Source organism: Streptomyces anulatus (assembly GCF_014650675.1).
Lineage (GTDB): Bacteria > Actinomycetota > Actinomycetes > Streptomycetales > Streptomycetaceae > Streptomyces > Streptomyces anulatus.
This window is the reverse complement of the sequence record NZ_BMVK01000001.1, coordinates 628,387-1,089,759: the sequence shown is the minus strand read 5'-3', so window position 1 is coordinate 1,089,759 and position 461,373 is coordinate 628,387. Positions and strand designations below refer to the sequence as shown.

381 protein-coding genes, 9 tRNA genes and 3 pseudogenes (2 of these 393 cut by a window edge) are annotated in these 461,373 nt (G+C 71.8%); 222 read left to right on the top strand and 171 right to left on the bottom strand.

Features of this window, described 5'->3' with window-relative positions:
• Positions 1-43, bottom strand: a pseudogene (locus tag IE272_RS04720) (phosphatase PAP2 family protein); its annotated part reaches 683 nt to the left of the window's first position; the annotation flags it as partial.
• Between the two features lie 97 nt (positions 44-140).
• On the bottom strand, positions 141-566 hold the full coding sequence (locus tag IE272_RS04715) for a GNAT family N-acetyltransferase (RefSeq protein ID WP_190006305.1): 426 nt from the start codon (positions 564-566) through the stop codon (positions 141-143).
• A gap of 143 nt (positions 567-709) precedes the next feature.
• Here IE272_RS04715 and IE272_RS04710 point away from each other — a divergent pair, with 143 nt between their 5' ends.
• The 4 genes from IE272_RS04710 (at position 710) to IE272_RS04695 (ending at position 6,646) form a co-directional block, all read left to right on the top strand.
• Complete coding sequence (locus IE272_RS04710; protein ID WP_190006304.1) at positions 710-3,364, top strand: alpha/beta fold hydrolase; 2,655 nt, start codon at positions 710-712, stop codon at positions 3,362-3,364.
• Positions 3,361-4,272: an ABC transporter permease gene (locus IE272_RS04705; RefSeq protein WP_050360816.1), complete on the top strand. Its 912-nt coding sequence runs from the start codon at positions 3,361-3,363 to the stop codon at positions 4,270-4,272. The genes IE272_RS04710 and IE272_RS04705 overlap by 4 nt, the downstream gene beginning before the upstream one ends.
• Positions 4,273-4,410: 138 nt before the next feature.
• Positions 4,411-6,078, top strand: coding sequence for a vWA domain-containing protein (locus tag IE272_RS04700; protein ID WP_056711796.1), 1,668 nt, complete (start codon positions 4,411-4,413; stop codon positions 6,076-6,078).
• A 100-nt stretch (positions 6,079-6,178) separates the two neighbouring features.
• Positions 6,179-6,646: an anthrone oxygenase family protein gene (locus IE272_RS04695; RefSeq protein ID WP_050360815.1), complete on the top strand. Its 468-nt coding sequence runs from the start codon at positions 6,179-6,181 to the stop codon at positions 6,644-6,646.
• Between the two features lie 64 nt (positions 6,647-6,710).
• On the opposite strand, the gene IE272_RS04690 is transcribed toward IE272_RS04695, so the two are convergent.
• Positions 6,711-7,283, bottom strand: a complete 573-nt coding sequence (locus IE272_RS04690; RefSeq protein ID WP_190006303.1) for a GNAT family N-acetyltransferase — start codon at positions 7,281-7,283, stop codon at positions 6,711-6,713.
• 257 nt (positions 7,284-7,540) lie between these two features.
• On the opposite strand from IE272_RS04690, the gene IE272_RS04685 reads away from it, so the two are divergent.
• On the top strand, positions 7,541-9,010 hold the full coding sequence (locus IE272_RS04685; protein ID WP_190006302.1) for an FG-GAP and VCBS repeat-containing protein: 1,470 nt from the start codon (positions 7,541-7,543) through the stop codon (positions 9,008-9,010).
• Positions 9,011-9,135: 125 nt separating this feature from the next.
• Here IE272_RS04685 and IE272_RS04680 read toward each other — a convergent pair whose 3' ends face one another.
• Positions 9,136-10,011: a peptidoglycan-binding protein gene (locus IE272_RS04680; protein WP_050360812.1), complete on the bottom strand. Its 876-nt coding sequence runs from the start codon at positions 10,009-10,011 to the stop codon at positions 9,136-9,138.
• 370 nt (positions 10,012-10,381) lie between these two features.
• On the opposite strand from IE272_RS04680, the gene IE272_RS04675 reads away from it, so the two are divergent.
• The 4 genes from IE272_RS04675 (at position 10,382) to IE272_RS04660 (ending at position 14,114) form a co-directional block, all read left to right on the top strand.
• Complete coding sequence (locus tag IE272_RS04675; protein ID WP_190006301.1) at positions 10,382-11,557, top strand: sensor histidine kinase; 1,176 nt, start codon at positions 10,382-10,384, stop codon at positions 11,555-11,557.
• Between the two features lie 46 nt (positions 11,558-11,603).
• Positions 11,604-12,296 (top strand): response regulator, encoded by a 693-nt coding sequence (locus IE272_RS04670; protein WP_056707614.1) that lies wholly within the window; start codon positions 11,604-11,606, stop codon positions 12,294-12,296.
• 79 nt (positions 12,297-12,375) lie between these two features.
• Positions 12,376-13,329 (top strand): ATP-binding cassette domain-containing protein, encoded by a 954-nt coding sequence (locus IE272_RS04665; RefSeq protein ID WP_190006300.1) that lies wholly within the window; start codon positions 12,376-12,378, stop codon positions 13,327-13,329.
• Positions 13,326-14,114 (top strand): ABC-2 transporter permease, encoded by a 789-nt coding sequence (locus IE272_RS04660; RefSeq protein ID WP_050360809.1) that lies wholly within the window; start codon positions 13,326-13,328, stop codon positions 14,112-14,114. Before IE272_RS04665 ends, IE272_RS04660 begins: the two co-directional genes overlap by 4 nt.
• 161 nt (positions 14,115-14,275) lie before the next feature.
• On the opposite strand, the gene IE272_RS04655 is transcribed toward IE272_RS04660, so the two are convergent.
• Positions 14,276-14,348 (bottom strand) — tRNA-Arg (locus IE272_RS04655).
• Between the two features lie 306 nt (positions 14,349-14,654).
• On the opposite strand from IE272_RS04655, the gene IE272_RS04650 reads away from it, so the two are divergent.
• From IE272_RS04650 to IE272_RS04620, 7 genes are all read left to right on the top strand, one after another.
• Positions 14,655-16,298, top strand: coding sequence for an ATP-binding protein (locus IE272_RS04650; RefSeq protein ID WP_057662842.1), 1,644 nt, complete (start codon positions 14,655-14,657; stop codon positions 16,296-16,298).
• On the top strand, positions 16,295-18,193 hold the full coding sequence (locus IE272_RS04645) for a YfjP family GTPase (RefSeq protein WP_190006299.1): 1,899 nt from the start codon (positions 16,295-16,297) through the stop codon (positions 18,191-18,193). The genes IE272_RS04650 and IE272_RS04645 overlap by 4 nt, the downstream gene beginning before the upstream one ends.
• A 135-nt stretch (positions 18,194-18,328) precedes the next feature.
• Complete coding sequence (locus tag IE272_RS04640; protein WP_190006298.1) at positions 18,329-18,790, top strand: single-stranded DNA-binding protein; 462 nt, start codon at positions 18,329-18,331, stop codon at positions 18,788-18,790.
• A gap of 188 nt (positions 18,791-18,978) precedes the next feature.
• A complete protein-coding gene (locus IE272_RS04635) occupies positions 18,979-20,466 on the top strand; it encodes a Cys-Gln thioester bond-forming surface protein (protein WP_057662837.1) in 1,488 nt (495 codons plus the stop codon).
• Between the two features lie 123 nt (positions 20,467-20,589).
• Positions 20,590-22,254: an energy-dependent translational throttle protein EttA gene (gene ettA / locus IE272_RS04630; protein WP_073741475.1), complete on the top strand. Its 1,665-nt coding sequence runs from the start codon at positions 20,590-20,592 to the stop codon at positions 22,252-22,254.
• A 5-nt stretch (positions 22,255-22,259) separates the two neighbouring features.
• Entirely contained in the window at positions 22,260-22,682 is a 423-nt protein-coding gene (locus tag IE272_RS04625) for an acyl-CoA thioesterase (protein WP_007448086.1), read from the top strand.
• Positions 22,679-23,395: a DUF8010 domain-containing protein gene (locus IE272_RS04620; protein WP_057662834.1), complete on the top strand. Its 717-nt coding sequence runs from the start codon at positions 22,679-22,681 to the stop codon at positions 23,393-23,395. The genes IE272_RS04625 and IE272_RS04620 overlap by 4 nt, the downstream gene beginning before the upstream one ends.
• Before the next feature lie 69 nt (positions 23,396-23,464).
• Here the strand turns inward: IE272_RS04620 and IE272_RS04615 are convergent, their stop codons facing one another.
• The 6 genes from IE272_RS04615 to IE272_RS04590 all read right to left on the bottom strand — a co-directional run bounded on the left by IE272_RS04615 (position 23,465) and on the right by IE272_RS04590 (position 34,092).
• Complete coding sequence (locus IE272_RS04615) at positions 23,465-24,673, bottom strand: serine hydrolase domain-containing protein (protein ID WP_190006297.1); 1,209 nt, start codon at positions 24,671-24,673, stop codon at positions 23,465-23,467.
• Positions 24,670-26,217: an alpha/beta hydrolase gene (locus tag IE272_RS04610; protein WP_190006296.1), complete on the bottom strand. Its 1,548-nt coding sequence runs from the start codon at positions 26,215-26,217 to the stop codon at positions 24,670-24,672. Before IE272_RS04610 ends, IE272_RS04615 begins: the two co-directional genes overlap by 4 nt.
• 154 nt (positions 26,218-26,371) lie before the next feature.
• Positions 26,372-27,376 carry an ABC transporter ATP-binding protein gene (locus IE272_RS04605; protein WP_050360801.1) on the bottom strand — a complete coding sequence of 335 codons (1,005 nt, stop codon included), beginning with the start codon at positions 27,374-27,376 and terminating at the stop codon, positions 26,372-26,374.
• Positions 27,373-30,216, bottom strand: coding sequence for an ABC transporter permease (locus IE272_RS04600; RefSeq protein ID WP_190006295.1), 2,844 nt, complete (start codon positions 30,214-30,216; stop codon positions 27,373-27,375). The genes IE272_RS04605 and IE272_RS04600 overlap by 4 nt, the downstream gene beginning before the upstream one ends.
• Before the next feature lies 1 nt (position 30,217).
• On the bottom strand, positions 30,218-33,508 hold the full coding sequence (locus IE272_RS04595; RefSeq protein WP_190006294.1) for an FtsX-like permease family protein: 3,291 nt from the start codon (positions 33,506-33,508) through the stop codon (positions 30,218-30,220).
• Between the two features lie 179 nt (positions 33,509-33,687).
• Entirely contained in the window at positions 33,688-34,092 is a 405-nt protein-coding gene (locus tag IE272_RS04590; RefSeq protein ID WP_190006293.1) for a globin, read from the bottom strand.
• Positions 34,093-34,201: 109 nt separating this feature from the next.
• Between IE272_RS04590 and IE272_RS04585 the strand changes: the two genes are divergently transcribed.
• Positions 34,202-35,197, top strand: coding sequence for a methyltransferase domain-containing protein (locus IE272_RS04585; protein ID WP_190006292.1), 996 nt, complete (start codon positions 34,202-34,204; stop codon positions 35,195-35,197).
• Positions 35,198-35,204: 7 nt separating this feature from the next.
• Here the strand turns inward: IE272_RS04585 and IE272_RS04580 are convergent, their stop codons facing one another.
• The 14 genes from IE272_RS04580 to IE272_RS04515 all read right to left on the bottom strand — a co-directional run bounded on the left by IE272_RS04580 (position 35,205) and on the right by IE272_RS04515 (position 54,753).
• Positions 35,205-36,695 carry an FHA domain-containing protein gene (locus tag IE272_RS04580; RefSeq protein WP_190006291.1) on the bottom strand — a complete coding sequence of 497 codons (1,491 nt, stop codon included), beginning with the start codon at positions 36,693-36,695 and terminating at the stop codon, positions 35,205-35,207.
• Positions 36,696-36,826: 131 nt separating this feature from the next.
• Positions 36,827-38,188, bottom strand: a complete 1,362-nt coding sequence (locus IE272_RS04575; protein WP_050360796.1) for a vWA domain-containing protein — start codon at positions 38,186-38,188, stop codon at positions 36,827-36,829.
• A gap of 90 nt (positions 38,189-38,278) precedes the next feature.
• Positions 38,279-39,712, bottom strand: coding sequence for a PP2C family protein-serine/threonine phosphatase (locus tag IE272_RS04570; RefSeq protein ID WP_073959069.1), 1,434 nt, complete (start codon positions 39,710-39,712; stop codon positions 38,279-38,281).
• Positions 39,713-39,714: 2 nt separating this feature from the next.
• Positions 39,715-42,555 (bottom strand): serine/threonine-protein kinase, encoded by a 2,841-nt coding sequence (locus IE272_RS04565; protein WP_190006290.1) that lies wholly within the window; start codon positions 42,553-42,555, stop codon positions 39,715-39,717.
• On the bottom strand, positions 42,552-43,925 hold the full coding sequence (locus tag IE272_RS04560) for a coiled-coil domain-containing protein (protein WP_050360794.1): 1,374 nt from the start codon (positions 43,923-43,925) through the stop codon (positions 42,552-42,554). Before IE272_RS04560 ends, IE272_RS04565 begins: the two co-directional genes overlap by 4 nt.
• A 109-nt stretch (positions 43,926-44,034) precedes the next feature.
• Positions 44,035-45,072: a glutamate ABC transporter substrate-binding protein gene (locus tag IE272_RS04555; protein ID WP_190006289.1), complete on the bottom strand. Its 1,038-nt coding sequence runs from the start codon at positions 45,070-45,072 to the stop codon at positions 44,035-44,037.
• A gap of 11 nt (positions 45,073-45,083) precedes the next feature.
• On the bottom strand, positions 45,084-46,472 hold the full coding sequence (locus tag IE272_RS04550; protein ID WP_190006288.1) for a GlnX family signal transduction membrane protein: 1,389 nt from the start codon (positions 46,470-46,472) through the stop codon (positions 45,084-45,086).
• Between the two features lie 298 nt (positions 46,473-46,770).
• Positions 46,771-47,745 (bottom strand): N-acetylglucosamine kinase, encoded by a 975-nt coding sequence (locus IE272_RS04545; RefSeq protein ID WP_050360791.1) that lies wholly within the window; start codon positions 47,743-47,745, stop codon positions 46,771-46,773.
• A complete protein-coding gene (locus IE272_RS04540) occupies positions 47,736-49,001 on the bottom strand; it encodes a 6-phospho-beta-glucosidase (protein WP_190006287.1) in 1,266 nt (421 codons plus the stop codon). The genes IE272_RS04545 and IE272_RS04540 overlap by 10 nt, the downstream gene beginning before the upstream one ends.
• Before the next feature lies 1 nt (position 49,002).
• Positions 49,003-49,908 carry a carbohydrate ABC transporter permease gene (locus IE272_RS04535; RefSeq protein ID WP_056706966.1) on the bottom strand — a complete coding sequence of 302 codons (906 nt, stop codon included), beginning with the start codon at positions 49,906-49,908 and terminating at the stop codon, positions 49,003-49,005.
• A gap of 3 nt (positions 49,909-49,911) precedes the next feature.
• Entirely contained in the window at positions 49,912-50,853 is a 942-nt protein-coding gene (locus tag IE272_RS04530) for a carbohydrate ABC transporter permease (RefSeq protein WP_050360788.1), read from the bottom strand.
• A 6-nt stretch (positions 50,854-50,859) separates the two neighbouring features.
• Positions 50,860-52,191 (bottom strand): ABC transporter substrate-binding protein, encoded by a 1,332-nt coding sequence (locus tag IE272_RS04525; RefSeq protein WP_057662812.1) that lies wholly within the window; start codon positions 52,189-52,191, stop codon positions 50,860-50,862.
• Between the two features lie 59 nt (positions 52,192-52,250).
• Positions 52,251-53,474, bottom strand: coding sequence for an ROK family transcriptional regulator (locus IE272_RS04520; RefSeq protein ID WP_050360786.1), 1,224 nt, complete (start codon positions 53,472-53,474; stop codon positions 52,251-52,253).
• A 214-nt stretch (positions 53,475-53,688) separates the two neighbouring features.
• Positions 53,689-54,753 carry a mechanosensitive ion channel family protein gene (locus tag IE272_RS04515; protein ID WP_050360785.1) on the bottom strand — a complete coding sequence of 355 codons (1,065 nt, stop codon included), beginning with the start codon at positions 54,751-54,753 and terminating at the stop codon, positions 53,689-53,691.
• Positions 54,754-55,067: 314 nt separating this feature from the next.
• On the opposite strand from IE272_RS04515, the gene IE272_RS04510 reads away from it, so the two are divergent.
• Complete coding sequence (locus IE272_RS04510; RefSeq protein WP_006124472.1) at positions 55,068-55,604, top strand: HNH endonuclease; 537 nt, start codon at positions 55,068-55,070, stop codon at positions 55,602-55,604.
• Positions 55,605-55,630: 26 nt separating this feature from the next.
• Here the strand turns inward: IE272_RS04510 and IE272_RS04505 are convergent, their stop codons facing one another.
• Complete coding sequence (locus IE272_RS04505; RefSeq protein WP_190006286.1) at positions 55,631-58,621, bottom strand: glycoside hydrolase family 84 protein; 2,991 nt, start codon at positions 58,619-58,621, stop codon at positions 55,631-55,633.
• A gap of 354 nt (positions 58,622-58,975) precedes the next feature.
• Between IE272_RS04505 and IE272_RS04500 the strand changes: the two genes are divergently transcribed.
• The 5 genes from IE272_RS04500 (at position 58,976) to alc (ending at position 64,113) form a co-directional block, all read left to right on the top strand.
• Positions 58,976-59,287, top strand: a complete 312-nt coding sequence (locus IE272_RS04500; protein WP_050360784.1) for a hypothetical protein — start codon at positions 58,976-58,978, stop codon at positions 59,285-59,287.
• Complete coding sequence (gene malQ, locus IE272_RS04495; RefSeq protein WP_190006285.1) at positions 59,288-61,633, top strand: 4-alpha-glucanotransferase; 2,346 nt, start codon at positions 59,288-59,290, stop codon at positions 61,631-61,633.
• A gap of 20 nt (positions 61,634-61,653) precedes the next feature.
• Positions 61,654-61,884 carry a hypothetical protein gene (locus IE272_RS04490; protein ID WP_007455080.1) on the top strand — a complete coding sequence of 77 codons (231 nt, stop codon included), beginning with the start codon at positions 61,654-61,656 and terminating at the stop codon, positions 61,882-61,884.
• A gap of 100 nt (positions 61,885-61,984) precedes the next feature.
• Positions 61,985-62,893, top strand: a complete 909-nt coding sequence (locus IE272_RS04485; protein ID WP_050360782.1) for a LysR family transcriptional regulator — start codon at positions 61,985-61,987, stop codon at positions 62,891-62,893.
• A 65-nt stretch (positions 62,894-62,958) separates the two neighbouring features.
• The gene (alc, locus tag IE272_RS04480; RefSeq protein ID WP_057662793.1) at positions 62,959-64,113 is read left to right on the top strand and encodes an allantoicase; all 1,155 of its coding nucleotides are present in this window, start codon (positions 62,959-62,961) and stop codon (positions 64,111-64,113) included.
• Positions 64,114-64,206: 93 nt separating this feature from the next.
• Here the strand turns inward: alc and IE272_RS04475 are convergent, their stop codons facing one another.
• Positions 64,207-64,740: a hypothetical protein gene (locus tag IE272_RS04475; protein ID WP_190006284.1), complete on the bottom strand. Its 534-nt coding sequence runs from the start codon at positions 64,738-64,740 to the stop codon at positions 64,207-64,209.
• A 176-nt stretch (positions 64,741-64,916) separates the two neighbouring features.
• On the opposite strand from IE272_RS04475, the gene IE272_RS04470 reads away from it, so the two are divergent.
• Positions 64,917-65,378 (top strand): hypothetical protein, encoded by a 462-nt coding sequence (locus tag IE272_RS04470; protein ID WP_050360779.1) that lies wholly within the window; start codon positions 64,917-64,919, stop codon positions 65,376-65,378.
• 69 nt (positions 65,379-65,447) lie between these two features.
• Here IE272_RS04470 and pepN (IE272_RS04465) read toward each other — a convergent pair whose 3' ends face one another.
• A complete protein-coding gene (pepN, locus tag IE272_RS04465) occupies positions 65,448-68,024 on the bottom strand; it encodes an aminopeptidase N (RefSeq protein ID WP_190006283.1) in 2,577 nt (858 codons plus the stop codon).
• A 124-nt stretch (positions 68,025-68,148) separates the two neighbouring features.
• Here pepN (IE272_RS04465) and IE272_RS04460 point away from each other — a divergent pair, with 124 nt between their 5' ends.
• On the top strand, positions 68,149-68,649 hold the full coding sequence (locus IE272_RS04460) for a DUF1203 domain-containing protein (RefSeq protein WP_190006282.1): 501 nt from the start codon (positions 68,149-68,151) through the stop codon (positions 68,647-68,649).
• Between the two features lie 85 nt (positions 68,650-68,734).
• Here the strand turns inward: IE272_RS04460 and IE272_RS04455 are convergent, their stop codons facing one another.
• The 4 genes from IE272_RS04455 to pepN (IE272_RS04440) form a co-directional block, all read right to left on the bottom strand.
• The gene (locus IE272_RS04455) at positions 68,735-69,763 is read right to left on the bottom strand and encodes an aspartate-semialdehyde dehydrogenase (RefSeq protein ID WP_073741502.1); all 1,029 of its coding nucleotides are present in this window, start codon (positions 69,761-69,763) and stop codon (positions 68,735-68,737) included.
• A 291-nt stretch (positions 69,764-70,054) separates the two neighbouring features.
• Positions 70,055-73,363: a S8 family serine peptidase gene (locus IE272_RS04450; protein WP_190006281.1), complete on the bottom strand. Its 3,309-nt coding sequence runs from the start codon at positions 73,361-73,363 to the stop codon at positions 70,055-70,057.
• Positions 73,364-73,617: 254 nt separating this feature from the next.
• Positions 73,618-74,682, bottom strand: a complete 1,065-nt coding sequence (locus IE272_RS04445; protein ID WP_050360775.1) for a hypothetical protein — start codon at positions 74,680-74,682, stop codon at positions 73,618-73,620.
• Positions 74,683-74,923: 241 nt separating this feature from the next.
• Positions 74,924-77,527 (bottom strand): aminopeptidase N, encoded by a 2,604-nt coding sequence (gene pepN, locus IE272_RS04440; RefSeq protein WP_190006280.1) that lies wholly within the window; start codon positions 77,525-77,527, stop codon positions 74,924-74,926.
• Between the two features lie 145 nt (positions 77,528-77,672).
• Here pepN (IE272_RS04440) and IE272_RS04435 point away from each other — a divergent pair, with 145 nt between their 5' ends.
• The 3 genes from IE272_RS04435 (at position 77,673) to IE272_RS04425 (ending at position 79,241) form a co-directional block, all read left to right on the top strand.
• Entirely contained in the window at positions 77,673-78,323 is a 651-nt protein-coding gene (locus tag IE272_RS04435) for a mycothiol-dependent nitroreductase Rv2466c family protein (RefSeq protein WP_056706948.1), read from the top strand.
• 50 nt (positions 78,324-78,373) lie between these two features.
• On the top strand, positions 78,374-78,826 hold the full coding sequence (locus IE272_RS04430) for a GNAT family N-acetyltransferase (RefSeq protein WP_098891848.1): 453 nt from the start codon (positions 78,374-78,376) through the stop codon (positions 78,824-78,826).
• 67 nt (positions 78,827-78,893) lie between these two features.
• Positions 78,894-79,241 (top strand): VOC family protein, encoded by a 348-nt coding sequence (locus IE272_RS04425; RefSeq protein ID WP_032790972.1) that lies wholly within the window; start codon positions 78,894-78,896, stop codon positions 79,239-79,241.
• Positions 79,242-79,296: 55 nt separating this feature from the next.
• Here the strand turns inward: IE272_RS04425 and IE272_RS04420 are convergent, their stop codons facing one another.
• Positions 79,297-80,745 carry an NCS2 family permease gene (locus IE272_RS04420; protein WP_050360772.1) on the bottom strand — a complete coding sequence of 483 codons (1,449 nt, stop codon included), beginning with the start codon at positions 80,743-80,745 and terminating at the stop codon, positions 79,297-79,299.
• Between the two features lie 337 nt (positions 80,746-81,082).
• On the opposite strand from IE272_RS04420, the gene IE272_RS04415 reads away from it, so the two are divergent.
• Positions 81,083-81,709: a hypothetical protein gene (locus tag IE272_RS04415; protein ID WP_050360771.1), complete on the top strand. Its 627-nt coding sequence runs from the start codon at positions 81,083-81,085 to the stop codon at positions 81,707-81,709.
• A gap of 38 nt (positions 81,710-81,747) precedes the next feature.
• Here the strand turns inward: IE272_RS04415 and IE272_RS04410 are convergent, their stop codons facing one another.
• Positions 81,748-82,662: an NAD(P)-dependent oxidoreductase gene (locus IE272_RS04410; protein ID WP_050360770.1), complete on the bottom strand. Its 915-nt coding sequence runs from the start codon at positions 82,660-82,662 to the stop codon at positions 81,748-81,750.
• A gap of 59 nt (positions 82,663-82,721) precedes the next feature.
• Here IE272_RS04410 and IE272_RS04405 point away from each other — a divergent pair, with 59 nt between their 5' ends.
• The 3 genes from IE272_RS04405 (at position 82,722) to IE272_RS04395 (ending at position 84,568) form a co-directional block, all read left to right on the top strand.
• On the top strand, positions 82,722-83,159 hold the full coding sequence (locus tag IE272_RS04405; protein WP_190006279.1) for a MerR family transcriptional regulator: 438 nt from the start codon (positions 82,722-82,724) through the stop codon (positions 83,157-83,159).
• Positions 83,160-83,264: 105 nt separating this feature from the next.
• On the top strand, positions 83,265-83,855 hold the full coding sequence (locus tag IE272_RS04400; RefSeq protein ID WP_056706944.1) for an SMI1/KNR4 family protein: 591 nt from the start codon (positions 83,265-83,267) through the stop codon (positions 83,853-83,855).
• Between the two features lie 119 nt (positions 83,856-83,974).
• Positions 83,975-84,568: a hypothetical protein gene (locus IE272_RS04395; RefSeq protein WP_057662752.1), complete on the top strand. Its 594-nt coding sequence runs from the start codon at positions 83,975-83,977 to the stop codon at positions 84,566-84,568.
• A 33-nt stretch (positions 84,569-84,601) separates the two neighbouring features.
• Here IE272_RS04395 and IE272_RS04390 read toward each other — a convergent pair whose 3' ends face one another.
• The 4 genes from IE272_RS04390 to IE272_RS04375 all read right to left on the bottom strand — a co-directional run bounded on the left by IE272_RS04390 (position 84,602) and on the right by IE272_RS04375 (position 87,271).
• Positions 84,602-85,261, bottom strand: a complete 660-nt coding sequence (locus tag IE272_RS04390; protein ID WP_190006278.1) for a CatB-related O-acetyltransferase — start codon at positions 85,259-85,261, stop codon at positions 84,602-84,604.
• Between the two features lie 132 nt (positions 85,262-85,393).
• Entirely contained in the window at positions 85,394-86,137 is a 744-nt protein-coding gene (locus IE272_RS04385; protein WP_190006277.1) for a DUF2071 domain-containing protein, read from the bottom strand.
• Entirely contained in the window at positions 86,134-86,469 is a 336-nt protein-coding gene (locus IE272_RS04380) for a metalloregulator ArsR/SmtB family transcription factor (protein ID WP_057662747.1), read from the bottom strand. The genes IE272_RS04385 and IE272_RS04380 overlap by 4 nt, the downstream gene beginning before the upstream one ends.
• 160 nt (positions 86,470-86,629) lie before the next feature.
• Positions 86,630-87,271, bottom strand: a complete 642-nt coding sequence (locus tag IE272_RS04375) for a superoxide dismutase (RefSeq protein WP_018959211.1) — start codon at positions 87,269-87,271, stop codon at positions 86,630-86,632.
• Between the two features lie 190 nt (positions 87,272-87,461).
• On the opposite strand from IE272_RS04375, the gene tkt reads away from it, so the two are divergent.
• Positions 87,462-89,747, top strand: coding sequence for a transketolase (gene tkt / locus IE272_RS04370; RefSeq protein WP_190006276.1), 2,286 nt, complete (start codon positions 87,462-87,464; stop codon positions 89,745-89,747).
• A 13-nt stretch (positions 89,748-89,760) separates the two neighbouring features.
• Here the strand turns inward: tkt and IE272_RS04365 are convergent, their stop codons facing one another.
• From IE272_RS04365 to IE272_RS04350, 4 genes are all read right to left on the bottom strand, one after another.
• Positions 89,761-90,996, bottom strand: coding sequence for an epoxide hydrolase family protein (locus IE272_RS04365; protein ID WP_190006275.1), 1,236 nt, complete (start codon positions 90,994-90,996; stop codon positions 89,761-89,763).
• A gap of 105 nt (positions 90,997-91,101) precedes the next feature.
• Positions 91,102-92,169: a glycerophosphodiester phosphodiesterase family protein gene (locus IE272_RS04360; RefSeq protein ID WP_050360762.1), complete on the bottom strand. Its 1,068-nt coding sequence runs from the start codon at positions 92,167-92,169 to the stop codon at positions 91,102-91,104.
• Positions 92,170-92,387: 218 nt separating this feature from the next.
• Positions 92,388-93,842 (bottom strand): amino acid permease, encoded by a 1,455-nt coding sequence (locus tag IE272_RS04355; RefSeq protein WP_190006274.1) that lies wholly within the window; start codon positions 93,840-93,842, stop codon positions 92,388-92,390.
• Positions 93,843-93,963: 121 nt separating this feature from the next.
• Positions 93,964-95,439 (bottom strand): amino acid permease, encoded by a 1,476-nt coding sequence (locus tag IE272_RS04350; RefSeq protein ID WP_229897201.1) that lies wholly within the window; start codon positions 95,437-95,439, stop codon positions 93,964-93,966.
• Between the two features lie 335 nt (positions 95,440-95,774).
• Here IE272_RS04350 and IE272_RS04345 point away from each other — a divergent pair, with 335 nt between their 5' ends.
• Positions 95,775-96,368 (top strand): biotin transporter BioY, encoded by a 594-nt coding sequence (locus tag IE272_RS04345; protein WP_190006273.1) that lies wholly within the window; start codon positions 95,775-95,777, stop codon positions 96,366-96,368.
• Between the two features lie 6 nt (positions 96,369-96,374).
• Here IE272_RS04345 and IE272_RS04340 read toward each other — a convergent pair whose 3' ends face one another.
• Positions 96,375-97,661 carry an FAD-binding oxidoreductase gene (locus IE272_RS04340; RefSeq protein ID WP_190006272.1) on the bottom strand — a complete coding sequence of 429 codons (1,287 nt, stop codon included), beginning with the start codon at positions 97,659-97,661 and terminating at the stop codon, positions 96,375-96,377.
• A gap of 119 nt (positions 97,662-97,780) precedes the next feature.
• Positions 97,781-99,214, bottom strand: coding sequence for an amino acid permease (locus IE272_RS04335; protein WP_050360757.1), 1,434 nt, complete (start codon positions 99,212-99,214; stop codon positions 97,781-97,783).
• Between the two features lie 225 nt (positions 99,215-99,439).
• On the opposite strand from IE272_RS04335, the gene IE272_RS04330 reads away from it, so the two are divergent.
• The 3 genes from IE272_RS04330 to IE272_RS04320 all read left to right on the top strand — a co-directional run bounded on the left by IE272_RS04330 (position 99,440) and on the right by IE272_RS04320 (position 102,174).
• On the top strand, positions 99,440-99,928 hold the full coding sequence (locus IE272_RS04330; RefSeq protein WP_032790965.1) for a ribose-5-phosphate isomerase: 489 nt from the start codon (positions 99,440-99,442) through the stop codon (positions 99,926-99,928).
• Positions 99,929-100,010: 82 nt separating this feature from the next.
• The gene (locus IE272_RS04325) at positions 100,011-100,835 is read left to right on the top strand and encodes an Fpg/Nei family DNA glycosylase (RefSeq protein WP_050360756.1); all 825 of its coding nucleotides are present in this window, start codon (positions 100,011-100,013) and stop codon (positions 100,833-100,835) included.
• A gap of 193 nt (positions 100,836-101,028) precedes the next feature.
• Positions 101,029-102,174, top strand: a complete 1,146-nt coding sequence (locus IE272_RS04320) for a PP2C family protein-serine/threonine phosphatase (protein ID WP_056706929.1) — start codon at positions 101,029-101,031, stop codon at positions 102,172-102,174.
• A 112-nt stretch (positions 102,175-102,286) separates the two neighbouring features.
• Here the strand turns inward: IE272_RS04320 and IE272_RS04315 are convergent, their stop codons facing one another.
• A complete protein-coding gene (locus IE272_RS04315) occupies positions 102,287-103,471 on the bottom strand; it encodes a cation:proton antiporter (protein WP_050360754.1) in 1,185 nt (394 codons plus the stop codon).
• A gap of 271 nt (positions 103,472-103,742) precedes the next feature.
• Between IE272_RS04315 and IE272_RS04310 the strand changes: the two genes are divergently transcribed.
• Positions 103,743-104,243 (top strand): HD domain-containing protein, encoded by a 501-nt coding sequence (locus IE272_RS04310; protein WP_050360753.1) that lies wholly within the window; start codon positions 103,743-103,745, stop codon positions 104,241-104,243.
• 90 nt (positions 104,244-104,333) lie between these two features.
• Here IE272_RS04310 and IE272_RS04305 read toward each other — a convergent pair whose 3' ends face one another.
• A complete protein-coding gene (locus IE272_RS04305; RefSeq protein ID WP_190006271.1) occupies positions 104,334-105,500 on the bottom strand; it encodes an acyltransferase family protein in 1,167 nt (388 codons plus the stop codon).
• 512 nt (positions 105,501-106,012) lie between these two features.
• On the opposite strand from IE272_RS04305, the gene IE272_RS04300 reads away from it, so the two are divergent.
• Entirely contained in the window at positions 106,013-106,207 is a 195-nt protein-coding gene (locus IE272_RS04300) for a hypothetical protein (RefSeq protein ID WP_047176601.1), read from the top strand.
• Positions 106,208-106,269: 62 nt separating this feature from the next.
• Here the strand turns inward: IE272_RS04300 and IE272_RS04295 are convergent.
• Positions 106,270-106,343 (bottom strand) — tRNA-Gly (locus IE272_RS04295).
• A 167-nt stretch (positions 106,344-106,510) separates the two neighbouring features.
• On the opposite strand from IE272_RS04295, the gene IE272_RS04290 reads away from it, so the two are divergent.
• The 5 genes from IE272_RS04290 (at position 106,511) to clpX (ending at position 111,282) form a co-directional block, all read left to right on the top strand.
• Positions 106,511-106,587, top strand: a tRNA-Pro gene (locus tag IE272_RS04290).
• Positions 106,588-106,737: 150 nt separating this feature from the next.
• Positions 106,738-108,144, top strand: coding sequence for a trigger factor (tig, locus tag IE272_RS04285; RefSeq protein WP_050360751.1), 1,407 nt, complete (start codon positions 106,738-106,740; stop codon positions 108,142-108,144).
• 311 nt (positions 108,145-108,455) lie between these two features.
• Positions 108,456-109,061 carry an ATP-dependent Clp protease proteolytic subunit gene (locus tag IE272_RS04280; RefSeq protein WP_169808568.1) on the top strand — a complete coding sequence of 202 codons (606 nt, stop codon included), beginning with the start codon at positions 108,456-108,458 and terminating at the stop codon, positions 109,059-109,061.
• Positions 109,062-109,143: 82 nt separating this feature from the next.
• Positions 109,144-109,827, top strand: a complete 684-nt coding sequence (locus tag IE272_RS04275; RefSeq protein ID WP_007448931.1) for an ATP-dependent Clp protease proteolytic subunit — start codon at positions 109,144-109,146, stop codon at positions 109,825-109,827.
• Positions 109,828-109,983: 156 nt separating this feature from the next.
• The gene (gene clpX / locus IE272_RS04270) at positions 109,984-111,282 is read left to right on the top strand and encodes an ATP-dependent Clp protease ATP-binding subunit ClpX (protein ID WP_007448932.1); all 1,299 of its coding nucleotides are present in this window, start codon (positions 109,984-109,986) and stop codon (positions 111,280-111,282) included.
• Between the two features lie 85 nt (positions 111,283-111,367).
• Here clpX and IE272_RS04265 read toward each other — a convergent pair whose 3' ends face one another.
• The gene (locus IE272_RS04265) at positions 111,368-112,372 is read right to left on the bottom strand and encodes a hypothetical protein (RefSeq protein WP_056706923.1); all 1,005 of its coding nucleotides are present in this window, start codon (positions 112,370-112,372) and stop codon (positions 111,368-111,370) included.
• Positions 112,373-112,510: 138 nt separating this feature from the next.
• Here IE272_RS04265 and IE272_RS04260 point away from each other — a divergent pair, with 138 nt between their 5' ends.
• The 18 genes from IE272_RS04260 (at position 112,511) to IE272_RS04175 (ending at position 140,035) form a co-directional block, all read left to right on the top strand.
• Entirely contained in the window at positions 112,511-115,132 is a 2,622-nt protein-coding gene (locus tag IE272_RS04260) for a valine--tRNA ligase (protein ID WP_050360749.1), read from the top strand.
• A gap of 124 nt (positions 115,133-115,256) precedes the next feature.
• Positions 115,257-116,780: a bifunctional tetrahydrofolate synthase/dihydrofolate synthase gene (gene folC, locus IE272_RS04255; protein ID WP_050360748.1), complete on the top strand. Its 1,524-nt coding sequence runs from the start codon at positions 115,257-115,259 to the stop codon at positions 116,778-116,780.
• An 8-nt stretch (positions 116,781-116,788) separates the two neighbouring features.
• Positions 116,789-117,142, top strand: coding sequence for a DUF4233 domain-containing protein (locus IE272_RS04250; protein WP_050360747.1), 354 nt, complete (start codon positions 116,789-116,791; stop codon positions 117,140-117,142).
• 193 nt (positions 117,143-117,335) lie between these two features.
• Positions 117,336-117,749 carry a nucleoside-diphosphate kinase gene (gene ndk / locus IE272_RS04245; RefSeq protein ID WP_003969184.1) on the top strand — a complete coding sequence of 138 codons (414 nt, stop codon included), beginning with the start codon at positions 117,336-117,338 and terminating at the stop codon, positions 117,747-117,749.
• A gap of 288 nt (positions 117,750-118,037) precedes the next feature.
• Positions 118,038-119,057 (top strand): rod shape-determining protein, encoded by a 1,020-nt coding sequence (locus IE272_RS04240; RefSeq protein WP_007448937.1) that lies wholly within the window; start codon positions 118,038-118,040, stop codon positions 119,055-119,057.
• Positions 119,058-119,249: 192 nt separating this feature from the next.
• A complete protein-coding gene (gene mreC, locus IE272_RS04235) occupies positions 119,250-120,299 on the top strand; it encodes a rod shape-determining protein MreC (RefSeq protein WP_050360746.1) in 1,050 nt (349 codons plus the stop codon).
• 11 nt (positions 120,300-120,310) lie between these two features.
• Positions 120,311-120,976: a rod shape-determining protein MreD gene (gene mreD / locus IE272_RS04230; RefSeq protein WP_050360745.1), complete on the top strand. Its 666-nt coding sequence runs from the start codon at positions 120,311-120,313 to the stop codon at positions 120,974-120,976.
• A 61-nt stretch (positions 120,977-121,037) separates the two neighbouring features.
• Positions 121,038-123,260 (top strand): penicillin-binding protein 2, encoded by a 2,223-nt coding sequence (gene mrdA, locus IE272_RS04225; protein ID WP_098892628.1) that lies wholly within the window; start codon positions 121,038-121,040, stop codon positions 123,258-123,260.
• Entirely contained in the window at positions 123,260-124,453 is a 1,194-nt protein-coding gene (gene rodA / locus IE272_RS04220) for a rod shape-determining protein RodA (RefSeq protein WP_050360743.1), read from the top strand. The genes mrdA and rodA overlap by 1 nt, the downstream gene beginning before the upstream one ends.
• A 29-nt stretch (positions 124,454-124,482) precedes the next feature.
• A complete protein-coding gene (locus IE272_RS04215; RefSeq protein WP_098892629.1) occupies positions 124,483-126,009 on the top strand; it encodes a CYTH and CHAD domain-containing protein in 1,527 nt (508 codons plus the stop codon).
• 52 nt (positions 126,010-126,061) lie between these two features.
• Positions 126,062-127,990, top strand: coding sequence for a TIGR03960 family B12-binding radical SAM protein (locus tag IE272_RS04210; protein WP_050360741.1), 1,929 nt, complete (start codon positions 126,062-126,064; stop codon positions 127,988-127,990).
• An 82-nt stretch (positions 127,991-128,072) separates the two neighbouring features.
• Positions 128,073-129,275 carry a hypothetical protein gene (locus tag IE272_RS04205; protein ID WP_190006270.1) on the top strand — a complete coding sequence of 401 codons (1,203 nt, stop codon included), beginning with the start codon at positions 128,073-128,075 and terminating at the stop codon, positions 129,273-129,275.
• A 122-nt stretch (positions 129,276-129,397) separates the two neighbouring features.
• Positions 129,398-130,171, top strand: coding sequence for a TIGR03936 family radical SAM-associated protein (locus IE272_RS04200; RefSeq protein ID WP_190006269.1), 774 nt, complete (start codon positions 129,398-129,400; stop codon positions 130,169-130,171).
• A gap of 228 nt (positions 130,172-130,399) precedes the next feature.
• The gene (locus tag IE272_RS04195) at positions 130,400-134,659 is read left to right on the top strand and encodes a ribonuclease E/G (RefSeq protein ID WP_190006268.1); all 4,260 of its coding nucleotides are present in this window, start codon (positions 130,400-130,402) and stop codon (positions 134,657-134,659) included.
• A gap of 334 nt (positions 134,660-134,993) precedes the next feature.
• Positions 134,994-136,112, top strand: coding sequence for a DegT/DnrJ/EryC1/StrS family aminotransferase (locus IE272_RS04190; RefSeq protein WP_190006267.1), 1,119 nt, complete (start codon positions 134,994-134,996; stop codon positions 136,110-136,112).
• Positions 136,109-137,134, top strand: coding sequence for a Gfo/Idh/MocA family protein (locus IE272_RS04185; RefSeq protein WP_190006266.1), 1,026 nt, complete (start codon positions 136,109-136,111; stop codon positions 137,132-137,134). Before IE272_RS04190 ends, IE272_RS04185 begins: the two co-directional genes overlap by 4 nt.
• A complete protein-coding gene (locus IE272_RS04180) occupies positions 137,131-138,744 on the top strand; it encodes a glycosyltransferase family 2 protein (protein WP_056706906.1) in 1,614 nt (537 codons plus the stop codon). The genes IE272_RS04185 and IE272_RS04180 overlap by 4 nt, the downstream gene beginning before the upstream one ends.
• Before the next feature lie 4 nt (positions 138,745-138,748).
• The gene (locus IE272_RS04175; protein ID WP_056706903.1) at positions 138,749-140,035 is read left to right on the top strand and encodes a nucleotide sugar dehydrogenase; all 1,287 of its coding nucleotides are present in this window, start codon (positions 138,749-138,751) and stop codon (positions 140,033-140,035) included.
• A 70-nt stretch (positions 140,036-140,105) separates the two neighbouring features.
• Here the strand turns inward: IE272_RS04175 and wecB are convergent, their stop codons facing one another.
• Positions 140,106-141,194 (bottom strand): non-hydrolyzing UDP-N-acetylglucosamine 2-epimerase, encoded by a 1,089-nt coding sequence (gene wecB, locus IE272_RS04170; RefSeq protein ID WP_190006265.1) that lies wholly within the window; start codon positions 141,192-141,194, stop codon positions 140,106-140,108.
• A 246-nt stretch (positions 141,195-141,440) separates the two neighbouring features.
• On the opposite strand from wecB, the gene IE272_RS04165 reads away from it, so the two are divergent.
• Genes IE272_RS04165 through IE272_RS04155 form a run of 3 tightly spaced genes read left to right on the top strand, consistent with a single transcriptional unit; the run spans position 141,441 to position 144,553 of the window.
• Positions 141,441-142,598: a glycosyltransferase family 4 protein gene (locus IE272_RS04165; RefSeq protein ID WP_050360733.1), complete on the top strand. Its 1,158-nt coding sequence runs from the start codon at positions 141,441-141,443 to the stop codon at positions 142,596-142,598.
• Between the two features lie 9 nt (positions 142,599-142,607).
• The gene (locus IE272_RS04160; RefSeq protein WP_050360732.1) at positions 142,608-143,183 is read left to right on the top strand and encodes a hypothetical protein; all 576 of its coding nucleotides are present in this window, start codon (positions 142,608-142,610) and stop codon (positions 143,181-143,183) included.
• Entirely contained in the window at positions 143,180-144,553 is a 1,374-nt protein-coding gene (locus IE272_RS04155; protein ID WP_050360731.1) for a glycosyltransferase, read from the top strand. The genes IE272_RS04160 and IE272_RS04155 overlap by 4 nt, the downstream gene beginning before the upstream one ends.
• Positions 144,554-144,646: 93 nt before the next feature.
• Here the strand turns inward: IE272_RS04155 and IE272_RS04150 are convergent, their stop codons facing one another.
• The 5 genes from IE272_RS04150 to IE272_RS04130 all read right to left on the bottom strand — a co-directional run bounded on the left by IE272_RS04150 (position 144,647) and on the right by IE272_RS04130 (position 152,273).
• Positions 144,647-146,905 (bottom strand): glycosyltransferase family 4 protein, encoded by a 2,259-nt coding sequence (locus tag IE272_RS04150; RefSeq protein WP_190006264.1) that lies wholly within the window; start codon positions 146,903-146,905, stop codon positions 144,647-144,649.
• A gap of 194 nt (positions 146,906-147,099) precedes the next feature.
• The gene (locus tag IE272_RS04145; protein ID WP_050360729.1) at positions 147,100-147,702 is read right to left on the bottom strand and encodes an acyltransferase; all 603 of its coding nucleotides are present in this window, start codon (positions 147,700-147,702) and stop codon (positions 147,100-147,102) included.
• A gap of 165 nt (positions 147,703-147,867) precedes the next feature.
• On the bottom strand, positions 147,868-148,362 hold the full coding sequence (locus tag IE272_RS04140) for a hypothetical protein (protein WP_057662680.1): 495 nt from the start codon (positions 148,360-148,362) through the stop codon (positions 147,868-147,870).
• A gap of 40 nt (positions 148,363-148,402) precedes the next feature.
• Complete coding sequence (locus tag IE272_RS04135) at positions 148,403-148,780, bottom strand: hypothetical protein (protein WP_050360727.1); 378 nt, start codon at positions 148,778-148,780, stop codon at positions 148,403-148,405.
• Between the two features lie 124 nt (positions 148,781-148,904).
• Positions 148,905-152,273: an ALF repeat-containing protein gene (locus IE272_RS04130; RefSeq protein WP_229897200.1), complete on the bottom strand. Its 3,369-nt coding sequence runs from the start codon at positions 152,271-152,273 to the stop codon at positions 148,905-148,907.
• 529 nt (positions 152,274-152,802) lie between these two features.
• On the opposite strand from IE272_RS04130, the gene rplU reads away from it, so the two are divergent.
• The 12 genes from rplU to IE272_RS04070 all read left to right on the top strand — a co-directional run bounded on the left by rplU (position 152,803) and on the right by IE272_RS04070 (position 168,997).
• Positions 152,803-153,123, top strand: a complete 321-nt coding sequence (rplU, locus tag IE272_RS04125; RefSeq protein ID WP_003969204.1) for a 50S ribosomal protein L21 — start codon at positions 152,803-152,805, stop codon at positions 153,121-153,123.
• 14 nt (positions 153,124-153,137) lie between these two features.
• A complete protein-coding gene (gene rpmA, locus IE272_RS04120) occupies positions 153,138-153,395 on the top strand; it encodes a 50S ribosomal protein L27 (protein ID WP_026291105.1) in 258 nt (85 codons plus the stop codon).
• Between the two features lie 145 nt (positions 153,396-153,540).
• Positions 153,541-154,977: a GTPase ObgE gene (obgE, locus tag IE272_RS04115; protein ID WP_050360118.1), complete on the top strand. Its 1,437-nt coding sequence runs from the start codon at positions 153,541-153,543 to the stop codon at positions 154,975-154,977.
• Between the two features lie 320 nt (positions 154,978-155,297).
• Positions 155,298-156,797: a bifunctional cytidylyltransferase/SDR family oxidoreductase gene (locus tag IE272_RS04110; protein ID WP_050360117.1), complete on the top strand. Its 1,500-nt coding sequence runs from the start codon at positions 155,298-155,300 to the stop codon at positions 156,795-156,797.
• A 225-nt stretch (positions 156,798-157,022) separates the two neighbouring features.
• The gene (locus IE272_RS04105) at positions 157,023-159,128 is read left to right on the top strand and encodes a hypothetical protein (RefSeq protein ID WP_229897199.1); all 2,106 of its coding nucleotides are present in this window, start codon (positions 157,023-157,025) and stop codon (positions 159,126-159,128) included.
• 196 nt (positions 159,129-159,324) lie between these two features.
• On the top strand, positions 159,325-160,563 hold the full coding sequence (locus tag IE272_RS04100) for a glycosyltransferase family 2 protein (protein WP_190006263.1): 1,239 nt from the start codon (positions 159,325-159,327) through the stop codon (positions 160,561-160,563).
• A 204-nt stretch (positions 160,564-160,767) separates the two neighbouring features.
• Entirely contained in the window at positions 160,768-163,536 is a 2,769-nt protein-coding gene (locus IE272_RS04095; RefSeq protein WP_190006262.1) for a CDP-glycerol glycerophosphotransferase family protein, read from the top strand.
• 174 nt (positions 163,537-163,710) lie between these two features.
• Complete coding sequence (gene proB, locus IE272_RS04090; RefSeq protein ID WP_228922645.1) at positions 163,711-164,865, top strand: glutamate 5-kinase; 1,155 nt, start codon at positions 163,711-163,713, stop codon at positions 164,863-164,865.
• Between the two features lie 128 nt (positions 164,866-164,993).
• Positions 164,994-165,485, top strand: a complete 492-nt coding sequence (locus tag IE272_RS04085; RefSeq protein ID WP_050360112.1) for a DUF8830 family protein — start codon at positions 164,994-164,996, stop codon at positions 165,483-165,485.
• 181 nt (positions 165,486-165,666) lie between these two features.
• Positions 165,667-166,950, top strand: a complete 1,284-nt coding sequence (locus IE272_RS04080) for a glutamate-5-semialdehyde dehydrogenase (protein ID WP_050360111.1) — start codon at positions 165,667-165,669, stop codon at positions 166,948-166,950.
• Positions 166,951-167,077: 127 nt separating this feature from the next.
• Positions 167,078-167,650: an SCO2584 family spore wall biosynthesis protein gene (locus tag IE272_RS04075; RefSeq protein ID WP_050360110.1), complete on the top strand. Its 573-nt coding sequence runs from the start codon at positions 167,078-167,080 to the stop codon at positions 167,648-167,650.
• 207 nt (positions 167,651-167,857) lie between these two features.
• The gene (locus IE272_RS04070; protein WP_190006261.1) at positions 167,858-168,997 is read left to right on the top strand and encodes an SCO2583 family membrane protein; all 1,140 of its coding nucleotides are present in this window, start codon (positions 167,858-167,860) and stop codon (positions 168,995-168,997) included.
• Here IE272_RS04070 and IE272_RS04065 read toward each other — a convergent pair.
• Entirely contained in the window at positions 168,921-170,060 is a 1,140-nt protein-coding gene (locus IE272_RS04065) for a M48 family metallopeptidase (RefSeq protein ID WP_050360108.1), read from the bottom strand. The genes IE272_RS04070 and IE272_RS04065 overlap by 77 nt on opposite strands.
• Before the next feature lie 111 nt (positions 170,061-170,171).
• Here IE272_RS04065 and IE272_RS04060 point away from each other — a divergent pair, with 111 nt between their 5' ends.
• The 10 genes from IE272_RS04060 (at position 170,172) to IE272_RS04020 (ending at position 175,231) form a co-directional block, all read left to right on the top strand.
• Entirely contained in the window at positions 170,172-170,324 is a 153-nt protein-coding gene (locus tag IE272_RS04060; protein WP_003969217.1) for a hypothetical protein, read from the top strand.
• 84 nt (positions 170,325-170,408) lie between these two features.
• A complete protein-coding gene (locus IE272_RS04055; RefSeq protein WP_007449668.1) occupies positions 170,409-170,570 on the top strand; it encodes a hypothetical protein in 162 nt (53 codons plus the stop codon).
• 38 nt (positions 170,571-170,608) lie between these two features.
• Positions 170,609-171,226, top strand: coding sequence for a nicotinate-nucleotide adenylyltransferase (gene nadD / locus IE272_RS04050; RefSeq protein ID WP_026291102.1), 618 nt, complete (start codon positions 170,609-170,611; stop codon positions 171,224-171,226).
• 19 nt (positions 171,227-171,245) lie between these two features.
• Positions 171,246-173,036 carry an LCP family protein gene (locus IE272_RS04045; RefSeq protein WP_190006260.1) on the top strand — a complete coding sequence of 597 codons (1,791 nt, stop codon included), beginning with the start codon at positions 171,246-171,248 and terminating at the stop codon, positions 173,034-173,036.
• 138 nt (positions 173,037-173,174) lie between these two features.
• Positions 173,175-173,606 (top strand): ribosome silencing factor, encoded by a 432-nt coding sequence (gene rsfS / locus IE272_RS04040; RefSeq protein ID WP_007449662.1) that lies wholly within the window; start codon positions 173,175-173,177, stop codon positions 173,604-173,606.
• Positions 173,603-174,256 (top strand): histidine phosphatase family protein, encoded by a 654-nt coding sequence (locus IE272_RS04035; protein ID WP_050360106.1) that lies wholly within the window; start codon positions 173,603-173,605, stop codon positions 174,254-174,256. Before rsfS ends, IE272_RS04035 begins: the two co-directional genes overlap by 4 nt.
• A gap of 139 nt (positions 174,257-174,395) precedes the next feature.
• A tRNA-Ala gene (locus IE272_RS04030) sits at positions 174,396-174,468 on the top strand.
• 132 nt (positions 174,469-174,600) lie between these two features.
• Positions 174,601-174,789, top strand: coding sequence for a hypothetical protein (locus IE272_RS38570; protein ID WP_228922651.1), 189 nt, complete (start codon positions 174,601-174,603; stop codon positions 174,787-174,789).
• Between the two features lie 3 nt (positions 174,790-174,792).
• On the top strand, positions 174,793-175,026 hold the full coding sequence (locus tag IE272_RS04025) for a hypothetical protein (RefSeq protein WP_003969224.1): 234 nt from the start codon (positions 174,793-174,795) through the stop codon (positions 175,024-175,026).
• Positions 175,027-175,158: 132 nt separating this feature from the next.
• Positions 175,159-175,231 (top strand) — tRNA-Ala (locus tag IE272_RS04020).
• A 104-nt stretch (positions 175,232-175,335) separates the two neighbouring features.
• On the opposite strand, the gene IE272_RS04015 is transcribed toward IE272_RS04020, so the two are convergent.
• Both IE272_RS04015 and IE272_RS04010 read right to left on the bottom strand, forming a co-directional pair.
• Positions 175,336-176,913: an NADH-quinone oxidoreductase subunit NuoF family protein gene (locus IE272_RS04015; protein ID WP_190006259.1), complete on the bottom strand. Its 1,578-nt coding sequence runs from the start codon at positions 176,911-176,913 to the stop codon at positions 175,336-175,338.
• Positions 176,910-178,241, bottom strand: a complete 1,332-nt coding sequence (locus tag IE272_RS04010) for a hypothetical protein (RefSeq protein WP_190006258.1) — start codon at positions 178,239-178,241, stop codon at positions 176,910-176,912. Before IE272_RS04010 ends, IE272_RS04015 begins: the two co-directional genes overlap by 4 nt.
• A 543-nt stretch (positions 178,242-178,784) precedes the next feature.
• Between IE272_RS04010 and leuS the strand changes: the two genes are divergently transcribed.
• The 5 genes from leuS (at position 178,785) to IE272_RS03985 (ending at position 187,649) form a co-directional block, all read left to right on the top strand.
• A complete protein-coding gene (gene leuS, locus IE272_RS04005) occupies positions 178,785-181,658 on the top strand; it encodes a leucine--tRNA ligase (protein ID WP_190006257.1) in 2,874 nt (957 codons plus the stop codon).
• A 220-nt stretch (positions 181,659-181,878) separates the two neighbouring features.
• Positions 181,879-182,664, top strand: a complete 786-nt coding sequence (locus tag IE272_RS04000) for a hypothetical protein (RefSeq protein ID WP_050360102.1) — start codon at positions 181,879-181,881, stop codon at positions 182,662-182,664.
• Positions 182,665-182,792: 128 nt separating this feature from the next.
• On the top strand, positions 182,793-183,638 hold the full coding sequence (locus IE272_RS03995) for a DegV family protein (RefSeq protein WP_190006256.1): 846 nt from the start codon (positions 182,793-182,795) through the stop codon (positions 183,636-183,638).
• 721 nt (positions 183,639-184,359) lie between these two features.
• Positions 184,360-185,055 (top strand): ComEA family DNA-binding protein, encoded by a 696-nt coding sequence (locus IE272_RS39210; protein WP_190006255.1) that lies wholly within the window; start codon positions 184,360-184,362, stop codon positions 185,053-185,055.
• Positions 185,052-187,649: a ComEC/Rec2 family competence protein gene (locus tag IE272_RS03985; protein WP_373304154.1), complete on the top strand. Its 2,598-nt coding sequence runs from the start codon at positions 185,052-185,054 to the stop codon at positions 187,647-187,649. Before IE272_RS39210 ends, IE272_RS03985 begins: the two co-directional genes overlap by 4 nt.
• A gap of 11 nt (positions 187,650-187,660) precedes the next feature.
• On the opposite strand, the gene IE272_RS03980 is transcribed toward IE272_RS03985, so the two are convergent.
• Entirely contained in the window at positions 187,661-188,119 is a 459-nt protein-coding gene (locus IE272_RS03980; RefSeq protein ID WP_056706870.1) for a pyridoxamine 5'-phosphate oxidase family protein, read from the bottom strand.
• A 121-nt stretch (positions 188,120-188,240) separates the two neighbouring features.
• On the opposite strand from IE272_RS03980, the gene IE272_RS03975 reads away from it, so the two are divergent.
• The gene (locus IE272_RS03975) at positions 188,241-189,125 is read left to right on the top strand and encodes an arylamine N-acetyltransferase family protein (RefSeq protein ID WP_190006254.1); all 885 of its coding nucleotides are present in this window, start codon (positions 188,241-188,243) and stop codon (positions 189,123-189,125) included.
• Between the two features lie 295 nt (positions 189,126-189,420).
• A complete protein-coding gene (locus IE272_RS03970; RefSeq protein ID WP_050360098.1) occupies positions 189,421-190,302 on the top strand; it encodes a YceI family protein in 882 nt (293 codons plus the stop codon).
• Positions 190,303-190,367: 65 nt separating this feature from the next.
• On the opposite strand, the gene IE272_RS03965 is transcribed toward IE272_RS03970, so the two are convergent.
• Entirely contained in the window at positions 190,368-190,613 is a 246-nt protein-coding gene (locus tag IE272_RS03965; protein ID WP_032791316.1) for a hypothetical protein, read from the bottom strand.
• A gap of 142 nt (positions 190,614-190,755) precedes the next feature.
• Here IE272_RS03965 and holA point away from each other — a divergent pair, with 142 nt between their 5' ends.
• Positions 190,756-191,742: a DNA polymerase III subunit delta gene (holA, locus tag IE272_RS03960; protein WP_032791255.1), complete on the top strand. Its 987-nt coding sequence runs from the start codon at positions 190,756-190,758 to the stop codon at positions 191,740-191,742.
• A 338-nt stretch (positions 191,743-192,080) separates the two neighbouring features.
• Here the strand turns inward: holA and rpsT are convergent, their stop codons facing one another.
• Positions 192,081-192,347 carry a 30S ribosomal protein S20 gene (rpsT, locus tag IE272_RS03955; protein ID WP_007449624.1) on the bottom strand — a complete coding sequence of 89 codons (267 nt, stop codon included), beginning with the start codon at positions 192,345-192,347 and terminating at the stop codon, positions 192,081-192,083.
• 215 nt (positions 192,348-192,562) lie between these two features.
• Here rpsT and lepA point away from each other — a divergent pair, with 215 nt between their 5' ends.
• Both lepA and IE272_RS03945 read left to right on the top strand, forming a co-directional pair.
• A complete protein-coding gene (lepA, locus tag IE272_RS03950; RefSeq protein ID WP_073958738.1) occupies positions 192,563-194,437 on the top strand; it encodes a translation elongation factor 4 in 1,875 nt (624 codons plus the stop codon).
• Positions 194,438-194,760: 323 nt separating this feature from the next.
• A complete protein-coding gene (locus IE272_RS03945; RefSeq protein WP_057662647.1) occupies positions 194,761-196,650 on the top strand; it encodes an AMP-dependent synthetase/ligase in 1,890 nt (629 codons plus the stop codon).
• A 219-nt stretch (positions 196,651-196,869) separates the two neighbouring features.
• Here IE272_RS03945 and IE272_RS03940 read toward each other — a convergent pair whose 3' ends face one another.
• Positions 196,870-198,066, bottom strand: coding sequence for an MFS transporter (locus IE272_RS03940; protein ID WP_057662644.1), 1,197 nt, complete (start codon positions 198,064-198,066; stop codon positions 196,870-196,872).
• Between the two features lie 341 nt (positions 198,067-198,407).
• On the opposite strand from IE272_RS03940, the gene IE272_RS03935 reads away from it, so the two are divergent.
• From IE272_RS03935 to hemW, 5 genes are all read left to right on the top strand, one after another.
• Positions 198,408-198,890, top strand: a complete 483-nt coding sequence (locus IE272_RS03935; RefSeq protein WP_050360094.1) for a DedA family protein — start codon at positions 198,408-198,410, stop codon at positions 198,888-198,890.
• A gap of 177 nt (positions 198,891-199,067) precedes the next feature.
• Positions 199,068-199,355 (top strand): chaplin family protein, encoded by a 288-nt coding sequence (locus IE272_RS03930; protein WP_190006253.1) that lies wholly within the window; start codon positions 199,068-199,070, stop codon positions 199,353-199,355.
• 40 nt (positions 199,356-199,395) lie between these two features.
• A complete protein-coding gene (locus IE272_RS03925; protein ID WP_190006336.1) occupies positions 199,396-200,655 on the top strand; it encodes a tetratricopeptide repeat protein in 1,260 nt (419 codons plus the stop codon).
• Between the two features lie 152 nt (positions 200,656-200,807).
• The gene (locus IE272_RS03920) at positions 200,808-202,781 is read left to right on the top strand and encodes an ATP-binding SpoIIE family protein phosphatase (protein ID WP_190006252.1); all 1,974 of its coding nucleotides are present in this window, start codon (positions 200,808-200,810) and stop codon (positions 202,779-202,781) included.
• 22 nt (positions 202,782-202,803) lie between these two features.
• Positions 202,804-204,045, top strand: coding sequence for a radical SAM family heme chaperone HemW (hemW, locus tag IE272_RS03915; protein ID WP_056706856.1), 1,242 nt, complete (start codon positions 202,804-202,806; stop codon positions 204,043-204,045).
• 15 nt (positions 204,046-204,060) lie between these two features.
• On the opposite strand, the gene IE272_RS03910 is transcribed toward hemW, so the two are convergent.
• The 3 genes from IE272_RS03910 to IE272_RS03900 form a co-directional block, all read right to left on the bottom strand.
• The gene (locus IE272_RS03910) at positions 204,061-206,937 is read right to left on the bottom strand and encodes an ABC transporter substrate-binding protein (RefSeq protein WP_190006251.1); all 2,877 of its coding nucleotides are present in this window, start codon (positions 206,935-206,937) and stop codon (positions 204,061-204,063) included.
• Positions 206,938-207,108: 171 nt separating this feature from the next.
• On the bottom strand, positions 207,109-207,927 hold the full coding sequence (locus IE272_RS03905; RefSeq protein WP_050360090.1) for a DUF3097 domain-containing protein: 819 nt from the start codon (positions 207,925-207,927) through the stop codon (positions 207,109-207,111).
• Between the two features lie 34 nt (positions 207,928-207,961).
• Positions 207,962-208,765 (bottom strand): MBL fold metallo-hydrolase, encoded by an 804-nt coding sequence (locus IE272_RS03900; RefSeq protein ID WP_050360089.1) that lies wholly within the window; start codon positions 208,763-208,765, stop codon positions 207,962-207,964.
• A gap of 165 nt (positions 208,766-208,930) precedes the next feature.
• Here IE272_RS03900 and hrcA point away from each other — a divergent pair, with 165 nt between their 5' ends.
• From hrcA to IE272_RS03865, 7 genes are all read left to right on the top strand, one after another.
• Positions 208,931-209,947: a heat-inducible transcriptional repressor HrcA gene (gene hrcA, locus IE272_RS03895; protein WP_018961217.1), complete on the top strand. Its 1,017-nt coding sequence runs from the start codon at positions 208,931-208,933 to the stop codon at positions 209,945-209,947.
• Positions 209,948-211,087, top strand: a complete 1,140-nt coding sequence (gene dnaJ, locus IE272_RS03890; protein ID WP_007449607.1) for a molecular chaperone DnaJ — start codon at positions 209,948-209,950, stop codon at positions 211,085-211,087.
• A gap of 133 nt (positions 211,088-211,220) precedes the next feature.
• Positions 211,221-212,294 carry a nitronate monooxygenase gene (locus tag IE272_RS03885; RefSeq protein ID WP_097910800.1) on the top strand — a complete coding sequence of 358 codons (1,074 nt, stop codon included), beginning with the start codon at positions 211,221-211,223 and terminating at the stop codon, positions 212,292-212,294.
• Positions 212,291-213,037 carry a 16S rRNA (uracil(1498)-N(3))-methyltransferase gene (locus IE272_RS03880; RefSeq protein ID WP_190006250.1) on the top strand — a complete coding sequence of 249 codons (747 nt, stop codon included), beginning with the start codon at positions 212,291-212,293 and terminating at the stop codon, positions 213,035-213,037. Before IE272_RS03885 ends, IE272_RS03880 begins: the two co-directional genes overlap by 4 nt.
• Before the next feature lie 96 nt (positions 213,038-213,133).
• The gene (locus IE272_RS03875; RefSeq protein WP_050360087.1) at positions 213,134-213,493 is read left to right on the top strand and encodes a histidine triad nucleotide-binding protein; all 360 of its coding nucleotides are present in this window, start codon (positions 213,134-213,136) and stop codon (positions 213,491-213,493) included.
• 14 nt (positions 213,494-213,507) lie between these two features.
• Complete coding sequence (locus IE272_RS03870) at positions 213,508-214,419, top strand: ribonuclease Z (protein WP_190006249.1); 912 nt, start codon at positions 213,508-213,510, stop codon at positions 214,417-214,419.
• A gap of 45 nt (positions 214,420-214,464) precedes the next feature.
• A complete protein-coding gene (locus IE272_RS03865) occupies positions 214,465-215,457 on the top strand; it encodes an adenosine deaminase (RefSeq protein WP_050360129.1) in 993 nt (330 codons plus the stop codon).
• Here IE272_RS03865 and IE272_RS03860 read toward each other — a convergent pair.
• Positions 215,421-216,782 carry an MFS transporter gene (locus IE272_RS03860; RefSeq protein ID WP_190006248.1) on the bottom strand — a complete coding sequence of 454 codons (1,362 nt, stop codon included), beginning with the start codon at positions 216,780-216,782 and terminating at the stop codon, positions 215,421-215,423. The two genes, IE272_RS03865 and IE272_RS03860, sit on opposite strands and share 37 nt — an antisense overlap.
• 413 nt (positions 216,783-217,195) lie before the next feature.
• Here IE272_RS03860 and IE272_RS03855 point away from each other — a divergent pair, with 413 nt between their 5' ends.
• From IE272_RS03855 to IE272_RS03835, 5 genes are all read left to right on the top strand, one after another.
• Positions 217,196-218,317: a carbohydrate kinase family protein gene (locus IE272_RS03855; RefSeq protein ID WP_190006247.1), complete on the top strand. Its 1,122-nt coding sequence runs from the start codon at positions 217,196-217,198 to the stop codon at positions 218,315-218,317.
• Between the two features lie 142 nt (positions 218,318-218,459).
• The gene (locus IE272_RS03850; RefSeq protein ID WP_073741573.1) at positions 218,460-219,524 is read left to right on the top strand and encodes a PhoH family protein; all 1,065 of its coding nucleotides are present in this window, start codon (positions 218,460-218,462) and stop codon (positions 219,522-219,524) included.
• Between the two features lie 12 nt (positions 219,525-219,536).
• A complete protein-coding gene (ybeY, locus tag IE272_RS03845; RefSeq protein WP_003969265.1) occupies positions 219,537-220,034 on the top strand; it encodes an rRNA maturation RNase YbeY in 498 nt (165 codons plus the stop codon).
• On the top strand, positions 220,031-221,329 hold the full coding sequence (locus IE272_RS03840) for a hemolysin family protein (protein WP_050360082.1): 1,299 nt from the start codon (positions 220,031-220,033) through the stop codon (positions 221,327-221,329). The genes ybeY and IE272_RS03840 overlap by 4 nt, the downstream gene beginning before the upstream one ends.
• A complete protein-coding gene (locus IE272_RS03835; protein ID WP_050360081.1) occupies positions 221,326-221,679 on the top strand; it encodes an MmcQ/YjbR family DNA-binding protein in 354 nt (117 codons plus the stop codon). The genes IE272_RS03840 and IE272_RS03835 overlap by 4 nt, the downstream gene beginning before the upstream one ends.
• A gap of 74 nt (positions 221,680-221,753) precedes the next feature.
• Here IE272_RS03835 and IE272_RS03830 read toward each other — a convergent pair whose 3' ends face one another.
• Positions 221,754-223,190, bottom strand: coding sequence for an MFS transporter (locus IE272_RS03830; protein ID WP_190006246.1), 1,437 nt, complete (start codon positions 223,188-223,190; stop codon positions 221,754-221,756).
• 101 nt (positions 223,191-223,291) lie between these two features.
• On the opposite strand from IE272_RS03830, the gene IE272_RS03825 reads away from it, so the two are divergent.
• From IE272_RS03825 to era, 5 genes are all read left to right on the top strand, one after another.
• Positions 223,292-224,185, top strand: coding sequence for a helix-turn-helix transcriptional regulator (locus IE272_RS03825; RefSeq protein ID WP_007449586.1), 894 nt, complete (start codon positions 223,292-223,294; stop codon positions 224,183-224,185).
• A 76-nt stretch (positions 224,186-224,261) separates the two neighbouring features.
• Entirely contained in the window at positions 224,262-224,615 is a 354-nt protein-coding gene (locus IE272_RS03820) for a cytidine deaminase-like protein (protein ID WP_050360079.1), read from the top strand.
• A gap of 230 nt (positions 224,616-224,845) precedes the next feature.
• Positions 224,846-226,192: a beta-xylosidase gene (locus IE272_RS03815; RefSeq protein WP_079045499.1), complete on the top strand. Its 1,347-nt coding sequence runs from the start codon at positions 224,846-224,848 to the stop codon at positions 226,190-226,192.
• 98 nt (positions 226,193-226,290) lie between these two features.
• Entirely contained in the window at positions 226,291-227,235 is a 945-nt protein-coding gene (locus tag IE272_RS03810; protein ID WP_190006245.1) for a WxL protein peptidoglycan domain-containing protein, read from the top strand.
• A 60-nt stretch (positions 227,236-227,295) separates the two neighbouring features.
• Complete coding sequence (era, locus tag IE272_RS03805) at positions 227,296-228,270, top strand: GTPase Era (RefSeq protein WP_176739489.1); 975 nt, start codon at positions 227,296-227,298, stop codon at positions 228,268-228,270.
• Positions 228,271-228,295: 25 nt separating this feature from the next.
• Here era and IE272_RS03800 read toward each other — a convergent pair whose 3' ends face one another.
• Together IE272_RS03800 and IE272_RS03795 are read right to left on the bottom strand one after the other, a co-directional pair.
• The gene (locus IE272_RS03800; RefSeq protein ID WP_050360077.1) at positions 228,296-228,562 is read right to left on the bottom strand and encodes a protealysin inhibitor emfourin; all 267 of its coding nucleotides are present in this window, start codon (positions 228,560-228,562) and stop codon (positions 228,296-228,298) included.
• A gap of 59 nt (positions 228,563-228,621) precedes the next feature.
• Positions 228,622-229,698 carry a M4 family metallopeptidase gene (locus tag IE272_RS03795; protein ID WP_073958751.1) on the bottom strand — a complete coding sequence of 359 codons (1,077 nt, stop codon included), beginning with the start codon at positions 229,696-229,698 and terminating at the stop codon, positions 228,622-228,624.
• A 289-nt stretch (positions 229,699-229,987) separates the two neighbouring features.
• Here IE272_RS03795 and leuA point away from each other — a divergent pair, with 289 nt between their 5' ends.
• The 4 genes from leuA (at position 229,988) to IE272_RS03775 (ending at position 234,423) form a co-directional block, all read left to right on the top strand.
• Entirely contained in the window at positions 229,988-231,763 is a 1,776-nt protein-coding gene (leuA, locus tag IE272_RS03790; protein ID WP_032791240.1) for a 2-isopropylmalate synthase, read from the top strand.
• Positions 231,764-231,987: 224 nt separating this feature from the next.
• On the top strand, positions 231,988-232,692 hold the full coding sequence (locus tag IE272_RS03785) for a TerB family tellurite resistance protein (RefSeq protein ID WP_050360126.1): 705 nt from the start codon (positions 231,988-231,990) through the stop codon (positions 232,690-232,692).
• A gap of 77 nt (positions 232,693-232,769) precedes the next feature.
• Positions 232,770-233,516, top strand: coding sequence for a DNA repair protein RecO (recO, locus tag IE272_RS03780; protein ID WP_026237355.1), 747 nt, complete (start codon positions 232,770-232,772; stop codon positions 233,514-233,516).
• A 61-nt stretch (positions 233,517-233,577) separates the two neighbouring features.
• Entirely contained in the window at positions 233,578-234,423 is an 846-nt protein-coding gene (locus IE272_RS03775) for an isoprenyl transferase (RefSeq protein ID WP_073958752.1), read from the top strand.
• Positions 234,424-234,493: 70 nt separating this feature from the next.
• Here the strand turns inward: IE272_RS03775 and IE272_RS03770 are convergent, their stop codons facing one another.
• The 4 genes from IE272_RS03770 to IE272_RS03755 form a co-directional block, all read right to left on the bottom strand.
• Positions 234,494-234,928 carry a Fur family transcriptional regulator gene (locus tag IE272_RS03770; protein ID WP_030585500.1) on the bottom strand — a complete coding sequence of 145 codons (435 nt, stop codon included), beginning with the start codon at positions 234,926-234,928 and terminating at the stop codon, positions 234,494-234,496.
• Between the two features lie 104 nt (positions 234,929-235,032).
• Positions 235,033-235,932, bottom strand: a complete 900-nt coding sequence (locus tag IE272_RS03765) for a metal ABC transporter permease (RefSeq protein ID WP_190006244.1) — start codon at positions 235,930-235,932, stop codon at positions 235,033-235,035.
• Positions 235,932-236,756 (bottom strand): metal ABC transporter ATP-binding protein, encoded by an 825-nt coding sequence (locus tag IE272_RS03760; RefSeq protein WP_190006331.1) that lies wholly within the window; start codon positions 236,754-236,756, stop codon positions 235,932-235,934. Before IE272_RS03760 ends, IE272_RS03765 begins: the two co-directional genes overlap by 1 nt.
• A gap of 35 nt (positions 236,757-236,791) precedes the next feature.
• The gene (locus IE272_RS03755; RefSeq protein WP_056706838.1) at positions 236,792-237,808 is read right to left on the bottom strand and encodes a metal ABC transporter substrate-binding protein; all 1,017 of its coding nucleotides are present in this window, start codon (positions 237,806-237,808) and stop codon (positions 236,792-236,794) included.
• A 176-nt stretch (positions 237,809-237,984) separates the two neighbouring features.
• On the opposite strand from IE272_RS03755, the gene IE272_RS03750 reads away from it, so the two are divergent.
• The 3 genes from IE272_RS03750 to IE272_RS03740 all read left to right on the top strand — a co-directional run bounded on the left by IE272_RS03750 (position 237,985) and on the right by IE272_RS03740 (position 240,059).
• Entirely contained in the window at positions 237,985-239,367 is a 1,383-nt protein-coding gene (locus IE272_RS03750; protein ID WP_007449563.1) for a glycine--tRNA ligase, read from the top strand.
• Between the two features lie 100 nt (positions 239,368-239,467).
• The gene (locus IE272_RS03745) at positions 239,468-239,671 is read left to right on the top strand and encodes a hypothetical protein (protein WP_050360071.1); all 204 of its coding nucleotides are present in this window, start codon (positions 239,468-239,470) and stop codon (positions 239,669-239,671) included.
• A gap of 169 nt (positions 239,672-239,840) precedes the next feature.
• Positions 239,841-240,059, top strand: coding sequence for a DUF6243 family protein (locus tag IE272_RS03740; protein WP_056707594.1), 219 nt, complete (start codon positions 239,841-239,843; stop codon positions 240,057-240,059).
• A gap of 136 nt (positions 240,060-240,195) precedes the next feature.
• Here the strand turns inward: IE272_RS03740 and IE272_RS03735 are convergent, their stop codons facing one another.
• The 4 genes from IE272_RS03735 to IE272_RS03720 are packed head-to-tail and all read right to left on the bottom strand — an operon-like array spanning position 240,196 to position 241,518.
• A complete protein-coding gene (locus IE272_RS03735) occupies positions 240,196-240,567 on the bottom strand; it encodes a hypothetical protein (RefSeq protein ID WP_050360070.1) in 372 nt (123 codons plus the stop codon).
• Positions 240,564-240,809, bottom strand: coding sequence for a hypothetical protein (locus IE272_RS03730; protein WP_073959074.1), 246 nt, complete (start codon positions 240,807-240,809; stop codon positions 240,564-240,566). Before IE272_RS03730 ends, IE272_RS03735 begins: the two co-directional genes overlap by 4 nt.
• A gap of 29 nt (positions 240,810-240,838) precedes the next feature.
• Complete coding sequence (locus IE272_RS03725) at positions 240,839-241,219, bottom strand: hypothetical protein (RefSeq protein WP_190006243.1); 381 nt, start codon at positions 241,217-241,219, stop codon at positions 240,839-240,841.
• Positions 241,220-241,257: 38 nt separating this feature from the next.
• Complete coding sequence (locus IE272_RS03720; protein WP_190006242.1) at positions 241,258-241,518, bottom strand: hypothetical protein; 261 nt, start codon at positions 241,516-241,518, stop codon at positions 241,258-241,260.
• A gap of 93 nt (positions 241,519-241,611) precedes the next feature.
• On the opposite strand from IE272_RS03720, the gene IE272_RS03715 reads away from it, so the two are divergent.
• Positions 241,612-242,451, top strand: a complete 840-nt coding sequence (locus IE272_RS03715; protein WP_190006241.1) for a helix-turn-helix domain-containing protein — start codon at positions 241,612-241,614, stop codon at positions 242,449-242,451.
• Complete coding sequence (locus tag IE272_RS03710; protein WP_190006240.1) at positions 242,448-242,657, top strand: DUF397 domain-containing protein; 210 nt, start codon at positions 242,448-242,450, stop codon at positions 242,655-242,657. Before IE272_RS03715 ends, IE272_RS03710 begins: the two co-directional genes overlap by 4 nt.
• Before the next feature lie 74 nt (positions 242,658-242,731).
• On the opposite strand, the gene IE272_RS03705 is transcribed toward IE272_RS03710, so the two are convergent.
• The gene (locus tag IE272_RS03705; RefSeq protein ID WP_190006239.1) at positions 242,732-243,796 is read right to left on the bottom strand and encodes a cobalamin-independent methionine synthase II family protein; all 1,065 of its coding nucleotides are present in this window, start codon (positions 243,794-243,796) and stop codon (positions 242,732-242,734) included.
• Positions 243,797-243,896: 100 nt separating this feature from the next.
• Complete coding sequence (locus IE272_RS03700) at positions 243,897-244,763, bottom strand: sigma-70 family RNA polymerase sigma factor (RefSeq protein ID WP_190006238.1); 867 nt, start codon at positions 244,761-244,763, stop codon at positions 243,897-243,899.
• Between the two features lie 132 nt (positions 244,764-244,895).
• Between IE272_RS03700 and IE272_RS03695 the strand changes: the two genes are divergently transcribed.
• The gene (locus IE272_RS03695) at positions 244,896-245,249 is read left to right on the top strand and encodes a DoxX family protein (RefSeq protein WP_050360062.1); all 354 of its coding nucleotides are present in this window, start codon (positions 244,896-244,898) and stop codon (positions 245,247-245,249) included.
• Positions 245,250-245,302: 53 nt separating this feature from the next.
• Here IE272_RS03695 and IE272_RS03690 read toward each other — a convergent pair whose 3' ends face one another.
• Together IE272_RS03690 and IE272_RS03685 are read right to left on the bottom strand one after the other, a co-directional pair.
• Complete coding sequence (locus tag IE272_RS03690) at positions 245,303-246,190, bottom strand: S1 family peptidase (RefSeq protein ID WP_056706825.1); 888 nt, start codon at positions 246,188-246,190, stop codon at positions 245,303-245,305.
• 77 nt (positions 246,191-246,267) lie between these two features.
• Positions 246,268-247,023: a hypothetical protein gene (locus IE272_RS03685; protein WP_050360059.1), complete on the bottom strand. Its 756-nt coding sequence runs from the start codon at positions 247,021-247,023 to the stop codon at positions 246,268-246,270.
• A gap of 209 nt (positions 247,024-247,232) precedes the next feature.
• Between IE272_RS03685 and IE272_RS03680 the strand changes: the two genes are divergently transcribed.
• On the top strand, positions 247,233-247,886 hold the full coding sequence (locus IE272_RS03680; RefSeq protein ID WP_098892687.1) for an HAD family hydrolase: 654 nt from the start codon (positions 247,233-247,235) through the stop codon (positions 247,884-247,886).
• On the opposite strand, the gene IE272_RS03675 is transcribed toward IE272_RS03680, so the two are convergent.
• Positions 247,880-248,221 carry a cupin domain-containing protein gene (locus IE272_RS03675; RefSeq protein ID WP_190006237.1) on the bottom strand — a complete coding sequence of 114 codons (342 nt, stop codon included), beginning with the start codon at positions 248,219-248,221 and terminating at the stop codon, positions 247,880-247,882. The genes IE272_RS03680 and IE272_RS03675 overlap by 7 nt on opposite strands.
• 102 nt (positions 248,222-248,323) lie before the next feature.
• Between IE272_RS03675 and IE272_RS39265 the strand changes: the two are divergent.
• The 5 genes and pseudogenes from IE272_RS39265 to IE272_RS03655 form a co-directional block, all read left to right on the top strand.
• Positions 248,324-248,485: pseudogene (locus IE272_RS39265) on the top strand (transposase); the annotation flags it as partial.
• The gene (locus IE272_RS03670; protein ID WP_373304158.1) at positions 248,458-248,733 is read left to right on the top strand and encodes a transposase; all 276 of its coding nucleotides are present in this window, start codon (positions 248,458-248,460) and stop codon (positions 248,731-248,733) included. The pseudogene IE272_RS39265 and the gene IE272_RS03670, both read left to right, overlap by 28 nt.
• Positions 248,734-248,825: 92 nt before the next feature.
• Positions 248,826-249,074: pseudogene (locus IE272_RS03665) on the top strand (PadR family transcriptional regulator); the annotation flags it as partial.
• A gap of 47 nt (positions 249,075-249,121) precedes the next feature.
• Positions 249,122-249,808, top strand: a complete 687-nt coding sequence (locus IE272_RS03660; RefSeq protein ID WP_190006236.1) for an ABC transporter ATP-binding protein — start codon at positions 249,122-249,124, stop codon at positions 249,806-249,808.
• Between the two features lie 113 nt (positions 249,809-249,921).
• Positions 249,922-252,222, top strand: coding sequence for an ABC transporter permease (locus tag IE272_RS03655; protein WP_190006330.1), 2,301 nt, complete (start codon positions 249,922-249,924; stop codon positions 252,220-252,222).
• 120 nt (positions 252,223-252,342) lie between these two features.
• On the opposite strand, the gene IE272_RS03650 is transcribed toward IE272_RS03655, so the two are convergent.
• Complete coding sequence (locus IE272_RS03650) at positions 252,343-252,945, bottom strand: TetR/AcrR family transcriptional regulator (RefSeq protein ID WP_032791228.1); 603 nt, start codon at positions 252,943-252,945, stop codon at positions 252,343-252,345.
• A 122-nt stretch (positions 252,946-253,067) separates the two neighbouring features.
• Between IE272_RS03650 and IE272_RS03645 the strand changes: the two genes are divergently transcribed.
• Both IE272_RS03645 and IE272_RS03640 read left to right on the top strand, forming a co-directional pair.
• Positions 253,068-254,180 carry an AF_0692 family protein gene (locus IE272_RS03645; protein WP_229897195.1) on the top strand — a complete coding sequence of 371 codons (1,113 nt, stop codon included), beginning with the start codon at positions 253,068-253,070 and terminating at the stop codon, positions 254,178-254,180.
• An 85-nt stretch (positions 254,181-254,265) separates the two neighbouring features.
• Complete coding sequence (locus IE272_RS03640) at positions 254,266-255,234, top strand: glutaminase (RefSeq protein ID WP_050360055.1); 969 nt, start codon at positions 254,266-254,268, stop codon at positions 255,232-255,234.
• Positions 255,235-255,260: 26 nt separating this feature from the next.
• Here IE272_RS03640 and IE272_RS03635 read toward each other — a convergent pair whose 3' ends face one another.
• From IE272_RS03635 to IE272_RS03625, 3 genes are all read right to left on the bottom strand, one after another.
• Positions 255,261-255,779 (bottom strand): pyridoxamine 5'-phosphate oxidase family protein, encoded by a 519-nt coding sequence (locus tag IE272_RS03635; RefSeq protein ID WP_190006235.1) that lies wholly within the window; start codon positions 255,777-255,779, stop codon positions 255,261-255,263.
• Positions 255,780-255,868: 89 nt separating this feature from the next.
• Positions 255,869-256,606, bottom strand: coding sequence for a class I SAM-dependent methyltransferase (locus tag IE272_RS03630; RefSeq protein ID WP_190006328.1), 738 nt, complete (start codon positions 256,604-256,606; stop codon positions 255,869-255,871).
• A 68-nt stretch (positions 256,607-256,674) separates the two neighbouring features.
• Entirely contained in the window at positions 256,675-257,568 is an 894-nt protein-coding gene (locus IE272_RS03625; RefSeq protein ID WP_190006234.1) for an NADP-dependent oxidoreductase, read from the bottom strand.
• 69 nt (positions 257,569-257,637) lie between these two features.
• On the opposite strand from IE272_RS03625, the gene IE272_RS03620 reads away from it, so the two are divergent.
• Positions 257,638-258,216: a TetR/AcrR family transcriptional regulator gene (locus IE272_RS03620; protein WP_190006233.1), complete on the top strand. Its 579-nt coding sequence runs from the start codon at positions 257,638-257,640 to the stop codon at positions 258,214-258,216.
• A 13-nt stretch (positions 258,217-258,229) separates the two neighbouring features.
• Here the strand turns inward: IE272_RS03620 and IE272_RS03615 are convergent, their stop codons facing one another.
• Positions 258,230-259,423 carry a PP2C family protein-serine/threonine phosphatase gene (locus IE272_RS03615; RefSeq protein WP_190006232.1) on the bottom strand — a complete coding sequence of 398 codons (1,194 nt, stop codon included), beginning with the start codon at positions 259,421-259,423 and terminating at the stop codon, positions 258,230-258,232.
• 264 nt (positions 259,424-259,687) lie between these two features.
• On the opposite strand from IE272_RS03615, the gene IE272_RS03610 reads away from it, so the two are divergent.
• From IE272_RS03610 to IE272_RS03575, 8 genes are all read left to right on the top strand, one after another.
• Entirely contained in the window at positions 259,688-261,133 is a 1,446-nt protein-coding gene (locus tag IE272_RS03610; RefSeq protein ID WP_056706815.1) for a basic amino acid/polyamine antiporter, read from the top strand.
• Between the two features lie 109 nt (positions 261,134-261,242).
• On the top strand, positions 261,243-262,499 hold the full coding sequence (locus tag IE272_RS03605; protein WP_050361400.1) for an arginine deiminase: 1,257 nt from the start codon (positions 261,243-261,245) through the stop codon (positions 262,497-262,499).
• Positions 262,500-262,660: 161 nt separating this feature from the next.
• Entirely contained in the window at positions 262,661-264,553 is a 1,893-nt protein-coding gene (locus IE272_RS03600; RefSeq protein WP_190006231.1) for an AAA family ATPase, read from the top strand.
• Positions 264,554-264,637: 84 nt separating this feature from the next.
• Positions 264,638-265,786, top strand: a complete 1,149-nt coding sequence (dusB, locus tag IE272_RS03595; RefSeq protein WP_050361399.1) for a tRNA dihydrouridine synthase DusB — start codon at positions 264,638-264,640, stop codon at positions 265,784-265,786.
• 90 nt (positions 265,787-265,876) lie between these two features.
• Positions 265,877-267,097, top strand: coding sequence for a hypothetical protein (locus IE272_RS03590; RefSeq protein WP_056707588.1), 1,221 nt, complete (start codon positions 265,877-265,879; stop codon positions 267,095-267,097).
• Positions 267,094-269,334 carry a VMAP-C domain-containing protein gene (locus IE272_RS03585; RefSeq protein ID WP_050361398.1) on the top strand — a complete coding sequence of 747 codons (2,241 nt, stop codon included), beginning with the start codon at positions 267,094-267,096 and terminating at the stop codon, positions 269,332-269,334. The genes IE272_RS03590 and IE272_RS03585 overlap by 4 nt, the downstream gene beginning before the upstream one ends.
• A gap of 14 nt (positions 269,335-269,348) precedes the next feature.
• Positions 269,349-270,362, top strand: coding sequence for a MoxR family ATPase (locus tag IE272_RS03580; protein ID WP_050361397.1), 1,014 nt, complete (start codon positions 269,349-269,351; stop codon positions 270,360-270,362).
• Positions 270,362-273,874 carry a tetratricopeptide repeat protein gene (locus tag IE272_RS03575; protein WP_190006230.1) on the top strand — a complete coding sequence of 1,171 codons (3,513 nt, stop codon included), beginning with the start codon at positions 270,362-270,364 and terminating at the stop codon, positions 273,872-273,874. Before IE272_RS03580 ends, IE272_RS03575 begins: the two co-directional genes overlap by 1 nt.
• A 27-nt stretch (positions 273,875-273,901) precedes the next feature.
• On the opposite strand, the gene IE272_RS03570 is transcribed toward IE272_RS03575, so the two are convergent.
• Entirely contained in the window at positions 273,902-274,663 is a 762-nt protein-coding gene (locus IE272_RS03570) for a GntR family transcriptional regulator (protein WP_050362174.1), read from the bottom strand.
• Between the two features lie 270 nt (positions 274,664-274,933).
• Here IE272_RS03570 and IE272_RS03565 point away from each other — a divergent pair, with 270 nt between their 5' ends.
• The 8 genes from IE272_RS03565 to IE272_RS03530 all read left to right on the top strand — a co-directional run bounded on the left by IE272_RS03565 (position 274,934) and on the right by IE272_RS03530 (position 284,995).
• A complete protein-coding gene (locus IE272_RS03565) occupies positions 274,934-276,112 on the top strand; it encodes an ABC transporter substrate-binding protein (RefSeq protein WP_050361395.1) in 1,179 nt (392 codons plus the stop codon).
• Positions 276,112-277,029 carry an ABC transporter permease gene (locus IE272_RS03560; RefSeq protein WP_190006229.1) on the top strand — a complete coding sequence of 306 codons (918 nt, stop codon included), beginning with the start codon at positions 276,112-276,114 and terminating at the stop codon, positions 277,027-277,029. The genes IE272_RS03565 and IE272_RS03560 overlap by 1 nt, the downstream gene beginning before the upstream one ends.
• Positions 277,017-277,913, top strand: a complete 897-nt coding sequence (locus IE272_RS03555; protein WP_179890845.1) for an ABC transporter permease — start codon at positions 277,017-277,019, stop codon at positions 277,911-277,913. Before IE272_RS03560 ends, IE272_RS03555 begins: the two co-directional genes overlap by 13 nt.
• 6 nt (positions 277,914-277,919) lie before the next feature.
• Positions 277,920-279,074: an ABC transporter ATP-binding protein gene (locus IE272_RS03550; RefSeq protein WP_229897194.1), complete on the top strand. Its 1,155-nt coding sequence runs from the start codon at positions 277,920-277,922 to the stop codon at positions 279,072-279,074.
• Positions 279,071-279,763: an HAD family hydrolase gene (locus tag IE272_RS03545; RefSeq protein ID WP_050361393.1), complete on the top strand. Its 693-nt coding sequence runs from the start codon at positions 279,071-279,073 to the stop codon at positions 279,761-279,763. The genes IE272_RS03550 and IE272_RS03545 overlap by 4 nt, the downstream gene beginning before the upstream one ends.
• 340 nt (positions 279,764-280,103) lie before the next feature.
• On the top strand, positions 280,104-282,815 hold the full coding sequence (gene ppdK, locus IE272_RS03540) for a pyruvate, phosphate dikinase (RefSeq protein ID WP_050361392.1): 2,712 nt from the start codon (positions 280,104-280,106) through the stop codon (positions 282,813-282,815).
• A gap of 583 nt (positions 282,816-283,398) precedes the next feature.
• Positions 283,399-284,442: an ArsR/SmtB family transcription factor gene (locus IE272_RS03535; protein ID WP_063804542.1), complete on the top strand. Its 1,044-nt coding sequence runs from the start codon at positions 283,399-283,401 to the stop codon at positions 284,440-284,442.
• A 142-nt stretch (positions 284,443-284,584) separates the two neighbouring features.
• Positions 284,585-284,995 carry a VOC family protein gene (locus tag IE272_RS03530; protein ID WP_007449495.1) on the top strand — a complete coding sequence of 137 codons (411 nt, stop codon included), beginning with the start codon at positions 284,585-284,587 and terminating at the stop codon, positions 284,993-284,995.
• A gap of 87 nt (positions 284,996-285,082) precedes the next feature.
• Here the strand turns inward: IE272_RS03530 and IE272_RS03525 are convergent, their stop codons facing one another.
• The 3 genes from IE272_RS03525 to nirB form a co-directional block, all read right to left on the bottom strand.
• A complete protein-coding gene (locus IE272_RS03525; RefSeq protein WP_057668212.1) occupies positions 285,083-286,249 on the bottom strand; it encodes an alkaline phosphatase PhoX in 1,167 nt (388 codons plus the stop codon).
• 163 nt (positions 286,250-286,412) lie between these two features.
• The gene (nirD, locus tag IE272_RS03520; RefSeq protein ID WP_056706806.1) at positions 286,413-286,772 is read right to left on the bottom strand and encodes a nitrite reductase small subunit NirD; all 360 of its coding nucleotides are present in this window, start codon (positions 286,770-286,772) and stop codon (positions 286,413-286,415) included.
• Positions 286,772-289,360 carry a nitrite reductase large subunit NirB gene (gene nirB, locus IE272_RS03515; protein ID WP_057662559.1) on the bottom strand — a complete coding sequence of 863 codons (2,589 nt, stop codon included), beginning with the start codon at positions 289,358-289,360 and terminating at the stop codon, positions 286,772-286,774. Before nirB ends, nirD begins: the two co-directional genes overlap by 1 nt.
• A gap of 211 nt (positions 289,361-289,571) precedes the next feature.
• On the opposite strand from nirB, the gene IE272_RS03510 reads away from it, so the two are divergent.
• Positions 289,572-290,363 carry a TSUP family transporter gene (locus IE272_RS03510; RefSeq protein WP_098892639.1) on the top strand — a complete coding sequence of 264 codons (792 nt, stop codon included), beginning with the start codon at positions 289,572-289,574 and terminating at the stop codon, positions 290,361-290,363.
• 3 nt (positions 290,364-290,366) lie between these two features.
• On the opposite strand, the gene IE272_RS03505 is transcribed toward IE272_RS03510, so the two are convergent.
• The 4 genes from IE272_RS03505 to IE272_RS03490 all read right to left on the bottom strand — a co-directional run bounded on the left by IE272_RS03505 (position 290,367) and on the right by IE272_RS03490 (position 293,449).
• Entirely contained in the window at positions 290,367-291,014 is a 648-nt protein-coding gene (locus tag IE272_RS03505) for a class F sortase (protein WP_190006228.1), read from the bottom strand.
• Between the two features lie 80 nt (positions 291,015-291,094).
• Positions 291,095-291,640, bottom strand: coding sequence for a GVDTG sorting domain-containing protein (locus tag IE272_RS03500; protein WP_032791214.1), 546 nt, complete (start codon positions 291,638-291,640; stop codon positions 291,095-291,097).
• A gap of 419 nt (positions 291,641-292,059) precedes the next feature.
• On the bottom strand, positions 292,060-292,530 hold the full coding sequence (locus IE272_RS03495) for a DUF5990 family protein (protein ID WP_056706801.1): 471 nt from the start codon (positions 292,528-292,530) through the stop codon (positions 292,060-292,062).
• Between the two features lie 106 nt (positions 292,531-292,636).
• Positions 292,637-293,449 (bottom strand): aminotransferase class IV family protein, encoded by an 813-nt coding sequence (locus tag IE272_RS03490; RefSeq protein WP_057662551.1) that lies wholly within the window; start codon positions 293,447-293,449, stop codon positions 292,637-292,639.
• A gap of 96 nt (positions 293,450-293,545) precedes the next feature.
• Here IE272_RS03490 and IE272_RS03485 point away from each other — a divergent pair, with 96 nt between their 5' ends.
• The 3 genes from IE272_RS03485 (at position 293,546) to IE272_RS03475 (ending at position 295,067) form a co-directional block, all read left to right on the top strand.
• The gene (locus tag IE272_RS03485; RefSeq protein ID WP_190006227.1) at positions 293,546-294,172 is read left to right on the top strand and encodes an NADPH-dependent FMN reductase; all 627 of its coding nucleotides are present in this window, start codon (positions 293,546-293,548) and stop codon (positions 294,170-294,172) included.
• Between the two features lie 71 nt (positions 294,173-294,243).
• Positions 294,244-294,585 (top strand): divalent-cation tolerance protein CutA, encoded by a 342-nt coding sequence (cutA, locus tag IE272_RS03480; protein WP_050361383.1) that lies wholly within the window; start codon positions 294,244-294,246, stop codon positions 294,583-294,585.
• The gene (locus IE272_RS03475) at positions 294,582-295,067 is read left to right on the top strand and encodes a gamma-glutamylcyclotransferase family protein (RefSeq protein ID WP_056706796.1); all 486 of its coding nucleotides are present in this window, start codon (positions 294,582-294,584) and stop codon (positions 295,065-295,067) included. The genes cutA and IE272_RS03475 overlap by 4 nt, the downstream gene beginning before the upstream one ends.
• A gap of 101 nt (positions 295,068-295,168) precedes the next feature.
• Here IE272_RS03475 and IE272_RS03470 read toward each other — a convergent pair whose 3' ends face one another.
• Positions 295,169-295,993 (bottom strand): SanA/YdcF family protein, encoded by an 825-nt coding sequence (locus IE272_RS03470; protein WP_190006226.1) that lies wholly within the window; start codon positions 295,991-295,993, stop codon positions 295,169-295,171.
• Positions 295,994-296,232: 239 nt separating this feature from the next.
• On the opposite strand from IE272_RS03470, the gene IE272_RS03465 reads away from it, so the two are divergent.
• The 5 genes from IE272_RS03465 to IE272_RS03445 all read left to right on the top strand — a co-directional run bounded on the left by IE272_RS03465 (position 296,233) and on the right by IE272_RS03445 (position 303,428).
• Positions 296,233-297,273 (top strand): sirohydrochlorin chelatase, encoded by a 1,041-nt coding sequence (locus IE272_RS03465; RefSeq protein ID WP_229897193.1) that lies wholly within the window; start codon positions 296,233-296,235, stop codon positions 297,271-297,273.
• A 110-nt stretch (positions 297,274-297,383) separates the two neighbouring features.
• Positions 297,384-298,733: a deoxyguanosinetriphosphate triphosphohydrolase gene (locus tag IE272_RS03460; RefSeq protein WP_050361380.1), complete on the top strand. Its 1,350-nt coding sequence runs from the start codon at positions 297,384-297,386 to the stop codon at positions 298,731-298,733.
• Positions 298,734-298,857: 124 nt separating this feature from the next.
• Complete coding sequence (locus tag IE272_RS03455; protein WP_050361379.1) at positions 298,858-300,117, top strand: NAD(P)/FAD-dependent oxidoreductase; 1,260 nt, start codon at positions 298,858-298,860, stop codon at positions 300,115-300,117.
• A gap of 94 nt (positions 300,118-300,211) precedes the next feature.
• Positions 300,212-302,128, top strand: coding sequence for a DNA primase (gene dnaG / locus IE272_RS03450; protein ID WP_190006225.1), 1,917 nt, complete (start codon positions 300,212-300,214; stop codon positions 302,126-302,128).
• A 208-nt stretch (positions 302,129-302,336) separates the two neighbouring features.
• On the top strand, positions 302,337-303,428 hold the full coding sequence (locus IE272_RS03445) for an RNA polymerase sigma factor (protein WP_190006224.1): 1,092 nt from the start codon (positions 302,337-302,339) through the stop codon (positions 303,426-303,428).
• A 14-nt stretch (positions 303,429-303,442) separates the two neighbouring features.
• On the opposite strand, the gene IE272_RS03440 is transcribed toward IE272_RS03445, so the two are convergent.
• The 4 genes from IE272_RS03440 to IE272_RS03425 form a co-directional block, all read right to left on the bottom strand.
• Positions 303,443-305,371: an ABC transporter ATP-binding protein gene (locus IE272_RS03440; RefSeq protein WP_190006223.1), complete on the bottom strand. Its 1,929-nt coding sequence runs from the start codon at positions 305,369-305,371 to the stop codon at positions 303,443-303,445.
• The gene (locus IE272_RS03435; RefSeq protein ID WP_057662538.1) at positions 305,371-307,104 is read right to left on the bottom strand and encodes an ABC transporter ATP-binding protein; all 1,734 of its coding nucleotides are present in this window, start codon (positions 307,102-307,104) and stop codon (positions 305,371-305,373) included. Before IE272_RS03435 ends, IE272_RS03440 begins: the two co-directional genes overlap by 1 nt.
• 157 nt (positions 307,105-307,261) lie before the next feature.
• Entirely contained in the window at positions 307,262-308,713 is a 1,452-nt protein-coding gene (locus IE272_RS03430) for an FGGY family carbohydrate kinase (RefSeq protein WP_190006222.1), read from the bottom strand.
• 66 nt (positions 308,714-308,779) lie between these two features.
• Positions 308,780-309,085: a hypothetical protein gene (locus IE272_RS03425; RefSeq protein ID WP_032791199.1), complete on the bottom strand. Its 306-nt coding sequence runs from the start codon at positions 309,083-309,085 to the stop codon at positions 308,780-308,782.
• A 182-nt stretch (positions 309,086-309,267) separates the two neighbouring features.
• Between IE272_RS03425 and IE272_RS03420 the strand changes: the two genes are divergently transcribed.
• From IE272_RS03420 to IE272_RS03410, 3 genes are all read left to right on the top strand, one after another.
• Positions 309,268-309,340, top strand: a tRNA-Asn gene (locus tag IE272_RS03420).
• 5 nt (positions 309,341-309,345) lie between these two features.
• A tRNA-Asn gene (locus IE272_RS03415) sits at positions 309,346-309,418 on the top strand.
• Between the two features lie 234 nt (positions 309,419-309,652).
• A tRNA-Ile gene (locus IE272_RS03410) sits at positions 309,653-309,726 on the top strand.
• A gap of 147 nt (positions 309,727-309,873) precedes the next feature.
• On the opposite strand, the gene IE272_RS03405 is transcribed toward IE272_RS03410, so the two are convergent.
• Positions 309,874-310,980 carry a PP2C family protein-serine/threonine phosphatase gene (locus tag IE272_RS03405; protein WP_190006326.1) on the bottom strand — a complete coding sequence of 369 codons (1,107 nt, stop codon included), beginning with the start codon at positions 310,978-310,980 and terminating at the stop codon, positions 309,874-309,876.
• 287 nt (positions 310,981-311,267) lie between these two features.
• On the opposite strand from IE272_RS03405, the gene IE272_RS03400 reads away from it, so the two are divergent.
• Positions 311,268-311,513, top strand: coding sequence for an acyl carrier protein (locus tag IE272_RS03400; RefSeq protein ID WP_190006221.1), 246 nt, complete (start codon positions 311,268-311,270; stop codon positions 311,511-311,513).
• 216 nt (positions 311,514-311,729) lie between these two features.
• Here IE272_RS03400 and IE272_RS03395 read toward each other — a convergent pair whose 3' ends face one another.
• The 3 genes from IE272_RS03395 to IE272_RS03385 form a co-directional block, all read right to left on the bottom strand.
• Positions 311,730-312,248: a 3-hydroxyacyl-ACP dehydratase FabZ family protein gene (locus tag IE272_RS03395; RefSeq protein ID WP_229897192.1), complete on the bottom strand. Its 519-nt coding sequence runs from the start codon at positions 312,246-312,248 to the stop codon at positions 311,730-311,732.
• A complete protein-coding gene (locus IE272_RS03390; protein WP_050361372.1) occupies positions 312,245-312,586 on the bottom strand; it encodes an ApeI family dehydratase in 342 nt (113 codons plus the stop codon). The genes IE272_RS03395 and IE272_RS03390 overlap by 4 nt, the downstream gene beginning before the upstream one ends.
• Positions 312,587-312,651: 65 nt before the next feature.
• Positions 312,652-325,494: a non-ribosomal peptide synthetase gene (locus tag IE272_RS03385; protein ID WP_190006220.1), complete on the bottom strand. Its 12,843-nt coding sequence runs from the start codon at positions 325,492-325,494 to the stop codon at positions 312,652-312,654.
• Between the two features lie 351 nt (positions 325,495-325,845).
• Between IE272_RS03385 and IE272_RS03380 the strand changes: the two genes are divergently transcribed.
• The 3 genes from IE272_RS03380 to IE272_RS03370 all read left to right on the top strand — a co-directional run bounded on the left by IE272_RS03380 (position 325,846) and on the right by IE272_RS03370 (position 330,417).
• Positions 325,846-326,553: a hypothetical protein gene (locus IE272_RS03380; protein WP_056706779.1), complete on the top strand. Its 708-nt coding sequence runs from the start codon at positions 325,846-325,848 to the stop codon at positions 326,551-326,553.
• Between the two features lie 319 nt (positions 326,554-326,872).
• The gene (gene hppD / locus IE272_RS03375; protein ID WP_190006219.1) at positions 326,873-327,913 is read left to right on the top strand and encodes a 4-hydroxyphenylpyruvate dioxygenase; all 1,041 of its coding nucleotides are present in this window, start codon (positions 326,873-326,875) and stop codon (positions 327,911-327,913) included.
• Positions 327,910-330,417, top strand: a complete 2,508-nt coding sequence (locus IE272_RS03370) for an aminotransferase class I/II-fold pyridoxal phosphate-dependent enzyme (RefSeq protein ID WP_229897191.1) — start codon at positions 327,910-327,912, stop codon at positions 330,415-330,417. Before hppD ends, IE272_RS03370 begins: the two co-directional genes overlap by 4 nt.
• Here IE272_RS03370 and IE272_RS03365 read toward each other — a convergent pair.
• From IE272_RS03365 to IE272_RS03350, 4 genes are all read right to left on the bottom strand, one after another.
• On the bottom strand, positions 330,380-330,940 hold the full coding sequence (locus IE272_RS03365) for a hypothetical protein (protein WP_057662525.1): 561 nt from the start codon (positions 330,938-330,940) through the stop codon (positions 330,380-330,382). The genes IE272_RS03370 and IE272_RS03365 overlap by 38 nt on opposite strands.
• 87 nt (positions 330,941-331,027) lie before the next feature.
• Complete coding sequence (xdhC, locus tag IE272_RS03360) at positions 331,028-331,846, bottom strand: xanthine dehydrogenase accessory protein XdhC (protein ID WP_190006218.1); 819 nt, start codon at positions 331,844-331,846, stop codon at positions 331,028-331,030.
• Between the two features lies 1 nt (position 331,847).
• A complete protein-coding gene (xdhB, locus tag IE272_RS03355; RefSeq protein WP_073958797.1) occupies positions 331,848-334,265 on the bottom strand; it encodes a xanthine dehydrogenase molybdopterin binding subunit in 2,418 nt (805 codons plus the stop codon).
• Positions 334,262-335,725, bottom strand: coding sequence for a xanthine dehydrogenase small subunit (locus tag IE272_RS03350; RefSeq protein ID WP_190006217.1), 1,464 nt, complete (start codon positions 335,723-335,725; stop codon positions 334,262-334,264). Before IE272_RS03350 ends, xdhB begins: the two co-directional genes overlap by 4 nt.
• 612 nt (positions 335,726-336,337) lie before the next feature.
• Here IE272_RS03350 and IE272_RS03345 point away from each other — a divergent pair.
• The 3 genes from IE272_RS03345 (at position 336,338) to IE272_RS03335 (ending at position 340,012) form a co-directional block, all read left to right on the top strand.
• The gene (locus IE272_RS03345) at positions 336,338-337,816 is read left to right on the top strand and encodes a uracil-xanthine permease family protein (RefSeq protein ID WP_229897190.1); all 1,479 of its coding nucleotides are present in this window, start codon (positions 336,338-336,340) and stop codon (positions 337,814-337,816) included.
• Between the two features lie 76 nt (positions 337,817-337,892).
• Positions 337,893-339,305, top strand: a complete 1,413-nt coding sequence (locus tag IE272_RS03340) for an amidohydrolase family protein (RefSeq protein WP_190006216.1) — start codon at positions 337,893-337,895, stop codon at positions 339,303-339,305.
• Positions 339,302-340,012 (top strand): sulfite exporter TauE/SafE family protein, encoded by a 711-nt coding sequence (locus tag IE272_RS03335; RefSeq protein ID WP_050361362.1) that lies wholly within the window; start codon positions 339,302-339,304, stop codon positions 340,010-340,012. Before IE272_RS03340 ends, IE272_RS03335 begins: the two co-directional genes overlap by 4 nt.
• Here IE272_RS03335 and IE272_RS03330 read toward each other — a convergent pair.
• Positions 339,996-341,039 carry a LacI family DNA-binding transcriptional regulator gene (locus IE272_RS03330; RefSeq protein ID WP_056706768.1) on the bottom strand — a complete coding sequence of 348 codons (1,044 nt, stop codon included), beginning with the start codon at positions 341,037-341,039 and terminating at the stop codon, positions 339,996-339,998. The genes IE272_RS03335 and IE272_RS03330 overlap by 17 nt on opposite strands.
• 253 nt (positions 341,040-341,292) lie before the next feature.
• On the opposite strand from IE272_RS03330, the gene IE272_RS03325 reads away from it, so the two are divergent.
• The 3 genes from IE272_RS03325 to IE272_RS03315 are packed head-to-tail and all read left to right on the top strand — an operon-like array spanning position 341,293 to position 344,014.
• Positions 341,293-342,417, top strand: a complete 1,125-nt coding sequence (locus tag IE272_RS03325; RefSeq protein ID WP_057662513.1) for an NAD(P)/FAD-dependent oxidoreductase — start codon at positions 341,293-341,295, stop codon at positions 342,415-342,417.
• Positions 342,414-343,334, top strand: a complete 921-nt coding sequence (locus IE272_RS03320) for an NAD(P)H-binding protein (protein ID WP_190006215.1) — start codon at positions 342,414-342,416, stop codon at positions 343,332-343,334. The genes IE272_RS03325 and IE272_RS03320 overlap by 4 nt, the downstream gene beginning before the upstream one ends.
• Positions 343,331-344,014 carry a DsbA family oxidoreductase gene (locus IE272_RS03315; protein ID WP_057662511.1) on the top strand — a complete coding sequence of 228 codons (684 nt, stop codon included), beginning with the start codon at positions 343,331-343,333 and terminating at the stop codon, positions 344,012-344,014. Before IE272_RS03320 ends, IE272_RS03315 begins: the two co-directional genes overlap by 4 nt.
• Positions 344,015-344,134: 120 nt before the next feature.
• Here the strand turns inward: IE272_RS03315 and IE272_RS03310 are convergent, their stop codons facing one another.
• Positions 344,135-344,587 (bottom strand): cupin domain-containing protein, encoded by a 453-nt coding sequence (locus IE272_RS03310; protein ID WP_050361358.1) that lies wholly within the window; start codon positions 344,585-344,587, stop codon positions 344,135-344,137.
• A gap of 231 nt (positions 344,588-344,818) precedes the next feature.
• On the opposite strand from IE272_RS03310, the gene IE272_RS39205 reads away from it, so the two are divergent.
• Both IE272_RS39205 and IE272_RS39200 read left to right on the top strand, forming a co-directional pair.
• A complete protein-coding gene (locus IE272_RS39205; protein WP_308433842.1) occupies positions 344,819-345,850 on the top strand; it encodes an FAD-binding oxidoreductase in 1,032 nt (343 codons plus the stop codon).
• A 5-nt stretch (positions 345,851-345,855) separates the two neighbouring features.
• Positions 345,856-346,437 carry a BBE domain-containing protein gene (locus tag IE272_RS39200; RefSeq protein ID WP_308433841.1) on the top strand — a complete coding sequence of 194 codons (582 nt, stop codon included), beginning with the start codon at positions 345,856-345,858 and terminating at the stop codon, positions 346,435-346,437.
• A gap of 86 nt (positions 346,438-346,523) precedes the next feature.
• Here the strand turns inward: IE272_RS39200 and pcaB are convergent, their stop codons facing one another.
• Both pcaB and IE272_RS03295 read right to left on the bottom strand, forming a co-directional pair.
• A complete protein-coding gene (gene pcaB / locus IE272_RS03300; RefSeq protein WP_190006214.1) occupies positions 346,524-347,969 on the bottom strand; it encodes a 3-carboxy-cis,cis-muconate cycloisomerase in 1,446 nt (481 codons plus the stop codon).
• The gene (locus tag IE272_RS03295; RefSeq protein WP_229897189.1) at positions 347,966-350,089 is read right to left on the bottom strand and encodes an FAD/NAD(P)-binding protein; all 2,124 of its coding nucleotides are present in this window, start codon (positions 350,087-350,089) and stop codon (positions 347,966-347,968) included. Before IE272_RS03295 ends, pcaB begins: the two co-directional genes overlap by 4 nt.
• A gap of 249 nt (positions 350,090-350,338) precedes the next feature.
• Between IE272_RS03295 and IE272_RS03290 the strand changes: the two genes are divergently transcribed.
• The 3 genes from IE272_RS03290 to IE272_RS03280 all read left to right on the top strand — a co-directional run bounded on the left by IE272_RS03290 (position 350,339) and on the right by IE272_RS03280 (position 353,675).
• Positions 350,339-351,589, top strand: coding sequence for an aspartate kinase (locus IE272_RS03290; protein WP_056706765.1), 1,251 nt, complete (start codon positions 350,339-350,341; stop codon positions 351,587-351,589).
• A gap of 29 nt (positions 351,590-351,618) precedes the next feature.
• A complete protein-coding gene (locus IE272_RS03285; protein WP_050361354.1) occupies positions 351,619-352,446 on the top strand; it encodes a 2-amino-3,7-dideoxy-D-threo-hept-6-ulosonate synthase in 828 nt (275 codons plus the stop codon).
• A 119-nt stretch (positions 352,447-352,565) separates the two neighbouring features.
• The gene (locus IE272_RS03280) at positions 352,566-353,675 is read left to right on the top strand and encodes a 3-dehydroquinate synthase II (protein ID WP_007449449.1); all 1,110 of its coding nucleotides are present in this window, start codon (positions 352,566-352,568) and stop codon (positions 353,673-353,675) included.
• Between the two features lie 81 nt (positions 353,676-353,756).
• Here the strand turns inward: IE272_RS03280 and IE272_RS03275 are convergent, their stop codons facing one another.
• The 6 genes from IE272_RS03275 to IE272_RS03250 all read right to left on the bottom strand — a co-directional run bounded on the left by IE272_RS03275 (position 353,757) and on the right by IE272_RS03250 (position 361,163).
• Entirely contained in the window at positions 353,757-354,797 is a 1,041-nt protein-coding gene (locus IE272_RS03275) for a methyltransferase (protein ID WP_050361353.1), read from the bottom strand.
• Positions 354,794-356,515 (bottom strand): class I adenylate-forming enzyme family protein, encoded by a 1,722-nt coding sequence (locus tag IE272_RS03270; protein WP_050361352.1) that lies wholly within the window; start codon positions 356,513-356,515, stop codon positions 354,794-354,796. Before IE272_RS03270 ends, IE272_RS03275 begins: the two co-directional genes overlap by 4 nt.
• 167 nt (positions 356,516-356,682) lie before the next feature.
• Positions 356,683-357,045: a VOC family protein gene (locus IE272_RS03265; RefSeq protein WP_007449445.1), complete on the bottom strand. Its 363-nt coding sequence runs from the start codon at positions 357,043-357,045 to the stop codon at positions 356,683-356,685.
• 108 nt (positions 357,046-357,153) lie between these two features.
• Entirely contained in the window at positions 357,154-359,673 is a 2,520-nt protein-coding gene (locus tag IE272_RS03260; RefSeq protein WP_190006213.1) for a helix-turn-helix transcriptional regulator, read from the bottom strand.
• Positions 359,674-360,014: 341 nt separating this feature from the next.
• The gene (locus IE272_RS03255; RefSeq protein ID WP_032791178.1) at positions 360,015-360,329 is read right to left on the bottom strand and encodes a DMT family transporter; all 315 of its coding nucleotides are present in this window, start codon (positions 360,327-360,329) and stop codon (positions 360,015-360,017) included.
• Between the two features lie 93 nt (positions 360,330-360,422).
• The gene (locus tag IE272_RS03250) at positions 360,423-361,163 is read right to left on the bottom strand and encodes an SDR family NAD(P)-dependent oxidoreductase (protein ID WP_032791177.1); all 741 of its coding nucleotides are present in this window, start codon (positions 361,161-361,163) and stop codon (positions 360,423-360,425) included.
• Between the two features lie 100 nt (positions 361,164-361,263).
• On the opposite strand from IE272_RS03250, the gene IE272_RS03245 reads away from it, so the two are divergent.
• Entirely contained in the window at positions 361,264-361,884 is a 621-nt protein-coding gene (locus IE272_RS03245) for a TetR/AcrR family transcriptional regulator (protein ID WP_047176446.1), read from the top strand.
• Positions 361,885-361,936: 52 nt separating this feature from the next.
• Here IE272_RS03245 and IE272_RS03240 read toward each other — a convergent pair whose 3' ends face one another.
• From IE272_RS03240 to IE272_RS03225, 4 genes are all read right to left on the bottom strand, one after another.
• Positions 361,937-362,497: a hypothetical protein gene (locus IE272_RS03240; protein ID WP_056707556.1), complete on the bottom strand. Its 561-nt coding sequence runs from the start codon at positions 362,495-362,497 to the stop codon at positions 361,937-361,939.
• A 64-nt stretch (positions 362,498-362,561) separates the two neighbouring features.
• The gene (locus IE272_RS03235; protein ID WP_098892420.1) at positions 362,562-364,862 is read right to left on the bottom strand and encodes a hypothetical protein; all 2,301 of its coding nucleotides are present in this window, start codon (positions 364,860-364,862) and stop codon (positions 362,562-362,564) included.
• A 37-nt stretch (positions 364,863-364,899) separates the two neighbouring features.
• Positions 364,900-365,394, bottom strand: coding sequence for a hypothetical protein (locus tag IE272_RS03230; protein ID WP_007449429.1), 495 nt, complete (start codon positions 365,392-365,394; stop codon positions 364,900-364,902).
• 255 nt (positions 365,395-365,649) lie between these two features.
• Positions 365,650-366,261 carry a GNAT family N-acetyltransferase gene (locus IE272_RS03225; protein WP_050361350.1) on the bottom strand — a complete coding sequence of 204 codons (612 nt, stop codon included), beginning with the start codon at positions 366,259-366,261 and terminating at the stop codon, positions 365,650-365,652.
• Between the two features lie 228 nt (positions 366,262-366,489).
• Here IE272_RS03225 and IE272_RS03220 point away from each other — a divergent pair, with 228 nt between their 5' ends.
• A complete protein-coding gene (locus tag IE272_RS03220) occupies positions 366,490-367,755 on the top strand; it encodes an MFS transporter (protein ID WP_050361349.1) in 1,266 nt (421 codons plus the stop codon).
• A 125-nt stretch (positions 367,756-367,880) separates the two neighbouring features.
• Here IE272_RS03220 and IE272_RS03215 read toward each other — a convergent pair whose 3' ends face one another.
• A complete protein-coding gene (locus IE272_RS03215; RefSeq protein ID WP_050361348.1) occupies positions 367,881-369,230 on the bottom strand; it encodes a carboxyl transferase domain-containing protein in 1,350 nt (449 codons plus the stop codon).
• Complete coding sequence (locus IE272_RS03210) at positions 369,220-370,755, bottom strand: acyl-CoA synthetase (RefSeq protein ID WP_056706753.1); 1,536 nt, start codon at positions 370,753-370,755, stop codon at positions 369,220-369,222. Before IE272_RS03210 ends, IE272_RS03215 begins: the two co-directional genes overlap by 11 nt.
• Positions 370,756-371,116: 361 nt before the next feature.
• Between IE272_RS03210 and IE272_RS03205 the strand changes: the two genes are divergently transcribed.
• Together IE272_RS03205 and IE272_RS03200 are read left to right on the top strand one after the other, a co-directional pair.
• Positions 371,117-373,606, top strand: a complete 2,490-nt coding sequence (locus tag IE272_RS03205; RefSeq protein ID WP_190006212.1) for a PQQ-dependent sugar dehydrogenase — start codon at positions 371,117-371,119, stop codon at positions 373,604-373,606.
• Positions 373,603-375,768: a glycoside hydrolase family 99 protein gene (locus tag IE272_RS03200; protein ID WP_190006211.1), complete on the top strand. Its 2,166-nt coding sequence runs from the start codon at positions 373,603-373,605 to the stop codon at positions 375,766-375,768. The genes IE272_RS03205 and IE272_RS03200 overlap by 4 nt, the downstream gene beginning before the upstream one ends.
• Positions 375,769-375,838: 70 nt before the next feature.
• Here IE272_RS03200 and IE272_RS03195 read toward each other — a convergent pair whose 3' ends face one another.
• The gene (locus IE272_RS03195; RefSeq protein ID WP_190006210.1) at positions 375,839-377,062 is read right to left on the bottom strand and encodes a nitrate/nitrite transporter; all 1,224 of its coding nucleotides are present in this window, start codon (positions 377,060-377,062) and stop codon (positions 375,839-375,841) included.
• 118 nt (positions 377,063-377,180) lie between these two features.
• Between IE272_RS03195 and IE272_RS03190 the strand changes: the two genes are divergently transcribed.
• On the top strand, positions 377,181-377,612 hold the full coding sequence (locus tag IE272_RS03190; protein ID WP_030078115.1) for an Lrp/AsnC family transcriptional regulator: 432 nt from the start codon (positions 377,181-377,183) through the stop codon (positions 377,610-377,612).
• A gap of 164 nt (positions 377,613-377,776) precedes the next feature.
• On the opposite strand, the gene IE272_RS03185 is transcribed toward IE272_RS03190, so the two are convergent.
• From IE272_RS03185 to IE272_RS03175, 3 genes are all read right to left on the bottom strand, one after another.
• A complete protein-coding gene (locus IE272_RS03185; protein WP_190006209.1) occupies positions 377,777-379,315 on the bottom strand; it encodes a sensor histidine kinase in 1,539 nt (512 codons plus the stop codon).
• Positions 379,316-379,376: 61 nt separating this feature from the next.
• Complete coding sequence (locus tag IE272_RS03180) at positions 379,377-380,414, bottom strand: rod shape-determining protein (RefSeq protein ID WP_007449412.1); 1,038 nt, start codon at positions 380,412-380,414, stop codon at positions 379,377-379,379.
• A 126-nt stretch (positions 380,415-380,540) separates the two neighbouring features.
• A complete protein-coding gene (locus tag IE272_RS03175; RefSeq protein WP_190006208.1) occupies positions 380,541-381,116 on the bottom strand; it encodes a hypothetical protein in 576 nt (191 codons plus the stop codon).
• 285 nt (positions 381,117-381,401) lie between these two features.
• Here IE272_RS03175 and IE272_RS03170 point away from each other — a divergent pair, with 285 nt between their 5' ends.
• Entirely contained in the window at positions 381,402-382,190 is a 789-nt protein-coding gene (locus IE272_RS03170; RefSeq protein ID WP_190006207.1) for an SCO2400 family protein, read from the top strand.
• Between the two features lie 9 nt (positions 382,191-382,199).
• Here the strand turns inward: IE272_RS03170 and IE272_RS03165 are convergent, their stop codons facing one another.
• Positions 382,200-382,628, bottom strand: coding sequence for a MarR family winged helix-turn-helix transcriptional regulator (locus tag IE272_RS03165; RefSeq protein ID WP_050361340.1), 429 nt, complete (start codon positions 382,626-382,628; stop codon positions 382,200-382,202).
• A 131-nt stretch (positions 382,629-382,759) separates the two neighbouring features.
• Between IE272_RS03165 and IE272_RS03160 the strand changes: the two genes are divergently transcribed.
• From IE272_RS03160 to IE272_RS03145, 4 genes are all read left to right on the top strand, one after another.
• Positions 382,760-383,779, top strand: coding sequence for an NADP-dependent oxidoreductase (locus IE272_RS03160; RefSeq protein WP_050361339.1), 1,020 nt, complete (start codon positions 382,760-382,762; stop codon positions 383,777-383,779).
• Positions 383,780-383,880: 101 nt separating this feature from the next.
• Complete coding sequence (locus tag IE272_RS03155) at positions 383,881-384,309, top strand: organic hydroperoxide resistance protein (protein ID WP_007449407.1); 429 nt, start codon at positions 383,881-383,883, stop codon at positions 384,307-384,309.
• 273 nt (positions 384,310-384,582) lie between these two features.
• Positions 384,583-385,398, top strand: a complete 816-nt coding sequence (locus tag IE272_RS03150) for an EI24 domain-containing protein (RefSeq protein WP_057662464.1) — start codon at positions 384,583-384,585, stop codon at positions 385,396-385,398.
• Positions 385,395-386,003 (top strand): LysE family translocator, encoded by a 609-nt coding sequence (locus IE272_RS03145; RefSeq protein WP_032791275.1) that lies wholly within the window; start codon positions 385,395-385,397, stop codon positions 386,001-386,003. Before IE272_RS03150 ends, IE272_RS03145 begins: the two co-directional genes overlap by 4 nt.
• 23 nt (positions 386,004-386,026) lie before the next feature.
• On the opposite strand, the gene IE272_RS03140 is transcribed toward IE272_RS03145, so the two are convergent.
• The gene (locus IE272_RS03140) at positions 386,027-387,034 is read right to left on the bottom strand and encodes an aldose epimerase family protein (RefSeq protein WP_190006206.1); all 1,008 of its coding nucleotides are present in this window, start codon (positions 387,032-387,034) and stop codon (positions 386,027-386,029) included.
• 11 nt (positions 387,035-387,045) lie between these two features.
• Positions 387,046-387,948, bottom strand: coding sequence for an SGNH/GDSL hydrolase family protein (locus tag IE272_RS03135; protein ID WP_179890780.1), 903 nt, complete (start codon positions 387,946-387,948; stop codon positions 387,046-387,048).
• 400 nt (positions 387,949-388,348) lie between these two features.
• Here IE272_RS03135 and IE272_RS03130 point away from each other — a divergent pair, with 400 nt between their 5' ends.
• On the top strand, positions 388,349-388,843 hold the full coding sequence (locus IE272_RS03130; protein ID WP_050361335.1) for a DUF3145 domain-containing protein: 495 nt from the start codon (positions 388,349-388,351) through the stop codon (positions 388,841-388,843).
• Positions 388,844-388,963: 120 nt separating this feature from the next.
• On the opposite strand, the gene fabF is transcribed toward IE272_RS03130, so the two are convergent.
• From fabF to IE272_RS03105, 5 genes are all read right to left on the bottom strand, one after another.
• Entirely contained in the window at positions 388,964-390,226 is a 1,263-nt protein-coding gene (gene fabF / locus IE272_RS03125; RefSeq protein ID WP_050361334.1) for a beta-ketoacyl-ACP synthase II, read from the bottom strand.
• A gap of 76 nt (positions 390,227-390,302) precedes the next feature.
• On the bottom strand, positions 390,303-390,551 hold the full coding sequence (locus IE272_RS03120) for an acyl carrier protein (RefSeq protein WP_007449394.1): 249 nt from the start codon (positions 390,549-390,551) through the stop codon (positions 390,303-390,305).
• A gap of 63 nt (positions 390,552-390,614) precedes the next feature.
• Positions 390,615-391,646: a ketoacyl-ACP synthase III gene (locus tag IE272_RS03115; protein WP_050361333.1), complete on the bottom strand. Its 1,032-nt coding sequence runs from the start codon at positions 391,644-391,646 to the stop codon at positions 390,615-390,617.
• Between the two features lie 9 nt (positions 391,647-391,655).
• Entirely contained in the window at positions 391,656-392,570 is a 915-nt protein-coding gene (locus IE272_RS03110) for an ACP S-malonyltransferase (RefSeq protein WP_050361332.1), read from the bottom strand.
• A gap of 89 nt (positions 392,571-392,659) precedes the next feature.
• Positions 392,660-393,859, bottom strand: coding sequence for a PucR family transcriptional regulator (locus tag IE272_RS03105; RefSeq protein ID WP_007449388.1), 1,200 nt, complete (start codon positions 393,857-393,859; stop codon positions 392,660-392,662).
• 141 nt (positions 393,860-394,000) lie between these two features.
• On the opposite strand from IE272_RS03105, the gene IE272_RS03100 reads away from it, so the two are divergent.
• Entirely contained in the window at positions 394,001-394,660 is a 660-nt protein-coding gene (locus tag IE272_RS03100; protein WP_190006205.1) for a pirin family protein, read from the top strand.
• Positions 394,661-394,717: 57 nt separating this feature from the next.
• Here the strand turns inward: IE272_RS03100 and IE272_RS03095 are convergent, their stop codons facing one another.
• The 7 genes from IE272_RS03095 to IE272_RS03065 all read right to left on the bottom strand — a co-directional run bounded on the left by IE272_RS03095 (position 394,718) and on the right by IE272_RS03065 (position 400,969).
• Entirely contained in the window at positions 394,718-396,238 is a 1,521-nt protein-coding gene (locus IE272_RS03095) for an FG-GAP-like repeat-containing protein (protein ID WP_190006204.1), read from the bottom strand.
• Positions 396,239-396,473: 235 nt separating this feature from the next.
• A complete protein-coding gene (locus IE272_RS03090; RefSeq protein WP_190006203.1) occupies positions 396,474-397,187 on the bottom strand; it encodes a DinB family protein in 714 nt (237 codons plus the stop codon).
• Between the two features lie 115 nt (positions 397,188-397,302).
• Positions 397,303-397,719: a hypothetical protein gene (locus tag IE272_RS03085; RefSeq protein ID WP_073958821.1), complete on the bottom strand. Its 417-nt coding sequence runs from the start codon at positions 397,717-397,719 to the stop codon at positions 397,303-397,305.
• Between the two features lie 42 nt (positions 397,720-397,761).
• Positions 397,762-398,265 carry a GNAT family N-acetyltransferase gene (locus IE272_RS03080; protein ID WP_190006202.1) on the bottom strand — a complete coding sequence of 168 codons (504 nt, stop codon included), beginning with the start codon at positions 398,263-398,265 and terminating at the stop codon, positions 397,762-397,764.
• A 28-nt stretch (positions 398,266-398,293) separates the two neighbouring features.
• A complete protein-coding gene (locus IE272_RS03075) occupies positions 398,294-399,715 on the bottom strand; it encodes an MFS transporter (protein WP_190006201.1) in 1,422 nt (473 codons plus the stop codon).
• Positions 399,716-399,891: 176 nt separating this feature from the next.
• A complete protein-coding gene (locus IE272_RS03070) occupies positions 399,892-400,161 on the bottom strand; it encodes a DUF397 domain-containing protein (protein WP_190006200.1) in 270 nt (89 codons plus the stop codon).
• Positions 400,145-400,969: a helix-turn-helix domain-containing protein gene (locus tag IE272_RS03065; protein WP_190006199.1), complete on the bottom strand. Its 825-nt coding sequence runs from the start codon at positions 400,967-400,969 to the stop codon at positions 400,145-400,147. The genes IE272_RS03070 and IE272_RS03065 overlap by 17 nt, the downstream gene beginning before the upstream one ends.
• Positions 400,970-401,051: 82 nt before the next feature.
• Here IE272_RS03065 and IE272_RS03060 point away from each other — a divergent pair, with 82 nt between their 5' ends.
• Complete coding sequence (locus IE272_RS03060) at positions 401,052-401,525, top strand: ATP-binding protein (RefSeq protein ID WP_190006198.1); 474 nt, start codon at positions 401,052-401,054, stop codon at positions 401,523-401,525.
• Here IE272_RS03060 and IE272_RS03055 read toward each other — a convergent pair.
• The 6 genes from IE272_RS03055 to IE272_RS03030 form a co-directional block, all read right to left on the bottom strand.
• A complete protein-coding gene (locus IE272_RS03055) occupies positions 401,494-402,306 on the bottom strand; it encodes a serine hydrolase domain-containing protein (protein WP_190006197.1) in 813 nt (270 codons plus the stop codon). The genes IE272_RS03060 and IE272_RS03055 overlap by 32 nt on opposite strands.
• 73 nt (positions 402,307-402,379) lie before the next feature.
• Positions 402,380-403,597 (bottom strand): glycerate kinase family protein, encoded by a 1,218-nt coding sequence (locus tag IE272_RS03050; RefSeq protein WP_190006196.1) that lies wholly within the window; start codon positions 403,595-403,597, stop codon positions 402,380-402,382.
• Complete coding sequence (locus tag IE272_RS03045; RefSeq protein ID WP_007446677.1) at positions 403,594-405,027, bottom strand: SLC13 family permease; 1,434 nt, start codon at positions 405,025-405,027, stop codon at positions 403,594-403,596. The genes IE272_RS03050 and IE272_RS03045 overlap by 4 nt, the downstream gene beginning before the upstream one ends.
• Before the next feature lie 125 nt (positions 405,028-405,152).
• Positions 405,153-405,812, bottom strand: coding sequence for a response regulator transcription factor (locus tag IE272_RS03040; protein ID WP_097922265.1), 660 nt, complete (start codon positions 405,810-405,812; stop codon positions 405,153-405,155).
• Positions 405,809-407,233: a sensor histidine kinase gene (locus IE272_RS03035; protein WP_229897188.1), complete on the bottom strand. Its 1,425-nt coding sequence runs from the start codon at positions 407,231-407,233 to the stop codon at positions 405,809-405,811. Before IE272_RS03035 ends, IE272_RS03040 begins: the two co-directional genes overlap by 4 nt.
• Positions 407,223-407,516, bottom strand: coding sequence for a hypothetical protein (locus tag IE272_RS03030; protein WP_050361322.1), 294 nt, complete (start codon positions 407,514-407,516; stop codon positions 407,223-407,225). Before IE272_RS03030 ends, IE272_RS03035 begins: the two co-directional genes overlap by 11 nt.
• Positions 407,517-407,717: 201 nt before the next feature.
• Between IE272_RS03030 and IE272_RS03025 the strand changes: the two genes are divergently transcribed.
• Both IE272_RS03025 and IE272_RS03020 read left to right on the top strand, forming a co-directional pair.
• Positions 407,718-408,218 (top strand): MerR family transcriptional regulator, encoded by a 501-nt coding sequence (locus IE272_RS03025; protein WP_179889844.1) that lies wholly within the window; start codon positions 407,718-407,720, stop codon positions 408,216-408,218.
• Entirely contained in the window at positions 408,218-409,243 is a 1,026-nt protein-coding gene (locus IE272_RS03020; RefSeq protein ID WP_190006194.1) for an aldo/keto reductase, read from the top strand. The genes IE272_RS03025 and IE272_RS03020 overlap by 1 nt, the downstream gene beginning before the upstream one ends.
• 81 nt (positions 409,244-409,324) lie before the next feature.
• On the opposite strand, the gene IE272_RS03015 is transcribed toward IE272_RS03020, so the two are convergent.
• The 7 genes from IE272_RS03015 to IE272_RS02985 form a co-directional block, all read right to left on the bottom strand.
• Entirely contained in the window at positions 409,325-410,557 is a 1,233-nt protein-coding gene (locus IE272_RS03015) for an acyltransferase family protein (protein ID WP_190006193.1), read from the bottom strand.
• Positions 410,554-411,666 (bottom strand): alpha/beta hydrolase, encoded by a 1,113-nt coding sequence (locus tag IE272_RS03010; RefSeq protein ID WP_190006192.1) that lies wholly within the window; start codon positions 411,664-411,666, stop codon positions 410,554-410,556. The genes IE272_RS03015 and IE272_RS03010 overlap by 4 nt, the downstream gene beginning before the upstream one ends.
• Before the next feature lie 217 nt (positions 411,667-411,883).
• Positions 411,884-412,573, bottom strand: coding sequence for a response regulator (locus IE272_RS03005; RefSeq protein WP_050361318.1), 690 nt, complete (start codon positions 412,571-412,573; stop codon positions 411,884-411,886).
• Positions 412,570-413,904: a sensor histidine kinase gene (locus tag IE272_RS03000; RefSeq protein ID WP_190006191.1), complete on the bottom strand. Its 1,335-nt coding sequence runs from the start codon at positions 413,902-413,904 to the stop codon at positions 412,570-412,572. The genes IE272_RS03005 and IE272_RS03000 overlap by 4 nt, the downstream gene beginning before the upstream one ends.
• Positions 413,905-414,043: 139 nt before the next feature.
• Complete coding sequence (locus IE272_RS02995) at positions 414,044-415,006, bottom strand: DUF4429 domain-containing protein (protein WP_190006190.1); 963 nt, start codon at positions 415,004-415,006, stop codon at positions 414,044-414,046.
• Between the two features lie 86 nt (positions 415,007-415,092).
• Positions 415,093-416,301, bottom strand: a complete 1,209-nt coding sequence (locus IE272_RS02990) for an alpha/beta hydrolase (protein ID WP_190006189.1) — start codon at positions 416,299-416,301, stop codon at positions 415,093-415,095.
• A gap of 155 nt (positions 416,302-416,456) precedes the next feature.
• Positions 416,457-417,110: a TetR family transcriptional regulator gene (locus IE272_RS02985; RefSeq protein ID WP_050361314.1), complete on the bottom strand. Its 654-nt coding sequence runs from the start codon at positions 417,108-417,110 to the stop codon at positions 416,457-416,459.
• Between the two features lie 250 nt (positions 417,111-417,360).
• Here IE272_RS02985 and IE272_RS02980 point away from each other — a divergent pair, with 250 nt between their 5' ends.
• Both IE272_RS02980 and IE272_RS02975 read left to right on the top strand, forming a co-directional pair.
• Positions 417,361-418,857: an MFS transporter gene (locus IE272_RS02980; RefSeq protein ID WP_373304157.1), complete on the top strand. Its 1,497-nt coding sequence runs from the start codon at positions 417,361-417,363 to the stop codon at positions 418,855-418,857.
• 238 nt (positions 418,858-419,095) lie between these two features.
• A complete protein-coding gene (locus IE272_RS02975) occupies positions 419,096-419,488 on the top strand; it encodes a peptidase inhibitor family I36 protein (protein WP_050361312.1) in 393 nt (130 codons plus the stop codon).
• 73 nt (positions 419,489-419,561) lie between these two features.
• Here the strand turns inward: IE272_RS02975 and aceE are convergent, their stop codons facing one another.
• On the bottom strand, positions 419,562-422,294 hold the full coding sequence (gene aceE / locus IE272_RS02970) for a pyruvate dehydrogenase (acetyl-transferring), homodimeric type (RefSeq protein WP_050361311.1): 2,733 nt from the start codon (positions 422,292-422,294) through the stop codon (positions 419,562-419,564).
• Between the two features lie 496 nt (positions 422,295-422,790).
• Here aceE and IE272_RS02965 point away from each other — a divergent pair, with 496 nt between their 5' ends.
• The 6 genes from IE272_RS02965 (at position 422,791) to IE272_RS02940 (ending at position 427,350) form a co-directional block, all read left to right on the top strand.
• On the top strand, positions 422,791-423,228 hold the full coding sequence (locus tag IE272_RS02965; RefSeq protein WP_003969400.1) for a DUF3052 domain-containing protein: 438 nt from the start codon (positions 422,791-422,793) through the stop codon (positions 423,226-423,228).
• 148 nt (positions 423,229-423,376) lie between these two features.
• The gene (locus IE272_RS02960; RefSeq protein ID WP_003969401.1) at positions 423,377-423,835 is read left to right on the top strand and encodes a peroxiredoxin; all 459 of its coding nucleotides are present in this window, start codon (positions 423,377-423,379) and stop codon (positions 423,833-423,835) included.
• A 138-nt stretch (positions 423,836-423,973) separates the two neighbouring features.
• Complete coding sequence (locus tag IE272_RS02955; protein WP_007452409.1) at positions 423,974-424,549, top strand: TerD family protein; 576 nt, start codon at positions 423,974-423,976, stop codon at positions 424,547-424,549.
• A 125-nt stretch (positions 424,550-424,674) separates the two neighbouring features.
• On the top strand, positions 424,675-425,250 hold the full coding sequence (locus IE272_RS02950; RefSeq protein ID WP_047176401.1) for a TerD family protein: 576 nt from the start codon (positions 424,675-424,677) through the stop codon (positions 425,248-425,250).
• 85 nt (positions 425,251-425,335) lie between these two features.
• Positions 425,336-426,487, top strand: a complete 1,152-nt coding sequence (locus IE272_RS02945) for a DUF475 domain-containing protein (protein WP_050361310.1) — start codon at positions 425,336-425,338, stop codon at positions 426,485-426,487.
• 128 nt (positions 426,488-426,615) lie between these two features.
• On the top strand, positions 426,616-427,350 hold the full coding sequence (locus tag IE272_RS02940; RefSeq protein ID WP_050361309.1) for a TerD family protein: 735 nt from the start codon (positions 426,616-426,618) through the stop codon (positions 427,348-427,350).
• Positions 427,351-427,404: 54 nt separating this feature from the next.
• Here IE272_RS02940 and IE272_RS02935 read toward each other — a convergent pair whose 3' ends face one another.
• The gene (locus IE272_RS02935) at positions 427,405-428,292 is read right to left on the bottom strand and encodes a TerD family protein (RefSeq protein ID WP_050361308.1); all 888 of its coding nucleotides are present in this window, start codon (positions 428,290-428,292) and stop codon (positions 427,405-427,407) included.
• Positions 428,293-428,513: 221 nt separating this feature from the next.
• On the opposite strand from IE272_RS02935, the gene IE272_RS02930 reads away from it, so the two are divergent.
• The 4 genes from IE272_RS02930 to IE272_RS02915 are packed head-to-tail and all read left to right on the top strand — an operon-like array spanning position 428,514 to position 433,820.
• Positions 428,514-429,740, top strand: a complete 1,227-nt coding sequence (locus IE272_RS02930) for an HpcH/HpaI aldolase/citrate lyase family protein (RefSeq protein ID WP_190006188.1) — start codon at positions 428,514-428,516, stop codon at positions 429,738-429,740.
• 10 nt (positions 429,741-429,750) lie between these two features.
• A complete protein-coding gene (locus IE272_RS02925; RefSeq protein ID WP_190006187.1) occupies positions 429,751-432,315 on the top strand; it encodes a phosphoribosyltransferase in 2,565 nt (854 codons plus the stop codon).
• Positions 432,312-433,133, top strand: coding sequence for an HAD family hydrolase (locus IE272_RS02920; RefSeq protein ID WP_056706698.1), 822 nt, complete (start codon positions 432,312-432,314; stop codon positions 433,131-433,133). The genes IE272_RS02925 and IE272_RS02920 overlap by 4 nt, the downstream gene beginning before the upstream one ends.
• Positions 433,134-433,160: 27 nt before the next feature.
• Positions 433,161-433,820: an O-methyltransferase gene (locus tag IE272_RS02915; protein WP_047176394.1), complete on the top strand. Its 660-nt coding sequence runs from the start codon at positions 433,161-433,163 to the stop codon at positions 433,818-433,820.
• Positions 433,821-433,857: 37 nt separating this feature from the next.
• On the opposite strand, the gene IE272_RS02910 is transcribed toward IE272_RS02915, so the two are convergent.
• The 3 genes from IE272_RS02910 to IE272_RS02900 all read right to left on the bottom strand — a co-directional run bounded on the left by IE272_RS02910 (position 433,858) and on the right by IE272_RS02900 (position 436,582).
• Positions 433,858-434,076 carry an FmdB family zinc ribbon protein gene (locus IE272_RS02910; RefSeq protein ID WP_073741761.1) on the bottom strand — a complete coding sequence of 73 codons (219 nt, stop codon included), beginning with the start codon at positions 434,074-434,076 and terminating at the stop codon, positions 433,858-433,860.
• A 179-nt stretch (positions 434,077-434,255) separates the two neighbouring features.
• Positions 434,256-435,710, bottom strand: coding sequence for a coiled-coil domain-containing protein (locus IE272_RS02905; protein ID WP_373304145.1), 1,455 nt, complete (start codon positions 435,708-435,710; stop codon positions 434,256-434,258).
• Positions 435,711-435,781: 71 nt separating this feature from the next.
• Positions 435,782-436,582, bottom strand: coding sequence for a DUF4097 family beta strand repeat-containing protein (locus IE272_RS02900; RefSeq protein ID WP_190006186.1), 801 nt, complete (start codon positions 436,580-436,582; stop codon positions 435,782-435,784).
• Between the two features lie 232 nt (positions 436,583-436,814).
• Between IE272_RS02900 and IE272_RS02895 the strand changes: the two genes are divergently transcribed.
• Both IE272_RS02895 and IE272_RS02890 read left to right on the top strand, forming a co-directional pair.
• Positions 436,815-436,889: transfer RNA gene (locus IE272_RS02895), tRNA-Val, on the top strand.
• Positions 436,890-437,152: 263 nt separating this feature from the next.
• Entirely contained in the window at positions 437,153-438,211 is a 1,059-nt protein-coding gene (locus IE272_RS02890; protein ID WP_056706691.1) for an HNH endonuclease, read from the top strand.
• 213 nt (positions 438,212-438,424) lie between these two features.
• On the opposite strand, the gene IE272_RS02885 is transcribed toward IE272_RS02890, so the two are convergent.
• Positions 438,425-438,892, bottom strand: a complete 468-nt coding sequence (locus tag IE272_RS02885) for a nuclear transport factor 2 family protein (RefSeq protein ID WP_190006185.1) — start codon at positions 438,890-438,892, stop codon at positions 438,425-438,427.
• A gap of 308 nt (positions 438,893-439,200) precedes the next feature.
• On the opposite strand from IE272_RS02885, the gene IE272_RS02880 reads away from it, so the two are divergent.
• Both IE272_RS02880 and IE272_RS02875 read left to right on the top strand, forming a co-directional pair.
• Entirely contained in the window at positions 439,201-439,869 is a 669-nt protein-coding gene (locus IE272_RS02880) for a GNAT family N-acetyltransferase (protein WP_190006184.1), read from the top strand.
• A gap of 56 nt (positions 439,870-439,925) precedes the next feature.
• A complete protein-coding gene (locus IE272_RS02875; protein ID WP_190006183.1) occupies positions 439,926-440,828 on the top strand; it encodes an inositol monophosphatase family protein in 903 nt (300 codons plus the stop codon).
• A 48-nt stretch (positions 440,829-440,876) separates the two neighbouring features.
• On the opposite strand, the gene IE272_RS02870 is transcribed toward IE272_RS02875, so the two are convergent.
• On the bottom strand, positions 440,877-441,500 hold the full coding sequence (locus tag IE272_RS02870) for a histidine phosphatase family protein (RefSeq protein ID WP_190006182.1): 624 nt from the start codon (positions 441,498-441,500) through the stop codon (positions 440,877-440,879).
• A gap of 136 nt (positions 441,501-441,636) precedes the next feature.
• Here IE272_RS02870 and IE272_RS02865 point away from each other — a divergent pair, with 136 nt between their 5' ends.
• The 4 genes from IE272_RS02865 to IE272_RS02850 all read left to right on the top strand — a co-directional run bounded on the left by IE272_RS02865 (position 441,637) and on the right by IE272_RS02850 (position 443,119).
• Entirely contained in the window at positions 441,637-441,855 is a 219-nt protein-coding gene (locus IE272_RS02865; protein WP_007459297.1) for a hypothetical protein, read from the top strand.
• Positions 441,856-441,859: 4 nt separating this feature from the next.
• A complete protein-coding gene (locus IE272_RS02860; protein ID WP_056706684.1) occupies positions 441,860-442,204 on the top strand; it encodes a DUF8108 domain-containing protein in 345 nt (114 codons plus the stop codon).
• Positions 442,205-442,339: 135 nt separating this feature from the next.
• Positions 442,340-442,804: a DUF7144 family membrane protein gene (locus tag IE272_RS02855; RefSeq protein ID WP_050357839.1), complete on the top strand. Its 465-nt coding sequence runs from the start codon at positions 442,340-442,342 to the stop codon at positions 442,802-442,804.
• A 93-nt stretch (positions 442,805-442,897) separates the two neighbouring features.
• Complete coding sequence (locus IE272_RS02850) at positions 442,898-443,119, top strand: DUF2277 domain-containing protein (protein ID WP_007459290.1); 222 nt, start codon at positions 442,898-442,900, stop codon at positions 443,117-443,119.
• A gap of 56 nt (positions 443,120-443,175) precedes the next feature.
• Here the strand turns inward: IE272_RS02850 and IE272_RS02845 are convergent, their stop codons facing one another.
• Entirely contained in the window at positions 443,176-444,072 is an 897-nt protein-coding gene (locus IE272_RS02845; protein WP_190006181.1) for a DedA family protein, read from the bottom strand.
• A gap of 197 nt (positions 444,073-444,269) precedes the next feature.
• Here IE272_RS02845 and IE272_RS02840 point away from each other — a divergent pair, with 197 nt between their 5' ends.
• Complete coding sequence (locus tag IE272_RS02840; RefSeq protein ID WP_190006180.1) at positions 444,270-445,040, top strand: superoxide dismutase family protein; 771 nt, start codon at positions 444,270-444,272, stop codon at positions 445,038-445,040.
• Positions 445,041-445,319: 279 nt separating this feature from the next.
• On the opposite strand, the gene IE272_RS02830 is transcribed toward IE272_RS02840, so the two are convergent.
• The 3 genes from IE272_RS02830 to IE272_RS02820 all read right to left on the bottom strand — a co-directional run bounded on the left by IE272_RS02830 (position 445,320) and on the right by IE272_RS02820 (position 448,397).
• Positions 445,320-445,772, bottom strand: a complete 453-nt coding sequence (locus IE272_RS02830) for a DoxX family protein (protein WP_056706680.1) — start codon at positions 445,770-445,772, stop codon at positions 445,320-445,322.
• Between the two features lie 82 nt (positions 445,773-445,854).
• Positions 445,855-447,615 (bottom strand): alkaline phosphatase D family protein, encoded by a 1,761-nt coding sequence (locus IE272_RS02825; RefSeq protein WP_190006179.1) that lies wholly within the window; start codon positions 447,613-447,615, stop codon positions 445,855-445,857.
• Positions 447,616-447,752: 137 nt separating this feature from the next.
• Positions 447,753-448,397 (bottom strand): HNH endonuclease family protein, encoded by a 645-nt coding sequence (locus tag IE272_RS02820; protein ID WP_050357845.1) that lies wholly within the window; start codon positions 448,395-448,397, stop codon positions 447,753-447,755.
• 369 nt (positions 448,398-448,766) lie between these two features.
• On the opposite strand from IE272_RS02820, the gene IE272_RS02815 reads away from it, so the two are divergent.
• A complete protein-coding gene (locus IE272_RS02815; protein WP_050357846.1) occupies positions 448,767-449,501 on the top strand; it encodes an ABC transporter permease in 735 nt (244 codons plus the stop codon).
• A gap of 98 nt (positions 449,502-449,599) precedes the next feature.
• Here IE272_RS02815 and IE272_RS02810 read toward each other — a convergent pair whose 3' ends face one another.
• Both IE272_RS02810 and IE272_RS02805 read right to left on the bottom strand, forming a co-directional pair.
• On the bottom strand, positions 449,600-450,262 hold the full coding sequence (locus IE272_RS02810) for an HAD-IA family hydrolase (RefSeq protein ID WP_050357847.1): 663 nt from the start codon (positions 450,260-450,262) through the stop codon (positions 449,600-449,602).
• A gap of 228 nt (positions 450,263-450,490) precedes the next feature.
• Entirely contained in the window at positions 450,491-451,630 is a 1,140-nt protein-coding gene (locus IE272_RS02805) for a peptidoglycan-binding domain-containing protein (protein ID WP_190006319.1), read from the bottom strand.
• A gap of 270 nt (positions 451,631-451,900) precedes the next feature.
• Between IE272_RS02805 and IE272_RS02800 the strand changes: the two genes are divergently transcribed.
• Positions 451,901-454,084 (top strand): MDR family MFS transporter, encoded by a 2,184-nt coding sequence (locus IE272_RS02800; RefSeq protein WP_190006178.1) that lies wholly within the window; start codon positions 451,901-451,903, stop codon positions 454,082-454,084.
• An 82-nt stretch (positions 454,085-454,166) separates the two neighbouring features.
• Here IE272_RS02800 and IE272_RS02795 read toward each other — a convergent pair whose 3' ends face one another.
• Positions 454,167-454,655 carry a GNAT family N-acetyltransferase gene (locus tag IE272_RS02795; RefSeq protein WP_190006177.1) on the bottom strand — a complete coding sequence of 163 codons (489 nt, stop codon included), beginning with the start codon at positions 454,653-454,655 and terminating at the stop codon, positions 454,167-454,169.
• A 61-nt stretch (positions 454,656-454,716) separates the two neighbouring features.
• Between IE272_RS02795 and IE272_RS02790 the strand changes: the two genes are divergently transcribed.
• Both IE272_RS02790 and IE272_RS02785 read left to right on the top strand, forming a co-directional pair.
• The gene (locus IE272_RS02790) at positions 454,717-455,859 is read left to right on the top strand and encodes a serpin family protein (RefSeq protein WP_056706671.1); all 1,143 of its coding nucleotides are present in this window, start codon (positions 454,717-454,719) and stop codon (positions 455,857-455,859) included.
• A 182-nt stretch (positions 455,860-456,041) separates the two neighbouring features.
• Entirely contained in the window at positions 456,042-458,222 is a 2,181-nt protein-coding gene (locus tag IE272_RS02785; RefSeq protein WP_229897187.1) for a bifunctional glycosyltransferase 87/phosphatase PAP2 family protein, read from the top strand.
• Positions 458,223-458,441: 219 nt separating this feature from the next.
• Here IE272_RS02785 and IE272_RS02780 read toward each other — a convergent pair whose 3' ends face one another.
• Complete coding sequence (locus IE272_RS02780) at positions 458,442-459,695, bottom strand: cytochrome P450 (protein WP_057662395.1); 1,254 nt, start codon at positions 459,693-459,695, stop codon at positions 458,442-458,444.
• 321 nt (positions 459,696-460,016) lie between these two features.
• Here IE272_RS02780 and IE272_RS02775 point away from each other — a divergent pair, with 321 nt between their 5' ends.
• Entirely contained in the window at positions 460,017-461,195 is a 1,179-nt protein-coding gene (locus IE272_RS02775) for a steroid 3-ketoacyl-CoA thiolase (RefSeq protein WP_050357854.1), read from the top strand.
• 15 nt (positions 461,196-461,210) lie between these two features.
• On the opposite strand, the gene IE272_RS02770 is transcribed toward IE272_RS02775, so the two are convergent.
• Positions 461,211-461,373, bottom strand: the 3' portion of a protein-coding gene (locus IE272_RS02770; RefSeq protein WP_190006176.1) for an ECF transporter S component. 716 nt of this gene lie beyond the right edge of the window; only the last 163 of its 879 coding nucleotides appear in the window; its start codon lies beyond the right edge, outside the window; its stop codon occupies positions 461,211-461,213.

The following is a 461,373-nucleotide window of genomic DNA, read 5'->3' as shown; positions in this document are numbered from 1 at the left end:
ACAGCCGCACGGGCCAGTGGTGTTGATGTGTGTGCTTTGCCATGCGGCGAACGTACGAAGGCACCAGGGCCCGGCGCGGGGGCCGAACGGCAGGAACGGCCCCCGACGAAGGTCAGGGTTGACGCCCGGGAGCGTCCCTTCTACCGAGCGGCACCGTCCCCGAACTCCCACGTCAGCATCGTGAACCCGCCGTCGTCCCCCGCCCCCGCCGACCGGTACGTCGCGAGCGCCGCCTCGTCGTCCCCCTCCACGCCGACCCACAGGTCGTAGCACCCCCGCTCCCGGGCGACGTCCACGAGCGCCAGCGTCAGGGCCCTGCCGATGCCCCGGCGGCGGAACGGGTCGTCGACGCCGAGTTCGTACAGGCACATCTCCGTGCCCTTGTCCGGGTGCAGCATCTCGATGCCCGAGACGAAGCCGGCCGGGACGCCGTCCACGTACGCGATCAGCAGCACGTGACCGTCCGCGGCGAGGAAGCGGGCGGCCCATTCCTCGCGGGGCGGCGCGTCGTAGAGGTGGCCGGCGGCCAGCAGCTCCGTGACGGTCGTGGCGCGGCGAATGTCCACAAGGGCCTCCCGGGGCAAGGGTTCCGAAGGCGTTCTGTACCGCGTCCGGAGTACGGCGGGGGCGTACCGTACCTCTCAGGGAGGCCGCGCACCTCACCCTGGCGGCATGCGACCGGCTTGCATCCTCCGTTTAGGGTCGAGGAATGGAGACCCCTACTGCTCGATGGCGGCGCCTGCTGCCCCGTACACCCGGCCGGTGGGCCGCGCTCGGCGCCGCGCTCGCCGTGCTCGTGGGCGGCGGCACCTGGACGGCCGTCGCCGACGACGGCACGCCCGCCGTGCAGCGCGAGGACCGGACGCTGCGCATGGACGGGGTGCCGATCGACACCTCGTACTTCCACGCCAAGGGTTCCGGTAAGCGGCCCGCCGTGCTCATCGGGCACGGCTTCGGCGGCAGCAAGAACGACGTACGGGCCCAGGCCGAGAAGCTGGCCGCCGACGGCTACGCCGTGCTGACCTGGTCGGCGCGCGGCTTCGGCAAGTCCGGCGGCACGATCTCCCTCAACGACCCGGACCACGAGGTCAGGGACGTCTCGCGGCTCATCGACTGGCTCGCGACGCGGCCCGAGGTGGAGCTCGACAAGAAGGGCGACCCCCGGGTCGGGCTCACCGGGGCCTCCTACGGCGGGGCCGTCTCCCTGCTCGCCGCCGGGCACGACGAGCGGGTCGACGCCGTCGCGCCCGTGATCACCTACTGGAACCTCGCCGACGCCCTCTTCCCCGACGGAGTCTTCAAGAAGCTCTGGGCCGGGATCTTCATCACCACCGGCGGCGGCTGCGAGAAGTTCGAGAAGCGGCTCTGCGAGATGTACGAGCGGGTCGCCGTCAGCGGCAAGCCCGACGCCGAGGCGGTCGACCTCCTCACCGAGCGTTCGCCGTCCGCCGTCGCCGACCGCATCAAGGTCCCCTCGCTCCTCCTCCAGGGGCAGTCCGACTCCCTCTTCCCGCTCGGCCAGGCCGACGCCATGCAGAAGGCCATCAGCGCCAACGGCGCCCCCGTCTCCGTCGACTGGATCGCGGGCGGGCACGACGGCGGCGACAACGAGACCGGACGCGTCGAAGGGCGCGTCGGGGACTGGTTCGACCGCTACCTCAAGGAGGACACCGGCGCCGACGCCGGGCCCGCCTTCCGCGTCACCCGCACCGGAGGCGTCGACTCCACCGACGGCGCGGCCCTCCTGCGCGGCGCGAGCGGCGACACCTACCCGGGGCTGCGCAGCGGTGGCCGGGACATCGCGCTCGGCGGCGGGACGAAGACCTTCCGCAACCCCGCGGGGTCCTCGCCGCCCGCCATCTCCGCCGTGCCCGGCGTCGGCGGCGGACTCGCCCAGCTGTCCTCCCTCGGCGTCGGGCTCTCGCTCGACTTCCCCGGACAGTTCGCCCGGTTCGAGTCCGCCCCGCTGGACACCTCCGTACGCGTCACCGGCACGCCCACCGTGAAGGTGAACGTGACGGCGAGCGGCGACCGGGACGCGGTGCTCTTCGGCAAGGTGTACGACGTGTCGCCGGACGGCAGGCAGCAGGTGCTGCCCCACCAGCTCGTCGCCCCCTACCGGATCACCCCCGACCAGCAGGGCAAGCCGGTCGAGCTGGCCCTGCCCGCCGTGGACCACGAGTTCGACGCCGGACACCGGCTGCGGCTCGTGTTCTCCGCGACCGACCTCGGCTACGCGTCCCCGGCCGAGCCCGCCACGTACACCGTCACCGCCGACGGACCGCTGACCGTCCCCACCGCGCCCGCCGTGCGGACCGCGGCGGCCACCCTCCCGTGGTGGACCTGGGGCCTCCCTGCCGCCGCCCTCGTCATCGCGGCCGGTCTGCTGCTCACCGCCCGCCGCCGGACCGCGACGCCCGCACCGGACCCCGCGCTCACCGACGTACCGCTCCAGATCACCGGTCTCTCCAAGAAGTACGCCAAGTCCGTCGACCGGTACGCCGTGCGCGAGCTGTCCTTCCGCGTCGAGAAGGGCCAGGTCCTCGGGCTCCTCGGGCCCAACGGCGCGGGCAAGACGACGACCCTGCGCATGCTCATGGGGCTCATCACCCCCGACGAGGGCGAGATCCGCGTCTTCGGGCAGGCCATCCGGCCGGGCGCGCCGGTGCTGTCCCGGGTCGGGGCGTTCGTGGAGGGCGCGGGTTTCCTGCCGCACCTGTCCGGGCGCGCCAACCTGGACCTGTACTGGCAGGCCACCGGCCGTCCCGCCGAGGACGCGCACATCGACGAGGCACTGGAGATCGCCGGCCTCGGCGACGCGCTCGCCCGTGCCGTACGCACCTACTCCCAGGGCATGCGGCAGCGGCTGGCCATCGCCCAGGCCATGCTCGGCATGCCGGACCTCCTCATCCTCGACGAGCCGACCAACGGGCTCGACCCGCCGCAGATCCGCGAGATGCGGGACGTGATGATCCGTTACGCGGCCGGTGGCCGGACCGTCATCGTCTCCAGCCACCTCCTCTCCGAGGTCGAGCAGTCCTGCACCCACCTGGTCGTCATGGACCGGGGCCGGCTTGTCCAGGCCGGACCCGTCGCCGAGATCACCGGATCCGGCGACATGATCCTGGTGACCACGGCCGAGGAGGTGTCCGAGCCGCTGGCGGAGAAGGTCGCCGCCCTGCCCGGCATAGGCTCCGCCGTCCGCACCGACGACGGGCGCGGACTCCTCGTCCGCCTCGACGGGGCCACCACCTCCCGGCTCGTCTCCGATCTCGTCCGGCTCGACGTCCCGGTCACCGGCGTCGGACCGCACCGTCGCCTGGAGGACGCCTTCCTCACCCTGATCTCCGGAGGAGCAGCATGAGCGCCCCCGTCCAGCCCCCCGAGGTCCGGGGCGACACAGCGCATCCCGAGGCCGCCGGCTACCGCGCCCGGCGCACGCTTCCCCTCCGCGTCGAGGCCATGCGGCAGTTGCGCAGACGACGCACCCTGCTGATGGGCGGGGTGCTCGCCGCCCTCCCCTTCATCCTGATCATCGCCTTCGCGATCGGCGGCACGCCGGACGGCGAGGACGGCGGTGGCGGTGGCGGGGGCGGCGGCCGGATCAACCTGATGGACGTGGCGACCGAGTCCGCCGCGAACTTCGCCGCCACCTCGCTGTTCGTCTCGGCCGGGTTCCTGCTGGTGGTGCCGGTCGCCCTGTTCTGCGGGGACACCGTCGCCTCCGAGGCGAGCTGGTCCTCGCTGCGCTATCTGCTCGCCGCGCCCGTGCCGCGCGTGCGGCTGCTGTGGTCCAAGCTCGTCGTCGCGCTCGGCTTCAGCCTGGCCGCGATGGTGCTGCTGCCGCTCGTCGCGCTGGTGGCGGGCACCGCGGCCTACGGATGGGGGCCGCTGAAACTGCCCACCGGGGGAGCGCTGTCGGCCGGGGACACGGTGCCCCGCCTCGCGATCGTCGTGGCGTTCATCTTCGTCTCCCAACTGGTCACCGCAGGCCTGGCGTTCTGGCTGTCCACGAAGACCGACGCCCCGCTCGGCGCGGTCGGCGGCGCGGTGGGCCTCACCATCGTCGGCAATGTGCTCGACGCGGTCACCGCACTCGGCTCCTGGCGCGACTTCCTGCCCGCGCACTGGCAGTTCGCCTGGGCCGACGCACTCCAGCCGCAACTGGAGTGGGGCGGCATGATCAAGGGCACGGCCGTATCAGTGACCTATGCCCTGATCCTGTTCGCGCTGGCCTTCCGCGGGTTCAGTCGTAAGGACATCGTGTCCTGAACCTGATGTTCCGCCGGTTTCCTGCCCGCTGTTGCCGCATCGAGATGGTTCCGCAACGCTTTCGTCGACTCCGGTCGGCGACCCCGTACGTCACATTCACAGATGTCGAGGACATCGTGACGACGTGGGGGGTTGCACATGCATCAGGTAAGCCGGCGACACGAGAAGCGGTCGGGGGGCCGGGCAGGGGGCCGGGCGGGAGCCGTGGCGCTCCTTCTGGCGGGCGCCATGGCCCTCACCGCGTGCGGCAGCGGCGACAGCGACTCGGGCGGCAAGCGCGACCTGAGTTCGGATACGCGTAACGGGCAGGGATCGACCGGCGGCGGACAGCCCGCACCGGACGCGGTGGCGCCCGAGAAGGGCCGGTCGGCCGCACCGACGGGAGACTCCGGCGACGAGAGCGAGCGGGACGTCGCGCCGCCCGACTACCTCTCCACCTTCGCCCTGGACGTGGACACCGCCAGCTACGGCTACGCGCGCCGCACCCTCGGCGACGGCATGCTGCCCTCGCCCGAGGACGTACGCCCCGAGGAGTTCGTCAACAGCTTCCGCCAGGGGTACGAACGGCCGAAGGGCCCCGGCTTCTCGGTGAACGTCGACGGGGCGCGCATCGGTTCCGGGAAGGGCGGGGGCGGCGGAACCGGAGCGTCCGACTGGTCGCTGCTCCGCGTCGGCCTGGCCACCGAGTCCGCCCCGTCGACCGCTGAACGGCCGCCCGCGGCCCTGACGTTCGTCGTCGACATCTCGGGGTCCATGGCCGAGACCGGCCGTCTGGACCTGGTCAGGAAGTCCCTGAACATCCTCACGGACGAACTGCGCGACGACGACTCCATCTCCCTGGTCACCTTCAGCGACGAGGCCGAGACCCGGCTGCCGATGACCCGTCTCCAGGGCAACCGGAACCGGATCAAGGACGCGGTGGAGGAGATGCAGCCGATGCAGTCCACCAACGTCGAGGCGGGTATCACCCTCGGCTACGAGGAGTCGGTCGAGGGCCACCGCAAGGGCGCCACCAACCGGGTGGTGCTCCTCTCCGACGCGCTGGCCAACACCGGCGACACCAACGCCGACGGGATTCTGGAGAAGATCGGCTCCGCCCGCCGCGAGTACGGCATCACCCTCTTCGGCGTCGGCGTCGGCAGCGAGTACGGCGACGCGTTCATGGAACAGCTCACCAACAAGGGCGACGGGAACACCACGTACGTCGGTGACGAGGAGCAGGCCCGCAAGGTCTTCGTCGACCAGCTGCCCGCCCACCTGGAGATCCGGGCCCGCGACGCCAAGGCCCAGGTGGCGTTCGACCGGAAGACCGTGAAGCAGTTCCGGCTGATCGGCTACGAGAACCGCAAGGTCGCCGACGAGGACTTCCGCGACGACAGCGTCGACGGCGGCGAGGTCGGCCCCGGCCACACGGTGACCGCTCTGTACGCCGTACGGCTGCGCGAGGGCGCGTCCGGCACCGTGGCCAAGGCGACCGTGCGCTGGCTCGACCCCAAGACCCGCGAGGCCCGGGAGGAGACCGGAACCGCGACGACCGGAGCGATCGACGGATCCCTGTGGGGCGGCGGCAGCGACCGGCTCCAAGTAGCGGCCGTGGCGGCCTACTTCGCCGACCACCTGCGGGGCGGCGACCTGCCCGGCGCACCCGGCCTCGGTGAACTCGCCTCCCGGGCCGCCGGGCTGGCGGAAACGACCGAGGACAGTTCCGTCACGAAGCTGGCCAGGGCCATCGGGCAGGCGGACCGGATCAAGGGCGGATCGGGAACGGACGACGAGCCGGAACCGGGCGAGGGCGAGATCGGCTGAGGCGGAGCGGCCCGAGCGGCCCGAGCGGCCTGGGCCGCCCGGGCCGAAACGGTTCGCACGGTCATTCGAAAATGGGCCCTGTGAACCGCCGTTCCAGGCCATGATGTCCGCCATGACCTCCCTCTTCCTGGTGCTCGCCACGATCGTCAACGGCCTCTACGCGGGGTTCATGCTGACCTTCCTGATCGCGATCATGCCCGGCCTCGCCGACCTGACGGACGAGCAGTTCACGGCGGCCATGCGCCGCTTCAACGAGAAGGTCCCCGGCCCGGTCTTCCTGGTCCTGTTCCTCGGCGTCGTCGCGCTGCCCGCCGCCGCGTTCTTCACCGGCCTCGGCGAGCACGGCGAGGCGGCGGGCCCCGCCATCCTGGGGGCGCTGATCTGCGGGGTCGCCGGTCATCTGGTGACCGTGATCGGGAACATCCCGCTCAACAACGCCCTCGCCGCATCCGAGGGCGGCGACGACAGCGCGGCCCGCGCGGCCTTCGAGTCCCGCTGGAACACCCTCCACCAGGTGCGTACCGCGTTCGCACTGGTGGCGTGCGTCCTGCTGGCCGTCGCGCTGTAGGGCGGAGCGCCCCCCTCCGTATCCGATCCGCATCCGCATCCGTACGTGGGCGGGATGCGGGGTGCTACCGGCGGCCCCCGGCCTCTGCCCGCCGCGGATGGCGGGGGCCGAGCAGCACCACGAGAGCGGCCGCACCGGGCACGGGTGCGTCGACCCGCCGCCAGCCGGTCCGCTCGTACAGGCGCAGCGCCGCCTCGGCCCGCACGGAGGTCAGCAGCCAGCAACGGCCGTCCGGGACCGGTCCCGTCACCGCGTGCAGCAGCGCCGCGCCGAGCCCCGTACCGTGCGCCTCCGGCGCCACCGCGAGCTCGTTCACCTCCAGCGCACCGCAGAGCCACGCCCGTGTCCGCCGGGGCCCGAGGGCCTCGGCGACCTGCCCGTAGCTGCGGTCGGCCGGAAAGACCTCCGGGGTGATCCAGGCCGTGGCGAAACCGGTTACCGTCCCCCCGGCCGTCGCCACCGCCGCCGTGAACCCGGGCCGGAGCACGTCCCGCGCGAGCCGCTCCGCATAGCTGTCGGCCCCGGCCGGATCCTCGTTCCACGGCGGGGCCGAGAACGCCCGCGCGTACACGTCGCGGATCCCGTCGGTGTACCGGTTCAGCTCCCCGGCCTCCACCGTTCGTACCTCGACCGTCATCGCACCGTCCCTCGGATTTCATCGGTGATCCACCGTCGGATCACCGGGGCGCCACCGGCGCAGCGAGGAAACCTTAGGGGTGAACTGCCGTACCGGGCACAACCCTTCGCCCGGCAGGCCTGTCTGTAGGGGTGCGAGTGGCCACTCGATCCGACCCATTTCCGACGCAGCCGCGCACGCCGCGGCGCCACGGGGACAGCGCTTTCCGGCCGTCCCGCGGCGCCGTCGCGGCGAACGTCCCAGCAGAAGGAGTCCCCGTGACATCCCGAGCACTCGGTACCGGTGTCGTCCTGGCCGTCACCCTGGCCGCCGCAGTCGTCGCCCTGCCCGCCGCCGCCGCCCTGCCCGCGCCGGCCCCCGACCCCCACGGCCCCCGCGCCGACTTCAACGGCGACGGCTATCCCGACCTGGCGTTCGCCGCGCCCGGTGCGACCGTCAAGGGGTTCAAGGGCGCCGGATACGTCGGCGTGGCCTACGGTTCCCGCGACGGAATCAAGGACTCCGCCAAGCGGGTGTTCACCCAGGCCTCGGCGGGAGTCCCCGGCACCCCGGAGGCCGGTGACGCCTTCGGCAGCGCGGTCGCCTCCGCCGATCTCGACCAGGACGGTTACGCGGACCTGGTCGTCGGTTCGCAGGGCGAGAAGATCGGAGCGGCCGAGAGCGCGGGCGGTGGCGTGACCGTCCTGTGGGGCGGGCCGGGCGGCCTGGCCGGCGGGGCGACCCTGCTGACCGGCGAGGAGTACGACGGCCTGGGCCGGTGGCTGGCCGTCGGCGACTTCGACGGCGACGGCGCCCCGGACGTCGTCGGCGCCGGGCACATGGCCCTGCACGCGCTCAGCGGCCCCTTCACCCGCGACGGCGTCGCGGCGGCGGCCACCGAGATCCCGAACGCCGACGACTGGCGGAACCTCGACGTGGCCGCGGGCGACCTGAACGGCGACGGCCGCGACGATCTCGCCGTCGTCGCCAACGACGGCGACGAGTACGACGCCCGGCGCATCATGATCGGTCTCGGCGGCCCGGCCGGACTCGGCCCGGACCTCACCGCCGTCAAGGGGAAAAACGGCTACAACCTGCAGGGCGGCGAGCACATCGCCGTCGGCAACGTGAACAACGACCGGTACGCCGACCTCGCCGTCGGGCGCGCCGTCGACGGGTACGACAGCGACCTGGACCTGCCGCTCGCCAAGGGCGGCATGCTCACCTACGTACCGGGCGGCGCGAGCGGCCCGCAGGGCACCAAGGCCGTCGTCCTCAACCAGGACTCGCCCGGCGTCCCCGGAGCCGCCGAGCACAGCGACAACTTCGGCGCTTCCGTGGCCATCGGGGACACCGACGGCGACGGCTACGGCGAGATCGCGGTGGGCGTCCCCGGTGAGGACCAGGGCACGGTCGCCTCGGCGGGCGGCCTCGTCGTCCTTCCCGGCACCGCTGCCGGACCCACGGGCCTGGGCAGTTACGGCTTCAACCAGGGCACGCCGGACGTCGTCGGGGCCGTGGAGAAGAACGACCGCTTCGGCGGCGCGGCGGCCCTGCGCGACCTCAACGGCGACGGCCGCACCGAACTGGCCGTGGGCGCGCCCGGCGAGAACGCGGACGAGGGCTCCCTGTGGGTGTTCCCGGCCACCGCCACCGGCCTCGTGGCCAAGGGCTCGTTCAGCTTCGGCCACGGGACGCTCGGCACGGTGGCCACGAAGGCGGAACTGGGCAGCGGCTTCAACCGCTGACCCGCGCGACCGGGCGGATCCCGTCAACCGTCCGGCACTGGTCCTGCAAGGGTCCTGCAAGGGTCCGGCTCTCCTCCCCCCTCACCTCGGTCGGGGAGGGGAGGAGCCGGATACGCGCGCCTTCGTCACACGTTGGGCACCTTGAGCCGGTCCCAACTGCTCTTGCCGGGAACGCCGTCCGCGTCGCCGCCCGTGTAGCCCAGCTTGCGCTGCCAGGCGGCGTACGACTTCCGGTCGGCCTCGGACCAGGCCGGGCCGGGACCCACCGTGTACCGGCCGCAGCCCTCGGACACCAGACGCTTGCCCATCGCCGTGACGACCGCGCTGTTGCGGCCCACCTTGAAGAACGCGGCCCCCGGGAACGGCTCGTACGTCGGCTTCGGCGGCGGATCGGAGGGCCCGTCCGGGGAGCCGCCCAGCCGCTTGCCGATCCGCGAGCGCATCGAGTTCATGGTGAACCCGCGCGGATCGACCTTGCCCGGCTGCCACTCCAGATGCCCGATCACCGACCGCTGCGACCAGCCGTGCGCCCGGCAGAGAGCGGCGGCCGCCCGCTCGATCGCCAGCAGCTGGGCCGCCGGCCAGGGGTCCTTGCCGTCACCGAGGTTGACGCATTCGAACCCGTAGAAGTGCCGGTTGCCGTCGGTGTTGGCCTCGTTGTCCGGGGGCAGCGCCTTCTCCGCGATGACGGCGCGCAGGACGTCGTCGTCGCCGAGCCCGGCATGGTTGGCCCGTCCGTTCCCCACGAGGTGGACGGACCCGTCCTTGGCGATGACCCCGTGGCAGAGCGGTCCGGGCAGGGCGGAGTGGCCGTTGTAGCAGAGTTCGACCGAGGAGGCGGTGCCCGAGGTGACGGTGTGATGGATCATCACGCCGTGTGCCGGACCCCAGGGTCCCTTGTGATTCCGGTTGTTGGTACGCCAGCTCCGGTGTTCGACGACGTGGAGGCCTTCGTCGCGGAGGGCTTTGAGCAGCCTGGCTGCAGACAGCGGCGTCGCCATCGCGGCGCTCCTTTCCCTGATGGTGCGTAGTTCACGCGGGCGCTTCGGTGTGCGGTCGGCGGGACCCGGCGGGGCGGACGGCGGCACGGAGCCGGGTGCGCCCGCCGGGTGACGGGACGGTCGGGAGCGCCCTGCGGCGGGGATTCCGCCTTCGGGCCCACCTGATCGATTTGCCCGCTCCCAGGCCCTGCCGAACGTCCTGCCGCGCGGAAGGTTGCGCCGTGCCCGAACTCCCGTCCGGGAATGTCCGAACTCCTGCCCGATGTGCACAGCCCCTAGGGCCTGTCTCCTCCGTACGGCCGGGGCGCGGGCCGGAGTACTCCCGCTGTCGTATGCGGCCGGACGTCCCGCCTCCTACCGTGAGGGAGTGATGACCTTCGACCGCCTGGCCGCCCGTGCGCGGGCTCTGCCGCCGATCGTCGCGGATCTGCTGGTGGTGGCGGTGGTGGGGGTGTTCACCACCGCCGACGCGGCCGTCAACGAGCCCGGCTACCGGCAGGCCGACGCGCTGACCTGGGCCCTCCTCGTGGTCTCGCTGGCGGCGCTCGCCTGCCGCCGCCGTTGGCCCGTTCCGGTGGTCTGCGTGACCGGGGCGGCCTGCGCCGGGTGGGCGCTGCACGGGCACATCGGCGAACTGCTGAACCTCCCGGTGATCGTGGCGCTGTACACGGTCGCGGTGCTGGGCGACCGCCGGCGCACCCTGTGGACCGGGGTGATCGCCGCGACGGTCTCGGGCGCGGTGGCGCTGAAGGTCGGCCGGGACGTGGTCAATCCGCAGGGACTGCCCGTCCTGGAGATGGTCTGGCCGCTCGTCCCGCTGCTCCTGGGCGAGGTGGTGCGTACCCGCCGGGAACTGCTGGCGGAGTACGCGGCGCGCGCCGCGCGGGCCGAGGAGGACCGCGAGCGGGAGGCCGCCCGCCGGGTCCGCCAGGAGCGGGCGCGGGTCGCCCGGGAGATCCACGACATCCTGGCGCACACGGTGAGTGCGATGACCGTGCAGGCCGGGGTCGCCCTCGACGCGCTGGACGCCGCGCCGGAGGTGTCGCGGCAGGCGATGACCCAGGTGCGCGCCTCCGGCAAGGAAGCCGTACGGGAACTGCGCGCCACGCTGTCCGTCCTGCGCGCGGCGGAGTCCACGGCTCCGGCTCCCCGCCTCGGCCAGCTGGACGAGCTGGTCGCGGGGGTCGAGGCGGGCGGCGTGCGGGTCAGCCTGCGGCGGGACACGGGGGACGCCGCCCTGCCCGCGGTCGTCGAGGCCACGGCGTACCGGATCGTGCAGGAGGCGCTGACCAACGTGGTGAAGCACTCCGCGGCGCGGCACGCCGCGGTGTCGGTGACCCGCGACGCCACCCGGCTGACCGTCGAGGTCGTGGACGACGGCCCCCCGGTCCGGCCGCCCGCCGTGCCGCCCGCCGACCGGGGCTTCGGCCTGATCGGCATGCGGGAGCGGGCGGTCGCGGTGGGCGGCGGCGTCACGTACGGTCCGGTGCCGAGCGGCGGATTCCGCGTCCGCGCCGAACTGCCGACGGAGGGAGCGCCCTCATGAACACGACGCCGTACGCAACCGGGGGAGCGACCCCGTGACCGGGCGGATGGACGGCACGACGGGGGCCGCGGCGACCGTCCGGGTGGTCCTCGCCGACGACCAGACCGTCGTACGGGCCGGATTCCGCGCCCTGCTCGACCTCACCGACGACCTGGTCGTCGTCGCGGAGGCCGCCGACGGGGCCCGCGCCGTCGAGGCGGTCCGGACGACCCGCCCGGACGTCGTGCTGATGGACATCCGGATGCCCGGCGTCGACGGTCTGGAGGCCACCCGCCGGATCGCCGAGGACCGCTCCCTCGACGGGGTCCGCGTGGTCATGCTCACCACGTACCAGGTCGACGCGTACGTCTTCGAGGCCCTCCGGCACGGCGCCGCGGGCTTTCTGCTGAAGGACATCGAGCCGGACGACCTGCGCGCCGCGATCCGCACGGTCGCGGCGGGCCGGAGTCTGCTCGCCCCCGCGGTCACCCGCCGGGTGATCGAGGAGTTCGCCCGGCTGAAGGCCCCCGAGGCGGCGGGCGCCGAACGGCTCGCCGTTCTCACCGGCCGGGAGCGTGAGGTGATGGCGCTCGTCGCCGCCGGACTGTCCAACGAGGAGATCGGCAGGGCGCTGATCATGAGCCCGCTGACCGCGAAGACCCATGTCAGCCGGACCATGACGAAGCTCGGCGCCCGCGACCGGGCCCAGCTGGTGGTCCTCGCCTACGAAACGGGCCTGGTCAGGGCGGGAGAACGCTAGAACCGGTACTCCCGGGGGAGCAGGAGGCGACTCCCGCCGGAGGATTCGGGATCGGCCCCCCGCTCGTAGCGTCGGCCGCATGATCGAAGCAACGGAACTCACCAAACGCTACGGCGGGCGAACCGCCGTCGACCGGCTGTCGTTCACGGTCCGGCCGGGCCGGGTGACCGGCTTCCTCGGCCCGAACGGCGCCGGGAAATCGACCACCATGCGCCTGATCCTGGGCCTCGACTCCCCGAGCGCCGGGCGTGTCACCGTGGGCGGCAAGGCCTACGCGGACCTGCCCGTACCGCTGCGGGCGGTCGGCTCGCTGCTCGACGCCAAGGGCGTCCACGGCGGCCGCTCCGCCTACCACCACCTGGCCGGGCTCGCCGCGAGCAACGGCATCCCGCGCCGCCGCGTGGCGGAGGTGCTGGACCTGGTCGGCCTCCCCGAGGAGACGGCCCGCAGGCGCACCAAGGGCTTCTCGCTCGGCATGGGCCAGCGGCTGGGCATCGCGGCGGCACTGATCGGGGACCCGGAGGTGCTGATCCTCGACGAACCGGTCAACGGCCTCGACACCGAGGGCATCCGCTGGATCCGCGGACTCATGAAGTCCCTGGCGGCGGAGGGCCGCACGGTCTTCCTCTCCAGTCACCTCATGAGCGAGATGGAGCTGACGGCCGACCACATCGTCGTGATCGGACAGGGCCGGCTCATCGCGGACACGGCCATGCGCGACTTCATCGAGACCAACTCCCGCGCGCACACCCTCGTCAGGTCCCCCGAACCGGAACGGCTGCGCACCCTGCTGGAAGCGGCCGGAGCACACGTGCGGCTGGACGCCCGGGGCGGCTGGCGGGTCGACGGCCCCGACGCCCCGTCCATCGGCGACCTGGCCCGCGACCACGGGGTCGCCGTCCATGAACTCACGCCCGCCCACTCCTCCTTGGAGGAGGTCTACACGACGCTGTCGCGGTCCTCGGTGGAATACCGGGCCGAGGACCGCCCCCAGGAGGCCACCACGACCAGGCAGAAGGAGACGGCCCGATGACCACGACCACGCTCCCCCTTCCCGCCACCCACACGCGACGGACCGGCTTCCGGGAGGCCCTCGCCCACGAATGGATCAAGTTCCGCAGCGTGCGCTCCACGGTGTGGACGACCGCGGCCACCGCCGTACTGCCCGTTGTCGGCGCGGTGTTCATCGCCGCCAGCGGCAGCCTGCAGCCCGACGACACCGTCCTCGGCGGCAGCCTCACGCTCACCGTCGTCGCCCAGATGCTGGCCGCGGTCGTCGGGGCGCTCGTCGCCTCGGGCGAGTACAGCAGCGGCACCATCCGTACGACGTTCGCCGCCGGCCCCCGCCGGGGCACGGTCCTCGCGGCCAAGGCGACACTGGTGGCGGGCGTGATGTACATCCTCGCCCTGGCCTCCTGCACAGCCGCCTACCTCGTCGGGGACGCGATGCTTCCGGAGGGCCGGTACGCCCAGGGCGAGCCGTTGCCCGCCCTGTTCGGCATCGCCGCGTCCTTCGCGGTGGCCGCCGTGCTCGGCCTCGCCGTCGGCTTCCTCGTACGCCACTCCGCGGGAGCGGTCACCACGGTGATCGGCCTGCTGCTCCTGCCGTCCCTGTTCGGTCCCCTCTTCGGCGACGCCGAACGCTGGGTCGCCGGACTGTCCCCGACGGCCGCCCTGGAGAAGCTCACCCAGACATCGGACGCCGCCGCCGAAGCGGTGGGCAGCCTGGGCCCCTGGCCCTCGCTGCTCCTGGTCGCCGCCTGCACGACGGCGCTCACGCTCGGGGCTCTGGTGCTGCTCAGGCGGCGGGACGCGTGAGAGGGAGGGGGCGGGTGTGGCGGGCGGGACGTATGCGGCGGGCGGCCTGCGGGGATGCACGAGGGGCTGCTTATGCCGACGTGACGCCGTGCTCGCTAACGTGCCCCTGACCGACGAAAAGGCCCTCCTGTGCGGAGGGCCTCTCGATGGTGCGGTCGGTGCGCCCCCGGCAGGACTCGAACCTGCGGCCAAGCGCTTAGAAGGCGCCTGCTCTATCCACTGAGCTACGGGGGCCGGGAGTCCTGATCGGTGGTTCCGTGGCCGTGCCGGGACAAGGATAGGGCTCCGATCCCCTGGACCCGGTTGCTTCACCTGCGTGGCACGATGTGGAGGTTCGGTGAAGCGAACCGATAATCGCAGGTAGGTGCGATTCCTGCATCGGTTTTCGCTCCCCTCGCGCCGGGTGTTGTGCACTCGTTATGCCCCCGCCCCACTCGTCCCCTCTGTCCTGACTCTGTCCAGAGGGTGGAACCGCCGCGCAGAGGGGGCTATACGCTTCAAAAAGGCTCCAAAATTGGGCATTCTTCGCATGTGGTGACCATGGACGTACGGCCTCAGCTCATCGACGCACTTTCCGCCCTGCGCGACCGTGTCGCCGCCGTGCGTCTTCCACTGCCCCTGCCGGGGGCCGAACGCGCCCGGCAGACCAGGGTCGAACTCCTCGCCCAGCTCGACGACTACCTCCTGCCACGCCTCAAGGATCCCGAGGCGCCGCTGCTCGCCGTGATCGGCGGATCCACCGGGGCCGGCAAGTCCACCCTGGTCAACTCGCTGGTGGGATGCCGGGTCAGCGAGGCCGGGGTGCTGCGGCCCACCACGCGCACCCCGGTCCTGGTCTGCCACCCGGACGACCACCACTGGTTCGCCGGGGTGCGGGTGCTGCCCCAGCTGACCCGGATCTGGCTCCCGCCGGGTCAGACGCCCGACCCGGACGGGCTGGACGACCTCGCCGCCCGGGGGGAGGACGGGGAGACCGCGCTGCGGGTGGAGACCGCCGTGAGCCTGCCCCGCGGGCTCGCCCTCCTGGACGCCCCCGACATCGACTCGCTCGTCGTCCGCAACCGGGTCCTCGCCGCCGAACTCATCTGCGCCGCCGACGTCTGGGTCATGGTCACCACCGCCTCGCGCTACGCCGACGCCGTGCCCTGGCACCTGCTGCGCACCGCGAAGGAGTACGACGCGGCACTCGTCACCGTCCTCGACCGGGTGCCCCACCAGGTGATCGCCGACGTGTCCCGGCAGTACGCGGCGCTGCTGACCCGGGCCGGACTCGGGGACGTACCCCGGTTCACCATCCCGGAGCTGCCCGAGTCCGCGGGCGGCGGCAGCGGACTGCTCCCCACCACCGCCGTCGCCCCGCTGCGCGCCTGGCTCGCCCACCGGGCCCAGGACCCCGCCGCCCGGCAGCAGGCGGTGGGGCGCACCGCCTCCGGCGTCATCCAGTCGCTCAACGTGCGAATGCCCGGACTGGCCTCCGCCGTCGCCGCCCAGTACGCCGCCTCCGTACGGCTGACCGGGGTGGTCCAGGACGCGTACGGCAAGGAGGCCGCCCGGATCCGGCGACGCCTCCAGAGCGGGGCGGTGCTCTCCGGGGACGCGCGGACCCGGTGGCGCGGCTACCCGCTCTACAGCTCGCCCGAGGAACTCCTCGAAGCCCTCGTCGACAGCCTGGTGGCGCTGCTCCAGTGCTCGGTCTCCGCCGCCGACGAACAGATCCGCACCCAGTGGCGCCGCGAGCCCGCCGGGGGCCTGTTCCGGTTCGAGGACGCCGGACGGGAAGCCGGGGGCTGGGGGCCCGTCGAGGACATCGAGGGGCGGATCGCCGTCGCCGTACGCCGGTGGCGGCGGGTCCTGGAGGAACTGGCCGAGGAGGAGGTGCGCCAGCTCGAACGCAACGTGGCGCCCGCCCCCGAGACCGTCGCCGCGCTGCTCGCGGCCGCCCTTCTCGGCGGGCGGCGCGCCCGTGCGGCGGGGGAGCAGCTCGCCGAACGCATCGGCGCCCAGGGCGCGCTGCGCCTCCGCGACAAGGGCGGCCAGCTGCTGACGACCTACCTCGACCAGGTACTCGGCGGCGAACGCGACCGCCGCCTCGCCCCGCTCGACGCGCTCGACGTCGCCCCCGAACCCCAGGCCGAACTGATCGCCGCGCTTTCCGTACTGCAGAAGGAGAGGTGGCAGCGATGACCGCCGTCACGGACCAGGACAACGGCAACGGCAACGGCGACAGCAACGGTGGCGGCAGCGGGAAGGCGGCCGGGGACACCTCGGGCAGGGGCAGGGACGGGCGCTGGGACGACGGGCTCATCGCGCGGCGCGCGGCGGCCGCCGAAGCCGACGAGGCCGGGGAAGCCGCGCCCCGAGCACCCGCCGAGGACGACGCGGAGCCGCAGGTCGAGGCGTACGTCCCCTCCGGCGGGCCGCTGCCGCCCCGGCTCGACGCCCTGCGCGAACTCGTCGGACTCTCCCGCGCCCGGCTCGACCGGGACACCCTCGCCGAGGCGGGACGCGTGCTGGACGAGGCCGCCGCCCGGCAGCGGCTCTCCTCGCGGCACACGGTCATCGCCGTCGCGGGAGCCACCGGCAGCGGGAAGTCGACCCTGTTCAACGCGCTCGCCGGGGCCCCGATCTCCGACACCGGGCTGCGCCGCCCCACCACCTCCCAGCCCATCGCGTGCAGCTGGACCGACGGGGCCGCCGGCCTGCTGGACCGCCTCGCCGTCCCCGGCCGGCTGCGCCGCAGGCCCCACCCCGGGCCCGCCGCCTTCGACGAGGCGCTCCAGGGACTCGTCCTGGTCGACCTCCCCGACCACGACTCGGCCGCCACCGAACACCGCGACCAGGTGGACCGGGTCCTGGCCCTGGTCGACGCGGTGATCTGGGTCGTCGACCCGGAGAAGTACGCCGACGCCGCCCTCCACGAGCGCTATCTGCGCCCGCTCGCCGGACACGCCGAGGTCACCTTCGTCGTCCTCAACCAGACCGACCGGCTGCCCGGCGAGGCGGCCGACCTCGTGCTCGACGACCTGCGCCGTCTCCTCGACGAGGACGGCATCGCGCTCGGCGAGCACGGCGAACCCGGTGCCACCGTCATGTCCCTGTCCGCGCTCACCGGCGACGGGGTGCCCGAACTCCGCGAGATGATCGGCCGCTTCGTCCAGGACCGCACGGCCGCCACCCGCCGCCTCTCCGCCGACATCGACGCGGCGGCGGCGCGGCTGCGCCCGGTGTACGTGGCCGAGGGGCGGCCCGGTCTCGGCGAGCGGGCCCGCGAGGAGTTCACCGACCGGCTGGCCGAGGCCGTCGGCGCGGCGGCCGCCGGACAGGCCGCCGAGCGGGAGTGGCGCAGGAACGCCGGGCGGGCCTGCGGGACGCCGTGGCTGCGGCTCTGGCGCTGGTACGAGAACCGGGGCCTGCCCGGCAGCCTGGACCGGATGGGCCAGGCGCTCACCCCGCCCGAGGAGGAACTGACGGCCCGGCAGCGGGTCGAGCAGGCGGTGCGGATCGTCGCGGACGACGCCGCGGACGGGCTGCCGGGACCCTGGGCGCAGGCGGTGCGCGAGGCCGCGTTCAACGGGGCGAAGGGGCTGCCCGAGGCGCTGGACGAACTGGCGGTCAAGGCCGGGGCCCCCGGCGCGTCCAAGCGGGGCGGTGGAACGGAGGCGGGACAGGCAGCCGCCCCGCTCGGCGCCCCGCTCGGCGGTCGTCCGGCCAAGCCGCCCCGGCCGAAGTGGTGGCCCGCCGCGGTGCTGGCCCAGGTGTCGATGACGCTCCTCCAGATCTTCGGCGGCCTGTGGCTGGTCGGCCAGATCATCGGCGTCCTGGAGCCGGGGCTCGTCACGCCCGCGCTCATCATGCTGGCCGGAGTGGTCGGCGGCCCGCTGGTGGAGTGGTCCTGCGCCGCGGCCATCCGGGGACCGGCCAGGCGGTACGGGCAGGACGCCGAGCGGCGGCTGCGCGAGGCGGCGGCCGGGTGCGGCCGGGCCAGGGTCCTGGACCCGGTCGCGGCCGAGCTGGTGCGCTACCGCGAAGTGCGCGAGCGGTACGTGACGGTGACGGAGTTCTCCACAACCGGCCGGTAGTCCACAGGCCCCGACGCGATTCCCGCCCGGCATCCACCATGGAGACCGCACCCCACCGACGTACGGAGAGGTACGAGCGGTGCGATGCGGTACGAGCGGTGCGATCCGGCATGACAAGGAAAGCGGGGGCGGGAAATGAACGAGACCTTGGTGACACTGGTGGGTAACGCCGCGACGGCGGTGGAGTTCCGTGAGACGGCCACCGGAGGAATGGCGCGATTCCGTTTCGCCGTGACTCCGCGGCGCTGGGACCGCGAGAAACAGCTCTGGGCCGACGGCCGCACCAGCTTCTACACCGTCTGGTCCTGGCGGACCCTCGCCGCGAATCTGGCCGGCTCCGTCTCGGTCGGAGAACCCCTCGTCGTGCACGGCCGATTGAAGGTCCGCGAGGAGGAACAGGCCGGTCAGCGCAGGACGTTCGTCGATGTCGAGGCCGTCGTCGTCGGCCACGACCTGAGCCGGGGAACGGCCGCCTTCCGCCGGGCGGCCAGAGCGGAACCCCTTCTGACGGAGCGTCCGGAACGCGTCACGGACGGCGATGCGCAGGAGTCACCGAAACAGCGGGAACACGACAGCGCAATGGCTGCGGTGTCCTGAAAAGGTTGGTCGGGGACGGCATCGCGCGATAACGATTCCGATTCGGAATGGTTGTGCAAGGGCAGTACGGGGGACTGCCCTTCGCCCGTTCTTTAGGATTCCCAGTGCTCACGGGTCACTTGGGTCTGCTGGCGAGGCATTCCCCACACGCGCACCATGCGCGAGGGCCTCGCCCGGAGGGGAATTCTGTGTTTTCTGCGTCTTCAGCGTCCGCTGCGCCGTCCGGCACGACAGGGGCGCCCCCCGGCCGCGGGATCCTCCGCCCGGTCGCCGCGCTGCTGCTCTCCGGTCTCGTCGCGGCGGCCGCACTCGTCGGCGCCGGACCGGCGGCGGCCGACGACCCGGGCCGGCACCACAACGGCGCGGCCGCGGTGCTCGACGGGCTGAAGACCTTCGACAGCGCCGTGCTCCGCATCGCGGGCAAGAACGGTGCTCCCGCCCGGACCCAGGAACTGCCCGCCGGACTGTTCGAGATGACCGTGGACGGCGGCGGCAAGCTCAAGACCTACTGCATCGACCTCCACAACCCCACCCAGGACCAGGCGAAGTACCTGGAGACCCCCTGGGCCGAGACCTCGCTGAGCGGCAACCGGAACGCGGGGAAGATCCGCTGGATCCTCCAGCACTCCTACCCCCAGGTCGACGACCTGGCCGCACTCGCCGACGCGGCCGGAACCGGTCCGCTGACCGAGCGGACCGCCGCCGCCGGGACCCAGGTCGCCATCTGGCGCTACTCGGACAACGCCGATGTCACCGCGTCGGACAAGCAGGCGGAGAAGCTCGCCGACTGGCTGCACCGCAACGCGCGCACGACGAAGGAGCCCCGGGCCTCGCTGACCCTGGAGCCGGCCGCCGTCTCCGGCCGGGCCGGTGAGCGGCTCGGCCCCGTGACCGTCCGCACCGACGCGGACCAGGTCTCGGTGTCGCCCCCGGTGGACGCCGCGGCCAGCGGCATCGCGGTCACGGACGAGAAGGGCGCCCCGGTCACCTCCGCGACGGACGGGGACCGGCTCTACTTCGCCGTGCCGAAGGACACCGCCGACGGCACCGCGTCCCTGGCCGTCCAGGCCACCACCTCCGTGCCGGTCGGCCGTGCCTTCGCCGGGGCCGGCCGCACCCAGACCCAGATCCTGGCCGGCTCCAGCGAGTCCACGGTCTCCGCACGGGCCGCCGCCACCTGGGCCGAGACGGGCGCCGCCCCCGCACTGACCGCACGGAAGAACTGCGCCAAGGGCGGCGTGGACATCACGGCCGCCAACCGGGGCGACCAGCCGTTCACCTTCGAACTGGCCGGCGCCGAGCACACCATCGCCGCCGGGGCGACCCGCACGGTGACGGTCCCCGTCGCCGAGGACCAGGCGTACGACTTCACCATCACCGGGCCCGCCGGATTCACCAGGACCTTCACCGGGGTGCTGGACTGCGCCACCAGCGGCAGCGTCCTGGACCGGGAGGGCGAGGGCGACGCCGGCAACGACATCGGCACGCAGAGCGCCCAGCAGTCCGTTCCGGCCACGACCGGCGCCGCCACGTCGGGACTGGAGGGCGACCTCGCCGAGACCGGTGGCTCCAGCGCCACCCCGATGCTCGCCGCCGTCGCCATCGGGCTGCTCGTCGTGGGCGGCGGCGCGGTCTTCGTCCTCCGCCGGAAGAAGCCGCACACCGACGGTGAGTGAGCTTTTGAACGCATGAGGTGACAGGTTCGGGCGCCGGTGGATGGACGGGTTTCCTTCCGGGGAGGGCCGTCAGGCAAGATGGGTGTATCTGCTCACACCTCTATTGCTGCCGGACGGTTTCTCTTGGCTGAGTTCATCTACACCATGCGCAAGACGCGCAAGGCGCACGGCGACAAGGTGATCCTTGATGACGTCACCTTGAACTTCCTGCCCGGCGCGAAGATCGGTGTCGTGGGGCCCAACGGCGCCGGTAAGTCCACGGTGCTGAAGATCATGGCGGGCCTGGAGCAGCCGTCCAACGGTGACGCGTTCCTGACGCCCGGGTTCAGCGTCGGCATCCTCATGCAGGAGCCGAAGCTGGACGAGGAGAAGACCGTCCTGGAGAACGTCCAGGACGGCGCCGCCGAGATCATGGGCAAGCTCAAGCGCTTCAACGAGGTCGCCGAGCTGATGGCGACCGACTACTCCGACGCGCTGATGGAGGAGATGGGCAAGCTCCAGGAGGACCTGGACCACGCGAACGCGTGGGACCTGGACGCCCAGCTGGAGCAGGCCATGGACGCCCTGGGCTGCCCGCCCGGCGACTGGCCCGTCACCAACCTCTCCGGTGGCGAGAAGCGCCGTGTGGCGCTCTGCAAGCTGCTCATCGAGGCCCCGGACCTGCTCCTCCTCGACGAGCCCACCAACCACCTGGACGCCGAGTCGGTGAACTGGCTGGAGCAGCACCTCTCGAAGTACGCGGGCTGCGTCATCGCCGTCACCCACGACCGGTACTTCCTGAACAACGTCGCCGAGTGGATCCTCGAACTCGACCGGGGCCGCGCGATCGCCTACGAGGGCAACTACTCCACGTACCTGGAGAAGAAGCAGACCCGTCTCAAGGTCGAGGGCCGCAAGGACGAGAAGCGCCAGAAGCGGCTCAAGGAAGAGCTGGAATGGGTCCGGTCCAACGCCAAGGGCCGCCAGACCAAGTCCAAGGCCCGTCTCGCCCGGTACGAGGAGATGGCGGCCGAGGCGGACAAGATGCGGAAGCTGGACTTCGAGGAGATCCAGATTCCGCCGGGCCCGCGGCTCGGTTCCATCGTCGTCGAGGTCGAGAACCTCTCGAAGGCCTTCGGCGACAAGGTCCTCATCGACGACCTGTCGTTCACGCTGCCCCGTAACGGCATCGTCGGCATCATCGGTCCGAACGGCGCGGGCAAGACCACGCTGTTCAAGATGATCCAGGGCCTGGAGACGCCGGACAGCGGCGCCATCAAGGTCGGCGACACGGTCAAGATCTCCTATGTCGACCAGTCCCGCGCCAACATCGACCCGAAGAAGACCCTCTGGGCCGTCGTCTCGGACGAGCTGGACTACATCAACGTCGGCCAGGTCGAGATGCCCTCGCGCGCCTACGTCTCCGCGTTCGGGTTCAAGGGCCCGGACCAGCAGAAGCCGGCCGGCGTCCTGTCCGGTGGTGAGCGCAACCGCCTCAACCTGGCGCTGACGCTCAAGGAGGGCGGCAACCTGCTGCTCCTCGACGAGCCCACCAACGACCTCGACGTCGAGACGCTCTCCTCGCTGGAGAACGCCCTCCTGGAGTTCCCGGGCGCCGCTGTGGTCATCTCCCACGACCGCTGGTTCCTGGACCGCGTCGCCACGCACATCCTCGCCTACGAGGGTGACTCCAAGTGGTACTGGTTCGAGGGCAACTTCGAGTCGTACGAGAAGAACAAGATCGAGCGGCTCGGCGCGGACGCGGCCCGCCCGCACCGTGCCACGTACAAGAAGCTCACGCGAGGCTGATCGTCTTGGCTCGTCATCTCTACAGCTGCCCCCTGCGCTGGTCGGACATGGATGCCTTCGGCCACGTCAACAACGTGGTCTTCCTCCGCTACCTGGAGGAGGCGCGCATCGACTTCATGTTCCGGCTGGCGCCCGGGGACGGTTCGCCGTCGTTCTCGGGCGGGTCCGTCGTGGCCCGTCACGAGATCGACTACGTACGGCCGCTGGTCCACCGGCACGAGCCGGTGACCGTCGAGTCGTGGGTCACGAAGATAGGCGCCGCGTCCCTGACGATCGCCTATGAGATCAAGGACCCCGACCAGGTGTACGTACGCGCCTCGACCGTCGTCGTGCCGTACGACCTGGCGGCGGAGCGGCCCCGGCGGATCTCCGCCGAGGAGAAGCTCTTCCTCCAGCAGTACCTGGCAGAGGAGCCCGCCGCGGCATGACCGTGCCCGTGCAGTCGCTGCAGTTCGCCGACGCGAGGGAGGCGGCGGATCTCGCCGCCTTCCTCGGTCGGCTGCTCCACTACGACCGGGCCGCCGCGGTCCGGCTGCAGGCGGGCGGCGGCGACGCACTGGCCGTGTTCGGTCGTCCGCCCTCCTTCGAGGTCCTCGCCATCCGCGCCGCCCGCCTGGCCCGCCCCGAGACGCTCGACATCACGGTGTCGGCCGGCGAGCTGCTGGAAACCCTCGACGTTCCGGGGCCCGGCGGCCCCACGGGTGACCCGGAGCCGGGCTCCGGCGTGCTGCCCGCTCCTGTCACGGGGCCGCCCTGGACCGGTGTCCTGCCGCCCCGGGGTCCCTGGCGGGAGCAGCCGGGGCTGCCCGGGCCGGACGCGCTGCGCACCGCGCTGGAGGCAGCCGTCACCGAGTTCCGCACCCGGGACGAGGCCCTGCCCGAGGAGCGGCGCACCCGCTCCGAGCGGGACCGTATCGGCCGGGAGATCTGGTCCCGGCCGGTCGGCGCCACGGATCTTCCGCTCCGGGCCGTCCACGCGGCCCAGTCCCTCGGCTTCCTCCGGGCCGACCCGGGGTTCCCGGTGTCGCTGCTGTCCTCGGGCACCTGGCTCCGGCTGCGGACCCCGTACGGCTCGATCGCCCTGCGCCGCGCGACGAGCGGTGAGCTCGGCGCCCTGCCCTTCACCGTCGGCCCCCGCTGACCCGAAGGTCCCGCGCCGCCCCGGACGCCGACAGCCGCCAGGGACACCGCCGACGTCACCACCGGCCCGTCACCACCGGCCCGTCAGTGCCCGGTCCACCAGCTCACGGGCGGCCCGGTCCTGGGCGTCCTGGCCCGCGCCACCCATGCGCAGCGTGAACGTTGCGCTGGTCGCGGCCCGTTCGCCATCCGGTGTCACCCCGCACTCCGAGACGAAGCCCAGATGCGTGCCCCCGTGGAACCAGACGCCCCCGCGGCTCCCCGCCACCGGCCGCCAGGCGATCCCCAGCCCGTAACGCACCCCGGGCGCGTCGATCCAGTCGTCGGCGGCCACCGTCTCCTTCATCGCCGCCAGTTGGGCCGGGCGCAGCAGCCTGCCGCCCATCAGGGCGCGCAGGAAGCGGCCGTGGTCATGAGCGTCGCTGATCAGGCAGCCATCGGCACCGCCCCCGTACGCCAGCGTCGTGTCCGTGAAGCCGTCCTCGCCGGGAAACCTGGTGTAGGCGGTGGCGGTCGGGCCCGGGACATAGGGGGAGGTGCCCGGCGAGAAGGTGTGGCGCAGACCGAGGGGTTCGATGATCCGGTCGTGGATCTCCTGCGCCCAGGAGTGCCCCGTCACCTCCTCGATCACCAGGCCCATCAGGACGTAGTTGGTGTTCGAGTAGCCCCAACGCCGCGTGCGGTCAGGTGAGTCGGGCGGGTCCGGAAGCCACTGGGGAGGCCGGCTCAGGGCCGCCGCCACCTGCTCGCGGGGGGTCTGCGAGCGGAACCGCGATCGGTGGTAGCCCTCCGGGGTGAAAGCCTCCGCGGCGTCGGGCGACACCGCGAGGTAGTCGTTGAGCCCGCTGGTCTGGCCGAGCAGATCGCGCACGGTGATCCGGGCGCCGTCGTTGCCGTTGCCCCGCACCACTCCCGGCAGCCACCGCTCGACCGTGTCGTCCAGCGCGAGCCGGCCCTCGCCGATCAGTTGCAGGGCGAGGACGGCGGTGAAGGTCTTGGTGTCGCTCCCGATCCGGTACGAGGCGTTCGGGGGGACCGGGGTGTCCGGATCCGACAGGTCGGCCGTTCCGGAGCTCGCCGTTCTGCTGCCACGCGCACTCTGGACCTCGGCGACCACCCCGGTGGCCCCGGTCGCCACGATCGCGTCCGCGTCGATCCGCAGGCGGTGCCGCGCCGCCGGGTCCGTGGGCCGCGACGGGCGGGCTGCCGCCGGGGGTCCGGCCGCGCCTGCCAGGAGGGCCGCCGCGGTGGCCGTGAGGCCCGTACGCCTGCTGATCATCGCTCGGACCTCCCGGCCGTGGGGCAGGTGAGGTCGTGCGCGGGCAGGGGCCCGTCGCGCAGATAGTCGTTGACGGCCCGGTCGGCGCACGGCACCGGCCGCAGCCCGTCGGTTCCGCGCCCGTAGACGCCGTGCGCCCGGATGTCCGCCGTCACCAGCCGCGAACCGGTCAGCCTGCGGTGCAGGGCCAACGCCCCGTCGTACGGCACGTTGTTGTCGTGGCGGGCCTGGAGCATCAGGACGGGCACGTCGTTGCCGATCTTCGTGCCGGGCTCGGCCGGTTCGGATTCCCAGAAGGCACAGGGGGCCGTCATCCCGTTCACGAACGGACCGAAGACGGGCTGGTCCGCCCGGCTGCGCTTGGAGTTCTTCCAGTACGTCTCCGGGTCGGCCGGCCACCCGCCGGCCGGCCAGCCGCCGTCCCCGCACATGAACACCGCACCGCCCAGCATGCTGTCCGCGAGCTCGGGGGAGGCGAGCATGTCCAGCATCGCGGCCAGTTCGGGGCCGGGCTCGACCGGCTTTCCGGCAGCCGCGTCCACCAGGTCCCGTACCGTGCCGGCGAGCGCCGCGTCGTACTCCTCGTGCTGGATCAACTGCCGGAGCACGAGCCGCAGGACGGGGGCGTCGAGCCGGATCCCGGCGACCGGCACCGGGCGTCGCTCCGCTCCGTCGAGGAGCCGCTGCACACGGGCCCGCACCTCGGGGGCCGTGCGGCCCAGGGCGTAGACGCCGTGGCGCCGGGCGGTCCAGCCGGCCCAGGCGTCCAGGGCCTCTTCGAGCGGCTTCCCGGCCGACCGGAACAGCTCGTACTGGGTGGCCGTCGGGTCGGTGCTGGAGTCGATCACCATCCGGTCCGCCCGCCGAGGGAACAGCTGGGTGTAGACGGCGCCCAGATCGGCCCCGTACGAGACGCCGTAGTACGACAGCCTGCGCTCGCCCAGCGCCGCCCGGATCGCGTCCATGTCGCGGGCGACATTGCGCGAGGAGGCGTGCGGGAGCAACGCGGCGTTGTCCCCGTGCCGGCCGCAGCGCCGTGCGGTGTCACGGGCCGCACGGACCGATCTGTCGAAGTCCTGGCGCGCGGAGGTGAGGGGGCCGGGCGGCACGGCCGGTGCCGCCGGGGCGCAGCCGACCGGGGTGGAGTCGCCGAGGAAGCGGGGATCGAAGCCGATCAGGTCGTAGCGGTCCGCCACGTCCCCCAGCGCCGGTCGCAGGCGCAGGGTGTTGTCCAGCCCGGCCCCGCCCGGTCCGCCCGGGTTGGAGAGGAGGATGCCGCGACGCCGGGAGGGGTCCGCGGCCTTGATCCGGGAGATGGCGACCCGGATCGTGCGGCCGCCGGGATCGGCGTGGTCGAGGGGCACGGTGACGTCGGCGCACTGTGCGCCCGCCGCGTTCAGATCCTCGTACCGGTCCGGGCAGGGCCCCCAGTCGAGGTGGTGGCGCGCGGGGACGGGCGAGGGGGAGGCCGCGGTCGCGGGCATCGCTCCCGCGAGCAGACCGGCCAGTCCCAGGCCGACGAATGACAGGGGGGCGACGCGCATGACGCTCCTCGGAACAGGTGGAATGACCTGACCGACGCTACGAGCGCACCCGATGCCGCCACCATCCGGACAGCCCTTCGAACTGTCCTGGTGCCAGCCCTACTTGCCGTGTTCCCGGCTGCCGGTGCGCACGCCGGCGCCTGCTCCCGAGCCCCTACTCGCCCGGCTTCTCCGGGGCCGCCCCGTGCGCGTCCGGCCAGACGCCGATGTGATCCTGCTCCAGCTCCAGCAGCACCCGGTGCTCCATCCCCAGCGTCTGCGTGTAGTCCGCGGGCAACTGGAGCCGTCCCGCCCGGTCGAGCATCGCGTACTCCCGGGCCACCTGGGACTCCTGGCCCGTCGCCGCGTCCACCTCCGTGCGGCGCAGCACCTCGGAGGACGTACGGCCGTCGCGGATGGCGACCGTACGCCGCACCTCGTTCGCGACCGCCTGGTCATGGGTGACGATCACGATCGAGGTGCCCAACTCCTCGTTGGCGCGCCGGAACGCGGCGAAGACCTGCTCCCCGGTGGCCGAGTCCAGCTCTCCGGTCGGCTCGTCCGCGAGCAGCACGGACGGGGAGTTGGCCAGCGCCACCGCGATGGCCACCCGCTGCTGCTGCCCGCCGGACAACTGCTGGGGGCGGCGGTCGCGGCAGTCCGCGATGTCGAGCATGGCGAGCAACGACTCGGCGCGGGCCGCCCGTTCGCGCTTGCTGCCGCCACCGCGCAGCTGCATGGGCAGGGTGATGTTCTGGATCGCGGTGAGGTACGGGAGCAGATTGCGGGCGGTCTGCTGCCAGACGAACCCGACCACGTCCCGGCGGTAGCGCAGCCGTTCCTTCGGGCCCATCGACAGCAGATCGCACCCCGCGACCTTCGCCGATCCCGCCGTCGGCACGTCCAGGCCCGCCAGGATGTTCATCAGCGTCGACTTGCCGCTGCCCGACGCCCCCACCAGGGCCATCAACTCACCCTCGGTGACCAGCAGATCGAGGCCCTGGAGGGCCTGCACCTCCACCCCGTCCGTGGTGAAGATCCGCACCACACGGTCGCAGGCGATCAGCGCGTCGTGCCCGTAGGAAGGGCGGTCCCGGCGGGCCGCGGCCCGCTGTTCCAGCTCCGCCAGCGTCGTTTCGGCCGCGCGGGCCGTTCCTGCCGTCTCGGTGGACGAGGTCATCGGGAGTCTCCTGCCCTGAGTTCGGTGATCGATCCGCGGCGGCTCGCCCACCACGCCTGAACGCCCGCGACCGCGGCGGCGAGTGCCACCACCCCGGCGGCCGGGAGCGCCAGCGACCAGAGGTCGGTGCGCAGCAGGACGGGGCTCGTGTCCGATCCGGCGACGCCCGCGAGCGCCAGCGGGACCAGATCGATGCCGGGGGAGAGCAGGACGATGGTCGCCCAGCCGGTGAAGAGGCCGCCGCCAGCCGCCAGCAGCGCCTGCGGTGTCGCCTCGAAGGCCAGCAGCTTTCTGCCCTGCCCGGTGGTGAGCCCCATCGTCCGCAGCCGTGCCAGCAGCGTCCTGCGCTCCGGCGCGGTCTGGAGCAGTGACAGCAGTACGGCCAGCAGCGCGTATCCGGCGCCCGCGGCGACGGCCGCGAGGTAGATCCGCTCGGCCCCCGCCTGCATCGGGGTGTTCACATACCGCGCGCGCTCCTCGGAACGCAGCTGTACGGCGTACTCCTTGCCGCTTCCTTCGACCGCAGCGCGCAGTTTCCCTGGATCCGGTGCGCCGGTGAGGAGCAGCGTGGTGGGCGCCTTCTGCTCCAGGGCGGCGGAGTTCACGACCAGGAAGTCCGTGGGGGAGACCGAGGCGACACGCGTGACGGTCCCCACGATCTGGACCTTGAAGTCCCCGGACAGCGTCTCGATCGCGCGCGGCTCCTTGCCCAGGCGGGCCGCCACCGCCGGGGAGGCGATGGCCGGCAGGACCCGATCGGGGCCGGCCTCCGCGCCCTCGGGCAGGGGGGCCGAGGAGCCGGTGGCCTTCAGCCGGGCGGCCGGGAAGGCCGGCAGTCCGGTCGCGCGGGCCAGTTCGGCGTACGAGGCGGGGTCGACGCCCACCAGGGCCGCGGCCTTCGCGTCGTCCGCGCTGCCGCCGCCCGTACCGGCGCCGCCTCCGTCCGCACCGCCGTCACCGGCCACGGCCTCCGGCATGTTCACGCTGTACTCGACCCGTACCGGCGCCGCGCCGGTCACGCCGTCCAGGTCGCGCACCGTGCGGACCAGTTCGTCGGGCAGGGTCGCCCGTTCGCTCGCGCCGCTGATCCGGGCGTCCGCGCCGACGGACGCCAGCGCCGCGTCGTCCCGCGCGTCCCCGATGCCGGCGATCACCGAGCCGCCGAACGCCGCGGTGGCCAGCGCCAGCAGCAGAGCCAGCAGCGGCAGCGCCCCGCCGGCCGAGGAACGGCCGGCGCGGGCCAGCGAGAGGAAGCCGATCGCCCCGCGCAGCCGGGCCACGGGGCGCGTGGCGAGCCGCAGGGGCAGCGGGTAGAGCCGCACCAGCACCAGCGCCGCGATCAGCGCGACCAGCACGGGCGCGGCGCTGACCAGCAGGTTGGTGCCGCCCTCGGCCGACGTACCGCGACGGCGCAGCGCCGTCACCGCGCCGACCGCCAGCACGAGCAGGGTCAGTTCGGCGACGGTCCGCCGCCGCGAGGGACGGGCGCTCACCATGTCCTCGCGGGCTCCGTGCAGCGTGGGCCGGATGTGCTGGAGCGTCGTCCGCAGCGGCAGGGCGACGCACACCAGGAGGCCGACGCCGGCCGCCGCCAGCGCCCCCGGCCAGAATCGGCCCTCGCCCACGGCCAGTGTCGCGAGCAGCAGCCCGAGCGCGCTCGCGGGCAGTACGGTCACCGCGGTCTCCGCGAGCAGCCGGCTGCCGATGCCGCGCAGCGAACCGCCGCGTGAGCGCATCAGCGCCAGTTCGGCCTTGCGGCGGCCGGCGATCAGGGCCCCCGTCATCAGCAGGACGACGGCGGCCACGGAGCCGATGCCGAGGGCGGCGACCGCGATCACGGGACTGATCGCGTCGCGCATCCGGGCGTTGGCCTCCACGATGTGGCCGAGTCCGGTGGCGAACACCGCGGTGTCCCCGGCGATCTCCCGCACCTTCAGCAGCCCGGGGCCGCTCTCCAGCGAGGCGATGACGGACGTCAGCCGGGCGTCGTCGGGGCCGGTCAGCCCGGCCGGGTCGGGCGGGATCCGCCAGAAGAGTACGGGCTCGGCGGCCGTGCTCAGGAGCGCGGGACCGGAGTCCTCGGCCAGCAGCACGGTGCCGGTCCAGTAGTGCACCGGGAAGGGGCTCGTGGTGTCCAGGACCAGGGACGGGGTGCGCAGCAGCGGATCGGCCGACCAGTAGCTGCCCTGCGGATCGCGCGGGGCGACGATGCCGGTGATCGTCACGGTGATGGGTTCCTGGGCCGCGGTGAGCAGCGTGATGGTCGCGCCGGCCTTCACCTTCAGCTCGGCGGCCGTCTCCTCGGTGACCGCGCCCTGCACCTCACGGGAGTCCGACGTCACCTCCTGCGGCGTCGTCGGCCAGGCGCCCGAGGCCAGGGTGGCGTGCTCCTTGAGCCCCGACTGCGCCACGTACGAGAGCTGCGGCGGAACCGCTTCGGGCCTCGGCAGCCAGGGCTCGTTCGCGACGGCCGGCTTCGATGTGCGCACCCCGTACGCGACCGACGAGGTGTCGGCGCGCAGCGGTGCGGGCAGCGCCTTCAGGAGCCCGGCGCCGATCCGCGCCAGTTCGGGGCTCCGCGCCTCGTCGTCCCGCTGCGCCTGCGGCAGTTCCAGACCGGGCTGCGGGCGGGCGACCTCCAGCGTGCTGCGGCCCGCGTCCGCCGTCAGGATGTCGTGGCGCAGCCCCTTCGTCTCGTACGCGTCCACGGCCCGCGGGAACGCCGCGGCCAGGAAAGCCGTCACCAGCACCAGCACCGCGAGTGCCGTCGCCGCACCGGGCGCGGTACGCAGCCGGGTACGGATCCACGGGGCGGAGGCCGCCCGGTCGTTGTGCCGCATATCAGTGGTCCCCCTGGTGGCGCAGCGTGACCGCCGGGTCCCCGCGGCGGAGCGCCATCGTCGCGACGATCACGAGTGGCAGGGCGGCGACCCCGGCCAGCAGCGCCGCGACCTGCCCCGCGGGCAGCTCGACCAGCACCGGTGGAACGGGCCGGTCCGCCTGTCCGGTCAGCACGATGAGCGGGACGACGGCCCGGGTCAGCACCGTGCCGATGCCGAGCCCGATGAGCAGGGCGAGCGCGATCAGCACACCCTGCTCGGCGGCGATCATGCGGGCCAGTTGGCGGCGCGGCGCACCGAGCGCCCGCAACACGCCGAGCTCGGCGGACCGTTCGCGCCGGGACCCCGAGGCGCTGACCGCGAAGCCGACCGCCGCCAGCGCGGCGGCGACCACGGCCACGGCCGGCAGCGCCGACTGCGGCCCCGCCCCCAGCGGGTCGTCCACCAACCGCTGGGCGGCCTCCGCCCGGACCAGCACCTGGGCCGGATCGGTGTCCGGCAGGGCGCGCAGGGCCGCGGCCGCCTTCGGGGCGTCGCCCGGGGCGGTGCTCAGCCACCACTCGGTCGCCTCGATCGTGGCGGTCGGCCGGTGGGCCAGGACCTCGGTGACGGCCTTGAGGTCCAGCAGCAGCGCGCCGCCGCCCGCCACCGGGTCCGGGGCGCCGGACGACCCGGCCGTCCCGGTGGTGGGCAGCCGGCGCACCGACTCCGCCAGGGTCACCCGGACCGTGTTCCCGGCCAGGTTGACGTCGATCTCGTCGCCCAGCTTCGCGTTCGTGCTCTTCAGATAGGCGTCCGTCGCGACCGCCTTGACCGCGGCGGCCTTCGGCCGGGCGGCGGTGACCCGCAGGGTGCCGCTGGTCGGCTCCCAGTTGTCCTCGTTGTCCACGCCGGTGTCGTACGTGAAGTCCGGCAGGCCCGGGGCGCCGTTGCGCACCGGCGGCTTGCCCGGCCGGTCCTCGCCGTACTCGGTGAGCGTCATCGCCGCGTCCCAGCGCATCGACTCCGGGGCCGGCACCGGGCGTTCGGCGCCCGACCCGGCGACCACCCGCACGTCGCTCACCGAGACCCGGTGCTTCCGCGCGTAGTCGGACGGCGCGGCGCCGTCCACCTCGATGCCGGTCACGGCCAGACCGCCCGCCGCCGACACCGGGAAGGACACCGGGACCGGCCGGCCGTCCACCGGCACGGGACCGGCCAGGGCGCGGTAGGGGAGGCCGTAGCGGTCCTCCAGGAGCACGGTGACCACCGGCGGATCCGGGTCCGGGTACAGGCTGTCCCCGGAAGGCTTCGACACCGTGGTGATCCGCAGGTCCAGCTTCAGCCGGGTGCTGTCCTCGGGGAGGACGAGTCCGGGACGCGGGGCGCGCTCCGGGGCTATGGCCTCGAACAACCGGCGCGGGCTTCCGTCGGCGAGGTCGGAGCGCATCAGCATCCGCTCGTCCGCGTGGGCGGTGTCCAGGGCGAGGACCTCGGCGGTGCGCCCGCCGGAGACCTCCACGTCCGTCCGGTAGGCGGGGGCCGCCTTCCGCACCCCCGCCAGCGAGCTGTAGGCGCCGGCCGTCGCCGGACCGCTCCCGTGCCCGCCCACGAGCCGGACCGCCGCGCCGGAGCCGAAGTCGGCCTGGTCGGACTGCGAGCGGTTCCAGGAGGCGCTCTGCCCGATCGCCAGCATGCCCATCGCGACCGACAGGACCAGCAGCAGCACCGGCCCCGCGCCGCGCAACGGGCGGCGGCTGAACTGCCAGCCCGCCAGGGCCGCGGGCAGCCCCCGGCCCTTGGCCGCACGCCGTTCGGCCAGCTTCGCCGCGGGCGGCAGCAGACGCAGCGTGAGGACCGTTCCGGCGAGCAGCGCCAGCGCGGGGGCGGTGACCAGCAGGGGGTCGATCCCGAGGTTGCCCGCCTGGTCGCCGCTGAGCGCCCCGCTGCCGGACTGCCGGTCCAACTGCCAGTACGCCACCGCCGCGATCAGGAGCAGCCCGAGGTCCGCGCCCGCCCGCACCGGGCCGGGCAGCGACGCGGCCCGGGTCCTGCGCCCGCCGGCCCCGGCCGTCAGCGACGGGGCCACCACGGCCAGGGCGCAGGCCAGCGCGACGGCCGCGGAGACCAGCCACACGGTGCCGGTCGAGGCCTCCTGGACCTTCAGCCCGATCCGGGACAGGGCGCTGCGTTCGGCCAGCAGCCCGGTCAGCGGTCCCGCGAGCAGGGGGGCGACCACCGCGGCGGGCACGGCGAGCAACAGCGCCTCGATCGCGGCGAACGAGGTGATCCGGCCCCGCGAACCGCCCCGGGCCCGCAGCAGTTCGCGCTCCCCGTCACGCTCGCTGTTCAGCAGCCGGGCCACGAGCAGCAGGGCGTACGCGGCGAGCAGCACCAGCTGCACCGCGACGATCATCAGCGTGGAACGGGAGACCAGCAGCGCCCGGTCGAGCTGGTCGAGCACGGTGGGCAGAGACGTCTTCGCGGTGATCCCGGAGGCGAACACCGGGGCTGCCGCAAGGGCCTTCGGGGCGCCGGCCGACGCCTCGCGCAGCCCCTCCATGGAGCCGGTGGTCAGCTCGGCGAAGTCGGCGGACACCAGCCAGGACGTCTCGCCGCCGCCGAGCACGCCGGAGGCGAGGACCGAGGGGTCGGTGAGCAGGGGGCCGTAGGTCGTGAAGGCGAGCTTGCGCACCCCGCGCCCGCCGAGCGGGTCCAGCTGCCAGTACGGGTCGGACTGGTCGGCGGCCTCGTAGACGCCGGTGACCAGGACCCGCTGCTTCTTGTCGCGCAGCCGGTCGGTGACGGTGAGCCGCGCGCCCGGCTTCAGTTTCAGGGCCTCGGCGGCGACGACGGGCAGCGCGACCTGGACGGGGCCCGTGCCGCCGTCGGCCGAGGGAGCCCTGCCCCCGGTGATCCGCACCCGGCTCGGGTCGAGGGCGGTGAAGTGGGTGAGGTCCGGCTCCTTGCCGCGTCGGGCGGCCGGGTCCTGGAGGCTCCTGGGCAGCGCGTACGACCCCGAACTCTCCAGCTTCCCCACGGTCACGGGCAGCCCGTCGAACGCGTCGCGGGAGACCTTGCGGACGGCTTCGTCGGCCTCCGCGCGCTGCTCGTGGTCCACCGAGGCGGAGACGACGAGGGCGGCGGAGGCGGCCGATCCGTGGGTGAGTGTGTGGCGCAGGGCCGCGTCGCCCACGGATCCGGAGAACGCGGTGAGCGCCGCCAGGACGGAGGTGGTCAGCAGGACGGCGAGAACGGCCGCGGACAGCAGGAGGCGATGAGCCCTCACCCGCAGAAGGACGAAACCCGTCACCTGATCCCCCAGCCCCGGAAACACCGCGTGCGCACGCCCCCCGACGTACCGGTGATGCTTTCAGAGGCAACAGGGTTCTGGTAACCGCTTACAGGTGCACCTTGATGCGATCGTGATCGTTATGCGGAGGTGGAGTGTCGAATTCCGGAGTTACCCGGTCACGGATCGTACAGATGTGATCAGTCGACGGTGTTGATCATCGAGGCGGCGGCGTAGGTCAGGTAGTCCCACAGCTGCCGCTCGTGCTCGGGTGCGAGCCCCAGTTCGTCCAGCGCGACCCGCATATGGGCGAGCCAGGCGTCATGGGCCGCCCGGTCCACCCGGAACGGCGCGTGCCGCATCCGCAGCCGAGGGTGACCCCGGTGATCGCTGTAGGTGCGCGGGCCGCCCCAGTACTGCATCAGGAACAGCGCGAACCGCTCCTCGGCCGGCCCCAGATCCTCCTCCGGATACATCGGCCGCAGCAGCTCGTCGTCCGCCACGCCCTCGTAGAAGCGATGCACCAGGCGCCGGAAGGTCGCCTCGCCGCCGACCTGCTCGTAGAAGGTCTGCTCCTGAAACGTGTCGCGCGGAATCTCAGTCACCCGTCCATGTTCGCAGACGCACCGGCCGAGGGCGGGGGTCCTAGGACCAAGGGCCGAAAAGCCCGCTCGGCCGCTCGCCCGCGCGGCCCCGGCGCAGGACAGTGGAGACATGGGTGCACACCGGCACGGCCCCTCCCCGCCCGACGCCGAGACCGACGCGGCGCGGGAGGCCCTCGTGCGGGAGATCGCCGCGCGGGGCGCGTTCACCGACCCCGCCTGGCGTACGGCCTTCGCCGAGGTGCCCCGCCATCTGTTCGTGCCGTTCTACTACGTGCACGGAATCCGGGGCTTCGAACGCCTCTGGGGCGAGGACCCCGACCCCGAACGGCGCTCCCGCTGGCTGCGCGGGGTGTACGCGGACGGGGCGCTGGCCACCCGGCTCAAGGACGGCGAACTCGTCTCGTCCTCCAGCCAGCCGTCCCTGATGGCCCTGATGCTCGACGCCCTCGACGTACGGGACGGGCACACGGTCCTGGAGATCGGCACCGGCCCCGGCTACAACGCGGCGCTCCTCGCCCACCGGCTCGGCGACTCCGCGGTGACCAGCCTCGACCTGGACCCGGAGATCACGGAGTCGGCCCGGGGCCACCTCGCCGCGGCGGGCTACCGCCCGACGGTGGTCACCGGCGACGGGGCCCGGGGCTGCCCGCGGCGCGCCCCGTACGACCGGATCATCGCGACCTGCACCCTGCCGTCCGTGCCGGAGACCTGGCCGGAACAGTGCCGTCCGGGGGCGCGCATCCTCGCGCCGCTCGCCACCGGCCTGGTCTCGCTCCAGGTCCGCGCGACGGCGCACGGCCCGCGCGCCGAGGGGCACTTCCTGCACACCCCGGCGTACTTCGTGCCCCTGCGCGGGGCGCTCCCGGGGCCCGGCGGGCTGCCGTATCTCGGCGGGCTGCCGCGCCGGATCGCCGGGGACGACCTCTTCCGGTTCCTGCTGACCCTGACCGCGGGCACCCTCGATCCGCACGAGGCCCTCTCCCTCTGGGAGCGCGAGGAGCGCCCGCAGCGGGAGAGGTACGGCATCACGGTCGGCGAGGGCCGGCAGTGGGCCTGGCTGGATGACCCGCAGGGGCCGTACACCTGGCCGCTCGCGACCGGGTGAGCGGGTCTCAGTCCCGGCGCACCGTGATCGTCGTCCACGCCCCGACGTGCACCTGGTCGCCGTCCTGGAGCGGTACGGGGACGTAGGGCTGGATCGGGTCCTCGGCGCCGTTCAGCGTGGTGCCGTTGGTGGAGTTCTGGTCCACGACCGCCCAACTGCCGTCGGGCTGCTGCACCAGCACCGCGTGCTGGTGCGAGACGCCCGGGTCCTCCGGGGGCACCGACAGATCGACGTCGGGGGACTCGCCGGTGCTGTGCCGGCGACGCCCGATGGTGATCTGGCTCCCGGTGAGCGGAAGGCGCTGCTCCGGGGAGTACGCGGGCAGGTTCAGCCCGGTCGCCTCGGGGCCGCTGCGCTGCATCATCGCGAGGAAGTACGCGCGGTCGGGAGCGATCACGGCGGTCCAGGAGGTGGACTGCTGGGGCCGGCCCTGGCCGGGCACCCCGCCGTGCTGCTGTCCCTGGTCGTATCCCTGGTCCTGGCCGTGCTGCGGACCGTTACCCTGCTGGCCCGGTGGGCCCTGCTGGTCGTACCCCTGGCCCTGCCCCTGGTTCTGTCCGTGGCCCTGCCCCTGGTGGGGGCCCGGCTGCTGGAACGCCTGCGGCGGCTGAGACTGGGCGGCCTGCTGGGCCTGCTGGGCCTGGGAGGGCGGCGGCAGCATCCAGTCGTCCCCGCCACCGGTGTGCCCCGACGGCTGCGGCGGCCCGGGCGGTGCCGACTGCTGCTGCTGCGGCGGCGCGAAGGGCGAGGCCTGCTGGGGCTCGAACGGCGAGTGTGTCGAGGGAGCCGACTGCTGCGGTTCGAACGGCGAGGGGCCGGACTGCTGCTGCGGCGGCGGACCCTGCTGGAACGACGGCGGCGGGGGGCCCTGCTGGAACGCCTGCGGCGGAGGCCCGCCCTGACCGCCGTTCCCGTGCGGACCGCCGTTCCCGTGCGGACCGCCGTTCCCGTGCGGACCGCCGTTCCCGTGCGGGCCGTTCTGCTCGGGGGCGAGCGGCTCGGCGGGACGGTTCATCTGCGAGGGGCGCGAGCCCTGGTAGTCGAACGGGTCGCGCGGCTGGGGCGCACCGGGCGGACCGCCCTGGCCACCGGGACCGCCGGGGCCGGGCTGTCCGCCGGGGCCAGGGGGGCCGCCGGGGCCCTGCGCCTGGAAGCCGGGCGGCAGGTTGAGGCCGGGCGGAGGTCCGCCGGGCGTGCCGTGCTGCGGGGCCAGCGGCGTGTAGGAGGTCGCCGTGTTGGTGAGGAAGTTCCAGCGGCACTCCTCGCAGTACGGAGCCATCGCCTCACGCGGTGTGCGGCACTGCGGGCACAGCTCCGCCTGCATGGTGGGCTGGCCACCGCCGGAACCCTGCTGCGGGTAGCCGTAACCGGGCGCGGGCGGCGGCGGAGGAGGCGGGGGCACTGCGCCCGCGGGCGCACCGCCGGTCGCCATGCGGTGTCCGCAGACCTCGCACCAGTCCTCGGAACCCGACTGGTGTCCGTTCGGGCAGGTCGGCATGTCGGCGCTTCCCCCTCTCCTCTTCCGGCCCCGGGGGCCGTCATGCTGTCGATCGCGGGCGTCCTTGCCCAACGCATACGTAGGGTTGCTCTGTGCTCACGGCCCGGTGGTCGTCCGATGACCGTGCCGTGCTACTTCTTGACGCGAACGGTCTTGGTGGAGCGCGTTTCGAGGGTCATCTCGTCCGCTTCCGCAACCTTCGCCTTCAGTCGCACAGTACCTGTCGCGGCATCGACGACGTCGACCACCTTCGAAAGCAGTTTCGCAGTGTCCTGGTTCCCGGACGCCGACGCCAGCTGCACCGCACGGCCCAGTTTCGCCGTCGCGCCGTCGAAGTCGCCCGACTTGCGTGCGTCCAGGCCCTGCTGGATGACTTGTGCCAGTTCCGCCTGACCCGTGTAGTGCGCGACCTGCGGATTGATCGAGGTCGAGGCCACCATGTCGTCCGTCCACACGGCCCGCACGAGGCCCTGCGACAGCGTCTGCGGAGCGCCCGCACCCGAGGGGTCGGGCAGGATCAGCGACACCCTGGCGGCCAGCATCTCCTGGCCGATCCCGGCCTCCGGCACCAGGACGCACACGTGGTAGTCGCGGGACTCGTCGCCCCAGGAACCGGTCGGGTAGTCCCCGGCCCGGGGACCTGCCTCGGTCCGCCGCCCGGTCAGATCCGCGACCGTGGGCGCGACCTGCTTCACGAACCGGATCTCCACCCCCACCGGCGTCCAGAGCCGCAGAGCCACGTCCGCGACCTCCTTGCCCATGGCGTTCTCCATCATCCGCGTGAAGTCCGCGGCCAGGCCCGCCGGGTCGGCGACGATGTCGGCCGTGCCGAGGAGGGCTGCGGCGATGCCGGTGACCTCCTTCACCTCCCAGTCGGTGCCCACCCCGCGGGCGTCGCAGGTGAACCGGCCGGCACAGGAGTCCAGGGCCGCCCGCAGGTCCTCGGGCGCCTCGTGCTCGTTGCGGCCGTCGGTCAGCAGGATGCCGTGCCGGATATCCACCTCGGCCGCGCCCAGCAGCCGGTCGGCCAGCCGCAGCCAGGTGCCGATCGCGGTGCCCCCGCCCGCGCTCAGCTTCCGCAGGGCGTCCTTGGCCTGGGCCCTCGTCTGCTGGTCGGCGACCGCGAGCCGCCCGTTGCCCGGATAGACGTCCTTGGCCACATGCGTCCCGGCGACCACCGCGAACCGGGTGCCCTCGCGCAGGGCGTCGATGGCCGCCGCCGTCGCGTCGCGCGCGTTGCGCATCTTCGTCGGCGGGTAGTCCATCGAGCCGGAACAGTCGACCATCAGCACCACGGCCGCGTCGGGACCCTGCCCCGGCCCGTACGCGGGCGAGGGCGTCGAACCCGCCAGCGGTATGCCGCCGGTGGTGCCGCCGCCGGTCGAGGTCACGGTGACGATCGCGTTGACCTCACGACCGCCCTCGGGCAGGAACTCGTTCTGGTACACCTCGACGGAGAACTGCGGCACGTTCGACTTGGAGAAGTTGGCCATCTGGTCGGCTCCTTGAGGCTCCACAGGGGATCAGGTGAAGAGGGGACGCGGGCGGCTGACACGGGGTCGGGGCAAGGGCGGAAAACCGGCTCAAACGGTGTCGCAGGCCGATCCTGCCCCTTGCGGCCGTACGGCGAACGGCAGAAGCGCCACTGTTACGTTGTCGTGGCCCCCGCCGTCGAGAGCGTGTCCGACGAGCGCGCGGGCCGCGTGCAGCGGCTGTCGCTGGGCGTCGGCCGGGACGGCGGCGGCCATCTCCTCCGCGGATTCCGCGTAGTTCCACAGGCCGTCCGTGCACACGACCACCAGACCCGGCCGGTCCGGCTTGAACGCGGCGGTGTGCGGCTCCAGTTCGTACGCGTCGGCGCCGAGCCAGCCGGTGATGGCGTGGGCACGCTCGTCCGCGTACGCCTCCGCCTCGTTCATCAGGCCGGCCGCTACCATCTGCGCGGCCCAGGAGTCGTCCTCGGTGAGCCGGGCGGTCGGCTGGGTCCGGTCCTCCGGCACCCAGTAGACCCGGCTGTCGCCGACCCAGCCGACGATCAGCAGGCCGCCCGCCATGATCGCGCCGACCAGGGTGCAGGCCGGGGCGTTCTGGTGGCGGTGCGCGTCGTGCTCCCTCGCCCCGGCCGGTTCCTGCGCCAGGGCGTTGACCGCCTCGGACGCGGCGACGATCGCCTCGTGCATCGCCTGCTGCGGGTGCGCACCGCGCGGCAGGGACTCCAGCAGCGCCTCGTTGGCGGCGCTCGCGGCGGCCGCCGACGCCTCGTCGGGACGGCTCGCCGAGGAGACGCCGTCGCAGACGATCGCGACGACGGCGGGCGAGCCGTCCGGCAGCGCGGTCGAGGACACCGCGAAGGAGTCCTCGTTGCGGTGGTGGCGCAGGCCCCGGTCGCTGACGGCGGCCACCGCGTCGAGCTCCTGCTCCATGTGGTCGCGCTCACGGGGCTGGGCGTGCCCGCAGTTCTCGCAGTAGCCGTCGGCGTCCACCCGGCCGGAGCGGCAGGCCACACAGACCTTCGCCCCGGGGGCGGGGGCGGCGGCGAGCGCGGCGGCGTGCTCCGGCGCCCGGGGATCGGGGGCGGCCAGCGCGAAGTCACCGGAGGCCTCCGCACCGCCCGGGTCCGCCCGGTCGTCGTGGCGCACCCGGGCGGCCGCGGAATCCGGCCCGCCCGTCCGCACCGGCCCGGACGGCGACGCCGCGCCCCGCCCGGACTCCGCGTCCGGCGTGTCCGGCCCGGTCAGCGGCCTGCCGCCCGAGTCCGTCCCCGGCACGTCCGCCGGACGGACCACGGGCGCGGGCACGTCCGAACTGTCGGTCTCCTCGGCGATGGGCCACCGCACCGTTTCGGCCGCCGGGGCGGCCGGCGGCACGGTGATGGCCATCGTGGGCCGGTCGTCGGGGCGCGCCGGAACGGCCGAGAGGTCGTAGCCGCACGCCCCGCAGAACAGGTCGCCCGCAACCGGCGGCTCTTCGCAGCCGGGGCACTTCGACAGGGCGGGCTGCTGGTGGCTCTGTGACATCTTCACACCCACGTCCGGGGGCGGAAACGGTTGGCCCGCTCCACCAGTTCGATCCTCTCGTCGCCCCGCTGAGCGAGCCGGGCGAGCATCCGGTACGAGCGTTCCAGCCCGAACCGCAGCCCCCGCTCGTTCAGTTCGGCGCCGAGCAGCTTGCGTGCACCCGGCGAACCGGCGGCCGGTCCGGCCGGCCCCGGGACACCGGCACTACCGGAGAGTACCCAGTCGAGCGCCTTGCCCAGTACCTCGGTCGACAACTGCTCGTGACGCACCGGGTCCAGACCGAACGCGGCCAGCGCCGCCACCTGGATGCCGGCGGCCGTCAGGTCGGCCAGCAGCGGCTCCCGGTGCGAGCGCTCGCGCAGCCGCGCCCGGACGGCGGCGACCCGCGCCGCCGTGTAGTGGATCGAGGCCTCCGGCACCGACTCCAGGGTGCTCACCGCCCCGGCCCGCTCGCCGGCGGCGATCTGCACCCGCGCCAGGCCGAACGCGGCGCTGACGAATCCCGGGTCGGTCGCCCACACCAGGCGGTAGTACTCGGCGGCGTTGTCCAGCTGGCCCAGCACCTCAGCACAGATCCCCAGCGCCAGCTTGGGCGCCATCTCCCCGGGGAACGCGTCGTAGACCGCGTCGAAGGAGAGCGCCGCCGTCTCGTGGTCACCGGTCACCAGCGAGGTGACGCCGCGATACCAGACGACCCGCCAGTCGTCCGCGTGTTCACCCTCCAGGGTGGTCAGCGCACGGGCGGCCGAGTCCAGCTCCCGCAGCTCCAGCCGGGCCCGCAGCTCCCGCAGCCGGGTCTCCAGCGAGGGGGCCGGCACCGTGTGCAGGGCCGTGATCAGCTCGGCCGGGGCGGAGGCCATGAGACCGGCGAGGAAACCGGCGTTCGGGTCCATCGCGTCGACCCGGGGGACCGGCAGCGCCAGCGACGTGGCCCGCGTGTCGAACAGGGTGAGCAGGACGCCCCCGGAGGTCGACCCGAAGGGGCCGTACGGGCCGGTCGTGACATACGGCCCGACGGGCGTGCCCGGGGCCGGTTCCGCCGCCCGGGGCGCCGGGAGCGGAGCATGCGCCGGGGGAGCGTACGGGGCGACGCCCTGCGCCGAGCCGCGGACATGGGTCGGCGGCGCCGCGAGCGGAGAGGCCCCCGCCGGACCTGACGGGTGGGCCCCCGCAGGACCGGGCGGCCGGGCCCCCACCGGCAGCGCCCCGGCCACCGCGGACGTCACGGCCCCCGGCTCGACCGGAGCCGCGCCGCCATGGGGCTGCCAGGTGCCGCCCTGCGCCGGAACGCCGGACGGCGGAAGGCCGCGGCCCTTGCGGCGCCCCAGGAGCCCGCCACGCCCGGAGCCGGTTTCCCGGCCGCCCAGCCGCGAGACGTCGTCCGTCTGCCGGGCGAACAACTCCGTGTCGACCACCCGCAGTTCCGCGCCGAACAGCGTCGACAGGGCCGGGCGCGGCCGGCCCGTCTGGAGCGCCACGACCTCCCGCAGCACCCCCGTCAGCTGCTCGGCCATCTCCGCCGCGGAGGCGAACCGGCGGGCCGGGTCCGGGTCGGTGGCCCGCACCAGCAGCCGGTAGAACGACTCGTAGGTGCGGAACACCTCGATGTTGTCCGGGTCCGGCAGCGAGTCCACGAAGACGTTCGTGTACCCCTGGAAGTCGAAGGTGAGGACCGCCAGCGTCCGGGCCACCGTGTAGAGGTCGGAGGCCACCGACGGGCCCACCTCCGCGACCTCGGGGGCCTGGTAGCCGACCGTCCCGTAGATGGCCGACTCGTCGTCGTCCATCCGGCGCACCGCGCCCATGTCGATCAGCTTGAGCTGGTCCTCGGTCTGGATCGCGTTGTCGACCTTGAAGTCGCAGTAGAGGAGGTTGCGGCTGTGCAGATGGCCGAGCGCCTCCAGCGCCTCGATCCCGTACGCGCAGGCCTGTTCGACCGGCAGCGGGTCGCGCTTGCCGGCCGGGGTGCGGCGCTCGTTGGCGATCTCCTTGAGCGCCTTGCCGCCGACGTACTCCATCACGATGTAGCCGTCGAGCGAGCCGGTCCGCTGGTCCAGGTGCTCGACGAAGTTGTAGATCCGCACGATGTTGGAGTGCTCGATCTCGGCGAGGAAGCGGCGCTCGGAGATCGCGGCCGCCATCGCGTCCTGGTCGCCGGTGTCCAGCAGGCCCTTGAGGACCACCCAGCGGTCCGACACGGCCCGGTCCACCGCGAGATAGACCCAGCCGAGCCCGCCGTGCGCCAGACAGCCCACGACCTCGTACTGGCCGTGCACGATGTCGCCGCCGGTCAGCTTCGGCACGAAGGAGTACGGGTGACCGCACTTCGTGCAGAAGCCCTCGGTGCGGCCCTGCCGCTCACCGCGCGAACGGCCCACCGGCGCACCGCAGTCCGAACGGGAGCAGAACCGCTTGCGCTCGGGCACCTCCGGGTTCTCCATCACCGCCGTGCGCGGATCGGGCCGGGGCACGTCCGGGACGTCCACCAGGCCGACGCCGAGCCGCCCCCGGGCCGAGGCCGCCGACGTCGAACCCGAGGAACGCACCGATACCGAACGGGAGGTGGACGCCCCGGACAGCGAGCGCGACAGCCGGCCGGAGACCGAGCGGCGCGAGGTCGACGAACGGGACGAGGAGCGCGCGGAGGCGCGGGAGCCGGACCGGGCCGAGGAACTGTCCCGGCTGCTCGCCCGGCCGCCCCCGGCGATCCCGGTCGGCGGCGAGGAGACCATGCCCGTCGGCGAGACGACCGGCGCCAGACCGCAGGTGTCGCAGTACAGCTCACCGCCGCCCATGTCCTCGTAGTTCCCCTCGCACGCGGGGCGCTGGCACTGCGTACTCATCGTGTCTCCCCCTGCTGTTCGCCCGTGCCCGTTCCGGTGCCCGCGCCCCGCCGGTCCTGCGGTCCGTCGGGCCGGCGCGGCGTCAGCATGTCCGCGACCGCGTGCTGGTAGCGCAGAACGGCCTGCTCGGCGACCCGCAGATCGCACGGCGCGCTCCACAGCATGCGGCGCGCCGCGTCGTACCGCTCGATCAGCACCGGATCCTCCGCCAGGCCGTGCCGGGCCACCTTCGCCTTGTACGCGTCGAGCCGGCCGCGCAGCTCCGCGCGGACCGCCAGCGGAGCCGTCACCGAGGTCAGCGACTCCCGGGCGCGCAGCAGCTCGTCCTCGGCCTCCTGCTCCAGCGACTCCAGCAGCGGCGAGAGCCGGTGCCACTGGGCGTACCTGCGATGGTCCGACGCCGCCGCCAGCCGCTCCTGGAGGGCGGTCGGCGGCCCGCTGACCGCAGGCACCTCGGAGGCCGCGATCTTGGCCAGGACCTCGCCGCGCGCCGCCCTCGCCTCCGTCAGGGTGCGGTCGGCCCGCGAGAGCACGTCCCGCAGCCGCACCAGCCGCGCCTCGGCATCCTGCCGGACCGCGAGCACCGCCTCGATCTCCCGCCGTACGTCTTCCAGGGCGCGGGCCGCCCGGTCGTAGCGCGAGGTGTCGGGGCGGCCGCCGCCCGGCGCGGCGCTGCCGGGCCCCGGCAGCCAGAACGCCAGCGGGTCGGAGATCACCTGCACCCGCAGTGTGGCCAGCTCCTCGGTGATCTCCGCCAGATCGTCCCCGGCCGGATGCTCACCGGGCCGCACCCCCACGGAGTGCGCCAGCGAACGCGTCCGGTGCAGCTCGGCGGCGAGCAGATCGATCCGGGCGGGCAGCGCCGACCACACGGAGTCGGAGGAGACGACCATGTCCAGGGACCGGGCGTACAGCTCGTTCATCCGGGCGACCAGCTCCTGGAGGGAGAACCGCTCGGAGAGCCTGGCCGGACCCGCGACCGAGGGCGGCGGCACGGCACCCGGGTTGGCGACGGTGACGGCCTCGCCGCGCAGCAGGTCGGTCAGCGCGACGAGGTCCTCCCGGTTGGGGTGGCGCCGCCGCGCACGGATCTCCCGGGCCTCGGACAGGGCGCCCGCGTACGCGTCGAAATAGCCCCACAGCAGAGTGATCGACTGCTCGGTCGTGGCCCAGCGCTCCCGGGTGACGCCGGTCAGCTCGGCGCCCTCCAGGAGCCGGCGGCCGGCATGGTCCTGGAGCGCGAGGAGCGAGGTCTCGATGGCCTCGTGCTCCGCACCGAGCCGGGCCAGCGCACGGTCCGCCTCCTCCCGGTCCATGACCGGGCCGGGGGGCCTCCCCGCGAAGCTGGGGAAGGATCCCGCGACGCCCATCGATCACCTCTCCGCTCTCCCCGCCGGGCCGGTGGGCCCGGCGGGATCGGTCTGTCTCGGTCTGCTCCGGTCCGCCCGCCCCGGTCCGTGCGCCCAGGGGCGCTCCGGGTCAGTCGCCCCGGTACTTGGGGGCGGGCGGGCCCGCTATGCCGGGCAGTCCGGCCGCCAGCCACTTGCGGTAGGACGTCATCCAGGCGCTGTCCTTGCCGCCCGCCCGGTAGTCCACGAGGACCTTGTTCACCCGGGCCACCAGGTCGTCGGCGCCCTTCTTCGTCGCGACGCCGTAGTACTCCGTGGTGAACGGGGTCTTCCCCTTGAGCTCCACCGCCGGGTCCTGCGCCGCCTGGCCGGCCGCCAGGGCGTTGTCCGTGACGACCGCGTCGACCTCACCGAGCTGGAGCCGCACCAGGCAGTCCAGCTGGTTGGGCACGGTCAGCAGGTCCCGGTCGCGCTCGGTGCCCTCGAAGTCGTCCTTGTAGAGCGCCCCGAAGGACTTCCTCTCCAACGCCTCGTACGCAGTGGAGCCCTCGGCCGAGCAGACCCGCTTGCCCTTCAGCGACTCGTCGTAGCCGGTGATCGTCGACCCCTTCGGGGCGAGCACCTGCTGCCCTGCCTGGAAGTAGGCGGTGGAGAAGGAGACCTGCTCCAGCCGCTTGCAGTTGATCGTCATCGTCCGCACGACGACGTCGACCCGGTCGTTCTCCAGGGCGGCGATGCGCTGGTTGGTGGGGATCGCGCGGAAGATCACCGCGTCCGGGTCGCCCAGGACGTCCTTGGCGATGGCCCGCACCAGATCGATGTCGAACCCTTCCAGCTCCCGGGCCGCCGGATTGCGGTAGCCCCAGCGGAAGCTGTTCTGGTCGACGCCCGCGATCAGCTTGCCGCGCTCCTTGATCCTCTCGATGCTGGGCCCGTCGGCGCTCGACGCGGGCAGGCTCGCCTCCGGCTCGGTGCACTCCTCGGCCCGCGCCCGGTCGGCCGTCACCGCTCCGCCGCCCCGGAGGCCCGCTCCGGCCGCCCCGCCGCCGTGGTGGGCCAACGGCAGCAGGGTGACCGCCGCGGTGACCGCGCACGCCGCCGCCATCCCCGCCACGCCGCCCCAGCCGCGCAGGCCGCCGCGCGCGGGACGCTCCTTCGACCTGCTCATCGCTGCCCCTCTCACCGGTACTCCGAGAGCCTGCGGTTGACCCCGACGATCACGCCGGCGGCCCCCAGGACCGCCAGCGCCGCGGCGCCGATCGGCAGGCCCCGCAGGGCCCCCCGCCCGTCCTTCGCCGCCGAGGTGAACTCGCCCTGCTCATGGGCGAGCGCCTTCTCCAGCGCGGCGTCCACCTGCTGGAAGGACTGCCCGGTGGAACCCTCGGTCCCGATGATCTGCTCCAGAGCTCCGTCGTAGTCGCCGTGGTCGTCCGTGGCACGGGCCTCGCGGTGGCGGACCTGCCACTCGGCCACGCCCTGGGCCGCGGCGGCGACCGGCGCGTTCCCGCTCTCGTCGTCCGCGAGCCGATCGGCCTTCTCCAACTGGGATTTCAACGCCTTCATCCCCGTGGTGTAGTCCGCCTCGTACTGGTCGGCGGAGCCGTCGGGGGTCAGCACCGCGCCACGCGCCACCAGGGTGAGGTTCTCGTTGGCGCGCGCCTTCAGGGAGTTGATCCGCGCGTCGTTGAGCACATCCAGGGACGCCTGGCCGTGCACCATCGCCGACCGCAGCTCCGCACGGGCCACCGCGTGCCCCACGGCCAGCCAGAGCACCACCACCGAGGCGGCGGCCGTCGCCGCCAGCAGCCCGTGGTTCAGCACCCGGTTCGTCCGGCGGTAGGTGCGCCGCTGCATCCACGCCAGCGCGCCGAGCACCAGAATCCCGGCGCCGAGCGACAGGAGGGGCCACTGCCGGGCGTCGGCGGAGTCCGTCTCCAGCCGGCCCGTCTCCGCCGCGTACAGCCGCTCGGCGGCCGGCAGCATCTCGCCGGTCATCTTCTGGTTCGCGTACCGGAGATAGGCGCCGCCCAGCGGGAGTCCCTGGCGGTTGTTGGCGCGGGCGCGCTCGATCAGGCCCGTGTAGACCGGGAGCAGCTTGTTGAGGGTGGCTATCTCACGGCTGGACGCGCTGTCGGACTCGGTGCTCCCCGAGGCCTTCACCAGCAGCCGGGCCGCCTCCTCGATGTCCTTCCGATACTGCTCGTGCACGGCCTCGGGCTCCTGTGCGCCCGCGAGGAACCCACTGGCAGCCGTCGTGTCCGCGTCCGCCAGGAAGCGGTAGATGTCCGCCGCGTCGGCGCTGAGCGGCTGACTGCGGCTGACCACGTCGTCGGCGGACGAGGCCCGCGACGAGATCTCCAGGGTGGTCACCGCGCCGAACGCCACGACCAGCAGGGCCAGGACGGCCCCGATGATCTGGAGCCTGCCGGGCTCGGTCGTCGCCACGGCGCGCAGGCGCTCGGTCTGCGCGGCCCACGTGGTGCGGTGCTGTGCGTCCACGTCGACGTGCGCGGACACCGGGTCCGGCGTGCGCAGCGTCTGCGTGCCGCCGCTCGGCGGGTGTGTCACTCGACCTCCCCCTCGGTCACTGACAGCGGGTCCCGTCCTGTCCCCGTCCCGTCCCCGTCATCAGTCCCCGCATTCGATCAGGGCGGACGCGGCCGATCAAGGCAAGCAGCACAACGTGCCCGGATACATCCCCATAAGCGAACGGACTTCCCATCAGGTACACGTTCCAGAAGCCCGAACGGTTCCCTCGCGCCCCTCGTACGCCGGTCGTTCACCCGTACGGGGAACGAACGAGAAGCGTCCCCCCACGCGCATCGCGTGAGGGGACGCCCCGCCGATTCCCGACCGGTCCCGGTTCTCAGACGTACTGCGCGCGCAGCCTCCGGTGGACCTCCGGCGCCGCACCCGTACGGTCCAGGCCCAGCAACGCAGCGCCCAGCACCGGCGGCTCGGACACGACGCGCACCTCGGCCTTCGGGGCGCGTGAAGCGAGGAGTTCGGCGATCCGGTCGTTCAGCTGCGGATGGCACGCGGCCAGCACACTGCCGCCCAGCAGCACCGGAACCTCCTCCTCCAGCAGACCGAGCCGCCTCAGCGCGACCGAGGCCATCGCCACCACCTCGTCGGCCAGCCGTTCCACCAGCGCGAGGGCCACCGGGTCCCCGCCGGCGGCCGTCGCGAACAGCACCGGCGTCAGCTCGTGCCGCCGTGCCGACGGGATCCCTCCCCGGTGCAGCGCCTCGATGAGCGCGTACATCGAGTCGAGCCCGAAGTGGCCGGGCAGCGCACGGGCCAGCTCCGACGGTTCGCCGCGCCCGTCCTCGGCGCGCGCGGCGAACCACAGCGCCTCCTCCGCGAGCCCCGAACCGCCGCCCCAGTCACCGGATATCCGTCCGATCGCGGGGAAGCGGGCGGTCCGCCCGTCCGGGGTCATGCCGACGCAGTTGATCCCGGCCCCGCACACCACCGCGACGCCCCGGGGCTCGTCCACCCCGGCGCGCAGGATCGCGAAGGTGTCGTTGCGCACCTCCACCGAGGAGCCCCAGCCGCGGCTCTCCAGTGCCACGGCCAACTCGGCCTCCTCGACCGGCAGATCGGCGTTGGCCAGACAGGCGGACACATGGCCGGACCGGGTGGGCGGAGCCGGCAGCTCCGCGACCGCCCGATCCAGCGCGGCGGCCAGCACGTCGATCGCGGCCTCCACCCCGACCACGGGCGGCTGGAAGCCGCCGCCGCGCGCCGTGGACAGCACCGTGCCGTCCTCGCCGATCAGTGCCACGTCGGTCTTGCTGTTGCCCGCGTCGATGGCGACGACCGACACGTTCACGCCCACGCGAGGTGCTCCCGGTTGTGCGCGATCAGCCGGTCGGTGAGGCCCTCGGCGTACTCGTACTGGCCGATCAGCGGGTGGGCGAGGAGCGCCTTGAAGACCCGGTCCCGGCCGCCGCGCAGTGCGGCTTCCAGGGCGAGGTCCTCGTACGCCGTCACGTTGGCGATCAGACCGGCGTACAGCGGGTCCAGCGCCGGGACGGCCAACGGCGTCGCGCCGTCGTGCCCGACCCGGGCCTGGACCTCGATCACCGCGTCGTCCGGGAGGAACGGCAGGGTCCCGTTGTTGTAGGTGTTGACCACCTGGACCGGGGAGCCGCCGTTGCCCAGCAGGGAGGCCGCCAGGTCCACGGCCGCCTCGGAGTAGAACGCGCCGCCGCGCTTGGCGAGCAGCTCGGGCTTCTCGTCCAGCGTCGGGTCGCCGTACATCGCGAGCAGTTCCTTCTCCATCGCCGCGACCTCGGCGGCCCGGGACGGCTTGGTGCCGAGCTCCCTGACCACCTCGTCGTGGGAGTAGAAGTAGCGCAGGTAGTAGGAGGGGACGACGCCGAGCCGGTCGATGACCTGCCGGGGCATGCGCAGGTCGTCGGCGATGGCGTCGGCGTGCTCGGCGAGCAGCTTCGGCAGGACGTTCTCGCCGTCCGGGCCGCCCAGGCGGACGCCCAGCTCCCAGGTCAGGTGGTTGAGCCCGACGTGGTCGAGGTGCACCTCGGAGGGGTTCACGTCCAGCAGCCGGGCGAACTTCCGCTGGAAGCCGATCGCCACGTTGCACAGGCCGACGGCCTTGTGCCCGGCCTGGAGCAGGGCCCGGGTGACGATGCCGACCGGGTTGGTGAAGTCGATGATCCAGGCGTCCGGGTTGGCGCGGCGGACCCGCTCGGCGATGTCCAGGACGACCGGCACGGTGCGCAGCGCCTTGGCGAGGCCGCCGGCGCCGGTGGTCTCCTGGCCGACGCAGCCGCACTCCAGCGGCCAGGTCTCGTCCTTGTCGCGCGCGGCCTGTCCGCCGACGCGCAGCTGGAGCAGGACCGCGTCGGCGTCGGCGACGCCCGCGTCGATGTCGGTGGTGGTCGTGATCCTCCCGGCGTGGTCCTGCTTGGCGAAGATGCGCCGGGCGAGACCCCCCACCAGGTCCAGGCGGTCGGCCGCCGGATCGACGAGCACCAGCTCCTCGATCGGCAGCGTGTCCCGCAGCCGGGCGAATCCGTCGATCAGTTCGGGGGTGTAGGTGGACCCGCCACCCACTACTGCGAGCTTCATGTCAGCCCTTTACTCCGGTCAGTGTGACGCCCTCGACGAATGCCTTCTGGGCAAAGAAGAAGACGGCGATCACGGGGGCCATGACCAGAACGGTCGCGGCCATGGTCAGGTTCCAGTCGGTGTGGTGTGCGCCCTTGAAGGATTCGAGGCCGTAACTGAGCGTCCAGGCGGCCGGGTTCTCGGAGGCGTAGATCTGTGGTCCGAAGTAGTCGTTCCAGGCGGCGAAGAACTGGAAGAGGGCGATGGCCGCGATGCCGGGCCTGGCCATCGGCAGGACGACCTTCATCAGCGTGCGGAACTCACCGCAGCCGTCGACCTTGGCGGCGTCCAGGTACTCGTTCGGGATGGTCAGCAGGAACTGCCGCAGCAGGAAGATGGAGAACGCGTCGCCGAAGGCCATCGGGATGATCAGCGGCCACAAGGTGCCGGACAGGTCCATCTGCTTCGCCCAGAACAGGTACATCGGGATGATGACGACCTGCGGCGGCAGCATCATCATCGAGATGACGAGCATCAGCGACAGCTTGCGTCCCCGGAAACGGAACTTCGCCAGCGCGTACGCCACCGGGACGGACGAGACGACGGTCAGTACGGTGCCGACGCCCGCGTACAGCAGGGTGTTGCGCCACCAGGTCAGGAAGCCCGGGGTGTTGAAGACCCGCTCGTAGTTGCCCCATTCCCAGGTGTTCGGGGTGAGGTCGCGGGTCAGCGCCTGCTGGTCGCTCATCAGCGAGGTCAGCACCACGAAGACGAACGGCAGCACGAAGAAGAGCGCGGCGGCGATCCCGAGCGAGTGCACGGCGATCCAGTGCAGCAGCGCCTTGCGGCGGGCGGTGCGCGCGGCGGGGGTCCGGCCGGAGCGCTCCGGAGAGGAGGCGGTGGCGGTCTTTTCGAGGAGTTGGGTCATGGCTCAGTCACCGGCCTGGATCAGGTTGTTGCGGCCCCGCATCAGCAGCGCGGTGAAGGCCATGGCCAGGGCGAACAGAACGAGGGCGACGACACAGGCGGCGCCGTAGTCGAAGCGCTGGAAGCCCAGGTTGTAGACGAGCTGCGGGAGCGTCAGTGTCGACTTGTCGGGATAGCCGGGTTCGAAGGACTGGCCGGAGCCGCCGATGACCCCCGAGGCGACCTTTCCGGCGACGAGTGGCTGCGTGTAGTACTGCATCGCCTGGATGACGCCCGTCACCACCGCGAACAGCACGATCGGCGAGATGTTCGGCAGGGTCACGAAGCGGAACTTCTGCCAGGCGGACGCGCCGTCCAGCTCGGCCGCCTCGTACTGCTCGGTCGGCACGTCCAGCAGCGAGGCCATGAAGATGACCATCAGGTCCCCGATGCCCCACACCGCGAGCATGGTGAGCGCCGGCTTGGACCAGGAGGCGTCGTTGAACCAGCCCGGCGTCGGCAGCCCCAGGTCCCCGAGGATCGCGTTGACCGGCCCGGTGCCGGGATTGAGCAGGAAGACGAACGCGAGCGTCGCGGCGACCGGCGGGGCCAGGTAGGGGAGGTAGAACAGCGTCCGGAAGACCCCGGTCCCCGTCTTGATCCTGGTGATCAGCATCCCGATGCCGAGGCCGAAGACGACCCGGCAGGTGACCATGACGAGGACCAGCCACAGCGTGTTGCGCAGCGACGGCCAGAACATCGGGTAGTCGCTGAACACATACGTCCAGTTGGTCAGCCCGTTGAAGACCGGCGCCCCGAAACCGTCGTACTGGGTGAAGGAGAAGTAGACGGTCGAGATCATCGGGTAGACGAAGAAGACCGAGAACCCGATCAGCCACGGCGACATGAAGGCCGCCGTGCGCAGCGCCGACCTGCGGCGCTTCGAGCGGAGTGTGTGCGTCGTCATCGGGGGCTACTTGGCCTTGGCGATGTCGGTGTCGATCTGCTTCGCGGTCTTCTCCAGACCGGCCTGCAGGTCCTTCACCGCGCCCTTCTCGTACTGGTAGCCGAAGTCCTGGATCGTCTGCTGGTACGTGGAGCCGTTGACGGCCCCGTCGGGGGTGTTGGACTTCGGGTGCTGCGCGATGTCCAGGAAGGTCTTGAAACGCGGGTCGAACTTCAGGTCGGGGGACTTCAGCGCCTCGAAGGTGGAGGGCACGTTGCGGATGCCGTTGGCGAAGTCCACGACCGCCTCGGTGTCGCTGGTCATGAACTTGACCAGCTCCCACGCGGCGTTCTGCTTCGTACTGGCCGGGGCGATGCCCACGATGGTGCCGGAGAGGAAGCCCTTGCCGTAGCTGTCCGCCTCGTCGTCGGCGACGGGCATCGGCGCGACGCCGATCTCGAAGCCGGGCTTGGTGTCCTCGGCCATCCCGAGCCGCCACTCGCCGTCCAGCTGCATGGCCACCTGCCCGGTGTGGAACGGGTGCTTGGCGCCCCACTCGTCACCGAACGTGCCCCGGTACTTCTCCAGCCTGTCGTAGCCGCCGAGGTCCTCGACGAGCTTCTTCTGGTACGTGAACATCTCCGCGAACGCCGGGTCCTTGGCGATGTTGGACTTGCCGTTCTCGTCGAAGTACTTGTGGTCCCACGAGGACAGGTAGTGGTCGGCGACGGTCTCGTAGCCGTGGAAGGTCGGCATGAAGCCGAGCTGCTCGTAGCTGTCGCCCTTCTCGACCGTCAGCTTCTTGGCGACGCTCGCCAGCTCCGACATGGTCTTCGGCGGCGCGGTGATCCCGGCCTTCTCGAAGGCGTCCTTGTTGTAGTAGAGGCCGTAGGCGTCGGTGAGCAGCGGCAGGGCGCAGCGCTTGCCCTCGAACTGGGTGTAGTCGAGGAGGACCTTCGGGAAGGTCTTCTCCAGGTCGAGCTTCGACTTCTCGATGAACGGCTTCAGGTCCGCGAACGCGCCGGACGAGCAGAACTTGCCGACATTGGCGGTGGTGAAGGAGGAGACCACGTCGGGCCCGTTCGAACCGCCCGCGCGCAGCGCCTGGTTGAGCTTGTCGTCGTTGATGTTGCCGGAGACCTTCACCGTGATGTTCGGGTGGGCCTTCTCGAACCGGTCGATGTTGTCCTTGACCGCCTTCACCTCGGCGGGCGCGCTCCAGCCGTGCCAGAAGTTGATCGTGGTCTTCGCGTTCGGGTCGTCGGAGGCGCCGGCCTCGGACTGGCCCGTACACGCGGTGGCGAGTACCGATATCGCGGCGACGGCGACAGCGGTGGCGGTGAGACGGCTTGTGCGCATGACAAAACTCCCAGGGACGGGGAAGAGGCAGACGACGGGGAACGGGGGAGGAGCGTGGTTCAGCGCGAGGTGTCGAACACTTCGTCGCGGGTGTCGGCGAGCGCCCTCTCCAGGGCGCCGCGCAGTACGGGGGTGCGGTCGATCTCGCCGACCACGAGCCGGGGGCGGGAGGCGGCGAGCTCGGCCAGCTCGGACTGGATCAGGGAGCGCAGGATCTCGCCGCCCGCCGCGACCGCCTGGCCGGAGAGCACGATCAGCCCGGGGTCCAGGACGGCGGTGACGGAGGCGAGGCCGGTGGCGAGCCGCTGGGCGTACTGGCGCAGCAGCTCGGTGAGCGCCTCGTCCCGCTCGTAGGCGTCGGCCGCCCGCGCCAGCAGTTCGGCGGCGACCTTCGCGTACGGCTGCTGCGGGGTGTCGACGCCCAGCGCCTTCGCGAGCCGGGGCACCGCCTGGGCGCCCGCCAGCTCCTGGAAGCCGCCGCTGTTGGCCTTGACGACCTGGCGCACGAGCGGGGTGCCCGGCACCGGCAGGAAGCCGACCTCGCCCGCGCCGCCGGTGAAGCCGCGGTGCAGCCGGCCGTTGATGACGAGGGCGGCGCCGAGGCCCTCCTCGTTCCACAGGAGGACGAAGTCCTCGTGGCCGCGGGCGGCGCCGAGGCGCTGCTCGGCGACGGCGACCAGGTTGACGTCGTTCTCGTACTCCACCGGCATCGGCAGGAACGCGGCCAGCTCGTCCAGCAGGGTGGGGGAGTGCCAGCCGGGCAGGTGCGAGGCGTACCGCAGCCGTCCGGTGCCCGGGTCGAAGGCGCCCGGCGTGCCGATGACGAGCCGGTGGACGTCGGCGCGGGTGAGCCCGGCGTCCTTCACCGCCCCGTCCAGCGCGTCGGCGACCTGGCGCACCACGCTGTCGGCGCGCCGGCCCGGGGTCGCCAGCTCGAACTCCCCGACGGTCCGCCCGGTCACGTCCGCGACGGCGGCGACGATGCGCCGCCCGTTCACGTCGAGCCCGGCCACATGGGCGGCCCGCGCGTTCACCGTGTAGAGCTGCGCGTTGGGCCCGGGGCGCCCCTCGCTGGTCCCGGTGGCGACGACCAGACCGGCCGCCTCCAGCCGGGCCAGGAGCTGGGACGCGGTGGGCTTGGAGAGGCCCGTCAGCTTCCCGATCCGGGTCCGGGAGAGCGGCCCGTGCTCCAGCAGCAGATCGAGGGCGGCCCGGTCGTTCATGGCCCGCAGCACCCGTGGTGTGCCCGGAGTGCCGGGAGCGCCGGGAGTGGTTCCCGCCATCGTGGATGCACCGCCCTCTGTCAGGACCTCCGGAGCAGCTCCGGAGAAACTCTGTTAGGAAAGTTTCCTATTCGGTTGAGAGGACGGTAGGGCGCAGGTCACCGCACCGTCAATGGGTGGCCCCCGTCCGGCAATCAAAGTGTTACCTGACACGGCGACGCCCCCGGCCGCCGTCCTGGGGTCCAGGAGGCGGCCGGGGGCGTCGCGGAAGCGGTTACTTGCTCAGGTTCGTCGGCGGTATCGGGGTCGCCGCCAGCGACTGCGGGGAGGTCGCCGAGGCGTACGCCGACGGGGCCGCCATCGCGGCCGTCGGGTCCGCCGTGGACTCGCCCTCCACCTGGAGCGGCAGCGTGCCGACCATCCGGATGCCCGCGTCGTCCAGCGCCTGCTTGATGCGCCAGCGCAGCTCGCGCTCCACGCCGAGCGACTTGCCCGGCATCGTCTTGGCCGTCACCCGGACCGTCATCGAGTCCAGCAGGACTGCGTCCAGGCCGAGCACCTCGACCGGGCCCCACAGCCGCTCCGACCAGGGCTCTTCCTTCGCCATCGTGGCGGCGGCCGAGGTGATCGCCTCGCGGACGTGCTCCAGCTTCTCCGTCGGGCGCACCGTGACGTCGAGCCCTGCCGTGGACCAGCCCTGGCTGAGGTTGCCTATCCGCTTCACCTCGCCGTTGCGGACGTACCAGATCTCGCCGTTGTCGCCGCGCAGCTTGGTGACGCGCAGCCCCACCTCGATGACCTCGCCGGAGGCCACCCCGGCGTCGATGGTGTCCCCGACCCCGTACTGGTCCTCAAGGATCATGAAGACGCCGGAGAGGAAGTCCGTGACCAGGTTGCGGGCGCCGAAGCCGAGTGCCACACCCGCGACACCGGCGGAGGCGAGCAGGGGGGCCAGATTGATCTTGAAGGCGCCCAGGACCATCAGAGCGGCCGTTCCCATGATCACGAACGAGGCCACCGAGCGCAGCACCGAGCCGATCGCCTCCGAGCGCTGACGTCTGCGCTCGGCGTTCACCAGCAGACCGCCCAGCGCCGTGCCCTCCACCGCCTGGGCGCTGCGGTTCATCCGCTCGATCAGATTGGTCAGGGCGCGCCGGATCAGATAACGCAGCGTGATCGCGACCGCCACGATCAGCAGGATGCGCAACCCGGTGCTCAGCCAGGTGGACCAGTTCTCCTCGACCCAGCCCGCGGCGTTCCCGGCCTGTTCGGCGGCTTCGCCCAGCGAGCCGCCCGGCTCGGGAGACGGGGCTGCGGCCAAGAGGACGGACAGCGACACGACAGGGACCTCCAGGGGGACGACGGCTGGTCAACAACACTAACGAAGCCGGGGGAGTGGATCGTTGCCGTCGCGGGAGGAGAGACGGGTCTCACCGGGAACACCTCCGCTGTGGCCGATCGCACAGTGCGGACGGCCGCCCAGGTGAAACACCTGTTCGGCACCGCCGGACGGCGTGCGGAGCCCGGAGTGAGAAAAATCCTCCCGGCCCGTTACCCGTACGTGGTGGCGCTTTGACCAGGCATGAGGAGAGACTGAGATCGGATCGTCCCGGCGCGAGCCACGCGCCGCCGGCGTACAAGGAGGCATCCACCGTGCCGCACGTCCTGGTTCTCAACGCGTCGTACGAGCCGCTCGGCGTCGTACCGCTCCGCCGCGCGCTCGTCCTCGTCCTGGAGAACAAGGCCATCTGCCTTGAAGAGTCCGGCGCCTTCCTGCACAGTGCCACCCGCGCCGTGCCCGCACCCAGTGTGGTCCGGCTCAAGCGCTTCGTCCGCGTCCCCTACCGGGGCCCCGTCCCGCTGACGCGGCGGGCGCTGTTCGCCCGCGACGGCGGGCGCTGCATGTACTGCGGGGCCGCCGCGACCAGCGTCGACCACGTCATCCCGCGCAGCCGCGGCGGACAGCACGCCTGGGACAACGTGGTGGCGGCCTGCCGCCGCTGCAACCATGTCAAGGCCGACCGCCATCTGCCCGAGCTCGGCTGGCGGCTGCGCCACCAGCCCGCCCCGCCGACCGGCCTGGCCTGGCGGATCATCGGGACCGGACACCGCGACCCGCGCTGGCTGCCGTATCTGCAACCGTTCGGCGCGGACGACGTGATGGCCCGGATCGACGGCGTGTCCGCCTAGGGCGTGGTTCCGGGGCGTCGGACGGCTCAGTCGTCCGCGACCGCGTACGCCTCCACCGACCAGAGCGAGTAGCCGTACTCCGTCGCCCGGCGCTCGCCCTGCACCCGGATGAACCGGGTGTCCTTCGCGTCCATCCGGACCGACTCGCTTCCGCCCCGGCCCTCCGACACCGTCGCGGCGGTACGCCAGACACGGCCGTCGGCGGAGACCTGTATGCGGTAGCGGGAGGCGTACGCGTCCTGCCAGTTCAGCACCACCTGGCCCAGGCGCACCGGCTTCGGCAGCTCGGTCCCCCACCAGGCCCCGTCCTCCACCGGCGAGGACCACCGGGTCTCCGGATCGCCGTCGGAGGCCGCAGACGCGGGGAAGTCGGGGGTCTCGTCGCCGGACGACGAGGCCTTCGCCGTACGCGCCAGATCCGGGCCGCCCGTACGCGGGAAGGCCCGCACGGTCAGCGTGGACTCCTGGCCGCCGAAGGTCAGCGGAACCTCGTACTCCCCGGCCGGGGTGTCCGCCGGAACGGTGATGTCCACGGGCACATCGGTGCGCGAACCGCGCGGCACGGTCGTCTGCTTCGGGACCCGCACCTCGATGCCCTCGGGGGCCTTCGCGGTGAGCTTGCCCTTCACCTCGACCGGACGGCGCCCGGCCAGCCGTGCCGCGACCCGCTGGGACTCGCCGCCGATCTCCGCGTCCGTCTCCCCGTGAGTCAGGTCGAGCGTGGCGGCGGGCTCGTCGCCGAACCACGGCACCAGGGCGCGCACCTGCGGGGCCCCCGCCACAACGGCGGGGGAGGGGGGCAGGGTGGGGCTGAGGTAGGAGGGCGGGGCGGTCCGGGCGGCCTCCGGCACCGTGACCCGTACGGCGTCCGCGCGCAGCCCCTTCGCGGCGGTCTGGGTCCAGCCGCTCGGCGAGAGCCGCCCGAGGGCCCGCCACCCCTCACCGGGCACGTGCGCCTCCACGACCGCGTCGGTGAGGGCGGCTCCGGGCTCGGCGAGCGCCGTGACGGCCTCCACCGGGCGGGGCCCGGCCAGCCGGACCGTATAGCTGTGCGCGTCCTTCGTGACCCGGCCCGAGGCGCGGTCGGTGCCGTTCCACCCGGCGGACACCTTCGCCGCCCTGTCCAGGAACGGGTCCAGCACGCCCTTGCCGACCGTGGCCCGGCTCGCCCCGATCTCCTCGCGCAGCGGCTCCAGGGCCAGTTGAACGCGCCAGGCGGCGGCGCCGTCACCGGCGGCCTGGGCCTGGAGCAGGTCCACCGCGAGCTCACCGGCCCGGCCGTAGCGGGCCAGCTGCTCCGTCCAGGGGCGCACCTCTTCGGTCAGCCGGCCGTCGGCGGGGGTCTTCAGCCGCTCCGGGGCCCCTCGCATCACGGAGAAGGCCGCACGCAGCTCGGCCGCCGCCCGGTCGCGGCGGGAGGCGTCCGCGCGGGAGTTCCAGAACGCGTCGAACAGGGGCTGGAGGTAGGCGGACTCCTCCGCGCCGAGCACCGAGCCCGCACTGTTCCCGGCCAGCGCCAGCAGTGCGTCCCGGGCTCCCGCGTCCCCGCCCGCCAGATCCTCGACGGCGGCCCGCCACGACTCGTCCGGGCGGTACCCCTTCGGGTTCCAGGCGAAGTCGGCGGCGGTGAACAGCGGGATCCGCGAGGCGGACGCCTGCTCCATCGCATTGGCCAGCAGCGCCGCCGAACCGCTCGCCACCGCCGGGTCCCGGCCGGTGTACGGGCCGAGGAAGATGCGGTCCTGGGCGTAGTCGTTGACCGGGTAGTTGTCCATCGTCACCAGCGGGTGGCGGAACGCGGCGCGGGCCCCGGCCAGTTCACCACCGGTGATCTTCTTCGGCACCACCCCGACACCGGTCCAGGCCACCTGCACCCGGTCGTCCAGCTCGGCCGCCAGCGCGGTGCGGTAGTCGGTGGCCCCGTCCTGGTAGAACTCCGTCGGCAGCACCGACAGCGGGGCCGCGTCCGGGTGCCGTTCCTCCAGATGCCGGGCGAGGGCGCCCGCGACCCGGGCCTGCGCGCGGGCCGCCGCCTTCGGACCGCTGCCGAAGGTCTCCGCGTCCAGGTCGCAGTGCCACTCGCTGTAGCTGACGTCCTGGAACTGGAGCTGGAAGACCCGGATGCCCAGCGCCCACATGGCGTCGATCTTCTTCGTCAGCGCCCGGACGTCCTGGTCCGAGGCCATGCACATCGCCTGACCGGGAGAGACCGCCCAGCCGAGCGTGACGTGCTCGGCGCGCGCCCGTTCGGCCAGCGCGCGGAAGTCGGCCCGCTTGTCGGCCGGATACGGCTCGCGCCAGCGCGCCAGCCGGTAGGGGTCGTCGCCCGCCGCGTAGAGATAGCGGTTCTGCTTGGTGCGGCCCATGAAGGAGATCTGGGAGAGCCGCTCCTCGCGCGTCCAAGGCTCTCCGTAGAACCCCTCGGCCATGCCGCGTACGCCGGTTCCCGGCCAGTCCCGTACCGTCACGCCGGCCACCGAGCCGTCGACGACCAGCTGGCGCAGGGTCTGGACGGCGTGGAAGAGGCCGTCCGCGCCGAGCCCGTCCAGTGCGACGGTGGCGCGTCCGGCGACCTGGCCGACCGCGATCCGGTAGCCGCCCGAGGGCAGATCGGCCCGGTCGGGAGCGCGCAGCGCCCGCAGCGCGTCGCCGGCTCCGCTGCCGCCGACACGGACCACGGGACCGCCGCCCGGCAGGCTCTCGTGCAGGGTCCGGACGCCCGCCCCGCGCAGCAGTGAGCGCGTCTGCTCGACGGCGTACGGATCGGCGTCCGGCGCGGCGACGATCGTGGCCTCGGAGCCCAGCGGCACGGCGGGCCCGGTGGCCTTCATGCTCTGCGGACGGGGCCATACGGACGGTGTCCGCGCACTGTCGGCGCGGTCGGCGGCACCGGCGACGGGCCTGCCGGGATCGGCGGGAGCGGCCGTCGCGGCCGGAGCGACGGAGACGGATCCGAGGAGTCCGCCGATCACGGCGGCGGCCACGGCCGTCGCCTGCCTTCTGCGCCCGATCCGCACGTCGCGCTCCCCTTCGTACGTACCAACTGCCGGCGATGGACCGCCGTGCCGACCGCCTCGGACCGCAGGCGGTGGACCCCGGCGGGCTCCGAGCCCACCACCCGGGCGCGAGGGTGTCAATGCGCATGGCCGTTCTGCCGTATTTGCCGGGAATAGCGACGCCTTCGAGCCCTGTGGGGCTGGTGTGGCGGGCGGGAATGGCTGAAAACGGCCCATACTTGCCATCCGAGGGAACGGAATGTGACCCAGAGCACGTTGGGCTCGTTGTCATAACGCCTGCGTCACGTCCACGTCTGCCACGGCGAGGCCTGGGTAGGTCTGCTGTGTCCTGTTCTCCATGGCCAGGAGGCCACCATGCCCGCTGCCGCGCAGCTCCTGCTCTCCGCCCTCTCCAAACAGGTACCCACGCAGCCCGAATCCGGGCCGCTGACCAGCGAACTTCCCCTTGCCGACGTCGCCCACCTGATCAGTGGGCCGCCCCTCGCCGATGTCTCCCTGCTGCTCGGCGAATCCTCGTTCGCCGATTCCGCGCCGCTGACCAGCGAGCCTCCGCTCGCCGATGCCACCCCTCTCACGAGCGAGCCTCCGCTCGCCGCCGTCGCCCCTCTGACCAGCGAGCCGACCGCACCCGGCACCGCAGGGGGCATGGAGTTCCCAGGAGTCTGAATGGGCTTGTCCCGGCTCGCCGCACTGCACGGTGTCGCCACCTCCTACTCCCCGTCGCCGGATGTCACGGTGTCCGTCCCCGACGACACGGTCATCGCCGTGCTCGCCGCGCTGGGCGTCGACGCCGGCACTCCGGCGGACGTACGGAAGTGCCTCGTCGCCGCGGAGTCCCGCTCGCGCCTGCTGCCGCCGACCGTGGTGGTCTGGGCCGGTGAGCCCCTGCCGCCCGCCCTGTCCGGGCTGCCCCCCGGCTCGACCGTCACGGTCGAGCCGGAGCCGCCCGAGACCCCGGGACGCCCCGCGGGCCGTCCGCCCGCCCCGCTGAGCATGCGGGCACGGGCGGCGGCCCCTGCCCCGCCCGTGTCGTCTCCGGGTGCCTCCGCCGCGCCCGTGCCGGCTCCGGGCGACGCCGTCGGGGCCTCCGCGCCGCTCGCGATGCCTCCGGGAGGCGCCGCCACGGTCTCCGCCCCGCCCGTGACGCCCCCGGCGGGCGCGGCCACCGCCTTCGCGCCCGCCTCCGCCCCGCACCCGCAGCGCGCCGACGGGGAGCCCGGCGCTCCGGCGGCCGTCCCCGCCTGGTGGATCCCGCCGGCTCCCGGCGTCCACCGCGTCCACGTCCGTACGCCGGACCACCGCCGCGCCACGGCCACCCTCGTCGTCGCCCCGGCCCGCCTCCCGCAGCCGCCCGGGCGCTCCCACGGCTTCCTGGTCCAGCTCTACTCCCTGCTCTCCGCCCGCTCCTGGGGCATGGGCGACCTCGGTGACCTGGCGGACCTCGCCGCCTGGTCCGGGCGGACCATTGGCTCCGGGTTCGTCCAGGTCAACCCCCTGCACGCGGCCGTTCCCGGGCACCCCACCGACCCGTCCCCGTACCGCCCCTCCTCGCGCCGTTTCCCCGACCCGGTGCACCTGCGCATCGAGTCGATCCCCGAATACGGCCACGTCCGCGACCGGGCCGCCCTGGACGACCTCCGGCAGGACGCCGCCGCGCTCAGCGAGGCCGTGCTGAACAAGGGCGCGCTGATCGACCGGGACGCCGTCTGGGAGCTGAAGCGCCAGGCCCTGGAGCTGGTCGTCGAGGTGCCGCTCACCCCCGGCCGCCGCGCCGCCTACTGCGACTTCCTGGCCGAGCAGGGGCAGGCGCTGGAGGACCACGCCCTGTGGTGCGCGCTCGCCGAGGTGCACGGCCCCGACTGGCACGCCTGGCCCGAGGCCCTGCGCGACCCACGCTCCCCGGGAACCGCCCGCGCCCGGACCGAGCTGCTGGACCGGGTCGACTTCCACTGCCGCCTCGCCTGGCTGACCGCCACCCAGCTCGCCGCCGCCCAGCGGGCCGCCGAGGACGCCGGGATGAGCGTCGGGATCGTCCACGACCTCGCCGTCGGCGTGCACCCGGCCGGTGCCGACACCTGGGCCCAGCAGGAGGCCTTCGCCCACGGCATGTCCGTCGGCGCGCCCCCCGACGCCTTCAACGCGCGCGGCCAGGACTGGGGTCTGCCGCCCTGGCGCCCCGACGTCCTCGCCGCCACCGGCTACGCCGCCTACCGGGGCCTGCTGCGCGGCCTGCTGGCCCACGCCGGGGCCCTGCGCATCGACCACGTCATGGGCCTGTTCCGGCTCTGGTGGGTTCCCGAGGGGCGCCCGCCCACCGACGGCACGTACGTCGCCCAGGACGCCGAGGCGATGCTCGCCGTCCTCGTCCTGGAGGCCCACCGGGCCGGCACCGTCGTCGTCGGCGAGGACCTCGGCACCGTCGAGCCCGGGGTCCGCGAGGCGCTCGCCCGGCGCGGCGTGCTCGGCACCTCGGTGCTCTGGTTCGAGCGCGACTGGGACGGCGACGGACGGCCGCTCGCCCCGGAGAAATGGCGCCGGGACTGCCTGGCCACCGCCACCACCCACGATCTGCCCTCCACCGCAGCCCGGCTGACCGGCGACCATGTGACGCTGCGCCACCGCCTCGGCCTGCTCACCCGCTCCCTGGAGGAGGAGCTGACCGAGGACGCCACCGACACCGCCGAGTGGCTGGCCCTCCTGGCCCGGCTGCGGATGCTCCCCGAGGGCGACGGCGACGAGGAGGCCGCCGTCCGGGCCGTCCACCGCTTCCTGCTGCGCACCCCCGCCCGGATGACCGGCGTCTGGCTCCCCGACACCGTGGGCGACCGCCGCCCGCAGAACCTCCCCGGCACCTGGGACCAGTACCCCAACTGGCGTCTCCCGATCGCCGACGCCGAGGGGCATCCGGTCACCCTGGAGGAGATCACCGCCTCCCCCCGGCTGCACGCGCTGATGGACGTCCTGCGGCCCCGAAAGCCTCATACGGCACCCCCGGGCGAGCGCCGTCCCTAGGCGTTCGCTACGTTGGCACCGTGGACAAGAAGAACGCTATGCGCGCCGGCGTCGTTGCGGCCGGGACGACGCTGATGATGCTGCTCATGTCGAGCCCGGCGCTCGCGCTCACGCCCGACGACGGTGACGACCCCGCTCCGCGCCTGAGCGCGATCGAGACCATCGGTCTCTACGTCGTCGCGCCCATCGCCCTGTTCGTGGTGATCACGGGCCTGGTCATGGTCCTGGACAAGTCCAAGAAGCAGGTCTGACCCGCACACGTACGACATGCGCGAACGGTGCGCCGCCGGTGGGAACCACCGCGCGGCGCATCCGTGCGTCCGGGCCGCGTCGGGCCGGTAGGTTGCGCCCATGACCGAGTGGGACGTCAAGAAGCTCCGCATCCTGCGCACCCTGCGTGACCGGGGCACCGTGACGGCGACCGCCGAGGCGCTCCGGATGACCCCCTCCGCCGTCTCCCAACAGCTCACCAACCTGGCCAAGCAGCTCGGGGTCGACCTCCTGGAGGCCCAGGGCCGCCGGGTCCGCCTCACCGACGCCGCCCACCTCGTCCTGCGCCACGCCGAGGCGGTCTTCGCCCAACTGGAGCGGGCGGAGGCCGAACTGACCGGCTATCTGCGCGGCGAGGCGGGCGAGGTCAGGGTCGGCGCCTTCTCCACCGCCGTGCCCGCCCTCGTCGTCCCCGCCGTCCGGCTGCTGCGCGCCGAGGACCGCCCGGGGCCCGACGTACGCGTACGGGAGGCCGAGGCCGCCCAGGCCTACGAGCTCCTCACCGCGGGCGAGGTGGACCTGGCCCTGTCGCTGGCCGCCCACGCGCCCACCGCCCGAGACCCCCGCTTCAGCCTCTTCCCGCTGCTCGCCGACCCGCTGGACGTGGCGCTCCCCGCCGGCCATCCGCTGGCCGGCGCACCCGCGCTGCGACTCGCCGACCTGGCCGCCGACCGCTGGATCTTCGGCGGCTCGGGACCCTGGTCCGAGATCACCACCGCCGCCTGCGAGGCGGCGGGTTTCGTCCCCGAGCAGGCCCACAGCGCCGCCGGGTGGACCGCGATCCTCGCCCTGGTCGAGGCGGGCATGGGCGTCGCACTGGTCCCCAGGATGGCCGCCCGGGAGCCCCGCGAGGGCGTGGTGATGCGGGTGCTGGAGGCGGACCGGCCGCGCCGCCATGTGGTGGCGGCGGTCCGGCACGGGGCTTCGAGCGGACCGGCGGTGGCCCGGGTCCTCACGGCACTCACCGACGTGGCCAGATCGTTCAGCTGATCTGAAAGATATCTGCGAAAACTTTCGATGGACCTGATGGGTCCGGTGGCGCGAAGGTAGGAGCCATGACCTTCGACGCGAGCGAGACCACATTCCAGGACCCCGACACCGACCCCCACGCCAATGACGCCGCGCCCTACGGCGGCGGCGACCCGTACGCCGACTACCGCGAAGCCGGAGACCTCCCCTTCACCGAGCTGGTCGACCTCGCCGACCGCCGCCTCGGCGCGGGCGTGATCGCCGCCAACGACGAGTTCTTCGCCGAGCGCGAGAACCTCCTGATCCGCGAGCGCGCCGTCTTCGACCCCGAGCACTTCGGGCACAAGGGCAAGATCATGGACGGCTGGGAGACCCGCCGCCGCAGGGGCGCGGACGCCGAGACCCCCTTCCCGGCCCCCGAGGACCACGACTGGGCCATCGTCCGCCTCGGCGCGCCCGGCATCGTGCGCGGCCTGATCGTCGACACCGCCCACTTCCGCGGCAACTACCCGCAGCGCGTATCGGTACAGGCCACCTCCGTCGAGGGCGCCCCGAGCCCCGAGCAGCTGCTCGCCGACGACGTGAAGTGGGAGGAGATCCTCCCGCCCACCCCCGTACGCGGCCACGCCGCCAACGCCTTCGAGATCACCGGCGGCCGGCGCTACACCCACCTGCGCCTCTGCCAGCACCCCGACGGCGGCATCGCCCGCCTCCGTGTGCACGGCGAAGTCGTCCCGGACCCGGCCTGGCTCGCCGCGCTCGGCACCATCGACCTGATCTCGGTCCTCAACGGCGGTACGTACGAGGACGCATCCGACCGCTTCTACTCCTCGCCCACCCAGATCATCCTGCCGGGCACCTCCCGCAAGATGGACGACGGCTGGGAGAACCGCCGCCGCCGGGTCCGCGACACCAACGACTGGGTCCGCTTCCGCCTCCCCGCCCAGGGCGCGGTCCGCGCGATCGAGATCGACACCGCCTACCTCAAGGGCAACTCCGCCGGCTGGATCGCCCTCCAGGGCCGCAACGGCGACACCGGCGAGTGGTTCGAGATCGTCCCGCGCACCCGCCTCCAGCCCGACACCCTCCACCGCTTCGTGCTGCGCGCCCAGGCCGTCGTCACCCACGTCCGCCTCGACGCCTTCCCCGACGGCGGCGTGGCCCGGATGCGCCTGCACGGCGCCCTCACGGAGTCCGGCGCGGCCGAGCTGACCCGCCGCTACGAGGAGTCCGGCGCGTAACCCGCACCCCTTCCGCTCCACCCCTGCTCCGCCCGGCGGACGGCTGCGCTCCTGCGCCCGTCCGCCGGGCGGCTTCCAACCGGGCCGGGCGGCTCAGGCGGCGTACGCGGAGAAGCGCAGCGTCTTCGCCAGCACCTGCCAGGTCCCGAAGGCGAACACCCGGTTCACCGTGTTGCAGAAGGCCTCGCCCGTGCAGTCGGTGGGCCGGTCCTGCCAGGCCCGGACCGTCAGGGAGTGGAAGCCGAAAGTCCGCGAGAAGGCGAAGCGGATGTGCATGCCCCGGCCCAACTGGTGCCCCGGCAGCGTGTTGATCTGGAAGAAGTCGTTCCCGATGTACTCCACCTCGACCGGATTGCCGCCCAGCAGCTCGCACCGCGCCCCCGCCCGGATCCGCCCCGCACATCCGCCGCTGACCGGGAACAGCCAGAAGTGGTCGGTCAGCTGCTCCCGGATGTCGTCCGCGCCGGTGAACGGATGCAGCCCGAGGCTGTAGCCGTACGTGTAGAGGTCGTAGCAGCCCGCCGGACCCGCCCGGCAGTCCGGGCGGGCCGCCACCGGGGCGGCGGGGCCCGTCAGCAGACCGGCGCACAGCGCCAGCGCGACCGGCACCGCGGCGAAGCCGGGCATCGACCCTCCCGTGGCCTGCCTCCGAGGACTGCGACGACCCTTCGGACCGTAGGCCACGGGAGACCCCACCGCGCGCGGACGGCGGCCGAACGCGCGAGGCCGCACGGGCGGCGCCCGAGGCACGGGCTAATCTGCGGACGTTCGAATCCGATACCGCATTCCCCGGGGGGAGTCAGATGGCGGAGGCCCTGCTGTGCGACGGACTGGATCCGGACTATCCGGACGCCATGACGCTCGTCGTGGTCGTGTCGGAGGTGGCGGACCATCACGAGCGCGCCGCGGCCCGGCTCGCGTCGTACGGGTACGAGGGGGAGAACTGCCTCTACCTGGTGCAGACGGACGGCTGGGCCGAACGGCGGCTGGACGGTGAGCTGCTGACCGTGGACATCATCGCCCACCCCGCCCTGCTCAGGGGGCTGGAGGTGGACCGGGAGCGGTTCACCGCACGGTCCTCGGGCGCTCCGGCGGCGCTGCGGCTGCTGCGCGTGGAGGCGCGCGTCGACCCCGCAGCGTACGGGCGGGCCTCGGAGCTCACCCTCGTCCTGACGGTGCCCGCCGGGACCCCGGCCGAGCAGGCCGTGGCGGCGGTCCGGGCCGGCGAGGACTGGCCGCTCGTCCTGACGCCGCGGCCGGAGTAGCGGGTCGGGAACCGAAGGGGCGCCCCCTCCGCCGCGGCGAAGAGGGCGCCCCCAGGGCCGTACGTGCCGCTACGCGGTGGCCGCAGCCGCGTCCGCCGCGCGGGCCTTCAGGGCGCGCTCCACACCGGACCGCGACTCCGACATCAGCCGGCGCAGGGCCGCGCTCGGCTCGGCCGAGGCCAGCCAGGCGTCCGTGGCGTCGAGCGTCTCCTGGGAGACCTGGAGGGCCGGGTAGAGGCCCACCGCGATCTGCTGGGCCATCTCGTGGCTGCGCGAGTCCCAGACGTCCTTCACCGCGGCGAAGAACTTCTCCGTGTACGGGGCCAGCAGCTCGGGCTGGTCCGTCTGGACGAAGCCGCTGATGACCGCTTCCTGGAGCGAGTTGGGCAGCTTGTCGGACTCCACGACCGAGGCCCACGCCTCGGCCTTGGCCTCCTGCGTGGGCTGGGCCGCCCGCGCGGAGGCCGCGTGGCGCTCGCCCGCCGCCGTCCTGTCGCGCTCGTACTCCGCGGCGATCTCCTCCTCGTCCAGCAGCCCGGTGGCCGCCAGCCGCTGCACGAACGCCCACCGCAGCTCGGTGTCGACGGCCAGACCCTCGATGGTCTCGGTGCCGTCCAGCAGCGACTGGAGCAGGTCCAGCTGCTGCGGGTTGCGGGCCGTGGCCGCGAAGGCGCGGGCCCAGGCCAGCTGGTGGTCGCTGCCCGGCTCCGCCGCGTGCAGGTGGGCCAGCGTCGCGTCGGTCCACTGGATCAGCGCGGCCTCACGGGCCTCCGGCGCCGCGTACAGGTCCACCGCCAGCTTCACCTGGCGGTGCAGCGACTGCACGACGCCGATGTCCGACTCCTTGCCGATGCCGGAGAGCACCAGCGAGAGGTAGTCGCGGGTCGCCAGCTCGCCGTCGCGCGTCATGTCCCAGGCCGAGGCCCAGCTCAGGGCGCGCGGCAGCGACTCGGCGAAGTCGCCCAGGTGCTCGGTGACGACCCGCAGCGACTCCTCGTCGAGGCGGACCTTGGCGTAGGAGAGGTCGTCGTCGTTGAGCAGGATGACGGCCGGGCGTGCCTTGCCCTCCGGGAACGGCACGGTGGTGCGCTCGCCGTCGACGTCCAGCTCGATCCGGTCGGTGCGCACCAGCTTGCCGGCCGCGTCGAGGTCGTAGCAGCCAATGGCGATGCGGTGCGGGCGCAGCGTCGGCTCGCCCTTCGCGCCGGCGGGCAGCGCGGGCGCCTCCTGGAGCACGGTGAACGAGGTGACGTGACCGTCGGCGTCGGTCTCGATCTCCGGGCGCAGGATGTTGATGCCCGCGGTCTCCAGCCACGCCTTCGACCAGGTCTTCAGGTCGCGGCCGGAGGTCTTCTCCAGCGCTCCCAGCAGGTCGGAGAGGCGGGTGTTGCCGAAGGCGTGCGCCTTGAAGTAGGCCTGCACGCCCTGGAAGAACGCGTCCTTGCCGACGTACGCCACGAGCTGCTTGAGCACGGACGCGCCCTTGGCGTACGTGATCCCGTCGAAGTTGACGAGGACGTCGTCCAGGTCCTGGATGTCCGCCATGATCGGGTGCGTGGAGGGCAGCTGGTCCTGCCGGTACGCCCAGGTCTTCATGGAGTTGGCGAACGTGGTCCAGGAGTGCGGCCACTTCGACCCCGCGGCGTCCGCCTGGCAGGCGATCGAGGTGTAGGTGGCGAACGACTCGTTCAGCCAGAGGTCGTTCCACCACTCCATCGTCACGAGGTCGCCGAACCACATGTGGGCCAGCTCGTGCAGGATGGTCTCGGCCCGCACCTCGTACGCCGCGTCCGTCACCTTGGAGCGGAAGACGTACTGGTCGCGGATGGTGACCGCGCCCGCGTTCTCCATCGCGCCCGCGTTGAACTCGGGGACGAAGAGCTGGTCGTACTTGGCGAACGGGTACGCGTAGTCGAACTTCTCCTGGAACCACTCGAAGCCCTGCCGGGTGACGGCGAAGATCTCGTCCGCGTCCAGGTACTCCGCGAGGGAGGGGCGGCAGTAGATGCCGAGCGGGACGGACTGGCCGTCCTTCTCGTAGCTGCTGTGCACCGCGTGGTACGGGCCCACGATGAGGGCCGTGATGTACGTGGAGATGCGCGGCGTCGGCTCGAAGGTCCAGACGTCGTCCTTCGGCTCCGGCGTCGGGGAGTTCGAGATGACGGTCCAGCCGGACGGGGCCTTCACGGTGAACGCGAAGGTCGCCTTCAGGTCGGGCTGCTCGAACGAGGCGAAGACGCGGCGCGCGTCCGGGACCTCGAACTGCGTGTACAGATAGGCCTGTTCGTCGACCGGGTCGACGAACCGGTGCAGGCCCTCACCGGTGTTGGTGTACGAGCAGTCGGCGACGACCTTCAGCTCGTTGGCGCCCTCACGCAGATGCGGCAGGGCGATCCGCGCGTCGCGGAACACGGCGGCCACGTCCAGGTCCTTGCCGTTCAGCACCACGTCGTGGACGGCCGGGGCGACCAGGTCGATGAACGACTCCGCACCCGCCTCCGCGCAGTCGAAGCGCACGGTGGTCACGGACCTGTAGGTGCCGCCCTCCTGCGCTCCGGAGAGGTCGAGATCGATCTCGTACGCGTCCACGGTCAGCAGGCGCGCCCGCTCCTGTGCCTCTTCGCGGGTCAGATTCGTGCCAGGCACGCGGTCATCTCCTAGGTGTGCGACTTGATAAGCGACGTTTCGGCCCATCCTTCCACGCACGTGCTCCCAGCGCGATGTCCGTTTTCCGCCGGACGCGGACCGCTCACCGGGACACGCTCGGACCATGACCGGACACCAGCCACGCCCCATCGACCCCGCCGCTCTCGCCGGACTCCGCGCCACCGACGACGCGGGCCGGCCCTGCCGCCCGTACACCGCGACCGAGGGCGGCCACCCCCTGCGCTGCTGTCTGCGCGGCAGCGCACCGGGGGAGCGCATCGCCCTCGTCTCCTACGCTCCGCTGCGCCGCTGGGCCGCCGCGACCGGGGCGAGCCCGGGGGCGTACGACGAGCAGGGGCCCGTCTTCATCCACGCCGAGGCGTGCCCGGGCCCGGACCCGGAGCGGGCCGGATACCCCTTCGCGCGGGTGGGCGCGCTGCGCGCGGTGCGCCGCTACGACGCCCAGGGCCACATCGTGGGCGGCCGGCTGCTGGAGATCCCGGCCGAGACGGAGAAGGGCTTCGACGCGGCCCTCGACGAGGCGTTCGCGGACCCGGAGGTGGCGTTGGTGCACGTACGGGCCGTGGAGTACGGGTGCTTCCACTTCGAGGTGCGGCGAGGCTGAGACGGTATGACGGGTACGGGGAAGGGGAAGGGACGGCCACCGGTGTCCGGTGGCCGCCCCTTCCCCGTGCGCGTGACGCCGCGGGTCAGCCCTTCAGCTCGGCCGCCACCAGCTCCGCGATCTGCACGGCGTTCAGCGCCGCGCCCTTGCGGAGGTTGTCGTTGGAGACGAACAGCGCGAGACCGTGCTCGACCGTCTCGTCGACCCGGATACGGCCCACGAAGGAGGCGTCCTTGCCGGCCGCCTGGAGCGGGGTCGGGATCTCCGAGAGCTCGACGCCCTCGGCGTCCTTCAGCAGCTCGTAGGCGCGCTCGACACCGATCGGACGGGCGAAGCGGGCGTTGATCTGGAGCGAGTGGCCGGAGAAGACCGGGACCCGGACGCAGGTGCCGGACACCTTCAGCTCCGGGATCTCCAGGATCTTGCGGGACTCGTTGCGGAGCTTCTGCTCCTCGTCCGTCTCGAACGAGCCGTCGTCCACGATGGAGCCCGCCAGCGGCAGCACGTTGAAGGCGATCGGACGCTTGTAGACGGCCGGCTCGGGGAAGTCCACGGCCTCGCCGTCGTGGGCCAGCTTCTCGGCCTCGGCGACGACCTTGGCCGCCTGGCCGTGCAGCTCGGCGACACCGGCGACCCCGGAGCCGGACACGGCCTGGTAGGTGGCGACGGTCAGCGCTTCGAGGCCGGCCTCGTCGTGCAGCGGGCGCAGCACGGGCATCGCGGCCATCGTCGTGCAGTTCGGGTTGGCGATGATCCCCTTCGGGCGGACCCGGGCCGCGTGCGGGTTGACCTCGGAGACGACGAGCGGGACCTCGGGGTCCTTGCGCCAGGCGGAGGAGTTGTCGATCACCACGGCGCCCTGGGCGGCGACCTTCTCGGCCAGCGCCTTCGAGGTCGCGCCGCCGGCGGAGAACAGCACGATGTCCAGGCCCGTGTAGTCGGCCGAGGAGGCGTCCTCGACGGTGACGCCGGAGCCCTTGAAGTCGATCGTGGAGCCCGCGGACCGGGCGGAGGCGAACAGCCGCAGCTCGTCGACCGGGAAGTCCCGGTCGGCCAGGATCCTGAGCATGACTGTGCCGACCTGACCGGTGGCGCCGACGATTCCGACCTTCACGAGGACTCCTCTGTTCTGCACGTCCGGCGTGTGCCCGCCCGTGCGTCTGTGCGGCCCGTTTGCCGCTCCATGATGCGTATGTCCTGGCCTGCCTTGTCCAATCCATTGTCCGACCTGCGGACTCTTCGTGCGAGGACCGCAGATTCTGCAACGTCCGTGCTGACGGGGGCAAACATCTGCGGCGGGCGGCCGAGGGGTGTGACCAGGAACACGCACGGCGGGGCGGGTGCCCGTGAGAGCGCCCGCCCCGCCGTCGTCACGATGGGACCCGTTACGGTCCCGTGGAATCCGTTACGGCGTGACCTTCTCGATCACGACGCTGCCGGTGCCCGCGGCGGTGCCGCGCGCGTTGACCAGCCGGACCTCGCCGAAGAACTGACGGCCCGCGGGGGCCGCCCCGGCGACCACGACCTCGGCGCCGACCTGGGCCGACGCGCCGTTGGCCAGGTTCACCGCCTTGGTGGAGTCGACCTTGATCGTGCCGAGCGACGCCGAGTAGTACACGTCGCGGTAGTCGTACGTGGTCGACCCGGTCGGGACCGAGTAGCCGTCGATGACGACGGTGTACGTGCCCGCGGCGGGCTTCACCAGGCTGACCGCCTCCTCGGAACCGGCGGTGGTCGCGCTGCCGACCTGCGTGGCGCCCCGGAAGACGTACAGGTCGAGGTCGGCGTTGGCGTCCGAGGTGCCGCCGATGGCGATGTCGAGCTTCTCGACACCCGCACCGATGGTGACCGTGGTCTCACGGGTCTGGCCCGTCGAGATCGACGGCTTGTCGACCTTGGCCGAGCCCAGCGAACCGCCCTGGAGCTTGCCCTGGAGGTCGGCGGCGCCGTTGGTGACCGTCCAGTTCACCGCGGCGGGAGCGCCGATCTTCGCCTCGGCGATGGTCTGCACCGCCGGGTCGAAGGTCGCGCCGAGCAGCGAGACGTCCAGCTTGTACGGGTTGTCCAGCAGCGGCGACGTACGGCGCGCCTCGACCTCGATCTCCCACACGCCGGGCTGCGGGTCCTTGTAGGAACGCGCGTCCGGGCGGCAGGTGTTGGCCGGGTTCTCGTAGTTCGGGTAGCAGAAGGTCGTCGTGGTCGGGTCGACCGGCGTCCCGTACGGGTGCAGGGAGACGAACCGCGTCTGGCTGCCCGAGCGCAGGGCGCTGAGGGCGACCTCAAGGGTCTTCGCGCCTTCCGGCACGTTGACGAAGTACGACGTGGTGCCGTTGCGCTGGACCGAGCCGGACGCCTTGTAGGCGTAACCGGGCTGCTGCAGCTCGTGGGCGACGACGACCGTGGCCATGATCTGGTGGTCCACGCCGGAGGTCTTCTTGTCGTCGACCTGGAGGATGGCGCTGTGCACCCCGGCGGTCTTCGCCTTGGCCTTGACCTTGAGCTTGACCGGCGTGTCGAGCGGCAGCGAGACGTACTGGGGGCTGCTCAGCTCGAAGGTGCCGTCGTTGTTCTTCCAGGACAGCTTGTGCTGGACGTTGCGGTCCGGGCCCGTGGTGCGGGTGACGACGACGTCGTAGACCTTGGTCTCGCCGGTCTTCAGGCCGCCCTCGCGGTCGTAGAGGCCGGTGCCGAAGCCCGGGTCCTTGAGCGCGAAGTCGATCGCGGTGTCGACCGGGGCCTTCACCGAGAACTCGTGGGCGGGCTTGCCCTGCTTGGCGATCTGCTTCCACGCCTTGACGATGTTGATCAGACCGGAGCCCTGGGCGTGCGCGGGCACGTCCTTGATGTGGGTCGCGGTGCTGGTCAGCGCGGTGCGCAGGTCGGCCGGGGGAAGCTCGATGCCCTTCTGCTTCGCCGCCGACAGCAGCAGCGCGGCGGCGCCCGCCGCCTGCGGGGAGGCCATCGAGGTGCCCTGGAGCATGGAGTAGCCGGCCGGCAGGTCGTAACCCGCCTCCTTGACCGGACCGCCCGGCGCCCAGGTCTGGGTGGTGTTGATGGACGCGCCCGGCGCCGCGATGACCGGCGTGAAGCCGCCGTCCTCACGCGGACCGCGCGAGGAGAAGGGCTGCATGTCGTACTTCTTGGTGACGTTGGAGCCGTAGTTGGCCGCCCACGTCTCCTTGGAGATCGACGCGCCGACCGAGATCACGTGGTCGGCGACCGACGGGTCGCCGATGGTGTTGAGACCCGGGCCGCTGTTGCCGGCCGAGATGACCAGCTGCACGCCGTAGATGTCGATGAGCCGCTTGTACAGCTCGGCGCGCGCGTTGTTGCCGTCGTTCAGCGGCGGCAGGCCGCCGATCGACATGTTGACGATGTCGACGCCGCGGTTGACGACGAGGTCGATCATGCCCTCGGTCAGCGCGATGTTGGTGCAGCCGCCGGACCAGGTGCAGGCGCGGGAGGAGACGATCTTGGCGCCGGGGGCGGCGCCGTTCATCTCGCCGCCGAACAGCCCGTTGGCCGCGGTGATGCCCGCGACGTGCGTGCCGTGCGCGCCCTCGATGACGCCGATGTTGACGAAGTCCGCCTTCGCGCCCGAGGCGTCGAGGACCACGTTCTTACGGGTCTCGACGACGAACGGGATGCGCTCGACGACCTGGGTGCGCGGGTCGTCCTCACCGAAGTAGGAGACCTGGAACTTCTCCTTGTACGGCTTGAGGACCTTGTCGTCGGAGAAGTCCGCGTTGTTGTTCAGGTCCACCCGCGTGGTGCCGGTGACCGGGTCGTACAGCACGCCCCAGACGTCGGTGGTGTCACCGTCGCGGTTGAGGTCGCCCGCCATCTCGCCGCCGGTGGTGGCCGCCTCGGCGAACGTGGCGAACTTGTAGCTGCCCGCCGGCGCCGAGTAGGTCTTCCCGCCGGAGGTGAACGTCGGGCCGGCCACCGACTGGGACATCTCCAGCCAGGTGCCGTCGCCGTCGTTCACCGGGTCGGTCGCGGTCACCCAGTCGACGATCTTGCGCTCGCCGGTGGTGGTCTTCTTCAGGGCCGGGTGACCGAGGTCGACGCCGGAGTCCAGGACGCCGATGGTGATCCCGCGGCCGTCGGCCTCCGGGTGCTTCTCGACGAACTCGACCGCACCCGTCTCGAACGACGGGTTGTACGGGTTCTTCGCCGGCGTCTTCTTGTTCGGCGCCGCGTAACTGCCGGTGGCCTTCGGCTGCTTCGCTCCGGCGGCCCGGTCGCCCTTGGGCGTCGGGTCGTCCAGCTTGATCTCCTGCTTGAGATCGATGCCGAGGACGGAGGAGAGCTTGGAGGCCGCCTTGATGGTGGACTCGGCGCGGCTGGTCGGGACCGTCGCCCGGACGTAGCCGAGCTTGTCGTAGGTCCGGCCGAGCACGGAGCCCTCGACGGCGTCCAGCTGCTTGCTGACCTGCTCGGTCGCCCCGGGGGTGGTGGCGACCATCATGGTGACGCTCTTCTCGCCCTTGGCCTCGGCCTTCGCCAGGACATCGGCGTCGGCCTTGCCGAGCTTGTCGCCCCGGTCGCTCGTGGCGGCCGGTTTGACGGGTGCCGGTGCCGGGTCCTCGGCGGCGAACGCCGGAGCGGCGCCGGAGGCGGCGAGTGCGGCCGCCAGGCCGGCAGCGGCCGCTATACGAGCCGCGCGTCTGGCCCCGGGTATGGAGCTGGGGGATTCCTTGGTCATCAGCATCCCTGTAATTGAAAGAGAGAGTCCGGAATTCGGTACCGGATGACCGCTCAGCCTGTCGTAAATGACAGGGGTTTGTGGAGAGTTGGCGGAGGTGAGTCAGGGACATGGCATAGATCCGCCATGGGGCGCGATATGCCACGCGGGATGAATGAGGTCAAACGGTATGCCCGTGGCGCCTGGTGACGCGTGCGACGGCAGCCGTGGTCCGGACCAGCCCCAGTACCGACCCGGCCGCCCCCCGGGCCGCCGCCCGCTCAGCGCGGCAGCACCATCACGTACGCGGCCGGCTCCCGGTCGGCCGCCGCCATCAGCGCCGTCCGCACCACCGTCGCCTGCTGGTCCGCCGCCTCGCGCAGCTTCCGCGGCGAGAGATGGACGACCGTGATCCCGAGCCGCTCCAGATGCTCCCGCTTCGCGGCGTACGCGGACCACTGCGGGTCCTCCTCCGCCCGGCCCCTCCGCCCCGGCGCGTCGTACCGGGGCGCCCGCGCGTCCAGCTCCACCGCCACGGCCTGGTCCGGCCAGTAGGCGTCGACCCCGCCGAGCCGGGGCCCGCCCGGCAGCCGCAGCTCCACGTTCCACAGCGGCTCCGGCAGCCCGTGCTCGCGCACCATCGCGTACAGCCGGGCCTCCGCCACCGCCCGCCCCTCGGCCAGCAGCGCGTCGACCGCACCCACCACGGCGGGTCGCCCGAGCAGCTTCGCCTCGCTCAACTCCCGTACCACAGCGGCTGGTTCGCAGTGCCTGTCGCGTACCGCCTCGGTCAGCAGCCGCCGGACGCACGCCGCGTCCACCGTGCCCGCCACCGCATCCGCCAGGGCCCGCTCGACCGGGGCGACGGGCAGCTCGCCCACCCGCACCGCGCGCGGCATCGAGGCGGCCCGCAGCACCTCCACGAACCGGGTGGACCGCAGCCGCCGGGTGCGCGGGACCAGCACGTCGATCCGGTGCAACGCCTCCACGTCCCCGGCCGCGGCGAAGCCGTGCAGCGCGAGCGCGGCGACCCCGGTGACCATCGACTCGCCGTACCCCGCGTCCGCGGGGCCCGCCGGAGCGCGCCGAGCGGAGGCCGGCGGACGCCCCGCGTAGAGCAGCGCTCCGTGCAGCCGCTCCCGGCCGGTGGGCGGGCCTGGGTGCAGCAGATAGACCCCCGGCAGCAGGTGCTGCCACGGGCCGCCGGGCAGGCACTGGGCGGACGTCTGCGCCGCGGACACGCCCCGCGCCCTCAACTGGGCGGCGGACAGCACACGGTGCGCCACGTCCTCGGGGTGAAGGGGGAGGCGGGGGAGGCGGGGGGAGAGCGGGGTGTTCTGGGTCATGTCCCGGGGTTTCCCGCCCGTGGAGGGTGCCCTAACCCCTGTTACACGTCCGTCGACAATCCCGGACAACGCCGTCCTAAAGTACGGACGTTCGACAACCGAAAAGGGCCGTCACGCCGGGAATCGGGGGAGGGGCACCTCGGGCGGGTGTACGAGCGCCGCTTTCACGCCGCACGCACGCCCCGCCCGAGCGCCCCTCATACATCCCGGCTCGGCCCCACTGGCAACCGGTGGGCGGGGCCTATGCCGCGGCCCGGTCGCACTCCTGGCCGCGCAGCGCCCGCGCGAGGTCGTCCCGGGCCTCCAGCACCAGCCGCCGCAGCGCCGGGGCGGCGTCCTCGTGCTCGCCCAGCCAGGCGTCGGTCGCCGCGAGGGTCCCCGGGCTGTCCTGGAGCCCGGGGAACATCCCCCGCACCACGTGCATGCCGATCTGGATGGACCGCTCCGCCCAGATCCGCTCGATCACCTCGAAGTAGCGGCCCGCGTACGGGGCGAGAAGCTCCCGCTGGGAGGGCTGCCCGAAACCGGTGATCGTCGCCTCGACCAGCGCGTTCGACAGCTTGTCCGACTCCACGACCGCCGCCCAGGCCTGCGCCTTGACCGCCTCCGAGGGGCGCGAGGCCAGGCACCGCACGTGGTGGCGCTTGCCGGACGCCGTGTCGTCGCGGGCCAGTTCGGCGTCGATCGCCGCCTCGTTCGCCGCGCCGTGGGAGGCCAGCGGGGAGAGGAAGGCCCAGCGCAGCTCCTGGTCGACGTCGAGACCGTCGATCCGGGCCGTGCCCTCCAGCAGCCCGCCCAGCAGCTGGAAGTCCTCCTCGGACGAGGCCACCGCCGCGAAGAAGCGGGCCCAGGTCAGCTGGTTCTGGCTGCCCGGCTCGGCGCTCCGCAGCTCGCGCAGCGCGCCGTCGGCCAGCGCCCGGCCGCCCTCCTCGCGCCAGTCGGGGGCCGCGTAGTTGACCAGCGCGGACTGCGCCCAGGCGTGCAGCATCTGGAGGACGCCGATGTCGCTCTCCCGCCCGGCGAACGCCAGCACCATAGCGACGAAGTCGCGGGCCGGCAGAACCGCGTCCCGGGTCAGGTTCCACAGGGCCGACCAGCACAGGGCACGGGCCAGCGGGTCCGTGATCTCGCCCAGGTGGTCGCGCAGCGTGGCCAGCGACCCGGCGTCGAAGCGGACCTTGCAGTACGTGAGGTCGTCGTCGTTGACCAGGATCAGATCGGGCCGCTCGGAGCCGGCCAGGGCGTCCACCACGGTCCGCTCGCCGGCCACGTCCACCTCGGCGCGCGCGTAACGCGTCAGCTCGCCCTCCGGCGTACGCCGGTACAGGCCGACCGCGACGCGGTGCGGGCGCAGCTCCGGGTACGCGGCGGCGGCCTCCTGGACGACGGCCAGCTCGGTCAGGATGCCCGCCGCGTCGTACGTGGGCACCGGGGTGAGCACGTTGACGCCCGCCGTCTGGAGCCAGGAGCGCGACCAGGCCGTCATGTCGCGGCCGGACGTCTCGGCCAGCACCGACAGCAGGTCGCCCAGGCGCGTGTTGCCGTAGGCGTGCTGCTTGAAGTAGCGCCGGGCGCCTTCGAGGAACGCGTCCCGCCCCACGTACGCCACGAGCTGCTTGAGCACGGACGCGCCCTTGGCGTACGTGATCCCGTCGAAGTTCAGCTTGGCGTCCTCCAGGTCACGGATGTCCGCCGTGATGGGGTGCGTGGAGGGCAGCTGGTCGGCGCGGTAGGCCCACGCCTTGCGGTTGTTGGCGAAGGTGATCCAGCCGTTGGTGAAGCGGGTCGCCTCGACCATCGAGAAGGAGCCCATGAAGTCCGCGAAGGACTCCTTCAGCCACAGGTCGTCCCACCACTCCATGGTGACCAGGTCGCCGAACCACATGTGCGCCATCTCGTGCAGGATGACGTTGGCACGCCGCTCGTAGGCCGCCGAGGTGACCTTGCCCCGGTAGATGTACTCCTCGCGGAAGGTGACCATCCCCGGGTTCTCCATGGCGCCGAGGTTGTACTCGGGCACGAAGGCCTGGTCGTACTTCCCGAAGGGGTACGGGTAGTCGAAGTGGTCGTGGAAGAAGTCCAGGCCCTGCTTGGTGATCAGGAAGACGTCGTCCGCGTCGAAGTGCTTCGCGAGCCCCTTGCGGCACATCGCGCCGAGCGGGATCTCCAGCGTGGAGCCGTCGGCCAGGGCGCGGCTGTAGTGGTCGCTCACATAGTGGTACGGACCGGCGACGACGGCCGTGATGTACGTGGAGATCGGCTTCGTCTCGGCGAAGGTCCACACCCCGCCCTCCCGCGACTCCTCGGCCCCGTTGGACCAGACCCGCCAGTCGGCGGGGGCGGTCACCCGGAAGCGGTAGGGGGCCTTGAGGTCGGGCTGTTCGAAGTTGGCGAAGACGCGGCGGGCGTCGGCCGGCTCGTACTGCGTGTAGAGGTAGACCTCGCCGTCCTCCGGGTCGACGAAGCGGTGCATGCCCTCGCCGGTCCTGCTGTACGCGCAGCGGGCGTCGACCACGAGCGTGTTCTCGCCCTCGACGAGCCCGTCCAGCGCCACCCGCGTCCCGTCGAACACGACGGCCGGGTCGAGGGCCGTCCCGTTCAGCGTCACCGCGTCGACACCCGGGGCCACCAGGTCGGCGAAGGTCGAGGCGCCCGCACGGGCCGAGCGGAACCGGATCGTGGTCAGCGAACGGAAGGTCCGCGGACCGGCCTCCCCCTCGCCCCCGTCGGCCCCCTCGGGCTCGCCGACGGCGGACCGCAGGTCGAGGTCGACCTCGTATCCGTCGACGGTCAGCAGCTCGGCCCTCGTCTGGGCCTCGTCGCGGGACAGGTTTTCACCGGGCACGGGCACTCCTTCGTGACGCGCGTCATGTGTCGTGTTCGAACCCATTGATCCTTGCATGCGTCCTCGCGCGGCGGCATTCAGGGAATGGGAGCCCCTGCGGAGGCGTTCTCGCCCGCAGGTGGAACACGCCCTTCTGAGGAGAGACATGTCCGAGAACACCCCGGCCAACGGCAAGACCCCGGTCGACTTCTGGTTCGATCCGCTCTGCCCCTGGGCGTGGATGACCTCGCGGTGGATGCTGGAAGTGGAGAAGGTCCGCGACGTCGAGGTCCGCTGGCACGTGATGAGCCTGGCCGTCCTGAACGAGGACAAGCTGGACGACCTGCCCGAGGAGTACCGGGACCTCCTGGAGAACAAGGCGTGGGGCCCGGTCCGGGTCGTCGTCGCCGCCCAGCAGCTCCACGGCGACGAGGTCGTCGGCCCCCTCTACACCGCGCTCGGCACCCGCTTCCACAACAACGGCGAGGGCCCCACGCGCGAGGCGGTGGCCGCCGCGCTGAAGGACGTCGGGCTGCCCGCCGACCTCGCGGAGTACGCCGACTCCGACCGGTACGACACCGAGCTGCGCGCCTCCCACAAGGAGGGCATCGACAAGGTCGGCCAGGAGGTCGGCACCCCGGTCATCGCCGTGCCCGGCGCGGACGGCGAGCAGATCGCCTTCTTCGGCCCGGTCGTCACCCCCGCCCCCAAGGGCGAGGAGGCGGCGAAGCTCTGGGACGGCACGCTGCTGGTCGCCTCCATCCCGGGCTTCTACGAGATCAAGCGGACCCGGACGCAGGGCCCGATCTTCGACTGACGGAGCCTTATTGCATGGCCGCGCGTATCCGCACGGGGGACGATGGCCCCATGCGGATACGCGCGGGCGAGGCGGTCGAGGCCGCCGCACTGACCGAACTGGCCCTCCGGTCGAAGGGCCACTGGGAGTACGACGCGGAGTTCCTGGCCGCCTGCCGCGAGGAGCTGACCGTCCGCCCCGCGGACGTGGCGGCCCGGCGGACGGCGGTGGCCGAGGAGGACGGCCGGATCCTGGGCTTCACCACCCTGGACGGGGAGCCGCCGAGGGGCGCGCTCGGCATGATGTTCGTCGAGCCGGACGCCATCGGCAGGGGCGTCGGGCGACGGCTGTTCGCCCACACCATGGACGAGGCCCGCCGCCTGGGATTCACCCGCCTCACCATCGACGCCGACCCGAACGCGGAGCCGTTCTACCGGGCCATGGGCGCGGTCCGGATCGGCGCCACCCCGTCCGGATCCATCCCGGGCCGCGAACTCCCTCTGCTGGAGGTCGCGCTGGGCTGAGGGCGGCCGACAACGGGCCGGTCGGGCTTCCGGCCCGTTGTCAGTGGTGCGTCGTACGGTGAGGAGCATGCGTATCTCACCGGAAATGATCACGATCGACTGTGCCGACCCCCAGGGACTGGCCGCCTGGTGGGCCGAGGCGCTGGGGGTCGAGGACACACAGGACTACGACGGGTTCGTCATCCTCGCGGCGACCCCGTTGGTCCTCGGCTTCCAGCGGGTGCCCGAGCCCAAGGCGGCCAAGAACCGGGTGCACGTCGACTTCTCCTCGCCCGACCGCCCGGCCGACGTGGAGCGCCTCGCGAAGCTGGGCGCGACCGTCGTCGGCGAGCAGTCGATGGAGGGCATGTCCTGGACGGTCCTCAGGGATCCGGAGGGCAACGAGTTCTGCCTCTCCGACGCCGGAAGCCACTGACCGGAAGTCACCGGCCCGGAAGCACTGACCCGGAAGTCACCGGCCCGGGGCTCCGCTAGTTGAGGCCGAGGATCTGCTTCAGCGGGTCGATGATGAAGTAGACCAGGAAGAGCGCGGCGGTGCCCCACAGCAGCCAGTGGACTTCGCGCGCCTTGCCCAGGCACGCCTTGATGACCACGTAGGCGACGAAGCCGGCGCCGATGCCGTTGGTGATGGAGTAGGTGAACGGCATGACGACGATGGTGAGGAAGGCCGGGATGGCGACGTCGTAGCGGTCCCAGTCGATGTGCTTGACCTGGGTCATCATCAGGAACCCGACCACGACGAGCGCGGGCGCCGCCGCCTGGAGCGGCACGATCGTCAGGACGGGCGTGAGGAAGAGGGCGAGCGCGAACAGGCCGCCGGTCACCATGTTGGCGAAGCCGGTGCGGGCTCCCTCACCGACACCCGCCGCGGATTCGATGTAGGTGGTGGCCGACGACGAGGACGCGGCGCCACCGGCGACGGCGGCCACGCCGTCGATGAGCAGGACGCGGCCGAGACCGGGCACCTGACCCCGCTCGTCGAGGAGCCCGGCCTCCGCCGTGACGCCCACGACCGTGCCCATCGTGTCGAAGAAGTCGGACAGGATGAGGGTGAAGACGAGCAGGACGACCGTCAGAACGCTGACCTGACCGAACGAACCGAACAGGTCGAACTGGCCCAGCAGCCCGAAGTCGGGTGCGGCGACCGGGTTGTCGGGTATCGAGGGCGTGGTCAGGCCCCAGGACTTGATGCGGGCGACCTCGTTGATGACGATGGCGACGACGGTCATCAGGACGATGCTGATGAGGATCGCGCCCTTGACCTTCCTGGCGACCAGCACGATCGTCAGGAGCACGCCGAGGCAGAAGACGAGCATCGGCCAGCCGGTGAGCGTCCCGGTGCCGAGCTGGACGGGCACGGTGGAGTTCGCGGCGTCGGGGATGCGGGTGACGAAACCGGCGTCCACGAAACCGATGAAGGCGATGAACAGACCGATGCCGACGCTGATGGCCTGCTTGAGAGGCTGCGGAATGGCGTGCATGATCGCCTCGCGCAACCCGGTCATCACCAGAACGCAGATCAGCAGCCCCTCCAGCACGATGAGGCCCATCGCGTCGTCCCAGCTCATCAGGGGAGCGATCTGGTAGGCGACGACGGCGTTGATGCCCAGACCCGCCGCCAGGGCCAGCGGCAGATTGCCGCCCACACCCATGATCAGCGTCATCACCGCGGCGACCAGCGCGGTGGCGGTGACCAGCTGCACGTTGTCCAGCTGCTTGCCGAACTTGTCCTCGGCCCCGCCGAGGATGATCGGGTTGAGCACCAGGATGTATGCCATCGTGAAGAACGTGGCGAATCCACCGCGTATCTCCTGGAGATAGGTCGAACCGCGCTCGCTTATGCGGAAGAACCGGTCGACGGCGCCCCCCGATCCGTTGGGCTTCGCGTCGGGCGGCGGGCTGGTCGTACTGGGGTGCATGACGGAGTCTCCTGAGCCTGCGAACGATGGGGGAAGGGGGGTGGTGCCGGTGCTGCCGGAAGTGAGTGGCAGGCGCTGTGCGAACGCACATGCGGCACCTTGCGAGCGGATCATACGCGGCAACGACGGGATCGCAACTACCCGCGTAGAGCGTGCAGTTGGTCCCCTTTTTCCCCTGTGGCTTCCTACGGAATCAGCGGTGACCTTTGCCGCCAAACCGGCAGGCAGCCGACAGCGGGTATGGAAGTGCCGGTGACAACTCCCCTACGCTCCGTATGTGCACCCACCACTCCCTTTCAACGCGCGGGCAGCGCGCGCCTTGCGCGAGAAACTCGGGATGGCACCCGGACATGTCGCCTACGGCATGCGCGCGTCCTTCGGCACGTCACACGTCGGTCCCGAGCATGTGATCGCGTGGGAGCGCGGTACCCACGTGCCGGACGCGGCGGAATTCACCGCTCTGGCCGGCGCGTTGTGGTGTCAGCCCAGTGAACTCATGGGTCACCCGCGCACCTTGCTCGAACACCGCATCGCGCGCGGTGTCTCGGCCGAGGACGTCGCGCGCGCCACCGGCCTCACCCTCGACGCGTATCTGGCCATGGAGGAATCCGGTCAGTGGGCCGGCGACAAACGCCAGTCCGTCCATCTCGGCGAGGTCCTCAGCCTCCCCCCGCGCGACTTCATCGCCATCACCAGGCTGGAGGACGAGCTCGCCCGCCTCCTCACCGAGGCGGTCTCCACCCGCTGGCAGGCGCACATCCGCGACATCGCCAAGCTCGTCTCCATGGAGCGCCGCGACCTGAAGGGCCCCCTGTCCGCCATGCACCAGGAGTACCAGGGCCTCATGGCGGCCACCCTGAGCCGGGCCGGCGGCACCACGGCGTCCGGCGAGGACGGACGTCGCTTCATCGAGAACATCGTCGACCAGTTCTGGACCCGGCTGCCGGGGTCCTCCCGGCCGTAACCCGGCGGGCACGTGCGACCCGCCGGGTCCCGCCGCCGCTACCGCGCGTCCGGCTCCGCCGCCTTCTTGAAGACCTCGAACACCGCCAGGTAGTTCGACGCGCCGTGGCCGTCCTCGATGGCCCGCGCCGCGATCTCCCGCATCAGCCGCGGCTGCGCGGTGTGCACGCCCTGCTCCTCGCAGGTGAGGGCGATGTGCTCCAGCGCGTTCAGATTCATGTGCAGGGTGCCCAGGTCGCCCGGGTAATGACCCGCGTCGAGATCCGGCGCCTGCTCGACGAGCGTCGCGTCCACCACCGTGGGCAGGAACCAGTTCACCGCGAGATCGGCGAAGTCCGCGGCTGGTACGCCCGCCGAGCCGACCAGCGCGGTGGCGTGCAGGAAGCCGTTCATCGTCGCGTACATCAGGCCGAGCAGCGCCGCGTTGTGGAGCACCGCGAGCCCGGGGTCGGAGCCGAGGTGCCGGGGGTCGCCCAGGCTCGCCAGCGTGGCCCGGTGGGCGTCGAAGACCTCGCGCGGACCGCTGTAGAGGAAGACGGACCCGGGGTCCCCGACGAGGGGCGGCGGCACCATGACCGCGCCGTCCAGGTAGGCGACGCCCCGCTCGGCAGCCCAGGAGGCCGCCGCGTGCGCTTCTTTCGGCGTACCGGAGTTGAGGTTGACCAGGGTCCGGCCCGCCGGCGCGCCGCCGGCCGGGTCGAGCACCTCGTACAGCGTCGCGTAGTCCTTGAGGCAGACGACGGTGAGAGGGCCGGCGGCCACGGCGTCGGCCGCGGACGCCGCGAGCCGCGCGCCCCGGGCGACGAGATCGCGGGCCTTCTCGGGGGTGCGGTTCCAGACGGTGGTGGGGTGACCGTTCTTCAGGAGGGCTTCGGCGAGGGCGAGACCCATGGGGCCGAGGCCGATGACGGTAACGGGGTTGTCCTGCGGGCGTGTTGAATTCCGAAGTGTCATGCGGAATAGGCTGCTGTCTCACACCGGTGTGAGAGTCAACCGAATGTGGTGGTCGTCATATGCGCATGGGGGAGTTCTCCCGACGGACGGGCGTCAGCCAGCGGTCGCTGCGCTACTACGAGGAGCAGGGCCTGTTGCGGCCGGCCCGCCGCCCGAGTGGCTACCGCGAGTACGAGGAAGCGGATGTCGTGACCGTACGGGGCATCCGCATGCTGCTGGCCGCCGGTCTCAACACGGCGGTCATCGCCGAGCTGCTGCCCTGCATGGTCGACGAGGGCCGCATCCTGGAGCCGGCCTGCTCCAGCATGCTCCCCGACCTGCACCGCGAACGCGCCCGCATCGACGAGGCCGCCGCCGCCCTCCTGGCCGCCCGCGACCGGCTGGACGCGCTGATCGACCTGACGGCGGAGTCGGGCGTGACCGACGAGGAGGCGTGCGCGGTGGCGGCCGGGCGCGCGAGGAGACGTGATCAACCGGTCGCCGGCGGTCCGAGGTAGGCGCCCCCGGAGACGCCGACGGTCCGGCCGGTCATCCGGTCCCGGCCATGCCCGCAGGGTCGCGGTCCACGCCCGGAACGCCGGGCAGTCTCTCGCGGATCTTGCATGATGACCGGCATGAACACGGAAGCCTGCGACCCGGCCGAGTCGGCCGCCCTCCGCGAGATCTTCGCGTCCCGTCCCGATGCGGTGCCGCCGGCCGGCCCGGAAGCGGTGCGGTCCTTCGAGACCGAGCACGGCATCGTGCTCCCGGAGCCGTACCGCACCTTCGTGGCGGAGATCTGCGACGGGCTGCGCGCGGGGCCGCCCCACTACGGTCTGCTGCCCTTCGCGAAGACGCCGTCGGACTGGGGCTCGGACCGCCCCGAACGCCTGCTTGCCGAGCCTTTTCCGCTCACGGAGGCATGGCTGTGGGAGGCGGACGACGACGGGACGGCGCTGTCGGAGCAGGAGTTCGACGACCGGGTGGAGTCGGTGTTCGACCACGGCTCACTGGTGCTGGGCACCGACGGCTGCGGCATGTACTGGCACCTGATCGTCACCGGCCCGCAGCGCGGTCAGGTCTGGCTGATCGACGAGAACGGCGCGATACCTTTCGGCACCCGGTCGGCCGCCTCCCTGATGCCGGGCGTGCCCGGTTTCGCGGGGTGGGTGACCCACTGGGCCCAGGGCCGCTCCTGGTTCGCGGACGACTGAGGGCGTTCGCGGTGCCGTGTCGTGCCGGGACGCGGTCCCTCGCCGGGTCCCCCGCGCGGCGGAGGCGGATCATCACGCGGTAGGACGTGCGGGGCCGTGTCGCGCGCGAGATTCGAGGTATGACGACGACGGATCCCGCCACGCCGGAAGCCCGCGTGCCGCCACCGGCCCGGCCGCCGGTCCCACCGCCCCCGCGCTGGGCGGTCCGCGCCGCCCATGTCGCCGCGTGGTCGACGGTCCCCTCCGGGGTGTGGCGCGTCGCGCTGGTGCTCGGGGTGCCGGTCGGGGTGATGGAGCGCGAGGAGTTCCTCGCCGGGTTCCCCGACGACTCCCCGCTGCTCGCCCTGGGTTACGTCCTGCTGCTCGGCGCGGTCGCCGAGGCCGCCTCGTATCTCACACTCGGCCTGGTGCGGCCCTGGGGGGAGGTGGTGCCGCGCTGGATTCCGCTTCTCGGAGGGCGCCCGGTCGACACGGGGCTCGCGGTCATCGCCGCTTCGCTGGGAGCCCTGGCGGTCACGTTCCTGTGGTGGGTCCTCTTCTTCGGCGGACTGCTGGCCGCCGAGAGCCCCGACCCCGGCGTCTCGGCCGGTGAGGTCCTCTTCGTCGCCGCCTACGCCCCCCTCCTGCTGTGGGGCCCGCTCCTGGCGGCGGTGACCTGGTCGTACCACCGCCGCACGCACTCCGTACGGGCCGTGCCGGAGCCCCGCCGGTAGCACTCCGCCGGCGGGGCTCCGGCACGGAACCCTTCAGGCCCGGGACACCCCCGGCGCCGCCGCCTCCAGCTCCGCCACCGTGCCCGACATCACCGTACGGATGTGGCGCGTCAGGTGGTCCGCCGGCCAGTCCCACCAGGCCACCGCCAGCAGGCGCGCGACGTCCTCCTCCTCGTACCGGGTGCGGATCAGCCGGGCCGGGTTGCCGCCGACGATGCCGTAGTCGGGGACGTCCGAGACCACCACGGACCGCGAGCTGATGATCGCGCCGTGCCCGATGCGGACCCCCGGCATGATCACGGCCTCGTAGCCGATCCAGACGTCGTTGCCGATCACCGTGTCACCCCGGTTGGGCAGGCCCGTCAGCAGGTCGAAGTGGTCGGACCAGGAGCCGCCGAGCGTCGGGAACGGAAACGTGGACGGCCCGTCCATACGGTGGTTGGAGCCGTTCATGATGAACCGCACCCCGGTGCCGAACGCGCAGAACCTCCCGATCACCAGGCGCTCCGGCCCGTAGTGGTAGAGCACGTTGCGGGTCTCGAACTCCGTGGCGTGCTCGGGGTCGTCGTAGTACGAGTACTCCCCGGCCTCGATCAGCTCCGAGGTGACCAGGGGCTTCAGCTGCACCACGCGCGGCTGGCCGGGCATCGGGTGCAGGACGGTCGGGTCGGCAGGGACGGGGGCAGAAGTCATGGGGTCGCTTCCGGGGCGGGGTACGGGCGGACGGGCGTGGATCATCGTGGCATCCGGGCCCGAGGGGCCGCGGGTATTTTCCCGGCAGGCCGAGACGGCCCGCCGCCCCCTGCGAGCCCCTGCGCGGCCCCTCTACGCGGCCCCCGCCCCGCACCCCAGCCGGAACGGCTCCCCCTGCGACCAGTCCGCCGCCACGCCCCGCATCACCAGCGCACTGTCCAGCACCGCGCTGCCGGGCGGGAAGCGGTCCGGGTCCTCGAAGAACGAGGAGCGCACGGAACGGGGCCTGCCCGCCGTCACCTTCCAGGCGTCCGTGGACAGTTCGAGGACGTCCAGACGGTCCCCGCCGGCGTTGGGGGAGAGGCCCCGGCTGCCGAGGCGGAAGAATTCCGACGCCTCCGCCAGGTCCGTGAACAGCGCGCTGCCGTGCAGTTCCCCGGCGGGCTCCACGGTCGCGTCCACCTCCACCTCGCCGTCCCGGGTCGCGAAGGCCACCCGTACGGAGTCGGCGTCCTCCCGCACCGTGAAGTCCGCGCGGCCGTGCTCGCCCGGGTAGATCCGCCCGCCCGCGAAGGCGTTGAGGCGGGAGGCGGTGTCGCGGCGCGGGATGTAGACGCCACACTCGACGCCGTCCGGCCCGTCCCATTCGACGGAGATCCGGTGCGCCGCGTTCTCGCTGGTCAGCCCGGTCGCGGCGGGGGCCCAGGCGGGGCGGACGCCGCCGATCCGCAGCAGGCAGATACCGGCCACCGCCTGACCGCGCACCAGTTGGGGTCGCAGAGGTGAGGGCAGCAGGGCCGCCGCGACGGACGGGTCGACCCGGTAGTTCACCAGGAGGCGGCGTTCGATGACGCTGGAGAGCCGGGGCCGGATCATGAGGCGTCGCCTTCCGGCGCGGAGCGCCACTTGGTGTTGCGGAGCACGATCTGCTCGGGGCACACGGCGCTGAGGAAGCGCCCCACGCACATGGCGAGCCGCTCCTCGGCGAGGGAGTAGAGGATGCGGTTGGCGTCCCGGCGCTCGGTGACGAGCCCGGCCCCCTTGAGCACGCCCAGGTGGCGCGAGATGGACGGCGCGCTGATCGAGAACCGGCTCGCGATCTCTCCGGCGGCCAGCTCGCCGCCCCGCAGATCCTCCAGGATCTGGCGGCGGGTGGGATCGGCGAGCGCACGGAAGGCGCTCGCCTCTTCGTCGGCGGGTGAATCCATGTATGCATGTTTAGCACATGAGCTAAACAGCTAAACAGTCGCCATGGGAAAGCCCCCGCGAGTCATGTCCTCGCGGGGGCCCTCCGTTCATCCGCCTGCCGTGGTGAAGGTTGAGAAGACGATCACGAGGCAGGACGACTGTGGTGCGCCGGAGTCCGGGTCAGGGGGCGAGCAGCAGAACGTCCGCGCGCTCCTTGGCGGCGGCGTAACGCTTGGCGACGTCCTGCCAGTTGACGACCCGCCACATCGCCTCGATGAAGTCCACCTTCTGGTTCTTGTACTGCAGGTAGAAGGCGTGCTCCCAGGCGTCGAACACGAGGACCGGGACCGAGCCCTGGCCGACGTTGCCCTGGTGGTCGTAGACCTGCTCGACGATCAGCTTGCCGCTCACGGGCTCGTACGCGAGCACGCCCCAGCCGGAACCCTGGGTGGTGGCGGCGGCCTTCGTCAGCTGGGACTTGAAGCCCGCGTAGGAGCCGAAGGACTCGGTGATCGCGTCGGCGAGGTCGCCCACGCCGTCCGCCGCGAGGGGCTCGCCGCCGCCGTCGCCGGTCATGTTGTGCCAGTAGATCGAGTGCAGGATGTGGCCGGAGAGGTGGAACGCGAGGTTCTTCTGAAGGCCGTTGATCGCGCCCCAGGCCTCCTTGTCGCGGGCCTCTTCCAGCTGCTCCAGGGTGTCGTTCGCGCCCTTGACGTACGCGGCGTGGTGCTTGTCGTGGTGCAGCTCGATGATCTGGGGATTGATGACCGGTTCGAGCGCCGCGTAGTCGTACGGGAGTTCCGGGAGCGTGTACGTGGCCATGATGCGAGCCCTCCGACTGCTGGGAATGCCGTCCAGTTGTTATTGCAATCTATATGCAGGAGCAGGCTAACAGCAGGAGTGCTCCGAAGTGATCAGCCCTTCGGCCTAGGACCTTCGGCGCTGCCCTTCCCCCTTTTGTCCCGTAAAAGTGATGTGCTCCTTCGATCGCCCCGTCGATCAGGAGGACTTGATGGCACCCCCGAACGCCCCCGAAGCCCCGAACACCCCCGACGCCCCGAACGGATCGAACGGATCGAGCGGATCGAACGCCTCGCGGGGCGCCGGGACCGGCCCCCGCGACCCGAACCTGGCCCCGCCCCTCGCGGACGCGGCGGGCTGGGGGCCGCTCGACGTCCGCGCCGTCGACACCGTGCGGGTGCTGGCCGCCGACGCCGTGCAGAAGGCGGGCCACGGCCACCCGGGCACCGCGATGAGCCTGGCCCCGCTCGCGTACCTGCTGTTCCAACAGGTGATGCGGCACGACCCGGCCGACGACCAGTGGCTCGGCCGGGACCGCTTCGTGCTGTCCTGCGGACACTCCAGCCTCACCCTCTACATCCAGCTGTACCTGAGCGGCTACGGCATGGAGCTGGCGGATCTGGAGGCGCTGCGCACCTGGGGGTCCATCACCCCCGGCCACCCGGAGTACCGCCACACCAGGGGCGTCGAGATCACCACCGGGCCGCTGGGGCAGGGGCTGGCCTCCGCCGTCGGCATGGCCATGGCGGCCCGGCGCGAGCGGGGCCTCCTCGACCCCGAGGCGCCGGCCGGCACGAGCCCCTTCGACCACCACGTGTACGTCGTCGCCTCCGACGGCGACCTGATGGAGGGCGTGACGTCCGAGGCCAGTTCACTGGCGGGACACCAGGAGCTCGGGAACCTGATCGTCTTCTACGACTCCAACCACATCTCCATCGAGGACGACACCGACATCTCCTTCAGTGAGGACGTCACCGCCCGCTACGCCGCGTACGGCTGGCAGGTCCAGACGGTCGACTTCACCCGGACCGGCGACTACGTCGAGGACGTCGACGCCCTGCTCGCCGCCGTCGAAGCCGCGAAGGGCGAGCGCGGCCGGCCCTCCCTGATCCTGCTGCGCACGATCATCGGCTGGCCCGCGCCCACCAAACAGAACACCGGAAAGGCCCATGGCTCCGCGCTCGGCGACGAGGAGGTCGCCGCCACCAAGAAGCTGCTCGGCTTCGACCCGGACGCCGGCTTCGTCGTCGAGGACGACGTGCTGCACCACGCCCGCGCGGTCGTCGGGCGAGGCGCGGAGGCCCATCGGGCCTGGGAGCCCGGCTACCGGGAGTGGCGCTCCGCCCACCCCGAGCGCGCCGGACTCCTCGACCGGCTGCGGGAGCGGCGGCTTCCGGAGGGCTGGACCGACAGCCTGCCCGTCTTCGGCCCGGACCCCAAGGGCATCGCCACCCGCAAGGCGTCCGGCGACGTGCTCACCGCGCTGGCCCCCGTGCTGCCCGAGCTGTGGGGCGGCTCGGCCGACCTCGCGGGGAGCAACAACACCACCATGGAGGGCGAGCCGTCCTTCGTGCCGGAGAGCAAGCAGACCGGCGAGTTCCCCGGCAACCCCTACGGCCGCACGCTCCACTTCGGCATCCGTGAGCACGCCATGGGCGCGATCCTCAACGGCATCGCCCTGCAGAGCCTCACCCGCCCCTACGGCGGTACGTTCCTGATCTTCAGCGACTACATGCGCCCGGCCGTCCGGCTCGCCGCCCTGATGAAGCTCCCGGTCACCTACGTCTGGACCCATGACTCCATCGGTCTGGGCGAGGACGGCCCCACCCACCAGCCCGTCGAGCAACTCGCCGCCCTCCGCGCGATCCCCGGCCTCGACGTCGTACGGCCCGCCGACGCCAACGAGACGGCCGTCTGCTGGCGCACCGTCCTGGAGCACCACGACCGGCCCGCCGGCCTCGCCCTGACCCGGCAGCCGCTGCCCGTCCTGGAGCGGGGAGACGGCGCGTACGCCTCCGCCGAGGGGGCCGCCCGGGGCGGGTACGTACTCGCCGACTGCCGCGAGGGGACGCCGGACGTGATCCTCGTCGCGACCGGGTCGGAGGTCCATGTCGCCCTGGAAGCAAGGGAGTTGCTGGCCGCCGATGGGTGCGACGCACGCGTGGTCTCGCTGCCCTGCCGTGAGTGGTTCGCCGAGCAGCCGTACGCCTACCAGGACGCGGTGCTGCCGCCCGACGTACGGGCCCGCGTCAGCGTCGAGGCCGCCGTCGCCCAGGGCTGGCGGGACGTCGTGGGGGACGCGGGCCGCACGGTGAGCCTGGAGCACTTCGGCGCGTCCGCCGCCTACGAGCGCCTGTACCAGGAGTTCGGCATCACGCCCCGCGCGGTCGCCGACGCCGCACGGGAGAGCGTCCGCGCGGCTGCCGGACCCGTCCGGCCGGGCGGGGAGCGCCCCGGCCGGGTCCCCGGCGGGGGCGGCCCGGGGGACGTCGGCTGACCGGCGACGTCGTTCAGGGCCTGCGGCCGCGGAAGGTGCGGCGCAGGTCGCTCACCCACGCCTCGGGGTTCTCCCAGGGGATGAAGTGGCCTCCGCGGTCATGGGCGTTGACGTTGACGTGGTTGAACCAGGCGGCCTGCGGACCGCTCTCGAACGCCCGGACGCGCTCGTCGGCGGTGTGGACGCCGGGCGGGTTCTCGTACGTGACGAAGGTGAGGCCGACCGGGGCCTGCACGACCGGGGTGCGGTCGTGGGCCGGGGCCCAGGGATAGCGGTTGGCGTTGGCGTAGTAACGCATCGACGTGGCGATGGAGTTGTTCACCCAGTAGATCGTGGCGTGGGTCAGCAGGTCGTCCTTGCTGAAGACGGACGCGAGGTCGCCGCCGTTGTCGCTCCAGGCGTTCCAGCGTTCCAGCAGCCAGGCGAGCAGTCCGGCGGGGGAGTCGCTGAGCCCGTGGGCCAGGGTGGCGCCGTCGAGCATGTGCACGGCGAGGTGCGGCGCCCAGCGGCGGTCCTGCTCGACGACGCGGGCGCGGACGTCGGCGGGCTGGTCGTCGGTGAGGGGCCGGTTCCGGGCGAAGTCCCAGGCGCGGGGGCCGGTGAAGAAGTCGAGCGGGAGCCCGGAGCCGATGTGGATGCCGTACAGCTCGTCGGCGTACTTGTGGCCGAGCTGGCTGGAGACGATCCCGCCGATGTCGCAGCCCCCGGCGGCGTACTTCTCGTATCCCAGCGTCTCGGTCATCAGCGTGTGCCAGAGGTCGGCCACCTTCCAGAAGTTGACGTCCGGAAAGCCGGTGAGCGGTCCGGGGAAGCCGAAACCGGGCAGGGACGGCACGATGACGTCGAACGCGTCGGCCGGGTCACCGCCGTACGCCGCCGGGTCCGCGAGCGGACCGATCACCTTCGACCAGTGCCAGAACGTCCACGGCCAGCCGTGGGTGAGGATCAGCGGGACCGGGTGCGGGCCCCGGCCGGGCTCGCGCATGAAGTGCACGGGGACGCCGTCGACGCTCACCCGGTACTGCTCGTGGGCGTTGATGGCGGCCTCGGCCGCGCGCCAGTCGTAGCCGTCGCGCCAGTGGGCGACCAGCTCACGGAGAAAGCTGTCCGGAACGCCGTAGGACCCGTCCTCGTTCCCCTCGTCCAGCGGCGGTCGGGTCAGTGCGAGACGGGCGCGCAGGTCGTCGAGAACCTGGTCGGCCACCTGGATCGGGGTGGGCTCCAGGGGGAAGGCGTGCGGGGCGGTCATGGCGTGGTCCCTTCCGGGGAGGAGGAAGTGCTGTCGCCGGAACGCTTCCACATCCGCCCCGCCCCGCGCGGGCCGACGGCCCACCCGGGGCCGCCCGCCCCGGCGCTACCGCCGCAGGTCGTCCCTGGCCTGCACGGCGAGGTCCGGGAAGTCCGTCACCACCGCGTCCACGCCCTGCCCGTAGTGGAAGGCGTACTCGGCGAACGCGTCGCCGAAGGCGGTGGGCGCACTGCCCCGGCGGTACGCGGCCGGGAGGTACTGGTTCTCCGCCCGGAAGGTGTACGCCCCGACCTTCAGGCCCGCCGCGTGGGCGTCCGCCAGCAGCGTGCTCGGCGGGACGAGGGAGGACTTGTCCGGGCCGATCCAGTCCGCGTACGAGGCGATCTCGCGGAGCCCGGCCGGGGTCATCATGTCCCGGTAGGAGACCCCGTGCCCGTACGGGCCTCCGCTCGTGCCCAGCGCCTGCCAGAGCGGGAGTCCGAGGCGGGCCGCGGCCACCCGGCGCAGGCTCGTGGGCTCGAAGGACTGGACGACACAGTCCCGGGCGGTCAGCCGGTTCCGGCGGATCACCCGGATCAGCTCCTCCTCCAGCGGCAGCCCGATCGAGCGGAAGTACGTCGGGTGCTTCGTCTCGGGGAACACCGCGATCCGCCGGCCCGACTCCCGGGACAGCCGCCGGGCCAGGTCGATCACCTCCTGGAAGGTCATCACCGAGCCCCGCCCGTCGAAGACCGTGTTGCGGTCGCGGACCAGCGGGAGCCGTTCCACGGTGCGCAGCGTCCTCAGCTCGCGCAGGTGGAAGTCCTCGGTGAACCAGCCGGTCACCGCCTTGCCGTCGACGGTCTTCGTGGTCCGGCGGTCGGCGAACTCGGGGCGTCCGGCGACGTCCGTCGTCCCGCCGATCTCGTTCTCGTGCCGCACGACCAGGACATGGTCCTTCGTCGGCACGAGGTCCGGCTCGATCCAGTCGGCCCCGGCCCGTACGGCATAGGTGTACGCGTCGGCGGTGTGCTCGGGCCGCCAGCCCGCCGCGCCCCGATGCCCGATGACCAGGGGGCCCGACGGGCGGTGCGGGCCCCGGCCGGCGGGGGCGGCGACGGCCGGGGCGGTGGCCGCGGCGGTGACGGCGGCGGTCGCCAGGAGGATCGAACGACGTCTGGGGGCAACGGACATGACGGCTCCTCGGGTGGGTGGAGCCACCACGGAAGCGAGGGCGGATGACGGCCCGGCGTACGGTACCCGGCCCTGCGATGTCCTGTTGGCCACGGGTGCACGCCGCGCCGGAACCCCACACGGGAACGCCGGACGCCGAACGCCGGGCTCCACCCCGATCGTACGAGGAGGAGCCCGGCGTTCGTAGAGGTCGTACGGGAACCGCTGCCGCGAGGCTGCTACTGCCGCTGCGCCGGGATCCCGGCCGCGCCGTCGTTGTCGCCGTCGTTGGCCCGCCGCCGCTGACGTACGAGGCCGACGCCGATCAGCACCACGGTCAGCGCGCCCGTGGCCAGCAGCTGGTCCCGGGTGTCCGGCTGGCGCAGCATCAGCAGGAAGATGCCCACCATGGCCGCCAGGGCGACGATCGTGCCGACGGGGAAGAACCACATCCGCACGACCAGCTTCTCGGGCGCCTCCCGCTCGGTGCGGCCGCGCAGGATCAGCTGGGAGGCCGCGATGAAGATCCACACCACCAGGATCACCGCGCCGATCATGTTCAGCAGCCAGGGGAAGACGTCGTCCGGCCGCCAGTAGCTGAGCAGCACGCAGGCGAACCCGAAGACCGAGGAGAACAGCACGGCGTTGCGCGGCACCCCGGAGGAGATCTTCCCGAGCACGGCCGGGCCCTGGCCCCGGGCGACCAGCGACCGGGCCATGCGGGACGCGCCGTAGATGTTGGCGTTCATCGCGGAGAGCAGGGCGATGAGGATGACCACGTTCATGATCTGCGCGGCGGACCCGATGCCGAGGTGGTCGAGCATCGCGTAGAACGGGCCGACCTCGGCGACCTTCGGGTCGTCCCAGGGGACCAGCGTGACGATGACCGCCATCGACCCGATGTAGAACACCGCGATGCGCCACATCGCCGTACGGACCGCCTTCGCGACGCCCTGCACCGGGTTCTCCGACTCGGCCGCCGCGATGGTGACGGTCTCCAGACCGCCGTACGCGAAGACGGAGGTGAGGAGTCCGATGATGAACCCGTCCATACCCTTGGGGAGGAAGCCGCCGTCCCCCGTGAGGTTGGAGAGGCCGGGCGCCTCCGTGTCGGGCAGCACGCCGAGGATCGCCAGCAGGCCGAGCACCAGGAACAGCGTGATCGCGATGACCTTGAGCGCGGCGAACCAGAACTCGAACTCGCCGAAGTTCTTCACGGCGGCCAGGTTGGTGCCGAGGAAGATCACCATGAACAGGGCGACCCAGGCCCACTCGGGCGTCCCCGGCAGCCAGCCGCTGACGATCTGCGCGGCCCCGATGCCCTCCAGGCCCACGGCGACGCAGAGCAGGAACCAGAAGGACCAGCCCGCGGTGAACCCGGCCCACGGGCCGATCGCCCGCTCGGCGTGCACGGAGAAGGAACCGGACGCCGGATTGGCGGCCGACATCTCGCCGAGCATGCGCATCACCATCATGACGAGCAGCCCGGAGATGGCGTAGGCGACGATGATCGAGGGTCCGGCGGCGGCGATCCCGGCGCCCGAGCCGACGAACAGCCCGGCGCCGATCACCCCGCCGAGGGCGATCATCGAGAGGTGACGCTGTTTGAGGCCGTGGGTGAGCGCGGAGTCCGCCGAGGGGCCGGCGGGGGCCGCGGCGTCAGCGGTGGGGGGAGACGCGGGGGTCCGAGGCATGGACGAGCTCTGTTCGATAGCTGAGACGGGGGGACGAACCCACAGTCTGAGCACCTGTACCGCTCACACGGAACAGGTGTCCGCTATACGGTCACCAGGCTCACACAAGGTGCACACCCGCCTACCGGTCGGCAACGGCCGAGCCCCGGCGCTCCCGCCACTGCCGACCCACCGCCACCAGCAGCACCAACGCCGTCGCCCCGGCCGACCACAGCACCTGCGGGCGCGCCGCCTCGTCGGTCAGCATCAGCAGCAGCACCCCGAACAGCCCGGCCAGCGTCACCCAGGTCAGATACGGGAAGCACCACATCCGCAGCGAGAGCGCCTCGGGAGCCTCCTGCTCCAGCCGGGCGCGCAGCCGCAGCTGGGAGGCGGCGATCAGCGCCCACACGAACAGCAGCACCGCGCCGACCGAGTTGAGCATGTAGAGGAACACCGTGTCCGGCCACAGCAGGTTGAGCAGGACGGAGACGAAGCCGAAGGCCACCGAGGCCAGCACCGCCCGCCGCGGCACACCGCCCGTCGATTCCCGGGACCCCCCGCCCGAGACCTTCAGCAGCCCGCGCGGGGCCTCCCCGCGCTCCGCCAGCGAGAAGATCATGCGGGAGGAGCCGTACAGATTGGCGTTGAGCGCGGAGAGCAGCGCCACGAACACCACGATGTTCATGATCTGCCCGGCCGACGGCACCCCGATCGCGTCCAGCACCTTCACATACGGGCTCAGGCCCGCCTGCTGCGCGGTCCACGGCAGCACGGTCACGATCACCAGCATCGAGCCGACGTAGAAGAAGAGGATGCGCACCACCGCGCTGCGCACCGCACGCCCCACCGCCCGCGCCGGGTCGTCCGTCTCGGCGGCGGCGATGGTGACGACCTCCAGACCGCCGAAGGCGAAGACCACGGTCAGCACGCCGGAGACGACCCCGCCCCAGCCGTTCGGCAGGAAGCCGCCCTGGCCGGTCAGGTTGGTCATCCCGACCGGATCGGTGTCCGGGAGCCTCCCGAAGACCGCCAGCAGCCCGAGCACCAGGAAGACGACGATCGCGCCGACCTTCAAGGAGGCGAACCAGAACTCGAACTCGCCGAAGTTCTTCACCGCCGTCAGGTTCGCCGCGGTGAAGACCACCATGAACAGCAGCACCCACGCCCACGGTTCGATGCCCGGCACCCAGCCGTGGGCGATCTGCGCGGCCGCCGTCGCCTCCACGGCGAGGACCACCACCAGCAGGAACCAGTACAGCCAGCCGACGCTGAACCCGGCCCACCGCCCGAGCGCCCGCTCGGCGTGCACGGAGAACGATCCGGAGGCGGGCATCGCGGCGGACATCTCGCCCAGCATCCGCATCACCAGCATCGCGAGCGCCCCCGCGATCAGATACGAGACGACGATGGCGGGCCCCGCCACCGCGATCCCGGCGCCGGAACCCACGAACAGCCCCGCCCCGATCACCCCGCCGAGCCCCAGCATCGTCAGATGGCGCTGCTTGAGCCCGTGCGACAGCGGCTCGGCCGGAACGGCGGAGGACGAAGGGCCGGGAGCGGGAGCGGGGGTGGAGGTGGAGGTGGAGGTGGAGGTGGGGGGAGGAACCTCGTGCATGGGGGGAGGGGTCACTCTCGGATCAGCGGGTCGCGGCGGGTCGTTCGGGGCCGACCGGAGCGACCTGATCGTTTATGGGGAAGCTACAGTCTCGCCGATCGTCGCCCTCCCCGCCAAAATGCGCCGCCACCGCCCTCACCTCCGTGACGAGCGTCACGCGGGAACACGATTGCGGCGCGGGCTTTGTGCGAATCCCACCAAGCCATCAACCGCCGCTTTGTGGGCGGCTGATGGTGATCGAGCGTTAACCCGTGGGCTAACGTCGGCGGGAGCCCGACCCCACCCTGCCCGGCGGGGGCCCCACCGGCCCACCTGCCCTCACCCGCGGAGTCCCGATGAGCACTGCTGCCGCCCCCGTCCGCTCCGGAGCGGTCCTCGCCGACCTGCTGCCCGCAGCCCGCCACCGCTACGCCGTGGACGCGGCCCTCGTCCTCGGCGGCGCCGCCCTGACCGGCATCGCGGCCCAGATCGCCGTCCCGGTCCCCGGCTCCCCGGTCCCGGTCACCGGCCAGACCTTCGCCGCGCTCCTCATCGGCACCGCGATGGGCGCCCGCCGGGGCTTCCTCTCCCTCGCGCTGTACGCACTCGTCGGCATGGCCGGCATGCCGTGGTTCGCCGAGGCCTCCTCGGGCTGGTCGATGCCGTCCCTGGGCTACGTCTTCGGCATGCTCCTGGCCGCCACCGTCGTCGGCGCGCTCGCCCGGCGCGGCGGCGACCGCTCCGTGCTGCGCACCGCGGGCACGATGGTCCTCGGCTCCGCGATCATCTACGCCATCGGCGTGCCCTACCTCGCGCTGTCCACCGGGATGTCGCTGAGCGCCGCCGTCGCGGCCGGCCTCGTCCCCTTCCTGATCGGCGACGCCCTCAAGGCGGCGCTGGCCATGGGCGCGCTGCCCGCCGCCTGGAAGATCCTCGGCCGCCGAGGCTGACACTCCCTAGTAGGGGCCGCCGAAGAGGCCCGCCGGATCGAACTGGGAGACCAGACCGGCGAGCCTCTTCGCCGTTTCCGGCTCATGGAAACCGGCGGTACGGTCCCCGCCGCCGAAGGAGAAGTTCAGCGACCGCCCCCGAACGAGCGGCCCCAGCACCCCGGACACCTCCCCGTACAGCGAGCGCACCGCCGCCACGTCCGTACCGCCCAGCGGCGACAGCAGCCGCAGCAGGAAGCCCGCGTCCCGGTACGGCACCGCGTTCGCCGTGTCCGGCCGCCCGGCCAACGCCCCGCCGAGATGGTTGAGCTGCACCACCGTCATCATCGGGGCCCCGGGCCCGGTCAGCTCCAGCACCCGGGCGGACCGCCCCGCGTCCAGCTCCCGGAGCGCCAGCCCCTCCCCGTAGTACGCGTGCGGGAACGGCGGGTCGCTGTGGATGGTGGGGCTCTCGGCGTACGGCATCTCCCGCAACGAGTCCGCGAGTACGGGGCCGCTTCCCCGCAGCGGGGCCACCAGCCGCTCGCCCTCGGCCGCGTCCCCCGTGAAGGCGACCCGCACCGAGACGACGTACCGCCCGCGCAACTCCTCGGGCAGCTGCGGCATGTCCGGGTAGACGAGCGCGGCCAGCGACGACGTCAGGGACTCCGGCACGGTCCGGGTCCACTCCAGATAGCGGCCCGCCACCTCGGCCGCCCGCTCCCCGGCGAACGCGATCGAGCCCCCGTACAGCCGCTCCACCGCGACCAGGTCGATCTCCAGAGCGGTCACCACCCCCAGCCGGTGCCCGCCGCCGCGCAGCCCCCAGAAGAGCTCCGGCTCGCGCTCCGGCGTGACCCGGCGCAGAACCCCGTCGGCGGTCACCACCTCCAGCGCCCGGACCCGGTCGGCGGCGTACCCGAACTGCCGGGCCAGGATGCCCAGTCCGCCGCCCAGGGTGTACGAGACCGCGCCCACCGAGGGCGACGAGCCGTTGAGCGGGGCCAGCCCGTGCGGGATCGCCGCCGCGGTCACCGCGCCCCAGGTCGCGCCCGCGCCGATCCGGGCGGTGCGGCGGACCGGGTCGACGGCGACGGAGTCCAGGGCGCGGGTGGAGACGAGGACGCCGCCCTCGACCGCCCCGGGCAGCCCGTGCCCGGTGGCGTGGGCGGTGACCGCGAGCCCGCGCGCGGCGGCGTACGCCACGGCCTCCCGTACGTCGTCGGGGGTCGCGGCCTCGACCAGCCGGCCGGGCCGGATCGGGAAGCCGGTCTGGAAGGTGGCGGGTGCGGATCCGGTGGGTCGGTACGACACGGGGAGGCTCTCCTTCGCTCGCGTTTCGGCGGTGCGAGGAAGAGCCTCCCCGGGAAACCTGACAACCTCTGTCAGGTAATGATCGAACGGGTGCTGCTCAGCTGAGGATCACGTACGGATCACTTGGCGACGGCCTTGCGGCCGCGCATCTCCCGGAACAGCGAGATGCCCACCACCAGGGCCGCGACCAGCAACGACAGCACGACCTGCTCGCGGGCCGCGTCGTCGGTCAGCATGTAGACCAGGACGAAGGAGATCATCGCGATCGTCGCCCAGGTGAGGTACGGGAAGAGCCACATCCGTACGACCAGCTTGCCGGGGGTCTCCCGCAGGATGATGCCGCGCATCCGCAGCTGGGTGAAGCAGATGACCAGCCACACGAAGAGCGCGACCGCGCCGGAGGAGTTCAGCAGGAACTGGAACACCGTGTCGGGCCACTGGTAGTTGAAGAACACCGCCACGAAGCCGAAGACGACCGAGGACAGGATCGCCGCCTGCGGCACACCGCGCTTGTTGACCTTGGCGAAGGCCTTCGGCGCGTCGCCCCGCTCGCCGAGCGAGAACGCCATCCGGGAGGCGGTGTAGAGGCCGGAGTTGAGGCAGGACAGCACGGCCGTCAGCACGATGAAGTCCATGACCTGGCCCGCGTGCGGGATGCCGATCACGTCGAGGGCGGCGACATAGCTGCCCTTCTCGACGATCGACGGGTCGTTCCACGGCAGCAGCGTCAGCACGACGAAGATCGAACCGAGGTAGAAGACGGCGATACGCCAGATCACGCTGTTGGTGGCCTTCGAGACGGCCCGCTGCGGGTCCGACGACTCACCCGCGGCCAGCGTCACGATCTCGCTGCCCATGAACGAGAAGACGACCATCAGCACACCGGTCAGGATCGCGCCGGGCCCCTCGGGGAAGAACCCGCCGCTGTCCGTCAGATGCGCGAGACCCGACCCCGGGTTGTCCGCCCCCGGCAGGAAGCCGAAGACCGCGAGGAAGCCGATGACCACGAACGCGCCGATCGCCACGACCTTGATCCCGGCGAACCAGAACTCGAACTCGCCGTAACTGCCCACCGAGACCAGGTTGGTGGCGGTCAGCACGACCATCACGATCAGGGCCCAGGCCCACTGGGGGACCCCCGGGATCCAGCTCTCCAGGATCTTCGCGCCCGCCGTGGCCTCGACGGCGAGCACCACGACCCAGAAGAACCAGTAGAGCCAGCCGATGGAGAAACCGGCCCAGCGGCCGAGCGCCTGGTCGGCGTAGGCGGAGAAGGAACCGGAGCTCGGCCGGGCGGCGGCCATCTCGCCGAGCATCCGCATCACGAGGACGACCATCAGGCCGACCATCGCGTACGACAGCAGAATCGCCGGGCCCGCGGCCGCGATGCCCGCGCTGGAACCCACGAAGAGTCCGGCGCCGATCACACCGCCGATCGCGATCATCGAGAGGTGGCGGTTCTTCAGACCTGCCTGAAGCCCGCCCGACGAGTCCGGCCGGTCCGGCTCACCGGGCTCCTGGCCCGGCTTCGCCAGCGTCGTCTGCGACGTCATGGGGGGAATCCTTACGTTTGGTGCGTGAGGGTGTGCCCTGCTCCGCCGTGGGGTGGTGCGAAGACAAGGCCACGCATTCAAGCCCGGAAAGATACGGAAGCGGAACCCCCTCTTTCGGATCGTTTGCCGGATCGTTGCCCGAGTGGTGTCGACCACATCGAACGCGGCGGGAGGCCCCGACCCCGCTGACGGCTACCCCGCGAAGTTCGTGCCACACTTCGCACCATGCGCGTGTACCTCGGATCCGACCATGCCGGCTACGAACTCAAGAACCACCTCGTCGAGTGGCTCGGTGCCCACGGCCACGAGGCCGTCGACTGCGGCCCCCACATCTACGACGCCCAGGACGACTACCCGCCGTTCTGCCTGCGCGCCGCCGAGAAGACGGCCGCCGACCCGGACAGCCTCGGCATCGTGATCGGCGGCTCCGGCAACGGCGAGCAGATCGCCGCCAACAAGGTCAAGGGCGTCCGCGCCGCACTGGCCTGGAGCGAGCAGACCGCCGCCCTCGGCCGCGAGCACAACGACGCCAACGTCGTCGCCATCGGCGGCCGGATGCACACGGTCGAGGAGTCCACGAAGTTCGTCGAGATCTTCCTCTCCACGCCGTACTCGAACGAGGAGCGCCACACGCGCCGCATCGAGATGCTCGCGGCGTACGAGAACACCGGCGAACTCCCCCCGATCCCCGCCCACCACCCGCAGCAGGGCTGATCCGACCTTCGCTCTCCCGTGCCGCCGGGTCCCGGACCCGGCGGCACGGCCATGCCGCCCGCCCTTCCCCAGGAGCCCCGCCGTGCCCGAGGGACACACCATCCGCCGCCTCGCCGACGACCACGCCGAACGGTTCGCGGGCACGCCGGTACGGGTGAGCAGCCCGCAGGGCAAGTTCTCCGACAGCGCGGCCCTGCTCGACGGGCGGACCCTCACCGCCACCGACGCCCACGGCAAGCACCTCTTCCTCGGCTTCGGCGACACCGGCTGGGTCCACATCCACCTCGGCCTCTTCGGCAAGCTCGGCTTCGGCGCCGCCCCGCCCCCGCCGCCCACCGACACGGTCCGCCTCCGGCTGGTCAACGCCGGCCACCACGCCGATCTGCGCGGCCCCACCACCTGCGCCCTGATCACCGAGCCCGAGAAGCGCGCGATACACGAGCGCCTGGGTCCGGACCCGCTGCGCGGCGACGAGGACGGCGAGCGCGCCTGGCAGCGGATCTCCCGCAGCCGGACCACTGTCGCCGCCCTGCTGATGGACCAGAAGGTCATCGCGGGCGTCGGCAACGTGTACCGCGCCGAGGTCCTCTTCCGTCACGGCATCGACCCGTACCGCGCGGGCCGGGACCTCACCCGCGCCGAGTGGGACACGATCTGGGCGGACCTGGGGGAGCTGATGCGCGAAGGCGTGCGGAACAACCGGATCGACACCGTCCGCCCGGAACACCTCCCCGAGGCCATGGGCCGCCCGCCCCGCAAGGACGACCACGGCGGCGAGGTCTACGTCTACCGCCGCGCGAACCTGCCCTGCCACATCTGCCGTACGGAGATCCGCACCGCGGACCTGGTCTCCCGCAACCTCTTCTGGTGCCCCCGGTGCCAGCCCCCGGGACCCTCCGGCGACTAGGGCGTGTCCCTAAGGGCGTCCGACAGCCGTCCGTGACCGGGCGTCGTGCGGTCTTTGCGCAGTCCCCGCCCCCGCGAATCCGTGTCATATGCCACGCGGAATCGGCTCCCGGCGCCCGCACGACCCCATTTCGAGCGCATTGTCACCGGGGTCCCCCTGCACCGGAGGCGTTCGGGTGGATAAAGTCCCGGCAATGGCCCGTAGCGGAGGAGTAGACGACTTCGGGGCCCGGTGGCGCAGAAACCTGCACCGGGCCCGCATCGGCCTGCGCAAATCCGGGGTCGACTACTTCCGCGGCGACGGCTCCGACTGGATCGCCCTGGCCGGTCTGCTGCTGACGATCCCGGCCATCACCTTCGCCACCGTCGTCAGCCCGGTCTGGATCGACCCGGCCGCCCTCGCCCTGCCCATCGTGGCGGGCGGCCTCCTGCTGCGCCCCGCCAGCCTGCTGGGCCTCTACGCGACGGCCGCCGGCGCGCTGATCGTCGAGGCGCTCACCCTCGGCCCGTATCTGGACGGCCCCGCCCGGGTCACCCCCGGCACCGTGCTCGTGGTCGCCGCCTGCGGATTCTTCGGGCTGATCCTGGCCCAGTTCCGGGCCCGGGTCGGTGTGCCCTGGCGGCGCGGCGGCACGATGCTCTTCGACCTGCGCGAACGCATCCGGGTCCAGAGCTCCCTGCCCCGGCTGCCCCAGGGCTGGCACCGCGAGATGGCCCTGCGCCCGGCCGGCGGCCAGTCGTTCTCCGGGGACTTCGTCGTCGCGGCCCGCACCCACGGGGGCCGCACCCTGGAGGCCGTCCTCACCGACGTCTCCGGCAAGGGCATGGACGCGGGCTCCCGGGCGCTGCTGCTGTCCGGCGCCTTCGGCGGGCTGCTCGGCTCGCTGCCCGCGCACGCCTTCCTGCCCGCCGCCAACGGCTATCTGCTGCGCCAGGACTGGGACGAGGGCTTCGCCACCTCGATCCATCTGGTGCTGGACCTGGAATCGGGCGACTACGAGATCTTCTCCGCAGGCCATCCGCCCGCCCTCCAACTGCACGCGGGCAGCGGCCAGTGGGAGGAGAAGTCCGGGGACGGCCCTCTGCTCGGCGTCTACGACGGGGCCGAGTTCGACGCGGTGAAGGGGTCGCTCGCGCCCGGCGACGTACTGATGCTGTTCACCGACGGTCTGGTGGAGGCCTCCGACCGGGACATGGCCGAGGGCATCGACCGGCTGACGGGCGAGGCCGACCGCTATGTCTCCACCGGCTTCGAGGGCGCGGCCTGGCATCTGATCGAGGCCTGCGCCAAGGACGTCAACGACGACCGGGCCCTGCTGCTGCTCTCCCGCCGGGCCTGAGCGGTCTTCGGCCCGGACACCTGACGGCGAACGCTCCGGACGGCGAACGGCGGAGAGGCGCCCGTCACCCGGAGACCGGGCAGCGGGGCGCCTCTCCGCCGTTCGGTGCTGCTCAGACCGACACCGGTACCTGTTCCTGGTCCTGGTCGCCGTCCTTCTTGCGGCCGCCCGGCAGGATGCGGGCCAGCCAGTGCGAGCGTCCGGCGGCCAGCGGCGCGAGGACGGCGAGCAGGAGGACGTAGCCGGCGATGAACGGCGAGAGCCGCTCGTCCAGTCCGGCGGCCGCCGCCATCGTGGCCAGGATGAGCGCGAACTCACCGCGGGCCACCAGCGTGGTGGCGATGTTGGACGTGGCCTGCGCGCCGAAGGAGTACACCTTCGCCGCCGCGAGTCCGGCCGCGATGTTCATGGCGAGCGTCAGCACCACGGCCGCCACCACCGGCCACAGCACGCTCGGCAGGTCACCCGGGTCGATGGAGAGGCCGAAGGCGAAGAAGAAGATGGCGCCGAAAGCGTCCCGCAGCGGGTGGACCAGCTTGAGGATGCGGTCGGCGGACGAGGTGGAGCCGAGCATCAGGCCGACCATGAACGCGCCGATCGCGTCGGCGACGCCGAACATCTCCGAGACACCGGCGACGAAGACGGCCACACCCAGGAACGAGATGACGAGCAGCTCGTCGTCCTTGGTGTTCATGAGCTTGCCGATGAGCTTCGTGCCGAACCGGGCCGCCAGCGCGAGCAGCAGCAGGAAGCCGAAGGCCTTGCCGCCGTCGATCAGCGCCGCCGAGAGGCTGTCCGCACCGGACAGGATCGGCTGGAGCGCGGCGAGGTACAGGGCGAGGAAGATGTCCTCGACGACGATGATGCCGAGGATCGGACGGGTCTCCGGATTACCGATGCGCCCGAGGTCCACCAGGATCTTGGTGACGATCGCCGACGAGGAGATACCGAGGACACCGGCGAGGACCAGCGCCTCCGAGGTGCCCCAGCCCAGCGCGAAGCCGAATATGAGACCGGCGCCGACGTTCAGGACGAGATACGTCCCGCCCGCGATGGCCATCTTCCGGCCGCCCGTCTTGAGGTCGTCCATGTGGAACTCGAGCCCCAGGTAGAAGAGCAGGAGGACGAGTCCCAGCGCGGAGAGCATCTCCAGGTCGTGCGGGTTCTTCAGGAGCGTGTAGCCGGGCGTGTGCGGGCCCAGGAGGATCCCGGCCAGGATGAACAGCGGGATCGTCGGCAGCCCGATGCGGCCACCGAGGCGGGCGAGGACGGCAGCGGCCAGGAAGGCGCCGCCCATGGCGAGGAGGGTGTCTGCGTGTCCGATGAGCCTGATCCTTCGGGGTCGGTCAAGAGCTGGTCAAGGGGGCATTAAGAATCCGTCAGTAATTAGTTTACCGAACGATTGACAGTGCAACTATGGCTCCGTCAGATTGTCAGCTTTTGTCTTCTTGTTCCGCTATGGGTGTTGGGGAGATGTCGCGCCAACAGCCCTACGGGCCAAGCGAGTTCGGCTTCGGCCCCGGTCAGGCCCCCGGCTGAGGTCCCGGATGCGGCCGTAGGGTCGGCCCATGACTGGACACGATCTGAGCGTCTCCGAGGTGGAAGCCATCGCCCGCGAGGCCCATGCGCGGCAGACCGACAAGGCGGGCCGCCCGTACGTGGAACACCTGGCGGCGGTGGCGGGAGGTGTACGGGTGCGCGGCGGCGACGACGGGCAGATCGCGGCGGCCTGGCTGCACGACGCGATCGAGGACGCCGCGCTCCCGGCGGAGTGGCTGGCGGCCGCCGCCCTGCCGCAGGAGGTGAAGGACATGGTTCTGGCGGTGACCAAGCGGCCGGGCGAGGAGCTGTCCTCGTACACCGCGCGGATCCTGGCCACGCCGGGCGCGCTGCTCGTGAAGGAGGCGGACCTCGCCCACAACGCGGATCCCGCCCGCCTCGCGGTCCTGGACGCGGCGACGCGTACCCGACTGACGGCGAAGTATGCGCAGGTGCGCGAGTTGTTGGGGCTGACCGGAGGCGAATCACCCCCGGACCGAAAGAATCCGGCCAACCCGGAGACGCACTGATCCACCCGCGGCCGGGCCGGCGGGTGGATCAGGGGAAAGCGTCGGGGAGGGGCGGCGGCCGGTCCGCGAACAGCGGGTCCGCCAGGGGGCTCAGCGCCCCGCCGAGTCCTTCCGGAAGGCCCACTTCATGTCCGGCTCGGTGGCCCACTTCAGGGCGCGCCCCACCAGCGGGGTGCACATGAGGGTCACGGCCACCGCCGCCGTGAGCGAGACGACGACCAGCCCGACCGGGTCGGAGAGCCAGGTGTAGCGGTCGAACAGGCCCGCGTACTCGGCCCCCTTGATCAGAAAGCCGTGCAGCAGGTAGCCGCAGATCGTTCCGGCTCCGAGCGCCGTGAACCACCGGGCCCTGCCGGGCACCCAGGCCAGGAAGCCGATCGTCAGCGCCAGGGCGCAGCCGAACATCGCGAGCGTCATCACCGCGCCCGACCACCACGGCGCGTCCATCTCCTGCGCGCTGTTGGCGCGGTAGAGCCAGCCGAGCTGCATGCGCGGGGCGATCCAGTACGCGAAGAGCAGCGCGCCGGCGAACAGCGGCAGGGACAGCAGCCGCACCTCGCGCCGCCTGACCAGCTGGAAGTGCTCGGGCTTCATCAGCAGACCGAGCACGAAGAACGGCAGGAACTGCAGCACCCGCTGGAGGTCGAGGTCGTCGCCGATGTCGGGGGAGACGGAGGCGAGTATGGCGATGGCGAGCGCCACCGGCAGCGGATGGCGCAGCGTGCGCCAGATCGGCGTGGTCACCCGCCAGACGAACAGGGCGATCAGGAACCAGGTCAGAAAGAACGGGTCGATCAGGCTGATCGCCATGTCGGGCGCATCGTCCGCGTACCGCTTGAAGAGCGAATAGGCCGTCTCGAACAGCACGTACGGCACCGCTACCGAGGTGATCAGCCGCTTCACCTTGGGCGGCGTCATGTCGAACGAGCGCGAGAAATAGCCGGAGATGAGGATGAAGGCCGGCATGTGGAACGTGTACACGATCATGTACAGCGCCCGGGTGGCGCGGCTGCCGTCCATCACGGGTTCCCAGGCGTGCGCCACCGCGACGAGAACGATGGCCAGATACTTCACATTGTCGAAGTAGGGATCGCGTTTCTTCGCCGCCGCGGGCGCCGGAGCGGCGGCGTCCCGAGCGCTGGGCCCGGCGGCGGGCCGGGGTGCGGTGGCCGTGAGCGTCTGCTCGTGTCTGGGCTCCGACTCCCGGGTCGCCGGGGGGAGCGGGGCCCTCTGAAATACGCTCGGAGCTTGGAACATCTAAGGCACCTTAGACCGGTCGATTGCCTCGCGTAAAACTGCGGGGAGATATCGCGTGTTCCCCGCTATTCGAATGTGAAACCGTCGAACACTGCCCGCTATGACACCCTTGATCCCGCTTAAATAGGGCATATCGGCAGGGCGTTGGGCGAAGTGAATTACGTCGCATCCATGCCGTCAATTGGCTGTGAATGAAGTGTGGGGATGCGGAAACGATCACTACGGCGGATATTCGGCCGCGGGGATTTCACAGCCGGTGCACAGGAAGTGCGGGGGCGGCGCGGCTGCCGCGTGCTTCCCGGGCCCGGCGCGGGCGCTGAGCGGGGCGGTCGCCGCCCGGCGCCCCTCGCCGCGATGGGCGCCGGCCCGTGAAGGATGGCGGGATCACGTCAGTGCGTTCCGTCACCCGGCAGCAACCACGGGGGAGTTGGTGGCACGATGGGGGCGACGGGGCGCGCGGTGGTGTGCGCTTCCGGGCCGGCAAGGCGGACCGACCGAGGGTGTGATCAGACGTGGCTATTTCACTGTCTATGGTGCTGCTGTTCGCGGTCATCCTGGTGGTAATGATCCGTGGTGGCTCCATCAAGACCGGTCCTGCGATCGTCGCCGCGCTCTTCGGCTTCTTCCTGGCATCGACCGGCATGGCTCCGTCGATCAACAGGTTCATGAACTCGATAGCCGACACCATCAACCAGATCAGCTTCTGAGAGCACCGCAACGCACGAGGGCCGGGCCGGAGGATCATCCTCCGGCCCGGCCCTCGACTGCGTGGAGCGGGCGACGGGAATCGAACCCGCGTAGCTAGTTTGGAAGACTAGGGCTCTACCATTGAGCTACGCCCGCAAGCGTCGCACCGCAGGTCTGTGGACCGCGGCACGAAGAGCATCGTAGCGGGTCGGCGGCGGTGCCCGCACACCTGTTGTGCCGGCCGCCGGACCGGACCCGGTGGAGCCGCTCCGCAAAGCGGCGGATCCACTGCTCCCGTGCATGTACCCTACGTGTCGCACCGACGGGGTGTGGCGCAGCTTGGTAGCGCGTCCGCTTTGGGAGCGGAAGGTCGTCGGTTCGAATCCGGCCACCCCGACCACCGGCAAGATCGCATTGTGGGAGTCATCCCCCTTGCCGTTACTATGCAAAATGCGTGCCCGTGTGTCTGATGTACCGGGCTCGGTCCGCGAAGCCGCCACTCGGCGGCCCAGCAGAACCCCAAGAAGTCAGCCACCAAGGAGACCGAACCGTGAAGAGCGCCGTGGAGACCCTGAACCCGACCCGGGTTCGGCTCAGCATTGAGGTGCCCTTCGAGGAGCTCAAGGACAGCCTCGACGCGGCGTACAAGAAGATCAACCAGCAGGTCACGGTGAAGGGCTTCCGCAAGGGCAAGATCCCCGCCCGGGTCATCGACCAGCGGTTCGGCCGCGGTGCTGTGCTGGAGGAGGCCGTCAACGACGCCCTCCCGAAGTTCTACACCGAGGCGGTCAACGAGGGTGAGCTGAACGTCCTCGGCCAGCCCGAGGTCGACATCACCGAGCTGAAGGACGGCGAGCTGCTGGCCTTCACCGCCGAGGTTGACGTACGCCCCGAGATCGAGATCCCGGACTACTCCGGCATCGAGGTCACCGTCGACGCCCTTGAGGTCACCGACGAAGAGGTCGAGAAGGCCGTGGAGCAGCTCCGTGAGCGCTTCGCCGCCACCAACCCGGTCGAGCGCGCCGCCGCCGACGGCGACGTCGTCACGATCGACCTGGAGGCCAAGGTCGACGGCGAGGTCCTGGAGGACGGCGTGGCCGACGGTGTCTCGTACACCATCGGTTCCGGCGAGCTCCTCGACGGCATCGACGAGGCCGTGACCGGCCTGGAGGCCGGTGGCGAGGCCACCTTCACCTCCGAGCTGAAGGGCGGCTCCGCCGAGGGCAAGGCCGCGGAGGTCACCGTCAAGGTCACCGCCGTCGCCGCCCGTGAGCTCCCCGAGCTGGACGACGACTTCGCCCAGATGGCCAGCGAGTTCGACACGCTGGAGGAGCTGAAGGCCGACAGCCGCAAGCGCCTGGAGACCACCAAGCAGTACGACCAGGCCACCCAGGCCCAGGAGCGCGTCCTGGAGGAGCTGCTGAAGCTCGCCGAGGTCCCGATCCCGGAGAAGCTGCTCGCGGACGAGGTCCAGACCCGCAAGCACAACCTGGAGCACCACCAGCTCGGTCAGATGGGTCTCGACCTCGAGAAGTACCTCGAGATCCAGGGCAAGACCCTGGAGGAGTTCGAGAACGAGACCTCCGAGCAGGCCATCAAGGGCATCAAGACCCAGTTCATCCTGGACGAGCTCGTCAACAAGGAGAAGCTGAACGTCAACCAGGAGGAGCTCACCGAGCACCTCATGCGGCGCGCCGCTTCCTCCGGCATGAGCCCCGACCAGTTCGCCCAGGCCGTCGTCGAGGGTGGCCAGGTGCCGATGCTCGTCGGCGAGGTCGCCCGCGGCAAGGCGCTCGCCGTCGTCGTCGAGGCCGCCAAGGTCGTCGACACCAACGGTGAGGTCGTCGACCTCGAGGACGACGAGGACACCGCAGAGACCACCGAGGCCGCCGCCGAGGCCACGGAGACGGCCGAGGCCGCCACCGAGGACAAGGCCGAGGAAAAGAACGAGGCCTGAGCCTCGCCCCGATCCCCAGGGCGGCCTTCGGGCCGACCGGCACGACGGGCCCCGGACGCTCCACGCGTCCGGGGCCCGTCTCCGTATCGCGGCGTGGGGCGTCGTATCGCTGTGCGAGCCCCGGAACCCTTGTGCCCACTGCGGAGCTTGCGCTCCCAGCGAACAGTTGCGGAAGCGGGATGGCGTTGTCCCACCTGCGCGTTAGGGTCCATGAAGAGGAAGGGTGGGGCAGTGACTTCACCCGCCCGGTACGAAGACGCTGAGACGGCCGGAGCCGTCAGAGACGAGCAGGTGGATACGTGACGAATCTGATGCCCTACGCCGCCGGAGAGCCGTCCCTCGGTGGAGGCCTCGGTGACCAGGTCTACAGCCGACTGCTCGGCGAGCGCATCATCTTCCTCGGTCAGCAGGTCGACGATGACATCGCCAACAAGATCACCGCACAGCTTCTCCTCCTTGCCGCAGAGCCCGACAAGGACATCTACCTCTACATCAACAGCCCCGGTGGTTCGGTGACGGCCGGTATGGCGGTCTACGACACCATGCAGTACATCCCGAACGACGTCGTCACCATCGGTATGGGCATGGCCGCCTCCATGGGCCAGTTCCTGCTCACCGGCGGTGCCGCGGGCAAGCGCTTCGCGCTCCCGAACACCGACATCCTCATGCACCAGGGTTCGGCCGGCATCGGCGGCACGGCCTCGGACATCAAGATCCAGGCCCAGTACCTGCTCCGCACCAAGACGCGGATGGCGGAGATCACCGCCCGCCACTCCGGCCAGACCGTCGAGACGATCATCCGCGACGGCGACCGCGACCGCTGGTACACGGCGGAGGAGGCCAAGGACTACGGCCTCATCGACGAGATCATCACGGTCGCGTCGGGCATCCCGGGCGGCGGCGGCACCGGTGCCTGATCCGGTTCCCACCGGACCGGCCGCACCACCTCCCGCACGCCTCTCGCACGCCGAGACCTCCAGCCCACAGAACGCCACCAGGATGGTGAACACCCACATGAACAACTTCTCCGGCGCCTCCGCGAGCGGCCTCTACACCGGCCCGCAGGTGGACAACCGCTACGTCGTCCCGCGCTTCGTGGAGCGCACCTCGCAGGGTGTGCGTGAGTACGACCCGTACGCGAAGCTCTTCGAGGAGCGCGTGATCTTCCTGGGCGTCCAGATCGACGACGCCTCGGCCAACGACGTCATGGCGCAGCTGCTGTGCCTGGAGTCGATGGACCCCGACCGCGACATCTCGATCTACATCAACAGCCCCGGCGGCTCGTTCACCGCGCTCACCGCGATCTACGACACGATGCAGTTCGTGAAGCCGGACATCCAGACGGTCTGCATGGGCCAGGCGGCCTCCGCCGCCGCCGTCCTGCTCGCCGCGGGCACCCCGGGCAAGCGCATGGCGCTCCCGCACGCCCGGGTGCTCATCCACCAGCCGTCCTCGCAGACGGGCCGTGAGCAGCTCTCCGACCTGGAGATCGCGGCCAACGAGATCCTCCGGATGCGCACGCAGCTGGAGCAGATGCTGGCCCGGCACTCGACGACCCCGCTGGAGAAGATCAGCGAGGACATCGAGCGTGACAAGATCCTCACGGCCGAGGACGCCCTGGCGTACGGTCTGGTCGACCAGATCGTTTCCACCCGCAAGACCACCGCGGGCGCATCGCTCTGACGTCGGTCTTTCCCCTTGGCACATTCCGTTTGCACGACCACGGCCGTGTGAACCGTGCCAAGGGGGGCCCGAACGGGGGCCCAGGCAAGGTACCGTCGGATAGAGGCACCAGGAGCCGCTGAACCAGGCGTCTCCCAGGCGAAGGGGAAGCACCTCGTGGCACGCATCGGTGATGGCGGCGACCTGCTCAAGTGCTCGTTCTGCGGAAAGAGCCAGAAGCAGGTGAAGAAGCTCATCGCGGGACCCGGTGTGTACATCTGCGACGAGTGCATCGATCTCTGCAACGAGATCATCGAGGAGGAGCTCGCGGAGACGAGCGAGGTGCGCTGGGAAGAGCTTCCCAAGCCTCGCGAGATCTACGAGTTCCTGGAGGGGTACGTCGTCGGGCAGGAGCCCGCGAAGAAGGCCCTCTCGGTCGCGGTGTACAACCACTACAAGCGGGTCCAGGCCGGGGAGAACGGCGGCGGCGCCAATCGCGAGGACGCGATCGAGCTCGCCAAGTCGAACATCCTCCTGCTGGGCCCCACGGGTTCCGGTAAGACGCTGCTCGCGCAGACGCTGGCCCGCATGCTCAACGTCCCGTTCGCGATCGCGGACGCGACGGCGCTGACGGAGGCCGGCTATGTCGGCGAGGACGTCGAGAACATCCTGCTCAAGCTGATCCAGGCGGCCGACTACGACGTCAAGAAGGCCGAGACCGGGATCATCTACATCGACGAGATCGACAAGGTCGCCCGCAAGAGCGAGAACCCGTCGATCACCCGCGATGTCTCCGGCGAGGGCGTGCAGCAGGCCCTGCTGAAGATCCTGGAGGGCACCACCGCCTCCGTACCGCCGCAGGGCGGACGCAAGCACCCGCACCAGGAGTTCATCCAGATCGACACGACGAACGTGCTGTTCATCGTGGGCGGCGCGTTCTCCGGCCTGGAGAAGATCATCGAGTCCCGGGCCGGCGCCAAGGGCATCGGCTTCGGCGCCACGATCCGCTCCAAGCTGGAGATCCAGGCGAGCGACCAGTTCCAGGAGGTCATGCCGGAGGACCTGGTGAAGTTCGGGATGATCCCCGAGTTCATCGGCCGTCTCCCCGTGCTGACCTCGGTCCACAACCTGGACCGCGAGGCCCTGCTCCAGATCCTCATCGAGCCGCGCAACGCCCTGGTCAAGCAGTACCAGCGCCTGTTCGAACTCGACGGTGTGGAGCTGGACTTCGAGCGCGAGGCGCTGGAGGCCATCGCCGACCAGGCGATCCTGCGCCAGACCGGCGCACGCGGTCTGCGCGCGATCATGGAGGAAGTCCTCCAGTCCGTGATGTACGAGGTCCCGTCCCGCAAGGACGTCGCCCGCGTCGTCATCACTCCGGACGTCGTCCGCAACAACGTCAACCCGACACTGGTCCCGCGCGAGCCGCGCACGATCGGCAAGAACGACGGCGGCCGGCACGAGAAGTCGGCTTAGCCGCGCAGAAGACTTGGCGACGCCGAAGGGGCGCCCACCGGATGAACCGGTGGGCGCCCCTTCGGCGTTCAGCGATCGGATCGGATCAGATCTTGGTGCGGGAGGTGTTGTAGAGCTTGGCGGCGAGGTCGGCCGCTTCTTCCTGCGGCACGGACTTGCCCGTCAGCGCCGAACCGACATCGACACCGGCGACGATGCCGACCGTGCTGTAGTCCGCCCAGATGCAGACCGGCATGGTGAACTCCTTCGGCCCCTTCGCGGCGGTGCCATCGGCCTTGTCGTTGACCACCTTGAGGTCCTGGCACTTCATCAGCGCGCCGTCGAAGCCGTCCGGCTTGAACTCCTTGGGGCTGCCCACCAGGGAGACATTGTCGTTGTCGGAGTCCTTCGACATGTTCTTCTCGGCCTTGTCGAAGGCGTCGTCGAGCGTCTTCGCCGGGTCGGAGACCTCGCCCCAGAGGCCCTCGAACATGAGCATCTTCTGAGCGAGGGGATTGTCCTTCGTGCCGCTCTGGTACTGAGCGGCGGCCTTGTTGGCGTTGGTGATGCCCATGGCCTCGGCCTCGGCCTTGTCGTCGCCGGTCACCGGGCCGGCCGGCGAGGGCTTGGACGCGTCCTTCTTGTAGTCCTCCACCGACGCCGGAGGCGTCAGCTTGTACCCCTTCGTGGAGTCCGCGACGTCACCGCTGCCGCCGCCGGAGGTCAGGAAGTACACCCCGCCCGCGATGACCGCCAGGGCCACCACGGCCACGCCGACGATCAGGCCGGTCTTCTTCTTCGGCTGCTGCGGCTGGCCGTCGTACCCCGGCTGGCCGCCGTACGGAGGCGCGGGCGGCTGCTGGCCGTAGGGGCCGGGCTGCTGGGCCTGCGGGTAGCCGTAACCCTGCTGCGGCTGCTGCGGCTGGCCGTACGGGTTCGGCTGCTGCGGGGGGACGCCCTGAGGGGCCTGCTGCGGGTAGCCGTAGCCGGGCTGGCCCTGCGGGGGGCCCTGGGGCGGCGGGGCTCCGTACGGGCCCGGCTGCTGTCCGTACGGTCCGGGCTGGCCCTGCGGCGGCTGCCCGCCGTACGGGCCCGGCTGGTTGTAGCTCATTGCGGTGTCCCCTCCAGAATTCCTTATACGTTGCGAACATCCTGACGGAAGCCGCCCTGACATGGGGGATCGGGCCGGACACCGTTACTGAACTAACCCGTTTCAGTGCAGACCTGTGACGGCCCTAAACTGTCTCCCGTGACCGAGAACACTCAGCAGCCAAGCGCCAGCAACCCCGAACTGCCGACCCAGTACGCGCCGGCCGATGTAGAGGGGAAGTTGTACGAGCGCTGGGTGGAGCGCGGGTACTTCGAAGCCGACGAGCACAGCGACAAGCCGCCGTACAGCATCGTCATCCCGCCGCCGAACGTCACCGGCTCCCTCCACCTGGGCCACGCCTTCGAGCACACCCTGATCGACGCGCTCGTCCGCCGGAAGCGGATGCAGGGCTTCGAGGCGCTGTACCAGCCGGGCATGGACCACGCGGGCATCGCCACCCAGAACGTCGTCGAGCGCGAGCTCGGCAAGGAGGGCAAGTCCCGCCACGACCTGGGCCGCGAGGCCTTCGTCGAGCGCGTCTGGCAGTGGAAGAACGAGTCCGGCGGCCAGATCTCCGGCCAGATGCGCCGCCTCGGCGAGGGCGTCGCCTGGTCCCGTGAGCGCTTCACCATGGACGAGGGCCTGTCCAAGGCCGTCCAGACCGTCTTCAAGCAGATGTACGACGACGGGCTGATCTACCGCGCCGAGCGCATCATCAACTGGTGCCCGCGCTGCCTCACCGCGATCTCCGACATCGAGGTCGAGTACCAGGAGGACGACGGCGAGCTCGTCTCCATGACGTACGGGGACGGGGACGAGACCATCGTCGTCGCCACCACCCGCGCCGAGACGATGCTCGGTGACACCGCCGTCGCCGTCCACCCCGACGACGAGCGCTACAAGCACCTGGTCGGCAAGCAGATCAGCCTGCCGCTGACCGACCGCACCATCCCCGTCGTCGCCGACCACCACGTCGACCCGGAGTTCGGCACGGGCGCGGTCAAGGTGACGCCCGCGCACGACCCGAACGACTTCGAGATCGGCAAGCGCCACGACCTGCCGTTCCTCACGGTCCTGGACGAGCGCGCCGTCATCACCGTCCCCGGCCCCTTCCAGGGCCTGGACCGGCTGGAGGCCCGCTCCGCCATCGTCGCTGCCCTGCGCGCCGAGGGCCGGATCGTCGCCGAGAAGCGGCCCTACGTCCACTCCGTCGGGCACTGCTCGCGCTGCAAGACCACCATCGAGCCGCGCCTCTCCCTCCAGTGGTGGGTCAAGGTCGCCCCGCTCGCCAAGGCCGCCGGCGACGCGGTCCGCGACGGCAGCGTCAAGATCCACCCGCAGGAGATGGAGAAGCGGTACTTCGACTGGGTCGACAACCTCCACGACTGGACGATCTCGCGCCAGCTCTGGTGGGGCCACCGCATCCCCGTCTGGTACGGCCCGAACGGCGAGGTCGTCTGCGTCGGACCCGACGACGAGGCGCCCACCGGCGAGGGCTGGACCCAGGACAGCGATGTCCTGGACACCTGGTTCTCCTCCGGCCTCTGGCCGTTCTCCACCCTCGGCTGGCCCGAACGGACCGACAGCCTCGCGAAGTTCTATCCGAACTCCGTCCTGGTCACCGGCTACGACATCCTCTTCTTCTGGGTCGCCCGGATGATGATGTTCGGCCTGTACGTCAACGACGGCGTCCCGCCGTTCTCCACCATCGTCCTGCACGGCATGGTCCGCGACGAGCACGGCAAGAAGATGTCGAAGTCCTTCGGCAACGTCGTCAACCCGCTGGACTGGATGGACAAGTACGGCTCCGACGCCCTGCGCTTCACCCTCGCGCGCGGCGCCAACCCCGGCACCGACGTCCCGATCGGCGAGGAGTGGGTCCAGGGTTCGGCGAAGTTCTCCAACAAGATCTGGAACGCCACCCGCTTCGCCCTGATGAACGGCGCCACGATCGAGGGCGAGCTGCCCCCGGTCGAGGAGATGTCCGTCACCGACCGCTGGATCCTGTCCCGTCTGAACAAGACGGTCGCGGAGGTCGACGCGTTCTACGACGACTTCCAGTTCGCCAAGATCAGTGAGTCGCTGCGCCACTTCGCGTGGGACGAGGTCTTCGACTGGTACGTCGAGCTGTCCAAGACCACGTTCTTCGCGGGCGGCCGCCCGGCCGAGGTCTCGGGCCGGGTCCTCGGCGAGGTCCTGGACGTGATGCTGCGGCTGCTGCACCCGATCGTCCCGTTCGTCACGGAGGCGCTGTGGACCGCGCTCACCGGGCGCGAGTCGATCGTCATCGCCGAGTGGCCGGGCGACTCCGGCTTCCGCGACGACGCGGCCGAGAAGGAGATCGAGCTGGTCCAGCAGGTCGTCACCGAGGTCCGCCGCTTCCGCAACGACCAGGGCCTCCAGCCCGGCCAGAAGGTCCCGGCCGAGCTGACCCTGACCGGCACGGAGCTCGCCCCGCACGAGGCGGCCATCCGTCAGCTCCTGCGGCTCCAGCCCGCCGGGGACGGCTTCCAGGCCACCGCGTCGCTCCCGGTCGCCGGGGCCACCGTGGCCCTGGACCTGTCCGGCACGATCGACGTCCCCGCCGAGCGCAAGCGCCTCACGAAGGACCTGGAGGCCGCGCAGAAGGAGAAGGCCCAGGCCACCGGGAAGCTCGGCAACGAAGCCTTCCTGGCCAAGGCCCCGGACAACGTGGTCGACAAGATCCGCGGCCGGCTCTCCAAGGCCGAGGCCGACATCGAGCGGATCGGCGCCCAGCTGGCGGCCCTCCCGCAGAGCTGATGTTCTGAAGCCGAAGCCCCCGCACCCCCGACCGACCGGGGGAGCGGGGGCTTCGCCGTGCCGTCGGGCGACAGTCTGCCGGGCGCTGCGCGCGATGTCGGCGCCCATCCGTAGACTGGGCCCCGTGAGTGAGCCCCGCCCTTCAGACCGGCACGACGCGCCCGATCCCGACGACACCTTCGAGGAGATCGTCGACGAGGCGACCCAGCGCGACCCCGACCTGGCGGTGATCGAGGCCGGGAGCCGCACACTGCGCGCCCACTCGGGTCAGCCCCAGGGCGAAGCGGTCCCCGCCCGCCCGGCCGACCCCGAGACCGACAAGGCGCTGCGCGCGGTGGAGCAGGAGCTCGCCGGACGCTGGGGCGAGACCAAGCTGGAGCCGTCCGTCACGCGCATCGCCGCGCTGATGGACGTCCTGGGCGAGCCGCAGCGCGCCTACCCCTCCATCCACATCACCGGCACCAACGGCAAGACCAGCACGGCCCGCATGATCGAGGCCCTGCTCAACGCCTTCGAGCTGCGCACCGGCCGCTACACCTCCCCGCACGTCCAGTCGATCACTGAGCGGATCAGCCTGGACGGCTCCCCGATCGAGCCCGAGCGCTTCATCGAGACGTACGAGGACATCAAGCCGTACGTCGAGATGGTCGACGCCCAGCAGCCCTACCGGCTCTCCTTCTTCGAGGTCCTCACCGGCATGGCGTACGCGGCCTTCGCCGACGCGCCCGTCGACGTGGCGGTCGTCGAGGTCGGCATGGGCGGCACCTGGGACGCGACGAACGTCATCGACTCCACGGTCGCCGTCGTCACCCCCATCTCGCTCGACCACACCGACCGGCTCGGCACCACGCCCGCCGAGATCGCCGGCGAGAAGTCGGGCGTCATCAAGCAGGGCGCCACGGTCATCCTGGCGCAGCAGCCGGTGGACGCCGCACAGGTGATGCTCAAGAAGGCCGTCGAGGTCGACGCCACCGTGGCCCGCGAGGGCATGGAGTTCGGCGTCACCTCCCGCGAGATCGCGGTCGGCGGACAGCTGCTGACGCTGCGCGGGCTGGGCGGTGAGTACACCGACATCTTCCTTCCGCTGTACGGGGCCCACCAGGCGCACAACGCCGCGGTGGCGCTCTCCGCCGTCGAGGCGTTCTTCGGCATCGGAGCCGAGCAGGCCCGCTCCCTCGACATCGACGCGATCCGCAAGGCGTTCGCCTCGGTGCTCTCGCCCGGCCGTCTGGAGGTCGTGCGCTCCAGCCCGACCGTCGTGCTGGACGCCGCGCACAACCCGGCGGGAGCCAAGGCGGCTGCGGACGGCATCTCCGAGGCGTTCAGCTTCTCCCGGCTGATCGGCGTGGTCGGCACGAGCGGGGACAAGGACGTCCGCGGGCTGCTGGAGGCCTTCGAGCCGATCTTCGCCGAGATCGTCGTCACGCAGAACTCCACCGCCCGCGCGATGGACGTGGACGAACTGGCCGCGATCGCCGTCGAGGTCTTCGGCGACGACCGGGTCCAGGTCGAGCCGCGGCTCGACGACGCGCTGGAGGCGGCGATCACGCTGGCCGAGGAGGAAGACGAGTACGCGGGCGCCGGGGTGCTGGTGACCGGATCCGTGATCACGGTCGGCGAAGCCCGGCTGCTGCTGGGAAGGGGCTGAGGAGAAGGATGCGGACGCTCTGCGCCTCGACGCTGATCGGTGAGTTCTTCGTGATCGGCTTCGCCGGTCTCGTCGCGATGAAGCTGGACGACGCCTCCATGGCCGTGGTCTGGACGGTGTGCGGCATCGGCATGGCCCTCTCCGTGCTGCTGTGCGGAATGATCACCCGGCCCGGCGGCGTCCAGCTGGGCTGGGCGCTCCAGGTCGCACTGGTCCTGAGCGGGTTCGTGGTCCCGATGATGTTCGTCCTGGGCCTGGCCTTCGGCGGTCTGTGGTGGGCCTCGATCCACTACGGCCGCAAGATCGACGAGGCCAAGGCCGGCTGGGCCGCCCGACAGGAAGCCGAAGAGGCCACGGCCTGAGGCCCTGAGCCGGGTCTCTCGTCCGGATGTCCGGATCGTCGGGCCCGCCCGACACGCTCGGCCCGCCCCTCCGGGCCCCGGAAATCCGGGGCCCGAAGGTGACCCTGGGTGAACCCGGGCGCAGACCCGTCCCCGAACCCCTGTAATCTCGCCCTCACCGCACCCGTATGCCTGGCCTTGCAAGGAGCCGTACATGACTCAGCGCACTCTCGTCCTGCTCAAGCCCGACGCGGTCCGCCGTGGCCTGATCGGCGAGATCGTCGGCCGCATCGAGCGCAAGGCGGACTGGCGGATCACCGCGCTGGAGCTGCGCACGCTGGACCACGGGACGCTGGAGCAGCACTACGGCGAGCACAAGGGCCGCCCGTTCTACGAGCCGCTCATGGAGTTCATGCAGTCCGGCCCCGTCGTCGCCCTGGTGGCCGAAGGTGAGCGGGTCATCGAGGGTGTCCGCACCCTGGCCGGCCCCACCGACCCGATCGCCGCCGCGCCCGGGTCCATCCGTGGTGACTTCGGCACGATCACCCGCGAGAACCTCATCCACGCCTCGGACTCGGAGGAGTCCGCAGAGCGAGAACTGAAGCTTTTCTTTCCGGGACTTTCCTGACCCGATCGGCCAAACAGCGCTGTACGCCTGGGGCGACCGAAGTAATTCGGTCGCCCCTCGGCATAGGGTTTGGGATCGCGGGAACGCATCCTTCCGACGTAACGTCACCATGGGTAGAACGGGCACCCGTTCCGCTCACAATGGCGAAGGACCCTCGCGCTGTGTCCGTGCATACGGCACTACGATGGAAGCTTCCACGCCCGCAGCGCCAACCTCGCCTACCAGAACAAGCCATCTTCGCTACCTGGGAAGGCCCGACGCATCCTCATGGGGAACAAGGGGAACTCAATGTCGTTCATCGGCCGTGACATGGCTATCGACCTCGGGACTGCCAACACGCTGGTGTACGTCAGGGGGCGCGGCATCGTCCTGAACGAGCCGTCCGTCGTGGCCATCAACACCAACACCGGCGGAATTCTGGCGGTCGGCTCCGAGGCCAAGAAGATGATCGGGCGCACGCCGGGCAACATCGTTGCCGTGCGGCCCCTGAAGGACGGCGTGATCGCCGACTTCGAGATCACCGAGCGGATGCTCCGCTACTTCATCCTCAAGATCCACAAGCGTCGCTACCTGGCCCGCCCCCGCGTCGTCGTCTGTGTGCCCTCCGGTATCACCGGGGTCGAGCGCCGCGCCGTCATCGAGGCGTCCACGCAGGCCGGCGCGCGCCAGGTGCACATCATCGAGGAGCCCATGGCCGCGGCCATCGGCTCCGGCCTGCCGGTCCACGAGGCCACCGGGAACATGGTCGTCGACATCGGTGGCGGCACCACCGAGGTCGCCGTGATCTCGCTCGGCGGAATCGTCACCGCCCAGTCGATCCGCACGGCCGGTGACGAGCTGGACAACGCGATCATCCAGCACATCAAGAAGGAGTACTCGCTCCTCCTCGGTGAGCGGACCGCCGAACAGATCAAGATCACCATCGGTTCGGCGTTCGACCTGGAGAAGGACGAGCACACCGAGATCCGCGGGCGCGACCTGGTCTCCGGACTGCCCAAGACGGTCGTCATCTCGGCCGCCGAGGTCCGCAAGGCCATCGAGGAGCCGGTCAACGCGATCGTCGACGCCGTGAAGACGACGCTCGACAAGTGCCCGCCCGAGCTGTCCGGCGACGTCATGGACCGCGGCATCGTCCTCACCGGCGGCGGCGCGCTGCTGCGCGGTCTGGACGAGCGGCTGCGCCACGAGACGGGCATGCCGATCCACATCGCCGAGGACCCGCTGGACTCGGTGGCGCTCGGCTCCGGCAAGTGCGTCGAGGAGTTCGAAGCGCTCCAGCAGGTGCTGGACGCCCAGCCCCGCCGCTAGAGCACTTCGGGAGGTGCCCCTCCGGGGACACCACCCGATCCGGCGAGCGGACGCTGACGCTCCGCCCGCCGGATCGTTGATATAGATCGTTGCTGTACGTGTACCGACGCGGAGACACCTCGACGCGGACACACGTACAGCGACGTACACACAGGCACGAACATTCCGACGAGGAAGGCACGGCCGCCGCACGTGAGGGACACACGAGAGAGCCGGCTGCTCCTGGTGCTGCTGATCGCCATCGCATTCGCCCTGATCACGGTGGATATCCGAGGCGGCGAGGAGTCACCGGTCGACGGCGCGCGGCAGGCCGCGGCCACCGTCTTCGGGCCGGTCGAGAACGGCGTGGCGGCAGCGGTCGACCCGGTGGGCAACGCCATAGGCGCGGTACGGGACTCCGGCAACCGGCACGACAAGATCTCCGCCCTGGAGCAGGAGAACGCCGCGCTGAAGGCCAAGCTCGGCAGCGACGACCGCACCAACAGCCGGGTCCGCCAGCTCGACGCCATGCTGAAGAACGCGGGCGCCGGACAGTACGGCATCAAGGGCGCCGAGGTCATCGCCATAGGAGCGGCCCAGGGCTTCTCCTGGACGGTCACCATCGACGCCGGGGCGAACGACGGCATCCGCCGCGACATGACCGTCCTCAACGGGGAGGGACTGGTCGGCCGGGTCACCACCGTCGGTCCCAACACCGCGACGGTCCTGCTCGCCAACGACCCCGACTTCACCGTCGGCACCCGGATGGAGAAGACCGACGAGCTCGGCTTCGCCACCGGCCAGGGCTCGCGCCCGCTGTCGGTGCAGTTCCTCAACGGCAAGGCCAAGGTGAAGGCCGGCGACCGGCTCGTCACCTTCGGCTCCAGCAAGGACAAGCCCTTCGTGCCCGGTGTGCCGGTCGGCGAGGTCGTCCGCGTCGACCCCTCCGGCGGCGCGCTGACCCGGACCGTCTACGTGAAGCCGTACGTCGGGTTCACCAAGCTCGACATCGTCGGCGTCGTCGTCCAGGCTCCCCGCGAGGACCCGCGCGACACGGTCCTGCCCAAGCGGCCCGTCAAGACGAAGCCGAAGCCGACCCCCACGGTCACCGTCACCGTTCAGCCCAACGGCGACCTGGTGGACGGATCCGGCAAGGTCGTCGGCAACATCAACGAGACGCCGGGCGGCGACGCCGCCGGTGACGCGGCAGGCGACCAGCAGGGCAACGCCCAACCCGACAACGCGGCCAACGACCAGGAGTAGAGCTGATCCCCATGCGCATCAACCGGACTCTGCTCTCCATCGTCCTGGTCGTCGTCGCCCTCGTCGTCCAGGTATCCGTCCTCGCCCGCCTCCAGCTCCCCGGGGCCGTCCCCGATCTGCTGCTCCTCACCGTCCTCGGGCTCGCCTTCGTGTACGGGCCGGTCAGCGGCTCCCTCATCGGCTTCGGCGCGGGCCTCCTCGCGGACCTCGCCCCGCCCGCCGACCACGCCGCCGGGCGCTACGCCCTGGTGCTCTGCGTCATCGGCTACCTCGCGGGCCTGGCCCGGCCGGAGAACGGGCAGCTGAAGTCGGCCTTCGCCCCGATGGCCGTGGTCGTCGCCGCCGCGATCGGCTCGACCCTGCTGTACGCGGGCGTCGGCGCGCTCGTCGGCGACACCGCTGCCCGCCATGTGGGCCTGGGCAGCCTGCTGTTCACGGCCGCGATCTACGACCTGCTGCTGGCGCCCTTCACGGTGCCGCTCATCATGGCGCTGGCCAGACGCACCGAGAACGATCCGCTGGCCGAGTCCTCGTCCGGCGGCAACGACGTCGCCGCCGGCTGGCTGGCCTCGGGCACCGGTCTGCGGATCGGCAACCAGCGCGGCGGCCTGCGCGTCAAGGCCGCCCGCAACCGCGCCGCCCGCGCGGGCAGGATCAAGGGGGTCAAGCGGCTGTGAGGCTGTATTTCCCGGGGGGCGACCCCCGTACCCCCAGCCGGACCATCGCCGGGGGGACCCCGTGAGCAACATTCCCGAGACCGGGCGGACCCAGCGGGTCCAGATCCGGCTCATCGTCATCCAGGTCCTCGTCTTCTCGCTGCTGCTCACCCTCGGCGGGCGGCTGTGGTACCTCCAGATCCGCAACGGCGACGAGTACACCGCCGAAGCCGCGGGCAACGGTGTGCAGCAGGTCGTCCAGCCCGCCGTGCGCGGCTCGATCCTCGACGCCCGCGGCGTGCCGCTCGCCGACAACGAGACCCGCCTCGTCGTCTCCGCGAGCCGCACCGAGCTGCTGAAGATGAAGGACGACGGCGTCGGCGTCCTCACCCGTCTCGCCGACGTCCTGGACATGAAGGCGAAGGACGTCCAGGACAAGGTCCGCCTCTGCGACTCCAAGACCCCCCAGCCCTGCTGGAACGGATCGCCCTACCAGCCGATCCCGGTCACCGACGAGGCCACCACCCAGCAGGCCCTCCAGATTCGCGAGCGCGCCGAGGACTTCCCCGGCATCACCGCCGAACCCACCGCCGTACGCCGCTACGCGGCACCCGCCAAGGCGAGGACCGCACAGGTCCTCGGCTACCTCTCGCCCGTCACCGACGACGAGATCCAGAAGGCGCAGGACGGCCCGTCGCCCTACCTCCGCTCCGACCAGGTCGGCCGGTCGGGGATCGAGCGCACCTACGACAAGGAACTGCGCGGCAAGGCGGGCGTCACCCGCTACGAGGTCGACAACCTCGGCCGCGTCATGGGCGAGGCGGAGAGCGACCCGGCGGTGGCCGGCTCCACGCTCGTCACCAGCCTCGACGCCCGCGTCCAGGCGGTCGCCGAGCACGAGCTCGCCGCCGCGATGAAGCTGGTCCGCGGCGAGACCGACAAGATCACCGGCCGTAAGTACGAGGCCGACTCCGGCGCCGTCGTCGTGATGGAGTCGAAGACGGGCCGCATCGTGTCGATGGCCTCCCAGCCCGACTACGACCCCAACGACTGGGTCGGCGGCATCTCCGGCAAGCAGTACGCCAAGCTCACGAGCAAGAAGTCCAACTACCCGCTGCTCAACCGGGGCATCCAGGGCCAGGCCCCGGCCGGCTCGATCTTCAAGGTGGTGTCGGCGAGCGCCGCCGTGCGCGCCGGTCACGACTTCAACGACCTCTACCAGTGCAGCAGCTCGTACAGCCTCGGCAACCAGACGTTCGCCAACTTCGAGTCCCAGGGGCACGGCCCCATCACCCTCGGCGACGCGCTCAAGTACTCCTGCAACACCGTCTTCTACCGTCTCGGCCACGAGGAGTGGGCGAAGGACGGCGGCATAAAGCCGAAGAAGGACGCCAAGGACTGGTTCTACCGCACCGCCCGTGACTTCGGGCTCGGCGCCGAGACCGGCATCGACCTGCCCAACGAGGTCAAGGGCCGCATCCCGGACCGCCAGTGGAAGCAGGACTTCTGGGAGGCCAACAAGGACGCCTGGTGCAAGGAGGGCAAGAAGGGCGGCACCTACGTCCAGCAGATCGCCTACGAGAGCTGCCTCGAAGGCAATCAGCTCAAGGCCTACGACAGCATCAACTACTCGATCGGCCAGGGTGACGTGCTCGTCACGCCCATCCAGATGGCCACCGCCTACGCCGCCATCAGCAACGGCGGCACCCTCCACGAGCCCACCGTCGGCAAGGCCGTGATCAGCCCCGACGGCAAGACCGTCCAGGAGATCAAGCCCAAGGTCGGCGGCAAGCTCCCGGTCAGCGCCCAGACCATCAAGGACCTCGACAAGGGGCTGCGCTCGGTGGTCGAGCCCGGCGGCACCGCCGCCTGGCGGTTCGGCGGCTGGCCGCAGGACAAGATCCCGATGCGCGCCAAGACCGGTACGGCCCAGGTGTACGGCAAGCAGACCACCGGCTGGTTCGCGACCTACACCGACGACTACACGATCGTCATGACGATCTCCCAGGGCGGCACCGGCTCCGGCTCCGCCGGACCCGCAGTCCGCAAGATCTACGACGCGCTCTACGGCCTCGACGCCGAGGGCAACCAGGACAAGAAGAGGGCCTTGCTGCCGAAGCCCCAGAAGGCGCTGCCGAAGATCCAGCCCGACGGCTCGATCTACGCGCCGAAGGTCAAGCCCTACGACCCCACTCCGGTCGAGCCCGAGGAGCAGCCGGGGGGACAGGAGCCCCAGTTGCCCCTGCCGCCCGGAGGCCAGCCCGGACTCACCGGATCACCGGCGTCGACGGGGAGGCAACCCTGATGGCAGGTGGATTCTCCGTCTCCCGGTACGGCCCCGACCAGGGCTCCTGGGCCAAGCTGACCGCCCGGGACTCCCTCCTGCGGCGGCTGGACTGGCCGCTGCTCGGAGCCGCGCTCGCGCTCTCGTTCCTCGGCGCGCTGCTCGTGTGGTCCGCGACCCGCAACCGCGACCACCTCACCCAGGGCGATCCGTACTTCTTCCTCCTGCGGCACGCCCTCAACACCGGCATCGGCCTCGCCCTGATGATCGGCACGATCTGGCTCGGCCACCGCACGCTGCGCGGGGCCGTCCCGGTCCTCTACGGCATCTCGGTGCTGCTGGTCCTGGCGGTCCTCACCCCGCTCGGCACCACGGTCAACGGCGCCCACGCGTGGATCAAGCTCCCCGCCGGCTTCTCGATCCAGCCCTCCGAGTTCACGAAGATCACCATCATCCTCGTGATGGCGATGCTGCTGGCGGCCCGCGTGGACGCGGGCGACCAGGCCCACCCCGACCACCGGACCGTCGCCAAGGCGCTGGGCCTCGCGGCCATCCCCATGGCCATCGTCATGCTCATGCCGGACCTCGGCTCGGTGATGGTCATGGCCGTCATCGTCCTCGGCATCCTGCTGGCCTCCGGCGCCTCCAACCGCTGGGTCTTCGGCCTCATCGGCGCGGGCGCGGGCGGAGCCGTCGCCGTCTGGCAGCTCGGCCTGCTCGACGACTACCAGATCGCCCGCTTCGCCGCCTTCGCCAACCCCGCGCTCGACCCGGCGGGCGTCGGCTACAACACCAACCAGGCCCGTATCGCGATCGGCTCCGGCGGGCTCACCGGCACCGGGCTCTTCGAAGGCACCCAGACCACCGGTCAGTTCGTGCCCGAGCAGCAGACCGACTTCGTCTTCACCGTCGCCGGCGAGGAGCTGGGCTTCCTCGGCGCGGGACTGATCCTCCTGCTCCTGGGCGTCATCCTGTGGCGCGCCTGCCGGATCGCCCGCGAGACCACCGAGCTGTACGGCACGGTCGTCGCCGCCGGGATCATCGCCTGGTTCGCCTTCCAGTCCTTCGAGAACATCGGCATGACGCTCGGCATCATGCCGGTCGCCGGGCTGCCGCTGCCCTTCGTCTCCTACGGCGGATCCTCGATGTTCGCCGTCTGGGTGGCGATCGGGCTGTTGCAGTCCATCAGGGTGCAACGGCCGTTGTCCGCCTGAACCCGGCCCACGCGGGTAGGTGTCCGTATATGGCGGACACCAAGCGCGAGATCGAGCGGAAGTACGAAGCCACCGACGACACCCGGCTGCCCGACCTGACCCGGGCGGCCGGGGTCGACCGGACGGTCCACCACGGCCTGACCGAGCTCGACGCCGTCTACTACGACACCGCCGACCTCCGCCTCGCCGCCGACGCCCTCACCCTGCGCCGCAGGACCGGCGGGGCGGACGAGGGCTGGCACCTGAAGTTCCCCGTCGCCACCGGCATCCGCGACGAGATCCGCGAGCCGCTCGCCGACACCCTGCCGCCCCCGCTGGCCGCCCTCCTGCGCTCCCGGGTCCGCCACGCGGAGATCACCCCCGTCGTCCGGCTGCTCTCCGCCCGTGACGTCCACCACCTGACCGCCGCCGACGGCACCCTCCTCGCCGAGGTCAGCATCGACCGGGTGCGCGCCGAGCGGCTCGCGGGGGAGGGCACCGGCACCACGGCCGTCTGGACCGAGATCGAGGTGGAGCTGGCCGACGACGGCGACCCCGCGATCCTGGACGCCGTCGAGAAGCGGCTGCGCAAGGCCGGGGTGCGCCCCGCCGGCTCCGCCTCCAAGCTCGCCCGGGCCCTGGCCGAGACGGCCCCCGAACACCGGGGGAAGCGACCGGAACCGGACGGGCCCCGGACCGCGGGCGACCACGTCCTCGCCTACGTACGCGAACAGATCCGCACGATCGTCGACCTCGACCCCGCCGTCCGCCGCGACCTGCCCGACTCCGTGCACAGAATGCGTGTCGCCACCCGCAGGCTGCGCAGCACCTTCAAGACCCACCGCAAGATCCTCGACCGCGAGGCCACCGACCCCCTCGGCGCGGAGCTCAAGTGGCTCGCCGCCGAACTGGGCCTCGACCGCGACCAGGAGGTCCTGGACGAGCGCCTCGGCTCCCGCATCGAGGCCCTGCCCGCCACCCTGACGCTCGGCCCGGTGCGCGGCCGCCTCCGCGCCTGGTCGGCCGCCCGCCGCACCGGATCGCGCCGCAGGATCATCGACGTACTGGACGGGAAGCGGTATCTGGACCTCCTGGACGCCCTCGACGCGCTGAGCGCCGACCCGCCCCTGCGCCCCGCCGCCGGCCGCGCGCCCGGCAAGGCCCTGCCCCGGGCGGTGCTCAAGGACTACGAACGCCTAGCCACCCGCGTCGGCCACGCGCTCGGACAGCCGCCCGGACCGGAGCGCGACGCGGCGCTGCACGAGGCCCGCAAGGCCGCCAAACGCGCCCGGTACGCGGGCGAGGCGGCCCGGCCGGCGCTCGGCAAGCCCGCCAAACGCTTCACCAAACGTGTGAAGGCCGTGCAGACGGTCCTCGGCGACCACCAGGACAGCGTCGTCGCCCGCGAGGCCCTGCGCATGCTCGCGATCCAGTCGCACGCGGCGGGGGAGACCGCGTTCACCTGGGGGCTCCTGTACGGACAGGAGGAGGCCGCGGCCGAGGCCCGGGAGCGCGAGCTGCCCGAGGTCTGGGCCCGCGCGAGCGCCCCCGGACTGCGCGCGGATCTGAGGGCGTGAGTACCGGGGTACGCTGGATGGTCACCCCTGCCGGCTCACGAAGGTTCGCGAGATGTCTGCCGCATCGGTCTTCCCACAGCTCGAAGCTCTGCTCCCGCATGTGCAGAAGCCCATCCAGTACGTCGGCGGTGAGCTGAACTCCACCGTCAAGGAGTGGGACAGCTGCGACGTCCGCTGGACCCTCATGTACCCCGACGCCTACGAGGTCGGACTCCCCAACCAGGGCGTCATGATCCTCTACGAGGTGCTCAACGAGCGCGAAGGCGTCCTCGCCGAGCGCACGTACAGCGTCTGGCCGGACCTCGAAGCGCTGATGCGCGAGCACAACGTGCCGCAGTTCACCGTGGACAGCCACCGCCCCGTCGGCGCGTTCGACGTCTTCGGACTGAGCTTCTCCACCGAGCTGGGCTACACCAACATGCTCACCGCCCTGGACCTCGCGGGCATCCCGCTGGAGTCCAAGGACCGTGACGTGGACCACCCGATCGTCCTCGCGGGCGGCCACGCCGCGTTCAACCCCGAGCCGATCGCGGACTTCATCGACTGCGCGGTCGTCGGCGACGGCGAGCAGGCCGTCCTGGAGATCACCGAGATCATCCGCGCCTGGAAGGCCGAGGGCCGCCCCGGCGGCCGTGACGAGGTGCTCTTCCGGCTGTCGAAGACCGGCGGGGTCTACGTCCCGCGCTTCTACGACGTCGAGTACCTCCCCGACGGCCGCATCGGCCGCGTCGTGCCCAACCGGTCCGGCGTGCCGTGGCGGGTCTCCAAGCACACGGTGATGGACCTCGACGAGTGGCCCTACCCCAAGCAGCCGCTCGTCCCGCTCGCGGAGACCGTGCACGAGCGGATGTCCGTGGAGATCTTCCGCGGCTGCACCCGCGGCTGCCGTTTCTGCCAGGCCGGCATGATCACGCGCCCCGTGCGGGAGCGAAGCATCACCGGCATCGGCGAGATGGTCGAGAAGGGCCTCAAGGCGACCGGCTTCGAGGAGGTCGGCCTGCTCTCGCTCTCCTCCGCCGACCACAGCGAGATCGGCGACATCGCCAAGGGCCTCGCCGACCGCTACACCGAGGACAAGGTCGGCCTCTCGCTGCCCTCGACCCGCGTCGACGCGTTCAACGTCGACCTGGCCAACGAGCTGACCCGCAACGGCCGCCGCTCCGGACTCACCTTCGCCCCCGAGGGCGGCTCCGAGCGCATGCGTAAGGTCATCAACAAGATGGTCTCGGAGGAGGACCTGATCCGGACGGTCGCCACCGCGTACGGCAACGGCTGGCGTCAGGTGAAGCTGTACTTCATGTGCGGCCTCCCCACCGAGACCGACGAGGACGTCCTCCAGATCGGCGACATGGCGGTCAACGTCATCGCCAAGGGCCGCGAGGTCTCCGGCCAGAACGACATCCGCGCCACGGTCTCCATCGGCGGCTTCGTCCCCAAGCCGCACACCCCCTTCCAGTGGGCCCCGCAGCTCAGCGCCGAGGACACCGACGCCCGGCTGAAGAAGCTCCGCGACAAGATCCGCGGCGACAAGAAGTACGGCCGCTCCATCGGCTTCCGCTACCACGACGGCAAGCCCGGCATCGTCGAGGGACTCCTCTCGCGCGGCGACCGGCGCGTCGGCTCCGTCATCCGCGCGGTCTACGAGTCCGGCGGCCGCTTCGACGGCTGGCGCGAGCACTTCAGCTACGACCTCTGGATGAACTGCGCCGGGAAGACGCTGCCCGAGTTCGGGGTCGACGTCGACTGGTACACCACCCGCGAGCGCACCTACGAGGAGGTCCTGCCCTGGGACCACCTCGATTCCGGCCTGGACAAGGACTGGCTCTGGGAGGACTGGCAGGACGCGCTCGACGAGACCGAGGTCGAGGACTGCCGCTGGACCCCCTGCTTCGACTGCGGCGTCTGCCCGCAGCTCGACCTGGACATCCAGATCGGCCCGACCGGCAAGAAGCTCCTGCCGCTCAGCGTCGTCAACAAGTAGTCCACGCACGGTCCGTGTGACAACACGGTGACGTCAGGCCCGGCCGGCAACCCCGGACCGGGCCTGACGCGTCCTTGACGGCATGGACTACGGCAAGCACCAGGCCCCACAGGGATACGAGCCCGGCGAAGGCATTCTGACCACGCTGATCAGGATCCCGGTGCGCATCGTGGTCGTGGTGCTCGTCCTTCCCGTCCGCATGGTCTGGGACGCGCTCACCGCCCTCTGGCGCGCCGCCGACCGTGTCCTGCTGCGCCCGCTGGGCCGTGCCCTGGCACGGCTCCTCGACACCCTCGTACTGACCCCGCTGACCTGGCTGTACACCTGGGTCCTCACCCCGCTGGGCAAGGCCGCCTCCTGGCTGGCCGTCGCTCTTCTCCTCTGGCCCTGGATCGGCCTGTGGCGGTACGTGGTCGTCCCCGTCGCCCGCTACGGGATCGCCGCGCCGGCGGTATGGCTGTACGGGACCGTCCTCACCCCGCTGGGCCACGGCCTGCGATGGATCGGCACCGCCCTGCTGGCCCCGGCGGCACGAGGTCTCGGAACCGGCCTGACCTGGCTGCTCACCACCCTGCTCGTCCTGCCGGTCGCGGCTCTGTGGCGCTATGTGATCGTCCCGGCGGTGCGCTACGGCCTGATCGTCCCGGTGGTGTGGCTGTACGGGGCCGTCCTCACCCCTCTCGGCCTCGGCACGGCCTGGGTCCTGGGCAGGCTGTGGCAGGGTACGGCCTGGGTGCTGGGCCAGGTCTGGCGGGGGATCGCGGCCACCGGACGCGGGCTGGGCATCGCCCTCGCCTGGCTGGTCATGACACTGCTCGTCGCCCCCGTCTCCTGGACGTACCGCCGGATCCTCGCCCCGATCGGCCGGGAGATCGCCGCCGCGTTCGAGGTCGCCTGGCGCGTCACCAGGTACGTCTCCCGGGCCGTCGGCCGGGCCCTCGCCACGATCGCCCGGTACTTGATCGTCGCGCCCGTCTCCTGGGCGTACCGCACCGTGTGCACGCCCATCGGCCACTTCGTGCGCGACTCCGTGTGGGCCCCGGCCCGCCGCGCCGCCGCCGAGACGGGCCGGGCCGCCCGCGCGGCCCTCGCGTCCGCCCGGGAAACCGTGCGCCAGGCGCGCCGCGACGCCTGGCGGGCGCTGGTCGGCTCCACGGACGGCGCACGGTCCCGGGAACCGCAGGGGATCCCTGCGCGTACTCTGGGTAGTACAACGACTGTCCCCAGCGCGGCGCAGGCGTCCGAGACCTCTCCGCTCGGCGAGAAATTCGTCAAGCAGGGGTGAGCCGGAGCGGCACCCGGGGGCCACCCGAATTTTGTGGGCGGCGCGCCACCGCGCCCGCCCCGCACCGAGGAGAAGAACCACTGGGCAAGCGACAGCCCGAAGGCCCGCCGCCCGCACCGGCAGTGCAGCGCATCCGCCTGCGCTACACCAAGCGCGGCCGCCTCCGGTTCACCAGCCACCGAGACTTCCAGCGGGCCTTCGAGCGGGCACTGCGCCGCTCCGAGGTGCCGATGGCGTACTCGGCGGGCTTCACCCCCCACCCCAAGGTCTCCTACGCCAATGCCGCACCCACCGGCACGGGCAGTGAGGCGGAGTTCCTGGAGATCGCCCTCACCGAGGCGCGGGACCCCGAGGTCCTGCGCGGACTGCTCGACGCGTCGATGCCGGACGGCCTCGACATCATCGACGCCGTGGAGGCCCGTACCTCGGGCCTGGCCGAGCGGCTCACCGCATCGGTCTGGGAGATGCGCCTGGACGGCGTCGACCCCGAGGACGTCCGCACCGCCGTGGCCGCCTTCAACGACGCCGAGGCCGTAGAGGTCCAGCGCAAGGCGAAGAACGGCATCCGGACGTTCGACGCCCGTGCCGCGGTCGCCGACCTGCGGGTCGTCGCCGATAGGCCGGGCGAGCGGCCCTGTGCGATACTGCGCCTGGTTGTTCGGCACGTGACACCTGCCGTGCGACCCGACGACGTCCTGTCCGGTCTCCGAGCTGTGGCCGACCTGGCGCCGCCCGTCCCCGCCGCGGTGACGAGGCTGGCGCAGGGGCTCTTCGACGAGGAGTCCGGCACGGTGACCGACCCGCTCGCGCCCGACCGCGAGGCCGCCCCGACCGCACATTCCGCGGTCGCCGGGGCAGCCGTCGCGACGGCGCCGGAAGGTGCAGGTTCCGCGTAAGGCGGTCGTTGTAGCGCAGCCCTCCGACTCGGGAGCCACCTGGGTCGGGCCGCGCACTGACCCACAAGACTTTCGCCAGGCCGTACGCACACCGCATACGGAACCGGCGAGCCAGACATCAGCTCCCGTGCGGCGCCCGCGCCCCGGACGGCGGTATCGCACCACTGCGGACCGTGCCGGACCGGAATCAGACGCGGCGCCCGGGAGCACGACGGGAGAACCGCCCGCATGCCTCAGCCGAACGAACCCGGCACGACCGGGAACAACGAAGAGAACACCCCCGGGGACAAGCTGCCGCCGCGCCGCAGGCGCCGCGCCGCTTCCCGCCCGGCGGGCCCGCCCGGCGCTGCCGTGGCCCCCGCCGAGGACGTCACGCCGGCCATACCGGCCGACGGGTCCGCCGCCCCCGCCCCGGACGACACGCCCGGGGAAACGGCCGCCGAGACCGCTCCGCCCGCCCGCACGCGCCGTCGCGCCGTGCGTAAGGCCACCGCGCCCGCCGGAGCCCCGGAGCCGGTGGAGAACGCCGAGCCCGCCCCGGTCGCCGAGGCCCCCGAGCCCGCCGCCGAGGAGGAGCCCGCCGCACCCGCGCCGCGCACCCGCCGCCGCGCGGTCCGCAAGGCGACCGCCCCGGCCGGTGCACCGGAGGCCGCCGAAGCCCCCGCCCCGGCCGTCGAGACCCCGGCCGAGCCCGTCGCCGACCTCGACCCCGAGGCCGTCGACCCCGAGGAAGAGGCCGTGGCCGCCGTGGAGATCGTCGAGGAGCCCCCGGCGCCCCGTCGCCGTCGCGCCTCCCGCAAGGCCACCGCCCCCGCGGGCGCCCCGGTGGCCGCGGAGGCCGCCGTCGTGGTCGAGCCGGCTGTCGCCGCCGAGCCCGCCGCCGTGGTCGAGGCCGCCGAGCCCGCCGCTGCCGTCGCCGAGGAGCCCGCACAGGCCCCTCGCGGCCGCACCCGCCGCCGTGCCTCGGCCCCGGCCGGTACGCCGGGTGCCACCGCGCCGGTCGCCGAGACGGTGACCGAGCCGGCCCCCGCCGCCGCCGAGGCCCCCGCGGCCGAGGCGGAGGCCGTGGAGGAGACCCCGGCCCCGCGCACCCGCCGCCGCGCGTCCCGTAAGGCGTCCGCGCCCGCCGGTTCGCCGCAGCCGGCCGTCGAGACCCCCGCGGAGCCCGTCGAGGCCGGCGAGAGCCTGCCCGCCGCCGTCGCCGAGGAGCTCGCCGCCGAGGTGGAGGAGGTCGAGGAGGCCGCCCCGCGCGGACGCCAGCGCCGCCGGGCCACCGCCGCCGCCGGTCGCCCCGAGTTCACCGCGAAGACCGACGAGCCGACCCGCAAGGGCCGGCGCGCGACGCGCCCCGCCGTCGCCGTCTTCCAGGCCCCGGTCTTCGCCGAGCCGATGTTCCAGACCCCCGAGACCGCGGCCGCCGCCGCTGCCGCGGCCGGTTCCTCCTCGCACGACGAGGCCGACGAGGTCGAGGAGCAGCAGACCGCCGAGGTCGAGCAGAGCGCTCCGCCCGCCGAGGCCGCGCCGCAGGGCGGCTCGCGCCGCCGTCGCCGCCGTCGTGGCGAGGCCGACGGGACCGAGCAGGCCGCCGAGCCCGCCGCTCCCGTGGCGGCCCCCGTCGAGCAGCCCGCCGAGGAGGCCCCCGAGGCCGAGCACGAGGCGGACGAGCACGAGGGCGAGGACACCGACGAGTACGGCGACCGCCCCTCGCGCCGTCGCCGTCGTGGCGGCCGTCGCCGCCGCCGTGGCGAGGCCAACGACACGGACGACGAGCAGCACGTCGACGACGCGCCCGCGCCGTCCCGTGCCGAGGAGTCCCGCTCCGAGGACGAGCAGGGCCGGGGTCGGGACGCCGACGAGAGCGACGAGGACGACGACTCCTCGGCCTCCGGGTCGAGCAGCAGCCGCCGTCGTCGCCGTCGCCGTCGCCGCAGCGGTGACGCCGCCGCCGAGGCCGACCACGGCACCGCCGACGACCCGGAGCGTACGGTCGTCAAGGTCCGCGAGCCCCGCAAGAAGGAGGAGCGCGAGCCGGGCACCGGCTTCGACGAGGTCCAGTCCATCAAGGGCTCGACCCGTATGGAGGCCAAGAAACAGCGCCGCCGCGAGGGCCGCGAGCAGGGCCGCCGCCGGGTTCCGATCATCACCGAGGCGGAGTTCCTCGCCCGCCGCGAGGCCGTCGAGCGGGTGATGGTCGTTCGTCAGAGCGGCGAGCGCACCCAGATCGGCGTCCTCGAGGACAACGTGCTCGTCGAGCACTACGTCAACAAGGAGCAGGCCACCAGCTACGTCGGCAACGTCTACCTGGGCAAGGTCCAGAACGTGCTGCCGTCCATGGAGGCCGCCTTCGTCGACATCGGCAAGGGCCGCAACGCCGTCCTGTACGCCGGTGAGGTCAACTTCGAGGCGCTCGGCATGGCCCACGGGCCGCGCCGCATCGAGACCGCGCTCAAGTCCGGCCAGTCGGTCCTGGTCCAGGTGACCAAGGACCCGATCGGCCACAAGGGCGCGCGTCTGACGAGCCAGGTCTCGCTGCCCGGCCGCTACCTCGTCTACGTGCCCGAGGGTTCGATGACCGGGATCAGCCGCAAGCTGCCCGACACCGAGCGCTCCCGCCTCAAGACCATCCTCAAGAAGATCGTCCCCGAGGACGCGGGCGTCATCGTGCGCACCGCAGCCGAGGGCGCGAGCGAGGACGAGCTGCGCCGTGACGTCGAGCGGCTCCAGGGGCAGTGGGAGGACATCCAGAAGAAGGCGAAGGGCACCAGCGGCTCCAACGCGCCGACGCTGCTCTACGGCGAGCCGGACATGACCGTCCGGGTCGTCCGCGACATCTTCAACGAGGACTTCTCCAAGGTCATCGTCAGCGGCGACGAGGCGTGGGAGACCATCCACGGTTACGTCTCGCACGTCGCGCCCGACCTGACGGAGCGGCTGTCGCGCTGGACCTCCGAGGTCGACGTCTTCGCGACGTACCGCATCGACGAGCAGCTGATGAAGGCGCTGGACCGCAAGGTCTACCTGCCCAGCGGCGGTTCGCTGGTGATCGACAAGACCGAGGCGATGATCGTCGTCGACGTCAACACCGGCAAGTTCACCGGCCAGGGCGGCAACCTGGAGGAGACCGTCACCAGGAACAACCTGGAGGCGGCCGAGGAGATCGTGCGCCAGCTGCGGCTGCGCGACCTCGGCGGCATCGTCGTCGTCGACTTCATCGACATGGTGCTGGAGTCCAACCGGGACCTGGTGCTGCGGCGGCTCCTGGAGTGCCTGGGCCGCGACCGCACCAAGCACCAGGTCGCCGAGGTCACCTCGCTGGGCCTGGTCCAGATGACCCGCAAGCGGGTGGGCCAGGGTCTGCTGGAGTCCTTCTCCGAGACCTGTGTCCACTGCAACGGACGCGGCGTCATCGTCCACATGGAGCAGCCGACGTCCGTCGGCGGCGGTGGCGGCGGCAAGAAGTCCAAGAAGCGCGGCCGCGGCGGCGCGGGCCAGGACCACGAGCACGGTCACGACCACGAGCACGGTCACGACGAGCACGCGGCCGAACCCGCCGAGACCGAGGCCGAGTTGGCCGCGGAGGTCGCCGCCCCGGTGGCCGTGGAGCCCGAGGTCGCAGCCGACGAGGAGTTCTACGGCAGCCCCGCCGAGGCCGAGGCGGCCGCCTCGCGCCGTGGCCGTCGCCGGGCCTCCCGCAAGGCGTCGGCCCCGGCCGGCACCCCGAGGGCCGAGGCGCCCGCCCCGGTCGTCGAGGCCCCCGTCGCCGAGACCCGGCCCGAGCCGGTCCTCGACACGCCCGCCGAGACCCCGGTCGCCGAGCCCCCCGTCGCGGAGGCCGTCGAGGCCCCCGAGGCTCCGGTCGAGGCCGCGCCCCAGGGGCGTCCGCGCCGTCGGGCCACCCGTAAGGCGACCGCCCCGGCGGGTTCGCCGAAGCAGGCCGAGGCCGCTGAGCCGGTCCGGCCGGCCGAGCCCGTCGCGGACCCGGTCGCGGTCGAGGACCCGGTCGTCGAGGCGCCCGCCGTCGAGACGCCGGCCCCCGAGGTTGCGGAGGAGAAGGCCCCCGAGGCCGAGGCCCCCGTGGCCGCCCCGCCGCGTGCCCGGCGCCGGGTGACCCGCAAGGTCACCGCTCCGGCGGGCTCGCCCACCGGGTCGGACGACGCGGAGGTCGTCGTGATCGCTTCGGCGCCCGAGGCGAAGGCCCCGGAATCCGACGGACAGGGCGCCGAGGGAGCAGCGGAATCCGGAACGTCGGAATCCGAATCCGCGGAGCCGACGCCGGCGAAGAAGACGGCTCGCAAGGCCGCGGCAAAGAAGGCCCCGGCCAAGAAGACGGCCGCCAAGAAGACCGTCGCGAAGAAGACCGCCGCCAAGAAGACGACGGCCAAGACGGCAGCGAAGAAGACGACGAAGAAGACCGTCGCCGCTGAGCAGTCGTCGCCGACCGTAACGGCTTCCGCGCCTTCCGTGGAAGGCGAGTCGTCGGCCGGCTGATGAATCCGTAACCGGTTGTTCATCTTCAGGTGTCCCGCTCCGAGCGCATCGGGGCGGGACACCTGCTTTGTTTCAGAACTGATGCAGGGGCCGGTTAACGAGCCCGAAATGGGTCAAGAAATCCCTGATAATGTGACGACGGTTGCCATGCGTGTGAGCGTTCTTCACGAAACTACGGTTGGTGACAAGGCCCGGCGAAGATAACGACCGGGCCGGATTCCTCGGCAGGGCGTCGGCATCGCGCCGGTGGGGTTACGCGCGACCTCGGTAAGACGTCCCGCACCTCGGAGCTCTGCCTGGTTACGAGCTCTTGCGGTGTTCAAGGAGGACGTTCATGACGAGCATCAACGAGCAGCCGATTCCTGCTGCCCGCCCAGTCATCGGGGAAGACGAGATCGAGGCCGCAGTACGCGTGCTGCGCAGCGGTCGCGTCGTGCAGGGACCGGAAGTCGCGGCCTTCGAAGAGGGCTTCTCCCGCCTGGTCGACGACCGGCACTGCGTCGCCGTCAACTCGGGGACCTCGGCCCTTCACCTGCTGCTGCTGGCCCTGGGCATCGGCCCGGGCGACGAGGTGATCGTCCCCTCCTTCTCCTTCGCCGCCTCCGCGAACGCGGTCCGCCTCGTCGGCGCCGACGTGGTGTTCGCCGACATCGAGCCGGGCAGCTTCGGCCTCGACCCGGCGGCGGTCGAAGCCGCGATCACGCCGCGCACCGCCGCGATCATGCCGGTGCACCTCTACGGCCACCCCGCGGCGATGGACAAGCTCATGCCCATCGCCGACAAGCACAAGCTCGCCGTCGTCGAGGACGCCTGCCAGGCCCACGCCGCGGCGCTGAACGGCACCCCCGTCGGCGCGTTCGGCGCGGGCGGCACCTTCAGCTTCTACCCGACCAAGAACATGCACTCCCTCGAGGGCGGCATGGTCACCACGGCCGACGCCGAACTGGCCCGCACCCTGCGCCTGCTGCGCAACCAGGGCATGGAGCAGCGGTACGCCAACGAGATCGTCGGCGCCAACATGCGGATGACCGACGTGTCCGCCGCCGTCGGCCGCGTACAGCTCGGCAAGGTGGAGGCGTGGACCGAGCTGCGCCGCGCCAACGCCGCGTACCTCGACGCCCACATCACCGCCCCGGCCGTCACCACGCCGCCGGTGGCCGAGGGCGCCCGGCACGTCTACCACCAGTACACCGTGCGGATCAGCGGCGACCGGGACGCCGCGATGGCGAAGCTCACCGAGGCGGGCATCGGCAACGCGGTCTACTACCCGACGCCGATCCACCGGCTGAAGCCCTACTGGGAGCCGGACCAGAAGGCCGGCCGCACCTGGGACCTGCCCGAGACCGAGCGGGCCGCCGCCGAGGTCGTCTCGCTGCCCGTCCACCCCTCGCTCACCGAGGGCGACCTGCAGCGGATCGCCGCCGCGGTGAACTCCCTGGGGGAGAACCTGTGAGCACCGTACTGAAGGCCGGACTCGTCGGCCTCGGCTCCATGGGCCGCCACCACGCCCGCGTCCTCGCGAGCCTGGAGGGCGTCGAACTGGTCGGCGTCGTCGACCCGATGGGCGACAAGAACGGCTGGGCCCAGGGCGCCCCCGTGCTGTCCACCGTCGAGGAGCTCATCGCCCTCGGCGTCGACTACGCCGTCGTGGCCTGCCCGACCGCGCTGCACGAGGAGGTCGGCCTGCAGCTCGCCGACGCCGGTGTCAGCGCCCTGATCGAGAAGCCGCTCGCCGACACCGTCGAGGGCGCCCGCCGCCTCGTCGACGCGTTCGAGTCACGCGGCCTGGTGGCCGGCGTCGGCCACATCGAACGCTGCAACCCGGCCCTCCTCTCGCTCCGCGCCCGCCTGGAGGCCGGCGAGCTGGGCGACGTCTACCAGGTCGTCACCCGTCGCCAGGGCCCCTTCCCGCACCGGATCGCCGACGTCGGCGTGGTCAAGGACCTGGCCACCCACGACATCGACCTGACGGGCTGGGTCACCGGTCAGACGTACACCTCGATCGCGGCCCACACCGTCTCCAAGTCCGGCCGCCCGCACGAGGACATGGTCTCCGCCGTGGGGCAGCTGTCCGACGGCACGATGGTCAACCACCTGGTCAACTGGCTGAGCCCGCTCAAGGAACGCTTCACCTCGGTCACCGGCGAGCGCGGCTGCTTCATCGCCGACACCCTCACCGCCGACCTCACCTTCCACTCCAACGCCGCGGTCACCACCGAGTGGGAGGCGCTGCGCGCCTTCCGCGGGGTCTCCGAGGGCGACATGATCCGTTACGCCATCCCCAAGCGCGAGCCGCTGCTCGTCGAGCACGAGCTGTTCCGCGACGCCGTGCAGGGCAAGCCCGCCGACATCTGCACGCTGCGCCAGGGACTCCGTACGGTCAAGGTCGCGGCCTCCGTGCTGGAATCCGCCACCAGCGGCACCACGGTGCTGATCCCGGCGGACCGGGACCAGAAGCAGGAGCCCAGAAGGTGACCACACCCGATGTCACGGTCGTCGTAGCCGTCTACAACACGATGCCGTACCTCACCGAGTGCCTGAACTCGCTGGTGGGCCAGAGCATCGGTCATGAGCGGCTCCAGGTCGTGGCGGTCGACGACGGTTCGACCGACGACAGCGGCAAGGAACTCGACCGCTTCGCGCAGCGGTACCCGGACGTCTTCACCGTCGTCCACCAGCCCAACTCGGGCGGTCCGGCCGTGCCGAGCAACCGCGCTCTCGACCTGGCGACCGGCCGTTTCGTGTACTTCATCGGCTCGGACGACCACCTCGGCGAGGAGGCGCTGGAGCGGATGGTCGCCTGCGCCGACGCCAACGGGTCCGATGTGGTCGTCGGCAAGATGGTCGGCACCAACGGGCGTTACGTCCACCAGAAGCTGTACACGGGCAACCGCGACGTCACGCTCGACGACGCCGAGCTGCCCTTCACGCTGGCCAACACCAAGCTGTTCCGCCGCGAGCTGGTCGAGAAGCACGGGCTCCGCTTCCCCGAGGACATGCCGGTCGGCAGCGACCAGCCGTTCACGATCGAGGCGTGCGTCCGGGCCCGGAAGATCTCCGTGATCTCCGACTACACCTGCTACTACGCGGTCAAGCGCGGTGACGCGAGCAACATCACCTACCGGGCGGACCACCTGGCGAGGCTCCGCTGCGTCGAACGGATCATGCAGCACACCGCCGCGCTGATCCCCGCCGGCCCGCGGCGTGACGCCGTGTTCAAGCGGCACTTCGCCTGGGAGCTGACCAAGCTCCTGCAGAAGGACTTCCCCACGCTCGACGCCGACACCCGCCGCCAGGTGTGCGAGGGCGTGGGCGCGCTGGTGGACGCCTACTTCACCGACGCCCTGCGCGACGCCACCGGCGTCAAGCGCCGGGTGCGCTTCGGCCTCGCCCGCAGCGGCGCCGTCGAGGAGCTGACCCGCGCCATCGCGGAGGAGACCGAGCACGGAGCGCCGCCGTTCCTGCTGGACGGCGACCGGGCCTTCGCCGCCTACCCGGGGCTCCGGGACGCGGCCGTCGGCCTCGACGACCGGTACTACGAGGTGCTCGGCGAGACGGTGGCGGGCCGCCTCTCCGCCGGTACGCGCCTGGAGTCGGCCGACTGGGAGCAGCACGGCACGGAGCTGTCCTGCGTCGTGAGGCTGCGCACCGGCATCACCGGTGACACGTCCTCGGCCGTCATCGCCCTCGCCCAGGGCGCCATGCCGCAGAGCGCGGACAAGCCCGGCGCGCGCAAGCTCCCGAAGGACGCCCCGCGCCCGAAGAGCAGCGGCACGCTCACCGCCGAAGCGGCGAAGGACGGCGGCACCCTGCTGACCGCCCGTATCCCGCTGGCACTCACGCGCACCAAGAGGGGCGTCCGCCTCTACGTGGACGTGGCGGGCTCCCCGTACGAGATCCCGGTCCGCACCGAAGGGCAGCCGATGCCGCTGGCGCGCCGCTGGGGGACCGCCGACCCCCACCGGGTGGCGGCGACCACCAACACCAAGGGCCGGCTCGTGATCATGACGGCCCCCCTGCGGGAACCGAAGTCCGGCGTGGGCGCACGGCTGCGCCGCACGCTGTCCAGGTCGAAGAGGAAGTAACCCGATGAATATCTGTGTAGTCGCGCTCGGCAAGATCGGACTTCCGCTCGCCGTGCAGTTCGCCGCCAAGGGCCACAAGGTCATCGGCGCGGACGTCAACGAGAAGGTCGTCGAGCTCGTCAACGCGGCCACCGAGCCGTTCCCCGGTGAGCACGACCTCGACCGTCTGCTCAAGGAGACCGTCGGCGCCGGCCTGCTCTCCGCCACGACGGACACCACGGCCGCGGTCGCCGCGTCCGACGCCGTGGTGGTCGTCGTCCCGCTCTTCGTGGACGCCGAGGGCACCCCCGACTTCGGCTGGATGGACTCCGCGACCAAGGCCATCGCGGCGGGCCTGAAGCCCGGCACCCTGGTCAGCTACGAGACCACGCTGCCGGTCGGCACCACCCGTACCCGCTGGGCGCCGATGCTGGCCGAGGGCTCGGGCCTGACCCCCGGCGAGGACTTCCACCTGGTCTTCTCCCCGGAGCGGGTGCTCACCGGCCGGGTCTTCGCCGACCTGCGCCGCTACCCCAAGCTCGTCGGCGGCATCGACGAGGCGTCCGCCGAGCGCGGCGTCGCCTTCTACGAGGCCGTCCTCGACTTCGACGAGCGCGAGGACCTGCCCCGCCCCAACGGCGTCTGGGACCTCGGCACGGCGGAGGCCTCCGAGCTGGCGAAGCTCGCCGAGACCACCTACCGCGACGTCAACATCGGCCTGGCCAACCAGTTCGCCCGGTTCGCCGACCAGAACGACATCGACGTCAAGAAGGTCATCGAGGCCTGCAACAGCCAGCCCTACAGCCACATCCACCAGCCCGGCATCGCCGTCGGCGGCCACTGCATCCCGATCTACCCGCGGATGTACCTGTGGAACGACCCGGAGGCGACCGTCGTGCGCTCGGCCCGCGAGGCCAACGCCGCGATGCCCGCGTACGCCGTCGACCTGCTGGCCGCCGCCTACGGCGACCTGGACGGCGTCGGGGTCCTGGTGCTGGGCGCGGCCTACCGCGGCGGCGTCAAGGAGACCGCGTTCTCCGGTGTCTTCGGCGTCGTCGAGGCCCTGAAGGCGCGGGGCGCGGTGCCGTTCGTCTCGGACCCGATGTACACCGCCGAGGAGCTGACCGCCCTGGGCCTCGTCCCGCACGACAGCCACCAGGCCGTCACCGCCGCGATCCTCCAGGCCGACCACGCCGAGTACCGCGAGCTGTCCGCCGCCGACCTCCCGGACGTCCGCGTCCTGGTCGACGGCCGCCGCACCACGGACCCGGCCAACTGGGCGGGCGTACGCCGCGTCGTGATCGGCGGCTGATACCGGCACATGGGACGTGGCTCTCCCGCGGGTCCCGCCGCCTCGACGGCGGGACCCGCGGGGCCGGTGGTCAGCGCTGGTGCTGCTCCAGCAGCTCGACGACCCGTACGGCCGCCTTCCCGTCGCCGTAGGGGATGCCTCGGTCGCCCCCGGGCGCGGGGCGGGTGGCCGTGCGGGCCCACTCGGCCGTCGGCAGGGTGTGCGGGTCCGGGACCAGCTGGTTCCAACCGCCCACCAGGGTCTCGACCCACTCCGTCTCCGGACGGATCGTGGTGCAGACACGGTCGAGGAGGAACGCTTCCTTCTGCAGGCCGCCCGAGTCCGTCACGACGCCCGCCGAGCCCATCACGGCAGCGACCAGACCCGCGTAGGGGAGAGGCCGTCCGACGTGGAGGGACCCCTTGTTCAGGCTGATGCCGTGCTGCTCGGCACGGGCCACCAGCCGGGGGTGCGCCAGCAGGGCCACCGGCACGGGAAGCGCGGCCAGGGCGTCGACGATGGAGGCCAGCCGCTCGGCGGAGTCCGTGTTGTCGGGGCGGTGCAGCGTCGCGAGCAGGTAGGGGGCGTTCGGGTCGATGCCGTCCGGCAGGGTCGGCGCGACGTGGTCCCCGGACAGCACGGCGTCCCTGATGCGAAGGCAGACGTCCACCATGACGTCCCCGGACAGCACGGACCGGCCCGCCAGTCCCTCCGCCGCCAGATGCCGCATGGCCTCCTCGGTGGGAGCGAGCAGGAGGTCCGCCGCGTGGTCGGTCAGAATGCGGTTGTGCTCCTCGGGCATCCGCCGGTTGAACGAGCGCAGCCCGGCCTCCAGATGCGCGACCGGGAGATGCATCTTGACGGCCGACAGGGCCCCGGCCAGTGTCGAGTTGGTGTCCCCGTACACCAGCACCCAGTCGGGGCGCTCAGCCTCCAGCACCGGGTCCATGGCCGTGAGCACCCCGCCCGTCTGGGCGCCGTGGCTCCCGGACCCGATGCCGAGGTGAACATCGGGGTCGGGAATGCCGAGACCGGAGAAGAAGACGTCGGACAGATCCGCGTCGTAGTGCTGCCCTGTGTGAACGATCACATGCTCGTGGTTCGTCTCTGCAAATGCGGCAGCGATCGGTGCGAGCTTGACCAATTGGGGACGGGCCCCGACGACGCTGAGAACCTTCACGGCTTTTTCGTGCTCCTTGAATGAGAGGGATACCCGGCAGGCTACGGGCACGGCAGGTCTGCGCCGAGGGTCCCTCCGGCAAGGAGCGACTGCTGAGCGCCAATCACTCCGATGATAAAGTGCGCCCTTGAAGACTGGCCGGGGAGGAACTCGTACATGAAAGAGGCAGCGTCTAGGGACGCGGCTATTGTCACGCCCTGGTATCCCTCACGTGAGCTGCCTTTTCGCGGCGCTTTCGTTCAGGCCATGGTCGATGCGACGGCCCCCGGTTGCGACAGTGCCGTCGTCTACCACTGTGACACCTGGGTCTCGCGGATGAACGAGCGGACCACGGAAGCGGTCGAAGCGGCCAACCGTAAGCTCGCCCCCCTGGCGGTCCGTCCCGTCCCGACCGTCGGCGGCGCGCAGTTGGTCCACCTCGCAGTGACCACCCCGCGGGCCCAGGAGTTCGGGCCGCTCGCCCGGAACCACGAGCGTCAGCTGCGGGCCGCTCTCGGGGGCCGCCCCATCGACGCGCCGGTCGTGCACGCCCATGTCGGACTGCCCGGAGGCTGGGCGGCGCTGCAGAACGCCCGGCCCGACGCCCGCGTCTTCGTGACGGAGCACGCCACCTACCTGGACCGGATCCTGGCCGAGCCGGAGGCGCGGGAGCTCTACGACGAGCTCCTCCACCGCGTCGACGGTTTCTTCGCCGTCGGCGACCCGATCAAGGACGTGCTCACCGCGGAGTTCCCGCACCATCGGGACAAGATCCAGCAGATCCCCAACCCGATCTCCTTCGGCACACAGCGGGAGCGTCCCGTCACCGGTCTCCGCCGATGGCTGTTCCTCGGTGGGCTGATCCCGCGCAAGGGCGTCGCCTGGCTCGTCGAGGCCTTCGCACAGTGCCACGCGAAGGACCCCGAGCTGACGCTCACCCTGGCAGGCGAAGGCGAGTTGCGGGCCCAACTGGTCGAGCGCGTCCGGGAGCTGGGTCTGGACGAAGCCGTGCACTTCGCCGGCGCCGTCCCTCCCGCGACGGCGCTGGAGATGATGCGCGAGCACGACCTCCTCGTCCATCCCAGCCGCTACGAGACGTTCGGCATGACCGTGGTCGAGGCTGTCGCCGCCGGCATGCCGGTCCTGGTCACCCGCTGCGGCGGCCCCGAGCAAACGCTCGCGGGCATCGAGGACGCGGCCGGTGAACTGATCGATGTCGAGGAGAACGCCGAGTCCATCAGCGACGGCTACCAGCGCCTCCGCGACCGTTTCCAGCAGGGCGGCCTCGATCTGCCCCGGGCCCAGCAGGTGCTGGCCGGCCGCTACGGGTACGAGGCCGTCGCCGAGGCTCACTACCGGCTCTGGTTCCCTGCCGCGACCGAGCACTCCGGCGAAGGTCTCGAACGGGCCGAAGCCCACGATTGATGGAGTGACATGCAGGTTCTTTTCCTGGCTCTGGGCGCCTCGCGCAAGCGGGCCGTGCTCGACGAGTCGGCTGAGCTCCGTGCGAGCGGTGCTCAGGTCATCGTGGTGGTGGACAAGAAGAAGTCGTGGCTCAACCAGGAGTTCGCGCCGGGAGTCGTCGTGACGACTCTGAAGGAGCTGGAAGCACGGCATCTGCCGAGGCGGATGGAGCACGCGCTGCTCTACCGCGTACCGAGGGCGACGGTCCGTGCCGTGGGCAGGGGCCCGCTGCGCGGTCGCGCCCGACGCGGGCTGAAGGCCTACGAGCGGGGGCTCGCGGCGAAGCTGCACCGTAAGGTCTTCGTGCCGGCGCACCGACGCCTGTGGCCCGATGCCCAGGCCCGTATGGTCCTCGCTCCCTTCGCGGCCCGCGGGGGACTGGATCTTCTGGTCGTCAGCGATGCCTTGTCCGTCCCTCGCGCCGTGCGGTTGCTGGACGCATGGGCAACCGACGGCATCAAGCCGAGAGTCTGTTACGGCTTGGACTACGACGTACCGTCCGGCACCCAGCAGGCGCGGACTGCCACCACACAGGGACAACGATGAAGAACCGTAGCGACCGCCGCCCCCGGGTGCTGTATCTGGCCTTCTACTTCCCGCCCTCCCGGGCGAGCGGCGTGTACAGGGCGCGGGCGACAGCCAACTTTCTGGCGTCCAAGGACTGGGACGTCACGGTGTGCGCCGCTCCGCTCGACTTCCTCTACGACGTCATCGGATCGGTCGACGAGGGATTGTCGGAAACCGTCGATCCGAGCATCCGGGTCGAGCGCCCGGCCCTGAACCAGTATTCCTGGCAGCAGGACCTGCGAAGCTACAGCCGACTGCGCAGAAGCTTCCCCCTCATGGCGGACCGGCTCTACGAATTCGGCCAGGAGAAGGTCTTTCCCGAGCGTTACGCCTCCTGGGCCTGGGCGTCTGTCGCGCGCGCTCTGAAGATGCACGCGCGGAAGCGGTTCGACGTCGTCGTCGCCACCGGGAACCCCTTCGCCTCCTTCGGTGCGGCCTGGCTGTTCAACCGGCTCACGGGCGTCCCGTATGTCATGGACTACCGGGACTCCTGGACGTTGGACCTGTTCAACGACGAGCCTGCCTTCCCCGAGGGCGATATCGCCTGGAGCTGGGAGAAGAAGGCTCTGGAGCGGGCTTCCGCGGCGGTCTTCGTCAACGAGGCGCTGCGGGGATGGCACGCGGAACGCTACCCGGAGGTGGCGGACCGGATGATGGTGGTCCCGAACGGCTGGGACGCGGACGTGATCCCGGAGGGATCGGGTGCCGGGGCCCAGCCCGAAACCGTCGGCCCGGACGACCCGGAGAAGCCCCTCACGTTCTCCTACCTCGGCACGCTCACCGCGAAGCAGCCCGTAGAGGAGATGGCCGAGGCGTTCAGGATCGCGCGCCGGCATCCGGAACTGGCTGGTGCGGAGCTGCAGATCCACGGCCACCTGGGATTCTTCAAGAACAGCCCGCAGTCCCTCCTGAAGCGCCTGGGACTCGACGACGCCGCGGAGGAGCGGGGCGACGAGGACACCGGTCTGCGCTACTGCGGTCCGGTGTCCAAGACCGAGGTAGGAGAGGTGTACGAGAACGCGGACGTGCTCGTCTTCCTCGCCGGCGGCGGGAAGTACGTCACCTCGGGAAAGATCTTCGAGTACATGGCGTTCGGTCACCCCATCGTCTCGGTGCACGCTCCGGGCATCGCCGCGCAGGACGTGCTCGACGGATACCCGCTCTGGTTCAACGCGAACAGCCTCGACCCCGAGGCCCTGGCGACGACCATGATCGCCGCGGGCAAGGCGGCTCGCGATCTCGACCCGGAACAGCGTGAAACAGCTCGCCGCCATGCGGATGTATATACCCGCGAAGCCGTTCTCGTGCCGTTCGAGGAACGTCTGCGGGAGATAGTCGCGAAGTCCTGAACGACGGGCGATTTCCCGTTTCGCAGGACCGAAAGGTGTGGGCCCCGACCGAAACGCGGTCGGGGCCCACACCTTTTCGTGTATCCCGTGGAATCAGCCCTCGACCGGGGCGTAGAGCTCGCGATCGAGATTGGTCGTCACGGTCAGATTCGGGTGGGCCTTCGCCCACTTCCAGCCCGTGACCGTGCTGTTGACGTCGCAGACGAAAACGTGGTCGGTCAGGTCCAGCCGAAGATCGGGGACGACGTCCCGCTTGGCGATACGGGAAAGGATCTGTGGCCGAAGCTCCGCGTATCCGCGGTTGAAGACCTTCTTGTGGAAAGCGTCGGCGGCTCTGGTGTGGGTGCGCTGCACGGCGGCCACCATGATTTCCGGTGTGACCGTGTTCCGCCGCTTCTTGGCTGCGGCCCGCGCCTTGTGCAGAACGGCACGCGGGGCTCGGTAGACCAGGAAACGTTCTCCGCGAGGCACGCGCAGCTTTTTCTCGGACTTCTCGATGCTCACCAGATGGACCCGGGAATCCAGGCGGGCCCGGCTCCACGCGGACGTCTTGGCGGTCACCACGGTGACGTGCACGCCGCGTTCCACGAGATGGTTGGCGTACGCGGCGACGCGGCGTGCCTTGGGCGGTGCGAGGGCGAGAAGTACTGCCCGGCCGACCGGCTCGCCGGGCGTCGGCCCGTCGACCGGAGACTCGGTCAGCGCTTCGGCCGTCGCTTCGGTCTCCGCCCGGACCCCGGCCTCGTCGGTCGCGTCCGCTGCTTCCGCGGCCTCCGGCGCGGGAGGCAGCGGCCGGTCCAGGTAGACGTTCATCAACTGCTCGGACACGGCAGCGCTTCCGTAACGCCGCAGGAGGCTCTCACGTGCGGCGGGAAGGTCCAGCTCACCGACCCGGGAACGCAGTTCCCAGTACGCGTCGACGATGACCTGGGGGTCGTCGTCGACATCCATCAGCGCACCCGCCTGCCGGTCGATCCCGGCAAGGGTCTCCTCGGGCCCGTGGCTGCGCGTGACCAGTACGGGCAGACCCGCGGCGACCGCCTCCACGATGGTCATGCCGAACGTCTCGATCTTGCTCGCGTGCACCAGAAGGTCATGCTGATGCATGAGGCCGTTGACCTGGTCGGGGGAGACGGGCGGTTCGATGCGGAAGCGGCCCTCGAGACCCAGCTCCTGACCGCGGGCGCGCAGCGCCCCCTCCAGCGACCCGCTGCCCACCATGGTGAGCGTCGCGGCGGGCTCCTTCTCCGCGACCGCGGCAAAGGCCTCCAGGAGCTCACTCACTCCCTTGTGCTTGACGAGTCGGCCGACGTACAGCCAGCTGAGCAGGTCGGAGGAGCGCTCGAAACTCGACGGAAAGGCGTCGAAGTCGATGACATTCGGCACGATGCGCAGCTTGTGCGCGAGTTCCGGGAATTCCGTGGCGATCTGATCGCGAAGATATGTGCTGACACAGAGAAAAGCATCGGCTCGCTGCAGTACATCGCGGTAGAGCGAGCGGGCCGCGGGCTGTGAGAACACCTTGTTCAGGAAAGTGGCGTGCTCGGTGACGACGATGCGAGCGTCGGGGCGAGCCAGCCGCATGGCCAGCACGCCGCCGTAGATACCGGCGTGCGCGTGCACGATCGGCGCCTCGATACGACCCGTGGGCAAGGCGCTCTTCAGTGCCCGCTGCTGCGTGGCGAGCCACGGCGCGTAGTTCTTGCGGTGGATCAGCGGCACGGGAACGCGGAGCAGCTGTCCCTCCGCCGTGTCCAGGACGGGAACGAGCTCCTTGCGCTCCTGAAGACGGTCCGTCGTGATCTTGATGGCGTCGTTGAGTGGAGCGTCGGCGCGGCCGGACCAGTCCTCCGTGTGCAGGATGGCCACCCGGTCGAAGTTGTCCGCGATGCTGCGGGTCGTCATCTTCACGAAGGCGCCGGCGTACGGGTTGTTGGGCGAGGGGTACCAGGGTGTGACCACGGCGAGGTCCGCGGGCTCCGGAACGCGGTCGCCGTTGTCGTAGGGCTCCATCCGCAGGGTGACCTCGGGCCTGCTCCTGGCCAGCCGCCACGCGGTCGGGATCGCCTGCGCGTCCCCGGCGACGATGGTGTCGACCGTGGCGGCGGCGCCGGATCTGCCGGACAGCAGGCGCTTGGCCGACCGCTGGACGGAGCCGTGGCCGTCCGGCGACAGGCGGATGACTGTGACGCCCTCCGCGCGGGAAAGCTCCGACAGGACGTCCGACCATTCGTCCGTGTCCGGAGCAGCCAGTACGACCTGGCTTCCCGACGTGGCCAGCCTCTTCACGTGCTCGTGTGCAGCCAGTACGCGATAACTGCCAAGAGCGAGATAGAGCACGTGGCTGTTCATCTACTTCCTTCCACTCGTTCACCTGGCTCCACGACACGGCCGTCTCCGCCAGGGCGCGCATCCTCGCGGTGCAGCGCCCATCAGACTATCGAACGCTTATGTCAGAAACGCTCATGTTCTATGCCGATCAAAGGGTGAGTGGGCATGTGGGCGCACTTCTTCCGGGATTGCCGGACGCAGGGGACGTGTCCGCCTCAGCCCTGACGCTCCGCGAGTGCCCCGTCCTTCTCCTCGTACAGCGCCCCGCTCTGCGGGCACTCCCACACCCCCGGCTCACCCTCGCGCTCGACCAGGCGGACGCCGCTGCGGCCGACCCAGCCGATCTGCCGGGCGGGCACGCCGACGACCAGGGCGTAGTCCGGGACGTCCTTGGTGACCACGGCGCCGGCCGCGACCATCGCCCACCGGCCGATCCGGACCGGCGCGACGCAGACCGAGCGGGCGCCCAGTGACGCGCCCTCGGCGACCTTCACGCCGACGGCCTCCCAGTCGCCGCCGCGCTTCTGCTTGCCGTCCGGGTCGACCGAGCGCGGGTTGTGGTCGTTGGTGAGGACGACGGCGGGGCCGACGAAGACGCCGTCCCCGAGCTCGGCGGGCTCGTACACGAGGGCGTAGTTCTGCAGTTTCACGTTGTCGCCGATGCGCACACCGGTGCCGACGTACGCGCCGCGGCCGACGACACAGCCCTCGCCGAGCCTGGCCCCCTCGCGGATCTGCGCCAGCTCCCAGACGCTGCTCCCCGCTCCGATCTCGGCGGTCTCGTCGACCTGGGCGGTGGGCTGGACCCTGTAGTTCACGGCATGCCTTTCGGAGAGCTGGTGCGCCCGGAAAGCATAAGGGCGTCCGGTCCACCGCCCCACGTACAGGACCTTCCCGTCCTGCTCGAGCGGAAGGGACCTTCCGCTCGCGCAGAACGGACCGTCCGCGTCGCCCCTACCCGGAATCAGGTCTGGCCACGAATCTCAATTCCACCCTGCGGATCCCGTGGCCCATCCGGCACCGACCGCCATCACCGTCGGGAGCACCATGAGCGCCACTCCCAGCACCGGTGGGAACGGCCCCCGGGCCCGAACCACCCGACGCGCCGCGAACGCCTTCTCCAGGGCCGCGTCCATCCGCTTGCCCGAGAAGGGGACGAGAACCCCCACCACCACGAGCCCCGTCTCGCGCCACCGCAGCCGGGTCCCGTCGGGCGGCGGAAGCGTCCACGACGACACCCACCCCCGGAACGGCGTCAACGCCAGCAGGCCTCCCCAGAGGAATCCCGCGCACACGGCGAGGACGCTCGGCCACGACGCTTCCGTGGCGACCGACAGGGTCAGCGCCACCATGATCGTCACCGGCAACGGCATCGCCGCCACCCATCGCTCCCGCTTCGACGGAAGCCAGCGCAGCAGCACGCAGGTGAGTACCAGCTCGGGGAGCAGTACCGCGATCACGGGGAGAGCAAGGGGCACTGGATCTCCTTCAGGGAACGGGAAACCGGTCGCCGCCTTTTCACAGCAGGACGGCCATGGCCATCACGACTGCCGTGAAGGTGATGAAGAAGAGAGCGGACTGCTTCCCCGTGATGGGTTCCATCGGCTTTCCCGAAAGCATCACCTCGCGCTGCCGACGCAGGTAGCGCGCGAAAATGACCCGGCAGAGGGTCAGACCCAGCATGGTGGCCGTGTACAGGACCAGGGGAGTGTCTCCCTCGTAGTCCCGCGCGGCCGAGTCGCCGATCACCGCAGCCGCTCCGGCGATCGGCAGCAGCGCGGTGAGCAGCCTGCCCTTCGGCGAGGTGGCCAGGAACTGCGCTGCCAACGCCAGGCAGATGCCGGAGGCGAATGCGGCGATCCACCAGTGCGTGGTGGTGAACGAAGACGTGATCATGGATGTTTCCTTCTCTTGCGCACAGGAGCTCCGACGCGCGCGAGCTCCGGGACACCGAGCCAGGCGTGCGGGCCCGGCCGGGTGGAGCGGGCAGCAGCCCACCCCACCCGGCCGGATCCAGGCTCTACCAGGTGAGCCAGCCGATGACAGCGGTCGCACCATCACTCACGACGCCGGAGACCTTCGCACCGATCTCCTCCGCCACGCCGAACTTGCTGAACAGCCGGCCCTTGCCGAAGAAGATCCCGCCGACCACGAACAGCCCGAGAGCCTCGTGGAAATTGCTGCTGTCCCAGCCGTAGCCCCAGCCGCTGAGACCGGCGCTGACCCCCTGGAGACCCCAGGAGATGACGCCCGCGCCGACTGCCAGCGGGCCGAGCACCGGTGCCGCGGGCGGGAAGAGCAGGGCGCCGACGCCGAGCACGACCGAGGCCGTCCCGAAGAGGGTGCTCCAGTGCCCGGTGGCCTTCGCCCAGTCCTTGGGGTCCTTCATGTCGACGGGCCACAGGTCGAGCCACTTGGTGTCGCCGTCGTCGTCGTTCTCCGGCTTGTCCGAGGGGTTGGTGCCGTTCTGCTGGTTCTGCCGTGCTTCCTCTGCCGCCTTCCTTGCCGCCGCGACGGCTTCGGCCCGCCGCTTCTGGGCCGCGATCGCGTGGGCCTGGCTCGCCGCCGCGGCTGCGGCGCGCGCGTCCTGGCCGGCCTGCTGGGCGGAGGCCGCCGCGCTGGCCGCGGAGGCCTGTGCCTCCACCGCGAACGCCACGGCCTGCTTGGCCGACGCCGAGGCCTGGCGCATCGAGTAGTTCGCCGTACGGGCAGCGCCCCGCGCGGTCGTCGCCGCGGCGCTGGCGTCCTTGGCCGACTGCGCGGCGGACGCCGCCGACTTGTCCGCGGCGTCCGCGTTCGCCTTCGCCTCGGCGGCCGAGGCCAGGGCGTCCTTGGCGTAGCCGTCCGCCTTCGCCGCCCACTCCGCCGCCTCCTGCGCGGCCTGGCGGGCTTCCGCGGCGGCCTTGGAGGCCCGTGCGGCATCCTCCAGGGCCTTCGCCGCGACCCTCGCCGCGTGCGCGAGGGTCGCTCGGATCGCGGAGATGTGGGTGGCGTGGTCGTGGTCGAGACGGGCGATGTTGAACTTGTCCCGGATCACGAAGGCGCGCCGCATCCGCGCGGACCCTTCCAGGACGATCTCGGCGGCCGAGCGCATGTAGACGCCGCCGGTCTCCAGCAGGCGGAACAGTTCGACCCGGTCGTCCTCCTTCGTCGCCTCGCTCAGCTCGACGGAGAGGAAGTGGTGCAGAGCCACCGCCGTGCCGGCGTTCAGCGCCGCCTGGGCCTTGGCCTTGACGGCCTTGCCCGGATCCTGGGAGAGGACCTGGAAGACGAGGACCCGGTTGTCCGCGGCCGCTGCCTCGATGGCCCCGGTCTCCAGGAAGACGGTGGCCGCGTTCGGGTCGCTGTCGGCCAGGGCCCGTTCGGCGGCCGCGGCGACGGCCGCCGTCGAGGACTGCGCGAGGGCGAGCACGTTCTCCCGGTCGTCCTGCTGCTGGGCCAGCAGACGGTCGGCGTCGATCCAGTTGACGACGTCGTGCTCGGAGCCGGCGAGGGCGAACTCGGCCGCGCCCCGGGTCCAGCTGCCGCTGGAGTCGAGGAGCCGCAGTGCCGCCTTGCGGCCGACCGTGACCGCGGACGCGGTGTTCCCGGCCGCGAGTGCCGCTTCGGCGGTGCTGATGAGCCCCTTGACCTCTTCGGAGGTCTGGGACGCCTGGGTGCGCTGCTTCTCCGTTCGCGCGGCGTCCTCGGTCTCGGCCTGCGCTTGCAGCCGGGCCTCGAGAACGCCGAGTTCGGTGTCCTCGGCGATCCGGTCCGTCTCGGCCTTGCGCGCCGCCGCCTCCACCTCGTTGGCTTCCCGCACCGCGTCGACCGCCGTGTTGGCCGCGTCCACCGCCTGCTTCGCATACTCCGTGGAGCGCTTCGCGTACTCGATCGCCTTGCCCGCGTTGTCAGCGGCTTCCTCCGCCGCGGCCGCCGCCTTGTCGGCATGGGCGGCCGCGCTGTTGGCCGCGTCACGGGCGACCCGGGCTGCTGCCGCGGCGCGGTTCGCCAGGGTTTGAGCAGTGCCCGCGGCCCGAGTGGCCCGCGCGGCGGCGGCGTTGGCCTCGGCCGCGGCCTGCCGTGCCTTCGCGGCCTGGGCCTGCGCGGCGCCTGCGGACGCGGCGGCGTCGGCCGAGGCCGAGGCCGCAGCGGCGGCGTTCCGGGCGGCGCTCGCCGCGGCCGAGCCGGCGGACGACGCCTGGCTGGAGGCGATGGCTGCCTGGTCGGCGGCCTTCGCCGCGGTACGCGCACGGGCGGCGGCGTTCCGGGCGCCCACAGCGGCCGTGCGGGCCGCGGACGCCTTCGAGGCGTCCTTGGACGCGCCGATCGCCGCGTGGTAGGCGCGGGCGGCCGCGTTTCCGGCCGAGGCGGCAGCGGCGGCGGCGGCCTGGGCGGCCTGCGCGGCACGACTGGACGCGGCCTGGGCCGTGCGGGAGGCGGAGATCGCCGTGTTGGCCGCCGCTGCGGCGCCGCGCGCGGCGCTCGCGGCGTTGTTCGCGGCGGTGGCCGACTTACGAACGTCCTGCTGGGCGGCCTTGGCTTCCGCCGCCGCCTCGAGCGCGGCGATCTTGGCCTTCTCGGCGGCCTCCTTGGCGCGCGTGGAGAAGGCCACGGCCTTGTCCGTCGTCAGTTGGGCCCGCTTGCCCTCCCGCTCCACGATCTCGACCAACTGCTCGATGGTCGCGGTCTCCTCGTCACGGGCACGGGCAATGTGCTGGCCGGAGGAGAGGAAGAGGCGGATCGCCGCGGGGGACCCGTCGGTCAGGGCGCGCTCGGCGTACTTCTTGACCTCGGGTGACGCGGTGCTGAGGATCGCGAAGACCGCCGCCTGCTCGTCCTCCTGCTGCGCGGTGTGCTGGGTCGTGCGGAGGAAGGTCTCCAGCGATTCCTTGGTGTTCGTGTTCAGAGCCTTGGAGGCTTCGCGCTTCATGGCGGTGCCGCCGTTGTCGAGCGCGGAGAACACCGAGACCCGCAGGTCTTCCAGGACGGGAGCGGCGAAGCCGTCGCGCAGGAAGGCGGCGACCGACTCGTCCCCGGCGGAAAGCGCCGTGCTCGCGGTCTGCTGCACGGACCGGCCCGCCCCGGAGAGGCTGGACAGAACGGCGAAGCGGTTGTCCTCGGCCCGCGCCACGGGAAGCTCGGTGGTGAGGAAGGCCGTCAGTGCCGCCGGTGTGCCGAGGAGGGCTGCTGCCGCTCCCTCGCGTACGGCACGCCCACCGGTCTTGTAGGCCCAGACCGCCCTGCCCTGGTCGGTGTCGGGCAGTCCGTTGTCCGGGGCCCCGGGGGCCGCCGGCGCGGCGTGGGCCGGGGTGGCGCTCAGTGTGAGGATCGATGGAAGCGCCGGTACCGCCGCCGCGCCGGCGACGGTGCTGAGTATCCGGCGTCTGCTCCATAACGAAGGCGACAAGACGGACTTCCCTTCCATTGAGTACACGACGGGTCAGGAGCGTTGATTCCCTCAACTGTCCGTGGTTTCCGTGCCGTTGAAGGGAAACGCCGCGTTTCCTGTGGCTCCACCGGGACATTACCTTTCCTCGCGTGTGTGTTCACGCTTTCTGTGGATCTTCTTCACGAGGCGCGGTGTCGAGGCGGCGAACGCGGGGCGGCGGCCGGGCCGGCGGTCGCGAGGGGTGAAACGCGAGGGCGCGACGCGGGCCCTGGTGATCGCTCGCGGTGGCATGGGGCTCCGCCACCCTCCCGCTCGGAGGCCCGCCCCGGCCCCTCGACCCGGTTTGACCCCCACACCCCCGCCCCGTAACCTTGACCCTCGGTGTGTTTCCTTAACACGCCTACCCCTGAGCACATCCCTCCCGGTAACGGTCGGTGTTCGCGCCGTCCGCCAGGAGAGGCCGCTCATCCTTCCGGATCGCCCCGGGCCCCGGCCCGTGCGAGCGGCTGGCATCAGGGGATCCGTTCCGAGCGAGAGAGAGATCCGCGTGTACGCCATCGTGCGCAGCGGTGGTCGCCAGCACAAGGTAGCTGTCGGCGACATCGTTGAGGTTGACAAGATTTCCACTGCCAAGGTTGGCGACACGGTCGAGCTCTCGACCCTGCTCGTTGTCGACGGTGACGCCGTCACCAGCGACCCGTGGGTGCTGGACGGCATCAAGGTCACGGCCGAGATCGTGGACCACCACAAGGGCGCGAAGATCGACATCCTTCGCTACAAGAACAAGACCGGCTACCGCCGTCGCCAGGGTCACCGCCAGCAGTACACGGCGATCAAGGTCACCGGTATCCCCGCGGCTGCGAAGTAAGGGACTGAGAACACATGGCACACAAGAAGGGCGCATCTTCCACTCGGAACGGGCGCGATTCCAATGCTCAGCGGCTCGGCGTGAAGCGCTTCGGCGGTCAGGCCGTCAACGCCGGTGAGATCCTGGTCCGCCAGCGTGGCACCCACTTCCACCCGGGCACGGGCGTCGGCCGTGGCGGCGACGACACGCTGTTCGCGCTGGCCGCCGGTGCGGTGGAGTTCGGTACGCACCGTGGCCGCAAGGTCGTGAACATCGTTCCGCTCGCCGTCTGATCCTTCTCAGCGCGCGCAGAACGACACACAGCACCTTCCGAGGGCGGATCTCAGCTTTCCCGGCGAACGGGGAAGCGGGTCCGCCCTCGGCGTGTTACGACAGAGACAATTCCGTATTTTTCTGCTGTACCTGGAGGCACCAACCATGACCACCTTCGTGGACCGCGTCGAGCTGCATGCCGCCGCGGGTAACGGAGGCCACGGCTGCGCCTCCGTCCACCGTGAGAAGTTCAAGCCGCTGGGAGGCCCCGACGGGGGCAACGGCGGACGCGGCGGCGATGTGATCCTCGTCGTCGAGCAGTCCGTGACCACGCTGCTGGACTACCACCACAGCCCCCACCGCAAGGCCACCAACGGTCAGCCCGGCGCCGGCGACAACCGCTCCGGCAAGGACGGCCAGGACATGGTCCTGCCCGTCCCCGACGGCACCGTGGTGCTCGACAAGGCCGGGAACGTGCTCGCCGACCTCGTCGGCCAGGGCACCACCTTCGTGGCCGGTCAGGGCGGCCGCGGCGGCCTCGGCAACGCGGCGCTGGCCTCGGCCCGCCGCAAGGCCCCGGGCTTCGCGCTGCTCGGCGAGCCGGGGGAGAGCCGGGACATCGTCCTGGAGCTCAAGACCGTCGCCGACGTGGCCCTCGTGGGCTACCCGAGCGCGGGCAAGTCCTCGCTGATCTCGGTGCTCTCCGCGGCCAAGCCGAAGATCGCGGACTACCCGTTCACCACCCTCGTGCCGAACCTCGGCGTCGTCACCGCCGGCTCGACCGTCTACACGATCGCGGACGTCCCCGGGCTCATCCCCGGAGCCAGCCAGGGCAAGGGCCTCGGCCTGGAGTTCCTGCGGCACGTCGAGCGCTGCTCGGTGCTCGTGCACGTCCTGGACACCGCGACCCTGGAATCCGACCGTGACCCCGTCTCCGACCTCGACATGATCGAGGAGGAGCTGCGGCTCTACGGCGGCCTGGAGAACCGGCCCCGCATCGTCGCCCTCAACAAGGTCGACATCCCGGACGGCCAGGACCTCGCCGACATGATCCGCCCCGACCTGGAGGCCCGCGGCTACCGCGTCTTCGAGGTCTCCGCGATCGCGCACAAGGGTCTCAAGGAGCTCTCCTTCGCGCTCGCCGGGATCATCGCCGAGGCGCGCGCCACGAAGCCGAAGGAGGAGGCGACCCGCATCGTCATCCGCCCCAAGGCCGTCGACGACGCGGGCTTCACGGTCACCGCCGAGGGCGAGGACCTCTACCGGGTGCGCGGCGAGAAGCCCGAGCGCTGGGTGCGCCAGACCGACTTCAACAACGACGAGGCCGTCGGCTACCTCGCCGACCGCCTCAACCGCCTCGGCGTCGAGGCCGCCCTGATGAAGGCGGGCGCCCGGGCCGGCGACGGCGTCGCGATCGGTCCCGAGGAGAACGCGGTCGTCTTCGACTGGGAGCCGACCGTGACCGCCGGCGCCGAGATGCTCGGCCGCCGGGGCGAGGACCACCGCCTGGAGGAGCCGCGCCCCGCCGCGCAGCGCCGCCGGGAGCGCGACTCCGAGCGCGACGACGCAGAGAAGGAGTACGACGAGTTCGACCCCTTCTAAAGGGCGTCTCCCGGGGGGAGCCCCCGGTTCACGGCCGACGGCCCGTCTCTCCGGAGGCGGGCCGTCCGGTAGCCTCGGGGCCGGGCGTCGGCGGTTTCCGCCGGTCACGCCGGGTGCACGTGCCGCAGATGTGCGGATTGAGCAACACATCTGTGGGGTCGGTCACCCCGGGCGACCGACCCGAAGTGCCCAACCTCCCTGGCCAGAGGGTGAACTGCGGGTATCCGCAGGACGATCGGCGGACGACGTCCACCTTGCGAGACGGTCACGGAGAGTGCGACCATCACACTGTTCCCCCGTCATAGCAAGGTAGGTCGTCTGTGTCTGTGCCGCATGAAGCCAAGCCCCGGACCACAGCGGTCGTGCTCGCCGGTGGGACCGGCCAGCGCGTGGGCCTGTCGATCCCCAAGCAGTTGCTGAAGATCGCCGGCAAGGCCGTCATCGAGCACACGCTGACCATCTTCGAGAACGCCGAGGGCATCGACGACGTCATCGTGCTGATGGCGCCCGGTTTCGTGCCCGACGTCGAGAAGATCGTCGCGAAGGCCGGACTGACCAAGGTCACCCGGATCATCGAGGGCGGCAGCACCCGCAACGAGACCACCGAGCGTGCCATCGCGGCCCTCGGTGAGGGCCTCGCCGAGGGCGAGGACCGCAACGTCCTCTTCCATGACGCGGTGCGCCCCCTGCTGTCACAGCGTGTGATCACGGACTGTGTCGACGCGCTGGACCGCTACCAGGCCGTCGACGTCGCCATCCCGTCCGCGGACACGATCATCGTGACCCGCACGCACGGTGGGGACGGCGAGTTCATCACCGAGGTGCCCGACCGCTCCCGGCTGCGCCGCGGCCAGACGCCGCAGGCCTTCAAGCTCTCCACGATCCGCCGGGCGTACGAGGTCGCGGCGGGCGACCCCAACTTCCAGGCCACCGACGACTGTTCGGTAGTCCTCAAGTACCTCCCCGACGTGCCGATCTACGTGGTCGCGGGCGACGAGTACAACATGAAGGTGACCCAGCCGGTCGACGTCTTCATCACCGACAAGCTCTTCCAGCTGGCCTCCACCGCCGCCCCCCGCCAGGCCGACGAGGCCGCCTACCGGGAGCTCCTCACCGGCAAGACCCTCGTCGTCTTCGGCGGTTCGTACGGCATCGGCGCCGACATCGCGTCCCTGGCCGAGAGCTACGGCGCGAAGGTCTACGCCCTGGGCCGCTCCACCACCGGTACGCACGTGGAGAACCCGGAGCACGTGGACGACGCGCTCTCCAAGGCGTACGGCGAGACCGGACGTATCGACTACGTCATCAACACCGCGGGCGTGCTGCGGATCGGCAAGCTGGCCGAGACCGACAACACGACGATCCAGGAAGCCCTGAACGTCAACTACCTGGCGCCCGTCCAGATCGCCCGCGCCTCGTACAAGTACCTCGCCGAGACCCAGGGCCAGCTGCTCCTCTACACCTCCAGCAGCTACACCCGGGGCCGCGCCGAGTACAGCCTCTACTCCTCCACCAAGGCCGCCATGGTCAACCTCACCCAGGCGCTCGCCGACGAGTGGGCGGGCGAGGGCATCCGGGTCAACTGTGTGAACCCGGAGCGCACCGCGACCCCGATGCGCACCAAGGCGTTCGGCCAGGAGCCCGAGGGCTCGCTGCTCTCCTCGGAGGCCGTGGCGCGCACCTCGCTGGACGTCCTGCTCTCCGCCCTGACCGGTCACGTCATCGACGTACGGCAGCAGGACCCGACGGCGGGCGCCGCCGAGTCCTCCGGCTTCGAGCAGGCGCTGGCCTCCGTGCTGGACCGTCAAGCAGATGTGTAATAATTCTTGACAAATGTGCTTTTCCGGGCCTCTGTTGTCGCTTTGTGCGATGGCAGAGGCCCGAATGCGTGAAGCCGCACCTTCACATTTCCGCCAATACGTGAATCAACCGGCACCCCCTGGAGCAGGTTCTTCGTGATCTCGACAGCCATTCGCCTGGCCCGTGTGGGCAGCAGGTCGGAACTGGCGGCAGCGTTGTTGATGGGGCTGGGATATCCCTGCGTCATGCTTGCCGCGCTCATTCCCCACATCTGGTTCTTCGCGGCGGCCACCGCTGTCACGTATGCCGCCGACTGGTATCTGCACCAGAAGGGCAGCTATCTGGTCAACCGCCTGGGCAAGGTGCGCGCCGGGCTGTCGATCCGCTTCCTGCTGCGGCAGCTGATGGTCATCCTGCTGCTGGCCCGGCTGGATCTCGCCGAGGAGCCGCTGTTCTACTCGGCGGTGGCCTGCTTCCTGCTCTTCTACGGGCTCCAGGCGCCGCACGGCGCCCTGACGACCCTGATCCGGCTCCGCCGCACCATGCCGGTCGTCACCCGCAACGTGGACCTGCACGCGGTCCGCATCCCCGACGCCCCGCCCGGCGTGCTGCTGCGGCGCTCCGCCGAGAAGATGCTGCACCTCGACATCCCGGCCGTGGTGGGCATCCTGATCGCCGCCGGCACCGGTGAGGACGTCATCGGCTACGCGGGCATCGGCCTGACGCTTCTGCTGGCCCTGCTCTACCTCGGGGCGCTCGTCCCGTATGTGCGCCGCGGCCGGCTGGCGCCTCCGGCCCCCGCCGTGCTCAAGGCCGTCGACAGCTGGCTGCGTGAGTACCAGCCGACCGTGGTGCTCTACTTCTCCGGCTCCAACGAGTCCGCCTACCAGGGCAACATGTGGCTGGAGACCATGGCCCGGATCGAGGGCCGGCCGCTGATCATCATGCGGGAGCGCGGTCTGGTCCCGCAGCTGGCCGACACCTCCGTCCCGGTCATCTGCGTCCCGGCGGGCACCCACCTGATGAACCTGGACCTCTCGACCGTCCGGGTCTGCCTGTATCCCGCGAACGTCGGCAAGAACATCCACATCCTGCGGGTCCCGACGATGAAGCACGTCTTCATCGGCCACGGCGACAGCGACAAGCTCGCCAGCGTCAACCCGTACTCCAAGGTCTACGACGAGGTCTGGACCGCCGGCCGGGCCGGCCGCGACCGCTACGCGCTGGCCGACGTGGGCGTCCTCGACCAGGACATCGTCGAGGTCGGCCGTCCGCAGCTGGAGCCCATCAAGAGCTGGACGGGCACCGCCAAGAACCCCATCCCGACCGTGCTGTACGCGCCCACCTGGGAGGGCTGGGACGACAACCCGGGCAACACCTCCCTGCTGCTGGCGGGCGAGAACATCGTGCGCCGGCTGCTGAACGCGGCCGACCCGGTCCGGATCATCTACAAGCCGCACCCCTTCACCGGTATCCGCAGTGGCAAGGCCAAGGCCGTCAACGCCCGGATCCAGGCGATGCTGGAGAAGGCCGCGACCGAACGTGCCGCCGAGCCCCGCTGGGCGAAGGAGGCCTCGTCGGCCGCCGCCGGGCAGAGCGCCGCCAAGGCCGAGCTGGTCCGGATCGAGGCGCGGCTCGCGCAGCTGGCGGCCACCGGCCGCTCGGGCGGCGACGACGCGGAGGAGTCGCGGCTCTCGCTCGCCGACCCCGCCCGCGAGGCGGAGACCGTCCGGCTGCGGGCCGAGTGGAACGACGCCTACTGGCGCTCCTTCGGCTGGTGGGAGCACCGTACGGTGACCGGGGCGCAGCCCAAGCTGTACGACTGCTTCAACGAGTCCGACGCCATGGTTTCGGACATCTCCAGCGTGGTCTCCGACTTCATCGCGAGCGGCAAGCCGTACGCGGTCACCGACTCCGCCGCGCTCGGGGCCGAGGAGTTCAAGCGGCAGAACACCGCGGTACGCGCCGCGGTCATCCTGTCCAACGGCGCCGAGGAGCTCGACGCGCTGCTGGCCGCGGTGGCCGACCCGGCGGCGGACACGCTGGCGGACGCCCGCCGCGAGCTGAAGACCTACCTGCTGGGGCCGGACGAGCCGACCTCCATGGAGCAGTTCAACGCCGCCGTACGGGCGCTGGCCGCCAAGGCCGAGGCCCGCAACCTGGGCGTCGCCCAGCGGCTCGGCGACCAGGCCGTGGCGGTGCCGGACGAGGAGGCCGTCACCAGCGGCGTCGGAACCGGCGACCCGCAGGCGATGGCCGAGGCCGACGCCACGGCGGACCCGGACGCACCGGAGGCCGACGCGGCGGAGGCGGAGAGCGCCCTCGCCGAAGGGTCCTCGTCCGTGCGCTGAGCGACGTGCGGCCGAGTGGGCGACGTACTGCCGCTCTGCGTACATCTGATCGAACTGGCTGAAAAGCAGGCAACCCCGATCGCGACCCGTACGTCTCTCCCGAGGGAGGGATGTACGGGTCGTTCGGCATGTTGATGCGCAAAGAGTGCAGAGTCGGGCAATCTGCCTTCTTTCGTGATCAAATCGACAGGTGCACATGGCCGACATGCCCAGGAAGAACGACGAGCCCGATGTCAGTGTGATCATCGGAGCTTATGACGCGATGCCCTACCTGGTCCGGTGCCTGGAGTCCGTCGAGGCGCAGACCATCGGCGCGGACCGCATGGAGATCGTCGCGATCGACGACGGCTCCACCGATGGCACCGGCGCCTGCCTGGAGGAATTCGCCGCCCGGACCGCGATTCCCACGAGAGTCGTCCGGCAGGCGAATTCCGGTGGGCCCAGCGGCCCGCGCAATCGTGGCCTCGGTCTCGCCCGGGGCCGGTACGTCTTCTTTCTCGACGCGGACGACTATTTCGGCGAGGAAGCCCTGGAACGCATGGTCGCCATGGGGGACCGGGCGGGCACGGACGTGGTGCTCGGGAAGATCGTCGGCGTCAATCGCGGTGCCGCGAAGTCGATGTGGAAAGAGACCGTCGAGCACGCCGACCTGTATTCCTCCAACGTCAAATTCACGCTGAGTGCGCAGAAACTGTTCCGGCGCGATCTCCTCGTACGCCTCGGCATGTCCTTCGACGAGAAGCTGAAGACCGGCGAGGACGCCCTGTTCACGATGGAGGCGTATATCCGCGGCAACGGGATCTCCGTCGTCGCCGACTACACCTGCTACTACCTGGTCGGCCGCGAGGACCGCAACCAGATGACCAAGAAGGGCAGCTACCGGCGCCGCTTCGACTCGGCCCGCGCCCTCATGGGGCTCATCGCCGAGTACGTGCCCCCGGGCCCCCGGCGCGACGCCCTGATGGTGCGGCCCTTCGTCATCACGCTGCTGCCCCAGTTCGGCCCCGGACTGGTGAAGCAGAAGGCCGAGGTCCGCGAGCGGAAGATGGCGCTCGCCGCCCCCTTGATGAAGACCTACTGGACGCCGGAACTCGGCCGGAACCTCAAGGTGAACGAACGGCTGCGGCTGATGTGCCTCGCCGAGGGCCGGCTCGACCTGCTCCTGGACATCGCGGCCTTCCTGCGCGACAAGAAGGAGCCCGAACTCGTCCGCCGGGGGAACCCGCCCCGTCTCCACCTCGCCTACCCGCACTTCGGCGAGAGCTCCGTGCTCCCCGACCGGGCCTTCGAGGTGACCATCACCGAATGGGTCGGCGGACGGCGGATCGAGGCGCCGCACGGCGGGCCCCGCCTCTCCCTCGCCCGGCGCGTGGTCCGCAAGGCCCGCCGCACGGTGCTCAGCGCCCTGCGCACCCCCCGCGCCCACCGCGTCTGAACCGGGCGCCCGAGGCCCCGGCCCCCCATCTCCCCGCCCCGGCCCCCCATCTCCCCGCCCCGGCGACGACCGGGGCGGGTTCGTCCTGTGAGAGGTGTCACGTCATACTGTGGGGCAACCATGAGACGGTTGGAGACGTCTCATTAACGCCCCGTCCTCCTGGGGTTCATCATCTGCACGTCCCCCCGGAAAGGCCCTCCACCCGTGGCGTCCCTCGAAGCGATCCCCGACGAGCTCAGCCGGCTCATGAAGTACTTCCCGGAGACTCCGGTCGAGGAGCGCCCCGAATTCCACCGAGCGGCCAAGGACTTCCTGGCCCGTGCCGCCCCCAAGGTCGTGCGGCAGTTCTCCCCGATGGCCCGGGTCAAGTGGCACCTGGCGGCCAGCGGCCGCGGTGACGAGCTGGTGGACCTGCTGCACTACGAGCGCGAGAACCCGGGAGCCTTCTCCGTCCGCGGCCTGCGGCGCGCCCGCATCGAGCTGCCCGGCGTCGAGAGCTCCTCGCTCCCCTCCTCGGTGCGCAACTTCAACCGCAGCGAACTCCCCGTACGAGGCAAGCTCCTCGACCTCGGCTGGGAGGACGGCAAGCTCCTCGTCAAGGGCTACGCCTACATCCCCAACGTCCCCTCGGCCACCGGCAAGCGCTCGCTGCGCGTCGCCGTCCTCCGCCGCCAGGGCAGCCGCTCCACCCTCCCGCTGCGGATGCGCACCGTCCTGGAGCCCCGCGCCACCGCCGAGGCCAAGGGCGCCCTGCACAGCTACGACTGGTCCGGCTTCGAGATCGGCATCGACCCGTCCCGGCTGCGCGTACGCGGCCAGTGGCAGCCCGGCACCTGGCGCCTGGGCATCGGCATCCCGCGCCCCGGCGGCATGTCCGTGGGCAGCATCACCAAGAACAACGCGGGCGCGGCCGGCCACAGCTACACCCGGATCCTGGACGACGGCGTCCGCCTCGTCGCCGGCTTCGACCGCAACCGGCTCAAGCTCTCCGTGGACGTCGTCCCCGCCGAGATCATCGCCCAGGAAGCCGACGGCGAGACCCTCACCGTCACCCTGCGCTCCCGTGTCACCACCCCGGCGGGCAAGTACCCCACCGCCCTGCGCATCGACCACGAGCCGAGCGGCTTCGCCACCGACCTCCCGCTCCAGCAGGGCGAGACCGGCGCCGACGGCTGGCTCCGCCACACCGCCCGCCTGGACTTCGCGGACCTCCCCGTCGACGGCGTACGCCCCGGCAAGGCCGTCAAGTACCGCGCGCTGATCGTCTTCGCCGACGGCACCACCCGCCGTGCCACGGGCGGCGCGAAGCCCGTCACCGGAGTCCACCCGCTGCCCGAAGGACGCGAGTTCGCGATCCTCACCGACGGCGCGGGGAACTTCACGCCCCAGGTCCGCACGGTCCAGCCGCTGGTCGACAACGTCGAATGGACCGCCGAGGGCGAACTGGTCCTCTCCGGCGTCTACACCGGCCCCGCCGAGCAGATGAAGATGGTCCTGCGCCACACCGGCCGCAACGAGGACCGCCCGCTGCCCGTCGAGTTCACCGACGGCCGCTTCACCGCCCGCCTGCGCCCGGACACCATGCCCACCTACGAGGGCACCGTGCCGCTGCGCTCCGGCCGCTGGATGCCGCGTCTGCGCCTGCGCACCGAGTGGGACCACACCCGCGACCTCCCCGTCACGATCCGCCCCGACCTCGTGGACACGCTGCCGCTGGCCCACCGGGGCGAGCACCGCACGTACACCGTCGAGCGGCTCGACTTCGACCGGATCTTCGTGGAGTCCGGGCCGGTCCTCGACCCGGAGCTGCGCGGCGCCTACCGCCAGCGGCTGATGCGCGACGTCTACACCCCCGAGCAGCGCAAGCTGCCGCTGCGCGAGGCCGTGCTCTACAACAGCTTCGGCGGCAAGCAGTTCTCCGACTCGCCCCGCGCGGTCTACGAGGAGCTCAAGCGCCGCGGCACCGAGGTCGAGCACATCGCGATGGTCCACGACCAGCAGGTCGTCCTGCCGCCCGGCGTCCGAGGCGTCGAGTGGGGCAGCAAGGAGTGGTACGAGGCACTGGCCCGCAGCCGGTACGTCGTCACCAACGGCGGCATCCGCGAGTGGTTCGTCCGCCGCGAGGGCCAGGTCGTCGTCCAGACCTGGCACGGCACTCCGCTCAAGCGCATCGGCGCCGACCTGCTCGGCACCCCGAAGGCGAACCTGGCCTACATCGCGAGCCTCCCGCAGCGCTCGCGGCAGTACAGCCTGTTCATCACGCCGAACGCCTTCACCACCCCGATCATGACCAACTCCTTCCGCCTCCAGTGCGAGGTCCTGGAGGCGGGCTACCCGCGCAACGACGTCTTCCACGCCCCCGACCGCGTCAAGCGCGCCGCGGCCGTACGGGAGAAGCTCGGCATCCCCGCGGGCAAGAAGGTCGTCCTGTACGCGCCCACCTGGCGCGACGACCAGCGCTACGGCGGACGCCGCTTCAAGCTCGACAACAAGATCGACGTCGAGGCCGCCCGCAGTGAGCTCGGCGACGACCACGTGCTGCTCTACCGCAAGCACCACAAGGTCCTCGACTCCATCCCCGGCGCCGGACAGGGCTTCGTCTACGACGTCACGTACTACCCGGACATCGCCGACCTCTACCTGATCGCCGACGTGCTGATCACGGACTACTCCTCGGTGCTGTTCGACTTCGCGCACTCCGGGCGGCCGATGCTCTTCTTCACGTACGACCTGGAGCACTACCGCGACACCCTGCGCGGCTTCTACTTCGACTTCACCTCCCGCGCCCCCGGGCCGCTGATCAAGACCTCCGAGGACCTGGTCTCCGCGATCCGGAACATCGACGGGGTGAGCGAGGAGTACAAGGAGAAGTACGCCCAGTTCCGGGTCGACTTCTGCGAGCCCTCCGACGGCCGCGCCGCCGCCCGGGTCGTGGACCGGATGCTCGCCGTCAAGGACGAGCAGCAGAGCTGAGACCGTCGCGGCCGCCCCCGCCGCCCGCCCGCACCCCGCCCACCGGCCGTCCTTCGGCGTCCACCGAGCGGAACGGGCAGGCGGCGGGGGCGGCCGCTCGCGTACTGTGCTGTGCCGGGGGCGGCACAGTGGGCCCCGCGTCGGACACCGGGGCTATCCAGAGCGAGGAAGCACGTGGCAGAGCAGAGGCCGTCGGGCCGCGAGCCGGCAGTGACCGGCGCCCGCAGGGTCGTCGTCAAGGTCGGCTCCTCCTCGCTCACCACCGCGTCCGGCGGCCTCGACGCCGACCGGGTCGACGCCCTCGTCGACGTCCTGGCCAAGGTGAGGGACGGCGGTGAACGCGAGGTCGTCCTCGTCTCCAGCGGAGCCATCGCCGCCGGACTCGCCCCGCTCGGCCTCGTCCGCAGGCCCAAGGACCTGGCCCGCCAGCAGGCCGCCGCCAGCGTCGGCCAAGGCCTCCTCGTGGCCCGCTACACCGCCTCGTTCGCGCGCTACGGCGTCCGCGTCGGCCAGGTGCTCCTGACCGCCGACGACACCAGCCGTCGCGGCCACTACCGCAACGCCTACAGCACCCTGGACAAGCTCCTGGAGATGGGCGCCGTCCCCGTCGTCAACGAGAACGACACCGTCGCCACCGACGAGATCCGCTTCGGCGACAACGACCGGCTCGCCGCCCTCGTCGCCCACCTCGTCCACGCCGACCTGCTCGTCCTGCTCTCCGACGTGGACGGCCTCTACGACGGACCGCCCGACACCCCCGGCGCCGCCCGGATCGCCGAGGTCACCGGCCCCGAGGACCTGGCCGGCGTCACCATCGGCAGCGCCGGGAAGGCGGGCGTGGGCACCGGCGGCATGGTCACCAAGGTCGAGGCCGCCCGCATCGCCACCGCCGCCGGCATTCCCGTCGTCCTCACCTCCGCCAGCCGGGTCGCCGACGCGCTGTCGGGCCGCGACACCGGCACGTACTTCCACCCCACCGGACGCCGCTCCGCGGACCGGCTCCTGTGGCTGGCCCACGCCTCCACCCCGCAGGGCGCACTCACCCTCGACGACGGCGCCGTACGGGCCGTGGTGGAGCGGCGCACCTCCCTGCTGCCCGCCGGAATCTCCGCCGTCGAGGGCGAGTTCAGCGCCGGCGACCCGGTCGAACTGCGCGATCCGCACGGCACCCCGGTCGCCCGCGGACTCGTCAACTTCGACGCGAAGGAGATCCCCCAGCTGCTCGGCCGCTCCACCCGGGATCTCGCCCGCGAACTGGGGCCCGCCTACGAACGCGAGGTCGTACACAGGGACGATCTGGTCCTCCTCGCGCCGCGCCTCACCCCCTGAAACGGCTGAAAGTCCCGCCTTCCAGCGGGGACCTTCCCCAAAACCACCCCACGCCAGGCTGTGGACTGGTCCACTTTGTAGTGGGGAAACAGGGGTACCGCACAGCAACACATCACAGGAGGCCGCCGGTGAGACGAGCGCGCCCGGGGGCGCCGCCCCGAGGCACGGCCAACCGCGCCCTGACGAGCGTCGGAGCGGGGGCGGATTTCGACCGGAATCCCCTCCCGACGGACACCGTCGAACGGGAGCCGGTCACGACGGCGAAGGAGGAGTCCCCGCAGTCCAAGCTCTGGCACATCACGCTCAGCGTGTCGGGCGCCGAGACTCCGCTGGGGGAGGTCAGACGCGGCCTGGAACAGCTCGCACACGACCATCCCTTCCTGCTGACCAGCCGCTACGCAGGCGACCATGCGGAGATCCGCTACTGGGAAGAGGCCCGCGATCTGCACGACGCGGCCGCGGTCGCGCTGCGGCTGTGGGGCGAGCACCGCTCCAGCGCCCAGCTCCCGCCCTGGGAGATCGTCGGCCTCGAAGTCATCGACCGCGAGACCTACCACCTGCGGATCGCCGAGGGCTACGGGCCGCCGCCCGCGGCACCCGTGGGCGTGCACCCCTACTGACCCCGCGAGATCCGATCCGGACCGACCCCGGGATGATCCCCGGGCGATCCGGGGGCGAGGGGCGAGGGGCGATCCGGGGACGACGCGGGGCGAGATCCGGAGGCGTCCGCCCCTCGGGTCGGCCGTCTCGCATCACGGGATACGTGACGGATGCCCGCAGAGTGCGCATTACTCTGCGGGCATGACCACGCTCTCGCCCTACGACAACCTCTCCCCGGTCGCGCAGACCGCCTACCGGGCCCGTGCCGCCGCCGCCGACATCGCGCCACTTCCGCGCGCGGCCAAGGACGACGCGCTGCTGGCCATCGCCGACGCCCTCGAAGTGCGCACGAGCGAGATCGTCGAGGCCAACGCGAAGGACGTCGAGCGCGCCCGCGAGGCCGGGACGAGCGAAGGCATCATCGACCGCCTCACCCTCACCCCGGAACGCATCCGAGCCATCGCCGCCGACGTACGGGACGTCGCCGCCCTCCCCGACCCGGTCGGCGAAGTGGTGCGCGGCTCGACCCTGCCCAACGGCATCGACCTCCGGCAGGTGCGGGTCCCGCTCGGCGTGGTCGGCATCATCTACGAGGCCCGGCCCAACGTCACCGTCGACGCGGCCGCGCTCTGCCTGAAGTCCGGCAACGCGGTCCTGCTGCGCGGCTCCTCCTCCGCCTACGCCTCCAACACCGCCCTCGTCCGGGTCCTGCGCGACGCGGTCGGCGGCTCCGGCCTGCCGGCCGACGCCGTGCAGCTCGTCCCGGGCGAGAGCCGCGACTCCGTGACGGAACTGATGCGGGCCCGCGGCCTGGTCGACGTCCTCATCCCGCGCGGCGGCGCCTCACTGATCCGCACGGTCGTCGAGCAGTCCACCGTGCCCGTCATCGAGACGGGCACCGGCAACTGCCATGTCTACGTCGACGCGCAGACGGACCTGGCCATGGCGGTCGACATCCTGATCAACTCCAAGGCCCAGCGCCCCAGCGTCTGCAACGCGGCCGAGACCCTGCTCGTCCACAAGGACGTGGCGGACGTCTTCCTGCCGCTCGCCCTGGACGCGCTGGCCGAGGCCGGAGTCACCGTCCACGGCGACGAGCACGTCCTCGCCCGCGCCGAGGGATCCAAGGCCACCGTGGTCGCGGCGACGGCCGAGGACTGGGAGACCGAATACCTGTCGTACGACATCGCGGCGGCGGTCGTCGACTCCCTGGACGCGGCGGTCGCCCACATCCGGCTCTGGTCCTCCGGCCACACCGAGGCGATCGTCACCACCTCGCAGGCCGCCGCCCGCCGGTTCACCCAATTGGTCGATTCGACCACGGTCGCCGTGAACGCCTCCACCCGCTTCACGGACGGCGGGCAGTTCGGATTCGGCGCCGAGATCGGCATCTCCACGCAGAAGCTGCACGCCCGCGGTCCGATGGGCCTGCCCGAGCTGACCTCGACGAAGTACATCGTCACGGGGGACGGGCACATCCGCTAGCCCCCCTTCCCGGCCCCTCCGGCCGGCCCCTTCCGCCGGGAGGGGCCGGCCGCGTGTTCTCCGTGCCGATCCGGGGGAGTTCGCGGGGTCCCTGCCCAAAAGGTCCCGGCCGGGCTACGCTGAATCCGTGCCGGACGACGTGGGGGGCAAGCCGTTTCCTGACGGCTGGGAGCCCGACGACGACCGCGGGGGCGCGGACGAGGACTTCGCCTCCGTGGTGTTCGACGAGGACTTCGTCCGGTCGGCGCCCGTCCATGAGCCCACCGCCGTGGAGCGCCTGCTCGCCGCCGCCGAGGCCCGCGCCGAGGCCGACGCCGCCCGCAGCCGTCGAAGCCGCCGCGCCGACGAGGACGCATACGACCCCTACGGCTACCACGACCCCCAGGACCTCGACTACGACCCGCGCCACGGGATCGGGGACGACGACTTCGCCCCGGGGCCCTACGGGCGCCACGGCGGCTCCCTGCGCCCCTACCGCAACTCCGCCCGCTGGCACCGACCGGTCGCCTGGCTGCTCGCCCTGGTGATGGGCGTCGGCATGGTCTCCCTCGCCTTCACCGCGGTCTACCGGGGCGCCTCGAACAACCGACAGGACCAGGTGCCGCCCGTCACCAGCGGCGTGGACAAGCCCGGGGCCGCCCCGTCGGCCTCCGCCGACTACTCCCGCCCCACGGTCTCCGCCGAGCCCCGGGTGCCCTGAACCCACCCCCTCCGTCACCCGTTCGCCGACGGCCGCCCCGGACGCCCCCGCAGTTCCCGGCCGTCTCCGCGTTTACGCGGGCCGTAATCGACCTACCCTCAAGATGTGACCCCTCGTTCCCAGGGGGGCTTCTCGCTGCGGACGCCACCCGGCCGAAGCAGACCGTTGCGCACCGAATCGACCGGTGTGGAGATCGGGAGAGAAGTCATGACAGGCCGCTCAGAACCACCGGACGGAGCGCCCGAGAACCCCGCGGGCGGCGAGGACGAGTACCGCTCGCTCGTCTTCGACGAATCGTTCGTCCAGGCTGCGCGGATGCAGGAGTACTCGGCGCAGGAACGGATGGGCGAGCACGCCCGCGCCGTCCGGGCGCTGCCCGACGCGCAGGTCTCCGTCCGGAGCGGCGGCGGCTCCCGGGCCGCCATAGCCCTGGTCGTCCTCATCGCCCTGGCCTTCGCGGTGGCCGTCTACATCGGATTCCGGAGCCCGTACCCCCAACAGGCCACCCGACGCGCCGAACCCCTGCGGACCACCGTCGTCCCCCTGGCCCCCCGCGGCGTCGTACCGGGCGGATCACCCGAACAGCTGTACCGGGCCGAGCCGGTCGCCGGATTCCGCACGGGCGCGGCGGGCATCAACTACCCCGCCGTGGTGCGCACACAGAACTTCTCCGACAGCCAGATCACCGCCGCTCTCGCCACGGTCAAGGACTACCTGGTGGAGTCGTCCCTGAACCCGGACGTCCTCACCGGCTCCGTACGCCGGCCCGTCGAGCACCTCCTCGACCCGGACCAGCGTCCGCAGTTCGAGCGGAGCCTGAGCGACCCGGCGGACGACGGGAGCCAAGCCGCCACCGGCTGGCTGGTGCGCTTCGACCCGGAACGGGTGGAACTCGCGGATCCGCAGATCCGGGTCCAGGGCACCCTCCGCTACGAGGAGGAGGCCCCGGGCGTCCTCGACGTCCTCTCGGACCACACGTTCACCTACGCCCTGCGCCCGGCGGACGGGCCCCACCGGGACGACGGCGCCTCCCTGTTCACCGTGCGGCGTGAGCTGCACTTCCGCTTCGACCGCGAGGACCTGCGACTGCACCGCCTGGAGATGCGCACCGCTTATGTCCAGGCCGGACCGCAGTCCTGCTCGGCCGACGCGACCGGGATGCTCCGCCCGCTCCTGGCCGGGGAGCGGGCGGACGCCCGCGGTCCCGCCGCAACCGACCCGTACGCCACGGGCCGGCCCACGGCGGCGCTGTGCGGGGCCCTGGAGGCCGTCAGCTCCCCGACGACGTCCCCGGGCTCCCCTCCTCAGGGTCCTGAGGCCGACCGGACGTCTCGTCCCCGTCCGTAGCGGAACCGCCGGACGGGCCCTGCGCCCCGTCCTTCGCGCCCCCGGTTCCGGTGAACCGGTCGCGCAGCTTGCCGCCCAGGTCTCCCGCGCCGCCGGCGATGTCGCCCACGAGCTTCATCAGCGGGTCCTTGCTGGTGCGCACGGTGTCCGCGTAGTGCGAGGCGGACTCCCGGAAGGAGTCGGTCACCGAGGCGTCCTTGTCCTCGTCGCGCCGCGGGTAGTGGCCGTCCATGATCCGCTGGAAGTCGCGGGTCTCCGACCACTTCTTCAGCTCGGCGGCCCGCACGGTGGTGAACGGGTGCGTGCGGGGCAGCACATTGAGGATCTTGAGGACGGAGTCCCGGAGGTCGCCGCCCTTCTCGTACTCGTCGGCCTGGGCGAGGAAGGCGTCCACATTCATCTCGTGGAGGTGATTGCCACCCGCGATCTTCATCAGACCGCGCATGGAGGCCGTGATGTCCTGGCCGACCAGCAGCCCGGCCCGGTCCGCGGACAGCTCCGACTTGCGGAACCACTCGCGCAGCGCCGTCACTATCGCCATGATCGCCACATTGCCCAGCGGGATCCAGGCGACCTTCACGGCGAGGTTGGTCAGGAAGAGCAGTATCGTCCGGTAAACCGAGTGACCGGAGAGCGCGTGGCCCACCTCGTGGCCCACCACCGCTCGCATCTCCTCCTCGTCGAGCAGCTCGACCAGGCCGGTGGTGACCACGATGATCGGCTCGTCCAGCCCGATGCACATGGCGTTCGGCTGCGGGTCCTGCTTCACGTACATCGGCGGGACCTTCTCCAGGTCCAGGATGTAACACGCGTCCCGCAGCATGTCGTTGAGGTGGGCGAACTGAGCGTCGCTCACCCGGACGGAGTCGGAGAGGAAGAGCAGCCGCAGGCTGCGCTCCGGGAGCAGCCCGCTGAGCGCCTTGAACACGGTGTCGAACCCGGTCAGCTTGCGCAGGGCCACCAGGGCCGAGCGGTCGGCGGGGTGCTCGTAGGCCCGGGAGGAGATCCCGGGGAATCGCCGGCGCTGCCTGCTCGGCACGTTCTCGTGACTGCTGTCGGTCATGGATGGCCCCCTGTTCGTACGAGACGTTGCTCGTCCCCCGGACAAAACCCAGCGTATGCGCTGGCGCTACGGTGTGCGGGGGGCTGTGGATAACTTTGAGGAGCGCCCGAAATGCCGCACACCGCCGTACTGCTCGCCGCCGCATCCGAGGAGCAGGGACCGGGTGACACCCTCCGGATCGTGTTGCTCGTCTCGATCCTCGGAGCGGTGCTGCTCGCGTGGTTCCTGCTGCGCGGATACCGCAACGACGACAACAACGACTGAGTCGCCGTGAGCGTGCCCGGGGGTCCCGCATACGATGTGACCGACGTCTTCCTTCCGATTCACGATCGATAGGTCCTGCCGAAGATGAGCCTCACGAGCACCGCACACGAACTGGTCACCCTTGCCTCCGGGGGAGAGGGCGGCGGCAACCACGAAAGCCTCAACCCCTACTTCGTCGGCGCCGGGGCGTTCCTCGCGCTGATGTTCCTGCTGTGGATCACCACCCGCTTCAACCGCGACCGCTGAGTCGGGGGCGTACAGCTGTGCCAGTAGGCTCTGCACGCATGGGAGAGCAGGAAGTGCCTACCGGCCCCGGCAAGCGGCGCATCGGCGTGATGGGTGGGACATTCGACCCGATCCACCATGGACACCTGGTGGCGGCCAGTGAAGTGGCCGCCCAGTTCCATCTCGACGAGGTCGTCTTCGTCCCGACCGGGCAGCCGTGGCAGAAGAGCCACAAGAAGGTCTCCCCGGCCGAGGACCGCTATCTGATGACGGTCATCGCCACCGCGTCCAACCCGCAGTTCTCCGTCAGCCGCAGTGACATCGACCGTGGCGGACCGACGTACACCATCGATACGCTGCGGGATCTGCGCGAGGTCCACGGCGACGCGGACCTCTTCTTCATCACCGGCGCCGACGCGTTGTCCCAGATCCTCACCTGGCGCGACGCGGAGGAGCTGTTCTCGCTCTCCCACTTCATCGGTGTGACCCGCCCGGGTCACGTGCTCACGGACGACGGTCTGCCCGAGGGCGGCGTCTCCCTCGTGGAGGTGCCCGCGCTGGCGATCTCGTCCACGGACTGCCGTGAGAGGGTCGCACAGGGGGAGCCGGTCTGGTACCTGGTGCCGGACGGCGTGGTCCGCTACATCGACAAGCGCCAGCTGTACCGCGGCGAATGAGCCACGGAGAGGGGCACCGGTGAACGACCGACAGAACCCGTACGACCCGTACTACCAAGAGCCGCAGATCGTCGGCTACGACGCGTACGGGCAGCCGGTCTACCAGCAGCAGGGGCAGCAGCAGGGCCACCAGCAGTACGACCAGCAGGGTCAGCAGAGTCAGGGCTACGACCCCTACGCCGCCCAGTCGGGCCAGGGGCACCAGACCCAGGACGCCGGCTACGGCTACGACGCGTACGGCAACCCCCAGCAGCAGCCCGGGAGTTACGACCCCTACGCCGGCCGGCCCCCGGGACAGGCACCCCAGCCGCCCCAGCCGCAACAGGGCCAGGGGGCCGACCAGGGCTACGGCTACGGCTCCTACACGGACTACGGCTACGCCACCGGGCAGCAGCCCGCCGCGGTCGACACCGGCCAGCACTGGAGCATCCCGCAGCAGGGCGTGGCCCCCGCACCGGAACAGGCCCCGCAGCAGGCTCCCGCACAGCAGCCGCAGCAGCTGTCGGGAGCGGCGGAGGCGGAGCCCGTGCTTCCGGGACAGCGCGAGCCCGCCCCCGACTACCGCACCGAGCAGTTCTCGTTCATCGAGGAGCCCGACGAGGACTCCGAAGACGTCATCGACTGGCTGAAGTTCACCGAGAGCCGCAGCGAGCGGCGCGAGGAAGCACGGCGCAAGGGCCGCAACCGGATGGTTGCCCTGATAGTCGTCGCCGTTCTCGTCGTCGTCGGCGGGGCCGGCTATCTCTGGTCCGCCGACATGATCCCGGGCCTCTCCGGATCGGACGAGAAGAAGTCCGTCGCCGCCGGCGCCCAGCAGCGCGACATGATCGTGGTGCACCTGCACGACACGAAGAAGGGCGGCACCTCGACGGCGCTGCTCGTCGACAACGCCACCACCGAGCAGGGCACGACCGTCCTGCTGCCCAACTCCCTCGCCGTCGCGGGCGACGACGGGACCACCACCACGCTCGGCAAGTCCGTCGAGGACGACGGCAGGACCGGCACCCGGGAATCCATCGACACCCTCCTGGGCACCCGGATCACCGGCACCTGGCGGCTGGACACCCCGTACCTGGAGAACCTCGTCGAGCTGGTCGGCAACATCGAGGTCGACACCGACACCGATGTGCCCGGCGCGAAGAAGGGCGAATCACCCCTGGTGAACAAGGGCGAGGGCCAGACGCTCAGCGGTCCGATGGCCGTCGCGTACGCCACGTACCGTGCGCCGGGGGAGCCCGAGGCCAAGCAGCTGACGCGGTTCGGCGAGGTCATGCGGGCCACGCTGCGCAAGATCTCCGAGGACCCCAAGGCCGCGACCGTCACCATCGAGACCCTGCTCCAGGTGCTGGACCCGTCGCTGCCCGAGAAGGACCTCGGGGCCTCGCTCGCCAAGCTGGCCTCGCGTGCCAAGGTCGGCGACTACAAGACGGCCCTGCTGCCCGTCCAGGAGGACGGCACGCTCACCGAGGCGGACACCCGGGGCGTCGTCAAGGACGTTCTCGGCGGCACGGTGAAGGCCCCCGAGGCGGGCGCTCCGCTCCGGGTCGCCGTCCGTAACGCCACCGGGAACGAGAAGGCCGCGGAGGCCGCGCGCGTCCAGCTGGTCAACGGCGGTTACGCCTTCGTGGACAGCGGCAAGGCAGGGGCCGAGGCGTCGTCCGTCGTGCTCTACCGGTCCGCCGAGGACAAGGAGAAGGCCGCCGAGGTGGCCAAGACCCTGGGTCTTTCCGCAGGTGACGTGAAGAAGGGCGAGCCGGCTGCCAACGCCGACGTGTCCGCGGTCCTCGGTCAGGACTACAAGGTCCAGTAGCCCGCTCGGGCACACCGGCCGGCGCTCCGGCGTCGGCCGGTATCCACGCCCGAATCCCGGTCGGGAAACGCAGTAAGGCTCTGTCGGCGGTCCGTGAGACCCTAGAGGTTGCATCCGACCGCCGACGAAAGCCTGCATGTGACCGCCACGGACCGCTCCATCGAGCTCATCAACGCCGCCGCTCAGGCGGCCGCCGACCGGCTCGCGCACGACATCATCGCCTACGACGTCAGCGATGTGCTGTCGATCACCGACGCCTTCCTGCTGGCCTCGGCCCCCAACGACCGCCAGGTCAAGTCGATCGTCGACGAGATCGAGGAGCGGCTCCAGAAGGAGCTCGGCGTCAAGCCGGTGCGCCGCGAGGGCGACCGCGACGCCCGCTGGATCCTCCTCGACTACGTCGACATCGTCATCCACGTCCAGCACAGCGAGGAGCGCGTCTTCTACGCGCTGGAGCGCCTGTGGAAGGACTGCCCGGAGATCGCCCTCCCCGAGGACGCGATCAAGACCCGTGGCAAGGCCGAGGAGCACGCACAGCTCAACGGCGGCACGGAAGGTGACCAGAGCTGAACGGCAGCAGCAGCGGCACGGGCCGCAGGATCGTCCTCTGGCGGCACGGCCAGACGGCGTGGAACCTGGAGCGCCGTTTCCAGGGTTCCACGGACATCGAGCTCACCGAGGTCGGCGTCGGGCAGGCCCGCCGCGCCGCCCGGCTGCTCGCCTCGCTGAAGCCGGACGCCATCGTGGCCTCCGACCTGCGGCGGGCGGCGGCCACGGCCGCCGAGCTCTCCGCCGTCAGCGGCCTCACGGTCGCCCACGACGCCGCGCTCCGTGAGACGTACGCCGGCGCCTGGCAGGGGCTGACCCACCAGGAGATCGTCGAGCGCTTCGGCGATCAGTACGCGGCATGGAAGCGCGGAGAGCCCGTGCGCCGGGGCGGCGGCGAGCTGGAGACCGAGGTCGCCGACCGCGCGGCCCCGGTCGTTCTGGAGCACGCCGAGAAGCTTCCGGAGAACGGCACGCTCGTCGTGGTCAGCCACGGCGGCACGATCAGGACGACGATCGGCCGGTTGCTCGGCCTGGAGGCGCACCACTGGGAAGGACTCGGCGGGCTGTCCAACTGCTGCTGGTCCGTCCTCGGCGAGGGTGCGCGCGGCTGGCGTCTGTTGGAACACAACGCCGGCACGCTCCCGGAGCCGGTCCTCGGCGACGACGACTAGACGTCGTCGAGAGGCAGTTGAGAGGCCGTTCGCGGGCCGTCCTCGGGCGGCCCGGGCCGGATTTCACTTTCCGGCCGGTCCCAGGCTAAAGTTCTTCTTGTTCGCAGCGCGGAAACGCAGGGAAACAACAGCGAACAGCGGGGCTATAGCTCAGTTGGTAGAGCGCCTGCATGGCATGCAGGAGGTCAGGAGTTCAATTCTCCTTAGCTCCACAATCAGGATCCCGTCCCCACCAGGGGGCGGGATCTTCTGCATAGGGGGAACCGAGCGGGCTGACCCCCTTGCGGGGTCATGGCAGAATCGGAACGCCGGAGGGGGCGACGTACCGATCGGGAGGGAGCGCGATGTCTGCGAGTCGCGAACACGTCCCCGACCAGCCCCTTGTCGCCGCCCCGTCTCCCGGCCCCGTACCGTTCGAAGATCGATCCCGTCTCGGCTGTCCGTCCTGCGGTTCGTCCCATGTGGCCCAGGTCCTGGGTGACAACGGAGGGGTCTCCTACGTGTGCACGGCCTGCGGCCACAGCTGGAGCTGACTGATGGGTGCACACAGGCGTAAGTGCGACTGGTGCGGCAGCGGTACGCCCATCGTCAGGGACATGGACCCGGTCAACGCCGAGTACCAGTACTGGTGCGAGGAGTGCGCACGGGCGCTGATCATAAAAGGCGACCCCATCGAGACCTACCGGGAGCTGGAGGGGGAGCCGATCTACGGGCGGCTCCTGGAGGAGCACTGCACGCTGAAGCGCTTCTACTCCTTCGCGACCGCCTGACCTGCGGCTGACGATTCACCGTTCGGGATGATTCGGGCATATCGGTGCGGACCGGAAGCGATTTGGTGAAGCACCGGGGGGACCGTGTAATGTTCTCGATGTCGCCAAGGGAAACCGGGCGGCACACAGCACGGGGCTATAGCTCAGTTGGTAGAGCGCCTGCATGGCATGCAGGAGGTCAGGAGTTCAATTCTCCTTAGCTCCACAAGATCGACAGTGAAGAAGCGGGCCACCCGGATCGGGTGGCCCGCTTCTTTGTCCGGTCGGGTCTGTCCGGGACGGGGCTGTCCGGATCGGCTTCGGCCTGGATCAGCCGCGGCCACTGCCCAGCGCACGCCGGCCCGTGGCCGGCAGGGCGGGGCGCTGCTCGGCCGGCGGCTGCTCGATACGCAGAGCCAGAGCGGGACAGCGCCGTACGGCCCGCTGGGCGCGCCCGCGCAGATGCATCGGAACGGCGGCGTCCGCAAGCGCCGGATAGCCGTCAGGTCCCAGTCGGATGAGCTCGGGGACGATGTCCGCGCACAGGGCGTGGCCCTGGCAGAGCGTCCAGTCGACCGCGAGTCTCTCGCCGCTCGGAATCGACTCCTCCAGATCCTGGTAACCGGCTGCGGGCAGCGGCAGCACTCCGACCGTCTCGCGGCCGCAGCCGCCGTCCAGGACGTGTGCGGCGAGGTCGTCCGTGAACGCCGACAGGGTCGAGAGCAGGAACCGGGCGGAACCGTCCGGATGTTTGCACGCCCCGCGGCCCTTCACGGCCTGGGTGACCTCGCGCAGGGCCTCCAGGGCGGCGGGCCCGCCGCCGTTCAGCACGTCGGAGAGTCCGCCCGCGGCGGCGGGGAGCCCGAGCTTGCACGGACCGCACTGTCCGGCGGTCTCGGCGGCCAGCCAGTTGGCTATGCGGAGGGACTCGCCGAGCGGGCAGGTGTCCGGCCCGATCGGCAGGATGGCACCCGCGCCGAGCGCGCCCCCCACGGTGGCCAGGGACTCACGGGAGACCACGGCGTTGTGCGAGGAGACCGCGTCGATCCAGTTGCCGTGGTAGCCGCCGGTCAGCACGCCCTGGGGGAGCGGCGGGGCTCCGGCCAGTTGCAGGACGTACCGCAGTGGTACCCCGGTCGGCACCTCGATGACCATGGGCCTGGCCACGGCGCCGGAGACGGTGAGCAGGACGGTGCCGGGCTCGCTCGGCAGCCCGGTGTGCCCGTAGCGGCGGGGCCCGATCCGGGCGGCGACGGCGAGCTGGGCGTACGTCTCCGCGTTCGACAACAGGGTCGGGGCGCCGCCCACCCCGGTCTCCGCCGCCCGCTCGCGCCGGCCCGGCGGCAGTGCGGGCCCGCCGTTCGCCGCCCGGATAACGGAGGACGCCTCGCCCGAGACCATGCGCTCCGGGGTGCGGACCACCCGGGCGCGCAGTTGCTGGCCGCGCCGGTCGGAGAGGCCGCGTTCGGCGAGCGCCGCCCGTACGGAGATCTCCGTGGAGTTGCGGGTGACGGCGACGACCAGGGTGCGCGCGCCGAGCGCCTCCGCGGCCAGCAGCGCACCGTCCAGGATCAGGTGCGGGGCGCGGTTGAGCAGGACGGTGTCCTTGCGGCAGGCGGGCTCGCCCTCACTGCCGTTGATCACCACGACGGGCCGTACGCCGCGCCGGATGGACGCTTTCGCCACGGCCCGCAGTTTCCTGCCGAACGGGAAACCGGCGCCTCCCCTTCCGCGCAGGGAGATCGCTTCGGCCAGTTCGGCCAGCCGTTCACCGGTCATCGGCTCCAGCGGTCCGTGCACCTTGAGGTGCATGTCGAGGTCGATCCGTTCCACCAGGTCGAATCCGGTGGTCAGTTGCGGCAGCCCGACGACGCGGACCTCGGGGACATCGGGGAGGGGGACGTTCACGGTCGTTCTCCTGCGGGTGCGTGCCAGGGTTCGCCGGCCGGCGGCGCGGTGAACGGGCCGGCCCCCGGTTCGACACGGGGCGTGGCGGGGGAGGTGCTGTCGTGTTCCGGTGTGCCGTAGAAGGGCGTCGCGTACGGGTGCTCCTGTGCGGTGTGAGCGGGCGGCTCCTGCCGGGGCGGACCGTGGTGTGCCTGCGCGGGCGGCGCGGGGGACGGTGAGGGCCAGCGGCTCTCCGGCGGGAGCGACGGGCCGCCGCCGAGCGAGACGGCACGGTATCCGGCCGCTATGCCCGGTCCCGGCGACGGCACGGCCTTCTGCCGCCCTTGGTCCGACCGATCGTCCGGAGGGCCGAAGGCGATGCGGTCGGCGCTGCGGGGCGGGGGCTCGTACAGCGGGGGCCCGTACAGCGGTGGCCCGTACAGCGTTTCCGTCGGCGCCTCGTGCGGCGATCCGGGGATGGCCGAGGGCGGGTGCGCCGCCGGGGGCATGGGCGCGGAGAGGGTGCGCGGGCGCACCGGCGTGCCCCGTGGGTCGCGGTCCGGTTCGCTCCAGGCGGCCGGGTCGGACCAGGGCTCCCCGCCGGAAGCGGAGGACTCCCGCAGGACCGGATCGGGGGTGGCCGGGGGCCCCTGGCCCAGCAGTTCGGCGATCCGGTCGGCGATCCGCCGCTTCGCCGGGCGCGGCAGCAGCCGCAGGCACAGCGCCCCGGCGACACCGGCGAGGCAGAGGCCGTACATCACGACCACCCAGGTGGCGGGCGCGCGCCCCGCGTACAGGCCGTGGATCAGCGCGGCGCACCAGGCCGGATACGCCAGCGCGTGCAGGGAACGCCACCGGCCCGCGATTCCGCCCGTGTCCCGGGGGGACCCCAGCGACTGCCCGAGCCGGGCGGCCGTGGGGGAGGGCTGTGCGAAGGCGCTGCGCAGGGCGCCGGTCGCGGCGGTGAGAACCATCAGCAGCCCGGCCAGCGCGCCGAATCCGATCAGCCCCGCCGTGCCCGTGACACCGAGGCCGAAGGGTATGAGGGCGCCGATCATGGACACATGTCCGAGGGCCACCTTCACGGTTCCGTGCAGCAGCAGGAAGCCGAGCGAGGCCACGGCGGTGGCCCGGTGGACGCCCTGGCAGACGATGCGCTGACGGGTGGAGAGGAACAGCCGGTCGGTGGCCAGCAGGCCCCAGGCGACGGCGGCGCTGAGCGACACCAGCGACAGGACGCCGGTGGTGAAATCGAGGGTGGCGCGCAAACCGTCGCTCCCCGCGACGGCGAGCAGAGGGACGAAAACCAACGCGGCGACAGTCAGGCCGCCCTGTACCGGCCGACTCATTCCGGGGCTCATGCCGGTGGATACGCGGATCTTGCGATGAGGGTTCATGGGGGGCGACTCCGAATAGTTCGGCAAAGCGGTCCCGTTGCCGCATGCTAGGACGCCCCATACCAACCAGTACGGGCTTTGCTCGGTTGCCCCGAAAGAGGTCGGTACGCGGAGTAACCCCGCTTCCCGGGCGTTCCCTCCGCCCCACGAGCCGCCCCAGGAGTCGCCCCGGAACTCCATGGAAAGCCCACCGGAAGGTTGCCGAACGCACACCGCACACCCACGGAAGCGTCGCGTATCGACTACGGAGAGCGACGATCGGTCGGCGGGGTTCCGGTTCGCGCGCACGATGTCCGCCCCCTGGTTACTCCCTGCTCCCTTCCGGGCCCGTGCGGTACCCTGACGCCATGCGTGCCGTACGCCTTCTGCTTAGCGAGCCGCGCTGAACAGTCCCGACCGGTGAGAACGCCTGGTCGGAGTCAGCGCGGCGTCCCCTCCTGTGCGAGGGGATTTTTCGTTTCCCGGCAGATGACGATCGATGGAGCTTTGAGGATCATGAGCGAGACGAATTCCGCAGCCGAGACGGCCGCGCCGCACCGCTACACGGCGGCCATGGCCGCCGACATCGAGGCACGCTGGCAGGACTTCTGGGACGCCGAGGGGACGTACGAGGCGCCGAACCCCACCGGTGACCTGGCGGGCGACCCGGAGCTGGCCGCCAAGCCGAAGAAGTTCATCATGGACATGTTCCCGTACCCCTCGGGTGCGGGCCTGCACGTCGGACACCCGCTGGGCTACATCGCCACCGATGTCTACGCCCGCCACCAGCGGATGAGCGGCCACAACGTGCTGCACACCCTGGGCTTCGACGCCTTCGGTCTGCCCGCCGAGCAGTACGCCGTCCAGACGGGCACCCACCCCCGGGTCTCCACCGAGGCCAACATGGTGAACATGAAGGCCCAGCTGCGCCGGCTGGGTCTGGGCCACGACAACCGCCGCTCCTTCGCGACGATCGAGGCCGAGTACTACAAGTGGACGCAGTGGATCTTCCTGCAGATCTTCAACTCCTGGTACGACACCGAGGCCGACCGGGCCCGCCCGATCGCCGAGCTGGTCGAGCAGTTCGAGAGCGGTATGCGCGCGACCCCCGACGGCCGTGACTGGAGCGCGCTGAGCGCCACCGAGCGCGCCGACCTGCTGAGCGAGTACCGCCTGGCGTACGCCTCCGACGCCCCGGTGAACTGGTCGCCCGGTCTGGGCACCGTCCTGGCCAACGAGGAGGTCACCGCCGACGGTCGCTCCGAGCGCGGCAACTTCCCCGTCTTCAAGGCCAAGCTGCGCCAGTGGAACATGCGCATCACCTCCTACGCCGACCGGCTGCTGAACGATCTGGACGGGCTGGACTGGCCCGAGGCCATCAAGCTGCAGCAGCGCAACTGGATCGGGCGCTCCGAGGGCGCCCGGGTCGAGTTCCCGGTGGACACCGCCGGCGGCATCACCGTCTTCACCACCCGCCAGGACACGCTGTTCGGTGCGACGTACATGGTGCTGGCGCCCGAGCACGACATGGTCGAGCGGATCATCCCGGCCGCCTGGCCCGAGGGCACCCACCCGGTGTGGACCGGCGGCCACGCGAGCCCGGCCGAGGCCGTCACCGCGTACCGCAAGCAGGCCGCCGCCAAGTCCGACGTCGAGCGGCAGGCCGAGGCCAAGGACAAGACCGGCGTCTTCACCGGCGCGTACGCGACCAACCCGGTCAGCGGCGAGAAGGTCCCGGTCTTCATCGCCGACTACGTCCTGATGGGCTACGGCACCGGCGCGATCATGGCCGTACCGGCGCACGACGCGCGCGACTTCGCATTCGCGCGCGCCTTCGAGCTGCCGATGCGCTGCGTCGTCCAGCCCTCCGACGACCGCGGAACCGACCCCTCCACGTGGGACGACGCCTTCGGCTCGTACGACGCGAAGCTGGTCAACTCCGCGAACGAGGAGATCTCGCTGGACGGCCTGGGCGTCGTCGAGGCCAAGGCGAGGATCACCGACTGGCTGAAGGAGCACGGCGTCGGCGAGGGCACCGTCAACTTCCGGCTGCGCGACTGGCTGTTCAGCCGGCAGCGCTACTGGGGCGAGCCGTTCCCGATCGTGTACGACGAGGACGGCATCGCCCACCCGCTGCCCGAGTCGATGCTGCCGCTGGAGCTGCCCGAGGTCGAGGACTACTCGCCGCGCACCTTCGACCCGGAGGACGCGACCGCCCAGCCCGAGACCCCGCTGTCGCGCAACGCCGACTGGGTCAACGTCACGCTGGACCTGGGCGACGGCACCGGTCCCCGGAAGTACCGCCGCGAGACCAACACCATGCCCAACTGGGCCGGTTCCTGCTGGTACGAGCTGCGCTACCTGGACCCGACCAACGACCGTCAGCTGGTCGACCCGGCGATCGAGCAGTACTGGATGGGCCCGCGCGAGGGGCAGCCCACCGGCGGTGTCGACCTGTACGTCGGCGGCGCCGAGCACGCCGTGCTGCACCTGCTGTACGCGCGCTTCTGGTCCAAGGTGCTGCACGACCTGGGCCACATCTCCTCCGCCGAACCGTTCCACAAGCTGTACAACCAGGGCATGATCCAGGCCTTCGTCTACCGCGACAGCCGGGGCATCGCCGTCCCCGCCGCAGAGGTGGAGGAGCGCGACGGCGCGTTCTACTACGAGGGCGAGAAGGTCAGCCGCGTCCTGGGCAAGATGGGCAAGTCCCTGAAGAACGCGGTCACGCCGGACGAGATCTGCGCCGAGTACGGTGCGGACACCCTGCGCCTGTACGAGATGGCGATGGGCCCCCTGGACGTGTCGCGCCCCTGGGACACCCGGGCCGTGGTCGGCCAGTACCGGCTGCTGCAGCGCCTGTGGCGCAATGTGGTCGACGAGGAGACCGGTGAGATCACCGTCGTCGACACGGAGCCCGGCGAGGACACGCTGCGCGCCCTGCACAAGGCCATCGACGGGGTCGGCCAGGACATGGCGGGGATGCGGTTCAACACCGCCATCGCCAAGGTCACCGAGCTGAACAACCACCTGACGAAGGCCGGCGGCCCGCTGTCGCGCTCGGTCGCCGAGCGGCTGGTCCTGCTGATCGCCCCCCTGGCCCCGCACATCGCGGAGGAGCTGTGGCGGCGGCTGGGCCACACCGAGTCGGTCGTGCACCAGGACTTCCCGGTGGCGGACCCGGCGTACGTCGTGGACGAGACCGTCACCTGCGTCGTCCAGATCAAGGGCAAGGTCCGGGCCCGCCTGGAGATCTCGCCCGCCATCACGGACGAGGAGCTGGAGGCGCTGGCCCTGGCCGACGAGGCGGTCGTCGCGGCGCTGGGCGGGGCCGGTATCCGCAAGGTGATCGTGCGCGCGCCGAAGCTGGTGAACATCGTCCCCGCGTGACGACGGCTGTGTGACGACAGCTGCTTTACGGGGCTGCGTGACGGCGGCCGCGTGAACGGCGGCCGGGCGACGGCCGCCGGGTGACGGTCCCTGTGCGTGGTGAGGGCCATCCCCTACGGGCAGGTTGGGGGTTCCGAAGGAACCCTCGGCCTGCCCGTTCCGTTTACGGTGGAGGGGGCGACCGGTATCGGCGGCCGCATCGAGATATCGAGGGGCATTCATGGAAGCCGCGATCACGATCCTGGCGTTGTTCTTGGTCGCGTTCGTCGCGCTGGGCGTCTACGCGACCGTGAAGGCCGTCGGCGCGGCCAAGCGCGGCGTGGACCGCACGATCACGCAGGCCAGGCGCACCGTGGAGGACACCACGCTCCGGGCCAAGAGCTTCGGGCAGACGGGCGTCGCCGGTGAGCTGGCCCAGCTCCGGCTCGCCCTGCGCACCTCGATGCGGGCCACGCAGGACGCCCTGCACGCCGGAGTAGCCGAGGACGCGTCCCTGGCGGAGTCGGTGGCGCTGTTCCGGAGGCTGAGCGAGCACGGCCTCGAACTGGACGACGAGCTGAAGCGGCTGGAGCGCGAGCCGGACCGGGCGACGGTCGCGGGCCTGCTGCCCAAGCTGAGGGAACGCACGCAGCGGATCACGCATTCGGCGGAGTCGCTGCGCTGGGCGGCGCGGGACCGGGCGCGGCAGTTCGCCGACGACGACCTGGACGCGCTGAACGCGCAGATCGACATCGAGGCCGGCGCGCTGCGGCACTGGACCGTCGAGGAGCCGTCGCAGGCGTCCGGCACGGGGGCCCCCGCCCCGACACCGGGCCACGGCCCCGGGACGGACTGGCCCGAGCCCGCCGCCTCGGCGGACCCCTCGGCCGGGAACAGCAGCACGGCCGACCAGGCGTGGTCCGGACCGGCCCGCGAGGAGAGCCCGCAGGCGATCACCGCCCCGGACCCGCGGCTGCGTACGACCTACCCCTGGCAGAAGTCCGGCCGGCCGGAGACGACGAACTGACGCACACCCGGTCGTCGGACCGCCCGAGCGGAAATGACCCGACCGGATACGCTCCGAAGCGGCCATGAACGATCAGTGTGCCGGGGCCGGGCTGCCGCACTCCGGCCCCGCCAGGTAACCTCCGGCTCATGTCCCGCCATGTCGCTATCGTCACCGATTCCACGGCCTACCTGCCGCGCCCGACGATGGAACGGCACGGCATCACCGCAGTGCCGCTGACCGTCGTCCTGGGCGACCGGGCGCTGGAGGAGGGCACGGAGATCTCGGCCCGCTCGCTCGCCCTGGCTCTGCAGAAACGCCACTCCGTGACCACGTCCCGCCCCAGCCCCGAGGTCTTCGCCGCGGCCTACCGGACGGCGGCCGAGGGAGGGGCGGACGCGGTGGTGTCGCTGCACCTGTCGTCGGAGTTCTCGGGCACGTACGACGCTGCGCTGCTCGCGGCGAAGGACGCCCCCGTGCCGGTACGCGTGGTGGACACGGGCATGGTCGCCATGGCCCTGGGATTCTGCGCTCTGGCGGCGGCGGAGACCGCCGAGGCGGGCGGGGGCCCGGACGAAGCGGTGTCGGCCGCGGAGAAGCGGGCCGCAGGCACCTCGGCGTACTTCTATGTCGACACTCTCGACTATCTGCGCCGCGGCGGACGCATCGGCACGGCGCAGGCCCTGCTGGGGTCCGCGCTGGCGGTGAAACCGATCCTGGAGCTCGACGCGGGCCGGATCGAGATGCTGGAGAAGGTGCGGACGGCATCGAAGGCCATTGCCCGCCTGGAGGAGATCGTCGCCGAGCGGGCGGGGACGGCCCCGGTGGACATCGCCGTCCACCACCTCGCCGCCCCGGACCGTGCGGATCGCCTGGCCGAGCGGCTGCGCGAACGCGTTCCCGGCCTGGTCGACCTTCACGTCAGCGAGGTCGGCGCGGTGATCGGGGCGCACACGGGGCCGGGGCTGCTCGGTGCGGTCATCTCGCTGCGGTGACCGTGCGCTGCGGTGACCGCGCACTGCGCTGACCTGGTTGCGGGAACGCCCATGGGTGGACGTGCGCTGCGGAGTTCACTCCGGGGAGTGGTCGAGTTGTCCACAACTGCCGGACTGTCCACAGGAATCGGCGCTGCTCAGCGGGTTCGGGCGGATGTGCCTAACGTCGTGAGGCATGGCCCTTCGATCTCCTCGGGCGTCGGCTCCCGACGCTCTGCCCACCTCTGCTCCGTCGTCCGATTCCTCGTCCACCCCTAGCTCGACCCCTACCTCTGCCCCTCCTCCTACCTCCACTTCCACGTTCCTGCCTCCGCCCGACACGTTGTCCGGGCGGATGCCCGCACGGCCCCGGCACGGATCCGGTACGCGACCGGGCGGACGGGCGGGAGCGGGCCCCGGCGCTCGTTCCGGGGCACGCCACGGTGGGCGGCGGTCCGTGCGAGGGCGTTCCGCCCTTGCGGCGGCGGCCGCGCGTCGCCGGGCGGATGCGCTGAAGGCGGGCGCCTCCGGGCCGGGGAGCGACGCCGCACCCGTACCGGCGCCTGAGCCGCCACCCGCACCCGTACCGGTGCGTGAATCGGAACCCCTACCCGTGCGTGAGCCGGAACCCGCACCCGCACCCGCGACCGTGGGGGAGGTGCCCGGTGGTACGCCGAGGGCGCGTCGTCTTGTGTCGGCCGTTCGGGAGAGGCTGCCGTTGTGGGTGCGACTCCGGTGCGGGATGGCGCCGCGCACGCCGGTGGTGCTCGGGCTGGTGCTGCTCGCCGCCGTGGGTGTCGCCGCTTTCCACTTCTGGTCCGTACGCCCCCAGGCCGTGCGTGCGCCGGAACCGGTCGCGGACGCAGCGGCGGCGACCGCGTTGCCACCGGATCCGTTACGGTCCGGCGCCCCCGACCCGGTCCCCCGACCTGCCGCGGGGGAGCCGCCGGACGCGGGTGGAAGCGGGCGTGCGAGCGGGCAGATCGTCGTCGATGTGAGCGGCAAGGTGCGCCGGCCGGGGGTCCGTCGGCTTCCGGCGGGCTCGCGGGTGGCGGACGCGCTCGACGCGGCGGGCGGTGTGCGCGCGGGAACGGATATGACGGGGCTCAATCGGGCGCGGCTCCTGATGGACGGTGAGCAGGTCGTCGTGGGCCAGCCGCCCGGCCCGCCGGTCTCCGGGGCAGCCGGTGGCGGACCGGCCGGGACCGACGGGCCGGGAGGTGCGCCGGGCGGGACCGGTCCCTCTGCGCCGCTGAGCCTGAACACGGCGACCGCGGAGCAGCTCGAAACGCTGCCGGGGGTCGGGCCCGTGCTGGCCCAGCACATGCTCGACTACCGAGCAGAGAACAACGGGTTCCGGTCCGTCGACGAGCTCCGGCAGGTCAGCGGGATCGGCGACCGCCGTTTCGCCGAACTCCAGCCGCTCGTACGGCCATGAGCGGCCGGGAGGCCCGGTTCGACTCCCGGGGCGCGGACAGGAACGTCCCCGGAAGCGTGGGCGACGGTGCGAGCGGTTCGGCGCGTGCATCGCGTGCTCCGGAAACGCCGAGTGGTTCGGGTGCGTCGGGTACGCCGCGTGATGCGGGTGGGGCCGGCTCGCGACGGGAGGGGCCCACGGATCTGCGGCTCGTGCCGCCGGCCCTGGCGGTCTGGACAGCCGCCGCTTCGACGCTGGGTCTGCCGGGGAGATGGGTGGCCGCCGTGGCCGTCGCCTGTCTGGTTCCGGCGGTCGTTCTGCTGGTGGCGGCGTCGCGCGCCTCTCGGGAGGGGAGGTCCGCCGGACGGTCCAGGGTCGTCGCCGGGGGCGCGGTCCTGTTGTGCGCGGCGGCGGGCGCGGCCGTGGCCGGACTCCACGGGGCCGATGTGCGGCGCGGTCCCGTCCCCGGGCTGGCAGAGGAGTACGCGCGGATCGACGCCGACGTACGGGTGACCTCGGATCCCCGGACGACCCGCCCGGCGGTACGGGGGAACCACAGCGCCCCGGCCCTGCTCCTGATCGACGCGGAGGTCATGGAGGTGAGGACGCCGAACGGCACGGGCACCCGGGTCCGGACACCGGTGCTGCTCATGGTCGCGGCGGGCGACCACCGGGCGGACTGGCAGAAGCTGCTGCCGTCCACCCGGCTCCGGCTCGGCGGCCGGCTCTCGCCCCCCGCGCACGAGGGCGAACGCCTGGCGGCGGTCCTGCGCGTGGACGACGAGGGGGCACCCCGGATCACCGGGCCGCCGACATGGATCCAGCGCGCGGCCGGGGAACTGCGCGCCGGGTTGCGGGAGGCGACCGACGATGTGGACGCGGATGCGCGTGCGCTGTTGCCGGGACTGGTGGTCGGAGACACCTCCAGGGTCCCATCCGACCTCCACGACGCGTTCAAGGCGACTGATCTGACACATCTTCTGAGCGTGTCCGGAGCCAATCTCTCGATTCTGCTCTTCCTCCTCGTCGGGCCGCCGGGGTCGGCGCTGAGCGCCGAACGGCGCGGTCTGGCACCCCTGTTGGGACTCTCGCTACGAGGGACCGCGCTGATCGGCGGTGTGCTGACCCTCGCCTTCATCGTCGTGTGCCGTCCGGAACCGAGCGTGCTCCGCGCGGCAGCCTGCGGTCTCATCACGCTCCTCGCGATCGGAACGGGCCGCCGGAGGTCCCTGATTCCCGCGCTGGCGGCGGCTGTCGTTCTCCTGGTTCTCTACGATCCCTGGCTCGCCCGGAGCTACGGTTTCCTGCTGTCGGTGCTGGCCACCGGTGCGCTGCTGACCCTCGCGCCACGCTGGAGCGTCGCCCTGCGGGCGCGGCGGGTACCGGGCAGGCTCGCCGAGGTACTGGCAGCGGCGGCGGCCGCGCAGGCCGTGTGCGCACCCGTCGTGGTGGTCCTGGCCTCGCGGGTCAGCCTGGTGGCGGTCCCCTGCAACCTGCTGGCGGAGTTCGCGGTGGCGCCGGCGACGGTGCTCGGGTTCGCGGCCCTCGCCGTCGCCCCGGTCGCCCCGCCAGTGGCCGAACTGCTGGCCGGGATCGCGAGTTGGCCGGTCGGGTGGATCGCCACGGTCGCCCGCACGGGGGCGGACCTTCCCGGGGCGGAGGCGCAGTGGCCCGGAGGGTGGTCCGGCGCGGCGCTGCTCGCCGGCCTCACGGTGTCGGCCGTGCTCCTAGCGCCGAGGCTGGCCCGTCGTCCCTGGATCTGCGCGGCCGCCGGGCTGCTTCTCGTGCTGGCGGTGCTGAGGCCGGTTCCGCTGACCCGGATCATGACCGGATGGCCGCCGCCCGGCTGGGCGTTCGCGCTCTGCGACGTGGGTCAGGGCGATGCGATGGTGCTCATGGCGGGGGAGGGCGCGGGCGTGGTCGTCGACGCCGGACCCGACCCCCGTGCGGTCGACCGGTGCCTGCGCGACCTCGCGGTGACCCGGGTCCCGCTCGTGGTCCTCACCCACTTCCACGCCGACCATGTGCGAGGCCTGCCGGGCGTGCTCCGGGGCAGGGCGGTGGGCGCGATCCAGACGACGAGCCTCGAAGAGCCGCCCGAACAGGCCGCGTTCGTACGGCGGACCGCGGCCGCGGCGCGGGTCCCGACGCTGCGGGCCGTGGCCGGCGAGCACCGCCGGGCGGGCCCGGTCGACTGGCGGGTCCTCTGGCCGCGCCCGGGGCCCGGGGGAGCGGGGGCGACGGTGCGGGAGCCGAACGACTCCAGCGTCACCCTGCGCGTACGGGCGGCCGGCGGGCTGACGCTGCTGCTCCTCGGCGACCTGGAACCCCTGGCCCAGCGGGAGTTGCTGCGAGGCCGGGAGGCTTCGGGCCCGGTGGACGTCCTCAAGGTGGCCCACCACGGCTCGGCGTTCCAGGATGCCGGGCTGCTCCACAGTGTGCGGCCGAGGCTGGCGCTCATCTCCTGCGGCGCGGACAACCCGTACGGTCACCCCTCGGCCCGCACGGTGGGCGCCCTCAGGGCGGCCGGGGCCCGGGTCCTGCGCACCGACACCGACGGCCCGATCGCGGTGACGGGCACGGGGAAGGAGCTGCGGGCGGTGGGCCGGTCATGACATCGCTCGGCTCAGACCAGCCACGTACCGGAGAGCATCAGATCGCGGTCGGCGAGTTCGTTCACCTCGCGCCAGGCGCGCACGGTGTGGGGGGTGATGTGCAGAAACACCCAGACGGGGATACGCGGGTTCCACCGGAGCTTCGCGACGAAGGCCTCCCGCGTCGCGGGGGGAAGGTCGGCTCCCTCCAGGACCCTCGACTCGCCCTCGATCAGCACCACATCGCGGGTGGGGCCGAGGGTGACGCGGATCGGGCCGTCGGGAGTCACGTTGACCGCGGTGGGATTGGTCCGCCGGGTGGCCATGACCAGGGTGCCCGTGTCCTCTTCCCAGAGGAACGACAGCGGCACCAGGGTGGGAACGCCGTCCGGGGAGGCGGTCGCCACCCACGCGTCGTCGTCCTGACGCAGACGGTGAAGGGTGTCCTGCTTGCGCTGCTCCCGGCTGCGCGCGGGATCGTATGCGGTCATGCCCGCCACGCTAGACCGCGATCACCGTGCCACGCCTCGGGCAAGGGTCCTCGGCCAGGAGTCCTAGGACCAGTCGTGGGACCTGTGGTCCTCGGGGCGGGGGCGGGCGCAGACTGGTCCCATGACCTCGCAGACACCCACGACGTCCGGCGCCTCCGTCCCGGGACCCGACAACGGCGACAACGGCGACGACGGCGTCACCGCCGCCGCTGTCGACGCCTATCTCGCCCGGATCGGCGCGGACCGTCCGGTGCGGGCCGACATCGATGCGCTGCGCGACCTGCAGCACCGGCATCTGCTCGCCGTTCCCTTCGAGAACCTCTCGGTTCATCTGGGCGAGGACATCGTGCTGGAGGAACGGGCGCTCATGGCCAAGGTGACCGGCGGTCGAGGCGGCTTCTGCTACGAACTGAACGGCGCGTTCGGGGCGTTGCTGCGCGCTCTCGGCTTCCGTGTGACCCTGCTCCAGGCCCGGGTCTTCGGCGACGGCGGCCGTCTGGGCATTCCGTACGACCACATGGCGCTGCGGGTGGAGACCGAGGACGGAACGGGGCCGTGGCTGGCGGACGTCGGGTTCGGCGACAACGCGCTGTGGCCGCTGGCGCTCGACGACCGGACGGAACAGGAGGACCCCCGGGGGGTGTTCCGGCTCCGCGAGGCGCCGCAGGGGGACCTGGACCTGCTGCGTGGCGGCTCACGGCAGTTCCGGCTCGACCTGAGGCTGCGGACGCTGCCGGAGTTCCTGGGCGGGGCCTGGTACCACCGCACCTCGCCGGACTCGCACTTCACCCGGTCCCTGGTGTGCTCCCGGTTCACGGAGACCGGGCGGGTGACGCTGAGCGGACGGACCCTGGTCACCACGGTCGGCGGGGAGCAGCACCGTACGGAACTGGTCACGGACGAGGAGGTGCTCGCCGCCTACCGGGATCACTTCGGGGTGCGGCTCTCCCGGGTGCCCGAGCTTCGGGCGGCGGTCGCCGTGCCGGGGCGCGACGCCGGGCGGTGACGCGCGAACGCCGCGGACGGATGATCCGCACGCGCGGAATTCGTAGTTCGTAGTTCGTAATTCGGGCCTTCGGTAACACCTGCGCACAGCTCGTCGCAGTCCGTCGCACCTCGTCATACGTCCGTACACCCCATTACACCTTGTAGCAGTTCCGTACAAGACCCTCCGAGGTTCTCGGTTTGCCTCGAACGCCGCAATAGTGATCGAATGCATGCTCGTCGGCGGGCCGCTGATCCGACAAAGACGTCCACCTGTCAGGGCCCGAAGTGCGGAGCGCCCCTGGGGGTACGTAGAGATGTTCGGCCGTTGGCTGGGAAACAGAGGCCAGGCGGGTGGGCGCGCCGGGGCCCTCGCCGGATTCCAGGTGCCCCGTACCGCGGGCGTGCTCAACTGCCGGGTGCTGGACCCGGTCAACGAACCGGTTCAGCCGGCCGAGTTCGTCGTGACCGACAGTGCGGGCCGCAAGGTGGCAGGCGGCGAGACGGACCCCTTCGGCAGTGTTCTCGCCACGGTCCCGGCCGGCGACTACCGGCTGGCGATCACGGCCGAGGGCTTCACCCCGTTCCACGGGGCGGTGACGGTGACCGAAGGGGCGCACGCCACCCTGGGCGATGTGACCCTCCAGGTGGCGCAGCCCCCGCAGCTGCCCGACCCCGGTGACTGGGACATCGAGCCGAACCACTCGCAGATCGGCTTCACCGCCCGGCACATCGGGATGGCCCGCATCCACGGCAGGTTCAACACCTTCGCCGGGGCGGTCCGGATCGCCGACCGCATGGAGGACTCCGCCATGCACGTGATCATCGACGCGGCCTCGATCGACACCAATGTGCAGATGCGCGACGATCACCTGCGCTCCAGCGACTTCCTCGACGTCGGCCGGTATCCGACGCTGGAGTTCTACAGCGAGCGCTTCGTCCACCGGGGCGGCAGCAGGTGGGGTGTCACCGGTGCGCTGACTCTGCACGGTGTCAGCCGTACCGTGACGCTGGACACCCAGTACCTCGGTATCGGCAACGGCCTGGAGGGCGAGACGCGCGCCGCCTGCCGGGCCACCACCGAACTGCACCGCGAGGACTTCACCCTCACCTGGCAGACCATGCTGGCGCGCGGGATCGCGGTGGTCGGTCCGAGCATCGTCATCGACCTGGACATCCAGATCGTTCCCAAGGGCTGAGCCGCCCGGATCGCACCTACGGATTCAGCCGCCCCGGCCGTCCCGAGGGCCGGGCCGGCCGGGCGTTACGGCTTCTCCAGCCAGCCCTCGTACTCCTCCGCGAACGCGTCGAGCGCGGCCGGGTCCAGGCGCCCGGCCGCGTCCTCCACGACCACCAGCCACTGGGCGTCCTCGGCGTCGTCCTCGCCGGCCAGCGCGTCCCGTACGAGCTGGGGCTCCTCGGCGACCCCGAAGCGGTCCGCCAGCTCCCCGGCCACCTCCTCCGCGGCGTCGCGGTCGGGCAGCACCAGTACATGTCTCACATCGCTCACCCGGTCATTCTCCGGTACGGGCATCCGTGCCCCGTGCCCCGTACCCCGTGCCCCGTACCCCGTGCCCCGTACCCCGGGGCGGGGCGGGCCGGGCCTTCGGGGCTGTCCGGGCTGTCAGTGGGGCGTGGGATGCTGGATCGCGATGGCCACCAGGAAGAATTCCACCGACGATCCGCTCGCGCCCCTCACCCTCGCCGTGGGCCAGGAGGACCTCCTCCTGGACCGTGCGGTGCAGCAGGTGGTGGCGGCCGCCCGTGCTGCCGACGCCGACACGGACGTACGTGATCTGGCGTCCGACCAGTTGCAGCCCGGCACGCTCGCCGAGCTCACCAGCCCCTCGCTCTTCGCCGAGCGCAAGGTCGTGATCGTGCGCAACGCGCAGGACCTCTCGGCCGACACGATCAAGGACGTCAAGGCGTATCTCGGCGCGCCGGTCGAGGAGATCACTCTCGTCCTGCTGCACGCGGGCGGCGCCAAGGGCAAGGGGCTGCTGGACGCGGCGCGCAAGGCCGGGGCGCGGGAGGTCGCCTGCCCGAAGACCACCAAGCCCGCCGAGCGGCTCTCCTTCGTACGGTCGGAGTTCCGGGCGCACGGGCGCTCCGCGACGCCGGAGGCCTGTCAGGCGTTGGTCGACTCCATCGGCAGCGATCTGCGGGAGCTGGCGAGTGCGGTGTCCCAGCTGATCGCGGACGTCGAGGGCACGATCGACGAGGCGGTCGTCGGGCGCTATTACACCGGGCGGGCGGAAGCCTCGTCCTTCACCGTCGCCGACCGGGCGGTCGAGGGGCGCGCGGCGGAGGCGCTGGAGGCGCTGCGGTGGTCGTTGTCGACCGGGGTCCCGCCCGTCCTGATCACCAGTGCGCTGGCGCAGGGGGTGCGGGCCATCGGGAAGCTGTCCTCGGCCCGGGGGGGCCGGCCGGCCGATCTGGCCCGGGAGCTGGGCATGCCGCCGTGGAAGATCGACCGGGTGCGCCAGCAGATGCGGGGCTGGACGCCGGACGGGGTCGCGGTGGCCCTGCGGGCGGTGGCGGCGGCGGACGCGGGGGTGAAGGGCGGGGGGGACGATCCCGAGTACGCCTTGGAGAAGGCCGTCGTCGTTGTCGCGCGGGCCGCGCGGGCGGGTCGGTAGGCGGGCCCCTGCTCGGGTCCGGGCCCGGTGGTCCCGGGTTCGTCGCCGGGCGCGGGGTCCTGTGGTGACCGGTTCCGTCCTCAAACGCCGGACGGGCTGGAACTGCCTGCGGACGGGCTGGAAGCGCCCCCGGACCGGCCGGATGTCCGGACGCGCGGAAGCCCCGGTCCTCGATCTGGGGAGATCGGAGACCGGGGCTTCCGGGTCACACTCTGGGTGCGCCGCACCCGCGTGGCGAACGCAGGTTCGGTGTGCGGCGCGGGGTGCCGGTCAGGGGCGGGAGAGAGGGCCCGTCTGGTCCGTTCCGGCGGTCACATCAGTGAGCTTCGGGAAGAAGCTCAGGCCTGCAGGGAGGCAACCTTGGACGCCAGCGCCGACTTCTTGTTGGCGGCGGCGTTCTTGTGGATGACACCCTTCGAGACAGCCTTGTCGAGCTGACGGGAAGCGTCGCGGACGGCCGTGGTGGCCTTCTCGACGTCACCGGCGGCGGCGGCCTCGCGGGCCTTGCGGATCGCGGTCTTGAGCGACGACTTGACGGCCTTGTTGCGCAGGCGCGCCTTCTCGTTGGTCTTGTTCCGCTTGATCTGGGACTTGATGTTCGCCACGAAAGAGCCTTTTCAGGTTCGTTGGATCTTCTAGGTGAGCCCCGCCGCTCGTCAGAGCCACGAGGCACAGCTGTCCACGGTAGCAGTCACCCTTCGACCGGCCCAAACCGGTCGCTGGCCCGCAGGCGTGGGACGATGGAGCCTACGTATCGATCCGACCGACCCGACATCGACCCGAGACACGGCGTTCGGCGTCTCAAGAATCAGGACCCTGCGTGCCCGCGACTCCTTCCAACGTGCCCGAGCCGAGCCGTACCGACCCGGCGCTGATCCGCAATTTCTGCATCATCGCGCACATCGACCACGGCAAGTCGACCCTCGCCGACCGGATGCTTCAGCTGACCGGAGTGGTCGACCAGCGGCAGATGCGTGCTCAGTACCTCGACCGGATGGACATCGAGCGCGAGCGCGGCATCACCATCAAGTCCCAGGCGGTCCGGCTGCCCTGGGCCCCCAACACGGGTGAGGACACGGGCACCACCCACATCCTCAACATGATCGACACCCCGGGCCACGTGGACTTCACCTACGAGGTCTCCCGTTCGCTCGCGGCCTGTGAGGGCACGGTCCTGCTGGTCGACGCCGCGCAGGGCATCGAGGCCCAGACGCTGGCCAACCTCTATCTCGCGATGGAGAACGACCTCACCATCGTCCCGGTGCTCAACAAGATCGACCTCCCGGCCGCGCAGCCGGAGAAGTTCTCCGAGGAGCTGGCCAACCTCATCGGCTGCCAGCCCGAGGACGTGCTCAAGGTCTCCGCCAAGACCGGCGTCGGCGTGGACGCGCTGCTCGACCGGGTCGTGCGGGACGTGCCGGCCCCGGTCGGCGTCGCGGACGCCCCCGCCCGCGCGATGATCTTCGACTCGGTCTACGACTCGTACCGAGGTGTCGTCACCTACGTCCGAGTCGTCGACGGCCAGCTCAACAAGCGCGAGCGCATCCGGATGATGTCGACCGGCGCCACCCACGAGCTGCTGGAGATCGGGGTGTCGTCCCCCGAGATGACCCCGGCCGACGGCATCGGCGTGGGCGAGGTCGGCTACATCATCACCGGGGTGAAGGACGTCCGGCAGTCCAAGGTCGGTGACACGATCACCTCCCTGCAGAACGGGGCGACCGAGGCGCTGGGCGGCTACAAGGACCCGAAGCCGATGGTGTTCTCGGGTCTGTATCCGCTGGACGGGTCGGACTACCCGGACCTGCGCGAGGCACTGGACAAGCTCCAGCTCAACGACGCCGCCCTGGTCTACGAGCCGGAGACCTCCGCCGCGCTCGGCTTCGGCTTCCGCGTCGGCTTCCTCGGCCTGCTCCACCTGGACGTGGTCCGCGAGCGGCTGGAGCGCGAGTTCGGCCTCGATCTGATCGCCACCGCCCCCAACGTGGTCTACCGCGTCGAGATGGAGGACGGCAGCGAGCACATCGTCACCAACCCGAGCGAGTTCCCCGAGGGCAAGATCGACAAGGTGCACGAGCCGGTCGTCCGCGCCACGGTGCTGGCCCCGAGCGAGTTCATCGGCGCGATCATGGAGCTGTGCCAGAACCGGCGCGGCACCCTGCTCGGCATGGACTACCTCTCCGAGGACCGGGTCGAGATCCGTTACACCCTGCCGCTCGCGGAGATCGTCTTCGACTTCTTCGACCAGCTGAAGTCCAAGACGCGGGGTTACGCCTCCCTCGACTACGAGCCCACCGGCGAGCAGTCGGCCCAGCTCGTCAAGGTCGACATCCTGCTGCACGGCGACAAGGTGGACGCGTTCTCCGCGGTCACCCACAAGGACAAGGCGTACGCGTACGGCGTACGGCTCGTCGCCAAGCTGCAGAAGCTCATCCCCCGGCAGAACTTCGAGGTGCCGATCCAGGCGGCCATCGGCGCGCGGGTCATCGCCCGTGAGACCGTCCGCGCCATCCGCAAGGACGTCCTCGCCAAGTGCTACGGCGGTGACATCTCCCGTAAGCGGAAGCTGCTGGAGAAGCAGAAGGAGGGCAAGAAGCGGATGAAGATGGTCGGCAACGTGGAGGTTCCGCAGGACGCCTTCATCTCCGTCCTGTCGACCGACGAGTCCGCAGGTGAGAGCAAGGGCAAGAAGTAGAGCCCCGCGCCGACGCCTGTCGATGAGCAGTCCGGAGGGCCCCCACGCCGCAGTACCGTGCGGCGTGGGGGCCCTTTCGTGTGAGCCCTTTCGTCCGGGCTCTTTCGTTATGAAGCGGCGGCCCGTTGCCTCTTACGTGGCGGACAAGTGCGCTCTACTCTGATCACGACTCGATGGTTACTGGCCAGTTAAACAAGCCGTACGAGCAGGTTGCGCAGCAGGACGAGTGCAGCAGGACGAGAGCAGTAGGCAGCAGGACGACAGCAGCAAGTCGCCGTATCTAAGAAGCCGGTCGTAGCAATGCCGCAGGCCCGGAGGACGTCGTGAGCGACACACAGACCTTGATCGATAACCGGCCGCCCTCCGTGGCGGCCCTCTTCATCGACCGCGTGGCGGCGACCCCGAACGGGGAGGCGTACCGCTATCCGGTGCCGTCGGCCTCGGGCTCGGGTCCCGACGACTGGAAGTCGCTGAGCTGGGGCCAGGCCTCGGAGCGGGTCTTCGCGATCGCCGCCGGGCTGATCGCGCTCGGCGTGCGGCCGGAGGAGCGGGTCGCGCTCTCCTCGGCCACCCGGGTGGAATGGGTCCTCATCGACCTCGGGGTGATGTGCGCGGGCGCCGCGACCACGACGATCTACCCCTCCACGAACGCCGAGGAGTCCGCCTTCATCCTGGCCGACTCCGAGAGCCGGATCCTCATCGCGGAGAACGCCGAGCAGCTGGCCAAGGCCCGGGAGACCCGCGAGGGCCTGCCGGAACTCGCCCATGTCGTGGTCATCGACCCGGCCGGCGTCGAGCCCGCCGAGGGCGACCCCGAGGGCTGGATCATCACCCTCGCCGAGCTGGAGGCCCAGGGCGCCGAGCTCCTCGCCAAGACCCCGGACGCGGTCACCGAGCGGGTCTCCGCGATCACCGCCGACCAGCTCGCCACCCTCATCTACACCTCGGGCACCACCGGCCGCCCCAAGGGCGTACGGCTGCCGCACGACAACTGGTCGTACATGGCCAAGGCCACCGTGGCGACCGGGCTGATCACGGCGGAGGACGTGCAGTACCTCTGGCTGCCGCTCGCCCATGTCTTCGGCAAGGTCCTCACCTCCGGGCAGATCGAGGTCGGCCACGTCACCGCGATCGACGGCCGCATCGACAAGATCATCGAGAACCTGCCGGTCGTCCAGCCGACCTACATGGCCGCCGTGCCCCGGATCTTCGAGAAGGTCTACAACGGGGTCGCGTCCAAGGCCCGCGCGGGCGGCGGCGCCAAGTACAAGATCTTCCAGTGGGCGGCCGGGGTCGCCCGCGAGTACGCGAAGGTCTCCCAGGACAACTTCCGCCGCACCGGCAAGGCCTCCGTCCCCTTCGCGCTCGGCGCCAAGCACAAGGTCGCCGACGCGCTCGTCTTTTCCAAGATCCGTGAGGCCTTCGGCGGCCGGCTGCGCGCCTGTATCTCCGGCTCCGCCGCCCTCGCCCCGGACATCGGCTACTTCTTCGCGGGCGCCGGCGTCCACATCCTGGAGGGCTACGGCCTCACCGAGACCAGCGCCGCCTCCTTCGTCAACCCGGGCGAGGCCTACCGCACCGGCACCGTCGGCAAGCCGCTCCCCGGCACCGAGGTGCGCATCGCCGACGACGGCGAGATCCTGCTGCGCGGCCCCGGCGTCATGCAGGGCTACCACAAGCTGCCCGACAAGACCGAAGAGGTCCTGGAGTCGGACGGCTGGATCCACACGGGGGACATCGGCGAGCTGTCGGCCGACGGATACCTGCGCATCACCGACCGCAAGAAGGACCTGATCAAGACGTCCGGCGGCAAGTACGTCGCCCCGGCGGAGGTCGAGGGCCAGTTCAAGGCGGTCTGCCCGTTCGTCTCCAACATCCTGGTGCACGGTGCGGACCGTAACTTCTGCACCGCGCTCATCGCGCTCGACGGCCCCACCCTCCTCGGCTGGGCCGCCGACAACGGCTTGGAGGGCAAGTCGTACGCGGAGGTCGTCGCCGCCCCGCAGACCGTCGAGCTGATCGACGGGTACGTCAAGCGCCTCAACGAGGGACTCCAGCGCTGGCAGACCATCAAGCAGTTCCGCCTCCTGCCGCGCGACCTGGACGTCGAGCACGGGGAGCTGACCCCCAGCCTCAAGCTGAAGCGGCCGGTCGTCGAGCGGGAGTACAAGGGGCTCATCGACGAGATGTACGCGGGCTCGCGCGAGGCCTGAGCCGAGCCACGCGGCCGGCGCGCGGCGCGGGCCTCTCGTGGTAACCATCCCGTCCGGGGGCTCGGCCCCGGGCGGGCACCGGCGGGGCGGCCGGACACCCAGGTGTCCGGTCGCCCCGTTCCGGTCGGCCCCGGCCGGCCGGGAGTGGTGCATCGCGGACGTCGGCGTGCGCGATGCACCGGTCGTTCGCCGCGTGGGCCGAGCGCAGCAGCGCCTGCTTCAGTCGCGCCGGCCCCGCAGGACCTTGGCGAGCACCACCACCAGCAGCCCGGCGCAGGGGATCACCAGCAGGCCGGTGCGCAGGCCGGCCGCGTCGGCGACGTGACCGACGACCGGCGGGGACAGCAGGAAGCCCAGGCGCATGAGCCAGGAGACGATCGTCAGACCCGATCCGGGCTTGAGGCCGGGCAGGGCGTCGGCTTCGTGCATCGCCGCGGGCACCAGGGTCGCCACCCCGAATCCGGCCAGGGCGAAGCCCAGGATGGTTCCGGGCAGCGTCGGCACCGCCAGGGCGAGACCCATGCCGGCCGCGGTGATCAGCCCGCCGGTCCGGGCCACGGCACGCTGACCGAAACGGTCGACGAGGCGGTCCCCGATGATGCGCCCGATGAACTGGGCGCCCACCAGGGCGATGAAGCCCCAGGCGGCGAGCGCCGCGGAGGTGTGCAGGGAGTCCGTCAGGTAGAGGGCGGCCCAGGAGTTTCCCGCGTCCTCGACGAGCGTGCCGGCCGTGGCGATCAGAACAAGTGCCGCCAGCACGTACCCGACGCGCGAGGCGCCGGCCGCTCCCACGGCGCTCCGCTGTTCCGGACCGGTCTCCTCCGGTTCGTTGTCCGGCCCGGGCAGGCAGAAGCGCCACGCGGTCACGGCGGCGAGGACGAGGACGATCGCCGAGATCGTGAGGTGGGCGCCGAGCGACAGGCCCAGCGACATCGCTCCGGCGGCCATCAGCCCTCCGGTGACGGCGCCGATGGACCAGATCGCGTGGAACGAGTTCAGGATGGAGCGTCCGTAGAGCCGCTGCACCCGTAGGCCGTGCGCGTTCTGCGCGACGTCCGTCAGCGCGTCCATGGCTCCGGCCAGGAACAACGCGCCCGCGAACAGCGCAGGCGACGGGGCGAGGCCGGCGGCCAGGATTCCCATCGCCGTCAGCAGGGTGCCGACGACCGCGACCTGCGCCGAGCCCACGCGGCGGATCAGCACCCCGGCCGCGAGGCCTGCCGCGATGGCGCCCGCCGGGAAGGCGGCGACCGCCAGTCCGTAGGCGCCGTTGCTGATCGCCAGATCCTCCTTGATCTGCGGATACCTCGGCAGCAGGTTGGCGAACAGGGCCCCGTTGGTGAAGAAGAGGACGGCTACGGCGGTCCGCGCGTTCCGCCCGGCGCGGAGAGGCGGTGCCTCGATGTCGACGGTCATGCGGGCGACCCTAACCCTGGAGCGTACGAACGTACACTCCTGTCGGGGATAAATTCCGACCGAGTGGTAAGTATTTCGTCCGGCGGCCGACGATCGGCGGCCACCGCCCCGCGTCCGCCGGGTGGGCGTTCGGTTAGGCTGGCCTTCCTTGGTGGGGGCCCGGGGCGTGCGGGTCCGGTCGGGCGCCGCAGGTGAAGACGCGGCGGACCGAACGGACACGGGCAGGGCGCAGGTGAGAGACGGCGAACGGACTCTCGCGTGTCGTGCGCCCGGCGGGGCGGGACCGCTTGCGCGGATGACGGAGAACGCGGGCTTCGGGCCCGCGTGCGAGGTGGGGCACTGTGGATAGGATCGCGCTCGCGGCCGGGGCCCTGTACGCCATCGTCCTGCTGCGCGCCGGAGGGACGTTCGCCGTCGGATGGCTCGCGGGAGCCGGTGCGCGGCGCGGCAGGTTCGCGGGGCTGACGTCTTCGGCGAGGTTCCGGCGTGCCGAGCGCGCCATCCAGCGGTGGGGCGCACCGGTGGTGGCCGTCTCCTTCCTGACGGTCGGGTTCCAGACCGCCGTCAACTTTCTCGCGGGCAGCATGCGCATGCCGTTGCCGCGCTACCTTCCCGCGCTGTTCGTGGGCGGAGCGGCCTGGGCGCTGATCTACGCGACCGCGGGCCTCGGTGTGCTGGAGGTCCTGGGAAGGCTCTTCGCCGAGCGGACGCTCTTCGGGGTGTCCGCCGTGGTGGTGCTCCTGCTCGCGGTGTGCGGGGTGGTGGTGTACCGCCGGAAGAGGGCGGCCCCGTCCTCCGGTGACACCGCTGTCGACGCGTCGTGAGTCCGTTCCGCACGGTCTGATTTCCCCTCGTCGTGACGGAGTGCCGTCGGCGGCCCGTGCGGCCGGCCGTGCGCGCGGTTGACGCGGGTCGTGTCGGGGGCCGGGTCCGGTCGTTGGTCGAGAGGCGGGTGCATATGCCAGGCCGGGCGGAGTCCGGCCCGAACACAGGAGTCGACCATGGGCAGGGAAACGCGGAGTGCCGGCGCGCGGGTCATGGTGCTGGGGGCGGTCGCCGGGGCGGCCCTGCTTCCCGCCGGAACTGCTGAGGCGAACGTCGTCGGCGTCGGGAACGCGGCGTTCGGCAACACGTGCGCCAACCAGGGCGGTGCGCGCGCAGAGGGCGCCACGACCGCGGGGAGCGGCCTGGGCAGCGGCAACCACGCCGGGCTGCCCCTGAGCCTGACGCGCAATCACTGCGGCAACAGCGGCATCATCTGCACCGCCGTGTTCAGGGCCGCGTACTGATGCGCACCGCCGAAGAGCCGGTGACGGTGGGCTCGGGGCGGTGACGGCAACGCGCGCGGTGCCGGCAGCGGGCGCGGCGGCGGCCGGCGCGCCGGTCGGTGACCGGGCGGTGGCGGAGTTCCTGGCCCTGAGCGGGCAGGCACTGCCCCTGCTGCGCAGGTGGGTGGGGGAGGAGCCGGGTTGTGGTCTGGCGCGGGGTCTGCTGACGCTCGCGACATCCGAGCGGATGAGCGACACGGTCCTCAAGCAGCAGCTGGTGACCGCCCACCGGGACGCGCAGGCCGCCGGTGAGCGGGAGGCGAGCCTGGTGTACGGGGTGTTCCTGCACGCCCACCGCCAGTACCGGCTGACCGCCGATCACCTGCTGGCGCACTTCGAGCGCTGGCCGGCCGACGAGGTCGCCGCGCTGATGCTCGATGCCTTCCCCGCCGGCGGGGACGCCGCCTACCGCGCCCGCGGGGACGCCCTGGTGGAACAGCAGGCGGCGCTCGCCGGGTCGGACAGCTGGGCCTGGACGAGCTGCCTCGCCTCGGTCAGGGCGGAGCAGGGCCGGGTGCGCGAAGCCCACCGGCTCGCCGAACACGCGCTGTCCTGCAACCCCCGGTCGGGGGTGGCCGTGCACGCCCTCGCCCATGCCGAGCACGAACTCGGTGCGGGTCCGGCGTCCACCCGGATGCTGGACGCGTGGCTGGCGGAGGACGCCGGGGCGGTGCAGCTGGGCCATCTGAACTGGCATGCCGCTCTGCAGTCCATCGCCTGCGGTGACTTCGCCGACGCCCGCCGCCGGGCCGATACGGCGTTGCGGCGTGAGGACGTGGGCATGCGGGCGGCGACGAACTGGCGCCTGATGCTCGTCGGCCAGGAGCCGGCCGGGCGCAGCGACCCGGATCACGTACGGGAGCTGTTGGCCGCGCCCGGAGGCATGGCGGAGGTCTTCCACACCTTCAATCTGGCTCTGGCCCTCGCGGTGGAGGCCGCGACCGAGGACCTGGAGATCCTGGCCGGCCGCGCTGCCGCCGACCCGCGCCCCGACTACCACGAGGTCCTGGCCCCCGTCCTCCGGGCCCTGGCGCATCTCACCGCCGGCCGCCCCCGCGCCGCGGCCGGCACCCTCGCCGCCCTCGGCGGGCAGGCCGAACGCGTCGGAGGCGTACGCGTGGAACGGGAGATCATCCAGGACACCCTGGCCCGCGCCCTCATCGACTCCGGCGACCCCGCCCGCGCGGCCGCTCTGCTGCACCACCGCACCACCACCCGCCACCACCACCGCTACGAGAACCTCCTCCTGGCCCCACGCTGACCACCGGCAGCGGCTTCGCCCGGCGGCCCGTGCGTTTTCCGAAGCCTTGCGTTCGAATCTGCTCGATTTTCTGCCCACTTCGGTAACTCGGTGCTTATGGATGCGGCCGGTCTGTCACTCTGTCGGTGTCGTCGGACCGTAGGAGCCGCACCGTGGCGCCCATTCCCTTGCAGCGGGACACCGTGCAGCGTCCCGGCACCACCCGTGCCGGGCACGCGCACGGCCCGCGCCTGGCCAGCCGCACCAGCCTGCCCGGCATCCCGCTCGCCCCGTCCGCAGCCCGCCGGTTCGTGCGGGCGGCGCTCGCGGAGTGGACCGGGCTCGGGGTGCCCGCCGCCGTGGGCTTCAGCGACCGGCTGGCCGACGACGCCGTGACCGTCACCAACGAGCTGGTCACCAACGCCGTGGTGCACGCCGGGACCACCGTCGACCTGGTTCTCAGGCTGGAGGAGGAAGGCGGCGACGAGCCGTCCGCCGCCCTCGTCCTGGAGGTCACCGACCACCACCCGGCCCGCCCGGTGAGCGGCGACGAGCCCGGGGCGGACCCCGGACCGGCCGGGGTGCGTCCGGGGGAGCTGCCCGACCCCGCCGAGTACGGCCGGGGCCTCCAGCTCGTCGCCACCCTCGCCGACTCCTGGGGCATCACCTACCGCACCGGCCTCAAGACCGTCTGGGCCCGCCTCCCCGTCGACGACTGGAGCGCCCCGCCCGCCCCGCCCGACGGGGAGGCCCTCAGACGCGGCCTGCGCGCCGCCGAGATCCTCGCCCCCGCGGCCAGGCGCACCGAGCGCGACGACACGGTCTGGGACAGCCGGGGCGCCCCGGCCTTCCTCGCCGAGGCCTCCGACCTGCTCGCCGGGCAGCTCGACGAGGACCTGGTGGCCGCCATAGCGGGCCAGCTCCTGGTGCCCCGGCTGGCGGACTGGTGCGCGATCTGGCTGGAGACCGAGGGCGCGGGACCGGCCGCCGAACCCCGGCTCGCCCGGGTCTGGCACAGCGAGGAGACCGGCACCGAGCCCCTGCGCGCCGCCCTGGAGAGGGAGCCCCTCCGCCTCCCGGCCGGCGTCGGCCCCGGTCCCGTGTCCGTCCCCGTGCCCTGGCCAGCCCACCCCGCCGAGGAGGACCGGGAGGACACCCCCGCACCGCCCCCGCACCCCGGCGGCCGGGACAGGGCCGCGCTCGCGTTCCGGATCACCGCGGCCGGCCGGGCGCTCGGCACCGTCCTCGTCGGCCGCGAGGGCGTCGCCCAGGTGCCGGAGGCGGTGGCGTCGCTGATCGAGGACTTCGTCCGCCGCCTCGGCCTCGCCGTCGGCGCGGCCCGCGCCTACACCCGGCAGGCCACCATCAGCCGGATCCTCCAGCGCGGCCTGCTCCCCAGCAAGGTCGCCGAGATCCCCGGCGTCACCAGTGCCCTCGTCTACGAACCGAGCGACGACGGGGTGGTCGGCGGTGACTTCTACGACATCTTCCCGTGCCCCGGCGACCGCTGGTGCTTCGTCCTCGGCGACGTCCAGGGCAGCGGCCCCGAGGCCGCCGTCGTCACCGGCCTCGCCCGCCCCTGGCTGCGGCTGCTCTCCCGGGAGGGCTTCGGCGTCGGGGAGGTCCTGGACCGGCTGAACCGGCTGCTCCTCGACGACGCCATGGAGGCCGCCGAGGCCGCCGCCCTGATGGTCGCCGCCGCCGGGGGCCAGCAGCTCCACGACGGCACCCAGTCACGGTTCCTCTCCCTGCTGTACGGGGAGGTCGTGCCGCTCCCCGACGGCGGGGTCCGCTGCACGGTGGCCAGCGCGGGGCACCCGCTGCCGCTGCTGCTGCGCCCCGACGGCTCCGTACGCCCGGCGGCCGATCCGCAGGTGCTGCTGGGGGTGGTGGAGGACGTGGCGTACGAGAGCCAGATCTTCGACCTGGCGCCCGGGGACACCCTCCTCTGCGTCACGGACGGGGTGACCGAGCGCCGGTCGGGCCCGCTGATGTTCGACGACGGGGACGGGCTGGCCCGGGTTCTCGCCGGGTGCGCCGGACTGCCCGCCGAGGCGACGGCCGAGCGGATCAGACGGGCCGTCCACGAGTTCGCCGAGCAGCCACCGGACGACGATGTGGCCCTGCTGGTCCTCCACGCGGACTGAAGCACGTCCGGAGCGAGCGACAATGGACGGTATGCCTTCCGTACTGCCCGATGGTGAGCCCGTGCCCGACGACGGGGCGCTGCCCCGCCACGCCCTGGAAGGCGCAGCCGACCGCCCGCTCGGCTTCTACCTGCACGTCCCCTACTGCGCCACCCGCTGCGGCTACTGCGACTTCAACACCTACACGGCCACCGAGCTGCGCGGCACCGGCGGGGCGCTGGCCTCCCGCGACAACTACGCCGCCCACCTGATCGAGGAGGTCCGCCAGGCCCGCAAGGTCCTCGGCGACGACCCCCGACCCGTGCGCACGGTCTTCGTCGGCGGCGGCACGCCCACCCTGCTGCCCGCCGCCGATCTCGTGCGGATGCTGGCGGCGATCAGGGAGGAGTTCGGGCTCGCGGACGACGCGGAGATCACCACCGAGGCCAACCCGGAGTCCGTCGACCCGGCCTACCTGGCCGCGCTGCGCGAGGGCGGCTTCAACCGGGTCTCCTTCGGCATGCAGAGCGCCAAGCAGCACGTCCTGAAGATCCTGGACCGCACGCACACCCCCGGCCGCCCCGAGGCCTGTGTCGCCGAGGCCCGTGCGGCGGGCTTCGACCACGTCAACCTCGACCTGATCTACGGCACCCCCGGCGAGTCCGACGACGACTGGCGGGCCACCCTGGACGCCGCGATCGGCGCGGGCCCCGACCACGTCTCCGCGTACGCCCTGATCGTCGAGGAGGGCACCCAGCTCGCCCGCCGCATCCGGCGCGGCGAGATCCCGATGACCGACGACGACGCGCACGCCGACCGCTACCTCATCGCGGACGAGGCGTTCGCCGCCGCCGGCTTCGACTGGTACGAGGTCTCCAACTGGGCCACCACCGAGGCCGGCCGCTGCCTGCACAACGAGCTGTACTGGCGCGGCGCCGACTGGTGGGGCGCGGGCCCCGGCGCCCACAGCCACGTCGGCGGGGTCCGCTGGTGGAACGTGAAGCACCCCGGCGCGTACGCCCAGGCGCTCTCCGAGGGCCGCTCGCCCGGCGCGGGCCGCGAGATCCTGGGCCAGGAGGACCGCCGGGTCGAGCGCATCCTGCTGGAGCTGCGGCTGCGCGACGGCTGCCCGCTCTCCCTCCTGAAGCCCGACGGCCTCGCCGCCTCCCGCCGCGCCCTGACGGACGGGCTGCTGGACCCGGAGCCGTACGGGAAGGGCCGTGCGGTCCTCACCCTGCGCGGGCGGCTTCTGGCCGACGCCGTCGTCCGCGACCTGGTCGACTGACCCGGGGAGCGGGCCTCACGGCCTGCAGTCCTTCGCCGTCAGCGGGGGCGAGACCCCGGCTGGCTTGCCGCACACGAGGGTCCGCTCGGCGCTCGGCCCGGGGCGGACCACCTTGACGATGTTGAGGCCGTGCACGTTGTCGGAGACCGAGGACCTCGCCCTGCTGAACGAGATCGTCCCCGTCGGCATGTTGTTGAGGTCCACCGTGTGCAGCGTCGCCCAGGTCTCCGCCGCACTCCGGCGCTTGTCGCCGCGCGCCGCCGCGTCGTACAGGGCGGCCGTCGCGCTGTAGGAGATGACGGTCTGCCCACTGGCGAACAGATCGTCCTCGTACGCCGGACGCCCCGACGCCAGCGCGGTGACCTCCCCCTCCGGGTGCAGCGCCCGCAGCGTGCGGTAGGCGTCCCCGTAGAAGCCGAGGTTCTTTCCCCGGTCCAGCGGGGCGAGCGAGCTGTGGTAGAGCGTGACGTTGGCCGCGATCGACGTGCTGTCGTCGAACGTCCCCTTCGTCAGATCGTCCCCGGTGAACACCGTCATCCGCCGGTCCGAGCACCCGGTGGTCTCCGACAGGCCACGCATCAGCGTCGGCACGTCCTCGACCCGCCCGGCGAAGTACAGCGCGTCGGGCACCCGCTCGGCCTGGCAGATGGTCGTCAGCGGGGTGTTCAGGCTCGCCCCGCCCGCGAGGTCGTACGTCACGGGCCTGCCCGGCTCGAAGCCCGCGTCCTCCAGCATCTTCCGGCCCGCGTCCCGCTGCTCGGCGGTGTACCGGTCCAGGTCCCCGTTGCGGTCCGTGCGCGACAGCACGATCGCGTGCGGGCGGTCGAGGCCCTTCGCGATCTGCCGGGCGACCAGCCCCAGCACATGCGTCTGCTCCTCGTCCGTCGCCGCGAGCCCGAAGTAGTTGGGGAACTCCCGGGGCAGGTCGCTGCTGGAGTTCGTCGTGTTCACCACCGGCAGCCCGGCCTCGCGCAGCAGCTTCGTCGCCTTCTCGCTCTCCTGGGTGTTGCGGCCGAGACCGACCACCCCGACCACCGTCGGATCCCGCCGGGCCACCTCGATGATCTTCCGCACGGCGGTGAGCTGCCGCAGCATGTCCTCGCCGCCGTTCGCGGTCAGCACCCGCAGCTTCACCGACCGGCGCACGGTCTTGTTCACCGCCCGCTGCTGCAGATAGACGCCGGTCAGCTCCTCCAGGCCCTTGCGGGTCGCCTCCGGGTCCTTGCCCGTGGCGGTGAGCGGACCGGCGTACACGACCGTCACGTACGCGTCGCCCGGCTCGATGTCGTCGTTCTCGGCCCGGATCGCCTGCTCGATCCGCTCGAAGGTGATGCCCTTCCCCGCTCCGTTCAGCTCCAGGCCGTTGCCCCGCGCGAAGAGCACCTCGGGCGCGGTCGCCACCCCCACGCACTCCCGGTCGTCCCCCTTCCCCGCCCAGATCGCGTCCGTGTTCCGGTCGGTCAGCGGCCCGTGGCAGTACGTCTCGCGCCAGTGCCCGGCCCACAGGAACGCCCCCAGCAGACTGCCCACGACGAGCACGGCGACGCTCGCCCGCGACATCACCCACCACGCCCAGGTCCGCCGCACCCGATGGGTGACGAGCTGCGCGTGCGCGTGCTCGTGGGTCAGCTTCTCGGTGGACAGCGGCAGCAGGAGCACCCACGCCAGGGTCGCCGCCGCCACCGGCGACTGGCCCAGACTCAGATCGTCCACCCAGCGCTCGTAGCGGGCCCGCGCCCCGGACGAACCGGTCGGCGCACCGGGACCCGGCCGCTCCGGGGGCAGCGGCGGGGTGTGCCGCATGATCTCGGGGGCCTGGAGCGAGGCGAGCAGCAGCAGCGGATCCACCTCGCTGCGCCGCGACCGTACGCTGTTGATCGCGTTGATCAGCAGGATGCCGCCGTTGTCCTGGGTGGCCCGGGGCAGGAACACCACCGGCGGGACCGTGCGCTTGCTGCGCCGCCAGTCCAGGGAGTGCGGGCGGTAGTTGTGCCGCAGATCCTCCAGCAGCGCCTGCACCCGCAGCTCCAGATGGAACTGGCGCGCGTACTCGTCGCCCGCCCCCGCGTCGGCCACCCGCTCCGCGACCGCCGCCGCCCGCGCCCGGATCACCCGCCACGAACCGCTCGGCGACAACCACGACCAGCCGTCCGAGGGATAGCCGGTGCTGGACGCGGCCAGGGACGAGGTGGTGGCGAACCACCGGCTGGCCCGGCGCAGCCACAGCAGCGGCGGCGCGGCCCGGCTCGCCAGGCCCACCACGGCGAGCCCGATCAGCGCGACGGCCGCCACCAGGGCGGTCAGCAGCCAGTCGATCTCCCCGAGCAGCACGCTGAGCAGGGCGATGAAGAGCGCGCCGACGAACGTCTCGGGCCGCACCGACTGCCGCAGCGAGGCCCACCGGGTGCCCCCGCGCGGCCGGCCGGACCGCCACCGCAGCCGGCTCAGCTGCTCCAGAATCCTTTCCTCGCGTATCTCGGAGGTGTTCCCGTCGGACTGCTCGACCACCGTCGCGGTGGCCTGTTCGATCGCCCCGAGCAGCCGGGAGCGGGGAAAGGAGAAGTTCTTGTACTGGGTGTTCTCGCGGGTCTCCCACGGCTTCTCGGAGAGCGTGCGCACCATGGCGAGCGCCGCCTCGTACGGGGTCGCCCCCTCGCCGTCCAGCAGCCGCACCGGAACCCGCCGCAGCTCGTTCGCCCGGTGCACCTGATGCACCAGCTGTTCCACCCGCGCGTCGATCTCCGGCCCGGCCCCGGCGTCCGCCGCCTGGACCACCACGAGCGGCATCACCGGCCGGTTGACCCGGTACCGGTCGATCAGCTGCTGCATCAGGTGGAAGACGGCCGAGGCCGCCTCGTTGTCCGCACTGTCCCGCCAGACCTCGCGCACCATCGCACCGTGCCCTTCCCCCGTGAGCCGCTCGGCTCGTGAACCGCCTGCCCGTTCTTCCCCCTCAATAACCGATGGTGCGTGTGGGACGCAGGCATTCATAGGGATCGGTACGAGATCCTCTTCGACAGTCCGGCAACCGGCCGGTATCAGGCCGGAATCAGGCCCCGGACATCAGTCCGGAAGGGTGACGAAGTCAATCAATTCCTCTACCCTGCCCAGGAGTTGGGGTTCGAGGTCCTTGTAGCTGCGGACCTTGGACAGGATGTGCTGCCAGGCCGCCCCGGTGTTCTCCGGCCACCCCAGCGCCCGGCACACGCCCGTCTTCCAGTCCTGCCCCCTCGGCACCACCGGCCAGGCGTCGATCCCCACCGAGGACGGCTTCACCGCCTCCCACACGTCGATGTACGGGTGCCCCACCACCAGCACGTGGTCACCGGTCACCTGAGCCGCGATCCGGGACTCCTTGGAGCCGGGCACCAGATGGTCCACCAGCACCCCCAGCCGGGCGTCGGGCCCCGGCGCGAACTCCCCGACGATCGCCGGAAGGTCGTCCACGCCCTCCAGGTACTCCACGACCACGCCCTCGATGCGCAGGTCGTCGCCCCACACCCGCTCTACCAGCTCCGCGTCGTGCCGGCCCTCCACGTAGATCCGCCCGGCCCGCGCCACCCGGGCCCGCGCCCCGGGCACCGCCACCGACCCGGAGGCCGTACGGGTGGGACGCACGGGACCGCCGGGACCCGGGCGCACCAGCGTGACGACCTTGCCCTCCAGCAGGAAGCCGCGCGGCTCCATCGGGAACACCCGGTGCTTGCCGAAGCGGTCCTCCAGGGTCACCGTCGGCCCCTGGGCCGTCTTCTCGCAGCGGATCACCGCCCCGCAGAAGCCGGTGGAGACCTCCTCCACGACCAGATCGGGCTCGGCGGGCACCTCGGGCACGGGGGCGGACCTCTTCCACGGCGGGGTCAGGTCCGGCTGGTAGCTGCGCATGGCACGACGATATTCGCCGTACCCGCGTCAGGGCTCATCCCACGTCGAGTCCGGCGTTGAGGTCCACGTCGAGGTCCACGCCGGGTCCCACGCCGGATCCCGCGTCGAGGTCCACGTCGAAGCGCTCCGCCAGCGACGCCCGCTGCGCCCGTACGAACGCCGCGTCCACCACCGCCCCGTGCCCCGGCACGTACCGCGCGTCCTCGCCGCCCAGCGCCAGCAGCCTCTCCAGCGCGGCCGGCCAGCGCGAGGTGATCGCGTCCCGGCCCGCCTGCGGCTCGCCCGACTCCTCGACCAGGTCGCCGCAGAACACCACCGGAGGCTCGCCGCCCGTGCCCGGCACCAGCGCCGCGAGGTCATGGCCGCTGTGCCCGGGGCCCACGTTCGCCAGCAGCACCTGACGGCCGCCGCCCAGGTCGAGCGTCCAGTCGCCGCACACCTCGTGGTGCGGGACCACCAGCGTGTCCGCCGACCGGGCCGCCTCGTCCTCCGGTACCCCGTGGCGCACCGCCGAGGCGCACAGGCCCTCCGCGCCGGCGCGCAGCAGGGCCGCGACGCCCACCGCCCCGTACACCTGGGCCCCGGCGAACGCGGCGGTGCCCAGCACATGGTCGAAGTGCGGATGGCTCAGTGCGATATGCGTCACCCTCCGCCCGAGCAGCGCCTCGGTCTGCCGCCGCAGCTCGACCCCCTCGCGCAGCGTGGCGCCGGTGTCGTACAGCAGTGCGCCCTCCGGCCCGGCGACCAGCGCGGCGGTGGCATCCCAGCCGGGGAGGCGCCGCCTGCCGATACCGTTGCCCAACCGCTCCCAGCCGAAGTCTTCCCAAGCGACGTCCATACCACGACGCTATCGGCAACGACCTGCGCAGTCTCGTGGGAGCGTGGCCGGTCGCCCTTGCCCCGGCCCCACCCCACCCCCGTACACTGACCGCGGGGATTGCTGGCACTCGAACGCACCGAGTGCCAGACAGACACCGGAGAAATACAGCTGGAGGTGTGCGCGATGCTCAGCGAACGCAGACTCGAAGTGCTGCGCGCCATCGTCCAGGACTATGTCGGCACCGAGGAGCCCGTCGGCTCCAAGGCGCTGACCGAGCGGCACCGGCTGGGAGTCTCCCCGGCCACCGTCCGCAACGACATGGCGGTGCTGGAGGACGAGGGCTTCATCGCCCAGCCGCACACGAGCGCGGGACGCATCCCGACCGACAAGGGGTACCGCCTCTTCGTCGACAAGCTCGCGGGCGTCAAGCCGCTGTCCTCGCCCGAGCGCCGGGCCATCCAGAACTTCCTCGACGGCGCGGTCGACCTCGACGACGTGGTCGGCCGGACGGTGCGGCTGCTCGCGCAGCTCACCCGGCAGGTCGCCGTCGTGCAGTACCCCTCGCTGACCCGCTCGACGGTGCGGCACGTGGAACTGCTGGCGCTCGCGCCCGCCCGGCTGATGCTCGTCCTGATCACGGACACCGGCCGGGTCGAACAGCGTATGATCGACTGCCCTGCGCCGTTCGGCGAGGCATCGCTCGCGGATCTGCGGGCCCGGCTCAACAGCCGGGTCGTCGGACGCCGCTTCGCGGATGTCCCGCAGCTGGTGCAGGAGCTGCCGGAATCCTTCGACAGCGAGGACCGGGGGACGGTTTCCACGGTCCTTTCCACCCTCCTCGAAACACTGGTCGAGGAGACGGAGGAGCGGCTGATGATCGGCGGCACCTCCAACCTCACCCGCTTCGGACACGACTTCCCGGTGATGATCCGGCCGGTGCTGGAAGCACTGGAGGAACAGGTCGTCCTGCTGAAGCTGCTCGGTGAGGCCACGGACTCCGGCATGACCGTACGGATCGGGCACGAGAACGCCCACGAGGGGCTCAACTCCACGTCCGTCGTCGCGGTCGGCTACGGTTCGGGCGACGAGGCAGTCGCCAAACTCGGCGTGGTCGGACCGACCCGCATGGACTACCCCGGAACGATGGGAGCGGTACGCGCAGTGGCACGTTACGTCGGACAGATCCTGGCGGAGTCGTAAGTGGCCACGGACTACTACGCCGTACTCGGCGTGCGCCGCGACGCATCTCAGGACGAGATCAAGAAGGCATTCCGTCGGCTCGCCCGCGAGCTGCACCCGGATGTCAACCCGGACCCGAAGACCCAGGAGCGGTTCAAGGAGATCAACGCCGCTTACGAGGTGCTCTCGGACCCGCAGAAGAAGCAGGTCTACGACCTCGGCGGTGATCCCCTCTCCGCCAGTGGCGGCGGTGGCGGCGCGGGCGGTTTCGGAGCCGGCGGCTTCGGCAACTTCTCCGACATCATGGACGCGTTCTTCGGCAACGCCGCGCAGCGCGGGCCCCGTTCGCGGACCCGGAGAGGCCAGGACGCCATGATCCGGCTGGAGATCGACCTCAACGAGGCGGCCTTCGGCACCACCAAGGACATCCAGGTCGACACGGCCGTCGTCTGCAACACCTGCAGCGGCGAGGGCGCGGCCCCCGGCACGTCCGCCCAGACCTGTGACATGTGTCGCGGTCGCGGCGAGGTCTCGCAGGTCACCCGGTCCTTCCTGGGCCAGGTCATGACCTCGCGGCCCTGCCCGCAGTGCCAGGGTTTCGGCACGGTCGTGCCCACCCCGTGCCCGGAGTGCGCCGGCGACGGCCGCATCCGCTCGCGGCGCACCCTGACCGTGAAGATCCCCGCGGGCGTCGACAACGGCACCCGTATCCAGCTCGCCGGCGAGGGCGAGGTCGGCCCCGGCGGCGGCCCGCCCGGCGATCTGTACGTGGAGATCCACGAGCTGCCGCACGCCGTGTTCCAGCGGCGCGGCGACGATCTGCACTGCACGGTCACCATCCCCATGACGGCGGCGGCCCTCGGCACGAAGTGCCCGTTGGAGACGCTGGACGGCCTGGAGGAGATCGACATCCGGCCCGGCACCCAGTCCGGCCAGTCCGTGCCCCTGCACGGGCGCGGCATCACGCATCTGCGCGGTGGCGGCCGGGGCGACCTGATCGTGCACGTCGAGGTGATGACCCCCTCCAAGCTCGACGCGGAACAGGAGCGGCTGCTGCGGGAGCTGTCCAAGCTGCGCGGCGAGGAGCGGCCCCTGGGCCAGTTTCAGCCAGGTCAGCAGGGGCTCTTCTCCCGTCTGAAGGACGCTTTCAACGGCCGCTGAACCGCTTTCCGCCTTTCACCGCACCGCCCGCCGGTTCCGAACCGGCGGGCGGTGCGGCGTACGGCGGGAGAACCGGTCAGGGCGGGCGGCTGGCTGATTCGGCCCCGTGCACGGGACGTGGCACGATGCGGTCATGTCCTCCGAGTTGACCGATCTCTGCCGGTATCCGATCGTGCAGGCCCCTATGGCGGGCGGCACGTCCGGACCCCAGCTCGCCGGGGCCGTCGCCGAAGCCGGCGGGCTCGGATTCCTGGCCGCCGGGTACAAGACGGCGGACGGGATGTACAACGAGATCAAACAGCTGCGCCGGCTCACCGGCGGACCGTTCGGCGTCAACCTCTTCATGCCGCAGCCCGCGCTCGCCGACCCCAGCGCCGTCGAGGTCTACCGCCACCAGCTCGCCGGAGAGGCCGCCTGGTACGAGACCCCGCTCGGCGACCCGGACAGCAGCGGCGACGACGGGTACGAGGCGAAGGTCGCGATCCTGCTGGAGGACCCCGTTCCGGTGGTCTCCTTCACCTTCGGCTGCCCGACCCGCGACACCCTGGACGCCTTCGCCAGGGCCGGGACGCACACCGTCGTCACGGTCACCTCGGCCGAGGAGGCGCAGAGCGCCCAGTGGGCGGGCGCCGACACCGTCTGCGTCCAGGGCGTCGAGGCGGGCGGCCACCAGTCCACCCACCGCGACGACCCGCAGGTCGACCAGACCGGCACCGGGCTGCTCTCCCTCATCACCCAGGTCCGCGAGACCGTGCAGATCCCGATCGTCGCCGCCGGCGGACTGATGCGCGGCGCGCAGATCGCCGCCGTCCTCGCGGCGGGCGCGGACGCCGCCCAGCTCGGCACCGCCTTCCTGGTCTGCCCCGAGTCCGGGGCGCACCCGCTGCACAAGCAGGCCCTGACCAACCCGCTGTTCGTCCGCACCGAGCTGACGCGCGCCTTCTCCGGACGGCCCGCCCGCGGCCTGGTCAACCGCTTCGTCCGCGAACACGGCCCGTACGCCCCCGCCGCCTACCCCCAGGTCCACTACGTCACCAGCGGGCTGCGCCGGGCCGCCGCCAAGGCCGGGGACGCCCAGGGCATGGCCCTGTGGGCCGGTCAGGGCCACCGGATGGCCCGCGAACTGCCCGCCGGCGAGCTGATCGAGCTGCTCGCCGCCGAACTGGAGGCCGCCCGGTCGGCCCTGAGCATGAGGAGCCCCCGGTGACCGCACCGGTCTTCGTCGTCGAACGGATGCCCGCCGGGCCGGAGTTCGTCCTGGACGGACCCGAAGGGCGGCACGCCGTCTCCGTCAAGCGGCTCCAGCCCGGCGAGGACGTCGTCCTCACCGACGGGCTCGGCCACTGGGCGGAGGGCGTCGTGCGCGCCGCCGAGGGCAAGGACCGCCTCACGGTCACCGGCCTCGACCGCATCCACGAGGAGCCCGCGCCCGCCCCGCGGATCACCGTCGTCCAGGCGCTCCCCAAGGGCGACCGGGGCGAGCTGGCGGTCGAGACGATGACCGAGACCGGCGTCGACGCGATCGTGCCCTGGCAGGCGGCCCGCTGCATCACCCAGTGGAAGGGCGAGCGTGGTGCCAAGGCCCTGTCGAAATGGCGCAGCACGGCGAGGGAGGCGGGCAAGCAGTCCCGCCGGGTCCGCTTCCCCGAGGTGGCCGAGGCCATGACGACCAAGCAGGTCGCCGCCCTGCTCGCCGCCGCCGACTTCGCCGGGGTCCTCCACGAGGACCGCGACCACGACAGCACCCCCCTCGCCACCGCCGAGCTCCCCGCCGCCGGCTCGATCGTGCTCGTCGTCGGACCGGAAGGCGGCGTCTCCCCGCAGGAGCTGGCCGCCTTCGCCGAGGCGGGCGCCCGCCCCTACCGGCTCGGCCGCAGCGTGCTGCGCACCTCCACGGCCGGGACGGCCGCGACCGCGCTGCTGCTGGGGCGTACGGGGCGCTGGGGCTGAACCCGGCCCCGGGTCCGGCGATAGCATGCCCCTGTACTGATCACCGTACTGATCACCAGAGAACGTTCCGATCACCAGCGACGAGGAGGCCCGGCCATGGCGGGAGAGCCGCAGTCCGACTGCCTGTTCTGCAAGATCGTCTCGGGAGAGATCCCGGCGACCATCGTCCGCGAGAGCGAGACCACCGTCGCCTTCCGCGACATCAACCCGCAGGCCCCGACCCACGTCCTGGTCATCCCGAAGGTCCACTACCCGGACGCGGCCACCCTTGCCGCCGCCGAACCGCTCATCGCCGCGGACGTCCTGCGCGAGGCCGGAGAGGTCGCCGCCGACGAGAAGGTCGACGGCAGCGGCTACCGGATCATCCTCAACACGGGCTCCGGCGCCGGCCAGACCGTCTTCCACGCCCACGCACACGTCCTGGGCGGCCGCGGCCTCCAGTGGCCCCCCGGATAACGGAGTCCCGCGCCATGTCCGTACGCGAGCTGGTGGTGCTCGGCACCGCCAGCCAGGTCCCCACCCGGCACCGCAACCACAACGGCTATCTGCTGCGCTGGGACGGCGAGGGCATCCTCTTCGATCCCGGCGAGGGCACCCAGCGCCAGATGCTCCGGGCCGGGGTCGCCGCGCACGACATCCACCGGATCTGCGTCACCCACTTCCACGGCGACCACTCCCTCGGGCTCGCCGGGGTGATCCAGCGGATCAACCTCGACCAGGTGCCGCACCCGGTGACCGCGCACTACCCGGCGAGCGGGCAGCACTTCTTCGACCGGCTGCGGTACGCCACCGCCTACCGCGAGACCGTCGAGCTGAACCAGGCCTCGGTCGCCGGAGCCGGCGGGGTCCTCGCCACCGCCCCGGCGTACACCCTGGACAGCAGGAAGCTCTCGCACCCCGTCGAGTCGTACGGCTACCGCCTCACCGAGCCCGACACCCGGCGCATGCTGCCCGCCCTGCTGAAGGAGCACGGCATCGCCGGACCGGACGTGGGCCGCCTCCAGCGCGAGGGCGTCCTCGGCGGCGTCACCCTGGAGCAGGTCTCCGAGGAACGGCGCGGGCAGCGGTTCGCGTTCGTCATGGACACCCGGCTCTGCGACGGGGTGTACGCCCTCGCCGAGGGCTGCGACATGCTGGTCATCGAGTCGACCTTCCTCGACGAGGACGAGAAGCTGGCCGCCGACCACGGGCACCTGACCGCCGGACAGGCCGCCCGGGTGGGGAAGGAGTCGGGCGTCCGCCACCTCGTGCTGACCCACTTCTCCCAGCGCTACGGCGACCCGGAGCTCTTCGAGACCCAGGCCCGCGCCGCCGGCTTCGACGGCGAACTCACCGTCGCCCAGGACCTGATCCGGGTCCCGGTCCCCACCCGGCACCACTGAACCGACCCCGCGTTTTCCCATCAGCACCACCGTTTGCGAGACACCGTGCACCTCCCCAAGGCAGAGCTCCACCTCCACATCGAAGGCACCCTCGAACCCGAGCTGGCCTTCGCTCTCGCGGAGCGCAACGAGGTGGCCCTGCCCTACGCCACCGCCGACGAACTGCGCGCCGCCTACCGGTTCGAGGACCTCCAGTCCTTCCTCGACCTGTACTACGCGCTGATGGCCGTCCTGCGCACCGAGGAGGACTTCGCCGAACTCGTCGACGCCTACCTCGCCCGCGCCGCCGCCCAGGGCGTCCGGCACGCCGAGATCTTCTTCGACCCGCAGGCCCACACCGCCCGGGGCGTCCCCATCGGCACCGTCATCGAGGGGATCGGCCGGGCGCTGGAGCGCAGCGAGGAGACCCACGGCGTCTCCACCCAGCTGATCATGTGCTTCCTGCGCGACCTGTCCGCCGAATCCGCCCTCGGCACCCTGGACGCGGCGAAGCCGTATCTGCACCGGATCAGCGCCATCGGCCTGGACTCCGCCGAGGTCGGCCACCCGCCCGCCAAGTTCCGCGAGGTGTACGAGGCGGCCACCGCACTCGGCCTGCGCAAGGTGGCCCACGCGGGCGAGGAGGGCCCGCCGGAGTACATCCGGGAGGCCCTGGACGTCCTCGGCGTCGAGCGCATCGACCACGGACTGCGCTGCCTGGAGGACCCGGAGCTGGTGGAGCGGCTGGTCGCCGACCGGGTGCCGCTCACGCTCTGTCCGCTGTCCAACGTCAGGCTGCGCACGGTCGACACCCTCAAGGACCACCCGCTGCCGCGGATGATGGCCGCCGGACTCCTGTGCACGGTGAACTCCGACGACCCCGCCTACTTCGGCGGGTACGCCGGGGACAACTTCGACGCCGTCCGCGACGCGCTCGCCCTGGACCGGGAGCAACTGCGCACCCTGGCCCGCAACTCTTTCGAGGCGGCCTTCCTCGACCACGACGAGGAGCGCCGGGCGCGCTACCTGTCCGAGGTCGAGGCGTACGCGTTCGACTGACCGGAACCGCCGTCCGGACCGGCCGTCCGGATCGCGCTGCGCACCAGCCGCCCGCGCCGCAGGGCGGGTACCCGCAGCTCCGTGACGGCCTGCTCCGGTGAGCCGAGCTTCGGCACCGCACCGGACAGGCTCCCGGTGGTGGCGGCGAGCAGGGCGGCCGGGGCGCCACCGCGACGGCGCACCGAACCGGGCACCAGCGGACGGCCGCCGGTGTGCAGCGCCACGGCGGTCACCGGGGCGGCGACCAGCAGGGTGGCCGCCCCCAGGACCAGCCCCATCGCCGGATAGCCGGCCTCCTCGGAGAGCACGCTGCCCAGCAGCGGACCGCAGGCCACCCCCACGGAGGAGGCGGAGCCCGCCAGCACCGCCCAGCGGCCGCGCACGTCCAGGGAGGCGGCCAGGCCGATGAGGTAGGAGAGGACCACCGGGTAGACGGTGTTCCACATGATCTCCCCGGTCGCGAACGATCCGAGATCCCGGGCCGAGGAGCTGAGCACGATGCTCGCCGCGATGACCACGGTCCCCAGCCCGATCGGCACCGCCCGGCCGAGCCGCGCCCCGAGCAGCCCGGCGCCCGTCACACCGAGCAGACCCGCGCCGAGCGCGGCGGCGAACACCGCGCCGACGGTGACCTCGGACAGTCCCGCCTGGACCACGCCGATACGGCTGCTCACGCCCCACAGCGCGTTCTGCGCCATGGACCAGACCAGCATGCCGCCCGCCAGGACGAGCCCGGAGCGGCGGTGCGGGAGCCGGCCGACGATGGGCGAGGCGGTCTCCCCGGCCGTCGTCGCCCCGCCGAGCCGGGCGGTCGCGGGCCAGACGAGCAGGGCGACCAGGGCGATCGCGGCGAACGGAAGCCGGTGGCCGCCACCCAGGTGAGGAATCGTCAGGTAGAGGACGCCCGCGGTGGCGGACACGGTGAGCAGCCCGAGCGAGGACGTCCGGTGCGGGTCGCGCCGCGCGGCGATCCCGGCCGCGGCGACCGCTGTCGCCGTGCCGGAGCCGAATCCGCCGACCACGACACCGAGCACCACCAGCGGCACGGACCCGGCGAGCGCGGCCCAGCCGTAGCCGATGGCGGCCAGCACCAGTCCGACGCGGGCGGGGGTGCGTGCCCCGTACCGCTCGACCCGGCCCGCCAGGGAGAATCCGGCGCCGGCCGAGCTGAGGAGCAGGGCGCTGCCGACCAGGCCCGCCTGGGCGGGACTCAGCCCCAGTTGGGCGCTGAGCCGGCCGACGATGGTGGGAAGCAGGTAGGAGGCGAGGTAACCGGCGGTGAACACGGCCACCAGGGGCCACGCGGCACCAGGGCGCGAGGGCATGGGCGTTCCTGAAGACATGCCTGAGCAGGCAGGGGGGGAGGGGGAGGGGTGGAGCGGGGCACAGCGGAGCGAGCGGCGCATGCGAAGGCAGGCGACGGCACGCGGGTACGACGGGGGTTTACAGCGGAATGCTGAGATATGCGGCTCTCGTCGGAGAAGGTCCCCCGAAGGTGCTCGCGGGGCAATTTGTATCAAGCGCTTCCGGCTCCCCGGAAGTCGCCCCGCTGTGATCTGGGCCACTTATGTGTTTATGCAGGCGAACCCCGGGTATTAGCGCATGTTTATGCAGGTCAGGCGTGCTGCGAACACATGGGCGTGGACACTGCGTTCGCCCGGGCGTATCGGGCAGACTGGCCGCATCTCACACGGTCCGGATCCGGCCGAGATCCGCCGCACGACACCGGGAGCGCACGGTGAGCACAGACACTCCGGGCATCGACCCGCTACAGGCGCTGCGCGCCCCCCGGGACCCCGCCTGCGACGTCTTCCTGACGGGCCCGGTCTTCCTCGACATCATCTTCACCGGCCTGGACAGCGCCCCCGTGCGCGGCACCGAGTCCTGGGCCCGGGGGATGGGTTCCAGCCCCGGCGGCGTCGCCAACATGGCCACCGCCCTCGCCCGCCTCGGCCTGCGCACCTCCCTCGCCGCCGCTTTCGGCGACGACCACTACGGGGAGTACTGCTGGGACGCCCTCGAACAGGGCGAGGGCATCGACCTGTCGATGTCGCACACCGTTCCCGGCTGGCACTCCCCGGTCACCGTCTCCATGGCGTACGAGGGCGAGCGCACGATGGTCTCGCACGGCCACGAGGCACCCGCTCCGACCGCAGCCCCCGCCGCAGCCCCCGCCGCAGCCCCCGCCCCGGCCTTCCCGCACTGCCCTCCGCGCGCCCGTGCCGCCATCGCCTCGCTCGCCCCGGGCCGGAGCGAGCCCTGGGTGGCCACCGCCGCCCGCAACGGCGCGCTGATCTTCGCCGACGTCGGCTGGGACGAGACCGGCCGCTGGGACCTGGACGCCCTGCCCGACCTGGCGCACTGCGAGGCGTTCCTGCCCAACGCCGAGGAGGCGATGCGCTACACCCGCACGGACTGCCCGCGCGCCGCCGCACACGCGCTCGCCGAACGCGTCCCGCTCGCCGTGGTCACCCTGGGCGCCGAGGGCGCGTACGCCGTCGACGGCCGCACCGGCGCCGCCGCGGCCGTGCCCGCCATCGAGGTGGAGGCGCTCGACCCCACCGGCGCCGGGGACGTCTTCGTCGCCGGCTTCGTGACCGGCACCCTCGCCGACTGGCCGCTCGCCGACCGGCTCGCCTTCGCCGGGCTCACCGCCGCCCTCTCGGTCCAGGAGTTCGGCGGCTCCCTCTCCGCCCCCGGCTGGGCCGAGGTCGCCGCCTGGTGGCAGCTGATCCGCACCTGCGCGAGCCAGGATCCCGCCGCCCTGGAGCGCTACGCCTTCCTGGACGACCTCCTGCCCACCACGGCCCGCGCCTGGCCGCTGCGGCGCGCGGTGCCCACGATCGGGTTCCGCCAATGAGCGGGCGCGGGCGCGCATCGCACACACGGGCGGTAAAAGCACTCTGCGTTGTCACCGCCAGGTCGTAGGCTTGGTAATCCGGAGGTTGTCGAGCAGCGAGAACCCTGCAACGGGAGGTATGTGCAGGCCCGAGGGCCGGCCCATGACTCAGACACCCACACAGCCGCAGGCGCGTGCCCAGATCAGGATCCCGGCCGCACACCCCATGGTGATGCTCCTGGGATCGGGTGACTCGCTGTTGCGCGTGATCGAAGAGGCTTTCCCGGCGGCCGACATCCATGTCCGGGGCAACGAGATCAGTGCCACGGGCGAGGCCGCCGATGTCGCTCTCATCCAACGCCTGTTCGACGAGATGATGCTCGTGCTCCGCACCGGAGCGCCGATGACGGAGGACGCAGTGGAACGGTCGATCGCCATGCTCAGGGCGGCCGCCGACGGGCTGGGAGACCCTCAGGGTGAGACGCCTGCCGAGGTGCTCACGCAGAACATCCTCTCCAACCGCGGTCGCACCATCCGCCCCAAGACGCTCAACCAGAAGCGGTACGTCGACGCGATCGACCAGCACACGATCGTGTTCGGCATCGGTCCCGCCGGTACGGGCAAGACCTATCTCGCCATGGCCAAGGCCGTCCAGGCGCTCCAGTCCAAGCAGGTCAGCCGGATCATCCTGACCCGGCCCGCGGTCGAGGCGGGGGAGCGGCTCGGTTTCCTGCCGGGCACCCTGTTCGACAAGATCGACCCGTATCTGCGCCCGCTCTACGACGCCCTGCACGACATGCTCGACCCCGACTCGATCCCGCGGCTGATGGCGGCGGGCACGATCGAGGTCGCGCCGCTGGCGTACATGCGTGGTCGCACGCTCAACGACGCGTTCATCATCCTCGACGAGGCGCAGAACACCAGCGCCGAGCAGATGAAGATGTTCCTCACCCGCCTCGGCTTCGACTCCAAGATCGTCATCACCGGTGACGTCACCCAGGTCGACCTGCCGAGCGGAACCAAGAGCGGGCTGCGCCAGGTCCAGGACATCCTGGAGGGCCTGGACGACGTGCACTTCTCCCGGCTCACCTCCCAGGATGTCGTCCGGCACAAGCTCGTCGGCCGTATCGTCGACGCGTACGAGAAGTACGACAGCCGAAACGGTCAGCAGGACGGTCAGGCGGAAGGCCGCGAAGACGGCCGACGCGACCGCCGTAAAGGGAAGTAGTCGCAGCGCACCATGTCGATCGACGTCAACAACGAGTCCGGAACCGAGGTCGACGAGCAGGCGATCCTCGACATCGCCCGCTACGCACTGGCCCGGATGCGGATCCACCCGCTGTCCGAGCTCTCGGTGATCGTGGTGGACACCGACGCCATGGAGCAGCTGCACATCCAGTGGATGGACCTTCCCGGTCCGACCGATGTCATGTCCTTCCCGATGGACGAGCTGCGTCCGCCGGCCAAGGACGACGAGGAGCCCCCGCAGGGGCTCCTCGGTGACATCGTGCTCTGCCCGGAGGTCGCGAAGAAGCAGGGCGAAGAGGCCCCGACGCAGCACTCCATGGACGAGGAGCTCCAGCTCCTGACCGTCCACGGAGTGCTGCACCTGCTGGGGTACGACCACGAGGAGCCGGACGAGAAGGCCGAGATGTTCGGTCTCCAGGCCGCCATCGTGGACGGCTGGCGCGGGGAGCACGGGCTCACCGGCGCGTCCCCCGCCCCCACCGTCTCGTGAGCGCGCCCCTGATCACCGGGGCCGTGCTGCTGGTCGTCGTCGGCTGGCTGGCCGCCTGCGCGGAGGCCGGTATCGCCCGCACCTCCAGCTTCCGGGCGGACGAGGCGGTCAGGTCCGGCCGGCGCGGCAGCGCGAAGCTGGCGCAGATCGCGGCCGACCCGACCCGCTATCTCAACGTCGCCCTGCTGGTGCGGGTCGCCTGCGAGATGTCGGCCGGCGTCCTCGTCACCTATGCCTGCCTCCAGGAACTGCCCGAGACCTGGGAGGCGCTGGCCGTCGCGATGGGCGTGATGGTGCTCGTCAGCTACGTCGCCATCGGCGTCTCCCCGCGCACCATCGGCCGCCAGCACCCGCTGAACACGGCCACGGCGGCGGCGTACGTCCTGCTGCCGCTGGCCAGGATCATGGGGCCGATCCCGCAGCTGCTGATCCTCGTCGGCAACGCGCTGACCCCGGGCAAGGGGTTCCGCAAGGGCCCGTTCGCCAGCGAGGCCGAGCTGCGCGCCATGGTCGACCTCGCCGAGGCGGAGTCGCTCATCGAGGACGACGAGCGCCGCATGGTGCACTCCGTCTTCGAGCTGGGCGACACGCTGGTCCGCGAGGTCATGGTGCCGCGCACCGACCTGGTCTCCATCGAGCGCTACAAGACGATCCGCCAGGCCCTCACCCTCGCCCTGCGCTCCGGCTTCTCCCGGATCCCGGTCACCGGCGAGAACGAGGACGACGTCGTCGGGATCGTCTACCTCAAGGACCTGGTCCGCAAGACGCACATCAACCGCGAGTCCGAGGCCGACCCCGTCTCCACCGCGATGCGCCCCGCCGCCTTCGTCCCCGACACCAAGAACGCCGGGGACCTGCTGCGCGAGATGCAGCAGGACCGCAGCCATGTCGCGGTCGTCATCGACGAGTACGGCGGCACCGCGGGCATCGTCACCATCGAGGACATCCTGGAGGAGATCGTCGGCGAGATCACCGACGAGTACGACCGGGAGCTGCCGCCCGTCCAGGAGCTGGAGAACGGCTGCTACCGGGTCACCGCCCGGCTCGACATCGGGGACCTCGGCGACCTCTTCGGCCTCGACGAGTACGACGACGAGGACGTGGAGACCGTCGGCGGTCTGCTCGCCAAGGCGCTCGGCCGGGTCCCGATCGCCGGTGCGTCCGCGCCCGTCGAGCTGCCCGACGGCCGTAGGCTCCGGCTCACCGCGGAATCCCCCGCGGGCCGCCGGAACAAGATCGTCACGGTGCTCGTGGAGCCGGAGCACCAGGAGACCGAGGAGAAGGAAGCGGAATGACGCCGGAGCGGCTGCGGGCCTTCTGCCTGGAGTTCAACGCGAGCGTGGAGGAGTTCCCGTTCGGCCCGGAGACCTCCGTCTTCAAGGTGCTCGGCAAGATGTTCGCCCTCACCGCCCTGGACGGACAGCCGCTCACCGTCAACCTCAAGTGCGATCCCGACGAGGCGATCCGGCTGCGCGGGACGCACCCCGCGATCGTGCCCGGCTGGCACATGAACAAGCGCCACTGGAACACGGTCACCGTCTCCGGCGTCCCGGACCGGCTGCTGCGCGAGATGGTCGAGGACTCCTACGACCTGGTGGTCGCCGGACTCCCGAAGGCGGAGCGGCTGCGGCTGGACCGCCCGTAGAAGAGCTGCGCCAGAAGAAGTGCGTACGGGAACGGGCCCGCTCCCTCCGCGGGGGCGGGCCCGTTCCCGTACGGTCAGCTCCGCCGCAGCCCCGCCGCCACCGCCGCGCCCGCCGTCAGCAGGATGGCCCCCGCGACCGCGACCACCGTCCGTACGCCGTCGAACAGGGTGTCCTGCGTCGTGGCCAGCACGCCCAGCAGCGGGATGCCGACCGTGAGGCCGACCTGCTGGGTCGTGGTGACCAGACCGGTCGCCAGGCCCTGCTCCTCGTTCGGGACGCCGGACGTCACGATCAGTCCGTACGAGATGATCGCGCCCAGGTGGAACATGCTGGACAGCGACACCGCGGCCGTCGCGAGCAACGCCCCGGTATCCGACCCCAGGCCCAGCAGCGCGCCGATGAACAGCCCCTGCCCGAGCAGCGACAGCGCCAGGGTCCGGCGGGCGCCGATCCGGCCGATCAGCTTCGGGGCGTACATCCCCGCCACCACCGACAGCACGCCCTGCACCCCGAAGACCAGACCGGTGGAGAACGGTGAGAGGTCCAGGACCTCCTGGAGGTACAGGGTCAGGACGAAGACGACGGTGCTCATCATCGAGAAGGTCACCAGACCGCCCAGGTTGCCGAACGCCACCGTCCGCCGCCGCAGCATCGGCAGCGACACCAGCGGGGCCGCCGAGCGGGACTCCACCACGACGAACGCCGAGAGCAGGGCGACGCCGAGGACCAGGGTGACCAGCACGTCCACGCCGCCGAAGCCGCGCTCCGCCGCCGTCGACAGTGCGTAGATCAGCGCCAGCAGACCGCCGGTGACGCTCACCGCGCCCGGTACGTCCAGCCGTTGCCGGTCCGTCGTGCGCGACTCGGCCAGGACCCCGGGGGCCGGCACCAGCACCACGACCGAGGCCACCGCCAGCAGGCCCATCGTGGAGCGCCAGCCCAGCGTCTCGGTCAGCACGCCGCCCGCGACCATGCCCACCGTGAAGCCGAGCGACATCAGCGTGCCGCTGATCCCGAGCGCCCGGTCGCGCAGCGGCCCCTCCGGGAACGTGGTCGTCAGCAGGGACATCCCGGTCGGCACGATGACCGCGGCGCCCAGACCCTGGAGCGCCCGTGCGGCGAGGAAGGAGGCCGGGTCCCAGGCCAGTGTCGCCAGCAGGGACGCGGCCCCGAAGAGGGTGAGCCCGATGAGGAACAGCCTGCGCCGCCCGAACAGATCGGCGATCCTCCCGAAGAGCAGCAGGAAGCCCCCGGACGGCAGCGCGAACGCGGTGACGGCCCACTGGAGGCCCGTGGTGCTCAGCCCGAGGTCCCTGCCGAGCACCGGCAGCGCCACGTTCAGCACGGAGAAGTCCAGGGCCACCATGAACTGGGCGGCGCACAGCACGAAGAGGACCAGCCGGGCCCGGCCGGTGAGCCGGGGCGGGCCGGCCCCGGGGCGCGCGGGGGACAGCGGGGTGACAGGAGGAGCGGGAGAAGCGGCAGAGGTGGAAGGGGATTCGATCGCCATGGCCCCCACCCTGCGTCGGCCGGAATAACCGTGGGGAGCGGGAACTTATCCTGTTGCCCGCACCACCAGGCAGGCGCACGCACGGACAGCAGGGGGAGTACGTGGCCACACCGGCCCAGCAGGCGACGGACGGCACGAAGGCCCACCGCCTCGCCGAACTCCGCGAGTTCCTCAGGAGCCGCCGGGCGCGCATCACCCCGGACGAGGCGGGCCTGCCCGGGGGAGCCCGCCGCCGCACCCCGGGTCTGCGCCGCGAGGAGGTCGCCGTCCTCGCCGGGGTGGGCGTCTCCTGGTACCAGTGGCTGGAGCAGGGCCGCGACATCACCGTCTCCCCGCAGGTGCTGGACTCCGTCGCCCGGGTGCTGCGCCTGAGCAGCGCCGAGCGCCGCCATCTGTACGTGCTGGCCGGGCTGAACGCGCCCCCGCCCGAGGTCGATCCGGCCGACGCCGACATGTGCGAGGGACTGACCCGGCTCATCGACGCCTGGATGCCCTACCCGGCCCACATCATGGACCGCTACTGGAACACCGTCCTGTACAACGACGCGTCCGCCGCGGTCCTCGGAATGCGTCCCGGGATCCGGCAGAACTGCCTGATCGCCTTCTTCACCGACCCGGTCTACCGCTCCCGCACCGCGCCGAGCTGGGACGCGCTGGCCCCCCGGGTGGTGGCCCAGTTCCGGGCGGCCTGCTCGGACTCCCCGGACGACGACGGATTCCGGGCCGTGATCGAGGAGGCGAAGGCGGCCAGCCGCCTCTTCTCCGAGCTGTGGGAGCGGCGCGACATCGCGCCCGCCGGCCAGAACCGCAAAGAGGTGGAGCACCCGCTCGTCGGCCGCCTGGTCCTGGAATCCACCCAGCTGCGGGTGCCCGCCCGGCCGGACCTGGCGATCGTGCTCCACACCCCGCTGCCCGGCACCGGCTGCGAGGCCAGGCTCCAGTGGCTCGCCTCGCCCGAGGGACGGCGCGGCTCGATGTACCCGGTGCCGGGGTGAGCTGTCCGGGACGGCCGGACGCTTCCGGTGCCGGGGTGACCTGCGAGGGTCCTCGCCCGCTTCGTATGCTCGTGCCATGACCGACATCACGGAGCTCGACGCCGAGGACCGCAAGATCGTCACGCTGGCGCGCAGCGCCCGTGCCCGCAACGGGGTGCCCGAGGGCGCGGCCGTACGCGACGAGACGGGACGCACGTATGTCGCGGGCACGGTGGCGCTGGAGTCGCTGAAGCTCAGCGCCCTGCAGACCGCCGTCGCCATGGCGGTGGCCAGCGGCGCGACCTCGCTGGAGGCGGCCGCGGTCGTCTCCGCCGCCGGGACGCCCTCGGACGACGACCGGGCCGCGGTGCGGGACCTCGGCGGACCGGACACCCCGGTGCTGCTCGCGGGCCCGGACGGCACGCTGCGGGTCCGCGTCACGGCGGGCTGAACCGGCCGTGCGACGGCGGGCCGGTCCGGTGTGCGACGGCGGGGCGAGCGGGGCCGTGCGACGGCCCGCCCGGGCGGAGGACTCACCGCAGGCCGATCTTGACACCATCTGATGGGCCATCAGTCACCGCATTTCGTCTGCATTGACTTCTTTTTCGCCCGGGTCATCAATGGCCCCCTGCCGGTACGGAAGAGCCGCCGTACCGCTTTCCGCAGGAGGGCACCGAATTCATGCGACCGACCATGCGAAGATCCACCGAACCGCGGCGCCGCTGGGCCGCCGCCCTGGGCATCACCGCACTCGTCGTCACCGGGGGAGGGCTGCTCGGGGGTCCGGCGCAGGCCGCCGCGACGGCCTCCGTCGCGGTGGACTTCCCCACCCACTGCATCCCGCCGCCCATCGCGGGCATCCCGCCCATCGACGGCACCACGACCGCGCAGATCACCGTCGACGACGCGACCCCGCAGGTCGGCGACACCGTCGCCGTGACCTACACCGTGGTCGTGCCCGCCGCCAGCAACCCGGTCGACCTGGCCCTGCCCGCCGACATCATGACGCCGACCGGGAAGGTCACCCTCGGCGGCGCGCAGAGCGGCGACGTCACCGTCGCGGGGCCGAAGAAGAATCCTCCGGTCCCCGGCAAGGGCGCCTTCCCGTCGTTCTCCATGACGGGCACGTTCACCGTCACCGCACCCGGCGCGATCACCCTGTCGCCCGGCGACTACAACATCCACACCAGCTACATCATGGAGCTGGACACCCCCTGCACGGTGACGGGCCCGCCCGCCCCCGTGTCGGAGACCGTCGTCGCCACCGGCGGCGGCCAGGTCAACGAACGCGCCGTCCAGCTCTCGGCCGCCTCCGGGCAGGCGGGCGACGAGGTCACCGTCACCGGCACGAAGTTCACCCCGGGCGCGGGCATCACCGTGGCGGGCCGCGACGGCGACGCGCAGACCGGTGACACCACCACGGCCACCGCCGACGGATCCGGGGCCTTCACCGCCAAGCTCGCCGTCAGCGACCCGGACACCACCGGCATCGTCGCCTACGAGGGCGGCGCCTGGGACGCCGAGAAGGGCGCGGGCCCCCTGGCGTACACCGTCACCGGGGGCGGTGAGATCCCCGACGGCAGCCAGCAGCTCACCACGACCGTCCGGGCGGGCACGCTGTCCATGACCCAGGCCGGCGACAGCGTCCAGCTGTCCGGGGTCGACTTCGGCCGGGGCGGCGCCTCCACCGGCGACCTGCGGACGGTGACCGTCGAGGACTTCCGCGGCGGCCCCGCCGGCTGGTCCCTCACCGGCAAGGTCACCGACTTCAAGGGTCCGGGCGGGGCGCGGATCAGCGCCGACGCCCTCGGCTGGACCCCGTCCTGCGCCACGAAGCCCGGCAGCCCGAGCACCTGCGCGGCGGGCAGCGCCGGAGCGGTCGGCAGCGCCGGCGCCACCCTGGCGTCGACGCCCGACGGGGCGGCCACCGGAGGGGAGTTCACCGTCGACGCGGGGCTCTCCCTGGACGTCCCGGCCTTCACCGGGGCCGGTTCCTACGCGGGAGTGCTGACCCTCACGCTCACCTGAGGCGCGGCCCGCACCCGAGGCCTCGGCCTCACCACCGTGGGCCGGGCGCGCACCCGGCCGGCCCACTCCACCCGGACGCGACCTGGGGGTCCCGTACCGTGCGCAAGCTCCCCGTACTCCTCCTGACCGCCGCCCTGCTGCTCCTCGGCACGCCCGCCGCCCACCCGGCCGACAACGGCAGCTGGTCCGTCCGGCCGGCCACCGGCCCGTCCGGCGAACGCCCCTCCCTCTACCTCTTCGCCGCCCCGGGCACCACGCTCACCGACCGGGTCACCGTCACCAACAAGACCGCGAAGCCGCTGACCCTGCGGCTGTACGCGGCCGACGCCTACAACACCCCGCGCGACGGCGGCTTCGCGGTCCGCGACCTGAACGAGAAGCAGCGCTCCATCGGCGCCTGGGCCCGCACCGACCGGGACACCGTCACCGTGGGCCCCAGGGCCTCGGTCACCGTGCCCCTCACCATCGAGGTCCCGGAGAACGCCGAGCCGGGCGACCACCCCGGCGCCCTGATCGCCCTGGACGAACGCGTCGAGGCCACCCGCCACGGCTCCCTGGCCGTAGGCGTCCGCAGAGCCGTCGGCGCCCGGATCCACCTGCGGGTGAACGGGCCCACCGTCCCCGCGCTCTCCGTCGAGGACATCCGGATCGAGCGGCACCGCCCGCTGGTCCCGGGCACCGGCGCGAGCCGCGCCGTCATCTCGTACACCCTGCACAACCGGGGGAACGTCACCCTCGCCCCCGCCGTCGCCCTGCGCGCCGAGGGCCTCTTCGGCCGGACCCTGCTGAAGCGCGGTCTGACGAAGCTGCCCGCCGAGCTGCTGCCCCGCCAGCAGGTCCGGCTGACCGAGACCTGGGAGGGCGCACCGCAGCTGGACCGGGCCGAGGTCGAACTCACCGCCACCGCGAAGGGCACCCGGGAGTCGGCGGCCGTCGCGTTCCTGGCCGTGCCGTGGCTCCTGGCCGGAGTGCTCGCCGTGCTCATCGCCGCCGGAACGGCCCTGTGGGCACGGGCCCGCCGACGCCGTACGCGTACGGCCTGAGGCGCCCGTGACGAGCCTCGCCCGGCCCACTGTGCGGCAGCGCCGCCGGGATCGGGGAGAATGGTCGCCATGAGCGCTCGACCGAACCAAGAATCCGCTGCCGCGCAAGCGGAGACCACCTCCCCCCACCGGGCCGGCTTCGCCTGCTTCGTGGGCCGCCCCAACGCGGGCAAGTCCACCCTCACGAACGCTCTCGTCGGTCAGAAGGTGGCGATCACCTCCAACCGCCCCCAGACCACCCGGCACACGGTGCGCGGCATCGTGCACCGTGACGACGCGCAGCTGATCCTGGTCGACACCCCCGGCCTCCACAAGCCGCGCACGCTCCTGGGCGAGCGGCTCAACGACGTCGTGCGGACCACCTGGGCCGAGGTCGACGTCATCGGCTTCTGCCTGCCCGCCGACCAGAAGCTCGGCCCCGGCGACAAGTACATCGTCAAGGAGCTCGCGGGGATCAAGAAGACCCCCAAGATCGCCATCATCACCAAGACCGACCTGGTCGAGTCGAAGGCGCTGGCCGAACAGCTCCTCGCCGTCTCCGCGCTGGCCGACGAACTCGGCTTCGAGTGGGCCGAGATCATCCCGGTCTCGGCGGTCAAGGACCAGCAGGTGGGCCTGCTCGCCGACCTCATCGCCCCGCTGCTCCCCGTGAGCCCGCCGCTCTACCCGGAGGGCGACCTCACCGACGAGCCGGAGATGGTCATGGTCGCGGAGCTGATCCGCGAGGCGGCGCTGGAGGGCGTACGCGACGAGCTGCCGCACTCCATCGCGGTCGTCGTCGAGGAGATGCTGCCGCGCACGGACCGTCCGGCGGACAAGCCGCTGCTCGACATCCACGCCAACGTCTACATCGAGCGCCCCAGCCAGAAGGGCATCATCATCGGCCCGAAGGGCCAGCGGCTGAAGGACGTCGGCACCAAGTCCCGCAAGCACATCGAGGCCCTGCTCGGCACGCCGGTCTTCCTGGACCTGCACGTGAAGGTCGCCAAGGACTGGCAGCGCGACCCGAAGCAGCTGCGGAAGCTCGGGTTCTAGACCCGTCCGGCAGAAGGTGCCGATCTCACGCGCCCTCCTTGAGGACGCGTGAGATCAGCGTGCGCTGCGCCCCGGTCAGATCGGGGTCAGCGCAGTACACGGTGCGGTCCCCGACGGTGATCGCGTACCGGAAGCCGTCCGGTACGCCCGTCGGCGGGGTGTCCCGCGCGGAGCGGAGCGCCTCCTCGGCGAGGGCCTGCCACTCCGCGGCGTCCGCCCTTCCCCCGGTGTCGACCTCATGGCGGCGGGCGATGCCGGCGAAGCCGCCGGTCCTGCTGACCTGGATACGCATGGGGTCCTGTCTATCGGGGGCCGCGCGGGCGCTCAACCCTGACTCCTCGGCGGGTCGGGTCACGCCTTGGTCGGTACGCCCACCTCCGACCAGGCCTTGAGGACCGCCTCCCGCTCGTCGGCCGCGCCGAAGCGGTCGCCCGCCGCCGCGACCGTCAGCCGGGCGAACTGCGCGAAGTCCGCGTTCGCCGTCAGCTCGCCGCCGGTCAGCACGTCGAACCAGATCTGCCCCGCACGCTCCCAGGAGTTGCCGCCCAGCGCGGTGGCCAGGAGGTGGAACGCGCGGTTGGGGATACCGGAGTTGAGGTGGACCCCGCCGTTGTCCTCCTCCGTCTCGATGTAGTCCGCCATGGACCCCGGCTGCGGGTCCTTGCCGAGGACGTCGTCGTCGTACGCCGTGCCCGGGGCCTTCATCGAGCGCAGCGCGTCCCCGCTGACCCGGGGCGCCAGCAGCCCGGCCCCGATCAGCCAGTCGGCCTGCTCCGCGCTCTGGCCCAGCGAGTACTGCTTCACCAGCGAGCCGAAGACGTCGGACACCGACTCGTTGAGCGCGCCCGACTGGCCCTCGTAGCGCAGGTTGGCGGTGTGCTGCGTCAGGCCGTGGGCCAGCTCGTGGGCGATCACGTCGACCGCGACGGTGAAGTCGAGGAAGATCTCGCCGTCGCCGTCCCCGAAGACCATCTGCTCGCCGTCGAAGAACGCGTTGTTGTACTCCTCGCCGTAGTGCACGGAGCCGATCAGGGGCAGCCCCTTGCCGTCGATCGAGCTGCGCCCGTACGCCGAGAGCAGCAGCTCGAAGGTGGCGCCGAGACCGGCGTACGCGCGGTTGACGCTGGCGTCCGAGGTGGGCTTGTCACCCTCGTCGCGGACCTTGCGGCCGGGCAGGGTGGTGCCGTTCCCGCAGTCGTACAGCGTGCGGTGGGGCTTGGTGGGGACCGCGCCCACGCCGGGGGTGGTCGGGACGGCGGCGAGGGCCGTCGCCCGGCGGCGGTCGCGGCGGAGGCCGTCGGCGGCCAGGGTGCGGCGGGCCGGATCCGCGAGCCGGGCGTCGGCGGACCGGGACAGGTGGTCGAGAACGTGGGGCGGAACGATGGTGCAGAAGACGGGGTGGAGATCGCCGTCGGTTCGAAGGTGCATGCAACGACTGTGGCACTCCGTCACGGCGCTGTCACTGGTTGCGACGATGATTGACGAAATGGAGTGATGAGTCACTGTTTACCCGTCATCGATGCCCGGTCCCGCATACTGATACGGACCGACACCACGGGCCACACTCGGTTACGCTCGTCGCATCATGCGTTTCGGGCTGCTTCTCCTTAGCTGCCGCGGCGAGGGCCTGTAGTCGTAGGCCGACCCCCTCCCCGCGGAGTCTGGTGCTGCAGCGACACAGTCGGCCGATCCCCGCTGGACCGAGGAGCCCTACGCCATGACCACCGTGAATCCCGCCGGTAATTCTGTCGGCCGCCCCACCCCGATCACCAACGCGACGCAGCTCCAGAAGCCGTCCGGGATGCCGGTCCACAAGTACCGCGGCTACGAGGCCGTGGACATCGCCGACCGCACCTGGCCCGACAACCGGATCACCGTCGCGCCCCGCTGGCTGTCCACCGATCTGCGCGACGGCAACCAGGCGCTGATCGACCCGATGTCCCCGGCCCGCAAGCGCGAGATGTTCGATCTGCTGGTCGCGATGGGCTACAAGGAGATCGAGGTCGGCTTCCCGTCCTCCGGCGAGACCGACTTCAACTTCGTCCGCTCCATCATCGAAGAGGGCGCGATCCCCGAGGACGTGACGATCTCCGTCCTGACGCAGGCCCGCGAGGAGCTGATCGAGCGCACCGTGGAGTCGCTGGTCGGCGCGCGCCGGGCCACCGTCCACCTGTACAACGCCACCGCCCCGACCTTCCGCCGCGTCGTCTTCCGCGGCTCGCGCGACGAGGTCAAGCAGATCGCGGTGGACGGCACCCGGCTGGTCATGGAGTACGCCGAGAAGATCCTGGGCCCGGAGACGGTCTTCGGCTACCAGTACAGCCCGGAGATCTTCACCGACACCGAGCTGGACTTCGCCCTGGAGGTCTGCGAGGCCGTCTGCGACGTCTGGCAGCCGGAGGAGGGCCGCGAGATCATCCTCAACCTGCCCGCCACCGTGGAGCGTTCGACGCCCTCCACCCACGCGGACCGCTTCGAGTGGATGTCCCGCAACCTGACCCGCCGCGAGCACGTCTGCCTGTCGGTCCACCCGCACAACGACCGGGGCACCGCCGTCGCCGCCGCCGAGCTGGCCATCATGGCCGGCGCCGACCGCATCGAGGGCTGCCTGTTCGGCCAGGGCGAGCGCACCGGCAACGTCGACCTGGTCACCCTGGGCATGAACCTCTTCTCCCAGGGTGTCGACCCGCAGATCGACTTCTCGCAGATCGACGAGATCCGTCGCACCAGCGAGTACTGCAACCAGATGGAGATCCACCCGCGCCACCCCTACGCGGGCGATCTGGTCTACACCGCCTTCTCCGGCTCCCACCAGGACGCCATCAAGAAGGGCTTCGACGCGATGGAGCGGGACGCGGCGGCCCAGGGGAAGACCGTCGACGACATCGAGTGGGCCGTGCCGTACCTGCCGATCGACCCGAAGGACGTCGGCCGCTCGTACGAGGCCGTCATCCGGGTCAACTCGCAGTCCGGCAAGGGCGGTATCGCCTACGTCCTGAAGAACGACCACAAGCTGGACCTGCCGCGCCGGATGCAGATCGAGTTCTCCCGGATCATTCAGGCCAAGACCGATGCCGAGGGCGGCGAGGTCACCCCGGCCCAGATCTGGACCACCTTCCAGGACGAGTACCTGCCGAACGCCGAGAACGCCTGGGGGCGTGTCCAGCTCCGCTCCGGCCAGACCACGACCGACACCGACGGCCGGGACACCCTGACCGTCGAGGCCACCGTCGACGGCGCGGACACCGTGCTGAGCGGCACGGGCAACGGCCCGATCTCCGCGTTCTTCGAAGCGCTGCAGGCCATCGGCATCGACGCCCGGCTGCTGGACTACACCGAGCACACGATGAGCGAGGGCGCCAGCGCCCAGGCGGCCTCGTACATCGAGTGCGCGATCGACGGCAAGGTCCTGTGGGGCATCGGCATCGACGCCAACACCACCCGCGCCTCGCTCAAGGCGGTCGTCTCCGCGGTCAACCGCGCGGCCCGCTGACCCGTCCGGCCCCTCCCGGGCCTTCGTGCCCCCCTCCTCGTACAGACGTCCGGTTCGACCCCGTACGACGGCATTGACGGACCCCGACCGCCCGCTCCGGGTGGTCGGGGTTCGGCCATATCCGAGGGTTGTGACGTCCCAGAGGCTGACGTCACATCACGCGTGTGGCTAACATCACGTCCAACACACGGCAATGTTGCCGGAGCGTTACGGAGGTGTGCGACGTGCAGTCAGCCAAAGGACAACGCGCTCTGAGGCCGGTCCTCTGCGGCGTTCGCACCATCTGGGACGCCGTCGGCGACGGCGCCTTCTTCTGCCCCGGCTGCGGGGGAGACCGCAACTACCGCCGGCTCACCGGCCGCCGCCGTCTCACCGTCCTCGGCGTCCCGCTGGTCCGCCGGGGCGAGACCGAGCCCGTCGTCGAGTGCGCCGCCTGCCTCACCCACTACGCCCCCGAGGCGCTGGACCACCCCACCACGACCCGGTTCTCGGCGATGCTCCGCGAGGCCGTCCACACCGTCACCCTGGCCGTCCTCGCCGCCGGGGGCACCACCTCCCGCACCGTCCTGGAGGCCGCCGTCGCCACCGTGCGCGACGCCGGGCTCGACGACTGCACCCAGGAGCAGCTGTTCACCGTCGTCGAGGTGCTGGCCGCCGACACCGGCCGGGGCTCCGGTTCCGACCCGGCCGCCGAGGCCTGCGGCCCGACCCTCGCCATCGAGCTGCACGAGGTGCTGGCCCCGCTCGCCCCGCACCTGGCCACCGCCGGCCGCGAGTCCGTCCTCCTCCAGGGCGCCAGGATCGCGCTGGCCGACGGACCCTACTGCGCCGCCGAGCGCCAGGTCCTGACCACGGTCGGCAGCGCCCTCCAGCTGCCCGCCGACGACACCGCCCGCCTGCTGGCGGCAGCCGCCCGCACGCCCTCGTAACGCCGCCCGCCCGTCCCCGTACGTCCGTAACCGCCCGCGGCCCCCGCCAGGGGCCCCGGGTGGGCGACAATGGGCCCATGAGCTTGTTCCGGGACGACGGCATCGTGCTGCGTACGCAGAAACTGGGCGAGGCCGACCGGATCATCACGATCCTGACCCGCGGCCACGGCCGGGTGCGGGCCGTCGCCCGCGGGGTGCGCCGCACCAAATCCAAGTTCGGCGCCCGCCTGGAGCCCTTCTCCCACGTCGACGTGCAGTTCTTCGCGCGCGGCAGCGAGCTGGTCGGCCGAGGGCTGCCGCTCTGCACCCAGAGCGAGACGATCGCCCCCTACGGCGGCGGGATCGTCGCCGACTACGCCCGCTACACGGCGGGCACCGCGATGCTGGAGACCGCCGAGCGGTTCACCGACCACGAGGGCGAACCGGCCGTCCAGCAGTATCTGCTGCTCGTCGGCGGCCTGCGCACCCTCGCCCGGGGCGAGCACGCCCCCCACCTGATCCTGGACGCGTTCCTGCTGCGCTCGCTCGCGGTCAACGGGTACGCGCCCAGCTTCGAGGACTGCGCCAAGTGCGGAATGCCCGGTCCGAACCGGTTCTTCTCCGTCGCGGCGGGGGGCGTCATATGCGGTGACTGCCGGGTCCCCGGCAGCGTCGTACCCTCGGCACAGGCCCTGGCCCTGCTGAGCGCGCTGCTCAGCGGCGACTGGGCGACGGCGGACGCGTGCGAGGCGCGTCATGTCAGGGAGGGGAGCGGACTGGTGTCCGCCTATCTGCACTGGCATCTGGAGCGCGGACTGCGCTCGCTGCGGTACGTCGAGAAGTGACGCGGTGCGTCGAGAAGTGACGCGGTACGTAGAGAAGTGACACAGGGAGACTGAGAAGCTCATGGCAGTACGCGGGATCCTCGGCGGCCGTAACCGGCGCACGTACAAGACCCCCGAGCCGCACCCCACGGGCGCGACGCCTCCGAAGATCCCCGGCGAGCTGGTGCCCCAGCACGTCGCCGTCGTGATGGACGGCAACGGCCGCTGGGCCAAGGAGCGGGGTCTGCCCCGCACCGAGGGCCACAAGGTCGGTGAGGGCGTCGTCATGGACGTTCTCAAGGGCTGTATCGAGATGGGCGTGAAGAACCTCTCGCTGTACGCCTTCTCCACGGAGAACTGGAAGCGCTCCCCGGACGAGGTGAAGTTCCTGATGAACTTCAACCGCGACGTGATCCGCCGCCGCCGCGACGAGATGGACGAGCTCGGCATCCGCATCCGCTGGGTGGGCCGCATGCCCAAGCTGTGGAAGTCCGTCGTCCAGGAGCTCCAGGTCGCCCAGGAGCAGACCAAGGACAACGACAGGATGACGCTGTACTTCTGCGTCAACTACGGCGGCCGTGCCGAGATCGCGGACGCCGCGCAGCGCATCGCCCAGGACGTGGCGGCCGGGAAGCTCGACCCGTCCAAGGTCAACGAGAAGACCTTCGCGAAGTACACCTACTACCCGGACATGCCGGACGTGGACCTCTTCGTGCGCCCCAGCGGCGAGCAGCGCACCTCGAACTACCTGATCTGGCAGAGCGCGTACGCCGAGATGGTCTTCCAGGACGTTCTCTGGCCGGATTTCGACCGTCGGGACCTGTGGCGGGCCTGTCTGGAGTACGCCCAGCGCGACCGCCGCTTCGGCGGGGCGGAGGCGGTGGAGGCGGCGAAGGCGGCCGAAGCCGCCGAGGCCGCGAAGAAGTGACGCGAAAAGTGACGTGAAAGAGGCGGGCCCGGGACGTGTACAACGTCCCGGGCCCGCCTCTTCTCGTCCGTTACGCCTTGCTCGCGGCGCACTCCGCGCACGTGCCGAAGATCTCGACGGTGTGCGCGACGTTCACATAGCCGTGCTGGGCGGCGATCATCTCGGCCCACTGCTCGACGGCCGGTCCCTCGACCTCCACCGCCTTGCCGCAGAGCCGGCACACCAGGTGGTGGTGATGATCACCGGTCGAGCACCGCCGGTAGACGGCCTCGCCCTCGGTGGTGCGCAGGACGTCGACCTCACCCGCGTCGGCGAGGGACTGCAGGGTCCGGTAGACCGTCGTCAGGCCCACGGAGTCGCCGCGGTGCTTGAGGACGTCGTGCAGCTCCTGGGCGCTGCGGAACTCGTCGACCTCGTCGAGCGCCGCCGCCACCGCCGCCCGCTGCCGGGTGGACCGGCCGCGCACCGGCGCTGCGTTCGTGCCACTGATCGGCGCCGTGGCCACAGCTGCCTCCTCGTGTCGCCCGTACATGTGTCGGGCCATTGTGCCAGCCCGGCCGGGCGCCGCCGGCGAACACGTACGGTGCGACCCGGTCACACGCACTGCTGTCACACCCGTACGTCGTCCCGCTCCCGGCGGGCCCCCGGTACCTCAAGGGTGCGCTCGGCCCCCTTCGTCTCGCTCGCCCGTGCCCGGCGTCTCGCGAGCGGAGCGGCGAGCGCGGTCAGCGCCACGAACACCGCGATGGCCAGCAGCACGATCGTCGCGCCGGGCGGAACGTCCTGGTAGTACGAGGTCACGGTGCCGGTGAGGGTCACGGCCGTGCCGATCACGACGGCCAGCACGAAGGTGACCTTGAAAGACTTGGTGATCTGCTGCGCCGCCGCCACGGGCACCACCATCAGCGCGCTGACCAGCAGCAGGCCGACGACCCGCATCGCGACGGTCACGGTCACGGCGGCGGTCACCGCGATCAGCAGGTTCAGCACCCGCACCGGCAGCCCGGACACCCGGGCGAACTCCTCGTCCTGGCTGACCGCGAACAACTGGCGCCGCAGCCCCACCGTGACCAGCACCACGAAGGCGGCCAGGACGCAGATCGCGATGACGTCCGACTCGGAGACCGTGGCCAGCGAGCCGAAGAGGTACGAGGTCAGGTTGGCGTTGGAGCCCGTGTCGGACAGGTTGATCAGCATGACGCCGCCCGCCATGCCGCCGTAGAACAGCATCGCCAGGGCGAGGTCGCCGCGGGTGTGTCCGTACCAGCGGATCAGCTCCATCACGACCGCGCCGGCCACCGCGACGGCGGTGGCCATCCAGACCGGGCTGGTGGAGAGCAGGAAGCCGAGGCCGACACCGGTCATCGCGATGTGCCCGATGCCGTCGCCCATCAGGGCCTGCCGCCGCTGCACCAGGTAGATGCCGATGGCGGGCGCGGTGATGCCGACCAGCACGGCCGCGATGAGCGCCCGCTGCATGAAGGGAGGGTTCAGGAATTCCAGCATCATCAGGTAAGCAGTCCCGTCCGGACGGGCTCGGCGGCCGCGTGGGGGTGTACATGGTCGTGGCCGGGCAGAGCGTGCTGGCCGAGCGCCTCGGGCGGCGGCCCGTCGTGCGTCACGCAGCCGTCGCGCAGAACGACGGCCCGGTCGATCAGGGGCTCCAGCGGGCCCAGCTCGTGCAGCACCAGCAGCACGGAGGTGCCCAGCGCCACCTGCTCGCGCAGGGTCGAGGCGAGGATCTCCTGGCTGGCCAGGTCGACCCCGGCCATCGGCTCGTCCATGATCAGCAGCTCCGGCTCGGAGGCCAGGGCACGGGCGATGAGGACCCGCTGGTGCTGGCCCCCGGACAGCGCGCTCACGGAGTCCTTGGCGCGGTCGGCGAGGCCCACCAGCGCGATGGCCCGGTCCACGGCCGCCCGGTCCGCCTTCCCGGGCCACCGCAGCCCCGTACGGGACAGCCGGCCGGAGGCGACGACCTCGCGGATCGTGGCGGGCACACCGCCCGCGGCCGTGGTGCGCTGCGGGACGTACCCGATCCGGCCCCACCGGCGGAAGCGGCGCAGCTCGGTGCCGAACAGCTCGACGGTGCCGCCGGTCAGCGGGACCTGCCCGATGACGGACCGTACGGCGGTGGACTTGCCGGAACCGTTGGCGCCCAGCAGCGCGACGACCTCGCCGCGGTGCACGGTCAGGTCCACCCCGCGCAGCACGGGGCGTGCGCCGAGGGTGGCCGTGGCGCCGCGCAGGGCGATGACGGGCTCGTGGGTGGTGGCCACGGGCTCGTGGGTGGTGGCCACGGGCTCGTGGGTGGTGCTCTCACGCTCCGGCATGAGCGCCTCCGATCCGGGGATGCGGGTGGTACGGGTCACTTCGCGCCGAGTGCCTTCTGCAGCGCGGCGAGGTTGGACTCCATGACCTCGATGTAGTCAGCGCCCTGGGACTTCTTCGTGATTCCCTCCAGCGGGTCCAGGACGCCGGTCTTCAGCCCGGTGTCCTTCGCGAGGGTCTTCGCGGTCCTGTCGCTGGCGAGCGTCTCGAAGAAGACCGTGGTGGCCTTCTCCTTCTCCGCGATGGTGTGGATCTCCTGGATCCGGGCGGGGCTCGGCTCGGCCTCGGGGTCGATGCCCGCGATGCCCTGCTGGGTGAGCCCGTAGCGCTCGGCGAGGTAGCCGAAGGCGGAGTGCGTGGTGATGAACGTCTTGGTGGAGGTGTTCTTCAGCCCGGTCTCGTACGCCGTGTTCAGCTCGCCCAGCTCGGCGACGAGGGCGTCGGTGTTCTTCTTGTAGTCGGCGGCGTGGTCGGGGTCGGCCTTCTCCAGCGACTTGCCGACCCCCTTGGCGACCTCGGCGTACTTCACCGGGTCCAGCCAGATGTGCGGGTCGGCGCCGCCCTCCTCGCCGTGGTTGTGGCCGTCGCCCTCGGAGTGCTCCTCGTGGGCCTCTTCCTCGTGGCCGTGCTCTTCCTCGCCCTCGTGCCCGTGGTCGTGGCCGCTGACCTCGGAGCCGTGGTTCTCCAGCGTGGTGAGGGTCGCGGCGTCGACGGTGTTCTTCACACCGGACTGCTTGATGGCATCGTCCACGGCGGGCTGGATGCCCTTGAGGTACAGCACGTAGTCGGACTCGCTGATGGAGCCGATCTGGCGGGGGGTGAGCTCCAGGTCGTGCGGCTCGACGCCCGGCTTGGTGAGGCTGGTGACCGCGACGTGCTCGCCGCCGATCCTCTCGGTCAGGAACTGCATCGGGTAGAACGACGCCGTCACCTTCAGCTTGTCGCCGTTGCCCCCGTCCGCTGCGTCGGAGGTGGAGCAGGCCGAGAGAGCGGTCAGACCGAGGACGACTGCTCCGGCGACGGCGGTGGTGGGTATGAGGCGGCGTACGTTCATGACACTCATTTTCAACTAAAGTGGAAACGATTGTCAACAAGGCAGATGAGATGCCCGGAAGGTCACATAGGGACGCCGGGAAGATCCTTCACGTGCCACCGATTTGATCCCAGGGGTGCGCCCGCCGGTAATCTGGGGCATTCGCCGTTCGTCACCGTCGTAATGAAGAGAGCACCGTGGCCGCCGACAAGATCGACACCATCGTCAGCCTGAGCAAGCGCCGTGGCTTCGTCTACCCCTGCAGTGAGATCTACGGTGGCCAGCGCGCCGCCTGGGACTACGGGCCGCTGGGCGTCGAGATGAAGGAGAACCTGAAGCGTCAGTGGTGGCGCTACATGGTCACCGCGCGCGAGGACGTGGTCGGTCTCGACTCGTCGGTCATCCTGGCCTCGGACGTCTGGGTCGCCTCCGGCCACGTCGCCACCTTCTCGGACCCGCTCACCGAGTGCACCTCCTGTCACAAGCGCTACCGCGCCGACCACCTGGAGGAGGCGTACGAGGAGAAGCACGGCAAGCCGCCGGTCAACGGCCTCGCCGACCTCAACTGCCCCAACTGCGGCAACAAGGGCACCTTCACCGAGCCCAAGCAGTTCTCGGGTCTGCTCTCCACCCACCTCGGCCCGACCCAGGACTCCGGCTCGGTCGCCTACCTGCGTCCCGAGACCGCCCAGGGCATCTTCACCAACTTCGGCCAGGTGCAGCAGACTTCGCGCAAGAAGCCGCCGTTCGGCATCGCGCAGATGGGCAAGTCCTTCCGGAACGAGATCACTCCGGGCAACTTCATCTTCCGGACCCGCGAGTTCGAGCAGATGGAGATGGAGTTCTTCGTCAAGCCGGGCGAGGACGAGGAGTGGCAGCAGTACTGGATGGACCAGCGCTGGAACTGGTACACGGACCTCGGCATGCGCGAGGAGAACATGCGCTGGTTCGAGCACCCGAAGGAGAAGCTCTCCCACTACTCCAAGCGCACCGCCGACATCGAGTACCGCTTCCGCTTCGGCGGCAGCGAGTGGGGCGAGCTGGAGGGCGTGGCCAACCGCACCGACTACGACCTCAAGGCGCACTCCGAGGCGTCGGGCACCGACCTGTCGTACTTCGACCAGGAGGCCGGCGAGCGCTGGACGCCGTACGTCATCGAGCCCGCGGCCGGTGTCGGCCGCGCGATGCTGGCGTTCCTCCTGGACGCCTACGTCGAGGACGAGGCGCCCAACGCCAAGGGCGTCATGGAGAAGCGCACCGTGATGCGCCTCGACCCGCGCCTGGCGCCGGTCAAGGTCGCGGTGCTGCCCCTCTCCCGCAACCCGCAGCTCTCGCCGAAGGCCAAGGGCCTGGCGACCGATCTGCGCAAGAACTGGAACATCGAGTTCGACGACGCCGGCGCCATCGGCCGCCGCTACCGCCGTCAGGACGAGATCGGCACCCCGTTCTGCGTCACCGTCGACTTCGACACCCTCGACGACAACGCGGTGACCGTGCGCGAGCGCGACACCATGAAGCAGGAGCGCGTCTCCCTGGACCAGATCCAGGCGTACCTCGGCTCGCGTCTGCTCGGCTGCTGACACCCGCACACGTGCGTGAGGCCCCCGGTTCCGGGTACGGAACCGGGGGCTTCGTCGTACGGTCCACCGGAGCCCCCGCCGCCGTTCCGGGAGGTACGCGATGTCGTCGATCACCACCAGCAAGGTCAGCAGATGGGACCAGCACGGCCGTGAACACGTCGTGCTGGTACGGAAGTCGGGCGGGACGCGCCAGCTGTCCTGCTCCACCTGCGAGTGGCGGCGCCCGGCGCAGTTCCTGCCCTGGCTGAAGGCTGAGGAGCACCTGGCCGAGGCCCATCGGGCGACGGTCGACCCGACGGCCTGAAAACCTGGTGCGGGGCGCTTCGGGCGCGGGGTACGGTTTCCGCATGTCTTCGTTCTTCCAGATCTACGAGTGAGAGCGCGGCGGGTTGCGATCACCCGCCGCCCACCGGATCGATCTCGATCACCTGATCACTTCCTTCCTCACTTCTCACCACGAATGGGAGAACGCCGTGGCCAAGAGCCGCAACAACCTCCTCGGCGTCGGCGGACAGCGCAAGAAGCTGTCCCGCGCCGAACAGCAGGGCGCGGGTTCCGCGCGAGGCGCCGACCGCAAGGCCGCCGAGGACAAGAAGCAGGAGCTGGTGCGCAAGATGCGCGAGCGCGCCGAGGCCCAGGCGGCCACCACCGCCGCCGAGCCCGGCGAGCAGGACGCTCCCGCGCAGAGCTGACACCCGAGAGCTGCCCGAGCGGTAGCCCGTACGTCCCGTACGACCGTGGGCCCGGATCATCCGTGATCCGGGCCCACGCGTGTGTCTCCATGAGGGAAGTGGGGGAAGGTGCCGGGAGCCTCATCTGTTCCGCCCGTCACCGGCGGAACAGATGAGGGTGCCGCCGCGCCAGCTCCCGCGTGATCGCCTCGTCGGTGGGGTCCGTGACCTCCCAGTCGTGCCCCGACGGGTGCCCGGCGAACAGACCGCAGGCCGCGTCCGCGTTCCGTGGGTCGCGTACCGCGCACCAGGGGAGCGGCAGCAGCCGGACCTGCCCGGCGCGCCACCGCGCCCAGACGGCGCTTCCCGGCCGCCCGCCCTCGTCCCACAGCAGCGTCGCGTGCGCCTCGTCGTGGCCCTCCCCGAGTTCGCAGAGCAGGTGTCCGGCCTCCGGGCGGCGATCCGGGACCGACAGGGCGAGCACGTGCTCCGGGGGCGGCAGTAACGCGACGGCGGTGCACTGGTTCATGGGTACGGGCCGCCTTCGGGGGAGTCGTCCGGTACGAGCCGCTCCGCGATCAGGTCGCCGAGCGGGTCCTCCACGTCCCAGGAATGGGGCGCCTGGGCGGCGTGTTCGGTGTGCGGCCCGTCGTGCTCGCCGAGTTCGCACAGGACGTATGGCTCCGGATCGTCGGTGTCGTCCGCCCCGGGAGCGAGGAACCGCAGCACGGCATCGGGAGGGAGAAGTGTGACGGCGGTGCACTGGAGCACGGTGTTCAACTCCGGTTCGTGTGGCGGGATTAGTGGTCGGTCGGGTGGCCGCGCCACCCGGCGAGCGTCAGGCTGAGCCCGACGGCGGGGTCGAGCACGGTGAACAGCGCGGGGAACCCGGCCTCCAGGGCCCGTATCGCGTGGTCCTGGTGCGCACCGCCGGTGGCCCAGCGACGCAACTCCTCAGGTGCGTCCGAGCCGTGGAAGCGGACCGGGCGTACGTCGCGGGCCGGCAGCCGTACGGATTCGGGAGCGAGGACGAGCCCATGGCCGTCGGCCAGGCGCAGGGCCTGCCGCCGGAGCCAGAGGAGGGCGAGCCGCCGGTTCCGTACGACGACCCCGCCGAGCGAGGCGAACCGCTGCCCGTCGGACAGGGTGACCTCGGCCGCGTAGACCGCCGCGCGCGTCATGCGGGCCGCCGGGGTTCGCCGAGCGGGCGGCGCGGCGTTCACAGGACCTCGCCCCGGCTACGGGCGTTGAGGCGCGCGGTACGGGCGCGGAGCTGCTCCATCAGGACGGCGGGCCGAACATGGCGGGGCTCGACCTCCCACTCCGCGCCGCCCCCTACCGGCCGCAGCGACCAGTAGGGGCCGGCGACCCCGCGGAACTCCCCCACGCGGTCGGTGCGGCTGGTGTCGACCAGGAGGGCTCCGAGGACGGGGAGGGCAGGGGGCACCTGGCTATTCGGGCGTACGTTCTCGCCGTACATCGATCGCTCCTCTCCGTAGCCGTTCGGCTACCGGGGCGATTCAGCGTGACCTAGGGTCATGACGTCTTCAACGTGGGGATCTGGGAGGGCACGTTGGTCAACATCAAGGAACTGAACCCCGAGGCGAGTCTGCAAGCGGCCTTCGGTGCTCGTCTGCGCAGGATGCGCGAGGAGCGTGGCTGGATTCAGGACCAGGTAGCTGACATGGTCGGCTGCTCGGGCAGGCACATCTCGGCGATCGAAACTGGCCGCAAACCGGCGACTCTGCCGTTCGCGAGGAAAACGGACCGGTTATTTGATCTCATCGGTTCGAGCGAGTCGTTCGAGCGCCAGTGGCAGGAGATGAAGCACGGCAACCTGCTGGAGGGCTTCCCGGAGTATGTGGGGTACGAGGGCCGGGCGGTGGAGATCAGACTGTTTGAGGTCGGCCTCGTCCCCGGGCTGTTGCAGACGCCGGAGTATGCCCAGGCGGTGGCCTACGGCGATGTCCTGCGTGGGTCCATCACCCCCGCGCAGGCCAACGAACGGGTCTCGTTCCTTGCGGAGCGGCAATCGGCGCTCGTCCGGTCCCGACCGCCCATGGTGTTCGTCGTCATGGACGAGAGCTGCCTGTACCAAGCTGTCGGCGGCCCGGAGATCATGGATGCTCAGCTGCAACGGCTCCAGGAGATGGCCGCTCTGCCCAACTGGATCATTCAGGTGGCACCGTTCAGCCTGGGGGCGAGAAGGGCGTTCAACCTGCCGGTCAACCTGCTCACCCTTGCGGACCGTTCCATCGTCGCGTATGCCGAATCACAGGCGCAGGGGCACGTCGAGCGCGAAACGTCGTCCGTGTTGCCGATGCTCACGTCCTACCATCAACTCCAGGGCGAAGCGCTGTCGAAGGCGGCGTCTGTGGCCAAGATCAGCCAGTTGCGAAAGGGCACCCCGTGACGACCGAATCCCCCCGTTGGTTCAAGTCCTCGTACAGCTCGAACGGCGGCAACTGCATCGAGGTCGCCGCCAACCTCGCCGCCGCGCGTGGCATCGTCCCGGTCCGTGACTCCAAGGTCGTGGACGGGCCCGTGGTCGCCGTCCCCGTCACCGCCTTCGCGGCGTTCGTCGCGGGCGTGCGGGGCGGGACGTTCGACGCCGTCTGAGGAACCGAGCAACCGGATGCCCCACCGTGCGCGGCACGGTGGGGCATTGTGGCGTTGCGGCAGGGCGGGTCGGGTCAGAGACCCAGTGCCTCCGCAGCCAGGGCGGTGCCCTTGACCCGTGCGTCGATCTTGGCGAAAGCGAGGTCGCGTGAGGTGGAGGCGTCGTCGGCGAAGGGGGCGAAGCCGCAGTCGTCGCAGGTGCCCAGCCGGTCCACCGGGATGTATTGCGCGGCCAGGAGCACTCGGTCACGTACCTGCTCGGGTGTTTCGACCGAAGGGTCGATGGGGTCGGTCACCCCGATGAACACCCGGGCGGTCGGCGGCAGGTGCTCCTGGACGACGGCCAGGACCCGCTCGGGGTCCGCCTCGCTGGCCAGTTGGAGGTAGAAGTTTCCCGCCTTGAGCTGGAAGAGCTTGGGCAGCAGTTCCGCGTAGTCGATGTCGAGGCTGTGGGTGGAATCCTGGTCGCCGCCGGGGCAGGTGTGGACTCCGATACGGGCGCGTTCCTCGGGACCGAACCGTCCCAGGACCTCGTTGTTGAGGGCGATGAAGTCGTCCAGCACGGAACCACTGGGGTCGAGCTTCAGTGACAGCCTCCCTTCGGTGAAGTCGAGTTGGACGACATGCGCGCCGGCGTCCAGACACCCGCGGATGTCGGCCTCCGCCTCGTCGGCGAGATCACGCAGGAAGTCCTCGCGGGAGTATCCGTCGATGGGTGTCGCCGGGTACAGCAGGCTGAGGGCGGACGGGGCGATGACGGCCTGCTTCACCGGTTTGTCGGTGAGCTGCCGCGCGGCGCGCAAGTAGGTCTCGGCCCGTACTCGGTAGCGGAAGGGGCCTTCGGTGATGCAGGGGAGTTGGCGGGTGTGTCCGTCGGCGAACGGGATGACGGCGCCGTCCGGGGACAGCGTGCTCAGGCCGGCCAGCGGGTAGGTGGCGAAGCTGGGTTTGCCCTGTTCGCCGTCGACCAGGACGGGGCTGCCCGTCCCTTCCAACTGCGCCAGGGTGTCGGCGACGGCCTGTTCCTGCCGCTTGGCGAGGTCGCTGTCGTCTAACTGGCCGCTTGCGTGGGCGGTGAGGGCTTGGCCGAGCGCGGAGGAACGCGGAAGGCTGCCGATGGGCTCCGTGGGGATGGTCATGCTCGGTAGCGTAGGGAAGCTTTGGTTCCGATATCGGCAGAACCCTGGATGTCCGACCTCACGGGCGACTTGGGCGAAATCCGGGGTGACTGACGGAGTGTCAGAGGGTATTCGGGGGCCCCGGTGCGTCGAACCGGTCCTCGGTCCGTGCCGACCGCAGCGTGATGCGGGTGACCTGTCCGCCCGCCGTGCTGATCTCGACCGTGGCGAAGGGGTGCCCGCCCGGGGCGATGACGTACATCGGCCGGCCGTTGACGGTGAGGCGGCAGGCCGCCCGGATGCGGTCGCGGAACCGGGCGGTCTCGGCGGCGATGTCGGAGGCGCCGGTGACGGTGGTGCGGCCGCCGTGCGGCAGGAGCGCCGCCTCGGCGTCACGGACGCTGTCGGGTGCGAGGAGCTGGATCATCCTGCGCGCGTCCCCGGTCCGGGCCGCCGCCATGAAGGCGTCCACGATCTGCTGGTCCGCCCGGCCGCTCTCCTCCGCGCTCTGCCGTGCCGGGGCGAGGCGTCGGCGTGCGCGGCTGGCGTGCTGCTTGGCGCTGGGCACGGTCCCGCCCAACACCTCCGCGACCCGGTCGAACGGGGTGGAGAACAGGTCGTGCAGGACGTACGCGACCCGTTGGGGCGGGGTCAGCCGGTCCAGCAGGACCATCAGCGCCCGGGACACGTCCTCGGTGTGGAGGACCGCCTCGTCCGCGGCCAGGTCCGCGGCCGGGACGGCGTCCGCGAGCAGCGGCGCTTCGTTGCGACGGCGTCGGGCGCGCAGCTCGTCCAGGCAGACCCGTGCGGTGACGGTCGTGAGCCAGGCCGACGGGTTCTCGATCGATGCCGAGGACCGGGCGGTGGCGGCCCGTACCCATGCGGTCTGGACGGCGTCCTGGGCGTCGTGGGCCGAGCCCAGCATGCGGTGGGCGACCGACAGGAGATGCGGTCGTGCGGTCGCGAATTCCTCGACCGTGATCGGCATGGGTGTCACCTTCCGGGGCGGGCGGACGTCAGGACGGGTGGTTGAACCCATTCCCGTACGCCTTCCAGCCCGCGCCTCCCCGCGCGAGTCCCGAGGAGCTGAGCATCCCATGAGCCGACAGCCGGTGAGGACATGACCACCGTACTGCTCATCGCCACCGTGATCTGCGCCGTCGCGAACGCGTCCGACGCGGTCGCGAGCTACGCGCGTGCGCCTTTCGTACTGGCCAACTCGGCGGAGGTGCGCGTTCCGCCCCGGGCGGTGCCGCATCTGGCGACCCTCAAGCTCGCCGGTGCGGTGGGTCTGGTCGTCGGCCTGTCCGGGGCCCCCTGGCTGGGGCTGGCGGCGGGCATCGGCCTGGTCGCGTTCTTTGTCGGCGCGGTCCTGGCCCACGTCCGCGCCCGCGTCTTCCACAACATCGCCTTCCCGGCCGGCTTCCTGCTGCTCGCGGTCGCCGCCACCGTCCACTTCGCGGGCGGACGGTGACGGCGACGTGATCGTCTCCGCGCCTTGGCGACCCAGCGTGTCGGCGTCCCCGATCAGCCGTGGCGACCTGTCGCCTCACGGATCCAGCCCGCGTAGGCGGGAGCGCTGCTGTAGAGCCCCGGCCCCTCGCTGCAGGGCACACCCGGGGCGCCGGGGCCCGAGGTGACGCCTATGAGCTCCCAGCGCCCCTTCCGGTCCCGCTGGAGCTGGGGGCCGCCCGAGTCGCCGTTGCACGCCATGGCCTTGGGGGTCCGGCTGATGGTGCACAGGCGGGTGCGGTCCGCGTAGCCCGGTGCGCAGTCCGTCACCGCGCCCCGGCGGGTGTCGAGTTCCTGGAGCCGGTCGGGGAAGACCCACGGGGCGTCGGGTGCGTCGTCGGTCCTGCCGAAGCCCAGGATCCGGGTCGGGGTGCCGGGCGGCCCCGGACGGTCGGCCAAGCGGATGGGCTTCTCGGCGACCGGGCGGTCGAGACGGATCAGGGCGACGTCGTTGCGGTTGGGGCCGGTGTTCTCGCCGCTCCTGTAGCCGGGGTGGGACACCGTTTTCGCCACGGACCGGACCGTGCCCCCGGAGTCCTTCCACTCGCTGCCGATCCGGACGGTGCCGTCCAGGGTGACCAGCCCCGGGTCCACACAGTGGGCAGCCGTGAGCACCCATCGCGAGTCGATCAACGATCCCCCGCAGACACCCTTGAACGTGGGATCGTCCGCACCCGACACGGGGATCGACACCATGGACGGATAACGCTGCGTGGAATCCTTGCCGTTGACGATCGCCTCAGCGCTCCCGGTCATCGTGGCGGCACAGGCCGCTCCGGCCAGGACGACTGCTGCGGCGCGCGCCACCGTACGGCGTGAGGACTTCAAGCGGAACACTGGTTCTCCGATCGGCTGAGCATGTTCGACATGCTCAGCCTCCGCGATCAAGAGAACCTGATCCATCCGGTCAGCTGGCCTGTCCGAGGTCGGGCCAGCGGGCCCGTGCGGGGTGGGGAGACCCCCCGGACGAGGCGGGGAGCCTACGTCCGGTGTGCCGTCCTGTTCAGGTGCCGGGCGAAGAACCGGGCCCCGGTGTCCAGCTCGAACTGCGGGACGCCGGTGTGCCCGCCGAGGTTGGCGTGCAGGGTCTTCTCCGTGGATCCGAAGGCGTCGAAGAGGTCCAGGGCCGCCTGCCGGTCGTTCCCCTCGTCGTCCCACTGGAGCAGGACGTGCAGCGGAATGGTGACCCGGCGGGCCTCCTCGTACATGGCCGCGGGCACGAGACTCCCGGCGAAGAGCCCGGCGGCCACGATGCGCGGCTCCACCCTCGCGAGGCGGACGCCGATGGAGATCACCCCACCCTCGTACCCGACCGGTCCACCGATCCCGGGCAGCGCCAGGAGCGCGTCCAGGACGGCCCGCCATTCCGGGACCGCCTTGTCGACCAGCGGCAGGATGAGGGCGTCGACGATCTCGTCGCCGACCGGCCCGCCCGCCTCCATCGCCCGGCGCAGGTCGGCGCGGGCCTGCTCGGCGGCGGCCCAACGGGGCCGTTCACCGCTCCCGGGGAGCTCGATGGTGGCCGAGGCGAAGCCGTACTCCGCCGCGTAGTGACGGGCCCGCCCCGCCAGCCGGGGGTACATCCTGCGCAGCCCGAGCGGGGGGTGGCCGATCAGGATCAGCGGCGTCGGCGTGGGTGCGGACGCGGGCGTCCACAGGATGCCGGGGATGTCGCCGAAGCTGAATGCGCGTTCGAGGACACCGCCGTCGAGACGCTGTTCAGAAGTGAAATGCATGGTCGTGCCTTTCGGGAGGCTCATGAACGGCGCTCCCGGACGACCTACCGCCCGACCGTGACCCCGGAGGGGAGCACCCATGTCGATACAGCGTTCACGGGTACCACCTCCTCGTTCTCCAGCACGGCTCCCGGGAACGTAGCAGCGGTCGCGGTGGTCGGCCAAGCTGTGCTGCCGCGTGACGGGGACGGCACGTCTATCCTGCGGGCATGATCCAACCGATCGAACTCGTCATATTCGACTGCGACGGCGTGCTGGTCGACAGCGAACGCATCGCGGTGCGCGTGGACGCATTCGTCCTGGCCGAGTTGGGATGGGAACTCACCGAGGCCGAGATCATCGACCGGTTCATGGGCCGCTCCAGCCAGTCGATGACGCGGCAGGTGGAGGAGCACCTCGGGCGCAGCCTCCCGGCCGACTGGGAGGAAGAGTTCAAGCCCCTCTACCACGATGCGCTCGCCGCTGAACTCGCCCCCGTCCAGGGCATCGTCGACGCCCTCGATGCGCTCACGCACCTCCCCACCTGCGTGGCATCCAGCGGGAGCCACGACAAGATGCGCTTCACCCTGGGGATCACCGGCCTCTACCCGCGCTTCGAAGGACGCATCTTCAGCGCCACCGAGGTCGAGCACGGCAAACCGGCTCCGGATCTGTTCCTCCACGCCGCGCGACAGATGGGGGTCGCGCCCGAGGCATGCGCCGTGGTCGAGGACAGCCAGTACGGTCTCCAAGCAGCCCGAGCCGCAGGCATGCGCGCATTCGCCTACGACGGGGGAATGACTCCCGTGGACCGCCTCGAAGGACCCGGCACCGTCGTCTTCGACGACATGCGCAGACTGCCCGGCCTCCTCGCGGATCAGTGACCACCACCTGATCGCTCAAGGCCGTCATCCACAGGAACCGACCATTCCACGATCACCAACGTGCCCCGGCTCCCGGGGCGTACCGCGTGCGCAGTCCCCGCCGGCACCAGGAACAACTCGCCCGCCCCCACCGACACCGGCACGCCGTCCACCTCCAGCTCCAGCCGGCCGTCGAGGACGAGCAGAGCCTCGGCGTCCCCATGACTCTCTTCCGCGACCGGCAGCTCGTCCATGCGCAGCACTTTCACGCAGGCCGCCCCCACCATGCCCAGCACGCGCGAGCTCCACGCCTCCGGCAGACCGGCAGCCGTCTCCGCAAGGTCGACCGCACTCATGGCACGCCCCTCCCCGCGGACCCGGTCGGTGATGCCGAAACGGGCCCGCACATAAAGATCATTGGATGCCCTGAAACCTAACCGACCAGGGAAAACAAGGGGTTGACCGTTTGGCAAAGCCTGTCGCCGGGGCCAGCCACCAGGGCGTGTCCGCACCGGCGTCAGGTCCTCAACGGGATCCTGCGGAAGCTGTCCACGGGTGCCGCCTGGCGGGACCTGCCGGAACGGTACGGACCGTGGAAGACGGCCTACGAACGGTTTCGCCGCAGGTCGGCCCCCTCGCCTGCGACGGGCAGGGCCGGCCGCTCGCCTTCACGATCACGGGCGGGAACGTCAACGACTGCACGCAGTTCGAGCCGGTCATGGCCCGCATCGCCGTCAAGCGGGACGGCCCCGGCCGGTCCCGCACCCGGACCGAACGGGTGGCCGGCGACAAGGGCTACTCGTTCCGCAAGATCCGCGCCTGCCTGCGACTCTGGCTCCCCACCGACATTGCGGACACCCCCTGGTAAGGCCCCGCTCACTGCCCCTGTCAGTCCGTCAGGAAGACGCTCTACACCGTGCGTATACGCGATGTGTATACGCGCGGTGTAGAGTGCTCCGTATGTCCATCGGTCACACCCTCCCAGGGCTCCTGGAGTCCGGCCCCCGACACGGTTACGACCTGAAGCGGGCCTTCGACGAGAAGTTCGGGCACGACCGGCCGCTCCACTACGGCCAGGTCTATTCGACGATGTCCCGGCTGCTGAAGAACGGCCTGGTGGAGGTCGACGGGATAGAGGCGGGCGAAGGCCCCGAACGCAAGCGGTACGCGATCACCGAGGCGGGAGTCACCGACGTCCAGCGGTGGCTCGAACTCTCCGCTGCGCGCACCGGCAAACTCGCCGAGGCGGTGCCCCGATGACCCCCGCAGGCTCCCTGCTCGTGGCCCACGACCTGCGCAAGGCGTACGGCCCCACCAACGCCCTCGACGGCGCCGGCTTCTCCATCCACCCGGGCGAGGTCGTCGCCGTGATGGGCCCCTCGGGCTCCGGCAAGTCGACCCTCCTGCACTGCCTCGCCGGCATCGTGACGCCCGACTCGGGCTCGATCACCTACGGCGGCCGGGAGATGGCGGCCATGAACGACTCCCAGCGCAGCGCGCTGCGGCGCTCGGAGTTCGGGTTCGTCTTCCAATTCGGCCAGTTGGTGCCCGAGTTGACCTGTGTCGAGAACGTGGCCCTGCCGCTGCGGCTGAACGGCGTCCGGCGCAAGGAGGCCGAGGGCACTGCCCTGGCCTGGATGGAGCGCCTGGAGGTCGACGACCTGGCGGGCAAGCGGCCCGGCGAGGTCTCCGGAGGTCAGGGACAGCGCGTCGCCGTGGCCCGCTCCCTGGTCACCGGCCCGCGGGTGCTGTTCGCGGACGAGCCCACCGGCGCCCTCGACTCGCTCAACGGCGAGCGCGTGATGGAACTGCTCACGGACGCCGCCCGGTCCACCCGCGCGGCCGTCGTCCTCGTCACGCACGAGACCCGGGTGGCCGCGTGCTCCGACCGCGAGATCGTCGTGCGGGACGGGAAGTCCCGGGACCTGGAGCGCGTCGTATGAGTATCCCTCCATCGCCCACGGCCGCCCCGCCCGAGAATTCCTCGGAGTTGTACGCCGGAGAAGATCCCGGTGACAAGGCATCCAAGCTCCGGCAGTGGCCCGGAGACCTGGCCATGGGCCTCAAGTTCGCGTTCACCGGCGGCCGCGAGGGCTGGATACGTGCCCTGCTCACCGGTGTCGGCGTGGGGCTCGGGGTGGCGCTACTGCTGCTCACCACCGCCATCCCGAACGCGATGCAGGCGCGGGAGGACCGCGAGTACGCGCGCATGGACTTTGCGATAGGCGACGCCGAGCCGGCCAAGTCCGACAACACGGTGCTTGTCGCGCACGTCGACACCGAGTTTCGCGACCTGGAAGTACGCGGCCGCCAGCTGGAGCCCGAGGGTCCGCGGGCACCGCTGCCGCCCGGGATCAACAAGTTCCCCGCGCCCGGCGAGATGTTCGTGTCCCCCGCGCTGAAGGACCTGCTGGACTCCAAGGACGCCGGACTGCTGCGCGAACGGATCCCTTACCGCATCACCGGCAGCATCGGTGAGAGCGGTCTGATCGGCTCGGGCGAACTCGCCTACTACACGGGCGGCCGGAGCCTGGCCGAGTTCGCCGACGATTCCGCCATCTCGCGCATCGACACCTTCCAGGCGACGAAGGGGGCCTCCGGGGAGACGGACCCGGTCCTTCTCCTGCTCGTCCTCCTCGTCTTCGTGGTGCTGCTGATGCCGGTCGGCGTCTTCATCGCCGCGGGCGTGCGCGTCGGCGGCGAGCGGCGCGACCGCAGGCTCGCCGCGCTCAGACTTGTCGGCGCCGACAGTCGGATGACCCGCCGGATCGCCGCGGGCGAGGCACTCGGCGGCGCTTTCCTCGGGCTGGCCTTCGGTATCGGATTCTTCCTGATCGGTCGCCAGATCGCCGGCACCGTCGAGCTCTTCGGGGTCAGCGTCTTCCCGAGCTACCTCGACCCGGCGCCCGCGCTCGCCGTCCTGATCGCCGTCGCGGTCCCGGCGGCCGCGGTCGCGGTGACGCTGCTGGCCCTGCGCGGAGTGGTCATCGAGCCGCTCGGCGTGGTGCGCACGGCCAAGCCGGCGCGACGCCGGCTGTGGTGGCGGCTGCTGCTGCCCCTGGGCGGTCTCGGCCTGCTCGCCCCGATGATCGGCCAGGGCAGCGGCAACGGCACATTCAACGAGTACATGGTCGCCGGCGGTGTCATCCTGCTCCTCGTCGGTGTCACCGCGCTGCTGCCGTGGGTCGTGGAGAACGTCGTGGCCCGCCTGAACTCGGGCCCGGTCTCCTGGCAACTGGCCGTGCGCAGGCTCCAGCTGAGCAGCGGCACCGCGGCCCGCATGGTCAACGGCATCGCGGTGGCGGTCGCCGGAGCCATCGCTCTGCAGATGCTGTTCTCCGGCGTCCAGAGCGACTACACGGAGCCCACCGGCCAGGACGCCTCGCGCGTCCAGGTGGAAGTCTCCCTACCGGCTCCCGTCTCTCTCGCGGACGCACAGCGCAAGCTCGCCGACACCCCTGGCGTGCGCCGCACCGTCGCGGTGTCCACCACCTTGCTCGGTGTGAGCCGGAAGAACCCCGAGTCGTCCGTGGGACTCACCGTCGGCGACTGCGCCGCCCTGCGCGAGGTGGCGAAACTGCCCTCATGTCGCGAGGGAGACGCGTTCACCCTCCACGGCTCCTGGCCCGACGAGGAGACCGTGGAGCTCGCCGAACCCGGCCGGAAACTCTTCGTCAACCCGACCTTCGAGGACTCCGGGGAGCGTACCGAGGCACCATGGACGGTACCGCGGGACATCAAGAAGGCCGTCCCGTACAAGGACCCGACGGGCTGGGAGCGGAACGGCTTCCTGATGACCACCAAGGCGCTGCCCACCGCGGTCGCCTCCGACATCAGCGGAATTATCCACGCCAGACTCGACCCGTCGGTCCCGGAGGGGCTCGAGATGGTGCGCAACGCCGTCGCGGAGATCCACCCCCTCGCGATCCCCACGATGTACGCGCCGAACGAACGGTCGCAAAACTACGACATCATTCGCACCGGACTGTTCGTCGGCGCGGCTTGCGTCCTCGCACTGATCGGGGCGAGCCTGCTGGTCTCCCAGCTGGAGCAACTGCGCGAGCGGAGGAAACTGCTGTCGGCGCTGGTCGCCTTCGGCACCCGGCGCCGCACACTGAGCCTGTCGGTGCTCTGGCAGACCGCGATCCCGGTCGCCCTGGGCCTGGCCCTGGCCCTGATCGTGGGCCTCACCCTGGGCGGCGTCCTTTTGAGGATGACGGACACCGCGATCAGGGTGGACTGGGCGAGCGTGCTGGCCATGACAGGCATCGGCGCAGCAGCGGTCCTGGCCGTGACAGCTCTCAGCGTCCCCCCGCTACTCCGCCTGATGCGCCCGGACGGCCTGCGCACGGAGTAGCCCAAGCCGGGGGCGCGGAGAACGGCGGCGGCCCTTCAGGAACACGGGGAGCGGCGCGATTCCTCACTGGCCCTGAAGGTTGTTGCAGAACGCCCTGTCGCAGGCGTTCTGCAACAACCTTCAGCGCGCTTCGCCGCGGAGGTAGCGGGTCAGGATCAGCCGCAGGGTGGGGAGTTGCTCGGCGGGCTTGAACGCCGGGTCGGTGGCGGCACCTGTGTAGAGCGAGGCGATCAGGGTCACGACCCAGGAAGCCGTGGCGTCGGGGTCCAGCTCCGGATCGATCCGGCCGGCCGCCGCGGCCCTGCGGAGGAGGACGGCAACCGTCTTCTGCTCGTCGGCGGTGTCGCGGCTCAGTGCCGCCTCGACCTCCGGGTCCCGGTACGCCTGGACCATGGCCTCCATCACCAGGGGAGGGGCCAGCGGCTCCAGCGCCGGGGCCGCGAGCAGGTCGATGACCTCCAGCAGCGCGTTCCACGGGTCGTCGGCGACCTCCGCCGCCGCCATCCGTTCGGCCTTGTCGCTGTCCTCGTCCTCGAAGACGGCGAGGAAGATCGCCCGCTTGTTGGCGAAGTAGTGGAACAGGTTGCCCGCACTCATCCCGGCGGCCCTGCAGATCTCCGCCGTAGTGGTGCGCTCGAAGCCCTTCGTGGCGAACAACTGCGCCGCCGCGTCCACGATGTGCTGCCGCCGGGCTCGGTGCTTGGCCGGGTCGACCGTCCTCATGCCGTCGTCTCCTCTCCGGTGTGCCGCCATGCCCTGGTGTCCAGTCATGGTGCCTCACTCAATGATAGACCGAGCGCTCGGTTTATGATTTTATTCGTGCTCTCCTCACTGAAGGAACACCGATGACGTCTCACCAGGCGCCCATAACGGCACCTATAACGGCACCTATACCGGCGCCCCTACCGGCGCGTACCCGGATCGGAGCGGCTGTCGGGCTGCTGCTCCTGTCGCCGATCTGTGCCGAGTACCTGATCGGCTACGACCAGATCATCAGCAACCCGCTGGACATGCTGACCGGGTTGCTGGTGCTCGGTCCGCTGTACGGCACGGTCGCCGTACTGATCCGTGAGGTCGCCCGGCGGACCGGGCGCGGGTGGCCGACGATGCTGCTGCTGAGCGCGGCGTTCGGACTGATCCAGGCAGGTGTGATCGACCAGAGCCTGTTCAACCCGGACTTCGTCGACGAGGCGTCCTGGGACGACGACCGGTTGCCCACCTTCGTCGCCGGACTCGGGGTCAGCGTGAAGCACGTGGTGGGCTTCGTCGGCGGCCACGTCATCTGGAGTTTCTGCGCACCGATCGGCGTCGTGGAGTCCTGTGTCCCGCGCATCGCGGACCGGCCGTGGCTGGGACGGGTCGGGATCACCGTGATGATCGTCCTTTACGGGCTGGGCGCGCTGGTCATCTTCAAGGAGCACAGCAAGCAATTCCTGGCGACGCCCGCACAGTTCGGCACCGTCGGGTTGTTCGCCCTCGCACTGGCCGTGGCGGCCTTCGCGATACCGCGGAGGTTCCCCCGCCGAGGGGCCGACGGCCGAGGCGGCGAAGGCCGCGACGAGGGCGGTCGGGGCTCCGGCGGCAGGGTGCCGCCGGCGTGGGCGGTCGGCTGCGGGGCCGTGGTGCTCATGGGCGCGCACCAGTTGTCGTCGCCGGGCTGGGGCGGGGTCGCGCTGAATGTCGCGGCGCTGGTCCTGGCGGGCGGTGCGCTCCTGTGGTGGTCCGGGCGCCCGGACTGGGGGCCCGCGCACGTCCTCGCCGTGTGCGGTGCGGCCCTGGTGGTCAACGCCGCCCTGTCCTTCGTCGTCGAGCCGCTCGGTGACACGTCACCCGTGGTCAAGTACGGCGCCAACGGCGTGCTCATGATCGTCGTACTGCTCCTGCTCGGGTGGGCCCGGCGGAGGCTGCGGTTCACCGCCGCCGTCCCCCGGCCTCTCGAAGGGGCGCGTTCGGCCTGAGGCGGGTACGGGGTCAGACTGTGGGCGGCCCCGCTTCGGCTCCGCCCGCCGGGCCTCCTCGCTCCTCTCTCCGTCAGGAACCGCCGTGTCCCACCCCTCCGCCGCCCCTCGGGCGAACAGCGCCGCCCCACGTGCCGGCTCGCACCGCTTCAGCGCCGTCCTCAGCCGGATCGCCGAGGAGATGGCCGCACTCCCCGACCACGGCACCCCCGCCGACTACATTCCGATGCTCGCCGGCGCCGACCCCCGCCGCTTCGGCATGGCCGTCGCGGAGCCGGACGGAACCGTCTACGGCGTCGGCGACTGGCGGCAGCCGTTCTCGACGCAGTCCCTGTCCAAGGTGTTCGCCCTGGCGCTGGCGCTCTCCCTGGACGGCGAGCAGATATGGCGGGGAGTCGGCCGGGAGCCTTCGGGCAACCCGTTCAACTCCCTGGTGCAGTTGGAGTACGAGAACGGCATCCCCCGCAACCCGTTCATCAACGCCGGGGCCCTCGTGGTGACCGACCGGCTCCAGGCGCTGACCGGGGACGCCGCCGGCCAGGTGCGGGAGCTGCTGCGCTCGGAGAGCGGCAACGCCGCCATCGACTTCGTACCGGAGGTCGCCGCCTCCGAAGCGGCCTTCGGCGACCGCAACGCCGCGCTGGCCCACTTCATGGCCTCCTACGGCAACATCACGCTCCCGGTCCCCGAGCTGCTCGCCGCCTACTTCCGCCAGTGCTCGATCGAGGCGTCCTGCGCGGACCTGGCCCTCTCCGCGGGGTTTCTGGCCCGGCACGGCGTCCGGGCCGACGGTTCCGCGCTGCTGACCCGCAGCCAGGCGAAGCAGGTCAACGCGGTCATGCTCACCTGCGGGACGTACGACGCGGCCGGAGAGTTCGCCTACCGGGTGGGGCTGCCGGGCAAGAGCGGCGTCGGCGGGGGCATCATCGCGATCGTGCCCGGGGAGTGCACCCTGTGCGTATGGAGCCCGGGTCTCGACCGGCGCGGCAACTCGGTGGCGGGCGTGTCGGCCCTCGCCCGCTTCACCACGCTCACCGGGCTGTCCGTCTTCTGATGTATCTCCTGGGGAGAAGTGCCGTGCTACTGGACGGACTTGGTCCAGAACTGGCGCGGCGCGAAGCCTTCGCGCCGCAGCCAGTGCTCCGTATAGACGATCCGCTCGGCGTCGATCACGACGAGAGGGCCCGACTGGGGTTCGTCGAGAGAACGTGACCGCTCGACATGGTCGGACTGCCAGCGGAACGCCGGCCAGTAGTGCTCGAAGGCGGGGTCGTCCTCGGACAGAACGCGAGCCCGCCCGAAGAGCTGGGCTCCCCGGCTGCTGGCCTGTCCGACCAGCGGGGCGAAGATTCCCACCGACACACGGGGGTCGGCGGCGAGATTCCTCATCTTCGGGGAACCGGGCGCCGTACTGAACATCACCGCGAAGTCGAGGGGGAAGTACCGCACCGGTGTCGCGAGGGGCCCTTCCGGTCCCGCCGTCGCGAGTACACACATGTTCTGCGTCGAGAGCAGGTTGAGTATGCGTTCTTCCAGGCGCTCGCGATCGAGCCGCTTCTTGGGTGACGCGCCGGCCAGCCACGGGTTGGTCACAGGCATGGTCGAGTCTCCCATGCCTCGTCACCCGCGTCGCGGGGCTTCGGCCACTTGCTGCCGACTGCCGTCGTGGCGTCATGTCTGCAAGGGCGTCATGCCTGCAAGGCGACGAGGCGGTACAGCGGGTCCGGGCGGGGCGTGTCCTGGTCCGGCAGTGCGGCGAGCCGCCGGCACACGTCGACCACCTGGTCCCGGGGCGCGTGTGTGCACCAGGAGATGCGGCCCACCTCGATCACCTCGCGCCACCCGCGAGGGCTGCGGCCCTGTCCCGTGCCGGGGAACCAGGTCTGGCCGGCTGTCCCCAGTTCCTGTTCCGCCGCCCAACGGAGCAGCCGGGCGGACCGGTCGGGCACCTGGGGTGCGTACTGGTGGCGCAGGTCCGCCGTGGCCTCGGCGATGTCGCTGTCCTCGGCGAAGTGCGCGTCGTTCTTGTCGACGGTGGTGATCAGCACCCCGCCGGGCCGCAGCACCCGGGCCGCCTCGGCCAGCACGGGCACGGGGTCCGGCAGCAGATGCAGCAGCCAGACGATCACGACGGCGTCCACCGCGTCCGACGCGAAGGGCAGCCTCGTGGCGTCGCCCCGCACGACGCCTCCCGGCACCCGTCGCGCGGCGAGGCTCAGCATCCCGGGCGAGCGGTCGACGCCCACCACCGTCCGCCCCGGCCGCGGCAGCCGTTCGGTCACGATGCCTGTGCCGCAGGCGATGTCCAGGACGGCGCAAGGCCCTTGCGGCAGGAGCCGTTCCACCGCGTCCGCCGCCGCCCTGGCCCTCGGTTCACCACCCCGGGACGCGTCGTAGTGCCGGGCCTCGTCGTCGTAGTCGAGCATGTCCATCCCCTGTCCCCGCGCCTGCCGCCGTGCCCGGCGCACCCTACGGACCGTGACCCGCCTCGTGGTCAGACGATCACCACCCGGCGGCCCCGCGTATGCCCCGCCCGGCTGTCGATGTGCGCGGCGGCCGCCGCGGCGAGCGAGTAGGCCTTCTCCACCGGGATGTGCAGCCTGCCGCGTGAGATCAGTGCCGCCGCCTCGGCCAGCGCGTCCGGCACGCTCCCCGCCACGCCGGAGAAGCGGACGCCGAACTCCGGTGCGTCCAGGTCCGCGATGGTGACCACCTTCCGTGGGTCACCGGTCAGTTCGACCAGTTCGCCGAGCACGCCCGAGCCCGCCAGGTCGAGCGCGGCGTCGACGCGGCCGAGCAGTCGCACGCGCTCGACCCAGCCATCGCCGTACGTCGTGGCGAGCGCGCCCAGGCCGCGCAGGTAGTCCTGGTTGGCGGAGCCCGCCGTGCCGATGACCGTGATGCCCCGGTCGCGGGCGATCTGCAGCACCGCCGAACCGACCCCGCCGGACGCGCCGTTGACCAGCAGCGTCTGACCGGGACGGACCCCGACCTCGCGCAGGACGCGCAGCGCGGTCTCCACCACGGACGGGTAGCCGGCCGCCTCCTCGAACGTCAGGCCCTCGGGCATCCGGGCCCATGCCGACAGCACGGCGAACTCCGCGTACGTGTCGGAGCCCTCGCCGAACACGTGGTCGCCGACCGCCACCCCCTCGACGCCCTCGCCCACCTCGTCCACCACTCCCGCGGCGTCGAGGCCGACTCCTGACGGCAGTTCGACCGGATGGGCTCCTAGGACCTGGCCTTCGCGGATGCGCCAGTCGACGGGGTTCACCCCTGCGGCGCGTACGCGGACGCGTATCCGGCCGGGGCCCGCGTGGGGCTCATCGGCATCCATGAGGTGGAGGACATCCGGGCCGCCGAACGCGGCGAAGCTCACTTTCTTCATACGCCGAACGTAGCACTAACCGTTAGCTTTTCGCATCGGTTACGTTTTTGTATTTGCTAGTGTCAGCGCATGACCGAGCTCCCCGGGCGTCGCGAGCGCAAGAAGGCCGCGACCCGCCAGAAGATCGCCGACACCGCTCTGCGGCTCTTCCTGGAGCGCGGGTACGACGCCGTGGGCATCCGTGACGTGGCGGCCGAGGCGGACGTGGCCGTCACCACGCTCTTCTCCCACTTCGCCTCCAAGGAAGCGCTGGTCTTCGAGCAGGATCAGGGCTTCGAGCAGGGACTCGTCCGGGCGGTGGCCGGCCGGGCGGCGGACGAGCCGCTGATCCCCGTGCTGCGCCGCGAGATCCACGCCCTGGTGCGCCACTGCGCGGCGCCCGGGGCCGCCCCGGTGCGGAACATGATCGAGTCGTCGCCGTCCCTGCGGGAGCACGAGGAGTCGATGCGGCTGCGCCACGCGGAGTCGCTGGCCGCCGCCATCGCCGCCGACCTCGGCGTACCGGAGTCGTCGACGGCCTGCCGGACCATCGCGAGGTTCGCGATCGACGCCTACGCGCTGGCCCGCGAGGCAGACGATCCGCAGGGCGCGGTGGACGAGATCTTCCGGATGATCGAGGCGGCGTGGGGGGCCTCCCGCCTCGCCTGAGGAGCGTTCGGGCTCAGATGTCCGACCGGCGGAGCTCGCTGTGAGGGCCGTGCCAGTCCAGGCACAGGGCGGTGGCGTCGTCCTTCGGCGGTCGGCCGCCATAGGCGTCGGCCACCGCGGTGACCAAGGTGCGGACGACCTCGCGCGGGTGCTCGGCCGCGGTTCTCAACAGGAGACCTGGCAGGTCGACCTTCTCCGCCTCGCGTTCCTGCATTCCGTCGGTGAACAGCACAAGGCGGTCACCGGGGCGCAGATCGATGTCCTGTACCTGATAGGCGCCCTGCGGGGGGAAGCCGAAGGGCATGTTGACGGCCAGGCCCAGTTCCTCGACCGTGCCCTCGCGCAGCCGGAGCGGCCCGGGGTGGCCGGCGTTGACCAGTTGGGCGCCGCTTCCGTCAAGGGCGATGCGGAGCAACTGGCCCGTGGCGTAGGCGTGGCGCCCGTGGTCGAGGAGGGCCTGATGCATGTGGCGGGCCTGTTCGGCGAGGTCCGACCCGGCGCGGCGGGCGCCGCGGGAGGCGTTCACGACCAGGGTGGCGGTGAGGGAGGCGTCGACGTCGTGGCCCATGGCGTCGGTGACGGACAGGTGCAGGGTGTCGTGGTCGAGGCTGTAGTCGTAGGTGTCCCCGGCGATGTCGGAGGCCGGGACCAGGGCTCCGGCGAGGGCGAATTCTGCCGCCTCGCAGGAGGGGGCCGAGGGGAGGAGCTGCCGCTGGATCTCCGCCGCCAGGCTGACCGTCGTGGTGCGGTTTCCCCAGTGGTAGAGGTCGGTGAAGCGACGGTCGGTGACGATGATGTACGCCAGTGCGTGCGCGGCCTCCTCGACCTGCTCCAGCACGCTCTCGGTCACGACGTCGAGGAACAGCTCCAGCACACCGATGGTGTCACCGCGGTTGGTGACCGGCGCGAGCACGCGCTGCCCAAGCCCGTCCTCCTCCGTCAGCACCGGTTTCTGGGCGCGCAGAACCTTGTCGTAGATGCCGCTGCCGGCCAGGGGGACTCTCTCGGTCCGGTGCTCCTCGGAGACGCCGACCGTGTCGTTGACCCGCAGCAGACGGCTGCCGACCACGTCGACGAACAGGAACGACACGTACCGCGCACCGAACCGTGTGCGCAGATTGCGCGCCACGACATCGATCGAGTCCACCGGGGCCGCGTTCTCCGCCGCCGCCAGCACTTCGGCAAGTCCCATCCGGTCACACGTCATCGCAGCCTCCAAAAGTTGAGAGTGCTTCTGCCCGCTGACGCCTCTCTCATGGCCCAGGGAGAGAAATCCTGCGGTGGGGGCGGGAGGTTCCGACCGGGGCGGCCGGCCACAGGTGCGCCCGGAACGAGCCGAGTTCACCGGCGGTGTCCAGCTCCGCGAGCAGGCCCGGTGCACCACTCCGCCGGTGACGATATGGGCTGTATCGCCCCATAAAGTTGCTAGCTTTCCCTGGTTGGCCGATGACCGCATCGACAGGGGAACGCCATGACGCACGCCGGACCCGAGGCCGAGGCGCGACCGGCGGTGAAGCTGACGCTCCTGACGCTCACCGCGATGGTCGTCGGCTCGATGGTGGGCGCCGGGGTGTTCTCGCTGCCGCGGCGCTTCGCACAGGAGACCGGCGTCGCGGGAGCGCTGATCGCCTGGGCCGTCGCCGGGACCGGCATGCTGATGCTCGCCTTCGTCTTCCAGACGCTCGCCGTCCGTCGGCCGGACCTGGACGCCGGGGTCTACGCGTACGCGAAAGCGGGCTTCGGCGAGTACCTCGGCTTCTTCTCCGCCTTCGGCTACTGGGCCAGCGCCTGCGTCGGCAACGTCACCTACTGGGTGCTCATCATGTCGACCGTCGGCGCGGTGGCGCCGGCACTGGGCGACGGTGACACCGTGACGGCGGTGGTGATCTCCTCGGTCGGCCTGTGGGGGTTCTTCCTGCTGATCCGCCGGGGCGTCAAGGAAGCCGCGGCGATCAACCGGATCGTCACCGTCGCCAAGATCGTGCCCATCATCTTCTTCGTGATCCTGGCGCTGTTCTACTTCGACGCCTCGGTCTTCGCGGACAACTTCGGCGGCGCCGACTACGCGGGCTCCCTCTTCGACCAGGTCCGCGGCACGATGCTCGCGACGGTCTTCGTCTTCCTCGGCGTCGAAGGGGCCAGCGTCTACTCCCGCCACGCCAAGCGCCGCGAGGACGTGGGGCGGGCCACCGTCCTCGGATTCCTCAGCGTGTTCGCCGTCTTCGCCTCCGTCACGATCGTCAGTTACGGACTGCTGCCGATGGCCGAGATCGCCGAGCTGCGGCAGCCCTCGATGGCCGAGGTGCTGGAGTCGGCGGTCGGCACCTGGGGCAAGGTCTTCGTCAGCGTGGGCCTCATCGTCTCCGTGCTCGGCGCCTACCTCGCCTGGACGCTGATGGCCGCCGAAGTCCTGTTCGTCGCCGCGAAGGACAAGGACATGCCCCGCTTCCTGGGGCGGTCGACCGGGGCGGACGTGCCCGAGGCCGCGCTGCTCATGACCACGTGCCTGAGCCAGGTCGTGCTGGTCGTGACGCTGTTCTCCGACGACGCCTTCAACTTCGCCCTCGACCTGACCAGCGCCCTGAGCCTGATCCCCTTCCTGCTGGCCGCCGCCTTCGCGGTGCGGATCGCCCGGCGGCCCGGCCGGTCCGACGTGGTGGGACGCAGTACCCGGCGCGAGCTGGTGATCGCCGTGGTGGCCACCCTCTACACCGCGTTCCTGCTGTACGCGGCGGGGCTGAAGTTCGTCCTCGTCTCCTTCATCCTCTACGCCCCGGCCACCTTCCTCTTCGTCAAGTCCCGCAGGGAACAGGGGCGCAGGCTCTTCTCCCCGGGCGAGGCCGTCATCTGCGCGGTCTCGGTCGCCGGAGCCGCCGCCGGGGTCGTGGCACTGGCCGCGGGCTGGATCGAGCTCTGAGCCCCCCGCACCTCCTCGCTCCTGGCCACCCGCTCGGAGCGACCCCGTACGTCCCCGCTCCGAGCGACCCCGTACGTCCCCTCTGCCGTCACCGAGCGAAAGGCCCATCGTGAACAGCACCGCCCCCGCTTCCGCCCTCGGCGTCCACTCCGAGGTGGGACGTCTGCGCAAGGTCCTGGTCTGCGCCCCCGGGCTGGCCCACCGGCGGCTGACCCCGACCAACTCCGGCGACCTGCTCTTCGACGACGTGATGTGGGTGGAGAACGCCCAGCGGGACCACGCCGACTTCGTCGCCCAGCTCACCGGGCGCGGCGTGGAGGTCGTCGAACTGCACGAGCTGCTCGCCGCCACGGTGGCCGAGCCCGAGGCCCGGGCGTGGCTCCTGGACCGGAAGATCACCGCCAACGAGGTGGGCCTCGGCCTGATCGACGACACCCGTGCCTTCCTGGAGACCCTGACCCCGCAGCACCTCGCGGAGTACCTGATCGGCGGGCTCGCCACCGCCGACCTCCCCGACGCGTTCCGCTCGGGGTACGTGGCGCTCGCCCGCGAGGGGGCCGGGGCGCGGGAGTACCTGATGCCGCCGCTGCCCAACACCCTGTACACCCGTGACACCACCTGCTGGCTGTACGGCGGAGTGACGCTGAACCCGCTCTACTGGTCCGCCCGGCGCGACGAGACCCTGCTGATGAAGGCGATCTACACCTTCCACCCCGACTTCCGGGGCTCCACCGTCTGGTGGGGCGACCCCGAGAAGGACTGGGGTCAGGCGACGTTCGAGGGCGGGGACATCATGCCCGTCGGCAACGGCGTCGTCCTCATGGGCATGAGCGAACGGACCTCCCGCCAGGCCATCACCCAGGTCGCGGCCGCCCTGTTCGAGCAAGGGGCGGCCGAGCACGTGATCGTCGCCGGGATGCCGAAACTGCGCTCGGCGATGCACCTCGACACGGTGTTCACCTTCGCGGACCGGGACATCGTCACGCTGTACCCGCGCATCATGGACGGCGTCCGCGCCTTCTCGCTGCGGCCGTCCGACCTGGCGCCCGGGATCGAGATCACCGACGAGGGCAGCACCCCGTTCACCGAGGTCGTGGCCCGCGCCCTGGGCCTCCCCCAGCTGAGGGTGATCGAGACGGGGGGCGACGTCTACGCCTCGGAGCGCCAGCAGTGGGACAGCGGCAACAACGCGGTGGCCCTGGAGCCCGGCGTGGTCTTCACCTACGACCGCAACACGCAGACGAACGCGCTGCTGCGCCGGGCCGGGGTGGAGGTCATCACCATCGTCGGCGCGGAGCTGGGCCGGGGCCGGGGCGGCGGGCACTGCATGACCTGCCCGCTGATCCGTGACGCGGTGACGTTCTGATCCCGCCCGGGCCGGTTCCGGATGGCGGAGAAGCGGCATCCCGAACTTCACGGCAACGCTAAGTTGTCCGTGACGCGTACCGGAGGGCGGACCATGGATTTCATCGTTCCGCTCCCACCGACGGCTCCTGTGGCCCGACCCCGCGCCCGGAGCCGAGCGGCATGACGGACGCCGACGATCACGGGCTGCCCGTTCCGGCCGGCCCGGATGCGGCGGGAGGCAACCGGATCAGTGGAGGAGTCTTCTTCCACGCCGTCATCCAGGGCCATACGGTCGCCGTGAACCTGCCCCCCGTGGCGCCGTCGGCCCTGGCCGGTCTGCCGGCTTCCGGCCCCGCGTTCACCGGCCGGGACGTGGAACTGGACCTGTTGCTGGAGGTCCTGGACCCCGCCGCCGATGGCGGCACTCCGACAGTCTGCTCCGTGGTGGGACCGGCCGGTGTCGGCAAGACGGAGTTGGCGGTGCGGGCCGCCCGGGTCGCCCGGGAGCGCGGCTGGTTTCCGGGCGGGGTCCTCTTCGTCGACCTTCAGGGCTACGACGACCAGCGGCGGGTGGAGTCCGCGGACCTGTCGCACAGCCTTCTCCAGGCCTTCGGGGTGCACGGCGAGTACATACCGTCCCGGCCCGAGGACCGGGCGAGGCTGTACAGATCGGTCCTGGCCGCCTTCGCCGAGCAGGGGAAGCCCCTGCTCGTACTGCTGGACAACGCCGCCGGCGCCGAGCACGCGCGGCCACTGCTGCCGGCCGACCGGCGGACTCGCGTGATCCTGACATCGCGCCAGGTCATGTCGACGCTGGACTCCCGGCTGCTGGGCCTTCACGTACTCGACGAGCGGTCGGCCCTCGACCTGCTGGGCCGTCTCCTGGAGGTCGCGTACGGCTGGGACCCGCGCCTGGACCAGGAGCCACGGGCGGCTCGGGAGCTGGTGCGGCTGTGCGGGTACCTGCCGCTCGCGCTGCGGATCGTCGGTGCGCTGCTCGTCCAGGAACCGCGCAAGCCGCTGGAGGTGATGCTGGACGACCTCTCCGACGAACGAGCGCGGCTCGACGTGCTCGCCGTCGACGGTCTGGCAGTGCGCGCCGCATTCGATCTCTCGTACCAGGCCCTGAGTCCGCGGGCCGCGGCCCTGTTCCGCGTGCTGCCGCTCGGTCCCGGCCCCGAGATCTCCACCGAGGCTGCCGCCGCACTGTTCGGTGACGAGCGGCAGGCGTGCCGCCGGCTGTTGGAGTCCCTGTCCCGGGCGCATCTCGTCGAGAGCGGAACGGCGTACGGGCGGTGGCGCCTCCACGATCTGGTGCGCGTCTTCGCCATCGAGCAGCTGAACCTGCGCGTTCCGGAGCACGAGCGAGGTGCGGCTGTCGGGCGGCTGGTCGGTCACTACCTGGACACGTTCCGCGACCTGCGAACCCGCATCCGGGACACGGGGGACGACGAAGCGGCGAGCTGGTTGCGGGCGGAGGGCGGCAACGTGATCGCCACCAGCGCCTCTGCCGTGCGGGCAGGCCGGCCGGTCGACGCCGAGCGTCTCATGAACGATGCGGTATCGCTGGTCGACGACGCCTTCCGCCTCCCCGTGGACCAGCTGTACTGGCGCTGGTTCTTCTTCCGGGGGGCCAGGCGCTTCATGGAGGCGTTCGAGGCCCTGCGGCAGCATCTCCTGGTCATTCGGCCCGCCTGTTCCGTACGTCTGGAAGACGACGTCGTGGAGCGCGTCCTGGCGACCGTGGACGACGTATCGACCTCGGAGGAGGCCGTCCGGTCCCTGGAACCGGCGGCGGCAGCCCTGCGGGTGGCGGGGGAGGTCGACGCCGAGGGCCGGGTCCTTGTCGACCTCGGCCTCGCGCTCCTGCAGGAGGGGCGTGCGCGGGAGGCGTGTGACGTGCTGCGAAGGGCCCTGGACCGGTTCGGGTACGGCGGACGCGGAGGGTCGCCGGACGACGTGCACGCCCGGACGGTGCTGCACTTCGCCGAGACGGCGACGGAACCCCGTGAACACGACTGGTGGTCGCAGCGACACGCGCCGGGCCGGATACGGCGGTCGCCCCGACGGTGAAACCGTGCCGGTGGGGTTTCCGGGGACGCCGGGGCGCCGGGCACCCGGGACCGCCATCCGTCCGGAGTACGCGACAATGGAGCAATGACCACGCTCGCCCCCGCCCTCCCACAGCTCCGCATCGGCCCGCACACCGTGCAGCCGCCGGTCGTGCTGGCCCCGATGGCCGGCATCACCAACGCCCCGTTCCGGACGCTGTGCCGGGAGTTCTCCGGGGGCAAGGGGCTCTTCGTCAGCGAGATGATCACCACGCGGGCGCTGGTCGAGCGCAACGAGAAGACCATGCAGCTGATCCACTTCGACGCGACCGAGACCCCGCGCTCGATCCAGCTCTACGGAGTGGACCCGGTCACCGTCGGCAAGGCGGTCCGGATGATCGTGGACGAGGATCTGGCCGACCACATCGACCTGAACTTCGGCTGCCCGGTCCCCAAGGTCACCCGCAAGGGCGGCGGCTCCGCGCTCCCGTACAAGCGGCCCCTGCTGCGGGCCATCCTCAAGGAGGCCGTCTCGGGCGCCGGGGACCTCCCCGTCACCATCAAGATGCGCAAGGGCATCGACGACGACCACCTCACCTTCCTCGACGCCGGCCGCATCGCCGTCGAGGAGGGCGTCACCGCCGTCGCCCTGCACGGGCGCACCACCGCCCAGCACTACGGCGGCACCGCCGACTGGGACGCCATCGCCCGGCTCAAGGAGCACGTCCCGGAGATTCCCGTTCTCGGCAACGGCGACATCTGGTGTGCCGACGACGCCCTGCGGATGATGCGGGAGACCGGCTGCGACGGTGTCGTCGTCGGACGCGGCTGCCTCGGGCGGCCCTGGCTCTTCGCCGACCTCGTGAACGCCATGGAGGGGCGCGAGGCCCGGCACGCGCCCACCCTGCGGGTGGTCGCGGACGTCATGGTGCGCCACGCGACGCTGCTGGGGGAGTGGATCGGCGACGAGGCCCGCGGCGTGATCGACTTCCGTAAGCACGTGGCCTGGTATCTCAAGGGCTTCGCGGTCGGCTCCGAGATGCGCAAGAAGCTGGCGATCACCTCCTCGCTGGAGGAGCTGAGCGGCCAGCTGCACGAGCTGGAGCTCGACCAGCCCTGGCCGGACGGCGCCGACGGGCCGCGCGGCCGGACCTCGGGCAACAACCGGGTCGTCCTGCCGGACGGCTGGCTGAAGGACCCGTACGACTGCGCGGGCGTCAGCGCCGACGCGGAGCTGGACACCTCCGGCGGCTGATAACGGGAAGACGACCGCCTTTCGGTAAAAGGCCGTTGACCGGGGCATCGCTGACTAGACTTGAACTCTCGGGACACTGTGGGGGGTCTGGTGACGAGTGTTGTCTTCGTGCATGGCACCGGAGTGCGGGAGGACTCGTACCGCACGTCGTACGAGCGCGTCGCCCGCGGGCTGAAACGCACCCGGCCGGATGTCCGTCTCGTACCGTGCTACTGGGGCGACACCTGCGGGGCGCACCTGGAGCTCGGCGGAGTCTCCTTCCCCTCGCGCGACCAGGACCGCGGGTCGCCGGGGGCCGGGGAAGCCGACCCCTTGGCTCTCTGGGCCCTCCTCGAACGGAATCCGCTCGCCGAGATCGAGCTCATCGAGGACGCCGCCGGGGAGGACGAACAGGGCGGATACGTCCCCGGCCGTGTCGACCGCTGGGACGCGCTCGCGGACCGCGTGCGCGGACTCGCCGAACCCGGCCCGACGGCGGGCGGTGACAGCCCCGGACCGCTCGTCGAGGACATCGGGCCGCAGCTCGCCGCGGCCGCGGAGGAGATCGCCGCCGAGCTGTCCCTGCGGCTCACGGGAAAGGAGTACGGCCAGGACGCCGAGTCCGTGGCCGCGAGGGCCCTGGTCGCCCTCGCCGTCCGGCTGACCGAGCGGGCCCAGGACGCGGAGGAGCCGCTGCCCGTCGACGGGGCCGACCGGGACGCGCTTGTCGAGGCGCTCACCGATCGTCTCGGCGGAACGGACCGGGGCATCGTCGTGGACTCGGGCAAGTGGCTGGCCGCGCGGCTCCTCGCCGACCCGCTGCTCTGGGCGGCGTCCCCGGTGGTCCAGACGGGTCGCCGCCGGATGACCGGCTGGCTCCTGCCCGAGACCGGCGACATCCTGCGCTACCAGGCTCGCGGAGCGCTGCTGCGCGCCCGGATCGCCGAGGCCGTCGCCCTCGCGCGCGCGGCCGACGACGGCCCGGTCGTCCTGCTCGCCCACAGCCTCGGCGGAATCGCCTCCTTCGACCTGCTGGCCATGGAGCCCGCGCACGGGGTGGACCTGCTGGTCACGGTCGGTTCGCAAGCACCCTTCCTGTACGAGATCGACGCGCTCACCGGTCTGCGGCGGGGCGACGAACTGCCCGGTACGTTCCCCCGCTGGATCAATGTGTACGACCGGCGGGACCTGCTGGGCTTCGTCGGCGGGAAGCTGTTCCCCGGCCGCGTCGACGATGTCCGGGTCCATCTGCGCCAGCCCTTTCCCCGGGCGCACACCGCCTACTTCGCCCACCGGGGCCTGTACGAGCGGCTGAACGCGGAGCTGCCGTGACCACCGTGCACGACTGGCAGCGGACCCATGCGGTGATCGTCGCGGTGGAGGCCTACGCGGACCGGGCATGGAACATCTCGGGGCCCGCGAGCGACGCCGCCCGCATGATGCGCTGGCTGCGGGCGAGGGGCGTGCCGGAGAACGGCATGCACCTGCTCGCTTCGCCGCTGGAGCAGAACAAGGGCATCCTGGCCGATTTCACCGGGGTCAAGCGCAGCACGGCGGACCGGGCGCATGTGCGGCGGGTCTTCCGGGAGGAGCTGTCGAAGCTGGAGGTGGACTGGCTCTGGGTCTACTGGGCGGGCCACGGCCTCAAGGCGGGCGGCAACCGATGGAGCCTGCTCTACCCCGACACGCGGACGGGCGATCCGCTGGGGGTGGACGCCGAGAACCTGGTGTCCCTGCTCCGTACGGCGCACCTTCCCGCGTTACGGCCCGAGCGGGTGACGATGGTCATCGACGCCTGCCAGTCGACCCTCTCGGCCGGCCAGCAGGCGCGAGCACTGGCTCCCGAGACGATCGCCGCCCATCCCGAGAAGGGGTCCCGCAAGCTCTTCGTGATGCGCGCGTCCCGGCCCGGCGAGGCCGCCAAGAACCGCGACGGCGCCGGAGTTTTCACGTCGTATCTGATGGACCATCTGGAGGCCGGATCCCGGAAGGACTCCGCGGCCGCCCCGGACCTCGGCCAGGTGTGGGCCGAGATGAAGGCCACGTTCGAGCTGGCGAAGGCGACGGAGGGCGGCGGGCAGACGCCCACGGTCCACCTCCGGGACTGGAACGACAACGAGCTCGTCTACACCGGCACCACCATGGGCGCGTCGGCCCTGGGCAACCTGTCGCACCAACAGATGCTGGAGCGGAGCCAGTTGGCCATGCGGGTCGAAGCGGCCCACGCGGGCGACCCGGGCGCGGCGGCCCGACTGGCCGCCGCCGTCTCCAAGGAGACCGGGACCGCTCCGCCCTGTTCGGCGGACGAACTGACCGGGGAACTGCTCGTCGACTGGTCCCGGGGCAGGCCGCACGGCATCAGCACCCTCATCCACCTCCTCTCGGCGGAGGCGTGCGGGGTCGACGGCGACACCCTGCGCAGCCACACCCTCCATCTGACGCGCGGCCGCTGGCTGCTGTGCAGCGAGTACGACGCCCTGAGCGGGCTCCTCACCGGGATGCCGGCCGATGCCCGCCGCGCGCTGGTCGCCGCGGCGCGCGAGGAGGTCCCCGCAGCGGTGATCGACGAGATCGAACCCCTGGCGCTGATGGACCACTTGGAGGAACTCTCCGTGCCCTCTCCGGCGCTGCCCCGGCTGCCGCGGCTCATCGGGGCGGTGGAGCGCCTCGCCGCCGCCGTCGGCGGAGGGCTCGCCGAGCAGCTGCGGGAGTGGACGCTGAACTGTGCCACCCGGCTGGACCCCTTCGTGCCCCAGCTCCTCCGGTCGCGTCGTCTCGAACTGGAGGAGCGCGCCGCCCGGAGCGAGGACGACCCCACCGCTGACGACCGCATACAGATCAGGCTGTCGGCGGCCACCGGCCCGTCGCGCGATCGCACCCTCCAGGCGTGGTCGCGGGGGAGTGCGGCCGCGCAGTCGCTGGCGACGTACGACACCGAACTGCCCGAGACGGAGATCCACCGCGTGGTGGACGACCTGCTGACCCGGTACGGCCGGGCCAATGTGACGCGGGTGGAGTTCTTCCTGGACCTGACCGACCTCGAACTCGACGTCCACCGCTGGGAGATCGGAGCGAAGGAGCTCTACGGCCGCCCCTTGGGAAACGACTTCCCGGTCGTCGTCCGCTGCGCCGAACAACGGGTCCGCAGCCGGGAGCATCTGTGGCGGCAGCGGTGGAAGCGCGTCGAGAACGGGCGCACCGAGGACCTGCACTGGCTGTCCGCGGGGCCGACCACGATCGCGGCCGTGCACGGCGCCCTTGCCGAGCGGGACGACGCGCCGGGAGTGGTCGTGCGGGCCGTCGGTGAGGACCGCGCGGCCGCCTTCGGTGCCAGTGTCTTCAACGGCGTGCCCGTGATGATCTGGCGCGGCGGGCCGGAAACAGACGGCATCGAGACGGAGTTGGCCTCCTTCCTGGAGGGCGACGCCCTGTCCTCGCTGCCGGGCAAGTTGCGCAGGATCCGTGCCGGCTCCGCAGCCGACGGGCAACGCGCCGGAGGCCGGCTGGCCCTGCTGTGGGACGACCCCCAGCACCCCCTGCCCCCACGACTCGACCTGGCAGCACCATGAAAGAGGGGGAATCCATGAGTACGGACTGGCGGCTCTTCCGCGGGGACGCGGAGCCGCACCCGGTCACCGCGTGGCCGAAGCCGCCACCGTGGCGCACCTTCACCGGCGGCGGCGAGCGGCCCGAAGGCGGGGAGACCGGTACGGCGGACAGCGAGGCCGAGGACGCCCCGCGGAACTGGCGGTATGTCATCGCCGACGCGGACCGCGACATCGTCAACGCCGCGCTGCATCTGCACCGACCGCTGCTCGTCACCGGCGCGCCCGGCACCGGAAAGTCCTCCCTGGCCAGGGCCCTGGCCCGGGAGTTGGGGCTGGGGGAGGTCCTGCACTGGCCGGTCAACAGCCGTTCCACCCTCGCCGAGGGGCTGTACCGCTACGACGCCGTCGGGAGGCTGCGGGACGCCTCGCTGAGCCGCGGGCGCGATCAGGCGGCCGGGGCGGACGACGCCCCGGCGGAGCCCGACATCGGCGACTATCTGAGGCTCGGCCCGCTCGGCACGGCGTTACTGCCCCGCTCCCTGCCGCGCGTCCTGCTCATCGACGAGCTGGACAAGGGGGACGTGGACCTGCCGAACGACCTGCTCACGGTCTTCGAGGAGGGTACGTACGAGATTCCCGAACTGGCCCGGCTCAAGGACCCGCTGCCGCGCGTCCGGGTCACCGGTCCGGACGACGAGAGGGTCGGCGTTCCGAAGGGCCGGGTCACCTGCCAGGTCTTCCCGGTCGTGGTGATCACCAGCAACGGCGAGCGCGATTTCCCGCCCGCCTTCCTCCGGCGTTGTGTGCGGCTGGACCTCGCGCAGCCCGACGAGGTCCGGCTGCGCGCCATCGTCGACATGCACCTGGGCGCTGCCAAGACCGCACGGGCGGAGGGGCTGATCGCCGAGTTCCTGCGGCTCCGCGACTCCGGAACCCGTGAGCTGGCGACCGACCAGCTGCTCAACGCCGTGCACCTGCGGGTCTCCGGCGGAGTGACGGACTTCGAGCGGCTGCGGGAGACCGTCTTCCGCTCCCTGGGTGACGTCTGATGTTCGACCGGCTGACGGCCGTGCTGAGCAGCGCGGGCGTGGACGTGTCCACGGACGAACTGCTCGACGTCCTCTGGCTCGCTGTGGCGCGGGGCGCCGGTGAGCCGGAGGACGGGCCGCCGCCGGAGCGGCCGGCGGGACCGCGTCCCGCCTCCGGTCCGCTGGACGAGGCGGAGGACGCCCTCGACCTCGACGTGGACCACGGCGGGCCGGGCCCGCTGCGGGAGAGCCCCTCCGTGGAGCCGCCGCAGGGGCTGTACGCGCCCGCGGGGCCCGGCGACCGGGGGCGTCCGTCACGTTCCGTCGGAGTGCACGGAGTACGGGCCCTGCGATCCCCCCGCGCACTCGGCCGGGCGATGAGGCCGCTGCGCCGTACGGTGGACTCCCGCACGGAACTCGTCCTCGACGAGCAGGCGACGGTCGACCGGATGGCCGAGACCGGACTGCCCGAGCCCGTTCTGCGGCCCCTGCCCGAACGCTGGCTCTCGGCGGCCCTCGTCATCGACGACGGGCCGTCGATGGTGCTGTGGCGGCAGCTGGCCGACGAGGTGAAGACCCTGCTCCAGGCGCAGGGGATCTTCCGGGACATCCGTACGTACACGATGGACAGCGGCGACGGAACCGGCCCGCTGGTCCGCTCCGGAGGGAACGCAGGTGCACGCGGCGGCGCCGACGGACTGCGCCTGGACCCCACCCGCCGCACCCTTGTTCTCGTACTGTCCGACATGGTGGGGGAGCGCTGGCGCACCGGAGCCGTCCATGCCGCGCTGCGCACCTGGGCGGGCCGCGCCCCCGTCGCCGTACTCCAGCCGCTGCCGGAGCGGATGTGGCCGCAGTCGCCGGCCGGGCCGGTCGAACGGCTCCTGGTGAGCAGCCCGCACCCGGCGGCCCCCGGCCGTGCGCTGACGGTCAGCCACCCCGTGTTCCCCGACGGCATGATGCCGTACAGCGGCACCGCCATTCCGGTCCTGGAGCCGACCACCGGGCATCTGATGCCCTGGGTGTCGCTCCTCGCCACCCGGCGGAGCTGCGCCCCGCTGCCGGTCATGCTCGTTCCGGACGAGTTCCCGCCACTCCCGCCGGCCTCATCACGGCCCCCACCGCACCCCCTGTCGGCCGGGGAGCGCTTTCGCCGGTTCCGTGAAGCGGCCTCGCCGGAGAGCAGCCTGCTGGCGGGGGCACTCGCCTCGGTCGCCCCGCTCACGCTGCCCGTGATGCGGCTGGTGCACGAGGCGCACCGGGGCGACGGCGCCCGGTTCCACCCCGCGCAGCTCGCCGAGGTCTTCCTGGGCGGACTGCTGCGCCGCCGCGCCGACGCCACGGCGAAGTCGGCCGAGAACGCGGAGCACGAGTTCTACCCCGGGGTGGCGGATCTGCTGCTGGACACCGTGCGCACATCCGTCGCGCTGGACACGGCCGAGCGGGTGAGCGACTACCTGCTGCAGCGCGGCGGGGAAGGACCCGAGTTCCGTGCCCGGCTCGACGCGGAAGGGCCCGGCGCCACGTGGGACCTGCCCGAACACGCCGGACCGTTCGCCGCCGCCTCGCCGCAGCTGCTGCGCAGGCTGGGGCTGTCGGGGAGTGAGCCCCCCGAGCAGTATCCGGCGGGCCTCAAGCCGACCGGGTACTTCGCGGACGAGCCGGAGAGCCCGGCCGAGTGGTTCGTCCTCGACAGGGTCGTGCCGCCGCTGGTGTCCTTCGCCGACCGGATCCTCGCCGACCCGCTGCTCCCCGACATGGTGCGGAGACCGGCCGAACACGTCGTCGGGCTCGGCCGCGCCTGGGCGGCCGGGTTCGGCTGGCCGGGCGTGCAAGTCCTGCGCATCGTGGGGAAGGCGCTCAACGACGCCCGCATCACCGCCTATCGGGACCAGCTCGCCCAACTTCTCCAATGGTCGACGGAGCAGCTGACCGAGAGCACGGACCTGGTGACCCGTCAGATGCGGGGACTGCTCGCCATCGGGTTGAGCGAGCTGGGCATGACCGAGGCCGCCGTGCCCCATCTGAGGTCGGTGATCAGGCTGTCGGGCGTTGAGCACGGCCCGCTGCACGCCTACACCTTCGGTGCCCGTGTCCATCTTCACGAGATGCTGTACGACGCCGGTTGGCTGACGGAGGCGGAGGCCGAAGGCAGAGCCCTGCTGGCGGACTTCGACCTGGTCACGCCGGAGCAGTACGAACGGGCGACGTGGGCCCACTGCGTCCAGCACCAGGCGTTCACCCTCCACGGCCTGGGGCGGTGGCGGGAGGCGGAGGAGCTGCTGCGCACCGTGCTCGCCGCGAACGAGGAGACGGACGGCAGCCTGTTGAGGGCGGACCCCCTGAGCATCGTGGTCTGGCTCTCCGTCGTCCTCAGCGCCCAGGGGCGCTACACGGAGGCGGAACGTGAGCTGAGGACCGGCCTCCTCGCCGCGGAGGACCGACCGGCGGACGAGGAGACCGGCGGCCGGCACATGGCGCTGGACGCCCTGGCCGACCTGCTCCACGAAAGCGGCCGGAGCGAGGACGCGGAACCGCTGCGCAGAGCGGCCATCAGGGCAAGCGAGGAGTGTTACGGGGCCGATCACGAACGGACCGTGCAGGCGCGTTACGACTGGCTCGGCCACCTGCATCTGCTCGGGCGTCACACGGAGGCCCTGCGCGGGATCGCGGAGCTGGAACCGGATGCGGTGGAGGCGCTGGGAGCACAGCACACGGTGACCATCCAGGTACGTCAGCTCCACGGCCTCATCGCTGCCGAGACGCAGGAGTACGAACAGTCCCTGGCGTCGCAGCGCAGGCTGCTGGACGAGGTCACGGGCGTGCTGGGAGCCACCCACCGGACGACCATGGTCCTGCGCCACGACTACGGAACGGTCCTGCGCGATGCCGGACGCCACGGGCAGGCCGAGAAGTGGCTGGAGGCTCTGCTGAGGGACGAGGGCAAACACCTGGAACCGGGGGACAGCATGGTGGCCGCGACCACCCATTCCCTGGCGGAGGCCATCGCCTCGCAGGACCGTACGGACGAGGCTCTCGCCCTCTGCCGCGAGCTGCTGCGGACGCAGGTGCGGGACCTTCCCGAGGGCAGCCTGCGCACGGCCGCGACCCGCCGTCAGCTCGTCCGGCTGCTCGCCGGGACGGGCGCGTACGGGGAGGCCGCCGAGCAGGCGCACGTGCTCTGGTCGGTGTACCGGGGCGCGCTGGGCGAGGAGGCGCCGAAGACCTTGACGGCCGCCCACCAGTACGGGCTTCAGCTCCACCGGGCGGGCCGCCACCAGCAGGCGGTCGAGGTGCTGGAGACGGTCATCGAGGTACGGGCCCGTGTCCTCGGCCCGACGGACCGGGCGACGCTGCGGTCGAGGATGCGGTTCGGCGACGCCCTCGCCGCCCTCGCTGTCGCCGACGCGGAGGGGAGGGCGCACCGTGAGTGGACCGCGGTGCGGGAGGCGGCGGTGCGCGAGTGGGGCGAGGAGGACGAACTGGCGCAGATGGCGGCCGAGGCGCTGGGAGCCGGGACCGGAGAGCCGTAAGAGACCTGGCACGGCCCCGGCCGGGTTTCAGCCGCCCGCGCCCACGTCCGGGCCCGCGTGGCGCTCCAGCGGGGCCGCCGCCGCGGAGTTCATCACGTTGAAGACGACGCTGCCCGCCCGGTAGCGGTCGTCCGTCCACTCGATGGCGCGGCCCGCGGCCGTGTACGTCAGGTGCCGCTGCCGCAGCAGCGGGCTGGCCCGCCGCACCCCCAGCAGCCGCGCGTCCTCGCTGCCCGCCGCGACCGCGTCGATCAGGTGCTCGCCGTACTGCGCGACGATGCCGGCCCGCTCCGCGATGCCGTCCATGATCGAGACGCAGTCCTCGGGCAGCGCGCGGACCACCGGAGCCACCCAGTCCGCGTACACGGTCCGCTCGACCATCACCGGCTCCCCGTCCAGCCGGCGCAGCCGCAGCACGTACAGCACCTCGCTGCCCGGCTCGGCGTCCAGCCGGGCCGCCTCCTCGTCGGTCGCCGGGCGCGTGGTGCGGACCAGGATGCGGCTGGAGACCTCGCAGCCCATCGCCCGCGCCCACTGCGCGAAGCTGTTGAGCTGCTGGAAGCTCTGCCGCCGCTCCTGGCGCAGGACCACCCGCCGGGCGCCCTGCCGGGAGCCGATCAGGCCCTCGGACGCCAGCAGCGCCACCGCCTGGCGCACGGTGCCGCGCGACACCTCCCAGCGGGCGGCGAGGTCGCTCTCGGACGGCAGCCGTGAGCCCAGCGGATAGGCACCGCCGCGGATCGCCTGCCGCAGCGACTCGGCGATCTCCTCGTAGCGTGAACGGCCCACGCGCTCCCCGTCGGTCGGTTGAAACGGATCCCGGACTGTGTACAGGTTGAGTGCCGCGTCGCGGTCCGGCACTGCCACTCTAACGCCCCGTCGAGCCGTCGCAGCGCGTGGTTCCGTGCCTAACACAGCCCCGATATGACCGGCTTTCCTCTTCCACGGCTCTTGCGGCACCGGACATGGGACGTTCACTCCCCGGACATCTGAGGCGGGCGAACTGATGCCAGCTTGTATGAACAAGTTGCCCTCACCTCGCTTCCGGGAGAACACACCGTGCGCAGAGCCCGACCCCGCCCCCGTATCCGCGCCAACGGCCGTGCCGTTGCCGCTCTCGCCCTCTCCACCGCCGCCCTCACCGCGCTCACCGCGTGCGGCGCCGCACCCGAGGAGAAGACCGCGACCGGGGTGAACGGGGTGAAGTCCACCGAGGCCGCCTCGGTCGCCGACTTCGGCGGGCTGGAGAAGCTGGTCGCCGCCGCCGAGAAGGAGGGCGAGCTGAACGTGATCGCCCTGCCGCCGGACTGGGCGAACTACGGCGAGATCATCAAGGCCTTCGAGGCCAAGTACAAGGTCAAGATCAAGAGCGAGACCCCGGACGCCTCCAGCTCCGACGAGATAGCCGCCGTCAAGTCCCGCAAGGGCCAGAAGCGCGCCCCCGACGTCCTCGACCTCGGCATCGCCTTCGCCCGCAGCGGCGCCGCCGAGAACCTCTTCGCCCCGTACAAGGTCGCCTCCTGGGACAAGATCCCCGACAGCCAGAAGGACGCCGACGGCCGCTGGTACAACGACTACGGCGGCTACGTCTCCATCGGCTGCGACGCCGCCCGCATCACGACCTGCCCCGAGACCTTCGCGGACCTGCTGAAGCCCGCGTACAAGGGCAAGGTCGCCCTCAACGGCAACCCGACCAAGTCCGGTTCCGCCTTCGGCGGCGTGTACGCGGCCTCCCTCGCCAACAAGGGCTCGTTCGGGGACATCCAGCCCGGCATCGACTTCTTCGGCAAGCTGAAGAAGAGCGGCAACTTCATCCCCGTCGAGTCCACCCCGGCCACCGTCGAGAAGGGCGAGACGCCGATCAGCATCGACTGGGACTACCTGAACGCCGGGTACGCCGACCAGTTCAAGGGCAAGGGCGTCGACTGGAAGGTCTCCGTACCGAAGGACGGCGTGTACGCCCAGTTCTACTCGCAGGCCATCAACAAGGACGCCCCGCACCCGGCCGCCGCCCGCCTGTGGATGGAGTACCTGTACAGCGCCGAGGGCCAGAACCTCTGGCTCAAGGGCTACGCCCGCCCCGTGCTGCTGCCCGCCATGACCGAGGACGGCACCGCCGACAAGACCTTCGTCGCCAAGCTGCCCGAGGTCGCGGGCACCCCGGCCTTCCCCAGCTCCGAGGAGCTCGACCGGGCCAACGCCACGCTCGCCGAGAACTGGGACAAGGCCGTCTCCTGATGACCGTCCCCCACCCGTCCGCCGCCCCGGGACCCGGGGCGGCCGGCTCGAAGGCCGGTGGCCGCACCTCCCGCCGCCGGCCGCCCCGCGCCTGGCTCGGCGCGCTCCCGCTGCTCGTCTTCGCCGGGCTCTGCTTCGGACTGCCCGCCGGGGCCCTGCTGTACGGGGCGCTCACCCGTACCGACCCGGTCGCCGGCACCACCGAGATCACCGGCGAGCACCTGGCGCGCTCGCTCCGCGGCCCCTACCTCACCTCGCTCACCGGCAGCGTCGAACTGTCCGCGCTGACCGCCGGGCTCGCCACCGTGCTCGGGGTGCTGATCGCCCAGGCCGTCGTCACCTCCCGGCGCGGCGCCCTGCGCGGCGCGGTGCTCACCGCTTCCGGCGTGCTCGCCAACTTCGGCGGGATCCCGCTCGCCTTCGCCTTCGTCGCGACCCTCGGCATCTCCGGGGTCGTCACGGAGATCGGCCACCTGGACGCGCTCGGCTGGAACCTCTACTCCTTCACCGGGCTCACCGTCATCTACCTCTACTTCCTCATCCCGCTCATGGTGCTCGTCGTCGTCCCCGCCCTGGACGGGCTGCGCCCGCAGTGGCGGGAGGCCGCGCTCAACACCGGGGCCACCACCTGGCAGTTCTGGCGCCACGTCGGCCTGCCGGTCCTCGCGCCCTCGCTGCTCGGCGGCTTCGTCCTGCTCTTCGGCAGCGCCTTCGCCGCGCACGCCACGGCCGCCGCCCTGGTCGGCGGCTCCGTCCCGCTGGTCACCCTGAAGATCGCCGACGCGCTCTCGGGCAATGTGCTGGTCGGCCAGGAGAACGTGGCCCTCGCGCTGAGCCTCGACATGATCGTGATCGCCGGACTGGTGATGGCGGTCTACCTGCCCCTCCAGCGACGGAGTTCCCGATGGCTGCGCTGACCCCTGCTTCCACGGCCCGTGCCGTCGCCCCGGTGAAGACGGCCCGCCGCCCGCGCTACTGGCGCGGCGCCGTGCTCACCGTCGCCGGGCTGTACTTCCTCACCCCGCTGATCTCCTCGTTCGTCTTCACCGTCCAGGTGCCGAACCAGGGCCTCACCTTCGCCGCCTACAGCGGGATCCTGTCGGCCGACGGCTTCACCGAGAGCCTCTTCCTCTCGCTCTCCCTCGCCGCCGCGACGATCGTGCTGGCCCTGCTGCTCGTCGTGCCCGCCCTGGTCGCGGTGCGGCTCGGGCCGCCCCGGCTGCGCGCCGTCGTCGAGATCGTCTGCATGCTGCCGCTGGTGGTGCCGCCGATCGCGCTGGTCACCGGGATCGCCACGGTGCTGCGCTGGGGGCCCGACCACTTCTCCCGCACCCCGCTCTACCAGACCTTCCTCGCCGTGCAGAACGAGTCGTTCCCGGTGGTGCTGGTCCTCGCCTACACCGTGCTGGCCCTGCCGTTCGTGCACCGCTCGCTGGACGCCGGACTGCGCGCGGTCGACGTGCCGACGCTGGTGGAGGCGGCCCGGAACTGCGGGGCCGGCCGGCTGTACGTGATCCTCCGCGTCATCCTGCCCAACCTCCGCTCCTCGCTCGCCGGGGCCTCCTTCCTGACCCTGGCGCTGGTGCTCGGCGAATACACCGTCGCCTCGCTGCTGGGCTTCCGTCCCTTCGCGGTGTGGATCGTCTCCGTCTCCGGCGCCGAGGCCCGGATGTCGGTCGCGGTGTCCCTGCTCAGCCTGCTGATCACCTGGGCCCTGCTGCTCGTCCTCTCCCGCGCCGGAACCGGTTCGGCCGCCGCCGTGCCCGCCGCCGCCCCCACCCCCGTACCCGGCAAGGAGTAGCCACCCATGTCAGCCCTGCCCACCGCCGCCCGCCGCCCCGAGCCGTCCTGGCCGGCGTCGCCCGCCGAGGGGCGCGACGCCACCGGAGCCCGGGTGGAGTTCCGCTCGCTCCGCCGGGCGTTCGGCCCGACCGTGGCCCTCGACGGCCTCGACCTCACCGCCGAACCCGGCGAACTGCTCGCCCTCCTCGGCCCCTCCGGCTGCGGCAAGACCACCGCGCTGCGGGTGCTCGCCGGGTTCGAGCAGCCGGACTCCGGCGAGGTGCTGGTGGACGGCGAGGACATCACGCGGATCCCCGCCAACCGGCGCGACGCCGGGATGGTCTTCCAGTCCTACAGCCTCTTCCCGCACCTGAACGCCCGCGACAACGTGGCCTTCGGCCTGCGCGTACGGAAGGTGGCCGCCGCCGAGCGGCACGCTGCCGCCGCCGACCTGCTCGACCTGGTCGGGCTGCCCGACCACGGCGGACGCTTCCCGCACCAGATGTCCGGCGGTCAGCAGCAGCGGGTCGCCCTGGCCCGCGCGCTCGCGCTGCGGCCCCGGGTGCTGCTGCTCGACGAACCGCTCTCGGCACTCGATGCCAAGGTGCGGCTCACGCTCCGCGAGGAGATCCGCCGCCTTCAGCTGTCGCTCGGGATCACCACCATCTTCGTCACCCACGACCAGGAGGAGGCCCTGTCCATGGCCGACCGGGTCGCCGTCCTCAACGCGGGCCGGCTGGAACAGTGCGCGCCCCCGGCCGAGCTGTACGAACGCCCCGCCACCGCGTTCGTCGCGGAGTTCGTCGGCACCATGAACCGGCTGCCGGGCCGCCTGACCGGGACCGGTTCGGTCGAGGTCGCGGGCTCCACCCTGCCGGTCGACGGCGAGGCCCCGACGGGCGGCGGGCCCGTCGACGTGCTGATCCGGCCCGAGGGCGTCCGGGCCGAGGCCGACCCCGACGGCACGGCCACCGTCGTCTCCGCGTCGTTCCTCGGCTCGGTCACCCGGGTCCTGCTCGACCTCAGGGGCGGCGTCGCAGTCAAGGCCGACCTCCCCTCCCGGGACGCCGCCGACCTGCTGCCCGGCGTACGGGCCCGGGTCACGCCCGTGCCGCGTCCGGTGTTCGTCGTCCCCGCGGCCCCCGCACGTGAGCCGTCGGCCGGGAAGGCGGAGGCATGACGACGCCCGCCGCCGTGCTCCTCGACATGGACGGCACCCTCGTCGACACCGAGGTGCTGTGGTGGGAGACGGCCCACGAGGTCGCCGCCGGACTCGGCCACCCGCTGTCCGGCGCGGACGCGCCGGAGGTCGTCGGCCGGGCCGTCGCGGACACCGCCGCTCATCTGATCGAGGTGACGGGCGGGGCCGCCGCCGAGCTGCCCCGCGTGGCCGCCGAGCTGACCGCGTCCTTCTTCCGCAAGGTCGACGCGGGAGCCCCGCTGCGCCCCGGGGCCGCCGCGCTGCTGGCCGCACTGGAAGCGGCCCGGGTGCCGTTCGCCCTGGTCAGCGCATCGCCCCGGAGCGTGGTGGACGCGGTGGTGGCGGGGTCGCTGGCCGGGGCAGCCTTCGCCTTCACGCTGTCGGCCGACGACACCGTACGGACCAAGCCGCATCCGGACCCGTACATGGCGGCGGCGACCCGGTTCGGCGTCCCGGCCTCGGCCTGCGTCGCCGTCGAGGACTCCCCGGACGGCACCGCCTCCGCGCACGCCGCGGGCTGCGCCGTGCTGGTGGTGCCCTCGCTGCTGCCGGTGGAGCCCGCGCGGGGGCGGACCTTCGCCCGTAGCCTGGAAGAGGTGGACCTCGGGGTGCTCGGCGACTGCCTGAGGCGTCCGGATCCTGAAATCCGGGGTCCGAAACGGGCGTGATTCACGCCACCCTTGATCGGGGTTGCGCTCAGATGAGCGTTTTCCACATAGCTGCACTTCTGGAAGACGTGGCACTCAGTGCCACCCTGCTGGATTCGAGAAGTGAACTCACCTGGCGAATGACCCGCTCAGGTGAGCGGCTAGGGTCAAGTTTCGGCCATGTCGCATTCAGGAGGTGAAAGCGGAACGTCAGGTGCTTCGGCCGGGCGAGCCTTTCGATCTGCTGGCGGACGGGTGGTTGCGGCCGTATGACGACCAAGTGGACGTACCCATCCACCTTCGATCTGGGTATGTTCCTCGCCGTCAGGGCAGCCACCGCGTCCTCGAGGAGTCGAGACCCGTGTCGGAAAACAAAGATCCCCAGAAGTTCGTCTACGACTTCACCGAGGGCAACAAGGATCTGAAGGATCTTCTGGGCGGCAAGGGTGCGAACCTCGCCGAGATGACCAACCTCGGGTTGCCCGTCCCTCCGGGCTTCACGATCACCACCGAGGCCTGCAAGGTCTACCTGGACAGCGGCGACGCGCCGACCGCGCTGCGCGACGAGGTGAGTGCGCACCTCAAGGCGCTGGAAGAGCGCATGGGCAAGCAGCTCGGGCAGGCCGACGACCCGCTGCTGGTCTCCGTCCGCTCCGGCGCCAAGTTCTCCATGCCGGGCATGATGGACACGGTCCTGAACATCGGCCTCTCCGACGCCTCGGTGGCCGGTCTCGCCGCCCAGTCCGGCGACGAGCGCTTCGCCTGGGACTCCTACCGCCGCCTCATCCAGATGTTCGGCAAGACCGTCCTCGGGGTCGACGGCGACCTCTTCGAGGAGGCGCTGGAGGCGGCCAAGGACGCGAAGAAGGTCACGGTCGACACCGACCTCGCCGCGGCCGACCTCAAGAAGCTCGTCAAGCAGTTCAAGAAGATCGTCGAGTCCGAGGCCGGACGCGTGTTCCCGCAGGACGCCCGCGAGCAGATGGACCTGGCCATAAACGCGGTCTTCGACTCGTGGAACACCGACCGGGCCAAGCTCTACCGCCGCCAGGAGCGCATCCCCGGCGACCTCGGCACGGCCGTCAACGTCTGCTCGATGGTCTTCGGCAACCTGGGCCCCGACTCCGGCACGGGCGTCGCCTTCACCCGCGACCCGGCCAGCGGCCACCAGGGCGTCTACGGCGACTACCTCCAGAACGCGCAGGGCGAGGACGTCGTCGCCGGTATCCGCAACACGGTGCCGCTCGCCGACCTGGAGTCGATCGACAAGAAGTCGTACGACCAGCTCATGCAGATCATGGAGACCCTGGAGAACCACTACAAGGATCTCTGCGACATCGAGTTCACCATCGAGCGCGGCCAGCTCTGGATGCTCCAGACCCGGGTCGGCAAGCGCACCGCCGGCGCCGCCTTCCGGATCGCCACCCAGCTCGTGGACCAGGGCCTGATCGACGAGGCCGAGGCCCTCCAGCGCGTCAACGGCGCCCAGCTCGCCCAGCTGATGTTCCCGCGCTTCGACGACGAGGCGAAGACCGAGCTGCTCGGCCGGGGCATCGCCGCCTCGCCCGGTGCGGCCGTCGGCAAGGCCGTCTTCGACTCGTACACCGCGATCAAGTGGTCCCGCTCCGGCGAGAAGGTCATCCTGATCCGCCGCGAGACCAACCCCGACGACCTCGAAGGCATGATCGCCGCCGAGGGCATCCTGACCTCGCGCGGCGGCAAGACCTCGCACGCGGCGGTCGTGGCGCGCGGCATGGGCAAGACCTGTGTCTGCGGCGCCGAGGACCTGGAGGTCGACACCAAGCGGCGCCGGATGACGGTCGGCGGCACGGTGATCGAGGAGGGCGACCTCGTCTCGATCGACGGCTCCACCGGCAAGGTCTACCGGGGCGAGGTACCCGTCGTACCGTCTCCGGTCGTCGAGTACTTCGAGGGCCGGATGCACGCCGGGGCCGACGACGCCGACGAACTGGTCGCCGCCGTGCACCGGATCATGGCGTACGCGGACCGGGTGCGCCGGCTGCGGGTGCGGGCCAACGCCGACAACGCCGAGGACGCGCTGCGGGCCCGCCGCTTCGGCGCCCAGGGCATCGGCCTGTGCCGCACCGAGCACATGTTCCTCGGTGAGCGCCGCGAGATGGTCGAGAAGCTGATCCTCGCGGACACCGACGACGAGCGCGAGACCGCGCTGGCCGCTCTTCTCCCGCTCCAGAAGGCCGACTTCATCGAGCTGTTCGAGTCGATGGACGGACTGCCCGTCACCGTCCGCCTCCTCGACCCGCCGCTGCACGAGTTCCTGCCCGACATCACCGAACTGTCGGTCCGCGTCGCGCTCGCGGAGTCCCGCAAGGACGCCAACGAGAACGACCTGCGCCTGCTCCAGGCGGTGCACAAGCTGCACGAGCAGAACCCGATGCTGGGTCTGCGCGGGGTGCGCCTGGGCCTCGTCATCCCCGGTCTGTTCGCGATGCAGGTGCGGGCCATCGCCGAGGCCGCCGCCCAGCGCAAGAATGCCAAGGGCGACCCGCGCGCCGAGATCATGATTCCGCTCGTCGGCACGGTCCAGGAGCTGGAGATCGTCCGCGAGGAGGCCGACCGCGTCATCGCCGAGGTCCAGGCCGCCACCGGCACCGACCTCAAGCTGACCATCGGCACCATGATCGAGCTGCCGCGCGCCGCGCTGACGGCGGGCCAGATCGCCGAGGCCGCGCAGTTCTTCTCCTTCGGCACGAACGACCTGACCCAGACGGTGTGGGGCTTCTCCCGCGACGACGTGGAGGCCTCGTTCTTCACCGCGTACCTGGAGAAGGGCATCTTCGGGGTCTCCCCGTTCGAGACGATCGACAAGGACGGCGTCGGCGCGCTGGTCCGCAGCGCCGTCGAGGCCGGCCGGGCCACCCGCCCGGACCTCAAGCTCGGTGTCTGCGGCGAGCACGGCGGCGACCCGGAGTCGGTGCACTTCTTCCACGAGGTGGGCCTGGACTACGTGTCCTGCTCGCCGTTCCGCATCCCGGTCGCCCGCCTTGAGGCCGGCCGGGCCGCAGCCGAGTCCCGGGGCAGCGACAGCCGCTGACCCGGGCTCCGGATCCGGGCTGCACGAACAGCCCGGATCCTCATGGGCAGGGCTGCACGAACAGCCCTGCCCACCGACCAAGGCCTCGAAGGCCCACCGAGAAGCGGCGGCACCCTGTGCGGGGGTGCCGCCGCTTCGTCCTGCGCCGGCCGGCGACGGTACGGAAGTGGCGTGTGCGGAAATGACCGGTGGTACCGGGAAATCGTCAGGATCGCGCACCGAATGCCGCGCGAGGAATGTGGCGCAGGGCACATTGCTTCGTTCAATGCGCAAAGAAATTCGGGTGGCGCGCCGGGGACCGGGGTGCGGTCCATGGATCCCCACCCATGGACCGCACCCGGCTTACCCCCGTCGGGTACGGAGCCGCACCGTCGCCCACCGCCGCCGAACACACAAAGCCCCCCACGGCCTTCACGTGCTCATCCGGTGGGCACCGGATGCGTACCCGACGCCGTACAGCTTTTCGGGTGAAGCGGAACGGGGCGAGACCTTTCACTTCTGGCCGAAACCCCGTGGTGACCTCCTGTGACGGCCCGCATACCCTTTGGTGGGGGCAATTGCGGATGCAACAGGTGGGGGAGCGGTGCTGCGTATCCATGTGTCCAGGCTGGACCTTTCGCGGGTGCGGATGGCCACGAGGCCGGACGCACTGTGGGAAACCATTCTCAGTTTTCACCGGATCAGGGACCGGCGTGCTTCGACGGTGTTCGGGAAATGGCGTTCGGAATCCCGGGCGCGGTTGAATGGTGAAGCACAGCTGCTGGCGGCGGTCGTCCCGCCCCGCGGCTATTTCCCGGATTTTCTGACGCCCTCCCAGGAGGGCGCCGAGCCTTTCGGGCTCGACGTCGGAATAGAGGCGTTGCGCGACACCCCGGCCGACCGCGTCCACGCGGAGCTGGAGCTGCTGGCCGCCGGGCGGATACGGCAGCGGGCCGGCCTGTCCGCCGGCCCGCGTCAACAGGACCCCGGAGCGGGGAGAGCGAGCGCGGCGCTGCCCGCCGCACTCATGGAGGGCCGTGCCGAGCCGCTCGCCCGGCTCATCGGGGCCCTCCGCAGCTACCACCACGCGGCCGTGGAGCCCTACTGGCCACACATCCGGGCCAGCGTCGAGGCGGACCGGGCCGTCCGCGGCCGGGCCCTGCTGGACGGCGGAGCGGACGGGCTCCTGGCCACGCTGCCGCCGATGATCCGGTGGCGTTCGCCCGTGCTGGAGGCGGACTACCCGTTCGACCGCGATCTGCACCTGGACGGGCGCGGGCTGCTGCTCCAGCCGTCCTTCTTCTGCCGGGGCACGCCCGTGGTCTACCGCGACCCGTCGCTCCCGCCGGTGCTCGTCTACCCGGTGGCCAACCCCGGAGCCCCGGTCTTCGCCGAGCCGGGCCCCTGGCTCGGCCGGCTCGTCGGACACACCCGCTCGGCCGTCCTCTCCTCCATCGGCAACGGCTGCACCACCAGCGAACTCGCCCGCCGGGCCGGGGTGTCGCTGGCCTCCGCGAGCCAGCACGCCTCCGTGCTGCGCGAGGCGGGCCTGGTCCTGACGCTGCGGCACGGCAGCTCGGTCCTGCACACGCTGACCCCGCTCGGCGGCTCCCTGCTGCGCGGCGGAGCCCCGCTCGCCCTGCCCTGAGGGCAGTCCCGGGCCGTTGTCAGTGGGCCGTGCAAATCTTCTGCCGTGCGCCGATGAGTTCGGCGCGGCCCCGCCGTCTAACCATCGAAAGCGCCGGACGGACCACCGCGGGCGCCACGGGACAGAGGAAGAGGAAACGACCATGGCTCAGATGATCTTCGTGAACCTGCCGGTGAAGGACCTGGAGACCACCAAGGGCTTCTTCGAGAAGCTGGGCTACGGCTTCAACCCGGCGTTCAGTGACGACAAGACCGCCTGTCTGGTCATCAGCGACACCATCTTCGCCATGCTGATGACCGAGCCACGCTTCAAGGACTTCACCAAGAAGGACGTCGCCGACGCCTCGAAGACCACCGAGGTCATCCTCGCGCTGAGCTGCGACAGCCGCGAGGAGGTCGACCGTCTCGCGGACGCCGCCCTGGCCTCCGGCGGCTCCCCGGCGGGCGAGACGCAGGACATGGGCTTCATGTACGGCCGCTCGTTCCAGGACCCTGACCACCACATCTGGGAGGTCATCTGGATGGACCCGGCCGCCGCCGAAGGCCAGGCCTGAGCCGGCGGACGGGCACGGCGGGCACGCCGGGCCGGCGCGGCGCCCCGCGCCGGCCGGCCCGCCGCCCGATCGGTGAGGCGGCTCCCGTCAGCTGCGGAAGGGCCCCTTCACCTCGTACGTGATGCCGCCGGACGAGCTTCCGCTCGTCCCCCGCTGCGAGGAGAAGTAGAGCCGGCCGCCGTCCGGCGAGAACGCGGGCCCGGTGATCTCCGACCCGGACTGGCCGGTGATCCGCAGGAACGGGGCCACCGTGTCGTCCGGCGTGATCAGGCAGATCTCCATGTTCCCGCCGTCCTCCGCGATGTAGAGGTCCCCGGATCCGGACCGGGTGACGTTGTCCACGCCGGTCAGCGGGGCGGAGCCGCCCGTCACCAGTGAGTCGTCGTACGCGAGCGAGATCGACGAGGTGTTCGCGTCGTACGCCCACACCCGGTTGTCGCCCTTGGTGGTGAACCAGCAGGTGCCCGCCGCGTAGAAGCAGCCCTCACCGCCGTTGAAGACCTTCGCCCCGGACACCTGGTGCCGGGTCTGGGTGGAGGAGCCGGCCGGGTCCGGCACGTTCGCCCAGGTCACCGGAGTGGAGGTGGCCGTGCCCGCGACCAGCACCTGAAGGGTGCCGCTCGACAGGTTCCCCCAGGTCGTGGGCCGGAAGCGGTAGAAGCGGCCGTCGCTCTCGTCCTCGGTGAGGTAGACGTACCCGTGGTCCGGGTCGGCGGCGGCGGCCTCGTGCTTGAAGCGGCCCATCGCCGGACGCCGCACCGCCGCGTTCACACCCCAGGGGTCGGTCTCGTACACATACCCGCGGGTGACCTCCTCGCAGGACAGCCAGGTCTTCCACGGGGTGGCGCCGCCCGCGCAGTTGTTGTTCGTATCGGCCAGGATCCGGTACGCGGACGTCACCGTTCCCGAGGAGTCGAACTTCACCGCGCTCGCCCCGCCCCCGCTGCTCGGGGACACCTCGGCGTTGGAGACGTAGATCCAGCCCGAGCCGTCGGCGTACGTCGCCCCGCCGTCGGGCGCGCTGTGCCAGCGGTAGGAGGTGCCGGGCACGGTCTGCCCGGAGCGGGCGACGACACGGCTGGTGAAGCCGCTCGGCAGCTGGATCCCGTCGCCGTTGGCGGCCTGGAGCGCGCCGTACGGGCCGGGGGCCGGCTGGGCCGGGTCGGCGAAGGCGGCGCCCCGCCACAGCGTGCCGCCGAAGGCGGCCGCCGAGCCGCCGATCACCGCGGTGCGCAAGAAGGTCCGACGTTCCACGATCACTCCACGGATGAGTGTGGGCCCGCCGCTCCGGACGGGCCGGCGGGTCGCGCGTCAGGACTGTAGGAGAGCAGAGTTGACGGAGCGTCGAGAGCAGGTGAACGGGCGGCGGAGGAGTTGCACAGGCCGCGTTCCGCGACCCGGCCGCCCCCGGAGCCGGTCAGTCCGTCCGTACGGTGAAGACCGGCACCGCCGCCCCCTCGTCGTCCAGGCACGCGCCCGTCGCCAGGTCGAAGCGCTGCTTCAGCAGCGGGGAGGCCACGAACGGCCGCCCGCCCGCGGAGCCGAGCAGGCCGCGCGAGAGGACGTACGCCCCGGTGAACGGGTCCCGGTTGCCGATCGCGTACACCTGACCGGCCCGGTCCATGAAGACGGCCGCCTGGTCCCCGTCCGGCAGCAGCACCGCCACGCCCCGCCCAGGGGTCAGCAGGGCCCGGTCGCAGACCGTCAGCCAGTCCGTTCCGTGGGCGAGCCGGACGAATCCGGTGCCCTGTGCCGTCGTGATCGTCGCGGTGGTCATCAGGATGCGGTCCCTTCGAGGGTGCGGACGGCGAGCACGGGTCCCGCGAGCAGTTCCAGATCCGGCTTGATCTGGTCCCTTTCCGGAACGAACTTCACCGAGGGGTCGGGGGCGTGGGGGGCGTTGACGAAGGTGACGAAGCGCCGCAGCCGTTCCGGGTCGTTGATGGTCTCGGCCCACTCGTCGCGGTATCCGGCGACATGGTCGGTCATCATCCGCTCCAGCTCCTCGCAGAGCCCCAGCGAGTCGTGGACGACCACGTCCCGGACGTGGTCCAGGCCGCCGTCGATCCGCTCCAGCCAGGCGGAGGTGCGCTCCAGGCGGTCGGCGGTACGGATGTAGAACATCAGGAACCGGTCGATCAGCCGCACCAGTTCGGCGTCCGAGAGATCCTGGGCCAGCAGGTCCGCGTGGCGCGGGGTGGCCCCGCCGTTGCCGCCGACGTACAGATTCCAGCCCTGGGCGGTGGCGATGATCCCGAAGTCCTTGCCCCGGGCCTCCGCGCACTCGCGGGCGCAGCCGGAGACCGCCGACTTCAGCTTGTGGGGGGAGCGCAGGCCCCGGTAGCGCAGCTCCAGGTCGATCGCCATCCGCACGGAGTCCTGCACGCCGTAGCGGCACCAGGTCTGCCCCACACAGGACTTGACCGTCCGCAGCGACTTCCCGTACGCGTGCCCGGACTCGAACCCCGCGTCCACCAGCCGGGTCCAGATTTGGGGCAGCTGGTCGACCCGGGCGCCGAAGAGGTCGATGCGCTGGCCGCCGGTGATCTTCGTGTAGAGGCCGAAGTCGCGCGCCACCTCGCCGATGACGATGAGCTTCTCCGGGGTGATCTCGCCGCCGGGGATGCGCGGCACGATCGAATACGACCCGTTGCGCTGGAGGTTGGCCAGAAAGTGGTCGTTGGTGTCCTGGAGCGCCGCCTGCTCGCCGTCCAGCACATAGCCGCTCGCGCCCACGGTCGGTGCGAGCGAGGCGATGACCGAGCCGACCGTCGGCTTGCAGACCTCGCAGCCGTCCCCGCCGCGCGCCTCCTCGCGGCCGTGCGAGTCGAGCAGCTCCGCGAACGAGGTGACCTCCAGGGTGCGGACGATCTCGTACAACTCGCTGCGGCTGTACGGGAAGCAGCCGCACAGCCCCGCGTCCTCGGGCGGCGGCATCAGCTGACCGATCACCTTCAGGCAACTGCCGCAGCCCGTACCGGCCTTGGTGCACTTCTTCACCTCGGGCAGCGTGGTGTGCTCGCAGATCGCGCCCTTGGTCACGTTGTGGCAGGAGCAGATCACCGCCTCGTCCGGCAGCGCGGAGGGGCCGAGCGCCACCGGGCCGCCCGCCCCGGCCGGCAGCACCAACTGCTCGGGGGCGACCGGCAGCACCGTGCCCGTCATCGGCCGCAGCGTGCCGTACTGGTCCGCGTCCCCGACCAGCACCCCGCCCAGCAGCGTCCCGTCCCGCCCGATCACCAGCTTCTTGTAGACCCCCGCCCTGGCGTCGGAGTAGACGACGTCGAGCGCCCCCTCGGCCGCCCCGTGCGCGTCGCCGAACGAGGCCACGTCCACGCCGAGCAGCTTCAGCTTCGTCGACAGGTCCGCCCCCGTGAACGCCGACCGGCCGCCCGCGATCACCTCGGCCGCCGCCTGCGCCATCTCGTAGCCCGGCGCCACCAGCCCGTACACCCGGCCGTCGGCGGCCAGCGCGCACTCGCCGATCGCGAACACCGCCGGGTCCGACGTCCGGCACTCCTCGTCCACGACGATCCCGCCGCGCTCCCCGACGGCCAGGCCGCACTCCCGGGCCAGCTGGTCCCGGGGCCGCACGCCCGCCGAGAAGACCACCAGATCGACCGCGAGCGAGGAGCCGTCGGAGAGGGCCATCCCGGTCACCGCGCCGTCCGCGCCCGCCAGCACCTCCTGCGTACCGACCCCTGTGTGCACCGCGAGGCCCATGTCCTCGATCGTGCGCAGCAGCGCCGCGCCGCCGCCCTCGTCCACCTGGACGGGCATCAGCCGGGGCGCGAACTCCACCACATGGGTGGACAGCCCGAGCCCCTTCAGCGCCCCGGCCGCCTCCAGACCGAGCAGCCCGCCGCCCACCACCGCCCCGGTGGCCGCGCCCTTCGCGTACTCCTCGATCGCGAGCAGGTCCTCGATGGTCCGGTACACGAAGCAGCCCCGGGCGTCCTTCCCCGGCACCGGCGGCACGAAGGGGTACGAGCCCGTCGCCAGCACCAGCGTGTCGTACGGGAACACCGCCCCGGACCGTGCGGTCACCGTCCGCCCCGCCCGGTCGACGCCCGTCGCCGGGTCGCCGACGTACAACTCGAAGCCGTGCCGTTCCATGAAGTCCCGCTCCACCAGGGAGAGGTCCTCGGGGCTCCGCCCGTCGAAGTACGAGGTGAGGCGCACCCGGTCGTAGGCGGGCCGGGGCTCCTCGCAGAGCACGACGACCCGGGCGGCGCCGGCCGCCGGGGTCAGCCCCCGGTCGGCGAGGGCCTCCAGGAACCGCTGGCCGACCATGCCGTGCCCGACGACCACGATCGTCGGAGCGGCGGTGTGCGCCAGGGCGTTCGGGGTGGTGGGCTCCGGCATCTCAGTGGCCTCCGTCGGTTGTCCTCATGCCATGAGCGTGGGCGGCAGGTGTTACCCGGCCGCATCCCGCCTGTTTCCCGGGCGGAACCTTGCGCTCAGCGACGGCGCCGGGGCTCTGTGAGGGGCCTCGGGCCTCCCGTTCGGATCAGGCCGGATCCGAACGGGAGGCCCTTGGGGAAGAGCCCCGGCGACAGGCGTCTAATGTCGGGTCGTGCCTGACATAACACTGACCACGCTGGTGCTCCTCTGCCTCGCCGCGGCCGCCGCGGGCTGGATCGACGCGGTGGTGGGCGGCGGCGGCCTGCTGCTCCTGCCCGCGCTGCTGCTCGGCCTGCCGAACGTCCCGGCGGCCCATGTGCTCGGCACCAACAAGGCCGTCGCGATCGTGGGCACCTCGGGCGCCGCGGTCACCTTCCTGCGCAAAGCCCCGGTAAGGGTCGGGCTGGCGGTGCGGGTCGGGCTGATGGCGCTCGCCGGCTCGATGACCGGGGCGTTCTTCGCCGCCGGGATCAGCAGCGAGGTGCTCCGCCCGGTGATCATGGTCGTGCTGCTGGGGGTCGCGGCCTTCGTGCTGCTGCGCCCGTCCTTCGGGGCGCCCACCGAGGGCGACGGCGCGGACCGGCCGGTCACCCGGGCCCGGATCGTCACGGCGATCGTGCTCGTCGGCGGCGGTATCGGCTTCTACGACGGGCTGTTCGGGCCCGGCACCGGCACCTTCCTGGTGCTGGCCCTGAGCGCCGTGCTCCACCTGGACCTGGTGACCGCGTCGGCCACCGCGAAGATCGTCAACGTGTGCACCAACGCCGGGGCGCTGGCGATGTTCGCGTACCAGGGAACCGTGCTGTGGCAGCTCGCGGCCGTGATGGCGCTCTTCAACCTGGCGGGCGGGATGATCGGTGCCCGGATGGCGCTGAGCCGGGGCAGCGGCTTCGTCCGGGCGGTGCTGCTGACCGTGGTGTTCTCGCTGGTCGCCAAGCTGGGCTTCGACCAGTGGAACGCGTGACGGTCACGGGCCGTCGTTTCGGCGCACCTCGGTGAGGTGCGCGTACGCCACCACGTTGCCCTGGTAGCCGGTCTCCTTCGAGAAGCCGCCGCCGCAGGTGATCAGCCGGAGCGACGCGTGCGGGGAGTCGCCGTAGACGCGCTGGTCGGGGAAGTCGTCGTTGTCGTAGACCTCGATGGCGTCGATCGAGAACACGGCCGTGCGCCCGTCCTTGCGGTCGACCTCGACCGAGGTCCCCTTGGTCAGGGCCCCCAGGGCGTAGAAGACGGACGGGCCGTCCGCGTTGTCCACGTGCCCCGCGACGATCGCGGTGCCCCGCGCGCCGGGCGGGACGCCGTCCTCGTACCAGCCCGCGAGGTTGCGGTCCTCGTCGGGCGGTACGTCGAGGCTGCCGTCGGCGGCCAGCCCCAGCCGGGTCATCGGCGCGTCCACCTCGATGCTCGGGATGCGGATGCGGACCGGCTCGGAGGGGTTCAGCGGTTCGGCGACCGGGGAGCCGGGCTGGAGCTGGGGGCCGGCGGCGAAGGCCTGGGCGCTGGAGGGCTGCGGCGGGATCAGCTGGCCGCCGGGGCCGTTCTGGATGAGCCAGATGCCGCACAGCACGGCGATGCCCACCAGCCAGCCATTGGCCTTCTGCGCGCTTGCGGACACGGCGTCGTCCTCGGTCGGTGGTCCGGGCGGACGGGGCGCGCTCGGGGACGCGCCCCGCCCGGTCAGGGGGAAGCGGCGGTTCAGCTTCCTTCGGCGCCCTCGGAGCGACGGCGCAGCAGCCACAGCCCGCCGACGGCGGCCAGGCCGATCACGCCGACGCCGAGGGCGACCTGCGTGGAGTTCGGTTCGACGCTGCCGCCGACCCCGGTCCGCACATGGCCGGACGGGCGGTCGTGGATGGGCTTCTCGTGCTTGCCGCCGCCGATCACTTCCAGATCGCCGACCGCGTCCTTGCCGTTGTCGCAGGAGACGATGATCTCGTAGGTGCCGGGCCGGGTGTCGTGCGGCACGGTGAACTTGCCGACCACGACCTCCTTGTGGGTGCCGGGGCGTACCTCGAAGTCCCCGGCGTCCAGGGAGTTCGCGTCGCCGATGCCCGAGCCCTTCTTGCCGCAGGCGGTGGTGTTCACGGTGACGGTGGCACCGGGGGCCGCGGTCGACGGGGTGATCTCCAGACGGCCGAATTCGCCCGCGTACGCGGACGGAGCGGCGGCGGTGAGACCGAACGCGATGACGGTGAACGCGGCACCGACGGTGCCGGTCACGAGGCGGGCAGGACTGCGCATGGGGATCCTCCGGGCAGACGGCGCGAGCGGGTGTGTCCTGTCCCCGAGCCAACGGGGGCCGGGCCCGGCACGCCTTCTGACGTGGGGTCAGCTTTCACCCGTACGGACCGGCGCGGCACCCTTGCCGGAAGAGATCGCCGCAGGTCGTGGCGGTGCGGCTGGGCCGTTCGGTCCGTGCTGCCGGTGCGGGTGCCGATCGGGTGAGGCGCCCGCGCGGAGTGTGACGCAGGTCACATGAATGACCTCGCGGGCCCCGGGCACACGCAAGACACCCCCCACGGGACGGATCCCCCCGCCCCCCACGGCACCCGCCCCCTCCGGTCCACTCCCCCCTGGACCGGAGGGGGCGGTGTCGTATCCGCCCCCGGCCGCGACCACCCTCGGCCGCGACCGCCCCGGCCGCTTCCGCCCTCGGCTCCTCAGGCTCCGTCCGCCCCGTCCGCGGCGCTCCAGACGATCTGCGGCGGACGCACCCGGGCGCACAGCGGCTGCCCCTTGGCGTCGGTGAGCCCGAGCCGCCCGGTGAGACGTCCGGAGCGTGCGGCGGCCTCGAGGACGTCCGGATCGATGTCGGCGAACATCAGCTTGGCGCGCCGGAACATGGTGAAGACCCCGGCGTCGTCCACTGTGCCCCACGACAGATAGACGAACCGCCCGCCCAGCCGGTTCTGGACGTAGGGCCCCGTCACCTCGATCCCGTCCGCCGTCGCGGTGGCCGTGCAGTCGAGCACCCACGAGGCGGAGGGGGCGTCCCCGGGGTGCAGGCCGAGCAGCTCGTCCGGCCGGTCCTTGCGCTGGACGCCGACGTGGATGTTCGCGTACCCGGGGAAGTCGCTGTCCGGGCCGCAGCTGCGTCCGGGGAGGGCTGAGGCCTCGATATGGATCTGCATGCCCCCATGGTCCGGCACGGCCGAAGCGGACGGCCCCCGCCCTCCCGGGCGGGGCGTCTCGCATGGCCCGCGCCGGGCGTCGCTCCGCCCTCCCGCGCGGGGTGTCTCACACGGCGTCCTCCGGGGTGTCGTCGTACATCGCGCCCAGCTTTCCCATCAGCTTCTCGTCGACCGCGAACGCGGTGCGGTCGATCCGCCGCACCGGCGCGATGCCCTGCGAGTTGCAGACGAAGGCGGCCCGATAGCGTTCCACCCCGTCCGGGCCCTCCAGCGTCACCGGGCGGCGCACCGACGGCAGTCCGGCCCGCTCCAGCCCCTGCTCCAGCAGGGTCATCGTGATGCCGGCCAGCGCCGGGGCGCCGGGCCACACCACGGAACTCCCGTCCCAGAAACCGATGTTGGTGATCGCTCCCTCGGTCACCACACCGCCCGGCGCGGTCAGCAGCGCCTCGTCGAACCCCGCCCGCCCCGCCCGGCTTCCGTAGTACGTCTGCCCGAACTCGCCCGGCCGCTTGATGTGCGGGACCGTGCGCACGTACGGCACCGACATCAGGCTCCGCGCCTCGACCGACATGACGGCGGGCTCCCGGACCGTCACCATCAGGGTCGTGCGCGTCGCGCCGGGCGGCAGGTAGCCGTTCACCCGCACCGAGGCGTCCCGGAGCCCCGCGCCGTCCAGGGCGTGCCGGATCAGCTCCCGCACCCGGTCGCCGTCCACCGGCAGATCGAACAGCTCCCGGTTCGCGGCGTCCAGCCGGGCCAGGTGCAGCCCGAGGCCCCGCACCCTGCCGTCCCGCACCTGCATGGCGGTGAAGTGGCCGTAGCCGTACAGCACGGGGATCCGCAGGTCCTCCTCGGTGGCCGGGCGGCCGTCGAACTCGATGTGGGGCAGGGGCGTGTCCGGCCGGTGCGTCGTCATGCGGCCACCGTAGGCGGGCCGTCCGGACCCGGATCGGGCAGGCTCCGGACGGACACGCTTGACCTCAACCATGGTTGAGGGGGAAAGGTCGAAGCCATGGACATCACAGCCGTATCCACGTCATCCACCGTGCCCGTCAACGAGCCCGCCCCCCTCAAGGTGGCCGTCATCCTCGGCAGCAACCGCGACGGCCGCTTCGGTCCCGTCGTCGCCGACTGGTTCCTGGCCCGCGCGGCGAGCCACCCCGGCGTCGAGACCGACCTGGTCGACGTCGCCGAGGCCGACCTCCCCACCGCGATCACCTTCAGCCCCGGACCCGAGGAGGCGGCGCGGCTCGGCGCGGTCTCCTCGCGCCTCGCGGCGGCCGACGCCTTCGTCGTCCTCACCCCCGAGTACAACCACTCGTTCCCCGCACCACTGAAAACGCTCATCGACTGGCACAGCGCGGAATGGCAGGCCAAACCCGTCGCCTTCGTCAGCTACGGCGGCATCTCCGGCGGGCTGCGGGCCGTCGAACAGCTCCGGCAGGTCTTCGCCGAACTGCACACCGTCACCGTCCGCGACACCGTGTCCTTCCACAACGCCGGCGCCCTCTTCGACGACGAGGGACGCCATCTGGACCCGGAGCCCGCCGACGCGGCGGCCAAGTCGCTGCTGGACCAGCTGGTGTGGTGGGGCACCGCCCTGCGCGACGCCCGCAAGCTCCGTCCGTACGGCGCCTGACCCGCTGGGGGCCGACAATCGCATCGAAGGCCCACGGGCAAGGAGCCCGCCGTACTGTGAGGAGACCGACGATGACAGCGCCGCCGGCATGGCTGACCGTACTGACCACGACCGACAGCGAGGACAAGGCCGACGCCCTGGCCCGGTCGGCGGTGGAGGCCAGGCTGGCGGCCTGCGCGCAGATCTCCGCCCCCGTCACCTCCGTCTACCGGTGGCAGAACGCCATCGAGACGACCGAGGAGTGGCAGGTGCTCTTCAAGACGACGGCGGAACGCTACGACGAACTGGAAGAACACCTCCAGCGGGAGCACGACTACGAGACGCCGGAGATCATCGCCCTGCCGGTGGTCCGCGGCAGCGCCCGCTACCTCGGCTGGGTGACGGCGGAGACGGCGCCCCCGGCAGCCCTGTGACGGCGGCCGTGACCACGACCGCCCCCGGCGGCCCCGTCTCCGCCGAGCTGCCCTTCTTCGTGTACGGGACGCTGCTGCCGGGCGAACCCAACCACGACCTGTTCCTCCGGGGCCGCACGGCGGGGGAGCGGCCGGCCGTGCTGCCCCGGGCCCTGCTCTACGACGGCCCCGGCTACCCGTACGCGATCGAGGGCCACGGCCGCGTCCACGGCACGCTGCTCGTCGCCGCGCCCGGGATCTACGGGGAGCTGCTCGGGCTGCTGGACCACCTGGAGGAGTTCCTCGGCCCCGGCCACCCGCGCAACCTGTACGAACGCGTCGTCCGCGAGGTCGAGCTGCCGGCGCAGGGGGCCCCGGACGGCGGGGAGTCCGTGCGGGCCTGGGTCTACCTCGCCGCGGCCGCCGTCACCCGCTCGCTGCGGACCGGCGGCGTCCTCATCCCCGAGGGGCGGTGGACCCGTTCACGCCCGTCCGGCGGTTGAGGACGAATTTTGGTGGTGGGGAGCGGTGACCTCTCCCGCGGCGGGGAGCGCTGGTGCCGGGTTCGTCCCGAGCGACGGTTCCGTGCTTCGGGCGGGCCCGTTCAGCGCGCCCCGGTGGCCAGCGCCTCCGTCACACCCTGCTCCTCCGGCCCCAGGAAACGCGGGTCGGGCCGGAGCAGGGCGTCCAGCGCGGCCTTGCCCGAGGCCGCCAGCTCCCGGGCGCCGCCGTAGTACCAGGTGGTGTCCCGCGGCTCGTCGACCCCGACGCCGTACGCGTCGATCCCGGCGGACCGGCACAGGGTGACCGCCCGGTGGATGTGGAAGCCCTGGCTCACCAGCACCGCCCGGTCGACCCCGAAGATCTTCTTGGCCCGGACGCAGGAGTCCCAGGAGTCGAACCCGGCGTAGTCGCTCACGATCCGCTCGTCGGGCACCCCGCGCCCGGTGAGATACGTGCGCATCGCGTCCGGCTCGTCGTACTCCACCCGGCTGTTGTCCCCGGTGACCAGGACGACCTTCACCTTCCCGGTGCGGTACAGCTCGGCCGCCGCGTCCAGCCGGTGCGCCAGGTACGGGGTCGGCCGGCCGTTCCACAGCCCGGCGCCGAACACCACGGCGACCTCCCGCGCCGGAGCCTCGGCCGTCGTGCCCACCCGGTCGCCGGACTCCAGCCGCATCCAGGTCGCGGGCACCAGGGCCAGCACACAGGCGGCCATCAGCCCCTGCACCAGCCGCCGTTGCACCCGCCGCGTGCGCGGCAGCCGCAGCACCGGCCACGACGTCGGCCGGGACCGGGCGGACAGCCGCAGCCCGGCCCGCAGCCGGGACACGGAACGGGCCGGCCACCGGTGCTCCGTCAGCCACCGCCCCAGCGCCTTCCGTCTCTCCCCGGCCTTCCCGCTCTTCCCACGCACCAGAACCCCCACCCGTCGTCAGTCCGTCCGCCCGCCGCGCCAGGTGCGCGCGGGCCGTGTGCCCCCACCCCACCTGACGACCGGGATGCCGCAAAGGTTCGCCGGCCGCCCCGGTTGTGGCGTCCGACACCGGCGGGGGAGCGGACCGCGCGGGCGTACGCACACCGTCCCCGACCCCACCGTGAGGCGGCGGAAAACCCCTGTGACCCTCGCGCAACGGCCCGGCAACCTTCGCCCGGCACCATCGGTGCATGACGGAGCAGGCCCCCGAACAGCCTCACCGGTCGCCCCCGATGACCGACAGCACCGCGCAACTCCTCACCCGCATCACCGACCGGCTCGGCGCCCAGCTCAGCCTCGTCTCCCGGAACGGAACCCCCAGACCCATGCACCGCACCCGGCAGCCCGACCGCCCCGCCGAGGACGGCGGCCCGTCCGCCCCGTCCCTGGTCGCCGTGGCACACGGCAGCCGCGACCCGGAGGCCCTGCGCACCGCGCTGGCCCTCCTGGACCTGGTGCGCGACCTGCGCCCCGGCCTCGACGTCCGGCTCGGCCACATCGAGCTGAACCGGCCGCTGCTCCCGGACACCCTGGACGGCCTGCGCGGGGCCGACGCCGTCCTCGTACCGCTGCTCCTGGGACGCGGCCACCACGTCAAGCGCGACCTTCCCGCCAGGGCGGCCGCCGCCCCCGACGTACGCACCCGGATCGCCGCGCCCCTCGGCCCCCACCCCCTGCTCGTCGAGGCGCTGTACGGGCGGCTCGCCGAAGCCGGCTGGGACCCCGCCGACGAGGGCGGCCGGCGCGCCGCCGTGGTCCTCGCCGCCGCCGGATCCCGCGACCCCGACTCCGCCCAGGACACCCGGCGCACCGCCGGCATGCTCGCGACGCGCCTCGGCGTGCCCGTCGTCCCCGCGTACGCCTCCGCCGCCACGCCCACCGTCCCGGCCGCGCTGCGCGCGCTGGCCGCCCGGGGCCGCCACCGGGCCTTCGTCGCCTCGTACTTCACCGCCCCCGGCCGCTTCGCGAGCGCCTGCGCCGACGCCGTACCGCACCGGGCCGCCGCCCCGCTCGGCGCCCACCCGGCGATGGCCCGCCTCGTACTGCACCGCTACGACCAGGCACGGTCCGCCCCGGAGGGGGCCCCAGGGGGTGGCTTGCCGATCATGCCGGGCTCGCGGGGTCCGGCACCGCACCTCGCCGCGTTGTCGTCACTCGCCATGGCTCCGCCATTACTCCCTTCTCCGCCTTGCGATGCACGGCACCGGACCCCGCTCCCTGATCCGGCCTGATCGACAAGCCACCCCCTAGCCCCGGCCGACGCGGTGAGCTTGCTCGCTTCCGCCTGACATCCGGGCCCGCTCACGCCACGTTGTCCGTCCCGGTCGCTACTGTCGGAACCATGGACGGCACACAGGGCGCACACGGGGCAGACCGGACACACGGCGCACAGAGCGCACCGAGCGGACGGGGGGCGAGCCCCTACAGGTCCGCCGACACCGAGCGCTTCGACACCGAGGAGGACAAGCGCCCCGGCCGCACCGCCTTCCAGCGCGACCGCGCCCGGGTCCTGCACTCGGCCGCCCTGCGCCGGCTCGCCGGGAAGACCCAGGTCGTGACGCCCGGCACCCGCTCCCTCGTCTGGGACGCCAGCCCCCGCACCCGGCTCACCCACTCCCTGGAGTGCGCCCAGGTCGGCCGCGAGCTGGGCGCGGTCCTCGGCTGCGACCCGGACCTGGTGGAGACGGCGTGCCTGGCCCACGACATGGGCCACCCGCCGTTCGGCCACAACGGCGAACAGGCGCTCAACGACTTCGCCTCCGACTGCGGCGGCTTCGAGGGCAACGCCCAGTCCCTGCGCCTGCTGACCCGCCTGGAGCCCAAGCGCTTCGTCCGCGACCCGCACACCGGCGACCTGGTCAGCGTCGGCCTCAACCTGACCCGGGCCGCCCTGGACGCCGCCACCAAGTACCCCTGGCCGCGCGGCGCGCACCCCACCGACCCGCACTCCGCCAAGTTCGGGGTGTACGCCGACGACGTCCCGGTCTTCGCGTGGGCCCGCGAGGGCGCCCCCGAGGACCGCACCTGCTTCGAGGCCCAGGTCATGGACTGGTCCGACGACGTGGCGTACAGCGTGCACGACTTCGAGGACGGGCTGCACGCCGGGCACATCGACCCCAACTGCCTCTACGCCGAGCCGGAGCGCGAGGAGATCTGGGCGGTCGCCATCGGCCGCTACGTCCCGGCCGGCACCGACCCGCAGGAGCTGTCGGAGGCCCTGGACCGGTTGATCGACCAGGACTGGTGGCCGCACGGCTACGACGGCTCCGCCGTGGCCCAGGCCCGGCTGAAGGACGCCACCAGCCAGCTCATCGGCCGCTTCTGCACGGAGGCCGAGACCGCCACCCGCGCGGTGTACGGACCCGGCCGCCTCGGCCGGTACGGCGCCGAGCTGGTCGTCCCGCGCGCGGTGCGCCACGAGTGCGCGGTGCTCAAGGCGGTCGCCGACCGGTACGTCATGCAGCGCGCCGAGCAGGAGGCCATCCGCGCCGACCAGCGCATCGTGATTGCCGAGCTGGCCGCCGCCCTCACCGCCCGCGCCCCCGAAGGCCTGGAACCGCACTTCCGGGCCCTGTTCGACCAGGCGCCCGACGACCACGCCCGCAAGCGGGTCCTCGTCGACCAGATCGCGGCGCTCACGGACGCCTCCGCGCGATCCCTGCACGCCGCGCTGACCGCCCGTCGCGGCTGACGGCAGACTGGAACCTGACCACTGGGGGTGACCTGTCCCGGGCACTCCCTCTTTCGCCATCACGCTGCGTGCGGGACGCTCGCAGCTGGGGGCGCCGCGCAGCACAGCACTGAGGAGGCATCAAGTGGTCGACGCACACCAGACGTTCGTCATCGTCGGAGCAGGACTCGCAGGGGCGAAGGCGGCCGAAACACTGCGCGCCGAAGGGTTCACCGGCCGGGTGATCCTCATCGGCGACGAGCGCGACCACCCCTACGAACGGCCGCCGCTCTCCAAGGGCTACCTGGACGGCAAGGCCGAACGCGACAGCGTCTTCACCCACGAACGCGCCTGGTACGCGGGCGCCGACATCGAACTGCACCTCGGCCAGCCGGTCACCGCGCTCGACCGGTACGCGAAGACCGTGCAGCTCGGCGACAACACCGTCATCCACTACGACAAGCTGCTGCTGGCCACCGGCTCCGAACCGCGCCGCCTCGACGTCCCCGGCACCGAACTGGCCGGCGTCCACCACCTGCGCCGCCTCGCCCACGCCGACCGGCTGCGCAACGTGCTCGCCGCCCTCGGCCGCGACAACGGCCACCTGGTCATCGCCGGGGCCGGCTGGATCGGCCTGGAGGTCGCCGCCGCCGCCCGCGGCTACGGGGCCGAGGTCACCGTCGTCGAAGCCGAGCCCACCCCGCTGCACCAGGTCATCGGCCCCGAGCTGGGCCAGATCTTCACCGAACTGCACAGCGCGCACGGCGTCCGCTTCCACTTCGGGGCCCGCCTCACCGAGATCATCGGCCAGGACGGCATGGTGCTCGCCGCCCGCACCGACGACGGCGAGGAGCACCCCGCCCACGACGTGCTCGCCGCGATCGGCGCCGCCCCGCGCTCCGCCCTCGCCGAGGCCGCGGGACTGGAGATGGCCGACCGCGCCCACGGCGGCGGCATCGCCGTGGACGCCTCCCTGCGCACCTCCGACCCGCACATCTACGCCGCCGGGGACGTCGCCGCCGCCGCCCACCCGCTGCTCGGCACCCGGCTGCGCGTCGAGCACTGGGCGAACGCCCTGAACGGCGGACCGGCCGCCGCCCGCGCCATGCTCGGCCAGGACGTGAGTTACGACCGCGTCCCGTACTTCTTCTCCGACCAGTACGACCTGGGCCTCGAATACTCCGGCTGGGCCCCGCCCGGCTCCTACGACGAGGTGATCATCCGGGGCGACGCCGGGAAGCGGGAGTTCATCGCGTTCTGGCTGAAGGACCGCCGCGTCCTCGCCGGGATGAACGTCAACGTGTGGGATGTCACCGAAACGATCCAGGAGATCGTCCGGGCCCGCCAGCAGCACGACCCGGAAGCCCTCGCCGACCCGTCGGTTCCGCTGGACTCCCTGCTCTGAGGATCCTCTCCGGGGTGCGGGCGGGCACCGCCCGCGCACCGGAGAGGCTCCTGCCGGGCGTCCGACTGTCCGCGCCCACCCGTAGACTTCACACGTGGCTGGCAGGATCAACGACGACGACGTGAAGGCGGTACGGGACGCGGTCCCGATCGACTCCGTCGTGTCCGAATACCTCCAGCTGCGCAACGCGGGCGGCGGAAACCTCAAGGGTCTCTGCCCCTTCCACGACGAGAAGTCCCCCTCCTTCCAGGTCAGCCCCGGCAAGGGCCTGTTCCACTGCTTCGGCTGCCAGGAGGGCGGCGACACGATCGCCTTCGTGATGAAGATCGACCACCTCTCCTTCTCGGAGACGGTCGAGCGCCTCGCCGCCAAGGCGGGCATCACCCTGCGCTACGAGGAGGGCGGCTACAACCCCTCCCACCAGCGCGGCGAACGCATCCGGCTGATCGAGGCCCACCAGGCCGCCGCCGAGTTCTACGTCCGCGCACTGGAGAGCCCCGAGGCCGAGATCGGCCGGAAGTTCCTCGCCGAGCGCGGCTTCGACCAGGACGCCGCCACCCACTTCCGCGTCGGCTACAGCCCGGCCGGCTGGGACCACCTCACCCGCTATCTGCGCGGCAAGGGCTTCAGCGACAAGGAACTGATCACCTCCGGCCTCTCCCAGGACGGCCGCCGCGGCCCCATCGACCGCTTCCGCGGCCGGCTGATGTGGCCCATCAGCGACACCGCCGGGGAGATCGTCGGCTTCGGCGCCCGCAAGCTGCGCGACGACGACAACGGCCCGAAGTACCTCAACACCCCCGAGACCCCGATCTACAAGAAGTCCCAGGTGCTGTACGGCATCGACCTGGCGAAGAAGGACATCGCCAAGGCCAGCCGCGCCGTCGTCGTCGAGGGCTACACCGACGTCATGGCCTGCCACCTCGCCGGGGTCACCACCGCCATCGCCACCTGCGGCACCGCCTTCGGCAACGACCACATCAAGATCCTGCGCCGCCTCCTCATGGACAACGGCAGCGCCCGCGTCATCTTCACCTTCGACGGCGACTCGGCAGGGCAGAAGGCCGCCCTGCGCGCCTTCGAGGACGACCAGAAGTTCGCCGCCGAGACGTACATCGCCATCGCCCCGGACGGCATGGACCCCTGCGACCTGCGGCTCGCCAAGGGTGACGACTCCGTACGCGACCTGGTCGAGCCGCGCACCCCGCTCTTCGAGTTCGCCCTGCGCCAGATCGTCGGCCGGTACGACCTGGAGACCCCGGCCGGCCGCGCCGCCGCCCTCGACGAGGCCGCCGCCGTCGTCGCCAAGATCAAGACGAGCAGCGTGCAGCGCGAGGTCGCCGTCCAGCTCGCCGGGTTCGTCGGCATCCTCGACCAGGAGTTCGTCGTCCACCGCGTCGCCCAGCTCGCCCGCTGGGCCCGGGACAAGGGCGGCGACAACGCGGAGCGCGGCGCCCGTCGCGGCGGCCCCCAGGCCCCGCGGGGCGCAGCCCCGCAGCAGACCGCCCCCGGCTTCTCCGGACCGGCGCTCAACCTCCGCAGCCCCGCCCACCGCACCGAACGCGAGCTGCTCAAGCTCGCCCTCCAGAAGCCCGCCCTGGTCTCCCCGGCCTTCGACGCGTACGGCGTGGACGAGTTCACCGCCCCGCCCTATGCCGCCGTGCGCCGCTGCATCGAGGAGGCGGGTGGCGCCGAACAGGGCCTCGCCGACAACCGCGAGTATCTGGTCGCCGTCATGGACGCTGCCCCCGACAACACCGTCCGCAGCCTCGTCACCGAGCTCGCCGTCGAGGTCTTCATCGGCAAGACCATCGACGAGACGTACGCGGGCATGCAGCTCGTCCACGTCCGGCTGCGCGCCGTGGACCGCCGCATCAACGACGTCCAGGGCAGCCTCGCCCGCCTCGGCAGCCATGTGGCGCCCCAGGACCTGGCCGCCGCGCAGAACGAGGTCTGGGTGCTCCAGCAGTACGCCCAGTCCCTGCGCGCCCACGGCGCCGCCGCGCTCTGAGCCCACCCGTCACCCGGCCGCGGTAATCGGCCGGTGACGGACCGGAACCAGAAAGTCCCCGCACGCCCCTCGTGACAGTCGTGTGTCGTACCCCACACTGGGGAATGTCTGAGTCATCGGAGCACGCCGGTCCGCAGGGGAGCATCTCGGGGCCGGACCGACCTCCACCCCCCCGTCATCCGGCAGCGATCACCTGGAGGTCGCCCCCGTGCAGACCCGGACCGTGACGACCACGACCGAGCCCATCGCGGCCATCCCGGCGCAGAACAGGTCGCTGCACCACCCGGAGACCACAGCCGGCCCGCCCGGATACGCACCCGAGGCAGTCATGGTGGAAGCGACGCACCTCCCCGACCCTCCGGAGCCGAGGAACCGGGCCGACTCCGGCGGCCCCACCTCCGACCTGTTCCGGCAGTATCTGCGCGAGATCGGCCGCATCACGCTGCTCACCGCCGCCGAGGAGGTCGAACTCGCCCGCCGCGTCGAGGCCGGGCTCTTCGCCGAGGAACGCCTCGCGGGCACCCCCGACCTAGACTCCCGCCTCGCCGGGGACCTGGACCGGCTGGTGGTGATGGGCCGTACGGCCAAACGCCGCCTCATCGAGGCCAACCTCCGCCTCGTCGTCTCCGTCGCCAAGCGCTACGTGGGCCGCGGGCTGACCATGCTCGACCTGGTCCAGGAGGGGAACCTCGGACTGATCCGGGCCGTGGAGAAGTTCGACTACGCCCGGGGCTACAAGTTCTCCACGTACGCGACCTGGTGGATCCGGCAGGCCATGTCCCGCGCGCTGGCCGACCAGGCCCGCACCATCCGCGTCCCGGTCCATGTCGTGGAACTGATCAACCGCGTGGTGCGGGTCCAGCGCCGGATGCTCCAGGAACGCGGCGTCGAGCCCAGCCCCGAGGACGTCGCCGGCGAGCTCGACCTGACGCCCGAGCGGGTCACCGAAGTCCTCCGCCTGGCCCAGGAGCCCGTCTCCCTGCACGCCCCCGTCGGCGAGGAGGACGACGTCTCCTTCGGCGACCTCATCGAGGACGGCGACGCCGCGTCGCCCGTCGAGTCCGCAGCCTTCCTCCTGCTGCGCGAACACCTGGAGGCGGTGCTCTCCACCCTCGGCGAGCGCGAACGCAAGGTCGTCCAACTGCGGTACGGCCTGGAGGACGGGCGGCCCCGCACCCTGGAGGAGATAGGCCGGATCTTCGGCGTGACGCGCGAACGCATCCGCCAGATCGAGTCCAAGACCCTCAGCAGGCTGCGGGACCACGCCTTCGCCGACCAACTCCGCGGCTACCTCGACTGATCCACCCGGTCCGCTCAGTCCACCTCGGCCAGCGCCTGGGCGAACTGGGCCGCGTACAGCCGCGCATAGGCGCCCTTGGCCGCCAACAGCGCCTCGTGCGTGCCCTGCTCGACGATCGAGCCGTTCTCCATCACCAGGATCACGTCCGCGTCCCGGATCGTGGAGAGCCGGTGCGCGATCACGAACGACGTACGCCCGTGGGCCAGGCGCGCCATCGCCTTCTGGATCAGCACCTCGGTCCGGGTGTCCACCGAGCTGGTCGCCTCGTCGAGGACCAGGATCACCGGGTCGGACAGGAAGGCCCGCGCGATGGTGATCAGCTGCTTCTCGCCCGCGCTGACCCCGGCGCCGTCGTCGTCGATCACCGAGTCGTACCCGTCGGGCAGCGTCCGGACGAACCGGTCCGCGTGCGCCGCCCGGGCCGCCTCCTCGATCTCCTCCCGGGTGACCTCGCGCGAAGCGCCGTACGCGATGTTCTCCGCGATCGTCCCGCCGAACAGCCAGGTGTCCTGGAGCACCATGCCTATGGAGGACCGCAGATCGTCCCGGGACATCTTCGCCACGTCGACCCCGTCGAGCGCGATCCGCCCGCCGGTCACCTCGTAGAACCGCATCAGGAGATTGACCAGCGTCGTCTTGCCTGCGCCGGTCGGACCGACGATCGCGACGGTCTGCCCCGGCTCCACACTCAGCGACAGATCCTCGATCAGCGGCTTCTCCGGGTCGTAGCGGAAGGCCACCTTCTCCAGCGAGACCCGGCCCTCCAACCGCTCCGGGCGCTCGCCGTGCTCCGGGTCCGCGTCCTGCTCCTCGGCGTCCAGCAGCTCGAAGACCCGCTCCGCCGAAGCGATGCCGGACTGCACCAGGTTCGCCATCGAGGCGACCTGCGTCAGCGGCATCGAGAACTGCCGCGAGTACTGGATGAACGCCTGCACATCACCGATCGACAGCGTGCCCGAGGCGACCCGGAGCCCGCCCACCACCGCGACCAGCACATAGTTGATGTTCGAGATGAAGAACATCAGCGGCTGCATGACCCCGCTGGCGAACTGGGCCTTGAACCCCGCCTCGTACAGTGCGTCGTTCTGCTCGGCGAAGTCCCGCGCGGACTCCTCCTGCCGGCCGAAGACCTTCACCAGGGTGTGCCCGGTGTACATCTCCTCGATGTGGGCGTTGAGCTTCCCCGTCACCCGCCACTGCTGTACGAACTGCGGCTGCGACCTCTTGCCGACCTGCGTCGCCACGACCACCGACAGCGGCACCGTCACCAGCGCGACCAGGGCCAGCAGCGGCGAGATCCAGAACATCACGACCAGCACGCCGACGATCGTCAGCAGGGAGTTGATCAACTGCCCCAACGTCTGCTGGAGCGTCTGCGAGATGTTGTCGATGTCGTTCGTCGCCCGGCTCAGCACCTCACCGCGCTTGGCCCGGTCGAAGTACGACAGCGGCAGCCGCGCCAGCTTCGTCTGGAGGTCCTCGCGCAACTGGAACACGATCCGGTTGATCACCCGGATCGACAGCCGCGTCGCCGCCAGCAGCAGCAGCCCGGCCCCGGCGTAGACCGCCAGGGCCACCAGCAGGACGTTCCCCACCGCCCCGAAGTCGATGCCCTCGCCCGGGGTGAAGTTCACCCCCGAGAGCATGTCGGCCATGGAGCCGCTGCCCTTCTCACGCAGCCCCTCGATCGCCTGCGCCTTCGTCGTGCCGTCGGGCATTCCGCGCCCGACCACACCCGCGAAGATCAGGTCGGTCGCCTTCCCGAGGATCTTCGGACCGGCCACCGAGAAGGCGACGCTCGCCGTCACCGCTGCCAGCATCAGATACAGCGAGGACTTCTCCCGGCCGAACCGCTTCAGCAGCCGCTTGCTCGACCCCTTGAAATCCATCGACCGGTCGGTGGGCGCGCCGCCGGCCATCATCCGTCCGCCCGGACCGGCCATTACGCGGCCTCCGCTTCCGTCAGCTGGGAGAGCACGATCTCCCGGTATGTTTCATTGCCGTCCATCAGCTCGTGATGGGTGCCGGTCCCCACGACCCGGCCCTCGTCCAGCACCAGGATCCGGTCCGCGTCACGGATGGTGGACACCCGCTGCGCCACGATCACCACGGTCGCCCCGGCCGTCTCCCGCCCCAGCGCCGCCCGCAGCGCGGCGTCGGTCGCGTAGTCCAGCGCGGAGAACGAGTCGTCGAACAGATAGATCTCCGGGCGCTGCACCAGCGTCCGGGCGATGGCGAGCCGCTGCCGCTGACCGCCGGACACATTGGTGCCGCCCTGCGCGATCGGCGCGTCGAGCCCGTGTTCCAGCGCCTCGACGAACTCCTTGGCCTGCGCCACCTCCAGCGCGTGCCACAGCTCCTCGTCGGTGGCGTCCGGATTCCCGTACCGCAGGTTCGTCGCCACCGTCCCCGAGAAGAGGTACGGCTTCTGCGGCACCAGCGACACCGTCTTCGCCAGCAGCGCGGGATCCAGCGTCCGCACGTCCTCGCCGTCGACCAGCACCTCGCCGTCCGTCACATCGAACAGCCGGGGTACGAGCCCGAGCAGCGTGGACTTCCCGCTGCCCGTCGACCCGATGACCGCGGTGGTCTCCCCGGGCCGGGCCACCAGCTCCACGGCCCGCAGCACCGGCTCCTCCGCGCCCGGGTAGCGGAACTCGGCGCCCCGCACCTCCAGATGCCCGTGCCGCCGCAACTCGGTCACCGGCGCGACGGGCGGCACGACACTCGAATCGGTCCCGAGCACCTCCTCGATGCGCTCGGCGCACACCTCGGCGCGCGGCACCATCATGAACATGAAGGTGGCCATCATCACGGCCATCACGATCTGCATCAGATAGGCGAGGAACGCCGTCAGCGCGCCGATCTGCATCCCGCCGCTGTCGATACGGTGCGCGCCGAACCACACCACCGCGACCGACGACAGATTGACCACCGTCATCACGGTCGGGAACATCAGCGCCATCAGCCGCCCGGTCGCCACCGACACATCGGTCAGCTCGGTGTTCGCACCCCGGAAGCGCTCCTCCTCGTACCCGTCGCGGACGAAGGCGCGGATGACCCGGTTGCCGGTGATCTGCTCGCGCAGCACCCGGTTCACCCCGTCCAGCCGCTCCTGCATGGTGCGGAACAGCGGCCGCATCCTCTTCACGATGAGTCCGACCGAGACACCGAGCACCGGCACGACCGCCAGCAGCACCGCGGAGAGCGGCACGTCCTGGCCGAGCGCCATGATGATGCCGCCGACGCACATGATCGGGGCCGACACCATCAGGGTGAACGCCAGCAGCACCAGCATCTGGATCTGCTGGACGTCGTTGGTGGTCCGGGTGATCAGCGAGGGCGCCCCGAAACGCCCCAGCTCACGGGCCGAGAAGGACTGCACCCGGTCGAAGACGGCGGCCCGCACATCGCGCCCGAGGGCGGAGGCGGTCCGGGCCCCGTAGTACACGGCACCCACGTTGCAGAGCACCTGAACGACACTGACGGCGATCATGAGACCGCCGAACTCCAGGATGTAGCCGGTGTCGCCCGAGACGACACCGTTGTCGATGATGTCGGCGTTCAGGCTGGGCAGATACAGCGTGGCGCAGGTCTGGAGCAGCTGGAGGAACACCAGCAGCACGATGGGTTTCTTGTACGGGCCCAGATGGGCCCGCAGGAGTTTTATGAGCACGCGGGTCTCTCGGAATCGGCGGGAGGCAGAGGCCGCCCCAGTTTCGCGTACGCCGTACTCCGAGGGCGAACCTTTTTCGCCAAGCCCAGGTCAAACCTGGAGCGCGCGGGGAAGCCCCACGCGCTCCGGCGTCACGGACCCGCGCCCCCGCCCGGGCTCACTCCGGGTGTGCTCCACCGAAGGCCCCGGGGTGAATCTGGTCCCGGGTCGCCGCGTACTGCTGACGCACCGCACCGCCGACCGCCAGCTCGTCGCCGGGCTCCAGCACCTGGGCCGCCGCGCCCTGCCAGGCCGGGGGAGTGCGCGGGTCGAGGGAGCCCTGCGAGACCCCGAGCGCCCAGGCCGCCTGCCGGGCCGCGCCGATCGCCGCGTACTGGGCGGGCTGCGGCACCACGACCTGGGTGCCGAACACCGCCGGAGCCAGGGCCTGTACGGCGGGCAGCTCGGCGGCGGCGCCGAGCAGGAAGACGCGCCGCACCTCCACCCCCCGCCCACGCAGTACGTCGAGGGCGTCGGCCAGCGAGCACAGCATCCCCTCGAACGCGGCCCGCGCCAGATGCTCCGGCTTCATCGACTCGCGCCGCAGCCCGCTCAGGGTGCCCGCGGTGTGCGGGAGCTGCGGGGTGCGCTCGCCCTCCAGATACGGCAGCAGCACCAGGCCGGAGGCTCCGGGCGTCGACTTCAGCGCCAGGGCCGAAAGCTCTTCGATCCCCTCCACGCCCAGCATCTCGGCGGTCCCGCGCAGCGCACGCACGGCATTGGAGAGGTGCACCACCGGCAGATGCATCCCGGTGGCGTCGGCGAACGAGGTGATCATCCCGCTCGGGTCGGCGAGCGCCTCGTGGTGCACCGCCATCACGGACCCGGAGGCCCCCAGCGACACCACCGCGTCGCCCACCGCGACCCCGAGCCCGAAGGCCGCGGCCATGGTCTCGCCGGTGCCCGCGGAGATCAGCAGCCCTTCGGGCGTCATCCCGGCCGAGTCGGCGGGGCCGAGCACCTCGGGCAGCCCGGCGGAGTGGCCGAGGGCCAGCTCGACCAGGTCGGGCCGGTACGAAGCGGACCCGGCCGACCAGTACCCGGTGCCCGAGGCCGCGCCCCGGTCCGTGGTCCGCCGGGCGGGCCGGCCCAGCAACTGCCACACGAGCCAGTCGTGCGGCTGGAGGACGGCGGCCACCCGCTGGGCGTTCTCCGGCTCGGTCCGCGCCAGCCAGCGCAGCTTCGCCACCGGCTGCGCGGCCCCCGGAACAGCCCCGACGGCTTCCGCCCAGGCCCCCCGCCCGCCCAGCGCGTCGACGAGATCGGCCGCGGCCACCTGGGCCCGCCGGTCATTGCCGAGCAGGGCCGGGCGCACGAGGTTGCCCTGCTGGTCCAGCGGCACCAGTCCGTGCTGCTGCGCCGAGACCCCGATGGCCTGCACGCCTTCGAGCAGCCCGCCGGAGGCCGCCTTGCCGAGCGAGAGCAGCCAGGCCTGCGGATCGACCTCGGTGGCCTTGGCCTCGACCGGATGAGCGGCGTACCCCTCCCGGAGCACGGCGCCCGATTCCGTGTCACAGACGACGATGTGAGTGAAGGCGGAAGAACTGTCCAACCCCGCGACTATGCCCATGGGGAGATTCTGCCGCACCCCGCGACTTACCGGTAACCGCCGCCGTACGCGGCAGGACCCCGGGTCCTAGGTGTTGGTGGTCCCCCAGTCGTCCTCGAAGCCGTTCTGGCTGCTGCGGTCCCGCAGCGACCGGACCCGCTCGGCGACGGAGGCGGGCACCTTGTCCCCGACCTTCTCGCTGACCGAGTGGTACGCCTTGCCCGCGAAGTCCCGTCCGCTGTGCGCGGCACTCTCGGCGGCGTTGCGCACGGCGGGGTTCTCCGTGAACTGCCGGGCCGACTTCTTCAACTGCTCGTAACGCTCGCGCCCGGCTCGCGTGCCGAGCACGTAACCGAGGGCCACTCCGGCGATGAACGTGAGCCGGTACCGCATGGCTGCCACCCTTCCTACGCTTGGTGCGACGTGTGCAGCCCGCCTACCCGCGAGCACCCGAGATCACCCCGGGCGATACCGATTGGCGGAGCACCCCCCTGCTTGCGCTAATGTATGTGTCGCAGCGAACGCGCGCCGCCCGGCAGCCGCCAGGCAGGTAAGATTTCGCAGCGACGCAGCAATCCCCTGTAGCTCAATTGGCAGAGCAGCCGGCTGTTAACCGGCAGGTTACTGGTTCGAGTCCAGTCGGGGGAGCGCGATCCCCTGTAGCTCAATTGGCAGAGCATTCGGCTGTTAACCGGAGGGTTACTGGTTCGAGTCCAGTCGGGGGAGCGGAACGGAAGAGGGCCCTTCGGGGTCCTCTTTCGCGTGCCCGGCCGAGGTCTTCCCGGGGCGCCCGAGGGCCCTCCGAGTGACTCTTTCGGGTCTCCTTGATCTCGCCTGCAACCGGGCAGCACGCAGCGCCGTCCTCAAGATCAGGTGAAGCCGGCCATCCGAAGCGAGAGATCGTATGACCGGCTATGCTGCGGCAGACGGTGCGCACACTTGTACGCGCCACGCCGAAACGGGGCGGTAGCTCAGCCGGTTAGAGCAGCGGACTCATAATCCGTCGGCCGTGGGTTCGAGTCCCACCCGCCCCACCGAGCGTCCCCAGGCAGAATCGTTCTGGCCTGCCGAAACGCGGAGAGGCCCCCATGCAGGTGGGGGCCTCTCCGCGTTTTCGGCAAGCGCCTCGTGCCGGTCATGGCCGGGTCTTCGGTTCCGTGCGCCGATCGAGTGGCTCGTGGTCACAAGCGGTAGGGCGATCGTCGCACGGACAGGATGGCCACGTCATCGTGCCGGTCCTCCTTCCCGGCGAACGTGCGCGCGTCGTCATAGAGAGCCCGCGGCAGGTCGGTGGGAGCGAGCGAGACGCGCTGGGCGAGGCTTTCTGCGACGGGGTAGAACGCGCCGTCGGCAGCCCGCGTCTCGGTGAGCCCGTCCGTGGTCAGCAGGAGCGTCGCGCCGGGCGGGAAGGCGAACCAGTCCACGGTGGCGGGTTCGGCGGCGAGTTCGGCGAGGCCGAGGGGTACGCCGGAGGTGAGCGCCGGCGTGATGACGCCGGAGTCCCTGAGTACCTGCGGCAGAACGTGTCCGCAGTTGATGGCCTGAACCTCCTCGTGCGCGTCGACGTTGACGATGAGCGCGGTGACGAAACGTTCGTCGTCGCCGGTCTGTGCCGCGTAGGAGTTGTGCCGTACGACAGAGGCGTCCAGGGCATCGACCAGCGCGGTCAGGGTGGGCTCCCGGTGGGCCGTCGCGCGGAAGGCGCCGATGACGGCGAAGGCGGCGCCGACCGCCGGCAGGCCCTTGCCCTGGACATCGCCGATCAGTACCCGTGTTCCCCAGGGAGACGTGACGACGTCGTAGATGTCGCCGCCGACGAGCCGGTCCTCCTGCACGGGCTCGTACACGCCGTCGACCAGGACGTCGTCGGTGAGCATGGGGAGGGGGCGCAGGATGTGGCGCTGCATGGCGGCGGCGGTGGAACGAATCCGCAGCATCTCCTGCTCACGGCCGATCCGACGGTGGCACCCGTAGACGGAGGCCGCACCCAGGGCGAGGGTGAGGAGCATCATGAGGATCCTGTCGAGCCACGGCAGTCCGTCACCGTCGCGGAGAACCACGGTGACGATGACCACGGCCACGGTCCAGGCGGACACGAACGTCGTCTGGCGCACGGTGCACAGGGCGGACGCCGCCCCCGGCAGGAACACGAGGAGCCCGAGAAGCCACACCAGGGACTCCGACAGGGCTCCGAGGGCCAGCACCAGGACGGTCACCACCGCTACGGCGATCACGACCTCGGTGTCGCGCGGCGGTTCGATGGCCTCGCCGGGACGAGCGAGCTTCATCAGATGTTTACGGGGCACGGAACCTCCCGGGCAGACAGTGCGCTGCCTCGTACGTTAGGCACGCTCGACCGTGCGGCCGCCGCGCCCCGCCGGTCGCTGCGGCCCGCCCCGGAGGCGACATCACGGGTGGACGGCTCTCGTCGGAGGACGGCCCTCGGAGAGGCACGGCATCGCTTTCGTTTATTGAATGCAATTCCTTCGGCCGGGCCGTTTCCCTCTACGCTGAGGCCCCATCTGTCCTACCCCTGACGAGCTGTCGACGGGTATCCGGAGAAAGAGGCGTGATCATGACGACTGCCGTGCTGGACAAGGAAGATCTCCGCGGAACTCTTGCCCGGGCCATGGACGTCGAGCCGTCGGCGGTCACCGACGACGCCGACTTCGTGCGGCACCTCAAGGTCGACTCGTTGCTGGCCCTGGAGATCGTGATCGTCCTGGAGAAGAAGTACGGCGTGAAGCTGCACGAGTCCGAGTTCGGGCAGCTCACCTGCCTGCGCGGCACCTACGACCTGCTGTCGGCGAAGCTTGCCTGAGGGCGGCTCCCCACGGCTGAGCTGACTGCGGTACCGCTCGCTCCAGAGCGAATTCCTTGATGTTGTTCCATGGAAAGTCACCCGGATCGTCCTCATTTAACGGATGCGGGTCGGCGTTCCGTTCTGGCCGGCGATTCCCGTCGGCCTGGTGGAACGTCCGGGGCGGCCGGCGCCGGTGGCCGCCCCGAATGTGTTCCGGGTTCCGTTTCCCGGCTTTCAGGCCGCGGGCTCGCCGGGCCGGTCCGTGGCCGTAGTGGCTGCCGGGGCCGTCGGGCCGGACTGCCGGAGCACGTCATCGGGCCTGTAGGCCATCGTCAGCTGCCCGATCGACGCCACGGCCTCGCCGTCCACCAGGATCTCTCCCTCGAAGCCCACGAGTTCCCTGACGATCCGCACGAGTCTCACCCGATGCTTCAGCAGCACGCCGGGCAGGACCGGGCGGTGGAACTCCACGTCGGCCGCGCCGGCGAGCAGCAGCACCCCCTTGGGACCCTCGTGGCTCAGGTCGGCCAGGATCCCGGCGGCCTGTCCCCATGACTCGATCAACAGGGTGGGCGGATAAGCGAGTTGTCCGGCGGGAGTGTCCTCGGGCATCCGCGCATACCACGGCTCGTTGCCGGTGACGGCCTTCACCGCGACGATCCGCTCGCCCGGCACGACCTCCAGCACCCGGTCCACGAGGGTCATCGGCCGGCGGGGCGCGAGCAGCCGGCGTACCCCGTCCAGCTCGATCACCGGCCGGCCTCCCCGACGTAGCGCAGGCGGGCGGACGACGCCTTCCCCCGGACGGTGCTCACGACGGCCACGCAGGCCCACTCGTCCTCACCCACCGGCGTCCACTCCAGTTCGACGGTCAGCTCCTCCCCGGGAAACGCCACGCCGGTGAACCGCACCCGGTCCACCGCACGGAGCCGCAGGCCCTCGGCGGGCAGATGCGCTTCGGCCGTCGTGCGGGCGTACTCCAGCACGCTGACCCCGGGCAGCAGGGGGAAGTCGGCACAGTCGTCGGCGAACAGGGGCTCCAGGCTCGCCCGGTGCGTGACCGCGACGGATGCTGCAGATGCAGCGGTCATGGCTCTCCTCTCGTTGATCGTTCCGCGCGGGACGCGACGTCCGGAGGCGCGGTGCGGGGGTCGGGTCAGGACTGCCACTCGTTCTCGATCATGTCGATCTCGTACGGGTCGAGGACGCACAGGGCGTGGTCGGACAAGGGGTCGGACGAGGAGGCTCCGTCCGTCGGGGACTCCCGTGTGCCGGAGTCGTCGAGCACCTCGGCGGCGGATGCCAGACCGGCCACCGTCCTGTGCTCGAACACGTCCGTGACGCTGAACACCACACCGGCCGCACGGGCACGACTGACCAGCTGGATCGAGATGATGCTGTCGCCGCCCAGTTCGAAGAAGCTGTCGTCGATACCGACCGAGGGCAACCGCAGCACCCCGGCGACGATCGCGCACAGGTCCTTCTCCAGCGGTGTGCGCGGCTCCCGGGCGCCGACGAGTTCGGAGAAGTCGGGGGCGGGAAGCCGGGTGCGGTCGACCTTGCCGTTGGGGGTCAGGGGGAGGGCGTCGAGGGTGACGAACGCGGCGGGGACCATGTAGTCGGGCAGGTCGCGTGCCAGGTGCCGGCGTAGTTCCGCCGGGCCGGGGGCGTGTTGTCCGGGTGTGGTGACGGAGTAGGCCACCAGGCGTGTGGTGCCGTCGTCGTCGGCGCGGGCGACGACGGTGGCCCGGGTCAGCGCGGGGTGGGTGGCCAGCGTGGTCTCGATCTCGCCGAGTTCGATGCGGAACCCGCGGACCTTGACCTGGTCGTCGGCCCGTCCGACGAACTCCAGCTCGCCCGAGGTGTTCCAGCGGGCGATGTCACCGGTGCGGTACATGCGGGTGCCGGGCGGGCCGAAGGGGTCGGCGACGAACCGCTCACCGGTCAGGTCGGCGCGGTGGTGGTAGCCGCGGACGACGCCGTGGCCGGCGAGGTGGAGCTCGCCCGTGACGCCGGCCGGTACCGGCGCCAGGCGGTCGTCCAGGACATACGCCCGGGTGTTCGCGATCGGCCGGCCGATGGGAGGGGTGCCGCGGCGGTCGTCCAGTTCGGCGGTGGTGGACCAGATGGTGGTCTCGGTGGGGCCGTACATGTTGCGTACCGACGCGGCGTGTTCGCGCAGGCGGGTGGCGAGTGCTGTGGGCAGGGCTTCCCCGCCCACCAGGACGCGCAGTCCGGTGACGGCGTCGGGGTGTTCGGAGAGGAGGGCCTGCCACAGGGTGGGGGTGGCCTGCATGAGGGTGGTGCCGGTGTCGGTGATCAGCGCGGCCAGCCGGTCCATGTCGCGTATCTGGTCGGCGGCGGCGAGGACCAGCCGGGCCCCGGCCGTCAGGGGTACGTACATTTCGAGGCCGGCGATGTCGAAGGCGACGGTGGTGGCGGCGAGCAGGTTGTCCGTCGTGGTGACCGGCAGCCTGTGGCGCATGTCGGTGATGAAGTTGTCGAGGTTGGCCCGGGTGACGGCCACGCCCTTGGGGCGCCCGGTGGAGCCGGAGGTGTAGATCACGTAGGCCGGGTTGTCGCCGTGCGCGGTGCTGGGCGCGTCGGTGCCGGGCAGGGCGGTCAGGTGTGCGTGCAGGGCCGGGTCGTCCACCGTGATGAGGTCCGCGCCCGCCGGTGCGGGCAGCGTGAGGGCCAGTCCGGTGGTGGTGAGGATCAGGGCGGGTGCGCCGTCGGTGAGGATGTGGCGTACGCGTTCGGCCGGGTAGGCGGGGTCGAGGGGGATGTAGGCGGCGCCGGACTTCAGCACCGCCAGGAGTGCCACCACCAGGTCCGGCCCGCGGGGCAGGCTCACCGCGACACGGACTTCGGGCCCGGCGCCACGACCGGCCAGGTACCGCGCCAACCGGTTCGCCCGGGCGTTCAGTTCCGCGTACGTCATGGCCTCCCCGTCGAAGACCACGGCCGTCGCCCCGGGTGCCAGGGCCGCCCGTGCCTCGACGGACCCGGTGAGAGTGGTCGGCGGGAGAGGGACCGCGGTGTCGTTGAACCCGTGGAGCACGCGGTCACGCTCGGCCCGGGAGAGCACGTCGATCTCGCCCACCCGCAGCCCGGGGTCACCGGTCACCGTCTCCAGTACCCGCACCAATCGTCGCACCAGCGTCTCGACACTGCTGCGGTCGAACAGATCGGTGCTGTACTCGACCACTCCGGGCAGGCCGCCGGGCTCGCCCGGTCCGTCCGGCTGCTCGCCGAAGGCGAAGTTCAGGTCGTACTTGGCGATGCCGAGGTCGACCGGTTCGGGGCGCAGGGCGAGATCACCCAGCGTGGTCCCGGTCGCCGGGGTGTTCTGGACCGTCAGCATGACCTGGAACAGTGGCTGCCTGGCCCGGGAGCGCTCCGGGTTGATCGCGTCGACCAGGCGCTCGAAGGGGATGTCCTGATGGGCGTAGGCGTCCAGGGCCGTCCGGCGGACCCGGTCCAGCAGTGCGCCGAAGGCCGGATCGCCCGAGGTGTCGATGCGCAGCACCAGCGTGTTCAGGAACAGCCCGACGAGGTCCTCCAGCTCCTCGTCGCCGCGCCCCGCGATCGGGCTGCCGAGCGGGATGTCGTCGCCCGCGCCCAGCTTGGTCAGCAGCACGGCCAGCGCCGCCTGGAGGACCATGAACATGCTCACGCCGTGGGAGCGGGCCAGCTCCGTGAGCGCGCGGTGCAGTTCGGGACCCAGCGAGCAGTCCATGGTGCGGCCCCGGTAGCTCGCGACGGCCGGCCGGGGCCGGTCCACCGGCAGGTTCAGCTCGTCGGGCAGTCCGGCGAGGGTGTCGCGCCAGTAGGCGAGCTGCCGTGCGGCCACGCTCTCCGGATCGTCCTCGTCGCCGAGGTACTCGCGCTGCCAGAGGGCGTAGTCGACGTACTGCAGCGGCAGCGGATCCCAGCCGGGTGCGGCGTCGGCGCACCGCGCGGCGTAGGCGGTCGACAGGTCCCGCACCAGCGCCGTCCTGGACCAGCCGTCGGTGGCGATGTGGTGCACCACCAGGGCCAGTACGTGCTCGGTCGCGCCGAGCGCGTACAGGGTGGGACGGAGCGGCGGTTGGTCGGCCAGGTCGAATCCGCGGGTGGCGACCGCCACGAGCTGGTCCGGCAGCCGCTCCTCGGTGGTCTCCACCACGGTCAGGGAGAAGGGCGTCGTCGTGCCTGCGTCGCGTACGTGCTGCCGGGGCACTCCGCTCTCCTCGGGGAAGACCGTGCGCAGGGTCTCGTGTCTGCCGACCAGATCGGCCAGCGCCCCGGCCAGCGCCGACCGGTCCAGCGCGCCGGACAGGCGCAGCACGAGCGGCGCGTTGTACGTCGCGCTCGGCCCCTCCATCCGGTTGAGGAACCACAGCCTGCGCTGGGCGGAGGACAGCGGGATCCGTTCCGGGCGCCCGGCCGGGCGCAGCGGCGGCCGGGCGCCGGCCGCCCGATGCAGCGTGCCCGCGAGTGCCGCCACGGTGGGTGTCTCGAACAGGGCCCTGATCGGAACCTCGCTGTCGAGGGCCGAGCGGATACGGCTGACGAGTCGGGTGGCGAGGAGGGAGTGGCCGCCGAGGGCGAAGAAGTCGTCGTCGACGCCGACTTCGCCCACGCCCAGGATCTCCGCGAAGAGCCCGCACAGGATCTCCTCCTGCGGGGTGCGCGGGCCGCGGCCGGGGACGGCGACGGCGGGGTGGTCCGGGACCGGCAGGGCCCGGCGGTCGACCTTGCCGTGGGGGCTCAGCGGCAGCTCGTCCAGCACCACGTAGGCCGACGGCACCATGTAATCGGGCAGTTCCGCCGCCGTCCGCCCCGCCAGCGCCACCGTGTCCAGAGGCCCTTCGGGCACCAGGTAGGCGACCAGCCGCTGGTCACCGGGGGCGTCCTCACGCAGCACCACCGCCGCCCCGGCCACGTGTCGCTGCCGCAGCAACGCGTTCTCGATCTCACCGATCTCGACCCGGAACCCCCGGATCTTGACCTGGTCGTCGACGCGCCGCAGGAAGTACAGCTCACCCGTCGAGTTCCACTTCACGATGTCGCCCGTACGGTACATACGCGTACCCGACGGGCCGAACGGGTCGGACACGAACCGCTCCGCGGTCGACGCCGGCCGGTGCACATACCCGCGGGCGACACCCTCGCCGGCGACGTACAACTCACCGGCCACACCCACCGGCACCGGCCGCAACCACTCATCCAGCACGTAAAGCCGCGTGTTCGGCATCGCACGACCGATCGGCAGCGGACCACTGCCCACCGGCTCACCTGCCGCGATCACATGCTGCGTGCAGGTGACCGTGGTCTCCGTCGGCCCGTACCCGTTGTAGACGCGCACGTCCGGATGACGAGCACGCCACTCACCCAGCGCCTCGCCCAGCAGCGTCTCCCCGCCCAGCATCAACTCCCGGCTCGGCGAGAAGGAATCGTCCAGCGCCTCCAGCAACGGCAGATGGCTGGGCGTGACCTTCAGGAACGTGCACGGAGCGTCCTTCAACGCGGCCGGTGTGCGCGGGTCCCCGTCGTCCAACGCGGCCAGCACCACCCGGCCCCCCACCGACAGCGGTGTGTACAACGCCGTCACCGTCAGATCGAACGAGATCGGACTGTGCAGGACCGCCGTACCCGCCGCGCCGGGATAGACGGACGTACTGCAGGACAGGTAGTCACTCATGGAGTGCTGTTCGGTCCACACACCCTTGGGCCGCCCCGTGGACCCCGACGTGTGGATCACGTACACCGGATGGTGCGGATGCACCGGGAAGCGTCTGTCGGCATCCGTCGGATCGGACACCCGGCGAGCCGCGACCTCCTCCGCGGTGGCCGCGTCGTCCAGCAGCAACCGAGGCAGTCCCGCCGCGTCCGGAACGCGCTCGCCGACCGTTCCGTCGGTCAGCAGCAGCACCGCCCGGGCGTCCTCGACCGTGTACGCGATCCGCTCGGCCGGATGGTCCGGATCGATCGGCAGATACGCGGCACCGGCCTTGAGGATCGCCAGCAACGCCACCACCAGCTCCGGCGTCCGGGGCAGGGCCATCGCGACGATGTCCTCGGCCCCCACCCCCCGCGCGATCAGATGGTGCGCCAACCGGTTGGCCCGCTCGTTCAGCTCGGCATAGGCCACCTCCTCGCCCCGGCACTCCAACGCCACCGCGTCCGGCCGCGACGCCGCCTGCGCCTGGAACCGCTCCACGAACGTCGGCGCCGCCTCCTCGCGCACCTCGCCCACGCCCAGCGCGAGAACCCGGCGGCGACCCTCCTCACCCAGCAGATCCAGCGCACCGACCCGCTGCGCCGGATCTGCGGCGACCGACTCCAGAAGGCGGGCGAAACGAGCGGAGACGTCCTGCGCTGTGCTCCGGTCGTACAGGTCACCGCAGTAGGTGAGCCGGCCACTGATCCCGGCCGGCCTGCCGTCCTCGGTGTACGTCTCACCCACGGAGAACGACAGGTCGAACTTGGCCACCCCGACGTCCACCGGATGCGGCCGGGCCCGCACGCCGGGGAAGTCCAGCCGCATCTCGGGAGTGTTCTCGAAGTTCAGCAGCACCTGGAACAACGGGTGCCGCGACAGCGAGCGCTCCGGCTTCAGCGTCTCCACCAGCACCTCGAACGGCACATCCTGATGGGCGTACGCGGACAGGTCCGCCTCCCGCACCCGCCCCAGCAACTGCTGGAACGTCGGATCACCGGCCACGTCGTTGCGCAGCACCAGCGTGTTGACGAACAGACCGACGCTGTCCGTCAGGGCCATGTCGTTGCGCCCCGCGACGGCGGTGCCCAGGGGGATGTCGGTGTTTCCCGACAGGCGCGACAGCAGCGCGGCGAGGCCGGCCTGCATCAGCATGAACAGGCTGGCGCCACCGGCGCGGGCGATCTCCAGCAGCCGGGCGTGGACCTCCTCACCGATGCTGATCGGCACGGAGCCGCCCTCGTGGCCGATGACCGCCGGCCGGGGCCGGTCGGTCAGCAGGTCCAGCTGCTCCGGCAGGCCGGCCAACGTGGACTTCCAGTAGGCGATCTGACGGCTGAGCCTGCTGTCCGGATCGGCGGCCGTGCCCAGCTGCTCCCGCTGCCACAGGGTGAAGTCCCCGTACTGCACGGGCAGGGGTTCCCAGCCGGGCGGGTCGCCCGCGCACCGCGCGGTGTAGGCGGCGGCGAGGTCGCCGACGAGCGAGGCCAGTGACCAGCCGTCGGCCACGATGTGGTGCACCTGGATCAGGAACACCTGCTCGGTGGGGCTCAGCACGAACAGCTCCGCCCGCACCGGCAGGTCCCTCACCAGGTCGAAGCCGCGCCGGCCCGCCTCGGTCAACGCCCGTTCCAGAGCGGTCTCGTCCGTCTCCGAGACCGGGATCCCGACCCACGCGTGCCCGGCCGCGACGACACGCTGGAACGGCACGCCGTCGCGCTCCGGGAACACGGTGCGCAGGCTCTCGTGCCGGACCATCACGTCGTGCAGCGCTCCGTGCAGCGCGGCACGGTCGACCCGGCCGGTGAGACGCAGGGACACGCCCATGTTGTAGGTCGGCCGTGAGACGTCCATCTGGTTGAGGAACCACAGACCGCGCTGGGGGAACGACAACGGCAGCTCGTCCGGACGCGCCGAGGGCACCAGCGGCGCCCGGGTCCCGGCCGCCCGGTCGACGAGCCGGGCCAGCTGAGCCACGGTGGGCGCCTCGAACAGGTCGCGCACCGTCACGTCGGCGCTGAGCACGGCCTGGACGCGCAGTACCAGGCGGTTGGCGAGGAGGGAGTGGCCGCCGAGGTCGAAGAAGTTGTCGTCGACGGTGACCGAGGACCGTTCGAGGGTCTCGGCGAACAGGCCGCACAGCACCTGCTCCTCGGGGGTTGCCGGTGGGCGGCCGAGTCCTTCGCCCGCCATGTCGGGTTCGGGCAGGGCCGCGCGGTCGAGCTTGCCGTTGGGGGTGAGAGGCAGCGCGTCGAGGCGGACGACGGCGGAGGGCACCAGGTAGTCCGGCAGCTCCTCGCCCAGCCGGGTGCGCAGTGCGGCGGGGGCGCACTCCTGACCGTCCACCGGTACGACGTAGGCGACCAGCCGTTTGTCGCCGGGCCGGTCCTCCCGCACGACGACGGCCGCCTGCGCGACATCCGGGTGGCGGGCCACGGCCGCCTCGACCTCGCCGGGCTCGATCCTGAAGCCGCGGATCTTGACCTGGTCGTCCGCCCGCCCCGCGAACACCAGGGCACCGTCGTCGCTCCAGCGGGCGAGGTCGCCCACCCGGTACATCCGGCTGCCCGGCGGGCCGAACGGATCGGCCACGAAGCGTTCGGCGGTCGGCGCCGACGCCCGCCAGTATCCGCGGGCCAGCCCCTCTCCTGCGATGTACAGCTCGCCGACGACGCCCGGTGGCACCCGGCGCAGTCCCGCGTCGAGGACGTACACACGCATGTTGTCCAGCGGGCGGCCGATCGGCACCGCCTCCGGGACCGCACCCGCGGACGTGACCTGGAAGAAGGTGGCGAACGAGGTCGTCTCCGTCGGGCCGTAGGTGTCCTTGAACACCAGCCCGGGGAACCGTTCGAGGAGCTTGCGCACCGAGGCGCCCGGCACCACGTCACCGCCCGCCAGCACCTCGCGCACGCCCGCGAGACAGCCGACGTCACCGTCGACCACCACCCGGAACAGCCCGGCGGTCAGGTGCAGACCGGTGACGGCGTGCTCGCGGAGCATCCGCCGCAGGGTGGTGACGTCCATGTCGTGCGGCGGGGCGAGAACCACCTGCCCGCCGGACAGCAACGGAACCCACAGCTCGTAGTTGACGGCGTCGAAGGCGTGCGGCGCGTGCAGCAGCACCCGGCGGTGCGCGTCGGCGGCGAAGCAGCCGTCGAGCGCGAACGCGAGCAGGTCCCGGTGGGTGATCGCGACACCCTTGGGCCGGCCGGTCGAGCCGGACGTGAACATGATGTACGCCAGCTGTTCGGGATGTCCGGCGGCGGCCGGCGCGGTCGGGGGACACCCGGCGAGCCCGGGGTCGTCATCGACCGCGATCACCCTCGCACCGTGCTCGAACCCGACCGGGGACTGCGCCCGGTCGACGAGCAGCACCGACGCCCCGGTCTGCGCGAGGATCGACGCCCAACGGCCGTGCGGGGCACGCGGGTCCAGCGGCACATACGTCCCGCCGGCCTTGAGCACCGCGAGCAGCGACACCACCAGATCCACCGACCGCTGCTGGAGCACGGCCACCCGTGACTCCGGGCGCAGACCCTCGGCCAGCAGCCGGTGCGCCAGCCTGTTCGCCCGCCGGTCCAGCTCCCGGTACGAGACCTCGCCGCCGTCGGCGGCGATCAGCGCGGTCGCCTCCGGGGCGGCCGCGACCTGCTCGCCGAACCGCTGGTGCACCGTACCCGCGAGCGCGGGGACCGTGCGGCGGGTGCCGGACCACTCCACGTCCAGCCGCCTGGTCTCCTCCTCCCGCAGGAGATCGATCTCGCCGATGGCTCCCTGCGGCCGTGCGGCGACCGACTCCAGCACGCGGAGCAGCCGCCCCACCATCCCGCGCGCCGTTTCGGCCTCGAACAGGTCGGTGCTGTACAGCAGTTGCCCGTCGAGGCCCCCGGCCGCGCCGTCCGCGGCATGCCGCTCATGGAAGTCGAACTGGAGGTCGAACTTGGCGGCGACCAGGTCACCGGGCGCCACCGTGACCTCCAGGCCGGGCAGGTCCAGCGACCGGTCGGGGTGCTCCTGCATGCTCAGCGAGACCTGGAACAACGGGTGCCGGGCCAGCGAACGCTCCGGATTGAGCACCTCGACCAGCCGCTCGAACGGCACGTCCTGATGCGCGTAGGCAGCCAGGGCGGTCTGCCGGATCCGCTCCACGAGCTCGGTGAAGGAGGGCCGGCCGGAGACATCGGTGCGCAGCACCAGCGTGTTGACGAAGATCCCCACCGACTCGTCGAGTGCCTCGTCGGTGCGGCCGGCGACCGGACTGCCGATCGGGATGTCCTCCCCGGCGCCCAGCCGGTGCAGCAGCACGGCCAGCGCCGCCTGGAGGACCATGAACGTGCTCGCCCCGCAGGAGCGGGCCACCGCGGCCAGCTCCCGGTGCAGGTCGGCGCCCAGCTCGAAGTCCACCACCTCGCCCCGGCGGCCGGCCACCCCGGGCCGGGGCCGGTCGGCGGGCAGCTCCAACTCGACCGGCAGGCCCGCCAGGGCATGCTCCCAGTAGGACAGCTGCCGCGCCGAGAGACTGTCCGCCCGTCTCTCGTCACCGAGCAGCGCGCGCTGCCAGAGCGTGTAGTCCGCGTACTGCACCGGCAACGGCTCCCACTCCGGGGCCCCACCGGCACACCGCGCCGTGTAGGCGGTCGCGAGGTCACGGACCAGCGGTCCCAGCGACCAGCCGTCGGCGGCGATGTGATGCACCACGACGGACAGCACGTGCTCGCCACCGCCGGGACGAAGCAGCTCAGCCCGGACCGGCAGGTCCTCACCCAGTGCGAAGCCGCGGCTCTCCGCAGCGGCCAGCCGGGCGGGCACCTCCTCCGGGGCGACCTCGACGACGCGGAGCACCGACGGCAGCTCCCGCACGGCGACGACCTGCTGTCGCGGAACACCCGCTGTCTCCGGGAACACCGTGCGCAGGCTCTCGTGCCGTGCCACCACATCCCGCAACGCGGCATCCAGCGCGGAGACGTCCACCTCGCCGCGCATGCGCAGCACGAACGGGATGTTGTACGCCGCACCGCCGCCGTCGAGCCGGTCGAGGAACCACAACCGCTGCTGGGCAGGGGACAGCGGCATCACGTCGGGCCGGCGGACCGAGGGTGCCAGCGCGGGCCGGGCCGCCACCGCGGTGTCGAGCCGCGCGGCGAGGGCGGCCACGGTGGGCCGTTCGAAGACGTCGGCGACGGCCAGTTCGACACCGAGGACCCCGCGGGCCCGGCCGACCAGCCTGGTGGCGGCCAGCGAATGGCCGCCGAGCGCGAAGAAGTTGTCGTCCACGCCGGCCTCGGCCACCCCCAGCACCGCACCGAACAGCGCGGCGAGCACCTGCTCGTGGGGCGTTCGGGCGGAACGGCCGCCCGCACCGGTCGTCCGAGGCTCCGGCAGCGCACGCTCGTCGAGCTTCCCGCTGGGTGTCCGGGGAAGCCGGTCCAGCGGGACGAACGCGGCCGGCAGCATGTGGTCGGGCAGCGACGCGCCGAGCCGCTCCCGCAGCAGCCCGGCCCGAGGTATGTCGGCGGGGTCCTCCGGTACCAGGTAGGCCACCAGCACCGGCTCGCCCCGGTGGTCGTCCCGGACGAGGACGGCGCAGTCGGCCACCCCCGGGCACGCCGACAGCGCCGCCGCGACCTCGCCGGTCTCGATCCGGAACCCGCGGATCTTCACCTGGTGGTCGGCGCGGCCCAGGTACTCCAGCACACCGTCGTGCCAGCGGGCGAGGTCGCCGGTGCGGTACATGCGGGCGCCGTCTCCCGCTCCCGCGAAGGGGTCGGCAACGAACCGCTCCGCGGTCAGGGCGGGCCGGTTGAGGTAGTGCTGCGCGACACCGTCGCCGGCCACGTACATCTCGCCGGCCACCCCGGGGGGCGCCGGTCGCAGCGCGCCGTCGAGCAGATAGATCCGCAGGTCCGGGATACCGCGGCCGATCAGGCTCCCGGAGCCGGACGCCGCGAGGTCGCGGTCCAGCGGCAGGTGGCTGACGTGCACCGTGGTCTCGGTGATGCCGTACATGTTGACCAGCTGCGGCGCACAGGGGTGGCCCGTGTCGTGCCGGTCGTACCAGTCGGACAGCCGCCGCAGGTCGAGCGCCTCACCGCCGAAGACGACACGGCGCAGCGCCAGCCGGTCGCCCGTCCGAGGGTTCTCCCGGTCGGCCCGCATGAGCTGGTAGAACGCGGAGGGCGTCTGGTTGAGCACGGTGACCTGCTCGTCGGCCAGCAGCCGCAGGAAGCCCTCCGGCGAGCGGGAGACCTCGTGCGGCACGACGACGAGCCTGCCGCCGTGCAGCAGCGCCCCCCACAGCTCCCAGACCGAGAAGTCGAAGGCGTAGGAGTGGAACAGCGTCCATACGTCGTCGGGGCCGAAGCGGAACCAGTGCTCGGTGGCGTCGAACAGGCGGACCACGTTCCGGTGGGAGACCACCACGCCCTTGGGGCGGCCGGTGGAGCCCGAGGTGTAGATGACGTACGCGGGCGAGGCGGGAACAAGGGGGGAGAGGCGATCGGCGTCCGTGAGATCGGTGCCCGGCAGGCGGGCGAGGCGCGCGGTCACCGCGTCGTCGCCCAGCACGACGCGCCGCACCTCGTCCGGCAGCGGCACGTCCGTCCGCTGCCCGGTGACGACCAGGGCCGGCCGCACGTCGGAGACGGTGTGGGCGATGCGGTCGGCGGGGTAGGCCGGGTCGATCGGCACGTACGCGGCACCGGACTTGACGACGGCGAGCAGCGCCACCACCAGGTCGAGCGAACGGGGCAGGATCAGGCCGACGAACCGGCCGGGACCGGCGCCGCTGTCGACCAGCAGCCGGGCCAGGGAGTTGGCGCGTTCGTTGAGTTCCGCGTAGGTCAGCGACGCCCCGCCGAGGGACACCGCACGGGCCTCGGGGCGGGCCGCGGCGCGTGCCTCGAACAGCTCGGGCAGGAGCGCGCCGCCGGACACGCGTCCGTTCCCGTCGAGGAGTACCCGCCTTCGCTCCCGCGCGGTGGCGATGTCCAGCCGCCCGATCACCCGGTCCGGCTCGCCGGTGGCGATGGCGCGGATCAGGCCCGTGAGCCGCTCGCGGTGCTGGGCGACCTCGGCGGTGGAGTACAGGTCGGGGTTGGCACTGATCTCCACCCGCAGCCCGCCGTCGTCCGTCCGGGCGTCGACGAAGACGGTCAGGTCGTCGTCGTGGCCGATGACCAGGTTCCGCGCCGTGCCCCTGCGGCCGCCGAAGTCCAGGTCGTAGTCGAACGTGATGAGGTTGATACGCGGGCCGACCAGGCGCGTGCCGTCGGCCAGCGCGCCGGTGCCGCGACGCAGATCCTCGTACCGGTAGCGCTGGTGCCGCACGGCGCCGCGGATCTGCCGGGAGACGTGCCGCAGCAGTTCGGCGACGGTCGCACCGGGCCGCACCGACAGCCGCAGCGGCACGACGTTCGACACCATGCCGGGCACATCGGCCGCCGCGCCCTCGGGCCTGGCCCGGACCGGGAACGCGAGCACCACGTCGCGGCGGCCGGTCATCCGGTGCACGTACAGGGCCTGGGCGGCGACGGGCACCGTCAGCCAGACGGTGTCGGCCTCCCGGGCGATCGACTTCATCGCCTCGACGACGCCGGGCTCGATCCGCTCCACCGCGCGCAGCAGCGGAGCATCCGGGTAACGGGTCGGCCGTGCGGCGAGGCCGGAGACCTCGGGCCGGTCGGCCAACTGCTCGGTCCAGAAGCGCCGGTCGTCCTCGAACTCCTCGGACCCGTGGTACGCGGCGTCCGCGTCGACGAGGTCGCGCAGGCTGCCGAGGGACACCGGCGGGCACGGTTCGCCCGCCACGCTCGCGGAGTAGATCTCGGCGACCCGGTGCGTGACCCTGCCGACGCTCAGGCCGTCCAGCACGATGTGGTGGTGCCGCTGGTACCAGACGTGTCTGCCGTCGGCGACGCGGAAGAGGGCGAAGCCGAACGGCAGCCCCTCGGCGAGATCGACCGGTCGGCGGAGGTCGGCCGAGATCCACTCCCGCACGGCGGCTTCCGGGTCGGCCTCGCCGGAGACGTCGAGAACGGGGAACGGCCAGTCCACTCCGGGCAGCACGACCTGGTAGGGGCCTTCGTCGTCCTCGGCGAAGCGCACCCGCAGGGCCTCGGTCTCGGCGACCACCTGCCGCAGGGCGGCCTCGAACAGCTCCGCGTCGACCGGACCGGCGATGTCCACGTGCTCCGCCGCGCTGAAGACCGGATTGGTCGGATCGCCCTGCAACGCGTACCAGATGCCCCGCTGTCCGGCGGTCAGGGAAAGACGAACACCCCGCGGGTCAGACATGCACTCACTCCACACTCGATCGTCGGCCCCGAGGGCAGGCGCAGGAAAGGAGACCGTCGGCTACACATACATCGCCGCCCGCAGCCTGCCCGACCGACTCCGGGGGTGACAACGACAGTGCAAAGAATTGAGTACGCCCCTGCGGGCCTGTGGAAATACCCCTCGAAGAAGAGGTGGCCGCCCTGCGGCGGAAGGAAATGGATGCGTGAATTCCGTATAAGGGGCCCGGTGTCGGAAAGAGCCGAACGGCCACAGAAGTACGCCAGTAGGCTGGGCGGCGGCCGATCTCGAGAACTGAGCGGTCGACAGGGGGCAGCAATCCGCGATCACATGGAGCAACCGTTGTCAGATATGCGTGAGACGCCCGCGGCGGCCGAAGCCGAGGAATCCCGCGACCCGGATGCGCCCCCCGCCGGCCGGAACCAGGTCCGGAACTGGTCGGCCGCGGGCGGCTGGGGCTTCGCGCTGGGGGTCGGCTACGCCGTTCTGGTCCGCTTCTACCACGCGGCGGGCGGTGAGATCGGTGTGGCGGGAAAGGTCTCCGAACAGTACGTCGCCACACTCCAGATGGTGAGCTACCTCACCGGTCTGGTCATTCTGGTGGGCGCCGGCGCCTGTCTGGTGCTCGCCCATCGGCAGTTCCGCGTCTTTCCCCGCTGGGTTCCGCGGGTCGGCGGAACCGAGGCGCCCCACGGACTGGTCAGGGCGGTGGTGCTGGCCCCCGCGCTCTTCGGCGGAACGTACGCGATCGGCCACTGGATGACCGGGACGCTGACCAAGATCCTCGACCTGACGGGCGTCATCACCGTCGAGATCTCCGAGGCCTGGGTCACCCGCGACCGGGTCGCGGGCGACCTGTGGGAGATCTTCTTCTACGAACCGTGGTTCCTGGCGATGGGTGCGTGCCTGGTGCTGTCGGGTCTTCAGTACGCCCGCGACAGCGGGGTCTCGCGGCGTGCCGTACGGATCGTGGGCACGGTGATGCTGGTCTCCGCGCTCGCGCTGTTCCTCTACGGAACCCTGCTCATCGTGATGGGATGGGAATTCGCGGTGATCTGACGGAACAGCAGGGATTTCACCCTGTGTCCCGGTTCGTCCCTGATCGGGGAATTGAAATCAAAATAATTCGATAAGGCGTTGACAGGAGGTTCCCGCAGTCCCGGTGGGCACACGTCGGCGCCGGACGACCGGGGGTAAACGGGGCGTATCCCACACAGGGAAATCACACCCATGGTGTTGTGCCGCCTGTATCGCCCGCAGAACGACACAGAGCCACGGACGGAATCACGAAATCTCTCGATGGGTTTCTGCGGCCATCCGGCCCGAGCGCGTACGGTCGGGCCGTCATCGATACCGCGTCCATCGAACGGGGATCAGCGTGAACGCGCACGACGTCGAATATATTGAGCTTTATGCAAGTGACCGTGAACAGACAACGGATCACTTCGTAACGTCGTGGGGATTCCGGGAGACGGCACACGCGGCCACGGACACCATGGAATCGGTGGTGCTGCGCCAGGGAAACGTGCAGCTCGTGGTCACCTCGGGCCCGGTCACCAGGGACTTCCTCGCCGCGCACGGCGACGGTATCGCCGACATCGCGTTCGCTTGCGCCGACCCGGCCGCCGCCGCGGAGAGCGCCCGGGCGGCCGGCGCCCGCGCCTGCCCTCCGGGCGACCCCGGGGGCCCGGCGGTCCACGGCTTCGGGGACGTCCGCCACACGCTCCTCCAGCGGGACGCGGGCAGCCCCCCGGGTCTGCCCTGCGGACGCGGCTGGACTCCGGCGGGCCCGGCACCCGAGGGCGCGGACTCCCGGGACCCGGCGCCCGAGCTGCGCCGCCTGGACCACATCGCGGTGTGCCTGGAGGCCGGTTCCCTGCACGACGTCGCCCGCTTCTACCAGGAGGCCTTCGGCCACCAGCAGGTGTCCACCGAGTACGTCGAGGTCGGCGGGCAGGCGATGGACTCCATCGCGACGCGCAGCCCGTCGGGCGGGATCACTTTCACCTTCCTCGAACCGGACACCGCCAAACAGCCCGGACAGATCAACGAGTTCCTGGCGCGCAACGGGGGAGCGGGCGTGCAGCACCTGGCGTTCCTCCTGGACGAGATCGTCCCCTCGGTGCTGGAGTTCGAGGCCCGGGGCGTGGAGTTCCTCCGGACCCCGGACACGTACTACGACGCGCTCGCGGAGCGGATACCGGGTCTCGGGCAGGAGGTCGCCGATCTGCGCAAGACCAGCGTCCTCGCCGACCGGGACGAGTGGGGCCACCTGCTCCAGCTCTTCGCCCGCTCGCCCTTCGAGCAGCGCACCCTGTTCTTCGAACTCATCCAGCGGCAAGGGGCCCGGGGGTTCGGCAGCGCCAACATCCGGGCCCTGTACGAGGCCGTGCAACGCTCCCAGCAGCACTCCTCGTGACCGGACCCGGCCACCCGGACGGCGCCGGGCGCCCCCTCCGAATCGCGGACTGGGCCGCACCGGCCCGCGCCGGCATGGACGCGCACGCCTGGGACTTCATCGAAGGCGGCGCGGGTGAGGAACGCACGCTCACCGAGAACCTCCGGGCCTTCGACCGGGTGCGGTTGCTCACCCGCGTCCTGTCCGGGGGCGGCCACTGCGACACCTCCGTCACCGTCCTCGGGCGCCGGTGGGCGTCGCCGGTGGCCGTGGCGCCGCTCGCCTACCACACCCTGGTGCACCCCGAAGGGGAGGTCGCCACGGTGCGCGGCGCGGCCGCGGCGGGCGTCCCGGTCGTGGTGAGCACCTTCGCGGGCCGGGCCTTCGAGGATCTCGCCGCGTCCGCCGCCACCCCGCTGTGGCTCCAGGTCTACTGCTTCCGCGACCGCGCCACGACCCGCCGGCTGGTCGAGCGCGCGGAACGCGCCGGCTTCGAGGCCCTGGTGCTCACCGTCGACACCCCGCACCTGGGCCGCCGCCTGCGGGACCTGCGCAACGGCTTCCGGCTGCCGGCCCACGTCACCCCGGCCAACCTCCCCCGGCCCGGCGCCGACTACGCGTCCCCGGCCGACCACGGGCGCACCGAACTCGATCCGGCCCTGAACTGGTCGGTGGTGGACTGGCTGCGATCGATCAGCACACTGCCCGTCCTGGTCAAGGGGATCATGTCGGACGCGGACGCGGAACGAGCGGTCGCCGCGGGCGTGGACGGCATCGTGGTCTCCAACCACGGCGGCCGGCAACTGGACCGCGTCCCGGCGACGTTGGATGTGCTCGCCGGGATCACCGCCGCGGTGGCGGGCCGCTGCCCGGTGCTGCTGGACGGTGGGGTGCGGCGCGGTACGGACGTGCTCGCGGCGCTCGCCCTGGGTGCCGACGCGGTGCTGCTGGGCCGCCCGGTGCTGCACGCCCTGGCCGTCGGCGGCCACCAGGGGGTCACCGACGTCCTGGACACGCTCACCGACGAACTGGCCGACGCCATGCTGCTGACGGGCACCGCCACGGTGGCGGACGCGGACGCGGACCTGCTGGCGGCGCCCGCGCCGGAACCCGCGGCCCGTACGCACCCGGCGCCGTCCCGGCCCGTGACGGCCGCGACCCCCGGCACCGCACTGCGCAGGGAAGACCTGCACGGGAGCGTGTCCGATCCGGTGCTCGAAACGATGAACTTCCTCAACGAGATCACCTCTCGGTTTCCCGAGGCCGTCTCCTTCGCGCCCGGCCGCCCGTACGAAGGGTTCTTCGAGACCGAGGAGATCTTCGGGCACATCCGCCGCTACCTCGACCATCTGGCGGGCCAGGGGAATGACCCGGACACCATCCGCACCGCCGTCTACCAGTACGGACCGACCGCCGGGCACATCCGGGAGCTGATCGCCGACTCGCTCCGCAAGGACGAGGGCATCGACGTGCCGCCCGAGTCCATCGTGGTCACGGTCGGCGCGCAGGAGGCCATGCTGCTCACGTTGCGCGCGCTCTTCGCGGACCCGGCGGACGTCCTGCTGGTCGCCAGCCCCTGCTACGTGGGCATCACCGGAGCGGCCCGGCTGCTGGACATCCCGGTCACCGCCGTCGAGGAGCGGGACGACGGCGTCGCCGCGGCCGACCTCGACGCCGCCGTCCGCGCCGAGCGGGCCCGCGGACGGCGGCCCCGGGCCTTCTACCTGGTGCCCGACCACTCGAACCCGTCGGGCAGCACGATGTCCGAGCGGGCCCGGGCCGAGGTGCTTGAGCTGGCCGCCCGCCACGACCTGATCGTTCTTGAGGACAGCCCGTACCGGTTGGTCAGCCCGGGGCCGCAGCTCCCCACCCTCAAGTCGCTCGACCACGACCGCCGGGTGGTGCACCTCGGCTCCTACGCCAAGTCGGTCTTCCCCGGCGCCCGGATCGGATACGCCGTCGCGGACCAGCACGTCAGGGACGCGTCGGGGGCCACCAGCCTGCTCGCCGACGAACTCGCCAGGATCAAGAGCATGGTGACGGTGAACACCCCGGCGCTCAGCCAGGCAGCGGTCGCCGGAGCGCTCCTGGCCGCCGACGGCCGGCTCGCCGAGCTGAACACCCTGCCCGCCCAGCACTACGGCGAGGCCCTGAGGGTGACCCTGGAACAGCTCGGGCGGCACTTCCCCCCGGCCCGCCGCCATGACCTGGGCGTCACCTGGAACGAGCCCGGCGGCGGCTTCTTCCTCACCGTCCGCGTGCCGTTCACCGCGGACAACGCGGCGCTGCGCCGTTCCGCCGAGGAGCACGGAGTGCTCTGGACGCCGATGTCGTACTTCTATCCCCGGTCGGGCGGCGAGCGGGCCATGCGGCTGTCGTTCAGCTATCTGGCGCACGACCGGATCGAGGAGGGCATCGCCCGGCTCGCGGGCTTCATCGAGGCCGAGGCGGCGCGCTCCGGCCGGGCGCCCGCACCGGGAGGTGAGGTCAGCCGCAGGCCGCCGACCCCTCGACCGCCCTGGTGAAGGCGATGAGCAGCTTCTCGATGGCGGCCGGGTCGTCGACGCCCGTGTCGCGGGTCTCGACCACCGTGTAGAGGTCCTGCTCCGGATGTTCCGACACCTTGCAGGAGGACACGGTCCTGCCGACGCCCGCCTTCTCGGTGTGGACGAAGCGCTCGTCCTCCGACAACACCCCGTCGTCCGTGTTGGAGTATCCCTGCGAGACCGTCGCCGTGGTCTGCCCCTGGGACCACCAGGCCCGGGCGAGGCTGAGGGCCTCCTTGCCGTCGACGGACAGGTTGCAGCGGACCGTTCCGCCGTTCGGCTTCACGGTGGCGGTGGAGAGGGTGTCACCGCCGGGCAGGGCGGCCTTCACCAGCGCGGGGTCCACCGGGATCCCGCACGGCGACGCGGGCACGGTGTACGCCTTCTCGGGCGGGTCGTCGCCGGAGCACGCCGACAGGGTGGCGGCGAGGGCGACGGCGGCCGTCAGGGAGAGGGCCGTGCCGATGAACCGGTGACGCGGGAGAGATCCGCGGACAGACAACGCGAGAAGCCTTTCGAGGCGGGGGCGGGGGCGGGGGCGGGGAGGACGCGGAGGGCGTCGACTTCAGCTGTTTCCACTCGTCCTACGTCATGGACAACCCATCTCCTCGGCTTCGAAGGTGCGCAGCAGATCGGCGGCGACGCTCACGGCGATGGTCGCAGGGGCCTTGCCGGTGATGTCGGCCAGCCCGATCGGGGTCGTGATCCGGTCGATGGCGGCCTCGTCGTGACCCCCCTCCGTGAGGAGGCGTTTGCGGAACCGGACCCACTTGGCCGCCGACCCGATCAGCCCGATGGAGCCGAGGTGGGCCGTCCGCAGGGCGGCGTCGCACAGGGCGGCGTCCTCGGCGTGGTCATGGGTCATGATCAGGACGTGGGTGCCGCGCGGCAACTCGTCGAGGACCTCCTCGGGCAGCAGCGGAGTGTGGTGTACCCGCACTCCCGCCACCGCGTCCGCGAGAACGGCGAGCCGCTCCTCGGCGAGGATGTCCGAGCGGCTGTCGATCAGATGGAGGTCGAGGTCCTGACGTGCCAGGACGCGGGCCAGCTCCATCCCGACGTGTCCGACGCCGAAGATCGCCACCGCCCGTACCACCGGGAGCGGTTCGAGCAGCACCGAGACCGTGCCGCCGCAGCACTGGACGCCGTGCCGGTTGGTCACCTTGTCGTTCAGGGCGAAGTCCATCAGCTCCGGTTCGGCGGTGGACGCGGCGATCATCTCCCGGGCCCGGTCGATCGTGACCGCCTCGACGTTGCCGCCGCCGATCGAGCCCCACGTACCGGCCCGCCCGACGACGAGTTTCGCTCCGGCGTTGCGAGGGGCGTGGCCGCGCACGGTCGCGACGGTCACCAGCACGCCGGCCTCCCGGCGGGCTCGCAGCCGGGCGACCGCGGCGAACCAGGTCATGTCAGGCACCGCTCAACGCTGCTGCCCCGGTTCGCGTCCCGGCCCCGGTGGCGGACCCGTCGCCTGGGTGACCGTCGGGGGAGTCGGCGGCCCGACGACTCGCCTCGATCGCCCAGTACACCGCCTCCGGTGTGGCGGGCGAGGCGAGTTCCACGCTCACTCCGGCGGGCCCGAACGCCGCGGCGGCCTGCCGCAGCGCCTCCCGTACCGAGAACGCCAGCATCAGCGGAGGCTCACCCACGGCCTTGGACCCGTAGACCGCGCCTTCCTCGGTGGCGTTCTCCAGCAGCCGGACGTGGAACTCCTGCGGCATCTCCGAGAAGCTGGGCAGCTTGTACGTACTCGCCGCCTGGGTCAGCAGCCGGCCGCGGCCGGGCCCGTCACCGGTGTCCCAGCGCATGTCCTCCAGCGTCAGCCATCCCGCGCCCTGCACGAAACCGCCCTCCACCTGACCGATGTCGATCATCGGGGAGAGGCTGTCGCCGACGTCGTGCACGATGTCCACCCGCCGGATGCGGTACGCGCCGGTGAAGCCGTCCACCTCCACCTCGGTCGCGGCGGCACCGTAGGAGAAGTACTTGAACGGCGACCCCCGGAACGCCTTCGCGTCCCAGTGCAGCCCCTCGGTCCGGTAGAAGCCCGCCGCCGACAGCTGCACGCGCTGGAGGTACGCGGTGCGCACCAGGTCGTCCCAGGCCAGCTCCTCGTCGCTGCCGAGGGCACGCGCGACGCCCTCGACGATGCGTACGTCCGAGGCGTTCGTCCCCAACCGGCCGCCGGCCACCTGGAGCAGCCGCTCGCGGAGTTGCTCGCAGGCGTTCTTCACCGCCGCGCCGTTGAGGTCCGCCCCGGCGCTGGCCGCGGTGGCGGAGGTGTTGGGCACCTTGTCGGTCCGCGTCGGGGCCAGCCGTACCTTGTGCAGGGGGATGCCCAGCGTCGTCGCGGCCACCTGCAGCATCTTGGTGTGCAGGCCCTGGCCCATCTCGGTGCCGCCGTGGTTGATCAGGACCGAGCCGTCCTTGTAGATCAGAACCAGTGCGCCGCCCTGGTTGAAAGCGGTGAGGTTGAACGAGATGCCGAACTTGATCCCGGTGACCGCGAGTCCCCGCTTGGTGTTCGGGTGCGCGGCGTTGAACGCCGCGATCTCCCGCCGCCGATCGGCGACACGACCGTCGGCGCAGACCTGCTGCCAGACGGTGGAGATCCGTTCGGAGTGCGTGACCGGCTGCCCGTACGGCGTCGACTGGCCCTGCCCCGGCCGGTAGAAGTTCCGCTCCCGCAGCTCCATCGGGTCCAGGCCGAGCAGCGGCGCGCACCTGCCCATGATGTCCTCGATCACCAGCATGCCCTGCGGTCCGCCGAAGCCGCGGAAGGCGGTGTTGGAGACCTTGTTGGTCTTGGCGATCCGGCCCGCGACGCGTGCGTTGGGGATCCAGTAGGTGTTGTCGATGTGGCACAGCGCACGGGCGACCACCGGCTCGGACAGGTCCAGGCTCCAGCCGCCGTCCGCGGTCAGGGTGGCGTCCAGTGCCTGGATACGGCCTTCGGCGTCGAAGCCGATCCTCCACTGGGCGTGGAACCCGTGGCGCTTGCCCGACATGGTCAGGTCCTGGGTGCGGTTGAGCCGGACCCGGACCGGCCGGCCGGTCAGCCGGGCGCCGAGCGCGGCGACGGCCGCGAAGCCGTGCGGCTGCATCTCCTTGCCGCCGAAGCCGCCGCCCATCCGCAGGCACTGCACCGTCACCTCGTGACTGTGCAGGCCGAGCACGTGCGCGACGATCTCCTGTGTCTCGGAGGGGTGTTGGGTGCTGCTCTGGACGAACACCTGCCCGCTCTCGTCGACCAGGGCCAGCGCCGCGTGCGTCTCCAGATAGAAGTGCTCCTGGTCGGAGAACTGGAACTCGCCCGAGAACACGTGCGCGGAGTCGGCGAAGCCGGCGTCGACGTCGCCGGTGAGCATCACGGGCCGGGCGCCGTGGAAGCTCTGCGCCGCGATGGCGTCCCGCAGCGCGATCAGTGAGGGCTGCTCGTCGAGGTCCACCTCGACGGCCGCCGCTCCGAGCCGGGCCGCCTCCAGGCTCTCGCCGAGCACCCAGGCGACCGCGTGACCGTGGAACATGACCGTGTCGGGGAACAGCGGTTCGTCGTGCTTCATGCCGGCATCGTTGACGCCGGGCACATCGGCACCGGTCAGCACGCGGACCACACCGGGCACGGCGAGCGCGGGCCCGGTGTCCAGCCGGCTGATCCTGCCGTGGGCCTTCATGACCTGGACCGGGTAGGCGTGCAGAACGTCCTTGGTGCGATGGACCAGGTCGTCGGTGTAGAGCGCGGCGCCGGTGACGTGCTGGGCGGCACTCTCGTGCGGCATCGACACGCCGACGACCGGCTTCTCGGGGCGCTGGGACAACTGGCTCATGAGGAAACCGCCTCGGTGGTCTGCGCGTACAGCTTCAACAGGCTCTGGCCCAGCATCGCGGAGCGGTAGGCGGCGCTCGCGCGCTGATCGTTCAACGGCGTGCCCTCCGCCCGCAGTACCCGCGCCGCGGCGTCGACGGTCTCCGCCGTCCACGGCCTGCCCTCCAGGGCCTCCTCGGTGGTCAGGGCCCGGATCGGGGTGGCGGCGACTCCGCCCAGACCGATGCGGGCCTTCCGGACGATCCCGTCCTCGACGTCGAGCGCGAAGGCGACCGCGACGCTGGAGATGTCGTCGAAGCGCCGCTTGGCGATCTTGTGGAACGCCACGACCGGGGACAGCGGCAGCGGGAGGCGTACCGCGCGGATCAGCTCGCCGGGACGGCGCACGCTCTGCCGGTAACCGGTGAAGTACTCCGCGAGCGGAACCTGTCGTTCGCCGTCGGCGTCGGCGAGGACCACCGACGCCTCCAGGGCGAGCAGCACCGGCGGGCTGTCGCCGATGGGGGAGCCGGTCCCCAGATTGCCGCCGAGCGTCGCGCCGTTGCGGATGAGCCGCGACGCGAACTGCGGGAACAGCTCCGCCAGCAGCGGGACCCGGCCGTCGAGGCGGCGTTCGATCTCGGTGAGCGTCAGCGCCGCCCCGATCTCGACGGCGTCGGATCCGACGCGCAGCTCCCGCAGTTCGGGCAGCCGGTCGACGGCGATCACGCAATCCGCCCTGCGGGAGCGGATGTTCACCTCCACACCCCAGTCGGTGGAGCCGGCGACCACCACCGCGTCGGGCCGCTCGCGCAGCAACCGCAGGGTCTCGCCCAGGGTGTTCCTCCGCAGGAACGCGCTGCCGTCCCGGACGTACTCGGTGGCGACGGGCGCGGGCGGGGACTGCGCGCGACGCCGTGCGAGCGGGTCCTCGTCGGCGGGCGCGCCGACGGCGAACGCGGCATCGCGGATCGGACGGTATCCGGTGCAGCGGCACAGGTTGCCGCTCAGCGCGTGCAGGTCGAAGCCGTTCGGCCCGTGCTCGGGGTCGGTGCCCTCGGCCGGGTCCGGGTGGGCGCAGCGGTCGGGCCGGTAGTACTCGGCGGCCATGCTGCAGACGAACCCCGGTGTGCAGTAACCGCATTGGGAGCCGCCGCGGACCGCCATCTCCTCCTGGACGGGGTGAAGGGTGCCGGGCGTGCCGGGCGTGCCGGCGGTGGCGAGCCCCTCGGAGGTGACGACCTCCTGTCCGTCGAGTGTCGCGGCCGGGAGCAGGCAGGCGTTGACCGCCACCCAGTCGGTGGGCTCGTTCGTCCCGGGACGGGCTACCAGGACCGCGCAGGCGCCGCACTCACCCTCGGCGCAGCCCTCCTTGGTGCCGGTGAGGCCACGCTCGCGCAGAAAGTCCAGCACCGTGGTGTGGGGCGCGGCCGGTGAGATCGGTGCTTCGGTCCCGTTGACCGTGATGCGTGGCGCCGTCACGACAGGCCTTCGTTCCGGTGCGCGCTCGGTCGGTTCATCATTTTCGTCAAGGTCGGACAGCTCTCTTGATTCATACGCACCACGTGGGAAGAGCGGGCGCGAAACGGCGCGCGACAGCGGGGTGCCGCGAAGAACGACGGAGGAAAAGGGAGAGGCGGGGAAGCCGAGAAGTGCCGGGGAGGGCACAGGGGAAGGGGCGGCCTCAGCAGCCGTGCGCGATGCGCCCCGGGACCCAGGCGGTGCACTCGGCGAGGCGACCGAGGTCGGAGTAGGTGAACATCAGCTGGTCGCCTCCTTTCGAGGGCCGGGGTCGGCGTTCTCGGCAAATTAGTGGCTGCCGCCATGGAGGTCAAGAGGCCGTCCGGCGCCGCACCTCGCACGGGCGCCTTCCGCGACCGCCGTCGCTCCATCGTCTGCCGCACGTCTGTCGCCCGGCCTGCGGACGCCCCGCGCCCGGAGGCCGTATCCGGGGGGTCGCCGCTCTTGACGACGGTCGCGGGGCCTCCCCATACTGACGGCCAAATCGATTTGGCCAAATCGATTTGGCCCTCCGTTCGGGGCCGGATCGCGGCTGATGCCCGAGCGTTCCTCACGCCCGAATGGAGCTCCGACGTGTCCCGTCATCGCCAGCCCGCACCCGGATCCGGACAACCACCGACGCCGGAGCCGGTCACGCACGAAACCGGGCAACTCGCCCCGCAGAACGCCCCGCACGACACCGAGCACGTCGCCGCCCCGGAGGCCCCGCAGGACGCCGCGCAGGACGCCGCGCAGGACGCCCCGTCCACAGCTGTGCACCCCGTCGACGAGTCGCGCCCCGTCGGGCGGATCATCCTCTTCGGGATTCAGCACGTCCTCGTCATGGCGGCCACCCCCATCTCGGCGATCTTCCTGATGAGCGCCACCCTCCGGCTCGACGCCGGCCTGACCGTCAACCTGCTCTCCGCGGCGTTCGTGCTCTCCGGCGTCGGGTCGCTGATCCAGTCGCTCGGGCCGTGGAAGTTCGGTCCCCGGCTGCCGTTCGTGATGCTCCCCGGCGGCGCGCCGCTCATCCTGTTCATCGCCATCGCCGAGCAGCACGGTCTGCGTACCGCCACCGGCGCGGTCGTTCTCACCGCGGCCTTCTCCTTCGTCGTCCTGCCGGTCTTCTCGCGGCTGCTCAGGTTCTTCCCGGCCCTGGTCATCGGCACCATGATCGTCATCGTCGGGGTCAACCTGGTGAAGGTCGGCGCGGTCCTCGTCACCGGCCGGCCCGGCGAGCCCGGATTCGCGGACCCGACGAACCTCGCGCTCGGCATGGCGACGATCGGATTCACCGTCGTCTTCTACCTGCTGTTCACCGGAATCCTGCGGCAACTCGCCGTCATGCTCGGCCTGGTCGCCGGCACGGTGCTGGCCGGATTCCTCGGCGGCATCGACCTCTCGCGCGCCGCCGAAGGCGCTCTGGTCAGCGTGCCGGAGCTGATGCCGTTCGGCTCGCCCCAGTTCAGCCTGGTCGCCGCGCTGCCGCTGATGCTCTACAGCCTCGCCTCCATGGCGGAGGCCACCGGTCAGACGGTCATCAACGCCGAGGCCGTCGGCAAGGAGATCGACACCCGCACCGACGTCCCCAAGACCGTCCGCGGTGACGCGCTGACCTCGCTCTTCGGCGGGTTCTTCGGACTGCCGCTGATGGTGACCAGCGGCGAGAACATCGGGATCGTCCGGGTCACCGGCGTCCGCAGCCGCTACGTCACCGCCGCCGCCGGTGTGGTCCTCGTCGTCATCGGGTTCCTCGCGCCGGTGACCCGCGCGATCAGCGTCGTCCCGTCCGCAGTGGTCGGCGGCACGGCCATGGTCGTCTTCGCGGTGATCACCGTGCTCGGCATACAGATGCTCGGCCGTTCCGACCTCGACCGGCACACCTCCACGTTCATCTGCGCCGTCGCCCTGGCGCTGGGCCTGCTGCCGATCCTCATCCCCGGCGTGTACGCGGGCTTCCCGCCGAACGTCCGCATCCTCCTCGAAAGCGGCGTCGCCGTCGGCGCGTTCGTCGCCGCCGTACTCAACATCCTGTTCCACCACGTCCGGCCGCGCCTAGGGGGCGTCTGACCATTGCGCGCGGGCGGGCGGGTCAGACACCCCCAGCCGCCCGGCTGACCACCACCTCACGCACGGAAAGCGACCGATGAACCAGCTCACCCGCGACCTCCTCGACTCACCCGGCCCGCTCCTCCTCGTACCCGATGCCGTGCTGCTGCCGGAAGGGCCCGCCGACGGATACGCGGTCGTCGTCGCCGACGGCTCCTTCCGCGCCGTCGGACCTGCCGGGGAACTGGCACGTACGCACCCGGGGCTCGACGCCGTGACGCTGCCCGGCCACCTCCTGATGCCCGGCTTCGTCGACGCCCACCACCATCTGACCCAGAGCTTCGGCTCCGCGCTCGCCTTCGGGGAGCCCTCGGAGATCTTCCGCAGGGTCTGGGTTCCGCTGGAAGGAGCGCTGGACGAGGAATCGGCCCATGCCGCGGCCAAACTGGCGGCGCTGGAGGCCCTGCGCGGCGGCTTCACCACCGTCACCGACGCCGGTACGCGCGCCGATGTGGACGTCGACATCGTCGCGTCCGCCGCCCGTGACGCCGGAATCCGCTGCGTACTCGGCCTCGTGTGCAACGACGTCGCCGGCGACGCCGCGACCGCCGCCGAGGACTCCACCGCCGCCGTCCTCGAAAGCGCCGAGAAGCACCTCGCCCGGTACGACGGCGATCCGCTGATCCACGCCTCCCTCGCCGTCTCGATCCCCGAGGCGGCCACCTCGACGACCCTGCACCGCACCGCACGTCTCGCCGAGGAAGCCGGCGCGGTCGTGCAGATCCACGTCAACGAGCACCTGGCCGGGGTCGAACGCTCCCTCGTACGGCACGGCCTGCGCCCGCTCGAACACCTGCACAGCATCGGCGCGCTCGGCCCCCAACTGCTCGCCGCCCACGCCACGTTGCTCACCCCGCGCGAACTGACCCTGCTCGCCGACACCGGGACCGCCGTCAGCTACAACCCGGTGGCCAGCGCCTGGAAGGGCAACGCCGTCGCGCCCGCGACCGCCATGGCCGAGCGCGGCATCCGCTTCGGCCTCGGCACCGACGGCACCCGCGGCGACGGATTCCGGCTCGCGGACGCGGCCGAGTTCGCCCAGCGGATCGCCTACGGGCTGGCCACCGGGGACTCGTCGTGCGGCGCCGGCTGGACCTGGCTCGAACACGCCACCGCCGGCGGCGCCGACGCGGTCGGCCTCGGTGCCCGCACCGGCACCGTCGCCGAGGGGCTGGCCGCCGACTTCCTCCTCGTCGACATCACCACCCCCGAGCTCGCCCTCTCCCGGGACGTGCCGTGGGAGCTGGTACGCCGGGGCAACCGCGACCAGATCACCGCCGTGTTCGTCGCCGGAGAGCTACGGCTGTGGCGCGGCCTGCCCACCGGCTGGGACGGCCCGGCCCTCGTGCGGCAGGCGGCCCAACTGGCCCGTGCCGCCGTCGAAAGGGCGCCCATCACCCGCGTACACCCCACCTCCGCGGCGGCACGGCAGCGGAGCACCGCACGGTGAGTACGGAAGCACTCGTGGTCCTCGCCGTCACGGTGGCCGTCGCCGCGTTCGTCCAGGGCAGCAGTGGTCTCGGCTTCGCCCTGATCGTCGCGCCCGTGGCCGGGATGCTCGACCCCGGTCTGCTCCCGGTGTTCGTCCTGGCGGCCATGATCCCGCTCAACCTGTACGTCGCCTGGCGCGAACGCGCCTCGATCGACCTGCGCGGCGCGGGCTGGATCACCGGGGCCCGGCTGGCCGCCACGCCCGCCGGACTCGCCCTGCTCTGGCTGATCCCGGACCGCAGCATCGGCCTGTTCGTGGGCATCGCCACCGTGCTGGCCGCGGTCGTGAGCCTGGTCGCACCCGCCTTCACCCCCGGCCGGGCGGCCTACCTCGGAGCGGGCGTGGTGACCGGACTCACCGAGACCGCGACCGGCGTCGGCGGCCCCCCGCTCGCGCTCGTCTACCAGCACCGGCCGCCCGCGGAACTGCGCTCGACCGTCGCCGCCTGCTTCCTCGTCGGGGAAGTGGCCTCACTGGGACTGCTGTTCGCGACGGGGGAGGGCGAGACCGGACACCTGGGTCTCGCGGTGGCGCTGCTGCCGGTGATCGCCGCGGGCGCGTGGCTGAGCCGGCTGGTGCACCACCGGCTGGACGCGCGCCGCATGCGGCTGTGCGTCCTCGTCTTCGCCCTGGTCTCCGGTCTGGTGCTCATGCTCGGGCTGTGACCCGCAGCGACGAGGCACGCGGAACGACCTGCGGCTCGGGCGCCGTCGCCACCGAGGCGGCGGCGCCCTCGCCGCGCAGCCGGCCGAGCAGCAGCTCCACCGCGGCGGCCGCCGCACGGTCCAGATGAAGGTCCACGGCGGTCAGCGGCGGCTCGCAGGTGCGCGCACGCAGCCCGTCGTACCGGGTGACGACCATGACGTCGCCCGGTACGGACCGCCCGCTGTCCCGGACCGCCCGCACCGCGCCCACCGCGAACGCGTCCACCAGCGCGCAGACCGCGTCGGTTTCGGGGTGCTCGGCCAGCAGGGCGGCACAGCTCTCGTACCCGGCCTGCTCGCCGCCCGCCTCCGGGGCGCTCGCCACGACGGGCTCCCAGCCGTACCGCTCGGCGACCCGCTCGTACGCGGCGAGCGCGTCGACCGACGAGTGGCGTGATCCGGAGCCGACGATCAGCGCGGGCCGCCGGGCGCCCTGTTCGCGCAGATGCGCGAACAGCAACTCGGCGACCGCCCCGCCGCGCAGATCGACGTACGGCGACGTGTCGTCCGGCGACACCGGCCGGCCGAGCGACACATAGGGCAGCCCCCGCTCCCTCAACTGCGCCGCGGCGGCGTCGTTCACGTCCGGCTCGACGACGATGGCGCCGTCGATGTCGACGGAGTACAGCGCGGACCCCGACTGCACGGGCGGTACGAGCACCAGCGCGTAGCCGTGCAGCAACGCGCTCTCCGCGGCGGCGGCGGCGATCTCCATGTAGAACCCGAGCCGCGACGGCCCACCGGCCACCGCGAACGGCATCGAGGAGGCGAGCGCGATGGCCTTCGCCTCGCCCCGGCGCAGCCGCTGGGCCCGCAGATTGGGCCGGTACCCGAGCTCGGCGGCGACCTGCTTGATGCGTTCCCTGGTCCGGGGATCGACCTTGCCGATCCCGTTGAGGGCGTGGGAGACCGTCGTACGCGACACCTCGGCGAGCCGCGCGACATCGGCGATCGTCGGTGGCCGCGAGCCGGGACCGGATGTTCGCATCGACGGGCACTCCTTGCGGGCTGGGGACGGGGCACCCCATCTTCGCCCACCGCCCTCCCCGGGGCGTCTTCCCGCGGTGCCCTCACGGGAGGAAGGCCTCGTGGACCCCGGGGCCGCACGAATCACGCGAACGCGTGATGGCAGCCCGCGGCCGCTCCAGGATGCTCGGTCCGCAAGCTGACCGGATGCTGCGGCAGGAGGCGTGACGTGACCTTTTCTGTGCCCACGAACCCCCGGACCTGGAGCCTGAACCATGGGTGAACACCGGCGTGACATCGATATCGCGGTCATCGGGGCGGGCGTGCTCGGGCTCGCCACCACGGACAGTCTGGTGCGCCGGGGCGCCGACGTCGTCTGCTTCGACGGTCGGGTTCCCGGCAGTGGACTGTCCGGCGGCCTGACCCGGACGTTCCGGCACCGGCACGACGACGAGCGGCACGTCGCGCTCGCCGTGGACGGGCGCGCCGGGTTCGCCGAGTGGGAGCGGCGCAGCGGGAAGGTGCTGATCGGCGACGAGGGCGCCGTCTACGCCGGGATGGGACCCGCCGATGTGAAGGGGCTGGCCCTGCACGGGGTGGCGCACCACTTCGTCGAGGCGGCCGGGCAGGACTCCGTCTTCCCCGGGCTCGCCCCGGTGGACGGTCCGCTGCTCGTCGACCCCGGGGCGGGAGCGATACGGGCCAAGCACACCATCGACGCGCTCGTCGGATGGGTGGGCGACCGGATCGTCAACGCCCACATCCACAGCGTCACCGTGCCCTCGGACGGGGACGGCGTGGAGATCCAGACCACCGAGGCCATCTACCGGGCCCGGCACGTCGTGATCGCGGCGGGCACCGCCGCCCCCGGCCTGGCCCGCGGGGCCGGGATCGACATCCCGCTGGAGTCGCGGCTGCACGTGCGCCCGCACTTCCGGGTCCGCGGGCACGAGCCCGGCCGCACCCGGGCACTGCCGTGCTGGGTGGACCGCGCCGGGATCTGGGGCGAGACCGTGTACGGGTCGCCGATCGGCGACACCGGCCGGTACGTGATCGGGCTCATCGGCGCCGAGGTCGACATCCCGTTCGGCCCGGACGGCGCCCTGCCCGAGGGCAGCACCACCCTGGACGACGCCCGGCGGGTCGTCGACTACGTCGAGCGGGCGCTGCCCGGACTCGATCCCGAACCCGTGGGCGTACGGGTCTGTGTGATGACCAAGCTGCCGGCCGGGAGCGACGCGCTGCGGGCCTGGCACACCCCCGGGGTCACGGCCGTCGCGGGGCACAACCTCTTCAAGATGGCGCCCGTTCTCGGCGAACTGCTCGCCGACACGGCCCTGGAGGACCGGCTGCCCGACCGGCTGGCGGACGCCGGGGCCGGGGCTCTGGTCGCGCCGTGACGGCCGCTCCCACCGGCCGGATCACGGTGACCGGCGCCACCGGAACCCTCGGCACCGCTCTCGTACGGGAGCTGGCGGGGCGCGGTCACCGGCCCCTCGCGCTCGTCCGGCCGGGCCGGGGCGGGGCGGTGGCGGGGCCGGCCGATCCGGTCGAGGCGGATCTGGGCGACGGCGGACCGGAGGCCGTACGACGGCTGGCCGGGGCGCTGGCCGGCACCCGGGCCCTGTTCCTGCTGACCCCGTTCCACCCCCGGCAGGACCTGCTCCAGCGGACCGTCATCGAGGCGGCGGCGGCCGCCGGGGTCGCCCATGTGGTCAAGCTGTCGGCCCTGGGCGCGGACCCGGACTCACCGGTGCTCGTCCACCGCCAGCACGGCCTGGCCGAACGGGCCCTGGCCGACCGGTGTCCCGGCCACACCGTCTTGCGCCCCAACGCGTTCACGCAGAACGCCGCCCAGTGGCTCGGCACCATCGCGTCCCGGGGGGCCGTGCTGCTCCCCGTCGGGCGGGCCCGGGTGAGCATGGTCGACGTACGGGACATCGCGGCGGCCGCGGCGACCCTGCTCACCGGCCCGCCGGGCCGCGGCGAGGTGCACGAGCTGACCGGGCCCCGGGCGCTCGGGTACGCGGAGGCCGCCGAGGAGTTGACGGCGGCCTCCGGGCGGGAGATCCGCTACCTGGACGTCTCCGAGGACGAGGCGCGCCGGGCGATGCTCGGGGCGGGCGTCCCGGCCTGGGCGGTGGCCGCCCGGCTCCAGCTGTACGCGACCTACGCGGCCGGGGAGGCCGAGACGGTCACCGGCGCCCTGCGGGAACTGACCGGGCGTCCGCCCCGGCCGTTCGGGGACTTCGCGCGTTCCCTCGCGGAGCGGATCAGGGCCCTGCCGGCCCCCGGCGCGGCGGAGGCGCCCCGATGAGCCTCCACGTGGCCCCCGGCACCCTGGTCGTCCACGCCGACATCGGGTGCCCCTGGGCCCACCTCGCCGTGTACCGGCTGCACACCGTCAGGGCGGCCCTCGGGCTCGGGGAGCGGGTGCGCTTCGACATCCGGGCGTTCCCGCTGGAACTGATCAACGAGATGTCCACGCCCAAGCTGATCCTGGAGGCGGAGACCCCGGTCGTCGGCGCGCTGGAGCCGGAGGCAGGCTGGCAGCTGTGGCAACGCCCCGACCACACCTACCCGGTGAGCACCCTGCTGGCGATGGAGGCCGTCGAGGCGGCCAAGGAGCAGGGGCTCGCGGCGAGCGAGACGCTCGACCGGGCGCTGCGGGTGGCGCTGTTCGGGCAGAGCCGCACGATCACGATGCGCCACGAGATCCTCGCCGTCGCCCGGGAGTGCGGGGTGGACGCCGAGGAGCTCAAGCGGGCCCTGGTGCGGGGGAGCGCGCGGGCGGCTGTCGAGGAGCAGTTGGCCGTCTCGCTGAGCGACGCCGTGCAGGGCAGTCCCCACGTCTTCGCCCCGGGCGGGCTCGACGCCCACAACCCGGGCGTCGAGCGCCACTGGCTCGGCGAGATGGGGACCGGCTTCCCCGTCGTGGACCGGGATGAGCCCGGCCCCGTCTACGAGGCGCTGCTGAAGCGGGCCGCGCAGGGCTGAGCAGCCCGCGGACACAGCGGCGGGAGGCCGCCCACCGGTTTCTTCACGGTGGGCGGCCTCCCGCCGCTGGTGCGGTGTTCCTGTCGCGGTGGCCCCTCGCCGGCCACCGCGACAGGAGGCTCACTCCGGGACGATGATCATGCCGAAGTCCTCGGCCCGTTGCACCACGAGCTGTTCGTAGCCGACCGGCTCGTCCGGACGGTCCTTGCCCGGGACGACCGGCGATCCGATCTCCATGAAGAAGTTCTCGAAACCGGCCGGAGCGAGCACGAAGAGCAGCTTCGTGATTTTGCTGGAGTCGTTGCGGAATTTGTGCTTGGCGCCCCGCGGAATGAAAATGAACGCCCCGCTCTCCGCCTTGATGACTTCTTCACCCGACGCCACGGTGAGTTCGCCGTCGAGAAGATAGAAGATCTCGTCCGCGTCGTTGTGGATGTGCATCGGCGGACCGTTGTCCGGGGCTATCTCCCCTTCGAGCAGGGTGAATCCCGGGCCGGTGGTGCCCTTTCCCGCCTTCACCGTGTACTTGTCACCCTGAAGGGCCCAGACGCTGGGCCCTTCGCCGGGAGCCACGTACGTAATCGATTCCGATCCTGTTCCAGCGCCCTGCGGGCCCCACGGGATACTCATCGGCTTCCTCACGGTCGTCACGGTCGTCGCGTCGTTGCCGTGCTCAAGTCAACCGGGGAGCCGGGCGCCGGGCATCACGTGATCACGTGATGTGGCGGTGTGCGCCGCGATGACATCTTCCCCGGAACAGGCACCCGGCACTCGCCGGGCATCGTCGACAACGGAGGAAGAACCATGACCCCGGTATCGCGCAGACGACTTCTCACCGGCACCGCGGCAGCGGTGGGGGCCACGGCGCTGGTCGGGCCGGCCGAGGCGGTGGCGTCCGGGAGTCCCGCTCGTACGCGCCAGATCCGTGCGCTGACGGTGGCCCCGACGGACGTCCGGTACTCGGGGCTGACCAGCGGTCAGAACCAGCTGTTCAGCAGCAGGCCCGAGGCCATCCGGCTGCCGAACAGCACCGCCCAGGTGGTCGCCGCGGTGCAGGAGGCCGTGACGGCGGGCAAGCGGATCAGCGTCCGGGGCGGGGGCCACTGCTACGAGAACTTCGTCGACCACCCGGACGTGAAGGTGATCATCGACATGTCCGCCATGCGCGCGGTCGCCCACGACGCGCGGATGCGGGCCTTCTCGGTGGAGGGCGGCGCCACGCTCGGCGAGATGTACCAGGTGATGTTCCGGCAGTGGGGCGTCACCCTGCCCGGCGGGGCCTGCTACTCGGTCGGGGTCGGCGGCCATGTCACCGGCGGCGGTTACGGCAATCTGAGCCGGCTCCACGGGCTGGTCGTCGACTACCTGTACGCCGTCGAGGTCGTCGTGGTCGACCCCGACGGACGGGCCCGGTCCGTCATCGCCACCCGGGAGGCCGACGACCCCAACCGGGACCTGTGGTGGGCCCACACCGGCGGCGGTGGCGGCACCTTCGGCGTCGTGACCCGCTACTGGTTCCGCTCGCCCACCGCGACCGGGACCGACCCCTCGACCCTGCTGCCCGCCCCGCCCTCCGACGTCCTGGTGACCTGGCTCCAGTGGCCCTGGAGCAGGCTGAACGAGGCCGCCTTCACCCGGCTGATACACAACTACGGCCTCTGGAACGAGCAGAACAGCTCGCCCACCTCCCCGTACACCGGGCTGACCGCGCGTCTGGAGCCGGGGCCGAAGACGGCCGGCAGCGTCCTGCTCGCCGTGCAGATGGACACCGCCGTGCCGAACGCCCCCGGCTCCTCGCCGACTTCCTGGCCGCCGTCAACGACGGCGTGGGGGTGACGCCCGTGCAGTACCAGGAGCTGCACCGGCTGCCCTGGTTCCAGGCCACCGGCTGGCCCGGGTTCTGGATGAGCAACCCCACCGACCGCTACAAGTACAAGTCCAGCTACCACCGCAAGGGGCTCACCGGCGAGCAGACGGCCGGCCTCTACCGGGTGCTCACGGACTCCGCCTACGACCACCCGGCCTTCGTCGTCTCCATCGCCGCGCACGGCGGCCGGGTCAACGCGGTGTCGCCGACCGCGACGGCCCAGCCGCACCGCGACAGCGTGCTGAAGCTGCTCTGGGGCACGGCGTGGGGCAACCCCAGCGACGACGCGAAGCACTTCGCGTACATCCGGCGGGCCTACTCCACCGTCTACGCCTCGACCGGCGGTGTGCCCGTCCTCAACGACGTCACGGACGGCTGCTACATCAACTACCCCGACGCCGACCTCACCGACCGGGTGCGGCACAACCGCTCGGGCACCGCCTGGCACGACCTTTACTGGAAGCAGAACTACCCCGCGCTCCAGCGCGCCAAGACACGCTGGGACCAGCGGAACGTCTTCCGCCACGCGCAGTCCGTCAGGCCGGTCGGGTCCTGACCGCGCGGCCGGCGGGGCGCCCGGATCCCCGCATCCGGTGACGGGCGCCCCGGACCGGACACCCGCCGTACGGCGGGTGCCCCGGGTCAACGGGCCGTGTGCCGGGCCAGGACGCGGTCCGCCAGAATCCCGGCGGCGCCCAGATAGCCCGAGGGCTCCAGCAGGTCCTTCGGCGCCCCGGGACCGGTGAACAGCCCGGCGGCCTCCGGTACGGCGGCCAGCCGCTCGGCGAACGGAGTGCCGGGGCCGTCCTCCGCCGCAGCCGCAGCCGCAGCCGCAGCCGCAGCCGCCTCCGCCGACAGCCGGGCCAGCAGCTTCTTGGCCGCCGCCTTGCCCAGGGCCGGGGCGAGCAGGGCGTTGAGCCGCTCCGCGACGAGCTCGCCCTCGCCCGGCTCCAGGTTGGCGCGCATCCGGTCCGGGAACACCACGAGCCCGGCGGCCAGTTCGGCCGCGCTGTCGGCGGCGCCCGCGGTCAGCCGCAGACACTCCCGCAGCGGCTGCCACTCGGCGTGCCAGCCGCCCGCCGAGCGCTCGTCCTCGGACACCAGCGCCTGGGTGAGCACCAGCGCGAGCGGCGGCACCTGGCGGGCGGCCGAGGCGATCAGGGTGGCGAGGACCGGGTTGCGCTTCTGCGGCATGGCCGAGGAGGCGCCCCGGCCCTCGCCGGACGGCTCGGCCACCTCCGCCACCTCCGTACGGGCCATCCCCTGTACGTCGACGGCGAGTTTGCCCAGCGCGCCCGAGGTGAAGGAGAGCACCGCGCCCAGGTCGGCGAACGGCGTGCGCAGCGCGTGCCAGGGCACCGAGGGGGCGGTCAGACCGAGCCGCCGGGCGAACGGCCCGACCAGCTCGGTGCCCCGGCCGGGCAGCCCGCCCTCGCCCGCCGACGGGGCGCCGACGGCGTACTCGTTGTAGGCGGCCAGGGTGCCCGCCGCCCCGCCGAGCTGGGCGGGCAGGCCGGTCGCCAGCACCGCCCGGATCCGGTCCGACGCGTCCAGCACCAGACTCAGCCAGCCCGCCGCCTTGAGGCCGAAGGTGACCGGCACGGCATGCTGCGTCAGCGTCCGGCCGGCCATCGGGGTGTCGCGGTGGAGCGCCACCAGCAGCGCCAGCGCGTCCGCCGTCCTGACCAGGGCGTCGTCCGTGTACCGCAGCGCCCGGGCGGCCACCAGGACGGTCGCCGTGTCCAGCACGTCCTGACTGGTGCAGCCGTGGTGCACATGCTCCGCCGCCTCGGGCGACAGCTCCGCCACCGCCCCGGTCAGCGCCCCGACGAGGCCGACGACGGGGTTCGCCGCACGGCGCGAACCGTGGGCGAGCGCCACCGGATCGATGCGGCCCGAGCGGGCGGCCGCCCTGATCGGACCGACCGAGGAGGCGGGGATGATCCCCAGCCCGGCCTGCGTCTCGGCCAGCGCGACCTCCACCTCCAGCATGGCCTCCAGATAGGCGCGGTCGGACACCAGCGGCTCCACGCCGCCCCCCGCCCAGACCGGGGAGAGCAGACCCACGTCGTGCCGGTCGCCGGTCATGAGGCTCCTTGGGCGGTGGGAGTGGGGACGGCCGCCGGCGGGCAGCTGGTGGGCAGCCAGGGCAGCGGGATGTGGCGGCGCAGCGGGACGTCACGGCGGGCGGGGGCGCCGGCGGCGGAACGGTCCGCCGCCGCCAGGCAGCGGCGTGCGATGGCGTCGCTGTCACTGAGGATGACCGAGTTGACGCCCGGCCGGACGCCCGCCGCCGTCACCCAGTGCACGGCCTCCGTGGGCACGCCGAAGGCGAACCTGCGCGGATGCGCGCGGTGGGCGTGGTCGAGCAGGTGGTACGGCCTGCGGGAGACGGCCACCCCGCCGGTCTCGTGGAACCCGCCGTCGCCGTCCGGGATGCGGTACGGCGCACACTGCCCCGCGCGCAGCAGCCCGCGCAGCAGCGGGTCGGTGGTGGTGCGCACGTCGGGTTCGCTCAGCCGCGCCTCGATCAGCGCCGAGACCCGTATCCCGGAGGCGGGACCCCCGGCCGACCGGAGGACGAACCCGTCGCTCTCCGGCTCCGGTTCGGCCCGCAGCCCGGGCAGGCACATCCGTACGACGCCGGCCTCGACGAGGGCGATCAGCTCCTCGATGCGCCGGGCCGGCGGACCGATCGAGAGGTACGCGTTGAGGGGCGTGTACCAGGCCCGGAGCTCGTCACGGTACGAACGGCCGCTGATGCCGCCGTGGTCGACCACCAGCCGGATCTCGTTCCGCAGATCGCGCAGCACGTCCAGGGCCGCCTTCAGCGGACTGCTCACATTGCCCTTCAGCGCCTCGGACACATCGTCCCGCAGATGGCCGAGCAGCCACCCCTGGAAGACCCACCGGTCGGTGAACTTCCGGTCGCCGTACGGTCGTTCGATCAGCGGCCAGCTCCAGCGCCGCTCCGCCGGGACGCCGTAACGGTCCAGCAGGGCGGACTCCTCGGCCCCCTCGGGGCCGCCCCGGGCCACGAACTCCGCGCAGAACACCGCCCCGGCCGCCGCGTCGCCCCCCTCGGCGAGGAGGGCCCGGTAGTACACCGCGCGCACCTCCCGCGACACCAGCGGCCAGACGTGGTCGAGGAAGGACAGGGTCCCGGTGGTCCGGTGCCGTTCGCGCAGCTCCTCGATGGCCGCCGGGGTCAGGAAGAGCGGCTCGTGCCGCCCGGAGACGCCCTTCTCGTTCTCCCCGCGCGCGTGGTACGGAATGCCGCGCCGCGACCCCGCGTACAGCACCGGCTCCTGCCCCGACGGGCGGTACACCAGGGACCGGCCGTCCCGCTCGAACACCCCTCCGCGCCCGCTGGTCAGCAGCGCGACGATGTCGAAGAAGGTCAGCCCCATCCCCAGCAGCCCGGTCGGCCGGCCCGCCCCGATACCGGCGAAGTCGACGTCGGCCGGGTTGGCCGGCGGGAAGTAGAGGAGCCCGTGGCGCCGCGCGTACCGGCCGAACTCCCGCTCGCGCGGCGTGTGTTCCACCGGTACGTGGCCCTGGGCCAGGACCACCGCGTCCAGCTCGGCGATCTCGCCGCCCCGGTCCAGCGTGACCACCTGCGAACTCCGGCCGCCCGGTGCGTCGCGCAACGCCACGGCCGTGGCGTGATGCACCGTGATGGTGAGGTTGGGCGGAGCCCCGTCGATCAGCCGGTCGAGGACCCACATCAGGTAGTGCCCGTACAGGCGGCGCGTGGGATAGGCGTCGGGGCCCAGCGCCGCCGCCTCCCGGCGCACATCGGCCGGGAGACCGCCCGATCCCAGCTCCTCCAGCAGGGTCGCCCACTGGTGCAGGCTGGGTCCGGGCACGACCGGCCCCGCGCACACGACGGACTCGTCGCAGAACAGCGTGATCTGCGACGCCACCGTGTTCATCAGCAGCTCGGCCCGCTGGCCGGTGCGCCACACCTGCCCGCCGCTCGGGAACGGATCGATCAGATGCACGGCGTACCGGCGCTCCCGCAGGTACGGCAGCCCGGCGTTGGCACAGAGCCGCTCCACCACCGAGATGCCACGGGGACCCGCGCCGATCACACAGATGCGGGTGACACCCTCCTCGGCCGGCGTCCGGGCCGGCGCCGGACTCCCGGACCTCCGGCCCTTGTCCACGCCATGGCCGGTGAACGGCCTTCCGCTGTCATTCGCCATGACACTCCTCGGGCCCCGGGCCGTACACGGAGAACAATCGGACTACCCGCGGACGCTATGCGTATCGGGACCGCGCCGCATCACGCCAACGCGGGATATCGGCGACCCGCGGGCCGACTTCGGGCGTCCGGGAATTCTCGGAACGCCGACGCCCTACATCACGTGTATCCGTGATCCGGTACGCATCGCCGATGTGTAGAAATGAATTCGCGCAACGTCATGTGCCCCGATCATCCGGTGCGAGGACATATGCCAGCAGCGATCCAGAAGTTCGGCGGGAGTTCCTTGGCGACTCCCGAGAAGATCCGCCAGGTCGCGGAGGTCGTCGCCCGTTCCCATTCCGCGGAGCGGGGTTCGGTGGTCGTCGTCTCCGCCCGTGGCGAGGAGACCGACGTCCTGCTGTCGGCGGCCGCGGAGCTCGGTGCCGCGCCGCCGCCCCGGGAGCTCGACCAACTGCTCGCCACGGGGGAGAACGCCGCAGCCGCGCTGCTCGCCGTCGCCCTGCACGACCGGGGGCTGCCCGCCGTCTCCCTGACCGGGCCGCAGGCGGGCATCCGCGTGAGCGGTACGCACGGCGCGGGGATGATCTCCGCGATCGACACGAGCCGCCTGCGCGCCGAACTGGGGCGCGGACGGATCGTCGTGGTCTCCGGCTTCCAGGGCGGCGACGGGAGAGGAGAGGTGATCACACTCGGCCGCGGCGGTTCGGACACCACCGCGGTGGCGCTGGCCGCCGTGCTCGGGGCCCGCGCCTGCGAGATCCACACGGACGTTCCGGGGATCTACACCGCCGACCCCCGGGTCGTACCCGAAGCCCGTGTGCTGCCCACCGTCGACGCGGCGGTCATGGCCGAAATGGCCTTCGCCGGCGCACGGGTGATGCATTCGCGTGCGGTGGAACTGGCCGCGTCCCATGACCTGGACGTGGTGGTACGCGGCACGTTCTCGGCAGAACCCGGAACCACCATCCTCGGACGGAGCGCCGACATGCTCGAAACACAGGGACCCGTCACCGCCGTCGCGCACGACATGAACATCGCGATGGCCCTCACCCGCTCGGACCACGCACGCGACGGTCTCGCGGCGGACATCCTCACCGAACTGGCACGGTCCGCCGTACCCATCGACCTGCTCTCCTTCGGCGCCCCGGACGGTCCCGGCTTCCGCATGGGCTTCGCCCTGCCCGGAAGCCGGCTGCCCGCCGCGCGGGAGGCCCTCGACCGGATCAGCGCCCGACTGGGCTGTGCGACGGAGGTGGACGAGAAGGTCGGCAAGGTCTCGCTGGTGGGGGTGGGCCTGCTGAACCGGCCCGACTGCACCGCCCGGCTCCTCGCCGTCCTGGCCCGGCTGGGCACCACCGCGAGCTGGGTCTCCTCGACCAACCTGCGGGTCTCGGTGATCATCCCCCTGGACCGGGTGCCGGACGCGGTCAACGCGCTGCACCAGGAGTTCGGCCTCGGCCGCGACGACCTCGAAGCGCAGACGCTGGTCACGGCATGACCGGGGACGAGCGCAGAAGGAGCACCCCCATGACGCTCAACGGCTCGTTCGGCGCGCGCCTGCGCGCCCGCAAGCTCTACCGCAACTCACCCGACCGTCTGCTGGTGGTTCCGCTGGACCACTCCGTCACCGACGGGCCCATCGCCACCGCGGCGGGCCTGAACCACCTGGTGGGGCGGCTCTCCGACAACGGGGTCGACGCGATCGTGCTGCACAAGGGCACCCTGCGCCGGCTCGACCCGGAGCCCTTCACCCGGACCTCGCTGATCGTGCACCTCAGCGTGAGCACCATGCACGCGCCCGACCCCGACGCCAAGTACCTGGTCAGCGACGTCGAGAACGCCCTGCGCCTGGGTGCCGACGCCGTCAGCGTCCATGTGAACGTGGGCTCCGCCGGCGAGGCCGCCCAGGTGGCCGACATGGCCGCCGTCGCCGACGCCTGCGACCGGTGGAACATCCCGCTGCTGGCGATGATGTACCCGCGCGGCCCCGAGATCAGCGACCCCCGGGACCTCGTGCTCGTCAAGCACGTCGCCACCCTCGCCGCCGACCTGGGCGCGGACCTGGTCAAGGTGCCCTGCCCCCGTACGGTGACCGACCTGGCCGACGTCGTGAGCGCCTGCCCGGTGCCCGTCCTGGTGGCCGGCGGACAGGTCGCCGGCACCACCGAGGAACTCCTCGACGCGGTGGGCGGCATCCTCGACACCGGCGTCGGCGGGCTCGCCATGGGACGCAACATCTTCCAGGCCGACGACCCGGGCAAACGCGCCCGTCAGGTGGCCGACCTGGTCCACGCCCCACCGCTCCGGTACGGCCCGGCCGGCACTCCCGGCCCCGCCCCGCACCGGCTGCCCTGAGCCGGGGCCCGGTGCGCCGGGCCCACCCCGACCACCGCGTCACCACCCGACCACCGCGTCACCACCCGACCACCGCGTCACCACCTCGCTCCAACCGGATCCCATCGAGGAAGAGGACCATGAAGCTCTGCTGGCTCGATCTGCGCAAGAAGAACGACCTCACCCCCGCCGTCCTGGAGGAGGCGGTGCACCAGCGGCTGGACGGCGTGGTGGCGTCCTCCGTCGCGGACCTGGCGGACCTCCCGCCGACCGTGAAGAAGGTGCTCTTCCCCGACGGCCCGGAACTCCCCGAGGACTTCGGCCAGGCCGACATCGTGATCGTCACGCCGGAGAAGCACGGCGAGCCCGCGGTCCTGGCCGCGCGCCACCCCGGTGTGGAGTTCGGCCGGTACGTGGAGATCGTGGACGCCGCGACCCTGGAGGTGGCCTGCCAGGCCGCCGCCACGGAGCGCTGGAGCCTCCTGTGGTTCCGCGACCCCACGAAGATCCCGCTGGAGATCGTCATCGCGGCGGGGAAGGCCGCCAAGGGCACCGGCAGCCTCATCACCGTCGCCCAGGACGTCGAGGAGGCCGAGATCATCTTCGGGGTGCTGGAACTCGGCTCCGACGGAGTGATGCTGGCCCCGGCGAAGGTCGGCGACGCGACCGCCCTCAAGGCCTCGGCCGTCTCCCGCACCCCCGACCTCGACATGGTCGAGCTCACCATCACGGCCACCTCGCACATCGGCATGGGGGAGCGGGCCTGCGTCGACACCGTCACGCACTTCCGCCAGGACGAGGGCATCCTGGTGGGCTCGCACTCCAAGGGCATGATCCTCTGCGTCAGCGAGACCCACCCGCTGCCCTACATGCCCACCCGGCCCTTCCGCGTCAACGCCGGGGCCATCCACTCCTACACGCTGTCCAAGAACTCCCGCACCCACTACCTCAGCGAACTCACCGCCGGCAGCAAGGTGCTCGCCGTCGACGTCAAGGGTCAGACCCGGGTCGTCGCCGTCGGCCGCGTCAAGATCGAGAGCCGCCCGCTGCTCTCGGTCGACGCGGTGGCGGCCGACGGGACCACGGTCAACCTGATCCTCCAGGACGACTGGCACGTCCGGGTGCTGGGCCCCGGCGGCGTCGTGCACAACAGCACCGAACTGAAGCCCGGCGACGTCGTCCTCGGCTACCTGCCCACCGCCGACCGGCACGTCGGCTACCCGATCGACGAGTTCTGCCTGGAGAAGTAGTCCCGGCCGACCGCGGAAGGCCCGGTGCCCGGGGAACCGATCGGTTCCCCGGGCACCGGGCCTTCGTCGTGGACGCGTCCGCTACATGGGCACGGCCACGATCACGCTCGTGGGCGCCCGGGTCGGCCGGGTCTCCTTGTGCCGGAACCCGGACCGCTCGAACAGATCGACGTACTCCGCCTCGGTCCGCACGTGCCCGGTCAGCAGCGTCAGCATCACGATGTCCTCGAACTTGCCGAAGTGCGGGGTGTCGCCCTCCGGCGGCACCTCGTCGATGATGATCAGCTGACCCGAATCACCCATCGCCCGGCGGATGTTGCGCAGGATGCGGACGGCGTCGTCGTCGTCCCAGTCATGGATCGTCCAGGACAGCACATAGGTGTCGCCGCCCTCCGGGACCGACTCCAGGAAGTTCCCGCCGACACACTCCGCCCGGTCCGAGACCCCGAGCCCCGCGAGGACCGCCTCCGCGTCCGGCACCACCCTCGGCAGGTCGTGGACGACCGCCGTCATCTCCGGGTAGCGCTGGAGCAGCGAGCCCACCAGCCGCCCGTGCCCGCCGCCGACGTCCACCAGCCGGCGTACGTCCGACAGGTCGTAGGCGTCCAGCGTGCTGGAGTTGACCATCACCGACATGCTGCTCATCGCACTGTTGAACAGCGAGGCCAGCTCCGGGTGCTGGGAGAAGTACGTCCACCAGTCCATGCCGTGCAGGTGGTTGAAGGCGGGCTTGCCGGTGCGCAGGCTGTGCCCCAGCGCGCCGAAGGAGTTCTGCCGCATCGGCAGCCCCACGTACCGCGCCAGGTCCCGCATCGAGCCCGGTACGTCGCTGCGCAGGGTGGCCGCCAGCGGGGTGAGGGCGAAGGAGCGCGGCTCCACCTCCGTGAAGACCCCGACGCTCGCCAGCGCCCGCAGCCCCCGGTAGAGCGCGCCCGGGTGGGCGCCGGTCCGCTCCGCGATGTCGTCGACATGGCGCACCTCGTCACCGATGGCGTCGGCGACCCCCAGATCCGCCACGGCGATGATCAGCTGGCTCACCAGGGAGCTGTAGAGCATCTCGTACATGCGGACCGGCGGCGGGACGTCTCCGGCGGGCTCCGGGCTGAACTCGTAAAGGGTCATGTGCTGCTCTCCTCGGCGCCCGGCGCGGGCCGGACGAGTACGTCGGCGAAGTGTTCGCGCAGGCTGCGCTTGAGGACCTTGCCCGTGGCCCCGGTCGGGAAGTGCTCCGGCTCGGTGGCGACGACCGCCGCGCTCAGGGCGGTGAGCCCCCGGGCGCGCAGGACGTCGTTGAGCGAGCCCAGGAGGTCGGCCGGAGCCTTCGCCCCGGGCTTCAGCAGGACCGTGGCGAACGGGACCTGCTTGCCGAGCGGCGGGGGCGCGTCGACCGCGACGACCGCGCAGTCGGCCACCTCGGGGCGGCCCAGCAGGATCGCCTCCTCGATCGGCAGGCTGTAGACCGGCCCTTCGGCGGTGTCGATGACGTCGGGCACCCGGTCCAGATGGAAGAACCGGCCGCGCCGGTCCCGGTAGACGACGTCCCCGGTCAGCCAGAAGCCCGAGACGGACGACTTTCCCGTCAGCTCGGTGTTGCCCCAGTAACCCGGCGTGCGGGTCGGCGAGATGACGCCGAGCCGGCCCGCCCGGCCGGGGCCCAGCTGCCGGCCGTCCGCGTCGAGCACGGTGGCGCGTTCCACCACCTTGACCGGCTTGCCGACGCACCGGTCGTAGTCCTGCCGCTCCGGCTCGCTGACCTTGCGGAACAGCGCCATGCCCATCTCGGAGGAGCCGAGCCCGTCGATGAACCGGGAGCCGGCGCGCGAGGTGCCCCGCCGGCCGGGCCGTCTGCCGTGCCGGATGAGGGCCTTGATGTGCGCCTCGTGCGCGGAGTCGCCCGTGTTGATCCAGGTGTGGACGGCCCCGACCGCCGACGGCGACAGGTCGAGCCCGGCCAGTTCCGCGTACGTCTGGGGGAAGGCGACCACCAGGGTCGGCCGGAACCACCCGGCCGCGTCGTGCACCGCCTCGCCCGAGGAGTCCGCCATGACCAGGGTCGGCAGCCCCAGCAGGGTGGCCGTCATCAGATAGCTGATGCCCGCCGAGTGGGTCTGCGGCAGGGCGGACAGCATCCTGTTGGCGCCCGCGTCCGGGAAGCTCACCAGACGGTGCCGCTTGCCCCGGAAGAACTGCCGGTGGCCGAAGGTGACGGCCTTCGGCGGCCCGGTCGTGCCGGAGGTGTGGCACAGCATCACGAGGTCGTCCTCGCCGTGCCGGTAGGGGAAGACGCCGGGCAGCGAGGGCCGGGCGGTCCGGCTGCGGGGGAAGGAGCGGAGGTCCTTCTCGAAGGCCAGGTTCTTCGGCAGTCCGCCCGACTCGCGGAGCCGGTCGATCCCCCCGGCCGTGCCGACCAGGCCGTAGACCCCGATCCGGCCCAGGTACTCGGCGGCCACGGCCGGCTTCATCCGGCCGTTGACCAGTGCGGCGATGGCGCCCAGCGAGCTCAGCGCCAGGAAGTGCAGAAAGGCGTCGATGCCCTCGCCGGCGTAGACGCCGACCGGGTCGCCCTTGCGTACGCCGGCCTCGTGGTACCAGGAGGCGTACGCATCACGTATCTCCGTCAGCCGGTCGAGACTCAGACGCTCCAGACCGTCCTCCTCCGTTCCCTCCGCGTGCTGCGCGAGGAGGAAGGGGGCCGATGGGTCGGGGCTGACGGCACGGGCATGATCGAGGAAGCTGCCCACCCCGAGGGTGGGTTCGGCCAGGAGCCGGAGCCTGGCACGCAGCGGCATCCGTGCCGCCGGCGCGAGGCCCATGCTGATGACGCCGGAATTCTGGCGCATGCGTTCCTTCCTGGGAGAAGGTGCGATGGAGCCTGGAAGAGGTGCGGGGGAGCCCCGGAGCAGTGCCGGGGAGCCCGGGAGCCGTGCGGGGGCCCGGGAGCGGGGCGAGGTGTCCCCGCCCGCCGCCGCCCGCGCGAAGGCGCGCGACGGCGGGCGGAGCGGCCGGATCAGCCCTCGTAGACCGTCAGCTCGTAACCGTCGGGGTCCTTGAACTGGAACTCCCGGCCGCAGAATCCGTCGCACGGCGGCTTCGTGATGGTCACGCCGTGGTCCGCCACCGTCTTGGCCAGACCGTCCGGGTCCTTCGCCTTGATCCACAGGACGACGCCCCAGCCGAGCTCCGTCACGGAGTCCAGGTCCACGGTGGCCTGGCGCAGGGCGATCTTGATGGGCTCCGTCTCCAGCACGGCGGCGGTGGGGACCTTGGACTCCGTCTCCTTGAAGCCGACCACCTCCGTGTAGAAGCGCCGGGCCCGTTCGACGTCACGGACCTGAAGGGTGAGGAAGTTGGGTCCGATCGCGTTCGTCATGAAGTGCCTCTCTGCCGTTGCTTCACCAACCCTTGGACGGCTCAAGTGTGTTGGGGCACGGGATACGCGGCATCACGTGTTCTCGTGAACTCCGCGGAGGCCATCGGATCAGCCGGATCCGGCCGGCGGGATCTCCTCGTGGGTCAGCACCTGCCGGGTCAGCTCGACCCGGCTGGTCACGCCGAGCTTGGTGAAGCTGTGCCGCAGATGGCTGTCCACGGTGTGCGGCGAGAGGAACAGCTTCTCCGCCACCTCCCGGTTGGTCAGCCCCTGCGCCACCAGCCGCACGACGCGCAGCTCGGACGGGGTCAGCTGGTCCCACCGGGCCCGGGGCCCCTCGACCGGGTCCAGGTCCCGGTCCCGCCCCCGGGTCCGGCGCCGCACGGCCAGGGAGCGCAGGGTCTTGCGTACGCGCAGGGCGTCGCCGCGGGCGCCGTGGTTCGTGTAGCGCGTCAGCGCCTCGTCGAGCAGACCGATCGCCGTGCTCCGGGCGCCCGCGTCGTTCTCCGCCAGCGCCAGGTCTTCGGTGGCCGCGGCGAGCGAGAGCGGCCGGGGCCCGGACCGGTACGCCGACACGGCGGCGCGCAGCCGGTCCACGTCGTTGCACAGGACGCCCTCGGCGTGCGCGGCGGCGGCGACCGCCGAGGCCACCGTGGGATTGCGGGTGGCGACCAGGCGGGCCGCCTCGGCGACGGCCGTGGCGCGTTCGGAGTCCCCGGCGCTCATCGCCGTACGGACCAGGCAGGCGCCCGCGTGCGGTTCCCGGGTCAGCAGCAGGGGCCGCTTCGGGACACCGGAGTAGACGCGGGAGAGGGTGTCGAGTGCGGATTCCCGGTCGTTCTCCGCGCTGTGCAGCAGAGCCGTCACCCAGGACAGCTCCTCCAGCGCCGCACCGCTCGCGGCCGCCGACAGCCGGGACGCGTGGTCGACATGGCGGTTGGCCTCGGTCAGCTCGTTGCGGTGGACCGCCACCCGGATGCGCAGCGCGAGCGGTCCGACGGCGAGGGACGGGGCGGCGAGCCGCTCGCAGATGCGCACCGCCTCGACGGCGTCCTCGTCGGCGTCGTCGAGCCGCCCGGCCGCCAGCTTCAACTGCGCGCGGTGGTAGTGCCACATGGGCCGCACCCAGGGCAGCGCCACATGGTCGGAGGGATCGCACCGCTCGGCGAGGATCTCCCCGGCCTGGTCGAACTCGTCCGAGGCGGTCAGCGCGATCGCCAGCCACAGTTGGTGGTGGGCCCGGTTCGTCCGGTCTCCGTGGTCGCGGGCGATCCGTAGCGCCGCACGGGCGTGCGCGACCATCTGCCCGTGGAGGCCCTGCACCTGGGCGGCCGAGTACCGCAGCGTCGTCCGGTACATCAGCTCCGCGTACGGGGCGGACGGGGCGGACGGGGCGGACGGCGGCGCGGTGGAAGCGGCGGTCCTCCTGGCGGCCAGGGCGAGCTGCCCGGCCGGCGGCACGAACCGGGCCTCCTGGTGCGGGGCGGCCGGGGTGAGGCCGTCGCCGTCGCCCCGCCGGCCGAGCATCAGGTGTTCGAGGAAGGTGGGCGCCGACCGGCCCTCACGCCACAGGGTGGCGGCGGCCTCCCGGTGCAGGGCGGTCCGGGTGGGCTCGGAGAGCCGGTCGTACAGGGTCTCGCGGACGAGCGGGTGACGGAAGGAGAGGCAGGGCCCCTCGTCCTCCAGTACCGATGCGGCGATCAGCTCGCCGATCAGCGGCAGCAGTTCCACCGGATTGCGGCCCAGCAGCCCGGCCGCCTCGTGGATGGAGAACCGCGGCCCCAGCACGGCCACGGCATCCAGAATGCGCAGGCATTCGTGGGAGAGCCCACGCAGGTGATGGACGACGGCCTGACGGAATGCGGGTGCGGGCTCGGCGTCGAGGAGCACGGCGACACCGTCCTGAACGCAAATTCTCCCGTCGGACAGTGATGTGACGAGAAGTTCGTTGAGGAGAAAGGGATTTCCATTGACGCGCGCCACCAACGCGAGAACATCGTCGTCGGGGCAGGCGCCGAGCAGTTCCGCGGTGATTTCCGCGACGGCTTCGGGAGAGAGCGATTCCAACCGGTGGCGTGCGGCCCCTTCCCGGATGAGCCAGTCGATGGTCTCCTGGGCATGACCGGGTGTACGTGACGCGCCGCGGGCGAGTATCCACAGGACCGGCAGCGAGGCCGAGGCGTCGATCAGATTCCGCAGGGCGTCCGCGGTGAGATCGTCCACGAGATGTGCGTCGTCCAGGGCGACGAGCAGCGGCCGGAGCCGGGTGGTGCGCCGGAGGTATTCGACGATGCGGTCGACCGGAGCGAGCGGGTCGAAGGTCTGACGGTCGGTGAGGAGGGCGTAGTCCCGCGCGGGGAGATTCTCCCGGAGCACGCGGCGCAGTGTGCTGAACGGGGCTCCTGTGTCCAGTGGTACCGCCGTGCCGGCGACGAGGCCGAAGCCCGAGGCCTCCCCGTGCATCCCGGCCAGGCGCAGCAGTTCGCTCTTCCCGGTCCCTGCGGCGCCTTCGACGACGAGGCAACTGCCGCCCCCGGGCGCCGTTCGCCCGAGGGCCTGCCGTATCTCGTAGAGGATGATCTCTCTGCCCGGAAACGCGGGCGCGGTGGATTTCACATCGTTGCCCATCAACATCCGTAACCTCAACAGATCAAGTCACTGAATTACTTCCGGCCTCCTGTCCGAGACGGCTCGGTGGCAGGTCCCACGTGCGGCTGGGCGGCTGGGCGGGAAGAGTGTGATTGGTGCGGTGCGAATTGCTGGAAGTGAGTTTGCCCGGGGAGCTGGGGGGATCTACCCCATGCGCGGATTCCCAATCTGGCTGAAATGTTCTTGTCACGAGTCAGTGGCCTGTTGTCGGGATACCGGTGTGTGGTTGTCGCAATTTCGCTTCTCGCACGTCTGTATCCAGGCCCCCGCGTTGGGGCGGGGGCCTGGATGGGCGGCTGCGATGACCGCGGCGGGCGGGCTCAGGCTTCCAGGAGCCTCAGCCCCACCACTCCGGCGATGATCGCCACGACGCAGGCCAGTCGGGCCGCGGACGCGGCCTCGCCCTGGACGATGCCGGCGGTGACGACCCCCGCCGCACCGATGCCGACCCAGACCGCGTAGCCCGTGCCGACCGGCACTTCACGCAGGGCGAAGGTCAGCAGCACGAAGCTCAGCATGGAGAAGGAGACGCCGATGACGCTGGGCCAGAGCTTGGTGAAGCCGTTCGATTCCTTCAGGGCCAGGGCCCATACGATCTCCAGGAGACCGGCCGCCGTCAGGATCACCCACGCCATCGCTCCTCCCCTCGTCCGTGTCGCCGGTTCGTCGGCGGTCATGGCGACGCACCGTCGCTTCCTCTTCGTCGCCGTCCGGCGACCCGGTCACGGTCAGGCGGTGTAGCCACCGTCGACCGCCAGTGAGGTGCCGGTGATCCACTGAGCGTCCGGGCCGGCGAGGAAGGCCACGGCCTTCGCGGTGTCGGCCCCCGCGCCCAGAACCTTCGCCGCGGTCCTCAGGCGCTCCTCCTCGGCCTCGTCCGTACCGTCCGGGTTCATGTCGGTGACGGTGGGCCCGGGGTCCACGATGTTCGCGGTGATCCCCTTGGACGCCACGTCGTGCGCCAGGCCCTTGGTGAAGCCGATCAGCGCCGACTTGCTCATGGCGTACAGCGTCACGTCCGGCACCGGCACGCGGTTGGCCCAGCAGCTGCCGATGCTGATGATGCGGCCGCCGTGTCCCAGGTGAGGGATGGCCGCCTGGGTGGCCAGGAAGACGGCGCGCACGTGGACGGCCAGCGTGCGGTCGATCTCCTCCAGCGTCACGCCCTCGATCGGGCCGTAGGGGAAGATCCCGGCGTTGTTCACCAGGATGTCGAGCCGGCCGAGCTCCGCCGCGGCCTGCTCGACGGACCGGACGACGGCCGTCGGGTCCGCGCTGTCGGCCTGGATGGCCAGGCCCTTGCGTCCGAGCGCCTCGATCGCCTTGACGACTTCCTGGGCCTTGTCGGCCGCGCTCACATACGTCAGGGCGACGTCCGCGCCCTCCTCCGCCAGTCGGAGGGCGGTCGCGGCACCGATGCCGCGACTTCCTCCGGTCACCAGTGCCACCTTGCCCGCAAGCTGAGGCATCTCGCTCCATTCACGCTAAGGTATATATCTAGGTCGGACGATCCAGAAATACTAAACAGGCAGGATGGTCGGGGGTCAACCCTTGTCCGAGGAGGCAGACATGGCCGAAAGAGGCCGACCGCGCGCGTTCGACCGCGCCGCAGCGCTGCGACGCGCGATGGAGACGTTCTGGGAGTTCGGGTACGAGGGCACGAAGCTCACGGATCTGACCGCCGCCATGGGCATCAACTCCGCCAGCCTGTACAACACATTTGGCTCGAAAGAGCAGTTGTTCCGTGAGGCCGTCTCGCTCTACGACCGCACCGCGGGCTCGGCGACCAACCGCGCACTGCGCGAGGCGCCGACGGCGCGGGCCGCGGTGGAGGCCATGCTGCGCGGCAACATCGACACCTTCACCGACCCGGGAACGCCCAGCGGCTGCATGATCGTGCTGTCGGCCACGAACTGTTCGCACCAGAACAGGAAGGTCGCCGAGCACCTTGCCTGGTGGCGGCGGACCTCGGTCTCGGAGCTGGAGAAGCGGCTGGAGCGGGCCGTCGAGGAGGGGGAGTTGGCACCGGGGACGGACGTCCGCTCGATCGCAGCCTTCTACGCGACCATCCTGCACGGGCTGTCGATAGAGGCCCGGGACGGCGTGTCCCTGGAACGGCTCCGCTCCACGGTGGACCACGCCGTGACCCTGTGGGACTCCCTGGTACGACAGCCGGCCGGACAGCACTGAGGGGGCGCCCGGCGGACATCAGGGCCGGGCGCCCCCTGCGCGTCGAGAGGGGTCACTTGCAGGCGGCTGACCCCTCGACCGCCTTGGTGAAGGCGACGAGCAGTTTCTCGATGGCGTCCGGGTCGTCGACGCCGGTGTCGCGAGTCTCGACCACCGCGTAGAGGTCCTGTTCCGGGTGTTCCGACACCTTGCAGGCGGAATCGGTCTTGCCGACGCCGGCTCTCCCGGTGTGGACGAAGCGGAGGTCGTCCGACAACACTCCGTCGTTCGTGTGGGAGTACCCCTGCGCGACCCCTGCCGCGTTGTCTCCGTCTCCCCACCAGGCCTGGGCGAGGCTCAGGGCCTCCTTGCCGTCCACGGACAGGTTGCAGCGGACCGTTCCGCCGTTCGGTTTCGTGGTGGCCATGGTGAGGGAGTCGCCGCCGGGCAGCGCGGCCTTCACCAGTACGGGGTCCATGGTGATCCCGCACAGGGAAGTGGGCACGGTGTACGCCTTCTTGGGCGGTTCGTCGCCGGAGCATCCCGCCAGGGTGGAGGCGAGGGCGACGGCGGCCGACAGGGAGACGACCGCGCCGACGAATCGGTGACGCCGGAGAGATCCATGGGCAGACAACGCGAGAAGCCTTTCGAGGTAGAAGCGGGGGAGAGCGCGGCGCGCGCTGTCCCCAGCCATGCGATCAGATGTCCGTTTTCATGTGAGGGGACATGTGCAGGGTGTTCACGCCCGCGGCGCGGAACCCGGCCTGGGCCGCCACACGCGCCTTCTCGTCGATGCTGGCGTCCATCAGGTCGTCACGGCCGTGTGCCTTCGCCGCAGCCTCGACCGCCATCTCGGTGTACTCCGAATTCTTCTCGTTGCCGCTCTCCCAGAGCTCGCCCATGACGGGGCCGGCGTCGTCCTTGGCCTTCCCCTCGGCGTCCTTGAAGAGGGATTCGAGGATCATGCTGCTTGCCGTCGACGCCGCGCCGCCGGCCACCGCGCCGCCTACCGGGCTGGCGATGAAGGATGTGCCGACGCCGATACCCGTACCGATGCCCCCGGAGACGGCGTTCTTCCACTGACCCACGGACTGCTCGTACTTCTTGTCCTTTTCCTCGGCCTCGCCGGCGACCGCTTCCTGGCGACCGATGGCCAAGGTGCCGGACACCTCGCCCGACCCTTGGGCGATCTGCTCGACGGTGAACTGCAGGTCCTTCGAATAGACCTTGTCCGCCGGCAGGTCCGGGTTCAGGTGGTAGTCCATGAGGTTCGCCATGTACTGCTTGTTGGCCACCTCCACGGCCGCGTACCCCTCGGGGTTCTGTCCCACAGTCAGCAACAGGGCGTTCACATCACGGTGGTTGAGCGTGGCGGAGCTTCCGGCGACGGGGAACAGGTTGTCCGTCTCCTCATCGGAGTCGTTCGTCATGGCCCGGTTGATGTCCGGCAGGTACTCCGAGGTGATCTGCCCGATGCTGTCGGTCATGTAGTTGTGCTTGGTGAGCCGTTCGTTGTCGTCCGCGACGGAGGACACGAGCGACTCGAAAAGCTTGGTCTGCCCCTCGTTGTGGGCCGGAGTGTCCACTGTCGGCAACTCGCCCGCCGGGTGCCCGGTCGTGGCGGCTTCCAAGGCGAGGGCGAGAGTGTTGCGGCCGGTGTTGTCGTCGTCGCCCTTGAAGTTGGTCTCCTGCGGCCACTCCCGCTCCTCGAAGAGGTACTGGAAGTTGGAGAGCGGGATCTGCCCGTTCTTGCCGTTGCCGTCCGTATCGCGCTCGAAGGGGGAGTCCTCCTTCGAGACGTACTCCTGGTTGAAGAAGTCGGTGGCCGCGTCCGGGCTGTTGGACAGCCCCTTGAGGTATCCGGTCAGCGGGTCGTCGCCGCTGTCCTCGCCGATCCGGTTGAGCCACGGGTCCGGCCCCAGGTGCTGCCACGCCATGTTCTCGTGCTCGCCGTTGCCGGTGAGCTTGCGTTCCGTCTCCATGAGCTTGTTGCCGTAGCTCTTGAGGAACTGGTCGTCGTAGTCGCCGGTCCGCATCAGGTTGCTCATGACCTGGAAGCCCATGGGGCCGCCGCCGTCCCGGCCGATGGGCTGCTCGCCCAGCTTGATCATGTTGCCCTTCCAGCTCGTCATGTCGGCGGAGTCGCTCTGGGTGGCGGCGGCGAGCGTGAGGCCGAGATTACGCTGGAGGTCGTCGAGCTTGTCGAGCCGTTCGCTGCCCACGTGCGGGTTCACAGCCGGGTCGTTGATGCCCTGCCAGAACTCGAGGGTCTTCTTGGGCCCGAGCTGCGTGGCGAACCGCTCGGCGAACAGCGGATCGTTCTTGTACTTGTCCAGACCGTTATTGATCTTGTCGAAGTCGGCGGGCGTGAGGTCCTCGGGGTTCTTCGCCGCGATCTTGGCGAGGTCCTCGGCCGCCTGGACGGCCTCGACCGCGGAGTCACGGTCCTTGTAGGAGGCGTCCGAGAAGCCCATCGTGGACTGGTTGGCAATCGCGGTCAGTACCTTGCTCGCCGAGGTGTCGCTCTCGGTGGCCTTCTTGAGAATCCCCTGTACTTCGTCGCGCAGCGCGGTGACATCGCTCTGGTCGTGCTCCGGGACGGAGGTGCCCTTCGCCGCTCGATCCGGGTGGATGTTCATCGTGACGGTGAAACCACCGCCGCCGTTGTCGACGACGGTCAGATTCTTCTTGGCTCCGCGGCTGATGGCCTCCTCGACGTCCTTCTTGTGCTGCCGCAGCTCGTCGCGGGTGTCGGTGAGGATCTTGCTGATGGTGTTGGCCTGGGTGTGGGCGTCGGCGAACTCACCGGCGGTCTTGCCGACGAACTCCTTGGTGACCTGGGCGTTCAGGCCGGCCCAGTCGGCCGAGTTGGCGGCCTTGCGCAACCCGTCCTCGGCCTGTTTCTTCAGTTGCGCGAGGTTGCGTACGAGCAGGCCCCAGTCGGAGACGGCTTCGTCGAGCGTCGCGAAGTTGCCGAAGCGCAGCGCGTCGAGATCCATGAGTGGTCGATTCTCCCTGTACGTCTTGGTCGCGCTGCTACTTCTTCTGCTCGTACGCCGGGTTCTTCTGCCCCGGCTCGCCGACCCGCTCGTCGAATCCGGCGTCCAGGGCGTCGATGCTGCTCATCTGCCGCTGGATGTAGTGGTCGTCGCCGGCGTGCACCTTCTTGGTGACCTGCATGTGGTTGGCGATATGGGCACACGCGTCCATGAGCGACTTCAGCTGCTCGTCCCACCGCTTCGACACGTGCTTGAGCCCGCCGCCCAGCGCGAAGCCCTGGCCGCTCAGGTCGCCGGCCGCTTTGTCGCTGCTGGGAACGGCTACCCGGGCCTTGCCCCACAGCTCGTCGTAGAGTCCGTGTGCCTGGCTGCCGATCTTCACCAGATCGCCGTTGGTCACCTTGAGGTCACCGGTTTGCCCGGGCAGGGCCGCCGAGCCGCCGCCCCCGGGGTCGAGCTGGTTCAACTGCATCCCGGCGGGTTGCCGATGGACGGCGTCCGTCTTCAGCTGTTCCCACTCGTCCCATGCCATGGAAAACCCTTCCCCCGTGCGGCCGCTGCTTTTCGTCGCGGCTGATGAGCGCCTTTGCTTCAGGCCAAGCTAGCAACTCGACCAGGTGTTCAAACGGGGCGGAGCTCGATCCTCGGACAGTGGTTGTGACCATCTGGTGGAGACTTCGGGACCGGCGCCGTCCGATGTCCCGGGATCAAGTGGTTGGTCTGCTTTCGCGCTCTGCGGGGCCCGCCGGTACGCCCCCGGCGGGCCCCGCGAGCGGCCCGGGGGACTTCAGGCGGCCGGGTGCCGTGCCTCCGGCCGTCCGCCGAGCGGTGCCACGACGTCCGGCCGCTCGGGCGCGGGCCGTACCCGCGACCGGGGGCAGACGTGGAGCGCGGCCTCCTTGTGCGGCAGCCGCACCGTTCTCACCCAGGACATCCCGGCCCGCTCCATCACCCTGCGGCAGGCCAGATTGCGCACGTCGGGCTCGGCGGCGACGCGTTCCGCCCCGGGCGAGCACCGGAACAGCGTCCGCACCAGGTCCGACACGAACGCCGTGCCCAGCCCGCGCCCGGTCAACGCCCGGTCGACGATCGCCAGGTGGAAGCCCAGGTCGTGCCGGCTCCAGGGCTGGAAGGCGGCGATGTTGGAGTGCAGCGGCCGGTAGACCTCGACATAGGCGAACCGCCTGCCCTCGTACGTGATCAGGAACGGCCCGCCCTCCCGGCTCTCGTGCAGCCGGCGCAGCTCGTCGCTCCAGCGCTCCGGGGGCCAGGCCTGGTGCCAGGTCTCCGCCAGATACTCCTGGCCCATCCAGCGGGACAGCAGGCGGCCTTCCTCGGCGGTGCCGCTGAGCGGACGGGCGGCCCAGGGTGTGGGCAGATCCAGTCGGTCGGCGATCACATGTTTCCTCTCTCCTGAACGTGTGCGCGCTCCCTCGGCCTCCGTGCCGACCAGCCTTGATCAAGCGGAAGGACGCCGTCAAGAAAGCGGCCGAATCAGGTGCATAGGGGGGCGGAAAGCCGTCCGTGCGGCGATTTTCCCCGCGCGTTTCCGGCCGTACCGCGAGAGGAGGGCGGGGGCGGTCCCGGGGCGGCGGCAGTCGCGCGGCGGGCGCGGCTACCATCCCGTGTGACCGAAAAGACCGAACCGCCAGGCCGCCGCACCCCCATATTCGCCGACCTCACCCCGCTGCGGCTCTCGCCCGACTACCGGCGGCTCTGGTTCGGGAACACCGTCTCCTGGATCGGCCAGGGCATGACGTCGCTGGCGGTCTCGCTCCAGGTCTACGACATCACCGGGTCCGCGTTCTCCGTGGGGCTCATCGGGTTCTGCTCACTCGTGCCGCTGGTCGTCTTCGGGCTCTACGGCGGGGCCGTCGCGGACACCGTCGACCGGCGCAAGCTCGGCCTGTTCAGCGCCGCCGGGTCCTTTGTCCTGTCCGTCGTCCTGGTGGCTGCGACGGTCGCGGGCATCGAACGGGTCGGGCTGCTGTACGCGGTCGTCGCCCTCCAGGCCGTCTGCTTCGCCCTCAACGCACCGGCCCGCTCCTCGATGATCGCCCGGCTGCTGCCGGCCGAGCAACTGCCCGCCGCCAACGCGCTGAACTCCATCACCAGCACGACGGGCATGCTCGTCGGGCCGATGCTGGGCGGTCTGATCGTCGGCTGGTGGGGCTACCGCTCCGCGTACACCGTGGACGCCGTCTGCTTCACCGCCTCCCTGTACGCCATGTGGCGGCTGCCCTCGATGCTGCCCGACCGGCAGGACGGCGCCACGGACAAGCGGGCCTCCGTCCTGGACGGGCTGCGCTTCCTCGGGACCCGGCCGAACCTGCGGATGACCTTCTTCACCGACCTGTGCGCGATGGTCCTCGCTCATCCCCGCGCCCTCTTCCCGGTCATCGCCGTCCTCTGGTACGGGGGCGACGCGCGGACCACCGGCATGCTCGTCGCCGCCCCGGCCCTCGGCGCGCTGCTCGGCGGAGTGTTCTCCGGCTGGCTCGGCCGGATCCGGCGGCACGGGCTCGCGATCCTGCTGGCCGTCGGCTCCTGGGGCGTCGCCATCGCCGTCTTCGGGCTCACCCGCAACCTCTGGCTCGGACTGCTGTTCCTGGCGATCGCCGGCTGCGCGGACACCATCTCCATGGTCTTCCGCAACACGATGCTCCAGGCGGCCGTGCCCGACGAGATGCGCGGCCGGCTCCAGGGCGTCTTCATCGTCGTCGTGGCGGGCGGCCCCCGCCTCGGGGACTTCCTGGCGGGCTCGGTGGCCGACCTCGCCACCCCCGCCGTCGCCGTCACCGGCGGCGGCGTCCTCTGCGTGACCGGTGTGGCCCTGCTCGCGCTGAAGTGGCGCGCCTTCGCCCGCTACGACGCCCACGACCCGCAGCCGTAGCCCGAGCCCGTAACCCGAGCCCGAGCCCGAGCCCGAGCCCGAGCCCGAGCCCGAGCCCGAGCCCGAGCCCGAGCCCGAGCCCGAGCCCGAGCCCGTAACCCTGACCGGGTCCGCCCGCCGCCCGCTCAGCTCACGATCGAGCGGGCGAACCCGAGCTCCAGGAGGTCCTGCGGGCGCAGCCGCAACTGGTCGGCGGTGGCGCCGGTCTCCGACGGTGGCCGCTTGAGGATCGCGGCGGCCAGTTCCGGGGCGATGACGGAGAAGTAACTGTCCGCCGTGACATGGGTGTTGTCCGGCGCCGCCAGAGCCAGCGCCCCGCCCGAGCCGCCCTCGCCGATCACCAGCGTCGTCACCGGCACCCGGGCCTCCGCGACGGCCGCGAAGGCGTCCGCGATGGCCGCGCCCGCGCCCGCCCGTTCCGCCTCGGCGTCGTTGGCCGCGCCCGGGGTGTCGACGAGCGTGAGGACGGGGACGCCGAGCCGGTCCGCCAGCCGGATCGTCCGGGCCGCCGCGCGGTACCCGGCCGGGCGGGTCGGCGTCCCGCACTGGGCGACGTACGCCACGGGCAGCCCGTCCGCGCGCAGCCCGAAGCCGCACAGCAGCCCCGGGTCCGCTCCGCCGCACCGGTCCCCGTGGAGGGGGAGCCGGACGCCGAAGTAGTCGGCCAGATACGCCTCCGCGCGGGGCCGCCGGGGATCGCGGGCCGCCGCCACCGCCTCCCGCCCGGTCTCCGGAAGCCGGGCCGCCGACCGTGCGCGGGGCAACGGGGCGGCGGGGAGCGCGCCGTGCGGGCCGAGCGCGCGCAGCCAGTGCGTCAGCGCCCGGGCCAGCTCGCCGGGCGGGACGACCGCGTCCACCTGGCCCGCCGCGAACTGCCCCTCGGCGCTGTACGCGTGAGGATCCGCGTCCGCCGGCCGCACCCGGGACCCGGCGAAGCCGACCTGCGCGCCCGGCAGCGCCAGCACCACATCGGCGCCCGCCCCCACGGTGGCCCAGCCGCCGCCGGTCGTCGGGTCGCGGACCACCGCGATCTGCGGGAGCCCGGCCGCGCGCAGCCGGGTGGAGGCGGCCGCCACCCGCTGGAGCTGGGTGAGCGCGACCATGCCCTCCTGCATGCGGCTGCCGCCGGTGGCGACGAGCGCGAGCAGGGGCAGCCGCCGGGTCAGGGCCAGCTCGTATGCGGCCGCCAGCCGGTCACCCGTCAGCCGTCCCAACGAGCCGCCCAGGAAACCGAATTCGAAGGCGAGCAGCACGCACGCGCGGTCGCCGACGACCCCGGTGCCGTACACCACGGACTCCTCCTCGCCGGTCCGGGTCCCGGCCCGCTCCCGCGCCGCGTCGTAACCGGCCCAGCCGAGCGGTCCGTCCGGTGGCAGGGGGTGCGACGGCGGGCGGTGCTCGGTGAAGCCCGCCGCGCCGGTGAGCAGCGCGATCGTCTCCCGGGCCGTCGCCCGGGCGGGGGAGTCAGCGGGCATGGAGCGACCTCTTCATGATCTTGCCCAGGTCGTTGCGGGGCAGGGCGTCCAGGTAGTGCACGGTGCGCGGGCGCTTGTGCGGGGCCAGTTGGGCCGCCACATGGTCCGCCAGCTCCTCGGCGGAGGGCGGCGAGCCGGGGTCGGCCGCCACCACCCAGGCCACGACCCGTTCGCCCAGGTCCGGGTCCTCCTCGCCGGTCACGGCCGCTTCCCGGACCCCGGGGTGGGCGAGCAGCACGTTCTCGATCTCGCCCGCGCCGATCTTGTAACCGCCGCTCTTGATCAGGTCGGTGGCCTTGCGCCCGACGATCGTCACGTAGCCGTCCTCGTCCACCGAGCCGACGTCCCCCGTACGGAACCAGCCGTCCGCCGTGTGCGCGGCGGCGGTGGCGTCGGGCCGGTTGAGGTAGCCGGTGAACAGGTTCGGGCCCCGGACCTGGATCTCGCCGATCGCCCCGGGTTCGCCGAGCACCGTGCCGTCCTCCTCCGCCAGGCGCAGCTCCACCCCGGCGAGCGGCGGGCCCACCGTGCCGGGGCGCGGGACGCCGTCCGCCCGGATCCCCGTGTTCATCAGGGTCTCCGTCATCCCGTACCGCTCGATCACCCGCCGCCCGGTCGCCGCCGCGATGCGTTCGTGGTCGTGCACGGGCAGTGCCGCCGAGCCGGAGACCAGCAGCCGGGCCCCGGCCAGCGCCCCGGCCAGCGCGTCCCGCCCGGTGCCCGCCGGGGAGCCGCCCCCGGCTGCCGGGGAGCCGGGTCCGCTCCCGTCCGCCGGGCCGTCCAGCACCTCCGCCAGCCGGTGGTACATCGTCGGCACCCCGAACAGCATGGTGCCGCCGGAGGCCAGCTCACGGGCCACGCCATCGGGCGAGAACCTCCCCAGGTGGCGTACGGAGCCGCCGCGCCGCAGCGGGCCGAGGACGCCCAGGATCAGCCCGTGCACATGGAACAGCGGCAGCGCGTGGACCAGGACGTCGTCGCCGGTCCACCCCCAGGCGTCCTCCAGCGCGTCCAGGGACGCGGCGACGGCCCGCCGGGGCAGGACGGCTCCCTTGGGCGGGCCGGTGGTGCCGGAGGTGTAGACGATCAGGGCGGGGGACCCGGGGTCCTCCTCGGCCGGAAGGGTCCCGCCCGCCGTGTCCTCCGGGTGAGCGCCTGCTGCCCGCGCGTCCACGGTCACGCGCCGCAGCTTCTTTAGCGCGGGCGGCAGCACGTCGTCCGGTCCCGCGAGCACGGCCGTGGGCTTGCTGTCGGCCAGGATGTGCGCCAACTCGCGCTCTCCGGTACGGGGGTTGAGCGGCACGGCCGGGACCCCGGCCCGCAGTGCCGCCACCATCGCGATCACGGTCTCCGGCGTCGGGGTGGCCCAGACGGCGACCCGGCCCGCGTCCGCGATGCGGGCGGCGAGCGCGTCGGCGGCCCCGGCGAGCCGGCCGTAGCTCAGGGAGAGGTCGCCGAAGCGGACGGCCTCCCGGGAGGCCGCCTGGCCGGTGGGGGACTGGAGCGCGGGAAGAAGGAGGGTCACGCCCGGAAGCCTAGGGCTTCCGCCCGGCCCCCGCCCGGACCCGGATGCCGATGAGGGCAGCGTCACCCGGGGTCTCCGGAGGGCGCGCCCGGCCCGTCGCATCGCTGCACGGAGCACCCAATCGCAATTTTGACACGACCTTGACAAATTAATTTTGCGTTGCCAGCATGCAAAAAGCCTCCCCGTTGGGGGAGTTGGAGCGCTCTCTCCAAGAAAAAAGCTGCCTGCGCCCGTGCACCGGCGCAGTCGTCGCACGCCTGCACACCGCACGCCGTACGCCCCGCGCGCCGGGACCCGTACGTCGCAAAGCGCGACAGCGCCTTGCCTGAGGGACCCCACGTACCGTCAGGAAGGAACGACCATGTCACCCGCACCCCCACGGTGGTCCGGATACGCCACCACGCTCGCCGCACTGCTCGCGGCCACGCTCGCCGTTCCCGCCGCAGCACCGGCCGTCGCCGCCGACCCCGAGGCCCGCGCCCCGCGCAGCGCGGCCGACATCCCCGCCGCCGACTACCAGCAGGTCCAACTCGCCCTCGGCGCGGCCGAACTGGGCGAGGCCATGTCGCTGGCCGTGCTGCCGGACCGGTCAGTGCTGCACACCGCCCGCGACGGCACGGTCCGGCTGACCGACGCCGCCGGGGCGACGAAGACCGCAGGGAAGCTCGACGTCTACACCCACGACGAGGAGGGCCTCCAGGGCATCGCCGTCGACCCGGGCTTCTCGACGAACCGCTTCGTCTACCTCTACTACTCGCCGCTCCTGAACACCCCGCCCGGCGACGCCCCCACCACCGGCTCCGCCGCCGACTTCGAGGCGTGGAAAGGGCATCTGAACCTCTCCCGCTTCGTCCTCAAGACCGACGGCACCCTCGACACCGCCAGCGAGAAGGTCGTCCTGGAAGTCGCGAGCGACCGGGGCCAGTGCTGCCACGTCGGCGGCGACATCGACTTCGACGCCGCCGGGAACCTCTACCTCACCACCGGCGACGACACCAACCCCTTCGAGTCGGCCGGCTACGCCCCCATCGACGAACGCACCAACCGCAACCCGCAGTTCGACGCCCAGCGATCCTCCGGCAACACCAACGACCTGCGCGGCAAGCTGCTGCGGATCAAGCCCACGGCCGACGGCGGCTACACCGTCCCGGCAGGCAACCTCTTCGCCCCCGGCACCGCGAACACCCGCCCCGAGATCTACGCGATGGGCTTCCGCAACCCGTTCCGGATGTCCGTCGACAAGAAGTCCGGAGCCGTCTACATCGGCGACTACGGCCCCGACGCGGGCGGCACCGACCCGGCCCGGGGCCCCAGCGGCCAGGTCGAGTTCAACCGCGTCACCCGGCCCGGCAACTTCGGCTGGCCGTACTGCACGGGCACCAACACGCCCACGGAGACGTACGGCGAGTACACCTTCCCCAGCGGCCCGTCCGCCGGGAAGTACGACTGCGCCTCCGGCCCGGCCAACAACTCCTTCCGCAACACCGGCCAGGCCACCCTGCCCCCGGCCCAGCCCGCCTGGATCCGGTACGCAGGCGACGCGGGCTCCCCGCCGGAGTTCGGCGGCGGCTCCGAGTCCCCGATGGCCGGACCCGTGTACAACTTCGACGCGAACCTCGACTCCACCGTGAAGTTCCCGGCCTCCCTCGACGGCCGCTTCTTCGCCACCGAGTACGGCCGCAAGTGGATCAAGCCGGTCGAGGTGAAGGCCGACGGATCACCCGGGACCATCGACACCTTCCCGTGGACCGGCACCCAGGTGATGGACTCCGCGTTCGGACCCGACGGCGCGCTGTACGTCCTCGACTACGGCACCGGCGCGAACAACCAGGCCCTCTACCGCGTCGAACACCTCGCGGGCAGCAACCGCTCCCCGGTCGCCAAGGCCGCCGCCGACCGGACCTCCGGACCCACCCCGCTCGCGGTCTCCTTCTCCTCCGCCGGCAGCGCCGACCCCGAGGGCGGAAACCTCAGCTACGCCTGGGACTTCGGCGACGGAGCCACCTCCACCGCCGCCAATCCCAGCCACACCTACACCACCGCCGGGACCTTCAACCCGACCCTGACCGTCACCGACCCCGAAGGGCTCACCGGCTCCGCGAGCCTGGTCGTGACCGCGGGCAACAGCGCTCCCACCGTCACGCTCAACACCCCGGCGGACGGTTCGCTGTTCTCCTTCGGCGACTCCGTCCCCTTCACCGTGAGCGTCAGCGACCCCGAGGACGGCACGATCGACTGCTCCAAGGTCAAGGTCACCTATCTCCTCGGCCACGACAGCCACCGCCACCAGATCACCTCGAAGAACGGCTGCTCCGGCACCATCGACGTCCCCGTCGACGGGGAGCACGACACCGCCGCCAACATCTACGGGGTCTTCGACGCCGAGTACACCGACGCGGGCGGGCTCACCACGCACAGCGACTCCGTCCTCCAGCCCCGCCACCGCCAGGGCGAGCACTTCGCCGCCCAGAACGGCGTCCAGGTCGCCCCGCACGGCCCCGCCGAGGGCGGCGCGACCGTCGGCTACACGGACAACGGCGACTGGGTCTCCTTCACGCCGTACGTTCTGTCCAACGCCACCTCCCTCACCGCACGGGTCGCCTCCGGCGGCGCGGGCGGCACCCTGGAGGTGCGGGCCGGCTCCGCCACCGGCACGCTGCTGTCCACGCTCACCGTCGCCCCGACGGGCGGCTGGGAGAACTTCGTGGACGTCACGGCGGACGTGAACAACGCCCCCGCCGGATCCACCGAGCTCTTCTTCGTCTTCAAGGGCCCGACGGGCCAGGGCAGCCTCTTCGACCTGGACGCCTTCACGTTCGACACACAGGGAGCGCAGGTGGACCACCGATGAGACGATCCCGTATCCGCCGCGTCGCCTGCGCCGTGGCCCTCACCCTCGGGGCGGCCTTCCTGAGCCCCGGAGTGCAGAGCGCGGCGGCCGCCGACCCGTACCAGGTCCTGGTCTTCTCCAAGACCGCCGGATTCCGCCACGACTCCATCCCGGCGGGCATCACCGCCCTCCAACAGATCGGCGCGGCCAACGAGTTCACCGTCACCGCCACCGAGGACGCGACCGCCTTCACTCCCGCGAACCTCGCCACGTACGAGGCCGTCGTCTTCCTCTCCACCACCGGCGACGTCCTGAACGACACCCAGCAGAGCGCCCTGAAGGGGTACGTGGACGGCGGCGGCGGATTCGTCGGCGTGCACGCGGCGGCCGACACCGAATACGACTGGCCGGAGTACGAGGACCTGGTCGGGGCGTGGTTCCAGAGCCACCCCGCGATCCAGGAGGCCCGCCTCACCACCGAGGACCACGTCCACCCGGCGACCGCGCACCTGGACGACACCTGGACGCGGACCGACGAGTGGTACAACTACCGCTCCAACCCCCGCTCGGACGTCCACGTACTCCAGTCGCTGGACGAATCCAGCTACAGCGGCGGCGAGATGGGCGGAGACCACCCCATCACCTGGTGCCACCCGCAGCAGGAGGGCCGCTCCTTCTACACCGGACTCGGCCACACCATCGAGTCCTTCGCCGACCCGGACTTCCGCCAACTCCTCCTCGGGGGCGTCCAGTACGCGGCCGGAGCCGTCGAGGCCGACTGCGGCGCGGGCGGCCCGGGACCGGACCCGGGCGGCGACAGCGCGGAGGCGGAGGCGTACACCTCCTCCTCCGGCGTCCAGAGCGCCGCCCACGGCTCGGCGAGCGGGGGAGCCACCCTCGGCTACATCGACCACGGCGACTGGGCGGGCTACTCCTCCCTCGACACCGCCGGGGCCACCGCCCTCACCGCCCGGGTCTCCTCGGCCGGCGCGGGCGGCACCATCGAGGTCCGCTCCGGCTCCGCCACCGGGCCGCTCCTCGGCTCCGCGGACGTCGCCCCGACCGGCGGCTGGGAGACCTTCACCGAGGTCACCACCGCCCTCACCGCCGGGACGGGCCCGCTGTTCCTGCGGTTCACCGGGGGAGCGGGCGCCCTCTTCGACGTCGACCGCATCACCCTGACCCGCGCCCCGGCCACCGAGGACGAGGGCTCGTCCAACGTGCACCTCTTCTACTACCCCTGGTACGGCACCCCCGACGGCTCGGGCAGTTGGCGGCACTGGCAGCAGGGCGGCCACACCCCGCCCGACTCCATCGGCGCCGACCTCTACCCGAAGCTCGGCCCGTACGACTCCGGGGACATCGCCGGAGCCGTCGACCAGCACATGAAGTGGGTCCAGCGGTCCGGCGCGGGCGTCATCGTCTACAGCTGGTGGGGGCAAGGGGGCTACGAGGACTCCCTCGCCGGCGACGTCATGGACGCCGCAGCCCGCCACGGCATCGAGGTCGCCTGGCACATCGAGCCGTACGGGGGCCGCACCGCCGAGTCGGTCGTCGACGACATCGCCTATCTGGAAGGGAAGTTCGGCGACCACCCCGCGTTCTACCGGGACGCGGCAAACGGCGACCGCAACGCCTACTACATCTTCGAGAGCCTGAGAATCCAGGACTGGTCCGCGCTGGACGCGGTCGAGGACACCGCCATCGTCCTCGCCCAGACCACCGACACCAGCAAGGTCGACCACTTCGGCGGGATCTACACCTACGACGGCATCGCCGGGGCCACCGCACCCGGCTGGAAGAACGCGGGCGACTACGCCAAGGCCAACGGCCTGGTGTGGGCCCCCTCGGTCGCCCCCGGCTACCTCGACGACCGGGCCGTCCCCGGCAACACCACCCCCACCCTGGGCCGCGAGGACGGCGCGTCCTACGACCTGGAGTGGAACAACGCCCTTGACCCGGCCATCGGCGGCGACCCCACCTGGGTCTCCGTCACCTCGTTCAACGAGTGGCACGAGGGCAGCTCCATCGAACCGGCCTCCTCCAGCCCGCCCCCGGGCCACGGCTACGAGACCTTCGAGGGGGCCTACGGCAGGACCGGGGAGGCCGCCGAGACGGCCTACCTCGACCGGACCGCGTACTGGGCGGACCGGTTCGAGCAGCAGCTCCGGCAGCGCGGGTAGCCGCACCGGACCACCACACGGACGGCCGCGTTCCGGCGGGAGCGCGGCCGTTCCTCCGTACCCGGAGACCTCACTCGTCCCGCTGGATGGCCCGCATCCGCCCGTACGCGTACACACACCCCGCCAGCGCCAGATCGGACAGCAGCATGAAGCCGATCGCGTAACTGTTCTTCGCGCTGTAGATCGCGCCCATCACCAGCGGCGGCACGAAACCGCCCAGCCCGCCCATCGCCCCGACGATGCCCGTCACACTGCCCACCTTCGGCTGCGGCGTCACCTGCGAGACCAGGGCGAACACACTGCCGCTCGCGGTGCCGAGCCCGGCCGCCATGGCCAGCAGCGCGATCGTGCCCACCGGGTTCAGCGGCGGCTCGAAGGCCTGCACGATCGCCATCAGCGCTGCCAGCAGCAGGGCCGCCGAGGTCACCAGCGCCGGGTGCGCCCGGTCCGAGAGCCAGCCGCCGATCGGCCGGAAGACCACCGTGACCAGGGCGAACCCGGCCGCCTTGGTGCCCGCCTCGGTCGGCGACATCTCGTACCAGGTCTTCAGGTACGTCGGCAGATACACCCCGAACGCCACGATGCCGCCGAAGCCGATCGCGTACAGCGCCGACAGCTCCCAGGTCACCCGCAGCTTCCCGGCCTCGCCGAGCCGGTGCGCCAGCGTGTCCGTGGGGATCTTCCGGCCGGGATGGTCGCTGACCAGGACGGCCGCCACCAGCGCGTAGACCACCAGCGCCCCCGCGACCACGAGGAACGGCAGGTTGTCGCCGTGCTTCGCGATGCGCGGGGTGAAGTAGCCCGACAGCGCCACCCCGCCCATGCCCATCCCGAACACGCCCAGGGCGAAGCCCCGTTTGGCGGGCGGGAACCACGAGTTGACCAGCGGAACGCCGATCGCGAAGGTCGTCCCGCCGAGCCCCAGCAGGAAGCCGACCGCGAGCATCGCCCCGTAGGAGTTCTTCGCCGGGATCAGCAGCAGCACCGGCACGATCGTCAGCGCCGACACGAGCGGGAACATCAGCTTCGCGCCGTACTTGTCCGTCAGCGCCCCCACCGGGATCCGGCCGAGCGACCCGACGAGGACCGGCACGGCCACCAGGAAGGACTGCTGGAACGAGCTGAGCCCCAGCCGGTCCTTGTAGTCCCCGGACATCGGTGCGATCAGGTTCCACGCCCAGAAGGTCAGCGCGAAGCCGACCGTGGCCAGGAGGAGGTTGCGGTACGCGGCCGCGGGCGGTGCGGCTGCCGCCGGGGCGGGCGGCTCGGGGGACTGCTTGACGGAGGTGTCCACACCAGCCAGTCAAGGGCGCGGGATACCGCACGGCCCGCCGGACTGCGCCGACCGGGCGACAGCGGGCGCCCTCGGCCTCCCTTCAGCCGATATCGCCACGAGCTGGGACAATCGCGGTATGGATCGGCTGGACAGGGAAATCCTCGGCATTCTCCAGGAGGACGCCCGGATCTCGTACCGGGATCTGGGCGTACGCGTGGGGCTCAGCGCCAACGCGGCGGGCGACCGGGTCCGCCGGATGCGCCGTGACGGGGTCATCCGGGGCTTCACCGTCATCGTGGACCCGGCCGCCGACACCCGTTCGGGCCTGGTCGTCTTCATCGATGTGACCCTGCGCCTCGACACGACGAACGAGGAGTTCGAACGCTCGGTGCTGATGCTGCCCGGAATCACGGAGGTGGTGCACGTGACGGGCGGCCACGACTACCTCGTACGGGCCACCGCCGCCGACCCCGGAGCGCTGGACACCCTGCTGCGCCGGCTGAAACGGGAGGCGGGCATCGCCCACTCCAACACCCGGATCGCCCTGCGGGCGGCCCCGAAGCACTGAGCCGGGCGGCCCGAGAACCCTGAACGCTGAGCCGGGGCGGCCCGAGAACACCGTGCCGGGACGCCCCGAGAACCCTGAGCCGGGCGGCCCCGTGGCGCTGCGCGCCGCCCCGCCGGGGCCCCGGGGCAGACCGGGGCCCGCGCCGCCCCGCCGGTGGCCCCGGGTCAGACCGGGGCCTGCCAGGTCACCGTCGTCGGACGGCCGTCCTCGCCGCGCCCGTCGTCCGCGACCACCAGCCGCACCCCGCTCCGCCCGTCCGGCAGCCGGACCGTGGCGTCCACCTCCACCTCGATGGCCGACACCCCGGGCCTGCGGTGTGCGGCGGCCAGCGCCCCGCGCAGGGCGGCCAGCAGCTCCCGCCCCGTCTCCTCGCCCACCAGCGCGTCCACCGCCCCGGCGAACCGCACCGACGGCGGAAAGCCCAGCAGGGCCGCCGCGCCCCCGGTCTCCCGCAGCACCCGGCCCCGGAAGGTGCTCGGGGCCCCGGCCGGCGGCTGCTGGAGCGCGAAGATCGCGGTGCGGACCTCCTGGATGGTGGAGTCCAGCTCGTCCACGGCCCGCCCCAGCAGCTCACCGGCCTCCGTCTTTCCGTCGCCGCCGGTCTCCTCCGACGCGGCCCGGCGGCGGGTCGACTCCAGCATCATCTCGGTGGCGAAAAGCCGCTGCACCACCAGATCGTGCAGGTCACGGGCGATCCGGTCGCGGTCCTCGTACACCGCGAGCTGCTCCCGGTCGGCCTGCGCGTCCGCCAGCACCAGGGCCAGCGCCGCCTGCGAGGCGAACTGGGTCGCCAGCAGCTTGTCCATCTCCGTGTAGGGCCGCTCACCGCGCCGCCGGGGCAGGGCGAGGGTGCCGATGAGCCGCCCGCCGCTCTGCAGCGGCAGCATCATGCTCGGCCCGAAGCGGGAGCGTACGCCGGTGGTCATCCGGGGATCGGTGGCCGAGTCCTCGACGAAGACCGGTTCGCCGCCGAGCAGCTGCACCAGCACCGGGGAACCGGGCTCGATCACCGTGCCGACGATGCCCGCCGGATCGTCCGGCGTGGACGCGGTGACGATCTCCATCCCGCCCTCCTCCGTCGGCTGGAGGATCACCCCGGCCGACGCGCCCGCCAGCACCCGGGCCCGCTCGGCCACCGTCATCAGCGCGTCGGCCGCGTCGGTACCGGTCAGCAGGGCCGTGGTGACGGCCGCCGCGCCCGCGATCCAGCGCTCGCGCTGCCGGGCCGTCCCGTACAGCCGGGCGTTGCCGATCGCGATGCCCGCCTGGGCGGCGAGGACCCGCAGCAGGGCCAGATCCGTGTCGTCGAACGGCCCCGACGGCTTCTCGGCGACGCAGAGATGCCCGAAGACCTCGGTATGGACCGGGATCGGCGCCCGGAGGAAGCTCCGCGCCGGAGGACGGCCGGGCGGACGGGCCTGCCGGTCCTCCTCGATCAGGGCGGCCGGCCCCCCGCAGGAGTCGTCGGGGAAGAGGTCGAGATGACGCCGCTCCGCCTCCGTCATCCCGGCGGTGTACAGCTCCTCGACCCGGTCCCGGTCCGGGTCGAGCACCCCGAGCGCACCGTGGCGGGCCCCGGTGAGGGCGGTGGAGGCGTCCACGATCTGCTGGAGGGTGGAGCCCAGCTCCAGGTCGCTGCCGACGTTGAGGACCGCCTCCAGGAGGACCGGCAGCCGCCCGACGGCGGACGGGCCTGGCTCCACGGGCCCCTTCACCCGCGCCGTCCGCGCAGGCCGCTCCACCGCCCGGTCCGTGCCGACGCGCTCACCCCGCCAGCGGGTTGAGGACCATCGGCTGGATCTTGCCGTCCAGCATCGCGCCGAGGCCGAGCACCGAGCAGACGTCGGGGCGCTCGGCGATGTGCACCGGCATCCCGGTCGCGTCGCGCAGCATCTGGTCGAGGCCCGGGAGCAGCGCGCTGCCGCCGACCATCATGATTCCCCGGTCCGCGAGATCGGCCACCAGGTCCGGCGGGCAGTCGCGGAGCACCTTGCCCACCCCGTCGAGCACCGCGGTGAGCGGGGTGTGGATGGCCTGCCGTACGGCGGCGGTGTCGACCTGCACCGAGCGGGCCAGACCGGTCGCCACGTCACGGCCGTGGATCTCGGTGAGGGCAGGGCCGGTCAGCTGGAGACCGTTGCCGTGCAGCGCCAGCTGGAGCGGGCGTACGGACTGGCTCGGGAGCAGCAGCTCGTGGTGCTGGCGCAGATGCTGGATGATCGCCTCGTCGATCGCGTTGCCGCCCACCGGGATCCGGACGGCGGTCACGATCGAGCCGAGCGAGAGCACCGCGATCTGCGTGGTGGCGGCCCCGCACACCATGATCATGGTGGCGGTCGGCTGCTCGACCGGCAGCCCGCAGCCCACGGCCGCCGCGATCAGGGTGTCCACCAGCTCGACCCGGCGGGCGCCGAGCCCGACCAGGGTCTCCACCGTCGCGCGCTGGGCCAGCGGATCGGCGTCGTGCGGGGTGCAGGCGGCGGCGCGCAGCCGGGGCTTGCGGCGCAACTGGCGGCGGAGCTTGTCGCCCAGCAGGTGGCGCAGCATCCGCTGGGCCATCTCGATGTCGACGACGGTGCCGCCGGAGACCGGACGGGCCACCCGGATGTACGCGGGGGTGCGGCCGGTCATCTGCTCGGCGAGCGCGCCGACGGCGATGAGGGAGCCGGTACGGGTGTTGACGGCGGCGACGCTCGGTTCGTCGACGACGAGCCCGAGCCCCTTGACGTACACCCGGGTCCTCGCGGCCCCGAGATCGACGGCGACATGGCAACGCTGCAACTGCTCAAGGCTGACGGTCACGGCGAGTTCTCCCGAGAGCGCGGATGGGGGGCACCGGCGGCAGCCGGTCTCTCCTTGCATGGTCGCGCTCTCCCTCCCGTCGCGCGCGCTGAGATGCGCCGTAAGGGGGCCGGAGCTGACGGTTCCTCAGGTCGGCGTGCCCGGAAGCAGCCGCTGGAACAGGCCCCAGGCGAACTCCGCGACCCGCTCCCGGCCGGTGACCGGGTCGGTGACGGCCAGCGACCACCGGGTCGGGGCGCTGCCCTCCATCGGCCGGGCCGGGGGAAAGGCGCGGGCCGCCTCGTCCACGGTGCACGACCACGGGCGCAGTGCGTCGGGGGAGGTCAGCTCCGGTCCGGGCGCGCCCGGGGCCCGCACCAGCCACTCGTTCCACACGGCCCCGCCGGGCCCGGCCATCACCTCGAACCGCAGGTCGGGCCAGAGCGGCACCGGCCACAGCAGCGCCTCGCACTCCAGGTCCCCGACCCGGCGCGGCAGGGCCGCCTCCGGTTCGCCGAGCACGGACCGGTAGCGCCGCAGCGATCCCCGCCCCCGGGGCGCGCGCACCATGGCCTGCCAGCGCCGGTTGGCCTCCCGCATATCGGCGAGGGAGGCGCTCAGCTCGTGCCGGGCCTCCTCGACCAGGCCGGGCTGATGGTCGGCCATCCGGCGCAGCAGGACGAGCTGGAACTGGAGGGGGCCGAAGGGGGCGGGAGCGGTCATGCCGCCCATCCTCCCGCGTGTCAGGCGTATCGGACCGGCTGTCACCGGAATCCGATCTCAGACCGACCGGCAATCGGGGGGCGGCGTCGCGGGGCTGGGCACGCGCATCTGCGGCGTTGTCGTCAATCATCAACGCTCCGCGTTGACTCAATCCTCCGCCTTGCAGCTACACGCACCCAGCCCCGCTCCTTCCCCCACCCCCCGATTGCCGGTCGGTCTTCCTCACAGGATCCTCACCTGTGCGGCTTCCCTGGTTGTTCCGCGCGCGCCTAACCTGCGGGCGCCATGGATTACTGCCACCCGTGCCGACGGCATCTCAACGGAGCTCTGGCCTGCGCCGGGTGCGGTACGCCCGCCGAGGCGCTGGGCCCCTATGCCGTGCCCGCGCCCGCCGGCCCCGCACCGGGTGCGCGTGACGCGCCGGACGGTACGGCCGCGCCCTCCGGCGCGGGCGGCGCCCGACGTGGCACCCGGCGTGATGCCCGGCTCGACGCCCGACGTGATGCCCGCCGCGGCGCCGGGGGCCGGCCCGACGCCCGCCCCGGTTCGCGCCGGCGGGCCCGGGGCGGCCATCGCCGGCGCGGCCGGACCGTCCTGCTCGGAGCCCTCGGGCTGCTCCTCGCGGCGGGTGCGCTGAGCCTCGCGGAGCTGGCCATGGAGCCCGGGCGGGACGACACCGCCGCCGACTTCGTACGCGAGTCGCCGTCCGAGCCGTCCGGGGTCCCGTCGGAGGAGGAGTCCGCCGACGAGCCCCGCGATCCCGGCCCGGTCGCCTCCCGGACCGGGGCGACCGCGGGCCCCGCGACGGACGCCTCACCGGTCGGCACGCGCGGGGGGAGCCCCTCCGGTGCGCCGAGCACCGTGGCCTCCGACCCGGACGAGCCCACCGCCTCCCCGGACCCCGACGACACGGCCCCGTCCGACGCCACCGACAGCCCGCCCGCCGATCCGCCGGAGCCGGACGACCCCCGGGAGCCGACGACCGCGCCCGCACCCCCGCCGCCCCCGGCGGAGCCGACGCCCACCCCCACGCCGTCGCCGACCTGCACCCGCTTCCTGTGGTGGTGCACGTAGGTACAGCGGTCAGTCGGCCTCGCCCAGCATCCGGCGCAGCAGGTCCCGCAGGACCGTGCGCTCGGCGTCGGAGAGGCCGGCCAGCGGCTCCCGGGCGAAGTCCAGCGCGTCCCGCAGCTCACGGGCGGTGCGCCTGCCCTTCTCCGTCGCGGCGGCCAGCTTGATCCGCCGGTCGGACGGATCGGGCCTGCGTTCGACCAGCTCGCGGGTCTCCAGCCGGTCGATGATCCCGGTGACGTTGGACGGCTCGCACTTCAGCCTGAGGGCGATCTTCCGCATCGGCAGGGGCTCCAGCGAGAGCAGCCCGAGGACCCGTGCCTGCGCCCCGGTGAGGGAGTGCTCGGCGGCGGCCCGGTCGTACTCCTCGTGGTAGCGCGCCACGACGGATCCGATGAGCTCGACGACCTCGAGGGTCAGGGGGTCTGTGCGAGTGGTCATGGATCACAGCGTACCGATTTACTTGACATCATGAAATATTCAGGAGCATGGTTGTTTCATGTCATGAAGCTTTTCGCGCCATCGGGCGCGGAAGCGCACCCCTCGTATGACATTGAGGAGAACCCGAGCCCATGTCTGCAGCACTTCCCACGTCCAGCCGTGAATGGCACCTGGTCGCCCGCCCGCACGGCTGGCCCAAGGCCGAGGACTTCGCGCTGCGCGAGGCCGAGGTCGCCGCTCCGGCCGAGGGCCGCGTCCTCGTCCGCAACAAGTACTTCTCGGTCGACCCGTACATGCGCGGCCGGATGAACGACGTGAAGTCCTACACCCCGCCGTTCAAGCTCGACCACCCCATGGACGGCGGCGCGGTCGGCGAGGTCATCGCCTCGAACGCCGAGGGCTTCGCCGTCGGCGACCACGTCCTGCACGGCCTCGGCTGGCGCGAGATCGCCGACGTGCCCGCGAAGCACGCGGTCAAGGTCGACCCCGACCTCGCCCCGCTCTCCGCCTACCTCGGCGTGCTCGGCATGACCGGGCTCACCGCCTACGCGGGCCTGTTCGACGTCGCCTCCTTCAAGGAGGGCGACGCGGTCTTCGTCTCCGGCGCGGCCGGCGCCGTCGGCAGCCAGGTCGGCCAGATGGCGAAGCTCAAGGGCGCCTCCCGGGTCATCGGCTCCGCCGGTTCCGACGAGAAGGTCAAGCTCCTCGTCGAGGAGTACGGCTTCGACGCCGCGTTCAACTACAAGAACGGGCCCGTCCGCGACCAGCTCAGGGAAGCCGCCCCCGACGGCATCGACGTCTACTTCGACAACGTCGGCGGCGAGCACCTCGAAGCCGCGATCTCCTCGTTCAACGTGCACGGCCGCGCCACCATCTGCGGAATGATCGCCCAGTACAACGCGACCGAGCCGACCCCCGGCCCGAGCAACATGGCGCTGATCATCGGCAAGCGGCTGCGCCTCCAGGGCATGCTCGTCAGCGACCACTCCGACCTCCAGCCGCAGTTCGTCCAGGAGGTCGCCGGCTGGCTGGCCTCGGGCGAGCTGAAGTACCGGGAGACGACGGTCGAGGGCATCGAGCAGGGCTACGACGCCTTCGTGGGACTGCTGCGCGGCGAGAACACCGGCAAGATGATCGTTTCCCTGGTCTGACCCGCTCCCTGCCGGTCACGGTCACGCGTTAGGCTCGTCCGCAGGCCGTCGCGATCCGTGGGCGCGAGTCGCGGCGCACCAACCGGAGGAATCCTCACATCATGACCATCCAGAAGATCGACGTCGCCTACACCGCCGTCGCCACCGCCGAGAACGGCCGCGACGGGCGGGTCTCCTCCGACGACGGTCAGCTCGACGTCGTCGTCAACCCGCCGAAGGCCATGGGCGGCAGCGGCGCGGGCACCAACCCCGAGCAGCTCTTCGCGGCCGGCTACAGCGCCTGCTTCCAGGGCGCGCTGGGCGTCGTCGCCCGCCAGGAGAAGGCCGACATCTCCGGCTCGACCGTGACCGCCTCGGTCTCGATCGGCAAGACGGAGGCCGGCGGCTTCGGCCTGGAGGTCGCGATCAGCGCCTCCATCCCGAACGTCGACGCCGCCACCGCGCAGGCGCTCATCGAGAAGGCCCACCAGGTCTGCCCGTACTCGAGCGCCACCCGCGGCAACATCAACGTCGCGCTCTCGGTCGCCTGACCACAGAGCTGCTGACGACAGCGCCGCTGACCACAGCGCCGTGTCGAGGACCGCACCCCACTCCGGGGTGCGGTCCCAGGGGGGCGCCTTGGCGATCAGGCCGGGCTCGCGGGGTCTGGTGCCGCACCTCGCGGCGTTGTCGTCGGTCGCCATGGCTCCGCCATGACTCCCTCCTCCGCCTTGCGATGTACGGCACCAGACCCCGCTCCCTGATCCGGCCTGATCGCCAAGGCGCCCCCCTACCGCTTTCCGCACGCCAGTACGCTGACGCCCATGAGTGATCTCGGGGCGGGTTTCGGCTACTTGATGAAGGGGCAACGCTGGGTTGCCCAACACGGACGATGGTTCGGATTCGGGCTGCTGCCCGGACTCGTCACCCTCGTCGTCTACGCCGGAGCGCTGATCGGACTCGGCTACGGGGCCGACGACTTCGTCGGCTGGGCGACTCCGTTCGCCGACGACTGGTCCTCGCCCTGGCAGGGAATCCTGCGCACCGGGCTGACCGCTCTCGTCTTCGTCTTCGGCCTGTTCCTCGCGGTCATCACCTTCACCGCCGTCACCCTCCTGGTCGGCCAGCCCTTCTACGAGTCGCTCTCCGAAGAGGTCGACCGCAGCGAGGGCGGCGACGTCCCCGAGTCCGGGCTGCCGCTCTGGCGGGAACTGTGGATCTCCGCGCGCGACTCCCTGCGCATCCTGCTGCGCGTCGCCCTCTACGGGATCATCCTCTTCGCCTGCGGTTTCATCCCCGTCATCGGGCAGACCGTCGTCCCCGCGATCGGCTTCTGCGTATCCGGCTACTTCCTGGCCGAGGAGCTGACCGCCGTCGCCCTCCAGCGCCGGGGCATGATCCTCAAGGACCGCCTCGTCCTGCTGCGCGGACGCCGGATGCTGGTGCTCGGCTTCGGCGTCCCGCTGACCCTGGCCTTCCTCGTCCCGTTCGTCGCGGTGTTCCTGATGCCGGGAGCCGTCGCCGGGGCCACCCTCCTCGCCCGCGACCTGGTGGACCCGGACGCGGCGCCGGACCCGGGCCCCGGGCCCGGCACCGCCGACAGCGGTGACGCACCGGCCCCCCGGGCGTGGTCCGCATGACCGAACTGCTGGCGGTCGCCGCCATCACCGTCCTCGCGGTCATCTCGCCGGGCGCCGACTTCGCGATGGTCGTGCGCAACAGCTATCTGTACGGGCGCACCACCGGCGTCCTCGCGGCCACCGGCGTCGCGGCGGGCGTCCTGGTCCACGTCACGTACACGATGCTCGGCGTCGGGCTGCTCATCGCCTCCTCCACCGCCCTGTTCACCGCGGTCAAACTGGCGGGCGCCGCCTATCTGATCTACATCGGGGTGCGCACCTTCCTGGCCCGCGCCGACCTCGACGTCGACCTGACGGACCGGCCGGGGCTCTCCCCGTTCGGGGCGCTGCGCAGCGGCTTCCTCACCAACGCCCTCAACCCGAAGACGACGCTGTTCGTCGTCGCGACCTTCACCCAGGTCGTCGGGCCCGACACCGCCCTGTGGCAGCAGGCGGGCTACGGCCTGTTCATGTCGGCCGCCCACCTCGGCTGGTTCGCCCTCGTCGCGCTGTTCTTCTCGCACTCCAAGCTGCGCGGTGCGATGCTGCGCCGCCAGAAGGCCCTGAACCGTTCGATCGGCTCGGTCCTGGTAGGCCTCGGCGTCACCCTGGGCCTGGCCCGCTGAGCGGAGTGCCGAAGGAGGAGGTCTCAGCGCACCGAGAACGCGTACTCGGTGCGCGAGGTGAACTCCTCGCCCGGCCGGAGCACCGTGGACGGGAACTCCGGCCGGTTCGGCGAGTCGGGGAAATGCTGGGTCTCCAGCGCGATCCCGGCACACGGCCCGAACGGCTGACCGTCGAAGTGGTCGGCCGTGTACAGCTGGAGCCCCGGCTCGGTCGTCCGCACCGTCAGCACCCGCCCGGACGCCGCGTCGTACAGCTCGGCGGCGACGGCGTCCGCGGCCGCCGTCCCCTCCTCCAGCACGAAGTTCTGGTCATAGCCCGCGCCCACCGCCCGCATCCCCCGGAAGTCGAACCGGGTCCCGGCCACCGGCAGCAGCTCACCGGTCGGCACCGACGCCGCGTCCACCGGGGTCACCTCACGCGCCGCGATCCGCAGCTGCTGCCCGAGCGCGCTCCCGCTGTCGGCGCCCGCCAGGTTCCAGTACAGATGGCTGGTCGGGTTCAGCACGGTCGGCGCGTCCGTCACCGCCCGGTAGTCGAGCCGCAGCGTCCCGCCGGGCTCCAGGGTGTACGTCACCGAGAAGTCCAGCCGCCCCGGATACCCCTCGTCCCCGTCCGCCGAGACCAGGGACAGCCGCACTCCGTCCGGGACCGCCACCGCGTCCCACACCCGCTTGTCGAAGCCCCTGGCCCCGCCGTGCAGATGGGTGCCGCCCTCATTGGGCGTCAGGCGGTGCGTGCGCCCGTCCAGGACGAACGACGCGCCCCCGATCCGGTTCGCGTACCGCCCGACCACCGCACCGAAGTAGGGGGCCGGGAACTTCTCGTAGCCCGCGACGTCCGGCAGCCCGAGCGCCACCGCGGCACGGGAGCCGTCCCGGCCCGGGGCCCGGACCGACTGCACGATCGCGCCGTAGGTCAGGACCCGCACCCGGACCCCGTCCCGCTCCAGCGTCCACCGGCGGACCGGCGACCCGTCCGCGAGAGCGCCGAAATCTTCCGTGTACGTCGCCGTGCCCGTGCTGGTGGTCATGGTCACCGACCCTACGCGGGCGGCTGAGGGTCCGTGATGTTGCGGTAGGCGATCTCCGCCAGCCGGGCCTGGCCGTCGCGGCTCGGATGGAACCAGTCCCACTTGCTGAGCTGCGTCCCGGTGAAGCGGAAGTCGAACACCGCGCCGCCGTCGTACCTGCAGTACCGGTCCTTCGCGCACACGTCCCGCAGCACCCCGTTGTACGCGACGACCCGCTCCCGCACCGCGTCCCGCCGGGCCACGGCCGCCGGCCCCAGATCGTCCGCGTCGGCCAGCATCGACTGGCAGATCCCGAGCTGCCAGATCTTCTTGCCCAGCTCGTTCACCCGCCCCGTCGACCAGAGCCGCTTGAGGTCCGGCACGCTGGAGACGTACACCTGCGCCTTCGGGGCCCCGGCCCGCAACTGCCGCATCGACGCCTCGAACGACGCCCGGAAGTCCGCCACCGGCGTCATCAGCCGCACCGAGTCCCGGCACGCGTCGTTCGCACCCGTCATCACCGTCACCAGCTCCGGCCGCTCCTTCGCCGCCAGCGCCATCTGCTCGGGCAACTGCACCATCCGGGACCCCGACACCGCGTGGTTCCAGCTGCGGTCCGCCGCCTTCGACGGGCCGAGCAGCCGGACCGCGAGACTGCGCACCGCGTCGTCCGACCCGGTCGCCCACGACACCTCGGGACAGTCGGCCAGCACCGAACACGCGTCGAAGCCCCGGGTGATCGAGTCCCCGACCGCCGCGACCGACCCGGGCCGAGGGTTCCAGTCCGGGGTGGGGGAGGGGGAGGGCGAGGCGCCGCGCGTGGCCGCGGGCGCGTTCCGCGACACGCCGCCCTCCGCGCCGTCGGAGCTGCATCCGGCCAGTGCGGCGACGCCGACGCACGAGAGTGCCGTCAGCGCGGCGGCAGTGGTACGCATTCGTGGGCGTGTCGCACGCTCCGGCATCGGTCGGATCCCCTCCGGTCAACCCTTGGCTTATGCCTCTGGACATGCCCCCGGCAAGCACACGATCCCCAGGTCGGGGCTCTGCGCGCCCTGCCGGGTGAAAGCCGGCGAATCAGGGGCCCGAGACCGACGGTACGTCACACGGACGGCCCCGGCGCACGGTAGCTTTTCCCCGTCGGACCAGTGGCGTCCCGCCCGCCCGCGTACACACGGGCGGCTCCGGTACATTACGTCACGTCACATACTGTCCCTTTTCAGGAGATTAACTCCCGATGCTGTTTACTGATGACAACCTCGGGAGCCGGCCGGATAAAGGCGGTACGGGCGCGAGGCCGCTGGGGAAGGCGTACCTCGTCCCACACGGGAGGTTCCGGTGACGACACGTGGAGTCCTGTACGTTCACTCCGCACCGCGCGCGCTGTGCCCACATGTCGAGTGGGCAGTGGCGGGCGTTCTCGGTGTGCGGGTCCAGCTGGACTGGATCAGACAGCCGGCCGCCCCCGGCACCTGGCGGTCCGAGTTCTCCTGGAAGGGCCGCGCCGGCATCGCCTCGCAGCTCGCCTCCGCCCTGCGCGGCTGGGACCTGCTGCGCTTCGAGGTGACCGCCGAGCCGTGCCCCACCGCCGAGGGCGAGCGCTACAGCTCCACCCCCGGCCTCGGCATCTTCCACGCCGTCACCGGCATGCACGGCGACATCCTGGTCCCCGAGGACCGGCTGCGGGCCGCGCTGGCCCGGTCGGTGCGCGGCGAGAGCGACCTGGAGACCGAGATCGCCTCGCTCCTCGGCAAGCCGTGGGACGACGAGCTGGAGTCCTTCCGCCACGCGGGCGAGGGTGCGCCTGTTCGCTGGCTGCACCAGGTCGTCTAGCTGCCGGGGCGCAAGCTCAAGCCCCTCCGGCGATTGAGGAGCGGGGTCCGGGGCAGAGCCCCGAAGAACGACGAAGCCCGCCTCCCGGACCCCGGGAAGCGGGCTTCACTGCGCAAAGCGTCACACGGACCGGAACGCCAGCACCACGTTGTGCCCACCGAATCCGAACGAGTTGTTGATCGCCGCGATCGGCCCCTCGGGCAGCACCCGAGGCTCGCCGCGCACGATGTCCGCGTCGATCGCCTCGTCGAGCTCGTCGATGTTGATGGTCGGCGGAGCGATGCGGTGGTGCAGCGCCAGGACCGTCGCCACGGTCTCGATGCCGCCCGCGCCACCCAGCAGATGACCCGTCATCGACTTCGTCGCGGAGATCGCGACGTGGTCGAGGTCGTCGCCCAGCACCTTGCGCAGCGCCTTGATCTCGGCGAGGTCGCCCTGCGGCGTCGACGTGGCGTGCGCGTTGAGGTGGACCACCTCGGACGGCTTGAGGTCGCTGGAGTCCAGCAGGTTCTGCATCGCGGCGGCGATGCCCCGCCCGGTGGGCTCGGGCTGCGCGATGTGGTGGGCGTCGGCCGACAGGCCCTGGCCCAGCACCTCGCAGTAGACCTTCGCGCCGCGCGCGGCGGCGTGCTCGGCCGACTCCAGGATGACGACGCCCGCACCCTCGCCGAGGACGAAGCCGTCCCGGCCGGTGTCGTACGGACGCGAGGCCTTCTCGGGCTCGTCGTTGCTCTTGGACATCGCCATCATGTTGGCGAACGCGGCGATCGGCAGCGGGTGGATCGCCGCCTCGGTGCCGCCGGCGACGACCACGTCGGCGCGGCCGGTACGGATCATCTCGACGGCGTACCCGATCGCCTCGGCGCCCGAGGCGCAGGCGGAGACGGGCGTGTGGACACCGGCCTGGGCGTTGACCTCCAGGCCGACGTTGGCCGCCGGGCCGTTGGGCATGAGCATGGGAACGGTGTGCGGGGAGACGCGGCGTACGCCCTTCTCCTTCAGCACGTCGTACTGGTCGAGCAGGGTGATCACGCCGCCGATGCCGGAGGCGATGACCGAGCCGAGGCGCTCGGGCGCGATGCTCTCGTCCTCGCCGGCCTTGGCGGTGAAGCCCGCGTCCGCCCAGGCCTCGCGGGCCGCGATCAGCGCGAACTGCGCCGAGCGGTCCAGCTTGCGGGCCAGCGGGCGGGGAAGGACGTCGCCCGGGTCGACGGCCGCGAGGGCGGCGATCCGGACGGGCAGATCGGCGAAGCGCTCGCCTTCGAGAGGCTTGACGCCGGACCGGCCGGCCATCAGACCTTCCCAGGTCGATGCGGAGTCGCCACCCAGCGGAGTGGTTGCGCCGATACCGGTGACGACCACGGTGCGATTGGTCGAGTTCACTGGAAAATCTTCTCCACGTGTAGAGGGTCGTGAATCAGCGGCGCCACCGCCGGGTGGCGACACAGCCGGGCTGGGATCAGCCCTGGTGCTTCAGGATGTAGTTGGCGGCGTCGCCGACCGTCTTGAGGTTCTTGACGTCCTCGTCGGGGATCTTGACGTCGAAGCGCTCTTCGGCGGCGACGACGACCTCGACCATGGACAGCGAGTCGACGTCCAGGTCGTCGGTGAAGGACTTGTCCAGCTGGACGTCCTCGACCGGGATACCGGCGATCTCGTTGACGATCTCGGCGAGACCGGTGACGATCTCTTCCTGCGTGGCGGCCATCTTGGCGCTCCTTCGGTGGGTTTCTTCAGGGTTCGTACGTACGGACCAAAAGGTCCGGTGTGCCTAGGGGAGGGTAACGACCGTCGCGGCGTAGACGAGACCCGCCCCGAAGCCGATGACGAGCGCGGTGTCGCCGCTCTTCGCCTGACCGGTCGCCAGGAGCCGCTCCATCGCGAGCGGAATCGAGGCGGCGGACGTGTTGCCGGTGGACTCGATGTCACGGGCGACCGTGACGTGCTCCGGCAGCTTCAGGGTCTTCACCATCGAGTCGATGATCCGCATGTTGGCCTGGTGCGGAATGAAGACGTCCAGGTCTTCCGGAGCGATCCCGGCCGCGTCCAGTGCCTGCTGGGCGACCTTCGCCATCTCGAAGACGGCCCAGCGGAAGACCGCCTGGCCCTCCTGCGTGATGGCCGGGAACTTGATCTCGCCCTTCGAGTCGAGCGGCAGCTTGGAGACGTCGCCGACGTGCAGGTCGTTCCAGGCCACCGTCTGCTTGATGGTCTCGGACTTGTCGCCCTCGGAGCCCCACACGGTCGGGCCGATGGCCGGCTCCTGGGAGGGGCCGACGACGACCGCGCCCGCACCGTCGCCGAACAGGAAGGCCGTCGCGCGGTCCTCCAGGTCGGTCAGGTCGCTGAGCCGCTCCACGCCGATCACGAGGACGTACTCCGCGGAGCCCTCGACGACCATGCCCTTGGCGAGGGTGAGGCCGTAACCGAAGCCCGCGCAGCCGGCCGAGATGTCGAAGGCGGCGGGCTTGCCCGCACCGATCTTGTGGGCGATCTCGGTGGCGACGGCCGGGGTCTGCTTGAAGTGCGAGACGGTCGAGACGACGACCGCGCCGATCTGCTCGGGGTCGATGCCCGCGTCGGCGATGGCCTTGCCGGACGCCTCGATCGACATCGCGGCCACGGTCTCCTCCTCGGAGGCCCAGTGGCGGGTGACGATGCCGGAGCGGGAGCGGATCCACTCGTCGGACGAGTCGATCGTCTCGAGGATCACCTCGTTCGGCACGACCCGGGTCGGGCGGTAGCCACCGACCCCGAGGATCCGTGCGTACGGGGCGCCCTTGCTGGGCTTGATCTTCGACATGCTCGCTCCTTAGGCGCCTGCGTGCTCGGAAATGAGCGCGCGGGCCGTGTCGAGGTCGTCGGGGGTCTTGAGCGCGAGCGTCTTCACACCGGGCAGCGCGCGCTTGGCGAGCCCGGTCAGCGTGCCGCCGGGGCTCAGCTCGACGAGTGCGGTGACGCCCAGCGACTGGAAGGTCTCCATGCACAGGTCCCAGCGGACCGGGTTGGCGACCTGCCCGACCAGCCGGGCGATGACCTCGGTGCCGGTGGCCACGGTGTGGCCGTCGGCGTTGGAAACGTAGCGCACGGTCGGGTCGGAGACCGTGAGGTCGCCGACCGCCGCGCGCAGCTTCTCCACGGCCGGAGCCATGTGGTGCGTGTGGAACGCGCCGGCCACCTTCAGCGCGACGACCCGGCGCACGCCCTCGGGCTTGTCGGCCTCCAGGGCGGCGATCTGGGCGGCGGTGCCCGCGGCGACGATCTGGCCGCCGCCGTTGACGTTGGCCGCGGTCAGACCGAGCTTCTCCAGGTGCGGGATCGTTACGTCGGGGTCGCCGCCGAGGAGGGCCGCCATGCCGGTCTCGGTGACCGCGGCGGCCTCGGCCATGCCGAGCCCCCGGGTGCGGACGAAGCGCAGCGCGGCCTCGTCGTCGATGACGCCCGCGAGCGCGGCGGCGGTGATCTCACCGACGCTGTGGCCCGCGACGACGGACGGCGAGGCGTCCAGGGCGGCTGCCGAGAGCAGTCCGGCGGCGACCAGGAGCGGCTGTGCCACGGCGGTGTCGCGGATCTCGTCCGCGTCGGCGCGCGTGCCGTAGTGGGCAAGGTCGAGCCCGATGGCATCGGACCAGGCCGCGATGCGGTCGGCGGCACCGGGGAGGTCGAGCCAGGGAGTCAGGAAGCCGGGCGTCTGAGCGCCTTGGCCGGGAGCGACGAGTACGAGCACCCTCACACTCTCTCTTGTGGACGGCTTCGGACGCCCGTGGGGACAGGGACGAAGAACCGTCGGGGGAATTGTTGGAGTCCAACAAAAGTCTAGGACTGAGGATCCGCTGCGGCCAAGCGCCCCAGGATCAGGGCGATCCTCAGCGTGAACGCGGAGCGCACATCGGAGGGTGACCACCCGGTGACGTCGGTCACACGTCGTAGCCGGTAGCGCACGGTGTTGGGGTGCACGAAAAGCATCCGGGCGGCGCCTTCCAGGCTGCTCGCCTGCTCCAGATAGACACTCAGCGTTTCCAGCAGCGCCGAGCCCGCCTCTTCCAGCGGTCTGTAGATCTCCTCCACCAACTGGTCCCGCGCGGCCGGGTCTCCGGCCATCGCCCGCTCCGGGAGGAGATCGTCCGCCAGGACCGGTCGCGGAGCGTCCTGCCACGCCAGGCACGCCTTCAGCCCGGCCGCCGCGGCCTGCGCGGACCGGGTGGCCGCCAGCAGGTCCGGAACCACGGGCCCGGCCACGACCGGACCGGCGGCGTACGGCCCGATCAGGCCCTTCGCGACCTGGAGCGGGTTGTCGCTGCCGCCCGCGATGACGACGAGGCGGTTGCCCAGGACGCCGGTGAGGACCTGGAGCTTGGCGTGCCGGGCGGCGCGCCGGATGGCCTCCACGGTCAGCTCGCTGTCCCCGTCGGGCGCGGTGCCGAGGATGACGCACACATGCTCGGGGGAGTTCCAGCCGAGCGCGGCGGCCCGGGACACGGCCCCCTCGTCGGCCTCGCCGGAGAGCACCGCGTTCACCACGAGGGATTCCAGCCGGGCGTCCCAGGCGCCCCGGGCCTCGGCGGCCTGGGCGTACACCTGAGCGGTGGCGAAGGCGATCTCGCGCGCGTAGACGAGGAGCGCCTCCCGCAGCAGCGACTCGTCTCCCGGGGCGGCCACCTCCTCGATCGCGGCCTCCATGACCTCGATCGTGGTGCGCACCATCTCCACGGTCTGCCGCAGGGTGATGGCCCGGGTCAGTTCGCGCGGCGCGGTGCCGAACACATCGGTCGAGATGGCCTGCGGGGTCTCGGGATGCCGGAACCACTCGGTGAACGCGGCGATACCGGCCTGGGCGACCAGGCCGATCCAGGACCGGTTCTCCGGAGGCATCGCCCGGTACCACGGCAGCGATTCGTCCATGCGGGCAATCGCGTTCGCGGCCAGCCGGCCGGAGGACTGCTCCAGCCGTTTCAGGGTCGCGGCGTGCAGGTGGGCGTCGTGGGCGGGGGGCTGCTCAGGATCGGGTCGGGGCACGAGGACAAGACTGCCTTATCGGGCCGGTGGATCGGTGGGCCGGGGCGACGGTGCCCCGTACCGGCGGGTAGGCGAACACCTGACGCGGACCGTGCCGCTCCCGCGACCGTACGGCGGGCGCCCCCGGGCTACCGTGGCCGGGTGATTTCCGTGCACCGGTCCGATGACCGCTACCGGGGCGGGGACGAGGCCGCCGGGATCGTCACCCGGCACGCCCTCTCCTTCGGCCCCTTCTACGACCCGGACAACCTCCGCTTCGGCCCGGTCCTGGCCTGCAACGAGGAACGCCTCGCCCCGGGCGCGGGCTTCGAGGAGCACCCGCACAGCCATACGGAGATCGTCACCTGGGTCGTCGAGGGGGAGCTGACCCACCGCGACTCGGCCGGCCACGCCTCCGTCGTCCGCGCCGGGGACGTGGCCCACCTGAGCGCCGCCTCCGGGGTCCGTCACGTCGAACGCAACGACGGCACGGCCCCGTTGACCTTCCTCCAGATGTGGCTGGCCCCCCTGGAGCCGGGCGGCGAACCCTCGTACACGGTCGTCCCCGGCATCGCCGACTCCACCCCGTACGCCCTGCCCGGCGCGGGCGCGATGCTTCATGCCCGCCGCCTGAGCGGGGGCGAGCGCACGGCGGTCCCGGACGCGGCGCGCGCCTACGTCCACGTGGTGCGGGGGCGGGTCGCCCTGGACGACGAGGAGCTGGGCCCCGGCGACGCCGCCCGGATCACCGGCGCGGAGGGCCTGGAAGCGGTCGCGGTGGCGGGGCCGGCGGAGCTGCTGGTGTGGGAGCTGGCGGGTTGAGGCCCCGCGCCGCACCGCCGCAGGGCGGGGACGCGGGGCCTCATGGATTCCGGTCGGTCAGCTGATGGACTTGATGGAGCCCCAGCCGCCCGTGCCGACCTCGACGCTCGACCCGTCGATCGGGCCGTGGATCGAGCTGCCGCCCTTGTAGAACTTCAGGGTGCCGTCGCCCGCGGTGGTCCACATGTCGGCGACGCCGTTGCGGTCGGCGTCGGCCGCGCCCGCGATCAGGGGGCGGTTGGTGACGGTGTACCCGTGGCCGTACTCGGTCCGGTCGCCGAACAGGTTGTTCGCCAGGCCGAGGTAGATGTACAGGATGCCGTCGCGGGTGTCCCGGGCCAGCAGGTCGACCCGGCCGTCCTTGTCGGCGTCGCCGGGAGCCGACAGGTTCATGACGTCCCAGCCGCTGGTGCCGACGACCACCGGGGCGGCGACGGTCGGGGTGGGCGCGGACTTACCCGCGTACATGTACAGCTTGTTGCTGTGCTGGACGAGGAGGTCGGGGTGGCCGTCCCGGTTGACGTCCCCGGCGTTCACCAGCTTCGAGTCGGTGGGCAGCCCGGTCAGGATCTTGATCGCGGAGCCCAGCGTGCCGGTGCCGAGGTTGGGGTAGACGCGCAGCTCGCCCGCGACGATGGCGACGACGTCCTCCATGGCGTCCCCGGTCCAGTCGCCCCGGTGCGTCACCGCGGCGCCGGCCCAGCCGCCGGTGCCGATGAGGGTCCGCGAGCCGAGGGCGCCGGTGCCGGTGCCCGGGTAGACGTACAGCTTGCCGGTGTCGTCGACCGCGACCAGGTCGGGCTTGTTGTCGCCGGTCAGGTCGCCCGGGACAGGGGTCGCGGTGTTCGTGATCCAGGTGCGTACGTCGTCCACGCGCGTCGCGACGGCTCCCGTACGGGTCTCGGTGGCCGGCGTGCCGACGCAGCCGCCCATCCACGACCTGCTGGTGACGGCGAGCAGCTCCTGCTTGCCGCCGGTCTCGCGCAGGATCGGGCCGCCGGAGTCCCCGTGGCAGATCACCGCGTCGCCGACGGCCGTCAGCGAGACGTTCGCCGAGGCGTCGCCGGTGGCGGTGAACGACGCGGTGTGCAGCCGGTCGGGCACCCAGGTCGTCTTCGTCCGGCCGAACCCGGCCGCGGTCACGTTCTCGTCGGCCGTGGCCGGGGCGGTGGCCAGGGCGACCGGCTTCACGTTCGCGATGCCGACGCCGAGCTTCACCATGACCAGGTCCCGGTCGGGGTGCGGAACGAGTTCCACGGCCGTCCGGACGGCCCCGCCCGTGGTCTGGGTCAGATCGGTGCGGCCGACCGTGACGGTGGTCGTGACCTTGGGCTTGCCGGGCTGGACGACGCCCGTGGCGTCCGCGAAACAGCTGGCGGCGGAGAGAACCCACCGCGGGTTCACGAGCGTTCCCGTGCAGGAGCGCTCGGAAGCGCCGACGACGATCCTCGCGGTGTGGCCGAAGGACGCCGCATCGGCGGGAGCCCCCTGCAGGGCCATGGCGGGAGCGGCGACGAAGCTCCCCGCCAGGGTTGCGGCGACGGCGATGCCGCCTGTCCAGAATCTACGACTGTGCATATGCGACACGACGATTTCCCCCACTGGTATGCGTCGGTAATGAGCCGTACGGAAAGAGCGAAACTTTCCGCCTTCCGAACTCCGCCCCGCAAGGCGAAAGTTCACAAGTGTGGGGATTCAAACACGACTTGATCACATACGCCTCGACGAGATCGGGCACAATGCGCAAACTCGACGACGGGGCGCTGTGGTTTATGTCACTACAACCATTGGGCCCTGACCGGATTCCGCCCGGCTATGCGGAGAGGCGGGCCCGCCAGAGGTCGCGGAGCAGTGCGATCTCGGCCATGTGGTGGATGAGTTCCAGGTTGGCGTTGGCCAGAACGCCGATGTACGCGTCGTCGGGGTCGGAGCCGTACGGATACTGCGAGAGGCCGACCGTGTCGAGCTGCTCGTCGGTCAGCGTGGCGATGCTCGCGCGATGGCGGTCGAGCGTCTCCCAGAAGCGGTCCAGCGCCGACGAGGCGGACGGTGTGAAGTCGACCAGGAGATGCGGGTCCTGCCGTCGCTCGCCGAAGGTCCACTCCCACCGGCCCGCGAAGTCGGAGTGCAGATGACCCAGCCGCCAGGCGATGGTGGTGATCGGCACGACGTCGGGCTCCGGCTCACCGGTGAACGCGAGGACCTCCTCGACCCGTTCGGCGCTCACGCTCCAGTCCTCGGCGATCTTCGCCACGGACATCCCGCCCGCCGCCTGCCGCGCGACCTCCGCGTACTCGCTCGCCGGGATCTCCGGCGCCCCCTTGTCGATGACCCACGCGCCGGGCCCGTACGCCCGCGGCGTCACCGCCTCGTCCCGGCGCCGGATCGACCAGCTGCCGGGGGCCGGCTCCCACAGGTACTCCGCGTCCCCGAGGCCCTTCAGCCGGACCTGGGCCATTTCCCGCGCCTGGTCGAACTGCTCGATCAGAATGCTCAGCCGGTCGGTCCGCGGATCCTGGCCGCTCATACGTGGCTCCCTCGTCGTCGCGCCACGCGATCCACGGCGCACGGAGGGAAGTTAACGGCTCGCCTCCCGGGGCGCGACCGAATTCCCGGGCAGGCGCGACCGGCCGGGAGAACGGTCAGGCCCCGGCGTGCTTCTCCCGCTTCTCCCGCTGGTCCGCGATCCGGTCCAGCTCGCGCATCGCCTGGGAGTGCCCGCTCATCCGCCGGCTCACCTGGCCGGTCGTGAACAGCGCGGTCCCCACGAGCGACACGGGGAGGGACAGCCCCAGGACGAGCAGCGCCTCGGGCCAGTCGCGTTCGTCCTGGCAGTAATCGCCCTTCCACAGACCCTCGTTGGCCGTGCCGCCCTCAGTGAGCAGACGCGCCTCGCACTCGGCGGTGCGGCCGCTGCGTGTCTCGACCGTGTAATCCGTGAGCAGCAGAATCGCGCACCAGCCCCACAACAGGGCCGACAGGAGCAGCAGACCCGCTCCCCAGTTACGTATACGGGTGGACTGCTGCCGGAATTCGAGGTCGTACTCGCGTGAACGCATGGCGGGAGAATCTAGCAGCGCGCGACGGGCCGCCGATCCGCCTCACGGCAACGTGCGGGTGAGCCACACCACTTCGCCGTTCTCCTCCATGGAAACGTGGTCCCGCTCGAACGCGAGCTTCTCCAGGACCCGGAACGACGCGGTGTTCCACGTGGCGACGGTCGACCAGAGCCGCTTCCGCCCGGTCGCGACGGCGGCTTCGAGCACCGCACCGGCCGCCTCGGTGGCATAGCCGTGCCCGTGGGCGCGCTGGAACAGCTCGTACGCGATCTCGGGCTCCTCCAGGGTGGAGCGGCCGATGATCAACCCGCAGTAGCCGATGAAGTCGCCCTCCTCACGGCGCTGGATGGGCAGCAGGGCGATCCCCGTGGTCTCCGTCGCCGCGAGCAACTCCCCTATGGACGTCCGGATGCGCTCGACCGGAGGCTTCCCCTTGCCGCGTTCGGCGAGCAGATCGCTGAACTCGGCGGCGTCCGACTCGGCCCACGGCCGCAGGATCAGCCGCTCGGTCTCCAGGTGGAAGGGCATGGTCTCGTAGGTGGACATGGCCCCACTCTGCCATTCCGCCCCACCGTCACCCGGGTATGTCCTTGCGTGCGCGGACGGCCAGGACGGCGACCAGCAGCGTCGGTACGAGCAGGAGCGAGAAGGCGATCGCGTAGCCGCCGAGCCGGCTCGTCCCGGCGGCCAGCCCGGCGTTGAGCACGGCGGTGGCGAACGCCAGGACGACGACCTGCCCGAGATTCATGTTGGTCTGCATCGCGCTGGTGGTGTGGCCCAGCCGGTCCGGCGCGCTGTGGGCGAGCGACAGCACCGTGACGCACGGATCGAGCATCCCCATCCCGACCGCCGCCAGCGGCATGGCCGCCATCGCGAGCAGCGGGGAGACACCGGAGAAGCTGCCCACCACGGCGAAGGCGACGGACGCCGCCATGATCAGGGCACCGACCGTGACGAGCCGGTGCCGGGCGACGTCCTGGAGCAGCTTGCCCTGCACCCACGACGCGACCGCCCACAGCACGGCGGACGCCGTGAACGCCACGCCGACCGTCACCGCAGCCACCCGCCGCTCCGTGATCAGCATCAGCGGCACCAGCGCCTCGACGGTGAAGTACGTACCGGAGGTCAGCCCGCGCAGCAGCACCGCGGTCGGCAGCCCCCGGGCACTGCGCCAGGTGCCCTCCGGCAGCAGACGGGGTGCGAAGACCACCAGGAGCGCGACGCCGGCGGCGACGAACAGCAGGTGGCGCGCGTCCCATCCCGAGACGCCGTACTGGCCGAGCGCCGCGCCCAGGCTGAGCATCCCCGCGACCACCAGCGGCGGCCGGGAGGCGCGTTCCTCGGCGGGCGGGAGGTCGGCGGGCGCAGCCTGGTCGCTCTCCCCGGAGGGGGCTTTCCTCAACACCGCGACCAGGGCGATCGCGGGCAGCGCGGTCAGCACGGCCAGGCCGTAGAAGACCGTCCGCCACAACCACACCTCGGCGACCACTCCGGCGACCGGCGGCCCGACCAGCGACGGGATGATCCAGCTCGCGCTCATCATCGCGAGCATCCGGGGCCGCAGATACTCCGGATACGACTGGCCGATTGCGGTCGTCACGGACACCGCGACCATCCCGGCTGCCAGACCGTCGACGAAGCGGCCGATCACCAACTGCCAGATCGAGACGCTGGACGCCGACACCAGCAGCGTCACCACGGAGAGGATCATGCCCAGGGCCAGCGGACGCCGAGCGCCCGAGCGGTCCGCCCAGTGCCCGCCCAGCACACCGCCGAGCAGGCTGGCCGCCACGAAGCTGCCCGCCACCAGGGGGAACAGCGACACCCCGTTCAGGTCCTCGGCCGCCGTCGGCAGCGTCGGCACCACGGCCAGCGCGGCGAAGCCGGTCAGGAACATCACCGTGGCGAAGGTCAGCGTGGCCGCCGCGTACTGCCGGGAGAAGATGCCCGGACGAGTGTCGCTCGGTGAGGGTCGGAGGGCCTGTTTCGAGGTCATGGATGTCCCGTTGACGTGGCTCGACACCCCGAGGCTTGGTCTGGACCACCCGGAGCCAGCGAGAAGCTATGCCAGGGGCCGAAGCGCGGGCAACCGAATTTGGCGCGGGTGCGACGTGAAGCAGGGCGGCACGGGGGCCAGTTGCCCGTACCGCCCTGTTCCCGATGACGGCCGTGTCAGCGCAGCCCGTCCACGAACGCCTGCCAGGCGTGCGCCCCGAGGACGATCGCGGGGCCCGTGGGGTTCTTGCTGTCGCGGACGGGGACAGAGCCGCAGGGGGAGCCGACGGCGGTCTCGACGCAGCAGCCGCCGGTGCTGCCGCTGTACGAGGAGGTCCGCCAGGCCGCGCCGCCGGTCACGGTGCACTCGACGCAGTCGCCGCCGGTGTTTCCGCTGTAGCTGGACTTGCGCCAGTCCGCGCTGGTCAGGTCAGGGCCGTACTCCATAACGCTCCTCCATCACGCGGCTGATCCGCGCCACCGATTCCTCGACGGAGAGTGCGGTGGCCTGGAGGTGAGCGTATCGGAGCGAGGCCTCCCTGACCGTCTCCGGGTTGGCCGTCATATGGCCGGAGATGACGTCCTCGGTGTAGACGACCTCCGGGTCGTCGTCGAAGCGCAACTGGTTGAACGAGCCTGCCAAGCTCGCGTGTTCACCTGCCTCAAAGGGCAGCACCTGGATCCGCATCCAACGGTGCGCCGCGCAGTCCAACAGCTTCTGCAGTTGGGCCCTCATCACCTCGTGGCCGCCGATCGGCCGGTACAGCACGGCCTCGTCCAGGATCGCCCAGGCCAGCGGCGGCTTGTCCCGCTCCAGGATCCGTTGGCGCTCCATGCGGGCGGCGAGCAGACCCTCCAGGTCGTCCGGCATGCCGGTGGCCAGGACCGCCCGCGCGTACTCCTCCGTCTGCAACAGCCCGTAGACCACCTGCGCCTGGTACGTCGAGATGTACGCGGCCTTCGCCTCCATGTCCGCGTACGGCTGGAACCACGTGGGCAGTTGGCTCCGCAGCACCAGTCCCACCAGCCGTGAGAACGTCCCGTCCGTGCCCAGCGCCGCGTCCACGCGCTCAGAGAAGTCCCGGGTGGGGATCTTCTTCGTCGTCTCGATCTGGCCGACCAGCGAGCCCGTGCAGAAGATGATGGTGCCCAACTGAGGCTGCGTCAGGCCTTGGGCTTCACGTTGGCGGCGCAACTCCCCGCCGTAGTAGGCGAGCGGGGAGGCGTCGGGATCGAGCGTCTGGATGTTGGCCACGGATGGACCTCCGGGTGCAACGCCTCGCGGCGTTCGTTTCGGTACGTAGCCGAGCGTAGCCATCGCGTCGCAGCCTGGTGACATGAATCACGTACTCATCCCCCGAAGGGATCCCGGGGAGCCCGTCTACCACGCCGACTTCGCCCTCGGTGAGCACTCCGCCCGGCATCTGCGCCGCATCCTGCGGCTCTACCTCAAGGCGTGGGAGCTGATGTTCCTCGCCGACGCGGCGGAGCTGGCGCTCACCGAGCTGGTCGCCAACGTCGTGCGGCACGTGCCCGACCGGCGCGGCCAGACCTTCATCTTCCGGCTGCCGCGCGGCGAGGGCGTCCGCGTCGAGGTCGCGGACAGCAGTACCGTCATGCCCCTCGCCATCACGGGTGACCCGCTGGACGACGGGGGCCGGGGACTCGTCCTCGTCAACGCCGTCACCGACGCGTGGGGCATCATCAAGCAGTGGGACGGCAGCGGGAAGACCGTCTGGTTCGAGTGCCTGACGCCACCGGAGAAGGGCGGCAGCCGGTTCAGGACAGCTCGGCCAGAACCGCGTCCGTGAACGGCGTCCACGCCTCCGCGGCCCACGGGCCGAACGCCCGGTCCGTCAGCGCCACGCAGGCGACGCTCGCCACCGGGTCGATCCAGAGGAACGTGCCCGACTGGCCGAAGTGGCCGAAGGTGGCAGGGGAGGACGTGTTCCCCGTCCAGTGCGGGGACTTGGAGTCGCGGATCTCGAAACCGAGGCCCCAGTCGTTCGGGCTCTGGTGGCCGTAGCCCGGCAGGACGCCCTTGAGGCCCGGGTGGACGACGGTCTGGGCCTCCAGGACCGTACGCGGGTCGAGGAGGCGGGGGGCCTGCACCTCGGCCGCGAAGCGGACCAGGTCGGCGAGGGTGGAGACGCCGTCGCGGGCGGGGGAGCCGTCCAGTGTGGTCGAGGTCATGGCCAGCGGTTCCAGGACGGCCTGGCGCAGGTACTCCGCGAACGGGATGCCGGACGCTTTCGCGATGTGGTCGCCCAGCACCTCGAAGCCCGCGTTGGAGTACAGGCGGCGGTTGCCGGGCGGGGCCGTCACCCGGTGCTCGTCGAAGGCGAGGCCGCTGGTGTGGGCGAGGAGGTGGCGCACCGTGGAGCCCTCGGGCCCGGCCGGCTCGTCCAGCTCGACCGCCCCCTCCTCGTACGCCACCAGCGCCGCGTAGGCCGCGAGCGGCTTGGTGACCGAGGCGAGGGGGAAGCGGTGGTCGGCCGGCCCGTGCGTGCCGAGGACCGTGCCGTCCGACCGTACGACGGCGGCCGCCGCCGTCGTGACCGGCCAGGTGTCGATGATGCGCAGGCTCTCCATGGCTCCGAGCCTAACCGCCGCGCGTGCCGACGGGTCCCGGGCCCCGGGGGAGCCCGGGACGGAGGCGTGCGCGTCAGGCTGCGGCCAGCGGGGCGAGCCGGGTGCCGAGCGCCATGATCCGCATCGCGCGCTCCGTGGCGTCGGCCAGGAACTCGTCGCTCCGGTCGATCGCCTCCACCAGCGTCATCGGCGCGGGCAGGATCGCGCTGTACGCGTCCACGCCCACCGCCCGCACGTCCTGCGCGCCCGGCCCGATCGTCCCGGCCAGCACCAGGACCGGCACCCCGGAGGCATGCGCCCGCCGGGCGACCTCCGCCGGGATCTTCCCGCGTACGGTCTGGTGGTCCAGCGCCCCCTCGGCCGTGATCACGAAGTCGGCGCGGGCCAGGCGCGCGTCCAGGTCGAGGCCGTCGAGGAGGACGTCGTAGCGGGGGAGGAGCCGGGCTCCCACGGCGGCCAGCCCTGCTCCGAGGCCGCCGGACGCGCCCGTGCCGGGAGCGGTGCGCAGGTCGATGGCCGGGGCCCCGGACGTCGGGGCGAAGGCCGGGGCGAGGTCCCGGGTGAGGACGTCGGCCAGCCGCTCCAGGCCCGCCGAGAGCAGCTCCACCTCCGCCGGGGTCGCCCCCTTCTGCGGCCCGAACACCCGGGCCACTCCGCGCTTCCCGCACAGCACGTTGTACGGGTTGCAGGCCACGAGCAGCTCCGTGCGGGCCAGCCTCGGGTCGAGGCCGGACGGGTCGACGCGCTCCAGCTCGTGCAACGCGCCGCCGCCCCGGCGCAGTTCACGGCCATGGCGGTCAGTCAGCCGGGCCCCGAGTGCCTGGAGGGCGCCCGCGCCCCCGTCCGACGTACCGGAGTCGCCGCAGCCGATGAGGATGCGCCGGGCCCCCGCGTCCAGGGCGGCCCGGATCAGCTCGCCGACGCCGTACGTGGTGGTCGCGCCCGGGTGGCGCAGGCCCGGCGGCACCAGGGCGAGGCCCGCGACGGCGGCCATCTCCACGACGGCGGTCAGCGGCCCCGGTCCGCCCAGGAGCGCGAAGTGCGAGGCGACCGGCTCGCCCACCGGGCCCGTGGCGGTGACCGGGACCAGCCGGCCGCCGCCCGCCAGGGCCAGCGCCTCCGCCGTGCCCTCGCCGCCGTCCACCAGCGGGATGAGGTCGAGGTCGGCGTCGGGGATCACACGCCGTACGCCGACGGCGATGGCCTCGGCCACCCGGGCGGCCGAGAGGGACTCCTTGAAACCGCTGGGGGCGATGGCGATGCGGTGGGTGCGGTGAGCGTGACGGGTCATGGCTGGGTCTCCAGAAGGACGGGCACGCCGAGCAACGGCCAGACGGCGAGGGCGAAGACGAGGACGAGGGCCGCGGTGAGCGGGGCGAGGAAAGCGGACAGCCGCAGCAGGTCGCGCGGGGTGTAGGTCGGGGTGCCGGGCACGTCCGCGAAGAGCGCGACCGGCTTGGCCGAGGAGGGCAGCGTGTGGCAGAAGCCGGCCGCGGCCGTGGACGCCAGCGCCGCCGTGACCGGGTTGACCCCGGCCCCGACCGCCGCCGCGACCACCAGCGGGACCAGCACGGAGGACCGGGCGGAGCGCGACTGGAGCGCCAGGTGGGCGGCCGTACTGACGACGACCACTCCGGTCAGGAAGACCCACGGGGGCGTGGACGCCCCCAGGGGTATCCAGCCCACCAGCCAGTCGGCCGCGCCCGAGTCGGAGAGGGCGACGCCCATCGCCATGGTGGCGGCCATGAACAGCAGCAGCGGCCAGGGCACCGTCCGCAGACCGTCCTTGAAGCGGACCGTCCCCAGCGCGGGCGAGGTCGCCACCAGCGCGCCGATAAGCGCGACCACGGCGGGCGACACCCCGTGCAGGGGCTCGCTGCACCACAGCAGGACGACCGTCGCCAGCAGGAGCAGGCAGCGGGACTCCGCCGGGGTGAACGGCCCCTCGACGGCCGTCTCGGAGTGCTCCTGGATCTGCGCCGCCGTGATCGTCACCGGGCCCTTGCGGTCGGCGCGCCGGGTCGTCGTCAACAGCACCAGCTCGGCGGCCAGATGGGAGGAGACGACCGCCAACGGCATCCCCACCACCAGCCACTGCACGAAACTCAGCTGCTCGCCGGTCTGCTCCCACAGCACCCCGACGGTGATCAGGTGCGCCCCGGCGCCGATCAGGGTCGCGACGGCCGACAGCAGGATGACCGTGGGGAAGAGCAGCGCGAGCATCACCACCAGACGGCCGCGCTCGCGCAGGGCGGCGGCCAGTGCCAGGAACACCGGGAGCGCGAGGGCGGCGCGCCCCGAAGTGGCCGGCACGGCGAACGCGGTGACGACCAGTCCGGCCGTGGTCAGGTGCACCAGCTGGCGCACGGTCCTGGCCCCGCCGACCAGGAAGACGGCGGCCCGGCCGGCCAGACCGGTCCGGGTCACGGCCGCCGCCAGGACGAAGGCGCAGATCAGCAGCCACACCGTCTCGTCGCCCAGGGTGGCGAACAGGGTCTCACTGCTGATCACCCCCGTGACGGTCAGCGCCAGGCCCGCGCCGAGGGCGATGTAGGCGTCGTCCACCGGAGTGGCGATCCAGGCGGCGGTGGCCAGGGCGAAGACGGCGAGGGAGAGTCGCCCGTCGACGCTGAGGCCGGGGGCGGCGCCGGGGACGGCGAGGAGAGCGCAGAGGCCGAGGACGGCGCAGAGGCCGACGGTCTGCCGGAGTGGTAGAGGCACGCTGTAAAGCCTCTGAAGGCGGGGTGAGTACGTGATGAGCGTCCGGTGAAGGCCTTTTCATCAAGTGGTCCGCACCCCACGGCCGGGATCGGGCCCGGGCCGGGGCTCAGGGCAGGCGATAGCCCTCAGGGCAGGCGGTAGCCCATGCCCCGGATCGTCTCCAGCCGCTCCGCGCCCAGCTTCCGGCGCAGCGCGCGCACATAGACGTCCACGATGTTGGACCCGGGGTCGAAGTCGTACCCCCAGACATGGGACAGGATCTGCTCGCGCGACAGCACCTGGCCGGGGTGGCGCAGGAACATCTCCAGCAGCACGAACTCGCGCGCTGTCAGATCCACCGTCCGGTCGCCCGCGCGGGCCCGGCGCGTCCGCAGATCCAGGGCGAGGCTGCCGCTGCGCAACATGGTGACCTCGGGCGCGCGGGCGGCGGTGCGCTGCCGCAGCCGTACCCGGGCGAGCAGCTCCTCGAAGCGGAACGGCTTCGTCATCCAGTCGTCGGCCCCGCCCTCCAGCCCGGCCACCGTGTCCCGCACGGAGTCGCGGGCGGTGAGCACGATGACCGGCAGCGTGACGCGGGCCTCGCGCATCTCCCGCAGCACGGTGAAACCGTCCCGGCCCGGCAGGCCGATGTCGAGCACCATCAGGTCGAACCCGCCGGACAGCGCGTGGCCCAGCGCCAGGTCCCCGTCCTCGGCGACGACCGTGGTGAAGCCGTTGGCGCGCAGCCCCTTCTGGACGAACGAGGCGATGCGCTCCTCGTCCTCGGCGATCAGGATGCGATTCATGTGTGGGTCTCCAGCGTGAGTACGAAGGTGGCGCCGCCGCCTTCGGTCCGGCGTAGTTCGACGCGGCCGTGGTGGCCCTCCGCGATGGCCTTGACGATGGCGAGGCCGAGCCCCGCGCCGCTGGTGCGGGTCCCGCGCCGGGACGTCCCCCGGCGGAACCTCTCGAAGATCACCTCGGCGTCCTCCGGCGGAATCCCGGGCCCGTGGTCGGCGACGTACAGCTCGACGCGGCCCGCCTCGGCCCGCGAGCCGATCCGGATGCGCTGGCCGGGCACGGTGTGCTGGACGGCGTTCTGCGCGAGCTGCACCATCGCCTGCGTCATCCGCTGTTCGTCCAGGCGCACTTCGAGGTCCGCGACGCCGTCGAGCTGCCACTCCCGGTCGCCGAGGGTCCGCACCTTCACGAACACGTCGGCGGTCAGCTCCGCGAGCTGGACGGGTTCGGGGCGCACGAAGTCGGGGCGCTCGGCCCCCGCGAGCAGGAGCAGGTCCTCGACGATGCGGCTCATCCGGTCCAGCTCGTCCGTGACCAGCCGCACCGTCTCCTCCCGGTCCGCCGGATCGTCGCCCATCAGCTCCAGGTGGCCCCGGACGATGGTGATGGGGGTGCGCAGCTCGTGCCCGGCGTCGTCGACGAAGACCCGCTGCGCGGCGAACGCCCGCTCCAGCCGGTCGAGCATCGCGTTGAACGTCTCCGCTAGGGCCGCGATGTCGTCGCGGCCCTCCACGGGGATGCGCCGGGTGAGGTCCTGCTCGGTCAGTTCCGCCGCCGTCGTCCGGACGAGACGGACGGGCGCGAGGATGCGACCGGCGACGGCCCAGCCGATCCCGGTCGTCATCAGCAGCGCCACACCGGACAGGGCGAGCAGCGTCCAGAACGTCTTGTCGGCCACGGCCCGTTCGCGCTCCGGGTGGAAGGCGACGACGAACGCGCCAGGCTCCCCGCCCGTGGAAGGCCCGATGTCGACCTTGGCCCAGCGCAGTTCGCCCTGCGGGCGGTCCAGGGTCCCGAAGGAGTCCTTGGAGGCGTGGATCCGGGCGAGCGAGGCGTCGTCCTGCCACAGGGCGATGTCCTGCGGCAGTTCGCGGCGCTGCCGGATGACGCCGGGCTTGTCGCCGGGTCGGCCGGTCAGGCCCAGCAACTCCTCGTCGGGGTCCGCGTACTGCCGTTGCAGGTAGATGCGGAGCAGCCGGTCCGCGGTGTCGAACCGGCCGCCGGTGTCCGGGTCCACGCCCTGCGGCACGAAGTTCGCGAACTCACCGGTCTCCTGGGTGAGCAGCTGGCTGATGCGGTGGTCCACGTCCCGCTGGAGGATCGAACGCACGGTGACGGCGACCGCGCCCAGCGCGACCGCCATCACGACCAGCAACCACAGCAGGATCCGTACCCGGGCGGAAATCCTCGGAAGGCTAACCGTCATCACCGAAGTCGTCGTCATCGTCGTCGTCGGCCGCCGAGGGGCCCGGGACGACGGAGCTGTCCGGTGTACGGGTCGGGGAGGAGGAGCCGCTCGGAGTCGGGGTGTCGGTCGGCGACGTGACACCGCTCGGCGGCGGTGTGCCGCGCGGGCTCTCCTCCAGCTGGACGGTGGGAGGCACCTTCGGCGCTTCCGAGGTGTCGGTCATGGCATAGCTGGTGGCCGCTATGCCGAGGGGCACGGCGACGACGGCTGCCAGGGCCGCCAGACGAGGTGAGAAAGCCATGTATTCACCCTGACTGTCCCGGGCGGTCCGAACATGAAGCGAAGATGAACAATCCTTCATCTTCGATGTGCTCCCCGTCCATCTGTGGGAGTGCCCGGCCCGACGGTGGGAGTGCCCGGCCCGCCCGTGGGAGTGCCCGGCCCGAGAAGACCTGCCTTTCCCGCTTGCTTCGAGTGCACTCCAAGGATTTAGCGTGGGGGCATGACGGTGATCGACGGAACCTCCCGGAGCACTCCCGCGACAATCGCACACCCACGACCCTCGCCGGCGGTGGACGTCTGCGCGGCCGCCCCGAAGCCGCACCCCCGCCCCGCGGGCAAGGACAGCTACACGATCAGCGAGGTCGTCGCCTTCACCGGGCTCACCGCGCACACCCTGCGCTGGTACGAGCGCATCGGGCTCATGCCCCACGTCGACCGCTCGCACACCGGCCAGCGCCGCTTCAGCAACCGCGACCTCGACTGGCTGGCGTTCGTCGGCAAGCTGCGGCTGACGGGGATGCCGGTCGCCGACATGGTGCGGTACGCGGAGCTGCTGCGCGAGGGCGCGTCCACCTTCGAGGAACGGCAGGAACTGCTGGAGGCGACCCGCCGCGATGTGATCACGCGGATCGCGGAGCTCCATGACACCCTCGCCGTGCTCGACCACAAGATCGAGTTCTACGCGGGCGCCCGCAGGGTGCCGGAAAGGCACAGCGCCTGATGACCGACAACGACAGGAACACGATCGCCACCGTCGGAATGGGCGGCGACGACGGACCGCGGGTCGGCGTCCAGGGCCTCGGCTGCATGGGTATGAGCGAGTTCTACGGCGAAACCGACGAGGCCGCCGCCCGGGACACGCTGGACGCGGCCCTGGAAGCCGGCGTCACGCTCTTCGACACCGCCGATGTCTACGGGCGCGGGGCCAACGAGGAGTTCCTCGCACCGTTCGTCGGGGCCCACCGGGACGAGATCACCCTCGCCACCAAGTTCGCGCTGGTGCGCTCCGACAACCCCGGGTACCGGGGCGTGAGCAACGACCCCGCGTACATCCGCACCGCCGTCGAAGCGAGCCTCCGCCGGCTGAACACGGACGTCATCGACCTCTACTACATGCACCGCCACGACCCGGCCGTCCCGTTCGCCGAATCGATCGGCGCGATGGCGGAGCTGGTCCGGCAGGGCAAGATCAAGCAGATCGGACTGAGCGAGGTCACCGGCCCCGAGCTGCGCGAGGCGCACGCGGTGCACCCGATCGCCGCCCTCCAGTCGGAGTGGTCCCTCTTCAGCCGGGACGTGGAGAAGAGCGCGCTCGGTGCGGCGGTGGAGCTGGGCGTCACCCTCGTGCCGTACTCGCCGCTCGGCCGGGGCTTCCTCACCGGGGCCTTCACCGACGCGGGCAAGGACCTGGGCGAGGGCGATTTCCGCAAGCAGCAGCCGCGCTTCACCGGCGACAACGCCCGTGCCAACGCGGCCCTCCTGGAGCCCGTCCACCGGATCGCCGCCGCGCACGGGGCCACCGCCGCACAGGTGGCCCTCGCCTGGGTCCAGCAGCGGGCCCGGGTGCACGGGCTGACCGTGGTCCCGATCCCCGGGACCCGTAAGCGGAGCCGCCTGCTGGAGAACGTGGCCGCGACCGGGCTGACGCTGACGGCCGGGGAGCTGGCCCTGCTGGAGCCGATCGCGGGCCGGGTGGCGGGGGACCGGTACCCGGACATGAGCCTGACGTCGGAGGCCCGGGAGTAGCCGGGAGGCGTACCCGGTCATCGCTCGGTCCGTGACGTCCATGCACGTCACGCCGACCGGGCCGCGCCCCCGGAAGGCCCCTCACGCCAGCCCCAGCGCGAACACCGCGAACCCCGCCGCGAGCAGCCCCGCCAGCGCACGGCGGGCGTTCGCGGCGCGGGTGCCCGCCTGCCACGGAGCCTCGAAGCGGCGCGCGTACCGGGCGATCAGCACCAGCAGCCCCGCGAACACCGGCAGCCAGGCGATCCGGGCGAGGATCCAGCCCACCGTGTCCGGCGCGGTCGTCAGCCCCGCCACCGCCGTGCCCGCGGCCCCGGCGAGCGAGGCCGGTACGGCGGCGGCCAGCATCGCGGTCTGGTGCCAGCACAGGATCGTCATCGCGGACAGGTTGATCACCACGACCGGCGCCCAGAGCAGCGGCTTGCGCAACAGCCGTCCGAGCCGGTCGCGCAGCAGGATCGCCGCCCCGCTCTGCGCCGCCGCCAGCGCCACCACCAGCAGCGACGGCGGATGCGAGTTCGTCCGCGCCTCGCCCGGAACCCCGACCATCGACGCCGGGTAGTGGAAGGCGAGCAGCAGCGCGGCGAACAGCACCCCACCGCCGATCAGCAGCAGCCGGGCCCCGCGCTTCCCGATCCGCCCCTCGCCCCAGGACACGCCCAGCTGATACGCGAAGAGCCAGCCGGGCAGGATGTTGAGCACGCTCAGCCAGGACGGCATCGCCTCCGCGAAGGGCCCGTAGCGCAGGAAGTCCACCACCGCGACCGAGGCCAGCAGCGGCAGCGCCGCCCATCCGCCGAGCTTCCGCGCCAGCGTGACGCAGACCGGGGTGAGTGCGGTGACCACGGTGTACACCCCGACGAACCAGAGCGGCTGGATCACCAGCGTCGACCCCGTACGCAGGGTGTCGCCGGGCACGCCCAGCGCGGACAGCACCGCCAGCAGCACCGCCCACACGGCGGTCACCCCGAGCACCGGCCGGCCGAGGCGGGCCAGCCGGCCGCCCAGCCAGGCGGCCGTCGTCGAGGCCCGGCGGCGGTAGGAGAACACCGAGGCGTACCCCCCGACGAGGAAGAAGATCCCCAGCATCTGGAGCACCCAGCTCGCGGGCGCGAGCCCGGCGAACGTCGAGAGCGGGCTCGCGTTGTGCAGGCCGTCGGCGTCCAGCCGGAACCCGCCGAGCATCCAGTGACCGAGCGGCACGGCGAGCAGCGCCAGCGCCCGCAGGCCGTCGATCGCCCGGTCGCGATGGGCGGGGGTGGACGCGTCGATACGGGCCGCGAGCCGCCGGCCGTCCTTCAGCAGGGCGTTCATCGGGCCGCGCCTTCCAGGGCCGGGGCTGCTTCCGCGTCCGTGGTGGTCCCCGGGTCCGGGGCGGGCTCCGCCGCGTCGCCGCGCGCGATGGCGGCGAAGGCCCGCAGCGAATCCGTACCGGGCTCGAAGTAACCGGCGTGCCCCCGGGCCTCGTCCGCCGGTACCCGGCGGGCGCCGAACGCCGGATCGGTCGGGTCCGCCCCGTGGCCGAGGCCCGCGAAGCGCACGTTCGGCACGTCGTCGATCCAGTCGGTCGGGTCCTTCGCCGCCCACACCCGGGCCCCCGTCCGCAGCGCGTCCACGTCGTCGGCGCGCATACCGGGGGAACCGAGGACCACCAGGTCGGTGGCGGGGAGGCGGTGGGCGGCCAGGCCGCAGACCACCGAGCCGTAGCTGTGGCAGAACACGGCGGGCGCGGGCAGCCCGTCCGCCGCCAGGCCCTCCGTGAACCGGGTCAGCCGCCCGGCCCCCGCCTCCGCGAGGGAGCCGGTGGCCGCGTCGAGGCCGACGCCCACCGGGGTGGTGTACCCGACCCAGGCGATGACGGCGGTCCCCGGACCGGCCGCCGTGCGCAGGGTCCTGGCCATGCCGGCCGGGGCCCCGTGGCCGACGACCTTCCGGTCGAAGGTCCCGGCGTCGTTGTCGGACCCGGGCACCAGCACCGAGACCCGCTGCGCCGTGCGCAGGTCCCCGAAGACCTCGGCGACCTGGCCGCGTCCGCGCGGGTCGAACGCGAGGATCCGGCGGCCGGGGGCGGCGAGCGAACGGTAGCGGGGGTCGTCCTCGGCGGCCAGCGCGAGGGAGTTGGCGCGGTAACGCAGTTCGAGGGGCGCCCCGTCGAGATTCCCGACGACGGACGGATGGCGTACGAGCAGGAGTTGCCGCTCGTCGGCGCTCAACCCCGCGAAGAACGAAGCGATTTCGGCGGGCGTGGCACGCTCCGGATCCGGCAGCCCCGTCCCCAGCGCCCGGTCCGCCCGCCACTGCGCACTGCCCGGCGGCGGCCCGGTCAGCGCCTGCTGCGCATCCGTCGAAACCCAGCCCGCGGTTCCCGTCACCACGCTGGTAGCCAGTGCGAACGCGACCAGGGTCCTCGCGTATCGGCGCATCGTGCCCTCCCTCTCCGGATCCGCACCGATCGGTGCGACCGGGAGGAAGGTAGGAAGAGGACGGGTGAGGGGGCGTCACACCGGGGAGCCAACCGAGGGATGCTACCGGGGTAGGGGGTGGACGAGGCGTACGCCCGGACCGGGGCCGGCGCGTCCACGAAGTCCCGTACGGAGAGGGTGGCTCACCCGCGTGCGGAGCGCCGTACGGCGAAGCCTCCTACGCGCCCGCGTCCCCCGGCGTCACCAGCCCCGACTCGTACGCGAAGATCACCGCCTGTGCCCGGTCCCGCAGGTCCAGCTTGGCCAGCACCCGCCCGATGTGCGTCTTGACGGTCTGCTCGGCCAGCACCAGCCGCCCCGCGATCTCCTGGTTCGACAGCCCCCGGGCGATCAGCTCCAGCACCTCGCTCTCGCGCGGGGTGAGCCCGTTGAGCCGGAGCGCCTGGCCGCCGCGCGTCGCCCCGGAGGGCCGTTGCGCCGCGAAGTCCGCGATCAGACGGCGGGTCACCGAGGGCGCGAGCAGCGCGTCCCCGGCCGCCACCACCCGTACCGCCGCGATCAGATCGGCGGGCGGGGCGTCCTTCAGCAGGAACCCGGACGCGCCGGCGCGCAGCGCCTCGTACACGTAGTCGTCCACGTCGAACGTGGTGAGCATCAGGACCTTCGGCCGGTGCACCACCCCCACCGGCGGATTCAACAGCTCGCGCGCGGCGGCCAGTCCGTCCATCTCCGGCATCCGGACGTCCATCAGGACGACGTCGGGGTGCTGGTTGCGGCTGACGTCGACGCCCTGGCGGCCGTCCGCCGCCTCGCCCACCACGTCGATGTCGCTCTGCGCCGCCAGCAGCGCCGCGAATCCGGCCCGCACCATGGCCTGGTCGTCGACGATGATCACGCGGATGGTCACAGGTCCTCCGAAGGGGGTGGGGCGGACGGCGACACGGCCGGAGGCAGCGGCATCCGGGCGGCCACCCGGAACCCGCCGTCGGGCAGCGGCCCGGTGTCCAGCGTGCCGCCGGTCAACCGTACGCGCTCCCGCATCCCCACCAGCCCGTGCCCGGTCCCGGCGCTCTCCAGCGGTGCGGCGGGCTTCGGCGCCGGGCCGTTGACGACCAGTACGTTCAGATGGCCCGCGGCGGCCCGGACCGAGACCTGGGTGCGCGCCCCGGGCGCGTGCCGCACCACATTGGCCAGCGCCTCCTGCACGATCCGGTACGCCGACAGATCCACCGCCGGCGGCACCTCGCCCAGCTCCGCGGCGAGCGACAGCTCCGCCGGCAGCCCGGCCCGTACCGTCGCCTCCACCAACTGCTGGAGCCTGTCCAGTCCCGGCTGCGGCGCCCGGTCGCCCTCGGTGCCGTCGCTGCGCAGCACGGACAGCAGCCGCCGCATCTCGCCGAGGGACTCCCGCGCGGCCGCCGCGATCGAGGCGAACTCCTCCTGCGCGGGCTCCGAGAGCCCAGAGATCCGGTACGGCGCGGAGTCTGCCTGCACGGTGATCACCGACATGTGGTGCGCGACCACGTCGTGCAGCTCACGGGCGATCCGCGTCCGTTCCTCCAGCAGCGTGCGCTGCGCCCGCTCCGCCTCGCTGATCGTCTCCTGTTCGGCCAGCCGCCGTGTCGCCTCGCCCCGCTCCCGTACCGCCGCGCCGATGACCAGGACGACCGCGCCGAGGATCGACAGCAGCAGGGCGCTGTCCGCCGCGCGGTCCGGCGCGACCAGATGCAGCGCCGCCCCGGCCGCGGCCGTCACCACCCAGACGCCGACGACGGTGCGCCGGGTCTCGCGCAGACCGAGGGCCAGCAGCAGGAAGAGGTACGCGATCAGGGCCGGCGCGGTCCACGGCCAGAGGGCGTCCGGCCCGGTGGACCGGGCCAGGACCACCAGCGCGCCCGCGATGTCGGCGGGGAAGATGATCCACCACGCCTGGAGGGGCCGGTGGGCCAGCATCAGCAGGGGGGCGGCCTGGGCCACTCCGAGCGCCCCGGCCAGTGCGCCCGGCACGTCGTACTGCGTGGTCAGGACGTTGATGGTGACCGGGATGAAGGTCGCGGTCAGGGCGAGCACCACGACGTAGGGCAGCATGCGCTGCCACGGCTTCGGCGCGCCCGCCAGCAGCGGGGTGGACGGATGGGACGCGTGGGACAGCCCGTGGGCGAGCTCGCGCAGATTGCGGCGGGCGGCGCTCACCAGGCCGTCGGCGGGCGGCGGGGGCCCGGCGGGGGAAGTGGACATGGCCCGGTCAGCCTAGGCAGGCCGGGGGCCCGGGGGCGTCATACCGGGGTCGCGACCCTCGGCGGCTTCGTCTCATACCCCGGTACGGGGTCACGGCCCGGGCGATGGCGCGGGGCCGCAGCCCGACGGGGTGACCGGGTCACAGCTCGGCGAGCAGCTGGGCCTTCTTCGCGCTGTACTCGGCGTCCGTCACCAGTCCGGCCCGGTGCAGCTCGCCGAGGTGATGTATCCGCTCGGCGATGTCCGCCGGATCGCGCCGCCCGGCGTTCACCAGGACCGGGGCGGAGGCGGCGGGCGCGTGGGTCCGGCGTACGGATTCCAGGACGGCGGCGGCGAAGGGCAGCGACTCGTGCACCGGCCCGTAGCCCAGGCCGAACAGCACGGCCGCCGGATCCTGGTCCGCGGTGGCCGACGGAGGCTCGGCCGGCACGCCCACGGGCGTCCCGTGGTCCGCGTCCCCGGAGCCGCCGGGACCGTGCAGATCGCCCAGGCTGCCGCCGGTGCGGTGGTCGACCGGGGCCGCCGCGCGGGGCACCAGACGCAGATAGCCGTCCAGCGCCTCGGGGGAGCGCCACACGATTCCAGCCAGTTCGCTCACACGGAAGGTCTGGTCGCCGGCCTTCCATTTGGCGCTGGAGGCCCCTGTCCAGGACCACCGGAAGGAGATCCGCTCGCCGTCGAAGCTGGCCCGGCCGTCATACGCCTTGAAGTTCATCGGGGCCTCGGGGGCCGCCACCAGGAAGCGGTCGGCGCTCTCGCCGGACGCCGGGTCCAGCAGGGCCCGCAACTCGTCCGCGTAGTACTCGGCGAGCACCTCCCGCTCCGCCGGAAGCACCAGGCGATAGGGGTCGCACCCCTCCTTGAGCTGCCCGGAGGCAGCCTCCACCAGGGGGTCGGCACCCGCTCTCGGCACGGCACGCAGAACCACCGTGCCCCGCTTGCCGGGGGTCAGCGTCACCGACGACAACGCCGCATACGGGATGCGGCGTTCCCGCAGGCTCTGGAAGAGCTTCGGTGTGCGGATGCCCCGTTCGAAGCGGATGAGCACGGAGTCGGTGTCGAACTCCCAGGTGGCATGAATTCCGGCCAGCACATCACCCATGTGCCTCATCGTATGCGGCACAGTCCCCAACGTCCCCCCTTGGAGCAAGTCCCAATTAATCCGCCCGACACCGACCTCTACGCGCGTCAGCCGTCTTGTTGGCCGGTAATACCGTCATGGCACGCGCTGTCGGCACGCGCGCAGCTGACCGCCCCGTACGCTCCGACGCCGATCGCGGCGAAGTTGTCCAGGCTCTCGGTGCCCGGTTCGAAGTAGCCGCTGTGCCCGGCGGCGCCGGCCGCCGAGACGATCCGCGCGCCGAAGGCCGGGTCGACCGGGTCGGCCCCGTGACCGATCCCGCCGAACTCCAGATGGGGGACGTCCCCGATCCAGTCGTCCCCGTCCCGCGTCGCCCAGATCCGGGCGCCGGTCTCCAGCTGCCCGGCGTTGGCGGCCCGCATGCCGGGGCTGCCCGCGACCGCGATGTCGGCCACCCGGTCGTGGGCCCGGTGCGCGGCCACCCCGCACACCACGGAGCCGTAGCTGTGGCAGAACAGCGAGACCTTCGAGGCGCCGGGCAGCGCGCCGACCATCGCGTTCAGCCGGACCGCGCCGTTCGCCGCGAGCCCGCCCAGCGCCGCGTCCATGCCGAGGCCGGCCGGAGCGGTGTAGTCGGCCCACGCGATGACGGCCGTACGGGTGCCCGGGGAGGCCGAGCGCTCCGCCTTGTACAGGGACTTGGCCATGCCGACGGGGGCCCTGTACGCGCGTGTGCTGCGCTCCAGGGTCAGCAGATGGGTGTCGACGCCCGGGACGACGACGGAGACCCGGGCGGCCCGGTCGAGATTCCCGAACACCTCGGCGGCACGGCCCCTCCCGGAGGGATCGAATGCCAGGATCTGGCGTTTGCCCGTGAGCATCGACCGGAACCGGTCGAGACGGGCCTCCGCCTCACCGCGCCCGTCCGGCGAGAGCTTCTCGTCGTGCGCCCGCACCTTCTCCACGGCCATGGCCTGTCTGAGGGCGACCCGGTTGGCGTGGTAGCGCAGGGTGATCGGAGCGCCGTTCAGATTCCCCACCACCGACGGGTACTTTCCCGCGAGGGCGATCTGCTGCCCCGAGGTGAGGGTGGCGAAGAAGTGGGCCAGACGGTAGGCGGGAGCGTCGGTATCCGGCAGCGAGTGGCCGGCTATCCGGTCCCGCGCCCAGGAGGCGAGCGCGAGCTCGCGTGGCCCGTCGGAGTGCTGATCGCGGACGGCGCTCCAGCCCGTCGTCGCCAGCATCACGAACACCACCGCGACGGCGAGCAGAGCGCGCCATGCGGTCAACGTGGGTGAGGTGTCGAAGGAAGTCACTGCGCCACACCCTAGGAGACGTGCGCCGACCACCGTGATTCGGGTGAGGTACATCACCCGTCCGCGAAGGATTCATCATGGATTTCTCACACAGGGTCACCGTCGTCCCGGCGTCGCGCTACTCCCGACCCCGGTACTCCAGGCCCGGGGTCGCGCTACTCCCGACGCCAGTTCCGGGCGAGGGCCGGGACGAGCTGGTCGAGATATTCCTCGGTCAGATCGCGCAGCGCCTCCACGCTCGGATCGAGCCCCCGGCCCCACAGCTGGCCGGTCACCCGCATCACCGCGGAGAACGCGGCGACGGCCACCCGCGGGCGGGGGTCCCGCTCCACGTCCAGCCCCTCGCGCTCCGCGATCAGCAGGGCGACCTGGTTCTCCAGGGCGACCCCGCGCCGCATGTGGGCGGCGAGCAGCGTGGGTGTCGACTCGATCATCTGGTAGGTCCGCATATGGAGATCGACGGTGACGACCTCCTCGATCGCCTCGCCGATGCTGTTCCACGCGCACAGCACCGCCCGGCGCATCGCCTCGAAGGGGGCCTCGTCGGCGGGGCGCCGGCGCAGCTCCTCGATGAAGCGGGACTCGACCATCTCCTGCACGGCGAAGGTGGCGTCCTCCTTGCTCGCGAAGTAGCGGAAGAAGGTGCGCTGGGAGACCTCCACGGCGTCGACGATCTCGTCGACGGTGGTGCGTTCGTACCCCTGGGTGGTGAACAGTTCGAGGGAGGCGCGTACCAGGGCGTCCCGGGTGCGCTGTTTCTTGCGTTCACGCAGTCCGGCTCGGGGCTCGACTGTCTGCCCGTCGGTCACGTACCGGTTCCTCTTTTCCCGTGTTTGTCCAGCTCAGCATACCTGTGAGCTACGTGTGAGCTACGTGACAGTTACTGACTTGTGAATTGGTTTGTCAACTGTCAGCGGCTGTCACTAGTCTCGCCGTATGACTAGTCAGACCACCGTCGAGAAGGCGCCGCGGGAGCCGGAAGACAACGCAGTACCCGCCCCGGTCAAGGGGCTTCGCGGCCACCCCTGGCTGACCCTCTTCGCCGTCGCCATCGGCGTGATGATGGTCGCCCTCGACGGCACCATCGTCGCCATCGCGAACCCCGCGATCCAAAGGGACCTCGGCGCCTCGCTCGCCGACGTCCAGTGGATCACCAACGGCTATCTGCTCGCCCTCGCCGTCGCCCTGATCACCGCGGGCAAGCTGGGCGACCGCTTCGGCCACCGTCAGACCTTCCTCATCGGCATCGCGGGCTTCGCCCTCGCCTCCGGTGCGATCGGTCTCTCCAGCGAGATCTCGCTGGTCATCCTCTTCCGTGTGCTCCAGGGCCTCTTCGGCGCCCTGCTGATGCCGGCCGCGCTCGGCCTGCTGCGCGCCACCTTCCCCGCCGAGAAGCTGAACATGGCGATCGGCATCTGGGGCATGGTCATCGGAGCGTCCACCGCGGGCGGTCCGATCGTCGGCGGTCTGCTCGTCGAGCACGTCAGCTGGCAGTCGGTCTTCTTCATCAACGTGCCGGTCGGCGTCGTCGCGCTCGTCTTCGGCCTGGTGATCCTCAAGGACCACCGCGCCGCCAACGCGCCGCGCTCCTTCGACGTCCTCGGCATCGCGCTGCTCTCGGGCGCGATGTTCTCCCTCATCTGGGGCATCATCAAGGCCGGTGAGTCCTGGGGCTGGGGCGACGGCCGGACCTGGGCGTGGCTCGGTCTCGCGATCCTGCTCTTCCTCGCCTTCGGTCTCTGGGAGACCAAGGTCAAGGAGCCGCTCGTTCCGCTGGGGATGTTCCGTTCCGTCCCGTTGACGGCCGGCGTCGTCCTCATGATGCTGATGGCCTTCGCCTTCATGGGCGGCCTCTTCTTCGTGACGTTCTTCCTCCAGGGCGTCCACGGCCTCAGCCCGGTCGACAGCGGTCTGCACCTGCTGCCGCTGACCGCGATGATGATCGTCTCCTCGCCGGTCGCCGGACTGCTGATCACCAAGTTCGGCCCCCGCGTCCCGCTGGTCGGCGGCATGGTCTGCACGGCCACCGCGATGTTCGGCATGACCACGCTCAGCGACTCCACCGGCACCTTCGCGATGTCCCTCTGGTTCGCCCTGCTCGGCTGCGGGCTCGCCCCGGTCATGGTCGGCGCCACTGAGGTCATCGTCGGCAACGCGCCCATGGAGCTGTCCGGCGTGGCCGGTGGCCTCCAGCAGGCCGCCATGCAGGTCGGCGGCGCGCTCGGCACCGCCGTCCTCGGAGCGGTGATGTCCTCCAAGGTCAGCTCCGAGTTCGCGGACAACTGGGCGGGCGCGGGCCTGCCCGGCGCACCCGACCCGAAGCTGGAGGAGGCCGCCGAGTTCGGCATGGTCCCGGCCGAGCAACTCGCTAAGGCTCCCGGTATGACGCCGGACGTCATCGACCGCATCGGCGGGGTCATCCACGACACGTTCATGTCCGGCATGGGCCTGGCCTTCACGGTCGCGGGCGTCGTCGCCGTGGTCGCCGCCTTCGTCGCCACCCTCACCAAGCGCGGTGCGAACGCCGAGGCGGGCGCCGGGGTCGGCCACATCTGAGCCCTGCCCGACCTCCCCCGCGCGAGGGGAACCTGCCCCTCCCACAGGGGAGACCGCGTCAACACAGCGCAGGTCAGAGCCCCGCCGAATCCTTTCGGCGGGGCTCTCGCCTATCAGGGTGGAGCCCCCGGCCTCCTCTTCCCCCACCTCGCCGAGCGCCTCAAGGTGAGCGGGAGAAGAACGGCACCACGCCGAACGGCACCACGCCGCACAGCACCACCACGGGGGTTGATCCATCATGCGTACGACCGTCCTCGCGGCGGCCGCCCTGGCCGTCACCGCACTCGTTCCCCAGGCCCTGGCCCACGACCGGGCGGCGGCGACTCCCGAGCGGGCCCCGGGCGTCGGCCTCGGGGCCTGCGAAGCGGGCAGCCTCTGCCTCTGGAAGAAGCCCGACTTCACCGGGACCCGCCACGCCTACGAGCTCTCCGGCGTGGACATCGAGAGCTGCACCCCGCTGCCGAAGGGCGGCGACGCCCAGTCCCTCGCCAACCGCACCGGGCGGCCCGTCACCACCTACCAGTCCGCCGAGTGCGCGGAGACGGGGGAGTTCGAGACGTACCCCGGCGGCGGCACCTGGACGCCCCGGTCCCCGTACCGGGTGCGCGCCTTCAAGATCTGGGAGAACTGAGCCCCGGCACGCCTCAGGGGCGGCGACGCTCCCGCGCCACCGCCCCTGAGGGCCTTCCGTACCGCGACCGCCGCTACGCGTCGCCGCCCGCCGCGCCCGGATCGGCCGCGGCCACGTCCAGGAGCTCGTAGCGGTCCACCGCCGTCTTCAGGGCCGACCGGTCGATCTTGCCCTCCTTGGCGAGCTCGGTGAGCACCGCCAGCACGATCGACTGCGCGTCGATGTGGAAGAACCGGCGGGCCGCACCCCGGGTGTCCGCGAAGCCGAAGCCGTCCGCGCCCAGCGACTGGTAGGCGCCCGGCACCCAGCGCGCGATCTGGTCCGGAACCGAACGCATCCAGTCCGAGACCGCCACGAACGGGCCCTGGGCCGCTTCGAGCTTCCTCGTCACGTACGGGACGCGCTGCTCCTCCTCCGGGTGCAGGAGGTTGTAGCGCTCCACGTCCACCGCCTCGCGGCGCAGCTCGTTCCAGGAGGTCGCCGACCAGACGTCCGCCTTGACGTTCCACTCGTCCGCGAGGATCTTCTGCGCCTCCAGGGCCCAGGGGACCGCCACACCGGACGCCATGATCTGGGCCGGGATCTCGCCCTTCTCGCCGGTGGAGAAGCGGTGGATGCCCTTGAGGATGCCCTCGACGTCCACGTCCTCCGGCTCGGCCGGGTGCTGGATCGGCTCGTTGTAGACGGTGAGGTAGTAGAAGACGTCCTCGTTCGCCTCGCCGTACATCCGGCGCAGCCCGTCCTTCATGATGTGCGCGATCTCGAACCCGTACGCCGGGTCGTACGCGACACAGCCCGGGTTCGTCGAGGCGAGCAGCTGCGAATGGCCGTCCGCGTGCTGGAGCCCCTCGCCGGTCAGCGTCGTACGGCCGGCGGTCGCGCCGAGCACGAAGCCGCGCGCGAGCTGGTCGGCCATCTGCCAGAACTGGTCGCCGGTGCGCTGGAACCCGAACATCGAGTAGAAGACGTACACCGGGATCAGCGGCTCGCCGTGCGTGGCGTACGCCGAACCGGCCGCGATCAGCGAGGCCGTACAGCCCGCCTCGGAGATGCCGTCGTGCAGCATCTGCCCCGTGGGGGACTCCTTGTACGCGAGCAGCAGATCGCGGTCGACCGCCTCGTACTGCTGGCCGAGCGGGTTGTAGATCTTCGCACTCGGGAAGAACGCGTCCATGCCGAAGGTGCGGTACTCATCGGGGGCGATCAGCACGAAACGCTTGCCGATCTCCTTGTCCCGCATGAGGTCCTTCAGGATGCGGACGAACGCCATGGTGGTGGCGATCGACTGCGTACCCGAACCCTTCTTCGCGGCCGCGTACGTCTTCTCCTCAGGCTGCGGAAGCGGCTTCGCACGCACCACACGGGTCGGGACGTAACCGCCCAGACCCTGGCGGCGGTCGTGCATGTACTGGATCTCCTCCGAGTCGCGGCCCGGGTGGTAGTAGGGCGGGTAACCCTCGTCCAGCTGCTTGTCCGTGATCGGGATGTGCAGCCGGTCCCGGAAGCGCTTGAGGTCCTCGACCGTGAGCTTCTTCATCTGGTGGGTCGCGTTGCGGCCCTCGAAGTTCGGCCCCAGCGTCCAGCCCTTGACCGTCTGCGCCAGGATGACCGTCGGCTGCCCCTTGTGCGCCTTGGCCGCCGCGTAGGCCGCGTAGACCTTGCGGTGGTCGTGGCCGCCGCGGCCCAGGTGCAGGATCTGCTGGTCGGTCATGTCCTTGACCATGTCCCGCAGCCGGGGGTCGTCGCCGAAGAAGTGCTCGCGGATGTACTCACCGGTCTCGGTGGCGTACGTCTGGAACTGGCCGTCCGGCGTGGTGTTCAGCTTGTTGACCAGGATGCCCGTGCGGTCCTGCGCCAGCAGCGGGTCCCAGGAGCGGTCCCAGACCAGCTTGATGACGTTCCAGCCGGCGCCGCGGAACTGCGACTCCAGCTCCTGGATGATCTTGCCGTTGCCGCGTACCGGGCCGTCGAGCCGCTGGAGGTTGCAGTTGACCACGAAGGTCAGGTTGTCCAGGCCCTCACGGGCCGCGATGGACAGCTGGCCCAGGGACTCCGGCTCGTCCATCTCGCCGTCGCCCAGATAGGCCCACACGTGCGACTTGGAGGTGTCGGCGATGCCGCGCGCCTCCATGTAGCGGTTCATCCGCGCCTGGTAGATCGCGCCGAGCGGGCCGAGGCCCATCGAGACGGTCGGGAACTCCCAGAAGTCCGGCATCAGCCGCGGGTGCGGGTAGCTGGACAGCCCGTTCGGGGCCTTCGACTTCTCCTGGCGGAACGCGTCGAGCTGCGCCTCGCTCAGCCGGTCCAGCAGGAACGCGCGGGCGTAGATCCCCGGGGACGCGTGTCCCTGGAAGAAGATCTGGTCGCCGCCGTCGCCCTGGTCCTTGCCCCGGAAGAAGTGGTTGAAGCCCACGTCGTACAGCGAGGCGGAGGAGGCGAACGTGGCGATGTGGCCGCCGACGCCGATCCCGGGACGCTGGGCCCGCGAGACCATCACCGCGGCGTTCCAGCGGGTCGCGTTGAGGACCTTGCGTTCGATCTCCTCGTCGCCGGGGAAGAACGGCTCGTCCTTCGTGGCGATCGTGTTCACGTAGTCCGTGCTGCGCATCTCCGGCACGGCGACGCGCTTCTCCCGCGCGCGCTCGATGAGCCGGAGCATCAGGTAGCGGGCCCGCTCACGGCCGCGCTCGTCGACGGCGGCGTCGAGGGAGTCGAGCCATTCCCGGGTCTCTTCAGGATCGAAATCCGGGACCTGGCTCGGAAGGCCGCCAATGATGATCGGGTTGCGATCGGATCCGGAAGCCACACTGTTCCTTCGCTGTTCGGTGGTGCTCTACGGGGCCTGCTACGGGAACACGCCCCCGGGGACAACTCTGGGTGCGCCGTCTCCATCGTGCTACCGCGAGGGCCCGAACGTCATCTCTACTGTGGGGTAACCCCGAGGTTCCGAAAGGCGTCCGCGGGGCACGAGTGTGGGCAGTGCGCGGCTGGGTACGGGCAAACCGCAACCTTACGCCCAAGACGTCCAAGTGTTCCCAAAGGCTGTTCGACTCCGATTGGCGGATCGAAACCGCATAAGCTGAGGAAGGACGTAAACGGATGGAGCGACCCGGGGGAGCCCCCGGGAAGCCGCCGGAGAGACATGCCTGAACTTGCGGCGACGTGGCAGGGAACGTCACCGTATAGGCGGTCTCGCACGCTGGGTACTTGCGCGATTCGCCGAGCCCGTGTGGACTACGGCCAACGCCCCGCGCACGCGCGTGGCTGCAGCATTTTCCGAAGACATGATCAGGAGGCAACCCGTGAGCGCGACCGCGGACCACGCGGAGGAGCGAACCAACCCGGCAGCACGCCTGGGGTTCGAGCCCGGACAAGTGGTCCAGGAGATCGGCTACGACGACGACGTCGAGCTGGAGCTCCGTGAGGGCATTGAGGCCACTACCGGCCAGGAACTCGTCGACGAGGAGTACGACGACGTCGCAGACGTCGTCCTGCTCTGGTTCCGTGACGAGGACGGCGACCTTACGGACGCGCTGGTGGATGCCATTGGTCTGATCGAGGACGGCGGTACGGTCTGGCTGATGACGCCGAAGACTGGCCGTGACGGATACGTCGAACCGAGCGACATCAATGAGGCTGCCCAGACAGCCGGTCTCGCCCAGACCAAGAGCATCAGCGCGGGCAAGGACTGGACGGGCAGCCGTCTGGTCACCCCCAAGGGGGCCAAGGCCAAGCGCTGAACCACTCTCTGTACCACCCGAGGCCCTCACGGGCGCACACCGTGCCCGTGAGGGCCTTCGTACGCCCGCGACCGGTCTGCGTAGGGTGGTGTCACCCGGACGGACCCGGCCCGGGATGCGGCGAAGCGGCGATAAGGATGCGTGTTCCATGACGATCGAGGTCGGCAGTCAGGCCCCGGACTTCCAGCTCAAGGACAACCACGGCCGGACCGTGCGGCTGTCGGAGTTCCGCGGTGAGAAGAACGTGGTGCTGGTGTTCTATCCGTTCGCCTTCACCGGCGTCTGCACCGGCGAGCTGTGCGCGCTCCGCGACGAGCTGCCCCGCTTCGAGAACGAGGGCACCCAGCTCCTCGCCGTCTCCAACGACTCCATCCACACCCTGCGCGTCTTCGCCGAGCAGGAGGGCCTGGAGTACCCGCTGCTGTCCGACTTCTGGCCGCACGGGGAGACCTCGCGGGCGTACGGCGTCTTCGACGAGGACAAGGGCTGCGCGGTGCGCGGCACCTTCGTCATCGACAAGGCGGGCGTCGTCCGCTGGAGCGTCGTGAACGGGCTCCCGGACGCCCGCGACCTGAACGACTACGTCAAGGCGCTCGAAGCGCTCTGAGACGATCTCCTGGCGACGCCCGGTCAAAAGCCTGTTTTGGCCGGGAACCGGTCACTAGGATCCACTCGTTGATCCGATGCCACTGAACGACGGGGACGCCGGTGTCTGCCGGCCCCTGAGAAAACTACTGGAGGACTCGTGGGAGTCAGCCTCAGCAAGGGCGGCAACGTCTCGCTGACCAAGGCCGCGCCCAACCTGACCGCGGTCATCGTCGGTCTGGGCTGGGACGCCCGCACCACCACCGGGGGTGACTTCGACCTCGACGCCAGCGCGCTGCTGACGAACCCCGAGGGCAAGGTCGGCGCCGACGGCAATTTCGTCTTCTTCAACAACCTGAAGAGCCCCGACGGCTCCGTCGAGCACACCGGTGACAACACCACCGGTGAGGGCGAGGGCGACGACGAGGTCATCAAGGTGAACCTGGCCGGCGTGCCGGCCGACGTCGACAAGATCGTCTTCCCGGTCTCGATCTACGAGGCCGAGAGCCGCCAGCAGAGCTTCGGCCAGGTCCGCAACGCGTACATCCGCGTGGTCAACCAGGCCGACAACACCGAGCTCGCCCGCTACGACCTGAGCGAGGACGCCTCGACGGAGACCGCGATGGTCTTCGGCGAGCTCTACCGCAACGGCGCGGAGTGGAAGTTCCGCGCCATCGGCCAGGGGTACGCCTCCGGCCTGCGCGGCATCGCCCAGGACTTCGGCGTCAACGTCTGACGTCTCTGGGCCCCAGGAGGTGTCCGGCCGATGTGCCGGACACCTCCTGACCGGGCGCTTTCGACGCCCGGCCTCGGGCGTCGAAAGCGCCCGGCAGCGTTTTACACGACTCGGGGAGGACACACATGGGCGTCACGCTCGCCAAGGGAGGCAATGTCTCCCTCTCCAAGGTCGCACCCAACCTCACCCAGGTGCTGGTCGGGCTCGGCTGGGACGCACGCTCCACCACAGGAGCCGATTTCGACCTCGACGCCAGCGCACTGCTGTGCCAGTCCGGCCGCGTGCTCGGCGACGAGTGGTTCGTCTTCTACAACAACCTCACGAGCCCCGACGGCTCCGTCGAGCACACCGGTGACAACCTCACGGGGGAGGGCGACGGCGACGACGAGTCCGTCATCGTCCGTCTCGACCAGGTTCCGGCCCACTGCGACAAGATCATCTTTCCGGTCTCGATCCATGACGCGGACAACCGGGGCCAGGCGTTCGGCCAGGTCAGCAACGCCTTCATCCGTGTGGTCAACCAGGCCGACGGCCAGGAACTGGCTCGATACGACCTCAGTGAGGACGCCTCGACGGAGACCGCGATGATCTTCGGCGAGCTCTACCGGTACAACGGCGAGTGGAAATTCCGTGCAGTCGGCCAGGGGTACGCGTCTGGCCTGCGAGGCATCGCTCTAGACTTCGGCGTCAACGTTTCATAACGCCGTGCTCGGGCCGAAAGGCCCCAGGCGCGGGGGAGCCCCGACACACCGGGGGAGACCCTTTACCAACACGATGGGGTAGCCAGTGGTACTGAAAACCTTCGGCTGGTCGTTCGCGGTCACCGCGCTCGGCCTGGTCGCAGCGATTTTCTACGGGGGGTGGCAGGCATTCGGCATCGTCGCGATCCTGTCCGTCCTGGAGATTTCGCTGTCCTTCGACAACGCGGTGATCAACGCCGGAATCCTGAAGAAGATGAATGCCTTCTGGCAGAAGATCTTCCTCACCATCGGCATCCTCATCGCCGTCTTCGGTATGCGACTGGTGTTCCCCGTCGTGATCGTGGCCGTGAGCGCCCAGCTCGGGCCGATCGAGGCCATCGATCTTTCCTTCAACGACCCGGACAGGTACAAGGAACTGGTCACGGACGCCCATCCGTCGATCGCCGCCTTCGGTGGCATGTTCCTGTTGATGATCTTCCTCGACTTCATCTTCGACGAGGACCGTGACATCCACTGGCTGCGCTGGATCGAGCGTCCGCTCGCCAAGCTCGGCAAGGTCGACATGCTGTCGGTCTGCGTCGCGCTGATCATCCTGCTCATCACCGCCATGACCTTCGCGACCCAGGCCCACCAGCACGGTGGCGGGCACGTGGACAAGGCGGCGACGGTCATGCTCTCCGGCATCGCCGGTCTGATCACCTACCTCGTCGTCGGCGGGCTCTCCGGATTCTTCGAGGGCAAGCTCGAAGAGGAGGAGGAGCGCGAGCACGAGGCCGAGGAAGAGGCCAAGGAGAAGGGCAAGCCCGTCACCGGGGTCGCCCTCGCCGGGAAGGCCGCGTTCTTCCTCTTCCTCTACCTGGAAGTCCTGGACGCCTCGTTCTCCTTCGACGGCGTCATCGGCGCCTTCGCGATCACCAACGAGATCGTGCTGATGGCCCTCGGCCTCGGCATCGGCGCCATGTACGTCCGGTCGCTCACCGTCTACCTGGTGCGCGAGGGCACGCTCGACGACTACGTCTACCTGGAGCACGGCGCGCACTACGCGATCGGCGCGCTCTCGATCATCCTGCTGATCACCATCCAGTACGAGATCAACGAGTTCATCACCGGCTCGGTCGGCGTGATCCTGATCGCCCTCTCCTTCTGGTCCTCGGTCCGGCGCAACCGCGCGCTCGCCGCGGAATCCGGCGGGGACGGCGGCTCGGGAAGCAAGTCCGAAGTGTCCTCCGGGGTGTGACCCGGTAAGGATTGAGGAACGCTCTCTGCGGGGCGGCCCACACGGCGACGGCTCTCCGGGATCTCCCGGACCCGGCCCGGTGGCCGCCCCGCAGTGATGTCCGGGCGCGCGAACAGGTGGGGGTTGGTATGGGATTCTTCGACGGCCTGTGGCAGGGGCGCGCGGCGCAGTTCGACTCGGGCAACTCGACGTCGAGCGCGATCGTGCTGTCCAAACGGAACGCCACGATCTCGCTCAACAAACAGGGAGCCCTGTCGGGCAACCTCCGGGTCAACCTGTCCTGGCGGATGCGGACCTCGGACATCGAGGGCCGGTCCCGCCAGAGCGGCAGACTGCGGCGCCCCCTCAAGCTCTTCCAGCCCGAAGTGGTCCAGGCGCACACCCAGGGCGTCGTCAACGTCGACCTGGACCTCGGCTGCATGTACGAGCTGACGGACGGCACCAAGGGCGTCGTGCAGCCGCTGGGCAGCCTGATCGGCGACCTCAACGGCCCGCCCTACGTCCGGCTCAGCGGCGACGACCGGTTCGGCGCGCCCTCGGGGGAGACGGTCTACGTCAACCTCGACCAGCGCGACCAGATCAAGCGGTTGCTGTTCTTCGTCTACATCTACGACCGGACACCCGCGTTCGACCGTACGCACGCCAAGGTCACGCTCTACCCGGGCAACGGCCCGCGCATCGAGATCGAGCTGGACGAGCGCGCACCGCAGGCCCGCTCCTGCGCGGTGTTCACCGTGGAGAACATCAAGGACGAGCTGATCGTGCGCCGTGAGGTGAAGTTCGTGTACGGCTTCCAGTCGGAGCTGGACCGGCTGTACGGCTACGGCATGCAATGGGGGCGCGGCTACAAGTCCCGGACCTGAGCCCGGGCAGCCATGGAGGCCGGAGGACGGACACGGGGATCAGAGCGGGGCGGCTCAGGACCGGACGAACTGCGGACCTTGTGGAGGCAGCGCGAAATGGGGGTCGGGCGCGTGCGCGGCGGCCGCCGCGGGCTGCGGATAGCCGTACGCGGGCGGCTCGGCGGCAGGCTGCGGATAGCCGTACGCCGGCTGGTGGGCCACGGCGGCGGCAGCGGGGTGCGCGACCGGCGGCGGATAGCCGTAGGAGGGCTGCTGGTGCTGGACCGTGGCCTGGGAGTCCGGCGTGGGCCCCGGCGGGACGGCCGGCGGCGGGGGCACGGCGGCCGGGAGGGGCCCCGCACCCGTCGGAGCGGCCGGGTCCTGCGGCCCGCTGACCGCCTGCGCCCCGTTCACGGCCTCCGACTCGTCCACCGAGATGCCGAAGGCGGTGGCCAGGCCGATCAGGCCGGTGGGATAGCCCTGGCCGACCGCGCGGAACTTCCACCCCTCGCCGCGACGGTAGAGCTCGCCGCAGATGATCGCGGTCTCTTCCCCGGTCTCCGGCCGGACATCGAACACCGCCAGCGGCTCGCCCTCGGCGAACGCGGCGTCGAACAGGAGTATCCGCAGATCCAGGACCTGCTCGAAGGCGGCTCCGTCGGACGAGGCCGCGATGACCACCTGGTCCACCGACGCGTCGAGCGCCCCGAGGTCCGCCTCGACCGTGTCCGTCAGCCCTTCCGGGACGCTGCGCTTCGGCAGCCGCCGGACCAGACCGGAGGGATGCCGGGGCTGGTTGTAGAAGACGAAGTCCTCGTCGGACCGCACCCGGCCGGACGCACCGAGGAGCAGGGCGGAGGCGTCCACGTCGGGAACCCCGGCGCCCGGGGTCCAGCGCAGCACGGCCCGGACGGCCGCAGCATCGACGGGGACGTTCGAGCCCTTCAGCATCGTGTGCGTCATGACCGTCATCCTGCCTGCTGGGGGCCCGTGCGGACAACGCGGGGGGCGGCACGACCGTGCCCGGCGGCGGTACGGGCAGGGCGCGACGATACCCCGAGAGGGGGTCGGACAAGGCGCGGGTAACCGGAAATTCATGTACATGGGGAACTGTTGACACCCGTCCGTACGTACTATTACCGGCCATACATTGTTCGGCCGGTCAGGCAGTTCGGGGGAAAATCATGCGTCACTTCGGGCACATATCGCCCACTGCCCGCGAGGGTCTGTTCTTCAGGGAGCCCAGCACCTTCACCGCGGACTCCCCGGCACGGATGCTCTCCGTCGCCCTGGGAGCCACGCTCTACTCCCCGGCCACCCGGCCGTCGCTCGCCGACGACGTGCTCAAGCAGGCCGCGCGCGGCGTCGTCTCCATGGTGCTGTGCCTGGAGGACTCCATCGACGACGCCGAGGTCACCGACGCCGAAGCCAATCTGATCAGGCAGTTTGCCGCGCTGGCCGCCCGCGACGCGGCATCGGGGAACGCCGTGCGGAGTCCGGAGGACGCCACGGGCACGGCGGGCGCGGTGGACGCCGACGCACCGCTGCTCTTCATCCGCGTACGTGAGCCGGCTCAGATCACCGACCTGGTGCGGCGCCTCGGCGACTCGGTCCGGATGTTGTCCGGTTTCGTACTTCCCAAATTCACCGAAGATCGTGGCCGACAGTTTCTGGAGGCGCTCGCCGAGGCCGAGACGGCGTGCGGACGACGACTCTTCGCCATGCCGGTACTCGAATCCCCCGAACTGCTCCATCTGGAGACGCGCGGCGAAATCCTCCAGGGCATCGCCCGCAGCGTCGAAAAGCACCGGGACCGGGTGCTCGCCCTCCGGCTCGGCGTCACCGACTTCTGCTCGGCCTACGGACTGCGCCGCGCGCCCGACATGACGGCGTACGACGTCCATATCGTCGCCTCCGTGATCGCCGACGTGGTCAACGTGCTCGGCCGGGCCGACGGCACCGGCTTCACGATCACCGGCCCGGTCTGGGAGTACTTCCGACGCCAGGAGCGCATGTTCAAACCCCAGCTGCGCCGCAGCCCCTTCCTGGAGGGCCGGGCCGAGGAACTGCGTACGGCCCTCATCGAGCACGACCTCGACGGACTGCTCCGGGAGATCGAGCTCGACCGTGCCAACGGGCTGCTCGGCAAGACCTGCATCCACCCGTCGCACGTGGCGCCGGTCCACGCACTGTCCGTGGTCAGCCACGAGGAGTTCACCGACGCCCAGGACATCCTGAGCCCCGAGCGCGGGGGCGGCGGGGTGCTGCGCTCGGCGTACACGAACAAGATGAACGAAGTGAAGCCCCACCGGGCCTGGGCCGAGCGGACGCTCCAGCGGGCCGAGGTCTTCGGGGTGGCGAAGGAAGACGTCGGCTTCGTGGACCTGCTGGCCGCCGGCCTGACGAACTGAGCGCGCATCGATGAGCGAGCGCGCGACGAGAGAAGAGACCGTGGACGTGGTGTGGTCGGGCAGCTGGGTGGCGGAGCGGCTGGGAGTCGCTCTCGAAGGCGACGGAGAACTCCAGGAACTGCTGGGCCTGGCCCTGCGCCGCAACCCCAAGCGGGCGCATCTGCTGGTCTCCAACGTGCTGGGCAAGCATGTGCCCCAGCGGCCCTCCGTCGTCCACGGGGCCGGATTCGAGCTGGGTGAGCGGGTGCGGGCGCTGCTCGGCGCCCAGGAGGCCCGCCGCGCGGTGGTCCTCGGGTACGCGGAGACGGCCACCGGCCTCGGCCACGCCGTCGCGGACGGCCTGCGGGACGCCCCGTACCTGCACTCCACCCGCCGCCCGGTGGCCGGCGTCGAGCAGGCGGGCGGCTTCGAGGAGTCGCACTCGCACGCCACCTCGCACCTGCTGCTGCCGGAGGACCGCGACCTGCTGGCGAGCGGCGGGACGGGGGCCGACGCCTCCGTGCTGGTGCTGGTCGACGACGAGTTCTCCACCGGCAACACGGTCCTGAACACCATCCGCGCGCTGCACGCCCTGCACCCGCGCGAGCGGTACGTCATCGTCGCCCTGGTCGACATGCGCTCGGCCGGCGACCGCGACCGGCTGACCGTCTTCGCCGCCGAGATCGGCGCCCGCGTCGACCTCGTGACGCGCAGCACCGGAACGGTCGCCCTGCCGGACGGCGTGCTGGAACGCGGCCAGGCCCTGGTCGCTGCACAGGAGGCGGAACAGGCGGGTCGGGCCGAAGAGGCCGCAGGGGCCGTCGAGGACGTGGACTCCGCCCCCGTGACCCGGGTCCACCTCGACTGGCCGGCAGGCGTCCCCGACGGAGGCCGGCACGGCTTCACCCCCGCCCACCGGGCCGTCCTCGAAGCGGCTCTCCCGGCCATGGCGGACCGGATCGCGGCCGAACTGGGCGACGCGGCCGGCCCCGCTCCCCGCCACGTCCTCGTCCTCGGCTTCGAGGAGCTGATGTACGCCCCGCTGCGCCTCGGCACCGCCCTCGAAGCCGCGCTGGGAGCCGACGCCGAGGTCCGCTACTCCACCACCACCCGCTCACCCGTCCTGGCCGTCGACGACCCCGGCTACGCGATACGCACCCGCCTCGTCTTCCCGGCCCACGACGACCCGGCCGACGGCCCCGGCGACCGGTACGCGTACAACGTCGCGGGCGCCGGCTTCGACGCGGTGGTCGCCGTCGTCGACTCCACCGCGGACACCCCCGAACTGCACGCCCCCGACGGACTGCTGGCCCGGCTCGCCGAGCACACCGGCCACGTCCTCCTCGCCGTCCTCCCCTCGTACGTCCCGGCCACGGCCGCCCCCAGCGGCGTACCCGGCACCCCCACACCCGCCCCCGAACGGCAGGAGCCCGCCGTGCTGCCCGAGCCCCTCCGAGGCCCCGACTTCTCCAGTTACGCGCCACAGGACGTCGGCTGGCTGCTCCAGGACCTCTCGGACACCGAGCTGGAAGCGCCCACCGAGGAGCGCGAGGAGGCCATCCAGAGCGGCGGCGCGCACTACGCGGAGTCGCTGCCCGTCGAGTACCAGCCGAGCGCCGAGTACCAGGCCCTGTTCACCGCCGCCCTGGAGGCCTCCGCCGCGCGCATCGCCCGCGCGGTCGGCACCGTCACCGAGACGGTCCTCGCCGAACGCGGCCCCCGCCCCGTGCTCGTCTCGCTCGCCCGCGCCGGAACCCCGGTCGGCGTGCTGATGCGCCGCTGGGCCCAGCACCGGCACGGCCTGGACCTGCCGCACTACGCCATCTCCATCGTCCGGGGCCGAGGCATCGACGCCACCGCCCTGCGCTGGCTGGCCGCCCATCACGACCCGGCCGACGTGGTGTTCGTCGACGGCTGGACGGGGAAGGGCGCGATCACCCGCGAACTGGCCGCTGCCATAACCGAGTTCGAGGCATCGGGAGGACCCGCCGGCTTCGACCCGGAGATCTCGGTGCTGGCGGACCCGGGCGGCTGCGTCCGGACGTACGGCACCCGCGAGGACTTCCTCATCCCCTCGGCCTGCCTCAACTCCACGGTGTCCGGCCTCATTTCCCGTACGGTGCTCCGCGCAGACCTGGTCGGCCCCGACGACTTCCACGGCGGAAAGTTCTACCGGGAGCTGGCGGACTCCGACGTCTCGGGCCTCTTCCTGGACACGATCGCTGCCCGCTTCGACGAGGTGGCGGGCCAGGTCGAGGCAGCGGCCAAGGAGCTCCTCGCCGCCGACCGCGCCCCGACCTGGGAGGGCTGGGCCGCCGTGGAGCGGATCAGCGAGGAGTACGGCATCCACGACGTCAACCTGGTCAAGCCGGGCGTCGGCGAGACCACCCGGGTCCTGCTCCGCCGGGTCCCCTGGAAGATCCTCGCCAAGCGCGGCGCGGGCGCGGACCTGGAACACATACGGCTGCTGGCCGAGCAGCGCGGCGTCCCGGTCGAGGAGGTCGACGACCTCCCGTACAGCTGTGTCGGTCTGATCCACCCCCGGTTCACACGCGGCGCGACGGGCGCGGACGGCAAGGCGGTGCAGGGCGCATGAGCACGACCTCACCGGCCACCCTGGTGGCCAGCGACCTCGACCGTACGCTGATCTACTCGGCGGCCTCGCTCGACCTGTCGATGCCGGACGCGGAGGCGCCCCGGCTGCTGTGCGTGGAGGTGTACGGCCACAAGCCCCTCTCGTACATGACCGAGACGGCCGCCGCCCTCCTCACCGAGGTGGCGACCACCACCGTCTTCGTCCCGACGACGACCCGCACCCGCGAGCAGTACCGGCGCATCCACCTTCCCGGCCCCGCCCCCCGGTACGCGATCTGCGCCAACGGCGGCCACATCCTGGTCGACGGGGTCTCCGACCGCGACTGGCAGAAGCGGGTGGAGGCCCGCATCGCGGAGGAGTGCGCCCCGCTCACCGAGATTCGCGCCCACCTCGCCACCACCGCCGACCCGGCCTGGCTGCTCAAGGAACGGGTCGCCGAGGACCTCTTCGCCTACCTCGTCGTCGAACGCTCCCTGCTGCCCGAGGAATGGGTGAAGGAACTGGCCGCCTGGGCCGGGCCGCGCGGCTGGACGGTCTCCCTCCAGGGCCGCAAGATCTACGCGGTCCCGGCGCCGCTCACCAAGAGCGCGGCGATGCACGAGGTCGCCCGCCGCATCGGCGCCACGCGCACGCTCGCCGCCGGGGACTCCCTCCTCGACGCGGACCTGCTGCTCGCCGCCGACCTCGGCTGGCGCCCCGGCCACGGCGAACTGGCCGACGAGGGCTGGCGGGCCCCGCACGTGGTGGCCCTGGAGGAGCGGGGCGGAGCGGCGGGGGAGGAGATCCTGCGCCGGTTCCTGGCGGCTTCCGCTGCGTGAGGGCGCGGCTTGCGCGAGGCTGGGGGCATGACCAAGGGCAACGACACCACGATCACGGACGAGCTGTACGCGTACATGCTGGCCCACAACCCGCCGCTGGACCCGGTCCAGCGGGAGCTGGTGGACACCACGTACGCACGGTTCCCCGATCACGCGGGCATGCAGTCGGCCGAGGAACAGGCCCCGCTGCTCGCCTTCCTCGTCCGGCTGGTCGGCGCCCGGCACGTGGTGGAGGTCGGCACGTTCACCGGCTTCAGCGCCCTCGCGATGGCCCAGGCGCTGCCCGCCGACGGCACGCTGATCGCCTGCGACATCTCGGAGGAGTGGACGGCGTACGGCCGGGAGGCCTGGGCGAAGGCGGGCGTCGCGGACCGGATCGACCTGCGCATCGCCCCGGCCCTGGACACCCTGCGCGCGATGCCCGCCGAGCCGCACATCGACTTCGCCTACCTGGACGCGGACAAGGGCGGCTACATCGCGTACTGGGAGGAGCTGGTGCCCCGGATGCGGCAGGGCGGGGTCATCGCCACGGACAACGTGCTCTTCCACGGCGGGGTCACGGACCCCGGGGCGACCGGTCCGACGGCGGCGATCAAGGAGTTCAACGACCACGTGAGCGCCGACGACCGGATGGACAGCGTCCTGCTGACGGTATCGGACGGCCTGACGCTGTCCCGCAAGAAGTAAGGCCCCCGGCCGTCGCGGGGGCCCCTCCCGGCCGGGCTCAGCCGCAGCACCCGCCCCCGCAGCAGCCTCCGCCCCCACCGCCGCCGGACGGCGCGGGAGCGGACCCGGCTCCACCGCCCACGGCCACGGCGGACAGCAGCTTGACGGTGTCGTCGTGGCCTGCGGGGCAGGAGGCGGGGTCCGAGGACTGGGCCATGGGACGGCTGACTTCGAACGTGTCTCCGCAGGTGCGGCAGCGGAATTCATAGCGAGGCATGGGCTCAGGCTAGAGCCATCGCCGGCAGGGGGCCACGCCCCCCTGCCGGTCGCCTCAGGAGCCGGGCGGCCGGAATGCTGGGCGGCCGGACCGCCGGACCGCCGGGCGGCTGGACCGCCGGACCGCCGGGCGGCTGGACCGCCGGACCGCCGGGCGGCTGGACCGCCGGGCCGCTCGCCTCAGGAACCGGAACCGGAGCCGGTACCGCGTTCCTCGCGGATGTCGGAGACCACCCGGGCGGCGGTCTGCCGCACGGCCTCGGTCTCGGTCAGGAAGTGCCAGTAGTCGGGGTGGCGCCCCTCCAGGCCGGCGATGGCGCGTTCCAGCCGGGCCACGGAGTCGTCCAGGGGCCGGGCGTGCCGGGGGTCGGGCGTGTGCCGGCCGGTCATGGCGAGGCGCTGGGCGTCCCGCACCGCGAACCGGGTCCGCTCGATCTCCTGCTGCGGGTCCTTCGCCACGGCGTTCAGCTGCTGCAACCGGTCCCCGGCGGCGGAGACCGCCTCGTCCGTGGCGTTGAGCAGGGCACGGACCGTGGACAGCCGGGACGTGGCGTCCGCCCAGCGCTGCTCGTCGCGCGCCTTCGCCGCCTCCGCGAGCTTGTCCTCGGCCTGCCGGATGTTGAGGGCGGCCTGCTCCGGGACGGGCTGGAGGTCCTGCCAGCAGGCGGCCGAGAAGCGTCGCCGCAACTCGCTGAGCACCGGCTCCACCGAGCCCGCCCGGGTCGTCAGGGCCTGGGCGCGGGTCCGCAGGGACACCAGCCGCCGGTCGATCTCGGCGGCCCGCTCGGGCAGCCGCTCCGCCTCGGTACGCACGGCCTCGGCATCGCGCAACACCGCATCGGCCCGCTGAAGGGTCTCCGCGACGCCGTGCTTTCCCGCGCCCTGGTTCAGCTTGGTCAGCTCCGGGGCGAGCGCGGCGAGCCGGGCGGCCAGCTCATCGGCCCGCAGCCCCGCGGCCCGGGCGCCGTCGAGGGCGTTGCTCGCTCCCAGGAGCGCCTGCCGGGCCCGCTCGACGGCGGGGGCGAGCCGGGCGAGCTGCGTCTCCGCGCTGCCCAGCAGGGGCCCGAGCCCCTGGGCGAAGCGGTCCAGCTCGCCCTTGACCCGTACGAGGTCGTCCTTGGCCCGGTTCAGCTCGGTGCGGGCCCGGGAGGCGACGGCGGGCTCCAGATCGTCCCGGTCCAGGTCGTGGCTGTCGACGGCGGTGATGTAGGTGTGGCTGACCTCGTCGATGCGCCGGCCGAGGGCGGCGAAGTCATCGGAGGCCTTGCGGCCGCGCGAGGAACTGTCCACGGCGTTGATGGTCTCGATGGAGATCCTGAGATCACGCTGGGCGCTGTCCAGCTCGTAGAAGGCCTCGGCGGCGGCGTCCTTCGCGGCCTGCGCCTCGGCCCGCTCGTTCTCCCCGCGCCCGCCGAACCACCGGCGCGTACCGCCACCGGCGAAGGCGGCGGGCACCGCGGCGAGCACGAGGGGCACGGGCAGGAGCATCAGCACCAGCAGATCCCGGGCCCCGGAACCGCGTCCGCCCGGCCTCCGCGACCTCCCGGGGGCGTCCTGCCCCGACAGGCCCTGACCACTCTGGACGGCGGAACTTCCACCCGCTCCTGCCTCCGGCCGCGCGTGTGTCGCCGTCACATCCCTCTCCCGTGCCGATTCGCCCTGCCCGGTACATTCTCCCACCAGGTAAGGACGAACACACGGGTCGGTTAGTTCGCGCTTCGCACAGTGACTTGGCCGTTGTCGCTGCGGGCCTTCACCACATGGGCGCTGTCGTCGCCGCGCGGCACCCCGATCGAGACGTCCCCGTTGTCGGCGGAAGCGTTCACCGCGTACTTCTGGCCGCCCGGCGGCAGGTCGATGGTGATGCCCCCGTTGTCGCTCACGGTGTCCACGAGGTCGGGCACGGTGCTGAAGTCCAGCCGGATCTCCCCGTTGTCGGCGCGGGCCACCACGGAGGAGGCGGATATCCGGTCCGCCCGGATCTCCCCGTTGTCGCTCTTCAGCTTCAGCGCGCCGCGGGTGTCCCGGACGTCGATCTCCCCGTTGTCCGACGAGAGGTCCAGTGCGCGGTCGAAGCCGGTGGCGCTGATCGTCCCGTTGTCCGACGAGGCCGTCACAGCGACCCCACGCGGCACCTTCACCCGGTGCCGGGCCTCGCAGTTGTTGATCAGCGCGTCGCACTTAACCCGGAGCGTGAGAGTGTCGCCCTCCATGTTCCAGACGGGGTCGGGCCCACTGCCCAGCACCACCCACCCGTCGACCTGCCGCTCCACCTCGACCTGCTTCACGTCGGCCGGCACGAGATCCACGGTGGCGTTCTCGGAGTCGATGGTCAGGGTCTTCCCCTCCAGGGCGAACGATTTGCGCTCCACGGGGGCACCGTCGACATCCGTACCCCCGCACCCGGTGAGAGCCAGGGCCAGCAATGCGACCCCGCCCCCCAGAGCGAGGGCCCTCCCGGTTGTCCCACGGAGCGTGCGGGTCGCTGCGCTCGTCACGATGTCCACGGTGATCGGTCCCCCAGTGCGTGCTGCCGGACGGTGCCACCGGACGTCGTTGCCGGTGCACTCAAACCGTATGCACCGACGCCCCCCGACGGGATCCGGACGGCTACCGTCTCGTGGTGGGGTTATCCCCCGCACCCGGCCCCGACGAGCGGCCAGGAAGGACGGCCCGGCCCCGCCCGGGAACGGTTTATGAGCAGGGGCCCGGGTCCATGTACGCTGTTGCCTCATCCACGGGTGCGTAGCTCAGGGGTAGAGCGCTGCTCTTACAAAGCAGATGTCGGCGGTTCGAAACCGTCCGCGCCCACCAGTACGAAGACCCCCAGTCGATCATGGCTGGGGGTCTTTGACATCCACCTCTGACATCAACGGGCGCGGTCACCCACGGTCGGGCCGCTGCCGCTAGGGCGGACCTTTCCTGTATGGCCGCCCGTGCTCCAGCCAGGTGCATCAGACAAGAACCAAGCTCGCAGGTTCACGATGATGACTTCGACGTAGGTGCTCAGACCCAGGGATGGGTTGGCGATGGCGATTACCTGACTGGCTGTCAGTGGTGGACCTTAGGCTTTCACCATGCGCAAAGGTGCGATCAGTCGAGACGGTGTCTTCAAAGCTCTGACGGAGTATGACGAGCTGGGTCAGGACGGGTTTCTGTCCAAGTACGGGTACAAGCCGGCAACCGGGTATTTCCTCCTGCACGAGGAACGAACATACGACTCCAAGGCCATCGCTGGTGTGGCTCACAAGTTCGATCAAGGTCGAGCGTTGAAGCCGGACGAGCTGAGCGGCGGGAGGTCACACGCAGCCAGGTGGCTGGCCCGACTCGGCTTCACGATCCGTTCGTCCCGTAGCCCCGACTGGACCCGTGACGAGATCATCCTTGCTTGCGACCTGGCCATGGCCAACGGTTGGAAGCGACTGGAGTTCGACGACCCACGTGTGATCGAGCTGTCTGCGTTGCTCCAGGCCATGCCGATCCATCCTGAGGAGCTACGTAACGAGCTGTTCCGAAACCCCAACGGCGTAGCGCGTAAGACGGTTGACATCACATGTCGGCATCCCGACTACAGGGGCAAGCCCACGAACGGGAACGTCCTGGATGTCGAAGTCATGAATGACTTCCTCGCCCGGCCGACTGAGATGGCGAAGGTAGCCCTGCGTATCCGGCAAGGCCTTGTCGCAGGGGAGTTCCAGGAGCTATCACCCGAGGCCGAGGAGGAAGACGACTTCAGTGCGCCCGAGGGTAGGTTGCTGCTTGGTCGCCACCGGAGCCGTGAGCGGAACAAGGCCTTGCGCAAGAGGAAAATCGATGCGGTAGTGGGCGAGGGCCGACAGCTCGCTTGCGAGTCATGCGGCTTCGATTTTGAGCAGATCTATGGTGACCGCGGAAGGGGGTACATCGAGTGCCACCATGTTGTTCCGCTGCACGAGGCCGGCGAAGGGCGCACCAGGCTCAGCGATCTCGCACTCATCTGTGCCAACTGCCATCGCATGATCCACCGGCGCGCGCCATGGCCGACGCCCGGAGAACTGCGAGCCTCCATAGAGCAGAAGCATGCAGACGACAGGCGGGCTGCGGCAGTCCTGGCGCGACCGCGCAGGGCAGCCGACGAGCAGATGCCGAACCTGTGAACCGACATCCGCTGCTGACGTCGACAGTGGCGCACAACAGCAGTCGGGGAAGCTTTTGATGGCAGCCGCGGCCGTGCCAGCCAGAGTGCTTGACCACCTCCGGCCGAAATTTCCCAGCAGATGTCGGCGGTTCGAAACCGTCCGCGCCCACCAGTACGAAGGCCCCCGACCGGTCATGGTCGGGGGCCTTCGGCGTTCCTCGCGCGCTCGTGGTCAACGCGTGCGGTCACTCACCGCCTCCGCGATCGACAGGCTGTTCTCGTAGAGGTGGTGCCGGGTGATCCGGCCGTCCTCGACGGTGAGGCGCAGTGCGAACGGGCCCTCGAAGGATCTGCCCGTCGCACGTACGGTGCCCGACAGGTGTCCCGTCAGGACGGCGTCGGCGCCGTCCACGAGGAAGGCGTCGATGGAGGCGCGGGCGTCCTCGGGCACGGTGTGCTCCATCAACTCCGCTGACTGGGCGGCGCATTCGGCGGCCGTGGACCGGGGGCGGATCCACGGTACGGCCGGGTTCTCGGCGAGCAGCCAGTCGACCTCGTCGGCGAAGAGTGCCGTGAGCCGCGCCGTGTCCCCGGCCAGCCGGGCGGCGAGGAAGTCCTGGATTACGGCCCGGGTCGTAGCGGCGGGGGAAGGTGCGGCGCCGGCCGAGCTTGCCGTGAGGGTGGGGGGTGTGACGGACATGGCGCTCTCCTCGCTGCTGGGGCGGGGCCCGTCAGGGCTTCCCGTCGATGGGTTCGATCCTGCCGGGGCGCGTGCACGCGGTCGATTACGCCTGAGGTAATGCCGGAGGTGCTGAGGGAGGGGATGAGGGGGGCTTCCTTGGGGTGCGCGTACCGGTGCGCCTGCCGTGCGACGGACCGGCCTAACCTGAGCCGGTGTGCTGCGAGAGGGGCGTATGAACGTTTTGGCGTCCATCACCCCGTGCGGTGACGCGGCGGCTGCGGCGATACGGCGGCCGGACCGAACGACGAGGTACGAGGGGGCACTTCATGGGGCAGACGCTGGCGGAGATCCTGGACGAGGCGGCGTGCGGGCGGTTTCCGGAGACCGACGGGGGGACGACCGTGGTCGCCGCGCCGAACGGTCGCGACACGGGGGTGATCGCCTTCACCGCGCACTCGGTCGTGTTCACCGATGAGGACCCCGAGTGGGTCCACGCGACGCTGGCCGCCCTGGAATGCGATGCGCTGGCCGCCACGATGCACCCCCGCTTCCTGACGGCCTTCCTGGACCGCACCGGGCGGGTCACCGACACGATCGACCTCCTGACCGTGGCGGCCTCGTTGCCCGGCGAGCCGGGGCTGGAGCTGCGGGAGGTCACCGATCCCGTGCACCCACGGGTGATGAGTGCCCGCCGGCGCCGGGACGGGGTGCGGATGTGGGAGGTCGACGGGGGAGTGCTCGTGCTCGGGCGGGGAGTGGCGGGGCGGTGGGAGGTGGCCGTCGAGCTGGACGAGGATGCCCGGCACCGGGGCCTCGGCCGTGCCCTCGCCACCGCCGCACGGCACCTCGTGCCCCCGGGCGAACCGCTCTGGTCGCAGCAGGCCGCGGGCAACGCGCGCAGCATCCGGGCGTTCCAGGCCGCCGGGTTCCGGCCGGTCGGCTCGGAGGCGCTGCTGCTCGGCCGCAGTCCGGGGCAGGACGCCGGAGGAGCGTGACGGCTGTGCCGGGTTCCCCGTACGGCGGTGATGGTCTCCCGGCTACTCTGCTCGCCATGATCGACTCACCCGCGAGCCCGACGGACACCGAGGTGGCGGCAGCCGCGGCGCTGGCCGGGGCGGAGATCGTGCGCGCCCGGTACGGCCGGCTGCACTCCCGTATCGACAAAGGCGCCGGGGACTTCGCCACCGACGTCGATGTGGCGGCGGAGGAAGCGATCCTCGACGTCATCCGTGGTGCCCGGCCCGGGGACGCGGTGCACGGCGAGGAGGGCGGCCGGCGAGGCGCGGTCGACGCGGTGCGCGAGTGGTTGGTGGACCCCTTGTGCGGGACGCTCAACTACGCCACCGGCTCCCACCTGGTCGCCGTCAACGTGGCGCTGCGCAACGGCCCGGCCGCGGTGGCCGATCCGTTCAGCGGCGAGGTCTTCCTGACTGATGGCGTGACCGCATGGGCCCAGTACGACGGGGACGGGGACGGGTACGGGAAGGGGCGGACCGGCGTTCGGGGCCGGCGCGTTGCGGACGGGCACGTCTCCGGTCCCGTCGCGCGTCGACGACCGGTCGGCGAGGAGCGGTTGGCGCCGACGGGCGACACCCGGCTGGTGGACGTGAATCTCGATCCGCCCTTCCCCGGCGCGCCCGCTTTCCGGGCCGTCGACCTGCTCGCCCACCCCGGGTTCGTCGAACGCTTCCGCCCGCGCGTCGTCTCCACCACGCTCGCCCTGGCCTGGGTCGCGGCCGGCAGGAGGGCCGCCTATGTCACCGACGGCGGCGACCTGAGCGGGAGCGTGCACTTCGCCGCCGGGATCGCCCTGTGCCGGGCCGCCGGCTGTGTCGTCACCGGGGTCGACGGCGGTCCGGTCGGGCCGGAGGGCCGTGGTCTCGTCGTGGCCGCGGACGCCGAAACGCACGGGCTGCTGATGTCGTTGATCCGCGGTTGCGGGCGGAGCGTCTGAGCCACCGCGCCACCGCGCCACCGCGCCGCCCGTGCCGCGCGGGCTCCCTCAGACGTGCAGCTCGGGCGGGAGGCCGGTCCAGCGGAGTTCGGCGGGCAGGTGGCCGGTGTCGTTGAACAGGAGGAGGGCCGGGGGGCGTCCGGGCGCGTAACGGATGACAGTCAGTGCGGCGTTGGCGTGGTTGATGCCCAGCCACCGCCAGTCCGGGGCGTCCAGCGCGCCCCGGACGAGCCAGCCGGCCAGGAAGTTGTGCGTCACGAGGAGTTCGTGGCGGGGCTCGTCGCCCTCGACCGTACCCGTGAACCGTGCGACAGCCTCCCGGGCCAGCCCGGGGCCCTGCTCGCGCTCCGCCGCCGGGAACCCGGCCAGCCGGGCGAGCGTCTCGTCGGCCGACTCCGCCGGCAGCTCCTCCCGTCGCGGCAGGTACGGGATGTAGTCGCCGGCCGGTTCGGACCGCAGCAGAGGAACTCCCGCCAGCCGCTCGCCGACCAGCCGCGCCGTCTGCTCGGCGCGCGGGAGCGGGCCGTGGTGGATCGCCGTGATCGGGATCTCGCGGAGCCGCTCCCCGAGCAGGGCGGCCTGGCGCCGGCCGTCGTCGGTCAGCGTGGTCTCGTCGGCGGAGGCCTGGCCGTGCCGGGTGAGGTACAGGTAGCGGGCAGCCGTTGCCGTCATGGGCGGGTCCTCCGTCGCGGTTCATGATCGTACGAACGTCCGGGGGGACGCCGGGCCGCGCTCGGCCGGTTCCACCGAGGAGAGCGGGCCCGCCTCCCGGGATGCGCGGGGGCAGTGCTCGGGGCACCGTGGAGGCATGGCCGAGCACCCGCCCGTGATCGTCTACCCGCCTTCCGCGACCGGAGGGCGGCGGGTCACCGTGCACGGGCAGATCGTGGGCCTGGCGCACGGACGGGGCGAGGTGGCCGCGCTGCTGCGGGCCGCGGGGTTCGCCCCGGGGCCCGACAAGGTCGTCGAGCTGGACCGGCCCGGGCTGATCGAATGGCGCGGCGGCGACCTCGACACCTGGGAGTGATCCCGTGAGACGTCGTCGAGCGGTACGGGAGAGCGCCTCGATCGAGCCGCCGCCCGGCTATTACGTCGCCGGGGGCGAGCCCCCCGACGCGGCGCAGCGCGCACTGATCCTGGACTGGATCGTGAGCCGGCGCATCGCGAGCGGCTGGCGCGTCGAGTCGCGTTCCGGGAGCCAGGTGGTGCTGGTGCGCGGGCAGCCGGTGAACCATGTGCTGCACGCCTTCCTCACCGTCTTCTCGTGCCTGGCGTGGGGGATCGTGTGGGCCGTCGTCGCCCTCGTCAACCGCGTCGAGCGGGTGGCGCTCACCGTCGACGCCCAGGGGCGCGTCGTCACGGTCAGCGCGCCGTGACACGTCACCCGAACGGGCGCGTCCGGGTGGCTCTGCCCAGCGGCCGGGAGGAGCGTCGGAGCTGATCTGCCGCGCACTACCAGGGCAGGTCAGGACAGCAGGCGCCCTGCGCCTCGTTCCGGCCAAGGAGTCGTCATGTCACAGCCCAGCACCCCCGCACCCGGCGCCTCGCGCCCCGCCGATCCCCGTCCGGGCGGCAACTCCGGCAGCCCGTGGGCGGCCGGGGGCACGGTGTTCGCCGGTGTCCTGCTCTTCGTGGACGGCATCCTCGGCGTACTGAAGGGCATCGCGGGGATCGCCTCGAACGACGTCTACACGCGCATCAACGACTACGTCTTCAAGTTCAGCGTGACCTCGTGGGGCTGGATCCACCTGATCCTCGGCGTGATCCTCATCCTCGTGGGCCTGGGCATCCTCAAGGGCGCGACCTGGGCCCGCGGCGCGGGTGTCGTTCTCGCCTCCCTGAACCTCATCGCCAACTTCATGTGGCTGCCGTACACCCCGGTCTGGGCCATCGTCACCATCGCGATCGACGTCTTCGTCATCTGGGCCCTGTGCACCGATCGGTCGAACCCGAGCGACCTGGTGCGGAGCAGCTGAGCGAGGAGCGGTCGCGCGGGCGATCCGGCCTTGCGGCGGGGCGGGCGGCGGCGACGGGTGTCCGTTGTCAGTGGGGCGGTACACACTGGAGTCATGTGCCGCAGCATCAAGACGCTTCGCCCGCCCGCCCTCCCCGAAGAGGCCACCGAGGAGGACATGCGGGCCGCCGCCCTTCAGTACGTACGCAAGGTCTCCGGGTTCCGCGCGCCCGCCGCGCACAACCGGGAGGTCTTCGACCGGGCCGTCGACGAGATCACCGCAGCCACGATGAAGCTCCTCGACGGCCTGGAGATACGGGGCGCGGCCCGGGGCTGAGTCCCGCCGCCCGCACGTCGGCCCCTCCGGTCAGTTCTTCCGGTCAGTTCTTCCGGTCAGGGGGCGGCCGGTGCGGGCGCCGACACCGGTCCCGATGTGCCGAGGGGGGCCGACCCGCCCGGGGAACTGGCGCCGGAGGCAGACGTCGGCGCGGGCACGGACACGAGCGGGGGCGTCTTCGGTGCCACGGCCAAGGCCGCGGATGCGGATCCGGATGCGTACCCGGACATGGCTCCGGCTCCGGCTCCTGCTCCGGATACCGGGGAGTCCGTCGCTGTTGCCGTCGGCGCCGTCTCCGCTGCCTCGGCCTTGCCTTCGGCCGTCGTCGCCGTCCGCGTCGCCGGGCGCTTCACCACGAACGCGGCCAGCGCGCCCGCCACGAACAGGGCCAGCACGGAGACGGCCGTGCCGAACCACGTCGAGCCCAGCCACCGGCCGCCGAAGTAGCCGAGCCCCACGCTGTAACCCGCCCAGGCCAGGCCCGCCAGTGCGGACCAGGGAAGGAAGTCCCGCTTCCTGCGGTGGGCGGCCCCCGCGCCGAGGGAGACCACGGAACGGCCCGCGGGTGCGAACCGGGCGATGATCACCAGTGCGCCGCCGCCCCGGCTCAGCGCCGCGCCGAGACGTTCCTGCGCGGAGGTGAGACGCCGGGAGCGTGCGATGGCCCGGTCCAGCCGGTCGCCCCCGCGCCAGGCGAGCCGGTACGCGACGAGGTCGCCGAGCACCGAGGCGGAGGCCGCGCACAGGATCAGCACGACGAGCGAGGGAACCTGCCCGCCGGTGCCTTCGCCGGCGCCGCTGACGGTGGTGGTGCCCGCCGCCGCCGCGGTGGCGGCCGTGATGACGAGAACGCCGCTGGGCAGCAGGGGCAGAAAGACGTCCAGCAGAACGGAGAGGGCGACCACCGCGTAGATCCATGGGCTGCTGGTCAGCGCGCCCACACTCTCTAGCACCGTCTACTACTCCCCGATCGTGTCAACGCCGCGACGTCGCAGGGGAGCGGCATGGGCGGCAGGTTCAGCTGTACAGCGTACGCGTGAGGGTCAGCCGGACACCGCGCAGGGCGGGTGATGTTGTGCAGGTCACGTACACCTGGAGGCCTTGTGCCCGTTAGGCGGGGAGAACGACCGGCACGAGCAAGGAGCAGCGCATGACGGCATGGATGGTACGGACGGGACACGGTCCGGCGCACCCGAATTCGGGGCGGCGGGGGACGGCGGGACGTGAGGACGACGCGATGTCGCGGGGCCGGGGGGTCTCGCGGGTGCCGGGCCTGCTGGCGGGCACGGCGGCCCTGCTGACGCTGGCCTGTGGCGTCGGGGTCGCCCACGGAGCGGACGGCGGCGCGTCCGACGCCGCTGGCGGCCACGGCGCGCACGGGGCGCCGGCGGCGGGGGGCCCGGCACAGGAGCCGGGCGGCGGTGGAGACCCGAGCCGCACGGATGACGTCGCCGCGGCGGGCGGCAGTTCGTGGATGCGGGCCGCGGGGGTGTTCTCCCCGCCCGGCTCCTTCGTCCCGTCCGACGCGCTGACGTACGACACCCGGCTGGTGCCGGCGGGCGCGCGGATCGAGGTCACCCAGTTCGCGGACCCGTCCGGCACCCGGGTCGGGGCCCGGCTGCGGGGGCTGGTGCCCGGCCGTACGTACGGGATGCACGTGCACACCTCGCCCTGCGGCGCCGATCCCGCCGCCGCGGGGCCCCACTACCAGCACCGTCCGGCGGCGACGGCGGACCCGGTCAACGAGGTGTGGCTGGACTTCCGGACGGACGAGGAGGGCGACGGCCGGGCGGAGGCACTGCACGGCTGGGGCTTCCGGGAGGACGGGGCGCGGTCGGTGATCATCCATGACCGGCAGGGCGGCGCGGGGGAGCGGGCGGCCTGCTTCACGGTGCCGTTCGGGCCCCACGGGCAGGACTGACGGGGTTCCGCGTCCTCGGGCGGACGACGGCGTACGGCGGTGTCCCGCTCCTCCGCGCAACTGGGGGATCGGGGCACCGCCGTACGTCCCCGCCACCCGTGCGAGGGGGCTGCGGGACAACGCCGGGACGGCCGGTCGGGCCGGGACGAACCGTCGGTCCGAGACAGCCGGTCGGTCCGAGACAGCCGGTCGGTCCGAGACAGCCGGTCAGACCGAGACGGCCGGTCAGACCGAGACGGCCGGTCAGACCGAGACGGCCGGTCAGACCGAGACGGCCGGTCAGACCGAGACGGCCGGGGTCTTGTCGCGCCGGGGCGTGTCCTCGGCGGTGGTGGCCTCGGTGTTCCGCGATCCGAAGAAGCGGTCCAGAGCGACGGTCCCCGGGCCGGTGAAGACCAGCAGCAGGAACGCCCAGCAGAACATCGCCGCGCTCTCGCCGCCGTTCTGGAGCGGCAGGAACGCCTCGGGCTGGTGCACCTTGAAGTACGCGTAGGCCATCGACCCCGAGGCGAGGAAGGCCGCGGCGCGGGTGCCGAGACCGAGGGCGACCAGGGACCCGCAGACCAGCTGGATCAGGGCGGCGTACCAGCCGGGCCAGGCGCCGGTCTCCGCCTGGTTGCCGCCGATCACTCCGAAGAGCGTGGCGGCTCCGTGGAAGGCGAAGAGCAGGCCGACGACGAAGCGGAAGAGGCTGAGCACGTAGGGCTGGGCCTGGTTCAAGCGGATGAGCATGGGGGGGGCTCCTTCGGTTGTGGTGGGGACGTGAACCGATCGGGCGCCTCAGGTTAGGGAGACCTCACCAATGCTTGCAACTTCAACATTCTGTCGAGTGGCCGAAAATCGCCTCACTCTCAGGGGTGAGTGAACGCTCAAGAACCGCTTCGAGCTGGGCCCCCTGCTTGCTCGCCTTGGCCTGGACCAATGTCAGCGCAGACTTCCGGCCATGCAACGTGAGCGTCATGAGCTGGTTACCGAACCAGGGGCCGCCCGCCCTGTGCCAGGTCACCGGCGACGCTCCCGTACGGCCGTGGCGGCTCAGCAGCCGGCCGATCCGCCGGCCCGCCCGGCTCCAGCCGAAACGGAAACCCGTCCGGATCGACCGGGGGATCGAGTTGTGCACGGGTGAGCAGGTCAGCTGGAGGATGCGGGAGGCCGGGGCGCCTCCGGGGGCGGGACCGGAATCGGTCCCGGGGGCGGAGCCGAGTCCGGGATCGGACTTCGGCCACCGTGGCTCGGCGATATAGGCGTGGTGCACATCGCCCGAGAGCACGCATACCGTCGCCGGGGCGTCCGGGCCGCTCCCCGCTTCCCGCAACAGCTCCGTGAACCGGTCGAAGGATTCCGGGAAGGCGGCCCAATGCTCCAGGTCGGACGCGCGGCGCAGCTTCTCGCCGAAGCGTGCCCAGCGTTGCCCGCGTACGCCCGCGCACAGTGCGGCGTTCCAGCGCTCCGCGTCGTGGACGAGCGGGGGCAGCAGCCACGGCAGGGAGCTGCCGATGAGGAGATGATCGTATGAAGAGGGGTCGTCCAGGACCGTATCCCGCAGCCAGTCGGCCTCCTCGGCGTCGAGCATCGCCCGCTCTCCCTCGGCCAGGACGCGGGCCGCGCGGGTGTCGACCATCACCAGCCGTACTCGGCCGAAAACACGCTGGTAGCTCCACCGGGTACGGGCGGGATCCGCGTCGGTCTCGGCGGCGAAGCGGCGCAGCTCCTCGGTGCCGTCGGGCGAGGCTCTGACCGCCGCGTACACCGGGTCGGCGGCCAGCTCGGCGGGGGAGAGATTGCCCAGGTGCTGATGGACCCAGTACGACATCAGCCCGCTGACGATCCGTTCGTGCCACCAGGGCGTGGCGCGCATGTCCCGCTGCCAGGCGGCGCTGGTGTTCCAGTCGTCGATGACGTCGTGATCGTCGAAGATCATGCAACTGGGGACCGTGGAGAGCAGCCAGCGGACCTCCGGATCGCGCCACGACTCGTCGTAGAGGTAGGTGTACTCCTCGTAATCCGCGATCTCCGTGCCCGGCGGCTCGCTCAGGTCCCGGCGGGCGGCGAGTCTGCGCCGGGTCGCCCCGGAGGTCTCGTCCGCGTACACCTGGTCGCCGAGGAGCAGCAGGACGTCGGGCCGCTCGGCCGCGGGGTCCGCGGCGAGACGAGCGGCCAGGGTCACCAGGGCGTCCGGCCCGACGGGGTCGTGCCCGCCGCCGGGGGCGGAGGCCCACCGGCAGGACCCGAACGAGATCCGCACCCCGTCCGGAGTCGCCCCGGGGCTCTCCGGGGCCGCCGCCGAAGGTGTCGTGATGGTGCTCGGCGGGAGGCGGGCGTCGTCGGGCGGCCAGACGCGCCGGGACCCGATCAGCACCTCGTACGCCGTGGTGGAACCGGGGGTCAGGCCCGTCACGACGACCAGGGCGTAGTGGTGACCGGCCACCGAGAAGGTGGGCGACGCCCCCGAGGCGCCGTCCGCGCACCGGACCTCCACGGTGCACGGACGGCTCGCCTCGACCCAGACGGTCGCAGTGGACCCGGACTCCCAGTCGACGTACCGCAGCAGTGGTCCCAGGCGCAGCCCGGCCATGTGATGTCTCCTCGCGACGCCGTCACGGATGGGGTCCGTAACGTACAGAACGAAGGAGACGTGCGCACAGGTTCCGGTGGGCCGGCGGCCGTGCGGGGGGAGTCGGGAGTCGGGGAGTCAGCGGCCGTGCGTGGTGGTCAGCAGCCGTTCAGGGCGGACTGCAGGGCGCTCTTCTCGGCGGAGTCCACGGTCAGGTTGTAGTGCTTCTTGACGTGGACCCAGGCGCGGACGTAGGTGCACTTGTACGAGGAGGTCGGCGGCATCCACTCGGCCGGGTCCTTGTCGCCCTTGGACTGGTTCACGTTGTCGGTGACCGCGATGAGCTGGGGGCGCGTCAGGTCGTTGGCGAACGACTGTCGCTGGGCGGTCGTCCAGCTGCTCGCGCCGGAGCGCCAGGCCTCGGCGAGCGGGACCATGTGGTCGATGTCCACGTCGGAAGCGGCGCTCCAGGTGGCGCCGTCGTAGGGCGAGAACCAACTGCCGCTGACCGCGGCGCAGGAGGAGTCCTGCTGGACGTTCGTGCCGTCGCGCTTGAGGACGACCTCACGGGTGTTGCAGGCTCCCGACTGGGTGATCCAGTGCGGGAACTTGTCGCGGCTGTAGCCGCTGGACGAGCCCTCCGCGCCGACGGTGAGCTGGCCGAGGTAGGTGCGTGCGGTCGCCGCGCTGACCGGGGTGGGCATGGCGGCCTGCGCACTCGGGGCGGTGAACAGGGCGGACGTGGCGGCGAGCGCGGCGGTTGCTGCGACGACGGAGAGGCGACGCGCGTAGACACCGGACATGCTGACTCCCTTGATGTGGGGGGTGCTTGGGCGGGCATGAGTGAGCCCGGCCATCGTGACGACGCCAGGTTTCTGTGGGGTGGGCGTCAGGTAACAGAGTGGCGACATGTGCACGTCACATCAAGGGGTGTGCAAGGGGAGTGACGGATCGCGGGAGCGCGCGGAACCGTCACGGAGGGTTTGTCCGGGTGGTGTTGGGCTCTGTCGCGGGGCTCGGGGGCGCTCGGGTTCCCGGTCACGCCCCCTGAACGGCCCCTGAACGGCGACGGGGCGGGAGGGGTCGGGCGGGGAGGGCGGGGCGGCGGTGCGGCGGTGGCCGAAGGCGTGTGGCAGGGCCGGGCGGCTGGGGTGCGGCCCTATCGTTGCCGCGTGCTGCTTCCGGTCTCCGTCACCCTCGGCGTCGTCCTCGCCGTCCTGTTGGTCCTCGCCGCCGCCGTCGCCGCGTGGGCCTCGCTGGGGCGGTCGCGCGAGATCCTCGTCGCCGGGGTGCGGGCGGCGGTCCAACTCGCCGCCGTCTCCCTGCTCATCGGCTGGGTGGTCCGCTCCCTGGCGCCGCTGCTCGGGTTCGTGGCGCTGATGTTCGCCGTGGCGGTGTGGACCGCGGGGCGCCGGGTCACCGGTAACCGCACCTGGCGCTGGGCGGCCGTGCCGATCGGGGCGGGCGTGCTGCCCGTGGTGGGGGCGCTGCTGCTCACGGGGCTCGTGCCGGTCCGGGGCCTGGCGCTCATCCCGGTGGCGGGCATCCTCATCGGCGGTGCGCTCACCGCGACCGTGCTCGGCGGGCGGCGCGCCCTGGACGAACTCGCCGGCCGGCGCGGGGAGGTGGAGGCGGGCATGGCCCTCGGGATGCTCGACCGGGACGCCCGGCTGGAGATCGTGCGGCCGGCGGCGTCGGACGCCTTGCTGCCCGGGCTCGATCAGACCCGGACGGTCGGACTCGTCACCTTGCCGGGGGCGTTCGTGGGCATGCTGCTGGGCGGCGCCTCACCTGTGGAGGCGGGCGCCGTGCAGCTGTTCGTCCTGGTGGCGCTGATGGCGGTCCAGGTGGTGGCCGTCGCGACGGTCCTGGAGCTGGTCGCGCGCGGGCTGTTGCACCGGGATTGAGCACCGGGGCGTTGCGCCGGGGCCCAGCCCCGGGGGCGCCGCGCCGGGGCCGAGTCCCGGGGCTGAGCCCCGGGAGCCGGGCCGGGGGCGGGCCTGTCTCAGGCCTCGTTGATGTGCAGGCGGATCGAGCCGTCCCCGGCCGCCTCCACGCGTACCCGCGTCAGATCCTCGACATGGGCGTCCGGCGCGAGGGCCGCGGCGCGCGGGCCGACGCCCACGACGCGCATGCCCGCCGCCCGGCCCGCCGCGATGCCCGCCTCGGAGTCCTCGAACACGATGCAGTCCGCCGCGTCGAAGCCCAGTTCCGCCGCGCCCTTGAGGAAGCCCTCGGGGTCCGGCTTGCTGGCGCCGACCTGCTCGGCGGTGACGCGGACGGCGGGCATCGGCAGCGCGGCCGCACCCATCCGGGCCGTCGCGAGCGCGGTGTCGGCGGAGGTCACCAGTGCGTGCGGCAGCTCGGCGATCGCGGCCATGAACGCGGGCGCCCCGCCGATCGGCACGACGCCCTCGACGTCGGCGGTCTCCTCGGCCAGCATCACCCGGTTGTCCGCGTAGTTCTCCTCCACGGGGCGGTCCGGGAGCAGAACGGCCATCGTGGCGTACCCCTGGCGGCCGTGGACCACCTTGAGCGCCGCCTCGGGGTCCAGTCCGTGCTCGATCGCCCAGCGCCGCCAGCAGCGCTCCACCACCGCGTCGGAGTTCACGAGGGTGCCGTCCATGTCCAGCAGGAGGGCTTGTGCGGTGAGGACGGTGGGCGGCATCGGCTGCTCCAGAACGCGGGGAGGTGTGCGAACAGCCCGGGTGCGCGTGCCGCGGGGCATGGCGTACACGGGCTGCGAAGGGTGTGCCGTACACGGTGTGCGCTACCGCGTGCGGTGGACCAGAGCAACCCCCGCCCGCCGGTCAGGGAGTGCGGGCGGGAGCTACTTTGTTCCATCACGATACAAAAACCGGGGCCGGAACGCCAATCCCCTGCTCGGCGGCCGGGCTCAGTGGCGCCCGCGCCCGTTCGTCTCCGCCTCCAGCGCGCGCCGGGTGTTCGGCCCGTACACGCCCGCAGGGTCGCCCTGGATCGCCTTGTACGACTGGTAGACCGCCACGGAGTACGCCACCTGGTCGCTGTAGGAGCTCCCGTCGACCGGCCCCGAGTAGAGCCATTCCCCGACCGTCCGGAGCCGGATCTGCAACTCGGCGACCTCCGGACCGCGGTCGCCGGGCCGCAGCGAACCGCCGGTCACTCCCGCGGGCGGGGCGGCCGACGGTGCGGCCGGCGGGGCGCCGCCGTCCGGGGCGGGCGAGGCGCTCGCCGTCGGCGACGCGGACGCGGCCGTGGTGGCGGTCGGCGAGGGCTCGCGGCTCTTCGTCGGCGAGGCGGACGCGGACGGCGATGCGGACGGTGTGGCCGATGGAGACTGCGTACGGGGCGGAGCGGTCGACGCGGAGGGGGACGGGGCCACCGACGCGGCCGGTTCGTCCTCGGTGTCCGGGGCGCTCGTGGTGGCCTCCGGCAGCGCCTCGTCCGTGCTGTCGTCACCGCCGAACAGTCCGCCGGCGAAAGCCGCCGTGCCGACCACGGCGGCCACGGCCGCCCCCACGGCGAGCGCCCCGAAGGGGCGCCTGCGGCGCGGCCGCACGGGGTCGGGGTCGAAGACGGGGCCCGCGGTCGCGGTGCGCCTCCGGCTCCCGTCCGGCACGGGATACGTCGCCCCGCCGGGGCTGCCCACGCCCGGGTTCGCGTCCGGGCCGTCGCCACCCAGGAACAGCGGCATCGTGGTCGCCGCCGCCCCCGGATCGATCGCGGCCCCCGCAGCTCCCGCGGCTCCAGCAGCCCCCACGGCTCCTGCGGGGCCTGCTGCGTCGGGCTCCGGCGTGCCGGTCCAGGAAGCTGCGCCCTCCCGCGTACCGGAAGCCGCGCCCTCCCACGTACCGGAGAACCCGGACCGAGGCCCCCCGGCCCCGTCCGCAGCCCCGTCCCCGGCCACCCCGGTGTGGTCGGTCAGCGTCACGTACGGCCGGATGCGCAGCGGGTCGAAGTCCTCGGCCGCGGCGATCTCCGCCGTACGGGCGGCGCGCTGTTCGTCCTCCGTGAGCCGCGCCGAAGGCGCGTCGGCGCCGCACCGGCACGGCACCCGGTGTTCCGTGCCGGGCTCCCCGGCCGTCCGTCTCCCGCACTCCGGGCATGCGTGTCCGGTCATCGTGGGTCCCCTCCCCTTGAGCTGCCTGCGATTATGCAGCCCGCTCCGGGGAAGCCCAACGGCCTGCTGGGGCTCGGCCCGCCCCCGGCAGGCCGTATTGGGGCAAAACGTCCAGGATGGGGGTGTAGTGGATCAGCGGACCCATGGATCAGTGGACCGGCGGATCAGTGGATCAGTGGATTTCAGCGGATCGAGGAGACGCCCATGGCCCAGCAGCTGAGCCCGTCCCCCCCGGCGCCCGGTGAGGGACAGTCCCACCGGAGCGTCCTGGTGGCGATCGGGGCGCTGCTCCTCGGCATGCTGCTCGCGGCACTCGATCAGACCATCGTCTCCACGGCGCTCCCGACGATCGTCAGCGAACTCGGCGGCCTCGACCACCTGTCCTGGGTGGTGACCGCCTACCTGCTGGCGGCCACCGCGGCGACCCCGCTGTGGGGCAAGCTCGGCGACCAGTACGGCCGCAAGAAGCTCTTCCAGACCGCGATCGTGATCTTCCTGATCGGCTCCGCGCTCTGCGGAGTCGCCCAGAACATGCCCCAGCTGATCGGCTTCCGCGCCCTCCAGGGACTCGGCGGCGGCGGGCTCATGGTGCTGTCGATGGCCATCGTCGGCGACCTCGTCACACCGCGCGAACGCGGCAAGTACCAGGGGCTCTTCGGTGCGGTCTTCGGCGTGACGAGCGTCCTCGGGCCGCTCCTCGGCGGCTTCTTCACCGAACACCTCAGCTGGCGCTGGGTCTTCTACATCAACCTGCCGATCGGCGTCGTCGCGCTGGTCGTCATCGCGGCCGTCCTGCACATCCCGGTCCGCCGCGAGAAGCACACCATCGACTACCTCGGCACCTTCCTCATCGCGTCCGTCGCCACCGCCCTGGTGCTCGTCGCCTCCCTCGGCGGTACGACCTGGGCCTGGAGCTCCCCGCAGATCATCGGGCTCGCGGTGCTCGCCGTCGTGCTGCTCGTGGCCTTCATCGCCGTCGAGCGGCGCGCGGTCGAGCCCGTGCTGCCGCTGAAACTGTTCCGGATGAGGACCTTCGCTCTCGTCGCCGTGATCAGCTTCGTCATCGGCTTCGCCATGTTCGGCGCGATGACCTACCTGCCGACGTTCCTCCAGGTGGTCCACGACATCACCCCGACGATGTCCGGCGTGCACATGCTGCCCATGGTGTTCGGCCTGCTGATCACCTCGACCGGGTCCGGCCAGATCGTCAGCCGGACCGGCCGCTGGAAGGTCTTCCCCATCCTGGGCACGGCCATCACCGCCGTCGGGCTGCTGCTGCTCCACCAGCTCGACGAGAACAGCTCCACCTGGCTGATGAGCGCCTACTTCTTCGTCTTCGGCGCCGGTCTCGGCCTGGTGATGCAGGTCCTCGTCCTGGTCGCCCAGAACTCCGTCTCTTACCAGGACCTCGGTGTCGCCACCTCCGGTGTGACGTTCTTCCGGTCCATCGGCTCCGCGTTCGGCGTGGCCATCTTCGGGACCATCTTCGCCAACCGGCTGACCGGGCAGCTCACGGACGCGCTCGCCGGGCAGTCGCTGCCGACGGGTGTCGACGCGGGGCGGCTGGCCGCCGACCCCCGGGCCATCGGGCAACTCCCGGCCGACCTGCGGCCCTCCGTCCTCGGCGCGTACTCCACGTCCATCACGGACGTCTTCCTGTACGCCGTCCCGGTGGTCCTCCTGGCCTTCGTCCTCGCCTGGTTCCTCCGTGAGGACAAGCTCCGGGGCTCGGTGACCGCCCCCGACACCAGTCAGACACTCGCCTCCAACCCCGTCGAGCGCTCCTCGTACGACGAGTGCGCCCGCGCGCTTTCGGTGCTCGCCACCCGGGAGGGCCGCCGCGAGATCTACGAGAAGATCACCGCGCGGGCGGGGTACGACCTGCTGCCCGCCGCCAGCTGGCTGCTCCTGCGGATCAAGCGGCACGGCACCGTCGAACCCGCCCGGCTCGCCGAGACGGCACCCGTACCGCTGCACGTGATCACCGATGCGGCCCGGCAGGTCGAGGAACGCGGACTGGCCCGCCGGGAGGGACTGCAGATGATCCTCACCGACACCGGGGCCGAGGCCGTCGTCCGGCTCTCGCAGGCCCGCGAGGACTCCCTCGCCGAACTCCTCGGCGACTGGTGGGGCCCCGAGCGCCCCACCGACCTGGTCAAACTCGTCAGCGAACTGACCGCCGAGGTCAGCGGCTCGACCAGGGAGCGCCCCCACTTCCCGCAGCCACCCCGCGACCACGAGGCCCATCTGCGCCACGACGAACGCGAGGCCCTTGAACGGCGCTTCGACGAGCGTGATGGCCTCGGTCGGCGCCTCGACGGCCGCGAGAGCCACGACCGGCGCTCCGACGACGGCGACGATCACGGCCGCCGGCACCCGCCCCCCTGAGCACCCGCCTGCCAGAACGCCCGCCCGCGTGAGCGCCCGCCCGCGTGAGCGCCGGGCGCGTCCCCGGGCCCGGGCGCCGCCGTCACAGCTCCTTGGCGAACCAGTGCTCCGCGTACGGGTTGCGCCGGTGGAACGCCGGCACCTCCCGGTACCCGTGCTTCGTGTACAGCCCGCGCGCCTCGACCAGGTCGTTGCGGGTGTCCAGGCGCAGCAGCCGTACGCCGTACGCCCTCGCCGCCTCCTCCACCGCGGCCAGCAGCAGCCCGCCGCCGCCCGTGCCCCGGAACGCCGGGCGTACGTACACCCGGGTCAGCTCCGCCGTGCCCGGCCCGGCGGACTCCGTCAGCACCAGCCCGGCGCAGCTCGCGGCGCTGCTCCCGTACCGGCCGACGACGAACTGCCCGGTCGGCGGTGCGAGCAGGTCGGCTCCGTCGCCGTGGAGCCCGTCGTCGATCTCCCCAGCGGTCGCGGGCCGCTGCCAGTAACGGCTCGCGACCTCGTCGTAGTAGTCCCGGCGCAGTGCGTTCGCGTCGGGGGAGTCGAATCGTTCGGCGGCCACGGTCCAGGTCATGTGGGGCATTCTTGCTGCCGCACGGCCGAACGACGACGCAATTTACCTGTAGGGGGCAGCAGTGACTGATGTGTCCGTGACCGCGACCGACGCCACGACCACGACCGGAGCCGTCCAGCGCCTCGCCGAGCGCTGGATACGGGACGGCATGGCAGCGGGAGAGGGCCGGGGCGGTACGGGGACGGGCACCGGCTTCGTGTGCTCGCCCGCCGGGCTCTGGCTCGCCCTGGCCGCCGTGGCCGCCGGTGCACGCGGCGCGACCGCGGCCGAGCTGCGGGCCCTCCTCGGCACCGCGGACCGGGAGGCAGCGCCCGTCGTCACGGCGCTGGCCCGCGAGCTGGCCGGGACCGGGGCGCTGGGCGTGGCCACCCGGGTCTGGAGCCGGGTGCCCGTCCTCCCCGCGTTCCAGGAGGCGCTGCCGGACGTCCGCTTCGACCCGATGGACCCGGCGGCAGCCGACGCCTGGGTCCGCGAGGCCACCGGGGGGCTGATCGAGCGGCTGCCGCTGGAGATCACCGACGAGACCCTGCTCGCGCTGGCGAACGTCCTGGCGCTGAAGGCCCGCTGGGAGAAGCCGTTCGAGGCCTGGCGGACCCACGACCTGCCGTTCACCGATGCGGCGGGGACAGTCGCACCGGTGCCGACCATGGTCAAGGACGTGCCGCCGGCCGACGCCTGGACGGCCGGCGGGGCGTACGTCGTCGAGCTGCGCTGCGCGACGGAACCGGGCGGCGGCCCCGGGGCCCGGGTCCGCCTCGTCCTGGGGGAGCCGGGGGCCGGGGCCGCCCGGGTGCTGCCCGTGGGCTGGGCGCCGAGGGCCGGGGGCGTCCCGCTGGACACCGACCGGGTGACCATCGGGCTGCCCCGGCTCACCCTGCGGACGCGGGTACCCGTCACCGGGCAGCTCGCCTCCCTCGGCGTCCGGCTGGCCCTGACGGACGCCGCGGACTTCTCCGGTCTCTCGCTCGAACCCCTCGCCATCTCCGACGTGGTCCAGGAGGCCGTGCTGAAGATCGCCGAGGAGGGCGTGGAGGCCGCGGCCGTGACGGTGGTCGCGATGCGGGCGGGCTCCGCCCCCCGGCCGCAGCGGGTGCACCACATCGCCTTCGACCGCCCCTTCGGCGTCGTCGTGCTGGCCGGGACCGAGGACACCCCGCTGTTCACCGCCTGGCAGGCGGAGGCCCCTGACGACCCGAACGCCTGAGGCCCGGGTTTCCTCGGGCCCCCGGGGGGCCCGAGGCCGGGTCAGGGCCCCTGTCATCCCGACGGACGACTTCTTCCGGACCGAAGCAGGATGACAGTCAGGCAAAGAGGGGGTTGATTGTGTCTACCTCGTAGGGCAATGCGAGGCTTCATCCGGCATGGCCCCACTCGAAGGGGCGATGCATGGAACGGTGGGAGGGTCGGCGCAGCGTGGTGAATGCGGATCACAGTGTGCGCGGTGACGCGGCGGCGGACACGGGAGCGGGGACCGGGCTGACCCGGGCCCTGCTCTGGCTGGTCGTGGCCGTGCTGGCGGTACGGCAGGTGGCGGTGGTGCTCCGGCAGCCACCGGGGGAACGGCTCCTCGATCTGGAGACCTGGACCGGGGAGAACGGCGTCCTGCACGTGGCGGGCTCGCTGTACGACAGCGGCCGGTTCACCGGCACGCCCTTCGCCGGGCTGGTCCTGAAACCTCTCACCGCTTCGGCCCAGGAAGGCCTGGGCGTCGCGTGGACGTTCGGGTCCCTGCTGCTCGTCGTCGCCCTCGGCCTCGTCGTCGCCCGGGCGCTGCCCTCGCCGGTGGGCCGCCGGACGGCCCTGTTCGCGGCCCCCGTCGCGATCAGCCTGCTCATGCTGTCGCTGCCGGTCCGCAACGCCCTGCACCTGGGCCAGACCAGCATCCTGCCCGTCCTGCTGGTGCTCCTGGCCTGGTTCGTCGTCCGGGAGCACCGGGCGGCGGGCGTTCTCGTCGGCCTCGCCGCCGCCTTCCAGCCGGTGCTGCTGCTCTTCGCCGCCCTGCTCTGGCTGACCGGGAGGCGGCAGGCCTCGCTGAGCGCGGGCGTGACCTTCGCCCTCGCCACGGTCGCCGCCTGGGCCGCGTCGCCGCAGGACTCGTGGACGTACTGGGTGCACCATCTCGCGGGTGTCGGACTGGGGGAGCGGCCGGACAGCCTCGCCAACCAGTCCCTGCACGGGGCGCTGCTCAGGCTCGGCCTCGAAGGCCCTGTGGAGATCGCCCTGTTCCTGGTGCTCTCCGCCGCCGTCGTGGTCGTCGGTCTGCGGCGCGCGGTGCGGTACGCGCAGGACGGGCAGCTGCTCCTCGCGGTGGCCGTGACCGGCTGCGTCGTGGTCGCCGTCTCGCCGACCGCCTGGCAGCACCAGCTGCTCTGGGTGCTCCTCGCGGTCGTCGGCAAGGTCGGCAAGCGGGCCTCCGACCGGCTGGTCTGGCCGTCCGTGGTGCTGCTGGTCGTCACCCTGCCGGGAACGATGCTGCTGCCGAACATCGAGGCGCTCTTCCCGGTCCGCGACAACGTGCTGCTCCTCGTGGCGCTCGGCGCGGCGTGCCTCGCCCCGTTCGTGCCCCGCACCTCGTCGTACTGGCAGCACCCGGTCCCCACCGACTACGCGAAGCCGGTCGCGGCGCGCTGGAGACGCGTGCCGCTCCTGCCGTTCTGGCGCCGGGTCCTCACCCGCCCCAACCTGCTGCTGGAACTCCTGCTCATCCGGGTCGTCTACGACGCCTACGCCCAGGTCCGTCTCGCCGCCAGGGCGGGCCGCCCGCTCGCCGAGGAGCACGGCCGGCAGATCCACGCCATCGAGCAGTGGCTGCACATCGACATCGAGCACTGGGTCAACCACACGGTCGTGCAGATCACCTGGCTGCGTGAGTTCTTCGACTACTACTACTCCACGTTCCACTTCATCGTCCCGCTGACGATCCTCGGCGTGCTCTACGCGCGCCGCCCCGCCGACTACCGCTGGGTCCGCTCGTCCATCGGCTTCGCCACCCTGCTGGCGCTCGTCGGCTTCTGGCTCTACCCCCTGGCCCCGCCCCGGCTCATGCCCGGCCTCGGCTTCATCGACACCGTCCACGGGGTGCAGGACTTCGCGAAGCCCGACTACGGGACGCTGACCACCGTCACCAACCAGTACGCGGCGATGCCGTCGCTGCACTTCGGCTGGTCGCTGTGGTGCGGTGTGGTGATCGTGATGCTGGCCCCGAAGCTGTGGATGAAGGCGCTGGGCCTGCTGCACCCGCTCTTCACGATCGCCGCGATCGTGGCCACCGCCAACCACTGGGTGCTCGACGCGGCCGGCGGCGCGCTCGTCGTGGCGATGGGCTTCGGGCTGACGTATCTGCTGTCGGGGCCGAGGAAGCTTCTGACCGGCGAGGAGCGGACGGCGGAACCCGCGCGGACGACGTCACAGCCCGCCGACCCCGAATCCGTCCCCGGCCCCGGCCCTGAATCCGTCCTTGAGTCCGTCCCCGACGACCCCGAACCTGCCGCCGTGCCCGAGCGCGGCGCGGTCGCCGAGGTGAGCGACGCGGACGCCGAAGTGGCCGAGAAGGTCGGCGGCAAGTAGCGGCAGCAGATCCCGGCCGCGCCGGGCGGAACGGGCCGAAGGGGTGCCGGGACGGCTGGAAGACCGTCCCGGCACCCCTTCGGCATGGATCGCCGCGTCCTTCCATGGTCCGCCGGGCCGGTGCCGCCCGCCACTCGGGCCGGTGTCACCCGCCACCGTGCGGACCGCACCGGACCGCACCGGACCGCACCGCACGGACCGCACCGGACAGCCGGTGTGTCAGGTGGCCGGGACCGTGGTCACCTGGAGCTGCTTGATCCCGTTGAGCCAGGCCGAACGCAGCCGCCGCGGGTCCTCCAGGAGTCGCAGGTCCGGCAGCACGTCCGCGATGGCGTTGAAGATCAGGTCGATCTCCATGACGGCCAGCGACTTGCCCAGGCAGAAGTGCGGGCCGCCGCCCCCGAACCCGAGGTGCGGGTTGGGGTCGCGGGTGATGTCGAAGGCCTCCGGGGCGTCGAACACCTCGGGGTCGTTGTTGGCCGAGGAGTAGAACAGCCCCACCCGCTCGCCCTTCCTGATCCGCTGACCGCCCAGCTCCAGGTCCTGGGTGGCGGTCCGCTGGAAGGAGACGACCGGGGTCGCCCAGCGCACGATCTCCTCGGCCGTGGTCTTCGGGCGCTCCCGCTTGTAGAGCTCCCACTGTTCGGGGTGGGTGAGGAAGGCGTGCATGCCGTGACTGATCGCGTTACGGGTCGTCTCGTTCCCGGCCACCGCGAGCAGGATCACGAAGAACCCGAACTCGTCCGAGGACAGGTTCCCCTGGCCCTCCGCCGCGACGAGCTGGCTCACGATGTCCTGGGCCGGGCACTCCTTGCGGGCCGCCGCCAGGTTCATCGAGTACGCCACGATCTCCATCGCCGCCTCGGCGCCGACCTCCTCGGTGATCGCGTACTCCGGATCGTCGTACGCGGCCATCTTGTTGGACCAGTCGAAGATCTTGGAGCGGTCCTCCTGCGGTACGCCGATGAGTTCGGCGATGGCCTGGAGCGGGAGTTCCACCGCGATGTCGGTCACGAAGTCGAAGGAGCCGTCGGTGTCGGCGGACGCCAGGGCGGTCTCGACGATGGAGCGGGCCCTGGAGCGCAGGGCCGCCTCCAGCGAGCGCACCGCGCGCGGGGTGAAGCCGCGCTGGACGATCTGGCGGACCCGGGTGTGCTCCGGCGGATCCATGTTCAGCATGATCAGCTTCTGGACGTCGATCTGGTCGCGGCTGATCGTCTCGTTGAAGCGGATGACGGCGGTGTTGGTGTTCGAGGAGAACAACTCGGGGTGTGTGGAGACGTACTTGACGTCCGCGTGACGGGTGACGGCCCAGTAGCCCTCGTCGCCGAACCCGGAGATGTTGTGGGGCTGGGTGCACCACCAGACCGGCGCGGTCTCCCGCATCAGGGCGAACTCCGGGTGCGGCACGCGGGCCTGGAGGAGGTCGGGGTCGGTGAAGTCGAACCCGTCGGGCAGATGGGGGCAGCGCATGGGCACCTCTCCACTCCGGAACTGTTGGCGAACCGTCCGACGGCTGCGACTGTCCGGCGGCCGCTACTGTCTGACGCTCCATCAGAAGTTGCCCGAAAGGTAGTAACGAGTTCTACAAGTGGCAAGAGCCGTGGCCGGATCTGTTTCCTCCGGACCGGCGGGGGTTCGCCGCGCCACCGGAGGGGCGTACGCGCAGTGCGTGCACGCCCCTTGCGCAGCCGGGTCGCCGTCACGAGACTGCTAGCAGAACTAGAACGCGTACTAGTTCCTTCCGCGGGCGCCGGGACGCCCCCTGCGGAAGCGCGAGGAGAGGACGAGCTCATGGCCGCGGAACCCGTCATCGTCGAAGCCGTACGCACTCCCATCGGCAGGCGCGGAGGCGCGCTCGCCAATCTGCACCCCGCCTATCTGCTGGGCGAGACCTACCGTGAACTTCTCGGCCGCACCGGCATCCAGGCCGACTGCGTCGAACAGATCGTCGGCGGCACCGTCACCCACGCCGGCGAGCAGTCCATGAACCCGGCCCGCAACGCCTGGCTGACGGTGGGGCTGCCGTACGAGACCGCCGCCACCACCGTCGACTGCCAGTGCGGCTCCTCGCAGCAGGCGTCCCACATGGTCGCCAACATGGTCGCCGCCGGGGTCATCGACGTGGGCATCAGCTGCGGCGTCGAGGCGATGTCCCGGGTGCCGCTCGGCAGCGGCTCCAAGCACGGCCCGGGAAAGCCCTGGCCCGACGAGTGGAACATCGACCTGCCCAACCAGTTCGAGGCCGCCGAGCGCATCGCCCGCAAGCGCGGCCTGACCCGGGAGCGGGTCGACGCGTTGGGCCTGCTCTCCCAGCAGCGCGCCGCCGCCGCCTGGGCGGAGGAGCGCTTCAAACGCGAGACGTACGCCGTCCAGGTGCCGACCACCGAGGAGGAGCAGGCGGCCGGCCAGGGCATGTGGCGGCTCGTGGACCGGGACGAGGGGCTGCGCGACACCTCGATGGAGGCGCTCGCCGGGCTGAAGGCCGTCATGCCCAGCGCGATCCACACCGCCGGGAACTCCTCGCAGATATCGGACGGCGCCTGCGCGATCATGTGGTCCTCCAAGCGCATGGCACGGGCCCTCAAGCTCAAGCCCCGGGCCCGGATCGTGGCCCAGGCCCTGGTCGGATCCGACCCGCACTTCCACCTGGACGGCCCGATCGACGCGACCCGGGCGGTGCTCGGCAAGGCGGGCATGACGCTGCGGGACATCGACCTCGTCGAGATCAACGAGGCGTTCGCGTCGGTGGTGCTGAGCTGGGCGCAGGAGTTCGAGGCGGACCTCGACGGCCTGGAGAAGGTCAACGTCAACGGCGGCGCGATAGCGCTGGGCCACCCGGTCGGCGCGACCGGCGCCCGGCTGATCACCACGGCCCTGCACGAACTGGAACGCCGCGACAAGGAGTTCGCGCTCATCACGATGTGCGCGGGAGGCGCCCTGGCGACGGGCACGATCATCCAGCGGCTGTGACCCCGTAACGGCACTTCACGGTGGGCCCGGGGCCGTCCCCCCGGGCTGCCTCCCCGGCTCCTCCGGCTCCCCGAACACGGCGCGCGCGTCGAAGGCGGCACGGCGGGTGGCCCGGCGCAGCGCCCTCAGCAGCGTCGGGCCGAGCGTGAGGGTCAGGACCACGGTCAGCGCCGCCCGC

Excerpts from the sequence above, each read along its gene's own strand:
- IE272_RS04705 (WP_050360816.1), top strand. The coding sequence starts at position 3,361 with ATGAGCGCCCCCGTCCAGCCCCCCGAGGTCCGGGGCGACACAGCGCAT.
- IE272_RS04470 (WP_050360779.1), top strand. The coding sequence starts at position 64,917 with ATGGCGGAGGCCCTGCTGTGCGACGGACTGGATCCGGACTATCCGGAC.
- IE272_RS03255 (WP_032791178.1), bottom strand. The coding sequence starts at position 360,329 with ATGGCGTGGGTGATCCTGACGGCGGCCGGTCTCCTGGAGATCGTATGG.
- IE272_RS03870 (WP_190006249.1), top strand. The coding sequence starts at position 213,508 with ATGTCCGTACGCGAGCTGGTGGTGCTCGGCACCGCCAGCCAGGTCCCC.
- IE272_RS03015 (WP_190006193.1), bottom strand. The coding sequence starts at position 410,557 with ATGAACGCCCTGCTGAAGGACGGCCGGCGGCTCGCGGCCCGTATCGAC.
- IE272_RS03695 (WP_050360062.1), top strand. The coding sequence starts at position 244,896 with ATGACCACCGTACTGCTCATCGCCACCGTGATCTGCGCCGTCGCGAAC.
- IE272_RS03550 (WP_229897194.1), top strand. The coding sequence starts at position 277,920 with ATGTCAGCCCTGCCCACCGCCGCCCGCCGCCCCGAGCCGTCCTGGCCG.
- hemW (WP_056706856.1), top strand. The coding sequence starts at position 202,804 with ATGGACGGTATGCCTTCCGTACTGCCCGATGGTGAGCCCGTGCCCGAC.
- IE272_RS03800 (WP_050360077.1), bottom strand. The coding sequence starts at position 228,562 with ATGCGTATCCAGGTCAGCAGGACCGGCGGCTTCGCCGGCATCGCCCGC.
- IE272_RS03150 (WP_057662464.1), top strand. The coding sequence starts at position 384,583 with ATGAGTGATCTCGGGGCGGGTTTCGGCTACTTGATGAAGGGGCAACGC.
- IE272_RS03495 (WP_056706801.1), bottom strand. The coding sequence starts at position 292,530 with ATGCAGATCCATATCGAGGCCTCAGCCCTCCCCGGACGCAGCTGCGGC.
- IE272_RS04535 (WP_056706966.1), bottom strand. The coding sequence starts at position 49,908 with ATGACCCAACTCCTCGAAAAGACCGCCACCGCCTCCTCTCCGGAGCGC.
- IE272_RS03970 (WP_050360098.1), top strand. The coding sequence starts at position 189,421 with ATGTTCGGCCGTTGGCTGGGAAACAGAGGCCAGGCGGGTGGGCGCGCC.
- IE272_RS03315 (WP_057662511.1), top strand. The coding sequence starts at position 343,331 with ATGAGCCTCCACGTGGCCCCCGGCACCCTGGTCGTCCACGCCGACATC.
- IE272_RS02915 (WP_047176394.1), top strand. The coding sequence starts at position 433,161 with ATGACCAAGGGCAACGACACCACGATCACGGACGAGCTGTACGCGTAC.
- IE272_RS03400 (WP_190006221.1), top strand. The coding sequence starts at position 311,268 with ATGACGACTGCCGTGCTGGACAAGGAAGATCTCCGCGGAACTCTTGCC.
- IE272_RS03390 (WP_050361372.1), bottom strand. The coding sequence starts at position 312,586 with ATGACCGCTGCATCTGCAGCATCCGTCGCGGTCACGCACCGGGCGAGC.
- IE272_RS02825 (WP_190006179.1), bottom strand. The coding sequence starts at position 447,615 with ATGGCCGGGCTGCGCCTGGGACCACTGCTGCGGTACGTCGACTGGGAG.
- IE272_RS03795 (WP_073958751.1), bottom strand. The coding sequence starts at position 229,698 with ATGCACCTTCGAACCGACGGCGATCTCCACCCCGTCTTCTGCACCATC.
- IE272_RS04405 (WP_190006279.1), top strand. The coding sequence starts at position 82,722 with ATGCGCATGGGGGAGTTCTCCCGACGGACGGGCGTCAGCCAGCGGTCG.
- IE272_RS04305 (WP_190006271.1), bottom strand. The coding sequence starts at position 105,500 with ATGTTCCAAGCTCCGAGCGTATTTCAGAGGGCCCCGCTCCCCCCGGCG.
- IE272_RS04160 (WP_050360732.1), top strand. The coding sequence starts at position 142,608 with ATGCAGGTTCTTTTCCTGGCTCTGGGCGCCTCGCGCAAGCGGGCCGTG.
- xdhC (WP_190006218.1), bottom strand. The coding sequence starts at position 331,846 with ATGACCTGGTTCGCCGCGGTCGCCCGGCTGCGAGCCCGCCGGGAGGCC.
- IE272_RS02780 (WP_057662395.1), bottom strand. The coding sequence starts at position 459,695 with ATGCGCTGCCCCCATCTGCCCGACGGGTTCGACTTCACCGACCCCGAC.
- IE272_RS02980 (WP_373304157.1), top strand. The coding sequence starts at position 417,361 with ATGATGGTCGCCCTCGACGGCACCATCGTCGCCATCGCGAACCCCGCG.
- IE272_RS04640 (WP_190006298.1), top strand. The coding sequence starts at position 18,329 with ATGAACGAGACCTTGGTGACACTGGTGGGTAACGCCGCGACGGCGGTG.
- IE272_RS03700 (WP_190006238.1), bottom strand. The coding sequence starts at position 244,763 with ATGCCGATCACGGTCGAGGAATTCGCGACCGCACGACCGCATCTCCTG.
- IE272_RS04615 (WP_190006297.1), bottom strand. The coding sequence starts at position 24,673 with ATGATCAGCAGGCGTACGGGCCTCACGGCCACCGCGGCGGCCCTCCTG.
- rpmA (WP_026291105.1), top strand. The coding sequence starts at position 153,138 with ATGGCACACAAGAAGGGCGCATCTTCCACTCGGAACGGGCGCGATTCC.
- IE272_RS03765 (WP_190006244.1), bottom strand. The coding sequence starts at position 235,932 with ATGATGCTGGAATTCCTGAACCCTCCCTTCATGCAGCGGGCGCTCATC.
- IE272_RS04365 (WP_190006275.1), bottom strand. The coding sequence starts at position 90,996 with ATGACCGCCCCGCACGCCTTCCCCCTGGAGCCCACCCCGATCCAGGTG.
- IE272_RS03090 (WP_190006203.1), bottom strand. The coding sequence starts at position 397,187 with ATGAGCGGCCAGGATCCGCGGACCGACCGGCTGAGCATTCTGATCGAG.
- IE272_RS02950 (WP_047176401.1), top strand. The coding sequence starts at position 424,675 with ATGGGCGTCACGCTCGCCAAGGGAGGCAATGTCTCCCTCTCCAAGGTC.
- IE272_RS03625 (WP_190006234.1), bottom strand. The coding sequence starts at position 257,568 with ATGAAGAAAGTGAGCTTCGCCGCGTTCGGCGGCCCGGATGTCCTCCAC.
- IE272_RS04605 (WP_050360801.1), bottom strand. The coding sequence starts at position 27,376 with ATGACCTCGTCCACCGAGACGGCAGGAACGGCCCGCGCGGCCGAAACG.
- IE272_RS04415 (WP_050360771.1), top strand. The coding sequence starts at position 81,083 with ATGGCACCCGGACATGTCGCCTACGGCATGCGCGCGTCCTTCGGCACG.
- IE272_RS02975 (WP_050361312.1), top strand. The coding sequence starts at position 419,096 with ATGCGTACGACCGTCCTCGCGGCGGCCGCCCTGGCCGTCACCGCACTC.
- IE272_RS03430 (WP_190006222.1), bottom strand. The coding sequence starts at position 308,713 with ATGGGCATAGTCGCGGGGTTGGACAGTTCTTCCGCCTTCACTCACATC.
- IE272_RS04475 (WP_190006284.1), bottom strand. The coding sequence starts at position 64,740 with ATGCCCGGCTTCGCCGCGGTGCCGGTCGCGCTGGCGCTGTGCGCCGGT.
- IE272_RS03465 (WP_229897193.1), top strand. The coding sequence starts at position 296,233 with ATGACGGAGCAGGCCCCCGAACAGCCTCACCGGTCGCCCCCGATGACC.
- IE272_RS04060 (WP_003969217.1), top strand. The coding sequence starts at position 170,172 with ATGCCGCACACCGCCGTACTGCTCGCCGCCGCATCCGAGGAGCAGGGA.
- IE272_RS04420 (WP_050360772.1), bottom strand. The coding sequence starts at position 80,745 with ATGCACCCCAGTACGACCAGCCCGCCGCCCGACGCGAAGCCCAACGGA.
- IE272_RS03610 (WP_056706815.1), top strand. The coding sequence starts at position 259,688 with ATGACGCACGCCGGACCCGAGGCCGAGGCGCGACCGGCGGTGAAGCTG.
- IE272_RS04700 (WP_056711796.1), top strand. The coding sequence starts at position 4,411 with ATGCATCAGGTAAGCCGGCGACACGAGAAGCGGTCGGGGGGCCGGGCA.
- pcaB (WP_190006214.1), bottom strand. The coding sequence starts at position 347,969 with ATGACCGGCGACCGGCACGACGTGGGTCTGCTCTCCCCGGTCTGGGCG.
- IE272_RS03630 (WP_190006328.1), bottom strand. The coding sequence starts at position 256,606 with ATGCTCGACTACGACGACGAGGCCCGGCACTACGACGCGTCCCGGGGT.
- IE272_RS02960 (WP_003969401.1), top strand. The coding sequence starts at position 423,377 with ATGACGATCGAGGTCGGCAGTCAGGCCCCGGACTTCCAGCTCAAGGAC.
- IE272_RS04665 (WP_190006300.1), top strand. The coding sequence starts at position 12,376 with ATGATCGAAGCAACGGAACTCACCAAACGCTACGGCGGGCGAACCGCC.
- IE272_RS04435 (WP_056706948.1), top strand. The coding sequence starts at position 77,673 with ATGTCCGAGAACACCCCGGCCAACGGCAAGACCCCGGTCGACTTCTGG.
- IE272_RS03175 (WP_190006208.1), bottom strand. The coding sequence starts at position 381,116 with ATGACCGCTCCCGCCCCCTTCGGCCCCCTCCAGTTCCAGCTCGTCCTG.
- leuS (WP_190006257.1), top strand. The coding sequence starts at position 178,785 with ATGAGCGAGACGAATTCCGCAGCCGAGACGGCCGCGCCGCACCGCTAC.
- IE272_RS03995 (WP_190006256.1), top strand. The coding sequence starts at position 182,793 with ATGTCCCGCCATGTCGCTATCGTCACCGATTCCACGGCCTACCTGCCG.
- IE272_RS04690 (WP_190006303.1), bottom strand. The coding sequence starts at position 7,283 with ATGACGGTCGAGGTACGAACGGTGGAGGCCGGGGAGCTGAACCGGTAC.
- IE272_RS03165 (WP_050361340.1), bottom strand. The coding sequence starts at position 382,628 with ATGACCACTCGCACAGACCCCCTGACCCTCGAGGTCGTCGAGCTCATC.
- IE272_RS03675 (WP_190006237.1), bottom strand. The coding sequence starts at position 248,221 with ATGAGTGCGGTCGACCTTGCGGAGACGGCTGCCGGTCTGCCGGAGGCG.
- holA (WP_032791255.1), top strand. The coding sequence starts at position 190,756 with ATGGCCACCAGGAAGAATTCCACCGACGATCCGCTCGCGCCCCTCACC.
- leuA (WP_032791240.1), top strand. The coding sequence starts at position 229,988 with ATGACCACCGTGAATCCCGCCGGTAATTCTGTCGGCCGCCCCACCCCG.
- IE272_RS03230 (WP_007449429.1), bottom strand. The coding sequence starts at position 365,394 with ATGGCATGGGACGAGTGGGAACAGCTGAAGACGGACGCCGTCCATCGG.
- IE272_RS03160 (WP_050361339.1), top strand. The coding sequence starts at position 382,760 with ATGTCTGCAGCACTTCCCACGTCCAGCCGTGAATGGCACCTGGTCGCC.
- IE272_RS03270 (WP_050361352.1), bottom strand. The coding sequence starts at position 356,515 with ATGCGCCAGAATTCCGGCGTCATCAGCATGGGCCTCGCGCCGGCGGCA.
- IE272_RS03020 (WP_190006194.1), top strand. The coding sequence starts at position 408,218 with ATGACCGACAACGACAGGAACACGATCGCCACCGTCGGAATGGGCGGC.
- IE272_RS03075 (WP_190006201.1), bottom strand. The coding sequence starts at position 399,715 with ATGACCTCGAAACAGGCCCTCCGACCCTCACCGAGCGACACTCGTCCG.
- IE272_RS02880 (WP_190006184.1), top strand. The coding sequence starts at position 439,201 with ATGGGGCAGACGCTGGCGGAGATCCTGGACGAGGCGGCGTGCGGGCGG.
- IE272_RS02890 (WP_056706691.1), top strand. The coding sequence starts at position 437,153 with ATGCGCAAAGGTGCGATCAGTCGAGACGGTGTCTTCAAAGCTCTGACG.
- IE272_RS04525 (WP_057662812.1), bottom strand. The coding sequence starts at position 52,191 with ATGCGCACAAGCCGTCTCACCGCCACCGCTGTCGCCGTCGCCGCGATA.
- IE272_RS04585 (WP_190006292.1), top strand. The coding sequence starts at position 34,202 with ATGGGTGCACACCGGCACGGCCCCTCCCCGCCCGACGCCGAGACCGAC.
- IE272_RS04175 (WP_056706903.1), top strand. The coding sequence starts at position 138,749 with ATGAATATCTGTGTAGTCGCGCTCGGCAAGATCGGACTTCCGCTCGCC.
- IE272_RS03340 (WP_190006216.1), top strand. The coding sequence starts at position 337,893 with ATGAACCAGCTCACCCGCGACCTCCTCGACTCACCCGGCCCGCTCCTC.
- IE272_RS03615 (WP_190006232.1), bottom strand. The coding sequence starts at position 259,423 with ATGACGTGTGACCGGATGGGACTTGCCGAAGTGCTGGCGGCGGCGGAG.
- era (WP_176739489.1), top strand. The coding sequence starts at position 227,296 with ATGGTCGCCATGAGCGCTCGACCGAACCAAGAATCCGCTGCCGCGCAA.
- IE272_RS03940 (WP_057662644.1), bottom strand. The coding sequence starts at position 198,066 with ATGACCGTCGACATCGAGGCACCGCCTCTCCGCGCCGGGCGGAACGCG.
- IE272_RS02935 (WP_050361308.1), bottom strand. The coding sequence starts at position 428,292 with ATGACGCACACGATGCTGAAGGGCTCGAACGTCCCCGTCGATGCTGCG.
- IE272_RS03500 (WP_032791214.1), bottom strand. The coding sequence starts at position 291,640 with ATGCGCAGTCCTGCCCGCCTCGTGACCGGCACCGTCGGTGCCGCGTTC.
- IE272_RS04540 (WP_190006287.1), bottom strand. The coding sequence starts at position 49,001 with ATGAAGCTCGCAGTAGTGGGTGGCGGGTCCACCTACACCCCCGAACTG.
- IE272_RS02885 (WP_190006185.1), bottom strand. The coding sequence starts at position 438,892 with ATGTCCGTCACACCCCCCACCCTCACGGCAAGCTCGGCCGGCGCCGCA.
- IE272_RS02800 (WP_190006178.1), top strand. The coding sequence starts at position 451,901 with ATGGCCCAGCAGCTGAGCCCGTCCCCCCCGGCGCCCGGTGAGGGACAG.
- IE272_RS03755 (WP_056706838.1), bottom strand. The coding sequence starts at position 237,808 with ATGAACGTACGCCGCCTCATACCCACCACCGCCGTCGCCGGAGCAGTC.
- IE272_RS04375 (WP_018959211.1), bottom strand. The coding sequence starts at position 87,271 with ATGGCCACGTACACGCTCCCGGAACTCCCGTACGACTACGCGGCGCTC.
- IE272_RS03280 (WP_007449449.1), top strand. The coding sequence starts at position 352,566 with ATGAAGCTCTGCTGGCTCGATCTGCGCAAGAAGAACGACCTCACCCCC.
- IE272_RS39205 (WP_308433842.1), top strand. The coding sequence starts at position 344,819 with ATGACCCCGGTATCGCGCAGACGACTTCTCACCGGCACCGCGGCAGCG.
- IE272_RS03055 (WP_190006197.1), bottom strand. The coding sequence starts at position 402,306 with ATGGAGAGCCTGCGCATCATCGACACCTGGCCGGTCACGACGGCGGCG.
- IE272_RS04575 (WP_050360796.1), bottom strand. The coding sequence starts at position 38,188 with ATGGCCAACTTCTCCAAGTCGAACGTGCCGCAGTTCTCCGTCGAGGTG.
- alc (WP_057662793.1), top strand. The coding sequence starts at position 62,959 with ATGACCTTCGACGCGAGCGAGACCACATTCCAGGACCCCGACACCGAC.
- IE272_RS02810 (WP_050357847.1), bottom strand. The coding sequence starts at position 450,262 with ATGCCGCCCACCGTCCTCACCGCACAAGCCCTCCTGCTGGACATGGAC.
- IE272_RS03735 (WP_050360070.1), bottom strand. The coding sequence starts at position 240,567 with ATGAACCAGTGCACCGCCGTCGCGTTACTGCCGCCCCCGGAGCACGTG.
- IE272_RS04320 (WP_056706929.1), top strand. The coding sequence starts at position 101,029 with ATGGCCCGTAGCGGAGGAGTAGACGACTTCGGGGCCCGGTGGCGCAGA.
- IE272_RS04210 (WP_050360741.1), top strand. The coding sequence starts at position 126,062 with ATGTCTGCCGCATCGGTCTTCCCACAGCTCGAAGCTCTGCTCCCGCAT.
- tkt (WP_190006276.1), top strand. The coding sequence starts at position 87,462 with ATGGCACCCCCGAACGCCCCCGAAGCCCCGAACACCCCCGACGCCCCG.
- IE272_RS03080 (WP_190006202.1), bottom strand. The coding sequence starts at position 398,265 with ATGTCCACCTACGAGACCATGCCCTTCCACCTGGAGACCGAGCGGCTG.
- IE272_RS03085 (WP_073958821.1), bottom strand. The coding sequence starts at position 397,719 with ATGCGTTCACGCGAGTACGACCTCGAATTCCGGCAGCAGTCCACCCGT.
- IE272_RS03760 (WP_190006331.1), bottom strand. The coding sequence starts at position 236,756 with ATGCCGGAGCGTGAGAGCACCACCCACGAGCCCGTGGCCACCACCCAC.
- IE272_RS04360 (WP_050360762.1), bottom strand. The coding sequence starts at position 92,169 with ATGTCCGTTGCCCCCAGACGTCGTTCGATCCTCCTGGCGACCGCCGCC.
- IE272_RS03285 (WP_050361354.1), top strand. The coding sequence starts at position 351,619 with ATGACGCTCAACGGCTCGTTCGGCGCGCGCCTGCGCGCCCGCAAGCTC.
- IE272_RS03490 (WP_057662551.1), bottom strand. The coding sequence starts at position 293,449 with ATGACGACGCACCGGCCGGACACGCCCCTGCCCCACATCGAGTTCGAC.
- IE272_RS02830 (WP_056706680.1), bottom strand. The coding sequence starts at position 445,772 with ATGCTCATCCGCTTGAACCAGGCCCAGCCCTACGTGCTCAGCCTCTTC.
- recO (WP_026237355.1), top strand. The coding sequence starts at position 232,770 with ATGAGCTTGTTCCGGGACGACGGCATCGTGCTGCGTACGCAGAAACTG.
- IE272_RS03425 (WP_032791199.1), bottom strand. The coding sequence starts at position 309,085 with ATGCGGTACCGGCTCACGTTCATCGCCGGAGTGGCCCTCGGTTACGTG.
- IE272_RS04385 (WP_190006277.1), bottom strand. The coding sequence starts at position 86,137 with ATGATCCGGCCCCGGCTCTCCAGCGTCATCGAACGCCGCCTCCTGGTG.
- IE272_RS04520 (WP_050360786.1), bottom strand. The coding sequence starts at position 53,474 with ATGGCGGGAACCACTCCCGGCGCTCCCGGCACTCCGGGCACACCACGG.
- IE272_RS04100 (WP_190006263.1), top strand. The coding sequence starts at position 159,325 with ATGGCCGACATGCCCAGGAAGAACGACGAGCCCGATGTCAGTGTGATC.
- IE272_RS03000 (WP_190006191.1), bottom strand. The coding sequence starts at position 413,904 with ATGTCCACTTCCCCCGCCGGGCCCCCGCCGCCCGCCGACGGCCTGGTG.
- IE272_RS04660 (WP_050360809.1), top strand. The coding sequence starts at position 13,326 with ATGACCACGACCACGCTCCCCCTTCCCGCCACCCACACGCGACGGACC.
- IE272_RS03155 (WP_007449407.1), top strand. The coding sequence starts at position 383,881 with ATGACCATCCAGAAGATCGACGTCGCCTACACCGCCGTCGCCACCGCC.
- IE272_RS04450 (WP_190006281.1), bottom strand. The coding sequence starts at position 73,363 with ATGCTGATGACCAAGGAATCCCCCAGCTCCATACCCGGGGCCAGACGC.
- IE272_RS04650 (WP_057662842.1), top strand. The coding sequence starts at position 14,655 with ATGGACGTACGGCCTCAGCTCATCGACGCACTTTCCGCCCTGCGCGAC.
- IE272_RS02785 (WP_229897187.1), top strand. The coding sequence starts at position 456,042 with ATGGAACGGTGGGAGGGTCGGCGCAGCGTGGTGAATGCGGATCACAGT.
- IE272_RS03645 (WP_229897195.1), top strand. The coding sequence starts at position 253,068 with ATGACGTCTCACCAGGCGCCCATAACGGCACCTATAACGGCACCTATA.
- IE272_RS04600 (WP_190006295.1), bottom strand. The coding sequence starts at position 30,216 with ATGCGGCACAACGACCGGGCGGCCTCCGCCCCGTGGATCCGTACCCGG.
- IE272_RS03215 (WP_050361348.1), bottom strand. The coding sequence starts at position 369,230 with ATGCCCGCTGACTCCCCCGCCCGGGCGACGGCCCGGGAGACGATCGCG.
- IE272_RS04135 (WP_050360727.1), bottom strand. The coding sequence starts at position 148,780 with ATGATCACGTCTTCGTTCACCACCACGCACTGGTGGATCGCCGCATTC.
- IE272_RS02855 (WP_050357839.1), top strand. The coding sequence starts at position 442,340 with ATGTCACAGCCCAGCACCCCCGCACCCGGCGCCTCGCGCCCCGCCGAT.
- IE272_RS04345 (WP_190006273.1), top strand. The coding sequence starts at position 95,775 with ATGAGCACTGCTGCCGCCCCCGTCCGCTCCGGAGCGGTCCTCGCCGAC.
- IE272_RS02870 (WP_190006182.1), bottom strand. The coding sequence starts at position 441,500 with ATGACGGCAACGGCTGCCCGCTACCTGTACCTCACCCGGCACGGCCAG.
- IE272_RS02850 (WP_007459290.1), top strand. The coding sequence starts at position 442,898 with ATGTGCCGCAGCATCAAGACGCTTCGCCCGCCCGCCCTCCCCGAAGAG.
- IE272_RS04010 (WP_190006258.1), bottom strand. The coding sequence starts at position 178,241 with ATGAGTCGGCCGGTACAGGGCGGCCTGACTGTCGCCGCGTTGGTTTTC.
- IE272_RS04355 (WP_190006274.1), bottom strand. The coding sequence starts at position 93,842 with ATGCCTCGGACCCCCGCGTCTCCCCCCACCGCTGACGCCGCGGCCCCC.
- IE272_RS03980 (WP_056706870.1), bottom strand. The coding sequence starts at position 188,119 with ATGACCGCATACGATCCCGCGCGCAGCCGGGAGCAGCGCAAGCAGGAC.
- IE272_RS03245 (WP_047176446.1), top strand. The coding sequence starts at position 361,264 with ATGGCCGAAAGAGGCCGACCGCGCGCGTTCGACCGCGCCGCAGCGCTG.
- IE272_RS04165 (WP_050360733.1), top strand. The coding sequence starts at position 141,441 with ATGGTCGATGCGACGGCCCCCGGTTGCGACAGTGCCGTCGTCTACCAC.
- IE272_RS04195 (WP_190006268.1), top strand. The coding sequence starts at position 130,400 with ATGCCTCAGCCGAACGAACCCGGCACGACCGGGAACAACGAAGAGAAC.
- IE272_RS03655 (WP_190006330.1), top strand. The coding sequence starts at position 249,922 with ATGGGCCTCAAGTTCGCGTTCACCGGCGGCCGCGAGGGCTGGATACGT.
- IE272_RS04430 (WP_098891848.1), top strand. The coding sequence starts at position 78,374 with ATGCGGATACGCGCGGGCGAGGCGGTCGAGGCCGCCGCACTGACCGAA.
- IE272_RS03975 (WP_190006254.1), top strand. The coding sequence starts at position 188,241 with ATGACCTCGCAGACACCCACGACGTCCGGCGCCTCCGTCCCGGGACCC.
- IE272_RS03235 (WP_098892420.1), bottom strand. The coding sequence starts at position 364,862 with ATGGATCTCGACGCGCTGCGCTTCGGCAACTTCGCGACGCTCGACGAA.
- IE272_RS03380 (WP_056706779.1), top strand. The coding sequence starts at position 325,846 with ATGCGTGAGACGCCCGCGGCGGCCGAAGCCGAGGAATCCCGCGACCCG.
- IE272_RS04205 (WP_190006270.1), top strand. The coding sequence starts at position 128,073 with ATGGACTACGGCAAGCACCAGGCCCCACAGGGATACGAGCCCGGCGAA.
- IE272_RS04000 (WP_050360102.1), top strand. The coding sequence starts at position 181,879 with ATGGAAGCCGCGATCACGATCCTGGCGTTGTTCTTGGTCGCGTTCGTC.
- IE272_RS04680 (WP_050360812.1), bottom strand. The coding sequence starts at position 10,011 with ATGGCGACGCCGCTGTCTGCAGCCAGGCTGCTCAAAGCCCTCCGCGAC.
- IE272_RS04105 (WP_229897199.1), top strand. The coding sequence starts at position 157,023 with ATGCTTGCCGCGCTCATTCCCCACATCTGGTTCTTCGCGGCGGCCACC.
- IE272_RS04065 (WP_050360108.1), bottom strand. The coding sequence starts at position 170,060 with ATGACCGACAGCAGTCACGAGAACGTGCCGAGCAGGCAGCGCCGGCGA.
- IE272_RS02995 (WP_190006190.1), bottom strand. The coding sequence starts at position 415,006 with ATGGGTGATGTGCTGGCCGGAATTCATGCCACCTGGGAGTTCGACACC.
- IE272_RS03030 (WP_050361322.1), bottom strand. The coding sequence starts at position 407,516 with ATGGCTTTCTCACCTCGTCTGGCGGCCCTGGCAGCCGTCGTCGCCGTG.
- rodA (WP_050360743.1), top strand. The coding sequence starts at position 123,260 with ATGGCAGGTGGATTCTCCGTCTCCCGGTACGGCCCCGACCAGGGCTCC.
- IE272_RS03260 (WP_190006213.1), bottom strand. The coding sequence starts at position 359,673 with ATGGGCAACGATGTGAAATCCACCGCGCCCGCGTTTCCGGGCAGAGAG.
- IE272_RS04695 (WP_050360815.1), top strand. The coding sequence starts at position 6,179 with ATGATGTCCGCCATGACCTCCCTCTTCCTGGTGCTCGCCACGATCGTC.
- IE272_RS04055 (WP_007449668.1), top strand. The coding sequence starts at position 170,409 with ATGAGCCTCACGAGCACCGCACACGAACTGGTCACCCTTGCCTCCGGG.
- IE272_RS03620 (WP_190006233.1), top strand. The coding sequence starts at position 257,638 with ATGACCGAGCTCCCCGGGCGTCGCGAGCGCAAGAAGGCCGCGACCCGC.
- IE272_RS04330 (WP_032790965.1), top strand. The coding sequence starts at position 99,440 with ATGCGCGTGTACCTCGGATCCGACCATGCCGGCTACGAACTCAAGAAC.
- IE272_RS03705 (WP_190006239.1), bottom strand. The coding sequence starts at position 243,796 with ATGACCATCCCCACGGAGCCCATCGGCAGCCTTCCGCGTTCCTCCGCG.
- IE272_RS03600 (WP_190006231.1), top strand. The coding sequence starts at position 262,661 with ATGACGGACGCCGACGATCACGGGCTGCCCGTTCCGGCCGGCCCGGAT.
- IE272_RS03405 (WP_190006326.1), bottom strand. The coding sequence starts at position 310,980 with ATGAAGCTCGCTCGTCCCGGCGAGGCCATCGAACCGCCGCGCGACACC.
- IE272_RS03905 (WP_050360090.1), bottom strand. The coding sequence starts at position 207,927 with ATGCGCAGCTACCAGCCGGACCTGACCCCGCCGTGGAAGAGGTCCGCC.
- IE272_RS03040 (WP_097922265.1), bottom strand. The coding sequence starts at position 405,812 with ATGAATCGCATCCTGATCGCCGAGGACGAGGAGCGCATCGCCTCGTTC.
- IE272_RS03200 (WP_190006211.1), top strand. The coding sequence starts at position 373,603 with ATGAGACGATCCCGTATCCGCCGCGTCGCCTGCGCCGTGGCCCTCACC.
- IE272_RS04240 (WP_007448937.1), top strand. The coding sequence starts at position 118,038 with ATGTCGTTCATCGGCCGTGACATGGCTATCGACCTCGGGACTGCCAAC.
- IE272_RS04315 (WP_050360754.1), bottom strand. The coding sequence starts at position 103,471 with ATGGGCGGCGCCTTCCTGGCCGCTGCCGTCCTCGCCCGCCTCGGTGGC.
- IE272_RS03050 (WP_190006196.1), bottom strand. The coding sequence starts at position 403,597 with ATGACCCGTCACGCTCACCGCACCCACCGCATCGCCATCGCCCCCAGC.
- IE272_RS04215 (WP_098892629.1), top strand. The coding sequence starts at position 124,483 with ATGGCGGACACCAAGCGCGAGATCGAGCGGAAGTACGAAGCCACCGAC.
- IE272_RS03635 (WP_190006235.1), bottom strand. The coding sequence starts at position 255,779 with ATGCCTGTGACCAACCCGTGGCTGGCCGGCGCGTCACCCAAGAAGCGG.
- IE272_RS04335 (WP_050360757.1), bottom strand. The coding sequence starts at position 99,214 with ATGACGTCGCAGACGACGCTGGCGAAGCCGGGCCAGGAGCCCGGTGAG.
- IE272_RS03035 (WP_229897188.1), bottom strand. The coding sequence starts at position 407,233 with ATGACGGTTAGCCTTCCGAGGATTTCCGCCCGGGTACGGATCCTGCTG.
- IE272_RS02795 (WP_190006177.1), bottom strand. The coding sequence starts at position 454,655 with ATGACCTGGACCGTGGCCGCCGAACGATTCGACTCCCCCGACGCGAAC.
- IE272_RS03650 (WP_032791228.1), bottom strand. The coding sequence starts at position 252,945 with ATGAGGACGGTCGACCCGGCCAAGCACCGAGCCCGGCGGCAGCACATC.
- IE272_RS04445 (WP_050360775.1), bottom strand. The coding sequence starts at position 74,682 with ATGACCCAGAACACCCCGCTCTCCCCCCGCCTCCCCCGCCTCCCCCTT.
- IE272_RS04460 (WP_190006282.1), top strand. The coding sequence starts at position 68,149 with ATGACCGGACACCAGCCACGCCCCATCGACCCCGCCGCTCTCGCCGGA.
- IE272_RS03120 (WP_007449394.1), bottom strand. The coding sequence starts at position 390,551 with ATGGCCGCCACGCAGGAAGAGATCGTCACCGGTCTCGCCGAGATCGTC.
- IE272_RS03860 (WP_190006248.1), bottom strand. The coding sequence starts at position 216,782 with ATGCCCTCGCGCCCTGGTGCCGCGTGGCCCCTGGTGGCCGTGTTCACC.
- IE272_RS03830 (WP_190006246.1), bottom strand. The coding sequence starts at position 223,190 with ATGGCGATCGAATCCCCTTCCACCTCTGCCGCTTCTCCCGCTCCTCCT.
- IE272_RS03775 (WP_073958752.1), top strand. The coding sequence starts at position 233,578 with ATGGCAGTACGCGGGATCCTCGGCGGCCGTAACCGGCGCACGTACAAG.
- IE272_RS02840 (WP_190006180.1), top strand. The coding sequence starts at position 444,270 with ATGACGGCATGGATGGTACGGACGGGACACGGTCCGGCGCACCCGAAT.
- IE272_RS03850 (WP_073741573.1), top strand. The coding sequence starts at position 218,460 with ATGACTCAGACACCCACACAGCCGCAGGCGCGTGCCCAGATCAGGATC.
- IE272_RS03815 (WP_079045499.1), top strand. The coding sequence starts at position 224,846 with ATGCGACCGACCATGCGAAGATCCACCGAACCGCGGCGCCGCTGGGCC.
- cutA (WP_050361383.1), top strand. The coding sequence starts at position 294,244 with ATGACAGCGCCGCCGGCATGGCTGACCGTACTGACCACGACCGACAGC.
- IE272_RS03440 (WP_190006223.1), bottom strand. The coding sequence starts at position 305,371 with ATGGCCGGTCCGGGCGGACGGATGATGGCCGGCGGCGCGCCCACCGAC.
- nadD (WP_026291102.1), top strand. The coding sequence starts at position 170,609 with ATGGGAGAGCAGGAAGTGCCTACCGGCCCCGGCAAGCGGCGCATCGGC.
- ybeY (WP_003969265.1), top strand. The coding sequence starts at position 219,537 with ATGTCGATCGACGTCAACAACGAGTCCGGAACCGAGGTCGACGAGCAG.
- IE272_RS02820 (WP_050357845.1), bottom strand. The coding sequence starts at position 448,397 with ATGTCCGGTGTCTACGCGCGTCGCCTCTCCGTCGTCGCAGCAACCGCC.
- IE272_RS04275 (WP_007448931.1), top strand. The coding sequence starts at position 109,144 with ATGGTGAACACCCACATGAACAACTTCTCCGGCGCCTCCGCGAGCGGC.
- IE272_RS04410 (WP_050360770.1), bottom strand. The coding sequence starts at position 82,662 with ATGACACTTCGGAATTCAACACGCCCGCAGGACAACCCCGTTACCGTC.
- IE272_RS04310 (WP_050360753.1), top strand. The coding sequence starts at position 103,743 with ATGACTGGACACGATCTGAGCGTCTCCGAGGTGGAAGCCATCGCCCGC.
- obgE (WP_050360118.1), top strand. The coding sequence starts at position 153,541 with ATGACCACCTTCGTGGACCGCGTCGAGCTGCATGCCGCCGCGGGTAAC.
- IE272_RS02930 (WP_190006188.1), top strand. The coding sequence starts at position 428,514 with ATGCGTCACTTCGGGCACATATCGCCCACTGCCCGCGAGGGTCTGTTC.
- IE272_RS03900 (WP_050360089.1), bottom strand. The coding sequence starts at position 208,765 with ATGGACGTCGCTTGGGAAGACTTCGGCTGGGAGCGGTTGGGCAACGGT.
- IE272_RS04400 (WP_056706944.1), top strand. The coding sequence starts at position 83,265 with ATGATGACCGGCATGAACACGGAAGCCTGCGACCCGGCCGAGTCGGCC.
- IE272_RS04565 (WP_190006290.1), bottom strand. The coding sequence starts at position 42,555 with ATGAGTACGCAGTGCCAGCGCCCCGCGTGCGAGGGGAACTACGAGGAC.
- IE272_RS03725 (WP_190006243.1), bottom strand. The coding sequence starts at position 241,219 with ATGACGCGCGCGGCGGTCTACGCGGCCGAGGTCACCCTGTCCGACGGG.
- IE272_RS03205 (WP_190006212.1), top strand. The coding sequence starts at position 371,117 with ATGTCACCCGCACCCCCACGGTGGTCCGGATACGCCACCACGCTCGCC.
- IE272_RS04080 (WP_050360111.1), top strand. The coding sequence starts at position 165,667 with ATGACCACGCTCTCGCCCTACGACAACCTCTCCCCGGTCGCGCAGACC.
- IE272_RS03690 (WP_056706825.1), bottom strand. The coding sequence starts at position 246,190 with ATGGATCAGGTTCTCTTGATCGCGGAGGCTGAGCATGTCGAACATGCT.
- IE272_RS04350 (WP_229897201.1), bottom strand. The coding sequence starts at position 95,439 with ATGCACGAGGTTCCTCCCCCCACCTCCACCTCCACCTCCACCTCCACC.
- IE272_RS03680 (WP_098892687.1), top strand. The coding sequence starts at position 247,233 with ATGATCCAACCGATCGAACTCGTCATATTCGACTGCGACGGCGTGCTG.
- IE272_RS03070 (WP_190006200.1), bottom strand. The coding sequence starts at position 400,161 with ATGGAGTACGGCCCTGACCTGACCAGCGCGGACTGGCGCAAGTCCAGC.
- IE272_RS04380 (WP_057662747.1), bottom strand. The coding sequence starts at position 86,469 with ATGGATTCACCCGCCGACGAAGAGGCGAGCGCCTTCCGTGCGCTCGCC.
- IE272_RS03330 (WP_056706768.1), bottom strand. The coding sequence starts at position 341,039 with ATGCGAACATCCGGTCCCGGCTCGCGGCCACCGACGATCGCCGATGTC.
- nirB (WP_057662559.1), bottom strand. The coding sequence starts at position 289,360 with ATGCCGGAGCCCACCACCCCGAACGCCCTGGCGCACACCGCCGCTCCG.
- IE272_RS03545 (WP_050361393.1), top strand. The coding sequence starts at position 279,071 with ATGACGACGCCCGCCGCCGTGCTCCTCGACATGGACGGCACCCTCGTC.
- IE272_RS04530 (WP_050360788.1), bottom strand. The coding sequence starts at position 50,853 with ATGACGACGCACACACTCCGCTCGAAGCGCCGCAGGTCGGCGCTGCGC.
- IE272_RS04395 (WP_057662752.1), top strand. The coding sequence starts at position 83,975 with ATGACGACGACGGATCCCGCCACGCCGGAAGCCCGCGTGCCGCCACCG.
- IE272_RS02940 (WP_050361309.1), top strand. The coding sequence starts at position 426,616 with ATGGGATTCTTCGACGGCCTGTGGCAGGGGCGCGCGGCGCAGTTCGAC.
- IE272_RS03250 (WP_032791177.1), bottom strand. The coding sequence starts at position 361,163 with ATGCCTCAGCTTGCGGGCAAGGTGGCACTGGTGACCGGAGGAAGTCGC.
- IE272_RS04560 (WP_050360794.1), bottom strand. The coding sequence starts at position 43,925 with ATGGGCGTCGCGGGATCCTTCCCCAGCTTCGCGGGGAGGCCCCCCGGC.
- IE272_RS02775 (WP_050357854.1), top strand. The coding sequence starts at position 460,017 with ATGGCCGCGGAACCCGTCATCGTCGAAGCCGTACGCACTCCCATCGGC.
- IE272_RS03025 (WP_179889844.1), top strand. The coding sequence starts at position 407,718 with ATGACGGTGATCGACGGAACCTCCCGGAGCACTCCCGCGACAATCGCA.
- IE272_RS04025 (WP_003969224.1), top strand. The coding sequence starts at position 174,793 with ATGGGTGCACACAGGCGTAAGTGCGACTGGTGCGGCAGCGGTACGCCC.
- IE272_RS03325 (WP_057662513.1), top strand. The coding sequence starts at position 341,293 with ATGGGTGAACACCGGCGTGACATCGATATCGCGGTCATCGGGGCGGGC.
- IE272_RS39210 (WP_190006255.1), top strand. The coding sequence starts at position 184,360 with ATGGCGCCGCGCACGCCGGTGGTGCTCGGGCTGGTGCTGCTCGCCGCC.
- IE272_RS03135 (WP_179890780.1), bottom strand. The coding sequence starts at position 387,948 with ATGCGTACCACTGCCGCCGCGCTGACGGCACTCTCGTGCGTCGGCGTC.
- IE272_RS38570 (WP_228922651.1), top strand. The coding sequence starts at position 174,601 with ATGTCTGCGAGTCGCGAACACGTCCCCGACCAGCCCCTTGTCGCCGCC.
- IE272_RS03835 (WP_050360081.1), top strand. The coding sequence starts at position 221,326 with ATGACGCCGGAGCGGCTGCGGGCCTTCTGCCTGGAGTTCAACGCGAGC.
- IE272_RS02925 (WP_190006187.1), top strand. The coding sequence starts at position 429,751 with ATGAGCGAGCGCGCGACGAGAGAAGAGACCGTGGACGTGGTGTGGTCG.
- xdhB (WP_073958797.1), bottom strand. The coding sequence starts at position 334,265 with ATGAGCCAGTTGTCCCAGCGCCCCGAGAAGCCGGTCGTCGGCGTGTCG.
- IE272_RS03575 (WP_190006230.1), top strand. The coding sequence starts at position 270,362 with ATGTTCGACCGGCTGACGGCCGTGCTGAGCAGCGCGGGCGTGGACGTG.
- IE272_RS02910 (WP_073741761.1), bottom strand. The coding sequence starts at position 434,076 with ATGCCTCGCTATGAATTCCGCTGCCGCACCTGCGGAGACACGTTCGAA.
- IE272_RS03660 (WP_190006236.1), top strand. The coding sequence starts at position 249,122 with ATGACCCCCGCAGGCTCCCTGCTCGTGGCCCACGACCTGCGCAAGGCG.
- IE272_RS03190 (WP_030078115.1), top strand. The coding sequence starts at position 377,181 with ATGGATCGGCTGGACAGGGAAATCCTCGGCATTCTCCAGGAGGACGCC.
- IE272_RS04150 (WP_190006264.1), bottom strand. The coding sequence starts at position 146,905 with ATGAACAGCCACGTGCTCTATCTCGCTCTTGGCAGTTATCGCGTACTG.
- IE272_RS04155 (WP_050360731.1), top strand. The coding sequence starts at position 143,180 with ATGAAGAACCGTAGCGACCGCCGCCCCCGGGTGCTGTATCTGGCCTTC.
- IE272_RS03460 (WP_050361380.1), top strand. The coding sequence starts at position 297,384 with ATGGACGGCACACAGGGCGCACACGGGGCAGACCGGACACACGGCGCA.
- IE272_RS04620 (WP_057662834.1), top strand. The coding sequence starts at position 22,679 with ATGACCGTGCCCGTGCAGTCGCTGCAGTTCGCCGACGCGAGGGAGGCG.
- IE272_RS04710 (WP_190006304.1), top strand. The coding sequence starts at position 710 with ATGGAGACCCCTACTGCTCGATGGCGGCGCCTGCTGCCCCGTACACCC.
- IE272_RS03885 (WP_097910800.1), top strand. The coding sequence starts at position 211,221 with ATGTCCTCCGAGTTGACCGATCTCTGCCGGTATCCGATCGTGCAGGCC.
- IE272_RS04250 (WP_050360747.1), top strand. The coding sequence starts at position 116,789 with ATGCGGACGCTCTGCGCCTCGACGCTGATCGGTGAGTTCTTCGTGATC.
- IE272_RS04425 (WP_032790972.1), top strand. The coding sequence starts at position 78,894 with ATGCGTATCTCACCGGAAATGATCACGATCGACTGTGCCGACCCCCAG.
- IE272_RS03295 (WP_229897189.1), bottom strand. The coding sequence starts at position 350,089 with ATGGCGAATGACAGCGGAAGGCCGTTCACCGGCCATGGCGTGGACAAG.
- IE272_RS04580 (WP_190006291.1), bottom strand. The coding sequence starts at position 36,695 with ATGCCGACCTGCCCGAACGGACACCAGTCGGGTTCCGAGGACTGGTGC.
- ndk (WP_003969184.1), top strand. The coding sequence starts at position 117,336 with ATGACTCAGCGCACTCTCGTCCTGCTCAAGCCCGACGCGGTCCGCCGT.
- IE272_RS03265 (WP_007449445.1), bottom strand. The coding sequence starts at position 357,045 with ATGACGAACGCGATCGGACCCAACTTCCTCACCCTTCAGGTCCGTGAC.
- IE272_RS04645 (WP_190006299.1), top strand. The coding sequence starts at position 16,295 with ATGACCGCCGTCACGGACCAGGACAACGGCAACGGCAACGGCGACAGC.
- dusB (WP_050361399.1), top strand. The coding sequence starts at position 264,638 with ATGACCACGCTCGCCCCCGCCCTCCCACAGCTCCGCATCGGCCCGCAC.
- IE272_RS03910 (WP_190006251.1), bottom strand. The coding sequence starts at position 206,937 with ATGGTGCGCGAGGTCTGGCGGGACAGTGCGGACAACGAGGCGGCCTCG.
- IE272_RS03745 (WP_050360071.1), top strand. The coding sequence starts at position 239,468 with ATGTCGTCGATCACCACCAGCAAGGTCAGCAGATGGGACCAGCACGGC.
- IE272_RS04265 (WP_056706923.1), bottom strand. The coding sequence starts at position 112,372 with ATGAGCTACAACCAGCCGGGCCCGTACGGCGGGCAGCCGCCGCAGGGC.
- IE272_RS04390 (WP_190006278.1), bottom strand. The coding sequence starts at position 85,261 with ATGACTTCTGCCCCCGTCCCTGCCGACCCGACCGTCCTGCACCCGATG.
- IE272_RS03145 (WP_032791275.1), top strand. The coding sequence starts at position 385,395 with ATGACCGAACTGCTGGCGGTCGCCGCCATCACCGTCCTCGCGGTCATC.
- IE272_RS03685 (WP_050360059.1), bottom strand. The coding sequence starts at position 247,023 with ATGCATTTCACTTCTGAACAGCGTCTCGACGGCGGTGTCCTCGAACGC.
- IE272_RS03275 (WP_050361353.1), bottom strand. The coding sequence starts at position 354,797 with ATGACCCTTTACGAGTTCAGCCCGGAGCCCGCCGGAGACGTCCCGCCG.
- IE272_RS03560 (WP_190006229.1), top strand. The coding sequence starts at position 276,112 with ATGACCGTCCCCCACCCGTCCGCCGCCCCGGGACCCGGGGCGGCCGGC.
- IE272_RS04610 (WP_190006296.1), bottom strand. The coding sequence starts at position 26,217 with ATGCGCGTCGCCCCCCTGTCATTCGTCGGCCTGGGACTGGCCGGTCTG.
- IE272_RS03170 (WP_190006207.1), top strand. The coding sequence starts at position 381,402 with ATGGATTACTGCCACCCGTGCCGACGGCATCTCAACGGAGCTCTGGCC.
- IE272_RS03820 (WP_050360079.1), top strand. The coding sequence starts at position 224,262 with ATGACCGACATCACGGAGCTCGACGCCGAGGACCGCAAGATCGTCACG.
- IE272_RS04280 (WP_169808568.1), top strand. The coding sequence starts at position 108,456 with ATGCCCTACGCCGCCGGAGAGCCGTCCCTCGGTGGAGGCCTCGGTGAC.
- IE272_RS03720 (WP_190006242.1), bottom strand. The coding sequence starts at position 241,518 with ATGTACGGCGAGAACGTACGCCCGAATAGCCAGGTGCCCCCTGCCCTC.
- IE272_RS04485 (WP_050360782.1), top strand. The coding sequence starts at position 61,985 with ATGACCGAGTGGGACGTCAAGAAGCTCCGCATCCTGCGCACCCTGCGT.
- IE272_RS04555 (WP_190006289.1), bottom strand. The coding sequence starts at position 45,072 with ATGAGCAGGTCGAAGGAGCGTCCCGCGCGCGGCGGCCTGCGCGGCTGG.
- IE272_RS03115 (WP_050361333.1), bottom strand. The coding sequence starts at position 391,646 with ATGTCGAAGATCAAGCCCAGCAAGGGCGCCCCGTACGCACGGATCCTC.
- IE272_RS03010 (WP_190006192.1), bottom strand. The coding sequence starts at position 411,666 with ATGCGCCGATACGCGAGGACCCTGGTCGCGTTCGCACTGGCTACCAGC.
- IE272_RS03485 (WP_190006227.1), top strand. The coding sequence starts at position 293,546 with ATGGACATCACAGCCGTATCCACGTCATCCACCGTGCCCGTCAACGAG.
- IE272_RS04190 (WP_190006267.1), top strand. The coding sequence starts at position 134,994 with ATGACGAGCATCAACGAGCAGCCGATTCCTGCTGCCCGCCCAGTCATC.
- IE272_RS03580 (WP_050361397.1), top strand. The coding sequence starts at position 269,349 with ATGAGTACGGACTGGCGGCTCTTCCGCGGGGACGCGGAGCCGCACCCG.
- IE272_RS03140 (WP_190006206.1), bottom strand. The coding sequence starts at position 387,034 with ATGACCACCAGCACGGGCACGGCGACGTACACGGAAGATTTCGGCGCT.
- IE272_RS03290 (WP_056706765.1), top strand. The coding sequence starts at position 350,339 with ATGCCAGCAGCGATCCAGAAGTTCGGCGGGAGTTCCTTGGCGACTCCC.
- IE272_RS03530 (WP_007449495.1), top strand. The coding sequence starts at position 284,585 with ATGGCTCAGATGATCTTCGTGAACCTGCCGGTGAAGGACCTGGAGACC.
- IE272_RS04670 (WP_056707614.1), top strand. The coding sequence starts at position 11,604 with ATGGACGGCACGACGGGGGCCGCGGCGACCGTCCGGGTGGTCCTCGCC.
- hrcA (WP_018961217.1), top strand. The coding sequence starts at position 208,931 with ATGCTCAGCGAACGCAGACTCGAAGTGCTGCGCGCCATCGTCCAGGAC.
- IE272_RS02920 (WP_056706698.1), top strand. The coding sequence starts at position 432,312 with ATGAGCACGACCTCACCGGCCACCCTGGTGGCCAGCGACCTCGACCGT.
- IE272_RS04675 (WP_190006301.1), top strand. The coding sequence starts at position 10,382 with ATGACCTTCGACCGCCTGGCCGCCCGTGCGCGGGCTCTGCCGCCGATC.
- IE272_RS03385 (WP_190006220.1), bottom strand. The coding sequence starts at position 325,494 with ATGTCTGACCCGCGGGGTGTTCGTCTTTCCCTGACCGCCGGACAGCGG.
- nirD (WP_056706806.1), bottom strand. The coding sequence starts at position 286,772 with ATGACCACCGCGACGATCACGACGGCACAGGGCACCGGATTCGTCCGG.
- IE272_RS03930 (WP_190006253.1), top strand. The coding sequence starts at position 199,068 with ATGGGCAGGGAAACGCGGAGTGCCGGCGCGCGGGTCATGGTGCTGGGG.
- IE272_RS04070 (WP_190006261.1), top strand. The coding sequence starts at position 167,858 with ATGACAGGCCGCTCAGAACCACCGGACGGAGCGCCCGAGAACCCCGCG.
- IE272_RS04500 (WP_050360784.1), top strand. The coding sequence starts at position 58,976 with ATGCCCGCTGCCGCGCAGCTCCTGCTCTCCGCCCTCTCCAAACAGGTA.
- IE272_RS04570 (WP_073959069.1), bottom strand. The coding sequence starts at position 39,712 with ATGTCACAGAGCCACCAGCAGCCCGCCCTGTCGAAGTGCCCCGGCTGC.
- IE272_RS03985 (WP_373304154.1), top strand. The coding sequence starts at position 185,052 with ATGAGCGGCCGGGAGGCCCGGTTCGACTCCCGGGGCGCGGACAGGAAC.
- IE272_RS03095 (WP_190006204.1), bottom strand. The coding sequence starts at position 396,238 with ATGCACAGTCGTAGATTCTGGACAGGCGGCATCGCCGTCGCCGCAACC.
- IE272_RS03555 (WP_179890845.1), top strand. The coding sequence starts at position 277,017 with ATGGCTGCGCTGACCCCTGCTTCCACGGCCCGTGCCGTCGCCCCGGTG.
- mreD (WP_050360745.1), top strand. The coding sequence starts at position 120,311 with ATGCGCATCAACCGGACTCTGCTCTCCATCGTCCTGGTCGTCGTCGCC.
- malQ (WP_190006285.1), top strand. The coding sequence starts at position 59,288 with ATGGGCTTGTCCCGGCTCGCCGCACTGCACGGTGTCGCCACCTCCTAC.
- IE272_RS03060 (WP_190006198.1), top strand. The coding sequence starts at position 401,052 with ATGAATCACGTACTCATCCCCCGAAGGGATCCCGGGGAGCCCGTCTAC.
- IE272_RS02875 (WP_190006183.1), top strand. The coding sequence starts at position 439,926 with ATGATCGACTCACCCGCGAGCCCGACGGACACCGAGGTGGCGGCAGCC.
- IE272_RS03875 (WP_050360087.1), top strand. The coding sequence starts at position 213,134 with ATGGCGGGAGAGCCGCAGTCCGACTGCCTGTTCTGCAAGATCGTCTCG.
- IE272_RS02865 (WP_007459297.1), top strand. The coding sequence starts at position 441,637 with ATGGCCGAGCACCCGCCCGTGATCGTCTACCCGCCTTCCGCGACCGGA.